The 461,373-nt window shown below is 57.4% G+C and carries 386 protein-coding genes, 11 tRNA genes, 9 pseudogenes and 1 riboswitch (1 of these 407 running past the window's edge); of the genes and pseudogenes, 278 read left to right on the plus strand and 128 right to left on the minus strand.

Annotated features, from left to right (window positions below):
- Positions 1–37: 37 nt before the first annotated feature.
- Together PSDT_RS00980 and PSDT_RS00985 are read right to left on the minus strand one after the other, a co-directional pair.
- Positions 38–1,189, minus strand: coding sequence for a hypothetical protein (locus tag PSDT_RS00980; RefSeq protein WP_006290737.1), 1,152 nt, complete (start codon positions 1,187–1,189; stop codon positions 38–40).
- A 21-nt stretch (positions 1,190–1,210) separates the two neighbouring features.
- Positions 1,211–1,552, minus strand: coding sequence for a hypothetical protein (locus PSDT_RS00985; RefSeq protein WP_223293592.1), 342 nt, complete (start codon positions 1,550–1,552; stop codon positions 1,211–1,213).
- A gap of 171 nt (positions 1,553–1,723) precedes the next feature.
- Here PSDT_RS00985 and PSDT_RS00990 point away from each other — a divergent pair, with 171 nt between their 5' ends.
- Positions 1,724–2,056 carry a hypothetical protein gene (locus PSDT_RS00990; RefSeq protein WP_006289538.1) on the plus strand — a complete coding sequence of 111 codons (333 nt, stop codon included), beginning with the start codon at positions 1,724–1,726 and terminating at the stop codon, positions 2,054–2,056.
- A gap of 189 nt (positions 2,057–2,245) precedes the next feature.
- On the opposite strand, the gene PSDT_RS00995 is transcribed toward PSDT_RS00990, so the two are convergent.
- Complete coding sequence (locus PSDT_RS00995) at positions 2,246–2,803, minus strand: recombinase family protein (protein WP_006289539.1); 558 nt, start codon at positions 2,801–2,803, stop codon at positions 2,246–2,248.
- Positions 2,804–3,272: 469 nt separating this feature from the next.
- Between PSDT_RS00995 and PSDT_RS01000 the strand changes: the two genes are divergently transcribed.
- The 5 genes from PSDT_RS01000 (at position 3,273) to PSDT_RS01020 (ending at position 7,921) form a co-directional block, all read left to right on the plus strand.
- On the plus strand, positions 3,273–3,626 hold the full coding sequence (locus PSDT_RS01000; RefSeq protein ID WP_006290735.1) for a hypothetical protein: 354 nt from the start codon (positions 3,273–3,275) through the stop codon (positions 3,624–3,626).
- Between the two features lie 213 nt (positions 3,627–3,839).
- Positions 3,840–4,205, plus strand: a complete 366-nt coding sequence (locus PSDT_RS07980; protein ID WP_006289541.1) for a ribbon-helix-helix protein, CopG family — start codon at positions 3,840–3,842, stop codon at positions 4,203–4,205.
- Positions 4,206–4,234: 29 nt separating this feature from the next.
- Complete coding sequence (locus PSDT_RS01010; protein ID WP_006289542.1) at positions 4,235–4,651, plus strand: hypothetical protein; 417 nt, start codon at positions 4,235–4,237, stop codon at positions 4,649–4,651.
- A gap of 368 nt (positions 4,652–5,019) precedes the next feature.
- On the plus strand, positions 5,020–6,888 hold the full coding sequence (locus PSDT_RS01015) for an HsdM family class I SAM-dependent methyltransferase (protein ID WP_006289543.1): 1,869 nt from the start codon (positions 5,020–5,022) through the stop codon (positions 6,886–6,888).
- Complete coding sequence (locus tag PSDT_RS01020) at positions 6,881–7,921, plus strand: restriction endonuclease subunit S (RefSeq protein ID WP_006289544.1); 1,041 nt, start codon at positions 6,881–6,883, stop codon at positions 7,919–7,921. Before PSDT_RS01015 ends, PSDT_RS01020 begins: the two co-directional genes overlap by 8 nt.
- A 27-nt stretch (positions 7,922–7,948) precedes the next feature.
- Here PSDT_RS01020 and PSDT_RS01025 read toward each other — a convergent pair whose 3' ends face one another.
- Both PSDT_RS01025 and PSDT_RS01030 read right to left on the minus strand, forming a co-directional pair.
- A complete protein-coding gene (locus PSDT_RS01025; RefSeq protein ID WP_006289545.1) occupies positions 7,949–8,152 on the minus strand; it encodes a hypothetical protein in 204 nt (67 codons plus the stop codon).
- A 194-nt stretch (positions 8,153–8,346) separates the two neighbouring features.
- Positions 8,347–8,751 (minus strand): plasmid mobilization protein, encoded by a 405-nt coding sequence (locus PSDT_RS01030; RefSeq protein WP_231859828.1) that lies wholly within the window; start codon positions 8,749–8,751, stop codon positions 8,347–8,349.
- A 24-nt stretch (positions 8,752–8,775) separates the two neighbouring features.
- On the opposite strand from PSDT_RS01030, the gene PSDT_RS01035 reads away from it, so the two are divergent.
- The gene (locus PSDT_RS01035; protein WP_006290732.1) at positions 8,776–10,098 is read left to right on the plus strand and encodes a relaxase/mobilization nuclease domain-containing protein; all 1,323 of its coding nucleotides are present in this window, start codon (positions 8,776–8,778) and stop codon (positions 10,096–10,098) included.
- A gap of 65 nt (positions 10,099–10,163) precedes the next feature.
- Positions 10,164–10,955 carry a hypothetical protein gene (locus tag PSDT_RS01040; protein WP_006290731.1) on the plus strand — a complete coding sequence of 264 codons (792 nt, stop codon included), beginning with the start codon at positions 10,164–10,166 and terminating at the stop codon, positions 10,953–10,955.
- Between the two features lie 80 nt (positions 10,956–11,035).
- Here the strand turns inward: PSDT_RS01040 and PSDT_RS01045 are convergent.
- From PSDT_RS01045 to PSDT_RS01055, 3 genes are all read right to left on the minus strand, one after another.
- Positions 11,036–11,109: transfer RNA gene (locus PSDT_RS01045), tRNA-Lys, on the minus strand.
- A gap of 190 nt (positions 11,110–11,299) precedes the next feature.
- The gene (locus PSDT_RS01050) at positions 11,300–11,707 is read right to left on the minus strand and encodes a hypothetical protein (protein WP_006289548.1); all 408 of its coding nucleotides are present in this window, start codon (positions 11,705–11,707) and stop codon (positions 11,300–11,302) included.
- Positions 11,708–11,722: 15 nt separating this feature from the next.
- Positions 11,723–12,022, minus strand: coding sequence for a hypothetical protein (locus PSDT_RS01055; protein WP_006289549.1), 300 nt, complete (start codon positions 12,020–12,022; stop codon positions 11,723–11,725).
- A gap of 401 nt (positions 12,023–12,423) precedes the next feature.
- Here PSDT_RS01055 and PSDT_RS01060 point away from each other — a divergent pair, with 401 nt between their 5' ends.
- Entirely contained in the window at positions 12,424–12,702 is a 279-nt protein-coding gene (locus tag PSDT_RS01060) for a type II toxin-antitoxin system RelB/DinJ family antitoxin (protein WP_006289550.1), read from the plus strand.
- A 636-nt stretch (positions 12,703–13,338) separates the two neighbouring features.
- The gene (locus PSDT_RS01065; RefSeq protein ID WP_143828313.1) at positions 13,339–14,925 is read left to right on the plus strand and encodes a hypothetical protein; all 1,587 of its coding nucleotides are present in this window, start codon (positions 13,339–13,341) and stop codon (positions 14,923–14,925) included.
- A gap of 236 nt (positions 14,926–15,161) precedes the next feature.
- On the opposite strand, the pseudogene PSDT_RS01070 reads toward PSDT_RS01065, so the two are convergent.
- Positions 15,162–16,636, minus strand: a pseudogene (locus tag PSDT_RS01070) (amino acid permease).
- A 516-nt stretch (positions 16,637–17,152) separates the two neighbouring features.
- On the opposite strand from PSDT_RS01070, the gene PSDT_RS01075 reads away from it, so the two are divergent.
- From PSDT_RS01075 to PSDT_RS01090, 4 genes are all read left to right on the plus strand, one after another.
- On the plus strand, positions 17,153–18,511 hold the full coding sequence (locus PSDT_RS01075) for a glycosyltransferase (protein WP_143828314.1): 1,359 nt from the start codon (positions 17,153–17,155) through the stop codon (positions 18,509–18,511).
- 91 nt (positions 18,512–18,602) lie between these two features.
- Positions 18,603–19,187, plus strand: coding sequence for a sialidase (locus PSDT_RS01080; protein ID WP_223293595.1), 585 nt, complete (start codon positions 18,603–18,605; stop codon positions 19,185–19,187).
- Positions 19,180–20,172: a polysaccharide deacetylase family protein gene (locus tag PSDT_RS01085; protein ID WP_036737473.1), complete on the plus strand. Its 993-nt coding sequence runs from the start codon at positions 19,180–19,182 to the stop codon at positions 20,170–20,172. The genes PSDT_RS01080 and PSDT_RS01085 overlap by 8 nt, the downstream gene beginning before the upstream one ends.
- Before the next feature lie 118 nt (positions 20,173–20,290).
- Positions 20,291–20,752 carry a hypothetical protein gene (locus tag PSDT_RS01090; RefSeq protein WP_006290723.1) on the plus strand — a complete coding sequence of 154 codons (462 nt, stop codon included), beginning with the start codon at positions 20,291–20,293 and terminating at the stop codon, positions 20,750–20,752.
- Between the two features lie 153 nt (positions 20,753–20,905).
- Here the strand turns inward: PSDT_RS01090 and PSDT_RS01095 are convergent, their stop codons facing one another.
- On the minus strand, positions 20,906–22,426 hold the full coding sequence (locus PSDT_RS01095; protein ID WP_006290722.1) for an oligosaccharide flippase family protein: 1,521 nt from the start codon (positions 22,424–22,426) through the stop codon (positions 20,906–20,908).
- Between the two features lie 202 nt (positions 22,427–22,628).
- Between PSDT_RS01095 and PSDT_RS01100 the strand changes: the two genes are divergently transcribed.
- A complete protein-coding gene (locus tag PSDT_RS01100; RefSeq protein WP_006289557.1) occupies positions 22,629–23,642 on the plus strand; it encodes a lectin-like domain-containing protein in 1,014 nt (337 codons plus the stop codon).
- Here PSDT_RS01100 and PSDT_RS07985 read toward each other — a convergent pair.
- From PSDT_RS07985 to PSDT_RS01130, 6 genes are all read right to left on the minus strand, one after another.
- The gene (locus PSDT_RS07985; protein WP_143828315.1) at positions 23,632–24,957 is read right to left on the minus strand and encodes a hypothetical protein; all 1,326 of its coding nucleotides are present in this window, start codon (positions 24,955–24,957) and stop codon (positions 23,632–23,634) included. The two genes, PSDT_RS01100 and PSDT_RS07985, sit on opposite strands and share 11 nt — an antisense overlap.
- Positions 24,958–25,013: 56 nt before the next feature.
- Positions 25,014–26,102, minus strand: a complete 1,089-nt coding sequence (locus tag PSDT_RS07990) for a glycosyltransferase family 2 protein (protein WP_006289559.1) — start codon at positions 26,100–26,102, stop codon at positions 25,014–25,016.
- Positions 26,099–27,181 carry an NAD-dependent epimerase/dehydratase family protein gene (locus PSDT_RS01115; RefSeq protein ID WP_006289560.1) on the minus strand — a complete coding sequence of 361 codons (1,083 nt, stop codon included), beginning with the start codon at positions 27,179–27,181 and terminating at the stop codon, positions 26,099–26,101. Before PSDT_RS01115 ends, PSDT_RS07990 begins: the two co-directional genes overlap by 4 nt.
- A gap of 91 nt (positions 27,182–27,272) precedes the next feature.
- Positions 27,273–27,998 carry an IspD/TarI family cytidylyltransferase gene (locus PSDT_RS01120; RefSeq protein ID WP_006289561.1) on the minus strand — a complete coding sequence of 242 codons (726 nt, stop codon included), beginning with the start codon at positions 27,996–27,998 and terminating at the stop codon, positions 27,273–27,275.
- Between the two features lie 86 nt (positions 27,999–28,084).
- Positions 28,085–28,936 carry a LicD family protein gene (locus tag PSDT_RS01125; protein ID WP_006290719.1) on the minus strand — a complete coding sequence of 284 codons (852 nt, stop codon included), beginning with the start codon at positions 28,934–28,936 and terminating at the stop codon, positions 28,085–28,087.
- Positions 28,937–29,077: 141 nt separating this feature from the next.
- Positions 29,078–30,073 (minus strand): glycosyltransferase family 2 protein, encoded by a 996-nt coding sequence (locus PSDT_RS01130; protein ID WP_006289563.1) that lies wholly within the window; start codon positions 30,071–30,073, stop codon positions 29,078–29,080.
- Positions 30,074–30,391: 318 nt separating this feature from the next.
- Between PSDT_RS01130 and PSDT_RS01135 the strand changes: the two genes are divergently transcribed.
- The gene (locus tag PSDT_RS01135) at positions 30,392–31,645 is read left to right on the plus strand and encodes an acyltransferase (RefSeq protein WP_006290718.1); all 1,254 of its coding nucleotides are present in this window, start codon (positions 30,392–30,394) and stop codon (positions 31,643–31,645) included.
- A gap of 28 nt (positions 31,646–31,673) precedes the next feature.
- Here the strand turns inward: PSDT_RS01135 and PSDT_RS01140 are convergent, their stop codons facing one another.
- Positions 31,674–32,576 (minus strand): Abi family protein, encoded by a 903-nt coding sequence (locus tag PSDT_RS01140; protein ID WP_006289565.1) that lies wholly within the window; start codon positions 32,574–32,576, stop codon positions 31,674–31,676.
- 252 nt (positions 32,577–32,828) lie between these two features.
- On the opposite strand from PSDT_RS01140, the gene PSDT_RS01145 reads away from it, so the two are divergent.
- Together PSDT_RS01145 and pgi are read left to right on the plus strand one after the other, a co-directional pair.
- A complete protein-coding gene (locus PSDT_RS01145) occupies positions 32,829–34,022 on the plus strand; it encodes a mannose-1-phosphate guanylyltransferase (RefSeq protein WP_006289566.1) in 1,194 nt (397 codons plus the stop codon).
- Positions 34,023–34,209: 187 nt separating this feature from the next.
- Positions 34,210–35,904 (plus strand): glucose-6-phosphate isomerase, encoded by a 1,695-nt coding sequence (pgi, locus tag PSDT_RS01150; protein WP_006289567.1) that lies wholly within the window; start codon positions 34,210–34,212, stop codon positions 35,902–35,904.
- A 284-nt stretch (positions 35,905–36,188) separates the two neighbouring features.
- On the opposite strand, the gene PSDT_RS01155 is transcribed toward pgi, so the two are convergent.
- Positions 36,189–36,926: a DUF4232 domain-containing protein gene (locus PSDT_RS01155; RefSeq protein WP_006290717.1), complete on the minus strand. Its 738-nt coding sequence runs from the start codon at positions 36,924–36,926 to the stop codon at positions 36,189–36,191.
- A 204-nt stretch (positions 36,927–37,130) separates the two neighbouring features.
- Between PSDT_RS01155 and rho the strand changes: the two genes are divergently transcribed.
- Complete coding sequence (rho, locus tag PSDT_RS07995) at positions 37,131–39,602, plus strand: transcription termination factor Rho (RefSeq protein ID WP_006289569.1); 2,472 nt, start codon at positions 37,131–37,133, stop codon at positions 39,600–39,602.
- A 797-nt stretch (positions 39,603–40,399) separates the two neighbouring features.
- Here rho and valS read toward each other — a convergent pair.
- The 3 genes from valS to nth all read right to left on the minus strand — a co-directional run bounded on the left by valS (position 40,400) and on the right by nth (position 45,956).
- On the minus strand, positions 40,400–43,363 hold the full coding sequence (gene valS / locus PSDT_RS01165) for a valine--tRNA ligase (RefSeq protein ID WP_006290713.1): 2,964 nt from the start codon (positions 43,361–43,363) through the stop codon (positions 40,400–40,402).
- 147 nt (positions 43,364–43,510) lie between these two features.
- On the minus strand, positions 43,511–45,064 hold the full coding sequence (locus PSDT_RS01170; protein WP_036737467.1) for an ABC transporter substrate-binding protein: 1,554 nt from the start codon (positions 45,062–45,064) through the stop codon (positions 43,511–43,513).
- A 259-nt stretch (positions 45,065–45,323) separates the two neighbouring features.
- Positions 45,324–45,956 carry an endonuclease III gene (gene nth, locus PSDT_RS01175; protein WP_036737606.1) on the minus strand — a complete coding sequence of 211 codons (633 nt, stop codon included), beginning with the start codon at positions 45,954–45,956 and terminating at the stop codon, positions 45,324–45,326.
- Positions 45,957–46,343: 387 nt separating this feature from the next.
- Between nth and PSDT_RS01180 the strand changes: the two genes are divergently transcribed.
- A complete protein-coding gene (locus tag PSDT_RS01180; RefSeq protein WP_006289575.1) occupies positions 46,344–47,063 on the plus strand; it encodes a hypothetical protein in 720 nt (239 codons plus the stop codon).
- A gap of 177 nt (positions 47,064–47,240) precedes the next feature.
- Here the strand turns inward: PSDT_RS01180 and PSDT_RS01185 are convergent, their stop codons facing one another.
- The gene (locus PSDT_RS01185; protein WP_006289577.1) at positions 47,241–48,263 is read right to left on the minus strand and encodes a LacI family DNA-binding transcriptional regulator; all 1,023 of its coding nucleotides are present in this window, start codon (positions 48,261–48,263) and stop codon (positions 47,241–47,243) included.
- A 239-nt stretch (positions 48,264–48,502) separates the two neighbouring features.
- On the opposite strand from PSDT_RS01185, the gene PSDT_RS01190 reads away from it, so the two are divergent.
- The 7 genes from PSDT_RS01190 to PSDT_RS08000 all read left to right on the plus strand — a co-directional run bounded on the left by PSDT_RS01190 (position 48,503) and on the right by PSDT_RS08000 (position 60,301).
- Entirely contained in the window at positions 48,503–49,900 is a 1,398-nt protein-coding gene (locus PSDT_RS01190; protein WP_048349425.1) for an ABC transporter substrate-binding protein, read from the plus strand.
- 149 nt (positions 49,901–50,049) lie between these two features.
- Complete coding sequence (locus tag PSDT_RS01195) at positions 50,050–50,949, plus strand: carbohydrate ABC transporter permease (protein ID WP_006289579.1); 900 nt, start codon at positions 50,050–50,052, stop codon at positions 50,947–50,949.
- Positions 50,946–51,761, plus strand: a complete 816-nt coding sequence (locus PSDT_RS01200) for a carbohydrate ABC transporter permease (protein ID WP_006289580.1) — start codon at positions 50,946–50,948, stop codon at positions 51,759–51,761. Before PSDT_RS01195 ends, PSDT_RS01200 begins: the two co-directional genes overlap by 4 nt.
- A 274-nt stretch (positions 51,762–52,035) precedes the next feature.
- Positions 52,036–54,759 carry a TIM-barrel domain-containing protein gene (locus tag PSDT_RS01205; protein ID WP_397224878.1) on the plus strand — a complete coding sequence of 908 codons (2,724 nt, stop codon included), beginning with the start codon at positions 52,036–52,038 and terminating at the stop codon, positions 54,757–54,759.
- Positions 54,760–54,988: 229 nt separating this feature from the next.
- Positions 54,989–56,893 (plus strand): ABC transporter ATP-binding protein, encoded by a 1,905-nt coding sequence (locus PSDT_RS01210; RefSeq protein ID WP_006289582.1) that lies wholly within the window; start codon positions 54,989–54,991, stop codon positions 56,891–56,893.
- Complete coding sequence (locus tag PSDT_RS01215; protein ID WP_006289583.1) at positions 56,893–58,713, plus strand: ABC transporter ATP-binding protein; 1,821 nt, start codon at positions 56,893–56,895, stop codon at positions 58,711–58,713. The genes PSDT_RS01210 and PSDT_RS01215 overlap by 1 nt, the downstream gene beginning before the upstream one ends.
- A gap of 559 nt (positions 58,714–59,272) precedes the next feature.
- Entirely contained in the window at positions 59,273–60,301 is a 1,029-nt protein-coding gene (locus tag PSDT_RS08000) for a DUF805 domain-containing protein (protein WP_006290708.1), read from the plus strand.
- Positions 60,302–60,740: 439 nt separating this feature from the next.
- Here the strand turns inward: PSDT_RS08000 and PSDT_RS01230 are convergent.
- Positions 60,741–60,825, minus strand: a tRNA-Ser gene (locus PSDT_RS01230).
- Between the two features lie 417 nt (positions 60,826–61,242).
- Positions 61,243–62,157 carry a DUF559 domain-containing protein gene (locus tag PSDT_RS01235; RefSeq protein WP_006289585.1) on the minus strand — a complete coding sequence of 305 codons (915 nt, stop codon included), beginning with the start codon at positions 62,155–62,157 and terminating at the stop codon, positions 61,243–61,245.
- A gap of 399 nt (positions 62,158–62,556) precedes the next feature.
- On the opposite strand from PSDT_RS01235, the gene glf reads away from it, so the two are divergent.
- The 12 genes and pseudogenes from glf (at position 62,557) to PSDT_RS01295 (ending at position 71,833) form a co-directional block, all read left to right on the plus strand.
- Complete coding sequence (gene glf / locus PSDT_RS01240) at positions 62,557–63,735, plus strand: UDP-galactopyranose mutase (protein ID WP_006289586.1); 1,179 nt, start codon at positions 62,557–62,559, stop codon at positions 63,733–63,735.
- A 449-nt stretch (positions 63,736–64,184) separates the two neighbouring features.
- A complete protein-coding gene (locus PSDT_RS01245; protein WP_223293596.1) occupies positions 64,185–64,451 on the plus strand; it encodes an ABC transporter in 267 nt (88 codons plus the stop codon).
- Between the two features lie 4 nt (positions 64,452–64,455).
- Positions 64,456–65,661, plus strand: coding sequence for a dTDP-glucose 4,6-dehydratase (rfbB, locus tag PSDT_RS01250; protein WP_006289588.1), 1,206 nt, complete (start codon positions 64,456–64,458; stop codon positions 65,659–65,661).
- Positions 65,658–66,527, plus strand: a complete 870-nt coding sequence (locus PSDT_RS01255) for a hypothetical protein (protein WP_006289589.1) — start codon at positions 65,658–65,660, stop codon at positions 66,525–66,527. The genes rfbB and PSDT_RS01255 overlap by 4 nt, the downstream gene beginning before the upstream one ends.
- Positions 66,528–66,763: 236 nt before the next feature.
- Positions 66,764–67,060 (plus strand): 30S ribosomal protein S6, encoded by a 297-nt coding sequence (gene rpsF, locus PSDT_RS01260; RefSeq protein WP_006289590.1) that lies wholly within the window; start codon positions 66,764–66,766, stop codon positions 67,058–67,060.
- Positions 67,061–67,139: 79 nt separating this feature from the next.
- Entirely contained in the window at positions 67,140–67,766 is a 627-nt protein-coding gene (locus PSDT_RS01265) for a single-stranded DNA-binding protein (protein ID WP_006289591.1), read from the plus strand.
- 169 nt (positions 67,767–67,935) lie between these two features.
- Positions 67,936–68,211, plus strand: coding sequence for a 30S ribosomal protein S18 (gene rpsR / locus PSDT_RS01270; protein WP_006289592.1), 276 nt, complete (start codon positions 67,936–67,938; stop codon positions 68,209–68,211).
- 8 nt (positions 68,212–68,219) lie between these two features.
- Entirely contained in the window at positions 68,220–68,681 is a 462-nt protein-coding gene (gene rplI, locus PSDT_RS01275; protein ID WP_006290706.1) for a 50S ribosomal protein L9, read from the plus strand.
- A 280-nt stretch (positions 68,682–68,961) separates the two neighbouring features.
- Positions 68,962–69,456: pseudogene (locus PSDT_RS01280) on the plus strand (GtrA family protein); the annotation flags it as partial.
- 301 nt (positions 69,457–69,757) lie between these two features.
- On the plus strand, positions 69,758–70,105 hold the full coding sequence (locus tag PSDT_RS01285; protein WP_006289595.1) for a tautomerase family protein: 348 nt from the start codon (positions 69,758–69,760) through the stop codon (positions 70,103–70,105).
- A gap of 1 nt (position 70,106) precedes the next feature.
- The gene (locus PSDT_RS01290; protein ID WP_006289596.1) at positions 70,107–70,760 is read left to right on the plus strand and encodes a histidine phosphatase family protein; all 654 of its coding nucleotides are present in this window, start codon (positions 70,107–70,109) and stop codon (positions 70,758–70,760) included.
- Positions 70,761–70,981: 221 nt separating this feature from the next.
- Entirely contained in the window at positions 70,982–71,833 is an 852-nt protein-coding gene (locus PSDT_RS01295) for a hypothetical protein (protein ID WP_407668719.1), read from the plus strand.
- Between the two features lie 77 nt (positions 71,834–71,910).
- On the opposite strand, the gene PSDT_RS01300 is transcribed toward PSDT_RS01295, so the two are convergent.
- From PSDT_RS01300 to PSDT_RS01310, 3 genes are all read right to left on the minus strand, one after another.
- Positions 71,911–72,669: an ABC transporter permease gene (locus tag PSDT_RS01300; protein ID WP_006289598.1), complete on the minus strand. Its 759-nt coding sequence runs from the start codon at positions 72,667–72,669 to the stop codon at positions 71,911–71,913.
- Between the two features lie 77 nt (positions 72,670–72,746).
- Complete coding sequence (locus PSDT_RS01305; protein ID WP_006289599.1) at positions 72,747–73,574, minus strand: DUF805 domain-containing protein; 828 nt, start codon at positions 73,572–73,574, stop codon at positions 72,747–72,749.
- A complete protein-coding gene (locus PSDT_RS01310) occupies positions 73,564–74,910 on the minus strand; it encodes a DUF805 domain-containing protein (RefSeq protein ID WP_006290700.1) in 1,347 nt (448 codons plus the stop codon). Before PSDT_RS01310 ends, PSDT_RS01305 begins: the two co-directional genes overlap by 11 nt.
- Positions 74,911–75,179: 269 nt before the next feature.
- Between PSDT_RS01310 and gltX the strand changes: the two genes are divergently transcribed.
- The 4 genes from gltX to PSDT_RS01330 all read left to right on the plus strand — a co-directional run bounded on the left by gltX (position 75,180) and on the right by PSDT_RS01330 (position 78,494).
- A complete protein-coding gene (gltX, locus tag PSDT_RS01315) occupies positions 75,180–76,700 on the plus strand; it encodes a glutamate--tRNA ligase (RefSeq protein ID WP_006289601.1) in 1,521 nt (506 codons plus the stop codon).
- 70 nt (positions 76,701–76,770) lie between these two features.
- A tRNA-Glu gene (locus PSDT_RS01320) sits at positions 76,771–76,846 on the plus strand.
- Between the two features lie 42 nt (positions 76,847–76,888).
- Positions 76,889–76,963: transfer RNA gene (locus PSDT_RS01325), tRNA-Gln, on the plus strand.
- Between the two features lie 85 nt (positions 76,964–77,048).
- Positions 77,049–78,494, plus strand: a complete 1,446-nt coding sequence (locus PSDT_RS01330; RefSeq protein WP_006290697.1) for a metallophosphoesterase — start codon at positions 77,049–77,051, stop codon at positions 78,492–78,494.
- 89 nt (positions 78,495–78,583) lie between these two features.
- Here the strand turns inward: PSDT_RS01330 and PSDT_RS08315 are convergent, their stop codons facing one another.
- A complete protein-coding gene (locus PSDT_RS08315) occupies positions 78,584–79,345 on the minus strand; it encodes an IclR family transcriptional regulator (protein ID WP_169309821.1) in 762 nt (253 codons plus the stop codon).
- Positions 79,346–80,155: 810 nt separating this feature from the next.
- Here PSDT_RS08315 and murA point away from each other — a divergent pair.
- The 4 genes from murA (at position 80,156) to PSDT_RS01355 (ending at position 84,943) form a co-directional block, all read left to right on the plus strand.
- On the plus strand, positions 80,156–81,487 hold the full coding sequence (gene murA, locus PSDT_RS01340; RefSeq protein ID WP_006289609.1) for a UDP-N-acetylglucosamine 1-carboxyvinyltransferase: 1,332 nt from the start codon (positions 80,156–80,158) through the stop codon (positions 81,485–81,487).
- A gap of 66 nt (positions 81,488–81,553) precedes the next feature.
- Positions 81,554–82,495 carry a lysophospholipid acyltransferase family protein gene (locus PSDT_RS01345; RefSeq protein ID WP_006289610.1) on the plus strand — a complete coding sequence of 314 codons (942 nt, stop codon included), beginning with the start codon at positions 81,554–81,556 and terminating at the stop codon, positions 82,493–82,495.
- Positions 82,496–82,600: 105 nt separating this feature from the next.
- Positions 82,601–83,599, plus strand: a complete 999-nt coding sequence (locus tag PSDT_RS01350) for an NAD(P)H-dependent glycerol-3-phosphate dehydrogenase (protein WP_006290694.1) — start codon at positions 82,601–82,603, stop codon at positions 83,597–83,599.
- A gap of 141 nt (positions 83,600–83,740) precedes the next feature.
- Positions 83,741–84,943, plus strand: coding sequence for a D-alanine--D-alanine ligase family protein (locus PSDT_RS01355; RefSeq protein WP_006289612.1), 1,203 nt, complete (start codon positions 83,741–83,743; stop codon positions 84,941–84,943).
- A 47-nt stretch (positions 84,944–84,990) separates the two neighbouring features.
- Here PSDT_RS01355 and PSDT_RS01360 read toward each other — a convergent pair whose 3' ends face one another.
- The gene (locus PSDT_RS01360) at positions 84,991–86,268 is read right to left on the minus strand and encodes a mechanosensitive ion channel family protein (protein ID WP_006289613.1); all 1,278 of its coding nucleotides are present in this window, start codon (positions 86,266–86,268) and stop codon (positions 84,991–84,993) included.
- A gap of 178 nt (positions 86,269–86,446) precedes the next feature.
- Here PSDT_RS01360 and PSDT_RS01365 point away from each other — a divergent pair, with 178 nt between their 5' ends.
- The 5 genes from PSDT_RS01365 to rsmD all read left to right on the plus strand — a co-directional run bounded on the left by PSDT_RS01365 (position 86,447) and on the right by rsmD (position 91,889).
- Positions 86,447–87,205, plus strand: coding sequence for a hypothetical protein (locus PSDT_RS01365; RefSeq protein WP_006289614.1), 759 nt, complete (start codon positions 86,447–86,449; stop codon positions 87,203–87,205).
- A complete protein-coding gene (locus PSDT_RS01370; protein WP_006289615.1) occupies positions 87,205–88,491 on the plus strand; it encodes a hypothetical protein in 1,287 nt (428 codons plus the stop codon). Before PSDT_RS01365 ends, PSDT_RS01370 begins: the two co-directional genes overlap by 1 nt.
- Positions 88,492–88,658: 167 nt before the next feature.
- Positions 88,659–88,853: a 50S ribosomal protein L28 gene (gene rpmB, locus PSDT_RS08005; RefSeq protein WP_006289616.1), complete on the plus strand. Its 195-nt coding sequence runs from the start codon at positions 88,659–88,661 to the stop codon at positions 88,851–88,853.
- Between the two features lie 100 nt (positions 88,854–88,953).
- Positions 88,954–91,203, plus strand: coding sequence for an ATP-dependent DNA helicase RecG (locus PSDT_RS01380; protein WP_006289617.1), 2,250 nt, complete (start codon positions 88,954–88,956; stop codon positions 91,201–91,203).
- A gap of 89 nt (positions 91,204–91,292) precedes the next feature.
- Complete coding sequence (gene rsmD / locus PSDT_RS01385) at positions 91,293–91,889, plus strand: 16S rRNA (guanine(966)-N(2))-methyltransferase RsmD (protein WP_006289618.1); 597 nt, start codon at positions 91,293–91,295, stop codon at positions 91,887–91,889.
- A gap of 160 nt (positions 91,890–92,049) precedes the next feature.
- Here rsmD and rpmF read toward each other — a convergent pair whose 3' ends face one another.
- The 4 genes from rpmF to coaD all read right to left on the minus strand — a co-directional run bounded on the left by rpmF (position 92,050) and on the right by coaD (position 94,356).
- The gene (gene rpmF, locus PSDT_RS01390; RefSeq protein WP_006289619.1) at positions 92,050–92,247 is read right to left on the minus strand and encodes a 50S ribosomal protein L32; all 198 of its coding nucleotides are present in this window, start codon (positions 92,245–92,247) and stop codon (positions 92,050–92,052) included.
- 104 nt (positions 92,248–92,351) lie between these two features.
- Positions 92,352–92,942 carry a YceD family protein gene (locus PSDT_RS01395; protein ID WP_006289620.1) on the minus strand — a complete coding sequence of 197 codons (591 nt, stop codon included), beginning with the start codon at positions 92,940–92,942 and terminating at the stop codon, positions 92,352–92,354.
- Positions 92,943–92,958: 16 nt separating this feature from the next.
- Entirely contained in the window at positions 92,959–93,813 is an 855-nt protein-coding gene (locus PSDT_RS01400) for an ATP synthase subunit B family protein (RefSeq protein WP_006290689.1), read from the minus strand.
- Between the two features lie 42 nt (positions 93,814–93,855).
- A complete protein-coding gene (coaD, locus tag PSDT_RS01405; protein WP_006289622.1) occupies positions 93,856–94,356 on the minus strand; it encodes a pantetheine-phosphate adenylyltransferase in 501 nt (166 codons plus the stop codon).
- Positions 94,357–94,555: 199 nt separating this feature from the next.
- Here coaD and PSDT_RS01410 point away from each other — a divergent pair, with 199 nt between their 5' ends.
- Positions 94,556–94,867 (plus strand): DUF3039 domain-containing protein, encoded by a 312-nt coding sequence (locus tag PSDT_RS01410; RefSeq protein ID WP_006289623.1) that lies wholly within the window; start codon positions 94,556–94,558, stop codon positions 94,865–94,867.
- 24 nt (positions 94,868–94,891) lie between these two features.
- On the opposite strand, the gene PSDT_RS01415 is transcribed toward PSDT_RS01410, so the two are convergent.
- The gene (locus PSDT_RS01415) at positions 94,892–96,232 is read right to left on the minus strand and encodes a nicotinate phosphoribosyltransferase (RefSeq protein ID WP_006290682.1); all 1,341 of its coding nucleotides are present in this window, start codon (positions 96,230–96,232) and stop codon (positions 94,892–94,894) included.
- Between the two features lie 243 nt (positions 96,233–96,475).
- Here PSDT_RS01415 and PSDT_RS01420 point away from each other — a divergent pair, with 243 nt between their 5' ends.
- From PSDT_RS01420 to PSDT_RS01430, 3 genes are all read left to right on the plus strand, one after another.
- Entirely contained in the window at positions 96,476–96,943 is a 468-nt protein-coding gene (locus PSDT_RS01420; RefSeq protein ID WP_006289625.1) for a Panacea domain-containing protein, read from the plus strand.
- A gap of 188 nt (positions 96,944–97,131) precedes the next feature.
- Positions 97,132–98,325 carry a carboxylate--amine ligase gene (locus PSDT_RS01425; RefSeq protein WP_223293618.1) on the plus strand — a complete coding sequence of 398 codons (1,194 nt, stop codon included), beginning with the start codon at positions 97,132–97,134 and terminating at the stop codon, positions 98,323–98,325.
- Between the two features lie 3 nt (positions 98,326–98,328).
- The gene (locus tag PSDT_RS01430) at positions 98,329–99,054 is read left to right on the plus strand and encodes an aspartate/glutamate racemase family protein (protein WP_006289627.1); all 726 of its coding nucleotides are present in this window, start codon (positions 98,329–98,331) and stop codon (positions 99,052–99,054) included.
- A 32-nt stretch (positions 99,055–99,086) separates the two neighbouring features.
- Here the strand turns inward: PSDT_RS01430 and PSDT_RS01435 are convergent, their stop codons facing one another.
- Positions 99,087–99,605 carry a hypothetical protein gene (locus PSDT_RS01435; protein WP_006290678.1) on the minus strand — a complete coding sequence of 173 codons (519 nt, stop codon included), beginning with the start codon at positions 99,603–99,605 and terminating at the stop codon, positions 99,087–99,089.
- Positions 99,606–99,670: 65 nt separating this feature from the next.
- The gene (asnB, locus tag PSDT_RS01440) at positions 99,671–101,566 is read right to left on the minus strand and encodes an asparagine synthase (glutamine-hydrolyzing) (RefSeq protein ID WP_006289630.1); all 1,896 of its coding nucleotides are present in this window, start codon (positions 101,564–101,566) and stop codon (positions 99,671–99,673) included.
- A gap of 205 nt (positions 101,567–101,771) precedes the next feature.
- Between asnB and rph the strand changes: the two genes are divergently transcribed.
- The 5 genes from rph (at position 101,772) to PSDT_RS01460 (ending at position 106,139) form a co-directional block, all read left to right on the plus strand.
- Entirely contained in the window at positions 101,772–102,554 is a 783-nt protein-coding gene (rph, locus tag PSDT_RS01445) for a ribonuclease PH (protein ID WP_006289633.1), read from the plus strand.
- Positions 102,555–102,618: 64 nt separating this feature from the next.
- Positions 102,619–103,302, plus strand: coding sequence for a non-canonical purine NTP pyrophosphatase (locus PSDT_RS01450; protein WP_006289634.1), 684 nt, complete (start codon positions 102,619–102,621; stop codon positions 103,300–103,302).
- A 183-nt stretch (positions 103,303–103,485) separates the two neighbouring features.
- Positions 103,486–104,781, plus strand: coding sequence for an ATP-binding cassette domain-containing protein (locus PSDT_RS01455; protein WP_006290676.1), 1,296 nt, complete (start codon positions 103,486–103,488; stop codon positions 104,779–104,781).
- On the plus strand, positions 104,669–105,235 hold the full coding sequence (locus PSDT_RS08400) for an ATP-binding cassette domain-containing protein (protein WP_211205029.1): 567 nt from the start codon (positions 104,669–104,671) through the stop codon (positions 105,233–105,235). The genes PSDT_RS01455 and PSDT_RS08400 overlap by 113 nt, the downstream gene beginning before the upstream one ends.
- A 13-nt stretch (positions 105,236–105,248) precedes the next feature.
- Positions 105,249–106,139 (plus strand): TPM domain-containing protein, encoded by an 891-nt coding sequence (locus tag PSDT_RS01460; RefSeq protein WP_006290674.1) that lies wholly within the window; start codon positions 105,249–105,251, stop codon positions 106,137–106,139.
- Positions 106,140–106,177: 38 nt separating this feature from the next.
- On the opposite strand, the gene PSDT_RS01465 is transcribed toward PSDT_RS01460, so the two are convergent.
- Positions 106,178–107,647, minus strand: a complete 1,470-nt coding sequence (locus PSDT_RS01465; RefSeq protein WP_006289636.1) for a flotillin family protein — start codon at positions 107,645–107,647, stop codon at positions 106,178–106,180.
- 153 nt (positions 107,648–107,800) lie between these two features.
- Here PSDT_RS01465 and PSDT_RS01470 point away from each other — a divergent pair, with 153 nt between their 5' ends.
- Both PSDT_RS01470 and PSDT_RS01475 read left to right on the plus strand, forming a co-directional pair.
- A complete protein-coding gene (locus PSDT_RS01470; protein ID WP_006289637.1) occupies positions 107,801–108,412 on the plus strand; it encodes a LemA family protein in 612 nt (203 codons plus the stop codon).
- A 50-nt stretch (positions 108,413–108,462) separates the two neighbouring features.
- Positions 108,463–109,362, plus strand: a complete 900-nt coding sequence (locus PSDT_RS01475; RefSeq protein ID WP_006289638.1) for a TPM domain-containing protein — start codon at positions 108,463–108,465, stop codon at positions 109,360–109,362.
- A 48-nt stretch (positions 109,363–109,410) separates the two neighbouring features.
- On the opposite strand, the gene PSDT_RS01480 is transcribed toward PSDT_RS01475, so the two are convergent.
- Together PSDT_RS01480 and PSDT_RS01485 are read right to left on the minus strand one after the other, a co-directional pair.
- A tRNA-Leu gene (locus PSDT_RS01480) sits at positions 109,411–109,490 on the minus strand.
- Positions 109,491–109,552: 62 nt separating this feature from the next.
- Positions 109,553–109,628, minus strand: a tRNA-Thr gene (locus tag PSDT_RS01485).
- Positions 109,629–109,970: 342 nt separating this feature from the next.
- Between PSDT_RS01485 and PSDT_RS01495 the strand changes: the two genes are divergently transcribed.
- The 8 genes from PSDT_RS01495 to nusG all read left to right on the plus strand — a co-directional run bounded on the left by PSDT_RS01495 (position 109,971) and on the right by nusG (position 118,602).
- On the plus strand, positions 109,971–113,078 hold the full coding sequence (locus PSDT_RS01495) for an Rne/Rng family ribonuclease (RefSeq protein WP_006290673.1): 3,108 nt from the start codon (positions 109,971–109,973) through the stop codon (positions 113,076–113,078).
- A gap of 201 nt (positions 113,079–113,279) precedes the next feature.
- Positions 113,280–113,588, plus strand: a complete 309-nt coding sequence (gene rplU / locus PSDT_RS01500) for a 50S ribosomal protein L21 (RefSeq protein ID WP_006289640.1) — start codon at positions 113,280–113,282, stop codon at positions 113,586–113,588.
- Between the two features lie 40 nt (positions 113,589–113,628).
- Complete coding sequence (rpmA, locus tag PSDT_RS01505) at positions 113,629–113,880, plus strand: 50S ribosomal protein L27 (RefSeq protein WP_006289641.1); 252 nt, start codon at positions 113,629–113,631, stop codon at positions 113,878–113,880.
- Positions 113,881–114,065: 185 nt separating this feature from the next.
- Complete coding sequence (gene obgE, locus PSDT_RS01510) at positions 114,066–115,745, plus strand: GTPase ObgE (protein WP_006289642.1); 1,680 nt, start codon at positions 114,066–114,068, stop codon at positions 115,743–115,745.
- 59 nt (positions 115,746–115,804) lie between these two features.
- The gene (locus PSDT_RS01515) at positions 115,805–117,019 is read left to right on the plus strand and encodes a pyridoxal phosphate-dependent aminotransferase (protein ID WP_006289643.1); all 1,215 of its coding nucleotides are present in this window, start codon (positions 115,805–115,807) and stop codon (positions 117,017–117,019) included.
- A 93-nt stretch (positions 117,020–117,112) separates the two neighbouring features.
- Positions 117,113–117,185 (plus strand) — tRNA-Trp (locus PSDT_RS01520).
- 199 nt (positions 117,186–117,384) lie between these two features.
- On the plus strand, positions 117,385–117,615 hold the full coding sequence (gene secE, locus PSDT_RS01525; RefSeq protein WP_006289645.1) for a preprotein translocase subunit SecE: 231 nt from the start codon (positions 117,385–117,387) through the stop codon (positions 117,613–117,615).
- Positions 117,616–117,684: 69 nt separating this feature from the next.
- The gene (gene nusG, locus PSDT_RS01530; protein ID WP_006289646.1) at positions 117,685–118,602 is read left to right on the plus strand and encodes a transcription termination/antitermination protein NusG; all 918 of its coding nucleotides are present in this window, start codon (positions 117,685–117,687) and stop codon (positions 118,600–118,602) included.
- Between the two features lie 81 nt (positions 118,603–118,683).
- Here nusG and PSDT_RS01535 read toward each other — a convergent pair whose 3' ends face one another.
- Both PSDT_RS01535 and PSDT_RS01540 read right to left on the minus strand, forming a co-directional pair.
- Complete coding sequence (locus tag PSDT_RS01535) at positions 118,684–119,904, minus strand: sensor histidine kinase (RefSeq protein WP_006290670.1); 1,221 nt, start codon at positions 119,902–119,904, stop codon at positions 118,684–118,686.
- 9 nt (positions 119,905–119,913) lie between these two features.
- Positions 119,914–120,555: a response regulator gene (locus PSDT_RS01540; protein WP_006289648.1), complete on the minus strand. Its 642-nt coding sequence runs from the start codon at positions 120,553–120,555 to the stop codon at positions 119,914–119,916.
- Between the two features lie 315 nt (positions 120,556–120,870).
- Here PSDT_RS01540 and PSDT_RS01545 point away from each other — a divergent pair, with 315 nt between their 5' ends.
- From PSDT_RS01545 to PSDT_RS01640, 22 genes are all read left to right on the plus strand, one after another.
- Positions 120,871–121,785: an ABC transporter ATP-binding protein gene (locus PSDT_RS01545; RefSeq protein ID WP_223293598.1), complete on the plus strand. Its 915-nt coding sequence runs from the start codon at positions 120,871–120,873 to the stop codon at positions 121,783–121,785.
- A gap of 122 nt (positions 121,786–121,907) precedes the next feature.
- Positions 121,908–122,612 carry an ABC transporter permease gene (locus PSDT_RS01550; protein ID WP_269450650.1) on the plus strand — a complete coding sequence of 235 codons (705 nt, stop codon included), beginning with the start codon at positions 121,908–121,910 and terminating at the stop codon, positions 122,610–122,612.
- Positions 122,613–122,855: 243 nt separating this feature from the next.
- Complete coding sequence (rplK, locus tag PSDT_RS01555) at positions 122,856–123,287, plus strand: 50S ribosomal protein L11 (protein WP_006290667.1); 432 nt, start codon at positions 122,856–122,858, stop codon at positions 123,285–123,287.
- 29 nt (positions 123,288–123,316) lie between these two features.
- Positions 123,317–124,009, plus strand: a complete 693-nt coding sequence (gene rplA, locus PSDT_RS01560) for a 50S ribosomal protein L1 (protein WP_006289659.1) — start codon at positions 123,317–123,319, stop codon at positions 124,007–124,009.
- 603 nt (positions 124,010–124,612) lie between these two features.
- Positions 124,613–125,530, plus strand: a complete 918-nt coding sequence (locus PSDT_RS01565; protein WP_006289660.1) for a carbohydrate ABC transporter permease — start codon at positions 124,613–124,615, stop codon at positions 125,528–125,530.
- 59 nt (positions 125,531–125,589) lie between these two features.
- Complete coding sequence (locus tag PSDT_RS01570) at positions 125,590–126,555, plus strand: carbohydrate ABC transporter permease (RefSeq protein ID WP_143828334.1); 966 nt, start codon at positions 125,590–125,592, stop codon at positions 126,553–126,555.
- A gap of 108 nt (positions 126,556–126,663) precedes the next feature.
- Entirely contained in the window at positions 126,664–128,016 is a 1,353-nt protein-coding gene (locus PSDT_RS01575; RefSeq protein WP_006289662.1) for an ABC transporter substrate-binding protein, read from the plus strand.
- A gap of 365 nt (positions 128,017–128,381) precedes the next feature.
- Positions 128,382–129,233: an aldo/keto reductase gene (locus tag PSDT_RS01580; protein ID WP_036737602.1), complete on the plus strand. Its 852-nt coding sequence runs from the start codon at positions 128,382–128,384 to the stop codon at positions 129,231–129,233.
- Positions 129,234–129,236: 3 nt separating this feature from the next.
- On the plus strand, positions 129,237–130,457 hold the full coding sequence (locus PSDT_RS01585; RefSeq protein WP_006289664.1) for a LacI family DNA-binding transcriptional regulator: 1,221 nt from the start codon (positions 129,237–129,239) through the stop codon (positions 130,455–130,457).
- Between the two features lie 117 nt (positions 130,458–130,574).
- Complete coding sequence (locus tag PSDT_RS01590; protein ID WP_006289665.1) at positions 130,575–132,260, plus strand: xylulokinase; 1,686 nt, start codon at positions 130,575–130,577, stop codon at positions 132,258–132,260.
- A gap of 11 nt (positions 132,261–132,271) precedes the next feature.
- Positions 132,272–132,964 (plus strand): L-ribulose-5-phosphate 4-epimerase, encoded by a 693-nt coding sequence (locus tag PSDT_RS01595; protein WP_006289666.1) that lies wholly within the window; start codon positions 132,272–132,274, stop codon positions 132,962–132,964.
- Positions 132,965–133,040: 76 nt separating this feature from the next.
- The gene (araA, locus tag PSDT_RS01600; protein WP_006289667.1) at positions 133,041–134,555 is read left to right on the plus strand and encodes an L-arabinose isomerase; all 1,515 of its coding nucleotides are present in this window, start codon (positions 133,041–133,043) and stop codon (positions 134,553–134,555) included.
- Positions 134,556–134,665: 110 nt separating this feature from the next.
- Entirely contained in the window at positions 134,666–136,198 is a 1,533-nt protein-coding gene (arfA, locus tag PSDT_RS01605; protein WP_006289668.1) for an arabinosylfuranosidase ArfA, read from the plus strand.
- Between the two features lie 51 nt (positions 136,199–136,249).
- Positions 136,250–137,623 (plus strand): ABC transporter substrate-binding protein, encoded by a 1,374-nt coding sequence (locus tag PSDT_RS01610; RefSeq protein ID WP_006290663.1) that lies wholly within the window; start codon positions 136,250–136,252, stop codon positions 137,621–137,623.
- Positions 137,624–137,692: 69 nt separating this feature from the next.
- Positions 137,693–138,625 (plus strand): carbohydrate ABC transporter permease, encoded by a 933-nt coding sequence (locus PSDT_RS01615; protein ID WP_006289671.1) that lies wholly within the window; start codon positions 137,693–137,695, stop codon positions 138,623–138,625.
- 1 nt (position 138,626) lies between these two features.
- Positions 138,627–139,517 (plus strand): carbohydrate ABC transporter permease, encoded by an 891-nt coding sequence (locus PSDT_RS01620; RefSeq protein WP_006289672.1) that lies wholly within the window; start codon positions 138,627–138,629, stop codon positions 139,515–139,517.
- Positions 139,518–140,122: 605 nt separating this feature from the next.
- The gene (locus PSDT_RS01625) at positions 140,123–140,875 is read left to right on the plus strand and encodes a DUF1310 family protein (RefSeq protein WP_006290661.1); all 753 of its coding nucleotides are present in this window, start codon (positions 140,123–140,125) and stop codon (positions 140,873–140,875) included.
- On the plus strand, positions 140,868–141,092 hold the full coding sequence (locus PSDT_RS08220) for a hypothetical protein (protein WP_006290660.1): 225 nt from the start codon (positions 140,868–140,870) through the stop codon (positions 141,090–141,092). Before PSDT_RS01625 ends, PSDT_RS08220 begins: the two co-directional genes overlap by 8 nt.
- Before the next feature lie 64 nt (positions 141,093–141,156).
- Entirely contained in the window at positions 141,157–141,804 is a 648-nt protein-coding gene (locus PSDT_RS01630) for a hypothetical protein (RefSeq protein ID WP_223293599.1), read from the plus strand.
- Between the two features lie 127 nt (positions 141,805–141,931).
- Positions 141,932–142,093, plus strand: a complete 162-nt coding sequence (locus PSDT_RS08320) for a hypothetical protein (protein WP_006290658.1) — start codon at positions 141,932–141,934, stop codon at positions 142,091–142,093.
- Between the two features lie 17 nt (positions 142,094–142,110).
- Entirely contained in the window at positions 142,111–142,488 is a 378-nt protein-coding gene (locus tag PSDT_RS01635; protein ID WP_006289675.1) for a hypothetical protein, read from the plus strand.
- A complete protein-coding gene (locus PSDT_RS01640) occupies positions 142,479–142,784 on the plus strand; it encodes a hypothetical protein (protein WP_006289677.1) in 306 nt (101 codons plus the stop codon). The genes PSDT_RS01635 and PSDT_RS01640 overlap by 10 nt, the downstream gene beginning before the upstream one ends.
- 1 nt (position 142,785) lies before the next feature.
- On the opposite strand, the gene PSDT_RS01645 is transcribed toward PSDT_RS01640, so the two are convergent.
- Entirely contained in the window at positions 142,786–143,802 is a 1,017-nt protein-coding gene (locus tag PSDT_RS01645; protein WP_006289678.1) for a LacI family DNA-binding transcriptional regulator, read from the minus strand.
- Positions 143,803–143,980: 178 nt separating this feature from the next.
- Between PSDT_RS01645 and PSDT_RS01650 the strand changes: the two genes are divergently transcribed.
- The 8 genes and pseudogenes from PSDT_RS01650 (at position 143,981) to PSDT_RS01690 (ending at position 155,319) form a co-directional block, all read left to right on the plus strand.
- On the plus strand, positions 143,981–145,618 hold the full coding sequence (locus PSDT_RS01650; protein WP_006289680.1) for a type 2 periplasmic-binding domain-containing protein: 1,638 nt from the start codon (positions 143,981–143,983) through the stop codon (positions 145,616–145,618).
- Between the two features lie 281 nt (positions 145,619–145,899).
- Positions 145,900–147,756 carry an alpha-glucosidase gene (locus PSDT_RS01655; protein ID WP_036737456.1) on the plus strand — a complete coding sequence of 619 codons (1,857 nt, stop codon included), beginning with the start codon at positions 145,900–145,902 and terminating at the stop codon, positions 147,754–147,756.
- A 168-nt stretch (positions 147,757–147,924) separates the two neighbouring features.
- A complete protein-coding gene (locus tag PSDT_RS01660) occupies positions 147,925–148,947 on the plus strand; it encodes an ABC transporter permease (RefSeq protein WP_006289682.1) in 1,023 nt (340 codons plus the stop codon).
- Positions 148,948–149,053: 106 nt separating this feature from the next.
- Positions 149,054–150,010, plus strand: a complete 957-nt coding sequence (locus PSDT_RS01665; protein ID WP_006289683.1) for a carbohydrate ABC transporter permease — start codon at positions 149,054–149,056, stop codon at positions 150,008–150,010.
- 81 nt (positions 150,011–150,091) lie between these two features.
- Positions 150,092–150,757, plus strand: coding sequence for a YesL family protein (locus tag PSDT_RS01670; RefSeq protein WP_006289684.1), 666 nt, complete (start codon positions 150,092–150,094; stop codon positions 150,755–150,757).
- Positions 150,754–153,300, plus strand: a pseudogene (locus PSDT_RS01680) (glycoside hydrolase family 31 protein). The gene PSDT_RS01670 and the pseudogene PSDT_RS01680 overlap by 4 nt, the downstream one beginning before the upstream one ends.
- 61 nt (positions 153,301–153,361) lie before the next feature.
- Complete coding sequence (locus PSDT_RS01685; RefSeq protein WP_006290652.1) at positions 153,362–154,243, plus strand: HNH endonuclease family protein; 882 nt, start codon at positions 153,362–153,364, stop codon at positions 154,241–154,243.
- A gap of 53 nt (positions 154,244–154,296) precedes the next feature.
- Positions 154,297–155,319 (plus strand): substrate-binding domain-containing protein, encoded by a 1,023-nt coding sequence (locus PSDT_RS01690; protein WP_006289686.1) that lies wholly within the window; start codon positions 154,297–154,299, stop codon positions 155,317–155,319.
- Between the two features lie 30 nt (positions 155,320–155,349).
- Here the strand turns inward: PSDT_RS01690 and PSDT_RS01695 are convergent, their stop codons facing one another.
- Complete coding sequence (locus tag PSDT_RS01695) at positions 155,350–158,532, minus strand: glycoside hydrolase family 2 TIM barrel-domain containing protein (RefSeq protein ID WP_006289687.1); 3,183 nt, start codon at positions 158,530–158,532, stop codon at positions 155,350–155,352.
- A gap of 312 nt (positions 158,533–158,844) precedes the next feature.
- On the opposite strand from PSDT_RS01695, the gene PSDT_RS01700 reads away from it, so the two are divergent.
- From PSDT_RS01700 to PSDT_RS01775, 18 genes and pseudogenes are all read left to right on the plus strand, one after another.
- On the plus strand, positions 158,845–160,317 hold the full coding sequence (locus tag PSDT_RS01700) for a glycoside-pentoside-hexuronide (GPH):cation symporter (protein ID WP_006289688.1): 1,473 nt from the start codon (positions 158,845–158,847) through the stop codon (positions 160,315–160,317).
- A 260-nt stretch (positions 160,318–160,577) separates the two neighbouring features.
- On the plus strand, positions 160,578–160,901 hold the full coding sequence (locus PSDT_RS01705; RefSeq protein WP_006289689.1) for a hypothetical protein: 324 nt from the start codon (positions 160,578–160,580) through the stop codon (positions 160,899–160,901).
- A gap of 43 nt (positions 160,902–160,944) precedes the next feature.
- A complete protein-coding gene (locus PSDT_RS01710; protein WP_006289690.1) occupies positions 160,945–162,255 on the plus strand; it encodes a hypothetical protein in 1,311 nt (436 codons plus the stop codon).
- Between the two features lie 164 nt (positions 162,256–162,419).
- Positions 162,420–164,165: a serine/threonine protein kinase gene (locus PSDT_RS01715; protein ID WP_006289692.1), complete on the plus strand. Its 1,746-nt coding sequence runs from the start codon at positions 162,420–162,422 to the stop codon at positions 164,163–164,165.
- A gap of 9 nt (positions 164,166–164,174) precedes the next feature.
- Positions 164,175–164,732 carry a hypothetical protein gene (locus tag PSDT_RS01720; protein WP_006289693.1) on the plus strand — a complete coding sequence of 186 codons (558 nt, stop codon included), beginning with the start codon at positions 164,175–164,177 and terminating at the stop codon, positions 164,730–164,732.
- Positions 164,733–164,734: 2 nt separating this feature from the next.
- A complete protein-coding gene (locus PSDT_RS01725) occupies positions 164,735–168,193 on the plus strand; it encodes an Ig-like domain repeat protein (protein WP_223293600.1) in 3,459 nt (1,152 codons plus the stop codon).
- 221 nt (positions 168,194–168,414) lie between these two features.
- Positions 168,415–169,131 (plus strand): translation initiation factor 2, encoded by a 717-nt coding sequence (locus PSDT_RS01730; RefSeq protein WP_223293601.1) that lies wholly within the window; start codon positions 168,415–168,417, stop codon positions 169,129–169,131.
- Positions 169,128–170,636, plus strand: coding sequence for a hypothetical protein (locus tag PSDT_RS01735; RefSeq protein ID WP_006289699.1), 1,509 nt, complete (start codon positions 169,128–169,130; stop codon positions 170,634–170,636). The genes PSDT_RS01730 and PSDT_RS01735 overlap by 4 nt, the downstream gene beginning before the upstream one ends.
- Positions 170,633–171,394 (plus strand): FHA domain-containing protein, encoded by a 762-nt coding sequence (locus tag PSDT_RS01740; RefSeq protein WP_006289700.1) that lies wholly within the window; start codon positions 170,633–170,635, stop codon positions 171,392–171,394. The genes PSDT_RS01735 and PSDT_RS01740 overlap by 4 nt, the downstream gene beginning before the upstream one ends.
- A 40-nt stretch (positions 171,395–171,434) precedes the next feature.
- Positions 171,435–171,722, plus strand: a complete 288-nt coding sequence (locus tag PSDT_RS01745) for a hypothetical protein (protein ID WP_006289701.1) — start codon at positions 171,435–171,437, stop codon at positions 171,720–171,722.
- Between the two features lie 182 nt (positions 171,723–171,904).
- Positions 171,905–172,081, plus strand: coding sequence for a hypothetical protein (locus PSDT_RS08325; protein WP_006290650.1), 177 nt, complete (start codon positions 171,905–171,907; stop codon positions 172,079–172,081).
- Between the two features lie 505 nt (positions 172,082–172,586).
- Positions 172,587–174,131: a sugar porter family MFS transporter gene (locus PSDT_RS01750; protein ID WP_006289703.1), complete on the plus strand. Its 1,545-nt coding sequence runs from the start codon at positions 172,587–172,589 to the stop codon at positions 174,129–174,131.
- Between the two features lie 92 nt (positions 174,132–174,223).
- Positions 174,224–175,438, plus strand: coding sequence for a phosphate ABC transporter substrate-binding protein PstS (locus tag PSDT_RS01755; protein WP_006289705.1), 1,215 nt, complete (start codon positions 174,224–174,226; stop codon positions 175,436–175,438).
- A pseudogene (gene pstC / locus PSDT_RS08485) lies at positions 175,435–176,385 on the plus strand (phosphate ABC transporter permease subunit PstC); the annotation flags it as partial. The gene PSDT_RS01755 and the pseudogene pstC, both read left to right, overlap by 4 nt.
- Positions 176,386–176,463: 78 nt before the next feature.
- Entirely contained in the window at positions 176,464–177,483 is a 1,020-nt protein-coding gene (pstA, locus tag PSDT_RS08490) for a phosphate ABC transporter permease PstA (protein ID WP_397224885.1), read from the plus strand.
- A 70-nt stretch (positions 177,484–177,553) separates the two neighbouring features.
- Entirely contained in the window at positions 177,554–178,333 is a 780-nt protein-coding gene (gene pstB, locus PSDT_RS01765) for a phosphate ABC transporter ATP-binding protein PstB (protein WP_006289707.1), read from the plus strand.
- A 191-nt stretch (positions 178,334–178,524) separates the two neighbouring features.
- Positions 178,525–179,934, plus strand: coding sequence for an NCS2 family permease (locus PSDT_RS01770; protein ID WP_036737453.1), 1,410 nt, complete (start codon positions 178,525–178,527; stop codon positions 179,932–179,934).
- Positions 179,935–180,160: 226 nt separating this feature from the next.
- Positions 180,161–181,225 carry an aggregation-promoting factor C-terminal-like domain-containing protein gene (locus PSDT_RS01775; protein ID WP_006289709.1) on the plus strand — a complete coding sequence of 355 codons (1,065 nt, stop codon included), beginning with the start codon at positions 180,161–180,163 and terminating at the stop codon, positions 181,223–181,225.
- 221 nt (positions 181,226–181,446) lie between these two features.
- On the opposite strand, the gene trxA is transcribed toward PSDT_RS01775, so the two are convergent.
- Positions 181,447–181,791, minus strand: a complete 345-nt coding sequence (gene trxA, locus PSDT_RS01780) for a thioredoxin (RefSeq protein ID WP_006289710.1) — start codon at positions 181,789–181,791, stop codon at positions 181,447–181,449.
- Positions 181,792–182,034: 243 nt separating this feature from the next.
- On the opposite strand from trxA, the gene PSDT_RS01785 reads away from it, so the two are divergent.
- The 6 genes from PSDT_RS01785 (at position 182,035) to PSDT_RS01810 (ending at position 189,807) form a co-directional block, all read left to right on the plus strand.
- Positions 182,035–182,667 carry an NUDIX hydrolase family protein gene (locus PSDT_RS01785; protein WP_006289711.1) on the plus strand — a complete coding sequence of 211 codons (633 nt, stop codon included), beginning with the start codon at positions 182,035–182,037 and terminating at the stop codon, positions 182,665–182,667.
- A gap of 97 nt (positions 182,668–182,764) precedes the next feature.
- Complete coding sequence (locus PSDT_RS01790) at positions 182,765–183,790, plus strand: alpha/beta fold hydrolase (RefSeq protein ID WP_006290645.1); 1,026 nt, start codon at positions 182,765–182,767, stop codon at positions 183,788–183,790.
- Between the two features lie 186 nt (positions 183,791–183,976).
- On the plus strand, positions 183,977–184,498 hold the full coding sequence (gcvH, locus tag PSDT_RS01795) for a glycine cleavage system protein GcvH (RefSeq protein ID WP_006289713.1): 522 nt from the start codon (positions 183,977–183,979) through the stop codon (positions 184,496–184,498).
- The gene (locus PSDT_RS01800; RefSeq protein ID WP_006290643.1) at positions 184,470–185,840 is read left to right on the plus strand and encodes an App1 family protein; all 1,371 of its coding nucleotides are present in this window, start codon (positions 184,470–184,472) and stop codon (positions 185,838–185,840) included. Before gcvH ends, PSDT_RS01800 begins: the two co-directional genes overlap by 29 nt.
- 28 nt (positions 185,841–185,868) lie before the next feature.
- Positions 185,869–188,481, plus strand: coding sequence for a S9 family peptidase (locus tag PSDT_RS01805; RefSeq protein WP_006289716.1), 2,613 nt, complete (start codon positions 185,869–185,871; stop codon positions 188,479–188,481).
- The gene (locus PSDT_RS01810; protein ID WP_006289717.1) at positions 188,482–189,807 is read left to right on the plus strand and encodes a lipoate--protein ligase family protein; all 1,326 of its coding nucleotides are present in this window, start codon (positions 188,482–188,484) and stop codon (positions 189,805–189,807) included.
- Positions 189,808–189,885: 78 nt separating this feature from the next.
- On the opposite strand, the gene trmD is transcribed toward PSDT_RS01810, so the two are convergent.
- On the minus strand, positions 189,886–190,728 hold the full coding sequence (trmD, locus tag PSDT_RS01815) for a tRNA (guanosine(37)-N1)-methyltransferase TrmD (protein WP_006289718.1): 843 nt from the start codon (positions 190,726–190,728) through the stop codon (positions 189,886–189,888).
- Positions 190,729–190,809: 81 nt separating this feature from the next.
- The gene (locus tag PSDT_RS01820) at positions 190,810–191,460 is read right to left on the minus strand and encodes a ribosome maturation factor RimM (protein WP_006289719.1); all 651 of its coding nucleotides are present in this window, start codon (positions 191,458–191,460) and stop codon (positions 190,810–190,812) included.
- A 195-nt stretch (positions 191,461–191,655) separates the two neighbouring features.
- Here PSDT_RS01820 and rpsP point away from each other — a divergent pair, with 195 nt between their 5' ends.
- The 6 genes from rpsP to PSDT_RS01850 all read left to right on the plus strand — a co-directional run bounded on the left by rpsP (position 191,656) and on the right by PSDT_RS01850 (position 196,709).
- On the plus strand, positions 191,656–192,123 hold the full coding sequence (gene rpsP, locus PSDT_RS01825) for a 30S ribosomal protein S16 (protein WP_006289720.1): 468 nt from the start codon (positions 191,656–191,658) through the stop codon (positions 192,121–192,123).
- Positions 192,124–192,125: 2 nt separating this feature from the next.
- A complete protein-coding gene (locus PSDT_RS01830; protein WP_006289721.1) occupies positions 192,126–192,359 on the plus strand; it encodes an RNA-binding protein in 234 nt (77 codons plus the stop codon).
- 668 nt (positions 192,360–193,027) lie between these two features.
- Entirely contained in the window at positions 193,028–193,981 is a 954-nt protein-coding gene (locus PSDT_RS01835; RefSeq protein ID WP_006289722.1) for a HesA/MoeB/ThiF family protein, read from the plus strand.
- Positions 193,953–194,570, plus strand: a complete 618-nt coding sequence (locus tag PSDT_RS08495) for an MFS transporter (RefSeq protein ID WP_006289723.1) — start codon at positions 193,953–193,955, stop codon at positions 194,568–194,570. The genes PSDT_RS01835 and PSDT_RS08495 overlap by 29 nt, the downstream gene beginning before the upstream one ends.
- A 31-nt stretch (positions 194,571–194,601) precedes the next feature.
- Complete coding sequence (locus PSDT_RS08500) at positions 194,602–195,192, plus strand: hypothetical protein (protein ID WP_036737452.1); 591 nt, start codon at positions 194,602–194,604, stop codon at positions 195,190–195,192.
- Between the two features lie 119 nt (positions 195,193–195,311).
- Entirely contained in the window at positions 195,312–196,709 is a 1,398-nt protein-coding gene (locus PSDT_RS01850; protein ID WP_006289725.1) for an MFS transporter, read from the plus strand.
- Between the two features lie 25 nt (positions 196,710–196,734).
- Here the strand turns inward: PSDT_RS01850 and PSDT_RS01855 are convergent, their stop codons facing one another.
- From PSDT_RS01855 to cysS, 3 genes are all read right to left on the minus strand, one after another.
- The gene (locus PSDT_RS01855) at positions 196,735–197,763 is read right to left on the minus strand and encodes an endonuclease/exonuclease/phosphatase family protein (protein WP_006289726.1); all 1,029 of its coding nucleotides are present in this window, start codon (positions 197,761–197,763) and stop codon (positions 196,735–196,737) included.
- Positions 197,764–197,974: 211 nt separating this feature from the next.
- Positions 197,975–199,609 (minus strand): signal recognition particle protein, encoded by a 1,635-nt coding sequence (gene ffh, locus PSDT_RS01860; protein WP_006289727.1) that lies wholly within the window; start codon positions 199,607–199,609, stop codon positions 197,975–197,977.
- Positions 199,610–199,668: 59 nt separating this feature from the next.
- Positions 199,669–201,342, minus strand: a complete 1,674-nt coding sequence (gene cysS, locus PSDT_RS01865; RefSeq protein WP_006290638.1) for a cysteine--tRNA ligase — start codon at positions 201,340–201,342, stop codon at positions 199,669–199,671.
- Positions 201,343–201,553: 211 nt separating this feature from the next.
- On the opposite strand from cysS, the gene PSDT_RS01870 reads away from it, so the two are divergent.
- The 3 genes from PSDT_RS01870 to PSDT_RS01880 are packed head-to-tail and all read left to right on the plus strand — an operon-like array spanning position 201,554 to position 209,618.
- Complete coding sequence (locus PSDT_RS01870; protein ID WP_006289729.1) at positions 201,554–206,563, plus strand: DEAD/DEAH box helicase; 5,010 nt, start codon at positions 201,554–201,556, stop codon at positions 206,561–206,563.
- A gap of 2 nt (positions 206,564–206,565) precedes the next feature.
- Positions 206,566–207,702 (plus strand): SIR2 family protein, encoded by a 1,137-nt coding sequence (locus PSDT_RS01875; protein ID WP_006289730.1) that lies wholly within the window; start codon positions 206,566–206,568, stop codon positions 207,700–207,702.
- Complete coding sequence (locus PSDT_RS01880; RefSeq protein ID WP_006290634.1) at positions 207,699–209,618, plus strand: ATP-binding protein; 1,920 nt, start codon at positions 207,699–207,701, stop codon at positions 209,616–209,618. The genes PSDT_RS01875 and PSDT_RS01880 overlap by 4 nt, the downstream gene beginning before the upstream one ends.
- Before the next feature lie 94 nt (positions 209,619–209,712).
- Here the strand turns inward: PSDT_RS01880 and PSDT_RS01885 are convergent, their stop codons facing one another.
- Together PSDT_RS01885 and PSDT_RS01890 are read right to left on the minus strand one after the other, a co-directional pair.
- Entirely contained in the window at positions 209,713–210,978 is a 1,266-nt protein-coding gene (locus PSDT_RS01885) for an ATP-binding protein (RefSeq protein WP_006290633.1), read from the minus strand.
- A 152-nt stretch (positions 210,979–211,130) separates the two neighbouring features.
- Positions 211,131–211,886: a Fic family protein gene (locus PSDT_RS01890; protein ID WP_006289733.1), complete on the minus strand. Its 756-nt coding sequence runs from the start codon at positions 211,884–211,886 to the stop codon at positions 211,131–211,133.
- A 114-nt stretch (positions 211,887–212,000) separates the two neighbouring features.
- On the opposite strand from PSDT_RS01890, the gene PSDT_RS01895 reads away from it, so the two are divergent.
- The 4 genes from PSDT_RS01895 (at position 212,001) to argF (ending at position 217,882) form a co-directional block, all read left to right on the plus strand.
- On the plus strand, positions 212,001–212,720 hold the full coding sequence (locus tag PSDT_RS01895) for a type 1 glutamine amidotransferase (protein ID WP_006289734.1): 720 nt from the start codon (positions 212,001–212,003) through the stop codon (positions 212,718–212,720).
- 103 nt (positions 212,721–212,823) lie between these two features.
- Entirely contained in the window at positions 212,824–214,917 is a 2,094-nt protein-coding gene (locus PSDT_RS01900) for an ABC-F family ATP-binding cassette domain-containing protein (protein WP_006289735.1), read from the plus strand.
- 401 nt (positions 214,918–215,318) lie between these two features.
- Positions 215,319–216,617 carry an arginine deiminase gene (locus tag PSDT_RS01905; RefSeq protein ID WP_006289736.1) on the plus strand — a complete coding sequence of 433 codons (1,299 nt, stop codon included), beginning with the start codon at positions 215,319–215,321 and terminating at the stop codon, positions 216,615–216,617.
- Between the two features lie 158 nt (positions 216,618–216,775).
- Positions 216,776–217,882: an ornithine carbamoyltransferase gene (gene argF / locus PSDT_RS01910; RefSeq protein ID WP_006290631.1), complete on the plus strand. Its 1,107-nt coding sequence runs from the start codon at positions 216,776–216,778 to the stop codon at positions 217,880–217,882.
- Between the two features lie 168 nt (positions 217,883–218,050).
- On the opposite strand, the gene rnc is transcribed toward argF, so the two are convergent.
- Positions 218,051–218,923, minus strand: coding sequence for a ribonuclease III (gene rnc / locus PSDT_RS01915; RefSeq protein WP_006289738.1), 873 nt, complete (start codon positions 218,921–218,923; stop codon positions 218,051–218,053).
- Positions 218,924–219,380: 457 nt separating this feature from the next.
- Here rnc and PSDT_RS01920 point away from each other — a divergent pair, with 457 nt between their 5' ends.
- Positions 219,381–220,526 carry a quinone-dependent dihydroorotate dehydrogenase gene (locus tag PSDT_RS01920; protein WP_006289739.1) on the plus strand — a complete coding sequence of 382 codons (1,146 nt, stop codon included), beginning with the start codon at positions 219,381–219,383 and terminating at the stop codon, positions 220,524–220,526.
- Positions 220,527–220,705: 179 nt separating this feature from the next.
- On the opposite strand, the gene PSDT_RS01925 is transcribed toward PSDT_RS01920, so the two are convergent.
- Entirely contained in the window at positions 220,706–221,938 is a 1,233-nt protein-coding gene (locus tag PSDT_RS01925) for an NADH:flavin oxidoreductase/NADH oxidase (protein WP_006289740.1), read from the minus strand.
- 182 nt (positions 221,939–222,120) lie between these two features.
- Positions 222,121–222,759 (minus strand): vitamin K epoxide reductase family protein, encoded by a 639-nt coding sequence (locus PSDT_RS01930; protein WP_006289742.1) that lies wholly within the window; start codon positions 222,757–222,759, stop codon positions 222,121–222,123.
- A gap of 146 nt (positions 222,760–222,905) precedes the next feature.
- Between PSDT_RS01930 and PSDT_RS01935 the strand changes: the two genes are divergently transcribed.
- The 15 genes from PSDT_RS01935 to PSDT_RS02005 all read left to right on the plus strand — a co-directional run bounded on the left by PSDT_RS01935 (position 222,906) and on the right by PSDT_RS02005 (position 237,395).
- Complete coding sequence (locus PSDT_RS01935; RefSeq protein ID WP_006289743.1) at positions 222,906–223,814, plus strand: PHP domain-containing protein; 909 nt, start codon at positions 222,906–222,908, stop codon at positions 223,812–223,814.
- A 183-nt stretch (positions 223,815–223,997) separates the two neighbouring features.
- Positions 223,998–224,291 (plus strand): WXG100 family type VII secretion target, encoded by a 294-nt coding sequence (locus tag PSDT_RS01940; protein WP_006289744.1) that lies wholly within the window; start codon positions 223,998–224,000, stop codon positions 224,289–224,291.
- Positions 224,292–224,596: 305 nt separating this feature from the next.
- The gene (gene essC / locus PSDT_RS01945; RefSeq protein WP_006290627.1) at positions 224,597–229,582 is read left to right on the plus strand and encodes a type VII secretion protein EssC; all 4,986 of its coding nucleotides are present in this window, start codon (positions 224,597–224,599) and stop codon (positions 229,580–229,582) included.
- Positions 229,579–229,857: a hypothetical protein gene (locus tag PSDT_RS01950; RefSeq protein ID WP_006289746.1), complete on the plus strand. Its 279-nt coding sequence runs from the start codon at positions 229,579–229,581 to the stop codon at positions 229,855–229,857. Before essC ends, PSDT_RS01950 begins: the two co-directional genes overlap by 4 nt.
- Before the next feature lie 121 nt (positions 229,858–229,978).
- Positions 229,979–230,443, plus strand: a complete 465-nt coding sequence (locus PSDT_RS01955; protein ID WP_006289747.1) for a DUF5082 domain-containing protein — start codon at positions 229,979–229,981, stop codon at positions 230,441–230,443.
- Between the two features lie 95 nt (positions 230,444–230,538).
- Positions 230,539–231,117 (plus strand): WXG100 family type VII secretion target, encoded by a 579-nt coding sequence (locus tag PSDT_RS01960; RefSeq protein WP_006289748.1) that lies wholly within the window; start codon positions 230,539–230,541, stop codon positions 231,115–231,117.
- An 82-nt stretch (positions 231,118–231,199) separates the two neighbouring features.
- Positions 231,200–232,576, plus strand: a complete 1,377-nt coding sequence (locus PSDT_RS01965; protein WP_006289749.1) for a hypothetical protein — start codon at positions 231,200–231,202, stop codon at positions 232,574–232,576.
- Between the two features lie 87 nt (positions 232,577–232,663).
- Complete coding sequence (locus PSDT_RS01970; RefSeq protein WP_006289750.1) at positions 232,664–233,131, plus strand: hypothetical protein; 468 nt, start codon at positions 232,664–232,666, stop codon at positions 233,129–233,131.
- Between the two features lie 83 nt (positions 233,132–233,214).
- On the plus strand, positions 233,215–233,802 hold the full coding sequence (locus PSDT_RS01975; protein WP_006289751.1) for a PsbP-related protein: 588 nt from the start codon (positions 233,215–233,217) through the stop codon (positions 233,800–233,802).
- A gap of 155 nt (positions 233,803–233,957) precedes the next feature.
- Positions 233,958–234,554 (plus strand): hypothetical protein, encoded by a 597-nt coding sequence (locus tag PSDT_RS01980; protein ID WP_006289752.1) that lies wholly within the window; start codon positions 233,958–233,960, stop codon positions 234,552–234,554.
- A 4-nt stretch (positions 234,555–234,558) separates the two neighbouring features.
- Positions 234,559–235,263: a hypothetical protein gene (locus PSDT_RS01985; protein ID WP_006289753.1), complete on the plus strand. Its 705-nt coding sequence runs from the start codon at positions 234,559–234,561 to the stop codon at positions 235,261–235,263.
- Positions 235,264–235,397: 134 nt separating this feature from the next.
- Entirely contained in the window at positions 235,398–235,640 is a 243-nt protein-coding gene (locus PSDT_RS01990) for a hypothetical protein (RefSeq protein ID WP_006290893.1), read from the plus strand.
- A gap of 231 nt (positions 235,641–235,871) precedes the next feature.
- The gene (gene cas1 / locus PSDT_RS01995; protein ID WP_006290625.1) at positions 235,872–236,804 is read left to right on the plus strand and encodes a type II CRISPR-associated endonuclease Cas1; all 933 of its coding nucleotides are present in this window, start codon (positions 235,872–235,874) and stop codon (positions 236,802–236,804) included.
- Positions 236,782–237,087, plus strand: coding sequence for a CRISPR-associated endonuclease Cas2 (gene cas2 / locus PSDT_RS02000; protein WP_006289756.1), 306 nt, complete (start codon positions 236,782–236,784; stop codon positions 237,085–237,087). Before cas1 ends, cas2 begins: the two co-directional genes overlap by 23 nt.
- Before the next feature lie 20 nt (positions 237,088–237,107).
- On the plus strand, positions 237,108–237,395 hold the full coding sequence (locus PSDT_RS02005) for a hypothetical protein (protein ID WP_006289757.1): 288 nt from the start codon (positions 237,108–237,110) through the stop codon (positions 237,393–237,395).
- 348 nt (positions 237,396–237,743) lie between these two features.
- Here PSDT_RS02005 and PSDT_RS08035 read toward each other — a convergent pair whose 3' ends face one another.
- Positions 237,744–238,298, minus strand: coding sequence for a hypothetical protein (locus PSDT_RS08035; RefSeq protein ID WP_006289758.1), 555 nt, complete (start codon positions 238,296–238,298; stop codon positions 237,744–237,746).
- Positions 238,295–239,401 (minus strand): ArsR/SmtB family transcription factor, encoded by a 1,107-nt coding sequence (locus tag PSDT_RS08040; protein ID WP_006289759.1) that lies wholly within the window; start codon positions 239,399–239,401, stop codon positions 238,295–238,297. Before PSDT_RS08040 ends, PSDT_RS08035 begins: the two co-directional genes overlap by 4 nt.
- Before the next feature lie 96 nt (positions 239,402–239,497).
- Between PSDT_RS08040 and PSDT_RS02010 the strand changes: the two genes are divergently transcribed.
- The 15 genes from PSDT_RS02010 (at position 239,498) to PSDT_RS02075 (ending at position 259,199) form a co-directional block, all read left to right on the plus strand.
- The gene (locus tag PSDT_RS02010) at positions 239,498–239,866 is read left to right on the plus strand and encodes a ThiF family adenylyltransferase (RefSeq protein ID WP_006290623.1); all 369 of its coding nucleotides are present in this window, start codon (positions 239,498–239,500) and stop codon (positions 239,864–239,866) included.
- On the plus strand, positions 239,863–241,215 hold the full coding sequence (locus PSDT_RS08045) for an MFS transporter (RefSeq protein WP_006289760.1): 1,353 nt from the start codon (positions 239,863–239,865) through the stop codon (positions 241,213–241,215). Before PSDT_RS02010 ends, PSDT_RS08045 begins: the two co-directional genes overlap by 4 nt.
- Positions 241,216–241,448: 233 nt before the next feature.
- Positions 241,449–242,009, plus strand: a complete 561-nt coding sequence (locus PSDT_RS02015; protein WP_006289761.1) for a DNA-3-methyladenine glycosylase I — start codon at positions 241,449–241,451, stop codon at positions 242,007–242,009.
- Between the two features lie 238 nt (positions 242,010–242,247).
- Entirely contained in the window at positions 242,248–243,096 is an 849-nt protein-coding gene (locus tag PSDT_RS02020) for a hypothetical protein (RefSeq protein WP_006289762.1), read from the plus strand.
- A 164-nt stretch (positions 243,097–243,260) separates the two neighbouring features.
- A complete protein-coding gene (locus PSDT_RS02025) occupies positions 243,261–244,379 on the plus strand; it encodes a hypothetical protein (RefSeq protein WP_223293603.1) in 1,119 nt (372 codons plus the stop codon).
- Positions 244,380–244,553: 174 nt separating this feature from the next.
- Positions 244,554–245,843 (plus strand): FHA domain-containing protein, encoded by a 1,290-nt coding sequence (locus tag PSDT_RS02030; RefSeq protein WP_006290622.1) that lies wholly within the window; start codon positions 244,554–244,556, stop codon positions 245,841–245,843.
- An 86-nt stretch (positions 245,844–245,929) separates the two neighbouring features.
- Positions 245,930–247,666, plus strand: coding sequence for a serine/threonine protein kinase (locus tag PSDT_RS02035; protein ID WP_006289766.1), 1,737 nt, complete (start codon positions 245,930–245,932; stop codon positions 247,664–247,666).
- Complete coding sequence (locus PSDT_RS02040; RefSeq protein WP_006289767.1) at positions 247,666–248,235, plus strand: hypothetical protein; 570 nt, start codon at positions 247,666–247,668, stop codon at positions 248,233–248,235. Before PSDT_RS02035 ends, PSDT_RS02040 begins: the two co-directional genes overlap by 1 nt.
- Complete coding sequence (locus PSDT_RS02045) at positions 248,232–252,440, plus strand: Ig-like domain-containing protein (RefSeq protein ID WP_006290621.1); 4,209 nt, start codon at positions 248,232–248,234, stop codon at positions 252,438–252,440. Before PSDT_RS02040 ends, PSDT_RS02045 begins: the two co-directional genes overlap by 4 nt.
- 529 nt (positions 252,441–252,969) lie before the next feature.
- Entirely contained in the window at positions 252,970–253,971 is a 1,002-nt protein-coding gene (locus PSDT_RS02050; RefSeq protein ID WP_006289769.1) for a LacI family DNA-binding transcriptional regulator, read from the plus strand.
- Positions 253,972–254,094: 123 nt separating this feature from the next.
- Entirely contained in the window at positions 254,095–255,639 is a 1,545-nt protein-coding gene (locus PSDT_RS02055) for a sugar ABC transporter ATP-binding protein (RefSeq protein WP_006289770.1), read from the plus strand.
- 1 nt (position 255,640) lies between these two features.
- Positions 255,641–256,621 carry an ABC transporter permease gene (locus PSDT_RS02060; RefSeq protein WP_006289771.1) on the plus strand — a complete coding sequence of 327 codons (981 nt, stop codon included), beginning with the start codon at positions 255,641–255,643 and terminating at the stop codon, positions 256,619–256,621.
- Between the two features lie 128 nt (positions 256,622–256,749).
- Positions 256,750–257,691 (plus strand): D-ribose ABC transporter substrate-binding protein, encoded by a 942-nt coding sequence (locus PSDT_RS02065; RefSeq protein ID WP_006289772.1) that lies wholly within the window; start codon positions 256,750–256,752, stop codon positions 257,689–257,691.
- 21 nt (positions 257,692–257,712) lie between these two features.
- Positions 257,713–258,108 carry a D-ribose pyranase gene (rbsD, locus tag PSDT_RS02070; RefSeq protein WP_006289773.1) on the plus strand — a complete coding sequence of 132 codons (396 nt, stop codon included), beginning with the start codon at positions 257,713–257,715 and terminating at the stop codon, positions 258,106–258,108.
- Between the two features lie 89 nt (positions 258,109–258,197).
- The gene (locus PSDT_RS02075; RefSeq protein WP_006290619.1) at positions 258,198–259,199 is read left to right on the plus strand and encodes a ribokinase; all 1,002 of its coding nucleotides are present in this window, start codon (positions 258,198–258,200) and stop codon (positions 259,197–259,199) included.
- 309 nt (positions 259,200–259,508) lie between these two features.
- On the opposite strand, the gene PSDT_RS02080 is transcribed toward PSDT_RS02075, so the two are convergent.
- Positions 259,509–259,736, minus strand: a complete 228-nt coding sequence (locus PSDT_RS02080; protein ID WP_006289775.1) for a DUF3107 domain-containing protein — start codon at positions 259,734–259,736, stop codon at positions 259,509–259,511.
- A gap of 223 nt (positions 259,737–259,959) precedes the next feature.
- Complete coding sequence (locus tag PSDT_RS02085) at positions 259,960–261,648, minus strand: phosphotransferase (protein ID WP_006289776.1); 1,689 nt, start codon at positions 261,646–261,648, stop codon at positions 259,960–259,962.
- A gap of 166 nt (positions 261,649–261,814) precedes the next feature.
- Here PSDT_RS02085 and PSDT_RS02090 point away from each other — a divergent pair, with 166 nt between their 5' ends.
- Positions 261,815–263,290 carry an ATP-dependent helicase gene (locus tag PSDT_RS02090; RefSeq protein ID WP_006290617.1) on the plus strand — a complete coding sequence of 492 codons (1,476 nt, stop codon included), beginning with the start codon at positions 261,815–261,817 and terminating at the stop codon, positions 263,288–263,290.
- Here the strand turns inward: PSDT_RS02090 and PSDT_RS02095 are convergent.
- Positions 263,287–265,092 carry a zinc-dependent metalloprotease gene (locus PSDT_RS02095; RefSeq protein ID WP_006289778.1) on the minus strand — a complete coding sequence of 602 codons (1,806 nt, stop codon included), beginning with the start codon at positions 265,090–265,092 and terminating at the stop codon, positions 263,287–263,289. The genes PSDT_RS02090 and PSDT_RS02095 overlap by 4 nt on opposite strands.
- Positions 265,093–265,347: 255 nt before the next feature.
- On the opposite strand from PSDT_RS02095, the gene PSDT_RS02100 reads away from it, so the two are divergent.
- Both PSDT_RS02100 and PSDT_RS02105 read left to right on the plus strand, forming a co-directional pair.
- Entirely contained in the window at positions 265,348–266,172 is an 825-nt protein-coding gene (locus PSDT_RS02100; RefSeq protein ID WP_006289779.1) for a S16 family serine protease, read from the plus strand.
- Positions 266,173–266,306: 134 nt separating this feature from the next.
- Positions 266,307–266,714, plus strand: coding sequence for a DUF3052 domain-containing protein (locus PSDT_RS02105; protein ID WP_171820997.1), 408 nt, complete (start codon positions 266,307–266,309; stop codon positions 266,712–266,714).
- Positions 266,715–266,992: 278 nt separating this feature from the next.
- Here PSDT_RS02105 and PSDT_RS02110 read toward each other — a convergent pair.
- Positions 266,993–267,066 (minus strand) — tRNA-Val (locus PSDT_RS02110).
- A gap of 280 nt (positions 267,067–267,346) precedes the next feature.
- Between PSDT_RS02110 and PSDT_RS02115 the strand changes: the two genes are divergently transcribed.
- The 5 genes from PSDT_RS02115 (at position 267,347) to PSDT_RS02135 (ending at position 273,454) form a co-directional block, all read left to right on the plus strand.
- Positions 267,347–268,627, plus strand: coding sequence for a DivIVA domain-containing protein (locus PSDT_RS02115; protein ID WP_006290614.1), 1,281 nt, complete (start codon positions 267,347–267,349; stop codon positions 268,625–268,627).
- 146 nt (positions 268,628–268,773) lie between these two features.
- Positions 268,774–270,519, plus strand: coding sequence for an alpha/beta hydrolase (locus PSDT_RS02120; RefSeq protein WP_006289782.1), 1,746 nt, complete (start codon positions 268,774–268,776; stop codon positions 270,517–270,519).
- Positions 270,520–270,535: 16 nt separating this feature from the next.
- Positions 270,536–271,282, plus strand: coding sequence for a DNA repair protein RecO (gene recO, locus PSDT_RS02125; RefSeq protein WP_006289783.1), 747 nt, complete (start codon positions 270,536–270,538; stop codon positions 271,280–271,282).
- Between the two features lie 4 nt (positions 271,283–271,286).
- Positions 271,287–272,090 (plus strand): isoprenyl transferase, encoded by an 804-nt coding sequence (locus PSDT_RS02130; RefSeq protein WP_006289784.1) that lies wholly within the window; start codon positions 271,287–271,289, stop codon positions 272,088–272,090.
- A gap of 35 nt (positions 272,091–272,125) precedes the next feature.
- Complete coding sequence (locus PSDT_RS02135) at positions 272,126–273,454, plus strand: glutamate-cysteine ligase family protein (protein WP_006289785.1); 1,329 nt, start codon at positions 272,126–272,128, stop codon at positions 273,452–273,454.
- Positions 273,455–273,506: 52 nt separating this feature from the next.
- On the opposite strand, the gene PSDT_RS02140 is transcribed toward PSDT_RS02135, so the two are convergent.
- The 5 genes from PSDT_RS02140 to PSDT_RS08505 form a co-directional block, all read right to left on the minus strand.
- Positions 273,507–273,926, minus strand: coding sequence for a hypothetical protein (locus PSDT_RS02140; RefSeq protein WP_223293604.1), 420 nt, complete (start codon positions 273,924–273,926; stop codon positions 273,507–273,509).
- 11 nt (positions 273,927–273,937) lie between these two features.
- A complete protein-coding gene (locus PSDT_RS02145; protein ID WP_006289787.1) occupies positions 273,938–274,234 on the minus strand; it encodes a hypothetical protein in 297 nt (98 codons plus the stop codon).
- Between the two features lie 100 nt (positions 274,235–274,334).
- Positions 274,335–274,940, minus strand: a complete 606-nt coding sequence (locus PSDT_RS02150; protein WP_006289788.1) for a hypothetical protein — start codon at positions 274,938–274,940, stop codon at positions 274,335–274,337.
- Between the two features lie 3 nt (positions 274,941–274,943).
- Complete coding sequence (locus PSDT_RS07810; protein ID WP_006289962.1) at positions 274,944–275,591, minus strand: hypothetical protein; 648 nt, start codon at positions 275,589–275,591, stop codon at positions 274,944–274,946.
- 3 nt (positions 275,592–275,594) lie between these two features.
- On the minus strand, positions 275,595–277,766 hold the full coding sequence (locus PSDT_RS08505; protein ID WP_006289789.1) for a hypothetical protein: 2,172 nt from the start codon (positions 277,764–277,766) through the stop codon (positions 275,595–275,597).
- Positions 277,767–278,055: 289 nt separating this feature from the next.
- Between PSDT_RS08505 and PSDT_RS02165 the strand changes: the two genes are divergently transcribed.
- The 14 genes from PSDT_RS02165 (at position 278,056) to PSDT_RS08515 (ending at position 293,915) form a co-directional block, all read left to right on the plus strand.
- Positions 278,056–279,498, plus strand: coding sequence for a glycine--tRNA ligase (locus PSDT_RS02165; protein ID WP_036737450.1), 1,443 nt, complete (start codon positions 278,056–278,058; stop codon positions 279,496–279,498).
- Between the two features lie 88 nt (positions 279,499–279,586).
- Entirely contained in the window at positions 279,587–280,723 is a 1,137-nt protein-coding gene (gene dusB, locus PSDT_RS02170; protein ID WP_048349444.1) for a tRNA dihydrouridine synthase DusB, read from the plus strand.
- Between the two features lie 220 nt (positions 280,724–280,943).
- Positions 280,944–282,248, plus strand: coding sequence for a cell division protein FtsZ (gene ftsZ / locus PSDT_RS02175; protein WP_006289792.1), 1,305 nt, complete (start codon positions 280,944–280,946; stop codon positions 282,246–282,248).
- Between the two features lie 61 nt (positions 282,249–282,309).
- Positions 282,310–282,795: a cell division protein SepF gene (locus PSDT_RS02180; RefSeq protein WP_006289793.1), complete on the plus strand. Its 486-nt coding sequence runs from the start codon at positions 282,310–282,312 to the stop codon at positions 282,793–282,795.
- Between the two features lie 18 nt (positions 282,796–282,813).
- Positions 282,814–283,095 (plus strand): YggT family protein, encoded by a 282-nt coding sequence (locus PSDT_RS02185; protein WP_006289794.1) that lies wholly within the window; start codon positions 282,814–282,816, stop codon positions 283,093–283,095.
- A gap of 130 nt (positions 283,096–283,225) precedes the next feature.
- Positions 283,226–283,441, plus strand: a complete 216-nt coding sequence (locus PSDT_RS02190; protein ID WP_006289795.1) for a DivIVA domain-containing protein — start codon at positions 283,226–283,228, stop codon at positions 283,439–283,441.
- Between the two features lie 70 nt (positions 283,442–283,511).
- Positions 283,512–285,017, plus strand: coding sequence for a DivIVA domain-containing protein (locus tag PSDT_RS02195; RefSeq protein WP_006289796.1), 1,506 nt, complete (start codon positions 283,512–283,514; stop codon positions 285,015–285,017).
- 73 nt (positions 285,018–285,090) lie between these two features.
- The gene (locus PSDT_RS02200; protein ID WP_006290610.1) at positions 285,091–285,729 is read left to right on the plus strand and encodes a signal peptidase II; all 639 of its coding nucleotides are present in this window, start codon (positions 285,091–285,093) and stop codon (positions 285,727–285,729) included.
- 28 nt (positions 285,730–285,757) lie between these two features.
- A complete protein-coding gene (locus PSDT_RS02205; RefSeq protein ID WP_006289798.1) occupies positions 285,758–286,735 on the plus strand; it encodes an RluA family pseudouridine synthase in 978 nt (325 codons plus the stop codon).
- 63 nt (positions 286,736–286,798) lie between these two features.
- Positions 286,799–290,368, plus strand: coding sequence for a DNA polymerase III subunit alpha (dnaE, locus tag PSDT_RS02210; RefSeq protein WP_006289801.1), 3,570 nt, complete (start codon positions 286,799–286,801; stop codon positions 290,366–290,368).
- A 184-nt stretch (positions 290,369–290,552) separates the two neighbouring features.
- Positions 290,553–292,574, plus strand: coding sequence for a hypothetical protein (locus PSDT_RS02215; protein WP_006289803.1), 2,022 nt, complete (start codon positions 290,553–290,555; stop codon positions 292,572–292,574).
- Positions 292,575–292,580: 6 nt separating this feature from the next.
- Complete coding sequence (locus PSDT_RS02220) at positions 292,581–293,210, plus strand: hypothetical protein (protein WP_006289805.1); 630 nt, start codon at positions 292,581–292,583, stop codon at positions 293,208–293,210.
- 5 nt (positions 293,211–293,215) lie between these two features.
- Positions 293,216–293,734, plus strand: coding sequence for a hypothetical protein (locus PSDT_RS08510; protein ID WP_006289806.1), 519 nt, complete (start codon positions 293,216–293,218; stop codon positions 293,732–293,734).
- A gap of 19 nt (positions 293,735–293,753) precedes the next feature.
- Entirely contained in the window at positions 293,754–293,915 is a 162-nt protein-coding gene (locus tag PSDT_RS08515) for a hypothetical protein (protein ID WP_223293605.1), read from the plus strand.
- A 103-nt stretch (positions 293,916–294,018) separates the two neighbouring features.
- Here the strand turns inward: PSDT_RS08515 and PSDT_RS02235 are convergent, their stop codons facing one another.
- Together PSDT_RS02235 and PSDT_RS08695 are read right to left on the minus strand one after the other, a co-directional pair.
- Positions 294,019–295,260, minus strand: coding sequence for an MFS transporter (locus tag PSDT_RS02235; RefSeq protein WP_006290606.1), 1,242 nt, complete (start codon positions 295,258–295,260; stop codon positions 294,019–294,021).
- Between the two features lie 124 nt (positions 295,261–295,384).
- Positions 295,385–296,311: pseudogene (locus PSDT_RS08695) on the minus strand (MFS transporter); the annotation flags it as partial.
- Between PSDT_RS08695 and PSDT_RS02240 the strand changes: the two are divergent.
- The 3 genes from PSDT_RS02240 (at position 296,220) to PSDT_RS02250 (ending at position 300,598) form a co-directional block, all read left to right on the plus strand.
- Positions 296,220–298,001: a 1-deoxy-D-xylulose-5-phosphate synthase gene (locus PSDT_RS02240; protein ID WP_006289808.1), complete on the plus strand. Its 1,782-nt coding sequence runs from the start codon at positions 296,220–296,222 to the stop codon at positions 297,999–298,001. The pseudogene PSDT_RS08695 and the gene PSDT_RS02240 overlap by 92 nt on opposite strands.
- Complete coding sequence (locus PSDT_RS02245) at positions 297,998–299,188, plus strand: glycoside hydrolase family 5 protein (RefSeq protein WP_006289809.1); 1,191 nt, start codon at positions 297,998–298,000, stop codon at positions 299,186–299,188. Before PSDT_RS02240 ends, PSDT_RS02245 begins: the two co-directional genes overlap by 4 nt.
- Before the next feature lie 90 nt (positions 299,189–299,278).
- Positions 299,279–300,598: a C1 family peptidase gene (locus PSDT_RS02250; protein WP_006290605.1), complete on the plus strand. Its 1,320-nt coding sequence runs from the start codon at positions 299,279–299,281 to the stop codon at positions 300,596–300,598.
- Positions 300,599–300,788: 190 nt separating this feature from the next.
- Here PSDT_RS02250 and PSDT_RS02255 read toward each other — a convergent pair whose 3' ends face one another.
- Complete coding sequence (locus PSDT_RS02255) at positions 300,789–304,466, minus strand: ABC transporter ATP-binding protein/permease (RefSeq protein WP_006290604.1); 3,678 nt, start codon at positions 304,464–304,466, stop codon at positions 300,789–300,791.
- 311 nt (positions 304,467–304,777) lie between these two features.
- On the opposite strand from PSDT_RS02255, the gene PSDT_RS02260 reads away from it, so the two are divergent.
- The 3 genes from PSDT_RS02260 (at position 304,778) to PSDT_RS02270 (ending at position 309,606) form a co-directional block, all read left to right on the plus strand.
- Entirely contained in the window at positions 304,778–305,569 is a 792-nt protein-coding gene (locus tag PSDT_RS02260; protein ID WP_006290603.1) for an ABC transporter ATP-binding protein, read from the plus strand.
- An 8-nt stretch (positions 305,570–305,577) separates the two neighbouring features.
- On the plus strand, positions 305,578–308,550 hold the full coding sequence (locus tag PSDT_RS02265) for an FtsX-like permease family protein (RefSeq protein WP_006289813.1): 2,973 nt from the start codon (positions 305,578–305,580) through the stop codon (positions 308,548–308,550).
- Between the two features lie 63 nt (positions 308,551–308,613).
- The gene (locus PSDT_RS02270) at positions 308,614–309,606 is read left to right on the plus strand and encodes an endonuclease NucS domain-containing protein (protein ID WP_006289814.1); all 993 of its coding nucleotides are present in this window, start codon (positions 308,614–308,616) and stop codon (positions 309,604–309,606) included.
- Between the two features lie 382 nt (positions 309,607–309,988).
- Here the strand turns inward: PSDT_RS02270 and PSDT_RS02275 are convergent, their stop codons facing one another.
- From PSDT_RS02275 to PSDT_RS02335, 13 genes and pseudogenes are all read right to left on the minus strand, one after another.
- A complete protein-coding gene (locus tag PSDT_RS02275) occupies positions 309,989–310,969 on the minus strand; it encodes an FKBP-type peptidyl-prolyl cis-trans isomerase (RefSeq protein WP_006290602.1) in 981 nt (326 codons plus the stop codon).
- Between the two features lie 286 nt (positions 310,970–311,255).
- Positions 311,256–311,534 (minus strand): HU family DNA-binding protein, encoded by a 279-nt coding sequence (locus tag PSDT_RS02280; protein ID WP_006289816.1) that lies wholly within the window; start codon positions 311,532–311,534, stop codon positions 311,256–311,258.
- Between the two features lie 348 nt (positions 311,535–311,882).
- The gene (locus tag PSDT_RS02285; RefSeq protein ID WP_006290600.1) at positions 311,883–314,516 is read right to left on the minus strand and encodes a lysylphosphatidylglycerol synthase transmembrane domain-containing protein; all 2,634 of its coding nucleotides are present in this window, start codon (positions 314,514–314,516) and stop codon (positions 311,883–311,885) included.
- 178 nt (positions 314,517–314,694) lie between these two features.
- Positions 314,695–316,176, minus strand: coding sequence for an adenylosuccinate lyase (gene purB / locus PSDT_RS02290; protein WP_006289818.1), 1,482 nt, complete (start codon positions 316,174–316,176; stop codon positions 314,695–314,697).
- Between the two features lie 29 nt (positions 316,177–316,205).
- The gene (locus PSDT_RS02295; protein ID WP_006289819.1) at positions 316,206–317,690 is read right to left on the minus strand and encodes an alpha/beta fold hydrolase; all 1,485 of its coding nucleotides are present in this window, start codon (positions 317,688–317,690) and stop codon (positions 316,206–316,208) included.
- Positions 317,691–318,059: 369 nt separating this feature from the next.
- Entirely contained in the window at positions 318,060–318,353 is a 294-nt protein-coding gene (locus PSDT_RS02300; RefSeq protein WP_039868123.1) for a hypothetical protein, read from the minus strand.
- Positions 318,354–318,521: 168 nt separating this feature from the next.
- A complete protein-coding gene (locus PSDT_RS02305; protein WP_006289820.1) occupies positions 318,522–319,211 on the minus strand; it encodes a DUF6466 family protein in 690 nt (229 codons plus the stop codon).
- Positions 319,208–320,317 (minus strand): vWA domain-containing protein, encoded by a 1,110-nt coding sequence (locus PSDT_RS02310; protein WP_006289821.1) that lies wholly within the window; start codon positions 320,315–320,317, stop codon positions 319,208–319,210. The genes PSDT_RS02305 and PSDT_RS02310 overlap by 4 nt, the downstream gene beginning before the upstream one ends.
- Positions 320,314–321,564 carry a vWA domain-containing protein gene (locus PSDT_RS02315; protein WP_006290597.1) on the minus strand — a complete coding sequence of 417 codons (1,251 nt, stop codon included), beginning with the start codon at positions 321,562–321,564 and terminating at the stop codon, positions 320,314–320,316. The genes PSDT_RS02310 and PSDT_RS02315 overlap by 4 nt, the downstream gene beginning before the upstream one ends.
- Positions 321,561–322,085 carry a hypothetical protein gene (locus tag PSDT_RS02320; protein WP_006289823.1) on the minus strand — a complete coding sequence of 175 codons (525 nt, stop codon included), beginning with the start codon at positions 322,083–322,085 and terminating at the stop codon, positions 321,561–321,563. The genes PSDT_RS02315 and PSDT_RS02320 overlap by 4 nt, the downstream gene beginning before the upstream one ends.
- The gene (locus tag PSDT_RS02325; protein ID WP_006289824.1) at positions 322,082–323,143 is read right to left on the minus strand and encodes a DUF58 domain-containing protein; all 1,062 of its coding nucleotides are present in this window, start codon (positions 323,141–323,143) and stop codon (positions 322,082–322,084) included. Before PSDT_RS02325 ends, PSDT_RS02320 begins: the two co-directional genes overlap by 4 nt.
- A 257-nt stretch (positions 323,144–323,400) precedes the next feature.
- Positions 323,401–324,357: pseudogene (locus tag PSDT_RS02330) on the minus strand (AAA family ATPase); the annotation flags it as partial.
- 158 nt (positions 324,358–324,515) lie between these two features.
- A complete protein-coding gene (locus PSDT_RS02335; RefSeq protein ID WP_036696543.1) occupies positions 324,516–325,235 on the minus strand; it encodes a uracil-DNA glycosylase in 720 nt (239 codons plus the stop codon).
- 90 nt (positions 325,236–325,325) lie between these two features.
- Between PSDT_RS02335 and PSDT_RS02340 the strand changes: the two genes are divergently transcribed.
- The gene (locus PSDT_RS02340) at positions 325,326–325,958 is read left to right on the plus strand and encodes a LytR C-terminal domain-containing protein (RefSeq protein WP_006289827.1); all 633 of its coding nucleotides are present in this window, start codon (positions 325,326–325,328) and stop codon (positions 325,956–325,958) included.
- A 335-nt stretch (positions 325,959–326,293) separates the two neighbouring features.
- The gene (fucO, locus tag PSDT_RS02345; RefSeq protein WP_006289828.1) at positions 326,294–327,451 is read left to right on the plus strand and encodes a lactaldehyde reductase; all 1,158 of its coding nucleotides are present in this window, start codon (positions 326,294–326,296) and stop codon (positions 327,449–327,451) included.
- Positions 327,452–327,989: 538 nt separating this feature from the next.
- Here the strand turns inward: fucO and PSDT_RS08240 are convergent.
- Positions 327,990–328,280, minus strand: a complete 291-nt coding sequence (locus PSDT_RS08240; protein WP_144412447.1) for a hypothetical protein — start codon at positions 328,278–328,280, stop codon at positions 327,990–327,992.
- 24 nt (positions 328,281–328,304) lie between these two features.
- On the opposite strand from PSDT_RS08240, the gene PSDT_RS02350 reads away from it, so the two are divergent.
- The 3 genes from PSDT_RS02350 to groL all read left to right on the plus strand — a co-directional run bounded on the left by PSDT_RS02350 (position 328,305) and on the right by groL (position 333,020).
- Complete coding sequence (locus PSDT_RS02350) at positions 328,305–330,269, plus strand: ATP-binding cassette domain-containing protein (protein WP_231859830.1); 1,965 nt, start codon at positions 328,305–328,307, stop codon at positions 330,267–330,269.
- A 136-nt stretch (positions 330,270–330,405) separates the two neighbouring features.
- Positions 330,406–331,059, plus strand: coding sequence for a flavin reductase (locus tag PSDT_RS02355; RefSeq protein ID WP_006290594.1), 654 nt, complete (start codon positions 330,406–330,408; stop codon positions 331,057–331,059).
- A 347-nt stretch (positions 331,060–331,406) separates the two neighbouring features.
- The gene (gene groL / locus PSDT_RS02360; protein WP_006289831.1) at positions 331,407–333,020 is read left to right on the plus strand and encodes a chaperonin GroEL; all 1,614 of its coding nucleotides are present in this window, start codon (positions 331,407–331,409) and stop codon (positions 333,018–333,020) included.
- Between the two features lie 478 nt (positions 333,021–333,498).
- On the opposite strand, the gene PSDT_RS02365 is transcribed toward groL, so the two are convergent.
- Complete coding sequence (locus PSDT_RS02365) at positions 333,499–333,789, minus strand: WXG100 family type VII secretion target (protein WP_006292078.1); 291 nt, start codon at positions 333,787–333,789, stop codon at positions 333,499–333,501.
- Positions 333,790–334,288: 499 nt separating this feature from the next.
- Here PSDT_RS02365 and PSDT_RS02370 point away from each other — a divergent pair, with 499 nt between their 5' ends.
- The 4 genes from PSDT_RS02370 to PSDT_RS02385 all read left to right on the plus strand — a co-directional run bounded on the left by PSDT_RS02370 (position 334,289) and on the right by PSDT_RS02385 (position 339,571).
- Complete coding sequence (locus PSDT_RS02370) at positions 334,289–335,017, plus strand: response regulator transcription factor (RefSeq protein WP_006292079.1); 729 nt, start codon at positions 334,289–334,291, stop codon at positions 335,015–335,017.
- Positions 335,018–335,168: 151 nt separating this feature from the next.
- A complete protein-coding gene (locus PSDT_RS02375) occupies positions 335,169–337,718 on the plus strand; it encodes a HAMP domain-containing sensor histidine kinase (protein ID WP_006290589.1) in 2,550 nt (849 codons plus the stop codon).
- Between the two features lie 412 nt (positions 337,719–338,130).
- Complete coding sequence (locus PSDT_RS02380; protein WP_006289835.1) at positions 338,131–338,520, plus strand: cold-shock protein; 390 nt, start codon at positions 338,131–338,133, stop codon at positions 338,518–338,520.
- A 31-nt stretch (positions 338,521–338,551) separates the two neighbouring features.
- Positions 338,552–339,571: a DUF3027 domain-containing protein gene (locus PSDT_RS02385; protein ID WP_006289836.1), complete on the plus strand. Its 1,020-nt coding sequence runs from the start codon at positions 338,552–338,554 to the stop codon at positions 339,569–339,571.
- A gap of 74 nt (positions 339,572–339,645) precedes the next feature.
- Here PSDT_RS02385 and PSDT_RS02390 read toward each other — a convergent pair whose 3' ends face one another.
- A complete protein-coding gene (locus PSDT_RS02390; RefSeq protein ID WP_006289837.1) occupies positions 339,646–340,611 on the minus strand; it encodes a universal stress protein in 966 nt (321 codons plus the stop codon).
- 421 nt (positions 340,612–341,032) lie between these two features.
- Here PSDT_RS02390 and PSDT_RS02395 point away from each other — a divergent pair, with 421 nt between their 5' ends.
- Positions 341,033–343,621 carry an ATP-dependent Clp protease ATP-binding subunit gene (locus tag PSDT_RS02395; protein WP_006289838.1) on the plus strand — a complete coding sequence of 863 codons (2,589 nt, stop codon included), beginning with the start codon at positions 341,033–341,035 and terminating at the stop codon, positions 343,619–343,621.
- A 234-nt stretch (positions 343,622–343,855) separates the two neighbouring features.
- Here PSDT_RS02395 and PSDT_RS02400 read toward each other — a convergent pair whose 3' ends face one another.
- Both PSDT_RS02400 and PSDT_RS02405 read right to left on the minus strand, forming a co-directional pair.
- Positions 343,856–345,274 carry an FtsX-like permease family protein gene (locus PSDT_RS02400; RefSeq protein ID WP_006289840.1) on the minus strand — a complete coding sequence of 473 codons (1,419 nt, stop codon included), beginning with the start codon at positions 345,272–345,274 and terminating at the stop codon, positions 343,856–343,858.
- A gap of 160 nt (positions 345,275–345,434) precedes the next feature.
- Entirely contained in the window at positions 345,435–346,217 is a 783-nt protein-coding gene (locus PSDT_RS02405; RefSeq protein ID WP_006289841.1) for an ABC transporter ATP-binding protein, read from the minus strand.
- 388 nt (positions 346,218–346,605) lie between these two features.
- Between PSDT_RS02405 and PSDT_RS02410 the strand changes: the two genes are divergently transcribed.
- Positions 346,606–349,578: a family 49 glycosyl hydrolase gene (locus PSDT_RS02410; RefSeq protein WP_006290587.1), complete on the plus strand. Its 2,973-nt coding sequence runs from the start codon at positions 346,606–346,608 to the stop codon at positions 349,576–349,578.
- Positions 349,579–349,803: 225 nt separating this feature from the next.
- Entirely contained in the window at positions 349,804–350,592 is a 789-nt protein-coding gene (locus PSDT_RS02415; RefSeq protein ID WP_006289843.1) for an ion transporter, read from the plus strand.
- Between the two features lie 11 nt (positions 350,593–350,603).
- On the opposite strand, the gene PSDT_RS02420 is transcribed toward PSDT_RS02415, so the two are convergent.
- A complete protein-coding gene (locus PSDT_RS02420) occupies positions 350,604–351,857 on the minus strand; it encodes an aminotransferase class I/II-fold pyridoxal phosphate-dependent enzyme (protein ID WP_006289844.1) in 1,254 nt (417 codons plus the stop codon).
- Positions 351,858–351,971: 114 nt separating this feature from the next.
- On the opposite strand from PSDT_RS02420, the gene PSDT_RS02425 reads away from it, so the two are divergent.
- On the plus strand, positions 351,972–353,333 hold the full coding sequence (locus PSDT_RS02425; protein ID WP_006289845.1) for an FAD-dependent oxidoreductase: 1,362 nt from the start codon (positions 351,972–351,974) through the stop codon (positions 353,331–353,333).
- A gap of 48 nt (positions 353,334–353,381) precedes the next feature.
- On the opposite strand, the gene PSDT_RS02430 is transcribed toward PSDT_RS02425, so the two are convergent.
- Positions 353,382–353,454: transfer RNA gene (locus tag PSDT_RS02430), tRNA-Arg, on the minus strand.
- A gap of 170 nt (positions 353,455–353,624) precedes the next feature.
- Between PSDT_RS02430 and PSDT_RS08405 the strand changes: the two genes are divergently transcribed.
- The 4 genes from PSDT_RS08405 (at position 353,625) to PSDT_RS02445 (ending at position 355,045) form a co-directional block, all read left to right on the plus strand.
- The gene (locus tag PSDT_RS08405) at positions 353,625–353,804 is read left to right on the plus strand and encodes an NUDIX hydrolase (protein WP_050755057.1); all 180 of its coding nucleotides are present in this window, start codon (positions 353,625–353,627) and stop codon (positions 353,802–353,804) included.
- 3 nt (positions 353,805–353,807) lie between these two features.
- Entirely contained in the window at positions 353,808–354,143 is a 336-nt protein-coding gene (locus PSDT_RS08410; RefSeq protein WP_006290583.1) for an NUDIX domain-containing protein, read from the plus strand.
- Positions 354,144–354,317: 174 nt separating this feature from the next.
- The gene (locus PSDT_RS02440) at positions 354,318–354,812 is read left to right on the plus strand and encodes a DUF2975 domain-containing protein (RefSeq protein ID WP_006289846.1); all 495 of its coding nucleotides are present in this window, start codon (positions 354,318–354,320) and stop codon (positions 354,810–354,812) included.
- The gene (locus PSDT_RS02445; protein WP_171821005.1) at positions 354,809–355,045 is read left to right on the plus strand and encodes a helix-turn-helix domain-containing protein; all 237 of its coding nucleotides are present in this window, start codon (positions 354,809–354,811) and stop codon (positions 355,043–355,045) included. The genes PSDT_RS02440 and PSDT_RS02445 overlap by 4 nt, the downstream gene beginning before the upstream one ends.
- A 2-nt stretch (positions 355,046–355,047) precedes the next feature.
- On the opposite strand, the gene PSDT_RS02450 is transcribed toward PSDT_RS02445, so the two are convergent.
- The 9 genes from PSDT_RS02450 to xseA all read right to left on the minus strand — a co-directional run bounded on the left by PSDT_RS02450 (position 355,048) and on the right by xseA (position 361,315).
- A complete protein-coding gene (locus tag PSDT_RS02450; protein WP_006289849.1) occupies positions 355,048–355,704 on the minus strand; it encodes a nitroreductase in 657 nt (218 codons plus the stop codon).
- Between the two features lie 167 nt (positions 355,705–355,871).
- A complete protein-coding gene (locus PSDT_RS02455) occupies positions 355,872–356,462 on the minus strand; it encodes a hypothetical protein (protein ID WP_006289850.1) in 591 nt (196 codons plus the stop codon).
- A 74-nt stretch (positions 356,463–356,536) separates the two neighbouring features.
- Positions 356,537–357,169, minus strand: a complete 633-nt coding sequence (locus tag PSDT_RS02460) for a hypothetical protein (protein ID WP_006289851.1) — start codon at positions 357,167–357,169, stop codon at positions 356,537–356,539.
- Between the two features lie 63 nt (positions 357,170–357,232).
- A complete protein-coding gene (locus PSDT_RS02465) occupies positions 357,233–358,501 on the minus strand; it encodes a hypothetical protein (protein ID WP_006289852.1) in 1,269 nt (422 codons plus the stop codon).
- Positions 358,498–358,776, minus strand: coding sequence for a YwqI/YxiC family protein (locus tag PSDT_RS02470; RefSeq protein WP_006289853.1), 279 nt, complete (start codon positions 358,774–358,776; stop codon positions 358,498–358,500). The genes PSDT_RS02465 and PSDT_RS02470 overlap by 4 nt, the downstream gene beginning before the upstream one ends.
- Before the next feature lie 33 nt (positions 358,777–358,809).
- Positions 358,810–359,109 carry a hypothetical protein gene (locus PSDT_RS02475; RefSeq protein ID WP_006289854.1) on the minus strand — a complete coding sequence of 100 codons (300 nt, stop codon included), beginning with the start codon at positions 359,107–359,109 and terminating at the stop codon, positions 358,810–358,812.
- A 60-nt stretch (positions 359,110–359,169) separates the two neighbouring features.
- Positions 359,170–359,544, minus strand: a complete 375-nt coding sequence (locus PSDT_RS02480; RefSeq protein ID WP_006289855.1) for a hypothetical protein — start codon at positions 359,542–359,544, stop codon at positions 359,170–359,172.
- Positions 359,545–359,617: 73 nt separating this feature from the next.
- Complete coding sequence (locus tag PSDT_RS02485; protein WP_006289856.1) at positions 359,618–359,944, minus strand: exodeoxyribonuclease VII small subunit; 327 nt, start codon at positions 359,942–359,944, stop codon at positions 359,618–359,620.
- Positions 359,945–360,022: 78 nt separating this feature from the next.
- A complete protein-coding gene (gene xseA, locus PSDT_RS02490) occupies positions 360,023–361,315 on the minus strand; it encodes an exodeoxyribonuclease VII large subunit (RefSeq protein WP_006289857.1) in 1,293 nt (430 codons plus the stop codon).
- Between the two features lie 195 nt (positions 361,316–361,510).
- On the opposite strand from xseA, the gene PSDT_RS02495 reads away from it, so the two are divergent.
- From PSDT_RS02495 to glnA, 5 genes are all read left to right on the plus strand, one after another.
- A complete protein-coding gene (locus PSDT_RS02495; protein ID WP_006289858.1) occupies positions 361,511–366,361 on the plus strand; it encodes an acyl-CoA dehydratase activase-related protein in 4,851 nt (1,616 codons plus the stop codon).
- On the plus strand, positions 366,358–367,140 hold the full coding sequence (locus tag PSDT_RS02500) for a hypothetical protein (protein ID WP_006289859.1): 783 nt from the start codon (positions 366,358–366,360) through the stop codon (positions 367,138–367,140). Before PSDT_RS02495 ends, PSDT_RS02500 begins: the two co-directional genes overlap by 4 nt.
- A gap of 178 nt (positions 367,141–367,318) precedes the next feature.
- On the plus strand, positions 367,319–368,395 hold the full coding sequence (locus PSDT_RS02505) for a zinc-ribbon domain-containing protein (RefSeq protein ID WP_006289860.1): 1,077 nt from the start codon (positions 367,319–367,321) through the stop codon (positions 368,393–368,395).
- A 46-nt stretch (positions 368,396–368,441) separates the two neighbouring features.
- Positions 368,442–369,089: an HD domain-containing protein gene (locus tag PSDT_RS02510; RefSeq protein ID WP_223293609.1), complete on the plus strand. Its 648-nt coding sequence runs from the start codon at positions 368,442–368,444 to the stop codon at positions 369,087–369,089.
- Positions 369,090–369,114: 25 nt separating this feature from the next.
- Positions 369,115–370,458 (plus strand): type I glutamate--ammonia ligase, encoded by a 1,344-nt coding sequence (glnA, locus tag PSDT_RS02515; protein ID WP_036737446.1) that lies wholly within the window; start codon positions 369,115–369,117, stop codon positions 370,456–370,458.
- A gap of 5 nt (positions 370,459–370,463) precedes the next feature.
- Here glnA and hrpA read toward each other — a convergent pair whose 3' ends face one another.
- Together hrpA and PSDT_RS02525 are read right to left on the minus strand one after the other, a co-directional pair.
- Positions 370,464–374,498 (minus strand): ATP-dependent RNA helicase HrpA, encoded by a 4,035-nt coding sequence (hrpA, locus tag PSDT_RS02520; protein WP_006289863.1) that lies wholly within the window; start codon positions 374,496–374,498, stop codon positions 370,464–370,466.
- Positions 374,495–375,247 carry a class I SAM-dependent methyltransferase gene (locus tag PSDT_RS02525; RefSeq protein ID WP_006289864.1) on the minus strand — a complete coding sequence of 251 codons (753 nt, stop codon included), beginning with the start codon at positions 375,245–375,247 and terminating at the stop codon, positions 374,495–374,497. The genes hrpA and PSDT_RS02525 overlap by 4 nt, the downstream gene beginning before the upstream one ends.
- Before the next feature lie 94 nt (positions 375,248–375,341).
- Between PSDT_RS02525 and PSDT_RS02530 the strand changes: the two genes are divergently transcribed.
- The gene (locus tag PSDT_RS02530; RefSeq protein WP_006289865.1) at positions 375,342–375,902 is read left to right on the plus strand and encodes a methylated-DNA--[protein]-cysteine S-methyltransferase; all 561 of its coding nucleotides are present in this window, start codon (positions 375,342–375,344) and stop codon (positions 375,900–375,902) included.
- Here the strand turns inward: PSDT_RS02530 and PSDT_RS02535 are convergent.
- The 4 genes from PSDT_RS02535 to PSDT_RS02550 form a co-directional block, all read right to left on the minus strand.
- Positions 375,829–376,551, minus strand: coding sequence for a Crp/Fnr family transcriptional regulator (locus PSDT_RS02535; protein WP_006289866.1), 723 nt, complete (start codon positions 376,549–376,551; stop codon positions 375,829–375,831). The genes PSDT_RS02530 and PSDT_RS02535 overlap by 74 nt on opposite strands.
- Before the next feature lie 130 nt (positions 376,552–376,681).
- Positions 376,682–377,260 (minus strand): hypothetical protein, encoded by a 579-nt coding sequence (locus PSDT_RS02540; protein ID WP_006289867.1) that lies wholly within the window; start codon positions 377,258–377,260, stop codon positions 376,682–376,684.
- Between the two features lie 144 nt (positions 377,261–377,404).
- The gene (locus PSDT_RS02545) at positions 377,405–377,632 is read right to left on the minus strand and encodes a heavy-metal-associated domain-containing protein (protein ID WP_036696577.1); all 228 of its coding nucleotides are present in this window, start codon (positions 377,630–377,632) and stop codon (positions 377,405–377,407) included.
- 148 nt (positions 377,633–377,780) lie between these two features.
- Entirely contained in the window at positions 377,781–379,631 is a 1,851-nt protein-coding gene (locus PSDT_RS02550) for a heavy metal translocating P-type ATPase (protein ID WP_006289869.1), read from the minus strand.
- Between the two features lie 353 nt (positions 379,632–379,984).
- On the opposite strand from PSDT_RS02550, the gene hflX reads away from it, so the two are divergent.
- Both hflX and PSDT_RS02560 read left to right on the plus strand, forming a co-directional pair.
- On the plus strand, positions 379,985–381,832 hold the full coding sequence (gene hflX / locus PSDT_RS02555; RefSeq protein WP_006289870.1) for a GTPase HflX: 1,848 nt from the start codon (positions 379,985–379,987) through the stop codon (positions 381,830–381,832).
- 123 nt (positions 381,833–381,955) lie between these two features.
- Positions 381,956–382,918 carry an L-lactate dehydrogenase gene (locus tag PSDT_RS02560; protein WP_006289871.1) on the plus strand — a complete coding sequence of 321 codons (963 nt, stop codon included), beginning with the start codon at positions 381,956–381,958 and terminating at the stop codon, positions 382,916–382,918.
- Between the two features lie 416 nt (positions 382,919–383,334).
- On the opposite strand, the gene PSDT_RS08525 is transcribed toward PSDT_RS02560, so the two are convergent.
- Positions 383,335–384,342: an endonuclease domain-containing protein gene (locus tag PSDT_RS08525; RefSeq protein ID WP_223293610.1), complete on the minus strand. Its 1,008-nt coding sequence runs from the start codon at positions 384,340–384,342 to the stop codon at positions 383,335–383,337.
- Between the two features lie 370 nt (positions 384,343–384,712).
- On the opposite strand from PSDT_RS08525, the gene PSDT_RS02580 reads away from it, so the two are divergent.
- Complete coding sequence (locus PSDT_RS02580) at positions 384,713–385,555, plus strand: alpha/beta fold hydrolase (protein WP_169309815.1); 843 nt, start codon at positions 384,713–384,715, stop codon at positions 385,553–385,555.
- Between the two features lie 159 nt (positions 385,556–385,714).
- Entirely contained in the window at positions 385,715–386,203 is a 489-nt protein-coding gene (locus tag PSDT_RS02585; protein WP_006289874.1) for an ASCH domain-containing protein, read from the plus strand.
- On the opposite strand, the pseudogene PSDT_RS02595 reads toward PSDT_RS02585, so the two are convergent.
- A pseudogene (locus tag PSDT_RS02595) lies at positions 386,200–387,211 on the minus strand (zinc-binding dehydrogenase). The gene PSDT_RS02585 and the pseudogene PSDT_RS02595 sit on opposite strands and share 4 nt — an antisense overlap.
- Positions 387,212–387,321: 110 nt before the next feature.
- Here PSDT_RS02595 and PSDT_RS02600 point away from each other — a divergent pair.
- From PSDT_RS02600 to argH, 7 genes are all read left to right on the plus strand, one after another.
- Entirely contained in the window at positions 387,322–388,314 is a 993-nt protein-coding gene (locus PSDT_RS02600) for a TrmH family RNA methyltransferase (protein ID WP_006289877.1), read from the plus strand.
- 214 nt (positions 388,315–388,528) lie between these two features.
- Positions 388,529–389,596 carry a phenylalanine--tRNA ligase subunit alpha gene (gene pheS, locus PSDT_RS02605; protein WP_006289878.1) on the plus strand — a complete coding sequence of 356 codons (1,068 nt, stop codon included), beginning with the start codon at positions 388,529–388,531 and terminating at the stop codon, positions 389,594–389,596.
- A gap of 116 nt (positions 389,597–389,712) precedes the next feature.
- Entirely contained in the window at positions 389,713–392,322 is a 2,610-nt protein-coding gene (pheT, locus tag PSDT_RS02610) for a phenylalanine--tRNA ligase subunit beta (RefSeq protein WP_006290571.1), read from the plus strand.
- Positions 392,323–392,567: 245 nt separating this feature from the next.
- Positions 392,568–393,299: a hypothetical protein gene (locus PSDT_RS02620; protein WP_006290569.1), complete on the plus strand. Its 732-nt coding sequence runs from the start codon at positions 392,568–392,570 to the stop codon at positions 393,297–393,299.
- A gap of 127 nt (positions 393,300–393,426) precedes the next feature.
- Positions 393,427–394,014 carry an arginine repressor gene (locus tag PSDT_RS02625; RefSeq protein ID WP_006290568.1) on the plus strand — a complete coding sequence of 196 codons (588 nt, stop codon included), beginning with the start codon at positions 393,427–393,429 and terminating at the stop codon, positions 394,012–394,014.
- 235 nt (positions 394,015–394,249) lie between these two features.
- Positions 394,250–395,473, plus strand: a complete 1,224-nt coding sequence (locus PSDT_RS02630) for an argininosuccinate synthase (RefSeq protein WP_006289882.1) — start codon at positions 394,250–394,252, stop codon at positions 395,471–395,473.
- Positions 395,466–397,154, plus strand: coding sequence for an argininosuccinate lyase (gene argH, locus PSDT_RS02635; protein WP_006290567.1), 1,689 nt, complete (start codon positions 395,466–395,468; stop codon positions 397,152–397,154). Before PSDT_RS02630 ends, argH begins: the two co-directional genes overlap by 8 nt.
- A gap of 17 nt (positions 397,155–397,171) precedes the next feature.
- Here argH and PSDT_RS02640 read toward each other — a convergent pair whose 3' ends face one another.
- A complete protein-coding gene (locus PSDT_RS02640) occupies positions 397,172–398,152 on the minus strand; it encodes a 3-hydroxyacyl-CoA dehydrogenase family protein (RefSeq protein WP_006289884.1) in 981 nt (326 codons plus the stop codon).
- Positions 398,153–398,430: 278 nt separating this feature from the next.
- Here PSDT_RS02640 and tyrS point away from each other — a divergent pair, with 278 nt between their 5' ends.
- The 14 genes from tyrS to PSDT_RS02710 all read left to right on the plus strand — a co-directional run bounded on the left by tyrS (position 398,431) and on the right by PSDT_RS02710 (position 412,467).
- Positions 398,431–399,753, plus strand: a complete 1,323-nt coding sequence (gene tyrS / locus PSDT_RS02645; protein WP_006289885.1) for a tyrosine--tRNA ligase — start codon at positions 398,431–398,433, stop codon at positions 399,751–399,753.
- Between the two features lie 3 nt (positions 399,754–399,756).
- The gene (locus PSDT_RS02650; RefSeq protein ID WP_006289886.1) at positions 399,757–401,310 is read left to right on the plus strand and encodes a hypothetical protein; all 1,554 of its coding nucleotides are present in this window, start codon (positions 399,757–399,759) and stop codon (positions 401,308–401,310) included.
- A gap of 48 nt (positions 401,311–401,358) precedes the next feature.
- A complete protein-coding gene (locus PSDT_RS02655; RefSeq protein ID WP_006289887.1) occupies positions 401,359–402,492 on the plus strand; it encodes an HAD-IIA family hydrolase in 1,134 nt (377 codons plus the stop codon).
- A gap of 46 nt (positions 402,493–402,538) precedes the next feature.
- Positions 402,539–402,769 carry a hypothetical protein gene (locus tag PSDT_RS02660; RefSeq protein WP_223293611.1) on the plus strand — a complete coding sequence of 77 codons (231 nt, stop codon included), beginning with the start codon at positions 402,539–402,541 and terminating at the stop codon, positions 402,767–402,769.
- 10 nt (positions 402,770–402,779) lie between these two features.
- Positions 402,780–403,562: a TlyA family RNA methyltransferase gene (locus PSDT_RS02665; RefSeq protein ID WP_006289889.1), complete on the plus strand. Its 783-nt coding sequence runs from the start codon at positions 402,780–402,782 to the stop codon at positions 403,560–403,562.
- A 164-nt stretch (positions 403,563–403,726) separates the two neighbouring features.
- Complete coding sequence (locus tag PSDT_RS02670) at positions 403,727–404,788, plus strand: NAD kinase (RefSeq protein WP_006289890.1); 1,062 nt, start codon at positions 403,727–403,729, stop codon at positions 404,786–404,788.
- Complete coding sequence (gene recN / locus PSDT_RS02675; RefSeq protein WP_006289891.1) at positions 404,782–406,566, plus strand: DNA repair protein RecN; 1,785 nt, start codon at positions 404,782–404,784, stop codon at positions 406,564–406,566. Before PSDT_RS02670 ends, recN begins: the two co-directional genes overlap by 7 nt.
- A 19-nt stretch (positions 406,567–406,585) precedes the next feature.
- Complete coding sequence (locus tag PSDT_RS02680) at positions 406,586–407,179, plus strand: hypothetical protein (RefSeq protein ID WP_006289892.1); 594 nt, start codon at positions 406,586–406,588, stop codon at positions 407,177–407,179.
- Positions 407,180–407,237: 58 nt separating this feature from the next.
- The gene (gene nadD / locus PSDT_RS02685) at positions 407,238–407,951 is read left to right on the plus strand and encodes a nicotinate-nucleotide adenylyltransferase (protein WP_006290564.1); all 714 of its coding nucleotides are present in this window, start codon (positions 407,238–407,240) and stop codon (positions 407,949–407,951) included.
- Between the two features lie 81 nt (positions 407,952–408,032).
- Positions 408,033–409,070, plus strand: a complete 1,038-nt coding sequence (locus PSDT_RS02690) for a ribose-phosphate diphosphokinase (protein ID WP_006289894.1) — start codon at positions 408,033–408,035, stop codon at positions 409,068–409,070.
- Positions 409,071–409,187: 117 nt separating this feature from the next.
- Positions 409,188–409,258 (plus strand) — tRNA-Gln (locus tag PSDT_RS02695).
- A 366-nt stretch (positions 409,259–409,624) separates the two neighbouring features.
- Complete coding sequence (gene glmU / locus PSDT_RS02700; RefSeq protein ID WP_006289895.1) at positions 409,625–411,109, plus strand: bifunctional UDP-N-acetylglucosamine diphosphorylase/glucosamine-1-phosphate N-acetyltransferase GlmU; 1,485 nt, start codon at positions 409,625–409,627, stop codon at positions 411,107–411,109.
- Between the two features lie 39 nt (positions 411,110–411,148).
- Complete coding sequence (gene rsfS / locus PSDT_RS02705; protein ID WP_006289896.1) at positions 411,149–411,571, plus strand: ribosome silencing factor; 423 nt, start codon at positions 411,149–411,151, stop codon at positions 411,569–411,571.
- A complete protein-coding gene (locus PSDT_RS02710; protein WP_006289897.1) occupies positions 411,568–412,467 on the plus strand; it encodes a histidine phosphatase family protein in 900 nt (299 codons plus the stop codon). The genes rsfS and PSDT_RS02710 overlap by 4 nt, the downstream gene beginning before the upstream one ends.
- A 170-nt stretch (positions 412,468–412,637) precedes the next feature.
- On the opposite strand, the gene PSDT_RS02715 is transcribed toward PSDT_RS02710, so the two are convergent.
- Positions 412,638–413,864 carry a sensor histidine kinase gene (locus tag PSDT_RS02715; RefSeq protein WP_006289898.1) on the minus strand — a complete coding sequence of 409 codons (1,227 nt, stop codon included), beginning with the start codon at positions 413,862–413,864 and terminating at the stop codon, positions 412,638–412,640.
- Positions 413,840–414,535, minus strand: a complete 696-nt coding sequence (locus PSDT_RS02720; RefSeq protein WP_171820998.1) for a response regulator transcription factor — start codon at positions 414,533–414,535, stop codon at positions 413,840–413,842. Before PSDT_RS02720 ends, PSDT_RS02715 begins: the two co-directional genes overlap by 25 nt.
- 217 nt (positions 414,536–414,752) lie before the next feature.
- Between PSDT_RS02720 and PSDT_RS08055 the strand changes: the two genes are divergently transcribed.
- The 3 genes from PSDT_RS08055 (at position 414,753) to PSDT_RS02730 (ending at position 418,209) form a co-directional block, all read left to right on the plus strand.
- Positions 414,753–415,049, plus strand: coding sequence for a lactococcin 972 family bacteriocin (locus PSDT_RS08055; RefSeq protein ID WP_081442133.1), 297 nt, complete (start codon positions 414,753–414,755; stop codon positions 415,047–415,049).
- A gap of 144 nt (positions 415,050–415,193) precedes the next feature.
- Positions 415,194–417,293: a bacteriocin-associated integral membrane family protein gene (locus PSDT_RS02725; protein ID WP_006290560.1), complete on the plus strand. Its 2,100-nt coding sequence runs from the start codon at positions 415,194–415,196 to the stop codon at positions 417,291–417,293.
- 91 nt (positions 417,294–417,384) lie between these two features.
- A complete protein-coding gene (locus PSDT_RS02730) occupies positions 417,385–418,209 on the plus strand; it encodes an ATP-binding cassette domain-containing protein (RefSeq protein ID WP_006289902.1) in 825 nt (274 codons plus the stop codon).
- An 81-nt stretch (positions 418,210–418,290) separates the two neighbouring features.
- Here PSDT_RS02730 and PSDT_RS02735 read toward each other — a convergent pair whose 3' ends face one another.
- Positions 418,291–419,907, minus strand: coding sequence for an amino acid permease (locus PSDT_RS02735; protein WP_006290559.1), 1,617 nt, complete (start codon positions 419,905–419,907; stop codon positions 418,291–418,293).
- Between the two features lie 92 nt (positions 419,908–419,999).
- Positions 420,000–420,192: riboswitch (Lysine riboswitch) on the minus strand.
- A 131-nt stretch (positions 420,193–420,323) separates the two neighbouring features.
- Here PSDT_RS02735 and PSDT_RS02740 point away from each other — a divergent pair.
- A tRNA-Ala gene (locus PSDT_RS02740) sits at positions 420,324–420,396 on the plus strand.
- 118 nt (positions 420,397–420,514) lie between these two features.
- On the opposite strand, the pseudogene PSDT_RS02745 reads toward PSDT_RS02740, so the two are convergent.
- The 4 genes and pseudogenes from PSDT_RS02745 to PSDT_RS02760 all read right to left on the minus strand — a co-directional run.
- Positions 420,515–420,706, minus strand: a pseudogene (locus tag PSDT_RS02745) (tyrosine-type recombinase/integrase); the annotation flags it as partial.
- Between the two features lie 149 nt (positions 420,707–420,855).
- Positions 420,856–422,613, minus strand: a complete 1,758-nt coding sequence (locus PSDT_RS02750; protein WP_006290556.1) for a hypothetical protein — start codon at positions 422,611–422,613, stop codon at positions 420,856–420,858.
- A gap of 21 nt (positions 422,614–422,634) precedes the next feature.
- A complete protein-coding gene (locus tag PSDT_RS02755; RefSeq protein ID WP_006289907.1) occupies positions 422,635–425,844 on the minus strand; it encodes an FtsK/SpoIIIE domain-containing protein in 3,210 nt (1,069 codons plus the stop codon).
- Between the two features lie 67 nt (positions 425,845–425,911).
- Positions 425,912–426,550: a hypothetical protein gene (locus PSDT_RS02760; protein WP_006290555.1), complete on the minus strand. Its 639-nt coding sequence runs from the start codon at positions 426,548–426,550 to the stop codon at positions 425,912–425,914.
- A 194-nt stretch (positions 426,551–426,744) separates the two neighbouring features.
- Between PSDT_RS02760 and PSDT_RS02765 the strand changes: the two genes are divergently transcribed.
- From PSDT_RS02765 to PSDT_RS02780, 4 genes are all read left to right on the plus strand, one after another.
- A complete protein-coding gene (locus PSDT_RS02765; protein WP_223293612.1) occupies positions 426,745–427,038 on the plus strand; it encodes an oxidoreductase in 294 nt (97 codons plus the stop codon).
- A gap of 171 nt (positions 427,039–427,209) precedes the next feature.
- Positions 427,210–427,560: a hypothetical protein gene (locus PSDT_RS02770; RefSeq protein WP_006289910.1), complete on the plus strand. Its 351-nt coding sequence runs from the start codon at positions 427,210–427,212 to the stop codon at positions 427,558–427,560.
- Between the two features lie 186 nt (positions 427,561–427,746).
- Positions 427,747–427,983, plus strand: a complete 237-nt coding sequence (locus tag PSDT_RS02775; protein ID WP_006289911.1) for a hypothetical protein — start codon at positions 427,747–427,749, stop codon at positions 427,981–427,983.
- 371 nt (positions 427,984–428,354) lie between these two features.
- A complete protein-coding gene (locus PSDT_RS02780) occupies positions 428,355–428,759 on the plus strand; it encodes a hypothetical protein (protein ID WP_006289912.1) in 405 nt (134 codons plus the stop codon).
- On the opposite strand, the gene PSDT_RS08245 is transcribed toward PSDT_RS02780, so the two are convergent.
- Positions 428,723–428,947, minus strand: a complete 225-nt coding sequence (locus tag PSDT_RS08245; RefSeq protein WP_143828322.1) for a hypothetical protein — start codon at positions 428,945–428,947, stop codon at positions 428,723–428,725. The genes PSDT_RS02780 and PSDT_RS08245 overlap by 37 nt on opposite strands.
- A 186-nt stretch (positions 428,948–429,133) precedes the next feature.
- Between PSDT_RS08245 and PSDT_RS02790 the strand changes: the two genes are divergently transcribed.
- The 3 genes from PSDT_RS02790 (at position 429,134) to PSDT_RS08250 (ending at position 430,348) form a co-directional block, all read left to right on the plus strand.
- On the plus strand, positions 429,134–429,334 hold the full coding sequence (locus PSDT_RS02790; RefSeq protein WP_006290551.1) for a hypothetical protein: 201 nt from the start codon (positions 429,134–429,136) through the stop codon (positions 429,332–429,334).
- A 116-nt stretch (positions 429,335–429,450) separates the two neighbouring features.
- Positions 429,451–430,071 carry a hypothetical protein gene (locus PSDT_RS02795; RefSeq protein WP_006290550.1) on the plus strand — a complete coding sequence of 207 codons (621 nt, stop codon included), beginning with the start codon at positions 429,451–429,453 and terminating at the stop codon, positions 430,069–430,071.
- Positions 430,061–430,348 (plus strand): hypothetical protein, encoded by a 288-nt coding sequence (locus PSDT_RS08250; protein WP_143828323.1) that lies wholly within the window; start codon positions 430,061–430,063, stop codon positions 430,346–430,348. Before PSDT_RS02795 ends, PSDT_RS08250 begins: the two co-directional genes overlap by 11 nt.
- Before the next feature lie 780 nt (positions 430,349–431,128).
- Here PSDT_RS08250 and PSDT_RS02800 read toward each other — a convergent pair.
- Positions 431,129–431,368, minus strand: coding sequence for a hypothetical protein (locus tag PSDT_RS02800; RefSeq protein ID WP_006290547.1), 240 nt, complete (start codon positions 431,366–431,368; stop codon positions 431,129–431,131).
- Between the two features lie 794 nt (positions 431,369–432,162).
- Between PSDT_RS02800 and PSDT_RS08530 the strand changes: the two genes are divergently transcribed.
- From PSDT_RS08530 to uriH, 7 genes are all read left to right on the plus strand, one after another.
- Positions 432,163–432,435 (plus strand): hypothetical protein, encoded by a 273-nt coding sequence (locus PSDT_RS08530; protein WP_223293613.1) that lies wholly within the window; start codon positions 432,163–432,165, stop codon positions 432,433–432,435.
- Complete coding sequence (locus PSDT_RS08535) at positions 432,432–432,623, plus strand: hypothetical protein (protein ID WP_223293614.1); 192 nt, start codon at positions 432,432–432,434, stop codon at positions 432,621–432,623. The genes PSDT_RS08530 and PSDT_RS08535 overlap by 4 nt, the downstream gene beginning before the upstream one ends.
- A 369-nt stretch (positions 432,624–432,992) precedes the next feature.
- The gene (locus PSDT_RS02815) at positions 432,993–433,376 is read left to right on the plus strand and encodes a hypothetical protein (protein WP_006289917.1); all 384 of its coding nucleotides are present in this window, start codon (positions 432,993–432,995) and stop codon (positions 433,374–433,376) included.
- Positions 433,373–433,543, plus strand: coding sequence for a single-stranded DNA-binding protein (locus tag PSDT_RS02820; protein ID WP_006289918.1), 171 nt, complete (start codon positions 433,373–433,375; stop codon positions 433,541–433,543). The genes PSDT_RS02815 and PSDT_RS02820 overlap by 4 nt, the downstream gene beginning before the upstream one ends.
- A 141-nt stretch (positions 433,544–433,684) precedes the next feature.
- The gene (locus PSDT_RS02825; protein WP_006290545.1) at positions 433,685–434,431 is read left to right on the plus strand and encodes an ImmA/IrrE family metallo-endopeptidase; all 747 of its coding nucleotides are present in this window, start codon (positions 433,685–433,687) and stop codon (positions 434,429–434,431) included.
- Positions 434,432–434,782: 351 nt separating this feature from the next.
- A complete protein-coding gene (locus PSDT_RS08645) occupies positions 434,783–435,925 on the plus strand; it encodes a hypothetical protein (protein ID WP_006289920.1) in 1,143 nt (380 codons plus the stop codon).
- 100 nt (positions 435,926–436,025) lie between these two features.
- A complete protein-coding gene (gene uriH, locus PSDT_RS02835) occupies positions 436,026–436,982 on the plus strand; it encodes a uridine-preferring nucleoside hydrolase UriH (RefSeq protein ID WP_006290543.1) in 957 nt (318 codons plus the stop codon).
- A 14-nt stretch (positions 436,983–436,996) separates the two neighbouring features.
- On the opposite strand, the gene PSDT_RS02840 is transcribed toward uriH, so the two are convergent.
- Positions 436,997–437,530 (minus strand): GNAT family N-acetyltransferase, encoded by a 534-nt coding sequence (locus PSDT_RS02840; protein ID WP_006289922.1) that lies wholly within the window; start codon positions 437,528–437,530, stop codon positions 436,997–436,999.
- A 419-nt stretch (positions 437,531–437,949) separates the two neighbouring features.
- Here PSDT_RS02840 and PSDT_RS02845 point away from each other — a divergent pair, with 419 nt between their 5' ends.
- From PSDT_RS02845 to PSDT_RS08060, 8 genes are all read left to right on the plus strand, one after another.
- Positions 437,950–438,888, plus strand: coding sequence for a magnesium transporter CorA family protein (locus PSDT_RS02845; RefSeq protein WP_006289923.1), 939 nt, complete (start codon positions 437,950–437,952; stop codon positions 438,886–438,888).
- Between the two features lie 101 nt (positions 438,889–438,989).
- Positions 438,990–440,000: a transporter substrate-binding domain-containing protein gene (locus tag PSDT_RS02850; protein ID WP_006289924.1), complete on the plus strand. Its 1,011-nt coding sequence runs from the start codon at positions 438,990–438,992 to the stop codon at positions 439,998–440,000.
- 211 nt (positions 440,001–440,211) lie between these two features.
- Positions 440,212–443,220, plus strand: a complete 3,009-nt coding sequence (gene leuS / locus PSDT_RS02855) for a leucine--tRNA ligase (protein WP_006289925.1) — start codon at positions 440,212–440,214, stop codon at positions 443,218–443,220.
- A 392-nt stretch (positions 443,221–443,612) separates the two neighbouring features.
- Positions 443,613–444,128, plus strand: a complete 516-nt coding sequence (locus PSDT_RS07910; protein ID WP_070097779.1) for a ComEA family DNA-binding protein — start codon at positions 443,613–443,615, stop codon at positions 444,126–444,128.
- An 8-nt stretch (positions 444,129–444,136) separates the two neighbouring features.
- Positions 444,137–445,930 carry a ComEC/Rec2 family competence protein gene (locus tag PSDT_RS02865; protein ID WP_006290537.1) on the plus strand — a complete coding sequence of 598 codons (1,794 nt, stop codon included), beginning with the start codon at positions 444,137–444,139 and terminating at the stop codon, positions 445,928–445,930.
- A gap of 176 nt (positions 445,931–446,106) precedes the next feature.
- Complete coding sequence (gene holA / locus PSDT_RS02870) at positions 446,107–447,300, plus strand: DNA polymerase III subunit delta (RefSeq protein ID WP_223293615.1); 1,194 nt, start codon at positions 446,107–446,109, stop codon at positions 447,298–447,300.
- An 18-nt stretch (positions 447,301–447,318) separates the two neighbouring features.
- Positions 447,319–447,645: a putative quinol monooxygenase gene (locus PSDT_RS02875; protein ID WP_006289929.1), complete on the plus strand. Its 327-nt coding sequence runs from the start codon at positions 447,319–447,321 to the stop codon at positions 447,643–447,645.
- A 30-nt stretch (positions 447,646–447,675) separates the two neighbouring features.
- On the plus strand, positions 447,676–448,005 hold the full coding sequence (locus PSDT_RS08060; protein WP_006289930.1) for a nuclear transport factor 2-like protein: 330 nt from the start codon (positions 447,676–447,678) through the stop codon (positions 448,003–448,005).
- A 70-nt stretch (positions 448,006–448,075) separates the two neighbouring features.
- Here PSDT_RS08060 and PSDT_RS02880 read toward each other — a convergent pair whose 3' ends face one another.
- The 12 genes and pseudogenes from PSDT_RS02880 to PSDT_RS02920 all read right to left on the minus strand — a co-directional run bounded on the left by PSDT_RS02880 (position 448,076) and on the right by PSDT_RS02920 (position 456,618).
- Positions 448,076–449,362, minus strand: coding sequence for a recombinase family protein (locus PSDT_RS02880; protein WP_317623588.1), 1,287 nt, complete (start codon positions 449,360–449,362; stop codon positions 448,076–448,078).
- Between the two features lie 34 nt (positions 449,363–449,396).
- Positions 449,397–449,621, minus strand: a complete 225-nt coding sequence (locus PSDT_RS08650) for a recombinase family protein (RefSeq protein WP_006290533.1) — start codon at positions 449,619–449,621, stop codon at positions 449,397–449,399.
- A 57-nt stretch (positions 449,622–449,678) separates the two neighbouring features.
- Positions 449,679–449,993, minus strand: coding sequence for an SHOCT domain-containing protein (locus PSDT_RS08330; protein ID WP_154645719.1), 315 nt, complete (start codon positions 449,991–449,993; stop codon positions 449,679–449,681).
- Positions 449,994–450,474: 481 nt separating this feature from the next.
- Positions 450,475–450,969, minus strand: a complete 495-nt coding sequence (locus PSDT_RS08550) for a LysM peptidoglycan-binding domain-containing protein (protein ID WP_223293616.1) — start codon at positions 450,967–450,969, stop codon at positions 450,475–450,477.
- Positions 450,970–450,977: 8 nt separating this feature from the next.
- Positions 450,978–451,382: a GH25 family lysozyme gene (locus PSDT_RS08555; RefSeq protein ID WP_006290530.1), complete on the minus strand. Its 405-nt coding sequence runs from the start codon at positions 451,380–451,382 to the stop codon at positions 450,978–450,980.
- The gene (locus PSDT_RS02890; protein WP_006289932.1) at positions 451,382–451,795 is read right to left on the minus strand and encodes a phage holin family protein; all 414 of its coding nucleotides are present in this window, start codon (positions 451,793–451,795) and stop codon (positions 451,382–451,384) included. Before PSDT_RS02890 ends, PSDT_RS08555 begins: the two co-directional genes overlap by 1 nt.
- A gap of 85 nt (positions 451,796–451,880) precedes the next feature.
- Entirely contained in the window at positions 451,881–452,096 is a 216-nt protein-coding gene (locus tag PSDT_RS02895; RefSeq protein ID WP_006289933.1) for a hypothetical protein, read from the minus strand.
- A 5-nt stretch (positions 452,097–452,101) separates the two neighbouring features.
- On the minus strand, positions 452,102–452,494 hold the full coding sequence (locus PSDT_RS02900; RefSeq protein WP_006289934.1) for a hypothetical protein: 393 nt from the start codon (positions 452,492–452,494) through the stop codon (positions 452,102–452,104).
- Positions 452,495–452,601: 107 nt separating this feature from the next.
- Positions 452,602–453,441 carry a hypothetical protein gene (locus PSDT_RS02905; RefSeq protein ID WP_006289935.1) on the minus strand — a complete coding sequence of 280 codons (840 nt, stop codon included), beginning with the start codon at positions 453,439–453,441 and terminating at the stop codon, positions 452,602–452,604.
- A gap of 252 nt (positions 453,442–453,693) precedes the next feature.
- Complete coding sequence (locus tag PSDT_RS02910) at positions 453,694–454,848, minus strand: alpha/beta fold hydrolase (RefSeq protein ID WP_231859831.1); 1,155 nt, start codon at positions 454,846–454,848, stop codon at positions 453,694–453,696.
- Between the two features lie 72 nt (positions 454,849–454,920).
- Positions 454,921–455,202 (minus strand): DUF5963 family protein, encoded by a 282-nt coding sequence (locus PSDT_RS02915; RefSeq protein ID WP_006289937.1) that lies wholly within the window; start codon positions 455,200–455,202, stop codon positions 454,921–454,923.
- A gap of 178 nt (positions 455,203–455,380) precedes the next feature.
- Positions 455,381–456,618 (minus strand): annotated as a pseudogene (locus tag PSDT_RS02920) (IS256 family transposase).
- A 309-nt stretch (positions 456,619–456,927) separates the two neighbouring features.
- Here PSDT_RS02920 and PSDT_RS02925 point away from each other — a divergent pair.
- The 7 genes from PSDT_RS02925 to tsaB form a co-directional block, all read left to right on the plus strand.
- Positions 456,928–457,575, plus strand: a complete 648-nt coding sequence (locus PSDT_RS02925) for a DUF4268 domain-containing protein (protein ID WP_006289938.1) — start codon at positions 456,928–456,930, stop codon at positions 457,573–457,575.
- Between the two features lie 22 nt (positions 457,576–457,597).
- On the plus strand, positions 457,598–458,275 hold the full coding sequence (locus tag PSDT_RS02930; RefSeq protein ID WP_006290526.1) for a GNAT family N-acetyltransferase: 678 nt from the start codon (positions 457,598–457,600) through the stop codon (positions 458,273–458,275).
- A gap of 15 nt (positions 458,276–458,290) precedes the next feature.
- Positions 458,291–458,602 carry a TfoX/Sxy family protein gene (locus PSDT_RS02935; RefSeq protein ID WP_006289940.1) on the plus strand — a complete coding sequence of 104 codons (312 nt, stop codon included), beginning with the start codon at positions 458,291–458,293 and terminating at the stop codon, positions 458,600–458,602.
- 7 nt (positions 458,603–458,609) lie between these two features.
- Complete coding sequence (locus tag PSDT_RS02940; protein WP_006289941.1) at positions 458,610–459,059, plus strand: 8-oxo-dGTP diphosphatase; 450 nt, start codon at positions 458,610–458,612, stop codon at positions 459,057–459,059.
- Positions 459,060–459,076: 17 nt separating this feature from the next.
- Positions 459,077–459,679, plus strand: coding sequence for a sister chromatid cohesion protein PDS5 (locus tag PSDT_RS02945; RefSeq protein WP_006290525.1), 603 nt, complete (start codon positions 459,077–459,079; stop codon positions 459,677–459,679).
- A gap of 216 nt (positions 459,680–459,895) precedes the next feature.
- Positions 459,896–460,498, plus strand: a complete 603-nt coding sequence (gene tsaE, locus PSDT_RS02950) for a tRNA (adenosine(37)-N6)-threonylcarbamoyltransferase complex ATPase subunit type 1 TsaE (RefSeq protein ID WP_036737436.1) — start codon at positions 459,896–459,898, stop codon at positions 460,496–460,498.
- A 150-nt stretch (positions 460,499–460,648) separates the two neighbouring features.
- Positions 460,649–461,373, plus strand: partial view of a tRNA (adenosine(37)-N6)-threonylcarbamoyltransferase complex dimerization subunit type 1 TsaB gene (gene tsaB, locus PSDT_RS02955; RefSeq protein WP_006290523.1) — the 5' portion only. 415 nt of this gene lie beyond the right edge of the window; only the first 725 of its 1,140 coding nucleotides appear in the window; its start codon is at positions 460,649–460,651; the stop codon falls past the right edge of the window.

The following is a 461,373-nucleotide window of genomic DNA, read 5'->3' on the forward strand; positions in this document are numbered from 1 at the left end:
ACCCTTCCGGGTGGCAGAATGTTGTGGACGGGGATGCTTAATCATCACTGGTATCCATCAGCCAGGAAGGAGTCTGCCCGCCAACAGCCACTTCCGTCACCACGCACGGAGCGGACGGCAGCCCATAACCGGTATAGTTCGAACCATGAAAAGACATGACGGACGGGCCCTGCAAGCCTAGCGACCCCTCCGGCAGATACGATTTCTCCAACCCACCGGACTCCCATAATCTCTTGGTCAGAACCTTGTCATACGGTTTGCCATTCTTATCCGTGAACATTTCCGGATACCCATCCTTGGCGTACACGTTATTCGCCTGCATGGCGGCAGGGCAGTACGTCGTCACATGCCACAAGCCGTCATCCATAGGGATGGTCACCACGTTAAAATAACTCTGCAGGATCAGCTGCGGATCCACGGTGGACGGCAAAGACAACCCCTGCGGGGTGGGGAAATTGAACTTCTGCTTCGCCCCATAGTAGAAATATCGGGGCTGCACACTGATCAGACTGGTATCGTTCTCCGTCTCAGTAGTATTCCGGTTAAGCCCATCAGCGGAACACAGATCGGAATCAGGATAGGGCAAGCCGGTGACCACTCCCTCCAGAGCCGCGTCATGATCCGTACACAGCGTGTTCGGAGCGAACTTGCGCTGCGCCCACCAGTAGCGCGGCGCGTTCGGCATGTAATACGAATCCTCATGACCGGGCACGGCATGGAAATTCTCGCGCATACGAGCCGCCCACACCGCGTCCGAGGTCTTACTGTCGATAAGGTCATTGACCGTCTTCAACGCCACATAGCCGGAAGAAAACGTGTCATGCGGCAGCGTGATATACCAGCTGCTCGGAACGCCACCGCGATCAGCCTTCTTGATATACTCCTCCCCTTTCGATCCCAACACGAACCGTTGGGACGACCATGCGCCTGGCAAAGGCAGTCCTGCCTGCCGTAACCCATTCCACTGCGATGCTTCCTCCGCCTGTTTCCTGCCCTTGTGGGTCGGGGTGGAAGAAGCGGTCAGACCAGCGGGCAAAGACTCCTGCCTATCCCGCCAGGAATCCCAGGCACCATAAGCGCCACCCACGATAACCGCGATGACGAGCAAAGCGATCATCGCCAAACGCGACTTGACCGGATGCTTCTTCCGGTTCTCAACAGCTTCATCACTATAATCAAATAACGCCATCACACGCCCCCCTCTTCCAGGTCACTCATCCACTCCGGAGGACGCATCCCCCTCATCTTCCGGCGCTTGGGACAGCGTATTATCATCTTCAACACTATCAGCGTGCAAAACATTTCGAGCAGCCTGTTGGACAGATTCATCCAACAGACTCAACTCAGAGCGATCCACGCCCACCTGCTTCGCCCGCCGTTTCAAATCAGATACCTGCTGCCTCTTATCAGCCAACTGATCAGACAGCAAAATAACCTGGCTGACAGCCTCCATATACTCAGTCTCGAAATCCAGCCGAGCCTGCTGGCGAGCTATCTTCAACCGGGCCGCCTGCCTGCCGATCTGCCGCACCATACGATCCGTATCACCCATGACTTGCATCCTTCCATGAGAAAACTGTTTTCCAGTGACTCTCCCATCCTCGCAGAAAACAAGCAGGCCGCCGGGTGGAAATGGATCCTCACTTCGCTCTTTTCCACCCGACGGTCATGGGGAAACCTGACATCATGGGAAGCGTAAACCATTCAAGCTAAGGAGTGCATTATGCCCAGCATGTTCACATGGATTATCGCCAACCAAAACCTCGCCTACGCAGGAGTCTTCATCTTCCTCGCCATCAGCCTCGCCCTGACCCTCCTCGGCCACCAGCTGTGGGTGACCGCCGACCAGGATGACGACGAGACCCATAGCGCGCAAGCGCGCAAGCCCGCCAGCATCATCTGCTACATTATCGCCGCGGTGTCCGCCGTCCTCGCCCTCTACTGCCTCGATGGTGTACTCGCCACCAGTTTTCACGCCACTTTCATCGCCTGCATCATCATTGATGTCATCCTCATCCTTCTCATCCCCATCATCACCCGATTCACTCACAACTAATCAGAACTAAGAAAACAAGCAGATTAGGGGCTCCTCATCGGAGCCCCTATTTTATTGTCCAGGAAAATGCAGAGAACAGTCGATTAAGTCAAAGCCCCGCACTGATAAGACACTTCCAGGGGTTACAAGCCTATGATCGGTACATCAGATCATAGTGGACGAATCATCCCAACCATATGCTCATCACCCTCAGCCTTTCCTGCTTAGAAGCCTATAGATGGTGGTGCGGCTTACACCATAGAGTTTCCCGATCTGACCAACTGAAAGATCGCCTTGACCATACAGTTCACGGATCTTCTTGATCTTCCCCGGCGTGAGCTTGCGAGGCCGGCCGCCCTTGCGCCCCCGCGCTCGTGCGGCAACTAATCCCGCATTCGTGCGTTCCACGATCAAGTCACGCTCAAACTGAGCGAGACTAGCAAAAATGTTGAAGACGAGAATCCCGCCGGTCGTGGTCGTATCAATGCTTTCGGTCAAGGAGATGAATTGCACCTGCTTCCTGCGGAAACCATCGACGAGCGTAACCAGGTCCTGCACGCTACGGCCCAGCCGATCCAACTTCCAGACAACAACGGCGTCGCCTTCCCTCAACGCGGCGATCATACGGTCAAGCTCCGGTCTGCTTGACTTCGTCCCCGATACACCCCGATCAGCATAGATCCTCTCACAGCCAGCCTTCTCTAGTGCGTCTGTTTGAAGAACGATATTCTGATCAGAGGTACTGACCCTGGCATACCCGATTCTCATAACCCTCAAGTGTACTAAAAGACAGAGTCGATAGGCTTATGAGACATAGAAAAAGAGACGGGTTATGGAACAGGATTTTCACGCACCATTGAAGAGGAAAAAGGGTTGTGTCATAAACGGACGATTATGACACAACCGCACCATTGACATCCGAGCGCAAAGGAAGGAGGGGGATCCCCGAACGGCGATCCCCCTCCCGCTGTCTGCATCTCCATCACAGCATCCTCCCCAGCAGCCAAATCAGAAACCGTTCTCCATCAGGGCAGTCCGTTCATGGAAGAGTGGTGATCCCATCGTCGCAGGCTAGCCCGCCGCCGCCATACCACGAGACTCGGGCGCTATCTCTTAACAGATCTGCCACTGACATGTCAGTGGCAGACCGGCCATGATAGAAGCGCCCTCGCCTCGGAATGTCGACGCACAAGCATCCTGCGCTTCAGGCCTCACCACTTCAAGAAAGGAAGAAAACATGTACACTCCACAACAACTCACGACCATGAGGAACGACATCAACGAGAGGATGCTCCATGCCGCCGAACAGACGGCAGACGACTACCAGGGCGGAGGATACCATGACATCGAATGGGGACGCATACAGGAAAACCTGGCCGAGGAAATCTTCACCCGCTACACCATCCCCAGCGTTCATACCGTCTACTACATCCTCATGAACTGGGCGGAAACCCATCCCAGCCTGTATAAGCACGTCTGCGAAATCCTCAACCACTCCACCCGCCCCGAACAGAGACTCGACCACCTGGCCAGCAGGCTGGAAGACGAGTCGGACGCCGACATCTGGTACTACACCGAATGGGACGAATAACCCACCCAAACAGAGCAGGGATACTCACCAGTCTCTCCCCAAACCACACCAACAAAATAGGAGCCGAGGAGAGACCGGTGAAGACAATAGGACAACCACCCATCGCAATCGGATTACGATATGGAAAGTTCCACCCGACGGTCACGGGAAATCCTGTCATGATGAAAACGAAGCTATCTAAATACTGGCCATGCGCTAAAGAAAGGAATCATCATGGATGATCACAAAGAAGTCGTCGTTATTACGACCCGATTGACTCGTCAGGATAAGAAAGAGCTTGACCGTAAGGCTCGAGTGGAAGGAATCAATAACAGCCACTACATGCGAGAAGCTATCAGCCGATATGTCCAAGAATACGGGCTCTGCCAATTGATCGAAGCCAGCAAGCAGGAACGTGCTGAGTATCCGCGTAAGGAAAGCGATTATTTCAAAGGGCAGAAGGACATTCCACAGATTTCCGTCAAGCTTGATGCCGAATGTTTCGGCCAGCTCTGCCAAGTCTGCACTCATCTGCAAGCGTCCGCTGCCCACGCCTTACGCGTATGCATCCTTGAAGCACTTCACCCAGCCGAAGATTAAACGAACAGACGATTAAGGAAGGAATCATCATGCCACGTCCCCATACAGTTATCACTATCACCACTCGTCTTTCCGACCCCGCCTACATCATGCTTCTTCATTTGTCCTTGAAACGACATGAGAGCATCGCATACTACCTACGGGGCGCCATCGACCTGTATGTAAGGGAAACGATAGGGGAATGGGTCATCCCCGCCACTGAAGAACAGCGATACAGCTACGCCATCAAACACGATTCCGAGCTCATCTCGAATTCACCGTTGAGGAATGTGTCCGTGCGTCTGACCCAAGAGACCCTGACCAATCTCGATAGGGTCTGCGCCTATCATTACCGAGGACGTTCCTGGGCCTTGCGCGCCTGTATCATGTACCGTCTGCGCTCCGAATACCCCTTCTATGACACCTGGATCCAAGGCGGCGCGCACGAAGCGGCCATCATGGACTGAAAACCGCGACCCTCCCAGTGAATCATCGAAATACATGTGTTTGAATCACTGAAATCATCTCAACGCAATCAAAACGGAACGAACAAAACAAACGAAAGAGAACAACCGCAATCATTCAAATCCCGCTAATGCATGTCGACAGCTGAACAGCCCCTGAAAAGAGCCATGTGTCTCAGGAAAACAATAATTCCATTCAGGGGTAGCAAGCTAGACGTTTTGTATCCACAAAACACGCCGCCAACCCACACCCCTCCAACGCTTCTTTACGCCGGAAACCGGCGGAAAAGAGGAGGGGAGTGGAAGAACCCGAGTGCCAAAGGCGTGTGTAATATTGACATTTAAGTATTAGCATTATAGGAAAAGACAAAATGAAAAGAAGCAAAATTCAGCAGACTATAGGAGTGGAGTATCTGACCTCAAATATAGAAAACGATGAGTTCAGCTATAACAAAGCTCTGGCGAACGTCGGCAAGAACATTAACGATTACCGTACTATGCGGGGGGGGGGCAGGCTCAGTGAGTTCTTAGACCTTCGCTTCGAAAGCGATAGGCTTGCCATATTGATTGAGACTAAAAACAGCTTTAATAAATGGGACAAAGAGGAAATTGAAGAACAGCTACAGAACTACGTAAAGTGGGAAAAAATCTATAGCGACAAAAAAATTGTTGCTATCTTAGCTGAGACGGAAGGCGATGAAGTCTGGACATGGTACGGCCAGTCAGTAATCATCGATGAAAAGCATAAAGTACATGGTCAGAATAAGATACTTAGCTTCAAAGAGTATGAAGATTTATGTTTTGGGAAAGTCAACGACCGTATTAAAGTCGTAGACTCAATCAAACAGCTTAACGTCATGCTCCATTCAGATGGGATTAATGAACACCTGCGAAGCCAGTTCGTTGGTACCTGCTTACTCGCTCTGCAAAACGGATTAGTGTACGAGGATATCAAGGAAAGGCCTAATCCTTCAACAGGCAAAAGCATGCCTAAAACAGAAGTTGTGATTAAGGGTATCCAGCAAATCTTAGAGGGGCTACTCGCAAAAAGTGGAAGCATTAATAGAGCAAGCAAACTGGCCATTCTAAATAATAAAGTCCTTGGCGACCAAGATGTAACAAGTTTGTCTTATATAGAGTTGAGAACACTTCTCGAATACATCGACTCAAACGTCGTTCCCTACATCAACAACAAGAACACCGCAGGACAAGATCTCCTCAATCTATTCTTCACAACATTCAACAAATATGTAGGAAAATCAGATAAAAACCAGGCATTCACCCCAGATCATATTTGCGATTTCATGTGTAAAGCAATTGGCGTGAGCAAGAATTCCAGAGTCCTTGATCCTTGCTGCGGCAGCGGGGCATTCCTGGTTCGCGCGATGGTAGATGCAATGGATGATTGCGATACGGAAGAGGAACGGGAAAAAGTAAAACGTGAACAGATCTACGGAATCGAATATGAAGATGGAGCGTACGGATTATCCTCAACGAACATGCTCATTCATAGCGATGGAAACTCTAACATCATCCAAGACTCCATGTTTAACAAAGCGAAATGGATTGAAAGCAACGATATTAACACAGTACTCATGAATCCTCCATACAATGCAACGAAGAAGTTTTGTGACCCAGCATATGTCAAACAATGGGGAAAGACTAAAAAAGAAGACCCCTCAAAAGGGATCCACTTTGTTGAATACATTGCAAAACATGTTAACCCTACGGCAAAAATGGCTGTCCTATTGCCGATGCAAGCCGCTATTGGGACAAGCAATGAAATTAAAGACTTCAAAAAGAAAATGTTAGCAAATTATACCTTGGATGCGGTATTTAGCCTCCCCAACGAGATGTTCTACCCAGGAGCATCAGCGGTGGCCTGCTGCATGATTTTCGATTTAAGCCAAAAACATGAAAAAGCAAATCGAGAAACATTCTTTGGCTACTTCAAAGATGATAAATTCATCAAACGAAAAGGGCTGGGCAGAGTGGAACAGACAGATTCCCAAGGGAACAGTCTTTGGGCACAGACTGAAGAGCAATGGCTGAATCTATATAGGAATCGGAAAACAGTAGCCGGACTTTCTGTCACACATAAAGTCACTTACAACGATGAATGGTTGGCAGAAGCATATATGGAAACAGACTATTCAAAACTTAACGAAAAGAATTTCGAGCAAACTATACGCGATTATTATGCTTATCTCATCCGGAATGGAGTTGATACCAATGCTTGATACATCTCAATGGAAGCGGGTGCTTCTAAAAGATATTTGCACAATATCCATGGGAAATAAACTGGACTTTTCCAAAATGTCAACTGACTCGCCCACAGTATTATTCGTCGGCAGAACAGGGTCAAACAATGGAGTCATGGGACGTGTAGACTTACTCGACGATCTCGAACCATATCCAGGTGGAGATATGACTATTGCTTTAGGCGGGACTTTAGGCCACACCTGTGTGCAAACAGAGCCCTTCTACACATCGCAAAATGTCGCAGTGCTACATCTCTCTGACAAAATATCTACTCAAGCTAAACTATTTCTCTCGACAATAATTATGGAAGAATGTAAGTATCGGTTCGTGGCTTTTGGAAGAGAATTAAACACACACATTAGAAGAGACTTTTCAATCAAACTTCCCACCACAAACTCAGGAAAACCTGATTGGCAATGGATGGACACCTACATGCAAACTATCGCAGATCAAGAGAGAGAGGGCAAAAGCCCTCTTGACGAATCATTAATGACGCAAAATTTAAGTGCCAATTCAGAGCTGCCGAATATCAGTAAGTGGAAATGGTTCAAGCTTGGCGGTGAAAAAGGATTGTTCGAAATTAAAAAAGGGAAACGATTGACTTCAGAAGATCAAACTAAAGGAGATACGCCATATATCGGAGCAATAGACTCTAATAATGGTATTGCCAATCGAATTGGACAAAGACCTATGCATGAAGGTAATACGATATCGTTAAGCTACAATGGGTCTATCGGAGAAGCTTTTTATCAACCGCGACCCTTCTGGGCGACCGATGATGTAAATGTCCTATATCTGAGAAAGAAGACCGAGCACTTCAACAAATATTCGGCTTTGTTTCTTTGCACAATTCTTAAACAGGAAAAATATCGATACTCCTACGGTCGAAAATGGACAGTAGATAATATGGAAAATACTTTAGTGAAATTGCCTGCATTGCCCTCGGGAATTCCAAATTGGGAATATATGGCGACATATATAGAATCTTTACCATATGGAGATAGGATTTAAAAAAAATATTTCAATACGACAAATTGTTCATAAAATGTCAATCATGATATTGAAGTCAATCTGCTCAAGTTGATTGACGAACTTTTCCAGATACGTTGTCAGCTTCCCATCATTAACGAACAGTGAACGATCCTGGGTGAAGCGCCCCTGCTTATCTTTCAAGTATCTCAAACTAAAACCTGTCGAGTCAAGCTGTGCGACCGCGTGTACGAAGCACCAACTCTCAGACATACAGTAGGAACTCTTTCAAAGTCGGATCGTCTATACCCTCCATATGCGACCTCATCACCTCGTCCGGCTTATACTTCGGGAAGATATGTTCGGTAAAGATAGTGATAGTGTCTGTCATCTGAAGGCATCCTTCATAACCAAGCGAACAAAACGAGGCAGACTTTAATCAAGCCTAACCTAAAATCAAATGATAGCTATTTTCCCGGAATAAGAGAATCAGCTTTCTCCAGAAGTCTCTCGATGGTAGGAATATCGACTTTCCCGCCCATGTTCACCCGATGCGCTATCTGATTAATATTGACTCCGATGCGGTGGATCTCCGCCCGGATCGCTTGGAGCGTGGCGTTCTTCGCATCCTCCTGCTCGGTGTGGATGGTCTGCTCAATGAGAGCACGGGCTATCAGATACTTGCTCACACTGACGCCGGCTTCACGAGCTTTCCGTCGTATGTTTGAAAGCTGGTGTTCGGTCACGCGGATATGGATCTCTTTATTCCGCGGAGTATTGTGAGAGTGTTTTTGGTTGTGTGTTCCTCTGATTTCCATACCTATCAGCATCGCAGAAAATGGCTTTCCTCCTGGGTGGAAGGAGGTTTCCACCCGGTTGCTGTGTCTCTTGCTCGCATGATGGTTAGTATGATTCCGAACATCACCAGAGGCAGCAGCCCCGCAGGACTCTTGAGGTATCTTTTCGGCCCGGGACGCGCCAACGAGCATCATCACCAGCATGTGATCGCCGCCAGCAGCGACCTTACCGGCCAGTTCGACCTGGACGGGAAGCCGGCGGACAGCTTCCGGAAGATCGAGAGACGATTCGACAGAAACTACCTGAGACTGAAACGGGAGGGGGAGGATAATCCTCCCGACCGGCGAGGCAAACGCAACCCGGAGAAACAGAGCGGCAAGGACAGGATCTGGCACTGCAGCCTGGCCATTAAAGCCGGCCATGACATCCTCACCGACCAACAGTGGGTTAGCCTAGCGGAAGACTACCTGAAACGCATGGGCCTGGACGAGGCGACATGGATAGCCGTCCGGCACGGTTTATCCAAGAACGGCAACGACCATATCCACCTCATGGTCAACCTCGCCGGGAAAGAAGGCTGGTACAACCCCTACCACGACCGGATCCAAGCACAAGAAGCCTGCCGAAGCATGGAAGAAGCCTACCCCTATCTGGAAGCCCTGGACTACACCGCCAACCGGCAGGTCATCCGCTTCCAACAAGCAGAATACTGGGAATGGGCCCAATGGAAAGCCCGCCACGACTGGGATGAGACCCACCCTGGATGCGACTGGAGCACGCTCACCACCAGGCAGCGGCAAAACCTGGCCAAACAGGTCAAAGCGGATACCATGCCCAAGCAGAAACTCGGCCTCCTCATAGCCGCCCTGGCCAAAGACTCACACAGCGAGGACGAGTTCATCCGCAGAATACGCAGGGAAGGACTCATGATCGACCCCCGACTGAAGAAAGGCGTCACGAAAGGAGACTTCACTAATGCCAGCCAGGTCGTCGGCTACACCATCACATGGAAAAGCGCAGACGGATGGCGACAACGATTCAACGCCTACGACCTCGGCAAAGAACTCACCCTCAAACAGCTGCGCCGCCACTGGGCCACCGATCCGCGCAGCACACGCCTGGCCGCGTTGGAATGGCAAGCCAGCATGAACCACCACAGACCCGTCATGAGACAAGGCGCGGAAAAACAAGCCGACAACCTTACCGTACATGACATGTGCCGCATCATCGACCAAGCCTTCACCATCCTCCAAGACACCCGCTTCAATCTCGACGACCCACACGCAGTCAACCAGGCTGTCCGCCGGTTCGACCAGCTCTACAACTCCTACGGAATCACCTGGAACAGTATCCAAGACAAGGGAGATGAAAAGAGGTTCGTCCTATCACAGCAAGAAAAGACGGGTTCTCGTCTCCGCTAAATCAAAGAGAGTAGATAAAATAAACGGTGAGAGGGGATGAAAATATTGGTATCAAAGAAAGGAAAATGGTGAACGGTCTGAGCTTAGAGCAAGAAGCCGTGCTGACTATCTGCCGAGATAACCACGATAGAGTCTTCAATGAGCCAAACTCGTTTGAATATTCTGCGCTAGATGACTTAAAAACAGCTAATATGGTTGACGTCAAAGATTCATCCTTGGGTAGTTTTTTGCGCTTTCATGGAATGCTTCCAGCTGGTTTGGAACACTATAATAAAGCCAGGAAGGAACGGAAGCAGTTCAAGAGTGTCAGTGATGCTGCTGATGAACTCATGATGAAACTTGCCGTTGAAGATAGACATAAGCAAGAGTCTCAAGAGAATGGAGAAACTCCCTTTGTAAGAACTAACGAAGCGGATCCGCGATATTACCGGGAACTTTCTAACGCAGGCTTAATCGATGTGCGGTGGGCAGACAACAGACCTTACCTTGTACAAGTTACGGATGACGGTCGGCACTATGCGGAAGGAGACTTTATGAATCAGCACCCAAACACTTCCTTGCCAAATATAATTATCAACAACAACAATCAAGCAAACTCTAATGCTAATGCAGCCATTGAGGGAACCACAATTAATGCGGCAATCTCCGCTCTTATGCAGCTCAGCAATGTGAGCGAGAAAGACAAGAGTGCAGCAGAATCAGCGGCTAAAGAACTCGACACAGCAGCAAAGAATAAAGATAAAAAATCATTTGCTGAGAAACTTGAGACCCTTGCTGGCATTTTAAAGAACTCAACAGAAACTGCTACGACACTGCTACCTTTTGTGGCAAATGCAATCCATCTACTATTCAGCTAACCTATTTTTCGCTAAACTCTCTGGTGTCATGCACCCGACAAAGGCCGCATGGCACCGGAAACAAAAGTAAAAAAGAAGCGTGCCCCCACAGAGACTCGAACTCTGGACCCACGACTTAAAAGGACGCTGCTCTAACCAACTGAGCTACGGGGGCAACACCACCACATTATACAAGACCCCCATCGAAAAACGTAATCAGCGAGTCGAACTAAACACAAGCAAAAGAGGCGCACACGTTAAATTCCCCTGGAACGATTCCCTCGAATCCTGGAGCACAGCCAAGGTCGCTGAGCAGCGCAGGACTGGGAGAATCGTTCCAGGAAAACCATGAAGATTGGCAATACTCATCGTGAGAAGCCGGAGGAGAAGGAATCGGCAGAGGACAATCCACTAAGCGGATCCGATACAAGAGGGGCATCATCCTTCTCATTATCCTCGCTATCATCTTCTTCAAGAAGATAGGATTCCCAATCCGCGTTTCTTAGATCCTCGTCAATGAAATCCGAGATACCCGTCAGCTGCATGTCATTCAACCCAAGATGGGTGACAGCCTCATGAAGATCAATATTGTCATAATCCAAGGCGACGAAATCACCTCGGGTAAGAAACTCGTTGCCATTCGCGCCCCACATCGCCTCATACAGTTGCCAGACATGCCCGCCCAGTTCCTTCAATTGGCTGCGTGTGAGCCTGTCGGATGAGGATTCGCCAGAGGGAGCGGTATATTCGTTGATTTTCGTCTTATCAATCATGATGGTTCCTTTCCGTTAGTTTTTTGTCCTTGTGGGACGCTCCTGTGCTTCCGGTATCTGCATCAGGCCCGGCTGTACGAGTGGCGCAGCTGCTTGTGGAGTGGAGGATACGAGGTTGACCGCTTCCAGGACACTGTATGCGCTGATAGGATCATTGCCCCCGTATTCCGGTGTAGACATGTCAAACAGGTCCTCCTCCCGGTCCGACTCCACTACTTGAGCTGATTGAGGGGAGGCGGGTTTGTCCTCTTTGGAGGAGGGGGAAGCAGGGTCCGCGGTCGGATTGTCGTGCATCTCAGACGGGTTTTCAGGCATGATAGATGTCTTCCTTTCGTTGATGTGCGCCGGGCCTTCCGACCCACACCCTTATCATCCGCTTTTAAAACCAAGGTGCCGGGTGGAAAACAACACCGGATACCGCTGCCACCACCGGAAACCATGAGACGCCTTTGCGAGGCGGGAATTTTCAGCAGAATCTTCATGGGAAGACAGGGGAGCAGAAGGGAAGGCGAGGGGGCCGAAGGGGAGTTGAACAGGAATTGAGGGGGAGCGAATGGGAGTTGAAGGGAATCTGCCCATGAGCAAGGATTATGCGTGTGACGATCGAGGGATGTTTGCAACCACATCGGATATTCGGATATGATGACAATATGTTGTCATTAAACGAATGATCCTTTAATCCTCTACACTTATCATCAAAAACGGGGGCATCAGCAATGACCACCACGAACCTGAACATCAGAACGGACAAGGATGTCAAAAAACGGGCAGAGCGGATTTTCTCCGAACTAGGACTGAACATGACCAGCGCCATCAACATGTTCCTCAGGGCGGTCATTCGCGAAAACGGCATCCCCTTCTCCCCGAAACTGGGCACACCCAACAGGACGACAGCGGCGGCCATCAAGGATGGCCGGCGTATCGCCTCCGACAGCAACGTCAAAGGCTATACCGGTATGGATGATCTCAAGGATGCGTTGGACGTGGACGTATGAAATGAAATACGAGGTCAAATTCACCGATCAATCCAAAGGCTGAAAACGGCAAATAAACAGAGCGCGGGAGATCAAGCAAAGTAGGGGATATCAAACAAGGCAAAAGAAATCGTCTGCGGATTATTATCCTCTTGTATCCGCTTGCTTCGCGGCTCTCCCTAGACGCCACCGCCAAACCATCTTCGGTCAGCGTTCAGCCAGCATGTGGACAGCGGCAGAGGATTCCGCAAAGGATTCCTTCCCTCATCTTCCCGGCCTTTTGGTACGGTAAAGGGTAGTTGCGTCCCCAGCCCGAAGAATCGAAAACCGGAATCTGATGTTCGAAACGATAAGACAGAGGCCTAAGGCTTCGGTTCTGACGGCTTGGGTGTGCGCAATGCAAGGATTTTCGCGACGACATGTTTCGAATACCGGCAAACATTTGAATGATAATCAAATGATAACGAATGACGACAAATGAGAAGATAAATCTATATCATTTGAATGATTTCCAATGTCGTGTCCGGACGGTCGGCTCTGAACTCCGGGACTTTACCTCGTGGTCACAACGGGATACGGGATATGGATAACGTGGCGCGACGGGATGATGAACGGAGTTCTTGCAGACAAGAAGTCGGTTCAAACAAAGGAGGAAAATTGAAGTATAAGGACGGATTCCTCTCTTCGGCCCAGCCATCGGCTCAGGATGAAAACCTGGCCTCGGCCCATCTCAAGAAGCGCTCGCAGAAGCGGAATATGAGCAAGAAGCTCGTCGCTGTCATCGCCGCAGCCGCGGCGGCCTCCTTCGCTTTCGCGACCATGCCCGCGCAGTTCGCCTCGGCCGCCCCGGCGAATTCCCAGTCCGCTCAGGCGTCTCAGTCCGCACAGCCTTCCCAGCAGGCCGCCGGCAACCAGACCACTGAGGATCAGCTCCTTCAGGCGGTCGCCCGCGCCAAGAAGGCCGGCGTCACTGTGACCGAGGACCCGCAGCAGCAGAAGCAGTCCCAGGCCGAGGTCTCCGACGATTACGCCCAGCAGATCAAGCAGCTCAACGACGTCACCGCCAAGCAGGAAGCCAACATGAAGGCTTACAACGACAGCAAGAGCTCCCGTCAGGCGCAGATCGACCAGATCAAGAAATCCGCCATGGCCTCCGATGACGCCAACAGTCTTTACGTGACCGGTTCCTTCAACAACGCCGCCAAGGGCAAGGACTTCTACAAGAACATGAGCGTGGTCTACGCCGGTACCGACCCCTCGGTCAAGGTGCTGTCCAGCGTCGGCTACACCAAGGACACCCAGGTCACCTCCAACGCCCAGCTTGAACCGTCCACCGAGGATTGGCGCGACATCAAGCCCCTCTACAAGGTCAAGTCCTTGAAGGAAGGCGACCAGTTCACTTTCAGCAACGCCGCACAGACTTCCGACGGGCAGAAGCTGCAGGTTCGTTACACGGTCACCAACATCAACCGAATTTCGCCCAATGGGGACGTGACCTTCTACGTCGGTTACGGTCATGATTCCGCTCCGTCCTCCATCGCTTTCGATTACTCTGGCGCCAACAGCGTGTCGCTGAAGATCGAGTTCCTGGACGCCCAGTCCAACCCGGTCAAGGTGGTTTTGGGCACCGTCGTTTCCGACATCGACCATCGTCAGGGCGAGAAGATGACTTTCCCCGGCAACAAGATCAACATGATTCAGCCGCCGAACAGCGGCTTGGCTTTGGACGCCGCCGGCGGTTATTACTATGACACGACCGGCCTGGAAAGCTACGCCTTGGACGGCGCTCCCACCGGCACCGTCTTCGTCGCCGGCATCGGTTCCCAGATGGATCTGACCTTCTACATGGAGCCTCATCCATCCGCTGCCGCTGGAGCCACCAGTGACGTTCTCTTCTCCACCTTCGGCGCAGCCGCTGGCGTGCGGACCGTGGCCTTCAACCAGGCTCCCTCGCCCCTGGCCGCCCGTTACCATCTGGATACTGCTCCGAAGCCAGCTCCAACCCCGGTGACCCCCGCTCCGAAGCCTTCCCAGCCTTCTCAGCCGGCCAAGCCCGCCTCTCCGAAGCCGGCCCCCAAGCCCGCTCCCCGCGTGAAGCCTGCGGCCGTCAAGCCCGCTCCCAAGAAGGAACTGGCCCGGACCGGCGTCAGTATCCTGCCTCTGGCCGGCGTCGCTTTGGCCGTGCTGGTTCTGGCCGGTGTCGCCCTGGCTTTCCGCCGCAAGCAGAGGCCAGAGAACAAGTAAGTGACACCTGGTCGCCACCCAGTGACAACCGGCGGGTGATCAACCGCATGACAGGTGATTGACCACCCGCTTGCACGGATGGCGAATGATAGAAGCCAACTGATCGTAATGGTCGGTTGGCTTCAATTCGTTTCGGTTTCTTTTTCCTTATGCATAACAATGCATACGCACGCCTTAGCTTGTGTCCGTTCCCTCTAGTCCTTCTTTCAGTCCCTCAGCTCTTCAGCCTCAGCTTTTCAGCGCCGTAGCCTCCGCCGCAGGAAGAGAAGGATCTCTTTGCGGTAGTAGATCGCGTAGCAGGCGGCTATAAAGGGGATCATTGCAAGCAGGGCCGGCCTTTGCGAAGGGTCAAGGGCGACCAGGACCAAGGCTCCCAGGCACATGAGGATGGCCAGTAGGGGAGTGAAGGGGTATCCGGCCGTGCGGTAGGCGAGGGCGGAGGAATCGGAGGGGTCTTTCCCGCTTGCGATCAGACGCCGGCGGAAGAGGATTTGGCACACGGCGATGGAGATCCACACGAGGATGGTGGCCAGGCCGGAGATGGAGACGAGGGCCAGATAGACGGTGGAGGCGGCGTAAACGCTGGACAGGAGGGCCAGCAGGCTGCCGGCGATGCTGATGAGCACGGCCCAGACCGGCACTCCGTGGAAGTTGGTCTTGGCCAGCGGGGGAGGGTGCCTTCGCGCGCCAGGGACCAGACCATCCGCGAGCAGACGTAGAGCCCGGAATTGGCGGGGGAGATGAGGGCGGTGAGGACGACGAAATTCATGACGTCCCCGGCGAAAGGCAGGCCGATGCTTTCGAAGACCAGGACGAAGGGGCTGGTGCCCACTCCGACCCTCTTCCAAGGGATGAGGGCGGCCATGACGGCGATGGATCCGATGAAGAAGACGGTCAGGCGGAAAACGGTGCTATGGATGGCGCGGGGGATGGCTTTCCCTGGGTCTTTGGTCTCGCCGGCGGCCACACCCACCACTTCGGTTCCGGAAAAGGCGAAGATGACGGTCAGCAAGGTGGAGAAAACGGGGGCGATTCCGGTGAGGAAGAGCCCGTCTTTGGTGAAATTGATCAGGCCGGTAGCGTGGCCGACGCCGGTACTGCCCCCAGCCTCTCCGGCTCCAACGCCACCCGCGTGAAGGGGGAGGACCCCCACAATCGCCGCCAGACCGACCAGGATGAAGATCACGATGGTGACCACTTTGACGCTGGCGAACCAGAACTCCGCCTCGCCATAAATCCTTACGGACAGGATGTTCAGGCCGAGGACCAGACCGATGAAGAGCGCGCTCCACAAGGCCGTCGGGCTTCGGGGAAACCAGTGCCGCATGATGATCCCGGCGGCGGTGAACTCGGAGGCTAGGGCCATGATCCAATTCAGCCAGTAGAGGACCGCCACGGTGAAGGCGGTCCCAGGGCCGATGAATTTCTTCGCGTACAAGTGGAAGGACCCGGCGTAGGGCATGGCCACGGACAGTTGGCCCAGGCAGAGCATGATGCAGTAAATCAGGATGGATCCCACAGCATAGGCGAGCACGGCCCCGAAAGGTCCCGCTTCTTTGATGGTGTAGCCGGAGCTGAGGAAAAGCCCGGTCCCGATGACCCCACCGATGGAGATCATGGTCAGGTGCCGGACGGTCATGTGCCTTTGCAGGGAGTCCGTCTGTATTGACCGCTCGTCGGCAGGGTCCTCTGTGGAATCATCCTCGTTCATACCGTCCACCCATCTCGCTCATACCTCACCCATTCCGGGTCGGTTCCGTAGCCGCAACCAGTCCATGTTCGTCTTGATGCCTGGTCGTATTGTTTGTATCCAACCATAAGCTATGGAAATATACCAAAACTTCGCTATAAAAATGATTTCTGGCTTGATGGGGAGTGGGGGGGAAAGATGATTTATCACGGCTGCTGATTATTCGCAAGTACTGATTATTCACAGAGGCTGATTCTCCGCAAAGACCGATCATCCGCAGGAAGTGGTTGTCCGCCATGGTCGATGGCTCCCTCTGATCGCTGGCCATGCTCAGAGGGTATGATTGATGTGTCAAAGAGATATGTCAAATTGGTATATCCGCAGATGGGTTCAGCGCGGTCCGAATTTTCCCGAGGGAAAAGTCCGGGGGAACAGGACCAAGAAGGTCAGGCTCTGAGGTTAATCTGTTTAAGGAGTCAAGGCCGAGGATGGAGGTTCATTCTGTTAGGGAACTTCGAAGTTTACTATCCTATCGTCATGTCGGTTATTTGGTTTATCGGCACGATTTTCTACAACTGGGCCGCCCGTGGAGCGCGGACCGGGTATGAGGGCTCAGCCTACAAAAAAACGGATCAGTCTGCCGGGGGGCGGCAGGTGGAGGCCCAATCCGCCTCCACTCAGGCCACTGAGCTGCCCCAATCCGTAGCAGCACAGTCTTTAGCGGACCAGCCCACAGCGGCCCAACTTGCAGTCCCGGCGATCAGCGGGCAGGTGCTCGCGCCCACGCCGTCCTGCCGGTCCGCCACGGACATGCCCACGGTGGACGTGGTCATGAGCTGCTACAACGAAGAGCTGGTCCTGCGGTCGGCCGTGGATTCGCTCGAACGCTCGGTTTACCCCAATTACCGCATCGTCCTCATCGACGACAAATCCACGGACGACACCCTGTCCGTCATGCGGGAGCTGGAAGCCACCTACCCCAACATCACCGCCATCGCCTCCCCCAAGAACCTGGGCAAGGCCAAAGAGCTGAACACGGCGGTCGAAGAGAGCCGGGCCAAGTACGTGCTCTGCGTGGACGCGGACGGCGACTTCCACCCGCAAGCCATCGGCTACCTGGTCGACTTCATGGAGCGCCACCCCGAGTCCGGAGCCGTCACCGGCCGCCCCAGCGTGCTCAACACCCAGAAGATCATCGCCAAACTGCAGTGGCTGGAATACGCCATGAGCATCGATTTCATCAAGCGCGCCCAATACTTCTTCTTCGACCACGTCCTCACCGTCTCCGGCGTGTTGACCATGTTCCGCCGCTCCGCCTTGCGCAAGGTGGGAGGCTGGGACCCGTCCGCCCTCACTGAAGACATCGACATCACCTGGCGCCTTTACCGCGAAGGCTACACCTGCGGGTACGAGCCGCGGGCCTTGTGCAACATCTATGTTCCCGAGACGGTCTCCGGCTTTGTCAAGCAGCGCGTCCGCTGGTCCCGGGGCGGGGTGGAGGTCTCCCGCAAGCGCTTCGGCTATTTCAACCGCCTCACTCTGGGGGCGCATATGGTCGCTCTGGACGCCATGCTTTCCTACGTCTGGATCGTCCTCATGGCCTACTCCCTCCTGCGCATGGTGGCGGACCTCTTCTTCTCCCATAATCTGGAACTGCGTATGAGCGTGCTCATGCTCTACTTCATCTCCACCGTGGTCTGTTACCTGATGGCCCGCATAGTCAACATAAAGACTAAAGAGATCGTTTTCCCGCGGGGGTCCATCCTGCTCCTGCCCATATATTTCTACCTTTACTGGCTCTATACCATCGTCGTCACCATGGTCGCCATGTATCACATGTTCGATTATGTGAAGTTTGCGGCTTGGGGGGACTCGGACCGGGGGGCCATCGAATGAGGGGGTTGAGTACGGTTAAGACACGTAAGGCCATGGAAGTGGTATTTTTCGAAAGTCTCGGAGCGGATTTCGAAGAGGGGCGATGACCGACATGATGAATGACACGATGCCTAGCACGGCGCCGGATGTGATGCCTACCGATATTCCTAGCGAGATTTCTGCTGATACTCCGGTTGATTCCTCGGTTGACACTTCTGCTGGTACTTCTCCTGACACTTCCGTAGACGCTTCTCCCGACGCTTCCGTAGACGCCCCTATGGATGCTTCCGCGGATTCCTCCATGAGTGCTCCCCTAGACGCTCCACTCGGTGCCCGCGTTGACGAATCGGCGGCGGCTCAGGCGAAAGAGAGACGGGAGAAGTGGGAGCGGATCGGGAACCGGGCCGGGGCCATCCTCTTCGTGGTGACCATCAACGTCATCCAGCTCATCCTCATCGCCATCTTCGTCTTCTTCCTCGCGGGCGGCGGCGACGAGCGCCTGGTCAGTCTCTATACCCTTTTCAACTGCGATCCGGACCTGTTCTCTTCCACTTTCGAGACGGTCCTGTGGATCATCCTGGTTGTTTGCGTGATCGGTTTTGTGCGGATGATGTTCGTTCAGATCAAGCAGATTATCAAGGCGAGCCAGGCGAAGTCGGCCGCCCGCGATGCGCAAGAAGGAGGCCGGAATGCCTGAGTCCCCAAGTGAGTCCTTAAGCGGTTCCCCGCAAGAGTCCCCACGGAACGCCAAGATCGAAGACCGCCGCACCCGCCGCATGAAGGCCCGGGAGAGGTCCTGGCACATTTTCACGGCGGTCGTTCTGGTCCTGGCCTTGGTCCTCGCTCTCGTCACCGCCTACGCGCGCGCCAGAGGGGAGGAGAAGGTTCGCCAGGAACTCACGTCGGGGTCCCTGCCGCGAAGCGAGCGCGGGACGAACGGGATCATGATCCTCTGTTATCACCGGATCCTGCGCGACACCGCTGCCACCACTGTCTCCAAGGCCCTGTCCAACAACAGGCAGCTGCATGATTACGCCCTGAGCTACTCGGATTTCGAGAGCCAGATGAATTACCTACGCGAGCACAAGATCCAGGTGATCACCCTGGAGCGGATGACCGCCATGCTGCGTAAAGGCAAGAAGGTGAACAGGCAGTATGCGGTCATCACCTTCGACGACTTCGATCAGACGGTCTACGACAACGCTTACCCCCTGCTCAAGAAGCTCAAGATGCCGTTCAGCGTCTTCATCGTGTCCGCCATCACCGGCGAGTACGACAAAGGCAGCAAGATGGCCACCTGGAGCGAGATCAAGCAGTTGAGCCGCGACCCCTTGGTCAGCGTCGGCGCCCATACCCACGACATGCATTACCAGATCAACAACCGGTCGGCGCTCACCTGGCCGGACATGTATGAGCCGTTCACTCAGGATTACCGTTCCTTCCAGAAATCCTTGCGCGCAGAGCTGGGCAAGGAGACCATCTATTTCGCCTATCCTTACGGTCAGAGCACCACGCGCACGCAGCACTTTCTCACCCAGCGGGGCATGATTACTTTCGGCCTTGATGGGGGCGTGCTGACCAATGCGCAGATTACCGACCGGAACGTCCTGAAGACCCCGCTTTCCCGCGTGCTTGTTGGGGAATCCTCCTGGAACAAGACCGTCAAGCCGTGGATCAGGTAGGGGTTTGTTGGCGCCTTCTTGGGCGAGTCCCTGCGCTGAATTTTGGGTTATACTGATAGTGGGATGCCTACGCGATCTTGTAATAACCGTGTTCAAGCCATATGATAGCAATCGTCTGATGGGAGATATCATGAATCTGGACAGGACTGAACGAAGGAGTTCGATTATTGCCCTCACTGATGGCAGCTCTCCTAGCAGGTATTTGCTTTATAAAGATACGGGTTGGGATTGCGATTTCTTCCCTAACGTTAGAACGCAAGAACATTCTGATGCCGATCAAAAGCATGTGCGGGAATGGTTCAGCAAGGAGTATGGTGTTCCCCTGAACTCGATACGCCTTGTGTTCAAGACCAGTCATGAAAGTCGTAAACCGTCAACTGAGCATAATGGCCAAGAACGCTATTACGTTTATAACATTTACCAAGCCACCTTGGCAAAGCTTCCGGATACATGGAAAAAGGACACGTTTTCCATTGGCTCCCGCGAGTGCGTGTGGATGACCTTGGACCAGATGAACGCAGACCCCCGTATTCGTGAAGTGAATAGCGACGTGGTCTCAGCCGTGAAATCCGTCCAGTAGGAGATGAGAGCACGGGATTTTAGCGCCTCTTTTCTCAGGCGACTTTCGATAAAGAGTCGCTTGCTTTTTTGTGGGTCAAGATGTGCGTTGTGTTTTGTGTGAGCCCCTGAGCTGCGCGGGCCTGGCCTTTGCATTTATTTGTTGTGCATTTACTCATGCATGTTTGCCGTGCTGCTTCCTGCTTATAGCCTTTCCGCGAGAAAGCCTCCCGACGGCCCTGCGTACCAGTCCACGTTCATACGAGTTTGCGCTGACGAGGTAGGCAACGATCAGGAAGGCCAAGGTATAGAGGATGATGCCTAGAAGCAGGGTCCCCCATCGCGCTGGGAAACTCAAAGCGTTCCATCCCCAAGTCGCTGCCGCGCAGAGGATGATGAAGGGGAAGGTTTGCCGGGCGATACTTGCCCAGTAGGCTTTCATATCGAGTCGAATCCTAGCCGCGTAATACCAGTTGAGGATCAGACCGCTGCTGATGAACATAGCGATTCCGGAGGAGATCGCCGCCCCCACGCTGCCGAAACGGGCCGCCAGGATGATGGTCAGGAAAATGTTCAAGACGGCGGAGACGATGTACATTTCGGCTCGGAATCCGTATTTGTTCAATACCTGGAGAATTGTCAGTCCGATGTTTTGTGCGAGATCGATGGTGAAGGGCACGAGCTCGATCACCGCGACCCAATATGCATCCTGGTAGCCGGGGCCAGCCCATAAACGGATAAAGGTCTGCCCAAAAACTATGAAGCCGGTAAGAACGATCAGCAGGGGGTAAAGGGCGACCCGGCTCACTCGCGTGAACAGCTCCGAAATGGCGTGAATGTCATGATCCTTATGCCAGAGCTGGGACACTTTGGGCAGGAAAACGGAGGAGACGGCCGTCCCCAAAGGAAGGTAGGCGTTGACGACCTGGGAGCCGACCGAATATACGGCGACCACGCCCGTCCCATACATGAAACCGAGGATGAGCTGGTCGGTCTTCCAAAAGATCTGGTCGGCGACGGCGGCGAGGATGATGGCCCCCGAAAAGGCGAGGAGGCCTTTCTCCAAGTCTTTATCGAGCCAACGGAGCTTGGAATCCATGCCAAGCTTGCGTTCCGCATATACATGTTGGATTGTGCGGCAGATGGTATTGGCGATGAGCTGGGTGATGCTGACGGTAAGGGCGTAAGGGAAGAATTTGATGGCTACCAAGACCAACAAAGGCTGCAGGACCGTCGTCGCCAGCATGGTCGCGCGCAGGAAGACGAACTCCTCATGGGAAGTGATGACCGCGATGCTGATCGTGTTGTTCATGGTCACAATCAGATTGACCGCCAGGACGGCGATCAGGAGGCAGCTTTCGGTAAGCTCCCAAGGAGTGAAAGACTTTGCGTAGACCAGGCGGACGGTCACCGTGAGAATCACCGCGGCCGCGGAGAGAATGAAATTGGCCCAGCGGTAAATCCTTTTCAGAATCCCCAAGGTGTTGGACATACCGTCTTTGTCGCCCAGAACGTAATACTTGCTGTAATAGCGGGTCGCCCCAGCGGAGAGAGTCGAGTTGATGACGTTAAGATAGGCGATGACCGATCCGATCATCTGGAAGAGGCCGTATTCGGCCTTCCCGATTCCTCCAAGGAGCAGGGGGACGTAAATCAGATTGACGATAACCTGCGCCGCTGAATAAGCGTACGACATGATAGCGCCTGCTTTGCGTTTATTCACTGCTCAGCCATCCATTCTCGTCAAATTCGAAGGTAGTTAAAGCCCCCATGTAAAAGATAGTATACTCTAAAATATTAATTGAATACGAACAGCATTATGCGTTGGTTTTCTGGTCGAGTTATGCTATTCAGGAAAAAGGAAGGTGCCTTGTTTCGCTTTCGAGGAGGACTACCGCATGGTGAATCATTTTTTCGGGCAGCCGGTTGTACCAAAGCATGCGAAGAGGTTCTCTGGCTCACATATTCTGGGTGAAGCAGGGTATGATTCCATTGGTGAAGTGACTTTCCACAATCAGGAAGGTTTTCAGTACGAGTTTCTGCCTTTCCAGGGCAGATTATCGAAAAAAAGTATAGTTATTCTTGAAGTTTTCATGGTTATTTTTCTCACATGGACATTGATCATTGTCTCGAACAGAGTATTGAACGGTCCTTTAACAGTGACTACTTCAAATTACTCAACTGCTTTCGGTTCAATGGGGACAGCAATAAATCAATTTAATCCTAAAACCGGTGTTCAGACATTCACAAAAGATACGGATTGGCAGCAAGGCGCAATCGCTTTAAAAAGTCCAATTAATCTAGACCGAGATTTCAGTATTACTCTCTCCGTCAATCTTGGTAATAAAGATTCTCAGAAGTTTGGAAGCGATGGTATAGCCTTTTTCTTCCATTCGGGCTCAGCCTGGGAGTTTGGACATTCTGGTGGCAGTCTTGCCATCGGAGGTATCAAGGACGCCTTTGGATTCAAATTAGATACATATTATAATAGCCAAAGCGATGCAGAAAAGGGCGCAAAAAAAGGAATGCAGTACTCTGCTGACCCTCCACAATTCGTTGCAAAATCTTTCGGCGCTTTTATCAATACGCAAGGCGTGAACTCGCGGGGGGAAAACGATTCGCAGGTTCCGAAAGGCTTTTCGCAAGTCCTATTTTCAAATCCTTTACCGCAGGAAATCCCCCCACCAGATCACAATGAATTTCGAGATTTCTCTCTAATTTACAACGGTGAGACAAAGATGATGACCATTCGCTACGCTGGAGTTGTTTGGGAGAAGAATGTTAAAGAGTGGATTGGTCGCTCTTCGAAATGGTATTTTTCTATTGCTGCAACTACAGGAAGTGGTTATCATAATAGGCAGCAAGTACGAATTCAACGATGCGAATTCACTCCTGCGAAAATCAATTCTTAGAAGCATGAGCTGGGTGGAATAAGTTGTTTTCTTGACGATGGTTAAAATTTCTTGGAAAATGAGTTTTGATGGGAGGGTGGTGGCGCCCGTGCTGTCTGTACGGTCTTCCAGTTAAAAATCGATATAACCATACTCGTTCTAGTATAGAATTAGTTGAATTTAAATAATCCGGGTTTTGCGAGTAAATTATTGACGCTATCGCTAGTACAAAGAAGTCGACATAGAGCCATAAACAGAGGGCTTCCATAAGACCAATGATTATGAAAAGCGAGTATGAAATGAAGATTGTCTTTGGTGCCTTCAATAGCTTCCACTCGCAGTATAAAAGTATAGCGATCCCAGCTGAACCTATGAGAATTCCATTTTGGAGAATTAATCTGGCGAACAAATTATCTACTACAAACCGTATTGGTTCCCCATGTAATGAGTATGATTGAGCCGGCGCTTTGCTATAATTGTTTCCTAGGAGGGTCAGCCCGTATTTTTCATAGTAGCTATGCATGAGATGGAATCGACCCGAAGAAAGAGAATCGGTTATAGACCAAAATCGTATCTTAGGATTAAACAAGAATAGTGCAATAATGCTAAAGAAAGCAATTGCCAGCGATAAAGCTGCGATTAGGGATGTAATGGTTTTCTCGAACCTCACTTTGAAGTTGGGTTTTAGCTTAGGCTGAATAACCAGTAAATAAAAAATGACAAGTATTATCACAAAAAAACATATTGTAGATGTGCGAGAACCGGTGATGCGATACGTAAACAGAGCAAGAATCAGACAGGTTATAGCGTCAAACCATCGTACTGCCCAACGTTTTAGTGTCAAGCATACAAGGCAAATAGTGAACAGATAAATCGCAAGTGTATTTGGGTGTGTGAACCCCATAGAGTGACGGATTCCTCGCGATCCAGAGGCATTCAAAATAAAATCTGAAATCGTACCCGAAGCATATCTTCCAAAAGTTAGGATTCCAATTAGAATGAGGGAAACTATCAAAATAAAGGCTAAAGAGATTAGAGACAGGCCCTGGGCAGTCAAAATGAATAAGAAAATCCATACTAAAGTTTTTGATGAGGAATATCGTGAAGAAATGGCGAGCAAGCCTCCCGCCAACCCGAGCAGCAATAAATGTTTTACTTTATATTTCTGTAATACAGCTTTTGTACAAAGGCAAATGAGAACGATGCCGTAGCAGATTTTTTTAAAGTGATTAAGATCGAGAAAAAGGAGTGTTTTATTACCAGTTAAACCAAGCCAAGAATTAAAAGTGAAGACAAAGAAAGCGATTAAAAACAAGGCTTCCCCAAGTTGTTTCACAAGATGATTTTGAGTACTGGGAATTTGTAGGTCTAGAAATCTGCGGATTTGCGACATCATACACCTGCCAGGCCAGCATGAGATTTTTGGGAGTGAATTTTTGAGGAAACTTTGAATATCAGTGTTAATAGAGTAGCATTCTGGTATTTCGCAGCGAGGCATACTAGGAACCCTCGTGCCGAAAGGTTATATTCAGATAAGCGAATTCTACGGAGGAGTCGGAATGATTTAATCCGAAAAATTGCGCTTAGGCAGTTGCGCAGAAAGCAATTACTCAACTTCAGCGAATTATTGCCCCAACGATAATTCAGTTCTGAATACATGCGCATTCCTAGATCAGAGGCATCCCAACCGAATCTTTCTCCTGATTCGCAATAAATGTTGAAACTCTCAAATTGATGTATTACATTGCGAAGGTCAAGATGCTTCGTTGTCGAGCCCGCCGATTGTATATACCAATACCAAACTTCATCAACAATGACCACAGTGTGTGCATTTTGAATTGTAATACTTCCGAATAAACCATCTTCGGCTAATGACATTTTTTCAGAGAACCTTTCATCCTTGATAAGGTTGCTCGAATATAGTCTTGGAGCTATTGGATGTGGGCGAATGCCGAAATAGTCTGATCGGGTATGGCCTTTTAGAGGGGTTCCAGAGATTGTAAATCGTAAGAAGGAACTAAGTTCAGACCCTGATAATGCCTTTTCACGCGAAACCAGGTTAGAAGGTAGCTGCGGCTTTGACTCTCCCAAACTAGAATGCGCCAAACGTCCAATCGCGATATCCGCGTTATTGCCCCGCAATGCTTGGGACGCATGTTCCAAGAAAATCGGTTCAACGGTGTCATCAGCGTCAACAAAAGTGATGTACCGCCCTCTACAGGTATCCAATCCGAAATTCCGAGCCTTGGAGACCCCTCCACGGGGCAGATGATAAACATGTATACGGGGATCCTCATGCCCTGCTTCGTCGAGCATGGCGACCGTGTCATCGTCACTCCCGTCGTCAAGGAGGAGCCATTCAAAATCGGTCAGGGTCTGGTTCAGAACGCTGTTTTTGCATGCCAGGAAAAGCTCTTTGGGGGTATTGTAAACAGGAGTGATGATGGAGACGAGAGGGTGGTCTGAGGTGGTTGCCGTCATCGGACCGCCTCCCCGGAATCGGCGTCATCGCCCAGTATCTCCAAGGTCCGGCGGAGCCCGTCGGCGATGGAATAATGCGCTTCCCAGCCCAGGGACCGCAATCTGGACCCGTCCATCATGGCCTTGGTGGCTGTGGAGTAACCCGCCGCTTCAATGGCGTCCGGCAGCTTGAAAATCACCTGCTGGCCGCTGGCTGCGGCGATCGCGCTGGCCAGGTCTTTCAACATCACGTCGGATTGGGCGTCGGCCACGTTGTAGGCTTGTCCAGCTTCCCCTCGCGTCAGCGCCGTCAGCAGGCCCTCCACCGTATCCGCCACGTAGAGATAGGAATATTCCTGGGTCCCTTCGCTCTTGAGGACTATGTCTTCGTGGGCCAGACCTTTCTTGATGAATTGGGAGAGGGCTTTGGAATCCGAAGAGAGCATGGTGGGGCCATAAGTGCGCGGCAGACGGGGGATGAAGACGGGGACGTGCTTTTGGGCCAGAAAGGCCTGGCACAAGGCCTCCCCGCAGCGTTTGGACTCGGGGTAGCCGGCGCGCAGGGTGTTGCTGTTGATGTATCCGCAGTAGTCTTCGCTGAATTTTTCGGTGTCTTCGCGGTTCTGCCCGTAGACTTCCACCGAGGAGGCGAAGACGAACTTGGCCGGCGTCTCGCCCATGCAGGCGTAATCCAAGAGGTTCATGAGGCCTTGGATATTCGAGGTCACTGTTCCGATGGGGTCGGTGGCGTAGGCACGGGGGTGGGTGGTGCTGGCCAGGTGGATGACCACGTCGGCCGGGTGTGAAGGACGGCTTCCGGGGAGGCTTACGTCCACCTGGTCAAAGGAGAAATGCGGGTCATCAAAGTAAGGGAGCCGCTTGTGTGCCTTCTCTTCGTCGCGGCCCATGGCGATCACGCGGATGCCGGCCTCGTCCTTGGCTGTTTTATGCATGAGGAGGTCAACCAGGAAAGTGCCAATCATGCCGGTCGCGCCGGAAATGGCGATCGTCGCCCCTTTGAACGAAACCCAGTCGATGCTGAGCGATTTCGCGACCGTTTCCAAGTCTTCCTGATAGAGCTTGTTTTCCAACCTGTGCATGATGCCTTCCATCCGTCCGAGTGTGTCCTAGCGTGTCTAAGTGTGTTGGCGTATCCGAACATGTCCTAGTTTACTGCCACCTGGCTTGAGCCTACTTGAGCCAGGTGTCTTCATCCTGACGCAGGTAAGCCTTGAACATCTCCAGATTGTCTTTGGTCGTGAGCTTGATGTTCTTCTCCGAGCCGGCGGCGAAGTAAAGGCGGACCCCCAGCTGGACCATCATGGTGTTGGTGTAGTTGGACCCGTCGATACCGATCTTCTTCTCGAAAGCTTCATGATATTTGGAATCCAGGAGGTCGAAACGGTAAGCCTGCGGGGTGGAGACGCGACGGAGCTTTTCACGCGGAATGTATTCGGTGGTGGTGGAAGGGTCTTCCGGATCCACGAAGAAGATTTGCTCGTTGTAAGGCAGGGAGGTCACGGCGTTGCCATGTTGACGGGCGATGCGCAATACGTCGGAAAGGATGGCGGAATCGACCAAAGGGCGCACGCCGTCATGGATGACCACCAGGTCGTCCGGTTGGGCGATGCCTTCTAGGCTATAGACTCCGTTGCGGATGGATTCTTGGCCGGACTCGCCTCCGGGGACGATTGTGATCAGCTTGTCGATGTTGAACTGCTTGGCGTAGGCGCGGGTGACCTCTTCCCAACCTTTGATGCAGACCACGACGATTTTATCGATTTCGGGGTGCCGCTGGAAGCTTTCCAAAGTATAGACGATGACGGGTTTGTCGAAGACGTTGATGAATTGCTTGGGCAGGTCCTGGCCCATGCGGGAGCCTGAACCGCCTGCGATGAGTACCGCGATGTTCGCCATTTAAAACCTCCGCTGGACAGACCCTGCCTGAATTCCTTCTTTTTTATAGAGCTTACACGCATGTTTAGTCTTGACTGGGCTTTCGCTTACTCCCGCCATGCTTTCATTTGATGATTCACCCTCTTTTCCACAGGTGGCAAAGTCATGTAATCGCCGTATATGCCGGTCAGATAGCTATCCCAGCAAGACATGGCTTTGAATCGTTCGCCTTCGAAGGTCACTTCAACCGTGTCTTCATACCCCTTGATGGGCATGCGTTCGCCAGCCCCGTAGAGTCCGTTGGTGAGGGCACCGACATACCCCGTGGATCCATATGGGTTTTCCTTGGCGATCCGATTGATTTTGTGCATGGCCTTTTTCCCCAGCCAATGATTCCTATCTATTGACTGGAAACAGCGTTTGACGATTTTTCGTAGGAAAGTTGTCCCCTCGTGAGGATTTGCATAGGACATGCTAAGAATTTTACGGTAAAAGGTCACGCGACGGTAAAGCTTTTGGGTTGCTGCAGCTGAATCGGGCAAGCCATCGATAGGCATGATGTCGATCCATAGATGCCCTGGATTTTGATTAAAACGTTCTTGAACATGCACTTTTGTCGAGACGAGTTTAACGAAGGTCGATTCCTCGAGGGGGACCAGATAGATATCTTCCAACTCGAGCCTTTTGAGTGAATGGTTGTGGTGGATGAAATCGATCATTTTCATGTAGTCATATCGTGGCATTCCAACGTCGATGTCATCGTCCCAGGGGATGAATCCCTGATGACGGATTGCGCCAAGCAGAGTACCGCCGATGAGCGTGTATTTCAAATTCAGACTGCTGCAGAGTTCCTTGAAAGCAAGAAGGATGTTAAGCTCTTCTTTCTTTATCTCGTCCGCTGAGAGAAGGTTGCTTGTCCTATTCTTCGCAGGTTGGATCAGGGTTCTTACGTTGCTCATAACAGTACATTATATATGAGGAGCCTTCCGAGACAGATGAAGCGAATCCAACAAATTCCTGACATGTAAAAGCAACGAATCGGCGCTCAAAGATGAATATATGCTTTCTGCGGTTTTTTGAATGGAAAATCGTGGTAGAGCTTATTTTCTGCTGACGAGCCGCAACAAGCAGTCGTGTAGCTTTGGGCATAAGGCGAAGATGAGAAATCGAATTTTTGAGGATAACGGGCAGTCCGAATCCATTAGAAGTTTTCCGTAATGCCGTCTTACATATTTAATGATTCGTGAGTCAATCTTCCGGGCTTGAAGCGGCTGATCAATGATGGTTACTACCACTGAATGCAATCGTACATAGGAGAGAACTGTACGGTACAGGATAGCGGCCTTCAGCGGTCGTGGCTGTGAATAAGCCCATCTAGTCAGAGAGTTGATGGCATCGATATAATCATTTGCTTGTGTCAGTTTTGCATGGCGTCTATGCACTATTGAGCCAGTCCGCTGAACATAGCCGTATGTAGGCTCGGAAATTAGAACGAAACTACGGCAGCTGGAAAGAATTTTGCCTATCGTAGCCAAGTCTTCATACACTTTTCCGATTGGGAAAAAATCGTCTGTAAGATCCGACCGTAAGAATAGCTTGCCACAAGCACACTCGGGTATGCGATTGTAAAGTGTGTCGTGAATCATCTGTTCTTGGGAGATCATGCGGTTGTGAGACGGTTTTTCCCATTTGATGTCATGGGCCACAGCCTTCTTGAAACTTTCATTTTGAATTTTTGCGATTGCCATTGAACCAGGGTTCTGTTTGGCGGCGGCTACCATAGATGCGATGTAGTAGGGCGAGACTACGTCATCGCCATCTACGAAAGCGACATACTTACCAGTTGAGCTGGCGATGCCGGTATTTCGTGCGGTTGACAGCCCCCCGTGTTTCTGATGAATAACGATGATTCTTTGGTCTAAATCTTGGTAATGGTCGAGAAGCTTTCCCGTCATATCTGTCGAGGCATCATCGACTAGTATAAATTCGCAACTCGGATAGGTCTGTCGTAGAAGGCTATTTACACAATACTCCACGCAGTCGTGGATATTGTAGAAAGGAACTATCACGGAAACTTTCGGGCAAGAATCTTTCATAGTTGAGGCCTTTCACTATTAATTCCTATCTTGATTTCTGCACTCCTCGGGGCTGTGGAGAGCAAAGGGGCGGATTTATACCCATATCAATTATGTATTTATTGCTCGACGCACGTTAGCGCCCCGGGTACACTGGTAGGGACAGAAGAAATCAAAATCACGGAGAAAAGAGAGGCGGTGCCAAGAAGACTCCGCAAGAAAGCTTGAAAGCTGGAATCATCATAAGCCAATAACCAAGAAACCAAGAAAAGCAGGCGACGTAAGAGGCAATAAGGCAAGCAAGGTCGGGTAAGGTAAAACAGGATACAGGAGAAGGCCATGGAGCAGAGGAAACAAGCCAAACATCTACCGGATGATCAGCAGGTCGAGGGGAAGCTGCTCTGGCGCAAGGCCAGACACGTGGATGAACCGGCGGACGGTCAGACGAAAGCGGCGGGGAAGGCCCTGGCTGCGGTGGCCCCATCCCCTCGGCGCGAGCGCAACTACGGGATCGACTTCATGCGCATCTTCTCCATGTTCTACGTGCTGATCCTGCACACCCTCGGCGCCGGCGGGGTGCTGGACAACGCGGCGGCCGGCTCCTTCCAGTACGCGGTCAGCTGGCTGATGGAGATCGGGGCCTACGGGGCCCTCAACGTCTTCGGTCTCATCAGCGGATATGTGGGCTACCGACCGACGCCCAAGGAGCCCGGTCAGCCCCGGCGTGTCCTCAAAATCTCCAGCTACCTCAGCCTCTGGCTAGAAGTGGTCTTCTACGGGGTCGGCTGCTGCCTGGTCTATATGGTCATCGCCCCCGGCAAAGTGACCGGGGCGGACGTGCTGCGCTGGGTTTTCCCGGTCTCCAACGGGGTCTACTGGTTCTTCACCGCCTACACCGGGGTCTTCTTCGTCATGCCCCTGCTGAACCTGGCCGTGGAGCATTGCGACCGCCGGACCACCGCCGTCTTTCTGATAGTGGTTTTCTTCGTCTTCTCCCTCTTCGACACCTTCTTCACCCGTTTCGACCTGGAAGGCGGCTATAGCTTCACCTGGCTGGCCATGCTTTACCTGATCGGGGCCATCGTCAAGAAGTATCGATTCAGCGACTACGTGAAGCCGCCGCTGGCCCTGCTGGGGATCGTGCTCATGACCTTGGTCTCCTGGGGCTGGCTCATGTCCGGCTTCTCCTTCAGCGTGTACGACACCGACGTGGCCAAGGACGTGCTTGTCTCCTACACCTCGCCGACCATCCTGGTCATGTCCGTGCTGTACCTGATCATCGGCGCCCAGTTCAAACCCAGCAAGACCCTCACCAAGATCGTCAAGTTCCTGGCGCCCGGGGCCTTCGCGGTTTATCTGATCAACACGCAGGATTACATGTGGAACGTCGGCATGTCCGACCGGTTCGTGTGGCTGGCGAGCCGACCGACCATCCTGATCATCCTGGTCACGCTGGGCTTCTCTCTGGTCTACGTGGCCGCCTGCCTGCTGATTGACAAAGCGCGCGCCTGGCTCTTCCGCCTTCTGCGCGTTCCTCAGGCGACGGCCGCACTTGAGCGCGGTTGCCGGAAGTCGCTTGGCCGTGGACTGTAAGGCTATGCGGCGTCGGCTTGCGGATGAATCATTTGGGAGATGGGTAGCAAATGCCCTCTTGATAGTCGGAATCTGAGCCGATCAAGTCCGTGATTGCTTTGGAGACGGATGTATCGCCATCAATATGTTTGCGATAATCATTCAACATGATGATGGTGGAGAAGACGCTCTGATTACTGTATTTCATTTGTTTCGGCCGTAGCTTTTTAGGAACAGGGGCCGCAATATCAAGTGGCCTGTGCCAGAGTTGACTATGGTGAGCGCAGCGATTTCGCAGAGTGGAAATCGAGTGTAAAGTGTTCGGGAAAGGGACCCACTGGATTCCAAGACCGCTAGTCACTGCTTTCGCTGGTCCGTTATCTTTAAAATCGCTGAGCATGCGGGAGAATTTTCCCAGACTGATGACTTCAACCGCGACCCAAATCGGAAGCTTTTCATAGCCGGCATAGGCATTATCCAGATGATCGCTGCGGTAATGCAATATCATCTTGCTATTGCTTCGTTGAATGTTAGAGAGAAGCCCGCCTGGAACATTGATCGGTTCGCCGTCGTGAGTTGTATTTGGGAAATAGAGTTCGGGCTTAAGGTAGAACGCTCCGTTCCCGTAGGATTGCCCTAAAGCATGTGCATACCTCGTTTTTGTGGCGGTTTCCACATAGCTGATTTGTTCGAGAAGCAGATGTCGAAGTTGGTGGTCTTTCAGCATAATTTCGCAGATGTGGTTGAAATTGGTAGAAGGCATGAAATTATTTTTTCCGTGGCGTGGGTCCTCCTGCCAATGGCGGGCATACCCGGAGAATCGATAGTAGTTCATATTCGTCAGGAACTCTTTAAGTGCGTTCGAGTCCTGACAATTCAGGCCACGTTCTTCAATCAACAAATCAGTCAATTGATCAATCGTCTTAAAAGGCTTCGATGAGGGGGCGGCCATTGCTCTCCTTAGCAAGAATACAAAACGGCCCCCCGCATTTCAGGATAAAACCCGGAAAAAGGATTTTATTAACCTTGGGGAGGCGCTGTTAAGACTGATTTTACTCCTTCCGAATGAAAAAGTCATTGTTATAATTGGCTGGCGGGTCATACGCGAATATGGATAAATATTGAGATAAGTTTGGCTAAACGAGAATAACGAGAACCGGCTGACGAGAATCCAGCGGTCCCAGGAATTTGCTAGCCTGACCCTATGGGAAGCCTTGAAAATTCAGCCGAGTATTGCCATGATCAAGATGCCGATGACCGCCATGATGCCGGTCCTTGCCCTGATTTCTATGCCTTGATTCCGGCTGGGGGGGTGGGCTCGCGCCTGTGGCCTCTGAGCCGGGCAGACAAGCCCAAGTTCCTTTACGACCTCACCGGTTGCGGCCGCACCATGATTCAGGACACGGTGGATCGGCTGGTTCCTTTGTGCGGGGCAGAGCACCTAGCGATCAGCACAGGCCTGAGGCATGTGGACGCGGTCATGAGGCAGCTGCCGGGGCTTGCGCCAAGCCAGATTTTCGCCGAGCCGATCGGACGGGATTCCATGACCGCCATCACCTTAGGGACGGCGATTCTGGCCAAGCGTCATGGGCAAGATATCATCGTGGGATCTTTCGCCGCCGACCAAGTCGTTTCCGACCGCGGCCGCTTCGAACCCGTTGTGCGCACGGCCATCGCCGCCGCCCGCGCCGGCTACGTAACCACCATCGGCATCACCCCTGATGGGCCATCCACCGCATTCGGATACATCCACCAGGGGGGCCACTTGGAGGGCAAGTCTTTGCAGGGCGAGGGCCAGGCTTACCGTGTCCGGCGCTTCGTGGAGAAGCCGGATGCCGCTACCGCCGCCGGCTACCTCGCCCAAGGCGGCTACCTGTGGAACGCCGGCATGTTCATCATGAAGGCCGGCGTCCTGCTGGACCACGTGGAGCGCCTGCATCCGGACATGTTCCAACAGATCCAATCCATCGTCGCCGCCTGGGACACCCCCGCCCAAGAGGAAACCGTGGCTGCTATCTGGCCGCGGATCGAGAAGATCGCCTTCGACTACGCCATCGCCGAACCGGTCTCCGCCGAGGGCGGGGTGGCGGTGGTCCCCGGGGACTTCGGCTGGAACGACATCGGCGATTTCGGCTCCCTTTCCGCCTATATCCCCGCGGTCGATGAGGCCGGGAACCGGATTTTGGAATCCGGCAAGAGGATCGTGAAACTGATCTCAATAGACTCGAAAAATAACCTGCTTGTTCGGGATAAGTCGAGTGAAGAGTCGGCGAAAACTATCGCCCTGATTGGCGTGGAAGACTTTGCTATCGTCGACACCGAAGACGCCTTGTTGGTCATGCCAAAATCCCAAGCTCAAAAAGTGAAGAAGGCGTCCGGACTCGCCGAAAAAGCCTAGCCGGGCAGCGTCCGTCATCAAAGAAAAAGAACGTTCAAATCCCCGAGAATTAGCCATTCTCCAGGCGACACACAGTGTCCTTTCAAGCCGATACCATAGTATGCGTAACCGAACGGCGCTGGCGGTTCAAGCTGCGGCGCTTGACAAGGGCTTTGCGAACGGCGCAAGGCTGTAGAAAGGGACCTCAATGTCTATCAATCCTCCCGTGGATGCACAGAAGACCCAGGCTTGGGCCAATTTGCAGAAGCATTTCGACCAGTTGCAGAAGGATGGCATCAACCTGCGCCAGTGGTTCGCACAGGATTCTCAGCGTGTGCAGAGCCTGAGCTTTGACGCCGGCGACCTTCATTTCGACCTGTCCAAGAACCTGGTGAACGCTGAAACCATGCGCCTGCTGGCCCAGCTCGGCCACGAGGTCGGCCTGGAGCAGCGCATCCAGGACCAGTACCATGGCGTGCACATCAACAACACCGAAGACCGCGCCGTGCTCCACACCGCCTTGCGTCGCCCCGCTTCCGATGAAGGCAAGTTCGTCGTTGACGGTCAGGACACGGTCAAGGACGTCCGCGAAGTTCTGGACAAAATCTACGCCTTCGCCAACAAGGTCCGCTCCGGCGAGTGGGTCGGCGTGACCGGCAAGAGGATCGAGACCGTGGTCAACATCGGCATCGGCGGCTCCGACCTGGGTCCCAACATGGCCTACGAAGCCCTCAAGCCTTACGCAGACGCCGGCATCTTCGCCCGTTACGTCTCCAACATCGACCCCAACGACCTGGCCGAGAAGACCAAGGGCCTCAACCCCGAGACCACCCTCTTCATCATCGTTTCCAAGACTTTCACCACTCTGGAGACCTTGACCAACGCCCGTTGCGCCCGCACTTGGCTGCTTGACTCCCTCCAGGCCCGAGGAGCCATCGACGGCTCCGATGAGCAGAAGGCCGACGCCATCAGCAAGCACTTCGTGGCCGTTTCCACCGCTTTGGACAAGGTCGCCGCCTTCGGCATCGACCCCACCAACGCCTTCGGCTTCTGGAACTGGGTCGGCGGCCGCTACTCCGTGGATTCCGCCGTCGGCACCTCCCTGGCCGTGGTCTTCGGGCCGGAGAACTTCGAGAAGTTCCTCCAGGGCTTCCATGCCATTGACGACTACTTCGTCAACACCCCGCTGGAGCAGAACGTGGTGGCTCTCATGGGCCTCATGAACGTGTGGTACGTGAACTTCTTCGGCGCCCACTCCCACGCCGTCCTGCCTTATGATCAGTACCTGCACCGCTTCCCCGCCTATCTGCAGCAGCTGACCATGGAGTCCAACGGCAAGTCCGTGCGCTGGGATGGCACCCCCGTCACTTATCAGACCGGCGAGATTTTCTGGGGCGAGCCCGGCACCAACGGCCAGCACGCCTTCTATCAGCTGATTCACCAAGGCACCCGTCTGATTCCCGCTGACTTCATCGCTTTCGCCAACACCCCCAACCCCACTAAGGATGGGGACCAGGACGTGCACGAGCTCTTCCTGGCCAACTACCTGGCACAGACCCGTGCTCTGGCCTTCGGCAAGACCGCCGATGAAGTGCGCGCTGAAGGGACCGCCGAGGCCATCGTGCCCGCCCGCGTCTTCTCCGGCAACCGTCCCACCACCTCCATCTTCGGTGACGCTCTGACCCCCTTCTCCTTGGGTGAGCTGATCGCTCTCTACGAGCACATCACACTGGTGGAAGGCACTGTTTGGGGTCTGGATTCCTACGATCAGTGGGGCGTGGAGCTGGGCAAGGTCCTGGCCAAGGAAATCACCCCCGCCATCTCCAAGGATGACAACGCCCTGGCCGCTCAGGACGCTTCCACCCAGTCCCTGATCCGCTTCTACCGCGCTCATCGCCGGTAAAGCGGGCTGGCTCAGAGCTGTCTGAGAACTGCCGTATAGCTGATATTGGCTGAGGCTGTCTTATGATCGACTTAGGGATGTCTACTGGCTGAGAGCTGTTGTAGGTATCGATAGCAGCCGAAAATAGCGGCCGAATATGGAAAGACCCCGGATAAAACCGGGGTCTTTCTCGTCCTAATTTATTTAATCTTTAATCTTTAACTTTTAACTTTTAATCTTACTTTCGCCTACTATTTATCTATTACTTTATCTATCCTTTATTTTCTGCTTTGTCAACTTTCTGCTTATCTTTCTCCCCGTTGGAAGGGCCGAACGGTGAGAATTTTCGTATTCGGATTGCTGCAGCCGATGTATCCCTTACCTTTGAGGGGGATGGTCAAAGCCTTGGTCTGATCCGGCGGGTAGACCATCAGCGTGTCCGCCGTGATGGGGGAGCAGGCGGAGGAGTCGAAGAGGTCGGCGTGGACGATCCGCAGCTCGGCGTGGGCGGACTGACCCGGCTGGAGCCTGACGGTGGTGGGGGAGACGGAGGAATCCATGGTGGCCGCCGCCCCGATTTGCTTGCCTTTGGCCAGCAGGGAGACCCCGGCGTAACCGCGGACGGTGCAAGAGCGCGAGCCGGTGTTGGTCAGGACCAGGTAGGGGTAGCTGCTGCCGGCGCCTGAGCCGGAGCCGAAGGTCAGTTTGGCGCTCAGCTCGTCGCTGGAGCATTCGCCCGCAGTGGCCGCATGACCACCTTTCGGGTTTGAAGGGCGTGCGGAGGTCGAGGACTTGCCTTGGCCCTCTGAGCCTTTCGATTGGGGGGAAGACGAGCCCTTCCCCCCGGTTGAGGGGGACGAGGGCGTCGAGGAAGACGAGGAAGACGAGGTTTGGGAGCTGGTCGATTCTCCACCTGTCTGATTGTTGGCGGAGGATGATCCGCACGCGGACAAGGGGGCGATCAAAAAGGCGCAAATCGCTAGCAGGGTGGCGGACGATTTCGTCGCCTGGCACATCCACTTTGATGCATGATGATGAATCATAAACCCATCATACCTTCGTTTTCGCGGTGCGTCGAGACACGGGCACGCGCGAGTTTTCTGTCTGTGAGAAGGGGTATAGTGAAATCATTCATCCCTCGTGGACGTGAATTTGCCGCCGATGTCAGGTGCGGCAAATATTTCCGGCAGAACTCCCTGAAAGGGCTTATTCTGTCTACTTATCCGAACTATGAAAGGGTTAGTCCCGTGGCACAAAGCCAAGATCTTTCTACTATGAAGCTGACAGAGCTCCGCGAGACCGCGAAGAAAATGGGGCTCAAGAACGTGTCCGTCCTGCGTAAGGCGGATTTGATCAGCACGATTGAAGGAGCACGCAGGGACGCGTTGGCCGCCGCCGGCGCTGATATGACGGGAATGACGGCGCCTGCCGCATCTTCATCTTCCTCCGCGGCCACTGCCGGGTCGGCTCCTGTCAACTCGGCTTCAACCGAGCCTGCTTCAACCGAGCCTGCTTCAACCGAGTCTGCAAAGGCGGGCTCGGCTTCTGCCGGCTCAGCCGCTGCTGGCTCATCCGCTGCTGATTCAGCGAACACGAACCCGGCGAACGCCGCTAACTTGGCGAACGCCACCGATTCGGCGAGAGCCGCCACTTTTTCATCTGGAGCTGACGACGATTTTCGACAGTCCCGGCATTCCAACGATTTTAACGGCCGTGAAGAGTCCAGCGTGAACAGGTCGGACCGCTCTGACCGCGCCGATTATGGCAACCATGGGGATAGGACTGAGCGTGGCGAGCGGGCCGAACATACCGACCGCGCGGCTCGTTTCGACTATTCTGACCGGGATCGGTCCGAATATTCCGGCAACCGGAGCTCCAGCCATCGCCCTGGCCGTCGCGTCAACGTTCGGCGTGCCCGGAAGGGTGAAGAGACCATCCCGCGCGTGCGCGTCTCCCGTTTTGGCGACGAGCCTCAGAAGCCGGAAGGCGACCTGCTGGATACCTTGGGTATCAAGCTTCCCATTCCCGACGAGCAGGATTCCCGTTCTGACCGCTCCTCGCACGACCTGGACACTGCTCCTCGTCGCCGTCGCAACCGGAACGACGACCGCTCCCAGGACGATCAGGGGGACGGTTCCGACCGTCTGGCCCGTCTGAACGCCGATCTGGACAATCTTCTGGCCGCCATCCCCGACCGGTCCGGAGCCGAAGGGACCGTTCGTAATGCCGGCCTCTCTCGTGATGACGAGACGGATTTCGGACGGCGTCCCCACGAATCCCGTTCGTATTCCGACCATGATCTCCGCTTGGATCGGTCCTCCGACCGCGGAGACCGTAACGACCGCAATGCTCGCGGGGGGCGCGATGATCGTGGTGATCGTAACGAGAGGAACGACCACAGTGACCGTTCCGAGCGAACCGACCGTGGTGATCGCACTGATAGGTCCGACCGCTATAATCGCTCCGACCGGATGGATCGCTCTTCCGATCGCGTCGATCGCATGGACCGGCCCGACCATGATCAGCCCCTGAATCGTCGCAATCGCAAGAACCGCAATCACGAGGCCGAAGACCAACAGCCCGAGTTCTTGGTGCCCGTCGCCGGCATCGTCGATATCCTCGATTCCTATGCCTTCGTGCGCACCAGTGGCTATCTGCCCGGTCCCAGCGATGTCTACGTCTCCATGGGGCAAGTCAAGAAATATGGCCTGCGCAAGGGTGACGCCGTCCGAGGCACCATCAAGCCGCAGCGCGAGGGAGACAAGCCGAACAAGCGCCAGAAATTCGTCCCCCTGCAGACCATCGAATCCGTCAACGGGATGGGCATCGAAGAATCCCTGGCCCGACCGCAATTCTCCAAGCTCACCCCTCTCTATCCGCAGGAACGCATGCGCATGGAGACCACCCAAAACAAGCTGACCGGCCGTGTGATGGATCTATTCTCGCCCATTGGCAAAGGGCAGCGCGGTCTCATCGTGTCGCCTCCGAAGGCGGGCAAGACCATCACCCTGCAGGAGATCGCCAACGCCATCGCCACCAACAACCCCGAGGTGCACCTGATGGTCGTCCTGGTGGATGAGCGCCCGGAAGAAGTGACCGACATGCAGCGGACCGTTAAAGGGGAAGTGATCTCCTCCACCTTTGACCGCCCCGCCACTGACCACACCACCGTCGCCGAGCTGGCCATCGAGCGCGCCAAGCGCCTGGTGGAGTTGGGGCAAGACGTGGTGGTCCTGCTGGATTCCATGACCCGCCTGGCTCGTGCTTACAACATCGCTCAGCCGGCGTCCGGACGCATTCTGTCCGGCGGCGTGGACGCGCAGGCCCTGTACCCGCCTAAGAAGTTCTTCGGCGCCGCCCGCAACATCGAAAACGGCGGGTCCCTGACCATCATCTCTTCGGCCCTGGTGGAGACCGGGTCCAAGATGGATGAAGTCATCTTCGAGGAATTCAAGGGGACCGGCAACATGGAACTGCGACTTTCCCGCGATCTGGCGGAAAAGCGGATGTTCCCCGCCATCGACATCAACGCTTCCGGCACCCGCCGGGAGGACCTTATCACCCCGCCTGCGGAGCTGGCCATTATTTATCGCCTCCGTCGCGCTTTGGGCGGGCTGGAGCCTGAAGCCGCCTACCAGCAGATCGTCACCCGCCTTAAGCAGACCAAGTCCAACCAGGACTTCCTGGCCCTGATGGGGCGCGGCTCCTCTGCGGCCTAAAGCCGCCTTCGTCGTGGGCCCTTGCTCAGGCTGTGTACTTTATGTACTTGGTACTTGGTACTTGGCCTGGGCAAGGGTTTTTAATTTTTTGGGGCTGGAGGCTGGAGTTGGACAGGTTCAGTTGACCTAGGCCGGGGCTTAGGTTTACCTGTGGACTTGGCCAAGCTTGGGATTTGGCCGGACTTAGATCTGCGCTGCGTGCCTTGCCGGGCTTGGATTGGCCTAGGTCGAAGCCATGTACTTGCCCATAGGAGTTGGTGGGACCTCGGACTCACGCCTGAACCCGGGGTCGGATTGAGTCTAGGTTTCTGTGAGCTACTTTGCGTGTTTTCCGTGTGTTTTTTCGTGAGTTTTTCGTGCGTGCGCTAGGTCTGGCTTCCCCGCCGTGGACTAAGTCAAAGTATAAAAAATGAGTGGCTTAAAAGGCGGGGTCCTTTCCGCAACATTGAGTTAGTCCACACGAGGTGACGGATGAAACGCAGGAAAGTGAAAAATCGAGCTGAAAAACACCAAATAATAGCCGCGGATTGATAAAAACGCCGTTCAACCCCTAGCTTTTCCCGTTATGTCCGTGATTTTTCCGTGAAATGCGCCTGAAATGCGTCGGCGTATGGGCGATACGCGCCTGCGTATGCCCGATGCATACCTGTGCGCGTCGAGCTAGCACTGAATATGCACTTCAACGTGCATAATTCCGCATTCGCGACATTCGCAGTCGCTGAAAAGGGGAAATTAAAAAGGTGGTTGCCCAACCTATCAGGTTGGGCAACCACCGTGAACTTAGACCGTGGCTTGTCTTACTTCTTTTTGGCTGGAGCTTCTCCCAGAACGCTTTCCACGGCTACCACGGAGTTTTGTGCTTCGGCGGGAGCGGTGGATACGGCGATGCCTTGCGCTTCGGCGGATGCAGAAGCAGAGGCGGTCTGCGCTTCGACGGCGGAGGCGGATGCGGCGGCCTTAGCAGCAGTAGCAGCTTCGGCAGCTCCGGTACCCTTTTTATCTCCGGCACTCCCAGTACTCCCGGTCGATTCCAGAGTGATTGGCCCGGTCGCATGACCGGCCTCGGCAATGTCCACCAAAGCCGACTTCACGAAGTCAAGCCCGGAAACATCCATTTGCAAGGTTGCACTGAGAATAGGGGTCTTCATGGGAACCTTGTTCTCGGACTTGATTTTGCGCAGGGCGGCCAAGGCGTCACCGGCCCATTGGAGCATGGCAGGGTCCATGCCATCAGCGGCTTGGCGGTAAGGAGCGGCCTGGGGCCAGGCAGCGCGGTGAACCGAGCCGCCGTCCTCGTGCATCCAAGACCAGACCTCTTCCGTGGCATAAGGCAGGTAGGGGGCCAGCAGACGGGCGAATGCGTCCAAAGCCAAGCCCAGAGTGGTGCGGGCGGAAAGCACTTCCGCCTCGGATGGCACCTGGCCGGTGGCCTTGGCCGTGCCGTAAGCGCGGTTCTTGGCCAGCTCGATGTAGTCGTCGCAGAACTGCCAGAAGAAGGTCTCGATGGTTTCCAGAGCCCGGGCGTGGTCGTAAGAGTTCAGCGCCTCGGTCGCGGTCTCGATCACGATGGCCAAAGCTGCCATGACGGCCTCATCCAGGTCTACGGTCACGTCTGAGAACTTCCACTCGGCCTGCTGGCTGGCTCCCACATGATGGTTCTCGTCTTCGCGGCCAATGGCCAAGGCGAACTTGGTGGCGTTGAGCAGCTTGATGGCCAGGCGGCGGCCGATCTTCATCTGACCGACCTCATAAGCGGCGTCGGTTCCCAGACGGGCGCAAGCGGCCCAGTAGCGCACGGCGTCGGCTCCGAACTTCTCGATCGGCTCGGTCGGCACGACCACGTTGCCCTTGGACTTGCTCATCTTCTTGTGATCGGGGTCCAGAATCCAGCCGGACAAAGTGGTATGAGCCCAAGGCAGGCAACCGTTTTCCAGGTGAGATCGGTCGATGGAGCTGAAGAGCCAGGTCCGGATGATGTCCTGCCCTTGAGGACGCAGATCCATGGGGAAGGTGGCCTTGAAAAGGGCCTCGTTCTCTTCGCCCGGCTCCGCCCAGCGGGTGACGATTTGCGGGGTCAGGGAGCTGGTGGCCCAGGTGTCCATGATGTCCTTCTCGGCGGTGAAGCCGCCGGGCTGGTCGCGCTGCTCTTCCTGGTAACCTTCGGGCACATCGTTGGTGGGGTCAATCGGCAGGCGGTCCTCGGACGGGGCCAAAGGATGGGCGTAGTCCACGGTCCCGTTCTCGCTGATGGGATACCAGAGGGGGAAGGGGACGCCGAAGAAGCGCTGGCGGGAGATCAGCCAGTCGCCGTTGAGTCCGTTCACCCAGTTTTCGTAGCGGACCCGCATGAAATCGGGGTGGAAGTCGAGCTCCTTGCCGCGCTGGATGAGCTGGGCCTGCAGGTCGCGGTCGCTGCCGCCGTTCTTCAGGTACCACTGGCGGGAGGTGACGATTTCCAAAGGCTTGTCGCCCTTTTCGTAGAAGTTGGTCATACGCTTGGTGGGCTTGGGCTCGCCGTCCATAGCGCCGGTCTCGCGCAGCTCATCCACGATTTCCTTGCGCGCGGAGAAGGTGGTCTTGCCAGCCAGACGGGCATAGAAATCGCGCCCGGTGGGGTCGGTGATCCAGTCCGGGGTGTCCATGACCAGGCGGCCGTTGCGCTGCAAAATGGAGCGGGTGGGCAGATTAAGCTCACGCCACCACTGCACGTCGGTCACGTCGCCGAAGGTGCAGCACATGGCGATGCCGGCGCCCTTGTCCATCTCCGCGGCCGGATGCGCCACCACGGGAACCTCCACGTGGAAGAGGGGGGAGGAGACCTTCTTGCCGAAGTAAGCCTGGTAACGCTCGTCGTCAGGGTGGGCGATCAGGGCCACGCAGGCGGGCAGGAGTTCGGGGCGGGTGGTCTCGATGTAAATGGGGGAGCCGTCTTCTAGGTAGAAGGCGATCTTGTGGTAGAAGCCGTCATACTCGCGGCTTTCCAGCTCGGCTTGGGCGACCGCGGTCTGGAAGGTTACGTCCCACAATCCGGGAGCGTCCTTCTGATAGGCCTCGCCTCGAGCCAGATTACGCAGGAAGGCCTTCTGAGCCACCCGCCGGGGATGTTCGCCGATGGTGTGATAAGTCTGGGACCAGTCGATGGACAGGCCCAAAGTACGCCACAAGTCTTCGAAAAGCTTCTCATCTTCGGCGGAAAGCCTTTCGCACAGTTCGATGAAGTTCTGCCGGGAGACGGGAACCTGGTCCTTGGCCTGGATCTTCTTGCCGTTGGTGCCTTCGTAAGGCGGCTTGAAGTCAGGGTCGTACTTGAGGGAGGTATCCACGCGCACGCCGTAATAATTCTGCACCCGGCGTTCGGTCGGCAGGCCGTTGTCGTCCCAACCCATGGGATAGAAGACGTCGTAGCCGTTCATGCGCTTGAAGCGGGCGATGATGTCGGTGTGAGTGTAAGAGAAAACGTGGCCCACGTGCAGGTGTCCGGAGACGGTGGGCGGCGGGGTGTCGATGGAGTAGACGGCCTTGCGGTCGCGGGTGTTGCCGAATTTGTAGGTCTGCTTGGCCTCCCAGTCGGCTGTCCACTTCTTTTCCAGGCCTTCCACGCCCACCTTGTCCGGCAAGGGGCTGAGGTCGGCCTTGACGAAGGCCTCGCCTGCGCCTTCGTCCGCGAGTTCGCTTTTGCCCGCGTCTGCGTTCGCGCCTGAAGCGGCCATGGCGAGGTCATTCCCCTCGAAAAGGGTCGAATTATCAGTCTTTTCAGTCATAAAGTGAATTTTACGGTTTCAGTCTGACATGGTTTTTCTAGGTTCTTTCTGGGTTTCCCCCCAAGTTTTTCCTGGCATTTCGGGCTGATTAAGTCGCCTGTGACCGGCTTTCTGCTTTCTGGCATTCCCATTTACGACTTTTGCCTTCTACTTTTTCTGTAGACCGTCCGCAAGGGGCAGGTAAGAGGAAGGGGATGTGGTCCGGATGGAAGTGAGGGAATTCTGGTGGATGACTAGGGCGTCCTCCTCGAACAGCCAGGCGACGGCGGCTTGGTCGGTCAGGCGGGCGGCGGTTTTCTGCAGGTTGGACTGGTACTGGGAGTCGTTGCGGGAAAGGCCAAGGGCCGCCCGGTTCTGATCGGTGACCGAATCGGTGAAGTTGAGGAAGCCGTCGGGGTTGGTCAGGTCATCCATGTCGTGCGAGCCGGAGAAGGGGACGATGGCCAGGTCGTACTTTTTGTCTTGCAGGACCTGCTTGGTGAAGGCGGCGTCATCGACCACGGTCAGATTGAGGTGCTCGCCGGCCGCCGCCAGCTGCGCGTTGACCGCCCGCCCGATCTTCTCCAGGCTCTTGGGGCAGAGGAAAAGGCGGGGTCGATAGCCGAAGTAGGAGAGGAGTTTTTGCCCGGCTTGCACGTCCTTGTGGTATTGGGAGGTGAAGTCCTGGAATCCCGGCTCCACGCTGGGGATGGGCCCGGTGAGGGCGTGCGCGTGAAGGCCGGTCGCGGAGATGAGGGCGTTCTGATCCAGAAAGTAGCGGTAGGCCTCGCGGAACCTTTGCTCGGAGAAGACCGAGTCGGCCGAGGAGTTGAAGGCCAAGCCGACTCGCCGGCTGGACCCGCTGGTATCCACGGTCAGGTTCATGGAGGATTTGGCTTGGGAGAAGGTCTTCTGGCTGGTCGGTTGCGCGGGAAGATAGGCGTCGATGGTCGCGGCCTGCACGTCTTTCCAGGCTTGCTCAGGGTCGCTGTAGTAGCGGAAGGTCACGTTGGACCCTCGGAAGGACGCGTATTGATGGTCCCTGCGGGCCGTCAGCTTCAAAGAGGCGGGGGCCGATTCCCCTCCTTGGGATTTCGCGCCTGCCTTGGCAGGAGAAAGCTTCGAGACCGTGTAAGGGCCGGTCCCCACCGCGCTCGCGTCCTGGGGCCCGCCCGCCGCCTGGCTGTAGACGACGCCCAGGCGCCCGCACAGGAGCCAGGCCAATTGCGGCAAGGGGGACGAGAGGCGGATGATGACCGTCCTTTCCCCCTGGTTTTCCACGGATTTGGCCGCCCGGAGAGGGGCGTAGGCCGCTTCGTTGCGCTGGATGCCGGTCTTGAGGGACCAGACCACGTCGGAAGCCGTGAGTTTCGAGCCATTCGAGAAGTAGATCCCGTCTTTGAGATGGAAAGTATAGGTCAGGCCATCAGGGCTGAGGGACCAGGAGTCCAGCAGGGGGGAGGCGGAAGCGGGGACGTTCTGATTGGGGTCGCGTTTGAGCAGGCTTTGGTAGACGTTGTCCTGCAAGGCCTGGCTGGTGGCGTCGTCGGTGGAGGCTGCCAGATTGAAGTTGGCTGGGGCCATGGTCGTTCCAATGGTGATTTCGTCCGTGGATTGGCCGGGCAGGGAAATCCGCTTGGTCGTGATGTAGCCGTAAGCGAGATAGGCGATCAAAGAGAAGACGATGAGCAGAATCAGGAAAAGGACCCATTGTCTGGGCATGATATGCTGACTGCTGCTTCTTCCGCTTTTACCGCTTCCACCGTTTATGGCATATCCGCCGCTTTTGGCGCTTCCGCTATCCGCTTTTGCGCTTGCCTTTTCCGCTGCCGTGGTGTCAGAGTTCCCTGAAGTCTCCATAGGCCACAGTCTACATGGTCAGACCGTCATCCGATCCCAGGCAGTCGTCTGATTCCGGGCACATAGTCACATAGTCACATAGTTAATCAGGCAATCAGCCAAAAATAATCAGTCAAATATGTCAGATATAGAGACCGAAACTGGGGCAGGTGTCCCGCAAGGGGCAGATCAGGCATTCGGGCTTTCGGGCGTGGCAGGTATCGCGCCCGAAATCGATCAGCCGATGGCTCAGGTCCCGCCATTCCGTAGGCTCGAAGGCCGCGGTGACTTCCTTCTCGATGGCCACGGGGTCGTCCTTGGTCTTGTTCCAGTCGGAACGCCAATGCAGGCGCTTGGTGACCCGCATGACGTGGGTGTCCACGGGGAATCCCGGCAGGTCGAAGGCGTTGCCCAAAATCACGTTGGCCGTTTTCCGACCGACGCCCGGCAGGGTGGTCAGCTCTTCCATGGTCCGGGGGACCTCGCCCCCGAAGCGGGTGATGAGGTCGTTGGCGATCATGACCGCATGCTGAGCCTTGGTCCTGAAGAAGCCGATGCTGTTGATGATCTCGGCCACCTCGCTGGGATTCGCCTGGGACAGGGCCAGCGGGGTGGGGAAGCGGCGGAAGAGCTCCGGGGTGACCTTGTTGACCTGCACGTCCGTGGTCTGCGCGCTCATCATGGTGGCGATCAACAGTTCGAAGGGGTTGGAGAAGGTGAGGGCTGATTTGGGGGTCGGGTAGACCTGGCAGAGGATGGCGTATTCCTTGTGCATGCGCAGGTAGCGGGTTTTCTTGGATTCGCGTTTGGCCGCATTCGTTGCTTGTGCCGCCTTCGCCTTGCTTTTCGCTCCTTTGGCTGGGTTCGGACCTTTCATTTCGCGTTTCGCTGCTGTCTTGTTCGTGGTTTTGACCGCGCTTTTAGCAGTGCCTTTTGCGGCCTTGGCCGCGCCTTTGGCCGTTCTTCTGGCCGGCTTCCGTCTCTTGCTCGCTGCCTCCTGGATTTGCGGGCTTTGGTCTGGTTGGCTCCGTTGGAGGTCATGGTCGTGCTGGTCTTCCGCGTCCTGTGCTTTCCGTGTCCTGGCTGTCATGGGGACCATTATATCGCCGGCGGGCAGTCGTTGCATTAAACTGGAACCATTACGATTTTAAGGAGGCTTTCCATGGCGCAGGACGCGAAGCAAGGCGATGCCGGGGTTCTGAATCCGGCTGATTCTCAAGGCGCTCGGGATGCGCGAGCGAACGTGGGCCGGTCGCATGGACTCGCCGTGATTTGCATGGTCTGCATGCTGATTCTCACTTATCTGACGCCCAATCGAGGGCCTTTCAACGTCTTCACCGCGGTCGCCGGGGTCTTGGTCACTTTGGCTTTCGCTTACAGCTATCCATTCTCGCGGACTGCGCCCACTCCTGCCATCCCGAAAGCGGCCGCCGTATGGGAGGCAGTGGCCGGCCTGGTCCTGACGATGATTGTCAAATCGGCTTTCGCCTGGCTGGCCCTGATGGGCCTGGTCACCGTCCTCATGATCATCTCGGCTTTCCTGGCCGAGCTCCTGCGTGAGAAGCGCCTCCATCTGATCAGCTCCTTGGGGACCACCCTTTTGGCTGGCGGCGCTGGTCTGGCTGCGGCCGGGTGGGGGGTCTTCCCCTCTCCTCGCGGTCTTGGCCCCCTCTTTTCCGCCCATCCTCTTTTCGCTTGGATCTCCACCATCGTCGCCGTGGTTTTCCTGGTGGCTTTGATGGGCGTAGCGGCTCTTTGGGTCAAGGAGGAAAGCCCTGCAGTGGCGGCCTCATCCGGCTGGGCTGGGGTGGCGATGCTGCCGGTCATGATTTCCGGGGCTTTTCCACTCCTGCTGTCCGTGGCCGCTCTCTTGTGGCTCTGAAACGGGCTTCGGTCTTCTGGTTCCCATCTCCCGGTTTCCTCGCGTCTCAGTCAGCTGAGTTAGCTGAGTCCACTGAACTTATTCCGCTGGAATTGCGGAAAAGAACGCCTCGTGCGCATCATGTCCGCGTGAACTTATTCCGCTGAGATTCCCCTCTTTGCTGAGGTTTCTGATTCCTCAGAACAGCTGATGCTTCCTGATTTCTCCTGTGGACCGCCTCACGACCAGTTCCACCGGGAATTCCTCATGCTGGATTTCGGGCTCGCGTGATTCGATGAGCTGCAACGCCTTCGAGGCGGCTTCCCTCCCCATGGCATAAGGGTCTTGGCGGATGGTGGTCAAGCCGACGTCCTGGGCGAAGGAGCTATCGTCATAGCCCATGATGGACAGATCGTCCGGGATGGAGAGGCCGATGCTTTGCGCCCGGAAGAGGAAGGGGAGGGCTTGGGAATCCTGATGGACGCAAACCGCAGTCGGGGGGTCGTCTTCGCTGAGGATTCCGGTGGTGAGGGCGTCGAAGGCCTCATGAGGGTTTTCGAAGGATTTCACGATTCCCGTGATTCCCGGCTTTTTCGCGCAGGCGTCCTTGAAGGCTTGGATGCGGCCGTAAGAGCTGAATTTGATGGAGGAATGGAAGGTCTGGTATATGTAGAGGATTTTCCTATGGCCTAGGAGGCTGAGATGGCGGATGGCGAGTTTCATCCCCGTCCGGTCACTGGTGTGCACGGTGGCGGAGAAGTTCAGGGTGCTGGGCGAGTTGATTCCGACAAGGGGGACGTGGGCACTGTGTAGGCGGGTGATTTCCTTGGCCGTGGCGGTGAAGGAGGAGATGATGACCGCATCCACATTGTTGCGCACGGGCAGTTCCTCGAAGAAGGCTCTGCGGTCTTCCACGCTGGAGATGGGGTAGAAGACCAGGTCGTATCCTTGGTCCAGGATTACGCTGTTGAGCCCTTCCATGATGTTGGCCGTGAACCATTCGATTTTGTTGCTGCCGACCAAGAGGGCGATGCGTCTCGACTTTCCTGACTTGAGGTTGCCGGCGGTCCGGGAGACGGAGAAATCCAATTCCTCGGCTATGGCCTGGATCTTTCGTCTCGTCGACTCCGAAACCATCTCGGGGCGGGATAAGGCTCGGGAGACCGTGGAAACGGACACCCCGGCCCGGGATGCTACATCGCGGATAGATACTTTTTCCATCAGCAGGAAAGACTCCTCACTGGGTCGTGGCAGGGCCCCTTATCTGTGCCTTCGTCAGCGCTGTTAGGCGGCGTTTTTTTCATTCTACTGCCAAAAAGGTGGGGAAATGACGATTCGCGAGACAAAATGATTGATTCTCATGGAAATTCTGCAACCGTTTTCATTTTTCTTCCATTTTCTATGCAGGCTTGAAAAAGTGTGTTATCATTGAGTTACCCATTTACGAGGAGGTAACTGGTATGAGAATGAAAAGACTGCTTACCGCTGCTTTAGCAACCGTTTGCATAGCTGGTATGGCCGCCTGTGGTTCAGGTCCGCAAGGGGCCACCGACACGAAAGCCAACAAGGGTCTGCCCACCGTGGGCCAGGCCGTCCAGTATAACCCCAATCATCTGGTGAACGGGGGCAAACCCATCACCATCGATTATTGGACGTGGAACGGGACCGGCGACACCGCCCTTCCCAGCTTCAAGGCTTATACGAAGATCCACCCCAATGTGCGCATCGTCCGTCATGATGTGAACTGGGATGACTACTTCACCAAACTGCCCCTGCAGCTGCGCGGGAAGAACGGCCCCGCCCTCTTCGCCGTCCACAATTCCTTCGACAGCGTCCTTTCCCCTTACATGGCCACTTACGACATCCCTCTGAAGAGTCTGGAGGCCGACTACCGCAACGTGGCTCCTCACGCCGTGGATGGCAAGGTCAAGTACATCGACTCCATCATCAACACCGGCATGTGGTACTACAACAAAGACATGTGGAAGGAGGCCGGCCTTAGCGACAAGGACCTTCCCAAGACTTGGGACCAGATGCGCGAAGACGCCAAAAAGCTGACCAAGCGCAACGGTTCCGGCAAACTCACCCGGGCCGGGATCAACTTCAACGGCAGCGGCGAATACAACGCCATGTGGCAGGGTCTGAATTACCAGCAGGGCAAGCTCCTGTTCAAGTCCGACCAGACCACGGTCAACTACGATACGGCTGCCACCAAGGAAGTCCTCAAGACCATCAAGGCCATCTACGAGGACGACAAGTCCGGTTCAGCCAACTTCGGCACCGATGCCCAGAAGAGCTTCGGCAACGGTCAGACCGCCATGGTCTACCAGTGGGGCTCTTTCGCCATCACCCTCAAGAGCAAGTATCCCAAGATCAATTGGGGTGTCTTCGCTCCTCCGCTCTGGAAGGCCGAGACCAAGCCTTTGGCTTACGACCGCTACAACGGCGAATCCACCCCAGGCATCAACAAGAACGCCCGCCCCGAACAGCAGGCCGTCGCCCAAGACATCATGAAGTATCTCCTGGCCTCCGACGACTTCATGAAGAACACCGCCATCAACTTCCAGTCCGTCCCCGCCAAGAAGAGCCTGGATTCCGATAAGCAGATCACCGCCATGCCCTCCTATCAGGCCATCCACCCCGTGGTCGACCGTCTGATCTGGCCCGGACCCGTCCCCTCCACCTTGGAGGACACCTCCAAGCAGGTCTTCGAAAACGTCTTCTACAACAAGAAGTCGATCGATTCGGCGGTCGCTGATGGACAGAAGACCATGCAGAAGGATCTGGATGGGATCTCCCCCAAGTTCACTTCTCTGGAGAAGAACTACGCCTTCTATAAGGAGGCCGCGGTCGATTGACCCCCCGTCTTTCCTGATTGATTCTGACGGCTTGCAGCGAACGTTTTCCCCGCTTGGCGCCTGGGGACCGAAACCCGGAGCCATGGGCTCGGGCACCGGGTGGCCCGGCGGGGAGCGTTTATAAGACCGAAAATATGAAAGCATGAATTATGAGTAACCGAAGAAATAGCTTCGGGGCGGCGGTAAAGCCCTTCTTCAGATGGCTGAGTCTGCGGAACATAGCCATCTTCTTCCTGGTCGCGAACCTGGCCATCTTCACCATCTATCCCATCGGGAAGGCCTTTGCGGGCAGCATGCACCAATGGAACCCCCTGAATGGAACCTACAGCTGGGTCGGGCTCAAGAACTTCCAGGCGATCCTGACCGATGGGCTTTTCTGGAAGTCGATTTGGAACACCTTCTATTTCTCCGCCTTCTCCGTGATTTTCAGGATCGTCATCGGTCTGGGCATCGCCCTGATGCTCTATTCCAAGATGACCAAATACAAGACGGTATTGAGGGGCCTGTTCTACATGCCCACCGTCACCCCTTTGGTGGCCGTCTCCCTGGTTTGGGTCTGGATGTACGACCCCCAGTTCGGCCTCATCAACCGGACCACCCACCTGGACGTCAACTGGCTGCATAGCGCCACCTGGTCCCTGCCGGCCATCATCATCATGACCATCTGGAAGGATTTCGGATACGCGACCGTCCTCTACCTGGCGGCTCTGATGAACGTCCCCAAAGACCTGTACGAGGCCGCCGAAATCGACGGGGCCAACAGCAGCCAGATCTTCTGGCGCATCACTTTGCCCATGATCCGGCCGACGACCATCTTCGTCCTCATCACTTCCATCATCACCTACATGCAGGCTTACGTCCAATTCCTCATGATGACCGAGGGCGGACCGGGCACGTCCACGTACACGATCAGCTATCTCATCTACGACACCGCCTTCGTCAAATACAACTTCGGCGAGGCGTCGGCCATGAGCATCGTCCTCTTCGTCATCACCGGCATCCTCACCTTGATCATGTTCAAGGTGACAGGGGAAAGCGACGAACGATGAAAATCAAACAGATCCTTTTCAACATCGTCCTCTGGCTGCTGGCCCTGATCACCATCATCCCCTTCGTGTGGATGCTGATTTCCTCCTTCGCGCCCAACAGCGCCATCGTCAGCGTGACCGGGGGCTTCTTCCCCAAACCCAGCACCGTCCAGAACTACATCAACATCCAGCAGAAATTCAACTTCCTGCAGCTGTTCGCCAACTCGCTCTTCATCAGCGTGGTCAAGACGGTCATCGTCCTTTACACCAGCGCCCTCTTGGGCTACGTCTTCGCCAAGATGCGATTCCGCGGGAGGAACCTGCTTTTCGGGATCGTCCTGGCGACCATGATGATCCCCTGGGCCGTGACCATCATCCCCCAGTATGAGATGATGACCAACTTCGGTCTGACAGATTCCTACTGGGCCTTGATCCTGCCCGCGATGATCAACGCTTTCGGCGTCTTCCAGCTGAGGCAAGGCATGAGCAGCGTCTCCGACGAAATCGTGGAGGCCGCCCGGGTGGATGGGGCCAGCGAATTCCGCATCTTCCACCAGATCATGATCCCCTTGTGCCGCAACAGCATCTCCGCCTTGGGCATCTTCGTTTTCCTGTGGAACTGGGAAGACTACCTGTGGCCTTTCCTCATGATCACCGACGAGAACAAGATGCTCCTGTCCGTGGGGCTCAAGGCTTTCGATGGGCAGTTCGGGACGGATTACGGCGGGCTTTTCGCGGCGACTTCGCTGGCGATCATCCCCGTTTTGCTGGTCTATCTGATTTTCCAGAAGCAGTTCATCGCCGGCATCGCTTCGGGCAGCACCAAGGGATAGGACTGGGGCCGCTGATATGTGAGGTACTGACCCGTGGGTATGCCGCGGGGGAGAGACGGCGCGGCGAGCGCTTTCATCGCCCGCTGCCCTGCCCCCGCTCCCCGGCCTCCGCCTTTCAGCCTTGCGTTCTTTCGTCCTTTTAATTTTTGGTTTTGGTTTTAGTTTTTAGTTTTTTCAGCCCCCTTTGCGGGTTTCCTGGATTCGAGGCGTCGACATGGACATCAATAAGACCATGGATTTCAACAGCGGTACGGGCGAAAGCCAATACGGCCGGATGGGGGAGAGGCTGGATCAAAAGCAGTTCCGGCGTTTCATCGATCAAGCCCGTCCCCGGATGCTCCCGGAGAACGTCGTTCAAGGGGACCGCTGGCGAATCGGGGTCCTTACCCCCTCCCTCCTGCGTCTGGAATGGTCGGACTCGGGCGAATTCGAAGATGGGATCTCCCAGATGGTCGTCAACCGCCAGTTCGGCGGGCAAGTGGACTTCCATGTCACGCGGGCTGCCGGGGGGGACGTCGTCATCGACACCGAAGCCTTGCATCTGGTCTATGACGGGAAGAAGTTCAGCAAAGAAGGCCTGAGCGTGGTGGTGAAAGGCGTGCCCGGGTCGCAGTTCAACACTTGGCATTTCGGGGACGCCGGCAAGGGGAACCTCAAAGGGACGGCCCGGACCTTGGATGAGGCGGACGGGGCCATCCCTCTGGATGACGGGGTCCTTTCCCGCGATGGCTGGGCGGTCATCGACGATTCAGCCAGCGGCATCATCGGCTTGGCATCCCCGGCTTCCGGAGGAGATGACTTCCATGGGGAGCAGGGGGAACACGAGCGAGGGGAGCTTGAGCAAGACGAGCATGGGCAAGATGAGTATGGTCAAGGGCAATTCGGACCGGGGATTGAGGTCAACCCGCGCTCGCATCAGGAGATCGACCTGTATTTCTTCGGCTACGGGCTGCGGTTCGTCGAAGCCGTGCAGGGCTTTTATGGTTTGACGGGGGCTGCCCCCCTGCTGCCGCGTTTCGCCTTGGGGAATTGGTGGTCCCGCTTTTATCCCTACTCCCAAGCCAGCTATGGGGCTTTGATGGACCGGTTCGCCAAGGCTGGGATCCCCTTCAGCGTGGCTGTGATCGACATGGATTGGCATCGGGTGGACGTGCCCGCCCGGTTCGGGTCAGGTTGGACGGGCTATTCCTGGAACCGGCGGCTTTTCCCCGATCCGCAAGGGTTCCTGTCCGGCTTGCATGACCGGGGGCTGCGGACGACCTTGAACGTGCATCCCCGGGATGGGGTGCGCGCCTTCGAGGATTGCTACCCGGCCATGGCCCGGACGATGGGGGTGGGTCCTTCGGCCGAGTCCCCGATTGAGTTCGATTTGACCGATCCCCGTTTCGTGGACGCTTATTTCGCCATGCATCACGGTTTTGAGGATGAAGGCGTTGACTTTTGGTGGGTGGATTGGCAGCAGGGAGGCGTTTCCCGGCGGCGGGGAGTGGATCCCCTGTGGCTCCTGAACCATTTGCATTACGTGGATTCGGGTCGGGGAGGCCGCTGGCCTTTGACCTTCTCCCGGTATGCGGGCCCGGGGTCGCACCGGTACCCGGTCGGCTTTTCCGGGGACACGGTCATTTCGTGGGATTCCTTGCGTTTCCAGCCTTACTTCACGGCGACGGCTTCGAACATCGGCTACGGATGGTGGAGTCATGACATAGGCGGGCACATGTTGGGTGCTCGCGACGACGAGTTGGAGGTCCGCTGGTATCAGTGGGGGGTCTTCAGCCCGGTGAACCGTTTGCATTCGTCCGCCTCGGCTTTCAGCGGAAAGGAGCCGTGGAACTTTCCCGGGGATGCCCAGCAGGTGATGATTGATTTCCTGCGCCTGCGGCATCGGATGGTCCCTTACCTGTATTCGATGGATTATCGGGCGCATGAGCAGGGGCTTCCTTTGGTGGAGCCGGTCTATTGGTGGTTCCCACAGGTGGCTGACGCCTACCTGTGCCAGAACGAGTACTTTTTCGGAGATCGTTTGCTGGTCTCTCCGATTGTGGAGAAGGCTGACGCTTCTTCTTTGATGGGAGGGGCCGATGTATGGCTGCCGCGAGGGATCTGGTTCGACGTTTTCACTGGCCGCCGGTATTTGGCGGCCTGCGACCGGTCGGGAGAGGGCTTGTCTACGGGGGCGGCCGGCCGACGGGTGCGGGTGCACCGTCCTTTGGGACTGATGCCGGTGTTCGCCCGGGCCGGGGCCGTGGTTCCCCTGCAGGATCTGACGGAATCGGGTTCGGCCTCAACGGTCAACGACCTGTCGAATCCGCAGCGGATGACCGTGATGGTTTTCCCGGGGGCCGATGGGGACTTCCTCCTGCGGGAGGATTCCGGACGATTGGGCTCCGACGGACGGCCAAGCGGGCGGATGACGACCACGATTTCCGCGGTCTGGGATGATGGACCAGGGCACAGGAGGAAGGTCGTCATCGGTCCTGCTATCCGTCGAGATGGGGATGACCAAGATAAGGCTGAGGACGGCGATCAGGATGACGGCCGGATCCAGGCGATCCCGCAGGCCCGGACCTGGACCGTGACTTGGCGCGGGGTCGGCCGCTTGGATGAAAACGAGGTGACGGCGACGGTCGGCGGCCGTCCGGTTGACGGCCTCCAAGTCTCCTATGACGAAGACAAACTGAGTCTGACCGTCACCCTCCCGGCCTGTCCGACGAGCGGAGAAGTCGTCCTGATCTTCCCCAGCGATTTGGACGTCGCTCCCGACCCCTATCTGGTCGACTGCCAGGAGATCCTGGCCCGGGCCCAAATGCCTTATCTGACCAAGGATCTGGCTTGGTCGATGGTCCAAGAGGTCGGGGCCGCCGCTTTGAGCGGTCTGCGTACCCTCAATTTCACGGGTGGGGTCCCTGGGGAGAAGGAAATCAGCCAAGAAGAGAGCAAATTCGCATCCTCTCTGCCCGAATCGGTCTTGGCCGCCTTGGAGGAGGTCCTGCTGCGCTGAATTCCTGAGCTCCACGTCCATCGGCCTCGGTCGGTCGAAAATGGCTTCATTGGTCTGGTCCAGCGTCTGCCTGAGCCTTGCATTCGCTCAGGCGAGCCGGAGGATTCCGCCATGTGAAAAGGCGGTGGCGCCTGACGCTGGGGAGGGCGGATATAATCGCTATACTTATTCCTATATTCCGTCCCATCGGGCGGTTTTCCGTCGAAAAAACGTCGAAGGACCAGCATCCATGTATGTGAACCCAGACAGGAACCGAGAAGCCGGCAATCTACGCTGGATTCTGCCTTACTGCAAGCCTGATTGGCCTCGGGTGGCGGGGTCGGTCCTCCTTTTCTGCGTCAATGATACGACCGCCCTCATCATCCCCCTCCTGTCCGGGGCCATCGTGGACCAGGTAATCACCGGAGGCAAGCGGGGGCTGCTGGTCCCCCTCTGCCTGCTCATGATCGGTCTGACGGTCATCCGCGTCTTCTCCCGCTACGGTTATCAGATGTGGATGGAGCGTTTCGGCCAGAACACCATCTTCCGCCTGGTCAGCGATGAGTACGAAAAGCTGCACGAGCTGGATTTCACCTACTTCAACCACACCCGCAACGGGGACATCATGAGCCGCATGACCTCGGACACGGACGCCATCCGCCACGGCCTGGCTTGGGCCAGCTACCAGATCCTGGATTGCGTCGTCATGTTCGTGGGGGCCCTGGCGGTCATGTTCGCCATCGACTGGCGCTTGGCTCTGGCCCTGGCCGCCGTCACCCCGCCCCTGTTGATGCTGACCCGGGCCTTGGCCTCCCACGCCCATCCCTTGTATTTCGCCATCCGCAACTCCTTGGCCGACCTCAATTCCCGGGTCGAAGAGAACATCGAAGGCAACCGGGTGGTCAAGGCTTTCGTGCGTGAGGATTACGAGACCCAGGTCTTCGACAAGCACAACGATGACTACATGCAGAAGAACATGGCTTTGGCCTATAACAGCCGCAAATACATGCCTTGGCTGGATGGTCTGGGCTTCGGACTGGAACTGGTCACTTTGGGGCTGGGAGGCTGGCTGGTCATCCGTGGGGAGATGACTTTGGGAGACCTGGTCGTTTTCAACAGCTTTCTATGGATGATTGAATGGCCGGTGCGCAGGTCCGGCTGGCTGGTCAACGATTGGCAGCGTTTCAATGCCTCCTGCATCAAGATTCGCAAACTTTTGACGGCCCGCTCTCGGATTGTGGATTCGGCGGTTACTCCCTCCTCGGCGGTTTCGGCTGAACCCCTTATGAGAGGGGAAGTCCAATTCGATCATGTCTCCTTCGCCTTCCCGGATGAGCCGGAAGCCCCTGTCTTATCCGACCTCAATTTCACCCTTCCCGCTGGCTCCAAGCTGGGAATCCTGGGCGAGACCGGTTCAGGCAAATCCACTTTGGTCAATCTGATCGCCCGTTTTTATGACCCCGCCGAGGGCCGAGTGCTCATAGACGGGAAAGACGTCCGCGATTGGCCCCTCAAGACCTTGCGTAGCAAAGTGAGCATCGTCGCCCAAGACACTTTCCTTTTTTCGGACACGATCGGCAACAACATCGGTTTCGGGGCCGGCCTGATGATTGAGGGGCCGGCGTCCACGTCCATGTCCGCCCCGGTTTCCGCCCCGACGTCCGCAGGGGACTCCCAGCAAAACCCCCGGTCTCAGGCTGCCGGCGAATTCATCCGCCGCATGGCCCAGATAGCCGGAGCGGATAATTTCATCGAATCCATGCCTGAAGGCTATGACACCGTGGTTGGGGAGAGAGGGGTCGGCCTGTCCGGCGGGCAGAAGCAAAGGCTGAGCCTGGCCCGGTCCCTGGCCGACAACCCTTCCATCCTCATCATGGACGACACCACCTCGGCCGTGGATATGGAGACCGAATCGCGCATCCAGGAATCCCTGCGAAAGCTGGAAGGAAGCCGGACCATCGTGACCATAGCCCACCGCATCTCCTCCATCAAGGATGCGGATCTGATCTTGGTCCTGGAACATGGCTCAATCGTCGAGCGGGGGAGCCACGAGCAGCTGGTCGCCCTCCACGGCCGCTATTGGGAGATCTACCGGAGGCAGTTGGGGCTGCAAGCCGGGAATTCCCAAGGATTCGAACGAGAGGAGGACCGCTGATGGCTCAGCCGAACACCTTCCGCGAAGACGAGGAACTGGAAGAGAAGATCAACTTCCGGGACCTGGCTCGGGTCGGCCACTACCTCAAACCTTACCTGAAGCAGATCGCGGTCATCATCCTGGCCGTGATCGCCATGTCCTGCGTCCTGGTGGTCGAGCCTTACCTGATCAAAGTGGTCATCGACAGCGCCATACCCCAGAAAAACCTGACCCTCCTCATCCAGCTGGTCGTCCTCCTCGCCACCCTCATCGTTCTGTACGAAGTGGGGCTGGCCTACCGGACTGTCGCCATCACCCGGGTCGGTCAGCTCATGCTTAAAGACATGCGGCGGGACATCTTCACCCACATCCAGACCCTGCCTTTCGACTACTTCGACTCCCGCCCTCATGGGAAGATCCTCACCCGCGTGGTCAACTACGTCAACACGCTGTCTGACACCCTCTCCTCCGGCCTTATTTCGGTCATCGCCGACCTTTTCACCTTCGCGGTCACCCTGATCGTCATGTTCGTCATCGACTGGCGGCTGACCCTCTGGAGCCTGGCCCTCTTCCCCCTCATGGTCCTTTTCGTCTGGATCCTGCAGAAGTGTCAGAAGAAGGCCTTCCAGAAGCTGTCCAACAAACAGTCGAACCTGAACGCTTACATCCACGAATCCATCGCCGGGGTGAAGACCACGCAGACCTTCGCCCAGGAAAAGGCCAAATACCGGACTTTCCAAGGGCAGCTGTCCGATGTGCGGGGCTCCTACATGAAGGCCGTCCACCTGGAGTTCCTCATGTGGCCGGGCGTGGCCATCATCTCCACCAGCGCCATCGCCCTCATCTATTACCTGGGGATCACGGCCCTGGGAGGGGTGCATGTGACCACGGGCGTGCTCATCGCCTTCGTCGGTTACGCCAATGATTTCTGGAGCCCGGTCATCAACATCGGGGACTTCTACAACCAGCTGATCACCTGCTCGGCTTATCTGGAGCGGATCTTCGAGACCATGGACATCGTCCCGTCCATCACCAACAAGCCCGGGGCCGTGGATCTGCCGCCGATCCAGGGGCGGGTGGATTTCAACGACGTCGTCTTCCGCTACGAGAACGGTGGGCGAAACATCCTCAACCTAGTGGATCTCCACGTCTCCCCGGGGAAGACCATCGCTTTGGTGGGGCCGACCGGGGCCGGCAAGACCACCATCATCAGTCTCCTGTCCCGCTTTTATGACGTGGCCGAAGGGTCGGTCTGCATCGACGGGCATGACGTGCGCGACGTGACCCTCCAGTCTTTGCGGCGGCAGATGGGAGTCATGCTGCAGGACACTTTCGTCTTTTCCGGGACGGTCAGGGAGAACATCCGCTATGGGCGGCTGGACGCGACCGACGAGGAGATCTCGGCGGCCGCGAAAGCCGTTCACGCCCACGACTTCATCATGAGCCTGCCCGATGGCTACGACACCGTCATCCAGGAGCGGGGGGCCACTCTGTCCGCCGGGCAGAGGCAGCTGATCGCCTTCGCCCGGGTGCTTCTGGCCGACCCGCGGATCCTCATCTTGGACGAGGCCACCTCCAACATCGACACCCGCACGGAGGAGGCCCTGCAGGCGGGTCTGGCCCATCTACTGGTCGGTCGGACCTCCTTCATCATCGCCCATCGGCTGTCCACCATCGAGAACGCGGATGAGATCTTTTACATCGACCATGGGCAGGTCGTGGAGCATGGATCCCATGCCGAACTCCTGGCCAGTCGCGGGGCTTACTACCGTCTTTATGAGTCGCAGTACACCATGATTCGCGCCGATTCCGGGGTTTTCGCCGACGGGGATGAGGCATAGGCTGGTTTGTTTTTTTTTGGGGGGGGGGCTTTTTGCGGGCTCTGGGGTTTTGGTGGACTTTGAAGGAGAGAGAGGGCTTGGGGGCTTGAGGAAGCTTCGTGGCGAATGACGCTCACGAGGTGAAACCCGAAGTTCGAAATTCGAGACTTGAAATTCAATGCTCGAAGTGTAATGAGAAATTAGAAACTCAAAACTCAAAATTCAAAACGAAATTCGAAGCGAGGCTCAAGGTAAAGCTCACAGTGAAGAGCAAAGTCAAGTCCAAAGTGAGATTCATGGCGTAACTTCTGCGCTATGAATTCTGCACCATGAACCTTGCACGGTGAACTCTGCTTCATGTACTCCGGTCGGAATATTTGCGCCGCAAAGTTCATGACGTGAGATTTGCGGCAAAAGCGTTCGGATCCATCCAGCGAATAAGGTAATCTCAAGTTAGCGACTGTGAATATCGAAATAGAATATTCTCAAGAAGAGTTCGAAAAATATAGTCGAAAAAGTAACTAGTTCAATCGGAGCGTGGGCTTCCCGAGACTCACGCCCGAATAGAGGAGGAGTCTTCATGACTTTTGAGAACCCTGGGTATCCTGGCAAACCAATGGATCCCGCGAATCCCAGCAATCCCGTGAATCCTGTCAATCCGACCAACCCTGTCAATCCTGCTTATTCCGCGGATTCCGCCGGGTCTGTCAATCCTATTGATCCTGCAGGATCCACCAACCTTGCTGGGGCCGCCGCTGGATCCGACCAAGCCCAAACCCATAATTTCGGCGACCCTGCAAGCATGACGTCCCCATCGTCTTGGCGGCCGGGATCCATCAATCCCGCTTCGGCATCTGGCCCGTCGTCGGATATGGCCCAGAATGCCAATGCTAATACCAACGCCAATACTTATGCGCCGTACTCTGGGTATGCATCGAACCCTGGGTATTCGCGAGCTGCCGGGTCCGCTCAGCAGAACGCTGGATATGCAACGAATAACGGATATGCGCCTGTGAACGGAAATCCTTCGAATGGATATGCGTCAGCTAATGGTTATGCCCCAGCGAATGGATATACGCAAGGCGCAGGGTATGCGGCCAATGCCGCTTATTCCCCCGCTCCTGCCTCTCCTGCCCCCGGTTACGCCGGGGGATACGGTTATGGGCCTTATGCGCCGGCGGCTCCTCTTTCCATCCCAGCGGACCTGGCGCCCCTGCCTGGATGCAGCCTGGGTGAAGCCGTTCAGCGCTTCTTCACCCGCTACGCCCTTTTCAAGGGGGCCGCTTCGCGCAGTGAATACTGGTTCATGGTCCTCTTCAACGTCCTCGTCGAGACGGCGGCCGTTGTTTTGGCCGCGCTCTTCGGCGGCGGTCAGGACAATTCCAATAACCCCATGGCGATTTTCTTCGGATTCGTTCTGGTGGTTTATACGCTGGTCGCCATTATCCCCGGTATCGCGCTGACAGTTCGTCGTCTGCATGACGCGGGTTATGCCGGACCATGGATTTTCATCGGGCTTGTGCCGGTCGCCGGCCCCATTATCCTGATCGTTCTGTTGGTCTCCGATTCCAACCCGGTCAAGTGGAACCCAGTCTGGTTCATGCGCTAGTCGCTAGTCCGGTTTGCCTTTTCTCGCCCTCCCCTCTGGGAGGGCTTATTTGATTCAGGCTTGATTGCAGCCGAGTGAACCTTGTTAACTTTACTAGTGAACCTTGTTAGCTCATTAAAAGGTCCGATTGCTTGGGTCGCCTCAGATTTGCCGTCCTGCGGAGGGGGAGTAGGGAGAGAAGGAGGGAAGGATGAAAGTCACACACGCATGGGAAATATGACGGGTGTCGTTACGCGCCATCGGATGGTGCTTATAATTTGCGACCGGTGATCTATGGTCGGCCTAACGAATGAAGGCAGGATGTCATAAGCAGATGACTGGTGTTTCGTGAAGGAAATGAGCCGATTTTTATAAGAAAATCTAAGAAAAATGAATAAGAAATCAGAAGGCCCCACCTGACGGCGGGGCCTTCCTTTATGTCCTCATTCAATTATGAGCGCGGAGGATACGAGATTCGAACTCGTGAGGGCTTGCACCCAACACGCTTTCCAAGCGTGCGCCATAGACCACTAGGCGAATCCTCCATTGCGAAAGCAACCCCTAAAATATAACACATTGCCAAGAATAATGGTTTCCGGTGTGTCTGCCGGCGATCCCTCCCTTCGCCTTCCCTTTGTCTCTCTTCGTATCTTTCCTTTCTGTCTTTCTCTATTTCTCCTCCTCGTTGCTCCTATCCTTTACCCTTCGTGTACTAAGTCAAAGTAGAATGAAAGACTCCGCCTTCCAAGCCCCTCGTTTTTTGAACTTTGAGTTAATACACAGCCGGCGGTAAAGCAACGCCAAAGTGAGGTCGGAGTAATTCCGAAATGATGCTAGAGCAACGTCCGACGAGGTCGAAGTGCAAGCCGAAGTAAGATCAGAATCAAGCCGAAGTATGGCCGGAACCAAGAAGTGAGGAAGCGAGATCAAAACATGGCTTCAACAACGGCTTGGAAACCCAATTAATCCAAAGGAATCCCGTTTTTCTTCCAACGCCGGCCATCGGCGAGGTCCTTGAGCTCCAAGGGCTCATCTCGGAGGATGACTCGCCTGCCGCCCTTGTCGGACAAGGCCTGAGCGATGCTGGTCATCAAACGTTGACAGAGGTAAGTGGATTCGATGTTCTCCTTCTCGGCCACGAAAATCGTCCAACCGTCCGCAGTCAAGGCGTTCGCGCGGTCCCAGTCCTCAGCCTGCTGCTGGTGATGGTGGCGTCCGTTGTACTCCACGCCGATCCGTGCCTGCGGATAAGCCATGTCGAGGAGGTATCGGCCGCACTCCTCATCCAGACTGAAATTGACGTGAGGCAGGGGGAGCCCGTACTGAAGCATCCGTAGGCGTAAGAGTGTTTCCTGAGGGGAGTCGGTGTCTTCTTGAATCAGGCGGAGGGCCCGCCGGCACTGAGGAAGCCCCCGGAACGAGTCGCATTCGTGGAGGTAACGGTTCAGCCGGGCCTTACTCGTGCGCTTGAGAAAGGGATTTCGGCAGGTCAGACTGTCGCCCAGCAGAACCAGGTCCTCGAGTTTGAGGGTGCGGGAGAGCTGCGCGAACGTGGCTTCGGGCGAAGCGCAGGGAACGGTGAAAATGCGGGCTTGCGATGACTCGAGCGAGGTGTTGCCGAGCACATGGCAGACGAATGGCTTTCTGTGGATTCGGTCTTTCCGCCGTCCCACGGTGATGTGGATTTTCCGACTGCGGCGAAACAGTGTCACCCCCATCAGGCTGGCCGCGGTTTCATGGCTCACGATGAGGTCGCAGCGCTTCGCTGGCAATTCCTCCTCGGCCATTTGAAGCTGTTTCCACGTGTCCACTTGGCGGCGGGCGGCCTGGGAGAGCATGATCTGCCGGCTGGGGATGTTGGGCGGTAATTCGTACATATGTCGAGCATATGCGGGGTCGGCGGGGCGAAGGAAATTTTAGAGGGAATGTGGTCAAATGTGCGTTTTTCGGGAAGTTTTCCCCATTTATCGCTCGCCGGCTGTGGATTAACCCAAAGTTCAAAAAATGAGGGGCTTAAAAGGCGGGGTCTTCCATTCTACATTGATTTAGTCCACAGACGGCTGCGTACCGCACTGGCTTAGCCCGCCGGTGACCGCGTTTTACATCGACTTTGCCCGCCGGTGACCGCGCAGCGCCCCCGGTCTCCGGGTTTCCCTACAGCGCTTGAGCTAGAATGAAGGCGTTCCTTTCGTTCGAACAAGTCATTCGAATGATCCGAATTCGTTCGAGGAAGTAGAAAAGTGCAAGGCACAAAGCGCAAAGCAGAAAGGCGAATCATGGCAGAAGAGTCACCGATCGATGCCGACATCGTTATCGTGGGAGCAGGCCTCTTTGGCTTGACCATTGCCCAGCAGGTCGTGGAGCATACGGGCAAGCGGGTGCGCATCATCGACGTGCGGGACCACATTGGCGGCAACGCTTACTCCTACTTCGACGAGCGCACCGGGGCGGAGATCCACAAGTACGGCGCTCACCTTTTCCACACCAGCAACGAGCGGGTGTGGAAGTACGTGAACCGCTTCACTTCCTTCACGAATTACGTCCATCGCGTGTACACCACGCATAATGGCGAGGTCTTCCCCTTGCCGGTCAACTTGGGCACCATCAACCAGTTCTTCCGCGCCGCTTACACCCCGGCCGAGGCGAAGGATCTGGTGGAGAAGCAGGCCGGCGAATACGCGGACATCGAGCCCAAGGATCTGGACGAGCAGGGCAAGAAGCTGATCGGCCAGCCTTTGTATGAGGCCTTTATTCGCAATTACACGGCCAAGCAGTGGCAGACCGACCCCAGCGAGCTGCCGGCTTCCATCATCCGCCGCCTGCCCGTGCGTTTCAACTACAACAATCGTTATTTCAAGGACACTTGGGAGGGCCTGCCGACCGACGGCTACACCGCCTGGTTCGAGAAGATGATCGACGACCCGCGCATCACGGTCAGCTTGAACGTGGACTTCTTCGACGAGTCCCAGCCTTACAACAAGAAGGCTTTGGTGGGCAAGGTCCCGGTCATTTACACGGGCCCGGTGGACCGCTACTTCGATTACGAGCTGGGTGAGCTCAAGTGGCGCACGGTCGATTTTAAGGAGAAGCGTTACGCCGAGGACGACCATTTCGGCTGCGCGGTCATGAATTACGCCGATTCTGACGTACCCTACACCCGCGCCATCGAGTACAAGAATTTCAACCCCGAGCGCTACGACAAGCAGAGCCATGAAGAGACGGTGGTCTGGGAGGAGTACTCCCGCTTCGCCAATCGCGGGGACGAGCCTTACTACCCGATCAACACGGATGAGGACCGCCAGCTTTACGCCGATTACAAGGCTAAGGCGGCCCAGGAGCCGCAGGTCGTTTTCGGCGGTCGCTTGGGCACTTACGCCTACTATGACATGCATCAAGTGATCAATTCCGCTTTGATCGCTTATGAAGAGGAAGTGGCTCCTTTGCTTGCCGATTAATTCTGACGACCTTTTCATCGATTCATTCTGGTGAGGGTTTGTCCTACGAAGAGGCCTGCATTCCAGGCCTCTTTTTTACTTCTTTATTTCTCATTCCGTGATTGATTTTCTCGTGTTTTGCGCGTTCTGCTTCTTCCGGTGTGGACTAAGTCGAAGTTGAATGAATGACCCCGCCTTTTAAGCCACAAATTTTTCGAACATTGAGTTAGTCCACAGCAGGAGTCTTCTAGGGCTTCGAAGTTTCCTCGAGAACCCAGAGTATGACCGGATCTGGGCTCTTGGAGACCGTATCAGTCGGATGAAAGATGGAAATTTTAATGGGGAAAAGCGTGTATTTTGGATTAGGGAAGGGGACGAGGGTGTCCAGCAGTGATTTAGGAGTGGGCCTAGAATAGAATAAATGAAATAGTGTGAAAGGCTTGCTTTTGCTGGCAAGGCAGGCGGTTACGATGGCAGAAATCACAATCAGAATGGAGTATACATATATGAAGGCGGCGGTTTTTGTCGACCACGGAAGGATCGACACTGGTGACAACGCCCCCATGCCGCATACAGACAATCCGCAGGATATGGCCATCAAAGCAAGCGGTTTGGCTCTGACTTTCACGGTTAGGCCGCCGGCCACAATGCTGTTGGTTTTGATCTCCGCTCCCGTTGTCGCCATTCCCGCCTATATGATTGAGGCGAAGACCATGTCTTCGATTTTGAGGAGTTAGATCGATGGCAGGCAGGCAAGGGGATAGTGGGGTCTTCGACTTCACGAACCCGGAGGCGCGGCCGCTGCGGGTGCCAGTGTCTCTGCCGGACCTGGAGTCCGACCAGCCCCGTTACCGGAAGATCCTGGTGACCGGGGGAGTGGGTTTCATCGGTTCGAATTTCGTCCGCTATACGGCAAGGCGTTATCCCCAGGTGAGGATCACGGTTCTGGACGCCCTGACTTACGCCGGGAATCTGGCGAATCTGGAAGGGCTTTTGCCTTCTGGTCGGAATGCTTCCGAGCGAGACGGTTGCGCTCAGGACGATTCCGGGCATGATACCTCCGATCAAGATGCTTCCTGCCTGACCTTCGTCCACGGGGACATCCGCGACCGGGAGCTCTTGGAGAACTTGGTCCCCGGCCATGAGGCCATCGTCCACTTCGCCGCCGAGTCCCATAACGACCGGGCCATAGCCGACCCCGAACCTTTCATCTCCACCAACGTGGTCGGCACTTACCGTCTTCTGGAGGCGGCCAGGGTCAACAAGATCCGCTTCCACCACATTTCCACGGATGAGGTCTACGGGGACCTGCCTTTGGACTCGCGCGAGAAGTTCTCCGAGGTCAGCCCCTACCGTCCTTCTAGTCCATATTCCGCATCCAAGGCGGCTTCCGACCAGCTGGTCATGGCCTGGCAGAGGACTTATGGGCTGGAAGCGACCATTTCCAACTGTTCCAATAATTATGGTCCTTACCAGCATGTGGAAAAATTCATCCCCAGGCAGATCACCAGCATTCTGGAAGGCATCCCTTTGCAGATTTATGGGGATGGCTCGGCCGTCCGCGACTGGATTTCGGTGGAGGACCAGTGCTCGGCCATCTGGGCCATACTCAACCGGGGCCGAAGTGGCCAGACTTATGTGATTTCCGCGGATGGGGAGCGGTCGAACCTGCGGATCATGGATATGATCCAAGCTCTGATGGGGGACCATACCCCACGTGTGTCCGTGCCTGACCGTCCGGGGGCCGACCGCCGTTACGCCCTGGATTCGACGAAAATCAGGACCGAGCTGGGCTGGCGGCCGCGGCACGCCGATTTGGAAGCCGGCTTGAAGACCACCATCGCTTGGTATGAATCCCATCGAAGCTGGTGGAAAGCCCAGAAGGAAGAGACCGAACGGGCCTACGCGGCCCAGTTTGAAGCCCGCCGGAAGCAGGAGAAACGATGACCGTATCGACAGCCTCAACCGGTTCCGCCCGTGGCCGGTCCGTCGCGAGGGGAGGCCGCCTCCTGACTCACCTCCTGCTGATAGGGGTTATCATCGCCCTGGTATGGGAGGGAAGCGCTGTCCTGAACCGGAACCGCGAAATCCACGCCGCCCAGGAGAACCAGACCAAGCTCTTCCAAGAGTATGACTTCGACCCCGGCTATATCATCTCCGACCGGTCCTTCTTCGACTCCGACGCCTTGACCAGCTCCCAGATCCAGCGCTTCTTCGATAAGGTCAACAGCGGCTGCTCCGGCGACTTCTGCCTGAAATCCTATAAATTCAAGACCGACAAGGTGGGCGCCGACGGTCTTTGCAAGGGTTTCTCGGGCGGACAGGATCAGACGGCGGCCGCCATCATCGATGGGTCAGCCCGGTCCTGCGGGATCAGTCAGAAGGTCCTGCTGGTCATGTTGCAGAAAGAGCAGGGGCTGGTCACGGCCAAGTCGGTCGACCGGACCCAGGTCAATTCGGCCATGGGCCTGTCCTGTCCGGACAACGGCCCTTGTGACCAGGATTATCTCGGTTTCTTCAAACAGGTCTATGGGGCGGCGAAGAGGTTCAAATACTACCAGGCCCACGCTTCGAGGTACCCTTACAAACCGGCCTCTTTGGCCGAGGTGCGTTATAATCCGGCCCCGTCCTGCGGGAGCTCCCGGGTTTACATCCGTAATCAGGCGACGGCGCTTTTGTATACTTATACCCCTTATCAGCCCAATGAGGCGGCTTTGAAGGCCGGGGATGGGCAGGGGGACTCCTGCTCGACGTATGGGAACCGGAATTTCGCCTTCTATTACCGCTACTGGTTTGGCAGCCCCTTCCTGTAGGCCTTGCAGGCCTTCTTCGGATTTCGCGGGTTGGCGGGTTGATGGGTTGATGGGTTGATGGGTTGGCGAATCGGTTGCGGCCTTCGAGCCCGGTCGAGTTCTGCCGCTATAGTGGGTGAGTCGCCGTGGTGGACTACGCCTTGTCGGATCATCGCATCCGCAGGAGGCCTCCGGCGCGCGTAAACACATCTTCTGTCGCGGAAAGTCCGTGGCCTATAGTCCGAAGGAGGTGGGTGATGTCTGCGCATAAATACGAACTCATGCTGATCGCTGATCCAGAATTGGATGACCGCGCTCTGAAGAAGTTGGTGGATCAGTATCTGGAAACCGTCACCAATGAGAAGGGCACTGTGGACGACATCGATATCTGGGGTCGCCGCAAGCTCGCTTATGAGATCGATGGCAAGAACGAAGGCTCCTACGCCGTGGTCAACTACACGGCTGAGCCCGCGACCAGCGACGAGCTGGACCGTCTGCTGAACCTCAACGAATCCATCATCCGTACGAAGATTCTTCGTAAGGACGTCAAGTAAATCTTCCTCATCTTCATTCTTTTCCCGGGACTGCCGGGAATCAGCCCGTTTCAAAGATCAAGAACAATAGAGGCATAACATGGCTGGAGAAACACCGATTACCTTGGTTGGCAACCTTACCGCCGACCCAGAGCTTCGTACCACGGGCAACGGCGTACGCGTGGTGAATTTCACCATCGCTTCCACCCCCCGGACCTATAACCGCAACAGCGGCCAGTGGGAAGACGGGGAAGCCCTTTTCCTCCGCTGCTCCTGCTGGGATTCCCAGTACAGCACCATGGCCTCGAACATCGCCGAATCCCTGTCGAAAGGGATGCGGGTGATCGCCCAAGGCAATTTGGTCCAGCGCTCCTACCAGACGCAGAACGGTGAGAACCGTACCGTCTTCGAAGTGCGCGTGAACGAAATCGGTCCGGCTTTGAGCCGTAACACCGCTTCCGTCCAGCGGAACCCGAGTTCCGGCGGCAACGGTGGTTATTCCGGTGGCAACCGGGGTGGCTATCAAGGTGGGGCTTCCCAGGCCGGCGGCGCTTCATCCTCCCGTCAAGGTGGGGCTTCCGTCCCTCGCGGCGGCAATGGCGGTGGCTTCGCCGCTCAAGGGACCGACCCCTGGGCCAATTCCGGCGGATCCTTTGACTCCGGCGCCGCTTTTGGCGGCAACGGCGATTTCGGTTCCGACGACGAATTCGGCGATCCCGAGTTCTGATCGGACCGATCAGTCCGGCTGGACCGATTGAATAAATCGAATCGATTGAATCGATTGAATTAATCGGGCCAAGCGGAAACGTCGCCATCGGCGAGCTGATCGAAAAAGACAAGAATCAAGATAAGAATTCAAGCGAAAATCAGTCTATTTTTTTACAAGGAGTGTGCATATGTCACGCAAAAGGCCACAGCCTCCAGTAAAGCCTTTTAAGAAGAAGCCGAATCCGTTGAAGACGGCCAAGGTCACCGAGATCGATTACAAGGACGTGGCTTTGCTGCGCAAGTTCATCTCCGACCGCGGCAAGATCCGTTCCCGCCGCATCACCGGCGTCTCCGTGCAGGAGCAGCGCAAGATCGCCCGCGCCATCAAGAACGCCCGCGAAATGGCCCTGCTGCCTTACAGCACCACCGGCCGTCCTTCCCGCAACTCCAAGTCTTCCAAGTAGGTGATCGCATGGCTAAGAACGTGAAAGTTATTCTTCGCAAGGAAGTCCGCAACCTCGGCATGCCGGGAGACACCGTGGAAGTGAAGGCCGGTTACGCTCGCAACTTCCTCATCCCCCAGGGCGAGGCTTTCGCCTGGTCCGAGAAGGCCGGCAAGCAGATCGAGCAGATGCAGCGCGCCCGTCGCGCCCAGGCTCTGGCCAACCGTGAGGATGCCGTCGCCGCCAAGGCCGCCATCGAAGGCAAGGTCGTTGAGATCTCCGCCAAGGTGTCCGAGTCCGGCAAGCTCTTCGGTGGCGTCAGCGCCGAGAAGATCGCCCAGGCACTGGCCGCTTCCGTGGTCGAAGCCGGTTCCGTGGAAGCCCGCAGCATCACTGTGGAGAACATCAAGACCACAGGCGAATATCCCGTTACCGTGAAGCTGCATCCGGAGATTTCCGCCAACTTCACCGTCAAGGTGGTCGCCGAGTAGTCCGGGTCGTCTCCCGGGGAAGGGAACTGGGCTCTTAAGGTTTCTTAAGGTTTAAGTTCCCAAGTCCCTATGTTCCCCGGAAGAGACGGGTTCGGCTTCATCGCCATCCGGTATCAATCACCGTTGCTTAAGCAGGGTCGGGGCCTGAGGCTCCGGCTCTTTTCTTTTTCATTTCCCTCTCCGGATTTTCCCTTTCATTTCCCTTTCTTTCCCCCTCTTTTCCCTTGATTTTCCGCCGTCTTTCAGGCCCTTCTAGGGTCCCCATGCTTAAATGGGGCTTATGAAAAGACTGATCGAGCAAATAATCAAATTCGGGATTGTAGGCGTCATCGCCTTCCTCATCGATTTCGGCCTCTTGAACCTTCTGGTTCATTTCGGCATGAACGCGGTGGTGGCCGGAACCATTTCCTTCACCATCTCCCTGATTTTCAATTATCTGGCCTCCATGCGGTACGTCTTCGTCCATCGGCCTGATATGGCCCAGTGGATGGAGATCCTGATTTTCGTGGTCTCGTCGGTCATCGGTCTGGGAATCAATGACTGGATCATCTGGATCGGGACCGGGCGTATGCTCCCGGCCGGCACCCAGACCAGCGACCCGACCAAATACCAAATTTATACCATTGGGTCCAAGCTGGTGGCCACCGTCGTGGTCATGGTCTGGAACTTCCTCATCAGGAAATGGCTTTTGGACGCCCCCAAGCCGGGCACGCCCATCAAGGAGAATTCGGTGGCCCACAAGATAGGGATCTGGTCTTTGAACCATGGGCCGCAATCATCGGTCGACAGGCGGGCCGCGGCCCCGGAAGCCCCGGCCAATCAAGCCGATGGACAAGCGTCAGGACAAATGTCCGGGCAGGCTGCCGGCGAAGTTGTCAACGAAACTATCGGCGAAACCGCCGGCGAAGTTGTCGGCAAGACTGCCGGCGAAGTTGTCGATCACGAAGAAGGAAAGCGGCCGGAAGGGCCCGCGGCCCAGCCCCAGAGCGAAGCCCCTCGTGCCGAACAGGTCCAGGCTGTATAATGAAATGCTAGTCATGGACCAGCGTGATTCAAGGAAATAAAGGAGTTTCGCCATGCCAGTCATCCATACCCATGTGAGCGTCACCACCAGCCAAGAGCAGCGTCAGGCCTTGAAAGAGGCTTACGGGAAAGCCATCTCCATCCTGCCTGGGAAGTCGGAATCTTGGCTCATGTGCCCCTTCGAGGACTCCATGCCCATCTATTTCGCCGGAAGCGACCAGGAGCCCGCCGCGTATGTGGAAGTGAACGTCTTTGGTTCTTCCGTGGACAGCGAGCGGTGGGAGAAGTTGGGACAGGCCATCCAGACGGCCATCCACGAGGTCTTGGGGATTTCCGAGGACCGCATGTACGTCCGATTCACGGCGACCCCTGACTGGGGCTGGAACGGCGGGAATTTCTAAGATGGCCTATACCACCGTTCACATGGTCCGCCATGGTCAGGTGGACAACCCTCAGCACCTGCTTTACGAGCGTCTGCCCGGCTTCCACCTATCCGCCAAAGGCCGGAGAATGGCCCGGGCGACCGCCGATTACATGGCTTCCCAGCCGGATATGGCCTCAGCGGTGGCCATCTTCAGCTCCCCCTTGGAAAGGACCAGGGAGACGGCCCAGCCGATTCTGGAAGCCATCAACCACAGTCGGGACGAGGGGGATAAGTTGGTCTTGCAGACCGATCGCCGCATCATCGAGGCCGGGAACAACTTCCGCGGGACCCGCATCGGCCATGGGGACGGAGCCTTGTGGCGCAGGGGGAACTGGCGGCTGGTCCTCAATTTGTGGAAACCCAGTTGGGGGGAAAGCTACCGGTCCATCGCCCGGCGGGTCGGCCAGTTCGTGTACGAGAAGGTGGACCAGTACCCGGGGCAGAACCTGATCGTGGTCTCGCATGAGTCTCCGATTTGGAGCTTCCGTCACCTATTGGAGACCGGCCACGCCGAGCATAACATGCTCCTGCGCCATACCGATTTGGCTTCGGTCACCTCTTTCACTTTCGAGACGGGAAGCCATGAGCTGGTCAACATCAGTTACGCCAGCCCGGCCGCTCAGGCGGATTAGGGTCGGTTGTCCGGAAGGTCGCTCAGACGGAGCGAGCCTAGGTGCCGGAGAGGCGGAAGGCGCCGAAGGAACGGAAGGCGCTGATTGATTTGGAAGGGAAACGGATGATGAACGTATTATCAGGATTCGGAGAAAACGATATCGCCGCTTTGACGGACGAAGAGCGTGACCAATTGCTGGAGGCCTTGGTTGCGGACAAAGACCTCGTGGCCGCGGCTCAGATGGGGGAGGCCTTGGTCTCCTTGTGGCCTTTGAAGGATGGTTTGCAGCTCGACAACGACGTCAAGTACAACGAGAACCTGCGGGTGCGGCAGACGAGGGAGTTCGCCCAGGTCCTGATCCGCGCTTTCGACGTGACCCTGCCGGACGCCGAATACGTCTACGAAGGGGCTGAAGACATTCCGGGCCGGCCTCAGGAAGTGGTGGACGCTTTGATTTTGGCGAACGACGTGATTGATGACGTGGCTGACTTCAGTCAGGGATGCGACCCGGCCGTCTTCCATCAGGTGATCGAGCGCATGGGCTCTTCCTTGGATGATTCGAACAAGGAGGCCCTGGACCAGGTGATTTCCGACTGCGATCAGCTGATGAAGGACAAGGCGGGCCAGGCCGGGGGCTCTCCGGCCGGCGGTTCTCAAACCGGCGACGGGCAGACGGATCGGCCAGCGGAGTCCTCCCCGGATCCGGTCGCCTTGATGGCGGCGAAATTCGCGGTCTCCCTTTACTCCTACACCCGCGTCCGCCAGTGCGTGGCGGCTTTCACCGCGGACAACATCGCCCGCCTGGTGGCGGTCCTCTTCCTCAACGAGTTCCATGAGCGCTGGTCTTTGCCCCGCCTCTTCGTCAAACATGAGAATCTGATGATCCCCTTCATGCACTCCGCCGAATCGTGGTCCGCCTTGTCCCAAGCGGCCGCCGTTGAATGGGACCGGCATAGGACGGATGTCCTGTGGGACCCGGCCGAGGCGAAGCGCTTGGCCAAGGAGGAGGATGAGGCCAAGAGCAAGGCTGCTCTGGCCAAGAAGTTCGAGCATGTGAAAGACGATCCGACCAAGCCTCCGGTCGAGCTTTAAGAGCCAGCCAGCGGCGGAATTTGAGGGGAGCGGGATTTCAAAGTGGGATTCCGGGGGCTTCATCCTAGGGGCGGAATCTAATCGATGGAATCCTCGCTGGCCGGCCCCAGCAGGATCCGCTCGACGAGGGCGACCAAGGCCATGACCAGACCGGTGAGGACCACCATGACCACAGTCGCGGCGAAAACCATGGGGGTTTGGAAGGAATTGTAAGCCGCCTGCATCCACACCCCGATTCCGGCCTTGGCCCCGATGTATTCTGCCGTCGCCGCCGTGGCGAAAATGTAGGTGGCGGAGATGCGGATCCCTGAGAAAATCTGACGTCCGGCCACCCGCAGCTGCACATGCCAGAGGGACCAAGCCGGGGTCGCCCCGCAGGTCAAAGCCACGTCACGGAAGTAACGGGGGACGGCTTCCAGCCCCCGGCAGGTCTGCACGGCGATGGGGAAGAGGCTGAAAACGGTCACAAGGACGATTTTTCCCAGAGAGTCATAGCCGAACCAGATGACGAACAAGGGGGCGATGGTGATGATCGGCAAGGTCTGGGCCCCCGCCAGGAGGGGGTAGAGGGAGGAATAGAGAATCTTGGATAGGAAGAGCCCGACCCCCAGCAGGATGCCGACCACGATGGCGATGAGAAAGCCGCTGATGGCCTCGAAAGCCGTCACATAGGCGCTCAGGGAGAGCTGGGGCCAGTTGTAGACCAAGGCGTCCCAGATTTGGCTAGGGGAGGAGATGATCCTTTCCGAGGCTTTGCTTGCCATCACCCCGATTTGCCAGACCATCAGCAGTCCCAGAACGGTGATGGCGCAAGGAAGCCAGGAGCCGATGGCCATCCCCGGCTTTTTCTTTCCGGCTGTCCCCTGTGGGCGGCCGTGGTCGTTTTCAGTCATGAATCGCCGTGTCTGTGGCATCAGTTGACGCCGACCGCAGTCGCCGGCGCTGGCGCATAAGTCATCGTGGCAGCGAGGTTCTCCTTGGAATCCGCGTCGGAATCAGGAAGGGGACCCTCCGCGGGGACCAGGACCGTCAGTTGGTCGAAACGCTTGCCTTCCTTCCGGGCCGGCAAGGACAAGAGGACCAGGAAGGCGATGCGGAGAAGAAGTCTCAGCCCGTAGATGATCAGGAACCCTTCCATCAGATTGAGCAGAAAGATCCAGGCTTCAGAGGAGGGGATCCGGTCCATGAAAGAGTCGATCATGGCCTGCCAATGGGGGACGGAGCTGGCGGAATTCGCGAAGACGATGATGAGCCCGAAGAAAAGGGCGAGCTGGATCAGGCAGTAGGCGGCCAGCCAAGCGGCGCCCAGATTGGCGTCATGCAACCGCCGGGAATACAAGGCCAGGGTCGGCACCAGGGTGGCCAAGCGGTAGAAGAAGATGAGGGTGACGGTCAGGATCACCGCCGTCATGGCGGCGAAAGGGGAGATCTGGCCGTTCAAACCGTAACCGAGGGCAGTGTAACGCATGAACCATTCGACGAGCACGGCGCAGGCATAGGGGGCCAAGGCGTTGAAAAGGAAGGCCCACCAGAATTCGCTGCGGGAGGCCCGGCCGGAGAAGGTGGCGTATTTGAAGAAGAAGCGTTTCACCGCATAGGCGAAGGGGATTCCCCTCCAAGGCTGGTCTTTCCTGGGAGCGGTAGGGGCGTCGGCGGGAAGCGACGTGGCCTTGAAAGGGACCAGGTCCCCTTCGCGATGCCTTTTACCGTTGATTGCGCCCGCCTGTGGTTCAGGCCTCATGAGGGAAGGTCTCCGGCGAGTTGAAGGAGCTAGGGGTTTCAGGAGCTGCAGGTGTATCAGAAGACCGTGGGGTCTCAGGGGCTTGGGGAACTTCGGGGGACTGAGGAGTCTCAGGGGCTGCAAGCGCCTCTCCCGGATTGGACTGCGGGGGCCAGGTCTGCTGGTCCATAGTGGAGGAGAAACCGTCGGCGGACGGGAAAGAGGAATCGGAAGAGAAGCCATTGGTCTGGGGTGTCCCCTGGACCGGCTGCGTCTGCTGGTAGGGGGAGGCCTGCGGGGCCTGATAAGGCTGGACTGGGGCTGCCTGATAGGGAGGGTTCATGGCCTGATAGCCGTCAGCTTGGTACCCATTGGCTTGGTAGCCATCAACCTGGTAGCCGCCCGCCTGATATCCGTTTGGCTGGTAGCCATTCTGCTGATAGCCTTGCGTCGGGTATTGATAGGGCTGGAATCCCTGATAAGCCATCTGGGTTTGTTGGATGAAGAAATTGGGGTTGTCCTCCGGCCGGTCGAAACGCTGGCCTTCGATCCGAGGAGGCAGGCAAAGGAAGACAAGCAAGGTGATGCCCAAGGCCAGGTCCAGGATGCCGAAGATGGCGTAAGTCCCTAGGAAGCCCATGAGGCTGTTGACGATATCGGCCTCCACCCCTGAGGGAAGGGCGTTGGTGTCGATCCCGCTTTCCAGCTCGGCTCCGTATTTGTGCATCAAAGAGGTGATCCAACTGATGAAGACGATGGAAGCGGTGATCCCCATGACGATTTTCGCCACGACGTACCCCAAGAGCCACCAACCGCTGTGATTGGAGTCGTGCAGTCGTCGGACGATGATGGCGATGGAGGGGACGAGGCAGGCCAGGGAGTAAACGACCAAGGCGATGGCCAGAATGACCATGATGAAGGAGACGAAGACGTTGTTGGAGCCCGTTTCCTTGTCAAAGGTCATTCCGTCGGCGAAGGAGAGGAGGAAGAAGAGGATGATCGTCCCGACGTAGACGAAGACGTTGAAAAGGACGACGAGCCAGTACTCGCTGCGGGAGGCCCGGCCGGAGAAGGTGGCGTACTTCTTGAAAAAGCGCTTGATCGCCTTGCCGAAAGGCACCCCGTACCAAGGCAGGCCCAAGGGGACGTCAAAGGCCCGGCCGGAAGGATAAGGGGCTGGCGCCACTGGCATTCCCATCCCAGCGGGAGCTCCTGAGGCCTGATCGTCATTGGGGCGCGCGGACTGGGCCGCGGGCTGTGAGGCAGGCTCGGGGTTTTCGAAGGGAGCTTGCCGCGATCCGTCTTCAGGCGCCGGATCCGTGAAGTCCGCGGGGGTTGGGTCTTGTTGATAAGTCATGATTGTCCTTTTCGCCTGGCTTTTCCAAATCGATATCCTGCCCGCCTGGTCTTGCCCTCGGCTGGCGGGCGATCAGAGGAGGGATCTTCTCCGTAAGGTCGTCAGTTTATGGAGAAGATTATATAAAAATCGGTAAACATTCGTCTTAAGAGGGGGGCAGAATAGGGACCGTGTCCATTGGCCGGACTTTGGCTGGAAAGGCGAAGTCGAAGGCGAAGTCACACGCTAAGTCGAAACAAACCCGTTTGATAGAGGATGAAAAACTGATTATGGCTCAAAAGTATGAGGGTAAGCCTCAGATGCCTGATAACGTTCGTGTTCGCTTCTGCCCCTCGCCCACGGGGATCCCTCATGTGGGCATGATCCGCACCGCCTTGTTCAACTGGGCCGAGGCCCGTCATACCAAGGGGACCTTGGTCTTCCGCATCGAGGATACGGACAATGCCCGCGACAGCGAGGAGAGCTACGACATGATCCTCGAATCCCTCAACTGGTTGGGGATTGATTGGGATGAAGGCATCAACGTGGGCGGTCCTCATGGGCCTTACCGTCAATCCGAACGCCTGGGCATCTACGCCGATGTGGCCGCCAAGCTTCTGGAGGCCGGCTACGCCTACGAATCCTTCTCCACCCCGGAGGAGACCAAGGAACGCAACCTGGCCGCCGGCCGTCCGGCCGAATTCGGCTACGACGGCTATGACCGGACCCTGACCGCCGAGCAGAAGGAAGCCTTCCGCCAGGAAGGGCGCCAACCCGCCCTGCGCATCAAGATGCCGGATGAAGACGTCACTTTCACCGACCTGATTCGCGGGGAGATCACCTTCAAGGCCGGCTCCGTGCCGGACTACGTGATCGTCCGTCCGAACGGGGACCCCCTTTACACGCTGACCAACCCGGTGGATGACGCCCTCATGGACATCAACGTGGTTCTGCGCGGGGAAGACCTCCTGTCCTCCACCCCTCGCCAGATCGTCCTCTACCGCTACCTGATGGAGCTGGGCCTGGCCAAGCAGATGCCCATCTTCGGCCACATGCCTTACGTGATGGGGCAGGGCAACAAGAAGCTGTCCAAGAGGGACCCGGAGTCCAACCTCTTCCTCCACCGCGACAACGGCTTCATCCGCGAAGGCCTGCTCAACTATCTGGCCCTGCTGGGCTGGTCCATCGCTCCCGACCGCGACGTCTTCACCATGGACGAGATGATCGCGCACTTCGACGTGCGCGACGTCAAGGCCAACCCCGCCCGCTTCGATCTGGACAAGGCGGTGGCCATCAACGCCGAACACATCCGCCTGCTGGATCCCCAGGACTTCCTCGACCGTTCCGTCCCTTACCTTTTCCGCGACCAGGTGGTCTCCGCCGATAAGTGGGAGGATCTGACCGGGCGGGAAAAGGAGATTCTGACCGCCGCCGGCCCCCTGGTCCAGACCCGGGTGCGCCTACTGGGCGAAGTCTCCGGCATGGCGGGCAGCCTTTTGTCTTCCGCCGATTATCTGGAGCCCGACGCCGACGCCCGCAAGCAGCTGAAGGAGTCCGCCTCTGACGTGCTGGCCGCCGCCATTTCCGCTTTGCAGGCCGTGGACCCGGCCGATTGGAAGACCGATACCCTGCATGAGACCTTGAAAAAGGCCTTGATAGAGGAGGGTGGCTACAAGCCCCGTCTGGCCTTCGGACCTGTGCGAGTGGCCCTGTCCGGCCGCCGGGTTTCCCCGCCTTTGTTCGAGTCCATGGAGATCATCGGCAAGGAGTTGACACTCGCGCGACTCGCCAATTTGCAAAAGAACCTCTAGGTGTGCTATAGTCGCTTTTCGTTGCTTGAGTTGCGAGTCCTCTTGCGCTTGGGCGGCGAAAAACGAAAACGCCCCCGTCGTATAGCGGTCTAGTACGTCGCCCTCTCACGGCGTTAACACCGGTTCAAATCCGGTCGGGGGTACCAGGCTTGTACAGGCTTAGGTCTATAACTTAAGGTGCAAGCCATTGGGGTATGGTGTAATTGGCAACACAGGTGATTCTGGTTCATCCGTTCTTGGTTCGAGTCCAGGTACCCCAGCCATGAGTTAAGATCTCCATCAAGATTGATGACTTGGCCTCCTTCCGGGAGGCCTTTTTATTACTCTGATTTTGATAGTCTAAAAGGTATGACGGGCGATACGGATATAGAAGCCGGTGACACGGGAGTCGGTTCCGGCCACGACGATCAGGCGGGTCAAGCAGGCCGGGCTGGGCAGGTGGCCCAGGCTGACCAAACCGGTCGGACGGATCAGGCGGGTCAGATAGGGCAGGCGACCCAGGTAGCCCAATCCGGGCCGAGGCCCCTTGCTCCCTTGTCGGTTTCCGCCACCCTTGGTCGTCTTCAGTTCCACAAGTCGGATAAATTCCGCATCCTCCAGCTGTCCGACATCCAGGACGGCTCTTCCGTTTCGGCCGATACCATCCGTCTGATCGAGGCCGCGTGCGACGCCTCCCGGCCGGATCTGGTCGTCTTCTCCGGCAACCAGGTCGCCGGTTACGATTCCGAATTCTCCCAGACGGCCACCAAAAGACCCTGGTCCAGCCCCTGGGACCTGGGCCTGAGCGAAACCGACCGACAGGCGGCCACGGACGCGACCAGGGCCTTGGTCAAGAAGAACATCCAGACCACGACCGCTCCCTTGGTCTCCCGGGGGATCCCCTTCGCCGTCACCTACGGCAACCATGACTTCCAGTGCGGCCTGGACGAGTCCGTCTTGGACGCCTTGTACCGGGAAGTGCCCGGCTGCTGCAATCCTCCTTCCATTTCGGCTGACCCGGCCCAGGCCCAGAACTTGCCTTCCAGCGGCTTGAAAGGCCAGGTGGCCTACGCCTGCGAGCCGGGGACCTTTTGCCTGCCTGTCCATGACGAAGACGGGGCCGTGGTCTTCCTGATCGTCCTCCTCCATTCCGGCACTTACGCCTTGGAAGGCGGCTGCGGGTCTTTGAGCGTGGACGCCCGCGAATTCCTCAAAGACCAGCCGCAGAAACTGGACGCCCAGGGGATTATCTTCCAGAACATCCCTTTGCCCCAGTATTACCGTCTGCTCAAGCCCGTCCCGCCCACTCGGGCCCATGCCGTGGAGGGGTATCGGACTTTTTCCAAGACTTATTACGAGATCGATCCCGAGAAAACCGTCCCTGGCAGTTACTTGGGCGAAGGGATTTCCTGCCCGGACAAAGACACGGGGGAGTTCGCCATCGCCCGGGACCAAGGTTATTTCGCCATCTCGGCCGGGCACGACCACCGTAATGGTTTCGCCGGCAGCCTGGAAGGGGTCATGCTCATGGCCACCCCCACCTGCGGCTTCGGATCTTATGGGCCGGCTCCGGCGAAGAGGGCGGCTCGCTTGCTGGAATTCGACCTGCGGCATCCTTACGAGCCCCGCACCCAGCTTTTGGAGTTCGGCGACCTGGTGGGCAAGGCCTCATCCAAGAAGTCCTACTCTTTCGGGGCCAACTATGTGCCCCAGGCCGGGGAGGAGGAGTACGACCTGGTCAGGCCGCTGAGCAGGTGGGAACGCTTCATCAGGGCGGCCAAGGCCTTCTTCCGCAGGCAGAACAAGCAGGATTGAGGCCGTTCAACGCTGGCCAGATGCTGTTGGACTGAGGCCATTCGCTACTGGCCAGATGCCGGCACCGACGACTAGGGGCAAGCTGAAGCTCAGCGGAAATTATGATGGGAGATGGCGTCGCTTAGATGCTTGGCCGCGCTTAAGACCACAGGGGCGTACAGGTGACCCGGATGCCCGCCCATCCGTTCGGAGGGGCCGGAGAGGTTGATGGCGGCGATCACTTGGCCGGCCGCGTTGCGGATGGGGGCGGCCACGGAAGACACCCCGATCTCCCTTTCATTGACCGACTCCGCCCAATCGCGGCGGCGGACGTCGCCCAAAGTCTTCGCGCTGAAATGGGCTTTGGACAGGATGTCGTGGATGTCGTCGTTGTTCTCCCAGGCCAGAAGCACGTGGGAGGCGGCCCCGGCGATCAAAGACAGGGAAGTGCCCACAGGGACGCTGTCCCTCAGACCGGTGGTCCTTTCCACCGAGGCGATGCAGGTCCTCTGGCTCCCCTGGCGACGGTAGATCTGCGCCGATTCGCCCGTGCGGTCATGCAGGGACTGGAGGATGGGCAGGCCGGCCGAGAGCAGTTGGTCGTTGCCGGCGGCGATGGCCAGGTCGGAGAAACGGCTCCCGAGGATGAAGCGGCCGCTGTCGTCCCGATTGACGAAATGATGGGCTTCCAAGGCGGTGGCGATGCGGTGGGCGGTCGGCCGGGACAAGCCCGAACGCGAGGTCAGCTCGACCAGGGTGGCCGGACCCGCCTCCAGGGAGGCCAGGACGATGGCCGCTTTGTCGATCACCCCTACGTTCGAATGGGTCGCCTGGTCGAGGGCGATGGTGTCCTCATTGGTGGCCGGGTTCAGCGTGGCGGATTTGGTGTCGCCATGTTTGACCTGACGGGGGTCTTGGAAGACGGACAAGGCGGACTTGGATTGGTTGCGGCCCCGGCCGGAACCAGGACGGCCCCCGGCGCCCGGCTTTTTGCTTTCGCCTTCCTCTTCCAAGGAGGCGGGGATGGTCCTGACCGGAGGGGCGAACATGCTGGTGTTGGAATCGGCCCTGTCCGTGCTGTAGGAGAGGGCGTCGCCGGTTCCGCCTTGGGAATCCTTGTTTTCGGAGGCGAAATGCAGCTCGTAGACGGGTACGAAAGTGGAAGGGATCGACCAGCTGGTCGTATTGGGGCGCAGGCTTCGCACGGCGGAGCGGTCCTTATCGCGGTCTTTGCCGCCTGTGGCTTCCGTGGCAGCCTTGGCGTTTTGGGGATTCACGGCCTCTTCGGCTTTCCGATCGCCCTTGTCTTCCTTGTCCGCGCGGTCGTCCTGAAACGAGTTCTGGTCGTCGCTCATTGCTACCTCATTCGTCGCAAAACCGGTATCTGTGCAGTCAGCACCCCAACTACCATCATTGTGTCTCATAATACGGACAATCGTCCTGTATATGGACGAATTCTTGACGGATGAAAGATTGTGCCAGGAAAGAAAGCCGATTCCTGGACGGGTCTTTTCACCATGTCGGCACAGGGCATATGGCAGAATAGATAAGGGCATATATGTGTTCGCGGTTTTCGCTGTCGGAGTGCCGGGGGCGCTCAAGGGAATAGCGAGGAAGGACCGCGAGTTTACGCTTGCGAACAGCAGTTGTTTCCAACGGTCCGCCGTAGTTAAGGAGTAGTAGTGAACGCTGTCAAGCCAGAGGAAGACGTTTTGCGAGTCCAAGGCGGAAAGCCTCTCAACGGTACGATCAAGGTGCGGGGCGCCAAGAACCTGGTCAGCAAGGCCATGGTGGCCGCGCTGCTGGCGCCGGGGACTTCCGTTTTGAAAAACGTCCCTGAAATCCGCGACGTGCAAGTGGTCTCCGACCTCCTGCGCCTGCACGGGGTCTCAGTGGATGTGAACGGGGAGACCGGGGTGGTCACCATCGACGCCAAACATGTGGAGATGCCGGCCGTCTCCGATGTGGAGACCCTGTCCGGAGCCTCCCGCATCCCCATCCTTTTCTCCGGCCCCCTCCTGCATCGTCTGGGAGAGGCCTTCATCCCGACTTTGGGCGGCTGCCGCATCGGGGACAGGCCCATCGACTTCCATTTGGAGACCCTGCGCAAGCTGGGCGCGGACGTGGATAAAGAGCACGAAGACGGCATCCACATCACCGCCCCCAACGGCCTTCACGGGGCCAAGATCCACCTGCCTTATCCGTCCGTCGGAGCCACCGAGCAAACCGTCCTGGCCGCCGTCCTGGCCGATGGGAAGACCGAGCTGTCCGGGGCCGCCGTGGAGCCGGAAATCATGGATCTGATCGCCATCCTGCAGAAGATGGGGGCCATCATCTCCGTGGACGTGGACCGGACCATCCGCATCGAAGGGGTCAAAGAGCTCAAGGGCTACACCCACACCGCCTTGACCGACCGCATCGAGGTCGCCTCCTGGGCCTCCGCCGCCTTGGCCACCCGCGGCGACGTCTTCATCAAGGGGGCCACCCAGCCTGAGATGATGACCTTCCTGAACGTTTACCGGAAGGTGGGCGGGGCCTTCGACGTGACCGACGAGGGCATCCACTTCTGGCATCCGGGCGGGGACCTGCATCCCGTTGCCATCGAGACCGACGTCCACCCCGGCTTCATGACCGACTGGCAGCAGCCTCTGGTGGTCGCCCTGACCCAGGCCAACGGGCTGAGCATCGTCCACGAGACCGTCTACGAGAACCGGTTCGGTTTCACCAAGCCCTTGGTCCAGATGGGGGCCACCATCCAGCTTTACAAGGAATGCCTGGGCTCTCTGCCCTGCCGTTTCAAACAGCGCAATTTCGAGCATTCGGCCGTCATTTTCGGGCCCACTCCTTTGACCGGGCAAGACATTGACGTGCCGGACCTGCGAGGCGGTTTCTCCCACCTGATCGCGGCCTTGGCCGCCCAAGGGACCTCGCAGGTGCGGGGAATCTCCCTGATCGACCGCGGCTATGCTGATTTCCGCGGCAAGCTTGCCGCGCTCGGCGCCGATATCGACTAAGGGATCTCTTCGACTCGAAGATCTCGTCCGTTGGGGATTTCCGCTGATCCGGGCACAATAGGGGGTATGTCTTCTCCTGGAAAAGTTTCATCCCGTAAAAGCGTGCCCGCCTTGTCCGACGCCCAAGTGGCCCGGTTGGGCCGGCGTCATCATCTGGTGGATTCCACCCGTCCTTTGCCGACGGGCCCGCGGAAGGTGAACGAGGCGGAGATCCAGGACCAGAACCCTAAGGCGACCATGCGGCTTCTGAACGCGGTCGCGGCCGTCATAAGGCAGCGGATGAAGGTGAAATCCTGGGGCCTGGAGCGGGTTCCCGAAGAGGGGGTCTTCATCACCGCCGCCACCCACGTGACCCAGTTCGACGTCTTCGTCCCCATGGCCGGCATCTTCTATCAGGGCCGTCGTCCCCGGTACATGGCGAAAGCCGAGTTGTCCAGCCTGCCCATCCTGGGCCGCTGGTTCCGGCTGGTGGGCATGCAGTCCGTCCACCGGCGCAAGGGCAAAGCCAGGGCGATCGAAGAGGAATCCATCCGGATCCTCACTTCCGGCCGGCCTTTGACCATCTGGCCGGAGGGGACGCTGACCAGGGATCCCCAAAAGTGGCCGATGACTCTGAAACCGGGCATGGCCTACATCGCTTTGGAAACCTCCCGCAGGCTGGGCCATGAGGTCCCCCTTTATTGCGCCGTGACCTGGGGGGCCGCCAGCATCAATCATTTCTGGCCCTGGCCCCGCAAAAACGTGGTCTTTTGCTTCGATAGCCGTCTTCCTTATGACGACCTTCTGACCGATATGGATTCCTGGGGGCAGGAGCCGCCGAAGGAGGCCGTCCGGGAATTGACCAACCGGGTCCGTCAGCGGATGGAGAACGTCATGGCCGAGATCCGCGGGGAGGAGCCCCCGGTCGAAGGCATGTGGAATTACCGAACCATGTCCCGCGAACCCCGTCCCAGCTTGACCCGGGACGTCTCTCTGACCACCTTGCCGGATGATGGGAGCCGGCCCTGAAAAGCGGATATGGTGAATTCACAGGGGGCTTGCCAGCCTGTTTCCAATAAGGCCGGTAAAATATAGGGGTAAGAAAAATCCTCCGCAAGGCTGAAGGGATATGAAATGGCAAATGTAACGGTTCTAGGCGCTGGAGCCTGGGGAACTGCTTTTGGACAGGTTTTGGCCGATGCAGGCAACAAGGTGACCATGTGGGCCATCGAGCCGGAAATCGTGGACGCGATCAACACGCTCCACCAGAATCCCGTCCGTCTGCCCATCGTGGAGAAACTTCCCGAGAACATGACGGCCACCGGGGACAGGCGTAAGGCCGTGGCCGAGGTCGACGTCATCATCGTCACCATCGCCGCCCAGTTCGCCCGTCAGGCCTTGGAGGAGTTCAAAGGCCTGATTCCTGACCAGGCCGTTGTGGTCTCCCTGATGAAGGGGATCGAACGGTCCACGGACAAACGCATGGATCAGGTGGTCATGGAGGCCCTGGACCTTCCGGCCGACCGCTTCGCCTGCCTGTCCGGCCCGAACTTGAGCAAGGAAATCGCCCTGAAGCAGCCGGCGGCGGCCGTGGTCGCCTCCAGCAAGGAGGAGGTGGCCACCCGCGTGGCGGCGATCGTCTCCACCGAATATTTCAAGATCCTGACTTCAAACGACGTGATCGGCGTGGAGATGTGCGGATCCCTGAAGAACGTGGTGGCTTTGGCCGTGGGCATGTCCCGCGGGGCCGGCTACGGCGAGAACACCGCCGCCATGATCGAGACCAGGGGTATGGCCGAGCTGACCGCCTTGGGCGTGGCCGCCGGGGCCAAGGCCCAGACTTTCTTCGGCCTGGCCGGGGTGGGCGACCTCATCGCCACCTGCGGTTCTCCTTTGAGCCGGAACTATACTTTCGGCGCCAACCTTGGCAAAGGCATGAGCGTGGACGAGGCCACCAAAGTGAGCAATGGGGTGGCCGAAGGCGTCCCCACCACGGCCGCCGTGGTCGCTCTGGGCAAGAAGTACGGGGTGGAGACCCCCCTGGCTTCGGCCATGCTTCGCGTCCTGAACGAAGGCATCTCCTGCGATCAGATGTTGGGCGAGATCTTCGCCGAGGGCATCGTCGCGGAGTAAGGCAATAGCGAAATAACGGAGCAGCGAAATCGCGGAACAGCGAAGTACGGGATACGGAGTGGTGGAATAGGCGGGAATTCCCCGATCGATCACTCTGACAATCATCCAAATTCAATAGGTCATCTCATGGAAAAGAGCGACATGGCTGAATCACGACCAGCAGAAAACACCAACAAGAGCGCCGAGACCCCATCCGCCTCAGGGCGGAAGAGAATCGTCGTCCTCTACGGGGGCCGGGCGGACGAGCACCCCATCTCCTGCATCTCCGCCGGGTCGGTCCTGCGTGAGTGGGACCAGGAGAAGTTCGAGGCCGTCCCCATCGGCATCACCAAGGAGGGGGTCTGGATCGTCGACGGGGTGGACCCCCGTCAGTGGGAGCTTGGCGCTCAGCTGCCGGAAGTGAAAGAGGTCCCTGGCTCCCGCCGGGTGGTCCTGGACGTGTCCGCCGGAGGGAATGGTTTCCTGGCCCGCGATGGGCGGACCGGAGCCGTGGAATCCCTTGGCCATGTGGACGCCGTTTTCCCCGTCCTTCATGGCCCTTATGGCGAAGACGGGACCATCCAAGGCCTGTTGGAGATGATGGGCCTGCCTTATGTCGGCTGCGGGGTTCTGGCTTCCGCCGCTTGCATGGATAAGCATTATACAAAAGTCCTGCTCAAGGCGGCCGGCATTCCGGTGGCGCCTGGCATCACGGTGGACACCCGTTCCTACGATTCGGCCCAAGGCTTCGACCCTCAGGGCAAGGTTCTGTGCGACTTGGTGGATGAGGCGGGCCTGCGTTATCCCCTTTTCGTCAAGCCATCCCGGGCCGGCTCGTCCTTCGGCGTGACCAAGGTGGATTATAAGGCTGATGCGACTGAGCGGCAGGCGGATTTGGCCGCCGCCGTCCATGAAGCCGCCCGGCATGATTGGCGGGTTTTGGTGGAAGAGGGGATCAAGGCTCGGGAGATCGAATGCGCGGTCCTGGCTCCCCGGCACGGGGACAAACCCCGGACCTCCTGGCCTGGCGAGATCGTCCTGGACGAGCCCGGGAACGGCGCTTTCTACGATTTCGACAGCAAGTACATGGACTCCTCGGCCTCCCATGTGGAGGTCCCCGCCAAGCTTCCCCAAGAGACCCTGCAGGAAGTCCGCCGCGTTGCCGCCCGGGCTTTCATCGCCGTGGACGGGGACGGGCTTTCCCGGGTGGACACTTTCGTGACCGAGGAAGGGACCGTGATCGTCAACGAAATCAACACCTTGCCTGGTTTCACCCCCATCTCCATGTATTCCAAGGCCTGGGAGGCGACGGGCGTGTCGTATCGGGAGCTGATCACCACTTTGATCGAAGGGATCCTCGACTGACCGACTGGCATTCGATTCAGGTTCCGGCTAGTTCTGTCCGATTCCAGCTAATTCCGCCCTTCGCGACCGGTGATTTCGCGGCCTTTGCCGTGGGAATCGCCGGTTTTTCTTTGCCCGGATCCCCCCTGCGAATGGTGGTGATGCCGCCGACGGATCCGGAATTCCTCCGTGGGAACGACTTCCACGCTTTCCGGATTGGCCTTCACCCCGATTTGCCGGGCGACTTCAGGGTTGGTGTCCGCCAGGCCGGAAGGGTTTCCGTGCTCGGCTGGGCGCTCTTTTTCCTTCGTCTCCGTGATGGAGACGAGCTTCTTCAGGATCCGGTTCACGTAGGGGTTCCCGTTGGCCTCCTCGCCGCCGGCGGTCACATGGCCGTCTTCCTTTCTGAGCACGCCTTCGCCCCCGTTCGGCATCAACGGTCCGTAGTCTTGCACGCCGAGCCCTCCTTGGCCGAAAGCGTCCCCTTTCTTGGAGGACTTGGAGGATAGGGGTTGCAAGGTGACCGTCTCCTGATTATCCTCCACCGGGGCCGGGCCGGGCTGGGCCTGCTCATTCCCGTTCTGCACGATGTAATTCTCGCCGGCGATGGCCCGGGAGGCCGCATCGGAGATCTGCGCGAAACTGACCCCATGGGCGGCGTAAAGAACCACTTCCCCACAGATGCCATACGGGGTGAAGCCGGTGAAACGCACCGAAGGATTGGTCTTCTTCAGACTGATATTCGCCGTCGCGCGGCCGACAAGTTCCAGGATCCGTTTGCTGGCCATGGATACGTCGGTGTCCCCCCGCATGGTGAAGGGGATCGTGGTGAAAGCGGCGTTGGCCGAAGGAAGTTTTTCCAGCTGGGTGGAGTTGAGGACGGAGTTGGGGATCCAGATCTCATTCCCGCTGCGTTCCCGGATGATGGTATGCCGCCAGGTTATGTCTTTCACGGTCCCGATGGAATCATTGATTTTGATGGTATCCCCAGGGGAGATCACTTTCCCCATCATGAGCATGAATCCGCCGATGAGATTGGAGATCGTATCCTGCATGCCTAGGGACAGGGCGACGCCGCCGACGCCTAATGCGGTCAGCAGGGTGCTGGGGGTGATTCCGAAAACGGGTTTGAGTACTATCAGTACCGCGAGGGACCAGAGGATGACGCGGATGATGTTGACGAAGAGGCTGGCGCTGGTTTTGTTGGATTTGCGGAAGGCCCCGCTGATGATTCTCGTCACCCATTTGATGAGGAAGAAGGCGACGATGAAGGTGACCGTCAGATAGGTGATTTTCGATGAGTTCGTCTTGATCCAAGCGACGAGAGTAGGCCAGAATGCGTGCATACGGTCATTCTTCCACAGACTCCAGAGGAAGGGCGGCGAAGGGGCTGAGTATTTTCTGACTGCTTACACTTTTGACTGATGGTTTTTTAAGAAACGCCTGAAAGTAAGTTGTGCATTAGTGGTGATAGATATACAATTTGTGTCAAGGGTGGTAATGGTGCCATCCTTGACAGAGATAATGTGCCAAAGGAGACATATTACGAAGAGAATAAGAAAAGCGCTTGTAACTGGTATTGCAGTTTTGGCGCTAATTCCAACAAGTGGCGCGTATGCGGCCGATGCTGATTCGACTTATGAAGGAGGGCTTCTGGAACTGTCACGTTTGTCTGACGGCAAGAAGACTCCTAGTGAGTTGGATCAGGCCATAAGCGAGTGGGCTGAACACTCGGGGACGGACAAGCAACAAATCCTCGATTACGAGCTTGCGAGCGTCACAGGTCGAATTCCAGCAACCACCGGGGGGTCGGCGTCCGTTACGCCCTCATCAAGTGGTGGCGGATCGACCCCTGTTGGAAATGCTACAGCTGGGGATTACTTCTATACGGATGGAGGTGTTTTGAATCATGGGCACACTGGCATCTATTCTTCCCGCGACATGATTGTTGAAGCTCCAGGTAACCGGCAAGTTGCGCACCGTATTAATGCCCGTGAAGTGAGAGTTGCGCATGGCGCTAGGGTTATGCGCGTGAAAACTAGTGTCGCCAATAGGAATAAGGCCGCCAATCGGTCCAAGAAATACATAGGCCGTGGTTATAATTCGGCGTTCATGTATGGAAATAAGGATGATAGAGGAGGCATGAACTGCTCCCAGCTTGTCTGGGCTTCATATTGGTACGGCGCCAAAATCGATTTGGATACCAAGAACAACGACGATATCGTTTGGCCTTGGGATTTGAGGGACTCTGCAAAAGCTTATGTTGTGAGGACGGTCAAGTAATGTTTTCCCAGCATTATTGCCGGGAGTCCCATTTTTCGCGCCGCGGTCTTTCCTTGGAATCGCTGCGGCGCGGTTCTTTTTCTTCTGTGTGGGCTCGCGTGGTTTGTTCTATATTGGTTGTGTTCGTAGGGTTTTTATCTGCTTGCGCTCCTCGGATTGATACGGTTCGTTTTTCGGATGTGTCGTTGAGAGATGTGGTTGCTGTGTTTTCGGTGAATCCTCAGCATGAGGATGAAGTGAGAAGGGCTGGTGGGTATGTTGTTTTTTTGAGGAAGGACGGGAGTTATGCGGCTGTGAAGACGGCTGGTATGGCTTATCAACAGCCTTTGTGGACGCGGAACGGACTCTATTTCGCGGATTTCAAGAACGATTATTTCATTGGCGAGAAAAGCAGGGATGTCAGAAGGAACGATAAAGCTCTATTCCAAAATCTAACATTAGAGACTCCCCAAAAGTCCGTAATGGGGATTTTCGATATGGGGTTTGATACGGATACCGATAATCGATTGCAACTCATTCCTCTCTCTTCTTCCGGGGAAACGAGAGTTGTTTATTCAGGCATATTAAGTTCCGCCGCATATTGTGGAAAGAACCTTTGGGGAATACGTGAAGAGGGTGCGAATCAAGATTTTGCCGGAAGTGGGTACCTTGACTTGAGGAATTATTCCGACTCGCGGCAGAAGGTTTTATCGTACGATGTCAGGAAGAGCGGATTTGTTGTCCAAAGTATGCGGGGCACGGCCTGTCTTTCAGATTCTCAGTTTCTGACGATAATTTCAAAGAATAAAAACGAGTATTACATCAATCCTTATGTATTGAAATGGGATATTCGGACGGATAAAAGAACAATTTACCCAATCCGGTATAGCAATGGCGAAAAGCTGACAATCTCCAACACAACGGTGGATTATAACGAAAAGGCAATATCGGATGACGGGATGCTGACAGTGGTCATGGACGCATCGGGGAAAGTAGTGCAAGTCGATATGGATACCGGGATTATTCGTAGGCAAGTGATGTTGACAAAACTTCCCAAAGGCTTAAGCGACGGTGACAAATTACAGTATAAATATGTTCTTCTGCCGACTGATCGTTATTATTGTATTATGCGAATCAGGTATGGGCAGGCGGGGAAGAGGACTCCTACGCGTCTGTATTTTGTGGGCAAGAGAACGTGGAAGGTGGAACGCGTGCTGACGCTGAACGAGGATCTTTCAAGGATTCTCAAAGGTCAGCGCGAGCCTTATGTTTTCAATGAAGGCGTTGCCGTCAATCCCCGGATTTGATGGGTGTGATGAGAGCGACGGAGGAAAGTTTCAGCTGACAACACCAGACGCTTGCGCATGTACAAGCGTTACGTTATCATGGACAAGTTGCGTATCCGCTTAGGTCTTGTGCGTCCTTTGGGCTGCAAGTCGCGGGTGCAGATAGATGTAACTATTGAGGAGTTATTATGGCAGCTCGTTGCGATGTTTGCGGCAAGGGTCCACAGGTTGGTTATTCCGTGTCTCACTCTCACCTGCGCAATAAGCGTCGTTTCCTTCCAAACCTTCAGGCCGTTCGCGCGACTGTAGATGGCGAAACCGTTCGTCTGCGCGTGTGCACCTCCTGCCTTAAGGCTGGCAAGGTACAGCGTCGCGTTGCATAAGTGCGAGGAATGAATGAGAGATCATTCATCATGTTAAAAGCTTTACCCCGTTTTCGAACGGGGTTTTGTCGTTTAAGCGGGTTCGGAAGGCGGTGAACCCATGGGTCTGACTCTTGACTCCTCTCTCTCTTCTTGCATGACCAACAAACGGCGGCTCGGCGCTCTCAAAGCCTTGGGTGTGACCACTGTGGGCGATGCCCTGACCTATTACCCCTTCCGGGTGGCCGACCCCTTGCCCCGCGGTTCCATCCGCCAAATCAAAGTAGGGCAGAAAACGGCCTTCGCCGCCAAGGTGAGGCGGGTGAGAACCAGCTCCATGAATTCCCGCCGTGGCTATCGGGTCGAAGTCCAAGTCGACGATGGGGATGCGGCCGCCAGCTTCGTCTTCTTCTCTTACAAAAAGCATTACGTGGATTGGTTGTTGGGCAAGTTCCGCGAAAAGCGGCTCCTGGTCGCCGCCGGAGAGGCCAGCATCTATGGCGGCTCCCTGCAATTCACCCATCCTCAGGTGCTGATGGTCGGGCAGGAGCCAGGGATGGACGTGGCGACGACGGAGGAAGGCTTCGCCCGCCTGACCGAACCTCAACCGGTCTATCATACGTCCTCCCGCATATCTTCCGAGCATATACATGAATCGATCCTGGGGCTGATTCCTTTGCTGGATCCGGATTCCGTCCCCGACATCATCCCGGAAGAAGTCAGGAAGGAGTGGGGCCTGCTCCACCGTTTCGACGCGCTCAAGGCCATTCATAAGCCGGGAACCACGGAGGAATTCTGGAAAGGGATAGGCTCCATGCGTTCCGAAGAGGCCCTGGTCTCCCAGACGGCCCTGCTTCAGGAAAGGGAGAAAATGAGGGAAAGCAAATCCTTCGCCTGTTCCGGGGAGGCGGGCGAGGAGGACCTGGTCCAGCGCTTCATCCAATCCCTCCCTTTCAAGCTGACCGCCGGTCAGAAAGAAGTCATCGAACGGATCCAGGCCGATATGGGGCAGGCCTACCCCATGAGCCGGCTCCTGCAGGGGGAAGTGGGGTCCGGGAAGACCGTGGTCGCCCTGGCCTCCATGCTCCGGGCGGCCCAGGCAGGCTACCAGGCTTTGCTCGTGGCCCCCACCCAGGTCCTGGCCCAACAACACCATGAATCCATCCGGGCCATGCTGACCCAAGCGGGGATAGACCTCCCTCTCGTCCTTCTGACGGGGAACATGCGGCTGGCCGATCGACGCAAGGCCCTGGCGATCCCCGCCAGCGGGGTCCCCTGCATCGCCATCGCCACCCATGCCGCCTTTTCGCATAGTTTCCAAGCCCCCCGCCTGGCCTTGGAAGTGATCGACGAGCAGCACCGGTTCGGGGTGGAGCAAAGGGAAACCATTAGGCAGGCGGCGGATGTGATCCCCCACCTGCTCGTCATGACGGCCACCCCCATCCCCAGATCCGCCGCCATGACCTGGTTCGGGAACCTGGACATCTCCTGGCTGACCGAGCTCCCCTCCGGGCGCAAGCCCATCACGTCCGTCGTCGTCAGGGAAAGCGACGGGAGGACCATGGGGCAGATGTTCCTCCATGCCCGAAAGCGGATTGAAGCGGGGGAGAGGGTCTATGTGATTTGCCCCAGGATAGACGAAGACCAGGTGGACGAGGATTCTCAAGGCGGGGAAGACCTCCTGCCCCTGCAGTTCGATCAGGAAGGCCTTCCTTTGGATTCCTCTGCCCCCAGCCAGCCCCTGCATTCCGTGGAGGAGATGTCCCAACGTCTGGCGGCCCTGCCCCAGTTCCAAGGCGTCCGGATAGGAATCCTGACCGGCCGGGACGATGAGGAGTCCAAGGCCGCCGCCATGAAGGATTTTACGCAAGGGCGGGCCCCGCTCCTGGTGGCCACCACGGTGATCGAAGTGGGGGTGGACGTTCCCCAGGCGTCCTGCATCATCATCTTCGACTCCGACCATTTCGGTCTCTCGCAGCTGCACCAGCTTCGCGGCCGCGTGGGCCGGGGAGGGACCCGAAGCTGGGCTTTCTTCGTGACCCGGGTGGACTTGTCCGATCCGGATTCCCTGGCCGCCCGGCGTTTGGAAGTCGTGCGGTCCACCACGGACGGGGCCGAGATCGCCAAAGCCGACTTGGACCTGCGCGGGGCCGGCGACGTTTTGGGCGACAGCCAGTCCGGCGGCCAGTCCATCAGTTCTTTCAAGCTTCTGCGGGTCGTCAAAGACGCGGACCTCATCACCCGGGCCCGCTCCCAGGCGGAAAGCATATTGCGGGCCGACCCGGCGTTGACCCAGGCGAACCATATCCAGTTGGCCGGGGCAGTCCTGGACTTCTCCCGAGGGAGCGAGGACTTCCTGGTCTCTTCCTGAGGGAGGCTGGCTGATTCGCCATGAGGATTCGCGCATCCGTGGACTTATGGGTTCGCTGATTTGCGCAGGCGGTCGGGCATAATGGGATTATGCGGATAATTGCCGGCCGATTCAAGAACGTGGACATCACCACACCCAAAGACGGACGTACGACCCGCCCCACCACGGACCGGGCCAAAGAGGCCATCTTCTCCAGGCTGGAGGCCTGGGGGGCTTTGGAGGGCGCGCGGGTTCTGGATCTTTTCGCCGGAACAGGGGCCTTGGGATTCGAGGCCCTTTCCCGCGGGGCCCGGTCGTTGGTGGCGGTGGAGGCCAACGGGCAGGTGGCCTCCTGCATCACGGCGACCATCCGGCGGCTTCAGGGGTCGCCCACATGGAAGGAGGCCGGCCTGACCGCCCGGGTGGTCAGATCCAAGGCGGAGAAGTTCGTTTCAGGCGAAAGACCAGGCGAAATGGACGGCCAGCCATTCGACCTGGTCTTCATGGACCCGCCTTACGCCGTCAGCAGCCAGGACTGCCACCGGACCCTTTCCGACCTGGCTCTCGGCGGTTTCCTTTCGGACGGGGCCCAGATCGTTCTGGAACGGTCCATCCGGACGGAGGAAGTCGAGCCGCCTCAGGGGTGGGAGGTCATCCAAGAAAAAAAGTATGGGGAGACTTTGGTCTCTTACCTAGCTCTGGCCTGAGAATTCGTGGGAGCGGGACCGGGATGGCCTTGTAAGGCGCCTAGAGGTTATCAGACAATAAAAAAATCCTCCCGCCCGTCGACGAGAGGATTTCCCATGAACCCGCTGGTCCGCCATTGCCAGCTGTTGCCGACTATGCCGGCCAGGGTCGCTTCGTGGCTTACTTGGCGGACAAAGCGGGGTTGACGGCTGCGCGGTAGGTGCGCCCACGGTAGGAACCGCAGTTGGGGCATGCCATATGGGCGAGAGTGGGGGCTCCGCAGTTGGGGCATGCGACGGTCTGAGCGGCCTGCGCCTTCCAGGCGGCGCGGCGCATGTGCGTATTGGCACGGGAAGTCTTATACTTTGGCAATGCCATGATAATTCCTCTTTTTCGTTCGAACTATATTGCTTAAGCGTATGCGATTCTAGTGCGACCCCTCGAAAAAGGGCGGCCGCATCCACGGAAGGATGGGGAAGCGCTCACTCTTGGGATTCCAGTCGTTGCTTGAAATCCTCCAAGCCCGCCCAACGCAGGTCGGTCACCTGATGCTCGTGGTCGGGATGCTCGTTGAGGTTGATTCCGCACTGAGGGCACAGGCCCAGGCAATCCTCTTTGCACAGCAGCTGCAGGGGAAGGGCTTCGGCCAGGTTGTCCCGCACCAAGGATTCGAAGTCGATCATGGTGGCGGAGGGGGAGAGGGGGTAGAGGTCCTGCGAATCCTCCTCTTCCTCTATGGAGTCCAGCTCCGCCTCGCCCGTCGTCTCCTGGGCCGGCATGTCGTACGTGAAGAAGGCGGTGACGGGGGCCGCGACTTCCTTGTGGACGGCTGTCAGGCAGCGGGTGCATTCGCCGGTCAGCTCGGCGCTCACTTTCCCGTTGAAGAGGATGCCGTCGGATATGCTGGTCAAGGTCCCGGTCAGGCTGATATCGGCCCCCTCCGGTACGCCGACGATCTGGTCGCCGACGCCGGATGGGGCAGGCAAGGTCTCTTCCACGGCCATGGTTTGGCCCGGGCGTTGGGAGAGGGAGAAAATGGATAAGGACCAAAGGGTGCGTTGTTCGCGTGACATATTACTGGGGGAATCCTCACTGATGATTGGGGTAGTCTTCGGCCGAGAGACGGGGAACCTGGCTTTCGGCTTCCTTCTGCCTCTGTTTGAGCACTTCCAGGCCGGAGACGATGGAATTGTGAATCTCCGTCACTTGCTCGTCCAGGTCGTTCATGGACTTGGTGGCGTAGGCGTTGGCCCCGGAAGTGAGCTGATTGGCCTTCTCCTGGGCCTGATCCAGGATATTCCTCGCCTTCTGGGTGGCGATGGAGACCACGTTTTCCTGGCCGGCCAGGAACTGGGCCTGTTCGTTCGCCTCGCGGATGATGCCGGAGGCCTGGGAGCGGGCGTCGGAGACGATGGAATTGGACTGGTTCTGGGCGTTCTCCAAGCGCCGTTCCGACTCGCGCATGAGGGCGGAGGCGCGTTCCAGCTGGACGGGCAGGCCTTTCTTGAGCTCATGGAGGAGGTCCAGGAACTCGCTTTTGTCGATTTTGGCCACATTGCTGTTGAAGATGCCGGTCTTGGCTTCCTCCACCAGCTTCTCCATATGCTCGATAATGTCGTAGGCCGGGGTGAACTGTTCGTCGCCAATCCGGTCGTCATCGTCATCGGAGGAGTCCTGATTCGCATAGGCTTCAGGCATATACTGATGGACGGCCTTGAGCGCGGCGTCGGTGCGGTCGCGGGCGGGGTCGCTCACCGAGTCGTCCCCCTCACTGTGGCCGTCATCATCCGGACGCTGGTCATTCGCCTCTTCTGGCCGATCCTGGCCCGGCTGGGGAGGAAAATCGCCTGAATCGGTCAGACGACTGGCCTGGACCGGGGATTGACCGGTATCGTCGTCATCGTAATCCTGGTCGTCGTAACTCTGGGAAAAGTCGTCGCTCATGATGGTCACCCTCGTTGTCTGCCTGGAAAGTGTTGATGCTCCCTATAGTAATGCTTTTGCCTGATATTCCAAGGCCTCAAGCAGGGGCTTGATCACGTTGTCGGGAACCATGCCGGTGATGTCTCCCCCGTGCCGGGCCACGTCTTTGACGATGGAACTGGAAATGTGCTCTTTGATTGGGTCCGCGGGCAGGAAAAGCGTTTCGATTCCTGCCAGGCGGCGATTGACCAGGGCCATGCCCAACTCGGCTTCGTAATCGCCGTTCTGCCGCAGGCCTTTGACGATGACGGTGGCCCCGACCTGGGTGCAATATTCGGTGATCAGCCCTTCCGTGCTGGTGACCACCACGTTGGTGCAGCCGTCGGCCTTGAGGGCCTGGGTGATCAGGTTGGCCCGCTCTTCCGCGCTGAAAAGGGGCCTTTTGGCCGAGTTGACGGCCACGACCACGTGGATGCTTTCAAAGAATCTGGCGCTTCGCTCAATCACGTCGATGTGACCGGAAGTGACGGGGTCGAAGGACCCCGGGCAAACTGCAATTGTCATGGCACAAGCTTACCTCTGGCAGGGGGACTAGAATGGCGTCACAAGCTGGGCTTGATGGATGCTGCTGGACCGATGTATCGTGAAGAAGGAATTCATCAGCAACTCCAGCGGGCAAGGATCAAAGAGCATGAGCGAAAAGATCATGGACGGAATCATGGAAGAGGCAGCTATGGATGAAGAAACGATGGATGTGGTCATCATGAACGAGGCTTACCCCGATCAGGGAGGCGGCCAAGGGGGAGACTCTGGTTCCGGCCCCGGAACAGGGACGGCCCTGTTGGAAAAAGAGCAAGTAGAAGAGCGGACCCGCAAAGACGATACGGGCGATAACGACCGCTACGCTCATTACGTGTCCAAGGAGCGGCTGGAACAGGCCCGTTTGACCGGCCGGCCGGTCATCGCCTTGTGCGGGAAGGTCTGGATTCCCAAGCGGAACCCGGAGAATTACCCCGTCTGCCCTGAATGCAAGAGGGTCTACGCCCAGATGGGGTCAGGGCAAGGCGGCTTCTAATCCAGCCTTGCAGCTGTTCGACCTTTAGTCGATTGTGACGACCTGGGTGGGGATGGCCGGCTCTCCATCGCTGAGAGACAAGGCGCTTACCGGGAGGTCGGCCAACTGCTGCTTGTGATAGTCGCGGGCGGCGAAAAGGGCCTGACGGCTGGTCAGCGAATCGTCAAGGTCGCCATGGTCCACGGCTGTGATGGCCAGCTGGCGGGTTTCCCCGTATTCATCGGGGGTTTGGTAAGAGTCCAAGGCCTCCTGGCTGCCGGCCAGTACCAGCTCCCCCTGGGCTAGACCATACTGATAAGAGCGCAGGGCCCTCTTACGCCAGCCGTCGGTCGCCTTGCCGAAGGATTTCTTGGCGACCGGATGCATGAGCCCATCCCTGCCTTCGCGCTCGACCAGCTTATAGACCATGTTGTTGGTCACATGGCCGGAGCCGGTGACCAGACGGGTGCCCACCCCATAAGAATCGATGGGGGCTGCGGCCAAAGCGGCGATGGAGTACTCGTCCAAGTCGTTGGTCACGGTGATGGTGGTCTTGGTGGCCCCCAAGGCGTCCAGCTGGTGACGGGCCCGCTGAGCCAGGGAAGCCAGGTCGCCGGAGTCGATCCGGATGCCGCCCAAATCGGGGCCGGCGACTTCCACGGCGGTCTTGATGGCGTCGTCGATGTTGTAAGTATCGGTCAAAAGGGTGGTACCGACTCCCAGGGCGCTGATCTGGGACTGGAAGGCGTCGCGTTCGCTGTCATGAACCAGGGTGAAGGCGTGGGCGGCAGTGCCGATGCATGTGATCCCGTACTCCTTGGCCGCGGCCAGGTTGGCTGTGGAGGCGAAACCACCGACCACGGCGGCCCGGGAGGCCGCTACGGCGGCGTATTCGCTGATGCGGCGGCCGCCCATATCGGCGCAAGGGCGGTCTCCGGCGGCTGAGGTGATGCGGGAGGCGGCGGAGGCGACCGAGCTGTCGTAATTCAGGATGCTCAGAATCAGCGTCTCCAGCAAAACCGACTCCCCGAAAGTACCTTCCACCTGGAGGATCGGCGAATTGGCGAAGAAGATCTCGCCTTCCCGGTAGGCCTTGATGCTGCCGGAGAAGCGGTAATTCTCCAAGTACCGGATGGTCTGGTCGGAAACGATGTGGTTGTCTTTCATATAGGCCAGATCGCTTTCGGAAGGGCGGAAATCCTTCAGGTAATCAAGGATGCGGCCCAGGCCGGCGACCACCCCATAACGGCGGCCGGTTGGCAGATGGCGGGTGAAGACCTCGAAGACGCATTCGCGGCCGGCCGTCCCGTCTTTGAGCGCGGCGTCCAGCATGGTGTATTCGTACATGTCGGTCAGCATGGCCGAGCTGAAATCATGAGTCATCATTGGCCTCCTATTCCTGAGGCCTCACCGTTTTCCTCAAAACCGTTGAGGTCTCCATGAACCTTTGCTTTTCAGGATTTCCGGACTTCTTCAGGAGAGTTCGTATTCCCTGACGTTGCCCTTGATGTTACTCCCGCGTCTGGTCTGGAATATTCCAGCGGCTTATGTTAAAATCTCACTACACTGGTACGGCGCTTAATTAGCGGCGCGGGATTCGATCAAAGGAACTTGCCGAAGGAGGATATCATGGCGACTGTGGTTGACGTGGCTTCATATATCCTCAACAATTATGGTTCCCTGACGACGATGAAGCTGCAAAAACTCGCTTATTACTCCCAGGCCCAATCTCTGGTCATGACCGGCAGGCCTTTATTCGATGAGGATTTTCAGGCGTGGATGAACGGCCCTGTGGTCCCCAGTCTTTTCCGGCTCCACAAGGGAAGGTTCTTCGTCGATCCCGGGTTCTTCGATGAGTTTGGCTCGCCTGAGAAGCTATCCGATGAGCAAAAAAGCATCATCGATGCCGTGAGCTCGGTTTTGGTCAGGCAAACAGGCAGGGAGCTCAGCGCCCGTACGCATGATGAGGACCCTTGGAAGGACGCCCGCGGGGATTGCAAGCCAGGGGATTTTTGCCAAACCGTCATCACCAAGGCCGTCATCAAGGATTACTACTCCAAGAACCCTGTGATCCCAGAGGAGCCACGCTCAATTTGATGGCTCAAATGGCTCAATCGGTTTATTCGCTGAGCAGGCTGTGATTTTTCCATTAAGACAAGGGGCCCTCGTTGTACAGGCGGGGGCCTCCCATGCTAGTCTGAAGAACTGTGAAGCGAACTGTGAATGAGTCTCAAACATCGGATTTTCAGCCGGTTCTGACCGGAAGCGACATCAACGTCTACGGTATGGCCAGGGCCTTCCACGAGGCCTATGGGATTAAGTCCATCGCCTTCGCCAAAAGCCAGCTGTTGCCCACCAAATACAGCCGTTTCGTGGACATGCATTCCTACGATGACTTTGACCAGGAAGAAGGTTTCCGCAAGCACCTGCTGGCTTATGGCCAGTACATGCGCAAGACCCGGCCGGGCACCAGACTTCTGCTCATCCCCTGCGGGGACGTCTACGCCAATCTGCTCAGCCATAACCGTGACCAGCTCCAGGACTACTTCCTGTTCAACACCCTGGACCCGGCTTTGAACCATCAGCTGAGCATGAAGAACAGCTTCTATGAGCTCTGTGAGAAGTATCAGCTCCCTCATCCTCAGACCATGGTGATCGACAAGGACGGCGTGGCCCGCGGGGATTATAAGGACCTGCCTTTCAGCTTTCCGGTCGCCATGAAGCCGGCGGATTCGGCCGCCTGGCTCACAGTGGATTTCCCCGGCCGCAAGAAGGCTTTCATCATCCAGACGCCTCAAGAGCTGGATACCCTGATCCGAAAGTCTTACGATGCCGGTTATCAGGGCGCAATAGTCATCCAGGACTTCATCCCCGGGGACGACTCCCACATGCGGGTCCTCAACGCCTATGTGGACCAGCATCACTGCGTCCGCATGATGTTCCTGGGGCATCCCCTCCTGGAAGACCCTTCCCCGGCTTCCGTGGGCAATTACGCGGCCATCATCCCCGACTACAACGAGGAGATCTGCCTGAAACTCAAGTCATTCCTGGAGGACATCGGTTACGAAGGCGTGGCTAATTTCGACATGAAGTATGACGAGCGCGACGGCCAGTTCAAGCTTTTCGAAGTGAACCTCCGCCAGGGCCGGTCCAGCTATCATGTGACTTTGAACGGTTTCAACCTGGCCCGCTATTTCGCGGAAGACCTGGTCTACGACGCCCCCTTCGACGGGCGGACCCTCATCGGCAAGGGGGACAAGCTCTGGTTGGAGATTCCGACCGGCATTTTCAAGGATTACGTGCGGCCGGGAGAAGACAAGGACCGCGGCCTGAAGATGATCCAATCCGGCGACTGGGGGACCACCTTGGAATCGTCCGAGGATATGAACTTCAGCCGCTGGCTGATGATCCGCCGGCTTTTCTTCTATTACCGCCGGCAATACAAGCGGTATTTCACCCACAAAGAGGAGCTCAAATAGCCTATGCAGCGCCCGTTTTTCGCCGTTCTGGGTGGTATGGGAACCCTGGCCACGGAATCCTTCGTCCGCCTGGTCAATAAGGCCAGTCAGGCGCATAGCGATCAGGAATACCTGGATTATTTGGTCTTCAATGACGCTTCGGTCCCTGACCGGACCGCTTTCATCCTGGGCAAAAGCCAGGAGGACCCTTTCCCGGTTTTGGCTGATGACATAGCCAAGGCAACGGCTGCCGGGGCTTCTTTCATCGTGCTCACCTGCAATACCGCCCACTATTTTTATGACCGTTTCCAGGCTTTGACCCCGGTCCCGATCTTCCATATGCCCCGTAGAGCCGTCAGCCGCATGAGCTCCCTTTACCCGGCGGCCCGCTGCCCCCGCGTGGGTTTCATGGCCACGGAAGGCTCCCGTAAGGCCGGCGTCTACCAAAAGGAGATCGAGGCGGCAGGATACACCTACGTGGAGCCGGACGAAGACCTGCAAAGGCAGATTAACGCTCTCATCTACCAGGATGTGAAAGGGTCGGGGAAGCTTGACGAAGGCCGTTATCTGGCGGCGATGCAGGCTTTTCTGAACCCTCACGGGCCTTACCGTTGCGATGTGGTCCTGCTGGGATGCACGGAGCTGAGCGTGCTCAACGAGGCCTTCCCCCAGCCGGATCTGCCTTTGATCGATGCCCAGGCCGTCCTGGTGGAAGACACGGTCGCCGCAGCCCGGGCTTTACGCCGTTGACCGCGGGACGGTTTCCGTTCAGACCGCGCGAATCAGACGCGCGTCTCTTTCCTCCCGCTCTCCTCCTTTTTCCTGCTGATTTGCCACATAATCAGCAGGACCACAGTCATGAAGAAAAATAAAACGGTCACGGCATTGACGTAAATCGAGGCTCGAGCGCCGGGCAGAGTGGAACGGATCGCATCGATGTTCTCGTAAAGGGCTCCATCTTTGCTATAGCGGTAGAAAGTGGCGCTCCGTCCCCTCTCGAACCTGGAAAGATCATTGACCTTCACGGATTCTTCGGATCCATCATCCAGCCGTACCCTTAAAGTGTAAGTCTCCCGTATTGTCGTCGTACGGTTGGTGGGGTGTGAAACCGTCGTCGTTTTCGTCGCGCTCTCCGGCGTCGCCTGAACTTCCGTGAAAGATATGTTCGTCGTATGCAGAAAAGCGAACAGCGCCAGGGACGCAAGCAAGGAGACGGCGAAGAGGACAGCGACGACCAGGGTCTGCTTCTTTAATGTCCGCGGTTCGTACCGGCCCGCTTTCTGGATACTTCTTTCACTCATGATCCCCCACCTCGCTGTTGGAATAGGACTGATTTGACAGGCACTTTCCATGCTACCACCATTGTCTAGGCGGCGGCCTCCATCGAAGTGATCTCCGGCTTGGACCCGTCATGGATGAAGTAAATGTCGTACCAGGTGAGGAAAGCGTAAACCGTCCAGATCTTGCGGCGGTCGTTGGTCTTGCCGGCGTAATTGTCATCCAGCATGGTCAGCAGGGCCTTCTGGTCGAAGAAATCGGACACGTACTCACGCTCGAAGACGGAGCGGACCATCGTGTAGTACTTCTCCTCCCGCAGCCACTTCTTGATGGGGACGGGGAAGCCCAGCTTCTCCCGCTGGTACCACTCCCTGGGCAGATGGCGGCCGGCGGCCAGGCGGAAAGCGTATTTGGTGTTCTTGTCGTTGATCAGATACCTGGTGGGCACGTCCTGAGCGACGGCCATCAGCTCCTTGTCCAGGAGGGGGACGCGCAACTCCAGGGAATGGGCCATGGTCATCTTGTCGGCCTTGAGCAGGATGTCTCCGGGCATCCATTGATGCATGTCCAGATACTGCTTCTTCTTGAGTTCGGAGATGGGCTGGTCGTCGATCCGGTCATAGTATTCGTCCACGATCTCCTGCACGCTGGGGGCCTGGCGGTAGGCAGGCTTCAGAAGCCGGTCGGCCTCTTTCTCGGAGAAGACCCGGGCCTGACCGATGAAGCTCTCTCGGGCGGGGGCCAGGTTCTCGTACAGGTGCATGGCCCCGTGGAAGGTCTTGCCTTTGGCCCAGTGGGCGATGGCGTACCGGGCCCTGGCTGGCAGATGTCCCAGCCACCGGGTGACGGTTTTGATGGCTTTGGAAGTCGTATGGACCCCGTAATCGATGTAGCCGGCGAAAAGCTCATCCGCCCCTTCGCCGCTGAGGACGCATTTGACGTCTTGCGCGGCCAACTGGGAGAGGAAGAAGAGAGGGACGCAGGAAGGATTGGAATCAGGCTCATCCAGGTACCACTGGATCTGGGGGAAGGCGGAGAAGGCCTCTTCGTCGGTCAGTTCTTTGGAGGTGTTGTGGAGTTTGATGATATCGGCCAGCTCTCTGGCCTGTTTGGATTCGTTGTAAGTCCCCTTGCCGAAGCCGATCGAATAGGTGTGTTCCGGGCGGGCGACGGCGGCCACGTAAGAGGAATCGACGCCGGAGGAGAGGAAAGAGCCGACTTCCACATCGGCGATCTGGTGGGCGGCCACGGAGTCTTCCACCGTCTTGTCGATGTGGTCCACCAGAGATTTGAGCTCCTGCCTGATCTCGCGGAAATGCTCGTCATAGTAGCGGTGGACCTTCATCACTCCACGGCTATAAGTGAAATAGTGGCCTTCGGGCAGTTTGAAAACGCCTTTGAAGAAGGTCTCGTGCAAGGCGGGGTACTGGAAGGTCAGATAAGGTTTGATGGCTTCCTTGTTGAGCTCCTTGTGGAAGTCCGGGTGGGGGAGGAGGGCTTTGATTTCGGAAGCGTAAAGGAAGCTGCCGTTCATGATGGCATAGTAGAAGGGTTTGATGCCGAAGTGGTCGCGGGCGCCGAAGAGCTCCTGCTTTTCCTGGTCCCAGATGACGAAGGCGAACATGCCGCGGATTTTCCGCAGAAGGCCGACCCCCCACTGTTCGTAGCCATGAAGGAGGACCTCGGTGTCGGCATGGGTGCGGAAGGTGTGGCCCAGGGCGATGAGCCGCTCGCGCAGGGGCTGGTAGTTGTAGATTTCGCCGTTGAAAGTGATGACCAGTTTATGGTCTTCGTTATAGATGGGTTGGTCTCCGCCTTTGAGGTCGATGATGCTCAGGCGGCGGAAGCCCAGGGCCGCGTGGTCATCCACATGCTCCCCATAGGCGTCGGGCCCGCGGTGGGCGATCTGGTCGGTCATCGCCTTCAAAAGACTGGATTTTTCGACAGGGGGAAGATCGTTGATAAAACCGGCGATTCCGCACATAACAGCTCCTTATCATCTGCCCTTGCAGACACTAATCCTAGTGTACGTGGTAGTCGTGAAGAAAGAGAGGAGAACCTCGGGCGTTTGTTGCGAATCGGAGATTATTTGTGAAGGAAAATTTGTGAGGAGGCGTGCGTACCCTTGAAATGGATGTTCGTCAAACCGATGTTCATCCCGGCAGAGGACTTATGGAAGGATGAGCGCGATGGCTCAAATCAAGGATTTGCTTCAAAACAGCGGAAGCCTGGCCGCGATCAGGGCCGATGGCCGGGCGGTCGACCAGTTGCGGCCGGTGAAAATCACCCGGGGGTGGACCCAGGCTCCTGAAGGGTCGGTATTGATCGAATGCGGCAATACCCGGGTTTTATGCACGGCGACTTTCACACAGGGGGTCCCGCGGTGGCGACGTGACTCCGGCCTGGGCTGGGTGACCGCGGAATACGCCATGATTCCCCGAGCCACGGCCGACCGGACCGACCGGGAATCGGTCAAAGGCAAGGTGGGCGGGCGGACTCACGAGATCTCCCGCTTGATCGGCCGCGTTCTGCGAGGCATCGTGGATATGGGCGCTTTGGGCGAGAACCAGATCCAAATCGATTGCGACGTGCTTCAAGCGGATGGCGGCACCCGCACCGCTTCGGTCACCGGGGCTTACGTGGCCTTGGCCGACGCCGTCTCCTGGGCGAAGAGAAACAAGAAAATCAAGGCGGGGAAGAAGGTCCTCACCGATCAGGTGTCGGCGGTCTCCGTGGGCATCATCAACGGGACCCCCATGCTGGACCTGCCTTATGTGGAGGATTCCCAGGCCATGACCGATATGAACGTGGCCATGACTGGTTCCGGCAATTTCATTGAAATCCAGGGGACGGCCGAGCATCGGCCATTCAGTCGGGCTGAGCTTAACACCTTGTTGGACCTGGCCGAAAAGGGCAACCGGGAGCTGCAAGGGATGCAGGCCGAAGCTTTGGAACAGGCGATCAACCAGTAGAAACAGTTCGGTCAGTTCAACCAACTTAATCAGTTCAGCCAGTCGAATCAGAAGGGAATTCCTCATGGACCAGGAGAGGCAGCGAATCGTGGTCGCCACCCATAACAAGGGCAAAGTGGCTGAAATCGAGCGGATTCTGACTTCCGTGCTGGGGCCTCAGGACCAAAGGTTCGAATTCGTCACTTCCGGGGAGCTGGGCCTGCCCGATCCGGTGGAGGATGGGGTCACTTTCTCCCAGAACGCCCTAATCAAGGCTCGTGACGCCGCCGCCCGTTCCGGCCTGCCCGCCATGGCCGATGACTCCGGGCTCATCGTGGACGTCATGGGAAAGGCGCCGGGGATCCTCTCCGCCCGTTGGTCGGGCGAACACGGGGATGACGCCGCCAACAACGCCCTCCTTCTGAAGCAGTTGGCCGACATCCCCGACCGGCACAGGGGAGCCCGCTTCTGCTGCGCTTGCGCCCTGGTCGTGCCGTCTAAGGCTGAGGGCTCCGGTTTTCGTGAATTGGTCGAAGAGGGACGGATGGTCGGCCGGATCATTCGCCGACCCCGGGGCCAGCAAGGTTTTGGCTATGACCCCCTGTTCGTGCCGGATGATCAAAGCCGTGTGACTGAGGAGCAAAAGCGGGCCAATCAAGGGCTGCCCCTGACTTCCGCCCAGATGACGGCTGAACAGAAGAACGCCATCTCCCCCCGTGGCGCCGTCATTCGGGCCATGGTCGCCCACTTCAGAGAGGTCTTTCGCTGAAACGCTGGATTCTTCATTCTGTGCTATCATGCATAAATGTAAGATCTCGTGTGACAGGCGGGGTAGGCCCTACAGTAGGAAACAGTCCCTTGACTTTTTCAGCGCTTGAATGAAGAGCGTTGGCAGCGTCGCGCCAGCGCACCCTTGGCCAGGGATTGGCCATCAGCGTTGGAGTGTTTTTCCATGGACTTTATCGGCGCGAATTTCGCCGCAAATTTACCAGGGGTTCGCGCATCGCGTTTCCCCATCGTTCTCAATCATCTTTCTTTCTCCTGGCCGGACGGAACGGCCGTTTTGGAAGACCTGTCAGGAGCCTTCAACCCGGGCAAAACCGGCCTGATCGGGGTCAACGGGGCGGGGAAAACCACCTTGCTCGCCATCATCGCAGGTCTCCTGACCCCTTCATCTCCACCGTCGTCTCTGGTCGTCGGCGGCCAGGTCTCCTACCTTCCCCAAACCATCACCATGACCAGGGGCCGGACCGTCGCCGACCTTCTCGGCATCGGCGATCAGGTCCGTGCTTTGCGGGCCGTTGAAAACGGCAGTGTGGATCAGAAGGATTTCGACGCAATCGGTTCCGACTGGGATATCGAAGACCAGGCCCAGCAGGCCCTGGTGCGTCTTGAAACCGCCGGAGGCGGATTGGCCGGCCTGAGCTTGGACAGGGAAGCGGTCAGCCTTTCTGGCGGCGAAGCCATGGTCGTGGCCATTGCCGGTTGCAGATCGAGAGGGAACCCCATCACGCTTCTGGACGAGCCGACCAACAATCTGGATTCCGTCCTGCGCCAGCAAGTGCTCGCCATGATTTCCGCCTGGGAAGGAACTCTGGTCGTGGTCAGTCATGATACCGGCCTGTTGGACTTGATGGATTCGACCGCCGAGCTCCATGGGCATAGCCTGCGCTTTTTCACGGGAGGCTATGGCACATGGAAGGCCGCCATCGATGCCGAGCAGAAGGCCGCTCTTCGCGCGCAAACGGCGGCGGAACAGGCCGTGAAGGTCGCCCGACGCCAGCGGAGTGCCTCCTTGGAAAGGATGGACAAGAACCTGTCCCAAGGCAAGAGGAAGGCGATTGATACGGGAGTCAGCAGGCTTTTTCGGGGCGGTATGAAAGCCAAAGCGGAAGCCTGGGCCAGCCGGAGCAAAGACACGGCCGACGACCGCTTGGCCCAAGCGCGGGAAAATCTGAGCCGGGCGGAAGCGAAAGTCAGGGAAGAGGACCATATCGTCATCGACCTGCCAGACCTCCACGTCCTTTCCAGCAAGAAAATCCTTGAGCTGGAATGGCCAGACGGGCACTTCATCATGCAAGGGCCGGACCGGGTCAGCCTGTCGGGACGGAATGGGGAAGGCAAGACCAGCCTGATTGAAAAGATCATGGGATTGCGCTCGCGAGACTCGCAAGAAGAGGCTGCCACTTCCCAGACTTCCCAGGGCTTCCTCACCTTACACGTCTTCCCTGGTAGCGGAGATTCATAGCCGGCTTTTCACGGACCGTGTCGGCTATCTGCCGCAGAAGATGGATGGGATCGACGAAAACCTGAGCACAGTGGACAATGTGGTGAAAGTCGCTCCGGGGCTGGCTACGGGGGAAATCCGCTCCCGCCTGGCCCGGCTGCTGTTGCGAGGGGATTCCGTTTTCCGGCCGGTGAAGACCTTATCGGGCGGGGAACGGTTCCGGGCCGCCCTGGCCATGCTACTCTTGGCGGACCCTCACGCCCAGCTGCTGATCTTGGATGAGCCGACCAACAACCTGGACCTGCCCAGCGTGGACAACCTGGTGGAAGCCCTGAATTCATACCGAGGGGCCCTCCTGGTCGTCTCCCACAACCGGGATTTCCTCCATCGGATCGGCGTCACGACCGAACTCGAACTGGCTGAGGGAAGGCTGAGTCGTAAACTGGCAGTTGATTTTGTCAACGGATCCGAATGAAGCGAAAGTGGTTATGGACACAAAAGGCACGACACAGGGACGCCCGCATGTGAAGGAGAAGAAGCATCCCCTGCTGCGCGGAATCGTTTTCGGCTGCGTCCTGGTCCTTGTGGCCGTCGTCATCTTCGCTGGAGCCCTTGCCGTTCATACCGCCCGTCAATCGGGTCCGCAATCGGTAGCCAACGATGTATTGGAACATCCGGACCGGTATCGGAGCCGAGAAGGAAGCATCTACGTCATGGATGCGGCCGGAGTCCTGTCTCCATCCAGCGAGAAGTGGATTCGCGAACAGAACAGAAACCTGGAGATGAATGACGATGGCGCCCAGATCCTGGTCGTCACCGTGAAAGAGCTTCCGCCCCATACTTCCATCGAAGATTATTCCATGAAAGTGGCGGAAAAGTTCAAACCAGGTTCGGCCAAGGAAAACAATGGACTGGTCTATGTGTTGTCCAAAGACGACCGCCGGGATCGGCTCGAAGTCGGGTATGGGTTGGAGGACGTGGTCCCTGATTCCGATGCGGCCTCCTTCATCAAGCTGGGCGAGGAGGAATACAAAGACGATGACTATGATTCCGGGGTCCGCAAGGTGGTGGGGGCCCTGGCCAGAAGGGTGGACGACCCGCTTTATGACCCGGCGGATGAGTCGGACAAGGGAGATGGCTTCTCGAGCGTTTTTTCTCTTATCATTGCCCTTGTGGTCATTGGCCTGATCCTCTTGATCGGTCGTCTGGCTTCCTACGTGCGGTATAGGAGGGAGATGAAAAGCGGCGGGGGAAAGGGCGGCAAGGGCCCTTCCGGCAAAGTCTCCTTCAGCGAGTGGCTGAATTCAAACGGCTCAGGCGGCGGGGACTCTTACGGCGGCGGTTCTTTTGGCGGTGGAGGAGCCTCCGGGAGCTGGTAGATTCCTCCACCGGCCCCCGTGGCCGTTTTGGCTTGAATCTACTTGGACGCCGGATTCGTGGGTTCGGGAGTGGGGCCCGCGGAAGGCATGACGTCCTTGACCGCGTCAGCCACCACCGGAGCGGCCACCTTGGCGTTCACGAAAGATCCGACCATGCTCTTCAGATCAAGGCCCACGCTGTCGGCCAGGCCGCTGTTGACCTGGGCCAGGGACTCGGTGATGTCTTTGACCATCTTGGCGGAGTTGCCTTCGCCATACATGGTGATGGAATCCACCTTGGACAGGGGCTCGGCTACGGCCTTGGCCACTTCGGGCAGAACGTCGAACCACATCTGCAGGACGGCGGCCTTGTCCATCTTCTGCATGGCCTCCGCCTTCCGCTCCAGGCCCTGGGCCTCGGCGGTCAGCTTGGCGGCCGTCGCGGCAGCCTCGGCTTCACCCTGGGCCTTCACGCCCTGGGCTTCGGCCAGCATGGCGTCACGGTCGGCCTGGGCGCGCTGGGTCCTTTCATAAGCCTCCGCCTCGGCGTTCTTCTGGCGGGCGTAGAGGTCGGCGTCGGCCTTCTGCACGGCCGCGTATTTCTGGGCGTCGGCCCGGGCGTTCACTTCGGACTGCAGGGTCTGCTTGGTCACTTCGACTTCGCGCTGCTTAATCTGGGCCTGCTGCTCCTGGTTGGCGATATCGGCCTGGGCCGTGGCCTCGACGATGGTCTTGCGCTGGGCCTGTTCCTGGATCTTGTAAGCGGCGTCGGCCTTGGCCTGTTCGGTGTCCTGCTGGGCTTTCAGCTCGGCCTGCTTCATGGCCAGGTCGGTCTTCTTCTGGCTGATGGCCAGCTCCGAAGCCACCTGGGCGTCATTGGCCTCCTGCTGGGCCTGGGCCTGCTGGATGGCCACGTCCCTCTGGGCCTGGGCCTTGGCGATGGCGGCGGCCTTGCGGATCTGCTCGGTGTTGTCCACGCCCAGGTTGTCGATGACCCCGGTCTCGTCGGTCACGCCCTGAATGTTGAAGGCGACGATCTGCAGGCCCATCTCGGCCAGGTCGGCCTTGGCGTTCTCCTGCACCTTCTCGGCGAAGGTGGCCCGGTCGGTGACGATCTGGGTCAGCTTCATCTGACCGATGATGGCCCTCAGATGGCCTTCCAGGGTGTCGCGGACTTCGGCGCTGATCTGCTCGGGCTTCTTGTAAAGGAAATTGCGGGTCGCTGCCATGAACATGGCCTTGTCTTCCACGCCGATGCGCACTTTGACGGCGGCGTCCACCTTCACGTTGATGTAATCATTGGTCGGTACGAAGTTGGTGGTCTGGGCGTCCACGCTGATCATGGCGGCGGTCATGGTGTCCACCCGTTCAAAGACCGGGATCCTCCAGCCGGTGCGCCCGTGGACGACCCTCTGCCCGAAGGGGCCGGAAATGACTTTGATCACGCTCGGGCTCGCCGAGACGAAGCTCAAGGCCAGCAGAAGCAGGATCAGAAGGATGACGATGGCGGTGATGATCAAGGGGGTCATGATGTTTTCTCCTCAGCCGTTGGAAAGGGTAGAGAGCCGCCGAAGGGCTTCGGACGGGGAACTTCTCATGGGCATCATTCTAAACCGGTCTGGGGAAGTGGCGACACTCTCCTGAGGTGGCAATATCATGAAAGATAGTCGAAAGGAGCCCCCATGGCGAGCGAAGACGGAATGAAAACCCAAACAGGGCCAGGGAAGAAGTGGCTGGCGCCTGTGATCATCCTGGCGGTGCTTATCGTCATCGGCATGATTTTCGCAGGTCAATACAACAGCCTGAACGGCGGCAGGAGGGCCATGGAAGCCCAATGGTCCCAGGTGGAGAACGTCATGGACCGGCAGGCGAGCCTGATTCCCAACCTGGTGGCCGCAGTCCGCGGTGGCATGAAGCATGAGACCAAGGTCTTCGATGACATAGCCAAGGCCCGTCAGGCGTACTCCAAAGCCGGAACGGTGAAGGACAAGCAGGCGGCCGGGCAGGATATGAACCGGGAATCGGGGGTCCTGCTCAACGTCATCCAGGAGTCTTACCCCAATCTGCAGTCCTCCCAACAGGTCCAGCAACTGATGACCCAGTTGGAAGGCTCCCAGAACAGGGTGACGGTGGAACGCCGCCGTTACATCGAACAGGTGAGGGACTACAACACCATGGTGACCGGCTTCCCCATGAACATCGCCGCCTCCATCTTCGGCTTCCACCCCGTGGAAGAATGGCATGCGCCGGCCTCCAGCATGAAGACCCCATCCGTGAATCTGGATGAAGACTGACGCCCGCTCTGAGCGGGACGCTGAATCGATGACACCAAAGGGAGTTTCGAGTGAGGAAAAGTAAAGACGACGGACGGAACCGGACGGTGGGCGCGACCCTTATCAACAGAAAGGTGAGGATCATCGGCATCATCCTGGCTGTGGTGACCCTCATCGGGGTCATCGCCTTCTCCGCCACCGCCTGCTCGGCCAACCGGTCGCGTCAGCAGGTGGCCGTGGACGTGCTCGACCATCCGGCCCGGTATCGTAGCGAAAAAGGCGGCATCTACGTCATGGATTCCGCCCATGTGCTCGCCTCCTCCACCCAAGAGTGGATCCGACGACAAAACAAAAGGATGGAGAAGGATCTCGGGGCCCAGATCATGGTGGTCACGGTGGATAAACTCCCGGCTGGCACAAGCATCGAAGACTATTCCATGAAGCTGGCGGAAAGATTCAAACCGGGGTCCGCCGAGAAAGACAACGGTCTGGTCTACGTCCTGGCCGTCAGCGACCACAAGGACAGGCTTGAGGTGGGATACGGCCTGGAAAGCACCATCACGGATTCCAACGCCGCCGTCATCATCCATCAGGGGGAAAAGAAGTACAAGAACAAGGAGTACGATGCCGGCGTGCGTGACGTGGTCTCCGCCGCCGTCGCCTACGCCCGGGGGGACGGGGAAGGGTACGACGATGAATCCGACGTTTCGGCCCCCAGCCGGAGCAGCGGAATCTCGTTCGATGTCATCATCGATATCCTCGTCATGATCGGGATCATGCTTTTCGCCTTCAGACCCCACCGTCGGAATTCGGGCTGGGATGGGGATTCCTTCGGCGGCTGGTCATCCGGTGACTCGTCCTCCGGCTGGTCGTCCGGGAGCGATTCCTCTTCGTCTTCGTCTTCGTCCGGGGGTGGGGATTCCTTCGGCGGCGGTTCCTTTGGGGGCGGAGGGGCCTCCGGAAGCTGGTGATGACGGCCATAAGGCCACTATTCCCAAGGGTCTTTTGGGTGGTATGCGTGCGCGAGAAGGGACTCGAACCCTCACGTCAAAGACACAGGAACCTAAATCCTGCGCGTCTACCATTCCGCCACTCGCGCCTGGGGGAGCCAGGCATCAATGGTCTTCGGGGTTTTGGGAAAGGGCCGGGAAGACGAATCGATGGAGCCGCTTACCAGAATCGGACTGGTGACCTTCTCATTACGAGTGAGACGCTCTACCAACTGAGCTAAAGCGGCATGCGAAAGCACGAAAGTCATTGTACTTGATGCTCCCGATTTGTCCAAGTCGGAGGGGACAGGCGTTTCGATGCCTTGGAGAAAAGGGAACCGCTGGATGTTCATTTCTCTTAGCGGTATGCCATACTTAGGGGAGTGGTTCTGCATACCACAGGAACATATGAGCGTTGATCCCCTTCTTGGGTTTTGTGACCAAGTCGCGTCGGTGTCCGCCATAGTGTAAGAGACTTTTGAGATGCTGCGGCAGCAGTCACGAGCAGTGGCGCCTCGGGCGTAGCTTGAACTTGACGATTCGCAGCACACGGATCGAGCGCAATGCAGGGCGCTCTTAAGGAGTGTATCGTGACCGATGCAAGCGAACAAGTGAACGCGGATCAATCTTCCCAGGCTTCTCAGCCTTCCCAGACCCAGACTTCCTCCTCCTCTTCTTCCCCTGCCGCAGGTTCGGCTTCCGGCTCCAGCCGGAGTGGGGCGGCGCGGAGTGGGGCTTCGGCCGGGATGCCTAAGAGGAGCACCAAAAGCCGCGGTCGGGTGACCAGGGGGGCCGGCGCCGCCGGTGCGGACGTTCCCGTCGTTTTCTCCGCCTCTCCAACCAAGCCGGCGCTTGAGGCGGCCCCGGCACAGGAGAGCGCCGTAGCCTCTGCCGCCCCTTCGGCTTCCGGTTCCGGTCAAGGCGGGGCCTCGTCGCAGCAGAAGAGCCCTCAAGACTCCCCTGACCGCGGCGAACGTCAATCCCGCTTGGACCGTCTGGCCTCCGAACTGTTCGTCGACAAAGGGGTGACCTCTCCGGCCGCAAAGCCGCAGTCTCCCGCCAAGGTGGCCCCCTCAATCCGGGCCTCTTCGTCCAGTCGTGCCTCGTCCGCCAAATCCGCCCCCTCCTCCTTCCTCTTCTCGGCCCCCAGCGTCGAAGAAAGGGCGGCCAACATCGTCCTGCCCCCGGCTAAGCCGATGACTTCCCTTCTTTTCCAGGAGCCGGTCCTGCCGGCCGCCCCCCGGCGTTCGGCCGAAGAAAGCCTGGACGAGCTGGATCAGGCTTTGGACCAATCCACGGGCCGCCGTCGCAAGCGTCGCCCGGCGGAGTCGGATCACGACCGTCGTCAGGACCACAATCATGACCGTGACCATGGCCGGGACCACGATTCGGAACGCGAGCCTGCGCTGCCCTCGTCCCGCCGTTGGTTCAAGGCCAACGTGGAAGACCTGGATTCGGTCTTCGAGAACGCCTTCGACGAAGTGGAAGAGCGCCGGTCCAACCGCCGTCTCAACGCCCAGGAACGCCGCGCGGCCGCTGAAGTCGAGCTGATTGAGGAAGACCTGGAAGACGACGACATCGAGTACCGCCCCATCGTCGATGAAGGCGATTACGAGGACGGGGAATCCCGGGAAGATGAGGACCAGACACAGGAAGAGGAGGACGATTCCCGGGTCCGCAGACGTCGGCATGGGCGGAACTCCCCCCGGGACGCCCGTGATTCCCGCGGCTCCGGCAGGTCCGGTTCCGGGGATGAGGAATCCCGGGACGAAGAGGACGAGGAGGAATCCGGCACCCGGACCAGGCGCCGCCGTCGCAATCGGTCTGGATCCTCTTCGGGCCCCGGCTCTTCCGCTTCTTCCGCTTCTTCCTCTTCTTCCAATCATGAGGATGAGGACGAGGAACCGACGACCACCCGTCGTCGTCGCCGCCGCCGTGGTCATGGGGCCACGGATGAGGAAGAGGAGATTCCTCGTTCCCGCAAACAGCAGTACATTGACAAGATCACCGGCATCGAAGGCTCCACCCGTCTGGAAGCCAAGCGCCAGCGCCGCCGCGATAATCGGCGTGAACGCAACCACCATGGTCTCATCACCGAGCAGGACTTTCTGGCCCGCCGCGAGAAGGTGGACCGGCTCATGGTGGTGCGTGAGCACGGGCATCATTCCCAAGTGTCCGTGCTCGAAGACAACGTCCTGGTGGAGCATTACATTTCCGATATCGACGAGGTCGCCTCGGTCGGCAACATCTATCAAGGCCGCGTGCAGAACGTCCTGCCCAGCATGGAGGCCGCCTTCGTGGACATAGGCCAGCACCGCAACGGCGTCCTTTACGCCGGCGAGGTCAACTGGGACGCCACTCGCCTGGAAGGCCAGCCCCGCCTGGTGGAGCACGCCTTCCGCCCGGGGGACGATGTTCTGGTCCAGGTGACCAAAGACCCCATCGGCCATAAAGGTGCCCGCCTGACCTCTCAGATCACCGTGGCCGGCCGCTACCTGGTCCTGGTCCCCTCCGGCGGAATCACCGGCGTCTCCCGGAAACTGCCCGACCGCGAACGGACCCGGCTGAAGAGCATCGTCTCCACCATCTCCCCGGACAATATGGGGGTCATCATCCGCACCGCCGCGGAAGGCGTGAGCGAAGACGCCCTGAAGAGGGACATGGGGCACCTGGTCAGGCAGTGGCAAAGCGTCCAGGACAATCTCAAGAAATACGAGAGCTCCAAGCGTCCCCATCTCTTGCTGGGCGAGCCGGACGTGGTCATCCGCGTCATCCGTGACATCTTCAATGACGACTTCAACAAACTCATCGTGGAAGGCGACGGGGTCTACGAACGCATCGCCCGCTATCTGGAAGTCGCCGCCCCCGACCTCAAGGATCGGCTGGAGAAGTGGGATCCCGAGGAGCACGAAGGCAAGGACGTCTTCGACCGCTGGTCCATCGACTCCCAGCTGCGCAAAGGCATGGAACGCAAGGTCTACCTGCCTTCCGGCGGATCCCTGGTCATCGACCGGACCGAAGCCATGACCACCATCGACGTGAACACCGGCCGTTTCATCGGCAAAGGCCAATCTTTGGAAGAGACGGTGACCAAGTGCAACTTGGAGGCGGCCGAGGAGATCGTTCGCCAGCTGCGCCTGCGCGATATCGGCGGCATGATCATGATTGATTTCGTCGATATGGTCATGCCTCAGAACAGGGACCTGGTCCTGCGCCGTCTGGTCGAATGCCTGTCCAGGGACAGGACCAAGCATCAGGTGGCCGAGGTCACTTCGCTAGGCTTGGTGCAGATGACCCGCAAGAGGGTCGGCCAGGGCCTGGTGGAAGCCTTCTCCGAGGAGTGCCCGACCTGCGGCGGTCGCGGCTTCATCCTGCATGACGAGCCCACGGTCTCTTCCAAATTCGACGACCCTTACGCCCTCAAAGGCGGCGACCCCTTCATCCATACCAATAAGCATGGGATGGGCCACGCCGGCGCCGGCGAAGAAATCGAAGGCAACGCTCCCCAGGGATCCACCCCGCAGGTCAAGGCCACTTTGGCCCGGATCGCAGCCGCCGCCGAGGCCGCGGAAGCCGATAAGACCGAGGAGGACTCCGACGGGACCGTCGAAGACAGCTCCAGCGGAAAAGCCGGCAAGCCGGGGACTGGTACCCGGGAGCCTAGCACACAGGAAGCTGACACCCAGGAGGAGGATTAGTCCAGAGCATCGCCTATCTTAAAAGTTCCGTATGCGTCTCGGCGTGTCGCGTCCTAAAACCTCATAAATCCTGTATGAAGGCGGTCGTAATCCCTAGGTGCGTATACAGTAGGTAGCTGGTGTCTGGCGACGCCAGGGGTTTTATGCGCCCAAGCGTCTGCTGGGAAAGATCAATAGCTTAAAACAGGCAAGGTAAGAACTATGTACGCGATTGTAAAAGCTGGCGGCCACCAGGAAAAGGTCGAGGTCGGGGACGAATTCGTCGTCAACCGTCTCGAGGCCAGGAAGGGTGATTCCGTGGAGTTCCCCGTCGCTCTTGTGGTCGACGGTTCCAAGGTCACCATGGCCGCGAAGGATTTGACTAAGATTTCCGTCAAGGCTGAAGTCGTTGACGACGAGGCCAAAGGCGAGAAGATCAGCATCATGAAGTTCAAGAATAAGACGGGCGTTGCGCGTCGCAAGGGCCATCGTCAGAAGCTCACCGTCCTCAAGGTCACCGAGATCGCCTAGCGGTTTCCGGCCACGGTAAGGGATTCGAAAGGATTAGAAAATGGCACATAAGAAAGGCGCTTCCAGCTCCCGTAACGGTCGCGACTCCGGTCCTCAGTACCTCGGTCTGAAGAAGTTCGGTGGCGAAGCGGTAGTTGCAGGCAACATCATCGTCCGTCAGCGCGGCACCAAGTTCCACGCCGGCCATGGCGTGGGCATGGGCAAGGATCACACTTTGTTCGCCCTGCAGGACGGGACCGTGCAGTACGGCATCCGCCGCGATCGCAAGATCGTCGATGTCGTCGCTGAGTAGCCCGCTTGCGATAGGCGGAAAGGCTCCTGGCCGGAGTATGCTCATCCGCTTATGATGACTTAGGGAAGCCGCGTTTTCACGCGGCTTTCTTTGTATGGAGGCGGGGACTGCAAGGCCGGGCAGCCGGTTGGCCCCGCCCGTCACGGAAACGATAGACAACAGATTTTCGAAAGCGAAGGACACTCATGGCGGATTTTGTGGATAGGGTCACGGTCCATGCCAAAGGCGGCGACGGCGGGAACGGGGCCGCCTCCATCAAGCGGGAGAAATACAAGCCTTTGGCTGGCCCGGATGGGGGCGACGGCGGCCGGGGCGGTTCCGTCATCGTGATGGCGGACCCCAACACCACGTCCTTGCTCCACTACCGTTTCGCCCCCCACCGCACGGCCCGGAACGGGACCATGGGCAAGGGGGACGACAAGGACGGGGCCATCGGTCAGGATCTGATCCTTCCTGTGCCGGTGGGGACCGTCGTCTTCGACGTCACCGGCGGTAAGAAACGGGAGGTCCTGGCCGACCTGCAGACCCCGGGCGACCAAGTCGTCGTCGCCAAAGGGGGCCTGGGAGGGCAGGGAAACCGTTCTTTGGCCAACAAGGCCAGGCGCGCCCCCGGTTTCGCCCTTTTGGGGGAACCAGGCCAGGAGAGGGACCTGGTCTTCGAGCTCAAATCCATCGCGGACGTGGCCTTGGTCGGCTATCCCAGCGCCGGCAAATCCAGCCTGGTGGCCGCCATGAGCGCCGCCAAACCGAAGATCGCCGATTATCCTTTCACCACCTTGGTCCCGAACCTGGGCGTGGTCCAGGCTGGAGACAAGGTCTTCACCATGGCCGACGTCCCCGGCCTCATCCCCGGGGCCGCGCAAGGGAAAGGCCTGGGGCTGGAGTTCCTGCGTCACATCGAGCGGACGGAAGTCGTCGCCCATGTGATCGACTGCGCCACGGTGGAAGCTGGCCGCGACCCCCTCTCCGATTATCAGGCTTTGGAGAAGGAGCTCAAACAGTACGAAGACCAGCTGGATCTCCCCCTGGGAGCCATCCCTATCAAAGACCGGCCCCGCCTCATCATCCTCAACAAGGTGGATGTCCCTGAGGCCAAGGAGCTGGCTGAATTCGTCAAACCGGAATTCGAGAAGCGTGGGCTTCCTGTGGCCCTGGTCTCCACGGCGACCCACGAAGGCCTGCGGCGCCTCACCTTCCTCCTGTCGGACATGGTCAGCAAGGTCAAAGAGCGGATTGCCGAACGGAGCCAGGCCAAGCGGGAGGAGCGCGTGCTGATCAAGCCTTTGGAGTCCTCCTCCCGTCCTTACCGCCGCGGCCAGCAAGGCCGACTGGGGGTGGACTTCTTCGTGACCAGGAATGAGGACGAGGAAGGGAACGTCTGGTTCGTGGTCACGGGGGAGAAGCCCGAACGCTGGGTGGTCCAGACCAATTTCGACAACGAGGAGGCCGTCGGCTACCTGGCCGACCGTCTGGCCCGGTTCGGGGTGGAGGACGCCCTCAAGGCCAAGGGGGCCCACATCGGGGACGAAGTCTACATAGGCGAGGGGGATGACGCCATCGGTTTCGATTGGGACCCCACCATTTCCGCCGGGGCCGAGATGCTGGACTCCAGCCCTCAGGCCCAGCGTGGCCATGACGCCCGCATCGACGCTTTGGAGGAGACCCGCACCCATCGCCGGACCAATTCCGAGCGGCGGCGGGAATATCATGAATGGATGGACGCCAAGACCGCCGTGCGCGAAGCCATGGAGAAGGAAAGGGAAGCCGGCCATTGGGCCGATCCTTCCCGGCAGGAAGATCGCCATGACGAACATGGGCTGGACCAGTTCCTGGAAGAAGGGGATAGCGACGGCGGGGAAGACTGATAAGATCGTCCAAGACAGATAAGGCCAGACAAGACCAAACAAAACGGGAAAGGATGGGCATGGCGCAGTTACCTATCGCCGACCGGATCGGCCTCATCGCCCCCAGCATCACTTTGCAGATCAATGACCAGGTGAAGCGGCTCAAAGAGAGCGGGAGCGACGTGATCAGCTTCTGCGTGGGGGAGCCGAATTTCCCCACCCCGCCTGCCATCGCCCAGGTGGCCTCCCAGGCGGCCTTGGACCCGGCCAACCACCGATATACGGCCACCAAAGGCCTGCCCGAGTTCCGTCAGGCCATCGCCGCGAAGACCTTGAGGGATTCCGGCTACCAGGTGGATCCGGAGAACATCGTGGTCACCAATGGGGGCAAGCAGGCCGTCTACGAGGCCTTCCAAGCCGTGGTCAACCCCGGCGACCAGGTGATCGTCCCCGCCCCCTATTGGGTCAGCTACACCGAAGCCATCAAATTGGCCGGGGGAGAGCCGGTGGTCGTGCCTTTCGGGGCCGAGCAGGGTTTCGAGCCCACCGTGGATGGCCTGGAGGCCGCCCGCACGGACAAGACCAAGGCCATCATCCTCAATAGTCCCAGCAACCCGACCGGGGCCGTCTGGTCCGCCCGAACCATGGCTGAGATCGCTTCCTGGGCCAAGGACCACGGCATCTGGGTGATCAGCGACGAAATCTACGAGCACATGGTCTATGACGGGGCCCAGACCGCTTATATTGGCGCGGTCGCCCCGGAGATCCGAGACCAGCTCATCGTCCTCAATGGGTTGGCGAAGACCTACGCCATGACCGGCTGGCGGGTGGGCTGGTTGATCGGGCCTCCCGCCGTCGCCTCCGCCGCTGCTAAGCTGCAGGGGCACATGACTTCGAACGTAAACAACGTCGCCCAAAGGGCTGGGATAGCCGCCCTGGAAGGGGACCTTTCAGCTGTGGCCCGGATGCGCTCCGCCTTTGACATCCGCCGCAAAGCCATGGTCCAGGCCTTGAACGGGCTGCCTGGGGTTTCGTGCGACCTGCCTCGCGGGGCTTTTTACGTCTTCCCGGATGTGACCGGGCTTTTGGGCAGGCCGGTGGGTCCGCGCCGGACCGTCTGCCCTACCAGCGTCGACCTGGCCAAGACCTTGCTGGACCAAGCCTTGATCGCCGCCGTCCCCGGGGAAGGTTTCGGGATGCCCGGCCATATCCGTTTCTCCTGCGCCTTGTCGGACGAAGACCTGGCCGAAGGCATGAGGAGGCTGACGGCCTGGGTGACCGCCGCCGGGGAATAGGGGATGCAAAACCGCCGCCGGGTCGGGAATGCCTTGGTGTGTCGGCCGCCTGGTCCTTAATCCAGTACAACCGGTACAATTGCCAATGCACCTAGGGAAGTGGCGCAATTGGTAGCGCAACGGTCTCCAAAACCGTAGGTTGTGGGTTCGAGTCCCGCCTTCCCTGCTAGAAAGCCATCATCGGCCAAACTCGTGGAATCATGAGGGTCCTCATCGTTTCCATGAACCTGGGCGATGGTGGCAGATTATTATCAGCAAGAAAACCGAATCAGGCGTCCGAACAGGAATGAACGGAAGACTGAGTCAGGAAACAAACCGAAAAGTCAAGCGACGTAAGCGCGACATGAGCAAAGGTAAGGTAGACGATGGCAGAATCCTCGGCTAAGCCAAAACAGGGCAAGAAGCCTAATATCTTCATGCGCATCGGCCTGTTCATCAAGCAGGTGGTCGATGAGATGCGCAAGGTTGTGGCTCCTTCCGGCTTCGAACTCTTCAAGTGGTCGGTGGCCGTCTTCATCTTCGTCCTCCTGCTCATGCTCTTCACCTTCGGCATCGACTATGGCTTGGGCAAGCTCATGCTTTTCCTCTTCGGCTGAGCCCCCTCACACACAAGAAGCGTTACAAGCCCGAACAAGCAGGAAGACACACGGATAACGAAGGAAATCATGGCAGACACTACCGATCTTTTTGATGATGGCTCCAACCACGCCGAGGCTGATATGAACCTGGCCGAGGAGCATGTCGACTTGGCCCAGACCGATCAGGAGGCCGTCGAGGCCGATGAAGCGGCTTTGAAGGAGGCTGAGGACTCTGGGGACGTCGATCGTCAGGAGGCTGACGAAGAGGCCTTGGCCAACGCTGAAGGCAAGCTGAGCGAGGACGTGGACGAGACCGTGTCCGATTTGGCGGGCGCCGATTCCGAGGCGGAAGCGTCCGGCCAGACCGAGCGGGAATCCGAGGAGCAGGACGCCGGAGACAAGGCGGTCGAGGACTTCAAAGACTCCCTCAGCGACCTGGATGGCTACTGGTACGTCCTGCATACCTATTCCGGCTATGAGAAGCGGGTCAAGACCAATGTGGAATCCCGCGTGCAGAACTTCGGTTTGGAAGACAAGGTCTTCCAGGTGGAAATCCCCATGGAGGAAGTGGAGAAGCACACCGAAAAAGGCAAGAAGATCATCACCCGCGTGCGCATCCCCGGCTACGTCCTCATCCGCATGTGGGACGATGACGACGCCCGCCGCATCATCCGTGAGACCGAAGGCGTCACTGGTTTCGTCGGCACCAACCGCGAGGCCGTGCCGCTGAGCCGTCAGGAAGTGGTGGACATGATGGCCCCCATGATTCGCTCCCAGGCCCTGAAGGAGGCCGGCGACCAGCCGAAGGCCGCCAGGCAGCGCAAGGTGGAAGTGGTCTTCAGCCTTGGCGAGACCGTCACTGTGACCGATGGTCCTTTCGCCACCATGACCGGCGTCGTTTCCGACTTGCAGCCCGAGGCCCAGAAGCTGACCGTCCTGGTCAACATCTTCGGCCGTGACACTCCTGTTGAGCTGGGCTTCAGCCAGGTGGAGAAAATCATCTAGGTTGCCTCCGCTGCTTTTGCTGTCTTTATGAGATGGCTTGTCTTTCTGCACCCGCTTGGTTTGATGAAGGATAGTTTGTCTTTATGAGACTGGCAGGCTGACGTAAATCAACCAGTGGCCGTCTTGGAGCCGGGTTCGCATGGTCCCTCCCAACTTTTCGACGATGGCCTGGTGCATTCCCAGTCCCCGTCCTGACCGTTCGGCTTCGGGCAGAGGACGGGTGCCAGAATTCGGCAGGTCGTTGGTCTGCCTGATGAGGATTCTTTCCGGGCCAATCTGGACGAAAAGGTCATAGGAATCATCGCCTGAAGGAGCATGCCGCTGTATATTGGCGAAAATCTCCGTCAGAAGCGAAAGCGTTTCTTCCTGGGCCTCCGGGCTGATTTTCTGCGGGAGGTCGAGTCCATCGGCTATTTCCAGGCTGATATGCCCCCTTTGGCCGCGTTGGCCATGGTGTTCGCGAAGACGGGTAACCAAAGAGCTGATTTCGGCCTCCCACGGACCCTGCCCGGTTTGCGGGCTTTGCCTAGTCTGTGGGCTTTGCCCGGTTTGGAGATTCCGCTTCGTCCGCAGGTCTTGTGAGAGAAGATCGATGATGGTATGGATCTGTTTGAAGGAATCCTTGGTCCGTTCGCTGACGGTTCGCCAATCGGATACATCACTGCCAGGGTTTTCAGTCGGAGAGCCTTCCGCATGCTCATGGGCTATGAGGGAGATATCCGATAGATTGTTGGTCAAAGAGTCGTGTATCCTCAAGGCCAGTTTGTTGCGCGCTTCAACGAGTTGGAGTCGCGCGATCGCCAGTTCCTCCTGGGCTTGGCGCTTTTCCGCTTCCTCCCTTCTGCTTTTTTCGCGGAAGACATAGCCGAGTAAAAGACCTGACCCGCAGAGAGCCACGAATACGAACCAGGAGAAAACATCCACCGGATGAAGAAAGTCTGCGACCAGGGATTGGGCCAAGAAGGCGCTCAGGAGGGCGAGAATCGACTCCCAGACCTTGGCATAATAGGCGAGAACGGATAAAGCGATGATTTCGCCGAGGAGAATGGCAGGGTAGCGGGGCCCCTCAAAGAGCGGCAGAAGGTAAGAAATAGCAAGCATGAGCCAGGAGCCTTGTCTTGGCCAGGCTGGCAGGACGAGAATGGTCAGCATGTAGCAGGAATAAAGAATCCAATAGAACGGATTCGGAGAGGATATTTCCACGCATTCGAAAACAGAGAGGATCAGAGCGGTGACGCTGACGGCGATGAGCCACGAATGGGAAGCGTAACGGAGGCGGAAGGAGGTAGCGAGATTATTCATGCTGAGTCCTCACTGTCGAGCCATCCATACGGAGATAAGGGCCCGGTTGTTGGCGGCCCCCAGCTTGTCGCAGGAGTGCTGGAGATGGGTGCGAACGGTCGTTGGGCTCAGACTTAAACGCTCGCCGATTTCCTGCAAGGAATAGCCTTGGGACCAAAGCTCCACCACCTCCACTTCCCGGGGAGAAAGCTCCCTGGTCTTCGCTTCTTTGATTCTGAGGAAAGAATCGCGCGGGGTCTGGAATCGAATTCCTTCGTAAGAAAGAGGTTGACCAGCAGCGACTCGCCTCACGGCGGTAAGGATGGTCTGGGGGCTGTCTTTATGGATGATTCCTTGAGCCCCGGCATCAAAAGCGGCTTGAGCGTATCTGCCTATGTCGAAGGACGACATCATGAGGATCTTCGTGGTCATGTTATCCCTACGGATGGTTTTGCAGACAGTCAACCCATTGATGTCGGTCATGGAGATATCGGCGAGGAGAAGATCCGGGGGATGATGGCCAGTACAGGCTTGGATCGCCAATTTTCCGTTATCGATGGGATTCAGCACATGAAGATGGGGAGGATGCTTGCTCAGGATGCTTGTGATGATGGCCAGACTGAGTCGGTCGTTATCCATAACAAGGAGGGTCGCCTCATGGTCTTTTTCCATTTTCGCCCTACCTCCCGTCTGAATAGCTGAATTTCCCTTATTCTACAACGCCAGGGAGAAGCCCCGGTCTTTTTTGTCCTCATTTTTGAGGAGGGTGGATTGGGCTCTGATCGCCTTTCGTTTAACCTGATGCTGTGACGCTTGTCTTAGCGGTGATACCTGTGATAACTATCATCTGTATGCCTGCATATCTGTATGCCTGATTGAATCTATGCTCGAGGAAGGAGGAACCCCATGAAGCCGGATGATCTTGATGTAGATAAGAAGCAGAGGATCCAATTTAAGAAGGAATCAGGTAATACTTCCAGGTGCGATTTGTCTGTCCAAAATCTGTCGAAAAAATATGGGAGGGCCAAAAGGTACGCCTTGGAGGACGTGAGCTTCCAGTTGCATCCCGGTTCCATCACCGGTGTCTTGGGACATAACGGGGCTGGGAAATCGACTTTGCTGGGCTCCATCGTCGGGGGAGTCAAAACCCAATCAGGGTGCGTCCTCTATGATGGGCAAGACCTGACCAAAAACCCCAAAAGAGCGCGGGAAATCTGCGCTTTCATGCCTCAATCCTATGTGCCACTGACTGGCGTCAGCCCCAGGGAAGCCTTGACAAGCGTGACGGGGATGCGAGGTTTCTCACGGGAGGAAGGCGAACGTCATGTTTCCGACTTCTTGCAAGCCCTGTCCATCGAAGAATACGCCAATACTCCCGGGGAGAAGTTGTCTGGTGGCTATCATCGGTTGATTTCCCTGGGGATGGCCATGGTGCAGCAAGCTCGGGTCTATCTGCTGGACGAGCCGACCAACGATGTCGATCCCATCCGCAGGAGGCTCTTGTGGAAGATGCTGCGGGACACGGCCGACCGAGGCGCCATCGTTCTGGTGGTCACGCATAATCTGGAGGAAATCCAATCCGTCGCGGACCGCCTCCTTGTCTTCGATGAAGGGCATCTGGTCAAAGCGGCGACCCCTGCCCAGCTGTCCGCCCTGTCCCAAGATACATATTTCAGGGTCAAGGATTCATACCCGGGGGAGAAGCTGAATGCGCTGCCAATCAAACAGATTGAGCGGGCTGGCAACGATATCACTTTCCACTGCGATTCCGCTTTTTCGTCTTTGGTCATATCCGAACTCAGCCGATCCTTCGCGGACGACTATTCGCTCTCGTTTTCCGTGTCCCGGGGGACGATCCAGCACGCGTATGAACAACTCGTGGGGAAGGAGAAGACAGCATGAACCCGAGGAACGAAAAAATATACCGGGATGCTTGGCAGGGCCGAGTTTCGCAAGGGCGTCGAATCTCCCAAGACCGGCGGGTTTCGCAAATCCGTCGCGGGATCATCCGCCAAAGCTCGATCATGCGGTGGAACTTCCTGCGGCATCGCTTTCTCTTCACCTCATACACGATCCTTCAAGCCATGTTCGCGCTCGCTATCATCTTTGGCCTCACTCTGATGCTTGACATGAAGGGGAACTCCGCCGTCGCCAGCGTCAATTCCGGTGTCTGGCAGCTCTGCCTGATCACCATTGGCTGCAATCTGGCACCTCAAACCATGGCGGGGTCAATCAGCGAAGGGTTCATGGATTATCAGCGTAATCTTCCCGTTTCTCGGGTGGGGATTCTTCTGTCTGACTGGATAATCTGGGTCGTCGTGGTGGCTCCGGGGACGGCTGTCGCCATCCTGGCAGGATGGGCGAGATTCGACCTCGCCCCTCATAATATCGGACTTCTGGCCCTGGCCCTTATCGCCAGCATGTTCAGCTGTCTGGCCTTTGGCTATATGGTCGCTTTGTGGTTCAGCCAGGACGTGGTGACGATTCTGGGTCAGGCGATCATGTTTTTGGCCATGCTCTTTTCGCCCATTCTTTACCCGGCCAGCCGGCTGCCTCATCAAATCATCGTCTTCCACAATTGCCTGCCTTTTGTACCCATGCATAGAATCATCATGGCCCTCGCCTTCCCTTGGACCGGCTCTGTTTGCTGGACTGATGCGGCCGTTGTGCTCGCTTGGTTCGTGGCCTGCCTCGCCGTCTGTTTAGGCGGACTTTACAAACGGAAGTGAAACACGGAAAGCGATCGGGAGGGGCGGCTAAGGCAAGGGAGGAGTGGCTAAGGCAAGGGAGGAGCGACTAAGGCGAACGACAAAGGCTGATAGGGCGGGCCTGGTCACTGGTCGAACGGGTTTGGCATAATTGAAAAGCTTCTCCGGGGAGGTCTGCCCGTCAGACTTGCCCGGGGCTCTTGCGGGAGAGGCAAGCGAACGTCTTGCATCGTCTGTACCGCGACAAGAAAGAAGAACCAGATAATGGCTCCTAAGAAAAAAGTCTCAGCTCTGATCAAGCTGCAAATCCCGGCAGGCAAGGCCAACCCTGCGCAGCCACTGGGCCCCGCTTTGGGTTCCCACGGCGTCAACATCATGGACTTCACCAAGGCATATAACGATGCCACGAAGGACAAGATGGGCCAGATCATCCCTGTTGAGATCACCGTTTATGAGGATCGCTCCTTCACCTTCGTGCTGAAGACTCCTCCTGCTGTTTCCCTCCTGCTCAAGGCTGCCGGTATCGAACACGGTACCGCCAACGCCCTGACCACCAAGGTTGGTTCCGTCACCAAGGCACAGGTTCGCGAAATCGCCGAAATCAAGATGCCTGATCTTTCCGCCCGCGACATCGAAGCCGGCATGAAGATCATCGAAGGTACCGCTCGTTCCATGGGCCTGACCGTCACCGAGTAATCAACCAAAGGTTCAAGGAGAATAAACAGATGACTAAGCGTTCCAAGAAGTATCGCGAAGCCGCCGAGATGGTGGATCGCAATAACCTTTACACCGATGAGCAGGCCGTCGCTTTGCTCAAGAGCATGCCCAAGCGCGGTTTCGATGAGACCGTCGAGGCTACTTATGTGCTTAACGTCGATCCCCGCAAGGCTGATCAGCTGATCCGCGGCACCGTCAACCTTCCTCACGGAACTGGTAAGACCGCCCGTGTGCTGGTTTTCGCCCGTGGCCCTCAGGCTACCGCCGCTGTGGAAGCTGGAGCTGATGAAGTTGGCGATGACGAGCTGATTGAGAAGGTCTCCAAGGGCTATCTCGATTTCGACGCCGTTGTGGCCACCCCCGACATGATGGGCAAGGTCGGTCGCCTGGGTCGTGTGCTCGGTCCCCGTGGCCTCATGCCTAACCCCAAGACCGGTACCGTGACTATGGATGTGGCCAAGGCCGTGTCCGACATCAAGGGCGGTCGTATCGAGTTCCGCGTGGACAAGGACGGCAACCTGAGCTTCATCATCGGCAAGCTTTCCTTCGCCGAGAAGGACCTGGTGGAGAACTTCCGTTCCGTAGCTGATGAGATCCGTCGTCTCAAGCCCGCCACCGTCAAGGGCCGCTACATTGAGCGCGTGACCATGGCTTCCACCATGAATCCTGGCGTTCCCATGGATGTGACCCCGCTCGCCTAGCGTGACTCGGATAGGCTAAGGCAGTTTGAGTTTGACCACCGAGAGGATGGTCGCAACTCATTGCCTGGTTGGTGTCTAGTTGGTACATGGGTTGTGCCAGATTATTGCCTGGTAAGGTTCATACCTTGCCGGGCTTTATTTTCGCCTGATTATTTTGATTTCCCCTTCCTCTTTTTCCCACCTATTTCCCTTGTTTTCATCCATGATGGTCTCAATGTTGCCTCATTTTGTCCCCTCGGCGTATACGAAACGCGGTTACAAAAAAACAGGGTTGGAAATGGCGGCCTGTTTTCTGTAACCGCGTTTTGTATACGCCGGAGAGGGGGTGATGGCCTTTGTATGTGGGGGGGATTTAGGTCAGGCTGGAAGGAGGGACACTTTGTAAAAATGTGCCCTTATGGGCGACATGCCGTTCGGTTTGTGTTCGGAAATGTTAATTTGTGTGTTATTATGTTGATATAAACGTTCAATCATTCGACGATGATGGTTACTTAAGCATTTGCATGGGAAGGATAGCGTAATCTTTCCACGTTTGAAAAGGTCCGCCGGCACCGGCGTCCGACGATCCATGCAGGGCTGAGACCTCACAGGGGAGGGCTGTTCATGGCAGCGATAACGACAAGTCCCATCACAGGGGAAGTCCGTGCCAACAAGCACAAGGCTGACTGGCGAGGCTGGAAGTTTATGTGGCCTTTTGCGCTCGTATTTGTTATCGTGTTCATTTTCCCGATCATCTATGCCATCTACATCTCTTTCTTCCAGACCAAGATGATCGGCGGCGAGCAGTTCGTGGGATTCTCCAATTACGTCCGCCTTTTCCATGATCAGGATTTCTGGTCCTCGGTCCGCCGGGTGGCCCTTTTCACCATCGTCCAGGTGCCGATTATGCTCTGCCTTGCCGCCTTGCTGGCTTTGGCCATTGATTCCATGAAGCTGCATGGGACCAAGTTCTTCCGCATCTCCACCTTCCTGCCTTACGCGGTTCCGGCCGTGGTCTCCGCCCTCATGTGGGGCTTCATCTACGGCGCCAAGTATGGTCTGGTCGGTTCCCTCAACTCCTGGTTGGGAACGGACTTTGATGTTTTAGCGCCAAACGTGCTTCTTGTATCAATCGGCAATATCGTTACATGGGAGTTCACCGGCTACAACATGCTCATCTTTTACTCCTCCTTGTCCACCATCCCCCACTCCCTCTACGAGGCGGCCTCCATCGACGGCGCTTCCGAGTGGGACATCGTGAAGAGGATCAAGCTGCCCGAGCTGAAAGGGTCTCTGGCCATCACGGTCATCTTCTCCATCATCGGCTCCTTCCAGCTTTTCAACGAGCCTTCGGTCCTGTCTGCCATGGTCCCTGGCAACGGGATCACCACATATTACACGCCTAACATGTACGCCTACAACCTGAGCTTCTTGGGTGGCCAGTCCAACTACGCCGCCGCCTTGGCCATCGTCATGGCCGTCATCACCATGGTCATCGCTTACGCCGTCCAGCTCAACAGCATGAAGGAGCAGATGAAGTGACCGTTTCCACTTCCGCAGCATCAACAGGTCAGAAGCGAACCAGGACAGGGGAGTCCGCCATGAGTTTCGACGAACAGCAGAAAGCGGCCAGGAAGGCCGAAAAGGCCCGCCAGAAGAGGGTCGCCAGGGACGAGGCAGCCGAGCGCAAGAGGGCGGCGAAGATCGGATTCTCCAATCCGTCCAATCCCCGGCGCAGCGTCGGCCTGACCATCCTGACCGGCATCTTCGCCATCTATTGCATCTTCCCCCTGGTCTGGCTGGTCATCAATTCCACCAAGACCCAGGCGGATTTCGTCTCCACCTTCGGTCTGGGCTTCGGCCATTCCTTCGCCATCTGGGACAACATCGTCACCACCTTCACCTACCAGGGCGGAATCTTCTCTCGCTGGCTGCTCAACACTTTGCTCTACGTGGTGATCGGCGCCGGCGGGGCCACCTTGCTGGCCATCATGGGCGGCTACGCCTTGGCCAAGTTCCGCTTCCCCGGGCGCAAAGCGGTCTTCGCCGTCATCATCGGATCCATCTCCGTTCCGGGCATCGCCCTGGCGGTCCCTCAATTCCTGCTTTTCTCCAAGATCGGCATCACCGACACCCCCTGGGCCATGATCATCCCCAGCTTGATCAGCCCCTTCGGCCTCTATCTGATGTGGATCTTCTCCGAGCAGGCCGTGCCCACCGAGCTGCTGGAAGCCGCCAGGGTGGACGGGGCCAGCGAGATGAGGACCTTCTTCACCATCGCCCTGCCGCTTTTGTCCCCCGGCATCGTGACCACGGCCCTCTTCACCATCGTGGCCACTTGGAACAACTACTTCCTGCCTTTGATCATGCTCAAGGATTCCCAGTGGTATCCTCTGACCATCGGCCTCAACCAGTGGAACAAACAGGCCAATACGGCGGGAGCCCAACCCATACAGAATCTTGTCCTGACCGGATCCTTGCTGACTATCATCCCTCTGATCATCGCTTTCCTGATGCTTCAGAAGTATTGGCAGTCCGGCTTGGCCGCCGGGGCGGTCAAGGAGTAAAGAAGGAGGAAAGGACCAGTTTTCAGGCCGAACGGCCGCAATGCAACCGGATGCCAGGGATGGACGACCATCGCCGGCGTCCATAGGAAATCAAGAAAAGGAACAACAGTGAAGTTTTCTCTCGGTAAGAAGTTGGTCGCCATCGCCGGCGCCGCAGCCATGATGGCTTCTTTCGCCGCCTGCGGGTCGTCTTCATCCGTCAAGGACGAGTCGACCGACCCCAACGCCAAGGTCACCCTCAACGTCTGGGCCTGGGAGCCCACCCTGAAGGGTGTGGTCACTAAATTCGAAAACAAGTACCCCAACATCAAGGTCAAGCTCAACAACGTAGGCACCAACCTGGACGCCTACACCGCTTTGAACAACGCCATCGACGCCGGCAAAGGCGCCCCGGATGTGGCTCAGATGGAGTATTACGCCCTTCCTCAGTACGCCATCAAGGGCGCGCTCAAAGACTTGTCCTCTTTCGGAGCCAGCAAGTACAAGAGCTTCTACACCCCCGGCACCTGGTCTTCCGTCCACTGGCAGGGGAAGATCTACGGGCTTCCTTCTGATTCCGGCCCTATGGCTTTCTTCTACAACAAGGCCGTCTTCGATAAGGCCGGCGTGACCAAGATCCCGACCACCTGGGAAGAGTATTATCAGGCGGCCAAGAAGATCCGCAAGACCGGTTCCTACATCACTTCAGATTCCGGCGACGCTGGTTTCTTCGACTCCATGGTCTGGCTGGCCGGCGGACATCCGTATAAGACCTCCAAAGATGGGCAGAGCGTGACCGTATCCCTCAACAAGGATTCAGGTACTCAGGAGTTCGTCAAGTGGTGGCAGAAGATGATTGACGAAGGTCTGATCAATACGAAGGTCAAAGGTTGGACTGACGATTGGAATCGAGGCCTTGGCGACGGCTCAATCGCTTCGCTTCTTACCGGTGCATGGATGCCGGGGACGCTCGCCGGCTCGGCGCCGCAAGCCTCCGGTAAGTGGCGGGTAGCTTTGATGCCCACAAAGGATGGCAAGCGGACGAACGCCGAAAATGGCGGTTCCACCCTTTCCGTCCTTAGCTCTTCGTCCAAGGCTACAGCTGCGTATAGGTTTGTCGAGTTCTGTAATCACGACCGTGCAGGAATTGATACTCGCCTTGCAGGAGGCGGATTCCCTGCCGACACAGAGACGATGAAAGATGAAAAGTGGCTGAGTTCGAAGACTGTGAATGATTCCATTGGTAGACCATTGGAATATTTTGGCGGACAGGAGTATAACCGTGTTCTTGCGCAGTCCGCTGCGAATGTCGCTACCGGTTACGAGAACCTCCCCTTTGAGGTTTATGCCCGCAAGATTTTTGGAGATGCAGCCGGAGGAGCCTATACCGATAAGTCAGTCACGCTGGAGAAGGGCATCTCCAACTGGCAGACCAAGCTCAATGAGTATGGCAAGCAGCAGGGCTTCACGATGAAGGAATAGGCTTCTCTTTTTTCATATCCTGTAACTATCCTGGCTTTCTTCAGAATCGCTGGGATAGCCGCCCTGGCGGTAGCGTTGTCTCCTTTATTATTTTTCTCATATTCAACTGTTGGGAAAAGGAGACGAAACACCACTGTCAGGGTCTTTTTGCGTTTTCAATGGGAATCTTCACAACAGGGTTGTCGGCAAGGCCTTGCCGAGCGGATTCCCTATAGCGGGTAAAATGGCGGATGTGTGGTTAGCAGTAATGGCAAATGAAAAGTAGGTATGACAGAATGGATTTGGGACAGCCAGGGCGTGACATGGGACAAACGAGATATGATATGAAGTATTCAGGGAATCAGGAGCATGAGAATGGCAGACTGATGGATCATGACATCCCGGAGATTCTGTTGCGGGACGGATATCTGATCCCTCAAATCGGGTTGGGGGTTTTGCGTATTGATGATGAGAGTGTGGCGCATATAGTCGAGGTAGCCTTGGAGGCAGGTTATCGGCATATAGATACGGCCGCAGGATATCATAATGAGGCCGGAGTCGGTCGGGGGCTGGCAAAGGCCGGCTTCGCTGACGGTTCCAATCGCCAGTCTGTATGGATAAGCACTAAGGTGAGTGATTCCCAGCAGGGTTATGACTCTACTCTTCGGGCATTCGATCAGCAGATGGGCAGTCTGGGTTTGGATTATGTGGACATGTATATGATTCATTGGCCGACACCTTTTGATTGGCGCAGTGATTCCACGTGGAAGGCGATGGCGAGACTCCGGCAGGAGGGGAGAATCCGCAGCTTGGGAGTGTGTAATTTCATGCCTTCGGATTTGGATCGGTTATACAATCAGGTAGGGGAGTACCCAATCGTGAATCAAATCGAGTTGCACCCCACTTGGCAGCAAAACGAAGTGCAGACGTATTGCCGGAATCACCTGATAGCGGTGGAAGCGTATTCGCCCATGGCCAGGGGGGCTGATTTATCCGCCGGCGATGGGCTGATTGAGGAGATTGCCCTTTCGAAAGGGGTGTCTCCAGCTCAAATCGTCTTACGTTGGCATCTGGAGAACGGGACCATCATCATCCCCAAGACTGTTCATAAAGAGCGCATGATGGAGAATCTAGACCTGTTCGGCTTCGCCCTCACTCCTCAGGAACATGCGGCCATTGATGGGTTGGATTCCCCACATCGTGTCGGTCATGATCCTGCGACCTTTTCGTATAGCTGAGCAATGGTGGTGAAGAATCCAAAACGGTCGGACGATGGTGAGGGCCGTGATCTTTCAAGGCTGAATCGATCCAAGCGTTTGAGACGTGCCTCTATCGAAGATGTGGCCAGATTGTCTGGGGTATCCCGACAGACTGTCTCCCGGGTGATAAACGAGTCAGGATACGTGGCTGATGCAACTCGGGAAAGGGTCCAGGCCGCCATAGCGCAGCTCGGTTATCAGCCATCCCAGACGGCACGTGCTCTGGCGACTAGTCATACAAGGATGATTGGAGTGATTGCCGGCGGCATCAATTACTATGGTCCGATTTCCACGATTTCCGCTCTGGGGCAAACCGCACGGGAATACGGTTATTCCATCGTTTTGGCGAATGTAGATGAGCGGAAGCTCACTGAAGAGGATTTTCGGTCCGTTGTCACTGGTTTCCGCAGCTTAGGGGTGGAAGCCTATGTGCTGGTTGCTCCTACCGACGCTATGATTCGTGCCATCAAACGGATGGAGTTCTCCGTCCCCTGTGTCATCGTCACCGGATCGGATGGGGCTGAAAATCTTGAAGAGTGGCTAAGGATGAAGGAATCCGTGATGGCTGTGGGAATCGATCAGTGGAATGCCATGCATCGGATTTCGCGGATATGTCTTTCTCAATCCGATACGGTTTATTACTTTTCCGGCCCTCTTGCCTGGCGCGACGCTTATACCCGGCAGAAGGCCATCATTCATGCTTATGAGGATGGGAGGGCTGAAAAGAAGGGGGAATTATTCGTCATTCCTGTGGGGTCTTGGGAGGCTGAAGCAGGCTATGACCAAGCCGTCAAGCTTCTTTCTCACCTTGAGGCGAAGGAGTCTGAGGAGAATCATGACATGGTATGTCTCGTGTGTGCGAATGATCTTCTGGCTTTGGGGGTTTTGAGGGCGATCAGTGAGAAGCCTTGGGCGGACGTTCAAGGGAAGCGGTTGAGGAATCGATACTTTGTCTGCGGTTATGACGACATGCCCGGATCTGATAACGCGCAGCCGCCATTGACAACAGTGCATCCTGATTTCCATGCGTTAGGGGTCCTGGCCATACAGCTTATTCTGAGCCGGCTGGATCCCAGTGATGGCGGTCATCAGGCAAGCGTTGATGCACTGAATGCATCTCAACGGTGCGGAGTCTGGCAGATTCCTGCTTCGGTGGCGGTTCGTCACAGTCTGACACCTGGGCTCTGGGCTGAAAACAACTAAGTTTGCATTTCTTCTTGAATGCATGTACAATAGTTCCCAAGACATGTGTGAGCGCTCACATATCGGTGAAGATCCGCTCTGCTGGTAGGTGAAAAAGTATGGCAATGGAGGCGTCCAGTGGCTTTTCATGTTGCTGAAGACGATGCGAGGGAACTTATTCTTTCGGGCCGGACATATCTTGGGATAGAGCTTGGGTCAACCCGGATCAAATCCGTTTTAATCGATGAGAACTTCCGCATCTTATCGCAAGGATCCCATGATTGGGAGAACAGATTCATCAATGGATTATGGACTTATTCGGAAGAGGATATCTGGTCCGGCTTGCAGGATTCGTATGCCTCTTTAGCGGGCGATGTTAAAAGGCGATTCGGGCTCGCGCTCACTCGGGTGAAAGCCACAGGCTTTTCCGCCATGATGCACGGCTATTTGGCTTTCGATCAAGCAGGCCGTCTTCTTGTTCCCTTCCGCACTTGGCGCAACACCAACACCGGTCAGGCGCATGAGAAACTTTCCCGTCTCTTCCAATACAACATCCCGGAGCGTTGGTCCATCGCCCATCTGTATCAAGCGGTACTTGACGATGAAGAACATGTGGGTCGGGTGGCTTACGTCACTACGCTCGCCGGCTATGTGCATTGGAAGTTGACCGGCAGCAAGGTACTGGGAATCGGTGATGCTTCCGGGATGTTTCCAGTTGACCCACAGATGCATACATGGGAGCAGGGTTTTCTGGAACGGTTCTCTCAGCTTCCTGAAGTCGCAGCGCAGCCATGGGATATCCGCGATATATTGCCTTTTCCTCTGGTCGCGGGCAAGGATGCCGGCAGGCTGACGGAGGAAGGGGCGCTTCTTCTGGACCCGACCGGCGTGCTGCAGGCCGGCATTCCTCTGGCCCCGCCTGAAGGGGACGCCGGGACCGGCATGGTGGCCACCAACACGGTACGGCCACGAAGCGGCAATGTTTCCGCTGGGACTTCCATCTTCGCGACCGTTGTCTTGGAAAGGAAGCTCAGGCATCCGCATCCTGAAGTGGATGTGGTAGCCACCCCCTGCGGGGATTTAGCTGGCATGTCGCATGCGAATAATTTCACTTCCGATCTCAATGCCTGGGTTGGCCTTTTCAAGGAATTCGCACAGTCTGCGGGGCTCCATTTGGATGATAAAAGCCTGTATTCAGTCCTCTTCCGAGCGTCCTTGGTCGGAAAGGACAATCCCGGAACGGACCCGGACGCGGGCGGACTCATGAATTATTGCTTTTATTCCGGCGAGTTCCTGGCGGGCTTGGAGCAAGGCCGTCCTCTCTTCATGCGGAGTCCTCAGGCTCATATGACTTTGGGAAATTTCATGAGGGCGCAACTGTTTTCTGCTTTTAGTCCGGTCAAAATCGGCATGGATGTGATGACGAAAGAAGAAGGCGTGAGGATCGATTGCATGGTAGGGCATGGCGGAATCTTCGCTACTCCTCTTGTGGCCCAAAGGATTTTGGCGGCCGTCTTTCAGTCTCCTATCAAAGTCATGTCTACAGCCGCAGAGGGCGGGGCTTGGGGCATGGCTGTTCTTGCTGCCTATCTGATGCAGAACAAAGGCAGAAAGTTGGAGGATTTCCTTGATGACGTCGTTTTCGCCCACAGCAAGGGGACTACGGAGACGCCCGATCCTGATGACAGTGAGGGATTCAGGGTGTTTTTCCATCGGTTCGTTCGCGGGTTGCCGGTGGAACGAACGGCAATCGAAGCTTTCCCTCTGGAAAGCAGGCGAAAAGGAGATCGGAAAGCCAAAGACGAACAAGCCGAGACCCGGTGAAAGGAAAAATGATGGCACGTTTGAACGATTACCCTGATGAAGTCAAAAAGGAAGTGACCAAAGTCCGGCGGGAGGTGAGCGACTTACACCAGCAACTCATTAAATGGAATCTGGTGGTGTGGACGGCCGGAAATGTGTCTCAGCGTCTGAATAACGCCGATTTGATGGTCATCAAGCCTTCTGGTGTGCGTTATGAGAATCTGACCCCGGAATCCATGGTGGTTTGTGATTTGGATGGCAAAGTGGTGGATGGGAAGGAAGCCCCCTCCTCCGACACTGCTTCCCATGCCTATATCTACCGGCATATGCCGGACGTTTATGGGGTGGCCCACACCCACTCCACTTATGCCACTGCCTGGGGGGCGGTAGGCCGGCAAATCCCCTGTGTCCTTACCATGATGGGGGATGAATTCGGGGGGCCGGTTCCTATCGGCCCTTTCCGGCTGATCGGCTCCGAGGCCATCGGCGAAGGGGTGGTGGAGACCTTGAAAAGGTATCCTAAATCGCCTGCTGTGATCATGCGCAATCATGGTCCATTCACTGTCGGAGACAGCGCCGAGGCGGCCGTCAAAGCGGCCGCGATGACCGAAGAAGTCGCTCGGACGGTTTGGGCCGCCCAGGCGTTGGGAGATCCGATACCGATATCCCAGGAGGATATCGATCGCCTGAACGATCGTTATCAAAACGTGTACGGGCAGCGATGATTCTGATAGGAAAAGCAGAATTGCTTCATCAACAATGACAACAATGATTCAAGCTAATGGCACAAAGGAGCAAATCATGGCAATGATCAATCCCTTCGAGGGGAAAGAGATCTGGTTCGCCGTCGGGTCGCAGGACCTTTATGGTGAGCAGGCGCTGATTCAGGTTGCCCACCAGGCGCAGGACATAGTGAAAGTCCTGAACTCGTCCGCGAGTATCCCGGTTGAGCTGGTTCTCAAACCGACTTTGAAGGACTCGGATTCGATTAAGAATTTTATGATCGAAGCGACAGCGGATCCCTCTTGCATAGGCGTCATCGCCTGGATGCATACTTTCAGTCCGGCTAAGATGTGGATTCGGGGTTTAAATGAATTGCATAAGCCGCTTTTGCAATTGAACACACAGCATCATCTGGAAGTCCCGTGGGATACGATGGATATGGATTTCATGAATTTGAACCAATCGGCTCATGGAGACCGTGAATTCGGCTATATTGTGACCCGTCTCGGCATCCCCCGTAAAATCGTGGTAGGGCATTATACAGATCCCGAAGTCGCCGAAAAGATCGGTACCTGGGCTCGCGCCTGCGTAGGTTGGGAAGCGGCCAATAATATGAAAGTCATGCGATGGGGCGACAATATGCGTAATGTGGCCGTCACAGAAGGTGATAAGACTGAGGCCGAGCGCGTTTTTGGCGTTTCCGTGAACACGTGGCCAGTCAACGAACTTGCCGCATATGTGGATGCCGTAAAGGACGATCAGGTCAAAGGCATCATCGAAGAATACAAAAAGGATTATAATGTTGCCCCCGAGCTTTTAGGCGACCGCTATGAGTCTTTGTTCATCGCCGCAAAGGAAGAAGCCGGCATGCGGAATATGCTCAAAGACGCCGGGGCGACTGCCGCGGTGGATAACTTCGAGGACCTGGGTGCTCTTCGTCAGTTGCCAGGCGTCGGAGCCCAGCGGTTGATGGCTGATGGTTTCGGATTCTCCGCCGAAGGAGACTGGAAGACTTCGGTCCTGGTCCGCATCGGAAACGTCATGGGCTTTGGCCTTGATGGCGGGTGCTCTTTGATGGAGGATTATTCCTATAATTTCGTCCAAGGAAAGGAAAAGATTCTGGGAGCGCATATGCTGGAGGTTTCCCCTTCCTTGAAGACCGATGGGAAACCCAGTTTGGAGATTCATCCTTTGGGCATCGGAGGCAGGGAAGATCCGGTGCGTCTGGTTTTTACCGCGACCCCGAAGAAGGATGCCGTAGTCGTGGCCATGTCCGATGTGGGGGAGCGCTTCCGCATGGTTCTGAACGTGGTAGACGTCGTTCTTCCCGATCATGAGCTCCCTTTGCTCCCCACGGCTCGAGCCTTGTGGAAGCCTCAGCCGGGTTTGAAGACATCGGCACAGTGCTGGCTTTTATCCGGTGCCGCGCATCATACCTGTCTGACCACCACGGTCGGCCGCGAAGCATGGGAAGACTTCGCTCGCATCGCGGCGGTTGAGCTTGCGGTCATTGACCAATCCACGACTCCGGAAAGTTTTGAGAACCAGCTTCGTCTTAATGACGTATATTACCGGTTGAACGAACGTTTCTGACCTTTCTTGTTCCCTCCTTTGACTCCGTTTTCGTGAATCAAATGGAATCAGTATCATTCATCAATATAAATTCGATATCAGACCAAGGCTGAAGCCTTGAAAGCACAGAAATGGATATAATGCGCATGAACAAGTTGAAAGCGCGCTTAATGATTGACGATGATTTTCTTGTAGGTCCCGTGCCGGATCGGCTCTTCGGCTCTTTCGTGGAGCACTTAGGCCGATGCGTGTATACGGGGATTTACGAGCCAGGACATCCAAGCGCTGACGAGAATGGGTTTCGTCGGGATGTCCTTGATCTGGCTCGTGAACTGGGAGTGACCACTATCCGCTATCCAGGCGGGAATTTCGTTTCGGGATACCGGTGGGAAGATGGAGTCGGGCCGGCGGCGCGCCGTCCCCGTCGATTGGATTTGGCATGGCACTCAACAGAGACGAATGAATTCGGCCTGCATGAGATGAATTCATGGTTGCATAAGCTTGGGGACAATGAGTTGATGGAGGCTGTCAACCTTGGCACCAGAGGTTTGGAAGACGCCTTGGACCTGCTGGAATACGCCAATGTCCCAGCTGGTACGCATCTGTCCGAACTTCGAAAGGAAAACGGCGCCGCCGAGCCTTTTGACATCCGGATGTGGTGCTTAGGCAATGAGATGGATGGGCCGTGGCAGTTGGGCCACAAGAATGCGCATGACTATGGCACTCTGGCTGCATCAGTGGCTCGAGGACTCAGACAAATCGACCCCGATCTTGAGCTGGTCGTCTGCGGTTCGTCCGCGCATGGCATGGAAACCTTTGGACAGTGGGAGGCCACTGTTCTCCGGCAGTGCTATAACCTGGTGGACTTCGTTTCCTGCCATGCCTACTATCAACCCCGCGACGGTGACTTGGCGAGTTTCCTGGCTTCAGGTGATGATATGCGCGCTTTCATCAAGGATGTCGGCAGTGTCATAGGATCCGTCAAAGCTGAGCTCAAATCCGACCATGACATCCATATCTCTTTTGATGAATGGAATGTGTGGTATCAAGACGCGGAACCCTCGAAGGTCCCCGAAGGCATTGATAACTGGCCGGTAGCTCCTCGGCTGCTTGAGGATATGTACTCCGCCGCCGATGCCGTCGTCGTTGGCGATTTACTGATTGAGCTGCTTTCGTCCGTGGACCTGGTGCATTCGGCTTCGCTGGCTCAGTTAGTCAATGTTATCGCTCCCATCATGACGGAACCAGGTGGTCCCGCATGGCGGCAGACTATTTTCTATCCTTTCGCCGCTGTAGCTCGGTCGGCGAAAAGGGGGGTTGTCCTTCAGCCGCGTCTGGATTCATGCACGCATGAGACCAATGCTTATGGGCAAGTGAAGACCATCAATGCCGTAGCTGTCCGTGGCTGTAATGGCAACCTTGAGATTTTCGCGACCAATCGGTCTCTGACTGATGACGTTGAATTTACGATTCAGAATTTCGATGAGAACCAGCCGAAGGTCATTCTGGCTTCCACGTTGCATGAAGATGACCTTCATGCAAAGAATACCCTCCGTAAACCGGATCGAGTCACCATGCATACGAATAACACGGTTTCCATCGAAGGAAAGGAGGTCAGCATTACCTTGCCAAAAGCTTCATGGACCCATATCACCATCAAGTAAGGATATGGAAGAAAATCAATCGAAGATTTAAACTCAATGAGGAGTATTTAAATGAAATTCTCAATAATGAAGAAGCTTTGTGCCGGAGTCGCAGCAGTTATAATTTCGTTGTCTTTATCTGCATGTGGACCGAAGAATACGGCCAACGGCAGCGCTGATCCCCATGCTAATGATTCAGCTTCTTGCACGAATAAACTCAAATTCCCCTATGCCGAGAAGGTTGTGGTCTGGGCGTGGTATCCGCAGATGCAGAAATTCGCCGACATCTTCAACTCGAAGCATAAAGATGTCCAGGTCTGCTGGACAAATGCCGGCCAAGGCAGTCCAGAGTACACCAAATTCAATAACGCTATCAAGGCTAAGAAGGGCGCTCCTGATATCATCCAGCTGGAGTATGAAGCAATGCCTCAGTTTGTTGCGGGAGCCCAAAAGCACCTGGTTGATTTAGGCAAATATGGCATGAATAATTTCAAGGACGATTATACGCCGGGTGCATGGAGCGATGTGACAATGGGAGGCGGAGAACAGGTCTATGGAGTTCCGGTAGACCAGGGGCCTTTCGTCATGTATATTAATCAGACAGTTTTTGATAAGTATAATGTGAGAGTACCTACAACATGGTCTGAGTTTGAAGAGGCGGGTAAAGATTTGAAGGCCGCTGGTTATAAAGGTTATCTGACCGATTGGAATCCCAGCGGTACGGCTGTCAACATTTCCCTGTTCGCTCAGACCGGTACTAAGGTCTATAGCTACAAGGCTTCCTCTGCTGACAAGGTTGGTATTAACTTTGACCAACCGGGCGTTAAGAAGGTCTTAAGTTACTGGCAGAAATTAGTCAAGGAAGGCCTCAGCGACACTACGGATGCCAATACCACTGATTGGAATAATCAGATGTTGACCGGGAATTATGCCGCCTACGTTCAAGCTTCTTGGCTGGTGGGGTATCTGAAGGGCCTGAAGAATGACACTTCCCAGAAGTTCCGTGTTTATCCGGCCCCGAAGTGGGATGACTCAACCCCCTATGTTAACCAAGGAGGGTCCGCTTGGGCAGTGACCGATCAAGCCAAAGATACCAAGGTCGCAGCCAAGGTGGCCCGTGAGATTTTTGATTCCGACGAAGCTCAGAAGGTCGCTGTTGAAGAAGCGGGTCTTTTCCCGACTTGGGCTAGAATGCTGGAGTCGGGCACCTTTAAAGGTATGAAAGAATCTTTCTTCGGCGATCAGAAGATCAACGAGATTGAGGGTCCCGCAGCCCAGGCTTACCAGGGGTATGAGTTTTTACCGTTCCAAACGTATGCCTATGATCAGCAGACCAAGGCGTTCACCAAAATAGTGAAAGATGGTGGTAGCCCTGATTCGGGTGTCAAAGATTTGAACGATACCTTAAAGCAATACGCAAAGCAGCAGGGTTTCGCTCTGCGCTAAGTGTCGTGTTAACGGGCCAGCAGTTTTATGTCTGGCTGGCCCACTTCAAGTTCCTTTTTCGAGGTAATCATGACGTTTTCTGTCAGTAAAAAAGCGGAACGTAAAAAAACAACCACCCATAATGCGGCCCGGAGGGACAATATCTGGGGCTGGCTGTTCACCGCTCCATTTGCCATTATTTTTACGTTATTCTTAATTGTTCCTTTGACTTATGCCTTCTATATATCCTTATTTACTTACACTCAGGTCAAGGGCGAATATTTTTCCGGGTTTGCGAATTACGTACGCGTCTTTCATGACCAGACTTTTTGGGCTGGTATGGGAAGAGTGGTCGTTTACACTCTCACCATGGTGCCGATCCAGCTGGGGCTGGCTTTGTTTTTCGCTCTTCTGCTGGATGTGATCAAAAATAAGTTCGCTTCTTTCTCTCGCCTGATCATCTTCCTTCCTTATGCCATTCCTGGCGTGATCGGAGCGTTAATGTGGGGTTTCATGTATTCAAAGAACATGGGTCCTTTTACGACGATCTTCGGGATGCTTGGTCTGCGCACGCCGGACTTTCTGACCAGCAGTGGGATTTTCGGGGCATTGGTCAATGTAGTCACTTGGCAGTGGACCGGTTATTATATGGTAATCCTATATTCAGCTTTGCAATCCATCTCGCACGATATCTATGAATCAGCTCGGTTGGATGGAGCCAGCGAATTTAAAATCGCCACTCAGATTAAAACACCGATGATCTCTGGCTCGATTGTGATGGTTACGATTTTTTCTCTCATCGGTACCCTGCAATTTTACACGGAACCTACAGTTTTGCGTAATCAGGCGCCGACGGCCATACTCCCTGAATATACTCCAAATATGTATGCACAGGCTCTGGCTTTTGGCTATAATCAAACAAATTATTCAGCGACTGTTTCTTTCGCTTTAGGAATTCTCGTTGTAATTTTTAGTGTGATTTTTATGAAGCTTACTCATAAGCAGTCAGGCTTAGGTGATTGAAATGGAACAAACAAAAAGCTTTGTCACGATGAATCATTTTCGGAAGAAGCCGCATGTTTTTGTGATCGTCGTTCTTGGTTTAGCGGTGATTTATTTCTTCTTCCCGGTCTGGTGGTTGGTAGTAGCAGCGACCAAGTCTAATTCCGGGCTCTTTTTCGGATCTGGCGGATCTATGTGGTTCGATAAGAAGTTCGCTTTTTTTGAGAATATCTCTCAATTGTCTTCCTATGGTGATGGGATTTACTGGCGTTGGATAGGCAACTCTTTCCTTTACGCGATGATAGGGGGCCTTCTCAGCACAATCATCTGTGTCATGGCTGGTTATGGTTTTGCAAAGTTTCGTTTCAGAGGCCGTAATACTTACTTCAGCATAGTCCTGGGAGCTTTGATGATTCCTTCCACGGCTCTGGTCATCCCTACTTTTATCCTTATGTCTAACGTAGGCATAGTCAACACTGTGTGGGCCGTCATCCTGCCTTCTCTTCTCAATCCATTCGGCGTCTATCTTATGAGAATTTATTGCACTGAGTCTCTCCCAGACGAAATGATTGAAGCCGCTCGCGTAGATGGGGCGGGGGAGTTGAGGACTTTCTTCCAGGTTTCTCTTCCGATTATGACGCCCGCTGTGACTACGGTCGGGCTTTTGTCAACGGTCGGTTGCTGGAATAATTTCTTCTTGCCCCAGGTGGTGCTGACGAATCAAAGTCTATTCCCCATAACCGTGGGGTTGACTCAATGGCAGGTAAAGTCTCAGGCTGGCGCCGCTTCTGAACAAATCTGGAACTTAGTTACCTCTGGCTCATTCCTGTCTGTTATCCCTATGGTTCTGGCCTTTCTATTCTTACAACGATATTGGGTCGGTGGTCTTACTGCAGGATCTGTGAAGTCTTGATAAGGGGACATCGAAACAAATTGTAATTTTGGGCCCAAAGACCTTTTGGGCCCAAAATTTTTATTACCAATAAAGGACTCTGTCCTTTTTTATTATCAATGAAGGGCTCTACGGCAGTGCAGTGGATAATAACTAGCAAAATTAATATTCATGTGGATTCAGCTGTTTCGACCTTTGATCGGGCAATGGTGCCGGTGAATCGGAGCGAACCAGATGCATCATGTCCAACATGTTCTGGGCATCAAGAAAGCCACACGCCTTTCTGATGATCAAGCTTGATTTTGTTGTTGGTTACATCAAGCAATGTCTCACTCTTCATCCGAATTTTAATAGAAATGATGTTCGGCCATTATGATCGGTTTGACACCGGGAGCCGCTTGCACAGCGTATTGGTTAGAGTTTCTACGGTTCTCCTTTGTGTGTTGCGTGATAGCTCTGTACGCTATAGGGTATGGCTTTTCGATATGTAACTGCTGACTTGAGCGGCATGAATACCCACTATCACCAGAAATCCAGATGCATCGCTTGATGTCTAGAGGGGAGGGTTTCTTCTGTGAGGTCTCCCCTTGTTTTCCGTATGAACCATGAGAAGAGGTGCGATTCCGATGTCTTTCACGATAGTTTCCCCTTATGCTAAAAAGCATCGAGCCCGTTGGGTTTTGGTCTGGTTGGGTGTTCTCGTTCTTGTCATTGGAGGGTGTGTTGTGGGCAAACAGGTTCAGCTGCGGCATGAAATGATTCAAATCGCTCATTCCGAGCAAGCGAGGAAGGAGATCGAGGCGGGGTTGAAGCTTGAGGATCCGCATGCCTTCACTTCTCAAGGCGTGATTCATTCGTATGAAGTTGACGATTCGTCATTGGAACATAATCCTATGGGTGGAATCAACGGTTATCTGATAATCAATGGGGACCGTAAGTCGGATCACGGGGCGAACTTGAATCTTGACAGGTTTTACGTTGATGGCAAGCTCGGCAGCTTACGAGTCATGGTGGATGACGACCCCTGGCTGGATACTCAGATTTTTAAAAAGTATGATCTGAATACGCCCAAGAGCACTCTCCAGTGGGTGTGTACGATGATTGGGGATTACGGTCCCGGATGGATTGAAGAAGTGGAGTCAGGAAGACTGGGGCGCATGGAGTCCGATGGGGAGGGCGGTCAAAGAAGCGTGGATGATACTTTGACCGGCCGGGAGATGCGGCGGCGTTTTGGTTCTGATTGGGCCACGCGGAAGATGAGCCCCCAAAAGGAAGCCGAAGTTGACGATGCTTTGAGAAAGCTTCGTCAACAAGCGGATGAGAGGTATAGGAGAGCTTGCAAAAGATTTGGAATTCAACCGGAGAATGAGGATGAATAAAATCACTGAATATCAACGTCAACAGATAGCTAACCTTGAATATAATAAGGAAGCTTACAAGATGGGAGCAAAGATTCGTATCTATCGAACGCCCGCCGATGGGCAAGCGGGGAAGCCGATGACGAATAAGAACTCCATCGTTGCCGGATCTGTAGCCGATAACGGGCATCGTTGGAGCGGAATGGATTATTCGGTTATTGTCGGTTATTGTAGATAACCCAAGAAATCCACACGTAGTAAGAGTTTTGTTCAGAGGTACGACGCCTGTGGATATACGTGATGTGGTGACGGATATAAGTCAGGCGGTGCCTGAAGTTCGTCGGCGGATGCGGGATGCCGCGGCCAAGTTGCACGAAATCATGGCCAATCCTGCTTATAAAGGATGCAAGATCGAGGTTTACGGGCATTCTTTGGGCTCTATGCAGGCGCAGACGGCTTTGGCTGATTTGGATGACCGGGAGGCTTCACGCATCAGCGGCGCTTGGATGTACGAAGGGCCGAACATGTATTCAAAACTCAACGCGCGCCAGCAAAAAAGGGCACAGTCGTATGGATCCCGGGTGCATAACTATATCGACGCCAGGGATCCCATCATCCAGGCAGGGCGTGCTGGCGGCATGGCGTATGATGATGACGGCAAAGTCGTCGGGCGGGTTCAGCGTATTCAATCCAAGAACATAGGGAATCCTGTGAAACAGCATGTCTGGGGCGGATATGAGTGGACTAAAGATGGTGGACTTGCGCTTGACAGCAAAACCATCAGTCGTATTCGTGATTTGCGACTGCGTAAATTGAGCCGTTACGCGAAAAGTCTCCAAGGCGGGAACCCCCTTTCCTCTTCCCAACGGCTTTTCCTTGATGCGGAACAAGCTTTGGTCCTGGTGGGGGGCGGCAGATGCGAGCGCGGACTCGTTTCAAGCGGGTGTTGAAACCGATTTTTCCAGTGGACTCCGTCGAAAGCTGGTGGCGGAGCTGGACGCCGTTTTCGCCGTTCAACCCCCGGAGATAGTCCAGCAGGCTCAAATGGCCGGGTAGAGCAAGGAGAGCGCTTTATTTGTGTTCGATGAGCATGTGGAAGCGTGTCTGAAGGCTGCACGGCGGGAAGCGGGGAAGACCAGAACGATCGGGCAGGAGACCAGGCGAGGGATTGACCGGCTACTTGAAAAAGACGGGCAGCTTGCTGGTATGATGAAAAGATTCCAGGCGTGGAAGTACTGAAGGGATAGGGGAGATCAATGGGCATAGAAGAGCTGCTGCGCATTCGTCCGGATGAGTATCTCGATGTGGGCATCTGCCCCATCTGTGAATCGAAGCAGGAACATGTGAAGCATATGGAAAAAGAGCTGCGCGAATTTGAAGACCCGATCAACGAGGAGTTAGGGCGTTTGCGCAGCCAGGTGAATTACGCGATCACCTATGTCGCTCAAGCGGCGGATGCGTATGGGGATGAGACCGGTTCCCTGAAGGAACGTTATTATCGTCTTGAAGCGTTCTCCGAGAAGCTGTCCCGGATATATAAGAGGTGCTACTTCTGGTGTGAGGAGCTTCATCATTGTCTGAAGGACTACGAACGCAAACAGCGGGATATGGGAGATGGAACCGAATGGGCGTAAACGGGAAAATACTGGATGTCGATGACGCGATGCAGGAGTTCAAACAGGAGGTCGGCTTTGAATGCGCCCGGGCGATGTCGGGGACTTTGGCGGACGTGGCGAAAACGATCGTCAGGAATTATGTCGAGGCATGGGACAAGCTTTATGACAGCCGTTGCGGCACCGCGGCCCTGGCTTTGAAAGATGTAGCCGGGAAAGTAAGCGGAACCATGAAAGGAAAATTCAGCGAAGCCATTGAAACCGCTTATGCCAAAGAGGCGAAAACGTTCAACGATAAGGAGGCGATGAAATGTTAGCCTACCGCCGGACCCGGCAGATCCCCGTGGAGCCCCGCACCACCAGCTCAGGCTCGTAAATGGCGATGTTGCGTTTGGTCGCCGTCCGGGGGTCGGCCTGCAAGGTGTTGAAACCATTGACCAGGGCCCGGCTCATCAGGTCGACCGGTTGGCGGACGGTGGTCAGGGAGGGGGAGATGTAGTTCATGGCCAGGCTGTCGTCATAGCCGGTGATGGAAATGTCTTCCGGAACGCTCAGGTTCAGGGCGGTGGCGGCTTTGATGGCCCCGAGGGCCAATTGGTCGGACGCGCACATGATGGCCGTGGCCCCGGCCTTGATGAGGGCGGTGGTGGCCATTTGGCCTGACCCGATCCCATAGGTGGTCCAGACGGTCAGGCGGGGGTCATGGTCTATCTTCTTTTCATGGAAGAAGCGTTCGGCCGCCTCGTATTTGCGGATGGAAGGGTAGTGGTCCTTGTCTCCGAAAAGCAGGCCGATCTTGCTGTGCCCGAGGTTGATGAGGTGGGTCAGGGCCATGTTGACGGCGGTCATGTCGTCCGTCTCCACGTAAAAGCCATCGACCTCATGCGCCGAAGCGTTCAGGAAGACCATGGGGATGCGCTGCTTGGCCAAGGTGTAGTAGTGGCTGAGGTCGGCCCCTTTGGTGTCGTATTGGCCGGATAGGAAGATGGCCCCGGAGATGTGGTAGTTGAGGATCTCCTCCATATAAGAGGACTCGTTTCCTCCGTAGAGGGTGTAGGCGCACAACAAAGGGAGGGTATGCTGTTGGGAGAGGAGGACGGAAAGGTTGGTCGCAAAGTTTGCGAAGATGGGGTTGGACATGTCGGGCGTGATGAGGGCGACCTGTTTCATCTCCGTGGCCCTGCTGGCCGAAGGGTTCATGCCCAGCTCTTCCATGGTCTTGAAAATCATGGCTTTCGTCTTGCTGGACACGCCTGGCTTGTTGTTCAGGGTCCGTGAAATCGTCGCCTGGCTCAGGCCGGTTTTTTCCGCGATGTCCGCCAGCGTCGTTGTCATAGCGATGCCTCCTTTTGCACCTCATTATGACTTTCGAAGAAGACAAGAATGAAAGAATTGCAACACGACACGCAAAGTTTGCGTTTAACTTGCGTCAATATTACAATTAATCCTGCTTGAAGCGATTACAACTGGTGTGATCGCATAGTTGGTAAGAATTAATAACGGAGGAGATCGAATGACTCTGAAACGTAATGGATTGAAGATCGCCGCTGGGGCAATAGCCGTTATGACTTTGCTCGCGGGTTGCGGCGGCTCCAATGGCGCCAAGAAGGCTTCCGATGGCAAGCCGATCGTCACCGTGCAGGTGGTCAAGGACGCCCGCACGAAGAAAATGGCCGATCTTCCTTGGACCAAGGACCTCGAGACCCGGTGCGAGTGCCACATTCAGTGGCAGGATGTAGCGGCTTCCTCCTGGGATCAGCAGAAGAAGGCGGCCCTGGCTGCCGGTGAAGTGGCCGACATCACCATCGGCGGTTTCGGTTCCGGCGATATGGGCGAGTATGGCAGCCTCTTCCTGGATTTGAAGCCTGAAATCAAGCATATGAAAAATTTGCAAAAGCTTTTCAAAGCTGAACCTTATGCTCAGGCCATTTCCACCACTGCCGACGGCAAGATCCTCGGCTCCCCGACCGTGGGCCGCACCATTACCGCCCGCACTTCCAACCACATGTTCATCAACAAGCAGTGGCTGGACAAGCTGGGCCTGAAGGTCCCCACCACCTGGGACGAGCTGGAGAAGGTCCTGATCGCCTTCAAGAACCAGGACCCCAATGGCAATGGCAAGCACGATGAGATCCCTCTGGACTTCAACTCCCCGGGGACCGGCGGCTTCGGCCTCTTCCAGCCCAACGTGCTCTTGTCCTCCTTCGGCATCACCGTCCCCAATGGCCCTCTGGGCATGTACGTGAAGGACGGCAAGGTGCAGAACTACCTGACCGACCCCCACTACAAGGAGCTGATCCAGTTCCTGCACAAGCTCTGGGCCGATGGCGTCATTTCTTCCGAGGCCTTCACCCATGACTGGTCCAAGTACACCTCCACCTCCAAGGGTGAAGGCAACGTGGCCAAGGTGGGCATGACCTGGATGTGGACCCCGTCCGACATCTTCGGATCCACCCTGGGACCCCAGTACGTGACCATGCCCGCTCTCAAGGCCCACGCTTCCGACACCAACAAGCTGGTCTGGTCCTACAACGGCGATGACCTGGCTTACCAGGTGGACCGCGCCGTGGTCTCCAAGAAGGTGGCCAACAAGGACGCCGCCCTCAAGATCGTGGACGCCTTCTACGCCCCTGACATGTCCGTCCAGATGCGTTACGGCGCCTTCGGCACCTGCGTCAAGAAGAACGGCCCCAACGACTACACCGTCCTCAAGCCTCAGGACAAGACCAAGAACGCTTCCGACTGGCAGTTCACCAACGCCCTGGCTGATGGCGCTCCCGCCTGGATCGGCGACAACATGAAGCTGAACCTGCCTCCTGAGCACACCGAGTACCGCGCCACCGACGCCGTCTATGACGGGAACTTCAAGAACGTGGACTTCAACAAGGACGTCCTTTACGCCAACATGCCCATGACCACCGAACAGACCCGGAAGATGAACGAGAACAACACCGGCATCACCCAGTCCGCCATGAGCAAGTTCGCCCAGTGGGTCACCAAGGGCGGTGTGGACAAGGAATGGGACTCTTACGTGGCTGGCCTCAAGAAGAACAATCTTGATGAGAACATCAAGATCGAGCAGCAGGTCTATGACCACTTCAAGTCCAACATGGACAAGATCGGCGTGAACCTCAACTCTACCAAGGAATAAGCGAGCGCCATACCTGAGGAAGGTCCCGCCGTCTGGCGCGGCCGGCCTTAGGCGGGGATGCCGGCCCCCGATGCGAAGACGGCTTTTCCCGGCCGCTGGCCCAGCCCCGGCCGGGAATTCATGTTCAAAAACATAAAAGACGTCGCGAGCGTGTCGATCAGGGATTCCAGGACTCACGGATCCGGAACCCCGACGGCTCAATGAGCCGATGGTCCCACGGTCCACGACGAAAAATCAAGACTGAGTACTTACTACTTACTACTCTCATAAGGCTGGAGATCATGACGGACAGTCAAAGACGGAAATTGCCGGACAGCATACGAACCAACGGCGCCACCCCCAATCCCTGGTGGGCCAACGCCGTTGTCTACCAGGTCTACCCCCGTTCCTTCAAGGACAGCAATGGGGATGGTCTGGGAGACCTGAAAGGTATCGAGGAGAAGCTCGACTACCTGGCCCGGCTGGGTGTGGACGTGATCTGGCTTTCCCCCGTTTACAAGTCTCCCCAGGACGACAACGGCTATGACATCGCCGACTACTATCAGATCGACCCCCTTTTCGGGACCTTGGACGATATGGATTCCCTCCTGGCCCAGGCCCACAGGAGGGGGATCAGGGTGGTCATGGACCTGGTGGTCAACCATACGTCCGACGAAAACGAATGGTTCCGCAAGTCCGTCCGCCGCGAACCCGGCTACGAAGACTGGTATTGGTGGGAGCCGGCCAAGGAAGGCCATGAGCCTGGCACCCCCGGGGCCGAACCCAACCTGTGGGGCGGCTCTTTCGGGGGGTCCGCCTGGCAGTATTGCCCACAACGGGGCGAGTACTATCTGCACACCTTCTCCCGCAAACAACCTGACCTCAAGTGGGAGAACCCCCAGGCGCGCCAAGCCGTCTATCGGATGATGAACTGGTGGCTGGATCGGGGGATCGACGGCTTCCGCATGGATGTGATCACCCTTATCTCCAAGAGGATCGACTCCCAAGGCCGTCTGCCCGGAGTGCGGGGCAGCGAGATCGAAGACCTGCCGGCCGGGCCGGAAGGCTATTCCTCCCCCTGGCCCTTCAGCATGGACGGCCCACGTTTGGATGAATATCTCAAGGAGATGCGGTCCGCCGTCTTCGAAGGCCGTCAAGGGTACCTGACCGTGGGGGAGGCCCAAGGCATCTCGCCCGAACGCAACGCCGTCATCACCAGCCCGGACAGCAAAGAGCTGGACATGCTTTTCCTCTTCGACCATCTGGAGATCGACCAGGAAGGGACCAAGTGGAACAGCCATCCCCTCGAGCTGGGCAGACTCAAAGCGGCCATGAAGCGCCAGCAGGAAGCCGTGGCTCAGGCCGGGTGGACCAGCCTCTTCTTCAACAATCACGACCAGCCCCGGGCCCTGTCCCGCTGGGGGCAGACCTCAAGCGGATCCCTGCGGGTCCGGTCGGCCAAGGCCCTGGGCCTCCTCCTCCATATGCACCGGGGGACCCCTTACATTTACGAGGGCGAGGAGATCGGCATGACCAATGCCGGCTTCACCCGTCTGGACCAGTACCGGGACCTGGAATCCATCAACGCCTATCGGCAGAGGGTCCAGGAGGCCGGGCTGCAGACCCCCGAATCCATGCTGGCTTCCCTGGCCAAGGTCAGCCGGGACAATTCCCGCACCCCCATGCAATGGGACTCCAGCGAATACGCCGGTTTCTGCCCGGAAAGTTCCGGGAAGGAACCGTGGCTGGCGGTCAACCCCAACAAGGACCAGATCAACGTGGCCTCCCAGATCGACGACCCCGATTCGGTCTTCTCCTTCTACCGGAAGCTGATCGACCTGCGCCACACCAACCCCGTGGTCTCCTCCGGCTCCTTCTCCATGTTGGACGAAGAAGACGGGAAGATCTACTCCTTCCGCCGTGACTTGGGCGACCGGGAGATCCTGGTCCTGGTCAACATGTCCAACGATTCCACGGCCATCCCCGCCCAGAGCTCCCAGGAGCTCGAACAGCACCAGCAGGCGGCCGCATCCAGGCAGGTCCTCCTTTCCAACCTGTCGGATGAGGCGGCCGCCTCCTGCCTCGACTCCCTCGAACTGGAACCCTGGGCGGCCATGGCCGTCACTTGGGGCGGGGGAGACGGGATAGCCGCGGCCTGACCAGCCGCCCGCTCACAAGGAAAGGGCCGGAGCCGTCACCGGCTTTCGGCCATCGACAAGGCAACCTTCATCGGAACAAGCCGGGAAACCGAAACCGAAAACCTGAGATCGGGAACGGGAACCCGGCAAGCCAGACAACAGAAGAATCCACATTAGGGGGAATCAAGAATGACTCAGTCAGAACAGACTCCGGTCCAACCGGCTCAGTCCGCCCAGAAAACAGAGGCGGGCCAAGCCGTCAGCCATATCAGCCGCCGAGAGCGCAAAAAGAAAGAGGTTCAGGCCGGCGAACCTCATGGCTCCGGCAAGATCACCCGCCACTTCCACCTTTACTGGCAGTTGTGGGTCATGCTCTTGCCGGCCATGGGCTTCACCATCCTCTTCTCGTACGTGCCCATGTACGGCATCCAGCTGGCCTTCCGCGACTATGACCTGGAGAAGGGCCTGACCGGCGGCCGCTGGGTGGGCTTTTACTACTTCCGTCGTTTCTTCAACGACCCCATGTTCGGCCAGATCATCGGGAACACGGTCCGCATCAGTCTGTGGACCCTGGTCATGGGCTTCATCGCCCCCATCATCCTGGCCCTGCTCATCAACCAGATCGGCAATTCCAAGGTGAAGAGCTTCGTGCAGACCATCACCTACATGCCCCACTTCATCTCCACCGTGGTCATGGTCTCCATGATCAACATCTTCCTGGCCCCCGGCAACGGGCTGCTGGGCCGCTTCTTCGGACGGACCAGCATCCTGGGCGACCCCAACGCCTTCACCCCCATCTACTGGATTTCGGAGATCTGGCAGCACACGGGTTGGAACTGCATCATCTACTTGGCCGCCCTCTCCTCCGTGGACATGGCCCTTTACGAGGCCGCCCGGATCGACGGGGCCGGCCGCCTCCAGCTCATCCGTTACGTGGACATCCCCACCATCCTGCCGACGGCCGGCATTCTGCTCATCATGAACATGGGTTCCGTCCTGGGCGTGGGCTTCGAGAAGATCTGGCTGATGCAGAACACCCTGAACGTGTCCGCCTCCGAGGTCATCGCCACCTATACCTACCGGATAGGCATCCTGGACAACCAGTTCTCCTATTCGACGGCTATCGGCCTGTTCAATTCGGTGGTGAACTTCATCTTCCTGATCACCGCCAACATGATCGCAAAGAAGGCCAGCGATGTCAGCATCTTCTAACCTCAACGACAATCCTGTGGATTCCCCGGACCAAGGGCGGCCCGCTCGGGCGCTCCCGGCCCCTATGACACATCAGACCAATCAGGCTCATCAGGAGACGACAAGCATGGAAACAGCGAAGAAGGCCGAACCGGCCAGGAAGATCTCCGGTTCCGCCGAAGACATCCCTTGGAACAAGCACGTCCGTCAGCATAAGACGGTCTCGGACTGGATCGTGGACTCGATCATCGTCATCATCATGGTGGCCATCGTCCTGGCCGTGCTTTACCCGCTCTGGTTCATCGTCATCGCTTCGGTGTCCGACCCCAAGTACGTGGCCACCGGCCAGGTGACCCTGTGGCCCCGGGGCTTCGGATTCAGCGGTTTCGCCCAGATCCTCAAAGACAGCCGCATCTGGATCGGCTACCGAAACACCATCATCTACTCCGTCCTGGGAACGGCGGTCAACCTGATCGTGACCATTCCGGCCGCCTTCGCCCTCTCCCGTCGCGAGTTCAAACCCCGCAGGGTGATCCTCTTCCTTTTCACCTTCACCATGTTCTTCTCCGGCGGCCTCATCCCCAGCTACCTGCTCATGAAGCAGCTGGGCCTGCTCAACTCCATCTGGGTCTTCATCCTGCCCGGGGCCTTCGGGGTCTACAACATGATCATCGCCCGCTCCTTCTTCGAGACCTCCATCCCCGAAGAGCTGCATGATGCCTCCCAGGTGGACGGCCTGTCCTACTTCGGTTACTTCTTCAAGATCGTCCTGCCCCTGTCGTCGGCCATCATCGCGGTCATCGGTCTCTATTGCTTCGTCGGTCACTGGAACGACTACTTCACCGGTTTGATCTACATCCGCAACCAGGACCAGGAGCCTTTGCAGAACGTCCTGCAGATGATCCTCCTGGCCAACCAGACCGACCACGGAACCGTGGGCATGTCCGCCGCCCAGTCCCAGAACCTGGGCGACCAGATCAAATTCGGCATCATCATCGTCTCCACCCTCCCCCTGCTGGTCATCTATCCTTTCTTGCAGAAGTACTTCAACAAAGGCGTCATGATTGGGGCCGTGAAGGGTTAGAATCAGGCAGTCGGGCAAAATCGGGCAGTCGGGGCCGACTGACTCCGGCTGGCCCCGACTGGCCGGGAAAGGGGCAAGGAAATGAAAAAGTTCGCCTTGGGGTATGAACGGTTCTGCCGGGTGGTCCTCATGATCTTCATGGTCCACCTGGCGACCATCGTCCATACGGTCATGGGCCTTGTCCTAGTGGGCTTTTTCCCCTCCGTCTCGGCCAGCTACGCCACCTACCGTACCTGGCTGCTGGACCTGGACCAATCCTGGACGGTCAAAAGGACCTGGACCGTCTTTCATAAGGCCTGGAAGGAGGACCTGAAAAGCGCCAACCTCTTCGGCTGGCCCCAGCTGATCATCGGCCTTTTCCTGGCTTGGGATTATTACCTGGCCAACTTCAACAGCACCGGGACCCTGGGGATCGCCGCCTCCGGCCTGCTTCTGGCGGTCAATGTGGTCTACCTGCTTTTCCTGGTCCTGTCCTGGGCCGTAAGGTCCAACTATGACGAGAAACCGGGGTGGATCATCAAGATGACCTTCAACATGGTCCTGGCCCGGCCGGTCTGCACCCTCGTCCTCGTCTTGGTCATCATCGCCACCCTGGTCGTCTGGTGGAGGTGGTCGGGCTTCCTGGCCGCCTTCGGCATCGCCCTGCCTCTCTTCGCGGTGGTCATGGTGGTCTCTTACCTGGGCAGGCTCAAGGGGATGGACGCCAAGGAACTGAAAGAAAGCCGCGACGAAAGGATGGCTCAATGAAGACGGATCGGAAGGACCAGGCTGGCGTCATCAGCGGGAAGGACCCGGTTAGCGGGGGAGCTTGGCGCTTCTCCTTCCTGACCGAGGCCCTGGTCCGCTGCGAATGGTCGGACTCCGGCGTCTTCGAAGACCGGCCGACCCAGGTGGTGGTGAACCGGGGCTTCGGCTCCCCGGTCCCCATTCGGCTGACTCACCAGCGGGGCAGCGACGGGTAGGATTGGCTGGTCCTTGACACTTCCCGCCTGCACCTGGTCTACGATGGCCGGCCTTTCAGCCCCCAGGGCCTGAGTCTGGTCGTCGGCGGGACCGGGTCCCTGTCCAATACCTGGCATTTCGGAGACGACAAGGACCCGGCCGCTTCCGGTGGAAACCTGGGCGGGACAGCCCGGACCCTCGACGGGGCGGATGGGCCGGTCCCTCTTGGGCAAGGCCTGCTTTCCCGCGACGGCTGGGCGGTCTTGGATGATTCCTCCAGCGGCATCCCCACCCCCGACGGGCTCATGGTCAAGCCGAGGGAAGAGGAGGAGACCGACTTTTACTTCTTCGGCTATGGCCACGATTACACGGAGGCTCTCAGAGACTTCTACCGCCTGACCGGCCCGGTCCCCCTCCTTCCCCGTTTCGCCCTCGGCAATTGGTGGTCCCGCTTCTACCCCTACCAGCAGAAGGAATATCTGGCCCTGATGGACCGGTTCAAGGCCGAGGGGATCCCCTTCACCGTCTCCGTGATCGACATGGACTGGCACCGGGTGTGGGACGTCGACCCCCGGTTCGGCTCCGGCTGGACCGGCTATTCCTGGAACAAGAAGCTTTTCCCCGATCATCAGAGTTTCCTGAGCGACTTGCATGACCGGGGACTCAAGGTGACTTTGAACGTCCACCCCCGTGACGGGATCCGGGCTTTCGAGGACGACTATCCGGTCATGGCCCGGGCCATGGGGGTCGACCCGGCCACCGAGGCCCCGCTGGACTTCGATCTGACGAATCCGGTCTTCGTCACAAACTATTTCGCCCTTCATCATCGGATGGAGGCGGAAGGGGTCGATTTCTGGTGGTTGGATTGGCAGCAGGGGTCCGTCGCCCGGCAGAAGGGGCTGGATCCCTTATGGCTGCTCAACCACCTGCATTACCGGGATTCGGGCCGGGATGGCAGATGGCCTTTGACCTTCTCCCGTTACGCCGGTCCCGGCTCCCACCGGTATCCGATCGGCTTCTCCGGGGATACGGTCATCAGCTGGGATTCCCTGAAATTCCAGCCCTATTTCACGGCCACCGCTTCCAATATCGGCTACGGTTGGTGGAGCCATGACATAGGCGGCCATATGCTGGGGGTCCGAGATGATGAGCTGGAGGCCCGCTGGTACCAGTTCGGCGCTTTCAGCCCCATCAACCGCCTGCATTCCAGCGCCTCCCCTTTTGCGGGCAAGGAGCCGTGGAATTTCCCGGCTGGGATCCGCCAATCCATGGTCGAGTCCCTCCGCCTGCGTCATCGGCTTCTCCCTTACCTTTACAGCATGAATTACCGGTCCCATGAGGAAGGCCGGCCATTGGTCGAGCCGGTCTATTGGGACTACCCGGACAATGGGGAGGCCTACGAGAATCAGGATGAGTATCTTTTCGGGGACCAGCTGATCGTGTCTCCCATCGTGACCCATACGGATCCCCATTCCTTGATGGCTTCGGCTGACGTCTGGCTGCCCCGGGGGCTTTGGTTCGATTTCTTCACAGGCCGCCCCTACCGCGCCGCCTGCGACCCCTCCGGCTCGCCTGTGCCTGGGGGAGCCCCCGGCCGGTCCTTCACGGCCCATCGGCCGCTCGAGGGCATGCCTGTTTTCGCCCCGGCCGGGGGATTGATTCCCCTGCAGGACCTGCACGAGGGCGAGGACTGCAATGACCTGGCGAATCCGACGGCCCTGACCCTCCTCGCCTTCCCCGGAGCGGACGGGTCCTTCACTCTGAGGGAGGATGCCGGCCGGCTGGGCGAGCAGGGGGAGCCCCTGGGCCAGACCAAGACGGTGATCCGGGAGGAATGGGAAGGCCATCGCGGGGACGGCTCGCCTGTGATCGTCATCGGGCCAGCCCAAGCCTGCGACGGCTTTGACGAAGGGGGCGCCCCGCTTCCTTCGCGGCGGTCCTGGACCATCCGCATGCCCGGTCTGGCCCGGCCTGATTGGTTGCAGGAAGGGGTCACGGTCAGGGTGACGGAAGACGCGGGAAACGCGGAAAAAGAAAAAGAGATGACCGTTCCTGCCTCCTATCGGGCGGACAAGCTTCAACTGACCCTGGCCTTGCCCGAGCTTGCCGTCGGGGCGCGGATCGAAGTCATTCTGCCCGGCGCCGTCCATCTGGCCGACAATCCCCTTCGCCCTGACTTCCGGGAGATTCTGGCCCGGGCCCAGATGCCCTACACGGCGAAAGACAAGGCCTGGGAAGCCATCAACCGGGAGGGGGCGGGGGTCATCACGACCTTGCGCACCATCGACGGTTTGCCGGACAGTCTTGTGGCCGCCTTGGAGGAAGTCATCCTGAGGACGACCTGCTGACGATGGTCACCGCCGGCGCTCGCGGCTGGGCGGCTTCGGCGGGGCGGGGCATAATGGCTGTATGACATTTCCTGGGACTGATCCTGAAAGAAGCGGCAAGAAACGCCGGTATTCCGATGATTCGCGCTTGAGGGTGACGGACGCCCCGGCCCCTTCGGCCGCTGATTACGGCTATGGGCAGGCTGGCCCCCGGCCTTCCTCCCAGCCCTTCTCCCAGCCGGACCCTCGGCTTGGCCAGGCGCGTTCCCGCAGGTCGTGGGGGATGCTGGCCCTGCTGATCGCCTTGGCCGTCTTGGTCGGCATCGTCATCGCCCTGGTCATTCCCCGCCTGTCCCCACGCGTGGCCGAATCCACCGGGGCCAATACCCCCACCGGCCAGGCGGCCAACACCTTGCAAAGCCTGACCGTGGTCCCCAAGGAGAAATACGCCTCCGGCTATCAGCGGGACCTGTTCGGCTTCCGTCAGACCGATGACGACGGCAATGGCTGCGACGAACGGGAGGACGTCCTGGCCCGGGACCTGACCGAGGTCCGCTTCCGGTCCCGATACAGCTGCAAGGTCCAGTCCGGGGTCCTCAAAGACCCCTATACCGGTCTGATCATCCACTTCCGCCGCGGGGTACAGACCAGCGCCGAAGTGCAGATCGACCATGTGGTGGCATTGCACAACGCCTGGAATTCAGGGGCCAGCGCCTGGTCCACGGCCAAACGGTACAAGTTCGCCAATGACCCTTACAACCTCCTGGCCGTGCAAGGGGAGGCCAACCAGGAGAAGGGGGACGCTGCGGCCGACTCCTGGCTCCCCAGCAACAAGGCCTACCGCTGCTCCTATGTAGCCAGGCAGATCGGGGTCAAATCCAAATACGGGCTGACGGTCACCCAGGCCGAGAAGGACTCCATGATGTCGGTCCTTTCGTCCTGCCCGGCCCAGAAGCTTCCCTGACCGCGGAGGGCGAGGTTGAGCCGCTCAGGTAGCGTCTACGATAAGGTGGAAGAATGGTCACGATCAAAGAGATAGCCAGGAAAGCCGGATATTCGCCGACGACAGTCTCCCGCCTCCTCAATGGGGACCCCAGGTTATCCCTCCCTCGTTCCACCCAGCAGAAGATCATCAAAGTCAGCGAAGAGCTGGGCTATGTGGCCAGGAATAAGCGGGTGACCTGGCCCCGCGACATCGCCATCCTCGACACCTCATCCTCGGCCGAGACTTTGGAGGATTCGTATTTCGACGCCTTGAAGGAGACGGCCGCCACGGTCATGAAGAAGTACCGGATGCGGTCCACCGTCTTCACCCGGGTGGATGACCTCATCGCCGACGGCAGCGACCTGGACGGTTTCATCTCCATCGAGGCCGCCAATTTCAACGGAGACGAGCTCAACGCCTTGCATGAAGGGATCCCATACGGGGTCTTCCTCGACACCAATCCCGCCCCCACCCTTTTCGATTCCGCCCAGCCCGATTTCAACCAGATCATCCTGGACGCCCTGGACCAGTTCCAGGCCGCGGGCATGAAGAGAATCGGCTTCATCGGCGGCATCGGCCGTATCATGGGCTTCCATGAGTATCCGGAAGACCCGAGGTCCCTGGCCTTCCGCAACTGGACGAATCGTTTGGGAATCGATACCGATCGGGATGGGCTCATCTACGCTTCCGGACCTTTCAGCACCTCCAACGGCCGGGCTCTGGGGGAAAAAGTCGTCGCCGACCTGCGGGGGTCCCTGCCTGACGCTTTCATTGTGGCGGCCGACACTTTGGCCGTGGGCGTTCTGCAGGCTTTCGCCTCGGCTGGAATCCTGGTGCCCCGGGACGTAAGCCTGGTTTCCATCAACGACCTTCCCATCGCCCAGTACACCTCCCCGGCTTTAAGCTCCTATTCGATCGACCAGACCGAGCTGGTGGAGACCGCCGTCTCCCTTTTGGCCGATGGGCTCATGAGGCACCGGGAGGTGAAACAGCACGTCTACCAGACCGCCACGCTTCGGGTGAGGGAAAGCTTCACGCCGATGGCGAAACGATGAGGGAGAATACGGGCGTCGGGGCGACGGGGGTCAGATGGTCTCGATGACCAGGTCCAGGACCAGCCTGCGCCGGGAATCGAGCTGGTATTGGTCATGGACCGGAGACATCCAGGAATCGTCTCCGCCAACCCCCATCTGGGCCGCCAGGGTGCGAAGGAAAACGTGGCCCGATCCGGACGGCAGGTCTTCGCGATGGGTGGCGTTTTCGATTTCCAGGCTGCTGTATGGCAGCAGGCTGGCCGAGAAGGGGAGGGCGGAGGAGCTGACGCGCAGCCCGCGTCCATTCCCGTCCCTGGCTTCCAGCCAGCGCACGCCTTCATGGTTCCCTGTCTCCTGAGGGAGGATGTAAGGGGCGAAGTCTTTTTCCGCGTCCGTCTGGTAGATGCCGAGTCTGCCGCCATGACAGCGGTCGCGGTAGGTCTCGTCGGGCCCTAAGCCGTAGAAACGCAGATGACGATAAGCGGACGGAAGGGTCCACTCCAGGCCGAAGGCGGGTATGGTCGGTTCCTCCTGGCCGGGATGATCCTCCTCATCCCCGTCGAAAGTCAAGGTCAGATGGACGCGCAGGCGGGAATCCACCTGATAGGACGCGGTCACCCTGGTATGGCGGGGGTCGGCCAGCCGATAGGCATAGTCGGCGCGAATGCCGTCTTCGGTCCGGGAGGTTTCCACGGAAGTCACCTTGGCGTAACGGCCGGCTCCGAACCAGACGGATCTTTCGAAGCCGTGGGAGCATCCGCGGTCATTGTCGGTCATGGGACGCCAGGTGAGAATCCGGGGCGTGCGGGTGATGAACTCCCGCCCGTGGTCCTTCAGGGAGACGATTCCGCCCTGGACCCGTGAAAGCAAGGCTTCTTTTCCGTCCTGTGCGATGCCGATGTTCCATCGGCCGATGGCGACGGACGCGGAAGCCTTCTCGTCCGCCCCGACACGCATCTTCCGACGGGCCAGGAGGGTCTGCCCGAAGCAGATCTCATGGCCGGCGTGGGCCCATAAGGTCTCTTCGCCCAAGCAGTAGGTCGCTTCCAGGACCAGCTCCTGAGCCAGGCTGTGGGAAAAGATCTGAGTCCAATCCACCAGTCCGGCTTGTACCGGATCCAAGGTTTTGCTCAGCCTCTTCCTCGCTTCCAGCTGGACCGTTTCCTTCCACGAAGCCACGACCTCGCCGTCGGCCAGCAGATCGTAGCGGATGTAATTGCCGTGGTCGGATAAATCGGTGAAAAGATTATCGTTGATGACCGTGAGACGAACCGATTCGCCGACCGATTCCAGGTTGATCTTCACATTGCTGTAGAGCTGCTTGACCTCCTGGGCTTTGGGGGATGCCGTCCGGTCGGCGAAGACGATTCCATTGCAGGAGAATTCGTAATCACTGGGCCTGTCGTCCCAATCCCCTCCGTATGTCAGCCGGCGGCGGCCATCGGGCAGGGTCTGCCAGAGGGCCTGGTCCAGATAATCCCAGATGAAGCCCCCCTGATAGAGGTCATACTTCTCCAGGGCTGTGTATTCATCCAGGTTACCTGTGGAATTTCCCATGGAATGCGCGTACTCGCAGGAGATGAAAGGCTTGGCCGGGCTCTTTTCCAGGTAGTCTTCGATTTCCCAGGGTTTGGCGTACATGCGGCTTTCCACGTCGGAGATGTCCGCATAGGACCGGTTCCAGACGACCCCTTCATAATGGACGGGGCGGCCCGGATCCGTCCGATGGGCGTAATCGCTCATGGCCTGGAAGACATCCCCCGCATAGGACTCATTGCCCAGGGACCACAGGAGAACGCTGGGGTGATTGCGGTCCCGGCCTATCATGGATGCGATCCGGTCCAGGCAGGCTCCTTTCCACTCAGGTCTGCTGGCCGGCACGTTCGTTTCGGCCGTGAGGACGTCCCCGGGGCTGGACCAGGTCCCATGCGTCTCGATGTTGGCTTCGTCTATCAGGTAGATGCCGTACAGGTCGCACAGCTCGTACCAGCGTGATTGATTGGGGTAGTGGCTGGTTCGGACGGCGTTGATGTTGTGGGCTTTCAGGAAGCGGACGTCCCAGAGCATGTCCTCCTCGGTGACGGCCCGTCCGCGGACGGCGTCGAACTCGTGGCGGTTGACGCCTTTGAAGATGATCCGTTTGCCATTGAGTTTCATGATTTTGTCGGTCGCATCCAGTTCAAAATGGCGGAAGCCGAGTCTTTGGACCGTCTGCTCCACCGGGTTCCCGTCTCGATCGGACAAGGTGATGACCAGGGTGTACAGGTAAGGGTTTTCCCCGCTCCAGGGGGTGATCCCCGGTAGGTCAACGCTCCAGCGGAAGGAATCGCCGCCGGCCTTCCAGACGGATCCGCCTTCCCCGTTGAAGAGCTGGGCTGTGGCCGTCGCCGTCGATGGGTCTCCTCCCACGGTCGTGACGCTGGCCGCGGCGGTCAACATCCCCTTGCCGTCCGCGGGGTCGTAGTCCGCCTTGATCACGAGGTCACTGATATGGCTGGAAGGATGGACGGCGACCTGGACGTCTCGGAAAATTCCATGGAGCCTCCAGAAGTCCTGGTCCTCCAGCCAGCTGGCCGAGCTGAATTCATAACAGGCGACGATGAGGGTGTTGCTTTCCTCTTCCCGCAGGGCGGAGGCGATGCTGAACTCGCTGGGGGTGTAGGAATCCTCAGCGTAACCGATGAAAATCCCATTCAGCCAGACGTAAAAAGCGGTGGACACCCCGTGGAAAGTCAGGGTCACGTCGGAAGGTCCCTCTTTCATCGCCCTGAGCAAGCCGGGGGAGAGGGCGAAGGTCTTCCGGTAAAGGCCGACGTGGTTCCTTTCCATGGGGATGGACGGGGGCAGGCAATCCTGATGGCCGTCCCAGGGATACTGCTGATTGACGTACTGGGGCCGCAGCAGGCCGTTCATCTCCAGGCAGGAGGGGATGGGGATGGTTTTCATGCCACTGAAATCGAAAGCGGGGAGCGAGCCGGCTGGTGCGGAATCCATGGCCGCGTTTATCTCCTGGGCGCTGTGGATGGACACCTCCCACTGGCTGGCGAGGCTTTGAATCAGGAGGGAAGGCAAGCCTGTCGACAGGTTTGCGCGATCGCTGGGGAAAGACCTTACCCGGGCATCGTCCCCTCTGGTGTAAAAATGATCGGAATGCGCTGGAAGACGGTTGACCGCATAGGTTTCCGGGTCGGTCAGCCAGGAACTGCTCGCTGTCGCAGCGGTTGGAATATGCATGATGTGGGGTGTCCTTTCTGGACTGACGTTGTCGTCTGTCGCTTCGGTGCGCAGCCGCAAGTGTTAGTAATGATTTACTTCCCACAGTAATACCAATCCTTGATTTTTTCCACTAAGGAATCGCGGAGAATTTTCAGGACGGGATTTTGCTTTGGAAAATAAGAGATTCACTCGCCGACACGCCTGTAGATAAATAATTTACTTAAAAGTAGTAACGTATTACTTACGCAGGTCGGAGCTGACGCTGCGGCGGTATGCGAAGAATGGACGATACTGCGGAAATGACAACCCACAGGAGAAAGGACTCCTCTCATGCAACCTTCATGGAAAGTGAACAGAAAGCCGGCGGTGCATCCGGATAGACAGCTTTCGGGCCAGGTGCTCGCCCAGAGAACGGCTTACGCTTTCGGTAATCTGGGACAGTCGGCCTTCTACCAGGCCTTATCCACTTATTTCATCGTTTTTGTGACCAACGTTCTTTTCATCCACGCGCCGGCCGCGGAAGCCGCCCGGTATATCGGCGTCATCACCGGACTGATCGTGGCCATCCGCATAGCGGAGGTCTTCATCGATCCCTTGCTGGGGAATCTGATCGACAACACCCGTACCAGGTTCGGCCGTTTCCGCCCCTGGCAGTTCATCGGCGGCCTGGTATCCGCCATCCTCATCTGCCTGATCTACTCCGGTATGGCCGGTCTGGTCAACGTCAACCGCCAGCTCTTCATGGTTCTCTTCGTCATCGTTTTCATCGTCCTGGACGTCTTTTATTCCCTGCGCGATATTTCCTACTGGGGGATGATTCCCGCTTTGTCGGCCGACTCCCACGAACGTGGCGTCTATACGTCCCTGGGGACTTTCACGGGTTCCTTAGGCTACAACGGCATAACCGCCATCGTGGTCCCCGTGGTCGCCTTCTTTTCTTACGTCTTCACCGGATCCCGCAGGGAAAGTCAGGAAGGCTGGGCTTCTTTCGGACTTCTTGTGGCCGTCGTCGGTTTGGTCACCGCCTGGGTGGTCGCTTTCTGCGTCAAAGAAAGCGATAGCGACCTGCGGTCTTCGGACGCCGGCCACGCTTCCCCTCTGGCCGCCTTCAAAGCCCTCGCTTCCAATGACCAGCTTCTGTGGGTCGCCTTGTCCTATCTGCTGTACGCCGTCGCGAACGTGGTCACGGCCGGGGTCCTTTTCTATCTTTTCAAGTTCGTGCTCAACATGCAGTCGTATTTCTGGGTCGCCGGACTGGTCCCCGTCGTCACGGGTTTGATCGTCGCCCCGCTTTTCCCTGTCGCGAATAAGAGGATCCCCCGGCGGTACCTTTTCATCGCCGGCATGGTCATGATGATCGTCGCCTACCTGATCTTCATCCTGGCCCCCAAGAGCCTGCCTCTGATCGTCATCGCCCTCATCCTCTTCTATCTGCCCCAGACAGCCATCCAGATGACGGCCATCCTCTGCCTGACCGATTCCATCGAATACGGGCAGTTGAAGACAGGCCGCCGCAATGAGGCCGTCACCCTTTCGGCGCGGCCCATGCTGGACAAAATCGCCAGGGCCGTCTCCAACGGCATCGTGGGCATGGTCGCTATAGCCGCCGGCATGGTCGGGTCCGCGACGGCCGCCGACATGACGGCAGCCCATATCACCGTCTTCAAGATCTCCGCTTTCTGCGCCCCTCTGGTCTGCATCGTCCTGTCCCTCCTGGTCTTCGTCTTCGCCGTGAAGATTGACGAGAAAAGGCACGCGGCCATCGTGGAAGAGCTCTCGGCCGCCTTGGCCGCCCAGGCCTGATCCGGCCATCCGGGATTTTCTGCAGGGGTGGGGTCCCGGCCAGGGGCCCCGCCCCGTTTCGTGTCCGTGTCCGCCGTGTCTGAATTGTCGGAAGGCTCGGATAGTCTGCGAAGTAGCCAGAGGTAAACAGGGTTCATGATTCCGAAAGGTTCTCCACCCTTTTCCCTCGTTGAAGAGCATGGTGATCGCAAGAAAGGGTTCATCGCGGCTTCTTTCTTCCTTCCCCGCACGATAGGTACGGAAAAAACGAGAGGCGGCTCATGCCTGACGTGAAAATCGACCAGTCACAGGTCCAGGACGTGAAGGATGGTTTCGAGCGCATCCGGACGGCCCTGAGCCTGCGGTCCGACGACAGCATGGACGCCAGCAGCGAGAACATCGGTCAGGCCGATTTGGTCGCAGCCGTGACCGACTTCAACCTCAAGGCCGACAAGATGAAGCGGACGTATGAAAAGAAGACGAAGAGATTCGTCGACTATCTGCAGACGGTTCTGGACGAATCGGACAAGCTGGACTCCGGCCTGGCTTCGTCCGCGGAGTTCCTGGATAGCGAGAAGAACGCACAGAAAGCAGAAGAAGCGTAGGAGGGACCTCCTTCACGTTCAGGTTTAGGATGGATGATTAATCATGAATAAGAATCATGAATGGCACCTGGTAGGCAGGACAGGCAATCCCGTTCCGGGCGACCCACAGGAAGTGGCTCGCATGGCCGCCCGATACGGGGCTTTATCCGCCTCTTTCGAGCGTTTGGCCTCCATAGCCCGCAGACTGCAAGGCGAGGGGGGGCTGAAAGGCAAGTGGGCGAACGCCTTGTTCAGCCAGGCGGATTCCTCCCTTGGCAAAGATTTCCCCTCGTGGGCCGCCGCCTTCGCCCAGGCGAAGTCGGAGCTGGCGGCCTGGTCCCAGGAGCTGGATGGCTTCCAGACCGGGGTCGACAAGGCGATGAGGATGGCCGAAGACGCCTCGGTGGACATGCAAAGGGCCAGCCGCTATGCCGGCGAAGCCGAAGAGGCGCTTTCCCAAGTCCAGGGCAAGGCCTGCCTGGCCCGTCTGAATCCCCTCTCCACCGAGGCTGAGAAACTGCTGGCCCATAGGACCGTGGAGACGGCCGAGGACGATCTCGCCGCATACCAGGCCAAGGCGCGCGAGGCCCAGGAGGCCATTGGCCAGCAAAAGACCACGATCGACGCCTTGATTGAGGAATACAACCAGACCGGCAAAAGGCACGCCGCTGTCCTGACCGGCACGGACATGCCGGGGATCCGCGAACTTGAATCCTTCCCCTATGCCTGGGCCTGGGGGACCATCGAAGATGACCTGAAGACCTCGTCCGTGGCCTTGTCCATCGGATCCCTGCTTTTTCCTGGAATCGGCTGGTTCGCAGGAAAGGGAAGGGGAGGCGCCCGGAGTCAGGGGTTGTGGAGCCTGACGAAGGCGATGGGGTCGGAAGCCCCCTCTTCCGAATTCCTCTGTGAGTCCGCTTTCTCCCTCCTGACCGTCCTTCCTGATCCTGGCGAAAAGGGCGTCCCCGCCAGGGCGAAGGTCCAGGCGGCTTCCTTCGGCCTTCCCAAGGACCGGGCCGCTTACGGTGCCAGCGAGGGAATCTCCGCCGCTTTCGGCCTGGGGTCCGAGCACGCTTCAGGGGCGGACCAGGAGCATTTGGCCCATGGAACGGATGACCAAGACCTGGTCCCGGCTCAGGCTCCCGCCGATTCCGTCTTCGGCGGCGGGTTCAGGATCTTCTCCGAGGCGGGCGACCTTTCCCTTTCCCCCGACCAGGCGGAGGGCTTGTGGTCCCAGGCCGCGGACAGCGTCCGCAGATGCCGGGTCCCTGGCAGGGGGCAGGGGGCGCAGGACTCCGTCAGGGTCTCCGGTCATGATCCTTCGCAACTGGATCGCTACGTCGAAAGGATGAAGAGGCAGCTGCCCTCCTGCTGAAGGCAAAGCTGCCGCCATTCGCCTTTTGACCGTTTCCTGCATCTGAATTCCGATAATCCTTTCCGATAATCCTTTGGGGGAGATAAAATCGGGGGTACTGAAAATCCCTGTGGGGGGAACAGCGTTCAAGGAAAAACAGAAGGATGACGGATAGGTAGAATCCCATGACTGCAATCGGAGACATCATACATGGCAGATATCGCCTGGTTTCAGTCATCGGACGAGGGGGGATGTCCACCGTCTACCTGGCCATCGACACCAAGCTGGGCATGCAGTGGACGGTCAAGGAGATTTTGGATTCCACCGACGCCGTGGCCCAGGAGGTCATCCGGCACAGCCTTCTGACCGAGATGGAGATGCTCAAAGAGCTCGACCACCCCTCCATCCCCCGCATCGTCGACGTCTTCGAAGACCGGGGCTCCCTCTTCGTCGTCAGGGATTACGTGGACGGCAGCTCCCTGTCCTCCCTCCTGTCCAAGAAGCAGTCCTTTTCCGAACAGGAAGTGGTGGACTGGGGGATCCAGCTGTGCGACGTCCTCGATTACATGCATCGGCAGGACCCCCCTGTGGTCTACAGGGATATGAAGCCTTCGAACGTCATGATCACCCGCGACGGTTTCGTCCGTCTCATCGATTTCGGCATCGCCTGCAAGGTGGATGACAGGACCAAACGGGTGGTGGTCGGCGACGAGCGCAGCCTGGGGACCCCGGGATACGCGGCCCCGGAGCAGCTGGGGCCCAACCCCGTCATCAACCCCCAGAATGACGTCTACGGCCTGGGTGCCACCCTTTACGTCCTCCTGACCGGGGTCAACCCCCGCAAAGAGGGGATCCGGTCCATCAGGGAGAGGCATCCGGAGATCTCCGTCGGCCTGGACAACATCATCCATGCGGCAACCCAACGGGACCCCCGCAAAAGGTTCGCCGACTGCGCCCTTTTCGCTTACGCCCTGCGTCATTTCAAAGAGCAGGATTCCCATTACGTCCGCGGGCTGAAGGCCAAGAGGGCGGTCTTCGTCGGGGTCGTCGTCGCCGCCGTCATGAGTTTCGTCGTTTCCGGAGGCTTCCAGATCGCCGCCAGGGTCGCGCGGAACAACGACTTCGATCATTGGATGACCGTGGCCTCCGTGGCCCCGGACCAGAAGACCGAAGAGAAGTCCTACCTGAAGGCGGCCAGGATCCAGCCTTCCAGCACCCAGCCTTACGAGAACCTGATCGCCACCTACAGCAGCAACACCGTCTTCACCCCTCGTGAAGAGAAGCTGCTGGTGGGAGCCATCACCGAGAACTCCTCGGCCTTGCAGCAGAGCCCGGTCGCCTGGGCCAAACTCTCCTATGACCTGGGGAAGCTCTACTGGTACTACTACCAGCCTGCCGCCATCGCCTCCCTTCCAGCCGATCAGCGGGCCAAGGCCATGGAAAAAGCGGACACCCAGCGCGAGCGCATCATCCTGGCCGGGCATTGGATGCAGAAGGCGGCGGCCGTCGAGCCCTTCGAGGACAGGGACAGCGCCAGCATCTATGCGGATATCGCCAGCTTCTCTTCCACCATCACCCCCCTGATCGATCAGGGGGAGGACGTGCATGTCTATAAACCTTATTTCCAACTCCTGCAGCGGCTGGTCTTCACTTCCCGGAAAGACGTGGGCAAGGTGACCAAGCTGGAATCGGCCAACTTGGTGGCCCACGCCCTCATCACTTACGGGCGTGATTTCCGGGCCAACGGCGTCGGCAAGGGGGAGATGAAGACCCTGCTCATCGAGGCGGAGACCCTGGCCCGTTCCGTTTCCACCAGCAATAAGGACCTGGTCGAAAGGCAGAAGGCGGTCATCTCCAATTTGGGCAGGGCCCGGCAGGGCGTGACCGACGCCTTCATCGACGTCAACGGCCATCAGGGTCAGGATCAGTAGGAGGCCAGGATGCTTGTCTTCAGTAATCTTTCCGTCGTTTTCCTAGGGCTGGGGATCCTTCTGTCGATCCTGGCCATCGTCCTCTTCTTCGTCTACCGGATACCGCAGATCCAGAAGGTGCTGTCCGGCCGGGCGGCGAACGAGGAGATCGACGCCCTCAGGGAATCCCGGGCCGGCACCTGGGCCAACCCCATCCCTCTGTCCGCCGGGGATTACCGGACCCTCATCGTGCAGGACGAGACGCCTTTAGGGGTCCCGGCCGGTTATACGGGAACGGACCCTTCGGACCTCGCCTTTTCGGCCGGTCCGGCTGGGCAGGCCGAAGAGCCGACTCGGTGGGAAGGGGAGGCCGGGCCCTCCGCCATCGAGGCGGGGACGGAGGCGAACCAAGGGAAGCATGAGCCGGAGCCGCCGGATATCACCCGGTTGGATGCGGGCGGCGATCCCCAGCCCGCTTCCCCCTATGCGGATATCACCCGGTTGGCTGACGACGATTCCCCGAGGAAGGACCTTGGCCTTCAGCAAGATATGATCGAAGGCGAGCAGAAAGAAAAGACAAAGGAATGATGATGACAGAGAATAAGAGGAAAGCCGCAGGCCGAGGCAGATGGGTGGCCTGGGTCTTCGCCCTGATCGTGTCCGTCCTTTTCGTGGTCGGGGCCCTGTTGGCCCAAGGGGACGCCATGGCCGCCCCCAGTCCCGTCGATTCCAGCTCGCCCGGCGGCCCGGCCCCCAGCCCGTCGTCAAACGGATCCGGGTCCGGTTCCAGCTCCGGCTCCGGCTCTGCGGGAGTCAAGAAGGACTGTCTCCGGTCCCTTCATGTCTCCTTCGACATCGGCTCCCTGTCCAAGAAGTATCCTTCTTTGTTGACCGACTATAAGCTGTCCGGTCGGACCCTGGCCGATTCCACCCTGGTCCTCCCGGTCTCCGCCCTTCTGCAGGACGACCCTCTGGCCATCACCATCTCGGCCGATGAATCCTGCAAAATCACCGCTCCGAGCCTTCCCGCAGGAGCGGAGCTGAAGGAGAGGAAGGACCGGCCAGAGGCAGGGAAGACCCCGGCCGGAAGCAAGGAATACCAGCTTGTCTTCGAACAGGCGGGGGAGTTCAGCCCCGCCGCCATCAGCCTTCATGCGGCCCAGGAGGGCGATGCCGGGTCCGACCTGAAGCTGGGGGCCGCCCCCGGAGGCAAGGACGGGCTTCCTTCGGCCATCTACCTGGACCAGGGCATGCAGGTCAAGATCAACGGGGATCTGCATCAGGCCGCCGCTTCCTCAGCCGCCCACCTGCCTCTCCGTCATGTCGATTCCTTGAGGCTGGAGCCGGGTGAGGCCGGCCAGTCTCAGGCGGCCGCGGACTCAGAACGGAAGGCTTTCCGGGCCCGTTTGACCATCATCAAGGAGTCCTTGAAAAACGCGGGGGAGACCAGGAAAATCAATCTTCTGACCGCCTCCTACCAGGGGAAGGCCGGGATTCCGACCAAGCGGGGGATCTGCCCGGTCGACGCCCAGACCCAGGTCTCGGACTCTTTGAACTGTCTGGCCGCGAGCGAGGCTGAAACGTCATCCTGGCTGGGGCATGACGGTCTCTACCGGCTGACCGCCGCCCAGGGCCTTCCCCAGCAGGCGAACGACCAGTCCAAAGAGGCCCCGGTCAGCTCCGCCGCTTCTCTGACTGGTTGGAAGGACTCCGACGGCCTGAGCATCGACATCGATTCCCTTCCTCCGTCCGTGGAGAAGATCGCCGTGACGGGGAAGACGACCGACCGCGGGGGTTGGCTGGTCGCGACCGGCCCGGTCACCGTCGCCTTCTCCGGTCTGGCTGACGACTCAGGCAGCGGGATCGATTGGTCCTCTTCGGCCATCCGTCTGGTCTCCTGCCCTTCATCCAAGGCCGTCGACTGCCAGAAGGCGGCCGATTACCGGCCAGCCGGAGCGGACAAGGCCATCAGCCTGACAATCGACAAAGACAGGAAGACGGCCTCCTTCACGATTTCGAAGGACAACGAAAGAATCGACCTGACCCAGGCCTCCTTCCTCATTCAAGACAAAGAGGGGAACGCCTTCTGCACCGGGCCTTTGTCCCGCTTCGCCCCCGCCGCCGTGGCCGCAGGCCAGTCAGGACAGGCGGGCGGCGCTCACGCAGGACAGGCGGAAGCCCGTAGCCGGAGTGCCGGGGAGGCCAACGCCCTGTTCGGCAAGAAGGGCCTCGTCATCGATTCCGTGGCCCCGGACCTGGTCATCAACGCCACCGGGGGAGAGGCCGTCAAAGGCAAGTATTACGGCTACCGCAGGGTCTTCACCGTCACCGTGACCGATTCGACCTTCGACCTCCTCCAAGAGGTGTCCCCCGACCAGGTCATCGTCACTTATCGGTTCGACTCCCGCGGATCTCACCTGACCGCCTCCGACTTCCAAGCGGTTCCGGGCCAGGCGGGGAAGTACCAGGCCACCTTCGAGGCCGGTCGGGAAGGGGGCTGGTCCTACCTGGCCCAGTTCGCCGATCTGGGAGGCCGCCTCAGCGACAAACTGATGGACTCCTTCGTCGTCATCCTCTCCCGTCCCCAAGCGACCCTCTCCTTCGACAACAACGACGTCCGCACCGGCAAATACTTCAATAAGGCAAGGACTGCGACCATCTTCCTCCATGACCGTTACCCCGACTTGGACGCCTCCCAGGCCACGATCTCCATCATCTCCCACGACGGCAAGATCAGCAGCCGGACCGTCTCCCTGAAATGGGAGGCCGTCGATGGGCAAGGGCCGACCGACCCCCATAACCAGTCATGGAAGGCCCAGATCCCCTTCGACCACGACGGGGATTACCGTCTGGAGGTCTCCCTCTTCGATTTGGCGGGCAACCAGGTCCGCGCAGGGGACGAGTCCGACTTCGTCATCGACACCACCAGCCCTGAAATCAAGCTGGACCAGGTGAAAGACAAGACCGCCTACGCCGGCGATCTGGCGCCCAGCATCTCCTATGCCGACCAGTACGCCGACATGAGCAAGGCCACCTTCACTCTGACCGGGGCCCGCCGCGGCCTGGTGAAGACCATCGAAGGGGTCAAAGAGAAGGAGACGGACGAGGATAAACTCGTCTCCTTGCCCGATTTCAGCCATCAGGCTCAGACGGACGACGTCTACACCTTGGAAGCCAGACTGACCGACTTCGCGGGGAATACGACCACGAAGGATGTCACCTTCTCCGTCAACCGTTTCGGGTCCACCTACATGCTCATGTCCGGGACCAAGATCATCCGGGGCCGCTACCTGCGTGAAGCCCCGACGGTCAGCCTGGCTGAGATCAACGTGAGCGGTCTCAAGCCCGGCACCCAGAGTGTCAGCATCCTCCACGACACGTCAGTCCAGACCTTGTCCGCCCACGATCTGACCACTACCACCTCGCCGGACGCCGGTTGGAGCAGGACCACCTACCAGATCGACCGGTCCCACTTCACCGGCAACGGCTACTACCGGGTCGTCGTCAGGTCGGTCGACCAGGCCGGCAACGTCTCGACCAACACCATGGACAAGAAGGACGAAGATCGGCGGGCGGCCGCGACGGTGCAGTTCGCGGTCGATACGGTCGACCCCTACGCGGTGGCGACGAACATCAGCGGGGACAGCGTCTACCAAGGGTCGTCCAAGCAGGTGTACCTGACCGGATCCGACAACGTCAGGCTCAAGGAGATTCAGGTGGATGTGAACGGGAAGGCCTACGCTCGTTTCTCGGCTGACGCCCTGTCCAAGGGGGAGGACGCCTCCTTCACCCTGCCCGCCAGCGACCAGGCCTATACGATCGTCGTCAGGTCGGCCGACCAGGCCGGCAACGTCTCCTCCACCAGGTACGAGAACGTGACTGTCACCAGGAATTACGGGGGCTACCTGTCCCATCACGGAGGGGTCCTCCTGGCCTTGATTCTGGCCTGCTCGGCCTTGGTCATCGCCTTGATCGTGGCCTTGGTCGCCCTCTATCGCCGCAGGAAGGTCCTGGCCTACCGCCGTAATCCCTTCCTTTACACCCGCTAGTTGATTATCCGCCGTCTCGGCGGTCCTAGGCCGGATGTGGAATCCGCTAGGCCGCCGGATAGCTGGGCCATCGTCCCCTGAGTCAAGCGAGTCAAGTATCCTTCTAATAAGAAAGCTCACGAAAGCGCTGAAAAGCGCAGGAAACTGCCGCATGACCTCCGGTGGACGGCCGGTCATACGGGAGCGCGGGCGAGCCGTTGAACGAAGAGGAGCAAAATCGTATGGCACAGACGTTGTCATCGCCGGATTTTGAACTGATGTTCCTTCCGCCCGACAGTTGGGTGGAAGTCGCGCTTGACCCTGCTCGCCGTTCGGTCCAGATCGCCGCTCTGGCGAAGACCCTCGAACGGCTCCTGCCGGAAGGGGCTTCCCCGGCTTCGTATATCTCTTTGCGCAAAGGCATGGAGAAGGTCTTCTCCGACGCCTATTCCTCCGGCGTCCGTTACGCCATCATGCCCCGCATCCGCACGGATGGGACCGTGGGCATGCTGTCCCTGTACAACATCGCCATCCTGCCCGCCGCCAGTCTGGAGGAGGACGAAGAGGAGGCCCGGACCCGGATCTACCAGTCGGTGATCAAAGAGCGGGAAGGGTTCCTCGAAGGGGAATCCAGCCAGATCTCCCTGGTGGAGAACCCCTCTTTGGGGACGGGGGTCCAGGTGGAATCCCTGGAATACTCCCAGACGGCCAAAGGCAAGAACACCGCCCACCAGGTCGCCATCTTCCGGACCTTCTTCCCGGTGAAGAACCAGACCGTAGTGGCCACCGGCGTCTGTTTCCAGCCGGAACTCCAAGAGGTCCTTTTCCACTTCTTCGAACTGATGACGTCCACCTTGTCCTTGCGGCAGACGGAAAAAGGTCGATCCAACGAAACCAGGCCGGCTAAGGCCGATCAGGCCGAGAAAAAGCCCGGCGGGGAAGAAAGACGGGCCGGATGATGGCCACCGCCGATTCGGGCCTGCTGGACGATGACCGCTTCATCGCGGATCTTCGGGCTTTGTTGGAGAAGTATGAGGCCGTCTTCTCCCCTCAAACCCTCCGTTTCTCCCTCAATACGGTCAAGGACGAGTGCGTGGACCTTTCGGGGAGGCTTTTCGGCCCGACCAGTTTCAGCCTCCTGATTCTGACCGACCTGAGCGATACCAGCGAGACCGCCACCCCGCACATGTCCTCTTTTCTGGAAGACTGCATCCAGGTGGCCGAAGGCCGAGGCGGGGTAGGCCTGCTTTACCGGCTGATCTACGTGTCCTCGACCAGGGATGACGGAGTGGTCCCGATAGGCTCTCTTGACGGTTCCGACGGCCTCTTGGTCCCCATGGCCGCCGACGGGGAGTACTCGGCCGATTACGCGGACAACGTCTGCCGTCTGGCCGCCCACATCTTCCTTTCCTATGGGCGAAGGACCATGAGGGTCCAAACGATTACAGCCGATTTGCTCAACGGCCGCTTCCAGGACGCCTTGGCCGGCATGGAAAGCCAGGCGGGGATCAGGTTCGTCGCTGATGCCGCTGCGGGTGGGTCCAGCTATGAGGATGCGGATGAAGCTATGGATGAGGCCATGGGCGGGATTCCGGGTGGGATCCCGGACGATCTTCCCCCCATCCCCGTGGCGGGCTTGGATTCCCTGGGGATGATGGACGATGAGGATGATGAGATGATCCCGCGTCGGATACGCCAGGCCGCGCAAAAGGGGGAGCAAGACAGGGGACAAGAAGGGGATGGGCCTGAAATAGCCGAAGAGGGGGCGGAGGGTTCCGATTCCCGGGTTGAGCAGGATGAAGAACAGTCGGATTCAACCCCGGCCTACCCTCTGAACGAGAGCGCTCGCCGCCTTCCTTACCGTGAAACCAGCCTTTTCTATCTTGACACTTTGGACAAGGTCCGTTCCCACCTGGACGTCCTTTTCGGGATCCAGCCGCCGGAAGACGACCTGATCGTCCCGGGGCCGGCGGAAGCCTACGGGGAACTGGCCTCGAACCTGGAGGAGCTGGTCTACGAGATGGACCATAACTGGGATGATGGCAGTTACGTCTTCGATCAGCTCGCCAGTATCATCGGCTTTCGCATGGCCGGGAACATCCTGGCCGACCAGGAGAACGGCGAAGAGGCCCTTCGGCAAGCCCTGGACGTGTGCGACCAAATGGTCAAAGAGGAAGGGGTCATGATCCTGCCTTCCTTCCTCACCGAAGTGGCCCAGCGCCTGGTCCCTGCCACGGCCCGGTATCGGTCTGACGACAACGCCCGGATCATGGGGTCCGCTTTCGCCGATGTGGCGGGCCTGATTCTCCACTGGATCCCCAATCCGCAGGATGCCATGGATTGGGCTCTGCTTCTCCTGGATGGGGAGATCGACGCTTTTCAACGGACGGTTTCCCGCCGGTCTTCGGATGCTGGTTCTGGTGATTCTGGTCAGAGGGACCACAAGGGAGGAGAACGCCCATGATTTCCTTGAAAAGACTTTTCGATCGGATCTTTTTCCGCAATCGGCGGGGCCAGGTGTCGGGGCTTTCCTCCACCCGGGCGGAAATCCCCAGGTTGCCGCCGATTTCGTCGCCTGAGCAGCTGGCCCGTCCGATGGGGGCGGATATCACCGACCGGATGATGGCGGTCGGCCGGCCCTTTCCTCAAGCGGTCGGGAACCCCCTGAAAGGCGTAGAAAGGGACTCCCTGCTGGATTCGGCGGAACCGGTCGCGAAATCAGTGGTGAAGCCGGTCGCCCAGCCGGTCTCTCCATCGGCCGCGCCCCTGGGTCATCAGTCAGTAGTTCCGCTAATCAACAACCAGCAGGCCCCCGCCCCGGCCAGGATTCCCCTGCCCGTCCCGGAACCCCAGCGTCCCGCCCCGGCCTATCAGATCCTCTTCTCCGATGGCCGCCTGATCAGGATCGACCCCCGGGAAGGGGCCGTGATCTATCAAATCGGCCGGTCCCTGCCCGAGCACCTGCCCGAAGGAGTCCATCCCATGCCTGTGGATGACGGCACCGGTCTCATCTCCCGGTCCCATTTCCTTTTGGGCTACTCCCGGGAAGGCGTGCTGTGGGTACAGGACCTTCATTCGTCGAACGGGACCCGGATCGTCGATACGTTGACGGAGGAAAGATGGAAGGTCCCTTCCGAAAGTCGGGTCAGGGTGAAGCCGTCGCAAAGGGTGGAGTTCGGCCACTCGTCTTTGACGATCTCCCTGGAGGAAGAACCCCTGTGAGCAAAGAGAAACCGATGAACGAAAAGGAAGAGGGATCCCGATGAAAGTGAGAATGAAGCGGGGCCTTTTGCGCTGCCGGTCCCATCCTTTCCTGGCGGTGTACTGCCACCCGGAGGATGGGGTGGACCTGGCCGCCGCCCAGTGGATGGCTTTGCAGACTCTGCCATTCCTGCTTCCCAGCAGGTTCGAGGACAAAGGATCGTCCTGCGCCTTCTTCTATGACCTGACCGGGAGGCAGGAGGTGGCCGTGGACGGGATCGCCGCTTCCTTCCCCTTTCCCTTTATGACCGTGGTCAAGACCTTCTGCCAACTGGCCGAAGCCTGCTAGGAGCATCAGCTTCCTTTGCGGTACGTGGTCTGGAGCAGGCAGTACGGCCCGTCGGCCAAGCTGGGGCGGCACGAAGGGGGAGGGCCGGCTGGGGAAAGGCTGGGCTTCCTCTATCTTCCCGTTCAGAAAGACCTCTTCACGGGTCATTCCCTGCAATCCACCCCTTGGAAAGGGTTGGGCCAGTGGACGACTGCGCTCGCGGGGCATCGGGGGCGGCGGGATTGAGCCAGGCCGAGGGGAAGATCGCCTCGGCGGTGGAGGATTTTCGCGCTTCCCTGGCAAGGGGCAGGAGGATGCATCCTAGGGACTTGGAAAAGGTGGAGATGGACTTCTTCGCCTTGCTGCGGGGCCTGTTGTGACCGGCTTCCCAGCCGCTTCCTTTGCGGCGTGTGGCGCGCGGCATGAGGGAAATCCCGGGGCGAATGAACGAATTTCCGTGGAAAATCGTCGAAAATTCGTGAAATTCTCTAAAAAACACGCTGCGACACGCCGAGGATTTGTAATTCTCCAAGATTGCTTGTACATTATTTCTTGTCAGCACTGCTGACCAGGTTTTAGCCTGATAACTGAACCCTTCTTCTCTCTTCTCTCTCAGCCCCGGCGTTTTGCGTCGGGGCTCTTAATTTTCCGGCCTCATCCGGCCTATCCTGGTTTGATTATTTTTTCAAGGAATCTTCGGCATATACGTCAATCTTCCGAACCAAGAAAGCCAAAGCCAAGGAATCATCCCTGTTCCAGAACCTATCATCCGTGTTTTCGGGGGATCGCCCGGATTGTTCCTGAATGGGAAGAAGTGGTATACTGAAGGGGCTTATTTCCGAGGTTGTAACTCTATTGAGGCAAGACTTGAGTTGGCATATCTTTATGCCCGCCCAGGTCTTTTTTTATTGTCCGAAACCTCGGCGGGAAGGGGAATCGGTGATGATTCCTTGCAAACAGAGAGGAGTGGTCATGGCCGCTCGAGAAAAAACACAGGAAATGGTGCATAACCCCAACGTTTCGGCCGGGGTGCCGTTGAACAGCGCCTTCATTTTCATTTTCGGGGCTTTGGGAGGGATGCTCTTCGGCTTCGATACGGGAATCATCTCCGGGGCCTCCCCGCTCATCGAATCCAACTTCCGCTTGTCCGTCTCGCAGACCGGCTTCATCACCTCATCCGTTTTGATCGGTTCCTGCATCGGGGCCCTGTCCATCGGGTCCTTGTCCGACCGGTTCGGACGGAAGAAACTGCTCATCGTCTCCGCCATCCTCTTCATTCTGGGGTCCAGCCTCTGCGCTTGCTCCACCGGATTCCTGATGATGGTCTGCGCCCGGATCATTCTCGGTCTGGCCGTCGGGGCGGCTTCGGCCCTGACCCCCGCCTACCTGGCTGAGCTGGCCCCCAAGGAAAGGAGGGGGTCCCTCTCGACCATGTTCCAGCTGATGATCACTCTGGGCATCCTGCTGGCCTACGCGTCCAACCTGGGATTCCTCCACCACAACATCGGCGGCATCCGGGATTGGCGCTGGATGTTGGGTTCGGCCTTGATCCCGACCGTCCTCCTGTTGATCGGCGGCATCCTTCTGCCTGAATCCCCGCGCTATCTGGTCAGCAAGGGGGATGAGAAGGACGCTTTCAAAGTTCTGACCCTGCTGCGCAAGGACGTCGACCAGACCCAGGTCCAGATGGAGCTGGACGAGATCAAGAAAGTGGCTTCGCAGGACACCAGGGGCGGGGTCCGGGAGCTTTTCCGCATCGCCCGTCCGGCTTTGGTGACCGCCATCGGCATCATGCTTTTCCAGCAGCTGGTGGGGATCAACTCCGTCATTTACTTTCTCCCGCAGGTCTTCATCAAAGGCTTCCACTTCCCTGAAGGGGACGCCATCTGGGTTTCGGTGGGCATCGGCGTGGTGAATTTCGTGGCGACCGTCGTGGCGACGCTCATCATGGACAGGTTTCCCCGCAAACGTCTGCTGATTTTCGGGTCCATGGTCATGACCGTCTCCCTGGCCATCCTGGCCCTCATGAATTTCTTGGGGGATGTATCGAAGATGGCCATTCCCACCATGGTCCTCATCGCCTTTTACATCCTCGGCTTCGCCCTCTCCTGGGGGCCGATCGCCTGGGTGTTGATCGGGGAGATCTTCCCCTTGAGCGTGCGCGGCATCGGCAGCTCGTTCGGATCCGCGGCGAACTGGTTGGGCAACTTCATCGTCTCCCAGTTCTTCCTGGTCCTGCTCGCCGCCTTCCATAACAACGTCGGTGGGCCCTTCGCCATCTTCGACGTCTTCGCAGCCCTGTCCATCCCCTTCGTCATCCATTTCGTCCCGGAGACCCGGGGCAAGTCCTTGGAGGAAATCGAAGCGGAAATGGCGCATAAGCAGGCGAAGAAGAACGATTCCCGGGAAGGGGCGACGGAAGCGATCTGACCCAGGGACCCGTTCCACCCACCTCGCGATACGATCTTTCCGGTACAATGTAAAGGCGCATGGTCCTCTGATTGATTCTGCAAGGATGGATGATGAAGACAAGCAAATACTCCGGCGGGGTCCGCTTCGCCGCGGCTTTCTGCCTTATCTGCCTGACGGGCGTCCTCGGGGCCTGCGGCGATAACGCGGTTTCCTCCTATCTGACCAAGGACATGTGGATGGAGGCGGCTGAAGCCCCTCGCCTGACCGGTGAATTCGCCGGGGCGGGGGCCTCCTCGCAGAAATCGGCCGTGGACGCGTGGATCGTCGGTTTCTCCGGAGCCCAGCCCCAGACCAAAATCTCCTACGACCCTTCCGGATCCGGGGCCGGGGTCAACACCTTCCTCATGGGTGCCGCCGCCTGGGCCGGGACCGACGCCCCTCTGAACGACAGCCAGATCGCCTCCTCCAAAACCGTCTGCCAAGGCAAAACCGCCTTCGACCTGCCTGTGTATGTATCCCCCATAGCGGTGGCCTACAACCTGTCCGATTATGGTCTCAACGGCGGGAAGACCCACCTGAAGCTGAAACCCCGGACCGTGGCCAAGATCTTCTCCGGGGCCATCACCCGGTGGAACGACCCGGAGATCGCCTCTCAGAACCCTTCCCTGGCCTCCCGCCTGCCCGCCTTGGACATCACCCCCATCTGGCGCTCGGATAAGTCCGGAACGACCAAGGTCTTCCAAGACTACCTTCACGCGGCCGCCGGAAAGGACTGGCCTTACCGGCCTTCGGAGACCTGGCCGAACGAGGTGGGTCAGGGGGCCAAAGGCACTTCGGGCGTGGTCCTCACCTCCAGCCAGGCCCAGGGGACGATCGGCTACGCCGACGCCGCCCAGGTCTCCGGTCTGGGGACCGTGGCCCTGGGGGTGGGGGAGGCCTACGTGCCTTTCTCCGCCCAGGCGACGGCCCGGTTGATCGCCCGATCCCCCCGGAACAAGAAAGCCTCCCAAGCTGGCCGCTATGTGATCGATGTGGATTACGCCACCACGGACCCCCGCTCCTACCCTCTGGCCTTGGTCAGTTATGACGTCGCCTGCCCGGCCTACAAGAACCCGGCCCAAGGGGAATTCGTCAAACAGTGGCTCACTTACGAGGTCTCCTCCCAAGGGCAGCGTACGGCCGCCGCCAACGCCGGGGCCGTGGAACTCCCGGAGACCTTGAGGGCCCAGCTCCTGACCTCCATCGACTCCATCTCCGGCTTAAGCCGGATCACGCCGGCGGCGGATGAAAGAACCACTACCGGCGGCAGGGAGGGACGGTCATGACTTCCCCTCTTCCCAAAGCCTTGCATGAGAGCGCGCCGAAACCGAGCAAGAAGGGGGACGCCATCTTCCGCGCCTTCGCCATGGGATCCGGCATCCTCATCCTGGGCATCCTGGCGGCCGTCACCGTCTTCCTCTTCATCCAAGCCGCCCCCGCCTTCTTCGGGGATCGCCGCCAGGCGACTGAGACCATCTCCTCCTTCTGCGGAGGGCGGACCGGGAACTTCTGGGCCTTCGTCGGCCCCTTGGTCTTCGGAACCGTCATTTCGTCCGCCCTGGCCTTGTTGCTGGCCTTCTTCGTGGCCGTCGGCATAGCCCTTTTCATCTCCCATTACGCCCCCAGGAGACTCTCCTCCCTCCTGTCCTATGTGGTCGACCTCCTGGCCGCCATTCCTTCGGTGGTCTACGGTTTATGGGGGGCCTTGGTCCTTGTGCCCCACATCTATCCGGTCTGGAAGACGATCAACAGGCTGTTGGGGTGGATCCCCCTTTTCGGGCCTCAAGTCTCCAACCCGCCCCGGTCCATCGCCACGGTCGCCGTGGTCCTGGCGGTCATGATCCTGCCCATCATCACCTCCATGGCCCGCGACATCTTCCAGCAGGCCCCGGTCCTGCAACAGGAGGCCGCCTTGGCCTTGGGGGCGACCAAATGGGAGACCATCAAACTGGCCGTCCTGCCTTTCGGCAAGTCCGGCCTGGTATCCGCCTCCATGCTGGGCCTGGGCAGGGCTTTGGGGGAGACCATGGCCGTGCTCATGATCCTGTCTCCCGGCCGCACGTACGGGATCGACATCCTCAGGGCCTCCTCCCACCAAACCATCGCGGCCAACATAGCCGCTCAATTCCCCGAAGCGGACAACGTCGGCGTCTCCACCCTCATCGCCACCGGCCTGGTCCTTTTCATCATCACATTCCTGGTGAATTTCCTGGCTCGCAGGGCTACGGCGAAAACCATAGGGGCGGGATCTTCGCCGGCCAAGGGCAAAGGCAAAGGCGGCAAGGCAAGCGAGAAGGGGCAGGGGGCCGAAATAGCCGGTAAAGCCGATAAGACCGGTGCCGACCAAGCCGCCGCCCCCATTTCCTCCGTCCCTAAGCCCGATTTCGACAAATTCACGCCGACCAGGTCCTCCTTGGCTGGTCGCAAGCGGTTCGACCGGCTGATGACCGTCCTCATCTACACGGCCTTCATCATCGCCCTCATCCCCCTCGTCTCCGTCTTATGGACCACCGTCTCCCAGGGGGCCGGCCGTTTCAACTGGTACTTCCTGACCCATAACATGCGGGGGGTGGTCGGCGGCCTGTACCCCTACGGAGGCATCCTCCACGCCATGGTCGGTACTTTGGAGATCACCCTGGCCGCCATGGTCATCTCCCTCCCCATCGGAGTCATGACTTCAGTCTACTTGGTCGAATACTCCCATGGAGGCCATCTGGCCCGGGCCATCTCCTTCTTCGTGGACGTGATGAGCGGCATCCCCTCCATCGTGGCCGGCCTGTTCGCCTATTCCTTCTTCTCCATCCTTCTGGGCCCCGGGACGGTCAATGGGCTCGTGGGCGCGGTCGCCTTGAGCATCCTCATGATTCCCACCGTGGTCCGCTCTACCCAGGAGATGCTGCAGATCGTCCCCACGGACCTGCGCGAAGCCTCGTACGCCTTGGGCGTGACCCGGTCCAGGACCATCGTCCGCGTGGTCCTGCGGACGGCCTTACCCGGAATCATCTCCGGGGCCATCCTGGCCATAGCCCGGGTGATAGGGGAGACGGCCCCTTTGCTGATCGCCGCCGGCTTCATCTCTTCGACCAACGCCAACCTCTTCTCCGGCAGGATGACCACCTTGCCTGTCTACGTCTACAATGAGTACTCGCAGGGCCTGGCCACCTGCCTGGTCGACGCCCGAGGGGCCGTGCCCCCCACCTGCGTTGCCTCCATCCGGATGGAGAGGGCCTGGGCGGCTGCTTTGGCCTTGATCCTCCTCGTCCTGGTCCTCAACGCCATCGGCCGGCTGGTGGCCAGGGCCTTCGCCCCCAAAGGGTCGGCCAAGTCATGAAAGTCGAGATGCGGATGAAGCGGATGAAGCCGGCGAAGGAAGCGGCGACGGATAAGCAGAAAGGATCCTCATGGGTCAGCGAATGGATGTGAATCACCTGAACGTCTACTATGGAAAATTCCATGCCGTGGACGACGTGAACATGGTCCTGGAGGCCAACAAGGTGACGGCTTTCATCGGTCCCTCGGGCTGTGGCAAGTCCACCGTCCTGCGGACCCTCAACCGCATGCATGAGACCCTGCCCGGGGCCTACTGCACCGGCGAGATCCTCCTGGAAGGCAAGAACCTGTATGGGCCCAACGTGGACCCGGTGGAGGTCCGCCGGAACGTGGGCATGGTCTTCCAAAGGCCCAACCCTTTCCCCACCATGTCCATCAGGGAGAACGTCCTGGCCGGCCTGCGGCTCAATAACCGCAGGATTTCCCAGGCGGACGCCGACGAGCTGGTCGAATGGGCCCTGCGGGGGGCCAACCTCTGGAACGAGGTCAAAGACCGTCTGGATTCCCCGGGGATCGGCCTGTCCGGCGGCCAGCAGCAGCGGCTCTGCATCGCCCGCGCGGTGGCCGTGCACCCCCAGGTCCTGCTTATGGACGAACCCTGCTCCGCCTTGGACCCCATCTCCACTCTGGCCGTGGAAGACCTGATCGCCGAGCTCAAGGACGAATACACGATCGTCATCGTCACCCATAACATGCAGCAGGCGGCCCGCATCTCGGACACCACCGCCTTCTTCAACACCCAGGGGTCGGACAAACCCGGCCACCTGGTGGAGATGACGGATACGGCCACCATGTTCTCCCATCCTTCCAGCAAGGAAACGGAAGGATACATCTCCGGCCACTTCGGCTGACCGGCAAATCTCATCATGCGGACCCAGAGCCCCGGAATGCGGACTTTGGACCCTTCTTCATCAGAGTGCGGTATTATCCTTTCAACTGTTCGGCCTGGCGTTACGCTTCCGGCAAATGCTCGCGCGTAGCGGAAGGGGAGAGCGGATAGGACAGGTCAGCCTGCCTATCCCGACAGTCTGTGAAGGAAATCATGGAGAAATTTTTCAAACTGAAAGAAAACGGCACCACGGCGTCCACTGAGATCCTCGCCGGTCTCACCACCTTCTTCGCGATGGCTTACATCGTCGCCGTCAACCCCAACGTCCTCGGCCAAGCCGGCATGCCTTGGGGCGCCGTCTTCCTGGCCACTATCATCGCCTCCATCATCGGCACTTTGATCATGGGCCTGTTCGCCAACGTGCCTTACGCCCTGGCCCCAGGCGTCGGCCTCAACGCCTTCTTCACCTTCACGGTGGTCAAAGGCCTGGGCTTCACCTGGCAGCAAGCCATGTCCATGGTCTTCATCTGCGGCCTGATCAACATCATCATCACAGCGACCAAACTGCGCAAGCTCATCATCCAGTCCATCCCTCCCATGCTCCAGCACGCCATCTCCGGCGGCATCGGCATCTTCATCGCCTACATCGGCCTGGTGGACATCGGCATCATCAAATTCACTCCTGACAAGACTGCTGCGGCCGGGGCCAACATCGGCCTGGCCCGTCTGGATACGTCCAGCCTCTGTCTCTTCCTGATCGGCCTTTTCCTCTGCATCGTCCTGACCGTCATCAAGCTGCCCGGCAAGTGGGCCGTCGTCAACAAAGGGGCCTTCATCATCGCCATGCTGGCGACCACCCTGATCGGCATCCCCATGGGCGTGACCACCATGTCCCACAGCGTCAACCTCATGCAGGCCGTCCACCAGCTTCCGCAGACCTTCATGGTCATCTTCACCCCGGCCGGCTTCCCCTCCCTGTTCGCCGGGAACGCCGCCCGCATCCCGCTGGCTCTGGTGACCATCTTCGCCTTCTCCCTGTCCGACATCTTCGACACCATCGGGACCTTCATCGGGACCGGCCGTCGGGCCGGCATCTTCTCCCAGCAGGACGAGGACGCCATGGAGAAAGGCACGGGCTTCAGTTCCAAGATGGATAAGGCCATGTTCGCCGATTCCACCGCCACCGCCATCGGCTCCCTGATCGGCACCTCCAACACCACCACCTTCGTGGAATCCGCGGCCGGCATCGCCGCGGGCGGCCGCACCGGCCTCACGTCCGTCGTGGTCTCCATCTGCTTCCTCATCTCCGCCATCCTGTCTCCTGTCGTCTCCGCCATCCCCACCGCGGCCACCGCCCCGGTCCTGGTCCTGGTCGGCTGCATGATGATGAGCTCTTTCGGCGAAATCGATTGGACGGATCTGTCGGTGGCCATCCCCGCCTTCTTCTCCTCCATCTTCATGGCCCTGTCCTACTCCATCTCCTACGGTATCGCTGCCGGTTTCGTCACCTACTGCATCACCAAGGTGGTCAAGCGCGAGGCCAAGGAAGTGCATCCCATCGTCTGGGGGGTGGCCTTCCTCTTCATCCTGGACCTGACCTTGCAAGCCGTGGTCAAGTTCTGATTTTGCCTCGTTCTTGATTGAGGACACTTCGCCCGGTCGCTTCGGCTGCCGGGCTTTTTTCGTCGGATCTGGGTGGGTTCGATAACTATATATGGCGGTCAGGGGCTGGACAAATCTCAAATTAGGGGATGGGAGGAAGAAGAGAGGGAAGGGATGTTAAGGGACTTTGCTAGGATGTGAAAAGTTGTTCACATAACCGCTTCGCAAGAGAGCTTAAAGGAGCTTCATGGCTGGACGTCATATTGAAAGCAAGGAATCCCCCCTCAAACGCGTGACCCGTAAGCAGTGGATGGTCGTCGTGGCCGTCCTCGCCGCCTTGGCCATGATCGTCTCCGGGTCGGCTTTCGCCGCCAGCCGGAAGTCCTCGTCCGCAGCCGCCGCCGGCATCACCGAGTATTCGGTCAATGACTTGAAGAACGGCCAGGACGTGTCCCGCAGCGACATCCGCCAGGCTTTGGCCGAAGGGCGTAACGGGTCGAACAAGGACACCACCTATGTGTCCGTCTCCATCAACGGCCGCAAGCGTCTGGTGGCCGGCAGCAATTTCACCACGGTCAAATCCGTCCTGGAAGCCGGCAACATCACCTTGGGCTCCGACGAGAAGGTCAGTCCCTCCCTCAACTCCAAGGTGACCGAAGCGACCCAGATCATCATCTCCTCCACCAACTCGGAAATCCAGACCGTGGAGCAGTCCATTCCTTTCAACACCATCAAGAAGAACGACCCCACCTTGGCCCAGGGGACCACGAAAGTGCAGACCGAGGGCAAAGAAGGGACCATGGAGATCACCAACCTGGTGACCAAGAACGGGACCAAGACCCTTTCCTCCAACACCATCTCCGAATACGTGAAGACCGTTCCCACCAACAAGATCATCCTGGTGGGAACCAAGCAGCCCGAGGCCCCCAAGGTCTCGACCAACTCCAATTCCAACTCTTCCTCTTCCGGATCCAACTCCGCCCCCAAGGCTTCCTCCAACAATTACGGCACGACTTTGGCCCAGGGCGATTATCAGTCTTACGCCCACAGCCAAGTGCTCGCCCGGAAGTGGGGCGAGGACCAGTTCACCTGCTTGGTCCTCCTCTGGCAGCGTGAATCCGGCTGGCGCGTGAACGCCGCCAATCCATCCGGCGCCTATGGCATCCCCCAGGCCCTGCCCGGCAGCAAGATGGGTCCCGGCTGGCAGACCGACGCCAAGGTCCAGATCGACTGGGGTCTCAGCTACATCGCCGGCCGCTATGGCACCCCCTGCGGGGCTTGGGGCCATTCCAACGCCACTGGCTGGTATTAAAGCTGAAACGAAGGTAGGAGCGGGAAACTGCGACTAGACCGGCCGCGAAAAGGCCATGAAAAAATCCCCCGGAGCGTGAGGCCCCAGGGGATTTCTTTATTCGTTTCTGTTCGTTGCCGTCAAGCCGTCTGAATCCGATCGATCCGTCCATGCGATTCGTTCGACCGTCCGGCTACATCGGCATCGGCCCTGGCGGACTGGTTTTATTGGCTCTATTGGATTTATTGGGCTTGAGCCTGGGAGAGGTCCAGCTCCTTGGCCTTCTGGATCAGCTGGTCCAAATCGGTCTGACGCAAGGCGCCCGCCTCTTTGTAGATCTGCTGGCCGTTCTTGAAGATGGCCAGGGTGGGGACGGCTTGGATGCCGGCGGCCGCGGCCAGGTCCTGGTTCTGGTCGATGTCCACCTTGCCGAAGACGGCGTCGGGGTTCTCCTGACTGGCCTTGTCGTAGATGGGGCCGAAAGCCTTGCAGGGGCCGCACCAGGTGGCCCAGAAGTCAATGAAGACCAGGTCGTTCTTCTTGATGGTCTCGTCGATGTTCGCGGAAGTCAGTTCTGTTGTCGCCATGATGACGCCTTTCTCGGTAGTCGCAAAGATAAGGCTAGCTTATCGGTTCGCAGGGAAATCCGGAGGAAGGAAATCCCGCTTGCTCAAGGGACAACTGGATCCCGGAGGGAATAATTCCCCGGCCCGGTCGTCCTGTTCGCTCACGGCTTGCGGGGTGGCCGTCCGCACGTAGGCGTTGTCGGAATCGTCTTGAATCGCTGTTGAGATCGCCCCGGTTTTCGCCCCGGCTGGCATAATAGGTATATGCCAGTTTTGAATGATGAAGTTCCCGACCCCGACGACTTCGACGCCGACCACCCCCGGGGCGATTTCAACATGACCCCGGACGATTTCATCCGCTCAGGGTCCGGCTCCAACCCGCCCGGATGGCTGGATAAGGCCACCATCGACGATATGAGGTCCAAAACCCCCATCCCTTATGTGATCGTGGTCCCGGTGCATACGGACGATTTGGGCCGCATCCGCCAGGTGGGGACCCTCTTATGCGCCAACGATGAGAGCGACGTGGCCTTGCGCCGCACCCTCATTTCGGGGCGGGTCCTCTACCACGAGTCCATCCGCGAAGCCATAGCCCGCAACATCTCCAAGGACTTGGGGGATCTGACCTTGGCCTCTTTGCCGCCCACCGTACAACCTTTCACGGTGGCCCAGTTCTTTCCCACGCCGGGCTTCTCCGACTATTACGACCCCCGGCAGCACGCCATCGCCCTTTGCTACATCGTGCCCATCGCCGGGGAGGTGGAGCCGCAAGAAGAGACTTTGGACGTGGAATGGACCGACGCTTCCCGGGCTTTGGACCCGGAGTTCCTCTCCCAGCTGTCTTATGGGATGGATCACATCCTGGTCCAGGCCCTGGCCGGCAGCGGCATGCTTTAGGCCGGATGCTTGTCTGAGGACGGGCGGCCGGCAGGATGGGGAAAGGCGGGGAGCGACAAAAATGACAGGAAAACGATAAGGAATCGACAGGAAATCGATGGAAAATAAGGCAGAAAACAGGGCAGGTAATTTGATGGATGATTTGATGGAGCAGACGATGGACAGCGAGGATTTTCCGGAAACAGAAAAGGGGACCAGGTCTGGTCGTCGTAACGACCGGGCTGAGGAGGTCATCAAGGCCATGCCGGAGGACTTCGAAATCGTCACGACAGTCTACCGGGATTCGCCCAGTTCCCACGTCTCCTCTCAGGTCCCTCTGGTCCTTCTGCACGCCTTCCCGGTCGATCACCGGGTATGGGACAGATGCGCCGATCGTCTGGTGACCTTGTCGGAAGAGGAGGGACGGGCTTACCCCATCCTGGCTCCTGACATGCCGGGGGCAGGCATGAGCCCTGTGCCCTCCGACGACCTGACCGGCCCGGTCAATCCCGATGGGTCCTACGCTCAAGCCGCCGACCGCCTGGCAGTTTCCTTCGTACACGCCGTGCAGGCCTTGGGCTACCGGAAGGCCGTTTGGGCGGGCATCTCCATGGGAGGATACCTGGCTTTGGCCATCCAAAGGCTTTTCCCCCAGACGGTGGCCGGTCTGATCCTTCTGGATACCCGAGCCGACCGGGACCTTCCCCAAGGCCTGACCCGACGCCTGTCCGTGGCCGACGACGCGTTGAAGAACCATTCGGTGGCCAGCGTCATGCATTTCGCTCAGCCCCAGGAGGGGGACTCGACTTTCAAGCGATCGGAAGAGTTCCTCTCCGCCTTCACCTCCTGGATCGACCAGCAATCCCCGGCGGGGGTGGCTTGGCGGCAACGTATGGCTGCGGGTCGCCAGGACGAAACCCCCACTTTAGCCCAGGTGACGGCCCCGGCGGCCGTGGTCAGCGGGCTGTTGGACCGGTCCAGCAACCCATCGGTCATGAAGCCCCTGGCCGCTGCCATGGGCAAGACCACGGTGGATTTCCACCCGATTCCCGACGCCGGCCATTTCACCTGCTTCGAGAAGCCGGACCAGGTGGCCCAAGTCTTGGACGGGACCATGGCCCGGGTCTTGGAAGAACGAAAATAGGGCAAGGATGAAGCCCTGACGATGCGCACGCCGGGGAGCGGTTATGATGAACCTATGCGGCTATGATAGGGAGATACCGGCGCGGCCGTGAAGCAAGAGGCAAGGGGAAGCCGTGAAGCAAGGGGATGACGATACGGACGAAGTCGCGGATTGATGACAGGAGAAACCATGAATGAGAGCGATTTGATGGACGACCTCAACGAGGCGGGCCGGATCGACGAGGTTGACGAGGCCGATGAAGCGGACCAGGTCGATGAAGCCGACGAGATCGGTGAAACCGGGGGATCCGATGGATTTGAACAGGCTGAGGGCGTCAACCAGCTGAATGTGGACATCCCCGACGACCTGCTTTACTCGGAAGACCATGTCTGGCTGGATACGTCGGTCAGCCCGGCCGTCCTGGGGATCACCGCCTACGCGGCCGGACAGCTGGGAGACTTGGTCTACATCGACTTGCCGGAACCGGGGGACCAGGTCCGGGCCGGGGACGAAGTGGTCGAATTGGAATCCTCCAAGGCCATCTCCCATGCCATCATGCCGGCTGACGGCACCATCCGCTATGTCAACCATGCCGCCGCCGACGACCCGGAAGTGGTCAACTCCGACCCTTATGGGGAGGGATGGCTGCTCAAGATCGAACTGGATGACGAAGACCCTGACCTTCTCGACGGTGATCATTATGCCAAACTCATCTCCTCTGGGGACTGAAAAGCCTCAGGAAGGCCAGGACTTCCGCCAGCGGCTGGAGCCGGCCTCGGTCAGGAAGGCCAAACTTTCCCGCCTGCGTCAGGACGCCTTGAAGACGGACCAGGAATTCGCCCAAGAGGAAAGGGCGGCCGACCAGGAACCCCCTGCCGACACGATGGAGACCATCCCCATCATCGTCAAACGGACGGAAACGGCCGTTGACTCCCTCTCCCAGACCGAAAGGCGGAAGGACAGGTCCTTCCCCCTGCAGACCATCCGCACGGTCGTCACTTGGGGATTCGGCTTCTGGCAGACCGTCGGCCGGTCCGTGGCCAGGCGGGTGGGCTGGACCCCTCGCGTGGCTCCCTACGTGGGCTACGGGACCACGAAATATGTGCGCCTCATCTGCCGGACCGTCCTGGGCATGAAGCACCTGGCCCCTGCGGACACCGTGTCTTTGGGCATCCGCAACATGCTCATGCTCCCGGCCCCCCGCACCCTGGTGCGGATGAAGATCGACGACGCCCCGGTGCACACGGCCCAAATCGGCAGCTCCGAGCTTTTCAACCCTCTGGATGGATCCGCCGATCTGGGCAGCAATTCCATCGTCTCCGACGCCCATGGCTACCTGGACCTGATCGCCAAACGGGAGCTGACGCCGGGGGAGCACGTGGCCTCTTACAAGGTCCGTGGCCGTAAGGCGGTACAGGCCCCGGTCTACATCTACCCGGCCGATACGCGCGTGGGAATCATCTCCGACGTGGATGACACCATCCTGGTCTCGCAGGTTCCCAGCCTGCTCAAGGCCGTCTACAACTTCTTCCTGGTCAGCCCCCATTCCCGCGCCTCCGTGCCCGGCATGGCCGTCTTCTACACCAAGCTCAAGGAGCTCTTCCCCCGGGCCCCCTTCTTCTACCTGTCGACCTCACCCTGGAACGTGGAGACCACCATCCGTTCCTTCATCTCCCGGTTCGGCTTCCCGGACGGCCCCCTCCTCCTGCGCGACTTCGACCCCCGCCCCAAGACCTTCATCCCGGGCGGGGTCCAGCATAAGCTGGAATTCGTGGAACAGCTGATGAGCGACTTCCCCCGGATGAAGTTCATCCTCCTGGGGGATGACGGGCAGAAGGACCCGGCCACCTACGCCCGGCTGACCCGCATGTTTCCGGGCCGTATCCTGGCCATCGGCATCCGTCAGCTGAGCAGGAAGGAAGCCGGCCTGTCCCAGAAATTCCAAGCCCCTTCGGGGGCCACCGAGGACCTGCTGGCCGAGGTGCCCATTTTTTACGGGCCCACGGGGATCAGCCTCATGAAATCCATGCTCCCTTACCTGCAGAAATATGTGGAGGAAAGGGACAAATGATCAGGGAAGACGGCATAAGGGAGGCACGATGACCAGCGACGAAAAGATGGGCGGGATGGCGGACCAGGCCGAGCGGGCCACCCCTCCGATCCCTGCCCGGTCCCCTCAGGTCCGGCGCATGCACGGGGACGAGTTCGTGGACCAGTACGAATGGCTGCGGAAAAAGGAATCGCCCCAGGTCCAGGAATACGTGGCCGGGCAGAACGCCTATGCCAATCATCGCCTGGCCGGCCTCAAACCTTTGGCCGCCACCCTCTTCCAGGAGCTGAAGGACCATGTGCAGGAGGACGACATGTCCGTGCCCGTCCGTCTTTACGGCTACTGGTACTTCAGCCGCACCCAGGAGGGGAAGGAGTACGGGACCTCCTGCCGGGTGCCGGTCAGATCCACCGATGATTGGGACCCGCCGGTCATCCAGCCCGGGGACACGACCCCCTTGCCGGGGGAGGAGGTGGTCTTCGATGCCAACAAGGAGGCCGAAGGGCAGGACTTCTTCCGGTCGGGCGGCATCGATTTGAGCGATGACGGCCGGTGGATGATCTACCTGGTTGATACGACCGGCGATGAAAGGTATACCTGCCGCATGCGGGACCTGACCACGGGCCGACAGCTGGACGACGTCCTGGAAGGAATCAGCGCCAACGCCTGCCTGACCCCAGACGGGGCCTGGATCTTCTACACCCGGGTGGACGAGGCTTGGAGGCCCTGCTCCATCTGGCGGCATAAGGTGGGCACCCCCGCTTCTGACGATGTTGAGGTCTACCACGAAGGCGACGAACGTTTCTGGTGCTCGGTCGGCCTTTCCTTCGACGAATCCTTGATCGTCATCGAGACCGGTTCCAAGACCACCAACGAAGTGCTCTTCCTGGACGTGGAGAATCCCGAAGGGGCTTTCATGCCTTTCATCTCCCGCAAAGACGAGGTTGAGTATGACGTCGCTTTCGCCAAATTCGAGAATGTCCGCGGGATTCTCGCGAGCAAAGGCCGGGAGGACCTGGTCTCGGTGGTGAGCACGGACCAGGAGGGGAACATCCCCGTGGCCGTGGTGACCCATAACGTCAACACCCCCAATTTCGAGGTGGACCTGATCAACATGGCTTCGACCCCGGCCCCTTACCGGCTGGGGGATGGGGTCTGCATCGCCCGTGGGTCGGATTACGGCTGCGAGAAGGCCTCCGACGACCATCGTCGCCTGCCGGTGACCACCCCCTGGAACGATCCGGTCAACCCCGAGATCCTCCAAGGAGGGGTAGGGCTTTCGGTCGGAGGAATCGGGATTTACAAGGATTTCGTCGACTTCTCCTACCGGGAAGGCGGTCTCCTGCACATCGCCGTGGAGACCAAGGAAGAGGCCTTGATGGATTACCTGCTGGCCCGGCCGTGGAATCTGACCGAGCTGAAGGGGGAAGACCCGCAGGCCGTGTATTCCATCGGATTCGGGGGCAACCCTTCCTATGAGGCCCCGGCCGTGCGCTATTCGCTCAGCTCTTACACCCATCCGGGCCAGCTGCGTTCTTACAATCCGGCCACCGGGGAAGACAAGCTGCTCAAAGAGGCGACTGTCAGGAATTACCGGCAGGAGGATTACGCCGAACGGAGGATATGGGTCAAGGCCCGCGACGGGCAGCTGATCCCTGTCGCCCTCATTTGGAAGAAGGGTCTGGTTCCGGCCATGGACCGGGCCTGCGGGTCGGACGGCCGACCTCTGGCTTGCGGCAGGACCGACTCTGTCATTGAGGCCCCCAACCTGGACCAGGCCGCCCGGGCCGCGGCCGCGGTCTGGCGTAAAGAGGGCAAGACCTCGACCGATTTGGTCCCGAAAAACGAGGTTCCTGAGGTCCTTGAAATCTCTGAAGTCTCCGAAGGCTCTGGGGCCTCTGAGCTCCCCGAGGATGGGTCCTCTCCTTGCCTCATCACCGCTTACGGCTCGTACGGGTCCAGCTCGGACCCAGCCTTTGGCATCGCCCGCCTCGGCTTCCTGGACCGGGGAGTGCTGCGCGTGGAGGCCCAGGTCCGCGGCGGCGGAGAGCTGGGCAGGGCCTGGTACGAGCAGGGGCGACGGCTCAAGAAAGTCAATACTTTCAACGATTTCGTGGATGTGACCGCCGCCTTGCAGTCCCAAGGTTGGATCAGCCCGGCGACCACGGTGGCGAACGGGGGATCCGCCGGCGGCCTCCTTATGGGGGCGGTCGCTAATCAGGCTCCTTTCCTTTACTCGGGAATCGAGGCCGATGTGCCTTTTGTGGACGCCCTCAACTCCATCCTCGACCCCTCCCTGCCTCTGACTGTGACCGAATGGGACGAGTGGGGAGACCCCCTCCACGACCCTCAGGTCTATCGCTATATGAAGGCCTACACCCCCTACGAGAACGTGATGACCGCCCAGGAACGGCGGGCGGCCTTCGGCACGGATCATTTCCCTCAGATCTACATCACTACTTCCATGAACGACACCCGGGTCCTGTATGTGGAGCCGCTCAAGTGGCTCTCCCGCCTGCAGGAGCCGGAAGTTGGGGCCGACGCCTTCGCCTCCATCGAAGTGGTGGCCGGCCATGGCGGGGTCAGTGGGCGCTATAAGGTCTGGGAGGAAGTGTCCCGCGAGAACTCCTGGTGCCTGAGCCGGATGGGCATTGAGAAATAAATGAAGACTTTTCGGGGCGATTTCAAGGAGCCCGGTGGCAAACTGGTCTCCGTGGTCCTTCTTGGGGGTGACCATTATGGGCCCGGCTCCGGCGACCTTTCCTGGGAAAGCAGGATCGAGGGGGATTTCTTCATCGAGGGGACGGATGAGCCTGACTCCGTTCTGGCTGATTTGGCCGGAATTCTGGATGCCCGGGTCTTGGATGAAAGACTACTTGAGCCGCATCGTCAGTCTGACAGGCTTGAAAGGCTCGCCGCGGACGATGTTCACCAGGGGGATGATTTGCGCGATTCCCTCCAGACCCGGATGGATCATTGGCGGTCCCAAGGGGTCCTTTTCCTGGGTCTGACAGCGGAAGGGATCTGTCAGGCCTGTGAACGCGCTCGCCAGGCGGCTCAAGGAATCACTGGAGAGAGATCGAAGTCGAGGTTGCTGAAGCAGCCGGAACGATTGCGGATGTCAGCGCAGCCAGGGCCGTCAGAACAGCCAAGACGGCCAAAAGAGGATGTTTCCGGCGTGTCAACCGGACTGGACCCGCGCTGGTTGAAGCTGCCTTTGACCGTCATCCCTCCCGACAAGGCCTGGGATGCCCCTCACCAGATGGCCCTGGACCAAGCCTTGGCTGAATCCGTGGCCTCCAATCGAATCGGACCCTGTCTGCGTTTGTGGGAATGGTCCGAAAACGCCGTGGTCATCGGCCTCCATCAGTCCCTCTCCGGCTCCGTCCATACAAAGCTGGCCCAGGAGAAGGGTTTCAAGGTTGTCCGCCGTCTGACCGGGGGCGGGAGCATGTTCATCCAGCCGGGGAATACCATCACTTACTCCCTCTATCTTCCCTTTGATTTTGCCCAAGGAATGACCGTGGCTCAGTCTTACCGCCTCTGTGATTCCTGGCTGGTGGAAGCCTTGAAATCCTTGGGCTTGTACCTCTTCTACCAAGGAATCAATGATCTGGCCTCAGCCAAGGGGAAGATCGGGGGAGCGGCCCAAAGACGGTTCCGGCCGGTGGATGGTGGCCCGGGCTGCATCCTCCACCATGTGACCATGGCTTACGACATGGACGCCAATCTCATGACCCAGGTGTTGAAGATCTCCCAGGAGAAAAGCGCGGACAAGGCGGTCAAATCAGCCGCCAAACGAGTGGACCCTTTGAAATCCCAAACTGGCCTGAGCAGGCAGGAGATCATGGCCGCCTTGCGGGACTACCTTCTGAAGCGGCTGCCTCAGGCGAGGATTGGTTCCATTGGGTCGGCGGAAAAAGAAAAAGCCGACGAACTGAGCCGGCTCAGATACGAAGACCCCTCGTGGACGGCGCGCATCCCTTGAAACTTGCCTCAATAAGCAGAAGGAGGCGGCCTCGATAAAAGGGAACCCTAGGCTAAGCCGGTGGCGAACCGGGCGAGTCTACGAGAGTCGGCGGGGGTGGTCTCCGGAAACTTCCCAGCCCAAGGAGATCAAAGTTTTGCGATCGGCCTTATCCAAACGCTGGCAATCCAAGGCCTGGATGATGTCGGGCCGGATGCGGGAGGTCTTCTCCAAAGCCTGGTCCCGGCGGAAGCGGTCCACTTTGGCGTGGTCCCCGCTGAGAAGGATCGGGGGGACGTCCATGCCTCGCCACTGGGAAGGCTTGGTGTACTGGTCGTGCTCCAAAAGGCCGTCGGATCCGGTGTAGGACTCCTCCACAATGGAGTCCGAGTTGCCCATGAAGCCGGGAATCAGGCGGGTGATGGCCTCAATCATCACGCTGACCGCCACCTCGCCCCCGTTGAGCACGTAATCGCCGATGGAATATTCACGCACGTTCAGCCCCCGTTTCCGGTAGTAGAGGGGAAGGCGGGCGTCATAACCCTCGTAGCGGCCGCAGCCGAAAAGCAGGTGCTCCGCCCGGGAAAGCTCGGTGGCGTCCTTCTGGCTGAAAAGAGGAGCGGATGGATTGGGCAGGATGAGGATGGGGGCGGGGCTCTGCTGGTTCTTCTGGCCTTCTTGGCCCTGCCGACTCTCCTGGCTTTCTTCAGCCGGGGAGTCCAGAAGGTCGTCCAGGCATTCGGCCCAGACTTCCGGCTTCATGACCATGCCGGCCCCGCCTCCGACCGGAGTGTCGTCCACGGAATGGTGGACGTCATGGGCCCAGTCGCGCAGGTTATGGGTGCGCACCTGGATGATGCCCTTGTCTTGCGCCTTGCCGAGCAGGCTGAGGCTGAGGGAATCGAAATACTCGGGGAAGACCGAGACGATGTCAATGAGCATGGTGTTCGCTTTCATGGATTTCTCTGATTTCGCGGATTTTATGGTCTCGTAGATTCCAGGATCTCGCGGGTCTCGTGTGTTTCACAGGTCGAAGAGACCGGCAGGGGGGTCGATCAGGATATAGCCTTCATCCGGGTCGACGATGGGGACCAGCTCTTCCACGAAAGGCAGGAGGACCTTCCTCCCGTCGGTCAGTTCGATTTGGAGCAGGGTCTGGGGGGAGTCCAGGTCCAGGTCGCTGGCGTGGCCGATCAGATGAGCTTCCACCCCGTCATAGTCGGCCGCCTTGGCCGCCGCTGAATCGTCCACTTGCAGGATTTCCAGGCCGATCAGTTGGTCGGGATACCAATCATCGTCCTGGCTGGGATCATCCTCGGCGGAGCCGGCGTCGGGACCGGTCACGGGACCTGACGTGAGACCGACGTCGGATGCCGAGCCGGATGCGGGGACGAACCCATCTGCCTCGGCCTTGGCGTCGATGTAAAGGGTCAGGCTGTTGAGGGCCTCGGCCGCGGTCCTGTCGGGGACCTGGTCGAATTTGAGGATCCAACGCTGTTTGAAATTCCGGGACTTCTCCACGGTGAAAGTCCGTCCGTCCTTGCTGATCAGCCGGGACCCGGCCGAAAAGCGCCTGCCGGGGTCGTCGGTGAAGGCTCGCACGTTCACTTCGCCTTTGAGCCCTTGGGCCCGGCCGATGCGGCAGACCCGCAGAAGTTCCCTGTCGTCATTCATACCCCCATGCTACAGAATCCTCGTGATAGGGCGATGATCGGGCGTCCGCGAAATCCATCGCCTCCCGTATAATGTCAGTGTTATCGCGTCCGAGGGAGCCCTCAATCTGCCTGAGGACGTGGGTTCATGCGGAAGGGTTCCTTATGCCCCACATAAGGAGTGCTCCCGCGCCCTAAAGATACAAGGAGCGCCATTTTGGCAACACGTATTCGTTTGAAGCGCATGGGTAGGAAGTTCTATGCTTTCTATCGCGTGGTAGTGGTCGATCAGCGTAAGAAGCGCGACGGCAAGGTTATTGAGGAGATCGGCATCTACGATCCCAACAAGCAGCCTTCCCTGATTCAGATTAAATCTGACCGCGCTCAGTACTGGCTCGGCGTGGGCGCACAGCCCTCCGATCCCGTGCACAAGCTGCTCGAGATCACCGGTGACTGGCAGAAGTTCAAGGGACTTCCTGGTGCCGAAGGCACTTTGAAGGTCGCTGAATCCGGTCCCGACGCCGAAGCTCGCGTGAAGGCCGCCGAGGACAAGGCCCAGAAGCTGAAGGCCGCCAAGTCCGAAGCTGAAGCCAAGGCCAAGGCCAAGGCTGAAAAGGAAGCGGAAGAGTCTGCTGCGCAAGCCGCCGATGAGTCCGCTGAGGCTACCGAGGAAAAGGCTGAGTAACCATGGTGACTGAAGCGGTCGAACACCTGATTCGCAATATCGTTGATTTTCCCGATGACGTGTCGGTGAAGTCCTTCCAGAACGCCCGCGGCGAGCTGATTCGCGTGCGAGTGAATCCGGAAGACATCGGTCGCGTGATCGGCCGTCATGGCCGCACCGCCACAGCGATCCGCACCGTGGTCCAGGCGATAGCCGACCACAACGTGCGGGTGGACATCATGGACGTGCGCCGCTAAGCTTCAAAAAGTCTCAGAAAGCCCCACTACTTCTTCTGTTTCAACCTTCAGAGATGTAGTGGGGCTTTTGAATCTCCTGATAACTAAATGATTGACCAACTGAATGAGCACGATATTCCCGTTGGAATTGCGGATTCTTCGATGAATGCTTAGCCGGAAGAGAGAAGATAATGAATTTATGGCTTGGCTCTCATTGATAGTTTAACTTTACAGAGTTTATAACAGCGCGTTTTCATAGTGAAGATTGAATTGTGGTGAGGAAGCTTTAATAAATAACTATAACAGTCTAAAATACAGAGGCATGGATTCCGCTCCATTAAAGCAGATGCAAAGGAGAAAATACCTAGCAACATCTTTTAGTATATAAGCATCAATTGATTCCTCGGCCATGTGCTGTATTGGGGCAAGTCATTGTGATGGATTATCACCAAACTTACCATTCAGGTTTGAATTGTAAAAGAATATTTAAATATTCGTGATTATATACGGCGTGTTGCATTTGAAAAAAAAAAAAGAGTTTGCTTAAGATGTATGCAATATTAATAAAGACGGTGGTAAAAATGCGTTATCGTGTCGGCGGTCGTTAAATGACGCAAAGCAATCGCAGGGTGCCTCCAAGGAATCCTCGAAGGCACCCAATTTTAACAATTATTTTGTGAGGGATCAAGATGACTAAAATTAAGAGGACGCTTCAGCCCTATGCTGAAGATAAGAAAATTTACTTTGGATTTGGCAATTCCAGTCTTACGCGTGAAATCGCTGACACCCCAAGAAATCGATTTTTACTTCTTTCAAATAACCTTGAGAGGGATGCAAGGGCTGAAGAGCTTGAGAAGTTTAAAAGTATGGGATTGGTAACAGATAATGAATATACGGATACGCGTTACTTGCGAAATATAAATTTTTTTGAATGGATCGATGAAAGTCGCAATATTTCTCCATCGAAGTATCAACAGAGGCTTTTTGATAGCTCTGTATTAATTGTGGGAATTGGAGGGATCGGCGGAACGATTGCGGAATCATTGACACGATTAGGTGTTGGAAAGATTACTCTTGTTGATTTCGATGTCGTTGATGAGTCAAACCTCACGCGCCAAACGGTTTATGGGACCAGCGATATAAAACTCCCTAAAATTGAATCTGCACTAAGGTATCTTGAATCTATAGGGAATACCAAAATTTCTATTCTAAATAAAAAGATTATATCGGAAGCGGATTTGGAAGAGATATATCAAAACGGTGACTTTGACCTTGCTATTTGTGGCGCCGATACACCACAAGAGATTGACTATTGGTTTGATGATTTATCGGAGCAGAATAGGATACCGTTTATTGCAGGGTCATATGCGTCAACTGTAATAAATTATGCGTGCATAATTCCTGGAACTACTCTTAACCTGAGAACATTTTACGCTGAGAATCGAATTACAGATGATCACCTTATCCCCGATGAGATAAAGACAAGTGTGATTGCGCCAGTCACACTTATGGCCGCAGGTCTTATCAGTTATAAGGTTTTTGCGATGCTTACGGGACTTAACAATGATTGGAATTGCATACAAATCGATATATTGACGTGGGGAGTGGAGAAATATGATATCAATCGTAGCGCGAGTGCATGATTTCCCTTATAATTTCCGCCAGCTCATCCTAGGGAAGAGCTTTCTCAATATTGCGGATAGCTTTTATGCGATAGCGGTCTCTGTTGGGCTGGTTGCGGTTTATCATATTACTGCGGGTTCGCTGTCAACTTTTACGTTGGTTGCGCTACTGCCGGCTATGTTTGGATTCCTCTTCGGGCATGCGATTGACAGGATTGAGCATAAGAAAAACTGGCTGGTTGCATGTCAAAGTATTTATGTGGTTTTAGTCGTGCTTATTGCGGCATGCTTGTACATGCGCGTACCTGTCGCTGTGCTGTGTATGGTGAATTTTCTTTTCTATTGCGTGAGCACGGTTATAGGGGCTCTTGACACGAGTATCGTGCCGCAGGCATTAGATGACGATGAAGATCTTATTGAGAAATCCGTAGATATTCAGTATTTTACGGGCAATATTCTCAATATTGCGTCGAATTTTTGCAGCATCATTACTTCTTGGCGTGGTTACGTATTTCGTTGTGCTCAATGTGAGCATTCCGTTCTTTGTGGCGGGGATTTTTTTCTTCTGGAGGATGAAAATTTCAGCTACGCAAATCGGCAGAAAATCTGAGGAAAAGCACGATTCCACTAGTAAGGTGGGCGTGTCTGCATTTACGTTTAAGGACCATCTTATCGATTCAGTCCGTTACTTCTCTGCTCAGCGTGTGCCATCAGCAATCATCGTGTGTGAAGCTTTTCTCAGTGGCGCCCTGGATGTTTTGATTGCACTTGCTCCTCTTTATCTCGTCAGCATTTATGTGGATGTGAAATGGCTTGGCTTAGTGCTTGCCATACAGCAGGGAGCTGATTTGGTTGGGTCGCTGTGTGCGCCTTTAATTAAAATCAAACCCACACACTTCTTCTGCTGGGATTATATCATTTCTGGGGCCGCGCTACTTATGGTTTTTATTGTGCCGTGGATCCCAGCGAAGGTCCTTGCCTTCACTATGGGCTTTGTTATTATTGGCATCTCAGGGAATTACTTCAGCAAAATGCTTTTCAGCTTGTATGACCATAATCGCTTGGGAAGCGTGGATACCATTATTCGTGCACTTTACGCTTGTTTTGGTATCGTCTTCCTACTCGTGCCGAACCTTTATAGTAATATCACCGTGTTAGGAATCATTTTCAACGCACTCACGATTGTATTCGGAGTGATTCTTGCTGTTCGCATATATGTCATAAGGGGATAAGCTATTTTTATCGAATACCATAGAGGATGTTGAGACTTATGCCAGTAAATTCAATGAGAGCGAGTCGAAACCTGAGCCGTTGATATTTCAATCCAAAAAATGAGCCGAAAGGTCAAATCATGGTTAATAAGAAAAGGGAACTCGTGCTTGCCCTGGCCGTCATAATCCTTGAGCTTATAGGCGGCATGCAGTCCTATCTTAATCAGATGATTCTTCCGATCATGTCCGCTGACTTGGGAGCCCGGCACCTTTATGGCTTGATCACTGGGGTGTCATCCATCGTCGCCATGCTTGGACTTCCCTTTGGGGCCGCCCTATTGCAACGGTACCAGCTTCCCCGTCTGCTTCTGGTCATGACTTTGATCCTATGCGCCGGGGCCATCGTCTCCGCGACCGCGCCGAATATCGGTTTATATTTATCAGGGCTTGTCATTCGTGGCTTCGCCGGCTCGGCCCTGGCCATGACTTCGATCGGGGCGGTCGCTTTAGGCCTGTCTGGTCGGGCACGACAGCTGACTCTGGCCTTCTCTTCGGCCAGCTGGGTGATCTCATCCCTGGTCGGCCCCACTTACGCCGCCTGGGTCACGCATCTCCTCTCCTGGCGGTGGGCCATGCTCCTGTACCTGCCTTTCCTCCTCATCGCCCGTTTCATTGTCGCCGCGAACCTGAGATCCCGACAGAAAACGAAGAAGGCCCCGCTTCCATTTTCCGCCGCCCTCGGCGCTGGCTTGGGAATCTTTCTGACCATCGTCCCCCTGCAGGGAATCGGCAAGTATCTTCTCGGTCTGTTGGGATTGGCGATTCTTGGCTGGGTGACCGTGTACCTGATGCCGGCAGGAACTTTCTGGCAGGCCGCTCCCCGCAAACGGGCCCTGGCCGGGATGTTCTTTTTGACGGCTTCATATTTTTCGGCGAACGAGCTGGTGACTTTGACCGCCCACGACCTTTTCCATGCGAATTCCGCCCAAATGGGATGGATCGAGCTTGCCGGCGGCTTGGGATGGGCCGTCATGGGCTTGCTTTGCGGACTGAAGCCGGCGTCGACGGCCAGGGTCTATCGGCTGCGGGCCGGCATCGGGGTGGGGGTCCTGGCCTTGTGCGGTCTTTTGACCGTCGGCCTCGTCCTGTCCTCTTTGCCGGCAGCCCAAGCGAGGATTGCGGTGATTTGCCTGTGGACCGCCTGTGGAATCGGCATGGGGATCACTTATATTGACACCATGAATGTTTTTTTCGAAGAGCCGGAAGTGGATGACTCGATCACCATCGAGCAGATGGCCAGCGCCTCCATCATGGTGGAGGCGCTGGCCAGCGCCATTTTCATTCCCCTGACCACGTCCCTGCCGGCTTTCGCCTTCCAGAAAAAGGTCGTCGGCCAGGTCGGTCAACCCCCCCATGTGGCGCATTCCGGCAGCCTCTTCTATGGGGCAGCCTGGGGTCTGGTGGCGGTTCTCGCGGTCATCGCCTGGCTCTACCTTCATCGCTCAGGGCCGCGGGCCCGCGAAAAGACCGTCGCCTGACGGGGGTGGTCTCGCCGCCTGAAGACTAAACCTCTAAAGCCAGGGTCCCGATCAAAGCCTTGTGGTCGGTGTGGGGGATGGCCACGGTTTTGAGGGAAGTCGCATGGATTCCACCTGCGTAAAGCACATGGTCTATCTCGATTAAAGCGGGGAAGAGGGGCCAGGAAGCGGGGAAGCTGAGATTCATTCCCTTATGCAGCTGATAACCCGAGTCGGTCAGGCCGGCCTTGAGCACGTCCCTCAGGGCTGTGTGGTGGAGGTTGGAGTTGAGGTCCCCCATGACCACTTGGGAGGTCACTTGCGTGCGGTTGGCAAGGAGGGGGTTATTAAGCCGGCCGAAAGCGCCCAGAGAACTCAGGCTCTGCTGCCAGGCCTGACCGCCACGGCCGGGGGACATGGGGTGGGCCGAGGCGAAGAGAACAGGCTGATTGCCAACGAAGATGGTGGCAGTGGGAACATTGGAAGATGCGATGGGCAGGGAGGCGGGGTGAGACTCCACCGGGGCCTGGCGGGTCCAGATGGCGTTGAAGCCGCCGTTGTCGTTCTCCCCGGATTCGCCGAGCTGGGAGTAAGGAAGCCGGGCGGTCAGACCATCCTGATCCAGCCGCTTGACCAGGTCTTCGGTCACTTCCTGCATGCAGAGCACGTCCACATGGTTTTGCTCCACGGCGTGGACGATGCTGGAGGCGTCGGCCCGTCCATAGCGGCCGTTGAGGGTCATGACGGTCACCGAGGCCGTCTGGCCCGCCGCTTGCTTTGGGGAAGCGGCGCTGTTTTGCGCCGGCATGGAGAAAATCGTGCTGACCTGTCGGGGCAAGGGGGTGACATATCCGATCGACCAGACCAGGTTGATGGCTATCAGAATCAGACTCACCAGACTTTGCCAGAAAGACCGATGACTGACGGCCACGAAGAAGAGGATGACCAGCGGAACAATCAGCAGGCTGATCAAAGCCGTCACATCCGGAATGGGTCGGTACCGCTCGTATTGAGTCGGCAGGAAATGCAGGCTCATCCAGACGGCTATGAGAACGAGGAGAATCCAAACGATCACGGGGCTCCTTTTCTTGCCGCTTTTGTGCTTCCTCAAAGTGTTCTTCGAATTCTGAGAAGGGTTTTCCTGGGACATTGAGACCATGGAAACCATCCCCCTTTCTTGCTGAGTGGATGAAACCGGCCGAAGCCGACCGGAGTCAGCCAGAGAGCCGGTCTGAAATCCTGTCTGGAAGCAGGTCTGATCTGGTCTGAACCGGTCTGAAATCCGATTAGTTCAGACCGGGGATGTTAAGCCCGCCCAGCTGGTCGCCCAGTTGGCTCAGATCGACCTTATCCAGGTCGATGTCGTTGGGGATCCCAGCGGGAAGGGCGGGATTCTGCGGCTTCTTCATGAAGGCGGACGCGCTGGACCGGCCGCCCAGCTTCTGCCTCAAAGCCCGCTCTTCGGCCTCCCTCTTCATAGGGTTGCCGGAGACGCCGGATTTCCTGCCTTTCTTCTTATTCTTCCTGGCCTTGCGGGGGGAATTGCCGCCGGGCATGCCGGGAAGTCCCATGCCGCCTTTGTTGGTCATGCGTTTCATCATTTTGGCGGCCTGCTCGAAGCGTTGCAGAAGACCATTGACCGTGGCCACGGTCACGCCGGAACCATAAGCGATGCGGGCGCGGCGGGAGCCATCGATGATTTCCGGGTGGCGGCGCTCCTGGGGGGTCATGGAATGGATGATGGCTTCGGTGCGGTCCACCTCGCGCTCATCGAACTGGTCGATGGCCTGGCGGTATTGGGACATGCCAGGAATCATGCCCAGCAGTTTCTTCATGGACCCCAGCTGACGGACCTGCTGGAGCTGGGCCAGGAAATCATCCAGACTGAAGCTGCCTTCGGCCATCTTTTCGGCCGCCTGCCGGGCTTCTTCCTCGTCAAACTGCTTCTGGGCCTTCTCGATCAGGGTGAGGATGTCACCCATATCCAGGATGCGGGAGGCCATGCGGTCGGGGTGGAAGACCTCGAAATCCTTGAGTCCTTCGCCTGTGGAGGAGAAGAGGATGGGCTTGCCGGTGACGGAGGCCACAGACAAGGCGGCACCGCCTCGGGCGTCGCCATCCAGTTTGGACAGGACCACGCCAGTGAAATCGACGCCTTCATCGAAAGCCTTGGCTGTGCGGACCGCGTCCTGACCGATCATGGCATCGATGACGAAGAGGATTTCGTTGGGGTGGACGGCGTCGCGGATATCGCGTGCCTGTTTCATCAGTTCTTCGTCCACGCCCAAGCGGCCGGCGGTATCGATGATGACCGCGTCATACAGCTTCTGCTTGGCCACTTCGATGGAGCCGCGGGCCACTTTGACCGGGTCCCCGGTCGCTTGGCCGGGGGAGACCACGTCGGAGGAAGAGGATTGGACGCCGAGCTCAGGGGCGTAAACAGGCACGCCAGCCCGTTCGCCTACCACCTGCAGCTGGGTGACGGCGTTGGGTCGTTGCAGGTCGGCCGCGACCAGCAGGGGGGTGTGACCCAGGTCTTTGAGCCAGTAACCCAGCTTGCCGGCCAGGGTGGTCTTACCGGCGCCTTGCAGACCTGCCAGCATGATGATGGTGGGCGGATTCTTGGCGAAATTGAGCGGCCGGTCCACTCCTGCGCCCAGGATTTGGGTCAGTTCGTCATTGACGATGGAGACCACCTGCTGGGCCGGGTTGAGGGCCTTGTTGACTTCTTCGCCCAGGGCCCGTTCCCGCACGCGGGCGGTGAAGGACTTGACCACGTCCAAGGAGACGTCGGCGTCCAGCAGGGCGCGGCGGATCTCGCGGATGGTGCCGTCAATGTCGGATTCGGTGAGCTTGCCTTTGGAACGCAGGTTCTTGAAAGCTCCGGTCAAACGGTCGGTAAGTGAGGAAAATGCTGCCATAATGTCCTATTCTAAAGCTTCTGGGGGATAGCTAGGGGGATTGTCTTTGAGATGTGCGCTTAGGATTCATGGAATTTCCAGCTGGACCCTTGGGGGCCATCTTCAATGCTGATGCCGGCTGCGGCCAGGGAATTGCGGATGGCGTCGGCCCTGGCGAAGTCTTTCGCCTTGCGGGCGGCCTGCCGCTGATCCAGCTGGGAGCGGATGAGGCTGTCCAAAACCTTGCTGGTCTGGGAGCTGGAAGCGCCGGAGGTCTTATCTGCCTGGGCGGAGTCCTCAGCTTGAGCGGGGAAGCCGTCCCCTCCTGGCAGCCACTGGGGGTCCAGGGGGTCAAGGCCGAAGACGTCCAGCATGGCCCGCACCAGGAGCAGGCTTTCTTTCAGCAAGGTGATCGCCTGATCCCGCTCGGAGCCTTCCGGCAGGGTGGCCAGGTCGTTCATGGTCGTGTTCCCGTAGCGGATGGAGCTGAAGACGGCAGCCAGGGCGGTGGAGACGTTGAAGTCATCGTTCATGGCCGCGATGAAATCCTGGGGAAGCTGGTCTGCCGGGTAAGATGTCACTTCCTGGCGACTGGGCTGGCCGACCGCCGCTCCGGCGTGATCCAGGAAGTTGCTGATGCGGGAGTAAGCGCTTTGGGCTTCCGCTATGGTCTGCTGGCTCCATTCCAGCATGGACCGGTATTGGACGGTTGCCAAGGCGTAACGGACCATCCAGGGGGTGCATTGGCTGAGCACGACCGGGATGGAGAGGCCATTGCCCAAGGATTTGCTCATCTTTTCACCCTTTTGGGTGACCCAGGCCGAGTGCATCCAGTAATGGGCGAAACCCCAGCCCGCCGCGCGGGATTGGGCCATCTCGTTTTCGTGGTGGGGGAAACGCAAATCCAGGCCGCCTCCGTGAATGTCGAACTCATCGCCCAGGTAGCGGTGGCTCATGGCCGAGCACTCCAGGTGCCAGCCCGGCCGGCCGGTCCCGAAGGGGGTCCGCCAACGGGCGGTCAGGGGGTCGGAATCCTTGGAGGCCTTCCAGAGGGCGAAATCGCGGGGGTCATGCTTTTCTTCCGACAAGTCGGCCTCATCGGCCGGGTTGTACTTGTCTTCTCCGGCCGCGTCCACGGAGGGGCCCATGGCGTCGGCGATGCGGGCGGATTCGTCGCCAGTCGCCTGAGTGCCGGCCTGTTGATGGGTCAGTTCGCCGTAATGGGGCCAGGAGGGGACGTCAAAGTAGACATTGCCGGAAGGCGAGCCGTCAGGGTTGGGAATGAGGTAGGCGTGGCCGCGGTCTATCAGCCGCTGGACCAGGTCCACCATGTCGGTGACGTGCCCGGTCGCTCGCGGCTCGTAAGTAGGGGTGAGGACGCCCAAAACGCGGTAGGCCTGGGAGAATTCCTGCTCGTAGTAGTAGGCCCGGGCCCACCAGTTCTGTCCGTCGGCGGCGGCCTTGTCCAGGATCTTGTCATCGATGTCGGTCACGTTGCGCACGAAAGTGACCTCGTAGCCCAGCTTCATGAACCAGCGGCGGATCACGTCAAAGGAAACCCCGGCCCTCACATGCCCCACATGCGGGGAAGCCTGGACAGTGGCCCCGCACACGTACATGGTCACCTTGCCCGGCGTGACCGGCCGAAAATCCATGACCTTATGATGCGCGGTGTCGTATATGCGCACCCCGCTCGCCGCCTGAGTCAGCTGGCCCTTCGGCTCAATATGCATTCCGTTTTCCGTGGTTGCCATATTTCCTGTTCCCATGATTCCAAAAGGTTCTGTCTAGGGCAGATTTTAGCGCATGACTGTTACTGGGAGGTTGAACTAGCCCTGTGGGAAGAGGAAAATTTACAAAGGGAATCGGCTCAAGCTAAGAGGCGAAGGCAGTTGACTAGATACTGCATATCTGATTGTGTTGAGGGTCTTCTTCCAATCCTTTGCAACGGGTATGGTTACGATTATGAGCACTCCAGTCACAGATGATGTAATCCCTTCCATTAAAACAGTTTTTGATGCCGTCGAATATATCAAGCAAAACGCGAAGACGGAGCATCAAAAGGGAATGCTGTGGGAAAGAGTTTCACGCTGGTACTTGCGGAATGACCCCGAAATGCAACAGTTCATCGGAAGGGTTTGGAAAGCCACAGACCCTGACTGCCCGATTGCTTACAAGACTGATACCGGTGTGGATATCATCGCTGAAGATACGCAGAATGAGGGGAAATATTGGGCGATTCAGTGCAAAGCATACGATGTGGAACACGAATTTACTTGGGAGGAGCTCAGCACTTTTATTGCCTCCGTAGCAACTGATTCCCGCTATACGGGTTGTATGTTGCTTTCCACAGCAACGAATATATCGAATCAGCTCGCCGAGAATTTTATGCGGATGAGGAAAAACAAGGGGTTGGAAACTCACATCATTGGCTTGCAGACCATGAGTGAGTCAAATCTTGATTGGTCGAATTTATTCACAGACAGAAAAGCTGAGACGCAGACTTTTGACCCCCGTCCTCACCAGATCAAAGCGATTAACCAAATCAACGCGGCCTTCGAAAAGCATGATCGCTGCAAGGCGATTATGGCTTGTGGAACTGGGAAAACATTGATGTCTTTGCGGCTGGCAGAAGAAAGGGCTAAGGGAGGTTTGATCCTCTTCGCTGCTCCTTCGATTGCTTTGGTCTCGCAGGCAATGCGAGAGTGGACGAATCAGGCACGCTGCAAGATGAGGGCTTTGGTTGTATGCTCTGACGCGAAAGCGTCCAAGCAAGCCAAAGACAATGATGATATCCTTGACAGTCTTCTTGATTTGAATTACCCGGCAAATACCGATGCCCAGTCTTTACTCCAGCGATATCAAACGATTCGGCGAAAAAGCCCGGATTCAACGGTTGTGGTGTTTGTCACTTATCAGAGTATGCAGGTTATTCAGGATGCTCAAGATCTTGGTCTGCCGGAATTCGATCTTGCCATTTGCGATGAGGCTCACAGAACCACTGGTATTCGCACTGTTGATATGAGGCAATCAGATGTATCGGCCTTCCAAATAGTCAATGATGGAGACCGCATCCGTGCTTCCAAGCGTTTGTATATGACGGCGACTCCGAAGATTTATGGTGAATCAGTCAAGCAAAAGGCGAAAGCCGCTGAAGCAGTTCTCTGTGATATGGACGATGAGAGTGTTTATGGGCCGGTTGCGGCCAGTATCTCTTTCGCTACTGCCGTTGAGCAAAAGCTGCTTTGCGACTATCGTGTCGTCGTTTTGGCAGTGAACGAGGATGGTATTCCATCATCCATTCAGCAGATTATTTCGAATGGAGGAGAGCTTCCTCTTGATGATGCTGCGAAGATCATTGGCACTTATAAGGGCTTGGCGACCCATGGCGTTGAAGCGCAGGCCAGGCTGAACCAGCTGGAAGATTCCCACGAGTTGACTCCTGATTTTCTTTTAATCAATAAGGTAGAGTTGAATAACGACTCTTCTGCTGAGCAGGAAACGTCTGGAATCATAGAAGGCCAGGACATCCAACCTTTGCATAGAGCTGTTGGTTTCTGCTCAACGATTAAAGAATCGAAGAGAATGGATGAGGTCTTCGCGAATGTTGTCAGACATTATCAGGAAGCGAGCGGTGACACCCTGAAACTGAACTGTGAGCTTCAGCATGTTGATGGCTCGATGAATTCATCAGAGCGTTCAGAAAAGTTGAACTGGCTTGCCGGCGGTAAGGATGAGAACGAGTGCCGAATCCTCACCAATGCGCGTTGCCTTGCTGAGGGTGTGGATGTGCCTTCTCTGGATGCGGTAATCTTCTTTGCTCCTAAGAAGAGCGAAGTCGATGTCGTCCAAGCGGTTGGTCGCGCTATGCGTACTTTTATCAATTCGCAAACGGGGGAATCAAAAGAGCTCGGATACATCATTCTTCCAGTCGCGATTCCTGAAGGCATGTCTCCTGAGGATGCTTTGAGCAGGTCCAAAACCTTTGATGTGGTCTGGAAGGTGCTTCAGGGTTTGCGTTCGCATGATGAGCGTATGGACGCTTATGTGAATTCCATCCCCTTTCGCACATCCAAGTTGAAGAATCAGGATGGTCGAGGAAGTCATAAGATTGGGGTGCCGAATCCCCATGAGAATGAGAACCAGGATGACGGCATCCAAGGGCAATTTGCGCTCTCCTACGGATCCGATGAACTCGAGAGAGCCGTTTATGCGAAGGCTGTAGAGAAATGCGGCACGCGGATTTACTGGGATGAGTGGGCGGATGATGTTGCCGGCATCGCTCAGCGGCATATTGAGCAGATTCAGACCGCTTTAGATAACAATCAGCAAGTGCATGAAGATTTTGCCACCTTCTTGAAAGGACTTCAAAACACTCTGAATCCTGGCATCACCGAAAAGGATGCTGTGGAGATGATTGCTCAGCATATTGTCACTCTTCCTGTTTTTGATGCATTGTTTGGCGATTATACTTTTGCGAAATCGAATCCGGTCTCTGTTGCTATTGAAAACTTCCTGGCTACTCTGAAGGTCCATGGTGTCACGGGCTTGGACGCCTCCAGTGAGCCGACTTTGCAGGACCTGTATGATTCCGTGCGTAGACGTGCTCAGGTTGCACGCACGGATTCAAACCGTCAAGAGCTCATCAAAGACCTTTATAACGATTTCTTTAGCAAGGCATTCAAAGCGACTTCTCAGAAGCTCGGCATCGTATATACGCCTATGCAGATTGTGGATTATATGCTTCATGTCACGGACAGGGTTCTCAAAAGGGAATTCGGTTGCGGACTCGCTGAGGAGGGAGTCCACATTCTTGATCCTTTCGCCGGAACCGGCTCGTATATGGCGGAGCTGATTTCCGATCCTGAACTTATTCCCGTGGATAAGCTTGAGCATAAGTACAAGTATGAGCTGCACTCGAACGAGATTCTTCTGCTTGCTTATTACATCATGGTTGTCAACATTGAATACGCTTATCATGCTCGAATGGACGGAGCTTATGAACCTTTCACCGGAGCAGTGCTCACCGATACTTTCCAAATGAGCGAAGATGAGGACACTCTCGATGACAGGATGTTTATTGGAAACTCCGAACGAGTGACGGAACAACAACGTGCTCCCATCCATGTCATTATTGGAAACCCTCCTTATTCCGCAGGTCAGAAATCAGCGAACGATAATAATGCAAATGAGCATTATCCTCGCTTGGAAAACCGTATTCGTGAAACCTATTCCGATAGTGTTAAGACGGTCAATAAGAATTCTCTAATGGATTCTTACATTGAGGCTTTCCGGTGGGCATCGGATCGTATTCAAAATGAGGGAGTGGTATGCTTCGTATCGAATGCGGGGTGGCTACGTTCAGAAGCCGGAGCTGGTGTTCGCCGTTGCTTCGTTGAAGAATTTAGCAGCATTTACGTTTTTGACTTGCTTGGTAATCAGAGGACACAAGGCGAAGAATCGAAACGACAAGGTGGCAAAGTCTTTGGATCTGGATCTCGCGCTCCAATTGCTATAGCACTGCTGGTGAAAAATCCTCGTTCCTCTGAGCGCGGAGCGATTCACTATTTCAGCGTTGGGGAGTATAAGACTCAAGAACAGAAGCTGGCTTCTCTGGTCTCTTTTAGGGAACATGATCCTGAGTGGATAACACTTTCACCTGATAGAGAAGGCAACTGGCTAGATCACGGTGATGATCACTTTGATTCGCTTGCTCCTCTTGGATTAGCTAACAAACCCAATCAATCTCCCTCAGGTTTATTTTCTCTCTATTCAAGAGGATATGAAACTGATCGAGATGCATGGATGTATAATTTCTCTTCTGATGCTACAATCTCAAACGCTGGAAGCTTGATTAATACATATTCTTTGGAGCTGATGAGTACTGGTGGTGATGATAGAAAAGCTACGCAAGACAAGACAAAAATTTCTTGGTCGAGAACTTTAAGAAAGAAGTTTCAGAATTCGATTAGCTTGGTCTTGGAGCGTGGTGCGACATGCATAGCGCTATATCGACCATTTATAAAAAAGTTTGCGTATTATGGAGAAAATTTAGCAGATTATCCAGGGCAGCAGCGGTCATTCTTCCCCCTGATTGCTCCGCACAAGACGATAAATAACTTTGTAATTATGCTTCCGGGGAAAAGTAACTCGGGTTTCAATTGCTTAATATGTGATTGTGTCCCGGACCTAAACTGTTTAAACGCTGGAACGCAGTGTTTTCCTCTCTACTGGTATGAAAAAGTGGAATCTGTGCAGCTCATCCCCAGCAATGAAGTCAAAATCAAGGATGCCTGGGGAAATGTCTATATTCGACATGATGGGATAACCGATCGAACCCTTCGAATCTTTAGAGAGGCGTATAAAACAGCGTATCCCGAAGAAAATCGAGGGGCGGACTCAAGTGTAATCTCCAAGGAGGATATCTTCTATTACATTTATGGTATTCTGCACTCTCCGATTTACAGAGAGAAATATAAGTTCAACTTGCTGAGAGACCTTCCTCGTGTGCCTTTTGTCCGTCAATTTAAACGTTTCTCAGAGGCCGGCCGTAGTTTGGCTAAACTGCATCTGGCTTATGAAGAAGCAGAGCCATGGCCAGGTCTTGAATATTCTGCTCTCCCAATTGATTTGGGCCGGGTGGAGAAACTTCGCTGGAGCAAAAAAGATGATTATACGAAGCTGATTTACAACTCGAGAATGACAATTTCCAATATTCCTGAGGAAGCAAATACTTATAAGGTGAATGGAAAGAGCCCGCTTGAATGGATGGTGCGTTTCTACCAGGTCAGCCAAGATAAGGCTAGCGGCATCATCAACGATCCTAACGAGTATAGCGATGATCCACTTTACATTTTCAACCTCATTGGGAAGCTCGTGACCGTTTCCATGCGTACTAACGAAATCGTTGCAGGGCTGCCGAGTATCTCTGAAATTGAAAAGCCTATAGATTGGCCGAGGGAATGGGAGGAGTAGACATGTCTGATAAGAGCCTCAACATTCAACAATTTAGGAAGCTTGCGATAACCAAGCATCTTAATTTTCTTATCGGTTCGGGTGTCTCTACGCCCGCTGTTCCACTTATGAGTTGGGTGAAATACGATTCAAAAGGAGCGATTCCCGAGGAAGACGAGATTCGACGTAACAAAGAATTAGTTCGGCGAATTCGAATAATAAGTTACCTAGCTTTAGCTAATACAGCTGGAGGGAAATGCAAAGGTGATTCAGAATTATGGAGGTGCGTCGGCAATATTGATGCAGAAAAAAATCAAACGGATTTGCAACCCTCTGATCCGCATAAAATTCTTGGGGAGACAATACACGAGTATAAACGATTTTTCCAGATGATTATTAGGCTGCTTAACCTAAGTAATGCTCGGGAGACGCCTCGTAGCGCAACCATTTTTACTACGAATTATGATTTACTTTTAGAAACTGCTATAGACGAATGTTTGGCAGAGAATAATTTCGTCTTTAATGATGGAGCGCGGGGATATTTCAATCGTTACTTGGATAGTTCTAATTTTAACCAGGTCGTTTCATATCGAGGGCTCAACGATAACTATACTGATGAGCTTCCATCTATTACATTGATCAAGCCTCATGGTTCAGTAAACTGGGAGAAAGGAGGGTATAGCGAAGAGCAAATCGCAGTTCGGAATAGGGTTGTGAATTCGCCTGTTATTGTTCCTCCGAATGGTCACGAAGGTGAGGCCACTTTTCTCAGTAACCATTTTCATGATATGTTGCGTGTTTTCCAACTCGAGTTGGATAAACCACAGTCTGTACTATTTGTGATTGGCTTCTCTTTTCAAGATGATCATATAGCTCGCATGTTGCGAAGAGCTCTTGATAATCGTGAGCTCAAAGTAGTGATTTTCGGTTATAGTGATCAGGACCGTCATGTGATTTTGCAGAATATTTTCCACGACTCTCATCATCCAGCTAGCTATCCAAACTTCCAAATAATTACCCCTTCAGATTTCAATGATGAAGAAACGGAGGAGAAAGAGGGTTCTGCGAATCCGGTAAAGAAAGTGCGAAAGATTGATCTTGAATTTGTAACGGATATGCTCCAGTCCGCCTCCTTGAAAGAGCTAAGGAGCGCAGAATGATGGGTGAGCATCCTAAGCCTTTAGGTGTTGTTGTCGGCGTTGACGGAACGAAATGCCAAGTCGGCATGTATAACATGTCCAATGATTCCGAGTTCCTGTGGGACGGCGAACTATTGATGGGACCGCGAGTTGGCGCCTTCCTAACGATTTTGCAAAATGATATCAAGATTATTGCATCTGTTTCATCTGAAAAAGTGATGGATCAGCAGAACAGTGTAAAAAGTAAAGAGTTCGACAATCGGTATAGTAAAAATTCCATTAATCGAATCATTGAGCTCAAAAAGCAGGGAGTTATTGAAAATGGACATTTCCATTTAACCTCTCGATACGAGCCGATGGTTGGAAATGTTGTTGCGCTAACAACCCAAGAGGAGCTTAACGCGATTTATTCGGTCGATGAAGGAGAGCCTACAATCATCATCGGCGAATCTGTGCGCGAAGGAAAACGTGTGGAATTGCCCATCAATAAATTCTTTGCTTCGCACATTGGCATTTTTGGTAATACCGGTAGTGGTAAATCAAATACGCTGCACAAGCTCTACCTGGAGTTATTCAAATCTCAATATCGCGATGAGATATTTAAAAAATCTCGTTTCTTCGTTATTGATTTTAATGGCGAGTACACGAGCGGGCAATTTGGAGTTTCACCGAAATCCCAAAAAATTTTTGATATCAATACTAGGAATCCTGGGGAGGGGGCTCCTCTCCCAATTAAAAAAGAGTGCATACTTGATCCAGATATCTTGGCTATCCTCTTCGATGCCAGGCCTGCAACGCAGCTCCCCTTTCTCCGCAGGGCGATAGAGCAATATCGGAAAATCAGTTCTAGCGAGCAGTTCGCTCGGCTTGAAATTGGCTTGCTGATATCTTTATTTAAAGATTATAAAGACATTAAGCTTTCCTCTGGGTTAGTCGAAAGCTGGTTTAAGATTGCCAATGATTTGAATTCAGACATTCACAGGATTGATGGTAATCAGTCATCATATGAATTAGATTATGGGAAAGTAAACTTTTCAATTAAGGATCAAGGAAATCAGGACATTCCGATTTTTTCCAATGGCAAGATTTCTAATCAGTTGCGAATTGATTTTTATGAAGAAAAGCTGAAAACTGCTTACAGTAAACTTGACAATGAAATTGAACGACTCAGATATTTCCTCCAATTCCAGAGAATTTTTGATGAAGCATTTAAATCACTTATGCCTGAATACATAAATCCTTTATTCAGGAGGATTGATGTTGCTCTTGCTGATCTCAAACCTGTTGTAGAGATTGTAGATAACATCGAATCGGAATTTGCGACTCTTAACATCCTCAGCCTAGCTCATGCTAATCGAAATATTAAACGACTTATGCCAATGCTGCTAGCGAAAATGATCTACGATGAGCAAAAAGAGGCAGTTGCGAACAATGGCGGTAACGTTTGTTGCACGAAGCATCTTATTGTTGATGAGGCACATAACATTCTCAGCGCATCCTCACAAAGTGAGGGTGATAGTTGGCAAAGCTATCGGCTATCTGTTTTCGAGGAAATTATTAAGGAAGGGCGTAAATTCGGATTTTTTCTAACACTTGCGAGCCAAAGGCCAGCTGATATTTCTCCGACAATTATTTCTCAGATTCATAATTTTTTCATTCATCGCTTAGTGAATGATACTGATTTGCGTATGCTTGAGAATACCATGCCCACACTTGATCGAAATTCATATAGCCAGATTTCCAGCCTTGGACAGGGCGAAGCCATTGTTACCGGTACTGCGGTGCAGGTTCCGATTCTTTTGCATGTGGACAGAGAAGAGCAAGTTACTAGGCCGAACAGTGATGATGTATGTCTTACTAGGGACATCTGGTCTGGGCGAGACGATGCAATGGTTGATGATGAAACTTGCGATGACAGTGCAGAAGGTAATGCTTAGGATTCTACGCGTGATGATTATTCAAATGACCAATTTGATGGAGGAAGGGGATGGGCTGCAAGCGAGGATTGGTAACCCCGGCGAAAAGCTGTCCCTACCCCAGCTCCTTCCCATTCAAGAAGTCCAAAGCATGCATGATGGTGATGCCGTCGACGGACCCCGCATCTGACCAGCTGTTGGTGATGAGGAAACGCTGATGGCCGGTCGGTATGGCGAGGAGATTGTCCGTCTCGCGCTGGCTGTTCTCCGGAATATGGTCGGCTATCTGCAGATAGGCCGTTTGATCCGGCTTCTCGGCGACGAAATCAATCTCTTTCCCATCCAGCTGGCCAACGCTGACAGTGTATCCGCGCCTTCTCAGCTCCAGATAGACCAGGTTCTCCAAACGGGAACCGTAGTTCCGTCCACGCCGGGCGATTTGCGAATGGACGAATCCCAGGTCAACCGTGTAATACTTGGCTGAACGAGCAAGGAATTCCTTGCCTCGGATGTTGTAGCGAGGCGCTGGGTAGAAGAGAAAGGCGTTTTCCAGCAAATCCATATAGGAATCGATGGTGTTGTTGGAAGCCTTCTGTCCGCTGGTGCGAAGGGTATTGGCTATCTTGTTGGTATTCACCAGATTGCCGATATTGTCCAGCAGGAAAAGAGCGACCTTCTGCAGAATCTGCGGCTCCCTGACCGTTGCCCTGCTGATCACATCGCGTAAGACGATGCTGTTGTAAATGCCTTTCAAAGCGTCGTCTTTCAGGTTGGGAGAGGACTGCAAGGCGATGGAAGGGAAGCCTCCGTATTCCAGATAGTCGGTCAGATAATCCTCATCGTGTTCGTGCGAGATGGGGGAGAAGGCCTTGAACTCGGTGAAGGACAAAGGCAGTATGGGGATTTCCACATAGCGGCCGGCCAGATAAGTCGCCAGCTCTCCGGAGAGAAGGGAAGCGTTGGACCCGGTCAGATAGATGTCGCAAGGGCAAAGAAGACGAAGACCATTGACGATCTTTTGCCAACCGGACACCTCCTGGATTTCGTCAAAGAGGAAATAATAAGGATGGCTGTTCTCGGTGTTCTGCTGAATCTGTTCGCGCAGAAAGTTGTATAGGTCCTTCCCCTCAAGAAGTGCGAAGTTCTCCGGATCCTCAAAGCTCAGATAAATGATATGGCTGCCGGGAACCCCCTGATTTTGAAGGTGTTCCTTGAGCAGCAAGAGCAGGTAGCTTTTGCCGCTGCGGCGGACACCGGTGATGACTTTGATGAAGTCGGTGTTCAGATATGAGGTCAGTTTATCCATGTAGAGGGGACGATTGAGAAGACGAGGGGACGGTTGGTTCTGCCGGTCCGTAGCTTGGCTTGTGGATGGTACCATGATTTTCCTCCCCCACGTTTTTGAACTTTCAGGATGAAGTTGAACGTGAATTTTCAGCGTACTGAAAGTATAGCAGAAAAATAGGAAAACTTTCAGTTAACTGAAAGTTTTTGGGAAAATCGGGTTTATTTTCAGTTAACTGAAAGTTCCAATCAGCTAGCATCCTTGAATTTATCCAAAACGTCCTGTGTATAACGTTCCCGGCTATGCCGGATGAAAGCAGCCAGCTCGTCAGGATGCGAAAGGGTCCAAGAGGAAAGGGCGTGAATATACGAGTCCTTTTCATCATCAAAGATGACCGGCGGGGTCAAACCCAGGCGAAGGCATTCCTTAAAGAGGAGCAGGCGGCCGATGCGGCCGTTGCCATCGGAGAAAGGATGGATCCGCTCAAAAGTCGCATGGAATTCGGCAAGAGCTGAATCGATTCCGGCTTCATCGACAGGCAGGCCTTGTCCGAGTCGGAAGACCTCTTCCATCTCCTCCTTTACTTTGTCGGGAGGGGCCGTCCGCACCGGATTAAAGAAGCCGATTTGATTCGTGAATTTCTTATAGCCGCCTATGTTCCACAGCTGATTCTTATCCGCCTGGCTCGTTCCGCTTTTCAGCAGACGATGCAAAGCGCAAACGAAGTCGTGGCTGAGCGGGCCTTGGCAATGGTCAAGCATGTAGTCAAAAGTCTTGAAGTGGTTCTTCGTCTCAATCAGATCGTCCAATTTGAGAGGCTTCTCGCCGGTGGGAGTGACGGAACCGGTGTCGTAAAGCTGCTGAGTCTGTATGGGCGAAAGCGTTGACCCCTCAAGATGATTGGAATTGTAAGTCATGACGATGGTCGTCCAATAATAGAGGCCGTGGCTGGCTTGCGCGTCTCGCTCGGCCAAAAGCCGTTCGCCTAAAGTCAACTGGTCCATGGTAGTTCCTCATATCGTCGTTCTATACCTCATCTTATACCAGCTGATGCGCGTATTCTCCTCTCGCTGGGGAATTGCAGCAGACATGTTAGACGCGAGTGACACAATGGAGGCATGGAGAAATCTCAGGTCATCATTTTTCAGCATGCCGAGTGGGAAAAGCCGGGCCGTATAGCCGACGCCTTGGAGGACAGCGGGATCGATTATCAGATCCTTTTCGTAGCCCAAGATAAAAAACCCGCTTTGCCGGACTTGGATTCGATCAGCGGGCTGGTCTTGATGGGCGGCCCCATGGGGGCTCAGGATTTCGACAAATACCCGGGCCTGAAGGCGGAAGGCAAATACACCAAAGCGGCGGTCGGCGTGGGGGTGCCCACTTTGGGCGTTTGCCTGGGGCATCAGATTTTGGCCACGGCCCTGGGGGCCAAGCTCAAAAGCGGGGGCAAGACCGAGATGGGCTTCAGCCCGGTCGAGCGGGAGTCGCGAGATTCCTTCCTCCCTCTAGGCAAAGAGCCGGTCAACGTCCTGCACTGGCACAGCGACTTGGTCTCCTGCCCTGAAGAGGGAACCATCCTGGCCTCCACCAAAGGGACCAGGAATCAGGCCTTTCGTTATGGCCCGGCTTTGGGTCTGCAATTCCACCTCGAGGTGGACCACACCTTGCTGGAAGAGTGGCTTTCCACGGAAATCATGATCGATGGGCTGAAGAAATCCCAGGTGAAGCAGATTCGTTCTGATTACGACCGTTTCGCTCCCGAGATTCGGCCCTTGGCTGACACCGTTTTCCGCGGTTTCGCCGCCCGCTGCGTCTCCTTTGGCAGGGACCGGCTGTAGCCTTGCGGTTTACGGACTAGGCGACGGATTTTGACCGCTGACTAGAGATTTTTGATTTTTTGACCAGAGACTTTTTATGATTTTGACTTTGTGAGGATGGCCCATGCCGACTTTTGACATTGGATTTGAACATGTCTCCCTTTCCTACGCCACCAAGGATATTTTCGATGACGTGACCATGGGGGTCAACGAAGGGGACCGGATTGGAATCGTCGGCCATAACGGGGATGGCAAGTCCACTCTGCTCCATTTGTTGTCGGGGGAGCAGACGCCGGACTCCGGCCGCGTGTCCCGGCGTGGCGGGCTGACTTTGGGCATTCTCAACCAGACCGATGACCTGGATGATTCCGCCACCGTCCGCCAAGCCGCCTTGGAAGGGCGGGAGGACTACGAGTGGGCGGCCAACCCCCAGTCCCGGGAGATCGTGGAGACCCTGCTGACGGGAGTCTCCCTGGAAAGCACTGTTTCCAGTCTGTCCGGAGGGCAGAGGCGGCGGGTGGACCTGGCCCGGCTCCTCCTGCATGATTGGGACATCCTTCTTCTGGATGAGCCCACCAACCATTTGGACCTAGCCGGCATCCACTGGCTGGCTCGGCATCTGAAGAACCGCTGGTCCTCAGAGGCCGGCGCCCTTCTGGTGGTCACCCACGACCGCTGGTTCCTGGACGATGTCTGCAGCCATATGTGGGAAGTGCATGACGGGGGCATCGATCCTTTTGACGGCGGCTATAGCGCCTACATCGAGCAGCGGGTCGAGCGCGACCGGCAGGCTGACGTGAACGAGACCAAACGCCGCAACCTGGCCCGCAAGGAGCTGGCCTGGTTGACCCGAGGCGCTCGTGCCCGCTCCACCAAACAGAAGTTCCACGTCAAGGCCGCCCGTGAGCTCATCGCCGACGTGCCTCCCGTGCGCAACACCTTGGAACTGAAGCAGATGGCCACCTCCCGCTTGGGCAAAGACGTGGTCGAACTGACCGATGTCAGCCAGATCTATCCCTTGCAGCCGGGCCAGGAGCCGGGGCTGGGCGATGACATCGTGACCGTGGAAGTCACCCGGGATCGGGGTGAGGCCGGGGCTCAAGCCGAGGAAGCCCGAGTTGCCGACGCCGAGGCCGCCGATACCCAAGCCGCCGAAGAAGTCACCGTCACCGGCAAAAGAGTCCTCAATCATGTCACCTGGATCATCGGCCCCGGAGACCGCTTCGGCATAGTCGGCTCCAACGGGGTGGGCAAATCCACCCTGCTCAAAATCATCGACGGCAGCCTCCGGCCCACCCTGGGTCGGGTGAAAATCGGCAAGACCGTCAAATTCGCCGTCCTCTCCCAGCGCCTGGATGAGCTGGAAGAGCTGGGCAAATACAAGGTGAAGGAAGTCCTCAGCCGCTATAAGCCCACTTATCTCGTGGATGGCAAGAAGACCACCCCCGGCCAGTTGATGGAACGGCTGGGCTTCTCTTCGGCCCAGCTCATGACCCCGATCAAAGACCTGTCCGGCGGGCAAAAGCGCCGCATGCAGCTCCTACTCATCCTGCTGGACGAACCCAACGTTCTCATCATGGATGAGCCGGGCAATGACTTGGATACGGATATGCTGGCCGTCATGGAGGACGTTCTGGACTCCTGGCCCGGCACCTTGATTGTCGTTTCCCATGATTCCTACCTTTTGGAGCGCGTGACGGACCAGCAGTTCGCCATCATCGACGAGCAGATCCAGCATCTGCCTGGCGGCGTCAACGACTACTTTGACCTGCTGGACTGGGGTTATGTCCGGCCCGGATCGGGCCAAATGAGCCTGTCCGCATCCGTCGGCGCCCCGGCCATGACCTCCTCCAGGAACTCCTTGTCCTCGGGATCTTCAAATTCGTCGACCTCTTCGACTTCCGCAGGCCCTTCGGAATTTTCGGCTTCTGGCGCCGCTTCCGCTTCTTCGATATCCGGATCCAACGCCTCTTCGCAGACCGACAGCAAAGAGACGCGTATGGCCAAGCGGGAGGCGGCCAAGAAATCCCGGTCCTTGGAAAGGAAACTGGACCGGCTGAATCAAGACAAAGATGGGCTGGAAGCCGCCATGGCCACGCATGATTCCAGCGATTTCGTCGGCCTGAACGAACTCAATACCCAACTGCAAGACCTCAGCCGGCGCATCGAGAGCCTGGAAGAGGAGTGGATTCAGGCTCAGGAAATCATGGAAGGCTGATGGCTGACGCAGGTCGTCGACTGCCTCCATCGTCTCATCTCCGTTTTTCTATCGCCTTGCCGAAACCGACTTGCAGTAATTGCTTTGCCAGAGCCGCCTGGTCGAAACCGCCTTGACGGGATCGCCTGCCATAGCCCTTTCAAACTTGCCATCAAATGTAAGTCTATTCACTATCAGACGGACATCCTCAGCCCGGTCTTTTTCACAGGTTGGCGGCAGTCACTAAGGTAGCTACTTAAGGAAACGAAGGGAAGCTTATGACTGAGATGACCGCGCATCAAAATCAAGTTAACCAGAAGGGTTCCACTGAGCCTGCCTTCCGAGCGGGGCGCGAGCGGCAGCCGGAAGAGCAAAAGACCCCTCGGCGGGGAAGGGGGATCCCAGACGCGAATCGCGCGGCGATGTCTCTTCCTCCCCTTCATATCACATCCGAAATCGGCAAACTCGAGGCCGTCCTTTTGCATCGGCCCGGCCGGGAGGTGGAGAACATCACCCCGGACCTGATGGACCGCCTCCTCTTCGATGACATCCCTTATCTGCCTATCGCCCAGAAGGAGCATGACACCTTCGCCCAGACCTTGCGCGACCTGGGGGTGGAAGTTGTCTATCTGGAGGACCTTTTCAGCCAGGCTTTGGAGGACGAGGCCGTCCATGAAAGCTACGTGAAGGACATCCTGGCTGAATCCCACTACCGCGAAGGCTATGTGCACGACGCCCTGGCCGACTTCCTGCTCAATCTGACCCCGGTGGAGATGACCGAGCGGGTGATGGCCGGGGTCCGCAAAGACGAGGTCCGCGTGGCGATCAAGTCTTTGGAGGAGGAAGCGGAAAACGGAAGCTACCCCTTCCTGCTGGAGCCCATGCCGAATCTCTACTTCACCCGCGACCCAGCGGCGGTGATCGGCGATGGGGCCTTGGTCAACCACATGGCCTTCCACGCCCGCAAACGCGAGTCCCTTTTTATGGAATACATCCTCCGTTATCACCCCCGATTCGCCGGGCAGCAGGAGGACGCGGACGGGGGCGTGCCGATTTGGCGCGACCGCTACGTGCATGGGCGGATCGAAGGCGGCGACGTGTTGGTCCTCAATGACCACGTGGTCGCCATCGGCGTTTCCGAGCGGACTTCGGCCAACGCCATCGAAGACGTGGCCCGGGCCCTTTTCGGCCGTACCGATTATGACACGGTCATCGCCATCAGCATCCCCCGAGGCCATGCCACCATGCATCTGGACACGGTTTTCACCATGATCAACCGGGACCAGTTCACCGTGCACCCTTCCATCATGGACAAAAACGGCAGCATGGACCTCTATGTTCTGCACCCGGCCGCCGGGGTGGCGCAGGACGGCGAAATCCGCTCGGGGCAGTCCAGCTACGGGGATGGGTCCGTGGAGATCACCCATCGCAACGACCTGCATGCGGTCTTAAAGAAGGCCTTGGGACTGACCGAGGTCGACCTGATCCCGACGGGGAACGGGGATCCGGTCGTCGCCCCACGCGAGCAGTGGAACGACGCGTCCAACACCTTCGCCGTCGCCCCAGGGCAAGTCGTCACTTACAACCGCAACTATGTGTCCAACGAGCTCCTGCGGGAGCATGGGGTCTGCGTCCATGAGATCGAGTCCTCCGAACTCTCCCGCGGCCGCGGCGGCCCCCGGTGCATGACCATGCCTTTGGTTCGCCAGGATGTGGACTGAATCGGCTCAGTAATAATCGATGATAATCTATAATAATCGTAAAATAAAAATCATAAATGTGAGGAAAAATTATGGGAACCATCTCTTCGGACTCTCTTTCATCCCCCGGATCCGCCCCGGCAACGCACGATGCGGAATCCGCTCAAATCCCTCCAGCTATGGAACCGGCATCGGTCTCTCAGACTTCTCATCCTGCCGAATCCGTTCTTAATCCTTCTGCGAAGGTGAGCGATAACGTCTTCCAAGGCCGCAGCTTCCTCGCCTGCAAGGATTTCACCCCAGCCGAAATCATGTATCTGGTGGACTTTGCCTTCCATCTGAAGAAGCTGAAGAAAACCGGGGTACCGCATAAATATCTGGAAGGCAAAAGCGTGGCCCTGCTTTTCGAAAAGACCTCCACCCGCACCCGGTCCTCTTTCGTGGTCGCCTGCAATGATTTGGGTGCATATCCCGAATTCATGGGGACCGATAGCACCCAGTTGGGCAAGAAGGAATCCGTGGAGGACACGGCCAAGGTGATGGGACGCATGTTCGATGGGATCGAATACCGCGGTTTTAAGCACAGCGATGTGGAGACCCTGGCCCGCTTCGCCGGTGTGCCGGTCTGGAACGGCTTGACCGACGAATGGCACCCCACCCAGATGATCGCGGACTTTATGACCATCAAGGAGAAATTCGGCCATCTCAAAGGCCTGACCCTGACTTTCGTAGGGGATGGTCGCAACAACATGGCCAACAGCCTTTTGGTCGCCGGAACTATGGTCGGCATGAACGTGCGGATCCTCGCGCCCAAGCAACTGCAGCCGGACGAGTCGGTCGTGCGAATCGCCAGCGGATTCGCCCGGCAAACCGGGGGGCGGTTCCTGATCACCGACGATATCGATCAAGGCGTGGCCGGCGCGAATGTCATTTATACCGACGTATGGGTTTCCATGGGGGAGAACAACTGGAAGGAGCGCGTGTCTCTGCTGACTCCTTACCGGGTGACCATGGAGATGATGCGCCGGACTGGCACCCCAGACGACAAGCTCATTTTCCTCCACTGCCTGCCGGCCTTCCACGACACCGAGACCAGTTATGGCAGGGAAATCGCGGAAAAATACGGCATCGAGGAGATGGAGGTGACCGACGAGGTGTTCCGCTCCTCTTATGCCTGGCAATTCGACCAGGCCGAGAACCGCATGCACTCCATCAAGGCCATCATGGCCGCGACTTTGGGCAATCTCTTCATTCCGCAGGGGGCTGTGGACGGCTGCCTGGAGTAGGTGGCTGGTGCCTGTTTGGCTGGGGCCTAGCGCGGACACCAGGAGTAGTGCCTTGCGTGAGTCCCGGCGTATGTACCCGGAGCCTGACAATGAGTAGGCGCCTAGTGTCTGACAATGAGTAGGCGCCTGCCTTGCCAAGTGCCGCTGAACGACTTTTCTTGAGTGATTTTACTCGGCCGTCTGCTCCGACTGGGCTAAAAGCCTCCAAGCTTTTTCGGCCGCATCCAGCTGTGCCTTGCGCTTGCTGGACCCGTGGCCGACCGAGATTTCCTGCCTGCCGCTGGTCTTTCCTGCATCATCCGCAACAGAGCTTTCAGGGTTTTCTGAATGAGCCTTATTCCCCGCAGAAGCCATATTTTCCGCAGTAGCTGTGCTCTTCCCCTGAGCCGTATCCGCATCTGGCTCCTTGACCAGGAAAAGATGGGCCGTGAATTCCAGCCGGTTGCTGGGGCCGCCGACCTCCATCTGATAATTGACCTCACCTAAATCAAGCTCATGAGCCTTGACCACGATGGCCGTCTTCCAATCCAAAGCCGGCCCTTCGGCTGTGTAATAATGCAGATTATCGTCTAAAAGCCTATGGATGACCTTGCGCGCGGTCTCAATTCCGTACTCGACGAAAATCGCGCCGAAAAGGGACTCGACGATGTCGCAAAGAATGGAATCCTTGTCCGCGCCGCCGTCGCGGCGCTCGCCAATGCCCAGCAGAATCATGGGGCTGATCTTGAGCTTGTCCCGGGCGATTTCAGCCAATGACTCTTCAGACACGACTTTGGAGCGGATTTTCGACATCTGGCCCTCCGTATAATTCGGGTGGGCCTTATACAGGGTTTCCGTGGCGACGAGTTCCAGGACGGCGTCGCCGAGGAATTCCAGGCGTTCGTAATTACGGGTTCCGGGGTGCTCGTTGGCGAAAGACCGGTGGGTCAGCGCCTCGATGAGCAGGTCCGGGCTGATGGATACGCCGAGTTCGTCGAAAAGCTCCTGGGCCAACTGGGATGGCGTTTCCGAGGAGGGGTTCTCTTTCTTCGTGTTTGTCATGGTCTCCAGTCTAGGGTGGGCCCGCCACAATCATGTTTTTCCCGGTTGCTTTCGGTCGATCCTAGTGGCGTCCGGTTGCGCTGTGGACTAATTCAAAGTATAAAAAATGAGTGGTTTAAAAGGCGGGGTCGGTTTTTCAACTTTGAGTTAGTACACGCCCGAGGCGACACACACCCGTGGTGGGACACGATCGGTCGCACACGACCGAGTCGGCATGTGTCTAGGGTGGCGCACGGCCAGGGGTAGTGCACGACCGGGGTGGCATACGACCGGTCGCTCTAGTCAACAGCCGACATGGGGCACGTGGATTACGGTGAAGTTTAGGCGGCTCAGGGCTGCCTCCGCCTGGGGGAAAGCGAAACGGCAAAGTCGGTGAAAGTGACTAAAATCCGAATTCTGTAGGGCGGCCTTGGGTCGTCGGAATCGCTGGAATGATAAGAATGATAAAGGGGTCATTATGTCGTACGTCTCGCAGAATCCCGTGCGCGATACCATCAACCGCGTCAGCACGGCGGCATTTTCGTTCGCTTACAAAAATGTGGTCAAGCCGCACATTTTCAACCAGTCCCCGGACGCCGCGCACGACGAGATGATCCGGTTCTGCCAGGTTTCGCGCCGGATCCCACCCCTCATGTGGACCTTGCGGCAGATGCTCGATTATACGGACCCGCTTCTGGAGACGACCGTGATGGGGGTGGATTTCGCTAACCCGTTCGGCCTGTCCGCCGGGCTTGACAAGAATTGCGACCTCCCGGTCGTGCTGGACAACGCCGGCTTCGGTTTCGAAACGGTGGGGTCGACCACGGCCCGCCCCTGCGAGGGGAACCCGCGGCCTTGGTTCCATCGTCTGCCTGAGTACGCTTCCATGATGATCCACGTGGGTCTGGCCAATGATGGGTCCGAGGCCGTGGTTGAGCGGGCCGCCCGCGAGGCCGGGCGGGCGCGAGCGATGAAGCTCTCGGTCTCTTTGGCGCGGACGAACGATGACCTCTGCGGCGATATCGACGAAGGAATCGAAGATTACAAGACTTCCCTTCTACGGGCCGCCGACCGGACGCATATGGTGGAGATCAACATCTCTTGCCCGAACACCCGCAAAGGGGAGCCTTTCACGCAGGCGGGGAATCTGGACCGGCTTTTCACCGAGCTGGACAAGGTGGACCACAGCCAGCCCCTTCTGGTCAAGATGCCGCAAAGCCTGCCCTGGCCCCGGTTCAAGGAATTGCTGGATGTTTTGGTCGAGCACAAGGTGGATGGCGTGACCATCGCCAATCTGCGCAAGGACCGCACCGGGCTGGAGGTGCCCCCTGAGTGGGAGGGAAGCCTGTCAGGTCTGCCCTGTGTCGGTCCCAGCAACAAGCTGATCGCGCGGACTTACCGCGATTATGGGGACAGGATGGCCATCGCCGGCGTCGGTGGCGTTTTCACTCCGCAGCAGGCTTATGACAAGATCAAGGCGGGCTCCAGTCTGATCATGTTCATCAGCTCTTTGATGTATCGCGGACCGCAGAACATCACCACTTTGAAGCGCGGTCTGGCGGACTTGCTCCGGGCCGATGGCTATCAGTCGGTCTCCCAGGCGGTAGGGGCTGACATTCGTTAGAAGTTTTCGCTTGCAGTCGCGGCCGCGGCCGCAGTCGCAGCTGCGGCCGCTCTGGCGCTCTCCAGGTATCCAACAGACATTAGCTAGGTATCCGCTAGGTACGCGCCGACTGGGTATCGGCTAGGTATCCGACAGGCACCTGCTAGCCTCGGGTCGGTCAGACGCCACTCCTCCGATCTTCAGCGACTGGTGCCGTAGGCCCCGCGCACGTACTGCGGCGGATAAGGCGCCTGATACCGGTCCAGGCCCAGCTTGTCGGCGGCCCGCAGCGGCCAGTAGGGGTCACGCAAGGCGGCCCGGCCGATTTCCACCACGTCGGCTCGGCCCTCGGCCAGGATTTTCTCCGCCTGCTTGGGCTTGGTGATCAGGCCAACGGTGGTCACGGGGATTTCCACTTTCGAGCGGATTTCCTGGGCGAAGGGGACTTGGTAGTTCGGCCCCGCGGGAATCGACACGCCGGAGAGCATGCCGCCGCTGGAAACGTCGATCAGGTCGATTCCCCTCTCTTTCAAGGCTTTGCCCAGTTCCACGCTTTGGTAGACATCCCAGCCGCCGTCGGCCCAGTCGGTGGCGGACAGCCGCACGATGACGGGCAGGTCGTCAGGCCAGACCCCGCGGACGGCCTCGGCCACTTCCAAGGCGAAGCGGATGCGGTTGATGAAGGGGCCGCCGTATTCGTCGGTCCGATTGTTGATGAGGGGATCCAGGAATTGGGAGATGAGGTATCCGTGGGCCCCGTGGATCTCCACCATCTGGAAGCCCGCAGCCCGGGCCCGCAGGGCGGCTTGACGGAAGTCCTCCACGATTTGGTGGATTTCCTCCGTGGTCAGGCCGCGGGAGGGGGCGAAATTCTTGTTGTAGGGAGTATCGGTGACTCCCACGGTCTGCCAGCCGCCTTCGTCCCCGGGCACGGAAGCGTTGATATGGTCCAGGCTGAAACAGCCGGAGGAGCCTTTCCGCCCAGCGTGGTTGAGCTGGATGGCGGGTACCGCGCCGGCTTGGCGGATCCCTTCGGCGATCCAGGACCAGGCCCCGATTTGGTCGTCGTTCCACAGGCCTAGGTCGCACGGGGAGATGCGGCCTTCCGGGCTGACGGCCGTCGCCTCGGTGATGATGGCCCCGAATCCACCCAGAGCGCGGGATACGTAATGCTGATAGTGGAAGGAGGTCGGCTTGCCGTCGTGGGCGAAGGCCGAATAGGTGTCCATCGGGGGCAGCCAGATGCGGTTGCGGAAGGTCAGGCCCCGCAGGGTCAGCGGCTGGAAGAGGTGGGGGAGGGCCGGAGTTTCGGCCGCGCTTGTCTCGGCGGCAGCGGTCTTTTCGGAGACTGCTCCGTTCTCGCCGGCGCTTGAGTCCAAGGCCTTGGCGGACTTTTTCCCTGCCCCGTTCTTGTTCTTCTTCGACTTTGCCATCCGGACCTCCTTGAACGAATCATTCCCCGATGTCCCCCTGTCGGCTGCCGGCGGTTCACGAATGATGGACCTTATCCTCGAGAGACGGGTGGATTGGTTGGTTGCTTTTATTTTATCTGACACCTGGTGCAAAACACTTGGTGCAAATGTACGCGAGTGTAAATGCGCCTGTCTGTGCGGTCTTATCCGAAGATGGCGTTTCCGTGTTTGATGAGGATGAGGGCGATGAGGATGGCGAGCCAGACCACATCCACCAAAAGGTCGATGTTGAGCCGATAATAGGCGGGGATGGCCTTGGGCCTTCCGGAGGGCAGGTTTTGCACGGTCAGGCTGGCATGGGTGAGGGCCATGAATTGGATGGTTGTGGCGAACATCAGTCCCAGGCACCAGGGGCAGAGGGCGTTGATCACGTAAAGGGACTGGGAGAAGAGCCAATAAGCGTACATCAGGGCCGCCAGGCTCCCCAGCCAAGTGCAGATGGCGAACCAGCGGGGAACGGCCACGCGAGCCAGACCGATGACGGCGATGGTCACGAAAACGGATTCGGCCGCGATGCCGAAGAAGGCGTTGGGAAAGCTGAGACCGCCGAATTCGATGAATTCCGCCTGCCAGCTTTCGGCCACGGTGGAGCAGGAAACCGCCGCGTTGACGTCGCAGGAGAGTTTTTGGCCCGGGTGACGGGCCAGCTCCAGGGTCTCAGCGGACAGGGCGAAAGAGACGATCAAGGCCGCGATGCTGGCCAGGAGTGCGATCAGGTAGGTCCAAATGGGGCCATGGCGTCGGCCGGTTCGTTGCCGATTCTCTGTGGTGCTCATGGTCATTCATTATAGACCCGGTTCGCTGGTTGGATTCCGCTGATTGGATTTTGTTGACCTGATTCTGTTGGCAGGATTTAGCTGGCCAAGTTCCGCTGGTTGGATTCCACTGACCCGGTCCGCTGACCGCCGGCCGCCTTAAGATGAGGGGTATGACCGAAGGCGTAAAGAATAAGAACGAGGAGGCCTCCCCCGAACAGGCGGCGGTGGCCGATGGCTGGGACCTGCATTGCCATACGACTTTCTCCGATGGGACGGTCACCCCCCAAGGCATGCTGGATCAGGCCTCCCGGCTGGGCTTGGCCGGGGTCGCGGTGACCGATCACGACACCACGGCCAGCTGGGTCCCCGCCAAGGAGTCCGCCCTCGACCTGCCTTTCCCCCTCATCCGCGGCACGGAGATCACCTCCCAGTGGGGCAAAACCAGCGTGCATCTGCTGGCTTATCTCTATGATTGCCAGGATCAGGCCATACTGGACCTGTTCGCCTACACCCGCGAAAGAAGGCAGGAGCGGGCCAAGGAGATGGTCAAGCGGATCTCCCGCGATTATCCGATTTCCTGGGAGGACGTCCAGGCCCAGATCAAGTCCGGTTCCCAGACCACGGTCGGTCGCCCCCATATAGCCGACGCCCTGGTCGCCGCAGGGGTCTATCCCACCCGGTCCGCCGCCTTCGCCGGCGTCATCTCCTCCCGTAGCCCCTATTACATCCCGGTCTATTCGCCCGATGTGGAGACGGTGGTGAAGACCGTCAAACAGGCCGGGGGAGTGGCGGTGGTCGCCCATCCCGCCGCCGTCAGCCGCAACAAGGTCCTCCTGCCCGACGAGGAGATCGAGCGCCTGACCGATCTGGGGCTGGACGGTCTGGAAGTGCGGCATCGGGATAATCCTCCCGACCAGCAGGAAAGGCTGAACCGTCTGGCCGGACGACTGCATCTGCTGGTCACCGGCGGATCCGACTGGCATGGTCAAGGCAAACCGAACCGTTTGGGGGAGAATCTGACCGACCCCGAGACGGTCGCGGAAATCATCAGGAGAGGGCGGATCCGGGTCCTGGCTTAAGGGGACGACAGGCCCGAAAGGCCGGGATTCCAACGGTTCAGGCTCCAATCTAACCGCCAGGGGTGGTGGATATCCGAGGATCATATTAGAATGTGAAGAGAGATTGACCGAAAGTCAGCCAATCTCCTCTGAAGATGAAGTCGCTCCTCACGGAGTGAAGATGGTTAAGGAGGATTCTGTTTTATGGCAGGTCAAATTCGAATTACCCCGGATCAGATGCGTTCTCGCGCGGGTGAATACCGCAACGAGGCGAACAAGATTCAAGATGTTATCTCCAAGATGGACTCGTTGCTGAACCAGCTCCAGTCCGAATGGGAAGGTCAGTCCGCTCAGGCTTATGCTCAGAAGTTCGCTGAGCTGCGCCCCGGCTTCGTGAAGGCCGAGGACCTGACCAATGACATTGCCAAGAGCCTGGACGCGACCGCCCAGTCTCTCGAGTCCACCGATCAGAACATCGCCAGCCAGTTCCGCAGCTAGTCGGAGCTCCTGCGGGAGCTCCTTGCGGCCGGGTCGTGCGGGATGCCGGGTCGCGTAAGGTCAGGGAAGCGATTCCCGGATTTTGCTCCGGTCTTCGGCTCTTTCGCGAAAGGCGATGAAAGACAAGGGTAGGGCGACGCCATCGATTGGTTTCGGTGGTCTTCGCCCTACTCTTCTCTTCTTTTCCTCTGATTTTCTTTTTTACTTCTCCGGGTCCCCGGAGTTTTCCTTTTACCTGCGGATTCTCCGCTTCGGTCGGGTAAAGACGGCCCGACTCAGGCGAAGAGAAGGGACGGACATTCGGCATGGAGTCCACGGCGCTCATCACCATTTACGATTCCGGGGGAGAGACCACGATACGGCTTGTCTTGGGGGCGGAAGGGGTTCTGCCCCTGTCCCTTTCCTCCCGTGGTCGTGGTTCCCTGCCTCAACCTGAGCCGACGGGCGGGCGAGGGCCTTCTTCCGATGAAGGGCAGACCAGGGCGGTCGGCATCCAGCAGGTCTCCGTCCCCGGCCAGGGGATGGTCCAAACCAATCGGGCAGGTGCGGCCGCCGAAGGCGGTGAAAGCACCCTGGCCAGCGGGGTCGAAACCGGTATCGGGACCAGGACCGAGACCGTCGCGAAAATCCGGGTGAACAAGAGCGGGGCCGTTCTTTCGGCCATGTCCGGCTACACGGTGCGCCCCCTGCCTATGGGGGAGACCCCAACGGACGGAAAATCCGCCGCCTCCTTCCCCCTCGACGTCAGCAGGCAATCCTTCTATCGGATTGAACCGGCCGGAAGGCACTCCGCGGGGGAGGAGGCCCCGGACCGTCGCTCCTGTCTGCTCTATATCCGCCCGTCCGAACCAGGGGCGAAGCGGTACGGGAAGATCGCCTTCGGCTCGCGCCGAATCGTGTCCTTCGGGTCGGCCCCTCAGACGGATTTCCGCTATCAACACCCGCTGGTCTCACCGGTGAGCTTCACCCTGCAAGCCCAGGGGCCCGCCTTCGCCTTGCAGACCCAGGCGGCCGCGGACTTGGTCACCGTCAATGGAAAACCGGTCCCCCATCAGACGGCCGTCAGATTATCCGTGGGGGACGTGGTCTCCCTTTTGGATATGCGGATCGGCATCGGCAGCCGTTTCATCAGCATCAATCATCCCGCCCAACTGGCCATTTCGGACCAAAACCCCGATTTGCGGCCCCTGACCCATGAAGGCATCCTCGCCACCAGCCCCATCGTCTCCTCTCAGGATGGGTCGGCCGCGACTGGGCGGCATGGGCAGGCCGACTCCGAGGGGGAGGAGGCCGCAGGCGACCAGGGGGATTTCTTCCCCGCCCCCCGGCTGATGAGGACCATCCATCGCCGGAATTTCACTTTGGACCCGCCCCCCGCCAAAGAGGGGGAGAAGACCTCCCCGGCCATCATGCAGCTGGGACCCTCCTTCCTCATGGGAATCGCCTCGGTCTTCATGGTCTTCTCCAGCGTATCCCGGCTTCAGTCCGGAGACAGCATCATGACCGTCATGCCTACCATCGCCATGGCCGTGGCCATGGTGGCCGGCATGGTCATCTGGCCGATCATCAGCAATTTCTATGACAAACACCGCCGTAAACGCGACGAAGAGAAGCGCGTCAACCGTTATTCCGATTACCTGAACCGGGTGGAGATGGAGATGCGCAAGGAAAGCAGGGTCCAGGCGGACATCCTGCGGGAGAATCGGGTCTCTCCCGTCACCGTCATGCAAAGGGCTCTGGACCAGTCTCCTGAGCTGATGAACCGGGGGCCGGCCCATGCCGACTTCATGGAATTGCGCCTGGGGATTGGCCAGGAGGAGTTGCAGGCGGACCTGCGCTACCCTGAAGAACGGTTCACCCTGGACAGCGACATCCTGGCCGACCGGGTGGCCCGCATGCGCAAGAACAAGCCTGTGGTCTCCTCGGTCCCCCTGGCCATCGATCTGAAAAAGGACCGGGTCTCGGGCCTGGTTGGCCCGCAAGCCCTTCTCTGGCCGGTCATGCGGGGCCTGATCGTCCAATTGAGCGGCCTGTATTCCTACAATGAGGTGAAGATCATCTGCATCGTCAACCCCCAGGACGAAGGGGAGTGGGGCTTCGTCCGCCGCTTGCCCCATGTCTTCAGCGACGACAGGCAGACCCGCCTGATCGCCTCCACCCCGGAGGACATGATCCAGATCGACCGCTTCCTGCAGAAGCTCTACGATGAACGCTCCTCTCAACACCTGATGAACGGGCAGACCTACCCCGGAACCCAGTACGTCGTCTTCTGCGCGGACAGGGAGCTCCTCTCCCGTTCCCCCGCCTTGGACAAGTGGTCCCAAGGCGGCAAGAGCCTGGGCGTTTCCCTGATTTTCAGCGGCCGGAGCATCCGCGACCTGCCCAATGCCTGCACTTCGGTCATCACCGTCGCCGATCCGGAGTCCTCCCTGCCCTCCACCTATGTTCGCAGGGACGACGTGGAAGGCAGCAGCCAGAGTTTCGCCTGCGACATCATGGTTTCGGTGGACGACGCCGAACGTTACGCTTCGGCCTTGAGCGGCGTCCGCCTGAAGAAGTCCCAGACCGAAATCGCCAACAGCTTCCCCAGCTCCCTCAGCTATATGGGCATGCAGAAGGTGGGGAACACGTCCGACCTCAACATCGCCGGCCGCTGGCGGGAGCATGACGCCAGCCGCACCCTGGCCACCCAGATCGGGGTGGACGCGCAGGGCCAGCCTTTCATCCTGGATCTGCATGAGGATTCGCATGGCCCCCACGGGCTCATCGCCGGCACCACCGGCTCCGGCAAGTCCGAGCTGATCATCACTTACATCCTGTCTTTGTCCCTTGACTACGCCCCGGATGAGGTCTCCTTCGTCCTCATCGACTATAAAGGCGGCGGTCTGGCCGGGGCCTTCGACAACAGCCGTTACCGTCTGCCCCATCTGGCTGGGACCATCACCAACCTGGATGGGTCGGCCATCAACCGGTCCCTGGTAGCCATTCAGAGCGAGCTCAAACGTCGGCAGCTGCTTTTCAACCAGGCCAGGGAGGTCACCGGGGAACCGACCATGGACATCTATAAATACCTGTCCTACTTCCGTCAGGGGATAGTCACCACCCCCATGCCCCACCTGTTCATCGTGGCGGACGAGTTCGCCGAGCTGAAACAGCAGGAGCCGGAGTTCATGGCGGAGCTCATTTCCGCGGCCCGCATCGGCCGATCCCTGGGCGTCCACCTGATTCTGGCCACTCAGAAGCCGTCCGGCGTGGTCAATGACCAGATCTGGAGCAACTCCCGCTTCAAGATCTCACTCAAAGTGGCCGATGGGGGCGATTCCAAAGAGATGATCCGCCGACCGGACGCGGCTGAGCTCAAGAACCCCGGGCGTTTCTACCTCCTGGTCGGCTACAACGACTACTTCGCACAAGGGCAGAGCGCCTACACCGGCACCCGTTACATCCCCCAGGAGGAATTCCAGGAGCGGCATGACGATATGGTCTCTTTGATCGGGAACACGGCCGAACCTCTGGCCGTCCTCCGTCTCCCCTCCCGGAAAGAGGAGTCCAAGCAGACTGAGCTGGACGCCGTTTTGGACAAAATCTGTGAGACGGCCGACGACCTTGGCATCCATTCCCGGTCCCTCTGGCTGGAGCCCCTGCCTGACCGGATGACGGTGGATGACTTCCGCCGCCGCTTCCCCCACCGGACCGTTGACGACCCGACGACCGTGGTCTGCCAGATCGGCATCGTGGATGACCCCTCCCGGCAGGACCAGCACCCCCTTTCCCTCGATTTCGCCGCCATCGACAGCCTGATCGTCTACGGGCAGACCTCTTTCGGAACGGAGAGCGTGGTGTCCGCCATCTTCGACGTTCTGATTCGGGATTATGGTCCTGACGCCGTCAACCTTTACGCCTTCGACATGGGCGATGGCGGTCTGGCCTCCTTCGAGAAGGCCCCCCAGGTCGGTGGGGTGGCCCTGATCGACGATAAAGAGCGGGTCTCCAGCCTCATGAATTACCTGTCCCGGGTCATCCGAAACCGCCGTCTCCTCCTGTCCTCTTTGGGGGAAAGGTACGAGGATTACCTGGCTGAGCACCGGCAAGGGGACTCGACCCCGCCCATGCAGCGGATCATCGTGGCTTTGACGAACATGGTCGCCTTCACCGAGGCTTACCCCCAGTTCGCTGACAGGCTGGTCGACCTGGTGCACGAAGGCCCCCGGTACGGGGTGCATTTCGTGGTCACCTCGTCCGGTTTCAACCAGGTCAACTGGCGGCTTCGCGCCCTTTTCGGCCTTTCCATCGTGACCGCCTTCGCCAGCGAGGACGAATACGGCTCCCTGCTCGGCAGCATGTCAGGAACGGTCCCTCCCCGCCATTACCTGCGCGGCCTTCTGATGGAGAAGGGCGAGAAGCATGAGTTCCAGGTGGCGGACGCCGGTTCCAACCACGAAATCCGCGAACGGTGCCAGCAGCTGGAGGGGTCCTGGGACGGACTCCGGGCGGCCCCTATCCCTCACCTGCCCGCTGTCGTCTCCCCCGGCGTCTTCCTCACCTCAGGGGCGGACCTTTCCCCTCGCCGGATTCCTCTGGGATTCGACAAACAGCAGGTCAGCCCTTTCCTGGCCGACGGATCCAAAGCCCCGGCCTTCATCGTCACCGGGAACGATTCCGAGGCCCTGGCGGACTTCGGCAAAGGGCTTTGCGCCCTCTACCGTTCCCTGTCGGTCAAAGACGGCCGTCAGGTGCTGGTCGTCGACCCAATCAAGATCATCGGACAGCGGTCGATGCGGCAGGCTTCCGGCCTTGGCGGCGAAACATCCGATCCGTCGGGTTTCCAGGTGGCGAACGAAATGAAGGATATCAACGAGAAGATCGCCAAGGTTCTGGACGGTGGCCTGTCGCCTTCGGCCATCGTCTTCACCGACATCATCCAGACCTTGGACAGGCTGTCGTCGGAGACGTCCGGGAAACTCAAGTCCTACATCGAAGGGAACGAATACCGGGACACGACCAATCTGATCGTTCTCATGGAAAGATGGCGTGTGGAAAGCGTCTATGAACCCTGGATGAAAGCCTTGAGGGCCAACCCGCAGGGGCTGTGGATCGGGGAGGGGATCAAACAGCAGTCGGTCTTCCCGAATTCGAACATGCCTTCCGAGATGAACCAGGCCCAGACCCAGACCGATGGATGGGTCTTCTACCGGGGGGACAGGCGGCCCTTGAGGGTCCTGCATCTGCCCACCGAGAATGCGGCCCCAGCGGTCCCTGGCCGGCCTGAGGGCATGGAGGAGGAATCATGAATGAACGGGTCATCATGAACGTTTTCGTTCCGGCAACGGGGAAGGAGGCGGAATTCCTCATACCGGTCGACATGACCGTGCAGGATTCGCTTCTGCTCATCTGCGAGATCCTCGCCTCCACCCAACCTGACCTCTACCAGGCCGACGGCCAGGCCGACCTGGTCATCCGGGAGCAATCCCCCTGGCAGGGGGCCATGCTGAATCCGCGGGATACTTACCGGCACTTGATGAGGCTGGGCATGATTTCCCCGGGAGCGAAACTGGCCCTCCTTTAGGCCTGCCGACGGATGGATACAGGGTCTCCATCGGATAGGCATTGACTCCAGATGAAGATCGATTTGGCTTTAGCTCGAGGTAAAATCAAAACGAGCTTGAAAAGATAGAGAAAGGGTCCTTATGGCCGATAATCAAGACAAACAGGCGCAAATCGACTCGCTGACCACGAGCAGGAACAACTTGCAATCGCAAGCATCTGAATTGCAAGGGCAGGTCAACGTTCTAAGCGGCAAGATCGCGGAGCTTAAGGCGAAGCTTGCCAAGGCGAAGACTTTTGACAGCGATGTCGATTCGTCTTTCAAACAGAAGCAGTCCGACCTGGAAACGCAGCTTAACTCCAGTGCGAGTCTTCTGAACGAAGCCGTCGATGACAATGAAATCGGGGATGCTCTGAAGAAATTCAACAAGGATACGGACAGCAAAGTTTCGACCGTTCATGACAAGGTCAAGACGCTCATCGATCGTCTTTCTCAAGAAATAGAGAGGCTTCAAGGGCAGTTGTCCAGCGCGCAGAAATCTTTGGATAGCACGAATTCCCAGCTGGATTCGACCGCTTCCCAGTTACAGGATCTTCAGAATTCATGAACCGATGCGTCCGCCCTTCCATCCTGACATAAAAGGGTCGGGGCATGCGGAGTCAAAGAGAAAATAATTTCACGAATCGAACTTGGAGGTGAAAAATGGCTGATTCCACGAAAAAGGGGGAAATCAAGATCGAACCGGATAAAGTGAAAACTGCCGGTGAGGATTTCAAAAAGAAGGGAGGAACGGTCCACGATTTAGGAAACAAAGCCAGGGAGTGGTCCGATGATATGCAATGGGGAGAGGGGGCGGCGCATGATGCCATCCTTAACCGCTTCACGCAAATCACCACCGCTGCGGATGGCATCAAAACCGGTCTGGAGACATATGGCACCAACCTTGATCAGACTGCGACCACCCTGGAAGGTGTGGATTGCGAAGTTTCCACTGATTATAAGACAGGGGGCGCCTCCAGCGCTGATGATTCGTTCAATGAAAAAGATGGGGCGAGTCTTGTACGAGGGCATAGGTCGAGTCATTCAACGACGATTTACGCCGAAAACAATGGCGATGAAACCACCGTCGGGGCAGAGCATGAGGAGTCCTATCATCATGTGGATGGCGACGGTTCGACTTCAACCCATGATAAGACTTCGGTCTCGGCCAGCTCTTCCAGCACCCGTACCACGGCCTCTGCCTCTCATCAGTCCTCAATGTCTTCAACCCGGAAACATTAACGAGTCGTTCCAGCCGCTCAGGCGGCAGGGGAGCCCGGGAAAGTCATCCCCTGCGAAAAGGAAGTTATAAGGAGGCAAAAACATGTTCCGTATCGATGTGGATGGTCTGAAAAACGCGGCGGACGCCGCCAAAACGACCAAAGGCGATTTTGAAAACGAATTTGATGGGGCCAGAAAGGCGAATTTCGATGTCTTGGACGGACAAAGCGGCGTATGGGCCCAAGGCGCCGAAAAATCGTATAATCTGGTGGATGTGTCGATGACGGCTTTTAAAAGTGCTTTCGACTCATTCTCTTCATCTTTGGCAGAGGCGTCTTCGGATGCGTCTGACTCGCTGAAACCCAAATACAAAGAACTGTTCGCGGAGGTCGGGTCCTCCCCGAGCAACGATCAGCGGATCAGCTGCAATCCGGACAGCAATTTCGGCAGCAGCATCTCCGATGCCGCGCAGAAAGCGCAAGACATGGCCAAAGAGGCATCCGACCTGATTTCACACGCTTCTGACCTCGACAATGAATGCGGAGAAAGGGACGCGATTATCTCGAGTTTGAATGAGGTCAAGTCCTATACGAATGACGAAGCTGAAAAATTCAACAATGTCAAGACGAAGTGGGACACCTTATCCCAGGCCGTGAAGGCATTCGACAACACCTATTCCTCGAAATTCTCCGGTGACTTCGTGACCGCTGACATGGAAAGACAGGCTAAGACAGCGTCAGCCCAGGCGATTGTCCAGCATTTCCTCCTTTCCGGCGACAGCGCCCAGTCCTCAGACGTGAACACGAATTATGCGGATGGCTCAAGTGGCGTCACATTCGAGATCGGCGATGATGGGGAGATGAAGATCGGTGGAGATGTTTCCAAGGCATATCATCTTCTTAATGCCAGCGGCAGCGTTGATAAGAATCTGACGATTCTTGGCATCAGCGGCGAAGGTAAGATGAGCGGAAGCGTCGACGTCGGAGCCGGGGCCAGCGCCAGCGGCAGCGTTAACCAGTATGGGGCTAACGGCGAGGTTTCCGCTTATGCTGGTGTCAAGGCCACTGGTGACGCCAGCCTTGAATTCGGCAAGAATCTTCCCTTCGGAGGGGCAGGGGTGTCCGCCCATGGAGAGGCCTTCGCCGGAGCGGAGGGAACTGGCAAAGTCCAGGCTGGCTACAATCCCGATGATGATTCCTACGGGTTGAATGCCAGCGGAGAAGTTTTCGCCGGCGCGAAGGCGGAAGGGAATGTCAGCGGGCATGCTGGGCCTTTCTCCGTCTCCGCCGATGCTTCGGTCAGAGCCGGGGCTGGTGTGGGAGGCGAGGCCGGCGTGAATTTCAAGGACGGAAAGTTGAGCGTCAACTTTGGCGGGAACGCTACCGCCGGAGTCGGGGCCGGCTTCCATGTATCCGGTTCCGTCGATGTCAAATCGATCGTCGATGGAGGGGCGGACCTCGTCCACCATCTCTTCAGCTGAAAAACGGCCGTCTGCCTGAAAGCGCCGCCACCTGTTGCAAAACCGACCATTCCCGTATAATCAGATAAAATAAATTGGAGGTTCATTATGTTAACTTTTCCCGATGAGATGACCGTCGCGACCCCGCGCTTCTCTTTTGACGTCCCTCAAGGTTGGGAGGTGACGCATGTCGATCATGTCCTTTTCTGCCTGATCCGACAGCGTGAGGATTCTTTCTCTCCGAATTTGGTGGTTTCGCATGACAGGCGGGTCGCTTCCATCACTTCCGAAGAAATTATGGCGGAGATGGATGCCTATGTGGGGTCTTTGCAGAATGTCAAGGTCACCGCTCGGAAAGGTGGAAAAGACCAGAACGGACAGGAATGGGACGTCATGGAATACGTTTACGACCATCAGGTAGGCCAGTTGGCTTGCTGCTTGGCCGTTCTGACGTCCTGGCACGATGGTGTGGCCGATTCCTATCAATTCCAGGCTTCAGCTGCCGGTCCCAGCGCCGCTGACGATTTGAAGGACGTGCATCAGGTCATCACTTCCGTGCGCCTGTTGGAGGACTAGAATCACGGCTGACGAGGTAAAGATGACCGCTCAGTGCTACAGTGGCCAGAGTAAGTCGAAATAGAAAGAAACGGGGTTCATGAATGAACAGTAAACCATTCAAACGTATTTCAGTCGTCGTCGCTTCCTTGGCTCTCATGACAGGTCTGGCCGCCTGCGGTTCCTCCCAGTCGACTGCCCCATCGGCGAACAAAGCCACTTCCTCCGTCACTGCCCCCCAGGGCTGGAAGCAGTTCACGTCCAAGGATCTGGGCTATTCCGTCTATTTCCCGGGCGTTCCGGAGAAGGACACCTATAAGGATCCCACCGGCGCTTATGCCCGCTATTCGACGGTCAATGACAAGGATCACATCAACTACGCTGTGTCCGTCACCAAATTCACCCGGAAGCAAGTCGAAGACTCCAAGGGGTTCAATGACGCGCAGAAACGTAAGGTCTTGACCAATGTCGCTCGTCTTCTGCAGATTGACAAGTATTCCTTCACCACCGTGGACGGGCATATGGCCATTTCCTACACCGGTCACGATAGCGAGGACTCCTCGGTGATCATGCGTCGAGAGGTCGTTTACTCGTCCGCTGGCATCTATGGCCTCGAATCCTTTGGAACTTCCAGCTCGGAATACAAGCAGTTCGTCGATACCTTCCGTCTCCTGGACGCCGACCGTTCCTAGAAGATAGAAGAGAGCTTTTCGACCAATGCCCGATGGCGGCACGGCCCCGATTGAGCAGGAAAGACATGATACGGTCGTCCCATCAGGTCCCGGAAAAACTGAGATGAAGTTTGCGAGCTGCAGTGGAAAGCTGTGGAAAGAAAAAGAGGTTTGATATGAAAAGGTCTTTCAGGCGGATTTCCGCTGTCATAGCAACGATGGCTTTCATGACTGGTTTGGCCGCCTGCGGTTCCTCCCAAGAATCGAAGGGAGGCTCACAACCAGATTCCTCCGCTTCCTCGACTCTCATCCCGCATGGATGGAAAAAATTCACATTCAAGTTGATGGGGTATTCCGTCTGCTTCCCTGGTACCCCGGAAAAGGATACCTATAAGGATAACGGCGGATCCTATGTACGTTACTCGACTGTGGACAAGAATGACAACATCAACTATGCGGTGTCCGCCAGCCAGTTTTCCTCCAAGCAGACCGAGGAGTCGAAGGAATTCAGCGAATCGCAAAGGCGCAAGGTCTTGTCTAATTACGCCCATCTCATGGGGGTGAAAGAAGGGGAATACACTTTTACCACGGTCGATGGGCATACAGCCATCACTTATATGGGCCATGCCTCGGAGGATTCCTCTGTCATCCTGCGCAGAACCGTGGTCTTCTCTCCGGCTGGATTCTATGGATTGGAAGCTTTTGGCGTTCCCCAAAAGGAATACAAGCAGTTCGTCGATACCTTCCAGCTTTCCGAAGATACGCAAGAATGAAAGGATGGCTTCCATGATTTTCGCCACTGGCTCTACCTACTCCCAGGGGACGCCCGCCCCGGATTGGATGGCTCCCGTCATGGGGGTCGTGATCGGTCTGGCCATCATCGCCGGAATCGTCGCCGCCATCTTCGGCATCAAGGCCCATATCCAGGGAAACGATGTGCGCAGAAGCCTGGGGGCCGCCCAGGCCCAGAAAGCGGCCCAGGCCTTCGGCGGCGTGTTCTACACCAACGTCGGCGCGGCTTTGAGCGGCAGCTACGAACAGGTCAGGGACGCCCACGCCCCGGCCACCCATTTCCTGGCCCTGGAAGATCATTTCGAGGAGCACTGCCAGCGGAAAGAGGTCTGGATCCCCCTTTCCTACGGTCCCTTCGCCTCCGGCAAGAACCGCTATCTGCTCAATTACGTGCGCATCCAGCGCCCTTATGGGTCTTTGGCCGCCTACCTTTTCCGCTATGACGACCCCGTCGTCGATTGGCATCAGGCGGCCGTCTGCGACATCTTCCCCGGGCCGGACCAGTCCGCCCAGGCCCAGGCGCTGATGGCCCGCGACCATCAAATCCTGGCCAACACCCTCCAGGGGATGGTGGGCCTGCGAAGCCTGTACACCGATGAAGTCGTGGACTCCCACCAGATCATGATGATGAACGACTACATGCCCACGAAGGTCAACGACCTTTACAAGGCCTTGCTTTCCCTGGGATAGGCCCAATCCGGCCTTCCACTTTCGGTTTTCGGCCTTCCCCTTCCACCCGCCGTCTTCGTCGCGCCGGGTGGATTTTTGTTTTCATTTGAGATAAAATGCAAGTGAGTCCGGAAAAGAAAAGAGAAAGGGTCCTTATGGCAGGAAACCAGGAAACGCAATCACAGATCGATGATCTGACGGGAGCAAGAAACGACTTGCAGTCCCAAGTGTCCGATTTGCAAGGACAAATCAACAGCCTGAACTCCAGAATCGCCGATTTGCAGGCCAAGCTGGCCACAGCCCGGACTTTCCATTCCGATTTTTCCTCCTCCGCCCAAAAAGACGGGGCGGATCTCGATTTGAGCCTCGATACCAGCGCCGACCTGTTGCAGATATGAACTAATCTCCGCTAGAAGGAGACGTAGTAAAAAGCGAGAGCGTGTATCGGAATCCTTGGATTTCGATACACGCTCTCTTTAGATTTAGGGGCCAAGAAAGCTCGTTGCAGTAGACCAGACATATAATTTATAATTGACGCATAGGTTATATTCGAGAGAAAGAAATTAACACCAAATGAAATAGTAGGATGTTGATTCATCGGCAGGTCCTTACTTCGGGAGGGGTAAAGGGTGAAGAATATAGTTTATGTGGAGAATGAATGTTTTGTTGGTGTCACTAAAGAAGGACTAAAATTTTCAAATATCAAGACAAAGGAAAAGAAATATCTGACCTTTGATGATATTAGTACATTGGTGTTTGATAATAGAAAGTGTTATCTATCGGAGCGAGTGATTGAATATTGCATTCTCAATCACATTCGGATTTTATTCTGTGACCGAAGCCACTCTCCTTTAGAAATGATCGAGACCACCTACAATCAGGAACACCGCTATGAACGCTTGAAAAAGCAACTAACCTTAACTAGTAAGGTGAAGAAGCGGATCTGGCGAAAGATTGTAATTCAAAAGATTGAAAACCAAGCTCGTTGTTTGGAACTAAACGAGGCTAATGCAGATGACGTCGCATTAGTTCGCTCTGTTTCAAATACCGTTGTTGATGGTGATGAGCATAATGGGGAAGCCGTCGCAGCAAAAAACTACTTCAAGGTCTTATTTGGTCAGTCCTTTAAACGGGGACGAACGAAGGATATTCAAAATGCAAGTTTAAACTATGGCTATGCAATCATCCGTGCAGAAATTAGGCGGCTGTTGGTGATGAAGGGATTTGAACCAAGCTTTGGGATTCACCATGAATCGACTGCGAACCCGTACAATCTCGCTGATGATGTGATTGAAACCTACCGTCCGTTTGTTGATAACTACATTACAAAGAATATTCTTCTTAGTGAAGACAACGAGTTCGATGCTGAGGAACGGAGATTGCTTGTCAGAATTCTTCTTGAAAAGTGTGTCATTAATGGGCAAGTAATGCATTTAAGTGATGCAATTCATCTGACCGTTGATACCTTAACTACCTGCATTGAAAACAATAGTTCAGGGAACCTGAATCTCCCTTCGTTTATCGAAGGGGGGATTCAATATGATTTTGTTATTGAGTTTTGACCTTTCACGCAATACTAAGGCTGAGCGTAAACAAGCTACTAAGTACCGGAAGCGCTTGGTTGAGCTAGGATTCATGATGAAGCAATTTAGCCTTTACGAACGAGAAGTAGTTTCTAAACAGACAAAGCAGAGGCTAATTGAGATTTTGAAGAGCAAAATTCCTGATACCGGATTGATAACTCTCTATCAATTATCCAATGCTGTTAATGATCAACAAATTACTATTTTAGGTGACAATGCTATCTTGAAGTCGGTTGGGAAACCGCAATTGATAGTTATTTAATTTCAAAGTGAGGGGTAACTATGCGAGTCTGGGCGAAGGTGATTAAGACGGACATCACGACCTTTAGCTCGATTAACATTGCCCACGCCGTTTTTGGGTTTCGGCAGATGGGCGCTGAAATCGTTGAATACGAGAATTTGGATCAAATTTATGGTCAAGCCACCAAGGACGATTTGGTGTTGGACTACGTTTTCCAAAGTCAGGAGATCTTCCACAAGTTTGGCGTGACTCCGGATCTGCCCGATTATTCGCCGGTACTTAAGCCGTATTTGGGGCGCAAAAATCTGGAAGGATACATTTGCCAGTGAAGCATTTCTCGACAATAAAATCAAAGATTGATCTAGCAGAACAGCCTGCCGCATATTTAGACTCGATAATGTCACGATACTCATCTAATTTACTACGGCGCCTGTGGCGTTGATGATTATAACTTGGATCTTGGCCATTTAAGGCCCGTAAATATGCAGCCTTTACTGTTCGTGGATCAGCACCATATTGTCGAGCAATAGCCGTGTAGTTTGGTTTTATGTCTTCTATCACGAAATGTTTCATCCTTTCGTAAACGTCGTTGCGCATACTCTTCACTTCCTCATCAAATAGATAAGGTGAGTATACAAAAAATGTAGGAAAACCGACAATTTTAAACCGTCGATTTCCTACATTTTAATTCCGCCATCTACAAGTTCTACTTTTCGACTTTCGATTAACTTACACAAATCGTCTTCCAATAAATAATTTAGAAGATCATTTCCTATTCTTCCTCCAAGGTGGAAATTTCGCTCCGAGAAATCTAAGCAACAGGGTACGGTGGTTTGATTTACTTTACAAAACTCGCTGAATATATTTTTCCCTTTTTCAGTAAGAGAATAGTTAACTTTATCAGAAGTAAAGATTAGATATTTAAGCTCAGCATACCTAAAAATAGTGACACCTAGTTTTCCACCAAGATGATGTAAACAGGTTCTTGCAATTCCTAAATTACTAATGGTATTTCTACTATCCAACATGTTATTACTGGCATTACCTAATTTCGTTACATTGTAGCTCATTTTATTTTTGTAATACCATCTACCGTAAAAATGTAATGAAATAATAGTTTTATCACACTGAAGTTGACTTATTACTTCTTCTCTGCTTAAATGGCAGACTTTTGACAGTTCATTAACAGTCAACCATTTATTACAGGTAAGTGCACTATTTACAACTCTCATTTGTTATCATCTCTCATAAAATCTAAAAAATTAGGAACTAACTCAAATATTCTATTTGTTATTTGATAAAGAACGAACTTTTTTTGTTTTGTGGTTCTTAGTAAATTTGCTTCTTTTAATATTTGTAAATGCCTGGATACAGTCGAGGTACCTAGTGATAAAAGCTGTGACAGTCCTTGTGTAGTACAAGGTGACTTCGAAACGGTTTTCAAGATCTGAAGTCTGGTTGGTTCACTAAGAGCCTTAAAAGTTAATAATAGTTCTTTTGGTGTATAAATTAGATCTGCTCTTTTTTGTAGTCCGTAAGTAATGACCACTCCATTTTTAAATGTATCAACGAATAGATGAGGCCAAGTAAAAAAACTTGGTATGAGCATAATTGTGTCAGTATCTTTAAGATCAATTTCTCTCTCAAAAGGCTTATTAATAATTAAAGTATCATTTTTCCAGTGCATACGGGCTACTTGCAATTCATCTATAGTACTTCGAATACCATGAATATTAATTGAGTTCGCCCGTATCTTGATTTCCTGAAATAACAGTTTTTTAATATTATCTTTTTCCCAAACCGCAGAAAAAACATTGTCATTATACTTAACGATAAATTTAAAAAAACGGTTAATGACAGTTTGCGGGTTACCACTAAGGTCTTTTATAAGTAATGGATTCCGTTTAATAGAAAAATCCTGCCATTCAAGACCTTTAGCTAAATTTGGAATAAACGTGTTACTTCTATCGTGATTTAAGGTGGATAACTCATTAATTAGTCCATTTACATTACTTTGCCTACTAAGAAAAGCGCGAAGCATGGATAGTTCATCCTTTAGATTACTAGCATTGTATTGAAAATTACAAAGTACAGTGGGAGGAACACCTAATTCATATACAGGACTAAAGTAGTACAAATTATCAATATCCTCTTTATCCAATTGTTCCATTGTCTTTAAGGCCCAATCTACAACCAACCCATGATGCCTAGGATTCATCAAGACATGAAGACTTCTAAGAAGTTCATTCAGTGGTGAATAAACAAACTGAAATCTTTGAGTTAGTGTCTCGTCTGTTACAGTAGAGTATTTACTAAAGTTTATCCTAATAGTCATTTTGTCCTCTTTGATTCGATATTTCTTGAATCGATTGATTGTTAATTAGATTTATATTAGCATAATTAGCACAATCTAACAAGGAGGATTAATAGAATGATTCACGCCAAAAAGCACTTAAAATACACAGCAATCCCAAACGAAGAGATGTATTGGGAAAGGGGAAATCGTAGTTTGGGTTGGCTCGGTGACACCAAACAGGAACAACATAATAAACAAGAAAAATCGAAAAATATTGTAATTGGAATAGGAGGACAACTTGCACAACGGTTGGTTCGAATAGGTATTCGAAATCTAAAATTTGCAGACCCAGATACATTTGATATTTCAAATGTGAATAGGCAAATGGGTGCTGATCTGCAACATATTGGAAAAAATAAGGCAGAAGTTGTTGCAGAAATGACTTACAGCTTGAATCATGATGTAAATATAGACTTTCATTCTTTCTTGGAGAATACGCTATGAATATAAGAACTAAAGAAAATTTAGTCGTTATAGTTGCTGGCATAGGAATGTTATTATCAACATTAGATACAGGGATTATCAATGTTGCACTACCATTTTTTAAATCTTACTTTGAAACTACAGCAGACATTGCTGCTATTGCAGTTACGGGTTATACTATTAGCCTTGCTGTTTTTATTCTTCCTTTTGGACTACTTAGTGATAAATTTGGTAAACTATCGTTCTCGTATATTGGACTGATAATTTTTGGGCTTAGCTCATTACTTTGCGGACTTTCAGCTAATATTCAAATGTTAATTATGTTTCGAATTTTCCAAGGTATTGGTGCAGCTGCATTACAAGCAACATCAGCCTCTTTAATTACTACCTTAGTTTCTGCTGAAAAATCCAGTTCTGCTATCGGAGTTTTAGGAATTATGATTGGTGTCGGACCTGTACTTGGTCCTTCATTAGGTGGATTGCTACTATCATTAAATAGTTGGAGAGGAATATTCTGGTTAAACATTCCGTTCGTCCTTCTGGGACTCATTTGTAATCACAAATTAATTACAGAGATCTCTGAGAATAAATACGCTAAACACATTGATTACCCTGGAAGTCTTACTAATGGACTATTTGTGATACTGCTTATTAGTGGATTGTCATTGCTAAGCTCACATAGTATTATTGGGATAGCATTAATAATTGCTAGTTTAATAGCTGTAATTATCTTGTTTAAAGTAGAAAGAAATAAAGAAACTCCTGTTGTCAATGTAATAAATCTTATTCAGAATAAATCACTACTGGTATATCTATATGAAACGATTGCCTTTGGCTTTGCTTCAGCCATAATCTTTCTTATGCCACCTTATTTGTTTGAAACTGTCTTTAAATTAAATTCAGGATTGACGGGTATACTGGTACTAGGTGCACCTATAGGTCTAGTTTTATTTTCTAGAATATCTAGTGCACATAATAATGGTTTGAAAGATAATTCCTTTTCTAAAGTCGGATTATCTATTATTCTTTGTTCATTACTACTCTTGAGCCTATATCAAACATCTTTACCATATATTTTAGTTACAATATGTTTGTTTATTTATGGTGTGGGTGGTGGCTATTTCCAACCGGCGAACATATCTGTAATTATGAAAACTACTGATATCACTTCACAGGGTAGTATTGGGTCACTCCAACGAATGGTTCAAAATGTTGCTATTGCTATGGGTACAGCAACAGGTTCAGTATTTTTAAACATGTGGTCTCATGAACTAGTAACAGCTATTAAACTTGGTTGGATTACTGCAGGATGCTTAATTATGATTGCAATAGCTCTAGATTTTGCCCTAAATAAAAATAGTTTCAAATAACTCTAAGACTAACAAAAACACCTGTCACACGCGACAGGCACTGATTTGTTTTGCTGAAATGTTAATGGACTTAATCAGTTTTTTTAGTTGCTTCTTAGAAAGTAGCAACAATACAAGTACGATGATGCTGATGCATAAATCAAGTCAGTCGATTACTTATCCGAACCGGTGGGACATCTGAAAAGATGCCCTTTTTATGTTCAAATTCTGATTGAACTATTAGGAGGAATTAAATGAAACGCTGCTTTCCGAAAAACGATGATGCTCCACTCCTTACGAAGTATCATGACCACGAATGGGGTAAGCTGAACCTCAACGAGAATTACTTATATGAGATGATGGTTCTAGAATCCTTTCAATCGGGACTTAGTTGGCAATTAGTCTTGGATAAGCGAGAAAATTTTCGACAAGCCTTTGCAGGCTTTAATGTGGAGCGGGTTGCAAGATTTACCAGTAATCAACGTAAACAATTACTGAAAAAACGAGGAATCATTCGTAATCAGCGAAAAATTGATGCCGCCATTAATAATGCTCGTGTAATGACTAAAATGCACCGTGAAGGGCACCAATTGTGTACAGTACTAACAACCCTAATTCCACAGCCAATCATTAACCACCCTCAACAGTTTACTGACATACCGACCCAAAATAGACTATCTCGAAACCTAGCAAAAGAGTTTAAAGAAATAGGTTTTCAATTTATGGGGCCAGTAACAACCTACTCCTTTCTTGAAGCGGTAGGCCTAATTAACGATCATATCGAAGACTGTCCTTTTAAGTACACTACTACGTAATCTGCAAAAATTACACTCTACCCTTTACTAATAGGACTCTCTTTTAAGATTTAGAGATATTAAACTCATTAACGGTTTCACGATAGGTATGATTGGCCAAGTATTTTAATGCTGCTTTATAAGTTGGAGTTGGGACCAAGGTCGATAAAATTTTGAAAACTAATAGTGAAGGTAAGGGTTATGACGCAGCCGGTAAAATGGCCCAAAATATCTTTGGAAAGCGAGCGAGTGCATAGTTATGTTTAACCAATCTTACAAACAAATATCAGGGTATATTCAAAGAAAGGATATAAATGAAACTTTAAAATTCTCCTATTCTAATTTTTTTACAAAATTTGGTGTGTTTATCTTAGCTATAGGTTTCGTTATTATGCTATACGTTATTGGTATTGGGCCTGCGCAAGGAAACTGGGGAGAAACAGGGAACCGGGTCGCTAGCATACTGATAAATATCATGGGGCCACTTGTGAAAATATCTGACTTGATCTTTTTCCTGATGCTATTGGCGTGGGTTATTATGCCATATTACAATCGAGGCGTTGCATCAGTGCAAGGGTCTTTAATCGGATTAGTTTGGAGTATAACGACATTTTTTTCAATTTCCTCAATAATTACATTAGTTCTTGTAATAGTACAAGGATGGATTTCCTTTTTTGTTCAACTTTTTATTATTTTTATGTATCTTTGCGTATCGACTTATATATGGATTATGAAAATACATGGTAAAGAAACAAGAATTAGTAATTTAAAAGCGACCATTACCACATTAGCACTGATGCTAATTATTAATATTGTAATGGCGACATACTCAGTTATTGTGAAACATTTAAACTTTGAATTAACATTAGGTTCTGCATCGGTAATACTATATATACTATTAATTTTCTTGCTTTTCTATCAATTAGATAGAGTTTATAAATTGATTTACATCCAGAAATACAATCGTCAATTTAGAGTTGCATACAAAATACCAGATAAAAAATGGTGGTTTACGGCCAAAAGGGCAGTGAAACATCCACGGGTATATCCGCCAGTAGAGGAGGGAACAAAGGAACCGACACCAAAGGAGGAAAATAAGCATGGATGATAACGAATCTAATTTTTCGTATAAAACCTATTTATGGGGAATTATCGGATGCATAATCTTTGCTTTGATTTACACACCACTAGTTTGGCTACCAACCATAAGAGTTCGGTCCCAAACTGGTGAAGGACTTAATAGCACTGGCTTTTGGATCATTAATTGTAACGGTGTCGGACGCGGTGAAAAGCCGCAAGCCCGAGATCGATGACAAGTTCCTCAGCGTTCGGGATGAGAATTTTTCGGTCCTGGACGGTCAAAGCGGGGTCTGGGCTCAGGAAGCGGAAAATGATTATTGCCGGGTAGATGTGGGTCTGACCAGTTACAGGGAGGCGTACGGGATCTTTTCGGAGGATCTGGACAGGGCCGTCCAGTATGCCATGGACTCCTTGCAGGTCAAGTATAAGGACCTTTTCGCCCAGGTCGGTTGCAGCCCGCAGAACGAGAACAGGATTCAATGCGATCCGGACAGTAACGTCGGAGCGAATCTGGGGGACACCGCGGACAAGGCCGATCTGTTCCGATCGGATACGGATGTTTTCGCGTCCCGAGCGAGCGAACTCGACAACGAGTGCGGGGAAAGAGATACAATCATCGGCAGTCTGAATGACATGAGCCGCTTTATCTCCGCCCAGGTGAACGCCTGTCATGATATGCAGGATAAATGGAATTCCTTAAGCCAGGCGGTCAAAGAATTTGACGGGACCTACTCATCAAAATTCTCGGGTGACTTCGTCAGCCAGCAAATCGCCGACCAGGCCCGGCATGAGACGGCTCAGGCGATCATCCAGCATTCATTCTTCGACGTCGACGCAGCAGCGGACGGCGATATCCGTACGAATTACACGGATAAAGAGAATTCCATCGAGGCGACCATCGATGATGATGGAAAGGTCAAAATCGGAGGGGACTTTGTAAGGGATCACCATCTGGTCAATGCGCAGGGCGAGGTCCAGGCCGGCATGACGATCCTGGGCCTGCGGTCGCAGGCGTCCGCCAGCGGAGAAGTGGACGTCGGGGCCGGGGTGGAAGGCGAGTTCGGAACGAACGGCTTTGGTGTATACGGCGAAGGGTCGGCCCACGCCGAAGCGAAAGCTTCCGGTGACCTTGGCCAAGATATCGGCGTGAACCTGCCCTTTGGCGGGTTCGGGACCAATCTTCATGGCGCCGCCGCCGACGCAGGCGTCACTTATCAGGATGGGAAAGTGAATGTTGATTTAAGCGCGGATGCGGCGCTCGGTCTGGGATTCGGAGGAGCGTATCAGCTTCCATCGATGTACGGTCCATAGCCCAAGAGGGGGTGAATTTCGTTAATAAGCTCATTCCCTAAAGGGAAACCAAGGGGAATCGTCTCCGATTCCGGTCGTCATCGGGGCTTCGGGGTAAGCAGGTGCTAAAGTGGCTGACGATAGACGAAACAGGAAAGAACAAGGGCAGGAGGTGAGAGCCCGGTGAAATTCCATATGATCAAAAAGTGGCGGTCCCCTGTCCGCACCCTGCGTGTCACCCTCACCGGGCGGGAGGCCTTCGATTATGAGATGGCAGAATGGCTCCGTCAGCGTCCGTCCCCCCTCCTGCCCGACTTCACCTATCGGCTGAAAGGCGATTCGGCCGTCCTTTTTTACGACCTGACGGGAAGCATGAAACTGCCTTCCTTCCTCAAAGCCAGGATTTCCCTGGCCCAGTACAGCCAGATCATCACCTCCATCGCCGACGTCACCGATGCCTGCACTGCGGCTTCGGTCCCCGCCGAATGCATCGTCTGGGACAGGAAGCGCATCTTCGTGCGTCCCAGCCTGTCCGCCATCCTTTACATCGTTCTGCCCATCAGGAACATGGCCCCGCCCAAGACCAGCGCCAACACCCTGATGATGTTCCTGAGCGACCCCAGGAAAGTCCACTTCCCCTCCCAGGGATTGGAAGGGGCGAGGTCGGATTACGCCGGAGTAAAGCAGGCCGGGCTGCGGCAGGACCAGGCTTCGGCCAGCCTGGGGGTCGTGCGGGATTACGTCCGTCGGCATCCGATCTTCTCTTCCATCACCATGCGGGATTGGATGCTCCAGAAAGGCGTGATCGACCGCGATTTCGCGCCGGCTCCTTCAACGTCCGCCCCTTCCGCTTTCCCCTCTCAGCCAGGAACGGCTCCGATGGCCCCGACGCCGCCGGCGGCGACCTCTGTAACTTCGCCGACCCCGGCGACTCCTTTGACGTCGGCGACCGGAAACGGACCGACCTGGGGCAGGACACTTCCCGCCCGACCGACCAGGGGGATTCAGCAAAGCTGGGACCCGGTCCAGGCCGTTTTCTCCGGACGAGCAGGACAGACCGGACAAATAAGCCAGGCTCACCAGGCTGGCTCAGGCGCCCCTGTCGTTCCTTCCCCTCTTTCCTCGAACCGATTCGGGGCCAGCCTGTCCGACGCATCCGTCCAGGCTGGGTCCCCCGCTGCCGTCTCCTTCTTCGTGACCCGGCTGCGTGATGACAAAACCGTGCATCTGTCCCAGAAGAGGGCCAGCATCGGTCGCTCGGCGACGGCCGACATCCACATGGGCGGGGACCCGTCCATCAGCCGCGTCCACGCCTTCCTCGAATACAAAGGAGACAGCATGTTCGACCTGGTGGACAACCATGCCCCCAACGGGACCTTCGTCAACGGGTCCCGCCTTCCTTCCGGGGGACGGGCCGTCTTGAAAAGCGGGGACGTCTTCTCCCTGTCGGATGTGGAATTCCAGATCATGGTAGCGGTCGACTGAGTGTGGGACCATGGCAAGAGACGAACGAAGGACAACGGCCAGGGGACAAGCGGTGAAGAACGATTCGAAGAGACGCGAGGATTCATATGGCGAAAGACGATGAAATCATCTCCGGTCGGTACCGGATCATCGGCCAGATCGGCTCCGGTGGCATGTCCACCGTCTACCTGGCCATGGACCAGTCGCTGAAAAAGCAGTGGGCTGTCAAAGAGATCAAACGCGTGGACGACGAAGGCCAGCGCGAAGTCATCAACCGGAGCCTGGTCGAGGAAGCCAACCTGATCAAAGACCTGGACCATCCGGCCATCCCCCGCATCGTCGACCTCATCTCCGAAGAGGGCACCCTCTACGTGGTCATGGACTACATCGAAGGCCAGACCTTGCGCGACTTGTGCAAACAGCACGGGGCGCGTTCGGAGAAGGAGGTGGTCGACTGGGGGATCCAGCTGTGTGGGGTCCTCAACTACCTTCACCGGCAGGACCCGTCCATCGTCTTCTGCGACCTCAAACCGTCCAACGTCATGGTCAAGCCGGACGGGACGGTCATGCTCATCGACTTCGGCATCGCCCATCATGCCGGCCGAGCCCCGCAAGGGTTGTCTTTGGGGACCCCCGGCTATGAGTCCCCGGAGCAGCAGGAGGATCCGGTCTCCGTGGACAGGCGGTCCGACGTCTATTCCTTGGGTAAGACCCTGCATTTCCTCCTGACTTTGGCCGACCCCACCCAGCCGGCGCTGCCGATTCGCCAATACCGGCCCGAGCTGTCGGCCGGCCTGGAGAAGGTGATTGATAAGGCCATCTCCCCCCGGCCACAGGACCGCTACCAGGACTGCGCCCAGTTCGCCTACGCCTTGCGCAACTACCGCCAGGAGGACGACGCTTACTTGGACAAACAGAGGAAGAAGTGGAGGTGGTTCCTGGCCGCCTTGATCGCGACCATGGTCTGCCTGGCTCTGGGTCTGGGCTGCCTCTTGGGGGAGAACGTCAGCAGGAACAACAGTTTCGACTACTGGATGTCCATAGCCAAACAGGAGCCTTCGGACAGCAAGGCCGAGGACTACTTCATCAAGGCGAGTTCCCTGAGGCCTTCGTCCATTGAACCATATGAAGGCCTTCTGGGCAGGTATCGCAACGATCATCGTTTCACCGACAAAGAGGTCCATCAGCTGACCGACCAGATCCAGACGAATGAGATCTCCTTGCGGTCCGACCGGAAGCAGTGGGCCCGGCTGACCTATGACACCGGTCTGCTTTATTGGTATTTCTATAGTTCCCAGGATTCCCAAGACTCGTCGGCCTCTCAGGGTTCGTCGGATTCCCAGGACTCCCAAGGCAAGGACGACGACCTGTCCCGCCAGTACGAACGGATCCGGTATGCGGAGCAGTGGATGAAGGAGGCGGCTTCCGTCCCCGACTTCGCCCAACACCGGTCCGCCCAGATTTACGCCGACATAGCGGAGTTCAACAGTCAGGTCGTTTCCCAGATCGCCCAGGGGACTCCGGCCGGCAAGTTCCGCTCCTATTTCGCCACCGTGAAGGATCTGGTCGATTACGTCCAGAACGACGATGACGAAGTCATGAGGCTGAACGTGGCCCAGTTCGTCCAAGACGTCTTGCGGGCCTATCCCCGGAAATTCAAGGCTGATGGGATCAGCAGGATCGATATGGTCTCCCTGGCCGACCGCTGCCTGGCCATAGCGAGGACGACCAGCACCACCAGCTCTTCGACCGATCGGATCAGGAAGACGGTGATGGACCAGTCGGGCGCGACCCGGCAGGCGATCGATGACGGATTCGTGGATGCAAAGAAGGTGAGCGACTGATGAAACCGGAAACCTGGCATACCATAGCGGTGGTCTTTTTCTGCCTGGCGGCGGTCCTCCTTTTGGCGACCGTCCTCCTCTTCTTCCTTTTGAAGATTCCGGCCGTCCATGATTTCCTGACGGGAAAGACGGCGGAGAAGGAGATCTCCCGCCTGCGTCACTCCCGTTACGAATTGTGGAGGTCTCAAGAGACCGGCGGGTCCTGGGATTCGGGGCAGGCCAGCGCCTCCGCCCCCGGTCAGGGGGAATCGGACCGGATCGATATCCGCCTTTCCCCGTCTTCGTCCCCGTTCTCTTATGCCGCTAAGCCCACCGATTCCGTCTATTCGGCGGCCCCGCAAGCCCAGGTCGAAGCCAGGGGAGAGGATGAGAAGAGCGAAGCCCAGACGGTCATTCGCCAGGTCCCCCTCTCTTCCCTTAACCAAAGGCGGGGGGATGAATCGGAAACGATGATCAGGCCCCAGGCGGACGAATCGCAGACCCTTATCCGCCAGCGCGGCAGACACGTGGACCCACAAGAGCTGAGCGAAAAGGATGGGTCGGAGGATAAATCAGGAGAAGAACAATGAGGAATCCGAATCAGAACCAGCAAGCCGGAACCGGCCGTCATCTGACCGCCCATGACGCGGCCAAACGCAGGATCATCCTGGTCCTGGCCCTTATGGCCGGCCTGATCGTCTGCCTGGGGGCCTTCATCCCCCTCCTGGCGCCCGGAGCCCGGTCCTTTGCCGCCCCTACCGCACCCGGTTTCAGCCAATTGACCTCGACCTTGTCCCGGAAGGGGGAGGCGGCCGGCCCCTACCTCCTGTCCGACCCCCATGGCGACTCCGACTCCCAGCAGGAGGCGGACTTGACCCTGACCGTCTCCGATGCGGATGAAGACACCTCCTTGACGGTGACCTATAAGAGGACCGTCGTGGACGACCAAGGGCATAAGAAGACCTTGCCTGAAGAAACCAAGGAGATGGAGGAGGGCCGGACGGCCTTCCCCGGACCTGTGACGCCTCCGGCGGCCGGCGGCCAGAGGAAGTATACGGTGACCTTGGACCAGGAAGGCCTTTATCCCTTCTCGGACATGACCTTCACCCTCTCTTACCGCGATAGGGAAAGCGGCCAGGAGAAAGAGCTGACCAAGACTTTGGCCGACCTGGTCCGCCCCGCCCAAGGAGGGACGGACGCCCCCCAGGGATCGGCCGTCGCCCTGCCGGAGATCTTCAAGACGAAAGGCCTGACCACCCTCCTGCTGACCAAAGGGGAGGGGAAGGCCCTGTCCCTGATCGGCCAAGGCGATGACCCGATCGAAGACCGGAGCGTCATCAACGGGAAAGGGCTGCAGGCGGCCCGGATGACCCTGTCTTACGACAACCCCTATTTCGTCCACTTGGATGACCTGCGTCAGGCCTGGGAGAAGGGCCACGAGCTGACCCTCACCCGCCAGGACGCCTCCGGCGGCCGGCCCGGGGCAAGCGGCCAAGGAGGGACGGCCGACAGCAATAAGGCCTCGGTCTCCCTGAAAGACATGAAGGCCACCCATTCCCCAGGCCAAGGCTATCGTTACTCTTATGACCTGTCCCCACTGGCGTCGAAGCTGGGTCAGAACCTGACCGATGGCAACTACGTCCTCTCTTATGTTGAGGCCGGCCAGGCCAAGGCCTGGGAGAAGGTCGACTTCCAGCTGGACAGGCAGAAACCGGCCCTCAAGGTCCAAGTGCCGCAGGTCCCCAAGGAAGAGAAGAGGAAGGAGGCGCAGGTACGTCTGTCCAAACAGGTCACCATCGACGGGAAGAAGGAGGACGTCCTGGTCACCTCCACCCATCCGGTCATCACCCTCACCATCACGGACCCGGTCGGTTTGGCCCCCTCCAGCCTGCATGTGACCGCCAAGCGGTCGGCCTCGATGGGGGACCTGAACTCCCGGACCGTGGATTTGAGCAGGCAGGCCAAACTGGTCTCTTCGGAGCCGACCAAGCTGACTTACGAGGTCACCTTGGAAGAGAGCGGCCTGTATCGGCTCGCCGACATGACCGTCTCCATCCAGGACCGGGCCGGGAACTTCCTGTCCGACGACGGATCGGCCGTCAGCCTGCTGACCGGCTTGAGCGACAAGCCTTATGACGCCATCCTGGTCGATCTTCCCCAGCCTGGGGACGACGCTTTGATCCCCGCCCTGTCCGTGGAAGCGGCCAATGAGAAGGTGGGGGTGAAAAAGACCGATAAAAGGACTTACTTCCGCGGGGATGTGGTGGAGAAGGTGAGCCTGCGCAGCCCTTGGCTGGAGATCTATCAGAAGATTCCCGGATTCACCATCGATCTGGTCACCATCAAAGATTCCCCCACGGCGGAGACGACCTCCTTGCCCTTGTCCCGCTTCGCTTTCGACCGGAAGGAGAAGACCACCACGGCCACCTTCCGCCGGACCGTCGCCGTGGAAGGGAACTACCAGCTTTCCCTGAAGGTCCTGGGCAAGACCGGGGAACCGGTGCTTTTCACCATAGACAAGACGGCCCCGACCATCTCCTCCCTGACCCTCTCCCCGCAGGGGAAGGTCTCGTGGGGGTGGATCTTCTCTTCGCGGAAGGTCACCATCAGCCTGGACGGCCTGGATGACATGGTTTCCGGCCTGGACCCCTCTTCCGTCCATTTCGCCCTGTACAACAAGCGGCCTGCCGGTCCGAATGCTCCGGCTTTGACGGTCACGCCTGGCCGGGGGAACGATAGGGGGAGCGCTGATTCCTCTTCCGACCGAGCCGCCAAGGACCAGACCGGCAAGGACCAGGCGGGGAAGATCTCCTTCACCGTCGACGGGAACGGAACCCGGCTGACTTTCGCCGACACCGTCATCACCTTCAGCGACCTGGCCGGGAACACGACCAAGGTGACCCTGTCCGACTTCTTCAAAGACGCCCAGGGGAAGGCCAAGTACCGGTCCAACATAGCCGATAAGGGGGTACAGGGCCTAGCCATCGACCAGGATCGGCCGCAGATCACCCTGTCTTACGACAACAACGCCGTCCACCAAGAGAAGTTCTTCTCCGCCGCTCGCACGGCCACCTTCCGCTTGACCGATTCCTCCTTCGATCTGATCCGCCGGAACGACCAGCAGAGGGTCATCGTCGCCGTCTCCCATGACGGGTCGACCCGGGGGCTGAGAGCCAAGGACTTCTCGCCTGTTCACGGCGAACCCGGGGTCTGGTTCGCCCAGGTCACCTGCGATGCCGATGGGGACTGGATCCTTCTCGCCCACATGACCGACCCCGTCGGCCAGACCAGCGACCTGGTCAGGTCCAGCTTCACCATCGACATGACCAAACCGGTCATCAACCTGACCTTCGACAACAACGATTCGGCCAATGGCAACTATTACAAAGCCAACAGGACGGCCACCATCACCGTCTTCGACCGCAACGCGGACCTGTCCGCCACCCAGATCATGGTCACAGCCAAGGATTCCCACGGGAAGCCGGTCCCAGCCCCCGCCCCTAGCGCCTGGACGGTCTCCAGCGCCGGCAGCCAAAGCCGGATCCGCAACGAGAAGACATGGAAGGCCACGGTCGCCTTCACGGGGGAGTGCCGTTACTCCATCTCCGTGCGTTCCGCCGACAAGGCTGGCAACGTGGCCGAATCCGTGAAAGAGTCCGAATTCATCATCGATAAGACCCTTCCCGACCTGTCCATCACCGATGTGGCCGATCAGACAGCCTATGCCGGGGCCATCGCCCCCCGCATCGACTCTTCGGACGCCAACCTCGACGACTATGCGACCACCTACACTCTCAAGGCCGCCCATAACAAGGATTCGGCCGTGGACCTCATGCCGAAGGTCGACCGGACGGCGACCAGCCAGAACGTGGCTTACGGGGACTTCCCCCATAAGCTTCCCTATGACGACTATTACACCTTGACCGCGGTGGCCAAGGACAAGGCCGGCAATGTGATCAAGAAGACCATTTCCTTCTCGGTCAACCGTTTCGGCTCGGTCTACTCCTTCGACCCGGCCACGCAAGGCATCCGGGGCCGGTACCTGAAGAAGGGCCAGCAGGTGGTCGTCCGCGAGACGAACGTGAGCGGGCTGAAAGCCTCCTCCCTCCACGCCGAGATGGTCAAAGGGGCCCGGACCATCCCCCTGGACCGCAGTCAGTACACGGTCAAGACCAGCGACGACAAAGGGTGGTCCCTGACCACTTACAGCTTCCCGGCCGCCCTCTTCCGCGACGACGGTTATTACCGGCTGCAGCTGACTTCCGTGGACAAGGCCGGCAACCTGGCTCAGAACACCATGGAGGGCAAAGGGCAGGACCGCAAGTCCGCGGCTGAGGTGAACTTCGCCGTCGACTCCCGTCGACCGGACGCCTCCCTGTCGGGCGTCTCCTCGGGCGGGGTCTATTACGCCCCCTCCAAAGGCCTGTCTCTCTTCGCCCGGGACAACATGAAGGTCCAGAAAGTGGAGCTTTACCGGGATGGGAAGCAGGTCGGGTCCTGGGATCAAGGGAGCGATTCCCCGACTCCGCCCCAGCACACGATTCAGGCGGACGGGCGTCCCCATACCTACGTCCTTAAAGTCTACGACGCCGCCGGGAACGCCTCCACCGCCCACCTTTCCCGGGTGATGGTCGCCTCCAATTGGTGGCAGTACATCCGTTCGGTGCCCTCCCTCTTCAACCGCTTCCTGGCGGCCTGCATCTTCTCCTTGGCCCTCCTGGCCGGGCTCGGCTTCCTCCTGGCCCGCCTGCGCAAGGTGAGGAAGGCCCGGCATAACCCCTTCGCGCATCGCTGACGCCGGTCGGGTCGGAGCGGAACAGAAGAGATCGGAAATAGATCAGATCAGATTCGAACGAAGCGGAACGGAACGAATCAGATCAGAGCCTTGGGCTCTCCGAATGAGGGTCCAAGGCTTTTCTTTTCGCAAGTATAAATATATTTTTTCTCGGCTATTCGCTCTTTTCTTGATTCCTTGTCGGTGATGGAACCTTGTCCGCTTCCTTCGCGTCTTGCCTTTGGCCGGGGCATGCCGTGTTTCCTCCAAGTTGACAGAGTGATTTTCTGTGCTTATGATTGCGGTAACGTTTTCGCAATGGAATCGCAATGAAAGCTTTACTATCGCGAATACGTTTGCGTACTCATATCGGTTTCGGAGATGAAGCCGGTTTGACGGCACAGGCATCTCGCAGTCGTGATTCCCTGCGCCAGGCATAAGACAAGACGGATGGAAGCATCGGACCAGGAAGGACCGGATCGCCCCATCCCTTCGGCAGAGGGCCCTCGCGGGCATCCTCCTATGGTACCTTTTATAGAAGGGAGGTGTCATGGCATACGTGACGATACGCGATGTAGCATTGCGATCCGGAACGTCCATTTCGACAGTTTCGCGCGCTTTGAACAACAGCGGCCGCATTTCCCCGGCGACCAAAGCCGCCATCGAGCAAGCCGCTCGCGAGCTCGGTTATATCCCCGACTCCCGGGCCAAAGCGATGCGGTCCACCAAGACCAGCCTGGTCGCTCTGCTCGTTCCCGATATCCGCAATCCCTACTTCGCCGATCTCGCGTATGCGATCCAAGACACGTTATTCGACGCAGGTTACTGCACGTCCATCGGCACTTCTTCCGAGAACGGCGAAAAGCAGGACGCTTACATCACCAGTATGCTTTCCCAGCACGTCGATGGGGCCATCATCGTCCCTCGAGGGGGAGCGACCCCGGCCATGAGGGCGATTGTGGAAAAGAACGTCCCCATGGTCTTCGTCGACCGTCATGTGAGCGATATGCATGAAGTCCCCGTCGTGGATTCCGACCCGGCCCCGGGCCTGTCCCAAGCCTTGAACGACCTTCATGACCGTGGCTTCACCCGTGTGGGTTATATCTCCGGGCCCATCCTCGATTCGCCTACTTTCCAGGAAAGGGAGGCGGCCTTCAGGACCATCGCCGGCACCCTTTTCCGGGAAGACGGGATTTTTGTGGAATCGACCAGCTTCGGCCACGTTTCATGCGCGTCCGTCATGAGGAAGATGCGCTCCTGGGGCGTCCAAGCGGTGATTTTCGGCTATTCCCAAGACGCCATCCAAGCGATTTCCTTGATGGGGTCCCGCGGCTTCGTCATCGGCAAAGACATCTCCCTCATCTCTTTCGATGATTTGGAGATGTTCACCTTGACGACCCCCCGGATTTCCGTCATCTCCCAACAGGTGCAGAAAATCGGGTCCCTGGGGGCCAAGCTCCTCCTCGACCGCGTGGAGAAGCGGGGCCGGGCCGAATCCCAGAGGGTCAAGACCCTTTACATCCCACGGGAATCGGTGGCCGCGGCCCTGTAGCCCTTTCGCTTCAGGCCAGGACGCGCAGGACGCGCAGGCTGATAAGTTCGAATAACGAGTCATTCACGATACTCATTTTCCATAGGGAATTCATTCAGAAACGTATCGAACGAAAGCGAAACAATGACTCAAATATCTCTTAGAGGCGTTTCCAAGATCTTCGGGAACACCATGGTGGTGGATGATGTCTCAGTGACGGTGAACCCTTCGCAAGTCCACGTGCTCCTTGGGGAGAACGGGGCCGGGAAATCGACCGTCATCAAGATGATGAGCGGCATCTACCAGCCGGACAAAGGGCATATCGAGATCGACGGGAAAGAGACCCGGATCCCCGATGTGAACGCCGCCCGGGACTTGGGCATAGCCGTCATCCACCAGGAGCTCAACCTGGTCCCGCAGCTGTCCATCATGGAGAACCTCTTCCTGGGGCATCTGCCGACGCATGGAGGATTCGTCGACCGGGCGGCCATGCGCAAGCAGGCCAAGCGGGCTTTGGCCCGCATCGGTCTCGAGGAAGACGTGGACAAGCCAATGGGCGAACTGGGCGTCGCCCGCCAGCAGATGGTGGAAATCGCCAAAGCCCTGATGCAGAACGCATCCGTCCTCATCCTGGACGAGCCGACCGCCGCCTTGACCCGCAAGGAATGCGAGCAGCTTTTCCTCATCATGGAGGAACTCAAGAAGCAAGGCGTGGCCATGGTCTTCATCTCCCATCACATGGATGAGATCCAACGCATCGGGGACGTCGTCACCGTCCTGCGTGACGGCAAGTACATCGCCACCGTCCCTGCCAGCACACCGGAGCCTGAGTTGGTCAAACTCATGGTCGGCCGGCAGATCGAGAACCAGTATCCCCACGCCAAGCACGAACCAGGCGAAGTCCTGCTTTCGGTGAAAGACCTGACCCGGGCCGGGGCCATCGACCATGTCTCCTTCGAGGTCAGGGCCGGGGAAGTGGTCGGACTGGCCGGTTTGGTCGGGGCCGGGCGGACGGAAGTCATCCGGGCAATCTTCGGGGCCGATCCTTACGATTCGGGTTCCGTCTTCGTGGGCGGAAAAAAGCTACCCATGGCGGACATCTCCCGCAGCATCGCCGCCGGGATGGGCCTGGTTCCGGAAGACCGTCGGTCCCAGGGCCTGATCCTGGAAGCCTCGGTCGCCGACAACCTGGGCCTGGCCACCCTGCTGCCCACTTCCCACGCCGGTTTCGCCGACCTCAAAGGTCAGCGGGCCAGGGAAAAGAAGGTGGCGGACCAGCTGCGTATCCGCATGGCCAGCATCGACCAAACGGCCGGATCCTTGTCGGGCGGCAACCAGCAGAAGATCGTCTTCGGCAAGTGGACCACCTCCCAGGCCAAGGTCCTGCTTCTGGACGAACCCACCCGAGGGGTGGACGTAGGCGCCCGCGTGGAGATCTACGAGCTCATCGACGCGGTCGTCTCCCAAGGAGGGGCCGTTCTCATGGCTTCTTCGGATTTGCCGGAAGTGCTCGGCATGTCGGACCGGATCCTGGTCATGAGCAATGGAAGGCTCAGTGGGCAGATGCCGGCCGATCAGGCCACTCAGGAAAAGATCATGGCTTTGGCCGTCTCCCATATGGACGGCGAGGAAAAGAACGAGGCCGATGGCCATGACGACAAGATGAATTCTCAGGAAAGGGACAATTAAGATGACTTTTTCTACTTCTCAGACGCGGACTGGAAACTCCGTCGGCGCCAACATTCGTACTTTCATCGCCCGCAACGGGGCTTTGGTGGGATTGGTCCTCCTCTGCCTCGTCCTGGCGTTCGCCACTCCGGCCTTTTTGACAGGAGCCAACCTGCTGAACGTGGGCATCCAGGCCTCCACCATCGCCATCTTGGCTTTCGGCGAGACCTTCGCCATCGTGGCCGCGGGGATCGACCTGTCCGTGGGGGCCGTGGCGGCCTTCTCCAGCATGGTCGTCGCCTACACCGGGGCCTCTCTGGGCATGCCCGCCTGGCTGACCGTGATCGTGGGCGTCCTGGCCGGCGCCTTCTTCGGCGCTCTGTCCGGCATCGCCAACGCCTTCCTCAAACTCCCCTCCTTCATCGCCACCCTCGCCACCATGTCCATCGCCCGAGGCCTGACCTTGGTCATCTCCGACGGCCGGCCCATCTCCACCTCCGGCTTGGTCAACTTCTTCGGTAGCACGGTGCTCGGCATCCCTGTGCCGATCGTCACCATGATCATCATGGGGGTCATTGCGGCGGTGATCTTGAATTTCACCAGCATCGGACGTTCCATCTACGCCGTTGGCGGCAACATGGAGGCCTCGCGCCTGTCCGGCATCCACGTCCATAAGACCCAGATCATCGTCTTCGTCCTCTCCGGCATCTTCGCCGCCGTGGCGGGCCTGGTCATCGCCGGCCGTCTGCATTCGGTCCAGCCTCAAGCCGCCAGTGGTTATGAGATGGACGCCATCGCCTCCACCGTCATCGGCGGGGCCTCCCTGTCCGGCGGCAAGGGGAAGATCTCCGGCACTTTCGTTGGCGCCATCCTTCTGGCCGTCATCCGCAATGGCTTGAACATCCTCAACGTATCCTCCTTCTGGCAGCAAGTGGTCATCGGCCTGGTCATCGCCATCGCCGTGAGCATCGACACCCTGCGGCGCAAGCAGGACACCCACTGAGTCTCCGTTCGCAAAAGCCAAGCAAATAAATTAATCCAAGCAAACAAACAAAACCCAGGAAAACAAACAGAATCAAGTTCATTCCTGGTCGGTGGAAAGTCCGCCCGACCGGGAGGAAAGGAATCATCATGAACTCGACATTCTCAAAGATCACCCGGACCGCTTTGGCCTTGGTCTGCTCGGCCACCCTGATGGCAGGCATGGGAGCCTGCGGGGTCGGCGGTTCCGCGGCGGGTGGGGACAAGGTCTCCATCCTCATCTCCACCCTCAATAACCCCTTCTTCGTCGACCTGCGCGACGGCGCTCAGCAGGAGGCGAAGAAGCTGGGCATCAACCTGCAGGTCTCCGACGCGCAGAACGACTCCACCACCCAGCAGAACCAGGCCCAGAACGCCCAATCCCAAGGGGCTAAGGCAGTCATCATCAACCCGGTGGATTCCGACGCCGCCGCGCCCGCCGTGGCGAGCCTGTTGGGGGCCAAGGTCCCAGTGGTGAGCGTGGACCGTTCCGTGACCGGGGAGGACGTGAACGCCCACATCGCCTCCGATAACGTCGCCGGCGGCGCCCAGGCGGCCCGGGAACTGGCCAAAGGCCTAGGCGGCAAGGGCAAGGTCATCATCCTCCAGGGGACTCCCGGCGCCGCTTCCACCCGTGACCGCGGCAAGGGCTTCAAGGACGAGATCAAGAAGTATCCCGGGATCAAGGTCGTGGCCGAACAGACCGCGAACTTCGACCGGGCCGAAGCCTTGAACGTCACGTCCAACCTCATGCAGTCCAACCCTGACGCGGTCGGCCTCTACGCGGAGAACGACGAGATGGCCCTGGGAGCCGTCCAGGCCTTGGGTTCCAAGGCTGGGAAGGACGTGAAGGTCTTCGGCTTCGATGGGACCGACGATGGTCTCAAGGCCGTCAAGAAAGGGACCATGCTGGGGACCATCGCCCAACAGCCGAAGGTCTTGGGCAAGAAGGCCGTCGACGCCGCCTACAAGCTCATCAAGGGCCAGTCGGTCGAGAAAAAGCAGGCCATCGCCGTCAAGACCGTGACCAAGGAGAACGCGGCCGAGTTTTAGGCGACGCGAAAGGAGTGATCAATGCTGACTCATGGAATTCTGAACGCCCAGCTATCGCATGCCTTGGCCACTTTGCGCCACAAAGACCGGTTCGTGGTCTCCGACTGCGGACTGCCCGTCCCTGAAGGGGTCGAGGTGATCGACCTGGCCCTGGTCTTCGGGGTCCCGCGGTTCGAAGACGTCCTGGATGCGATCAAAGGGGAGCTCGTCCTGGAAAACGGGCTCATGGCCAGCGAAGCGCAGGGGACCGAGCCGGAGGAGTGGGTCACATCCCGCTTCGACCTGCCTGTCTCCTATGTTCCCCATGACGGGGAAGACGGGTTCAAGTCCCGCCTGAAGGGTGTGAAGTTCGTCATAAGGACGGGGGAAACGACCTCCTATGCGAACGTCATCTTCCAGTGTGGGGTACCCTTCTAAAGGAAGAGCAAAAAGCGAAAGGGGAGGGCCGCCGCGTCGGCCTTCATACGCCGGATGGCGGCCTTCCCCGCGAACCATGAGGAGACATCATGAACGCAGACGAAGAGAACCGTTCCCGCCTGTCCGGCCTGTTCGAGCGGGTGGCGGCGGCGAAGGACCGGCGGATAGCCGTGATGGGGTCCATGAACGTGGATTACACTGTGGTGACCGAGCGTCTGCCCCAGCCTGGGGAGACCGTGACCGGAGGCCCTTTGCAGGTTCTGCCGGGGGGCAAATCGGCCAATCAGGCGGCCGCGGCCGGCCGTCTGGGAGCCGGGGTGACCATGCTGGGCATGGTCGGTAGTGACGATTCCGGCGCTTTCCTGATCGACCAGCTCAAAGACGCGAGGGTGGATACTTCCTCCATCGCCGCCATGGAGGGGCCGAGCGGTTCCACGGTCATCACTGTGGACGCCGCCGGGGAGAACACCATCGTCTATTCGGCCGGGGCCAACGCCCAAGTCTCCGTTGACTACGTGACATCCCACAGTCAGGCCATCCAGTCGGCCGCGGTTCTGGGCCTGTGCCTGGAGAGCCCTTTGGACGCGGTGATCGCCGCCGCCACGGTGGCCCATAAGGCGGGGATCCCGGTCCTGTTGAATGATTCTCCTTTCCTGGCCGATCTTCCGGCCGACCTGATCGCCAACACCGACATCCTTCTGGTCAACGAGCACGAGGTGGCCCAGCTGCTGGGGATCGATGTGGACGGCTCCCGCACCGACATCGCCTACTGGCGACCGGTGGGGGAAAAGTTGCAGGGCTTCGGCTACTCTCAGGCCATCGTCACCCTGGGTTCCCATGGGGCCGTGGTCCTGGACGGGGACAGGCTCAGCCATGTGCCTGCCTTGTCTGTGGAAGCGGTGGACACCACCGGTTGCGGCGACTCCTTCATGGGCAGCGTCCTGGCCGGCACGTGCGCGGGCCTGAGCTTGGAAGACAGCGCTTTCATGGCTTCGTATGTGGCCGCCGACGCCGCCTGCGGCATGGGGGCGCAGGCATCGTACGGCAGCGCCTGGCAGGTCTTGGAGTACTTCTTCCCGGAAAGCCGCTGAGGGTCTTCTCGCTGGGGAGAAGGAATTCTTCCCAGCGGGCCGCTGAAATTTCCCGACGAGGGAGCTCTCGGCGAGGCATAGTCAAGGTAAGCGAGTGAAGGAACCTTCTGATATGCGATGTGGGGATGGCCGGTTGGTCATCCCCACATCGCATGGTCATCCATCTATTCATTTATGCATGCTTCGATGCTCTGGTAATCAGAGGGGCCTGAGTCCCTCGGAAGCTCGAATCCGGAGCACAGATAAGTGCTGATAATTTAGGGTTCTTGATAGGGCTCTTGACGCTTTCAAGAGCGCCGAACCAAGGTTTTAACCCAGAGCGCCGAACCCCACCGGATGGCTGGTCTCGGAACCGATGACGGCATAGCCGATGGCCTTGGTGGGAATCAGGATCTTACGGCCTTTGTTGTCCTGCAATTCAGCCAGGCGATCTTCCGAAGCCGCCTCGGAGATGGCTCCGGCGACCTCTTCGGCGCTGGCGTCCGTCGTGAAAGTCACGGGACGGGCCACGTTCATTATGCCGATTTCAACATCCATTTTTACCTCTTTCCCCAGTCGGGTCTTTTCTGAAATTTTTCTTGTCCGTCTTCGCCTGCGGGGACATCCCGCCGGCTCCGATCGCGATCTGGGACCTGCTGTCGCCAACAGATTCCGTCAGCCTGTCCTCGCCGATTATTATATCGTCATGATTCGCAACGATTCGCAGTGGCTGCGATGACCTTAACGATTGCAATGATAGAGGTCATCGAGACCGGACTTCCTATTGTAGATGGTCTTCTTCGGATTTCTTCTGAGAGACGAAGGCCTCGGTGGCTATGTCGTCCGGATCATCGTCAATCTTGAAGGCCGCGGAATCGGACTCAGCCTGTGCTTCGTCCATTCTCCGGCGATAAGCCTCGAAGAGGGGGCCGGAAGGAGGATTGGAGGAGGAGGCGGGCTCGCGCGATTCCTCTCCGTTGGCCCCATCGGTCTCCTCTTTGACCTTCTGGAAGGCCAGGGTTTCCTCATCATCAGAGGCCCCCGCGCTATCAGGACGATTGGTGGAAGTGCGGTCGGATGAGATATTCTGGCCGCCTTGCCCTTCCCCCTGGTGGAGGGCGGAGTCCGGAGTGGAGACGAAATTGAAATCTTCGGCCTTGCCTGGGGTCGATGACCAGTTCACGACTTGGGTTTGCGGATCGGAATCATAATTTTCCGGGAGCTGATCCTCCGGGGTCTGGGGAGGAAGAGGGATCCGGGACCCAGCAGGGTTGGCCTGACCCCCATCCTGGTTCAGTCGGACCGACTTCGGCGGGTTGGCCACGGTTCGGGAGACGGTGCTGTCGTTGAGCCTGTTTTCTCCGGAACGCATTCCTTGGTCCGCGACGAAACGGGCATGGTCGCCGGGCTGGGCGTGGCGGACGCTTCTTTTGACGGGGCTCTTGCCCCCCTGCGTGGAATCTCCCAGCAGGTCGCCGACTGTCAAGGTGGTGGGATGGGCGGACTTGCCGACCCCCTCGGGGTTGATGGTGAAAATCTGATGAGCCAAAGACTCCACCTGCGATTTGAACCGCATGATCTTCTGGGTATCGGCCTTTTCCAGAGCGCGGATGAAATCCCCCACCTGGGACATTTGCACCCACAGGCCGGCGCGGAGCATGATCATGTCATCCATCCGGTTGCCCATGATGCGGGCGTAAGCGGAGAGGGCGGCGTTGCGGCGGGATTGATCCAGCTTGGTGAAGATCCAAGCCAAATCCCGGGCCGGGTCGTTGATCTGCATGTTCTCCCAATGCCGGATGCCGGAAATGCCGGTGCTGGTGAAGATGATATCCCCATCATTGAAGCCGCCGTGCACCGGGGTCGCTCTGAAATTCCACAGGTTCTCGTGGGAGATGATGGAGGTCCAGTTATCCAGGATTTCCGGGGGGATATGCCCCGCAGCGCGAAGGTTGACGATCCACGTCTCCAGCTGATGGTGGATGGTCGCCGCCGGGAAGGCGGGGTAGTGTGCATTGACCAAGAACTTGCCCCGCAGACGGTGGATGGCGCCGATGGACGTTCCGGTCGCGGCGCATTGAGTCTCTGTCAAACGCGACAGGGGAAAGGCATCGCCGGGGATATGAGGCATGATCAGCACGGCCGTCTGGCCGGTGGGGCCGTCTTCCTGGTCTCCTGGGGTGAAATTCTCCAGATGATCCATACGAAAACCAAGCACGGAAGGCTCATGGGTATGGTCCAAAACGTAAGCCGCGCGGGCGCGATCCTTCAGGCGTTTCTTCCCCTCGTCGCTTGAGGAGACGCTGACGTCGTATTCTTCGCCGGTCACGTCGGTGATGATCGCCGTCGTGATGTCTTCCAAGTCACCGCTTTCGGCGAACTGCTCGGACCTCCTGGTGGTGGCTACCGTCAGGGCGGGCATGGCAGCGGAGGCGAGGGCTGCGATTTCAAAGCTGGAACGTTGACTCACTCTTTTACCTTAATACATGGGGACTACGGTTTCATGCGGAAATCGGGTGGGGGATGTCCTCCACATTTCCACCTTCAAAGGTGGTGGATAAGTTCCACGATTTCGTGGAAAGCTGTGGATAACATACCCCATCGGATTCGGTCTGTGGCTTTGCCAGAATGGAAGCATGAACGACATCTTATCCGGTTTGGATCCTTCCCAGCGCCAGGCGGCGATGGCGGTGGAAGGACCGGTGCGCATCATCGCCGGCGCCGGAGCTGGGAAGACCAGAACGATCATGCGCCGGATTGCTTATGCCTGCCGGTCGGGAGCCTGGCGGGAAGAGCGCGCCTTGGCGGTGACCTTTTCGGTCAAAGCCGCTGGAGAGATGCAGGAGCGCCTGCGGAAGTTGGGAATCCAAGGAGTGCAGGCGGCCACTTTCCATTCAGCCGCCCTTGGCCAGCTCCGCCAAGCGTGGGGAGACCTCAGCGACGCCCCCTTCCCCCAGGTGAGCGATAACCTCAGGGACTTGGTCATCCGCTCGATGGCCAAGGTCACCGGAGAAAGCGATTTCCAAGACATCGACATCTCTGACGTCCAGGCGGAGATTGACCGGATGAAAGTCGGCCTGATCCTTCCCGCCGAATACGGCAGACTTTGTCAGGAGACCGGCCGCACCCCTCCCGCGGGTCTGGACCAGACGGCCATGAAGGCCGTGATGGACGCCTACGAGGAGGAGAAGGTCTTTCACGGGGTCATGGATTTCAACGATATCCTCCTTCTCTTGTGCCATGTTCTGGAAAAGGAGCCGGATCAGGCCGCCCGCATCCGCAAGGGGATCGGGTGGCTGACGGTCGACGAATACCAGGATGTTTCCCCTCTGCAACACCGGCTGATGACTTTGTGGTTGGGAGAGAACCGCAATGTCTGCGTGGTCGGTGACGCCGCCCAAACCATCTATTCGTTCGCCGGAGCGACCAGTTACTACCTGAATCGTTTCGATTGGGAGTTCGCTCCCTTGACGGCGGATATCAGCCTGAACCGCGATTATCGGTCTACGCCGACCATCGTCGCCCAGGCCAACGCGCTTTTGGAGAAATCCCCCTTGAGGGATGATTACCTTCATCTTGCCTCCGGTCGCGAGCCAGGAAGAAAAGTCCTGAAAACGCGTTATTCCAGCGATGTCCATGAGGCTCGGGGGATAGCGGGAAAGATCAAGAGGTTGATGGCGTCCGGCGCGAAAGCAGGAGACATCGCTGTCCTCATGCGGATCAACAACCAAAGCCGCCTCCTTTCCTCCGTCTTCAAAGAGGAAGGCATCCCTTTCCGGGTGAGGCGGGACTCCGGCTGGGATAGCCAAACCAGCCATGATTCCTTGTTGAACGCGGACGGAACCGTTGGGCAGGTGACCCTGTCGACCATTCACGCCTCTAAGGGCTTGGAATGGCCCTATGTCTTCATCATGGGATGCAGCGACGGACTCATCCCTTACGCCACGAACATGACCGACCAAGGGTTGGAGGAAGAGAGGCGGTTGCTGTACGTGGGAGTCACGCGGGCGGAGGATTTCCTGGAGATCTCCTACTCGCAAGGCATGAGAAAGGAGGGGGAACAGGATTCTTGGCAGACTCTGAAGCGGTATCCCAGTCGTTTTCTCCGCTAGGCTTGAGGTTCGTGCGGTTGGTAAGGGTCCTCGGCTGATGGAGGGATGTTGCCGCCCTTCCCGTCATCCCCGCCTTCCCTTCCTTCTCCGTTTTCTTGTCTGTCTTCGTCCTTCATCTCGTCCGCATCATCCGAGGGTGATCCCTGTTCGGAGGCGAGGAGTTTGGCCAATTCCTCGTCCCAGTCGATGGGTTCTTCGGAATCAAGGGATTGGGAAAGATCGGATGAATCGTCGGGCTTAGCGTATCCATCGGCTATAACGGAATCCGTGGATTCGACGGAATCGGAGGTCTCTGCGGAACCGGCGGCATCGGAGGAAATCTCGTCCGATTCGTCCGGGTTGGCTTTCTGATCTGGCTGGGGAGAGGAAGACCCATCCTGGTTTTCCGGTTCGGTCGTTTCTCCATCTTCGGCTTGGGCGAGCAGGTCTTGCAGATCTTGGTCGAATTCGGCGGAATCCTTGGACTGCTCTTGGCTGCGGGTCAAAGCGTCTTCGGCCATGATGGGGAGCAGGTCAGGGTGACTCCAGCGATGGTCGCGGGCATCCGAGCCTTCGGCCAAGGTTATCGTCTCCCAGAGCTCGGCCGCGTCGCGCATCTTCTTTGGACGCAGTTCCAAACCAAGCAGGATGTTAAAGGTCTCTTCGGTTGCTCCGCCCATGGCGCGCTCGCGGCGCTGCATCTCGCGCAGCTGCTCCAAGTGGGGGATATGGGCCATACCGGCCCGCCAGACGACGCAATCGACCCAACCTTCCACCAAGGCCAAAAGGGTCTCCAGGCTATGCAGGGCCTCTTGCTGCTCGGGGGTTTCGCTCATGCCCACCTTGCTCAGGTCGACCGCCCCGGACAGTGAATCCGGGTTCATCTCCTGGGCCTGACGGATCTGGTCTTCCATAGCATCCAAGTCGATGGTGATTCCACGGGCGTATTTGTCGATGAGGGTGTCGAATTGAGGCATCAACCAGGGGACGTTGCTGAAGAGACGGGCATGGGCTTCTTCAACCAAAGCCAGATATTCCAGGACTTCGGCCGATGGGACTTTGAGCTCGGTCGCATAGGAGTCCACGTTTTCGGGGATCAGGGCCCCGGCGGGGTTGTCCAATAAGGCGATGCCTTGGTCGAAGCCTCCCCGGATGCTATGGGCCATGTGTCCGGCCGCGCGCCCCAGCTGCATGGCGTAAGAGGTGTTGCCAAGAACGGTGATGAGCTTGGCTGGGTCTTTGAGGTTGTCCGGGAAGGAGATGGGAACCGGTCCGGCGAAAATCCCCGCGATTTCGCCCTGAATCTCGCCGCCGAACCGATCCGAGACGACCGCCGCCATGGCCGCATTCATGGCTTGCGCCACAGGGGCCGAGAAACGGGCCCACGTGGGGAGGGCCTTATCCACCCATTGGTCACGGGTGAGCACGTCGACCGTGCCGGTTGGCGGATTGAAGTCGGTCACGGCATCCAGCCAGAGATTGGCCTGGGAGACGGCCGAGCGGACCCGGGCTCCTTGTACTGCTGAGGTTTCTCGGATCGTTTCGCCTTGAACGGCCATATCATGCCCGATCGAGGCGGCCATCTTCACGTTGATCGGCCCTTGGGACAGGACGTCGTCAAGGCCTTCTGCCGAGCCCAGATTGCTCTTGTTGAAGGCTTCCATGAGGGTATGGACTTCGGAAGGGTCGGGCAGGCCGCCTGGCGCGTTGAGCATCTGATCGCGCACTTCGCTGGGCAGCTGTGAGAGCTGCTGCCAGGCCATCTCGCCTTGGTAGGGGCCGAAGGAGTCGATCAGCCACTTATGGAGTTCGTCTTCAGACATGGGAACCATCCTTTGCGCCATCAAGCGTTGTACTTCAGGCATTGAATAAGCGTCCGTTTCCATCATTATAGCCGAAGAGAACAACGAAAGTCCAAAACTTGAGCCGAGAGATATCAACTTTTTACAAATTTCGCTGAACGAGTATCCTGTATCCAAGAATCAGAGAGCTCAGACCGATGCGACAGAGATAGATAGAGGGCGGGTCGAAGCCGGTGGATTCTCTCTCGTTCCCTTGCCATCACTAAACTGAAGTCCATGACGACGAAATCCCCGAAACCTCGTGCACGCCGAGCCCGCTTCATCGGCTGGCTCACCATCATCCTGGCCCTGGCCCTTCTTTTCGCGCCCCAAGCCGCTTACACGGTGGAGATGCCTGGACCCACCGGAGACGTCTTAGGCGCGGTCTCCTCGAAGGCGAAGGCTCCGAAGATGATCGAGGTATCGGGGGCGAAATCCTTCAAAGACCCGGGCAAACTCCTGCTGACGACGGTCAGCGCCTTCGGGGTCCCGGGGTATCCGGCGACCAACGCCCAGGTGTTGTGGGCCTGGTTCCAAAAAGATACGATCGTGGTTCCGCAGGAACTGGAATATCCGGTCAATCAGACGGCTGACGATTACAAGCAGGAGACGAACAAGCAGATGTCCGGAGCCCAAGAGGCGGCGCAGACCCAGGCCCTGGCCTTCCTGAAGAGGCGGGGGATCGCGGTCGACCGGGCGAAGGTCTCCATGCATGTGGATGACATCGGCGGCCCCTCGGCTGGGATGATGTATACGCTCGGGACCATAGACAAATTCACGTCCGTCAACGAGACCGGAGGCAAGGTGATCGCCGGAACCGGGACCATGGAGAAGAATGGGAAGATCGGGCCGATTGGCGGCATCCGTCTGAAGATGGTGGGGGCCATGCGCGACGGGGCCCGCTGGTTCATCGCTCCGACAAGCAATTGCAACGAAGTCACCGGCCATATACCGTCTGGTCTCCACGTGGTGGCCGTTTCCAACCTGGATCAGGCTTATGACGCTTTGGTCGCCATCGGCCAGGGGAAGACGGACGGGCTGAAATCCTGCCCTGTCAGCTGATTTTGACTTGCTGGCTTTCCCTCGGGCCGTCAGGGTCTCTTCTGGCCCCTTCGGCGCCTTTCAGGGTTGAAGAGAGGTCGGAGACGCCTATTTCCAATATTTCTGTTATGCTGAGGCATGTGTCCAATACAGAAATGTCGGAAAATGCAGCGAAGGAATTAGGATTCCAGCCCGGGGACGTGGTCCAAGAGTGGCTGTGGGATGATGATGTCGATGATTCCATCCGTCAGTCCATTGAGGGCTTGACCGGTGAGGACCTGGTCGACGAGGAGTACGACTCCAGCGTCGATGGCGTGGTCGTCTGGTGGCGCGATGGAGACGATGAGGACGAGCTCTCCGACACCATCATGGATGCGGGCGCCTTGCTCGAAGGGGAAGGACCTTTCTGGGTGATCACCCCCAAGCCCGGCCGACAGGGGGCCGCCGGTCCTAATACCGTGCAGAACGCCTCTAAGAACGCTGGCATGAACGCCGCCACCCCCGTCACTTTGAGCGAGGATTGGAACGGGATTCAACTGCGGGCCTTCGGCCACGGCCACTGAGTTTCGTTTTCCTCCGGACATCCATTGATTTACCTTGCCATCGGTAAGGAAGCAGGCTTTCGCGCTGGTTTGTCATCATCAGAGAAATCGTTTGAGCGGCAGGGGAATCGTTTGAGCTGCGTCGCCGGCTATACGTCATTCATGACAATGCACTGATGGAATTCCACGGGGAATTGTCTGGGCGACACATCGGCAAAAGTTGGGCAAAGAGATGTTTCCTTGGATGTGTGATGGTCTGAAGGCCACTGTTTTCAAGGATTCTTCATCTGGAATCGAAGTGGGCGATGAGGGGCTCGAACCCCCGACATCCACCGTGTAAAGGTGGCGCTCTAGCCAACTGAGCTAATCGCCCGATGTGAAGAAAGCTTACCTTAGCGCGCAGACGAAGGATCCCTGCAAATCCAGGTTCCCGCAGCGCGGTTCGTGCTAGTTCCGTGTATAAATCCCCGATTTTCCTTCCTGGTCTTTCCCTGATTTGTAGTCTGATTAGCAGACTGTCCGTCGCTTTCGGGCATGGACGCCGCCTTGGCGTCAAGACCCCTGCAGGGGCGTGGTTACGCTAGGCGATGCCCAACGGCGGCAAGAGGTCGGCAGATGCGACAAGGCCAAATCAGACTGGTCGGGAGGTTTCAATGGCAGACAAGGCTTCGGATAAGGCGCAGGACCGCGGTGGGAAGCTCCCCTTGGCGAAGAAGAACGCCTGGGGCTACGATACCGAGCAGGTGGATGAGTTCCTTTCCCGCGCCCATCAGCTTTATGAGGCTCCTCAACCCCAACTCAAGCAGGAGGACATCCAGAACGTCCTTTTCACCTTGGTTCGAGGCGGTTACGACATCGACGCCGTCGACCGCGCCTTGCTCCGGTTGGAACAGGCCGCTGTGGACAAGCAGACCTCCTACCAGATCGCCAACCAAGGCCGCGTCGCCTGGCGCACCGAGACCGTGCAGCTCGCCCAAACCCTCATGCCCCGCGCCTTGGCGGACGATGGGGAGCGCTTCGCCGACGGTCAGGGGAAGGAGCCTTCTTACGATCGCAAGCAGGTCGATAGTTTCGTGGTCAACGTCATGACCAGGATCTGCGACGAATTGGGCATTCCCTACCGGAAAGCGGTCTCTTCCAGCAATTTCGATTCCGATGAGGACTTCGTCCCCCGCTACATCTCCACCGTGCTTTTCACGCAGCGCAAGGGGGACAAAGGCTATGACGAAGGCCAGGTGGACCTTTACCTGAACCGCGTCTCCCAGGTGGTCTCCCGGATCGTCTCTTTCAGCCGTCTGGAAGGGGTACCGGTCAAATCCACCATGGAGGGCGGGCAGAAATCCGACCGGCTTGGCGGATCGGCACAGGAGCAGGCTGATTATCAGGCGGTCGCTTCCATGGAGGAATCCCTTTTCCCGCAGAACCAGGCCTCGTCCCCGGCGCAAGGGTCTCAGCGGCCTCACGAGCAGCAGGAACAGCAAGACGGTCAGGGGCAGAAGGGGAGTAGCCCAGTTGCCCCGGAACGGGTTCCTGTCACCCCGTCCAATAATTCCAACGATGAAGAGGAACCGGTCCGTCTGAGCCCCTATGAAGGCGCCATGCCGATTTCCTTCGCCCCGAGCGCCAGTCAGCGGGTCCCTGCGGGGGTGCAGGTTCCCCACGGAGGGGAGGGGGACTCCCAAGCCGCTCCGGCAGGCGAGGACCCCTTCGCCCAGCTGGATCTTTCCGCCGAGCGAGAGGCGAATTATCAGATGCCTGATTTGGTCTTCCCCTCCACGCAAGACGCGGGAGAAGCGCAGGAGTCCGCGCGGCAGGAAGGGCAGGGTTCTTCTGGATTTCCTGGATCTTCTGATTCCCCTGATTCCGCCGACTCTCCTGATTCCTCCGCCGCTGGCGATTCCCAAGGCGACCAGGAGAATCAGCCCGGTCTGTGAGACAGGCTGGAGCTGCTTCTTCCCAGTGGTCTTCCCGCCCTCGCCGGATTCTTCTTTCCCGTCGGATTCCCCGTGACGATTCATGTTCATCGAGCGGCGTTCTTGGGCCCAGGCCCATTAATCCCCGCTTTGGTTAAGATAAGAACGTGCAAGGAAATTCAGGGGTAAAGAAAGCCGGACGTCAACCGGCCTGGCTGGAGCGTGCCCTGGTCAACCGACCAGACGGCTCATGGACCCTGACCAAACATCTTCTGGTCATCATCCCCATGTTCGCCTTGCTGTCCGGAATCCTCATCGGAACCTCCTACCTGACCCGCGTCCCCTGGGTTTACAGCCCCATCAACCAGACCATCTCCACCAGCGCCCGCAGCACGGCCATCACCTTCCAAGCGAACCCGGGGCAAGCCCTCCCTCGTCGAGGGACCTACCAGGTCGGCTCGGAAGAACGCTCTTTGACCATCGTCTCCTCCCAAGGGGCAAAGCAGCGGATCCGCATGACCTTGCGCTATCCGGTCGATTCCCAAGGAAGGCGGATCAGCTCCCAACAGACCGTCTACGGGTCCGCAGGCTTGCCAGCCCTGACCTTCCTCCATGGAGCTGGCACCGGCTATCACACCGATTTCCGCGACGTGGCCCAGGACTACAGCTCGGCCGGGTTCGTCACCGCGACCATAGACAAGCCGATGTGGGATACGACCGACATCAGCAGGGATTACCCCGCATCCGCGGTCGCCTACTCCCATGTGATCGATTACCTGGCCGCCCTGCCAGGGGTCAACCCCCATCAGGTGGGAATGTACGCCACGTCGGAAGGGGCCTGGATCTCCCAGATAGTCGAACGGATCAATAAGCGGGTGGCCTTCCAAGCCCTCTTGAGCCCCCTGGTGGCCAACCCCCGCCAAGCCATGGGGTACTTGGTCGTCCAGGACATGTCCATCCTGCACGCCCATCCGGGCTACTCCGCTTTGGCCGAACGGGTGGACAGCATGGATGGGGGGATCACCCGCATCCACAATTTCGATTTCCGCTTCGAAGACCCTTCCTTCCCCCGGTCCTATCATCTGCCGACTCTGGTGACGTACGGGAGCAAGGATGTGCTGACCGCGCAAATCAGCGGGGTCACCCGCATCATGGAGCTGGCCCACAAAAACGGCAACTGGAACGTGACCGTCCGCAACTATCCGGTGGGCAACCATGTCCTGCGGCTGGGCAACGAGGCCAATGGGGGCACCGTCCTCGCGGACCATTACGAGGATGACATGGTCGATTGGGCGGTGGGCACCGTCCTCGGGCTCAGACAGACCAGCCCGCGCATCGCCGGAGCCCAGCTTTACCAGACGATCCCTCTCTACAACGGGGCCAAAGGAAGCAAGCCCCTGACCATCTGCGTCCTGCTGACCGGCTTCCTCTCCGTCCTCCTGCTGGTCGTCTTCGCCATCTTCTGTCTGATCGTTTGTCTGATCAAGCTGGTCCGGGTCCTGCGGAAAGACAGGCGTCCCGTCCTGGGGCTCAACCGGCGGCTGAGGAGGATCATCGTGACGAATACGATCGTCTCTTTCGCCTGCGTGGTCCTCTTCGCCCTCGGTCTGGCCCAGGTGGTGGCCGGCATCGTCAACCTGGTCTGGGGGGCCGCTCCCGACTATTCCTCCTTCGCCTATTGGTCCTGGATCGTCAGCCAGGTCATGGCTTTCGCCGTCGTGGTCTCCATGAGCTCCGTCTTCTCCGGCCTGGCTGAGATAGCCGATAAAAAGACCCGCCAGCTCATGAGGAAACGGCCGGTCAGCCGGGTTGTCGCGGACAAGAATCTGGGTCTGGTCTTCTTCTGGATGGGGATCGGCACCATGTTCGTCACTCTGCTTTTCCTGGCCTGTCTGGGCCTTTTCGCGTTCTAAGGCAGGGGGTGAGCGGATGCCGACTTATCGCGATCAAGGGCTGGTCCTGCGGGCCATCAAGCTGGGAGAGACGGACAGGATCATCACCATCCTCACCTCCCGTCATGGCAAGATTCGGGCGGTTGCCAGAGGGGTGCGGCGGACCAGGTCCCGCTTCGGCTCCCGGCTGGAGCCTTTCATGCGCGATGATCTCCTCATAGCCCAGGGAAGGAAGGAGCTGGATACGGTCAGCCAGGCCGTGGTCATCTCCGCTTACGCCCCTAAGATCGTGGCCGATTACGAGGCTTATCTTTCCGCCAGCGTGATTGTGGAAGCGGTGGATAAAGTCGTCTCCGACCTGCGGGAAGGCAGCGAATCCGCTCATCGTCAGTATCTCCTGGCCGTGGGCGCTTTGGCTGCTTTGGCCGCCGGGAAAAGGCCGCCGGCTTTGGTGGAGAACTCCTTCCTCCTGCGTTCGGTCAGTCTGGCCGGGTGGACCCCCCGCCTGGATTCCTGCCTGGTCTGCGGCCGCCAGACCGATCTGACTTATTTCTCCGTGGAATCGGGCGGGGTCATGTGCAAGGACGACCACGTCCCTGGTTCCCGCAGGCTGAGCCCCCAGGCCCTCTTTCAGCTGCGGGCCTTGCTGATGGGGGACTGGAAGGCCTTGGAAGCGCAGACTTCGCCCGAGGGCCGCCTCGCCGCCGAAGTCGGGGAAATAGTAGAGGAATGGTCACAATATTATCTGGAAAGGCCTTTGCGTGCCACTCATTTGCTACATTGATGGCATGAGTTTCGATCTCGTCGATTACACCTCTTTGAGCCTGCCTGCGGCCCCTTTCTCCGATCCCTCCATCATCCCCCATTTCCCCTCCGGCAAAGTGCCCAAACATGTGGGGGTCATCATGGACGGCAACGGGCGTTGGGCCCAACAGAGGGGTCTGGTCCGCACCGAAGGCCACAAGGCGGCGGAACCGGTGGTTTTCGACACCATCGCCGGGGCCATCGAGGCCGGGGTCCGTTATCTGAGCCTTTATACCTTCTCCACCGAGAACTGGAAACGGTCCCCGTCGGAAGTTCGCTTTCTCATGGGTTTTTCCCGTGACATCATCCACCGGCGGGTCGATCAGATGAACGACTGGGGTGTCAGGGTCCGCTGGTCAGGCCGTCGGCCCCGGCTGTGGAAATCCGTCATCGAAGAGCTGGAAACGGCCATGGAGAAGACCAGGAAAAACAAGACCATCGACGTGGTCTTCTGCATCAATTACGGCGGCAGGGCGGAGATAGCCGACGCGGCCGCCCAGATCGCCAGAGAAGTGGCCGCAGGCAAAATCAAGGGGGACCGGGTGACGGAGAAGATGATCTCCGAACACCTCTATAACCCCGACATCCCTGACTGCGACTTGGTCATCCGCACGTCCGGCGAGCAGAGGACCAGCAACTTCCTGCCATGGGAGGCCGCCTACGCGGAGTTGGATTTCGTCCCTGAGCTGTGGCCGGACTGCGGGCGGCAGGTGCTCTGGCGGTCCATCGACCACTATACCAACCGGGACCGTCGCTTCGGCGGAGTGAAAAAACCGGTGGGGAAGTGACCGCCAGGCCTCCTCCCTCGGCTAAGATGGGGCCTATGATACAAGGCGTTCGTATAGGCAGGCGGGAATTCGCGGATGAAGGGAAGTCCAATATCCACGAATTCGACTACTGGCATCAGGACCACAAGGTCAATCCCAAGCACAGGCGCTCTTTGGTGGATTTCTACCTGTCGGGAGTCAAGGTCGAGATCAAGGCTGGAGATGCTGATGATGCCAAGGCTTCACCGGTCGGCGGCTTGGGGGTGGAGATCGAACATCTGCCGGTGAGGTCGGCCGATAATCCCTTGGGACTTCCAGCCGGCCAGGCGGTCACGTTCGCGGAGCCTCATGGCATAGCCCAAGTCCTGCAGGACCTGCGTCCCCTCTTCGACCCAGCCAGGGAATTCCATGATGAGGGATATCTGCTCGGCCTGGCCAAAAAAGGCTACGCCTTGTCCTTGGAACCGGGCGGCCAGGTGGAATGCTCCTTGGATGTGGCCGCCAACGGCGATCAAGTGGTGGAGTCTTACTCGCTTTTCCGGGCCGATATCGACCCCGTTCTCAAGAAGCACGGTATCGAACTGCTTACCTACGGCTATCAGCCTCATACCCTTTGCCGCAGGATTCCCATCATCCCTAAGGCCCGCTACCACTGTATGGACCAGTTCTTCGGGCGGCTCGGCTCCTTCGGTCCGAATATGATGCGGGCCTCGGCATCCACCCAGGTGAGCATCGATTATTACAGTCAGGAAGACGCCATCGAGAAGCTCCGCCTGGGAACCGCCCTGGGGCCGATCAGCGCTTACTTCTACCGCAATTCGCCTTTCTTTGAAGGGAGGAGGAACCCTTACCCCCTTCTCCGCCAGCATTTCTGGGAGTCGATCGACCCCAACCGCGCCGGCATCCTCCCTGGCCTGTACGATGATGGCTTCGATTTCGAGCGGGCGGCCGATGATATCCTGGCAGCCCCTCTCATGGTGGCCGATCTGACCCACACCCCTGAAGCCGCCATAAGCGGCAAGGAGGAAGACGGGCTGGTCTCCATGGAGACCTATGCCAACGCGGCCGAAATCTATCCGGACCGGGAGCTCAATCCTTACGAGATCAACCGCATCATCTCGACCCACTTCAACGACGTGAGGCTCAAGAACTTCCTGGAGCTTCGGCCCTGGGACTCTTTGCCCATCGACCGTGTGCGGACTCTGTCCGACCAGGTCTCCGCCCTCTTCTATGACCGTTCCCATCTGGAGCGGGCGGCCTCCTTCTTTCGCGGGGTTCGGGCCGTGGATGTGGAAGAGGCCAAAATCTCCTTGCAGGCTCACGGTGACAAGGCCCGGCCTTATGGCGAGGATCTGGATTTCTGGCGCGGCTTCCTGACGTTCTGACGGCGCTAGGACGATTTATGCGGTTTTCTGGCCGGTTGTGGGACGGGATGGGTCAATCGCAGGATGGGGAGGGCGAGGAATCCCATGCTCGGCGTTTCTCGTAAAGGAGCCGTTCCTTTTCATCGTCCATCTGGTGCAAGGCTTTGTTGTGACTTTCCGTATAGTCATCGAGAGACCGGATGAAAGAGGAAATCGATTCTTCCACATGAGCGCAGGCATCATCGGCGAAGGAGAAGGAGAGCATGCCGTCGTTCGCTTGATCCTGAACGGCGAGCAGCTCTTTCTTCGCGGCGGCAAGGAGCTCCTCGCAGGTCTGTTTGACTTTCCTGGCTTCTTTGCGGGAGTGGGCCATCTTCGTGTCGATTTCATCGATTTTTCTGCTTAATTCATTTTGCGTTTCTTCGAGATCGTCGTATGGCTGGCCGCCATGAGCCGAATCATCGTAAGGCTGGTTGTCATCGTCGGAAAACACGGGACTCCCTTTCACCGAAATCTTTGAGCGTTCGTCCTGTCGCTTTCATGCAGGGTTTTATCGATGGAGATGATCTTCTTCGCCTCATTGGTGATGCAGTCGTTCCATTTTTCGAGAACACCACGCGCCATGGCGGTGAGGCTGTCGTAATCCATGTTTCCAGGAACGGGAGCGAGGGAAGCCAATTCGCTTGTCTGTGACTTTGCGTAGCCGGAAGCCCCTTTTTTGAGGGCGTCAGCGGCCTGTTGGGCTGCGGAGGGATCTGTTTGCAAATCTGTGTCATTCATGATGGAACGATACATAGTCATAGGAATCCTTTCAGTTCATTTTCTTATCGGTTTTGGTCGCTTCCAGGGGTCGTCCTCGAGGAGGGGGATGGGGCCGGCAGGCCGGAAGCGGAATGGTCATTCATCTATTAGTGTCCTTGATGGAATAGAGTTGTTGTAGGTCGGTACTTGTGTAGTAATCGAAATTGGAATGGTGACCGTGGACTGTTTCTCCTGCTTTGTGCCCGTTGAAGTCGTGTTTGTAGGTGAGGTGGGCGTTCTGCTGGCACCAGGCGATGAAGGCGGGTGCGTTGTCGTGGGGGTTGTGGTGGGGGTGGAGTGTGTTGTTTTTCCAGTTTTTGCCGTAGTGGTCGTTGATTTGGCGGAGGCTGGTGGTGTGGTGGGGGTGGAGTGTGTTGTAGGTGTGGATGGCGTGGGTGAGGGGTGTGGTGGCTTCGGGTCGGGTGATGGTGGTTGGCCAGGCGTCGGGGTTTTTCTGCCGGGTGACGGCGTCGGGTGGGTTGGTGAAGGCGGCGTGGCGCAGGTCGTGGCTGATTTCGTTGGTGTAGGCGCGGATCATGGTTTCGGCGGCGTGTTGGGGTTCGAGTCGTGTCTGGTGGATGTGGTCGTTGATGGCCAGGGCGGCGAGGCAGGCGGCCAGGGCCAGCAGGGCCAGCAGGGCCAGCCTCCGTCTCCTCCACCAGGAGGAAGACGGGGCCGGCAGGCCGGAAGCGGAATGGTCGTTCATCTATTAGTGTCCTTCGGGCTGAGCTTCAAAATCAAATTGGTAGTCTTCGACAGAGTGTGCTTTTGCGAAGCGTTTTTGGATGAAATCATAATTTGAGAAGGTATCATTTTTGACGGTGTCTCCTTTGTGGTGGTGGGTTCCGTCGGGGTCGGTGGTGTCGTGTTTGTAGGTGAGGTGGGCGTTCTGCTGGCACCAGGCGATGAAGGCGGGTGCGTTGTCGTGGGGGTTGTGGTGGGGGTGGAGTGTGTTGTTTTTCCAGTTTTTGCCGTAGTGGTCGTTGATTTGGCGGAGGCTGGTGGTGTGGTGGGGGTGGAGTGTGTTGTAGGTGTGGATGGCGTGGGTGAGGGGTGTGGTGGCTTCGGGTCGGGTGATGGTGGTTGGCCAGGCGTCGGGGTTTTTCTGCCGGGTGACGGCGTCGGGTGGGTTGGTGAAGGCGGCGTGGCGCAGGTCGTGGCTGATTTCGTTGGTGTAGGCGCGGATCATGGTTTCGGCGGCGTGTTGGGGTTCGAGTCGTGTCTGGTGGATGTGGTCGTTGATGGCCAGGGCGGCGAGGCAGGCGGCCAGGGCCAGCAGGGCCAGCAGGGCCAGCCTCCGTCTCCTCCACCAGGAGGAAGACGGGGCCGGCAGGCCGGAAGCGGAATGGTCGTTCATCTATTAGTGTCCTTCGGGCTGAGCTTCAAAATCAAATTGGTAGTCTTCGACAGAGTGTGCTTTTGCGAAGCGTTTTTGGATGAAATCATAATTTGAGAAGGTATCATTTTTGACGGTGTCTCCTTTGTGGTGGTGGGTTCCGTCGGGGTCGGTGGTGTCGTGTTTGTAGGTGAGGTGGGCGTTCTGCTGGCACCAGGCGATGAAGGCCGATATCTCATCGTCGTTGATTCCCGGCGATGAAGGATTCACCAGTATATGCAGATCTTTCAGCAGCTTGTTTTTCGTCAGGGAAGGCAACTGACCTTTGCTCCTGGCGGCTGCCAGCCATGCGTCATAAGCCTTCTCAAGGGACTTTTCGTGTTCGTGAGAGAAGATGAAGGTGCTGGAATCCGGTGAAGAGTAGTCACGGTAGCCCTGGGGCTTGTCGTTTCGGTAGGTGAAGGGATTGACGTCGGAATATTTGAGCTGTACGCTGCTCCCATCCTTGAACAGAGGGTTGTCGTGGTCCATGCGTTTTTCGTAAAGGGACAGGCTGCGTTCAATCCGTTCTTGCTCTTTCTCCCCCATCTGCTGAAGGATGGCTTTGAATACGTCCGCCGCGGTGGAGAAACCGACGATGGGGATGGAAGAGAAGAGGGCACCCTCCATCCGCTGAAGGCCTTTGACAATAGCGGCTTGGGCGGCCGCGGTGAGGATGACGTAATCGGAGCCGGTTTCGCCGTCGACGGCTACGTCTTTTTGCAGGAGGGAGAGCATGTTCGCCACATCTTGCGGATTGCCTGTGATGGTGACGGTCGTTGTGTAGACGGAATAATCAGGGGGTCCAAAAGGGATGATATGAGTGACATGCGGTGAATCAATGCGGAAAACAAGAAGCCGGGCCGTCGTCGCCACATGATGGTCTTTCGATATTCCGTCAACCGGCGCATACTTGATGACGTTGACATGCACTTGCGGGCCGTTGACATCCTCGGACCAGATGGCTTTCAGACCTTTCTTTATCTCCCTGGTCACGGGTGCGGCTATGGCCGAATCAAGCAGGCCTTTCACCATGGCGATGTCGCCCCAGCGGATGGCGGTTTTTGGATCTTCCAGACTGTTGCTCAAAGGGTTGTCCGCCAGGTAGTCCCTCGCCTTGTCCCGCATACGCTTCATGAAGGATGAAGCCTTGAAGCCGTAACCTTTGATACGCAAATCTAAGCCATTGCCGTAGGGGCACTTCGAATGGCCGGGCATATTCACCGTCATCTGGCCGGTCGGCGCATACGACGCTGAGATTGCCTTCTCCAAGGCGGAGATTCCCTTCGGCCCGTCTTCGGACATGTCCGTCAAGGTCTTCATGGCGGTTTCGACGGTCTCATCGCTGACGATGTAACTGGGCAGGATGCTCAGCGCGCGCCAGAGGTCTGTGTTCGCCTTTCCGGAACCATGGGAGTAGAGTTCCTCCTTCGTGATTTTTCCGTCTTTCATCGCTTTCTGATAAGCTTTGAGCTCGGCGCCTTTCAGATAGTGCGAGGCGAAGGTGATCTCGACTTTCCGCGCTTCGCGTTCAAAATGGGACAGCCACGTCATATCCACAGGAGATCCGGAGACCATCTGGACCTCGGATGTCTTCACGGAATTCATGATGGTCCGCAGTGCCTGAGCTTCCTGGTAAAAGGAGGCGGACTTTCTTGTATATTCCTCGACGAGCCTGATCTTCCGTTCGAGTTCTGCCGCCCGCTGATCCAATGATTTTATCATCGTGTGGCATAATCTGATCCCTTGTTCCCGGACCAGGGGAAGGAGAGGATCCTTCGCATCAATTTTGCTGATGGCGGTAAGACGCTCTCCCCATGCGCGTTCTTCGGTATCCGCGGCTTGTATCGCTTTCCTGAGTTTATCCGTATCAACCGAGCCATCAGATTCCGAAGGCTCCAATTTGCCGGCGGCGGTCCTGTTCTTCCGGTCGCCATTGGCTAAGGCTTCGAAAAAGGCTTTCTGGGCGGCGGCGAATTGGGACTGCTCGTACAATTCCTTGTTCAAAGCTTTATAAGCCTTGCTTTTCAAACCATAGGAGTCGAAATCAAAGGAAGAGAGACGAGTGACCCACGCCTGGGCATCGCTGGCTTTCCCTTCCCAAAATCTGGCGTCGCGGTCCAGACTCGTCTTCAAAGCAGGTATGTTTATTCTCACTGACGCACGTTCCCCTCATGTTTTCTCTTCGGGACCGTCTCCAGCATAGTGGGCCTGGAAGACAGTCGTTGGAGCCCATCGGCATCATGGCCAGTCAGGATGAGAGGGGGACCTGTGGGGGTACCGCTTCCCAGGGTTTCTTCGATGCCCGGCCTTGCGGCTGTGAGCCGTCATCCATACGGCAGCCGGGCTATCATAGGGGTCGTATAATGTAGGGGAATCGATGGCCGTGTGCGAGCCTGACAAGGCGCACGCGGGACGATTGTGGACTGAGACCAAAGGATTTACCGTGGCAGAATCGAAACTTGAAGCAGTCACCCAACTGGCCAAACGCCGGGGGTTCGTCTTCCCCGCCGGGGAGATTTACGGCGGCACCCGCTCGGCCTGGGACTACGGCCCTCTGGGCGTGGCCCTCAAAGACAACATCAAGCATGAATGGTGGCGGTCCATGGTGACCACCCGCGGCGACGTGGTGGGGGTGGACACTTCCGTCATCCTTCCGTCCGAAGTCTGGGTCGCCTCTGGCCACGTCAAGGTCTTCAACGATCCTTTGGTGGAGTGCCTTAACTGCCACAAGCGTTTCAGGGCGGATCACCTGGAGGAGCATTTCGAGGCCAAACACGGCCGTCAGCCTTCCGGCATGCTCGAGATCCCCTGCCCCGCCTGCGGAACCGTGGGCAAGTGGACCGAGCCCCGCGATTTCAACATGATGCTGCGCACCCACCTGGGGCCGGTCGAGGACGAAAACTCCCTCCATTACCTGCGGCCCGAAACCGCCCAGGGCATCTTCGTGGACTTCGCCCAAGTCCTGGGGACCTCCCGCCAGAAGCCGCCTTTCGGCATCGCCAACATGGGCAAGAGCTTCCGCAACGAAATCACCCCGGGGAACTTCATCTTCCGCACCCGTGAGTTCGAGCAGATGGAGATGGAGTTCTTCGTCAAGCCCGGAGAGGACGAGGAGTGGCATCAGTACTGGATCGACGCCCGCCGCGCCTGGTACATCGACCTGGGAGTCAACCCTGACAATCTTCGCCTTTATGAGCACCCTAAGGAGAAGCTCTCCCATTACTCCAAGCGGACGGTTGACATCGAGTACAAGTTCGGTTTCCAGGGCTCCGATTGGGGCGAGCTGGAAGGCATCGCCAACCGGACCGATTACGACTTGTCCGCCCACTCCCGGCATTCGGGCAAAGACCTGTCCTACTTCGACCCGGCTTCCGGCGAGCGTTACGTCCCTTACGTGATTGAGCCAGCCGCCGGTTTGACTCGGTCCCTCATGGCCTTCCTGGTGGATGCCTACGATGTGGATGAGGCTCCCAACACCAAGGGCGGGGTGGACACCCGTACAGTCCTCCGCCTGGATCCCCGCCTGTCCCCGGTCAAGGCCGCGGTTCTGCCTCTGTCCAAGCAGCCTGACCTGCAGAACATCGCCCACCGGCTGGCTGACGAGCTGCGCGAGGATGATTGGGACATCGACTACGATGAGGCCGGCGCCATCGGTCGCCGTTACCGTCGTCAGGATGAGATCGGCACCCCCTTGTGCGTGACCGTGGACTTCGACACTGTGGACGACCAGGCCGTGACCATCCGCGAGCGCGACAGCATGAAGCAGGAACGCGTGGCCCTGGGCCGGGTGGCCGATTACGTCGGGTCTTTCATCAGGGACAAGCGCAATTCCTATCCTCGCACTCCGCAGGCGGTCGCTGAGGCGAAGGCGGACGAAAGGGGATGATTCCTCTGTGACTGACAGCCCTGAGAGCACCCGCGGGAGCGGGAGCCCATGTCCATCTTCGCCTTTGGCCCAGGCCTTGCCCGGCTTCATGCTGGGGGAGCATGAGGTCAAGAACCCGGTGATCCTGTCTCCCATGGCCGGGGTGACCAATTGGCCCTTCCGCCTGTTGTGCGAGGGCTATGGTCCTGACGGTCTTTACGTGGCCGAGATGATCACCGCCCGTGCCTTGACGGCCCGCAACCCCAAGGCCTTCCGCCTCTGCCGCTTCGCCCCTTCTGAGAAGTTCCGCTCCTTGCAGCTGTACGGGGTCAATCCTCTCGTCGTGGAAGAGGCGGCCAAGATGGTGGTGGACGGTGACATGGCCGACCATGTGGATCTCAATTTCGGCTGCCCGGTCCCTAAGGTGACCCGGCGCGGGGGAGGGTCGGCCCTGCCTTGGAAGACGGACCTCCTGCAGGACCTCATCCATCGGGTGGTGGCCGTCTGTCAGCCCGTCGGAATCCCCGTCACCGCCAAAATTCGGGTGGGGGTCGACGACGAGCATGAGACCATGATCGAGGCGGCCAAAATCATCGAAGGGGAAGGTTGCGCCTTCGTCACCCTCCACGCCCGCACCACGGCCCAGTATTACGGGGGCCACTCCGATTGGTCCCGCATCGCCCAGCTCAAGGAAGCCGTGTCCATTCCCGTCATCGGGAACGGCGACATCTGGACGGCCGAAGACGCCATGGCCATGGCCAGGCAGACCGGCTGCGACGGGGTGGCCATCGGCCGCGGCTGCCAGGGCCGCCCCTGGCTTTTCGGCGATATCAGGAACGCATTCGAGGGAAGGAACGAGCGGTTCGACCCGAGTCTGGCCCAGGTGGGGCAGACCATCGTGAAACACGCCCACTTTCTGACCGAGTTCTACGAGGGGGACGAAAATATGGCCGTGCATGACCTGCGCAAGCACATCGCCTGGTACCTCAAAGGTTTCCCGGTGGGGGGCAAGACCAGGGCCGCCTTCATGTCCTGCGAGACGATCGCCCAGGTGGAGGAGAGGCTCTCCCTCTTGGACCAGAACGCCCACCTGCCCGCTTCCCTGGCTGATAAGCCCCGGGGCCGCACCCGTTACGCCAAGAAAGTCCATCTGCCTTATGGATGGCTGGATTCGCGCCGTTTGACCGAGGAGGAAAAGAAGGCGGTCTACGAAGGCGGCGCTGACATCGAAGACGCTTCCTACTGACGGATCGAGCCTCCGCTTCGGGGTTCAACGCCTCCAAAGACGAAGAGGGTTTGACCCCGGCTGAGGCCAATAAAATCAAGTCCTTACAAAATCTCCATCTTTTCACGTTCCAGACACACAAAATTCACTAAATGTCTATATTTTTTGGAAGTATCATATATGTCATTAGTTTTTTGCGTTAGAGTTGGGTGTAGAAAAACGCGATACGACAGGAGCAGGCATGAGCGATCTCGATCTGAATGAAGAGCTGAGCAGCAAAGCCATCGAAGAGCTCGGCAGCAAGACGATTATCAAGGTCGTTGGCGTCGGCGGCGGCGGCGGCAACGCGGTCAACCGCATGATCGACGAAGGCATCAGCGGAGTGGAATTCGTAGCCATCAACACCGATATGAAGGACCTGGCCAAGAGCGACGCCGATATCCGCATCGCCTTGACCGATTCCTCCAGCCGCGGCCTCGGCGCCGGAGCCGACCCCGAACGCGGAGCCAAGGCCGCCCAAGACCACCAGTCAGAAATCGAGCAGGTCCTCAAAGGGGCGGATATGGTCTTCGTGACCGCAGGCGAAGGCGGCGGCACCGGAACCGGGGCCAGCCCCATCGTGGCCCGGGCCGCCCGTCAGCAGGGGTCGGTCACCATCGGCGTGGTCACCAAGCCTTTCAGCTTCGAAGGCGGTCGCCGCATGGCCTCCGCCGAAGACGGCATTGACAAGCTCCGCAAGGAAGTGGACGCCCTCATCGTCATCCCCAACGACCGCCTGCGCGAGATGGACACCCAGGACCTCAACATCCGCGAAGTCTTCCAACTGGCCGACTCCTCCCTTATGGCCGGAGTCCGTTGCATCACCGACCTGATCAACTCCACCAACCCCATGATCAACGTGGACTTCCAGGACGTGAGCACCGTCCTGAGCAACGCCGGGACCGCCATGTTCGGCATCGGTTCCGCCCGTGGGGAAGACCGGGCGGTCCAGGCAGCCGAGAAGGCCATCAACTCCCCCCTGATCGACACCCCCATCGATGGGGCCACCAGCATGCTGGTCAACATCGCCGGTCCGACGGACATGGGCTTCCGCGAGTTCGAAGCCGCCGCCGACCTCATCTCCAAGTACGCCGCGGATGGCGCCACCATCATCACCGGTATCGTCAATGACGATTCCTACGGCGATGAAGTGGTGGTCTCCGTCATCGCCACCGGCTTCGAAGGCAGCCCGCGTGTCACTGCTTCCACCCAGGCCTCCCAGCCCGCCGGCAAGCTGATCGCCGAACCGGCAGCCGAGCCCGTGGCGGACAGCACGTCCGAACAGTTCGTCGTCCGCCCGGCCCAGAGGGACGAAACCGGGGAGCGCCCGGTGGTTCCTCCCGCTTCGACCGCCTCCCAAGCCGCTCCGGCTCCTCAGACTTCCCAGCCCGCTCCCGCCGCTCCGGAGCAAGCCTCCCAGCCTGTCCGTCCATCCCGTCCCGTCCAGCCCGAGATCCCCGAACCCGATCCCGCCGGCGACCTGGACATCCCCGATTTCCTCCGCTGAGGCCGCGGTTCCAGTCATTCTTAAGAATCCTTAGGGAGCAAGCTCGTGAAAGGAGTTGAACATGGCGAATCCATTCAAGGGGGCTATGTCTTTTTTCGGCCTGTCAAGCGCCGAGGAAGAGGATCAGGATCTGGCCGAATACGACCAGAAGCAAGGCGAGGGCGACTCCACTTTCGATGAAGACGCCAACGTGGCCCCCGGCCCCGCTTTCACCAGCCGCGAAGGCTCTTCTTCCTCCCTCCTTTCTCCCAGCCCAAGCCCGAGGTCGCGTATGAACCGCATCACCACCATCCATCCCAAGACTTACGAAGAGGCCCAGTTGGTCGGCCGGGCCCTGCGTGACGGCGTCCCCGTCGTCCTCAACCTGACCGGGGTGCCGGAGGCGGTCGCTTACCGAATCGTGGATTTCTCCGCCGGCGTGGTCTTCGGAGTGCGTGGCTCCATCGAACGCGTGACCCCGCGGGTCTTCCTCCTGTCTCCCGCCCAAGTGAACATCAAGGTGGAAGAAGTCGCCCAAGATAATGGGACCGCCGGCCTCTTCGACTAAGGCTGGTACTATTCTGGCATGATCCTTTTGCAGATTTCGCATATCGTGCGCATCCTGCTGAGCGCTTACTTGGCTGTGCTGACCGTGCGCATGATCCTGGATTGGGTGGCCTTCCTGACCCACTGGCAGCCCGGCCGCGTCCTGTACCCGCTGGTCAACGCCGTCTACACCCTGACCACGCCGCCCATTCGCTGGATCGGGAAAATCATCCCACCCCTGCGTTTGGGGGCGGTGGCTCTGGATATGGGCTTCATGGTCCTCTATCTGCTGATTTCCCTTTTGATCGGCTTCCTTCCGTAGAGAATCAAGGGAATCATGAGAAGCTGGAGAGGGAAGCGGAAGGGAAGGCTTCTTCCCCTCCGGCCTTTTACTCCAATCATGATAGGATGAAACGGATATTCCACCGGACGATTGCAAATCGGAGTTTATTATGGCACTTTTGACACCAGGCGACATTCGCAGTAAGAAGATTCCGCTTGCAAGCCGCTTCAAGCAGGGCTATGACCTGGACGCCGTGGACGATTTCCTTGAGGAGTGCGCTCAGACGGTGGATGAGCTCGGCAAGCAGCAGTCCAAGACCCAGACGCGGTATACGGAATCAGACGATGACGTTGTGAATTCCGACTTACCCCCGCTCTTTAGCTAGGGCGACGATACCTCAGCCGTGATAGGATGAAGAAGGTATTTTACCAAGCGATTACAAATCGGAGTTTATTATGGCACTTTTGACACCAGGCGATATTCGCAGTAAGAAGATTCCGCTTGCAAGCCGCTTCAACAAGGGCTATGACCTGGACACCGTGGACGACTTCCTTGAGGAATGCGCTCAGACGGTGGATGAGCTCGGCAAGCAGTATAAGACGCAGACCCAGTCCTTGGGACCGGATGTCGCCGCTTTGAACACCAAGGTGTCTCAGTTGGTCGGCGAGAACGCGAAGCTGCGTAACGAGCTCAGCTCCGCCCAGGAGAAGCTGCAGCAGAGTGCCAGCGAGGCCCAGTCCTCGAGGTCCTCCCAGGAGTCCGAGGAAGCCGCAGCCGCCAAGGAAGAGCTGAAGGCGGCCAATGAGAAGGTGGAGGCCCTGTCCTCCCAAGCCGAGCAGGCGAAGGCTCAGATGGACACCCTGAGAGGTCAGAACGACCAGCTCAAGTCCCAGGTGGACCAGCTCAATGAACAGCTCAACCAGTTGACGGCCCAGGCCGCTCAGGGCGACTCTTCGGCCGAAGCTCTACAGCAGCAGATCGCCAGTCTCAAGTCCGAACGCGACGATTATCTCGCCCGCGGCGAAAAGCTGAGCCAGGAGCTGCAGGCCTCTCAGGTCTCCCTCCAGGATTCGGCCAGGAAGCTGGAAGAATCCCAGGTCCAGGCCCAAGCCCAGTCCCAGCAGGTGCTGGCCTTGCAGCAGAAGCTGCAGGAAGTCGGCAACGAACTCAGCGCCTCCCAGCAGCGCGAGGAGGCCTTGCGCCAGCAGGTGGCCGCCAATGAGCCGAGCAGCGAGACAGGCAGTCTGGAGAAGATCGCCGCCGCCGGAGACGAGAAGCAGGCGACTTCCGAGAAGGCGGCCCAGATGTTGGCCATGGCAATGGAATTGCACGACAAGTATGTGAACAAGGGCAAGGATGAGGCCGCCCAGCTGGTCAACCAGGGACACGACGAGTACAACCAAGCCGTCGCCGAGGCCAACGCCTACTCCACCAGGACCCGTAATGACGCCGACCAGTATTCCAAGGACACCCATAGCTCCGCAGACGCTTACGCGGCTCAGACCCGTAACGAGGCTGACCAATATTCCACCAAGACCCGTAACGAGGCCGATCAGTACGCCAAAGACACGCATGACGCCGTGGACGCCTACTCGGCCAAGACCCGCAACGACGCCGATAACTATTCCGCCGTCACCCGGTCCGAAGCCGATGAATATGCCAAACAACAGCGGGCCGACGGCGAGTCCTACGCGGCTCAAGTTCGACAGAACGCCGACGCCTACGACAACAAGACCCGTGGCGATGCCGACATGTATTCTCGTCAGGTCAAGGACAAGCTTTACGCCGACTCCAAGGTCATCGAAGGCAACATCGACAACCTCAAGCAGTTCGAGTCCGATTACCGCAGCCGCCTGACCAGCTTCCTCGGTCAGTTGGCCAATCAGATCAACAACTCCGACAATTTCCAGCAGCCCGGCCAGGAGCAGAGCCAGGCGGAAGCCTCGGGACAGCAGAACTAAAGAGCAAACAGCAGTCGTGACCCGGCGAAACCCGCCGCTTGTCTGGGTGGCTACCAACGGATAAGATGGGGTCATGACGAATAAGAGCTCAGGACGATGGCACAGCCGTACAGGCTGTTCCATCGTCTTTTTCTGTCTGGTGATCATCGGCCTTGTCTTCGACCAAATCACCAAACGTTTGGCCGTCCGCTCTTTGGGCGACGGAAGGGTGGTGCCGATCCTCGACGGACGCCTGCAACTGGAGCTTTACCATAATCCCGGGGCCTCCTTGGGCTTGGGGTCGTCGGCGACCTGGCTCATCTCCCTGCTGGCTTTGGCCACTTCGGTCCTCATGCTCTGGGCCGGTCTGACCACGGATCATCTGGGTTGGATCCTGACCCTTGGCCTGGCTTTCGCCGGGGCGGACGGGAATCTGATTGACCGGATCATCTACGCCAACGGCTTCCTCAATGGCAAAGTGATCGACTTCATCAACTACGGCTGGTCCATCGGCAACGTGGCCGACATCTTCCTGACCGTGGCCGCGGTCGGCTTCATCCTGCTCCTGCTTACGCAGACTCCCATCCAAGGTTCCGGGGACGAAGACGAAGGCTCCGATTCGGAAGATGGCCAGTCGGATTCGACGGATTCGGCAGGAGTGGTGAGCCCGATGGACTCGGCAGACCCCACGGACTTGACCGATTTCGCGGTTTCTGAGGCGACCGGTGCCTGACGGGCTGGGGGCGGTCCGTTCCTTTGAGATGGGGGAGGACTCCTTCGGCTTGCGGTTCGACCAGGCCTTGTCCCGGATTCTTGGCCTCTCCCGTTCCCAGGCGGCCCGTCTGATCGCGGATGGCCAAGCCCGGGTGGAAGGTCGGTCCGTTCCGAAATCAGGCCAGATTCTTCCTGGGGACTTCATCCTGGTTTCCTCCGCAGGCTCAACTGCAGGCCCAAGCGGGGTCCGGATTTTCACCGGGTCCCAGACTTCCAAGGATGAGAAGGCGGCCGGGCCGAATCAGGCGGAGGCTTCCCTTCCCATCGTTTATGAGGATGACGACCTTGTGGTCGTCGACAAACCGGCCGGCATGGCTTCCCACCCGGCGGCCGGTTGGGCCGGGCCCACCGTCGTCGAAGCTCTGCAAGCCTTGGACAAGGACCTGAGCCGGGTGGATTCCGACATCCGTCCTGGGATCGTCTCCCGCCTGGACGCAGGGACCAGCGGCCTCATGCTGGTCTGCAAGAGTGACCGGGCCTTCGTGGCCATGAAAGAGCAATTCGCCCGGCACCAAGTCAAGAAGACCTATCAAACTTTGGTCCAAGGGCATATAGCCCAAGACCGAGCGACCGTGGAGGCCCCCATAGCCAGGCAGACGGGGGCCTCCTCCTTCCGCTTCGCCATCAGCCCGGACGGCAAGCCGGCCATCACCCATTGGGATGTGTTGGAGCGCTTGCCAGGGGCGACCCTCCTGTCCATCAACCTGGAAACCGGCCGGACCCATCAGATCCGGGTGCATCTGTCTTCTTTGGGTCATCCCCTCATTGGCGACACCCTCTACGGGGCCAACCCCCGGCTGGCGGAAGAGTTGGGGCTCAACCGGCAATGGCTGCATTCGATCAGACTGGAGTTCACCCACCCGGTCGGCGGGCGGACGATCCACCTAGAATCGCCCTTGCCTGATGATTTGAGCCACGCCCTGGAGGTCTTGAGGGGGTCGGGGAACACTCCGAGCGCCTGCTGAAAAGCGGGCCCAGGCCCTTATCCGCCAGCGAAACCGGACCAGAGCCTTGACTAAATTGGAACCATGACCCGAGTAGCTGATTCCTCCTTCGTTCACCTGCACAATCACACTGATTACTCCACTCTGGATGGGGCCGTGCCTGTGAAGAAGATGGTCGCGGTGGCCAAAGACCTGGGGCAGAAAGCTGTGGGCATTACCGACCACGGGAATATGCACGGGGCTTACGAGATGTGGCGGACGGCCGTGGACGCCGGAATCAAGCCCATCATCGGAATCGAAGCCTACATCACCCCGGGAACGGCCCGAGGGGACAAGACCCGCGTCCATTGGGGAACCAAAGAGCAACATTCGGACGACGTGTCCGCCAACGGTTCCTATACCCATATGACCATGTGGGCCCAGGACGACACAGGCCTGGTCAACCTGCTCAAGGCTTCGTCCGTGGCCAATCTGGAAGGTCTCATGGGCAAGAACCCGCGCATGGACCGGGACATCCTGCAGACCTATCATCAAGGGATCATCGCCACCACCGGCTGCCCTTCGGGGGCCGTGCAGACCCGCCTGCGCCTGGGTCAATACAAGGAGGCCCTGCGCGAGGCCGGCGAGCTTCAGGACATCTTCGGCAAAGAGAACTTCTACGTGGAGATCATGGACCACGGTCTGGAAATCGAGACCAGGGTGACTCAAGACCTTCTGCGGATCGCCAAGGAAATCGGGGCTCCCCTGGTGGCCACCAACGATTGCCACTATGGTCTGGAGTCCGACGCGGCCGCCCAGGACGCCCTGCTTTGCATCAATTCTGGCTCCCGCTTGACGGATTCTGACCGTTTCCGTTTCAACGGTTCCGGTTACTTCCTCAAGTCCGCCCAACAGATGAGGGACCTCTTCAAGGAATTCCCGCAGGCCTGCGACAACACCCTGGAGATCGCCGAACGCTGCAACGTCATGTTCGACGATTACGAAGACGGCGCCTTCATGCCGGAATTCGACTGCCCCGAAGGGTGGGACGCCACCTCCCTCTTCCTGCACGACGTGGAGCAGGGTCTGGAGAAGCGTTACCCGGCCGGGGTCCCCGAGGACGTGGCCAAACAGGCCGATTACGAATGCGGGGTCATCTGCCAGATGCAGTTCTGCGGCTACTTCCTGGTGGTGGCCGATTACATCAACTGGGCCAAGACGCACGGGGTGATGGTCGGCCCCGGCCGTGGGTCGGCCGCAGGAAGCATGGTGGCCTACGCCATGGGGATCACCGAACTGGACCCTATCAAACACGGTCTGATCTTCGAACGCTTCCTCAACCCGGAGCGCGTCTCCCTGCCCGATATCGACGTGGACTTCGACCCGGCCGGCCGTGAAAAGGTCCTGCGGTACGTGACCGAAAAATACGGATCCGACAAGGTGGCCCAATGCGTCACCTACGGGACCATCAAGACCAAGCAGGCTCTGAAGGATTCGGCCCGCATCATGGACTACGATTTCCAGATGGGGGAGACCATGACCAAGGCCTTGCCTGGGGCCGTGGGAGGCAAGGACATCAGCCTCCATGACATCTTCGACCTTACGGCCAAACGCTATCCGGAGGCCCAGGAATTCCGCGACCTTTACAACGAGAATCCTGACGTGCAGAAGATCACTGAAGAGGCCAAGGGCATCGAAGGCCTGATCCGTCAGACCGGCGTGCACGCCTGCGCCACCATCATGGCCTCCCAGCCCATCACCAACACCTCCCCTTTGATGAAACGCACCGATGGGACCGTCACCACCACCTTCGAATACCATACCTGCGAAACCCTGGGCCTGGTGAAGATGGACTTCCTGGGGCTGGCCAACCTGACGGTCATCAAGGAGGCCATCAAGAACATCCATGACAACGGCAAAGGGGACATCGACCTGGAGAAGATCCCCATCGATGACAAGGCCACCTATGACCTGCTCTCCTCCGGCCACACCCTGGGCGTTTTTCAGCTTGATTCCGACGGCATGCAGAGCCTGCTGAAACAGCTCAAGCCGGATAACTTCAACGATATCTCCGCTTTGATCGCCCTTTACCGACCCGGCCCTATGGATGTGGACTCCCACAACAACTACGCCAAACGCAAGAACGGTTTGCAGGAGATCACCCCCATCCACCCCGAGCTGGAGAAGCCCCTGGCTCAGGTTTTGGATGAGACTTACGGCCTGATCGTCTATCAGGAGCAGGTGCAGTCCGCCGCCCGCATCCTGGCCGGTTATTCCCTGGGCCGGGCCGATGTGCTCCGCCGGGCCATGGGCAAGAAGAAGCCCGAGGTCCTGGCCAAGGAGAAGATCCCCTTCTTCGCGGGGATGAAGGAGCACGGCTACTCGGAAGAGGCCGCCCAGGCCGTGTGGGACGTGCTGGTGCCTTTCGCCGGCTACGCTTTCAACAAGGCCCATTCGGCCGCATACGGACTGGTCTCCTATTGGACCGCCTACCTGAAGACCCATTATCCGGTGGAATTCATGGCCGCCCTGCTTCAAGGAGAACGCAGCAACAAGGACAAGACCGCCCTCTACCTGGGCGAATGCCGACGGATGAACATCAAGGTCCTGCCGCCGGATGTGAACGAATCCGTCGGACATTATTCCGCTGTGGGCAAGGACATCCGTTTCGGCCTGGGGGCCGTGCGCAACGTGGGCGATAAGGTGGTGGACGCCATCGTGGCCGAACGCGACAAGGCCGGCGGCAAAGGCAAGTTCGTCAACTTCCTGGATTGGATCAACCGGATGCCGGTGGAAGTGCTCAACAAGCGCACGGTCGAGTCCCTGATCAAAGGCGGGGCCTTCGACTCGATCGATCCCAACCGGCGAGCCCTTTTCACCATCCATCAGACGGCCATCGACCAGGTGATCCCCCTCAAACGCAAGGAGGCGGAAGGCCAGTTCGACCTTTTCGCCGATTCGGAGGAGGATGATTCGGCCTCAGCGGCCGCCTTGGGCGACGCCAACATCTCCGTGCCTCCCATCGATGAGTGGGACAAGAAAACCAAGCTCAATTTCGAGCGGGAGATGCTGGGCCTTTACGTGTCCGATCATCCTTTGAGCGGTCTGGCCTCGGTCCTGGCCTCCCTGAGCGATATGTCCATCGCCCAGCTGCTGAACCGGGCGGCGACCATGCCGGAGAAGGCACAGATCACCATCGCCGGCCTGGTCACCGGCGTGGACAGACGCGTCTCTAAGGCCGGAAAGCCTTGGGCCATCGTCACCCTGGAAGATCTGGAAGGCAGCATCCAGGCCCTCTTCTTCGGGAAGTCCTACACGGAGAATCAGGACAAGCTCCTGGTCGATCAGGTCATTCAGGTCAAAGGAAGCGTCTCAGTTCGCGACGATGGAATCAGCATCTACGGCCGCGAGGTGGATGTGCCCAATGTGGAGTCGGCCGATGTGCAGCCGGTCCTCATCTCCCTGCCCGAGCAGGCCTTGGAGATGCCGCGGATGCGGAGGCTGTCGGCCGTCCTGGCCAATCACCCGGGCTTCTGCGAAGTCCGTCTGCTGGTGCAGCATCCGGATAAGAAGATTTCCACGATTTATTTGGGAGATGGTTTCCGGGTGGCCCGGGACACCTCGCTTTTCGGGGAGATCAAGACGATTTTCGGGCCTCGCTGCATCGAGTCCTGATGAAGGATTCCCTAATTGACAAAGCAAGCAGTCGCAACCCGAAGGATGGCCAGGGAAAGCTGAAGGCCTTCCCAGCGGAATGCATTCCTTTGCATTTATTTGTAGATGGGTGCGAGTATACCGGATGACCGGTATGAAACGAGGGGAACAACGAATAGCGGGCTAAGAAAGAAAAGAGGAGGACATGAAAATCCAGATTCCTGCACTGAAAACCGAGCTTTCTTCCGAAATCATCTCTTTGGAGCAAAAGGCCTCTGAATGCCGGGAGTGGATGACCAGGATCTCGACATTCGATTTATCTTCATACGGCTTGGACGGCGAAGGGTTCGAGGCCGAGACGAAGAAGATCCGTTCCCAAGCCGAATACTTGCGGGCCTTTTTCCTCCAGGACGCCGTCCGCCGGGGCGATGAAAAGAATCAGACGGAATTGAATAAGCTGGATTCCTCTGAGTCAGATGGATCCGTAGATACGGAGCACCTGAAATCCGTGATCGAGAAGGCATCGACGATGATCCGGCTCGCGGAAGAATTCCGGGATGCGGGGAATAACGGTCTGAACCCTCTGAGCTGGGCGACGACCTTATTGTCGAATAAGGCGATCTCTTCTCTGAATGCCATGGTGGCCGAATGCCGGATGAAAATCGCGAAGGTAAGAGAGTACGCAACGGCTTCATCAGGGTTTTATACGGAGGCTTCCGCGATTTCCGCGCTCGCGGCGAAAGCGAATTCCTCTCTGAATGAGGTGGCAAAAGGGGAATCCATCATCGATGAATCCTGGAAGAAAGATCTGGATGGCCGCTGGGGAAAATGGATTGAGCGCAATCCTGATGAAATGAAGAAATATATGACAGCCGATCAGAAGAAAGCTTTCGATCAGGCTCGTAAAAACGGGTGGGACAAATCCGACTTTTATACGAAGGACGGTCCCAATAAAGACCTCTGGCAGGGGATGGCCCGGGTCCCCGGGTGGTTCCTCTCCGAAAAGATGACCGCCGCCGCCACCGACGCGCAAGAGGAAATGGTTCATAAGCAGGATGTCATTGGTTTGCAGAAGATCTCTTCCTGGATGTTCGTACCGATGCATGACAAGAGGGAAGTCTCGTATACTTATCGGCTGGACGCGAGTCCGAGCACGAACGTCAAAGTCTACGGGTTCAGGAAAAGCGATCTTCTTCAAAAGATGATGGAGGAATCGGATTGGCGCCTATCCCGGACGCCTGTTCCAAGCGCTCATGATTCTTCTGCTCGTAAAGCGAAATGGGCGGATTTGACAGCATCAAACACCCTTCTGCATATGGAAAATCGCATCAAACCCATGGCTGGCGCTCAGGGAGTCTATGGGAGGTCCCCGGATGGGCTGGAGATTCGGGTAGGTCTCTCTCGCAGCGACGACGGGAAATCCACCGCGCGGTTGATGCTTCTGGCGGTCGAGCCTTCGATGTCCACAAGGGGCCTGACATCGCTCGTGCCGAATATCTGTCAGAATCAAGCCGGTCTTTCAGGGAAACCGGCTGACGTCGCTGTCATGGCTCATGATTTGCAAAACAAAAATGGGCTGGATGGGTATAATTTCTGGTATGACGCCGGTGGAAAGATATTGCAGGACTCCATGAAGGAGATTTTCTCGGCTGGCGTTGAAGGGATTCCTTTTTTCGGGCCGGGGATCTCGGTCGCGAAGTTCATCGGCGACGAGATCGCAGGAGTCACGGATGACTTCAGCGAGAGGGAACGCGCCGACCGTCTGAACATGTTGAGCAAAGCGGGCAAAAGCATGGCCGAGAGCGATCTCTTTGGGGGAATCGGCTATTCAATGATTTTCGATGGTTCTTCGGGTGCGCATGAAGAGGATTACACCCATCCCGATAATCGCTTTTTCGCCGATCCCACGGTTCAGACTCATCTAAGGGAAGCGGTTGCCGCCTACAATGCGGCGACCGGGCTGCATTTCACTCTTGCGCAATTCAACAAGGATATATCCCATAACGCCTTTGCTCTTTTTGACATTCATGACCACAAGAAATTCCTGGAGACGAAGAGGTTCCTTGACTGGTGCAATGAGAAGGTTGATTTGGTGTATCCATCAGATATAAGGGACGATGATGGAATGATTATTCATAAAAAAGGTGAAGAATATGATCGCTCTATCAGTCGTTATGACTATCTAGCTCATAAAAATGATTATCGTTTTTTAGCATTAAAAAAGTAGGTTTTTATGGTTTCTGTAGATAACCGTGGGAAGGTAGATGTGGTTTTTTCGAGGGGTCGTGGTCGTTGGTTGCGGTTGGTTATCGCTGTTGTGTTGGTGGTCGTTGTGTTGGTTGGCGGCGTGTGGTGGGGTGTGGCTCGTCACCGGCGTCAGCAGGCGGAGAGGGAGTGTGCTTTCTCTAGTGAGATGAATGATGATTACTGGGGGTTGATAGTCGGTTTGCGGGGAAGTGGTTTTCGCAGGCCGCTTGTGGAGGATGGGCGGTGTTTTGATCCGGGTGAGTGGTTTGATGATGCCGTTGTGCCGTCGGCTCGGAGGAACATGGCTATGGCGATTGCTGTGTATAATCGGTCGCATCCGTCGGATCGGGTGACGGTGGAGGGTGTTGGCGCGTTTTTCGGCCGTGAGTGGGCGGGGCATGTCGCTCGTGGTGACCAGCGTCGTGGGCCCGAGGTGAGGTTCCTTGACTGGTGCAATGAAAAAGCTGACCTTGTCTACCTAAATGATGAAGAATATGAAATCGACGGCAGGAAGATTGTCCATAAACGGGGTGAAAACTCTGGCTTTTCGTTTAGCCGTTATGATTATTTGGTTAACAAAGACGATGCTTTCAAAAATCTTCGCATGAAGGAGTAGTGGTCATGGTCTCTGTAGATGACCGTGGGGAGGTAGATGTGGTTATGGAGAATAATATGAATGGGAAAATGCGTGAATTGTCGCGCCTTCACGACGACCACGTGGCGCTGATGCGTGACCTTGCCGAAAAGGAGGAGGGTTCCCGTCAAAAGAGGCTTCAGCTGTCACAAGCCCAATCGGAGCTGTCCTCTTACGTGCGAGGCGTCATGCGATTCATCGAGGAACAGATCCAGACAGGCCTTGTCTCGGATAAGTTCTACCAGGAAATAACGGAATTGCAATCCCAACTTACGCAATTCACTCACGAGGCGGAAGAGGAGGAGCATTCGTTGGAAAAAGAGAGGACGCGGATTCAGGAGGAAATGGAAGAGGCTGAAAGGGCTTACGGCCGAAAAGTCAGGGAAGTGGATGAGAGGACAGAAGGGGGTCGCAACGATGACGAAGGCGATCAAAACAGAATCGGCCGCGGCCCAGACCGCGGGGGATGCCTTAGGGAAAGGCGTCGGGGAGTTCTCGCGGATTAAAATCGGCAGATTCTCCGGCTTGGCCCCAGTGACGGGGAATCAGGAGCATGATGGGGCGGTCAGCCGTTCCCTGCTGGCTTTCCTGACTTCGTGGGAAAGCGTCATGAAGAAGGACGGTAAGGATATTCTCGCGGCTGACCAGGCTTTGCATCAGGCTGATAAAAGGGCCGCTCTCCGTTGAACGGCCCCTGTGCGCGATCCTCCTCCATCTTCTTCGACAGATGATCAACCCCCCTCGGGGAAGCCTTGAAACATCCCCAAGGGGACTAAATCCCAAGTCTGCCTTAGTACCGTGTGACCGCATAGCGGAGGATGTTGCTCCTGTTCAGGATGCCGACCATGCGGCCCTGATCCATCACCGGGACTTTCTTCAGATGCCGTTGGACCATGACTTGGCAGATATGAGGCATGCTGTCGTTCGCATCTGCGGTGATTACATGTTTGGTGGAGATCCGGTCCACGGGCAGGGAGAGGAGTTCGTCGAGCTTCTTGTCGAAACTTTCGCCATTGCTTTCGATCACCGCCGCATAGAAGCTGGTGAACTGGGGGTGCTGCTCGGCCAAGGTGGACAGGACGTCGCCATCGGAGACGAAGCCGACCAGTTCGCCTTGCTCATTGACGACAGGCGCTCCGGAGATCTTCTTTTCGGTGAAAAGGCGCATGGCGTCCAAGGCCGTGGCGGTGGCGGGCAGAGTGTAGACCTCGGCCTTCATCATCAGTTGCCGGATGCCGGATTCGGCCGCCGGCTCTACGGTTTCATCGGCCGGATGAGCCCCGGCGGATACAGTTGCGGCCTTGCCGGAGCGGATGAAGAAAGTCAGGACGAAGCCGATGAGAGCTAAAGCCACCGTGAAAGCGAAGCCCCAGCGGGCCCCGCCGCAGAAAGCCTGGGCGCTGCCTTGAGGGTGCCCGGACGCCTTTTCCCCGGCGACCAGGAGACTGGTGGCGAATGCGGTCGCCACGGCACCCAGGACCTGTTGGAGGGTGTTGAGGATGGTGCTCCCATCCGTAGAGAGCTCATGCGGCAGGGAGTTGAGCGCATGTGTCTGGCTGGGGCTCATGGCCAGGGGCACGCCCACCATGAGGATGATGTGGCAGATGATCACATAGGCCAAAGGGGTTTGCGGGGAGACGGTCAGAAGCATGATAGTCCCCACTAGGGAAAGGCCGAAACCGATGGTGGCGGGAATGCGGGCTCCGATGGCGTCGAAAAGCCGTCCGGCGATCATGGAAACCAGGGCGTTGACGATTCCTCCCGGTAGCATGACGATCCCGGTCAGGGCCACGGCCAGGCGCATGCCGTTCTGGTAGTACTGGGGCAAGATGTACATGGCGGACAGGGTGATGCCGAAGTTGACCATCATGAGTACAGCTCCCACGCGGAATCCGGGGATGGCGAAGGCCTTGAGGTTGAGGATGGGGGTCGTGGTCTGCAGCTGACGGAAGGAATACCAAGCCACGGCGGCGAGACCGACGATCAGGGAGATGACCACCGGGACGGAGAGCCAGCCGTAGAGGCTGGCCATGGACCCCGCCGAATCCGATGACGGACAGGAGGCTGGACAGCCCATCGAAGCGAGGGCGGGTCAACTGATAAGGATTGATCATGAATCGGGCGGCGAAAACCATGCCGACGGCCAGAATGATCACGAAAGAGAAGAAGATCCATCGCCAGGAAAGGGCTCCGACCAGGAAGCCAGCCAAGGTCGGCCCGATGGCGGGGGCGAACATGATGACCAGGGCGGTCACCCCCATGGCGGCGCCCAGCCTCTGGGGAGGCATGACCTCCATGACCATGGCGAACATCATAGGCAGGATGAGGCCGGTCCCGATCCCCTGGATGGCCCGCCCAGTCAAAGCGAGGGGGAAGGAGGGGGCGAAGCCGGAGATGAGGGCTCCCAGAAGGAAGGCCCCCAAGGCGACCAGGGTCAGGCTTTTGGTCTTGAACCACTTCATGAGGATGCTGGAGAAAGGCAGGACGATGCCGATGACCAGCATATAGCCGATGACCAGCCATTGGGTGAGGGAGGCTTCCACCCGGAAGGCTTTGGACAATTGCGGAAGGGCGATGTTCAGGGCGGTCTCGCTGTACATGCCGGTGAAACCGCCTAGATACAGGCCCATGAGGGTCAGGTAGGGGTGCTTGGCTTGTGGCCGCGGGCGGCCAGACCGGGAGGCCTGTTCGCTGGATGATGGTCGTGTGGTTGGGGACGCTGATGAGGATGGAATCGTCACGCTGGTGATCTCCTTGTATGAAAAATGGGGCCTCGGGAAACTGAAAACCAGTGAGGCCTTGGCAAGGTTAGGGGAATTTCTCCCTTTTCCATAAGCGCCTATTGCAAAATCTTCACATTTGATTGATGATGGAGAAGGACCGGGAACCGACGCCTGCGACAGGCGGAAAGGTAGAATAGGGGAAAGCGCGATAGCGGAAAATAAAATATCGGTGGAAACAGGATAGGCGGATTTAGGAGGCTTAGCGCACATGTATCTGGAAAAGATCAATGGTCCCGCGGATGTGAAGAAGCTGGACTCGGCCCAGCTCAAAGCTTTGGCCCAGGAGATGCGAGAGGCCATGCTGGCCCGGGCCTCGGTCCATGGCGGACATTTCGGTCCGGATTTCGGCATCGTGGAAGCCACCATCGCCTTGCATTACGTCTTCAATTCTCCTGCAGATAAGCTGATCTTCGACATCAGCCACCAGACCTATCCTCATAAGATGCTGACCGGCCGCAAGGAAGCCTATCTGGATCCGGCCCATTACGATGACGTGTCCGGCTTCAGCTCCCCGGCCGAGTCTCCCCACGATTTCTTCGAGCTGGGCCATACCTCGACCTCCATCTCTTTGGCGGTCGGCATGGCCAAAGCCCGGGACCTGGCGGCCGCCGCCGACGGTCAGGTCGGCCCGGCCGACAATATCGTGGCCTTGATGGGGGATGGGTCCTTATCGGGCGGGGAAGGCTTGGAAGGACTGAACACGGCCGCCGAGCTGAAAAGCAACTTCATCATCGTCATCAACGACAATCAATGGTCCATCGCCGAAAACCATGGCGGACTCTACCGTAGCCTCGCCCATCTGCGGGAAAGCAAGGGGCAGGCCAGCGACAACCTCTTCGCGGCCATGGGCTTCGATTATCGTTATGTGGATGAAGGCAATGACGTCAATGCCCTGATTCAGGCCTTCCGAGAGGTGAAAGACATCGACCATCCGGTGGTCGTGCATATCCGCACGGTCAAAGGCCTGGGCTACCGGCCGGCCATGGAGCATGAAGAGGACTGGCATTGGCATGGGCCTTTCGACATAGCCAGCGGCCAGTCCCCCGTCTACTCGGGGGAGGATTACGCGCGGCTGACAGGCGAGTATCTGATGGAGAGGGCGGCCAAGGACCCCCGCCTTCTGGTCGTCGCCTCCGGGGTGCCGGCTTCCCTGGGCTTGGACGCCCGGATGCGGGCCCAGCTGGGCGATCATTACATCGACGTGGGAATCGCGGAGCAGACCGCGGTGGCTGTCGCTTCCGGCGCTGCCAAAGGTGGGGCCCATGTTGTCTACGGTACTGAAGCGACCTTCATCCAAAGGGCTTATGACCAGCTTTTCCAAGACCTGTCCATCAACCAGAATCCGGCGACCATCCTGGTCTTTGACGCCTCCCTTTACGGCATGAACGACATCACCCATGTGGGCTTCTACGACATCGCCATGATGTCGAACATCCCCGGCCTGGTCATGCTGGCCCCAGCCACTTGGGAGGAATACAAGGCCATGTTGGACTGGTCCATCGATCAAACCGACCATCCGGCCATCATCCGGGTGCCGGCCTTGGCTCCTCGACATGAAGACCCTTCCCAAGTGCGAACGGACTACTCCCAGCTGGGCAAGGCGCGGGTCATCAGCCAAGGCGAGGACTCCCAAGTCGCCGTGGTCGCCATGGGTGATTTTCTTCCTCTCGGCCGGCAGGTCTGCCAGGAGCTGGAGTCGAAAGGGGTCGCGGCCAGCCTGATCGACCCGGTTTTCCTCTCTCACCTAGACCAGGGGCTGCTGGAACGGATCGCCGCGAAAAAGGAGCTGACCGTGGTCCTGGAAGATGGCAGCCAGGAAGGGGGATTCGGGGCCAAAGTGGCTTCGGCCTTGGCCCCTTCCGGGACCAAGGTCTTGTCCCGCGGTTTCGCCAAGCGATTCTACGACCGCTACCGGCCGGAAGACGTGCTCGCCGCCAATCGGCTGGAGCCCGGGCAGGTGGTCGCTGACATCATGGCGGCCTTGGCATGAGGCTCGCCTCCGTGAGAGGGGTCAACTTGGGCAATTGGCTGGTCTTGGAGAAATGGATGGAACCGTCCCTTTTCCGTGGGGCGGGCGGGGCCGAGGATGAACACGCCTTGGCCCATGCCTTGCCGCCCGACCAGCTGGCCCAACGCTTGAAGGCCCATCGGGACGCTTATATGCAGGAAGAGGATTTCGCTTTTCTTGCCGGTCAAGGAGTGGACTCCGTCCGCCTGCCCGTTCCCTTCTTCGTCTTCGGCGATCGCCCTCCTTACCTCGGATGCATCGAATACGTGGACCGGGCCTTCGCCTGGGCCGGGAGGCATGGTCTCACCGTCCTCCTGGACCTGCATACCGTTCCCGGCAGCCAAAATGGTTTCGACAACGGTGGGCAGGCCGGCGTCAAAGACTGGGCCCGGCATCCGGAGGAAGTCTCCTTCGCCCTAGATGTCCTCGACCGTCTCGCCTTCCGGTATCGGGACAATCCGGCCTTGCTGGGGATCGAAGTCCTGAACGAGCCGGTCCTGCCCCTCTCCTTCCTGCGCAGGTTCTACGCGACCGCCTACCGCAGATTAAGGCGGATCCTTCCGCCAAAGAAGGCGGTCGTCTTCCATGACAGCTTCAATTTCCTGGGGACGGCCTCCTTCTTCCTGTTCGATCGGCGTTTCCGGAGCATGAGGAACGTGTATCTGGATACGCATTTTTATCCGACTTTCGCCGAACAAGGGATCGAGAAGGCCCTGGAGGCGGTCGCCCTCTTCGGCCGCCGAAACAGGCAAAGGCTTTCCCACAGGTCTCAGGTGAAAAAGCGGAAGCCGACCAACCGTGGGTGGCTCATGAGCCGCTTGGATGAAGGTTATCAGCCCCATCGGTCCCACAGGAAGGCCTTCTACCGAGGCACCATTGGGGGGCAAAAGAGGCTGATCTCCTTGGTCGATCGTTTCGTCCCCGTCATCGTGGGGGAGTGGTGCGCCGAAAGCGCCATAGGGAAGAAGGAGACTGAGACTGGGGGATCAGGAGAACCGGATTTCTCCACCGGCTTGGTCCATCTGCATAGGCAGGCCTTTCCCCGTCGATACTTCTGGAGCTACCAGACGGAAAGGGCCCCGGAAAGAAGACGGAGACTGGAAGGGGATTGGCGGGCTTTCTGGGACTGGCGCTGGTGCCGGGAAAAGGGGATTCTGTCCGACATCTGAAAATCGCCTGTGACGGTCCTGACCAATCCAGTATTCGGCCCTGCCTATAATTATGGCCTATTGACACCGAAATCCCTAGAAAGGACAGTCATGGCAGAATTGACAGTCGACCAGACGAGGAAGATGGAAACCTCCTTCGCGTCCGATAAGAAGAACCTCTTGGCCCAAAGGGCGGCGGCCACCAACGGCCTGCTTAAGGCGGCCGAAGACCAGTTCGTCCTGGCCCGCAACAAGAACCCTTACTCCACCGACCTCACCTCCGACGGGGTGACCAATCAGAAGCATTCCGGCCGCTGCTGGATGTTCGCCGGCCTCAACGTCCTTCGCTTCCTGCTGGGCAAGAAGCTGAACGTGGAGAACTTCGAGCTGTCGCAGAACTTCCTGTATTTCTATGACAAGCTGGAGAAGGCCAACTATTTCTACGACAAGATCATCGCCTCCGCCCAGGCCGACATCCTCGACCGCAAGGTGGATGCCCTCATGTCCGAGCCGGAAGGCGACGGCGGTTGGTGGCAGTACGTGGTCAACCTGGTCAAGAAATACGGCGTCCTGCCCAAGACCTACATGCCGGAGACCGCCAACACCGAGAACTCCGAAGTCATGAACGCCCTCCTCAACCGCAAGCTGCGTCAGGACGGCCTCCGCCTGCGCGAGCTGGTGCGCGGCGGCGCCTCCGAGTCCGAAGTGGAAACCGAGCGCTCCCGGATGCTGGAAGGAATCAATTCCATCGTCTCCGTCTCTTTAGGGGTCCCTCCTCGCGAATTCCGCTTCCAGTATCAGGACAAGGACAAGAAATACCACGACGAAGGCCTGATGACCCCCAAGGACTTCTTCGACAAGTACATCGGGGTGGACCTGGATGATTACGTGGCCTTGGACCACTATCATCTGGAGGGTCTGCTCAGCATGCACAAGCATTACAGCAACGACCTCGCCGGCGACATGGTCGGCGCCCCTGACCCCCACTGGATCAACACCCCCGTCGAAGAGATGAAAGCTGCGGCCATCAAGCAGTTGCAGGACGGGGAGCCGATCTGGTTCGCCTGCGACGTCGGTCAGGATTCCGACCGCAAGGCTGGGGTCATGGCCACCGATCTGTACGATATGGCGACCTTGGTGAGCGTCGATTTCACTATGGACAAGGGTCGGCGCGTGGTTTCGCATGAGTCCATGGCCACCCACGCCATGACCCTGGTCGGCGTGGACGTGATCGACGGGAAGAGCGTCCGCTGGAAGGTGGAGAACTCCTGGGGCGACGAGAACGGCGAAAAGGGCTACTACGTCATGACCGACGATTGGTTCGACCAGTTCACCTTCGAAGTGATCATCAACAAGAAGTACCTGAGCGAGGACCTGGTCCAGCTTTACCAGACCGAGCCTGAGGTCCTGCCTTTCTACTTCCCCATGTGATCCGGTAAAGCCGGCGTGATCCGGCGAATCTGATGGATCCGGTAGATTTGCCAAAGCCAGAGCGATCCGCCACCAATCGATGAACCCGCCTCAAATGACAGTGACGGCTCCTTGCATCATCCGCAGGGAGCCGCCACTTTTATTATGCTTACGCCGTCTGGCCGTATTAGCCCTTCACTCGCCGTGGGACCTATCGAACTTGGGTCAGCCGCCCTTCGGACAAGGTGAACAGGCGGTCGGCATAGGCCAGGGTGGTCGGCCTGTGGGAGACGAAGAGGTAGGTCTTCCCTTCCTGATGAGCCATGAGGGCTTGCATGAGTTCGGCTTCGAGCAAGGCGTCCATGTTGCTGGTCGGCTCGTCGAAGAACATGAGCTGGGCCTGGGAGAGGAAGGCCCGGGCGATGGAGACCCGCTGCCGCTGTCCGTCGGAGAGCTGGGCCCCGTCATGGTCCAAGGGGGTGTCCAACCCGTCGGGCAATTGGTCGATGAGCTCGTCCAAGCAAGCGGAGCGGGCGGCCTCGCGGATCTCCTCGTCGCTGGCGTCGGGTTTGGCTATGGCGATGTTCTCGCGCAGGGTCCGGTCGAAGATGAAGACGTTCTGCCCGGACAGGGTCTGCACCTGACGCAGTCTGGATGTGTTCACCCGGTCGATGGGGGTCCCGTTGACCGTCAGCTCGCCGCCGGAGATCGGGCGGAAACGCATGAGGAGGTCGATCAGGGTGGTCTTGCCCGACCCGTTGGGGCCCTGGATGGCAACGGATTCACCGGCTTTCAGGTCCAGGTCCACCGAGGTCAGGACCGGCCCGAGACCTTCCCCTTCCTTGGCCGGGCTGGCCGCCGCCGGAGGTTGGGGGTAGGAGTAGGAAACCCTCTGGGCCCGTTCGGACTGGAATCCATCCAGATTGATCCCGTCCTTGACCGGAGCGGCTTGCGGCTTTTGGTCGAAAAGGGCGAAGACGCGGCGGGCCGACGCCATCGTGGGCTGCAGACCGGCACCCAGCCGGGAGACGGAGATGATGGAGGGGAAGGAGGTGGCGAAGCCGACCACGGCCATGAGGCAGCCGATCGGGTTGACAGTCCCCGCCATGGCCAGCAGGCCGGCCCGCAAGGAGAAGGCGGCGAGCAGGATCAGGCTGATGACGTCCGCCAAAGATACGTTGAGCAGGCGGTAACCGGTGGCGGCCGACCGTTCGGACATCATCTTCCTGCCCTCTTGCATCACGTCCTCATAGGCCCGCGGAGTGGCGTTGAACTGCAGCAAAGTGTTTTTCCCGTCCAGATAGTCAAGGATCTTGGTGTGCATACGGCCTTGGGCTTGACGCTCGGCGTAGGCTTTCCCGGCGGTTTCGGAGGCGAAACAGGAGGGGAGGAGGAGGCCGAGGATGAGATAGGAGACGAAGGCCATCAGGCCGAGGAAGGGGTTAATGCAAGCGAGGAGGATGGTCATGATCAGACCGTTGCCCACGGCGATCATCAAAGGGGAGAGGGTATGGGCGTAAAAGACTTCCAAAAGTTCGATGTCTTCGGTCAGGACGGCCACGAGGTTGCCTCTGCCTTGACCTGTCAGGCCGGCGGGGGATAGGGTCCTCACATGGTTGAAGGCCGCCACCCGGACGTCCCGCAGGATGCTGAAAGCGGATTCGTGGTTGAAGTACTGTTCCCGGTAGGAGAAGGAGCCGCGGGCCAGGGCCGACGCCGCGGCCAAGATGCCGGTGACGATGCTGACTGTGCGCGACCCGGTGAACCCGCTGTAGACGGATGCCGTCGCCAGCATGACCGAAGCGGTGGAAAGCAGGTGCCCGATCAGCCCGGTCAGGGCGGCGATCGCGACCGTCTTGCGGTGGGATCCCAGGAAGGAAGCCATGCGTTTGGCCGTAGACCAAGTGGAGACGGTTATAGCGGTGGAGGCAGTCGTAGCGTGAGAAGTGGGCGCGGTGGTGGCGGGGTCCGTCGCGGATGCGGGGGAGGAGGTATCGGACTGTGGCTTCCGCTCAGAATCATCCGGTTGGGACTCGGATCCTGACGCCTCCCGGCCGGCCTGTTCGACGGCGCTTTGTTCCCGCCACAAAGAGGCGAAAAGCCCGCTGATGGTCATCAGGTGGTCGAAGTCGCCCTCTTCGGCGATGCGGCCCTGGTCCAAGACCAGGATGCGGTCCGCATGGCGGATGTTGGCCAGGCGGTGGGTCACGTCGATCAGGCAGACCGAGTGGGACAGGTCCAGGAGGAGCCGGTCCAAGGCCTCGTCGTGGGCTTGGTCGACGGCGCTGGTGGCTTCGTCCAGGATGTAGACGGAGGCTTCCTGCAGCAGGCCTCGCGCGATGCACAGGCGTTGCCTTTGGCCGCCTGAGAAGTTGGACCCGCCTGCGGTCACCGGGGCCTGAAGCCCGCCCCGGCCCTCCAGCTCGGTCCACATATCCACCCGTTTCAGGACCTGGACCATCCGTTCCCGGCTGACGCCGTGCCCTCCCAAATCGAGGTTGGACTCGATGGTTCCGGTGAAAAGCTTGTCAGTTCCATGGATGGCGACCACCTGGTGGGCCAAGCGGTCGTGGGCGAAGGAGGAGATCTCCCGGCCGTCAAGGAGTGCCGAGCCCTCGTAGTCCGGCGATTGTCCGGAAAGGATTTTGATCAGGGTGGATTTGCCCGAGCCCGACTTCCCTGCGATTCCGATGAAGCCATGCCGGGGGAAGGTCTGGCTGATGGAGTGGAGGGCGGTGAAACCGTTTGCATAGGTCAGGGTCAGGTCGGATAGGGTCAGCAGCGGGCCACTTGCTGTTTTGCTGCGATTATTCGCTGGAGCGGAGTCTGTCGCCGGAACCTGGCCGTTTTGGAAGGAATCGCGGGCGTCCACGATTTGCTTGCCCAGTTTCATGGCCTTGGCCGCGTCGTGGACCAGGTAGATGAGCCCCCGCTCCGGGATGAAAAGACGGCCGCCGATGACGGCTACGAGGATGCCGTGGAAAACGGCCAAGGGCAGGGTGGGGCCGGCGACGGACCGTGGAGAGGTGAAAACGGTTGCTGCAACGGCTGCAATGACGCTGATGGCAATGGCGATGTCCGCCCCGATCAGGCTGCGGAGCTGGCCTTGGAGGATCTTCATGGTGATGCGGCGGAAGCCTTCCGATTCCTCGGCTATACGCTTGGACTCCTGCTGGTCGGCCCCGAAGATGGTCAGAGTCCCCAGACCGCGGCTGGCTTGCTCGAAGTGGATGCCAACCTTGTCATACTTGAGCAGATGGGCGGACAGGTATTTGAGATTGGAAGCCCGCATCATGTTGGCCCCTAAAGGCAGCAGGACCATGCCCACGGTCACGATGATCCCGGCCCAGAGGTTGATGGGGGCCAGGAAGGCCAGGGAGATGACCAGCATGAAGAGGACCTGCATGACGGTGGGGATGAAATCGCTGAAATAGGAGCAGATGGTCTTGATTCCTTCGGTGGACAGCATGGCCAAGGTCTGGTTGGGTTTGTCCCCTCGCTTTTCATCCTTGATGGCCGTATCCTGGGGGACTAGGAAGGACCTGACCAGATCGGAAGTCAGGGCCTTGGCGATGGATTCGTCATTGATTCGGACCAGAAGGTCGGCCCCGATGGAGAGGAGGAGGCGGGCAAGGATGACCAAGGTGGCCGCTCCCACCGTTCCCCAAGCGGACGAGGCGCCCCAGCCATCGAAATACCGCAGCAGGTGGCTGAGGGAGGCGGTCCACAGGTTCATCGGGACGGTCAGTCCGCTGGCGAAAGAAATCAGCTGGACGGCGAAGAGAACGATGAGAAGGTCCAGAAGCAAAGCCAAAGAGCTCGAAAGTCCGATGGTCGCCGATCGGCCGAGGGAGACCCCCGGCAAATGGAGGAATTCTTTTTTGATCATGCTTGTCCTTCCGCAAGGCTGCCAGGTGGCGGTCCGGACGGCTGAGCCGGCCGAGCGCTTGTAATTCCTAGGAATCATCGTCCATGGAAGACGGGATTTATTCCTTTCAGCATAAACCGAGCCCGTCACCGGAACAAGCACGCTAGGCCTGGGGCTATGATGTGAAGTCATAAGCGGCGGCCATAAGCGTGGGAAAGCCTTATCCGCCGAAAATCGAATCGCAAAGGGAACGGCGAAAATGACGGCGGGATGATGCCATCCGGGCCGGGAATCCGGGGAATTCATCAAGCGTCAAAGGGGGTGTGGCTGATATGGCTGAACAAAATGGGACTGCCTCAGGGAAGGATCAGAAGGATCAGGAGGGGAAGGGATTCGAAGCGGTCGCGCGGGCGGTGGACCTCTACAAGGTCTACGGAAAATCCGCCGATACCCGAGTCGTCGCCTTGGACCATCTGGATGTGGATTTCGAAAAAGGCAAGATGACGGCCATCATGGGGCCGTCGGGATCGGGGAAGTCGACCCTCATGCATTGCATGGCCGGTCTGGACACGCCGACTTCGGGCCAGGTCCTGGTCGAGGGGCTGGAGGTGTCCTCCATGAACCAGAAGCAACTGACCCAGTTGCGTCGCGACCACATCGGCTTCATCTTCCAGAGCTTCAACCTGGTCCCCACCCTGACCGCCCAGGAGAACATCCTCCTTCCCCTGCAAATCGGCCATAAAAAGATCGATTGGGATTGGTTCCATGAGGTGGTCAAAGTGGTTGGTCTGGAGAACAGGTTGAATCACAGACCCAGCCAGCTTTCCGGCGGTCAACAGCAAAGGGTCGCCTGCGCCCGGGCCATCATGGCCAGGCCCAGCGTCATCTTCGCGGATGAGCCGACCGGCAACCTGGACTCCCGCTCTTCCAAGGAAGTGCTGACCTTCCTCAAGGATTCGGTCGAACGGACCGGGCAGACCATCATCATGGTCACGCATGACCCCAAAGCGGCCTCGTACGCCAACCGGATCCTGGTCCTGGCCGATGGCCGCATCACCGACGATATGGACGAGCCCAGCTATGAGCGGATCCTGGACGTCTTCGCGTCCGGCGAAGAGGACTAGGAGGGGCCATGTTCACCATCGGCCTGCGCGACGCGCGTTCGCATTTCTCCCGTTTCCTCATGTCAATCATCGCCATCGCCTTGGGCGTGGCCTTCGTGGTGGGCTCCTTCTCCTTCAGGAACATGCTGGAAGACCAGATGAACGCCGCCTTCGCCGCTTCATCCGAAGGGGACGTCTACATCCGCGGCGCTCGGAAGCAAAGCGGGGTCTCGGCTTCCCCGCTGCTGGACCACAACAGCATCAAAACCGGCCTCATCAAAGATGTGGCCAAGGTCTCGGGGGTCAAATCCGCCGTCCGCATGATCACCCTCAATAACTCTGCCTTGGTCGATAAGTCGGGTAACGCCGTCAGCTTGGGCGGGACGGGGACGGTGACGACCGTCTCCATGGCGGAAAACGCCTCCTGGCGGTCCACGATCTTCCTCAAAGGCACCTATCCCCGTGGGTACGGCGAAATCGCTTTGCTGGACGAGACGGCCAAGACGGCCAGGCTCTCCGTCGGGGATAAGACCACTTTCGTCTATCCCAGCGGTCCCCGCAAGGTCAAGATCAGCGGCGTCTTCTCCCTCAAGCAAGTGGCTCAGGGGACCTATTACGTGGGCATCGACCCGGCGGTGGCCGAAAGGGAGAACGCCTATATGACCATGGGGACGGCGAAGACGGCCGGAACCAAGCCTTCTTCGGCTTCAGCTTCAGCATCTTCCGGATCGGCTTCGATCCCTTCCAGGTCAACCCCTTCCAGTCCGGCCAATCAATCCGCCAGCGGCAACGGCAGCCCTTCCGGTCAGGCCGGCGGGCAGACCAGTGGACAGGGGATGGCGGCCTCCCGCCTGCCCGCGACCGCCATGAGCCCACAAGCGGCCCAAGCCCTCAAAGCCCGTCAGGAAGCCGAACTCAAGGCCCGGCAAGAGGCGATCCGCAAAGCCCAGAAGGCTGCTGAAGAGAAGATGATCGCCCAAGCCAACGAAGTCACCACCTCCATCACCGTCTATGGGAAAGCCAACCATGGCAGGCCCCTGACCCATGATCAGCAAGTCGCCTTGGCGAAGCGAATCAACAAGGTGCTGGAGGCCAACCCTCTCAGCCGAGGGAAATGCGAGGCCCGGGCCATCACCGGCGACACCCTGCGGCAGGAGCAGAAAGACAACACCAACACCACGATGGGCTTCCTCCAGCCCATGATTCTGATCTTCGCCTTCATCGCCCTTTTCGTCGGCGCTTTCATCATCGCCAACACCTTCTCCATGATCGTGCGCGAGTCAATGCGGGGCTACGCTTTGCTTCGTTCGGTCGGGGCCAGCCCTTCCCAAGTCTTCATGACCGTCATCGTCCAGGCCTTGCTGATGGGGCTGATCGGCTCGGTCATCGGGGTCTTCCTGGGGTGGGGGTTCATGGCCCTCATCGCCTGGGGCTTGTCCAAGACCGGGTCGGCCATGGGCGGATTCACCATGCCGGGGCTGAACGCCGTCATTCTGGGGATCGTCGTCGGCATCCTGGTCTCCCTGATCGGAGCGGCCTTGCCTGCCCGCCGCGCGGCATACGCCCCACCCATCCAGGCCATGAACGAGACCGTGAACCCGCAGAAACCGACCCGGCTGAGAGGCTGGATAGGCCTGGCCATGCTGGCCGTCGGCCTCTTCTTCTGGTGGCTGACTGTGGCCTTGGCCGACCATAAGGGCACAAGCGGGGCGGGTCCCACCGTGATCCCCGCTTTGAATACGATGTCCAGCAACACCACCTTGGCAGTTGGCTCCGTCCTGGTCATCATTGCCGTCATCGTCATCACCCCCTCCCTGGTCATCCCTGCCCAAAGGGTCCTCGGCTTCCTGCCTGCCCTTCCCTTCCCGGTCTCCGGAAAGCTGGCGGCCCGCAACCTGGATAGGTCCAAGAGGCGCACGGCCAACACGGCAGCTGCGCTTTTCGTCAGTCTGGCCATCGTGGCGGCCATCGGCACTTTGACGGCCAGCCTGACCGCCTCCACCGCCGGCCTGGTGGACAATGGTCTGAAGGCGACCTTCCTCATCCGCTCCCAGACCACGGGTCTGCCCAACGGGGTGGAGAAGGACGTCGAATCGGTCACAGGGGTCAAATCCGTCCTGCCCTTGGAGATGATCCCCCGGCTCAAATACAACGGGAAGCAGTTGACGGCTGTCACCGTGGCCGTCAAGCCCAACTTCTTCACCGACGTCTTCGAATCCCACATGACCTCCGGCGTCTCCGTCCCGGCCGCCCGCAAAGGGGAGATCATCGTCGGCAAGACCATCGCGGACGACAACAAATGGAAGGTGGGACAGACGGTGACCATCAGCTCCCCGGATGCCAGTCTGAAGGCCAAGATCGGGGGCATCACCGATTCGGCCATGCAGAGCCAGGTGGTCTTCCTGCCGCAGTCGCTGAAAGGGAAGCTGCTCAAGAGCTACAGCGGCTACACTTACATCCTCTATGCCACCATCAAAGCCGGGGCCAGCCCTGAAGAGCGCAAGGCCGTGCAAAACCGCTTACGCAAGGCCGTGAAGAAGTATTACGTGGTCTCGGTCCTGGACAAAGACGGGATCAAATCCACCGCCGCCCTCATGATCAACAGCATCATGATCATCGTGGACGCCCTGCTGGCCCTGTCCATCATCATCGCCATCTTCGGCGTGGTCAACACCATGGCCTTGTCCATCCTGGAGAGGACCCGGGAAATCGGCCTTTTGCGGGCCATCGGGACCAGCAGGGGGCAAGTGCGGGGCATGATCGCCATCGAAGCCATCATGATCTCCATCCTGGGGACCGTTTTGGGACTGGCCGTCGGGGTCGCGGCGGGGTGCGTCATCCAAAAGACGTACAGTTCCAGCGGTTTGGCCACTTTGAGCATCCCCTGGTGGCAGATTGGCTTCTTCCTGGTCCTGTCCATCTTCGTCGGCCTCATCGCCAGCCTGTCTCCGGCCCGCAAAGCCCTGCAGGTGCCGGTGTTGGATGCGGTCAGCGATGAATGATTTTTCGGGCCTTTCGGGTCTGCAGGTGGCCGATGGGTGTCCCGCGGATGATAAGGTGAGCCTATGCGCATAATCGTAACTGAATGTTCCGCCCGTTATTCCGGCCGCCTCAACGCCTCCCTGCCGACGGCGAGACGGGTCATCTTGGTGAAAGCGGACCAGAGCTGCCTCATTTTCTCCGAGCTGGGGTCCTATAAACCGCTCAATTGGATGGTGGCTCCCTGCACTTTGCGCGAATTCGGCCCGGATAGTCCACGTTTCGTGTCCGCCTGCCTTGATATGGAGATCGGGTACGCTGACGACTTGGTCCATGAGGAAGAAGATGAGGACGATAACGAAGATAAGAATGAGAATAACAATAACGACGAAAACGGAATCAACGAGGGAATCGAAAACCCGGATAACGACGATGCTGGGATTGGGGCCGCATCAACTATGGAAGATGAGGCAGAGACTAACGAGACGGACGAGACGGATGGGTTGGATAAAGCGGACGAGTCTGACGAGACAGAAGAGACGGACAAGTCACAAGAGACCGGAACGATGTCTGCTGATCTGAATCAGGTCCCCCAGGAATTCATCCATGTTTCGGCCGACAAGGGTCCTGACACCCTCCTCATCGCACTCTGGCGGATTTTCAGCGACCAGGAGTTCGACCTGGGACAGGATCCGGGTCTGACCAAGGATGGGGTGGAAGACCACCTCCAGCGTTTTCTGGCCGAGCAGATTGAGCGGATTGGGCCGGGCTCCCGGCTCGTCCGCAGGGAATTCCCCACGCCGATCGGCCCTGTGGACATCATGGCCGTTGACGCCGAAGGGGCGCATGTGGCGATTGAAATCAAAAGGCATGGTGGAATCGATGGAGTGGAACAGTTGACCCGGTATGTGGAGCTGTTGAACCGCGACTCTACCTTGACCCCGGTCCGGGGGATTTTCGCAGCCCAGACCATCACCCCTCAGGCCCGCACTTTGGCCGAAGACCGGGGGTTCGAATGCCTAGTCCTGGATTATGAGGATATGAAAGAGCAGGATTCGGACGAAATCATGCTCTTCTGATAAGAATTTCTTACCGGAGCGGTCGCTGCTTACAAAGAGCCACCGTTTACTGGGAGTTGCCGTCCGCTGGGAGCTGCTTCTGATCAGGCGGCTATCGCTCGTCGGATAGTCGCCTTTCGCTGGGAGTCATCGCCTTCCTAGCGTCGCTTGAGTCCCATCACAACCGCTGATGAACCCGTGCCGATAGGCCCTCTAGGCTGATAAGCCCGCCGGTCATGGCGCCGGTCGAGCTGCTGTCAAGGTGTCGATCAAGCTATCAATCAATCTGCCAATCAAGTCTCATCAAATCCGATCAAACACAAACCGCAAAAGAAAAAGAGCGGGAGAAAAATCCCCCGCTCTTCCTCAGTCCATTCGGACATGGCCGGAATATCGCTATCAATCAGTTCACTGCCAGAATATCAACCACAAAGACCAGGGTCGAGTTCGCCGGAATCCCCGTCTGGGCAGTGGAACCGTAGCCTTGGTCGGGAGGAACGATGATGAGGATCTGGGATCCGACCTTCTTGCCGGCCAAGCCATCACGCCATCCTTTGATGACGCCGGAGAGGCTGAAACTGATGGGGTATCCACGCTTCCAAGAGCTGTCGAAAGGCTTGGACGCGTCTCCGCCCAGAACCCACCCCTTGTATTGGACGGTCACGGAATCGCTGGACTTGACCGTAGCCCCATTGCCCTGCAGAAGGGTCTGAGAGACCAGCTTTCCGTTGGACTTATACGAGGTGAGGCCTGAAATCGACGGTTCACCCTTCTTCCCCAAAGTCACCTTGGGCAAGGCCGGGTCAATCGTGGAGACTTTGCTGCCTGTTGCTCGCAGGTCCATGTGCCGGGCGTCGGTCAGGGTGAGGGCCAAGAGGTAGTCTTCCTGGTTGGCGGAAGAGGTGGCGTTGGAGGAGGAATCCGAAGTGACTCCCAGAACGACCGTCGAATTGACGGTCATGCCTTTGAAGAGCTTATAGAACCCTTTTTGGACGGATTTTTCGCTCAGATAGGTCGAGCAGACCCCCGTCTTGCCGGCCTCCCAGGTGGAATTGATCTGTTTGCCGGTCTTAGGATTATAGACGATCTGCTGCAGGCAGAGCATGTCCCCGTCTTTCGCCGCTCGTCCCTTCCCCTTCTGGACGGTCTGATAGGTGAAGTTTTCCACCGTATAGGGGGTCTTGAAGGTGATGGTGGGTTTTTGCCCCAACTCGCCTTTGGCTGTGAAAGGTTTGTCGGTCAGCTGGAGGAAAGAGTCCTTGGTGCCGGCTTTTGGGGCGGATGAGCCGCAAGCGGACAGGCTCAGGCACATGGCCAAGGCGCAGACCAGAGCGATGACGACGAAAAGGAGGGATCGAAAAGTATGATTCGTGGAATTTCTCATGGGTTATACTCTACTTCCTGGCCGCTACCGGGGCTTCTTGGCCGCTATCGGGAAGAGGGCTGTTTTTTAAGGACGGAAGGAGAGGATTAAGACGGAAGGAGGGGAGAGTGAAGACACTTGTCATGAAGGCGTTCACTATGAGTCACCATATGGGTATTTACGATGGAAGCATATACAAAAAGGTCCCGGGCGTGAACCCGGAACCTTCCAGCTGTGATTAACGTCTTTGTTAGCTGAAGACTTCTAAAAAGCTTGTATGCCTTTGCCTGATGCGCTTTTACGGAGCTTAGGCAACGGCCTTCTTCAGCAAAGAGCCGGCCTGGAGCTTGACCCCATAACCTGCGGGGATGTTGATGGTTTCGCCAGTGCGGGGGTTGCGGCCGGTACGGGCGGCGCGCTTCACGCGAGAAGCGGAAAGAACACCGGTCAGGCGCAGACCTTCACCGGATTTGAGGGACTCAACGAGAACTTCCTGGAAAGCGTTGACAGCAGCTTCAGACTGAGCCTTGGTCAGGCTGGTCTTCTGAGCGATCTTTGCAACGAGATCAGACTTGTTGTATGCCATAGTGGTTATACATCCTTCTTGACTAAGGAGTTCAGCGGAATTGCTCAACTCGTTACAAACCCGATATTACCTTAACTTCACGAGAAAATCGGCCAAAAAGGGCAGAATGTCGCGGTTTTTTGAAAAAGAATAGTGAAAACTACCTGTTTGTAATTTGATTTGACTTCATCTTGGCGCTGAATCGGGCCATGAGAGGGGATTTTCAGGACGGAACCCACTGGTGGAGTGCATCTTCCGGCTCGAACCGAATCGTGTCCGAAATCAAAGCAGACTCGTTCGAACTCGAATCAAACCATGTGCAAACTCAGATCAAATCCTGCGCAAACACAAATCGGATCATGCCCGAACTCAAATCAGATCATGCTTGTTCAACCATTGCATGGCGGCGGCCCCGAAGGGAATACGGGCCCAGTAACTCATGATCCGGTAAAGCAAGGTGGCCGACAGGGCGATGGCCGATGGGACCCCGATGCCGGAGAAGGCCAGGGTCAAAGCCGCCTCCACGGCTCCCAAGCCGCCGGGAGTGGGGACAGCGGAGCCGACCGTGTTGGCCAGCAGGAAGATGAAGGTCGTCTCGATTGGGTTGTTGGTGTATCCGAAAGCCATGAGAGAGGCCCAGAAGGCGAGGCCGAGGCTGGCGTTTTGCAGCAGCGAGCCGACCACGCAGATGAGGAGCTTCTTCGGCTGGGTGATAAGGGTGGCAAGTTCGTGGCCATACGAGCGGACGATAGGGAAGACCTTTTTGACGAAAAGCTGGCGAAGGGGTTTGATGGCCATGATGATGGACAGAAGGAGGGCCACCACGCCCAAAGTGATGGAGATGGTGCTGGTGGGGATGGCCCCGGACAGGGTGTTGCGGCCGGTGAAGATGCCGATGACGATCATCAGCAGGACCGTCGCCGCTACCTGCACCGCCACGACCGCGCTCATGATGGCGGTGGCTCGGGTGCTCTTATACCCGGCTTTACGCAGATATTGCAGGTTCATGAATGCGGGGCCCACGCCGGCCGGCATGGTGATGGCGGTGAAGCCTTGGGCGACTTGGGACAGGAAGAGAGGAACCAGATGGAGCTTGTCCCGGTCGACGAAGACCCCCACCGAGATGGACGTGGCCACGGAGGTGATGACCGCCCCCAGAAGGAAGGAGACGACCGCCCACCACGGATTGGCATGGGTGATGGTGGAGACCATGTCGGCCGGCTTCATCTGGGTGAAGATGACCACGACCGCGACAATCAGCAGAACCAGGCCGACGAAGTTGCGGACGTTGAAGCGGGCGATGGTGACGGTTTCCGTGTTGTCCGCCTCGTCTTCAGGGATGAGCCCGTTGATGGTGGTCCTCAGGTCTTTCAGAAGGTGGCGCGTCCAACCTTCCGCCTGCCGGGTTTCCAAGGGAATCGCGGCCCTCTGGATGAAGGCGGTGAGGTTGTAGACGTAGTCCTTTCCCCAAGCTTCGACCGCGCATTTCACGGTCCGCTCGACGCCGAGCTTGACGGCGAAAACGGTGAGCAGCTGGGCCCGGTCCAGACTGACGTTGCTGGAGACACTGGCGAAATCGCCATTCTCCCAACCGGCGAGGATGACTTGGCCGTCCTTGTCCCGCACGATGCTGGCCGGAGTGATCCGCCGGTGGGTGTAGCCGCGTTTGTTGGCCTTGGCCAAGTAATCCATGGCGTAGACCACGTCCTCGTCCGTGATGGTCTCCCAATCGCATTCATGCAGGGGACAATCCTTATAGAAGATGATGATTCCGGATTCTTGGGCGTCGGTGACCGCGTAAGGATGGATGGTCGACAGCCCGATGTTCCTCAGGCCCAAGAGCATGTCGATGTGATGGTGGCAGGCGTTGCGGACTGTGCGGTCATGGCGGGTGGAGAGGTCCGACAGCTGGAACCATTGCAAAAGCTGGCGCAGATAACCAGCCGAGTGACGACGTTCGTCCAGGATGGAAACGGTGAAGTGTTGGCCATCGGCGTCGACCGCGTCGTAAAGGCGGGAGTTGACGATGAGGTCATCAGCCAGACTGGCGGTTTGATGGGAAACACGCACGGAGGCATCCGGCCGGTCCAAAGTATTGGGGTGGCTGCGCAGGAAATGGATGTCAAGCCCGACCTCCCGCAAGGCCTCCACGACGCCTTTGCCCCAGACGCCCACGTTGAGAGTCCCGATGGCGAACCGGATGACGAGGCCGATGGCCCGGCCAAGGAGGAGGGCGACGACCAGGCTGGAGAGGGTGTCCGCGGACAGCATGACCAGCAAGGCGCCGAGTGTGAAAGTGATCGTCCAACCAAGGCGGACCATGGACCGCGCTTTTCTGGGTCCGGCGGACGTCAGGAAGGCGGCGATGCCGGCGATCAAACCAGGCAACAGGCCGTCGATGGATTGGAGCTCGTTGAACAGGGGCGGGTAGTGGATCAAGGAAATCAGCTCGGCTACGCCGAAAGTGATGCTGACTCCCAGGATGAGGGAGAGGGAACAAGTGGCCAGTTGGATCCATTCGCGGTTGATGGAAAGCTGGATGAGCACCATGATGATGACGGCGACGGTCACGAACTGCTGCAGGAAGGAAACGGACCCCACGTACAGCCAATTGGTGACGATGACGCCGAAGGTATGTACATCGTGTTCGACCCCGCGGGTGACCCCCTGCAAGCCGATGGCGGCGACCAGGAAGAGGATGGCGCCCAGGATGCTGCCTGCGGCTCCCAGGAGATCGTTGAGGTCGTGCACGCGTTTGGGTGGGGTGTCGATAATGTGGGTCATGGGCAGGGAGACCGTGTCCATGACTTCCAGGTCATCGGATTCGTCTGAGCCGGATGAGTCGTTTGGGTTGGACGACCCGTTTAGGTTGGACGACCCCTTACCAGCGGCGGGAAAACCGGTCGCGTGGTTCCTACGCGTCGTCTCCATGTCCGTCGTCGGATCCGGTTCTTGGCCTTGTTCGGTCATATCCTTCGGCTCCTGTGCCTTGTGAGTGTCCATTGCTTCTGTTCGTTTCCGATTCTTTGTTCTTTTGTCCGCTGCTTGCTCGCTGCTTGTCCGTTAGGTAGTCGTTCGGCGGCCGCTGCTTGTTCGCTCGTTGTTCGGCTCCGTTGGCCTTCACCTTCGCCGACTTTTCGTCTCGGTCTTTCTTCGGCCACCTTTCTTTACCGGCCTTCCCTCATTGACCTGCCTTTGTCGATTGACTTTCCTTCCCGCGAACCTCTCTGAAGGCGACCAGGTCGGCCGCCAACCCCACATAGGTTCGGGGAGTCAGGGCCGCCAAGCGTTGTGAAGTCTCCGGGTCGAAGTTCAAGGTCGCAATGAAGGATTCGACGTCCGCCTGGTTGATCCTTTTCCCGCGCATGAGCTCTTTCACCCGTTCGTAGGGGTTACCCATCCCCTCGCGACCTTCCAATGCGGCGGCGCGCATGGCCGTCTGGATGGGTTCGCCCAAGACCTCCCAGTTGCTTTCGAGTTCGGCCTCCATGGTGCTTTCGTCGGGGTGGATGGAGTCCAGACCGCCGGTGAGATTGTAGAGGGCCAAAAGGTTGTATCCGAATGCGGTCCCGATGTTGCGTTGCGCGGTCGAATCCGTCAGATCCCGTTGCCAACGGGTCTCCACCAAAGTCGCGCTGAGGGAGTCGAAGAGGGCGCAGGAAAGTTCCAGATTGGCCTCGGCGTTCTCAAAGCGGATGGGGTTGACCTTATGCGGCATGGTGCTGGAACCGGTCGCCCCTTTGACGGGGACCTGCGCGAAGACGCCTCGGGAGATGTACATCCAGATGTCCACGGCGAGGTTGTGAAGGATGTGATTGATATGGCTCATGGTGGAGTAGAGCTCCGCCTGCCAATCGTGGGATTCGATCTGCGTGGTCAGGGGGTTCCACGTCAGGTGGAGACGGTCTTCCACGAAAGAGCGGCTGACGGAAATCCAATCCACCTGGGGGAGGGCGACGCTATGGGCGCCGAAGGTCCCGGTCGCTCCGTTGATCTTGCCCAAATATTCCTGGCCATCGACCTTCGCCAGCTGACGGTTGAGTCGGTAGACATAGACTGCCAGTTCCTTCCCCAAGGTGGTTGGGGTGGCCGGTTGCCCATGCGTCAGGCTCAACAGGGGAGTGGAGGCGAACTTCTGGGAAGCCGAGTCCAATTTGTCGAGCAGCTCCTGGATGCGGGGGTGCCAGACCTTCTCCACCGCTTGCTTGAGGCACAGGGCGTATGACAGGTTGTTGATGTCCTCGCTGGTGCAGGAGAAATGGACGAGAGGCTTCAGACGGGGAAGTTGGCTGCTTTCTCCGAGGGATTGCGCTGCGGCGTCGAGTCGACGGTCGATGTAGTATTCCACGGCTTTGACGTCATGATGGGTCACCGCTTCGATCTCGGCGAGCTCCTCTATGCCCTCAGCGCCGAAATCCTCTGGAATGGCATGCAAATAGGCGATTTCTTCGGCCGTCAAAGGACTGACGCCGGGAATCCGGGAATCCGCATCGGCGTCATGGGAGCCATTCGCCAAGTGGATCATCCACTCGACCTCCACGACCATCCGCTCCCGGTTGAGGGCGGCTTCGCTCAGATATTCGACGAGGGGGAGGGTCTGAGCCTGATAGCGGCCATCGAGGGGGCTCAAGGCCAGGCCAGGGGTGATTTCTGCAAGTTCCATACCTCTAGGTTACGGCATGCCTTGGAAGGTCAATGTCCCATCCGACCTTGGAAATAGTACTCTTTGTCCATGGCCCCACGAATCGTTTCCTTGAAATGCTCGTCATGCTTTTTCACCTCCTCGTTATGCAGGTTTTCCGCGTCTTTCCATGCCGTTCTTTGATAGTTCATGCCATGAGTCAGTTCTTTCCCCTTTCCTGCGCCCGGGACCGGCGTTCCTTCGCGGTTCCGTCCAGGGCCATCCATGCTTGATCCACGGACGGTGAGACGACGGGGCCCATGCTGATTCGCCCTCCCATCCAAGCTGGAAATCAACTCGTCGTCCACTTCTATGCTGGTGGACCAAGTGTGATTCGGCAAAGGATGTCCCGCGATGGGAGAACCGGCGGTGATGATGTGTTCCACCCGGAATTCCTGGACAGGATCCCCGGCTATGGTCGCGGCGATGATGCCGCCTTGCGAATGACCGACGATAACCACCGGGTCGGACGAGCCGATCCCCGCTTGGCGCATGGCCGCCGCCACATAACGGGCGCTGTCGGCGTTCCAACGTTTTCTTGCTTCGTCGCTCATCAATTCGACGTTTTGCGGCCATCCGAAGGGGGAGTCGGCTTTTCCATCGGTTCCAGGAAGAGTGACAAGCCATCGATGCCGCCCTGTTTCGTCCGTGAAGCGTTGAATCGCTATCGTCCCATACGAAGTTCCCATGGATCCGCTAGCCAGCCGCTCCTGGTTGGCCAGACAGTCGGAGATGTTCGACGGCTTGCGCAAGTCGCTTTGAGGGGTGACCTGGGTGACGGTGAGTTTATCCCCCTGGATGTAGTCATTCAAGGGCTGACTTATTCCTGAGATCAACCCTGCCGCTTTATTGACGTCTCCTCCTGCGGTCAGACTCGCGGCCAGGCCGGTCATGAATCCTTCATGGGTGGCCGCTTCGTCGGTAATGATGCGGGCTGGGGACCAAGGTTCGCCTTTCCTCAATGAGTGGTAGACGCAGGACAGACCGCCCATCAACCCGAAGCCGACTAAGGCGGCGGGAGGACTGAGGATGGTGGTCCCTGCGATGACCATGCGCATGAAGGCCCGGCTCGTCTCCTCAGCGTGGGAATAAAGGGTGTAGGCCCGCGTCATACGGTCCGCCAGGTTCGACATATGCGAAGCAAGGGTTTCCAAAAGGGTCGCGTTGGCATCGCAGGTAGAGACGATTTTGTCCAAAGGAAGGTTGGTATGCCGATTCGCCTCAGGGAACGACCGGGGAAACGGTAGGGATTGGGGCTGGGAGATGACAGGGTGGAAGCGAAGACCAGGCAGCAGGTTTGGATACAGGGGGCATCTAACCAGCATCGAGGTTCGACTTCCTACCAGAAAACGGGCCCGGGACCATTCTTGTGCCGATGATCGCAGCTTCTTAGCCGACTGGCGGAAAGAACTCACCAGGTCGATGACGAGTTGCAGATTCACGGAAACAGTGGATGAATCCCCGTAAATGGACGATTTCATATAAGCTTGGGGCATGATTTCTCCTTTCCTTCTGAGCCTTCATCCGGGGCTGCATGGGTGGTTCGAGAATCTCTCTTTGCTGGACTGGGGGCTGATCGGATCATTTGATTGGTTGGCTGGTCAGAGTGAAACTGGCCAGGTCAACTGACCATACGGCGGGTTCGCATCATTGCGTTTTGGACGGAGACGGTCTGCGAGGACAGAGAATGGATCTCCGACCGGTAGAATTCCCCTGAACTGCCTGTCCACTCGGCCGCATACGCCTTGCTGAGGCAATCGCTGAGGGAAGCGAGCAGCTTTTGATCGACTCGTGAACGATCCGATACGTGAAGTGCCAGTTCTTCCCCAGCACGTACGCAGACGCAGTCAATGGGACTGGATGCGTCAGGCGGAGTCGGGAGCCTTGGGGAGGTGCCGGATGGGATGGGGAGCCCCGGTAACCCGGGATGCGGGCTCGGCTTGCTGCTTCCTTGCGATTGCGGCTGTGCGCGTCCAGATTGCGCGGGAGGACTGGTCCCCGGACCTGGGAAGGGCGATTGCCCTGGCGATAGTAGATTGGGGGAAGGCCTGTCCGGCAAAGGTCGGTTCGGCGGCGATAAGGCTGGAGGCGCCGTGGGCGATGGCGAGGATGTCGGTGACCCTGACAGTGAGGGAAGTGAAGGTGTGTATGTCATGCATCGATGATGACACATCCATTGAGAAGAGGGAACCCTTTCGCACCAATGTGGTCGAATGTGAATAACACGCTTCATCATGGACTTGACAAAGGGGAGTCTTTATGCATAAAAAGGAACCGCTTGCAGGAGACAAGCGGGTCCTTTTCGTCCATCCTTTCCGGAGAAAAGCTCACCAAGGTTTCGATGCCGTCGAGGAATCGTTCTTTTTCTGCGGCTGATTGATTTTCTGCGGCTGGATGGAGTTCTTCCTTAGAAGCTTCTCCGCCTTTTCCCGGTTCTCCTTTTCCTGCTCTTGAGAGGAACCGCCTTGGGAAGAGCCTGGCTTCGACTGGTTGGAGCTTCTGCCTTGGGCCGTGGATTGGTTGCGGCTTTCGCTGGCGGTCTTTGTCGCCTCCCGAATCGCTTTGGTCAGGTTGCGGGATGTGCGGGCGTCCGCTGACACGGCCCCTCGCAGAGAGGGATGTTCCGCCCAAGCCCGGCCTTGCAGGTTGGAGAAGGAAGAATCAGTGGAGACTTGGCGCTTTTCCAATCGCGTGAGTTTGGAGACGTGTTGGTCCCCAACCGTCGTTGACTTCAGAATGGAGTTGAAGGAGGCGATGTTCTCCTGCAGATTCGCGTCAGCATGGTTATAGGAAGAAGTGAGAGAGATGTTGGCAGCTGCGACAAAGAGGGCAAGGAGGGAGAAGACCCCGAGGACTCCGATGACGATTCTGGTGGCCAAAGGCATACGGACCTGCGGCTTCCTCTCCCAGCGTCCATTCGGAGAGGAGGAGTGGTTGTGGGCGGCCTTTTTGATGTTTTCCACCGTGATGTTCGCCGCGGTGGGGGTGGAAGATGGTCTGTCGGATTTCTTGGTCATAGCAGCCTCCTTGATGTGACGATCCAGGCCCCGGCTTCCCAAGCGAAAATCAGGAAGAAGGCGATGACCAGGGGCCAAATCAGGGGGATCGGGTGTTTATATTTTCGGGTGACTGGTTGGATCCGGAATCTGCCGGATTTTTGCTTGATATCTGCTAAACTGATTTTTTTGGTCGTCCCCGTATGCATGTAGGTCCCGGAGATCTCATCGGCTATGGCTTTGAGATTCGCCTCGTTCAGGCTGGAGAGGCCATCTTGCTTGGTTGCTGGATCCTTCACCCATGAGTTGGTTTCGTTCTGGGAGGCCAGGTCTTTGACCGTCAGCCCCAGTTTCGTATTCGGGATTTTTCCGCCTTGCCGGGAGCCGACGCCAATCACTTCGCCGGTGGTCACGTATTTGCGTAAGACCGAGAAAGTGCTGCGGACCTGGCCGTTGGTCGTCTCCCCGTCTGAGATGTAATAGAGGATGATGGTGTCATGAGGATGGGCAGCCAGAGTGGACTTCATCGAAGTGATCAAGGTGTTCAAAGGGGTGTCCAGGCCGGATCCTTGGGAAATCGCCGTCGGCTCGGTGCGCAGGGTATCAGCCCATTGCGTGATGGCATGGGAGTCCGGGGTCAAAGGCAGATCGGCGTTGCTGGTGCTGTCGAAATGAATGGCGCTGAAGCTGGCGTCAGGGTAGAGGCGGACGATGTCTTTGACGGCCTTACTGGCAGCTTCCAGACGTGAGATGGTGTCAGGACTGGCGTAGTTCGCGTCGCGGACGGCCATGGAGCCGGTGGTATCGACCGCGATGAAGACATCGGTGGCGTTGACGGCTCGGGTCGTCACTTGGCTTCTCAGACTGGGCGTCATGACCGTGGCTGCGAGCAGGAGGCAAAGAAGGCTGCGTCGGATGATGGAACCGACCGTCGCGTCCGTGAACCGTGCTTGGGCGGATTCGGGTTTCCCGTCTTGCGCTTGATCGGATCGACTTCGCTCTTGACCTCGGACATCGCGGAAATCGCGGATGTAAGAGACGATTTCGAAAATAGCCAAACCGATCAGAACCAGCGCTATGAGGGAGGAGACCACCCACCCGAAGAGAGGATGAAGGATGAGATTCATCGGCGTAACCTCCTAGCGAGGGCAAGGTAAATGAACAAGATGAGCATCAGCAGGGCGACCCACAAACCTGGACTGTCGACCAAATCGGTTTGTTTGCTTGTCTGGGACAGGCCGGAATTGGTCTTCTCAATGGCCCTGACGACGGCGTTCAGGTCGGTCGTTTTATTCATATCGATGTAGACGCCGTCACCGTTGGAGACCAAACGGCGCATGGAGGTCGCCTCCACCGAACCGCTCTTGGATGCGGGACCGATATAGAGCCCGTCCACCGCTATGTCGGAGGAGCGAGTGAGGCGCATGGCTTCATCCAAGGAATAGACCCCTTTGCCGCTTTGGATGTTGTCGGTGGCCAGGATGATGGATCCGGCCCTGGCCGCTCGGGCGCGTGCGGCCGCCGACGCCTTCCCCGGGGTGCCGTTGGCGTTCACGGAGAATTGGGGAAGCTGCAAGGCGCAGGAAACCAGTCCGTCTCCGATCAAAGAGGAGGTGTTGGCTATGTTTTTCGTGCCTTCGAGCCAATCCTGGATTTTCTTGTATTCGGCGTCGGACATCTTGTTGAAATCGGCGGACGAGACCTTCTTGAGGATCCGGAAGGCGTTTTCCAACTGGCTTTTGACGACGGTGTAGTCATCGGTGAGGGGGAAGACCGTCTTGGATGTGGAATCGAAGATGCTCAATCCGATCCGTTCCCCCTGCAATTGATCGACCAAGGTGAGGTAGGCGGCGATGATTTGACGGTCATAAGCCAGGGTTGATCCCGAAACGTCAAGGCAAAGGACGATATCACGTTGGCTGCCTGTATTGGCTTCTTTATCGATGCGGGAGGGGCGGCCCATCAGGAAGGAGACAAGGATTCCCAAGACGATGAGGGCGATTCCGGCCCATCGGGTCAGGGTCTGATAGAGGTGAAAACGGGCGGAGGCCTTCTCCGGTTTGAGGTCATCGCTGACGGTCCAGCTGTAAGCGTCAATGCGGTTCTGCCGCTTGACCCGGCCTATGGCAGACTGAGTGTTGGAAGGGCTTCCGGTTTTTGTGGAAGTCGGCGTCTCCCCTTGGGTTTTTTCCTGAGCTTCCTCCTGAGCATCTTCTTGGGAATCTTCCTGAGCGCGAAGCCGTGTCATATCCGTCACAGGGCGATGAGGATATTTGTGGGCGGCCCAAAGTCTGACGAAGACGACCAGGAGGAGCAGGCCGATGGCGGAAAGAAAGGCCAAAAGCGGCCAGCGTAGAGAGAATCCGGTGCTCATTCGCCCCACCTTTCCACCAGAGAGGAGACCCATTTCGTCGCTTCCTCCACGGTCGCGCTGCGGGCGGAGGCATTCCAATCATCGCTGGCGAATTCCGGCGGGTAAAGGGCCTCGATCGTTTGTCGCAAAGAGTCGAAGTCCCCCTTATGCTTAGGGTCGACGGAGGTCTCCTGACGCATTTCCGCCAAGGTGTGCTTGGTCATATCCTTGCCGAGCTTCGCGGAGGCGAACTGACGGGCGAGAGTTGAAAGGCGTTGGTACGCCTGTTTTTCAGTCAGCAAACCACGATTGAAGTCTTTCTGAACGGAATTGATCCGGGTCTTCCACTCGGAGGTCGACCGCTTAGGGGCGCGCCGCTGGTCAGAGGAAGCGACTGGTTTGCGTTTCATTCCGCCAATGAGGATGACGGCCAGGGCGGAGATCGCGATCAAGGCGCATAACACCACGATCGCGATGAGTATACCAGGGGATTTTTGCCCAGCGGCCTGCTGGTTGAATTGCTGTGTAGCGGAGATGATCATAAGGATGAGGGCTCCTTCCGCCCCTGATTTCGGGGCCGGGTCTGCCTATGTCTTCTTTCCTCCTTCGCCTTTGGCGGGGCTGGCGTGGAGGGGAGAGAGGGGAGGGCGGAGGCGGCGAGAACATTCATGTTTCCAGCCCTGGTCAAAGCCGACGCTATATGGGTGATGAATTGGTCGAACATCGTCTGACTGGAACCGCCATGCAGAAGGGCCGCCCCCGCCTTCGCCAGACGTTGTTCCAAGAGCTTGGCCGTGAATTCCCTTCTCTCCTGGACCTCGGATTCCATCTGCGCAGTCCGCATGAAAGCGGGAATCCGCCGACTGGAGGTGGCGTCGATGACATGACGGAAGCGGGCTGAAGTCGAGAAGGGATTCAAAGTCTCGACGGTCGAAACGATAAGCGGATGCGTTTGCGAGAGGATGGCCAAGCTATCAATCGTCTTCTGCGTCCAAGCGGTGCTGGCCGTGGCGATGATGAGCAGAGAGTGACGGTCATGGATTCTTTTGGCATAGTCGAGCAGCGAAACCAAGTCACGGGATTTGGTCAGTTGACGGTTGGCGATTTGGTCGGTGAGGGCGTCGAAAGCCAGATACCCACCAGTCAGAGGGATACGCGTGATTTGGGCTGAATCACCGAGGACCACGGAAAGCTCATCGCCCCGCCGCAGGGAGAGGGTGGCGAACATACGCAAAGAGTTCAAAGCCACTTCCAGCTGAGTCTCGCCACTGTCGCAGGTGCCCAGCATCTCCGCCCCTGTGTCCAAGAGCATCCACACCCTACTGGTGACGTTCTGCTCTTTGTCGGCGATCATGGGTCTGCCGGCGCGGGCGCTGGCTTTCCAATCGATGGAACGGGCTTCATCCCCGGAACTATAGGGGCGTAAATCCAAGAATTCATAGCCGGTCCCCCGACGGATCGACCGATGTTCGCCCTCGAGCATTCCCAAAGCCCTCTTGACCGTCGGCAGGCTGAGTCGTCCACCGAGGGCTTCGATCTTGCGGCGAATCTGGTCTCCGGTGAGAGGCTCGTCTTGTCTCCGCTCTATTTGTATGACCATAGGTTGATGCTTTCTGATTCCTTGAATCCGTACTCGGGCCTTTGCGAGCATGGGGCCGTTTCCCTGCTAGGGCCGAATTCCTCATGCCCTTAATCCCCATATCCCAGTATTCCCATTCCCCGTATTCCAAATTCCAGAGTGCTCCAAATCCCAGAGGACCGGTGGGGATTTCCTGGTTGTATGGGCCGTCGATGCTTCCGGTATCCCGACTTGCTAGGCCGGAATACCGCAAGCATCGACTACCGTGCTGGAAGGCGTTAGGGAACGGGGACCGTCTCGATGATGGAATCGATGATCTGGTCGCTGGTGACTCCATCGGCCAAGGCTTCGAAAGTCATCAAAATGCGATGGCGGAGGACGTCATGCGCGTAGGCTTTCACATCTTCCGGAATGACGTAGTCCCGACCGGTCAGAAGAGCTTGGGCTTGGGCCACCCGCATGAGGGCGATGGAGGCTCGGGGGCTGGCACCGAGGCGGACGAGGGTCGCCAAGCCATTGATCGGCCGACTGCCTGCGCCGCGGCTGGTGGTGACTATATCGACGATATAGTCCTTGATGGCGTCCGAGACATGCACCTTGCGGGAGCACTGCCGCAGGTAGGCGATGTCAGACAGGGAGAGGGTGTTGTCAGGGTCGCTTTCCGCGCTGGGCACATCGCTCGTCTGGCCGGAGAGGAGGGTCAGCATGTCCACTTCTTGCTGGCTGCTGGGGTAAGTCATCACCGTTTTCATGGTGAAACGATCCATCTGCGCCTCAGGTAGAGTATAGGTTCCTTCTTCCTCGATGGGATTCTGCGTGGCGATGACCATGAAAGGGTCGGGCAGGGCGATGCGTTCCCCGCCGATGGTGGTGGCGCCTTCCGCCATCGCTTCCAGCATGGCTGACTGGGTTTTCGCGGAAGAGCGGTTGATTTCATCCAAAAGGACGATGTTGGCGTTGATGGGGCCTACCTGGGTGATCATCTTCTGGGAGCCGAAATCGAAGATCTGAGTGCCCATCAAATCCGCCGGCATCAGGTCGGGGGTGCACTGAATTCTCTTGAAGGTGCCCGATACACACGAAGCGAGGATTTTGGCGGCGGTCGTCTTGGCCAATCCTGGGACCGATTCGATGAGGATATGCCCGCCTGCCACCAGGGTGACAATCAGGGATTCCCGTAGTTGGTCTTGTCCGACAAGGCCTTGAGAGAAGCGTTTACGGATCCGGTTCGCCAATTCCTTGCTATGCGCTGCGGCCTCAGGGCTGAGAGGAGAGTTCTGGGAGTTCTGATTTTCAGAGTCCTCGTGAGGAGCCTGTTGAGAAGAGAATAAATCCATAAGGGCAATTTTATCGGCTTACATTGACTGGAAGCTGAGAATCTGCGGAAGAATGCCTAGGGAAGGCGCCAATCGATCGGACTGGTCCCCATCTCTTCCAAATAGGCGTTCGTCCTGGAGAAAGGCCGCGACCCAAAGAATCCCCTGCTGGCAGAGAGAGGACTGGGATGAGGGGATTTGATGATTTTCGCATTCGTCAGAAGGCTCTCGAGGGATTGGGCGTTCCGTCCCCAAAGGATGGCGACGAGAGGCAGGGGCCGGCCGCTTTCGTCATGACGCGAATTCAGAGCCTTGATCGCCTGTTCGGTGATTTTCTCCCAACCTTTGCCTTGATGACTGTTCGGCGCTCCGGCGCGTACGGTCAGGGACCTGTTCAGAAGCATGACCCCTTGAACGACCCAAGGTGTCAAGTCGCCGTTGGAGGGACGGGGAAGCCCCAGGTCATCCATCATCTCCTGATAGATGTTCCGCAGGCTGGCGGGAATGGGATCGACGTCAGGGGCGACGCAAAAACTCAGTCCCACTGGATGACCGGGCGTGGGATAGGGGTCTTGCCCCACGATGAGGACTTTCACTTGGTCAAGAGGGAGCTGGAAGGCGCGGAAGATATTGTTGCTCGAAGGCAGGGTGGGGTGGTGGGAAGCGTGTTCCGCGCGCAGAAAATCCCCCATGCGACGGATATCTCCCTCCACAGGTTCCAGGGCGGTGGCCCAGGAGGGGTCCATGATTTCTGACAGTGGTTTCCGAATTGGTTCCATGCCTTTCACTTTAGTCATTTTGCAAACATATTGTGCTATTTTCCGAGTCGGAAGCTGGTGGTGAGAGCCGGGGTCTACACTTCAGACTTGTAATATTGAGGAGGAACCATGGCATCCGACAATCGCGATAAGGCATCCATCGAGGATGAATTCACGCAAGCCGCTGGTACGCCCGGTGGAGCCCACAGAGGACGCAAGAGCCTGGGAGTGCGGCTGCGTCCCTATCTCATCGTGCTCGTCATAGCCATCTGTCTGGCCCTGCTCCTGTGGGCCTGGTTGTCCGGCGCCATAGGAGGCGCCCGTACCCCCTCCACCGCTAAATCCGCGACCACTTCCGTCACTCAATCGGCGAAGAAGTCCACGGATTCGCAAGCGACCCAAACGAAGGAAACGCCAGGGAGTAAGGCGTCCCCATCCACCGCCAAGTCATCCAGCCCCTCCTCGGATCAGAGCTCGTCCTCCAGCACAGCCGTTCGCAAGGATACGCAGATCATCGTCTACAATGGCGGGTTCACCGCTGGGCTGGCTGGCAAGAACAGGGACATCCTTACCCAGGCAGGCTTCACCAATGTCTCTGCGAACAATCCGAATGACCGCAGCACCCTCCCTGAGCGGGCGACCGTTTGGTACCGTGGCGAAGAGAATAAGGCGACGGCTGAGGAAGTCGCCAAGACCTTGGGAATCTCCAATGTCGAGGAGGCTACAGGGATCGCGGCTCCCGTCGTCGCAGTCGTGAAGTGAGCATAGTGGCCGTGGAATGAGCAGGGAACTGGGATGTGAGAGATGCCTCTCTTCCATTCTTCAATCCCCATCATTTGATTCCTTGTTGATTCTTATTCATCTGATTCCAAGCATCTGATGTCTTTCGTCCCGCTGGCTTTTCGCCACCGGGACTTTCTGATTTCCTCCCTACCTCCCCTCCTATGGATTGCCTTGGATCGCTTCATTGGCGTCTTGTCGCCATTGCGCCGTGAGCGACCCAAAAGGTTTCATCGATTTCGATGAGGATACTTAGAATGGCAGGGGATGGTCAAAGTGGCGACCGCCGCGCGTGATACCTATTTCAAGGAGGTTATATGGTTTATCGCATGATTTTCAACCAAGAAGCTTATTTTGGTCGTGGCGCGATCAAGAACATCCCCGAGGTGGCCAAGACCCATGGATTCCATAAGGCGTTCATCGTGTCCGACCCCACCCTCGCCGACTCTAGGGTGGGGACGGTCAAGAAGGTCACCGACGTCTTGGAAGAGGGAGGGATCAAGTTCGAGGTTTTCACGAACGTGAAGCCGAACCCTCCTGTGGAGTGTATCCAAGACGGGGCGTCTAAATTCAAGACCTCAGGGGCCGACTTCCTGATTGGCTTGGGAGGAGGCTCCCCTCAGGATACCTGCAAGGGAATCGGCATCATCGCCGCAAACCCTGAGTTCGCCGATGTCTTGTCTTTGGAAGGCGTCGCTGACACGAAGAATCCCTCGATCCCGATTTTCGGCGTCCCCACCACAGCCGGCACGGCTTCGGAGACGACCATCAACTATGTGGTGACGGATACCGCGAATAAGCGTAAATTCGTCGCTGTGGATCCGCATGATATCCCGGTGCGCGCTTTCGTCGATCCGGATTTGACCGACGGCATGCCTCGAGGACTGAAGGTGGCCACAGGCCTGGACGCTCTCACCCATGCCATCGAAGGCTTCGTCACTCCCGGGGCTTGGGCTTTGTCCGACGCCCTGTCGATGAAGACCATCGAAATGATCGCCGATAATTTGGAGAAATCCGTCGCAGGCGATAAGGAGGCGGGCGAGGGTATGGCCTATGCTTCCTATATCACCGGCATGGCTTATTCGAACGTCGGTCTTGGACTCGTTCATGGCATGGCCCATCCTTTGGGCGGCCGTTTAGACGTGGCGCATGGAGTGGCCAATGGTATCCTGCTGGCTACCGTGATGGAATACAATAAGGATTACACGGGGGAGAAGTATCGCGATATCGCTCGCGCCTTCCATGTTGAGGACGCTTATACCGGCGACTTGGATAAGGTTCGCGAAGAGGCCGTTCAGGCCGTTCGCAATTTGACCGTCAATCTTGGCAATCCTACCAAGATTTCCGAAGTCGGCGCTACGGAGGCGGATTTGAAACCCTTGGCTCATGACGCCTTCCGGGATGTTTGCACCCCGGGCAATCCACGCCAAGCGACGGAAGAGGATATCCTCGGTCTTTATACATCCTTGATGTAGAAAAGATCTTTTAATGTAGAAAAAATCTGATCGGGTGTGAAGACATGAAGACATAAAAATATGAAGCATTCTTCGTCTTCCGTCTGATTTGCGAACCGATGGATAAAATTCGCGGGAAGCTTTGATAAAAAAGGCTCTTCGGAATCCGGTCACCAGGTTTCGGAGGGCCTTACTATAAGTATCACTTTAGGTATTGTTATAAGTATTTATTAAGCATGAGATCTCCGCAATCTTCGATGATGATTCGGGAAGTCTCGAGACGGGGGCGAAGAGGGGCGCATAAGAGGCTGTATCCTGTTTTCCATGGTGATTGATACATTGAGAGCATGAGGATTATATGTCATTAATTATAAAACGAGCTTGATGCAGAGCTTGTGCTGAGTATGCGACGCTTGAAGGTGGAACGCGCAGCGGATTATGGTCATCTTTTGGGGGATGCATCCCTAGTCAGAGTCGTGCGGTAAGTCCTTTTTAAAATTGAGACCGTCCTTTGGAATCCTTCCATCAGCATTATGAATTTTGATTATAGATTGTGACATCAATATCTGGATTCCTTTGGCACTTCAGCCACCGTTCCGAATAAGCTCACGGTCTCCCGAACGATTGAATGATGAAAATCCGAAGCGATGAAACCAAATGGTGGGATGAGGCTGCAGTGAAAGACGATGAGACCATCACAACGATGAAAAACAAAAAGGGAATCGAGGATACCATGACGGACAAGGACGCTAAGAAAGATATGAAAGATACGAAGAATACGATGGTAAATAATCCGCCGGTTGACGATGAAAAGATTGGGATGGCTGCAGGCATCGGTTCCGGTGCTCATGACGGGATTCGTCCCAATGATGGCTTGGAAGATAACGTATTGGAGGATGACGGTTTGAAGAATCCGGAATCCGCGGATGAGAAAGACCCGGGCGATTCCTTTAGGCCGCCTTCTGCGACAATTGTCAGTCAGTTAAAGTCAATTGTCCGCAGCTGTGGGTGGAGCCTTTCTCAGAGTTGGCAGAACGCTCCTTTGGCCTTGGTCAGCATGGCCATCGTCTCCGTGGTCATTGGCGCTGTCCCAGGATTGGAAACATATGTCGTTGGCCGGCTGACGGGATCTCTGATAAGCCGTCAAGACGGGCGAGGCCTTTTCTGGGCTTTCATGACCGGTCTCCTGGTCGCTATGAGTCTGGGATCAAGCCTTTTTCTCCAGTCAGCCAACATGTTCTTACGGGATCGTCTGACCGGCGCTGGCTACCGTATGGTGAACAATGCCATCGCTGAGGTGAATCCAGCCCGTCTGACAGGGGAAAGGATCGCGGAACGCGCTCGGCAGGCTCGTGAGGCGATTTCGATGGGATCCGTTACGGCCCAACCCGGTGTCGTCGCCTCGCTGGCTTCAGCCATTGTTTCATGCGTTTCCTTGATGATCCCCATCTGGCATATCAGCCCGCTTTCGGCCATATTGGTGATTCTTTGCCTTTTTCCCATCGCTTTCGCCGCCATGGTGGAGGCGAAGGCGGAAGTGCGCATCTGGCCGTTGATCGTCAAAGGTAACCGAAGAGCGGAGTATTGCGAAAACCAAATCACTTTCGAACAACAGGCTCATGAACTCGCCCAGTTGCAGGGCAGGCAGTACGTCGCCGAGCTGGCGAATCGCAAGAGGAAGGATTCGATGGAGAAATATCTGCTTTTGGACCGGATTTTCTTTTTCGGAATCCTCGGGGCTTGCTTGGTTGAAGCTTTCCTGGTCGTGGGTACCCTGCTTTCCCTCATCGATTCGAAGGCCGGGGCAGCCGTCGTCTCCGGTGTTCTGATCGGCGTGATCACTGGCATGATCAGTATGTCCAATCTGGGGTACTATTTGGGGAGCATGGCCAAAGACTCCGTATCCATCGAGGCCTTTATCGATTTCTTGAAAATCGCGAATGAGCCTAGGCAAATGAAGGATATGGAAGAGGACACGGCCGAAGCTCCTTCCTACAGGCCAGGAAAGGAATGGGGCCTTTCCAACATGGTCCAAGTCAAGCCTCGACTCGACGATGACCGATTGAAGGGGCAAAGCCCTGATGGACTCCTTCCGGCTTTGCGGGTCTCCGGTTTGAAGGTGACTTATCCTGAGAAGGATCATCCGGCGGTGGAAGGTGTGAACATCGAAGCTCGCCTCGGTGAGACCATCGCCTTGGTGGGGCGCAATGGCGCCGGAAAGACGACGACTCTGCAGTCAATCTTAGGCGTCGTGCCGGCAGAATCAGGGAAAGTGCTTCTCGATGGGTTCGACATGACCTCCCACGATTTCTCTGACCGAATTCGGCATTTCGCCGTCATGCCTCAGGAATACAACAGGTTCGAATTCACCGTCCGGGACAACCTCCAGCTTGGGATGGAAGCGGGCAGCGTCGCGGACGACCGCATCTGGGATGCGCTCAGAGCCGTTGGAGAGGACAAAGTCATCCGCGCTCTACCTCAAGGATTGGATACACAGTTGGGGGCAGAATGGGGAGGAGTCGGCCTATCAGGTGGTGAATGGCAAAGGCTGGCGCTTGCCCGCATGCTTTTGAGACCGGCTCCGATCCGTATTCTTGACGAGCCGACGAGCAATGTGGACTCCCAGTCGGAAGAGGTCATTTATTCGACGCTGGCGCACGACTCACGCGCGCATGCGACCGTCTTGGTCTCTCATCGGGCTTGGACCTTGCAGAAGGTCGACCGGATTTATGTCTTCAAAGAAGGTCATGTGGTGGAAACGGGGACTTATCAGGAGCTGATCCGTCCGGGCACGTATTTCTCGCAGCTTTTCAATTACCAGTTGAAGGCCGGCGAGTAAGCAGGAGAGTGAAAGCCACGGCAGGCGAGTGAAAGGTGGATACCTGTATGGAGACCCGTATTGACTGCAGGTGGGTCTCCGTACAGGTACCATCATCTGATTCGGGAGCGCAAGAGGGGCAGAAGGAAATAGTCTGATGGGGGATTCCGCTACTATGGAGACCATGTTGGTTGAATACGGTACGCAGAAGTTGTATTACGGTTTTCCCGTTTTCATCCTCGGATATGAAGATGATAAACATGGGATGAACATCACGACCTGCACTTCCTCTTATTCTTTGCGCAATACGGTCAGTGTCGGAATGCTTTCGACCTCGAACGCCGCCCATCAAATGAAAGAATCCGGACGGTTCTCGATGAACGTCATCGACGAAGGCATGATGGCCGTCGCTGAATTCGCAGGAATAAAGCGCGGCGGAACCAATAAGGCGGGTAGACCGGGAACGGATAAGCTGCAAGAATCCGGAGTCGACTTCCAGGCCATGGAAGGCTTGCCAGTCCTTTCCCGCGCCCGCATCGTACTCTTGTGCGATGTCGTGGAGGTCCACGAATTCGATCAGGTGACCCATTTCACCGCATCGATTTCGAAAAGGTTGATTGATGATTCATTGCTCGACGAAAAAGGGCATTTCATTTACCGCGATTTTAACCCCGTGATTTACGAGGGTGACACCCGTCGTCGCATGTATCGGTTCATTGAGAATGGGGAAGAGGGACACGAGGATATCCTTCCTTTCGGCTCGTACGCCCGCGCCGCTCGGGGAAGGAAAGGCGAAAACCAGGAAGACTGATACGACTGGCTAAACAAGGATCCAAGCAGGATCAGTGATATCGAGAGAGCAGCTTGACGAGATTGAGGTAGTGGGCGCGACGAAGCCGAGAAGGTGAGGGAATCGAAGCTTGGCCTTATGAGAAAAGGATACCGAATAACGCCGTGCTGTACAAAAAATGCCAAATAATGCTGGGAGCTTATCTTTCAGGCGTTTCTTCCAAAAAGTTGGCAGTCGACCGGGGAGAGTGCTAATCTCATATTTAGCACTCGAGGCATGAGAGTGATAATTCGATAGCTGACGATCGGATTTAACCTTCTGCGCGGGTGATGACGTAAAAGCCATTGTTCAAGCAAAAAGAGGATAGTATGGCAAAGATTATCAAGTATGACGAGGAAGCCCGCCAAGGCATGTTGGAAGGCTTGGATGAGCTCGCCAACACCGTGAAAGTGACGCTGGGACCCAAGGGGCGTAATGTCGTTCTGGACAAGTCCTATGGCGCTCCCACCATCACCAACGATGGCGTTTCCATCGCCAAGGAGATCGATCTGGAGGATCCCTACCAGCGTATCGGCGCCGAGCTGGTGAAGGAGGTCGCCAAGAAGACCGATGACGTTGCCGGCGACGGCACCACCACCGCAACCGTTCTGGCCCAGGCTCTGGTTCATGAAGGTTTGAAGAACGTGACCTCTGGCTCGAACCCCATCGCTTTGCGTCGCGGAATTGAAAAGGCCTCCCAGACCATCGTCAAGAATCTGCTGGAGAACGCCAAGCCTGTCGAGACCAAAGACCAGATTGCGGCTACTGCGACCATCTCGGCCGGAGATCCCGAAGTCGGCGAAAAAATCGCCGAGGCCTTGGACAAGGTTGGCCAGGATGGCGTTGTCACCGTTGAGGACAACAATAAATTCGGCCTGGATCTCGATTTCACGGAAGGCATGCGCTTCGACAAGGGGTATATTTCCCCCTATTTCGTCACCAACGCCGACGATCAGACCGCGGTTTTGGAGGATCCTTACATCTTGCTGACCTCCGGCAAGGTTTCCAGTCAGCAGGACATCGTTCACATCGCCGACTTGGTCATCAAATCCGGCAAGCCCTTGCTGATCGTCGCTGAGGATGTCGACGGGGAGGCCCTGCCTACCTTGGTCCTCAACAAGATCCGTGGAACTTTCAACACGGTCGCTGTGAAGGCCCCCGGCTTCGGCGATCGTCGTAAGGCTATGCTGCAGGATATGGCGATCCTCACCGGTGCCCAAGTAGTGTCCGATGAGCTCGGTCTCAAGCTGGATTCGATTGATGACACCGTGCTCGGTCATGCTGCGAAGGTTATCGTCTCCAAGGACGAGACCACCATTGTATCGGGCGCTGGTTCGAAGGAAGATATCGCCGCTCGCGTCGCCCAGATTCGTTCCGAGATCGAAGCTTCTGATTCCGATTACGATCGCGAGAAGCTCCAGGAGCGTTTGGCCAAGCTCGCCGGTGGTGTCGCCGTCATCAAGGTTGGCGCTGCTACCGAAGTCGAAGCCAAGGAACGCAAGCATCGTATCGAGGATGCAGTCCGTAACGCAAAAGCCGCCATTGAGGAAGGATTGCTTCCTGGTGGTGGTGTCGCCTTGGTGCAGGCAGCCGGCGAGGCTGAAAAGAGCGTCAAGCTGGATGGCGATGAGGCTACGGGAGCCGATATCGTCTTCCGCGCCATCGAAGCCCCGCTCAAGCAAATCGCTGAAAACGCAGGCTTGTCTGGCGAAGTGGTGATTGACAAAGTTCGGACCCTTCCTGCTGGTTCTGGTCTGAATGCCGCTACCGGTGAGTACGAAGACCTGATGAAGGCCGGCGTGACCGACCCTGTGAAGGTGACTCGTTCCGCTCTGCAGAATGCCGCTTCCATCGCCGGGCTTTTCCTGACCACTGAAGCTGTGGTGGCGAACAAGCCAGAGCCTCCGGCCCCTGCCGCGGCTCAGCCTGATATGGGGTACTAAAGCGATTCCCATATCGTGAGGGTCTTCCAAGCCCCAAGACATTGAAGAAAATGCTCCTGGCGTACGGAGGCGCTTGCCCGACCAAGATGTGGCAAAGTTCTTCAGTGTCTATTGAGGCTTAAGGAGACAAAGAAAAAGGTCGATCAAGACATGCTCTTGGTCGACCTTTTTTCGTTCCGCTGTTTATGATCGGCATATGCTGGGAGTGGCGTGGATATCTGGATTGGTGCCTAAACCGGAAGCGACGGTGAGGCCCGTATTCGGGGGATATATTTGATTCAGGAGAAAAGGCTGGATATCGAACTATATGAGGTTAAGATTTCTGCACGAGGCAAGGTTCGAAGACAAAAGAGCATGCTGCCGCCTAGCGATAACTGAGAGATCCAGACGTATGATCTGGTTGATGGTTGGAGAGAAGTTAAAGCTAGGCGGTAGATGCTAGGGAACACAGATTCTTCAGTTTTCTTAGGACCTATGTTTAATGGGCGAAGAGCATCTGCGCATTCGTTTCAGCCTGTGCGTAAGTGGCGGATGCTTTGCTCATCGCCTGCTGGATGTTTTGCAGGGACTGTTCCATTTGTTGCTGTGCCGCGCGCCATTGCTCGATAAGGCCCGAGAATGAACTGGCTGCACTGCCATGCCAGACGCTTTGCAGGTCTTGCAGATTGGCGTACATGGTCCTTGTCGCATCCCGGATGCTTGTCACCGAAGTATTGACGGCGGCGCTGGCCGATTGGAGCCGGTCTGAGTCAACTCGATACGTTGCCATCATGACCTCCTTTCTTTTATTCGTTGCTGATGATGTCGCGATAGGAAGGACTTCCACCAGTGTGATCAGGGCTAGTGTCAATTCTCTTATCTTTATCTGTTGAGGCCCATCAGATATAAAAACGATAGAAGAGGATCACCGGTAAGAGCAAGCGAAAAAAGCAATGTGGTCGAATGTGAACAACACGCTTCATCTGGGGTGTGTTATCCACAATTAGAGGAAGTCGTTTCCCGTCAATACCCATCCTCTGATATTCGTCTTCTCACACACCTTTCGATATTCGCTTTTTCATCTTTGTCACTCTTTGCGCCTCCTTCATCCTTTCTGCCCCATCTCACCCTTCTTCGTTCTTCAATGTTCACCCCTGAATCCATCCTTGAACGAATTCAAAAAGAGATGAAGCCAGTAGAGTTCGAGAAGCTTTTTAAGAGTCCCCAAGGTACCTCTTCTTTCGGCTTTTTCCCAGAAAACTCCCAGCCCGGTTCGTAAAATGGGTACCATGACGAATAATTCTGAAGCAACGATTGTGGTCGTAGATGATGAACCCTCCATTCGGGAGCTGGTGTCAGCCAGCCTCCATTTCTCGGGTTTCGAAGTGAAAACCGCCGCGAGCGGTACAGAGGCGATTGACGTCATCACCAAAACGGATCCGGATTTGATCGTTTTAGATGTCATGCTCCCCGATATCGACGGGTTCACGGTCACTCGGCGGATTCGGCAGCAGGGGATCGAAGCTCCGGTACTTTTCCTTACGGCCCGTGATGACACCCAAGATAAGGTCATGGGTCTGACGGTCGGTGGAGACGATTACGTGACCAAGCCATTCAGCCTGGAAGAGGTCGTCGCGAGAATTCGGGCGATTCTCCGCCGGACTCAGGAACAAGTCGAAGACGATCCGATCATCCGGGTGGCTGACTTGGAAATCAACGAGGACTCGCATGACGTGACCAGGCATGGCCAGCTTGTGGAGTTGAGCCCCACGGAGTACAAACTTCTGCGGTATCTGATGGATAACGAGGGGCGTGTTCTCAGCAAGGCTCAGATTTTGGACCATGTCTGGCAATATGACTGGGGCGGGGATGCCGCGATCGTCGAGTCGTACATTTCTTATTTGCGTAAGAAAATCGATGGAATCACCTATCGTGATGAGGACGGGACCGAGCATAAAGTGACGCCAATCATCCAGACAAAGCGGGGGATCGGTTACATAATCCGCGAGCCCCGATAGAAGACAGGGCGACGACATGGCAGGCGTGCTCGCTCATGAATCGGACCGGTCGGACGTTCCAACATTTGATTACTTGGACCTTTGGTCGCAAAGGTGGACATCCGGCCTAAGAGAAGGCTCCAGGTTTGAGGCTCCAGACTAAGGACGAAAGATGACTAGTGAACCTTTCAAACAATCACGTTCGGAGGAAGAATCGTCTTCGGATAAGGTGAGAACCACCCAAGCCGCTGGAGCGTCAGATGCGTCTTCGGCGTCTCGACTCAATCTGGAAACAGAGAGTGAAGCCGGTCGGGAAGGCAGTCAAAAGCCTGAGCGAGAAAACCAACGGACTCAGCATGACCGGAATTCCCAAGGAGAATCCCAGGCTCAGCAGAAGAAACAGACCAAGCAGGTGAAACAATCCCAGCACGCCCAGCAGACCCAGTCTTCGCAGCGGGATCAAAAATCGCAAACATGGTGGGGTCGTTTCGGAGCTTGGCGGGATCGCCATAAACTTCGCTTGGATTACGTCCCTTTGACCGCGCGTTTGGTCAACATCGTCTTCATCATTCTGCTGATCGCTGGCGTCTTCATGACCATCGCGGCCCAACAACTCGTTTTCGGCGCCCTGATGAGTCAAACCAATACGCAGCTCCACCAGCAGGCGACATCCATCCGCAGCAATGTGGCCATGCTTCAGAAACAAGTCGCCCAGAGGAGCGATATTCTTAATTTCTCCCTCAATTCCGGTGGTTCAACGGGGCAGAAGAACGGCTCATCCGGCATCGGGCGGGAGGGGAGCGCGCCTGGCGCTGCGTCGGGGAACGATGATACGACCCAGGCTTTGAGGGATTTTCTTGATGCCCAGGAGACCAATATCCAGCCGGAGTATTTTCTCCAGATCCGGGATGCGAAGAACAACGTCCTCGCCACCCCCTTCACTGCCGTCATCGGGGACAATCTGATCGCCGTTCCCTCCTTGCCGGTTTCAGGGAAGACAAGTCCGGCTATAGTGGTCGACGGCAGCCCGGTCACCGTTCCTTCCCGGGTGAAGGTAATCAGCAAAAACTATACGGCAGAGAGTTACAATGCGGCGTCGGCCAATTGGCAGGTCATGGCGATCAGCATCAGGGATGCGGATTCCGGCAAGATGCAGTACATCGTCTATGTGGCGAAGTCGCTTTACTGGGTGAATGACGCGACTAATAAAGTGGTGCGTTATTTCAGCTTGGTCAGCCTCGCCGTGATAGTATGCGGGGCCGTCCTGTCTTTGGTGTCGATCCGGCGGGCTTTGCTGCCTTTGAAACGGATCGAGAAAACCGCCGCTCAAATCGCGGCCGGAGATTTGACGAAACGTGTCCCCCAAGCTCCGGTGAACACGGAGATCGGCTCCCTCTCCGCCTCTTTGAACTCCATGCTCTCTCGCATCGAGTCCAGCTTCAAAGGCCAAGAAGAGACCACGGAGCAGATGAAACGGTTCGTCTCCGACGCCAGCCACGAATTGAGGACCCCGCTCGCGGCCATCCATGGTTATGCCGAACTCTACAAGATGCAAAGGCAGACCCCGGGGGCTCAAGAGAGGGCTGACGAAGTGATTGATCGAATCGAGGCTTCGTCCACCCGCATGACTTCCCTTGTGGAATCCCTCTTGTCTTTGGCTCGGATGGATGAAGGGCGTGGTATCGATCTGGCCCAGAGGGTCCGGGTGGATCAGCTGGTGGAGGAGTCGGCTGAGGACCTGCATGCTTTGGACCCCCAGCGGAAAATCACGATTGGCCGTGTGGCGATTGACCAGAACGCCATGCTCAATGAGATCGCCGCCGTCACCGCTCAGAGGCAGAAGGGCGCGGCCGCGCAGGAAATCGAGTCGGAATCGGAGCATCAGAAGGGGCGGCGGCGCTCGGGAAGACAGGACAAGAACAGGTCGGATAAAAACAGGCTGGATAAGGGCCGGCAAGACAAGGCCGGGTATGACAAGACCCTGCAGGATGATATGAACGTTTGGGAGACCGCCAGGCAGGATCGGTCCCGGCAGACTATGGATGAGCCGACCCTCGTAGGCACGGATCGCCTGCGGGTCGTGGAGCCTGCTCCGGCGGAGATCACCATAGGCGGGGATCCGACTCGTCTGCGCCAAGTGCTGACCAATATCATCGGCAATATCCATCGATATACACCGGCCGATTCGCCGGTGGAAATCGGCGTATCCGTGGTCAAGGCCGTCACCAGCACCGGCGATCTCAGCAAATTCAAGCCTGTGGAAGAGACCCTCAACGCCTTCTTGGAAGATGTCGCCATCGCCAGGAAGACCCAGGCCGGCCGCGAATTCGTGATCATCCGCATCAGCGACCATGGTCCGGGAGTGGCTCCGGACAAGATACCCAAGATCTTCGAACGTTTCTACACGACTGACCCCTCCCGGGCGAGGCAAAAAGGTGGAAGCGGCTTGGGCATGTCCATCGCTTTGGCGGTGGTCAAGGCCCATCATGGTTTCATTTGCGCCAGCACGACCGATGGGGGAGGGCTGAGCTTCGCCATAGTCATCCCCGCCTCGCAGACCAGGGTTTTCCTTGACCGGAACGACCGGCTGGAACAGGGTACGTCCGTCGTCGACGCCCGGAAAAACCGGAAGGCGCAGAAGAAGCGGAAGAAGTTGGAGAAGCAAGAGGAAGAGAGTATCACCCAGATAGTCTACGGGGGACAGTCCTGCCGAGCCGATTAACCTGGGTGGATTAACCAGCTGCGTGGTTGCCTATAGCTGGCTGCCTAGTTGCCTATAGCCGGTATCTACAGTCGGTTGTCTGGTTGCCTATGATTGGCTGCTTGGTTGTTATCGGTCCCTTGCTGTTTATGGATTGACGAGGCAGCTGGGCTCTCGGCTTTGGAGGTCGGGCGGATAGACCCTTGTAGAATCCGCGAATCCATCCGGGTCAAAATGCGCTCGATGTAAAAAGTAAAGATATGAACGAACCAAGAGCGAGGTTCATCTCGGGTGAAATCCCTTCGAGGCGAGATCCCGCGGGGGCGAGAACCGCTAGGGGAGATACCGCGCATGGGGTGATACACGCCAGAGGCGAATATAGGTTCGGACTTGTAAAATGGATGAGACTCTTTGAAATGTGTGAGGTGGATAAATGCCCGCGGGTGAGATTCGTTGGTTCGATGCGAAAAAAGGTTATGGTTTCATCACCAGTGACGATGGGGAAGACGTCTTCATGCCGAAGACGGCTCTGCCGGCTGGCGTGACGACTTTGCGCAAAGGCGCCAAGGTCGAGTTCTCCCGTGTCGATAGCCGGCGCGGGCCTCAGGCGATGGACGTGGTCGTCCTTGGTCCGACCCCTTCTTTGGTGAAGGCGACTCGCCCGAAGGCCGATGACATGGCCATCATCGTGGAGGACTTGATCAAGCTCTTGGATTCAGCCGGGAATTCCCTTCGCCGCGGCCGTTACCCCTCGAGCCAGGAGTCGCACAAGCTGGCGACTATGTTGCGGGCCGTCGCGGATAACTTCGACGTACAGGAATAGCGTACAGTAATTACGTACAGGAACAGGATTCATGGGACAGGAACCGAATATCGAAGAAAATGAGGAGGTCCGTCAGCAGGACCCCCAGGAGCTCGCCCGTCGTGTGGCCTTGGAGGCTGCGGAAAGGCAGGAAGACGTCGGCCCCTTCCTCACCGCTCGTGATATGGGGGAGAATGTCTTTGATTATCGGTTCGTTTCCGATATCAAAGGGTATGAAGGCTGGCAGTGGTCGGTGACCCTTTACCATGATCCCGAGCTGGGGTCGTGGACCGTCGACGAAGCGTCTTTGCTCCCCACGGACCAATCCTTGCTGGCTCCTGACTGGATTCCTTGGAAAGACCGCATCAAGCCGGAGGATTTATCCCCCACCGACGTCTTGGGGACTCAGGCGGACGACCCTCGCATGGAGGATGGTTTGGGCTCGGGGGAGGTTTCCGAGGAGGAAGGCGATCAAGCTTCGGGACAGGCGGAAAGTCAGGTTTCGGACCAGGAAGAGGACCGGGCCGAAGCCGTGGAGTCGTTCATGCTTTCCCGGCGTCATGTGATGACGGCCCAGGCGAGGGAAGAGACCGCCCACCGTTGGTACAATGGGCCTCATGGTCCGAAATCCTTGTCGACCCAGGCGGCGGAAGGCAATGTGTGCGAGACGTGCGCTTTCTTCATCCCCCTCCAAGGCCAGCTGGGATCCATGTTCGGCGTCTGCGCCAATAAATGGAGTCAGGATGACGGGCGGGTGGTCTCTCTGGACCATGGCTGCGGCGGCCATTCGGAGATCGAACCTCCCGAGCCGACCGAGCTGTGGGTGCAATCGGACCTTCGTCTTGACGATTCCACCGATATAGAAGTGGTCCCCCAAGTCCGCCGGGACGAGAACGATGAGGTGGAAATCATCGAGGAATCGGAAACCGAAGATGAGGACTCTCAAAACCAAAGCGAAGAGTCCCAGGACGAGACCTCCACGGAGACGGTTGGGGAAGCCTCCTCTGAAAAGACCGACGATTCGGCGGCGGATGATGAGACGAACGCGTCATCATCAAAGACTGAAGCCTGACGGGATCGACGATCTGGTCACCTGGATCAATGGACCAATGAGCCAATGGTCCGATGAATCGATGAGCCAATGGATCAATGCACGATGGTCACCGTGCAATGGGCGCTATCCAGCAGTTGCCGGCTGACGGACCCCAGAACCATGGCATCCAAGCCATGAAGCCCGCGGGAACCGACGATCAAACGATTGGCGTAACGGGACGCGCGCAGAAGCCCTTTGACCGGATTGATGTGGAAGGCGTGGGGATGGACAGCGATCGCCGGGTCCAGATGGGCGCGACCCACTTCGCTTTTGACGAATTCCTGGGCATAACCTTCCGCCTCCTCCTTGGAGGGGACCGCATGGGTGCGGTCGGCCAACTCCGCCAAGCTCTTCATCCGCCAACAATACAAGACATGAAGAGGCCGGCCGCTCGCCTGGGCTTCTTCGGCCGCGAAAGCCAATGCCCGTTGGGAGACGGGCGATCCGTCGATTCCGACGACGATTGGCATAACCGTATTCCCCAACATCTGGGATTCGGCCGCCAATTCATCGACAAGCTGGGGGTCGGAGCCGTTTGGAGAGAGGGCGTTCTCAATGGATTCCTCTTCATCGACTTCCGGGACCGCGTCAACGCGAACGATGGTCACGGGTACCGACGATTTCTCCACCAGAGAGTCGGACATGGAGCCCAGGAACCAGCGGGCCAGGCGATTCAGGGAACGGCGCCCCACGACGATCTGCTGGGCGTTCTTGCCGAGGGTGAGCAGGGCCGTGGACCCGGCCGCATGCACTGAAGTGAGGGTGAGCTTATCCCGGTCGAATTCGATTCCCGCGCTCGCCTTGGTCGCCCATTCATCCAGCTCCATGGTGATCAGTTTGTGGATTTTGGCCCATTCGGCGTCAGTCTCCGGGCGCTCTCCCATATCCCATGAATGGGTCCAACCATAGACCGCATTCACCTTCTGTCCGGTCGTGACCGCTTCCTGCAGGGCCCAATGAAGGGCAGCGAAGGACTCGTCCGATCCGTCAACCCCTGCAACGATATCCGCTAGTTCCATGGTCCCTCGTTTCCTATGCTCTGTTGATTTTCCGTTTGTTCTCTGAAACTCCCTGAGGCCTTCTTAAGTTTTCCGAAGCTGCCCGGAACCTTCGGGCGTCTTCCGGAACCTCCCGCTGGTCTCCTTTTAGGGGATTCTCATGGGAGGCCTTGTTTTCCAGTCTAGTCGATTTGGTCAAAGACATGCATGAGTCCTTATAGCTTTCATAGGTTTTACTCACACGAGTGGCCCGCTTCGCAACTTGTGATGAGAGGGCAACTTGCGATAGGAAGGATAGGGATGGCAGAGAGGAAAATCTTGAGCCGGGTCGGCGCAACTTTTTGCGTCAAGGGCTGAATCGGCAAGAGGGAGGGAAGAAGTATCCCAATGAATCGGTATAGTTGGGTGTAGTTATTTTCGTGACTGAATGAGGAAATAATTTATGTTTGAACGTTTTACCGATAGGGCCCGCCGGGTCATCGTGCTTGCTCAGGAAGAGGCGCGAGCCTTGAAGCACAATTATATTGGCACTGAGCACCTCCTGCTCGGCCTCATCCGTGAGGGTGAAGGCGTGGCCGCCAAGTCCCTGGCCTCCAAAGGCGTGGAGCTTGACGCCGCCCGCCAACAGGTGGAAGAGATGATCGGCAAGGGCTCCGCGGCCCCTACAGGCCACATTCCCTTCACCCCTCATGCCAGACAGGTCTTGGAGCTGTCCTTGCGGGAGGCCCTGCAACTGGGGCATTCCTATATTGGCACGGAACATATCCTTTTGGGTCTCATCCACGAAGGCGAAGGGGTAGGGACCCAGGTCCTAGTCAAGATGGGGGTGGACATCGCCAATCTGCGCACCACCGTCATCGATTCCATTCGCGATACCAGCGCCGGCTCTTCTACCGGTCAGATGGCAAATTCCGGCGGTGTGGCCGATAAGACCAACCGGTCCGGATCCTCTCTTCTGGACCAGTTCGGCCGTAACCTGGCCCAGGAAGCGAAAGATGGCAAACTCGATCCGGTCATCGGGCGGAGCAATGAAATCGAACGCGTCATGGTCGTGTTGTCCCGCCGCACTAAGAACAATCCTGTGCTGATCGGCGAACCTGGCGTAGGTAAGACCGCCGTGGTAGAAGGCTTGGCCGAGAAAATCGTGGCGGATGACGTTCCGGAGACCTTGAAAGACAAGCAGATCTACGCTTTGGACCTGGGCTCCATGATCGCCGGCTCCCGGTACCGGGGGGATTTCGAAGAACGCCTGAAGAAGGTGCTCAAAGAGATCCAGGTCCGTGGTGACGTGGTCCTCTTCATCGACGAGATCCATACCATCGTTGGCGCCGGTTCCGCGGATGGGGCCATGGGCGCTTCGGACATGCTCAAGCCCATGCTGGCTCGCGGCGAGCTGCAGACCATCGGCGCCACCACGACCGAAGAGTATCGCAAGTACATCGAGAAGGACGCCGCTTTGGAGCGCCGTTTCCAGCCCATCCAGGTTGCGGAACCAACCATCGCGGAGACCATCGAGATTCTGAAAGGCCTGCGCAAGAAGTACGAAGACCATCATCATGTGACCATCACCGACGAAGCCATCCAGGCCGCCGCTGAGCTGTCTTCCCGGTATATCCAGGACAGGCATCTGCCCGACAAGGCCATCGACTTGATCGATGAGGCTGGCGCCCGCCTGCGCATCAAGAGGCTGACGGCCCCCAGCGCCTTGAAGGAGCTGGATATGAAGGTGGCCAAGGTCAAGGCCGACAAGGATCAGGCCATCGCCGACCAGGACTTCGAGAAGGCCGCGTCTTTGCGCGACGCCCAGGAGAAGCTGGAGCAGGAACGCAAGGATAAGGAGAAGTCTTGGCGCGAAGGGGAGTCCGACGTTTCCATGGTGGTGACCGAAGACACCATCGCCCATGTGATTTCCTCCTCCACCGGCATCCCGGTCTTCAAGCTGACCGAGACCGAATCCAAGAAGCTTTTGGGCATGGAGGACGCCTTGCACAAGCGGGTCATCGGCCAGGATGAAGCCGTTTCAGCCTTGGCCCGGTCCATCCGCCGCGCCCGCGTGGGGCTGAAGGATCCCAAGCGTCCTTCCGGTTCCTTCATCTTCGCCGGACCTACCGGCGTGGGTAAGACGGAGCTGGCCAAGGCCTTGGCCGAGTATCTCTTTGATGATGAGGACGCCCTCATCCGCGTGGACATGTCCGAATTCGGCGAGAAGTATTCCACCTCCCGCCTCTTCGGCGCCCCTCCCGGATACGTGGGTTATGAGGAAGGCGGCGAGCTGACCGAGAAGGTCCGCCGCAAGCCCTTCTCCGTCATCCTTTTCGACGAAATCGAGAAGGCCCACCCCGACATCTTCAACACCCTCCTGCAGGTCTTGGACGATGGTCATTTGACCGACGGTCAAGGTCGCAAGGTGGACTTCAAGAACACGATCATCATCATGACCACCAACCTGGGCACCAGCAAGATCTCCCAGGCCCAGAACACCGGTTTCAACCTGGGTGGGCAGACGGAGACCTCCTACCAGCGCATGAAAGACCAGGTCCAGTCAGAGTTGAAGGGGCAGTTCCGTCCGGAATTCCTCAACCGCCTGGATGACATCATCGTCTTCAAGCAGCTGACAGAGCCGCAGGTCCGCCAAATCGTAGACTTGGATGTGAAGGCTTTGAATGACCGGCTCTTCGAACGCCATATGACCGTGGAATTGACCGACAAGGCCAAAGACCTCCTGGCCGAGAAGGGCTTCGATCCGCTTCTGGGCGCCCGTCCTTTGCGGCGCGTCATCCAGCGGGATATCGAAGACGCCATCTCCGAGAAGATTCTTTTGGGCGACCTCAAGGAGAATCAGGAGATCGTGGTCGACGCCGAAGGCGAAGGCATCCTTGGGGAATTCACTTTCACCAGCAAGCCTTACGACCAGGCCCTCGCCGCCCAAGACCATGACGGGCAGGGCCAGGGCGATGCCGAACAGGCTCAGCGAGAACCCGACCAGACCGTGGACGAGGTGGATGAGGGAGCCATGCCGGCGGTCAACTAAGCAGCTGAGAAGACGGCATTCGGCTGCGGGATCCTTTGCCTGTGATCCTCCGTCTGAGGGGTTCCGGCTCGCGATTGTCGGGTTCACCGGCAGGCATCGGCAATTGGCTTAAGATCATTGGCTCCCGTTGGTTAATGGTCGCTAGCTTGAGTCAGCCGAATGAGAACGAAAACAGGACCCGGGGATGATTCCTCGGGCCCTGTTTTTCTTATTTTCCAGTCTTCCCCTTCCGCCTCAGTCGTCCTGGCGGACCATGCGGGCGGAGACCTGGCGGGAAGCGATTCGGGAAGCCATGCCGCCGAAGATGACTAGGGCGACGCTAGCGGCGACCATGAGCAGATAGGAAGGCAGGAAAGTGGGGGAGACCATCGTCTGCATTCCGGCGGTACTCAGGAGCAGAAGGCCCAGGATGGTGCAGATGATGGTGACCATGAGCAGGGGGGTGACGGTTTCCACCCGCCGGGCCTTGTCCAGCACCTTGCGGTCGGCCCCTTCCATGGACAGGCTCAGATATTGGTCGGCCTGGTCGTAGACCATGGCGCTTTGGGTGACCATGGCGGAGACGGAGGCGAGGATGGAGACGAAGGCCAGGGTCAGTCGTCCGCCGGTCCCGATGTCAAGCATGTAGATCTGCATCGCCTGGTCGTAGGAAGGTTTATTGCTTCCTCCGGCCGAGGTCACTTCGGCGGCAGCCGCGATGGCGCAGACGAACACGGCGAGTCCGACTCCGGCACTGGACCTCCAGGCTCGTTTGGGGTCGTCGATGAGGCGACGCAGGCCAATCAGCCATGAAGCGTTGATGGGGTGGAGGACGAGAAGTTTGGCGAAAAGCGAGATGAAGAGAGGGGCGATGAGGTTGATGACACCGACGATGATGGAGACCCCGGCGACGGCGATCAGGACTTTCCCGAGCATATCTTGGCCGCCACCGGCCCGGCTGGTGAAGATGAAGACGACGAAGGCGAGGAGGACGGCCCCCACGGCGATGCGGGCTTTGCTCATCTGCGGGTTGCCGACCCTCATGCTGGTCCCCAGGGGGCTGATGTTCACCTTGCGCAAGGAGACCAGGGCGGAGAGCATGCAGATGAGGGTGATGGCGACGACCGCGGCGATCATGATGGGGAAGCCGACCCAGAGCTGGCTGAAGCTGAAGGGGAGTCCTTGGAAGACGATGAGGCGGACGAGGGGTATGCAGGCCAGGTAAAGCAGGCAGCCGAGCAGGGAACCGATCAGGGCCTGCCGGGCGCTTTCCATGACGGTCAGGAGGGTGGTCTGGGCCTGCGTCGCCCCCGCCAGACGCAAGGTGGACAGGCGGCGGTCCCTTCGGCGCAGGGTCAGCCGGGCCGCATGGGCGGAGAGGGTGGCCAAGGGGGCGATGATCAGGGCTATGGCGATGCCGGCGTAGATGATGTAGGAGCTGGCCATCTCTTGGGTAATCGGGTTCGTGAAAAGGGTCTTGGCTTCCTGCGACCGGATGACGAAGGCATGGAAGCCTCCGATGACGGTGAGGAAGATCCCCATGGAGACGGTGAAGGCGAGGATGGCCAAGGCGTTGATGCGGCGGTCGTCTTTGGAAGAGCGCATGAGGCTGTTGGCCAGACGGAAGCTGATCAGGGAAGACCCTGAGGATGATTGTTTTTGTTCGGTGTTCATGGTGGCTGCTTTGCTCGATTGGGTGGTGTTCGGTTGGCTGATATTCTATTGGTTTATAGCCAGTTGGTTGATGATCTCTTGGTTGTGCTCTGCTTTGCTTGGTCTGTGGCGTCCGGTTCATGGACGACTGGTCGCGCCTGGCCTGGTCTCCCGCTTTCCGCTACAGGTTGAGGATTCGGCCGTCCTGCATGTGGATGGTGGTTTGGCAGGCATGGGCTACGTGAGGGTCGTGGGTGACCATGATCAGGCTGGCCCCGGTCCTGGAGCACCAGGAAGTGAGCAGGCTGATGATGCTTTCCCCGGTCGCTTGGTCCAAGGCCCCGGTTGGTTCGTCGGCGAAGACGATGGACGGTTTGATGACCAGGGCCCGGGCGATGGAGACCCTCTGCCTCTGGCCGCCGCTCATCTCGCCCGGGCGGTGTTTGGCTAGGGTCTGCAGGCCGAGCAGGTCCAGCCAGTTCAGTGCCGTCTTCATGGCTTTTCCGTAGCTGATCCCGTCCAACATGAGAGGGAGGGCCACGTTTTCCTGGGCGCTCATCTCTTCGATCAGCTGGCCCGATTGGAAGACGAAGCCGAAGTCCGACCGGCGCAGTTTGGTGCGGTAAGAGTCGGACTCTTTGGCTAGGTCCCGGCCTTTGTAAAGGACGGTTCCCTGGGTGGGAGGGAGGATGCCGGCCAGCACGTGGAGGAGGGTGGACTTGCCGGAGCCCGAAGGGCCCATGATGGAGAGGCTGCTTCCGGGCAGGATGTCCAGGTTGACGTGGGAGAGGGCCTGGACCGACCCGTTCAGAGAGTCGGCGTCCGAGGCGGGCGAAACGCCTTCACCCTTGCCGTCCATACTCTTGCCGTCCTTGCCTTTGCCCTTGCTTTCCGATTCCAGATGGTATTGCACGGAGACGTTGCGGGCCATGAGGACCGGGGCCATGTCTTGATTGATGTTCATGTCTGCACCTTTCTTGTCGTGAGATTTTCACGATACTTCGGCGAGGTCTTCGCCCTTGTCGCGCCGCGGCTGACCTTTCGTGGATATCCGCTCGCGAGCTGTTTGCATGCTTTCAGTCTAGAAGGGTCTTGCAGGCGAATCTATGGGGGTTTACCCTGAAAATTCCCTTAAGGGGTAGAGGATTCTTAGCCTTATAAGGGAGGGGGGGGAGTATGCGAGGGACGGACGGAGAGGGGGCCGACACGCCATCAATGTCGCAAGAAATCAGCAATAATAAAGATAATTTACAAAAATTCTTGCAAATTTGCAGAGATATTTCCGTTTTCTCAGATTCTGACAGAAAAGCTCATTACAATGGCCCTTCGTGAGTACACATAGCGAAGTGGCTATGACTGTGGCCACACATATGAAGAAAACAGTCAAAAAATCCCTGGTTTTCCTGGTATCACTGGGTCTCGCAGGCGGCATGGCCTCCCTGGCCAACCCCGCCTCGGCCGTCGCCGCCTCGAAAGCCCCCACGTCCGTCGCGGCCCCCGTGGCGGCTCAGTCCAGCCCGACCAAGCCGAAAGTGGCCGACACCCCCACCCTCAAGACCTGGTGGCATGCCGGCGCCTTCAAAAGCGCCGGCCCGGCCATCGCCGCCAAGCAGGTCAGACAGTCGCCCTTCTACTCGGCCAGGGTCATTGAAGCCGGAAAGCCGCGGAAGGTCTATGATTCCTTCACCTATCTGAGCGTCCCCCGCAACGGGAAAGGCAATGACCGGAAGCCCGGCTATACCTCCACCGATGGGGCCGAATTCGCTTCCGACGCCCACATGACCATGTCCTGGACCAGCTTCGAATACAGCGAGGACACCTGGGTGAACGTCAGCCTGACCACCGGCCAGAGGGTCTCCTCCGTCGACCAGGTGACCATCCGTCCGCGCAGCCTCGCCTTCAAAAAGAAGCTGGTCGACGACCACACGGTGGCCATCAAGGTCCCCGCCTCCCGGACCGGCTACCGCTTCTCCGTGGAATTCGCGCCCCAGGTGCGCATGGTCTACGCCGACGCCAAAGACGGCCTGACCATCAAAAAGGCAGAAGGCAAACGCCGGGTGGAATCCGAGCCGCAGAACGCCATGCTCGTCTTCGCCCAGCCCCTCGTCGCTTCCTCCTCCACCCTCATCCCGGCGGACAAAGGCAAGACCCTCTATCTCAAGCCGGGGCAGGTCCCCAACCTGGACGACACCAAGGCCCAGGTCCTCTACTTCAAGCCCGGCACTTACTGGATGGGATCCCAATACAGCGCCCTGCTCCCCGCCAACGTCAAGTGGATCTACCTGGCTCCTGGGGCCTACGTCAAAGGCGCTTTCCGCTTCCGGGGCGGTCAGCAGAGGCTTTACAAGGTGACCGGTTACGGCGTCCTTTCCGGCGAACAGTACGTCTACGAGGCCGATACCGAAGGCGGCTACGACCATCGGGCGGCGAACAAGGACAACTGCCACTCCTCCTGCGTGAAGATGCTCCAGTTCGAATCCACCAAAGGGCTTGAACAGAAGCTGACCTTGCAGGGGGTGACCATCAAGGAGCCTCCTTACCATTCCTTCGTGGTCTATGGGGATGAGGACTCCTTCAAGATGGACGTGAGCGACTATCAGCAGGTCGGCAGCTGGTATTGGCAGACCGATGGCCTGGAGCTTTACAAGGGGTCCCGGATGCGGCACACCTTCTTCCATTCCAATGACGACGTGCTCAAGCTGTATCACTCGGACGTGAGCGTGAGGGACACGGTCATCTGGAAGAACGAGAACGGCCCGGTCATCCAATGGGGCTGGTCCCCCCGCAACATCGACGGGATCACCGTCGACGGGACCTCCATCATCCATAACCGCATGTATTTCAACTCCGTGGGCTACAACACCTGCATCTTCAACTCCTCCTCCCATTGGGAGGATATGAACTCCACCACCAAGGCCGACCCGTCGACCACCATCAGGAACCTGACTTTCACCAACACGACCGTGGAAGGCATGACCAACTGCGCCATCAGGATCTACGCCCTGTCGAACACGCAGAACGTCCGCATCAAGAATTTCCATGTGGACGCCTGGAACGGCCAGCCGTACACCTTGCAGCAGAACGTGCTCAAACTGTTCACGAACCCGCAGGGCAAGGCCGTGACTCTGGGCGGGCCGGAGAAAGGGGCCAAAGGTCTGATCCTGGAAAACTACACGGTAGGCGATGAGACCATCCGCAAGGCCGGGGACAACTGGGCCATCGCGGAACCAGGCCGGATCAACTTCGACCCGGCCACCTGGGACATGTGGGACGCCGTGGCTTCCAAGGAGCCGTCCGGCCAGGTCCCCAGCCTGACCGTGAAAGGTCTGACCGACGGATCCGTGGTCGCCTCGAGGACGGTCCATGTGTCCGGCACCACCAACGCCGGCAAAGTCGTGGCGGACGTCAACGGCAAGAAGACGGAGCTGCCGGTCTCCCAAGGCTCTTACGCCGGGGACCTCACCCTGAACCTGGTGGAGAACCGGGTGAGGATCACCGCTTACGGGGATAAAGGGGCCAGCGCCTCGCAGAGATACTCCCTGACCGCTTACGGCAACCTGGTCGGCTCCTTGAAGGACCCTCAGGGTGATGATGACGGCGACGGCGACTACATCTATCCGACCGACGGGGCCTTCAACAAGGGCAGCTTCGACCTGACAGGGGTCAAGGTCTACCGGGACGGGGACAAGATCTGCCTGGTCGCCTCCATGGCCGGGGACGTGCGCAATCCCTGGTCCGCGAACCAGATGAGCACGCAAAGGCTCAATTATTATCTGTCCGACACGGCCGTGGCCGCCGCTCCCGGCGACCAGGCCGCCACGACCACCCCGCTCCTTCCCGGCACCAATACCAACGCGGCCGGAGCCTGGCGGTACGCCGTGGTCGTGGACGGCCGCAACGCCGACTCCCAGTATGGCCCTGGCGTTTACGACAAAGACGGCAGGAAGCTGGGCGGGATCGACCTGGACGTGGTCGGCGGCAGGCAGGTCGTCGCCTCCTTTGACGCCTCCCTGCTGGGGGCTTTCGACCTGGCCAAGGCCGGCTATCAGGTCTCCATGTACTCCTCTTCCGAGGATGGCGAAGGGGTGGGCAACGTGCGCCCCGTCTATTCGCTGGATTGCCACAAAGGGGTCACCTGCCCGGCCGGCACCGGAGACTACCGCTTCGGCGGCGGCCGGGGAGAAGTCTCCGACAAGTCTCCTTTCGACACCGACCTGACCGACAGCAACGCCATCGATGCCGTCACCGGGTCCACCGACCAGCATGCGGTCATGAAGCCGGTCGAAGGCGGGCCAGTCCTGCCTTACGTGGCATTGGACAAGTAGATCGGACAAAGCAGGCGGATAGCCTTCGCCTTCTGTTCTGCATCAGGCAAAAGAACCGTCTGACCGGACTCCGGGGTGAAATCGCCCGAGCCCGGCCGGGCGGTTCTTTTCGATTCCGGCCTCGCCGCAAACCGCTCACCAGCCCGGCTTGACACGTCAAGACCGCGGATGCGGTAGAGTTTCTACTAGAGGCATCGCTGGATGCAGCGTTGAGGATGGTGGCAGATGGCAAACAATCTCCTGCATGAGATCTCGGATGACGACGTCTCCGAGGATGAATCGGATGAAGTCTCCCCTCGGAGCCTGGGACTGCGCCGCCAGCTTTATACCATGCTGTATGGGCGGAACAAAGTGGCCGTGCTTTACGGCCAGGTGATGACGGCGATCATCGCCATCTGCCTGGTCCCCTTGTGTTTCAAGCAGACCTGGACCATCTTCTCAGTCATCGAGATCAGCTGCACGGTCATCTTCATCATCGATTACGTCGCGCGCTGGGTCACGGCCGACCTGCGTCTGGGCAAAGGCAGGGTCTCCTTTTTCATCTATCCTTTCACCCCCATGGCCATCATCGACCTCCTGTCCATCCTGCCCACCTTCCTGGGCCTGGACTCCGTCTGGCGCTCGCTGAAGGTCCTGCGCCTGTTCAGGACCATCCGCGCCTTCAAATTCATCCGCTATTCCAAGAGCATGCGGGCCTTGGCCAGGGTCCTGCTCAAGCAGAGGGAATCCCTGATCGCCGTCTTTTTGTTCGCCATGGGCTATGTTCTGGTGACCGCCCTGATCATCTTCAACGTGGAGCCGCAGACCTTCCATACCTTCTTTGATGCTTTGTATTGGGCCGTCGTCAGCCTGACGACCGTGGGTTATGGGGACCTGTATCCGACCACGGATGTGGGCAAAGCCATAGCCATGATCTCCTCTATCATGGGAGTGGTCGTCGTGGCCATGCCTTCCGGCATCATCACCGCTGGCTTGGTGGACGAGCTGAAAAAGGAATCCCATCGCATGCTTTAGGCCCGCGACCCCTACTGGCGGTAGGTGCTGAGGAAGTCGGCCAGCTTTTCCCCGGCCGCGGTCAGGGTCCGCCGGTGGGACAGGTAGACGATGCGGAAATGATCGGGCTTCGGCCAGTTGAATCCGGTCCCCTGCACCACCAGCACCTGCTTTTGGAAGAGGAAGTCATAAGCGAACTGCATGTCGTCACGAATGTTGAACTTCTTCAGATCCAGCTTGGGGAAGATGTAAAAGGCGGATTGGGGTTTGACCACGCTGACGCCGGGGATCTCCTTGAGGATGTCGTAGATGCAATCCCTTTGCTCGTGGATCCGTCCGCCCGGGCGCAGGTATTCCTCCACGCTTTGATAGCCGCCCAAGGCGGTTTGCACGATGGATTGGGCCGGCACGTTGGAACAGAGGCGCATGTTGGAAAGCATGTTGATCCCCTCCATATAGTCCCGGCCCAGGCTCTTGTTGCCGGAGATGACCATCCAGCCCACGCGGAAACCGGCCACCATGTGGGACTTGGACAGGCCGGAGAAAGTGACGCAGAAAAGGTCGGGGGCCAGGGAGGCGATGGATACGTGTTCGGCCCCATCCATGGTCAGACGGTCATAGATCTCATCGCAGAAGATCATGAGCCCATGCTTGCGGGCCAGGTCGACGATCTGCTCCAGAACCTCCTTGGGATAGACGGCCCCGGTGGGATTATTGGGGTTGATGACCACGATGGCCTTGGTCTTGTCGGTGATCTTCCTCTCCATGTCGGCTATGTCCGGGTACCAGTCGGACTGCTCGTCGCACAGGTAATGGATGACTTTCCCTCCGGACAAGGTGGCGCAGGCCGTCCAGAGCGGGTAGTCGGGGGCGGGGATGAGGATCTCGTCACCGTCATCCAAAAGGGCTTGCATGGCTAGGTTGATCAGTTCGCTGACCCCGTTGCCGGTATAGATGTCTTTGATGTCCAGGTTGGGGATTTTCTTCAGCTGACAGTATTGCATGATGGCTTTGCGGGCGGAGAAGAGGCCACGGGAATCCGAGTAGCCTTCGCTTTCAGTCAGATTGCTCATCATGTCGTGAATGACCTCGTCGGGGGCGGTGAAGCCGAAAGTCGCCGGATTGCCGATGTTGAGCTTGAGGATCTTCTTGCCGGCCTCTTCCATACGGGCGGCCTCCTGCACGACCGGCCCGCGGACGTCATAGAGAACATTGTCAAGCTTGGAAGATTTCTGGAATTGCCGCATCGTCGCCTCGGTCCTCGTCGTGCTTTCGCGCATTCTCATGCTTGTGATAAATCTCAGGATACCAGGAGGACGGCAGAGAATCGATTATGCTGGCGAAGGAAGGGAGGGTCTTCGGGCTTGAATTGGGCGAGCGGACCTGTATGATGGCGAGCCATGGAACATTACAGCTTCACCAATGTCATCATCGGTTTCGGTAAAGGCGGCAAGACCCTGGCTAAGTTTTTGGCCGGCAGGGGAGAGGAGGTCCTGGTCATCGAGAGATCCGACCAAATGTATGGGGGCACCTGCATCAACGTAGGCTGCCTGCCTTCCAAGAATCTGATCCTCAACGGGCAGAAAGGTCTTCCTTTCGACCAGGCCACGGTCAAGCGCGAGCGGATGACCGAGCAGCTGAGGGCCAAGAATTACCATATGGTGGCCGACGAAGAGACCGCCACCGTCATGAACGGGACAGCCTCCTTCTTGGATGATCATACCCTGGCCGTAAAGTTGGCGAATGGGAAAGACCTGCAGGTGACCGGGGAGCGGATCTTCATCAACACCGGAGCCCGGCCGAACATCCCGGCCGGAGTGGAGCTGGGGCCGAGGATCGTCACTTCCAAAGAAGCCATGGAGCTGCCGACCAACCCCGCCAGTCTGGCCATCGTCGGCGGCGGCCACATCGGTCTGGAATTCGCCGGCATGTTCTCCAGCTATGGGTCCCGGGTGACCGTTTTCGACCATCATCAGCGGCTTCTGATGGATCAGGATGAGGACGTGGCCGCTTTGGTGACGAAGGACTTGATTGACTTGGGAATTACAATCGTCAAAACCAAGCCTTCCTCCATCGTGGATGATGGTTCCCAGGTCCAGGTGACTTATCGGAATGAGGCTGGCGAGTCTGTATCCGCCTCCTTTGACGCCGTCCTTCTGGCAACCGGCCGCAGGCCCAATACCGAAGGGTTGGGCCTGGAGAATACGGGCATCGCGGTGACTCAGAGAGGGGCCATCGCCGTGGACGAGCATCTGCGGACCAGCGTGGACGGCGTCTGGGCCTTGGGGGACGTGAACGGAGGCCCCCAGTTCACCTACATCTCTTTGGACGACTTCCGCATCATCCGCGACCAGCTTGCGGGCGAAGGGAAGAGGACCACGACCGACCGGTTCGCCGTCCCCTCTTCCACCTTCCTCACCCCGCCTTTGGCCCATGTGGGAATGACCGAAAACCAGATCCGTCAATCCGGTTTGGAAGCGGGCAAGGACTACCTGGTTTTCTCCCTTCCTGCGGCGGCCGTTCCCAAGGCTCGCGTCATGGAGAATCAGAGGGGCATCTACAAGATCCTCGTGGACAAGTCCAGTCATGAGATTCTTGGCGCCACCATCTACGCCAATGAGGCCCATGAAATCATCAATATCATCGCCTTGGCAATGAAAGGTCATCTCGCCTACGAGCTCCTGCGGGACATGATCTACACCCATCCGACCATGGCTGAGGCCTTGAACGACGTTCTGGCCAAGCCGGCGGAATCAAAATAAAAGAATAAAAACCACAATAAGAGAAATACAAAAGATGAGATGAAACAGTGCCCTGGATGCGATTCGAACGCACGACACCCGCTTTAGGAGAGCGGTGCTCTATCCCCTGAGCTACCAGGGCACGGGTCTTCGCCTTCCGCTTGTCCAAGTCGCCTTGTCAAGGCTCGTCGGCGAACACCATCCTCTATGATACATGCCCCCGCTACCTTGCGACGGGGAGGCTGTCGTCACTGTCGTCGGGAGCTGCATAAAATGGGGATCCGCTCAAGAGAACGACCCGGGGAGGTCTTTATGGAATTGTGTGATCTGTATTCGAAAGACCGGGTCCGGCTTGGACGGACCATGGTCCGTGGGGACGCCCAGCCGCAAGGGACTTTCCGCATCATCGTCCATTCCTGTCTTTTCAATTCCAAGGGGCTGATGCTGGTCCAGAAAAGGCAGGGCACAAAGGAATCCTGGTCCAACCTATAGGATATGACGGCCAGCGGCAGCGCCATAGCCGGAGAGACCAGTCAAGAAGCCATGGGACGGGAGCTCTTCGAGGAGCTGGGAATCCGGCATGATTTCAGATACGATCCTCCTTTGCTGACCGTCACGGAAAACGGTTGCTTCGATGACATCTATCTCTTCAAAGCCGACTGCGACCTGGATCGGCTTGTTTTGCAGGCGGAAGAGGTGCAAGAGGTCTCTTGGGCGGATGCTGACGGGATCAAGAGGATGGTGGTCGATGGGTCTTTCATCCCTTACCCGGCAAGTTTCATCGACTGCTTTTTCATTACGCCAGGAATGGGACGAACCCTGAAGGCGTGATTTTTATTCCTGAGGCTTCTTGATGGCTGCTTTTTGGCGCCTCCTGATTCTTTGACCCCTTCGTGTACCGCAAGAGAGAGAAATTATCGAAATACGATAAAGATATATTGAAATTCGATAAATTTTGTGATATCATGACTGTGTCAACCGATCAAGCCTTAGCAGGAGTGTGAAATGAACGCAAATCCGAAAACGAAAGTCTTCCGTTTTCTACGGGTAGCCATCGTCGTCATCGCCGTTCTTTGTCTACTGTTCTTCTTCCTCGTCCTTCCTTGGGCGGGTCAGGCCATCAAAGCGGAGAACCCGGAGTTCTCATGGGCCTTCTGGCCGTGTCTCCTTTACGCTTGGTGCGTTTCCATCCCCATCTTCCTCGCCCTCTGGCAAAGCTGGCGGATCAGCGGAAGTCTTACCGAACCTTTGAAGGCCTTCACGGCCGGCACTTGCCGACGCCTGCGCCTGATCGCCCGTCTCGCTTACGCTGACGCGGCCATCATCTTCCTGGGCGCGCTCCTGCTGGCCATTCCCAACGCCGCGCAACCCTTCTTCGGCTATGTCATGGTCCCCTTGGGCATCCTGGCCAGTCTGGTCATCGGGGTCATCTTCCAGGCGCTGAGCCACGTGACCGCCCAAGCTACGGGTCTGCGGGACGAAAGCGAGCTGACGGTCTGATGATTGTCTGCACTCTTGATGTCATGTTGGCCAAACGGAAGATGAGCCTGACCGAACTGTCGCAAAAGGTGGGGATCACTTTGCCCAACCTGTCCATCCTGAAGACCGGCAAAGCCAAAGCCATCCGGTTCGAGACCCTGGCCAAGCTGTGCCAGGCCTTGGAATGCCAGCCGGGTGACCTTTTCGGGTTCCAAGTGGAGGGGCCTGATGGAACCGGTCTGGTCCAAGCCTGATTTCAGTCTTTGATCACCAGATATTGGCCAATCCCCTCGCGCTGGGGATGAAGAAGATTGAAGGGGGAGTCGCCGGGATGACCAAGCGCGATTCCTACAGCCAAGGCCTGGTCATCCGGGATGGAGAATTCCGTCCGAATCTCCTGAGGGTAACGGACGAATTCATAAGCGGGGATGGAATCAAGGCCTTTGTCTTTCGCCGCCAGCATGAGCGACTGGCCGAATGCCCCCAGATCATAGGCGGGCCAGAGGTTGTCCACGCGAGGGGCGGTCAGATAGGCGACGGCAGGCGCCCGGAAAAGCCCGGTTTCCGCCTGAGCCCATGCCTCCGGGTCTATCCGATGGGCCTCTTGCAGGGCGGCCAGGGTTTGGCGGAAGTCAGCCATGTGGCGAGCCGATTCCTGCCCCCACTGGTCACGATGCATGATGGGCCAATCCGCTTGCGAGGGGTCTCCCTTTTCCACATGGCGCATGTGGGACTCTTTGATGCGGTCCAAGGTCGCGCCCATGGCCACGTAAACATGCCAGGGCTGGGCGTTCACCCAGCTGGGGGCGTGACCGGCCAAACGGACGATTTCCCTGATGGTTTCAGGGCTGACGGGCTTAGGAGAGAAATCACGCACCGAATGGCGCGCTTTCATGACATCTGTAAATTCCATATCCTTATTATGACTCGCTCCTGCCGACGAGTTGAGGGTGATTTCCGCTTGCATCCCGTCTTTTATTCTCTCTGGGTGGAATTCTGTGGTTGCATCAAAGCCGAAAATCTGAGCGGAAGATGGGCCTGAGGAATTCGTGGGCGGAAAAGCGCCGCAGGGACCCTCCTCTACGGGTTTGATTGATGAGAGGGAGAAGCCTCCGGGCTTGCGCTGGTCAGAGTCAGCGAATCGGCGATTGAGGCGAACTCGAACATGGCGTTCCGCGAATCCGGGATCGGGCAGACCATATTGATCAGAGCCTCCTTCTGGCTGGCGACGCCGATGGGAAAAACCAGAAGGACCCCATACCATTCCTTGTCCGGAGAGGCGAAAGAGTACCGCATCTGGCCAAGAGCGGAACCCATGTCATCCTTCAGAGGGCGGAAGGCCAGGTCATAATCCTTGAAAAGCGGCAGGGAACGGGTGAAGAGAATGTGATAGGAATTCAAGCGTTCGCTCAGTTCAGCCTTTCCCCACTCCTTGCCCGTCTCCAGGCAGTGGAGGAAGGTCTCCGGGCATCTCCCGCTTCGATAGAAGACGCTGGAGGAAGACTCGTCCGGCGTGTCGGAGAAGACTCCGCTCTTCTGGTCGGGTTCCAGGTTGTCGTTGCCAGGGGATCGCGTGACTCCTGGCAACGGAGGGAGGTCCTGGTCCCACACCGAATAATTCTCCGGTAAATCTATGGTGATTCTATCGTGGAAAAGGGTCGTTTTCATCATGCGTTCCTTTCTGTATAAGTCCGCTCTGTATAAGTCCGCGCTTGCGAGGAGGCGGGTTTTCCGTTGTGTTTCCTCTATTTGAGGATTTTTAGTGGCCAGGTAATTCGGGGTTGTTTCCAATAGGAAAATGTGAGTTTGCGTTTTCCTGTGTTGCAGTTGTAGATGGTGGTGGTCATGTCCCAGGGGCCGGTGTGGCCGGTGATGTAATAAAGGAAGCCGTAGACGTTGGGGACGCCACCTATTATCGCTAAGTACGCCTCCATGCTGGCTGTCTCGTCCATCCATATGTCGATCCGTTTGTAGTCGGGGCTGACTTTGTAATGGTATTTCGGGTTGTCGTTGAGGAAGGGGGCGGAGACCGTCGAGAGGAATTCCTTGCCGTTGCGGATCATCCGTGTGCGTTGGGCTGGGGTCACTTCCATGATCACCGCCCCGTTTTTCGTGGGGTACGATCTCTTCGTTTTCACGCTTAGCATAGTGTGAAATGTCTTTGCGAATTGTTTAGGCGTGAGTTTTACCTGGCGGATGAAGCTGGCGTCGAAGGTGATGGTGACCAGTTGTTGGGCTGGCCGGGCGGCATGGTCGTGGGCGTGCCGGACGCCGTAGGTGATGCCCCCGGCGAGGATGAGGGTGAAAACGATGACGATCGCCCAGACGAATCTTGGAATCGTATTACGCCATCGTGGAGTGTTTCTGTCTTTTTCCATTATCGGTGCTTTCTGGGTCTTGCTGATTTCTGAAATAGTCTGCTAATGTGTGCATATATATTTTTATGCAGCGATAAGCGCGAGGTAGGGCGCGTAATGGGCCAAAATCGCGATGAAGCCTATAACGGTCCCAGTCATGACTACGCCCTGGGTCACGGCTTGGGCGGTTTCGGGATCGACATCTACCTCCGGGAGCGTTATTTCGGGCATTGTTATTCGTGGAATGGAAGGCATTGTCAGCATGATGGGAAATGGTGCGGGGACGGGAGACGCCGGCACTGGTATTTTGCCCCAGCCGGACTGATGGACGCTGGCTTCGATTTTCGTTTCGCTGCTGATGTTTGTCTTATCGAGGTCCGTCGAAACCTTATAGCTGAAATGGACTGATTGTTTAGGTATATTACCACCGCGCGTAATCGTATAGGTAGTATTTTTATTCGATAAACTTAAACTCTCTTCGAACGTTCCATCCGTTCCCGAGGAAGTGGAACTACTCGTTGTCCAACCGCCGGCAAGCTGGGGATCGGTTCCCTCGGGATAGTTTTGGAGGGGAACATCTGGTCCTTCGGAGTCCGCGTGCAGGCCGTCTTCGTCCCAGCTGAGACTTCCCTTGCCGAATTTCAGGTTCTTCATGGCGAGAATGTCCATCTTTTGGCGGGAGATCGTCCGTGAGACGTAAGGCTTGTCTTTGTCTCCGGTCACGGAAACGGTGTATGTCAGTTGAAGGTTCGGGCCGAGGGGGATGGTCCACGAGCCTTCAGCCGAGGACAGGTTCGTGGATTGCAGCCAGACGGGAAGAAGGTCATCCATGAAGCTTTTCTGCCCCTGCTGGTCCATTTTCCCGAAGTCCTGGGCGGTCAGGCCTTTGTCGGCCAGCTTGTTGAGCAGAATCTCGTTTTTCTGGTATCGGGAGAAATCATCTTGCATCCTGCTGACGCCAGCCGGGGTGAAAGAGCCATTCGACGGACTGACGGTCCCCGCCAGTTCCTTCAGCAGACGGGTGAGGGAAAGCAGGTCGGTCCTGACGGCGGCAAGACGGGAGGCGTAAGCGTCGTTGTCGGCGTTCACCGTTTTCCATATCTTCTCAATCGTCTGGCGGGAGGTGTTGTTCTGATCGATGATCCTTTTATGATAATCCTGGATATCAATGGCCGTCCCATGCATATACGCCTGCTTGAGGTTATCGTTCTCCTCGACGCCATTCGGCTCATTGTCGCCGCACCAATCCCAGAAACGTTTATACCAGGGCGCGTCGGCGGGGACGGTGACCTCTTTGACAACGGCTAAAAGGCGTTTTTTCGTGGCGGCTGTGAAATCTCGCGTCGGCATCATCTGACACCTCCGAATCCCTGCGCGGCGTTCGCGTCCGCGCCTTTCATGCTGTTCAGGACATTCTGATAAAAAGCGGCTGAATTGCTGACCAGGGTGAGCAGCGCCGCGCGCGCACCGTCGAAATCCTCCTCCAGCAGGAGGGCGGTCTTTTGCGCGGAACCAGTGCCCTCGCCTTTATCCGTCTTCTTCACAGTCGTTCGCAATGAACTTTCCAATTTTCTCAGTTTCGCGACCTGACTGGCCAGTTCTTTTCCATCGATGTTGATCTGGGTCACAAGTCCTTCTTCTTGTAGGGAATCCTTGTCTTTTCAGTAGAGATATTGGTCGTCGTGGTCCACCTGGAGAACGAAGCCGTCGCAGATCTTCTTCCCCCGGCTTCCGGCGCCATCCAACTTGCCCTTGATTTGTTTGGCGAGAGCGATGAACTGGGTGGTCGCATCATGGACTTCTCCGCTCGTCACCGCATGATCGGCGATATCCTGAAGAATGGTCAGATAGCTGCCGAAAGCCTCCTCCAGCCGCCTCCCCTGAGTGGAACAATTCTTACCCGCCTGTGTGAAAACCTCATCCTTGATGACGAGTTCGGGGTCTTCTCCTGAGACGCTCATCCTTCCTGCTCCAATCTGTCTATCCGCTGGCGAAGATGGTTCTCATCCGCCCGCAGGGTATCAATTCAACCTGGTCAGATGACTTATACGCAGCCGAGTCTCTTCAATATCGTCAGCGAGCTTCTTCAAAGTATGGGTGAAGCTGTCGGAAGCGGCGAAAGCGGAATTCCCGTTGACGACGCTTTCCATACGCTGACAATAGCCCACCGCGATACGGCTGTCGACTCCCGAGGATTTCAAGGCGAATAAAACCGACCGACGTTGGTCCTGGGCCGACTCGAACCCCTTCCTCCAGCCGTCGATCTCCTCTTGGAGGTCAAGAAGCCGCAGGAGACGTTTCTTCGCTTCGGACAGTGCGGCCCCGCGTCGGTTGACGGCATTGCCCGGATCGGTGGCCTGCGCCTGAAGGGCGTTGATGTAAGCGATTGATTCCATGTTCTCCTTTCTCTACTTGCAACGGTCATCATGCATCAACGTTGAATCGTAATCAGATGGGAGGATATCGATCTCACGCTTGTTCCATATTGCCCTGGGTCCCGGCGGAAGCGCCTGCGGCCACCTGGTCGGCCTGGGCGGCGTCGAGTTTGGCACGGACGTCGTCGAGCAAGGTTTGCGCTCGCTTGGCCAGGGCCTCCCCCAACTCCCACTGGTGAACGGAGTCCTCCAGATCCAGGCCGCCGGTTTCCAATGTCTGGACGACCTGGACCAGTCGATCGCGGGCTTGCTCGTAAGACAGGGAAGCGATCGCCTTGGTCTCCTCCTCGGTCAGGGAGGAGGAAACATCCTGCCGCTTGCCGGTCTCTTCCGATTCGGCGCTTGTCTTTGCCATGATCATATTCCTTTGCTTGTCTGTTTATCAGGTTATGCGGGGCGGTGGATAGGGGGCTGTCGCCCCTTGCTCTTCTCGTCTTCCTTATCCTTGGCGTTTCTTCGCTTCCGTCGGCGCTGGTCGCGTCTGGTCGACGGTCGTCGAAGCCTTCCCCCTGTGCAAGGTCAGGATCAGCTTCTGACCTACCGTCAAAAGGGCGGCATCCGAGACGACGTGGCCCTGGTCGTCCTGGACCACCGCATAGCCGCGGTTCAGGGTCGCCTGGGGGCTCAAGGCGGTCAGGCTGGCGTGGAGTTTTTCAATCCGGAAAGAGGCGTCATCCGTCAGGCGACGGACGGCCACATCCAGGCGGCGGACCGCGTCGTCGACCAGAAGCTGGGGACGCTCCACGATACTGCCTGGCCGGGTGAGACTGGGCCGGTTCTTGTAAGCGTCGATGCGCTGTTGTTCGGATGCCAGACGATAGGTCAGACGTTCTCTGATTCTTCTTTGCGCCTCGGCTACCAAGGCCAGCTGTTCCATCACGTCCGGCACCACGCGCTTGGCCGCGTCGGTGGGGGTGGAGGCCCGCATATCCGCCGCCAGGTCGATCAAGGTCCAGTCATCCTCATGCCCGATGGCGGAAACCAGGGGGGTGACGCAGGCCGCCGCAGCCCGGACGACCCCTTCATCGGAAAACCCGATCAGGTCTTCGAAAGCGCCGCCGCCGCGGGCCACGATGATCACGTCGATCGTCGGGTCGGCGTCCAGCTTCCGAATGGCCGCGATCACTTCCTCAGGACAATGCTCTCCTTGCACATGCACGTGTTCGATGGTGAACTCAATGGTCGGCCAGCGCAGTTTGGCATTGGTGACCACGTCCCCCTCGGCCCGGGCCTGGGGGGCGCAGATGAGGCCGATCCGACGGGGGAACTCGGGCAAAGGGACCTTGTTCGCCTCATCGAAAAGGCCTTCCCCTTTGAGCTTTTTACGGAGCTCCTCGATCTGCTGACGGAGGTCCCCCTTGCCCACCCGGCGGATGTCATCCCCGATGAGGCTGAGACTGGTCCTTTTCATCCAGATCTCAGGACGGCCATGGACGACCACCTTGTCCCCCTGGACGAACTGAGCGGCCTGATAGGCGAAGTTCCGCCAGCCGGAGACCTGAACGGTCACCTCTTCGGTGTTGTCGCGCAAAGTCATGTAAACCGAGCCAGCCCGGCGGGTATTGATTTCTTGGATCTGCCCTTCCACCCAGGTGGCCGGCCAGTTTTCCACAGCCTGATGCCATTTTTGGCTCAAATGGGCCACGGACCAGGGATTGTCCGGGGTGGTGTCGCGGGAAAGGGCCGGCTCCTGCTGGGGGCCTTGCCCCATGGTCGTATCCGAATTCAACATATCTTCATTTTAGCGATTCAGGCCTACGACCCGGTTAGACATCGGGCTGGAGATAATTCAGGGCTGACGGCCGCAGGCGGGAGGCCGCCGCTTTCAGCTTTCAGATGGAAAACGACACGCACAGGGGCTTTTCCGGCCGAATCCGCGGGTCCACAGGGGCAATCCCTTCGATAGTATAAGGGCAAAGGAGGCGTCATGACCGCAATTCGCATTGGCATGGATGTTGGATCGACCACCGTCAAAGCCGTCGTGCTCGACCAAGGCTACGGCTTCGACGCCGAAGGCCAGCGCATCCATCAGCCTTTCAGCCAGGACGACCCTCAGGTCCTTTTCGCCGATTACCGCCGGCATCACGCCAATGTGAGGGCGACCGCCCAAGAGCTCCTGACCGATATCCATCAGACCCTGGCCGCGGCCGGACGGGGGGAGGAGCCGGTCCAACTGGCCATCACCGGGTCAGGGGGCATCAGCCTGGCCGACCATATCCATGTCCCTTTCATCCAGGAAGTCATCTCCGAGACCGACGCCATCGAAGAGGCCTACCCCCAGGCTGACGTGATCATCGAACTGGGCGGGGAAGACGCCAAGATCACTTACCTCAAGCCGACCCCTGAACAGAGGATGAACGGTTCCTGCGCAGGAGGCACCGGGGCTTTCATCGACCAGACCGCCACCTTGCTCGACACCGACGCCGAAGGGCTCAACAATCTGGCCAAAGACCATAAGGTCCTTTATCCCATCGCCTCCCGTTGCGGGGTCTTCGCCAAATCCGACCTCCAGCCCCTCATCAACGATGGGGCCGCCAAACCGGATCTGGCCGCTTCCATCTTCGCCGCCGTGGCCACCCAGACCATCGCCGGCCTGGCCAATGGACGCCCGGTCAAAGGGACCGTGGTCTTCCTCGGCGGCCCCCTCTTCTTCATGAGCGAACTGCGGGCGGCCTTCCAACGGCTGCTCTCTGACCGGGTGGACGACTTCATCACCCCCGAATCCGCCCATCTGTACGTGGCTTATGGGGCTGCCCTGGCCGCCTCCAACCCCGACTCGGCCGACATCCCGGCCGCCGCCAAGAAATGGCATGAAGAAAGCGGGCTTGACATCTTCGCCCCCCGGACTTGCAGGCAGCTTTTGGACGACATCGACAATCTGAAAAACCTGCCTTCGGAGAACCGGACCATGAGGCCCCTTTTCCTGACTCCGCAGGAGAGAGAGGAATTCGGCCGCCGGCATGGCAAAGAGCATGTGGTCGTAGGGACCTTGGAAGGAGCTCAAGGCCCGCATTTCCTAGGGATCGATGCCGGATCCACCACCATCAAGGCCACCCTGATCAACGATGACCAGGAAATCGTCTGGTCCTCTTACGGGGCCAACGAAGGGTCCCCCTTGCTGGCGGCGGCGAACATCATCAAGGAAATCGAAAAAGTCCTGCCGGCCGAGGCCTACATCGCCCGTTCCTGCACCACCGGCTACGGGGAAGGGCTGATCAAGGCCGGATTGCATTGCGACGAGGGGGTCGTGGAGACCATGGCCCACTACCGTGGGGCCGAGATCGTCAGCCCCGGGGTCACCTCGGTCATCGACATCGGCGGGCAGGATATGAAATACCTGTCCATCGACGACGGGGTGATCGAATCCATCTCCGTCAATGAGGCTTGCTCGGCCGGTTGCGGTTCCTTCCTGCAGACCTTCGCCCAGTCCATGGACCTGACCATCGACGAATTCACCCAAGCCGCCTTGCGCTCCCAGGCCCCGGTCGACCTGGGCTCCCGCTGCACGGTCTTCATGAACTCCTCGGTCAAACAGGCCCAGAAGGAAGGGGCCAGCATCGAAGACATAGCCGCCGGGCTGTGCTATTCCGTGGTTCGCAACGCCCTCTACAAGGTGATCAAACTGAGGGACACCAATGACCTAGGGGATACCGTGGTGGTCCAAGGAGGCACCTTCCTGAACGACGCCGTCCTGCGGGCCTTCGAACTCTTGACCGGCCGTCAGGTGGAAAGGCCCAACATCGCCGGGCTCATGGGGGCCTATGGTTGCGCTCTGACCGCCCGCATGCATTACGACGAGGACGAAGCCTCCGGAAGCGGCGAAGCGGATGGCGGCCAGCCGGCCAGGACCTCCATGCTGTCCGGAGACCAGCTGGACCAGCTGAGCATGACCACGGAGAGGGATGTCTGCAATCTCTGCCAGAACAAGTGCAAGCTGACCATCACCACCTTCCAGGACGGGTCCCGCTATGTGACCGGCAACCGGTGCGAACGCGGGGGAGACAAGAACAAAAAGCGCTCGCCCCTGCCCAACATGTATGACTACAAGTACAAGCGGGTCTTCGGCTACCGTCGCCTGTCCGACAAAAAAGCCACCCGCGGGGCCATCGGCATTCCCCGGGTGCTCAACATGTATGAGAACTATCCCTTCTGGTTCACCCTCCTGACTAGTCTGGGATTCAAAGTCGAGCTTTCCCGCAGGTCCAGCCACGAGCTCTTCCAGAAGGGGATCGATTCCATCGCTTCGGAGAACATCTGTTATCCGGCCAAGCTGGCCCACGGCCATATGAAGGACCTGCTGGACAAAGGCATCACCACCATCTTCTACCCGTGCGTCTTCTTCGAAGAGGAGCTGGCCCCCGACCAAGACAACAAGTTCAATTGCCCGATCGTGGCCAATTATCCCGGAGTTATCGGGGCCAACATGGAGGAGCTGAGGGACCCGGCCATCCGCTACATGCATCCCTACTTCAACATGGCCAATCCCGACAAGATGGTGGACCGGATCGTGGAGGAGTTCGCCTGGGCCCAGGTCAGCCGGGAAGAGGCGGAGAAGGCCGTGGCCGCCGCCTACGCCGAAGACAAGATCTTCAAGCATGACGTGCGGATGGAAGGCCTGCGGGCCCTGACCTATATGAAAGAGCACGGCCTGAGGGGGATCGTCCTGGCGGGGCGGCCTTATCATGTGGACCCGGAGATCAACCACGGCATCCCCGAAGCCATCTGCACCATGGGGATGGTGGTTCTGACCGAGGATTCCGTCTCCTGGCTGGAGCCGGGACGGAAACTGAACTTGACCCCCTTCATCGGCGAAGAGGAGGCAAACCCCCGGCTTCATACCAAGGACGGCTTCCGCCAGGTGGATGACGGGTATGACCCTTACAACCTGCGGGGGGCCAAACTCATCTCCGATGGGCAGGCGGCCCTGGGATTGGCTTCGCGGCCTGCCGGACTTGGGTCAGCTGGACTCGGGTCGACCGGCCAGGCGACTTTGCAAGGTCGATCCAAGACCGCTTCCGGCGACTATGCCACCGTGGCCGAATATGATGACCCCCTCCAGGAGGCTTTCGATTCCTCCCATCAGGTCTACGCCGACAGCCAGGGAAGTCGGCCTCCTTTGCGGGTCATGAACCAGTGGGCCTATCACGCCCGGCTTTACGCGGCCGCCCGCTTCGTCTCCCAGTATCCCAGTCTGGAATTGGTCCAGCTCAACTCCTTCGGCTGCGGGCTTGACGCCATCACCACCGATCAGGTGCAGGAGGTCCTCGGGGAGAAGGAAGACGTCTACACCGTCCTCAAGATCGACGAAGTGAGCAACCTGGGCGCGGCCAAGATCCGCCTGCGGTCCCTCAAGGCCGCCGTAGAGGAAAGGGCCAAACGGGCCTCCGGGGCCACGACGACCACCGGTTTCCACCGGACGGTCCGCAAAGGCGCCACCATGTCCAAATACGCCAGAATCGTCCCCTTCACCAAAAAGATGAAGAAGACCCATACCATCCTCCTGCCTCAGATGTCGCCCGTCCATTTCGGCCTTCTGGAATCGGTCTTCCGTTCCGGGGGCTACAAGGCGGAGCTGCTGGAACACGCCTCCAAAGCCGATATCGAGTTCGGCCTGAAATACGTGAACAACGACGCCTGCTATCCCTCCATCCTGGTGGTCGGTCAGCTGGTCAACGCCATCGCCGAAGGCCGGTATGACCCCGACCATGTGGCCCTGGCCATCACCCAGACCGGAGGCATGTGCCGGGCCACCAACTATTATGGCTTAATCCGCAAGGCCCTGGTGGATGCCGGCTACCCTCAGGTCCCGGTCATCGCCATCTCCACTCAGGGGTTCGTGGACAACCCCGGTTTCAGCATCACCCCCGCCTTGCTGCACCGGGCGGTCAAGGCCCTCTATCTGGGGGATCTGCTCATGAAAGTCCTCTACCGGACCCGGCCTTACGAACAGGAGGCGGGGTCGGCGGACCGGCTCTACGCCCGCTGGGATGCGATCGGCCGCGAGACTCTGGAACATCACGGTTTTTCCACGACCGCGAAGAAACATTACGGCAGGCCCTATCTGACTTACAGCCAACTATGCCGGGGCATCGTCCGGGCCTTCGACTCCCTGCCTTTGCGCCGCATCCCCCGCAAGCCCCGGGTCGGCGTGGTCGGCGAGATCCTGGTCAAATACCAGCCGGACGCCAACAACAACGTGGTCAGGGTGATCGAGTCCCAGGACTGCGAGGCCGTGGTCCCCGGCATGATGGAGTTCATGACCCAGACCATGTACTCCTATACATGGAACCAGCGGGTTCTGGGGCAGGACTTCAAGGCCGTCCCCGTGCGCAAACTGGCCCGTTTTCTGGCGGAGAAATACCGGAACGTGGTGGAGAAGGCGCTCGCACTCTCCCATGGCAAGTTCTCCCTGGACGCGACCATCCCTGAGCTTATGGAGAAGGCCCAGACGGTCACTTCCATCGGCGTCCAAGCGGGGGAGGGGTGGCTTCTTTCCGCGGAGATGGTGGACTTGATCGAGACCGGGACCCCCAACATCATCTGCGCCCAGCCTTTCGCCTGCCTGCCCAACCATGTGACCGGCCGGGGGATGTTCCACGAGATCCGTCGGCAGCATCCGGAAGCCAACATCGTCTCCATCGACTACGATCCCGGTTCTTCCGAGGCCAACCAGCTCAACCGCATCAAGCTGATGATCGCCGCGGGGAAGAAATCGGCGAAGAAGGCCAAAATGGCCGAACCGCTTGGTGAGGGAGCCTTTGCTAAGGTGGGACTATGAACGAGGCAGATGACATCAACGAGACGAACGGCTCGGACGACATGGGTGGCTCGAACGGTCCGAATGATTCAAAGGGCCCGAAGGGATTGAACGGTTCGAACGACCAAGGCAAGATGAACGAGGGTAACCGCCAAAGAAAGGGCGAAGAGAGGGAAGACGAATTGTCGGACGAAGAGATCGACAAGGCCTTGTCCGACTTCGAAAGCGAGTTCGCCTCCTTCTCGGCGCACGACGGTTCTTCGGGTCAGGACTTGGGCGATGATTGGGGTCAGGACTTGGGTGACGGCTTGGATCAGGACTTGGACCAGCTGGAGGATTTCGATGAGCAGCTGCAGGGGATCTTAGGCAATAAGGCCAAAGTCGCCCTTCTCATCACCCAGTTGCGGTCCGCCCGCTTTCTCGCCGCCTTGTGCAAGCTTTCCCAGATTTCGGCTCTCTGTCTTGACTCTCCACAGGGGGCCTGCGCCATTCTGACCGACTTGGACGGCGATCGGCCCGAACAGGCCGCCAAACAGTTGACATCCATGGTCAACGGATTCGGCTTGGTCTTGGCCGTCAATCGGGCGGACAAGGTGGACATGCACTTGTGGACCGGAGGGCAGGAAGGCGACTCCTTCGCCCCTCCTCTGGTGCTGTCTTCCACCGCCCTCTTCGTCGAAGACCTGCTGACCGGGTCCCTCTCCCTGAAGGACTTGCAGGAGCAGGGGGCGGATCTGATCGATAGCGGGAAGATGAGCCAGGTGGAGGCCTACGAGGTCATCGGCGAATTCCTTAAGTGAATTAGCGGATTTCAATGAATTTCTGTAGATTACCATGAATCTCTGTAAATTTAAGTGAAACTACCTGCCGCCTTGGCCGCCCGTTTCATCTTTCGTCGCTTCAAGCCTTCTTTGAGCCGCCCCTTCCGGTAGAATGTGAAAACGATAGTGCCCATTTCTACCTGAAAAGGAGAGAAGTATGACCAACCAGTATCCCGATCCCGCCCCGACGGGCCAGCCTCAGCCCCAACCGATGGGACAAGCCGGTCCGATGGATCAACCTCGGCCCCAGCCGGCGCTGGGTCAGCCCAATCCGGCCTGGCAGTCTCAGCCTGAGCAGCCCAACCCCATGAATCCGATGGGTCAGCCACAACAGCCCCAGCCGGCGGCCGACGTCGACGTCACCGATATGATCCTGCCCAAGACCAATAACGGTTTCTACGATTCCCTCGGCATGGCGGATTCCCGGTATTTCGTTCTTGGCGGCATGCGGCAGAACTTGTTGAAGCTGATCGCCTATGCCGGAGCCCTGCTCGTTCTGATCGGGGTCTTTCTGCCGGCGGTCACCGTGAAAGCCAACATCGGTACCACGGAGAGCATGTCCGTGTCTTTGATCAAGTCAAAGGATGGGATCGACTTAGGTATCGTCATCCTGATTCTTGCCGTGGTCGCGGTTGTCTTCACGGTCCTGCGTAAGAAGATCTTCACCACCATCGCCTTCGCCACGTCCATCGCGGCCTTGGTCATGACCGTCATCTGCATGGCGGTTGAGGCGAATCAGATTTCCCAAGCCAAGTCGGCCCTCTCCGCTTACGGGGCTCTGGCCTCGGCTGCTGTGAGCGTCGTTTCCGGTCCTGGCCCTTGGATCACCCTGCTGGGATGCCTCGACATGGTCGTCGCCACTCTTGGTTTGTTCCTTTTGGATGGTCAGAAGCGCAAGGCCCTGGGGCTCCTGGGTTCTTTGCCGACTTTCTCCACCCGGCAGGCGTCGAATCAGCAGCCCGCCTTCCAACAGGCTTCTTTCCAGCAGGCCTCCTACCAACCGGCGCAGAACCAGCAGGCATTTGCCCGGCAAGCGTCTGATCCGCAGGCGCAGAGCCAGCCGAATGCCTTCCAGCAGCAGACTCCTTTTATGGGAGAGACCCCGGAGTTCAACGCTTCCGAGGCCGCCACCCCTGCGCCAGGCGCTTCCGGCCCGCTCTGCCCCCAGTGTGGAGCCCCTGTCAAGTCTGACTCCAATTTCTGCACCTCCTGCGGCGCCTCTCTGAAGGCCTGAACGAATCAGACGGGTCTTCACGAAGAGGGCCCCGATGGAGCCGGACATGAATCATGAAGCGATCATTCAGGCGGCCAAAGACTATGTGACCGCGCTGTTTTCGCAGGATTTCAGCGGTCACGACGTCGGCCACACCATGCGGGTCTATAGGATGGCGACGTCCCTGGCCCGATGCGAAGGGGCCGACCTGTTCACGGTCCAGCTGGCCGCCCTGCTTCATGACGCCGATGACATCAAACTATCCCCTCAGACCTATGAGAACAAGGACCATGCGGTCTCTTTCCTCCTGGGGCAAGGGGTCGATCGGGGCTCGATCCGTGGCATCTGCCATATCATAGACCAGGTTTCCTTCAAAGGGACAGGCGGGGTCATCCCCGACAGTTTGGAAGGCGAATGCGTCCAAGACGCGGACCGGTTGGACGCTCTGGGTGCCATCGGCATCGGCCGGGCCTTCGCCTACGGGGGCAGCCGCCACCGGCCCATGTACGACCCTGACATCCAACCCCGTCTTCATATGGATGAAGAGGAATACCGGTCGAACGAATCCACGACCATCAACCATTTCCATGAGAAGCTCTTCAAGCTTCGTGCCTTGATGAACACGCAAGCGGCGAAGAGGATGGCCGCCAAAAGGGAACGTTTCATGCGGGATTTCGTCGACGAGTTCCTGCTGGAATGGGATGGTGAGCGGTAGGCCCAGCCTGCGCTATGCTAGGACTATGAACGCGCAGCAAGAATTCGTCCTTCGCTCGGTCGAGGAAAACGACATCCGCTTCGTCCGCCTTTGGTTCACGGACGTACTCGGCCAGCTCAAGTCGGTGGCCATAGCCCCGGCGGAGTTGGAAGATGCCTTGGAAGAAGGGATCGGTTTCGACGGGTCCGCCGTGGAAGGCCTCACCCGCGTATCCGAAGACGACATGCTGGTCAAACCCGACGCCTCCACCTTCCAGATCCTCCCCATGGAAGGGGCCGACAAGGCCGGCCTGACGGCCCGGATGTTCTGCGACGTGCTCACCCCTGAAGGAGAACCCAGCCTGGGCGATTCCCGCCATGTGCTGAAGATGGCCCTGGATAAGGCCAAAGAGAAGGGTTTCAGCTTCTACTGCCATCCGGAAATCGAATTCTATCTTTTCGAGCAGCAATCCGACTGGACCAGACCCCCGGTCCCCATCGACGAAGGGGGATATTTCGATCAAGTCCCTCGGTCCTCCAGTATGGATTTCCGCCGGGCCGCCGTCAGCCAGTTGGAACAGTTGGGGATTCCGGTCGAATTCTCCCACCATGAAGCGGGGCCGGGCCAGAACGAGATCGACCTGCGTCATGCGGACGCCTTGGAGACCGCCGACAACGTCATGACCTTCAAAACCTTGGTCAAAGAGATCTCCTTGGACCGGGGGATCTACGCCTCCTTCATGCCTAAGCCTCTGGTCGACCAGCCCGGGTCCGGCATGCACACCCATCTTTCCCTGTTCGAGGGGGATTCCAACGCCTTCTATGAAGCCGGCGAAGAGTTCAACATGTCCCGGACGGCCCGGCAGTTCGCTGCCGGCATCCTCTACCATGCCCAGGAGATCACCGCGGTCATGAACCAGTATGTGAATTCCTACAAGCGGCTCTGGGGAGGGGCGGAAGCCCCGTCCTACGTCTGCTGGGGGCACAACAACCGGTCCGCCCTCCTGCGGATTCCCCAGTACAAGCCCGGCAAGACCGACTCCGCTCGGATCGAGTTCAGGGCTTTGGATCCCACCTGCAATCCTTATCTGGCTTTCGCCCTCCTGCTAGCCTGCGGGGTGGACGGGATCGACAAGCAGATGGAATTGGAGGAGCCGACCACCGATGACGTCTGGGACCTGACCGACGGGGAACGCATGGCCATGGGCATCCAGCCTTTGCCCGGATCTTTGGATTCGGCCTTGAAGCAGATGGAGAAGTCCGACTTCGTGGCCCAGATATTGGGAGAGCACGTCTTCGAGTACTTCCTGCGTAACAAGCACGCCGAATGGAGGCAGTACCGCCAACAGGTGACCCAGTACGAGCTGGCCCAATATCTGCCCCGGCTTTAGGAATCCTAGCTGGCCAAAGCCTTCTTCATCCTCTGCAGGCTGATTGGATGCGGGGTCCCCAATTCCTGGGCCCACAGGGAAATCCGGAATTCCTCATACATCCAGCGAATCCTGACCTCGGTTTTCACAGCCTGGTCATGCTGCGGCCCAGCCGGGGTCTTCCCGGTCAGGGCGTGGGTCCGATCGACCAGCCCATGAGCCTCTTCCGCCTCCCAAGCCCATTGCACATCCCGGGAAGCGTTGGCTTTGGCCTTCTGCAGACGCATGAGGTCGGCTTGGCAATAGACGTCGATTCGGGACAGGTTCTCGGCCGGGGTCTCGGCTATATAGCCGGGATGGACCAGGCTGGCCAGATGCTCCTTGATCGATTGCTGCACGGACAGCAAGTGCAGACTGACCGTCCCCGTCACCGCCTTTTCCGCTTGGGCGTAAGACTCCAGGCCTTTGATCACATCTTTGGCCACCGAGTAAACCGTATCCTCATAAATATCGGTGACGGAGGAGATCCTTTCCTCCAGCTGGGCGTCCGAGGAGACCGAATCCACCTGGGGCAGGAGCCGCTTGATGGCGGCCATTTGGAGGTCCGCCACCAGGTCAGCCGTGGACTTGTAAGGGGCGGAGGCCAGCATGAGGGCTTCCTTGCCCAACCAGCGGGAAGAGATCCGCTCCGCTGGCAGTTCCAGCTTTTTCGCCGCTGTCTCCCAGAGCATGACGGCCTTGGGTTTGGAGGAGGCTCCCGCCTGGGTCAGCATGGTCGCCTTGGCCACGTGTTTGCCTTGGGCTCCAGCCTTGAGGGCTTGTCTCTCCACTTCTTTGCGGGCTGACGCTTGGGCCGCTTGGGCGAAACGCAGCTGCAGCTCTTTCAGGTCTTTGGATTCCCCCAGAACCTGGGCCCGGGAAGCGCTGGAGGATGAGAAAAAGGCTCGCTCGGCTTGTCCCTGGCCTTTGCGATTCAGGCGGTCGCCTTGCCTGTGGCCCTTGGAATCTTTCTCCACGCTGAAAGTCATGCGGACGAAATCAGGCAGGCGATTCCTCTGCTCCTGGTTGAAGTCCTGAGGATGAATATCGGCTCCGGCTACAGCGATGGCGGCCTGAGTGAAGGCATGGGTGAAGTCGGAATCCTCCGGGAGGGAATCCTCATGGTCCAGGAGCCAGGTCTTGATCTTCGCCGCCGTGTCGGGGGCGGGGATGAGCTGGACCCGGATGGATTTGGGCAAGGATTTGATGGTGGCGATGATCAGGTCGTCCAGCAGACCGGGCACGTTCCAGGAGAACTCTTCCGGTCGCAGGCGGGACAAGGCTGACAGGGGGATGTGGACGGTGACCCCATCCTTGTCTGAATGAGGGTCGTACAGGTAGGTCAAAGGCAGGTCAATCTGGCTTCCATCAGTCCCGCTGGCATGCCAGATATTGGGGTAATCCTCCAGACGGAAGTCGCTGAGCGAGTTGGAGGAAAGCCGGTCCACGGCATCGGCCGAGAAATCCAGAAGGTGGGGATAGGTCCCATGCTCCTTCTTCCACCAGGAGCCCAAGGCGGCCAGAGTGGTCACCGATTCAGGTAGGCGGGAGTCATAGAAATCAAAGAGGTCATCATCGGTGATGGTCCGGGCGATCCGGCGGGTCCGGTGCGATTCCTCATCGGATTCCCGCAGGACGTTCAAGTTGCCACTCACGAAGGAATCATAAGGAAAACGCTGACGGATGTCGCCTTCCACCAGGCCTTGGCGGATCAGGAATTCGCGGGCCTGGGCGGGGTTGACCGAGGCCCATTGCACCGGCCGGTTCTGGACGATGGGCAGGCCGTAAAGAAGCACGGTCGATTGGGCTATGGCCGCCCCGGCCGTCGCCGACCAATGAGGTTCGGCGTAAGTGGTCCTGGTCAGGTCCTTTCCTAATTCCTCCGCCCACTCGGGTTGGATGGCGGCCGCGGTCCGAGCCCACAGGCGGGAGGTCTCCACCAATTCTCCGGCCATCACCCAGGCCGGGGTGGATTTGAAAACCGTGGAAGCAGGGAAGATGGAGAAGCGGATTCCCCGAGAGCCTTGATAATTGTTCTTCGACGCCTTTTGCGCCCGCTTGATGGCCCTGGCCCTTTGCGCCCCGGACAAGCCGGAGAAGTCGGAAGCCTTGGGCTCCCTGACCACCTGCATGCCGAGCGAACTCAAAAGACCGGCCAACATGGATTGATGGACGCCGTCAGCGTCCCAGGAACAACAAAGGCTATGGGCGGCCTGCTGGTTGTCGGGCAGTTGGCGGATTTCCAGGTCAGGCCGGCTGATGGGGTAGGGGTCGTCCAAGGTCCACCGCATGTCTTTGCAAACGGACCGCAGTTGGCTGTAAAGGTCTTTCCACTGGCGCATTCGTAGGAAGTTCATGTACTCGTTCTTGCATTTGCGGCGTAGGGCGGAGTTGCTCAGGTCTCCATCCGCCTGGAAGAAGGCGTCCCAGATATTGAGCATGGTGAGGAAATCGCTGGAAGGATTAGCATAACGGTTATGCAAGCGGTCGGCCTCGTCCGCCTTCTCTTCCGGCCTCTCCCGAGGGTCCTGCAGACTGAGGAAGGCGACGATCACGAGGACGGAGGCTAAAGTCCTAGGGCTGATCCGGGAGGCTTGGATGATCATGCGGCCCAGGCGGACGTCGATGGGTATCCGGGCCAGGCGGCGGCCGATGCCGGTCAGCCGGATATCCCCCCGCTTGCGTCTGATGGCCCCCAGTTCGGCCAGCTCATTGAAACCGTCGGTGACCGACCTCATGTCGGGAGGGTCGATGAAGCCGAAATCGGTGATGTCCTGGGCCGTATGGGCTACTCCTATCGAGAGCATCTGCAAGACCACGGCCCCTAGGGAAGTGCGCTGGATCTCCGGGTCGGTGAAACGGGGCCGGGACTCGTAATCGGCCTGGGAATAAAGGCGGATGGCGATGCCGTCGGCCACGCGGCCGCATCGGCCCGCCCTCTGGTCGGCGCTGGCCTGGGAGATGGCCTCCACCGGCAGCCTCTGGACCTTGGCCGCCTTGGAATAACGGGAGATACGGGCGAAACCGGGATCCACCACGAAGCGGATGCCGGGAACGGTCAAGGAAGTCTCGGCCACATTGGTGGCGATAATGATCCTTTGCCGGCTGTGCTCTTCGAAGACCTTGTGCTGCTCCTTGGCGCTCAGACGGGCGTAAAGGGGGACGATCTCCAAGGAATCAGGCCGGCGGGGGTCGGTTCTTTTGGGCCCCAGGGCCTGGGAGATGGCATCCGCGTACTCGTGGATATCGCGCTCGCCGGAAGCGAAGACCAGGATGTCACGGGGGCCCCGCTCCCGGGCGGACAAGACCACCAGCTCCATGCAGGACCGGGCGACGGCGGCAGGAACGTCCGAAGGGTCCGCAGCGGAATCGGCGAAACCGGGGACCAACTGCATCAGGGCGGGGAAGCCGCCGGTCGGTTCATAAACGATCTCCACCGGATAAGTCCGCCCGCTGACCTCGATAACCGGCACTTCCTTGCCGATGACCTGGCTGAAATGGTCCTGGAATTTCTGGGAATCAATGGTAGCCGAGGTGATGATCAGCTTCAGGTCCCGCCTTTTATGCAGGAGCTGGCTCAGATATCCCAAAAGGAAGTCGATGTTGAGACTGCGTTCATGGGCCTCATCGATCATGATGGTATCGTAGGCGGTCAAAAGCGGGTCTCGCTGGATGTGAGCCAAAAGGATGCCATCGGTCGCCACGCACAGCCGAGTGGAAGCCGAACTTTCATCGGTGAAACGCACCCGGTAGCCGATTTCCCCGCCCAGTTTGGTCTCCATCTCGTCCGCTATGCGCTCGGCCACGGTTCGGGCGGCCAGTCGGCGGGGCTGGGTGAGCATGATCTGCTTGCCGTGGGTGCCCCGGCCCAGTTCCAGCAGCATTTTGGGGATCTGGGTTGTTTTTCCGGAGCCGGTTTGACCGCTGACGATGACCACCTGGCTGGACCGAATGGCGGCCATGATGTGCTCGCGGGCTTCGCTGACCGGCAGCTCGGAAGGGTAGGAGAAGACCAGACTCATGCCTGCGCCTCCGCGGATTCTTCCGATCTTTCGTCGGCTACTGGTCCGCCGGCAGCCTTATTGGCTGATTCCCCAGCTGTCATCCCTGGTGTATTCGTCTCGGAAGACCGATGGACCTCGATTACCCGGTATCCTTTGGCTGAAGCTTTTTTCCTGACCGAAAAATGGTCGTCGAGATGCTGGGCCAGCCAGGGGACCAGGGAATCCGCTCCCAGATTCTTCTGAACGACCAGATAGGCGTAACCTCCCTCAGCCAAGCGGGTCAGGTAAGTCGACAGCAGGGCGTGGAGTTCCTCCTTGCCTACCCGGATGGGAGGGTTGGACCAGATCAGGTCGAACCGGGCCTCTTCCCAGGCCTGTCCGTAGTCCGCTGCCAGGCTCTCGGCCGTCCCAGCCTGCACCGAAGCCACGTGATTGCGACGGGCGTTGGCCTTGGTCAACTCGACGGCCCTTTCGTTCACATCCAAGGCCCAGACCGTGGCCTGGGGGTATTCGCGGGCCAGGGCCAGGGAAATCGGACCCCAGCCGCAACCCAGGTCCAAGCAGTTTTTCACCCGGTGACCTTCGGCCTCGTCCGCGGCCCTACCGGGCACTTCCTTCAAAAGGACCCTGGTCCCCAAATCCAGCCGATGGGAGGAAAAGACCCCATGGGATGTCTCCACGGTCGTGGGGATCCCCTGAATGTCTACCTCGATGACCTGGCGGCTGTCCTCTGAGGAAGGCTGGGCGGAAAAGTATTGGTCTGCCATGGGGTCCCCCTAAAATCGATAGCAGAAAGTCTTCATATCCGTCGTCATTATATCCGTCAAGCAGCGAAAAGCACCGATTCCATGGGAGGTGACAATGTCTCAGACCTGCTTCCTCAGCTATTACCCTTCCCCGCTCGGCACTTTGGCCCTCGCCTCCGACGGCCAGGCGGTAACGGGGATTTGGTTCAAAAAACAGAAATACTTCGCCTCTGGGGTGAACCTTGATGACCCCGGTTCCTACCAGGAAGTGGGGCTTGACCGTTTGCCGGTGTTCATCCAGACCAAGACCTGGCTGGATTCCTATTTCGCCGGTCATGATCCGGGGCCGATCCCCCCGGTGAAAGTCAGCGGCACCCCTTTCCAAGAGGCCGTCTGGCGGATTCTCAGGGAGATTCCCTACGGGCGGACGACCACTTACGGGCGGATCGCGGACCGGCTGGCCAAGGAGGAAGGGAAGGAGCATATGTCCGCGCAGGCGGTCGGTTTCGCCGTCGGGCATAACAAGGTCTCCCTCCTCATTCCCTGCCACCGCGTTTTGGGGGCCGGAGGAAAGCTGACCGGTTATGCGGCCGGGCTGGATGTCAAAGAGAGGTTGCTGGCCTTAGAGAAGGCAGGATCCGCGGGTTCACCTGATACCACTGATGCCCTAATTTGAGCACGGAACCTTCCTGCTGGGCCTGGCCCATCTTCCGGGAGAGGGTCTCCGGGCTGGTGCCCAGATATGAAGCCAGCTCGGCCAGGCTGAAAGACAGATGGACCCGGGAGGACCTCTCTTGACGGCCCAGGTCGGCGAAATAGGCCCTGATCCGGTCCTCCACCCGGGGGAGGGTCAGATAATGGATCTGTCTTTGCAGGCGGTCGTCCCGGTCCAGGGTGAATCGGAGCAGCTGATAGGCAAGCTCTGACTGGGAGACCAACAGCTGGTGGAAGGCGTCGGCCGGGATGGTGCAGACGACGGTGTCCGACCTAGCTTCCAGGAAGATGTCCTCGTTGCGATGGCCGAAAAGCCAATCTTGGCCGGTGAAGTCCCCGCCTTCCATGACTCCTTGGAACTCTGTGGCCCCGTCGGAATTCAGGCGGTTGATGTGAACCCGGCCATGCTCAACGATGACCAGTTGGCTGGGACAGCCAGGGCGGAGGACGACTTCACCTTTGGCGAAATGCCTGCGATGGACCAGGTTTTCGATTCGTTCCTGATCCTCCCATGGGAGCTGTTTGAAGAGGGGGACCAGCTGCACGCACAGGTGGGGCCGCCCTGCCTGACCTGGGTCGTGGGCATGGTCATGATCGGTTTCCGTGTTCATCGCGCTCCTTTGCCTGTGTTCTTTTGCCTGTGTTTCTTCGCTTGCCGGCCCTCTTACCTTCCGCCTTCAGACTTCAGCCTTCCAGCCTATCGTCTTCCACCCGTCTCACTCGTCTCACCTGTCAATCAGTCTAATCCTCATCATCTTCCTCATCGTCCTCTTCCTGGTAAAGGCCTTCCCGTACCTCATGCCCCAGGAATTTCTGCCCTCGGGCGATCTGCTCTTTCAGCCAGGAGTCAAGCTCCTCCATCAGCCTGACTTGCCCGAAATGCCCTTCCTTCCTCGCCAGCTTCTCCGCCCTCTCCACGAACAGGAGCTGGGTGTCGAAGTCTTTGATCAAGCCGAAGAGCTGGTCCTGCCCCTGCGCGTATTTGCCGGCCGCCGATTGCTCCACCATGCTGAATTGCAGGAACTCGTCCGTGGTGGTGGGGATTAGGTCCCCCTCGGAGAAGAGGGAATCGTTGATCTTGATCAGGAATGCCGCTTCGGCCTTTTGCCATTGAGAGGCCACTTCCTCCAGGAAAAAGGAGGTGGGGCCGCCGGCGAAAAGACGGGCCTGCTCGATCTTGAGCAGGTGGATGACCAGGTTGGAGTTGACATGGCCGATCATGGCCCCGGCGGAAGGCAGATGGTGCTCTTTCTCGCTGCGGGCCCTTTCCTCCTCGTAGGCGGCCTCGATCGTTTGCGGGGCTTTTTGCGCTTTTGCCATCGTTCAGTTCCTTTCCTTGTTGATTTCTTGTTGATTTCTCTTGATTTTGGTGGTCGTTTGTTTATTGTTTGTTTATTGGTTTTTGGTGGTTGTTGATGGTTCCTGGTGGTTCCTTGGAATCCCATGCTTTCCTGGCTTGTGGTTTTACGATTCCTTGACCCTGACCTTGTCGACCGTATAGCCCAGTTGGGTGATGACGGACGTCAGGTCTTGGACGGAAGTCATATGATCCTCCACGTGCGCCTTGACTTTGCCGGCGTTGAAGAGGACCTTCACCTCGCTGACTCCTGGCCGCCCTTCGACGGCTTTTTGGATTTTGGTCATGCAGGAGGGGCAGGTCATCCCGCTCAGACTCACTGTGATTTCTTCCATGGCGACCATCCTCGCTTTCTTGTTTTCTGGTTTTGCCTGTTTTGCTTGCCGGCCGCGTTTTTCGGTTCGTGACCGGGAACAGGATCATTGTCTCCCTTTTCCCCAGCCGAATAATTGACATCGGTCAATTATTCGAAAATTTTCCGGCTCATGCCCGGATGAGCCGCAAGGCGTTCAGAATGACCGCCAGGATGCTGATTTCATGGATCAACATGCCCGAGGCCATATGGATGTACCCTGCGAAAAGACCGACCAGGAGCAGGACCACGGTCAGGACGGCGATCGCGATGTTCTCCCGCATGTTGGCCATGGTCTTCCGGGCGTAGAAGAGGGTCGAGACCAATTGGGAGAAGCGGGATTTGACCAGGACGATGTCCGACACCTCGATGGCCACCTGGGTACCGCTGCCGATGGCGATCCCTACATCGGCCCGGGTCAAAGCCGGACTGTCATTGATCCCATCGCCCACGAAGGCCACGCGGTGCCCACGTCTTTGCAGGTCCTGAATGAAGTCATCCTTATCCTGGGGAAGGAAGCCCCCCTTCATCTGGTCGATGGGCAGGCCGGCGGCCGTGGCCTCCACGTTCTCTTGACGGTCTCCGGACAGGAGGATCAACTGGGATCTCCTCGCCATGGACTTCAACTCGGTCAGGGTTCGCAAGGCGTCAGGTCGCAGGGGATTGGAAATCCCCAAGGCATAGGTCAGGCGTCCTTTGCGGGCCATGAGCACATGGGTGCTGGTGGCCGGCAGGTCAGCCGCGGACAGGTCGATGTGATTTTCCCGCATCAACCGTTCATTGCCGACCAGGATCCTTTCCTCTCCTATCAGGGCCTCCAAACCTCGGCCTTCGACCACCCGGCTGCGTTCGACCGGCAGAAGAGCCATCCTTTCCCCGACCTGCTTTTCCTGGGCATAGGCCTGGATGGCCTGGGCCAAAGGGTGGTCGGATTCGTGCTCGACGCTGGCCAGAAGGCGCAGGTTCTCTTGTGGGACTCCGGCGAGGTTCCGCTCCTCGGTGACCGCCGGCCGGCCTTGGGCGAGGGTTCCCGTCTTGTCGAAAACGAAGGAGTCGACCCGGGAAAGCTGGGCGAAGACGTTGGATCCTTTGGCCAGGATCCCTTGTTTCGCCGCCCGGCCGATTCCGGCCACGGTGGAAACCGGGACCCCGATGACCAGGGCTCCGGGGCAGCCCAAGACCAGGATGGTGATGGCCAGCCGGATGTTTTTGCTGACCAGTCCGGTGATCAAGGCGATGAGGAGGACCAGGGGAGTGTAGTACTGGGAGAAGCGGTCGATGAAGCGTTGGGCTTCGGTTTTACTGTCCTGCGCCTCCTCCACCAACTTGATCAGTTGACAGAAAGTGGTATCTTCGCCGACCTTTTGGGCTCGCAGGGCCACGGTTCCGCTGACCAGGAGGGTGCCGGCGAAAACCTGATCCCCCTTCCGTTTATGGCTGGGGTTAGGCTCTCCGGTTATGCTGGACTCATCCACATGGCCTTCGCCATCCAGAACGACCCCATCGACCGGGACCTGGCCCCCGGTTTTGACCAGGAGGTAATCGCCCTGGTCTATGTCGTCGATATCCACTTCGATGGGGTCCCGGTCGACTGGGGAGATGATTTTCAAAGCCGTCTTTGGGGCCATGGCGACCAGGTCCTTGATGGACTGCCGGGTCTTTTCGAGCGTCGCCTCCTCCAAGAGATCTCCTAGGGAAAAGAGCCAGACGACGATTCCAGCCTCGCTGTATTCCCCGATGATGATGGCTCCGATGACGGCGATGGAGACCAATAGCTCGATGGAGATCACCTTGTATCTGAGCGAGCTGATGGCTCTCAGAAGCAGGGGGATGCCGCCGGCTGCGGCGGCCAGGATCATTCCGGCCGTAAAAAGCCAAGGGATATGGGCGACCTTTCCTATCAGGGCCAAGGCCAGGAGGATGGTCATCAGGATCAGGTCGTGTTTTTTGTGCCCGTTGAAGAAATTCTGCACAGTAGCCATCGGATGCTCCTTGTTCGTCGTCGGCCCCCGCTGCTGCGGAGGTCTGATATTGGCAGGGTAGGGGAAAGGGAGAGGGAAGTAATTGACGCCCATCAATTTCATGGGACTTTCTTTTTGCTTTCTGTTTTTTGATTTCTGATCTCTGTTTTTCTGGCATCCAGATGAGTCGCTTTCTTTTCATTCCCTTTTTATTCCTTCCCTTCCCTTCCATTCCCCATTCCTTTCTCCTTTTCTTTCCCTCCTCTCCTTGGAGGAAGCCGAATTCTTACGCTTGTGGACATCCCCAGCGAAAACATCCCTGAGAGACTGGTAGAATGGCGGGAAATAGCGGGAAACCAGAAATTCGAGGTTGAATGGCAGGAAAGACGGGAAAGCAGGCTTATAAGTCAAAAGCGAGCTATAAAAGCGTGAGGAAGGCCGGCGGGCGTCATCGGGCCGACCGGATCCTGGATGAAGACAAGACCAAGGCCAGTGATAATGATCAGGCGTCTCAGATCAACGGCCAAGCGTTGAGGGGCAATGATCGGACATTCGTCGATCAGGTATCTCAAGGAAAAGGAACCGAATCCGAGGGATCGCTCGGAGGCGGGATTCTGTCAGGCTCTTCCGAAGTCCTGATTTCCGATGATCGACAGGCCGGGGCCTCGGCCCGATCCGACTTCGCCCGTAAGGTCAACGGGGAGATCGGCGACGATGGCGAGGCCTGGGAAGAGCGCGAAAGCCGCAATCAGCTGAGGCATATCACCGGCTTGGGCGAACTCCAGGACGTGACCGAAGTCGAATACCGGCAGGTCCGTTTGGAGAAAGTCGTCCTGGTGGGAGTCTGGTCCAGCAAGGAGACCACTTTCGCCCAGGCGGAAGAGTCTTTGCGCGAGCTGGCCGCCTTGGCCCAGACCGCGGGGGCGCAGGTGATGGACGGGGTTCTCCAGCATCGCTTCAAACCGGACTCGGCCACTTACGTCGGCAAGGGCAAGGCCAACGAAATCGCCTCCATCGTGGCCGCCACCGAAGCGGACACCATCGTGGTCGACGCTGACCTGCCCCCTTCCCAACGCCGCGCCTTGGAGGATGTGACCAAGGTGAAGGTGGTGGACCGCACCGCCGTCATCCTGGACATCTTCGCCCAGCATGCCACTTCCCGCGAAGGCAAGGCCCAGGTGGAGCTGGCCCAGCTGGAATACATGCTGCCCCGTCTGCGTGGTTGGGGCGCCGCCCTCTCCCGGCAGGCCGGCGGTCAGGCGGCCGGGGTCAACGGAGGCATCGGCTCCCGTGGCCCGGGCGAAACCCAGATTGAGCTGGACCGACGAATCATCCGCACCCGCATGGCCCGGCTGCGCAAGCAAATCGCCCAGATGGCCCCCTCGCGTGAAATCAAACGAGGTTCCCGCCGCCGTAACGCCCTGCCCACCGTGGCCGTGGTCGGCTACACCAACGCGGGCAAATCCTCCCTGATCAACCGCCTGACCGGTTCCCATGAGCTGGTGGAGAACGCCCTCTTCGCCACCTTGGACACGGCCGTCCGCCAGAGTGAAACGGCGGAGAACCGTCGCTTCATGTATGTGGACACGGTCGGCTTCGTCCGCCGTCTGCCCACCCAACTGATCGAGGCCTTCAAATCCACCTTGGAGGAGGCGGCCGACGCTTCCCTCATCATCCATGTGGTTGACGCCTCTCACCCCGACCCCTTCGCCCAGATCGACGCGGTCAACGCTGTCCTGTCCGATGTGCCTGGGGTGGCCGGCATCCCCAGCCTGATGGTCTTCAATAAGATCGACCGCATCGATGCCGCCACCTTGGAGCGCCTGCGGAATCTGGCCCCGGAGGCCCATTTCGTTTCCGCCGCCACCGGCCAGGGGCTGGAGGAGCTCAAGGCTGCCGTGGAAGCGGGGCTGCCCAAGCCCGACGTGCATGTGGACGCCCTCGTGCCTTACACGGCCGGCTCCCTCATCTCCCAAGTTCGTGAGTTTGGGCACATCGACCAAATCGACTATGAGGAGGAAGGCATCCACCTGGTGGCGGATGTGGATGACCGCCTGGCCGTCCACCTGATCGCCGCCAGCGAGGATTTGGCCTCTGAACGGGGATCTGATCGGGCCGTCGACCAGCCTGTTCACCAGCCTGCCGGCCAGCTTGATTCCGCTTCGACATCCCCTCGGCCCCGCCCTGTCGCGGACCAAAATCGTCAAATCCAGCCGTTATAATGGGACCTGGTTCCAGCGTTGCACCCATGAAATCCTCTCGCTTGCGGATTGGTCAATTATGGTCTGCAGCCAAGGAATTCCAGGGTTCATGCGCGAAAACATCCTAGATCTAAAGAGGTAATTGTGGAAAAGACTTTACGCCGTCCTACCAAGCTCGCCATCATCGGTGCAGGTGCCGTTGGCTCTACCACCGCTTTCGCCGCCGCCCAAGCTGGCGTGGCCCGCGAAATCGTGCTTGAGGACATCGCCAAGCAGCATGTGGAGGCCGAAGTCCTCGACATGCAGCACGGCTCCAGCTTCTATCCGACCGTCTCCTTCGAAGGTTCCGATGACGTGGAGATCTGCCGCGATGCCGATATCGTGGTCATCACCGCCGGCGCTCGCCAGAAGCCTGGTCAGACTCGTTTGGAGTTGGCCGGCGCCACCATCAACATCATGAAGTCCATCATCCCCAGCGTGGTCAACGTGGCCCCTAACGCCATCTACATGCTGATCACCAACCCTGTGGACATCGTCACCTACGTCTCCCTCAAGCTTTCCGGCTTGCCCAGCAACCAGATGTTCGGATCCGGCACCAATCTGGATTCCGCTCGTCTGCGTTTCCTGATTGGTCAGCAGACCGGTGTCAACGTGAAGAACGTGCACGCCTACATCGCCGGTGAACACGGCGATTCCGAGGTCCCACTCTGGTCTTCCGCCACCATCGGTGGCGTTCCTATGATGGATTGGAAGCCAATGGAAGGCCACAATCCTTTGACCGCCGAAGTGCGTGAAAAGATTCACCAGGAAGTGAAGAACGCCGCTTACAAGATCATCGAGGGCAAGGGCAACACCAACTACGCCATCGCCATGTCCGCCGTGGACATCATCAAGGCCATCCTGCAGGATTCCAACCGTATCCTGCCCGTGAGCTCCTTGCTGGAGGATTTCCACAGCATCTCCGATGTCTGCATGTCCGTCCCCACCCTGCTCAACCGCAACGGCGTCAATACCCACCTGAACACCCCGGTGTCCGATGAAGAGCTGGCCGCCCTCAAACGTTCGGCTGAGACCCTGCGCAACACCGCTCGTGAGTTCGGCTTCTAAATTCAAGTTCCGATCTCATCGATTTTCAAGGCCTGGGAGCAATCCTGGGCCTTTTTGTTTGTTTGTTTGATGGCTGGGGCCCTGGGTGGTTGGGACTTTGGGTCTTGTTGGGTGTTTTAATCCCTGAATGGTTTGGCCTTTGGGCGGTTAAAATCCTCTGCCGCCATATACGAAACGAGGTTACAGAAAAGAAGGGTTGAAAACAGCGGCCTGTTTTTTATAACCTCGTTTCGTATACGCCGGCTTGCACCTATCTGATCTGTCTGACCTTTTCCTCTGAATCCCCTTGCCTATCTCCATCATCCTTCTTCCATCAATATTCCCCAATTTGACAATCAGACATTGCATTTCATCCCTTTGCCTGCCAAAACCTTGCATTTCATTCCCCTCGCTTAGCAATAAGGCAGGACCTTACCTCATTGTGATGCCTTCTTCCAATGTCGGGAATCACTGAGCTCCTGATAAGATCGGGGATTCAGACTTGGCAGACCAGCTTCGCCACGGTTCAGGGCCCGGCGCACCTGCATGACGAAGGTCCGTCGTCCCTGAGGGGATTGAATCATGGAATGCTCAATGAAAAGAACTTTCCATCCGCGCGAAATCAGGGCATTCTGTCTTTTCAAATCCTCACTTATCTGTTCATGATGATGAGTGCCGTTATATTCAATGCCAACCTTGTGCTCAGGATAAGCCAAATCCACGAGGAAAGAGGTCCCATCGCCAATCCGATAATTCACCTGGGGAAGAGGCAGCCCCGAAGAGAGCAGAATCAAGCGCAGCAAGGTCTCGTAAGGCGAATCGGTGCCGGGCTCCATAAGGTTCAGCGCCCGCCAGCATTTCTTTTTGCCACGAAAAGCAGGGCTAGCCTTAAGAAACGCGCGGATCCGGTCTTTGCTCGAACATCGCAAGCGACGGTCCCTGCAGATCATCGCGTCGCCAAGAAGCACAAGCCGCGGCAGTTCGAAGGTCGCTGCTAGTTGGGCGAAAACCGCTTCAGGCGATGAAGTCGTCATGTCGCCGAGTGCAATCAGGGAGCTCGGTTCGCTGACCGGTGGCCAGATATGGGTATAGACACCCACCAGATGATACAAGTTCGCGCGCGAGGGAACACAGGCATGTGCCTGCTTGCGTCCGTCTGCTATGGGCGGCCACTCGGGTTGGAAATCGTCAGGTTCAAGCGGCTGATTGGATTTTGCGGGGGAAAGATCAGGGATGGTAATGCTCTCGACTTCCGGCAGTCCAAGTAGCCGGGCCGCAGACAAATGGCTGGGAATCACCAGATGCGAAGTCCTTTTTTGGATAGCGGTCAGGCGCTGCATTTCCTGATGATGCCGGGCCCAGGCTGCATGACGCATCAGGGCGGATGCCGGCGGCTCTTTTCCGAAAAACACCATGCTTCCAGCTAATCGCAGGCCCAGGCTCATTGCAAGGGTGACTTTGAAAATGTGGATAAGTCTGTGGAAAGGAAAGAGAGTCTGTGGGGACAAGGTTGAAGGATGGGTAATAATGCGGTGATTATTTAATGGATGATTATTTTTTGATGAGCCTTTGATGATTTTTGGTTGATTCTTAACGGCGTATACGAAACGAGGTTACAGAAAAGAAGGGTTGAAAATAGGGGCCTGTTTTTTATAACCTCATTTCGTATACGCCATAGGGGGGGGGAATGGGAGGGGGAATAGGAAAATAAATTCCTTGACAATGCCAATGATTTATCTGTGTCTGGCTATCATGAGGATGTTCCTAGCTCGGAAAATCAGGAATTCCAAGCAAGCAAGGATGGAAAGAGGCCGGATGAATCAGGCAGATCAGACAGGCAAGACCGGCAAGGTAATTCAGGCAAACCAGGAAGGCGTAAGTCCAGATGAAGTCTTGAAGGAAATCAAGGAGCGGCCGACCCGGCGGTGGAATTGGGCCCGTCGGGTTCTTCTTGCCTTGTTGGCGGTCGTTCTCGTTGCGCTGGCTGGAATGGGCGTATGGCTGGCTGACTATTACCATGCGGACGGGGTCTATGACCGGGTCGCGCAGCAGGCTGTTTCCTTGGAAGTCGCGCAGAATAAGTCGGAAATCGTGGTCGGCGACCGCAAAGCTCAGACGGGGATTGTCTTTTATCCGGGAGCTAAGGTCGACCCGGCGGCCTATATGCCTTTGATGCTTCGCCTAGCTAAGCAGGGGTATTACTGCGTGATTGTCAAGATGCCGGTCAATCTGGCGGTTCTCAAAGCTGGGGCCGCCGACTCGGTCATAGCACGGCATCGGTCCGTCTCCCGCTGGTGGATCGCCGGCCATTCCATGGGTGGAGCCATGGCCGCTCAGTACGCGTCCAAGCATACGGACCAGCTCCAAGGGGTCATACTTCTGGCAGCCTATAGTACGCAGGACATTTCGCGGACGAAACTGGCCGTATTGACCATCTATGGCAGCAAGGATGGTGTTCTTAACAGGGCGCATCTGGCCAAGTATAAAAAGAATCTTCCGGTAACTTCCCAGCAAACCGTGGAAATTCCGGGAGGCAACCACGCCCGGTTCGGCGATTATGGTCTGCAAAAGGCGATGGTACGGCTACCATCTCCCGGGCTAATCAGCAAAGCCAGACAGCAGCGGCAATCGTCGGATTCATTCGCGAGTATCAGGTGACGAACGGCAGGTAGAGCCGGCATCCTACCGTAAGCTACTATCCATATACGATGTATTTGAAGAAAAAGTCGGTCAGTTCTAGGGATTGGACTAACTTCGTTTTTGTTATAAGGCATAACCGTATCGATATAGGGTATGACCCGGTGAAGGAGTTTTGCATTGGCAGGAGCGGAAGAACCAATCATTGACCAAGCCCGGATTCAGGTTTATTGGGAGGATTTCTGCGCCAAACACGGGCTTGATTCCGAAAAGATTCCTCAGCCGGAAGCCTTCGCTTTTGGTTTGGGATCCGAAATGGAAGATTATCTGGCTGCTTTGGTCAAACGGGGAATCAAAACCGCGACTACCAGCGCTTATGAGCTTTACCAGCCGGATGAGCATCTTCCTCAAGTCGGGGAGTACAATATCATCCTTGATTCGAAGGGGGATCCGGTCTGTGTTACGCAGACCATGGTCGTGGAGGTCATACCTTTCAATCGGATCTCGCAGGAACATGCCTGGCATGAAGGGGAAGGGGACCGGTCTTACGACTACTGGTATCAGGTCCACCTGGATTTTTTCAAGGAAGAATATAAAAATGAAGGCAAGGGGTTGGTCTTTCATGAAGACGCCCCTTGCCTTTGCGAGGTTTTCCAGAAAATCGACTAATCCACTACCACATACGATTTAATGGTCTTGCGGTCGGCCATGTCTTTATAAGCCTGGTTGATCTGATCCAAGCTGTAGGTCTGGGTGAAGACCCGGCCGGGATTGATCTCCCCATCGAGGACGGCCTTGAGCAGGAGCTGCTTGTCGTAGGTGGTCACGCTGGCTGAGCCGCTGGCCATGGCGATGTTGTGGATGAAGTTGTTGACCAGATTCACTCCGCCGAAGTGGGGGACGCCTACATAGCCCACATGGCCGCCGCCATGAACCACGCCCAGAGCCTGCTGGAGAGAGGCCTCCTTACCCACGCATTCCAAAGCGGCGTCAGCCTCGCCTTCCCAGGATCTCGCGGACCTTGGCTATGCCTTCTTCGCCTCGCTCGGCCACCACGGCGGTCGCCCCGGACTCCAAGGCCAGCTTCTGCCGGTTTTCATGACGGCTCATGAGGACTATCTGGGAGGCCCCGCGCATCTTGGCCGCGATGACGGCGCATTGGCCAACGGCCCCGTCCCCGATGACCACGACTTTGTCGCCCTTCTTCACTTCGGCGCAGCGGGCCGCATGGTAGCCGGTCGCCATCACATCAGCCAGGGTCAGCAAGGACTTGAGCATCCCTTCGGTGTAATCCTCAGGCTTGCCCGGCACTTTGACCAGAGCCCAGTTGGCGTAGTGGAAACGCAGGTACTGGGATTGGAAGCCGTTGCTGCAGTTGGTAGGGGCGGGATGATTGTCGCAGGTCCCATCGAAGCCGTCCCGGCAAGCCTGGCATTGGCCGCAACCATGGGTGAAGGGGGCGATGACGAAATCGCCGGGCTTGACAGTGGTGATCTTCTCGCCGGTCTCTTCCACGATTCCAATCGCCTCGTGGCCACCGTTGATGGAATGGGCCTCCTTCTGGTCTCCTTCCTTGTAAGACCACAGACCGGACCCACAGACGCAGGTGCGGATGACGCGGATGATCACATCATCGGGGTTCTGGATGGTTGGTTTGTCGACATCGGCCAGGCTCATGCGGCCGGCCTCCTCAAAATAAGCAGCTTTTATGAAATCTATTCTATCGTTTCTCTTCGGATGGCCGCGGCCATTTACGCCAAGGGCTGGCGGCCGTTTATAATATTCCCATGCCTATCTCTTCGGAAATCCTTGCCAATCCCCGCTCCCAGCGCATCCGCCACATCGCTGACCTTGCTAGGGCTAAGAACAGAAAGAAATACGGTCGCTTTCTGGTGGAAGGGCCGCAAGGGGTCCGGGAGGCGATCGGTTGCAAGCCCGGCCAGGTTCTGGACCTTTATTGCGATCAGGACTTCCTCCAGTTCCAGGAATCCCAGGCTGATTCAGTAGTGGGAGATCTGGCGTACAAGGCTGATGACAGAGGGATTCATGTGCATGTCTGCTCGGCTGAGGTCATGGATGCGATCAGCAAGGATTGCCAGGGAATCGCGGCTGTAGTCAGGAAGGGAGCCGTAGACGATCAGCCTCCTACTGGGGATGGCTTTCGTCAGAGTAGCAGCGATGATGGAGATCATGGTAAAGCCAGAAGCAAAGACGAGAACAAAGGCATAGGCAACGGTAAGGGCATAGGCAAAGATAAGGGCGAAAATAGAAGCAAGAACAGAGGCTTCTACGCAGCTTGCTGGCAGCTGAGGGACCCAGGCAACGCAGGGACCATCATCCGATTGGCTGATGCCGCTGGCCTGGATGGGGTCATTTTGGTCGATGATTGCGTGGACGAGACCAATCCGAAAGTGGTCCGGTCCACGGCCGGCTCCCTTTTCCACCTTCCGATCATTCGTATGGGCATCGATGATTTCTTCGCTTTCGCCCAAGAACACGGAGCCACGGTGGTTGCGGCCGACGCTTATGGGACGGACCAGGTCCCGGTGAAAGAACTGCCCGCCTTCCTGGACGAATGGCGGCGGACCGGACAGGATCAGGAAAAGGCTGGTTCCGCCCCGACCATCGTTCTTTTCGGCAATGAGGCCCGCGGCCTGGACGATCCCCTGATCAACCGCTGCCAAGAGGCGGTGAGGATCCCCCTGTATGGGAAGGCCGAATCCTTGAATGTGGCCATGAGCGCCGCGGTGATCCTTTATTCCCTGGCCATGGCGGACTGACCGCAGCCAACTGGAGTCGGCGCTTTGATTTTCCAGTCTTTCCGCCATGATCCGCGGTCGCCTATGTCTTAACACGTGGGGATAATCGAAGTCAGAAGTGTGACACGATGGCGTCAGCATGCAGGTCGGAAGACCGAATGGCTGGCGCTTTGCGTTTTCACCGGGTTACACAGGCAGATGAACAGTTGATAGTGATTATGGTGAAAGGGGCCCCGTGGCAGACGAATTCGCCTTCGACGCAGACTCAGTCAGTTCCGCAGTCCAGGAAGGCATCGAGAAGGTCCAAGCCGCAACGAATCTGGACGAATTGAAAGCCGTCCGTGGCCAGTATGCCGGAGGCGACTCCGTCTTGGCCAAGTCCAGCAAGGCCATTGGGTCTTTGCCGACCGACCAGAAGAAGGAATCGGGCAAGCTCATGGGCAAGCTCCGCGCCGACTTCGGCCGCGCTTACGACGCTAAAGAGGTCGAGCTCAAGGCTCAGGAAGAGGCCCGGCAGCTGGCCGCCGAGACCGTGGACATGACCCAGCCGGTCCGCCGCCATCCTCTGGGGGCCCGGCACCCCTTGCCCAAGCTTTTGGAGGACGTCCAGGACTTCTTCGTCTCCATGGGCTGGCAAATCGCCGAAGGACCGGAAGTGGAAACCGAATGGCATGACTTCGACGCTTTGAACTTCGGGCCTGACCATCCTGCCCGCCAGATGCAGGACACCTTCTACATCAAAGGCAACCAGGCCAAAGATTCCGCCGGTTTCGTCGGTTCCAACATGGTCATGCGCACCCATACCTCACCCGTGCAGGCTCGCGCTATGCTGGACAGGGGAGTGCCACTTTACATCGCCTGCCCCGGCCGCGTTTACCGGACCGATGAGCTGGACGCCACCCATACCCCGGTCTTCCACCAGTGCGAGGCCCTGGCTGTGGATAAGAACCTGACCATGGCTGACCTCAAGGGTGTTCTCGATAAGCTGGCCGTGGCCATGTTCGGCCCTGAAGCCAAGACCCGCCTGCGTCCCTCCTACTTCCCCTTCACCGAGCCCAGCGCTGAGATGGACCTCTGGTTCCCCGACAAGAAGGGCGGCCCCGGTTGGATCGAATGGGGCGGCTGCGGCATGGTCAACCCTAAGGTCCTCCAGTCGGCCGGGATCGACTCCACCGTCTACTCCGGCTTCGCTTTCGGCGTCGGCATGGAACGCACCCTCCTGCTTCGGCATGACATCAACGATATGCACGACCTGGTGGAAGGGGACCAGCGCTTCAGCCAGCAGTTCGTCATGGGCGAGTAGCCGATTCCGCCTGCGGGACATTGGCCGGGATGGCCATTCCCGTCCTCGCCCGAAGAGACTTTAAGAAACAAGAAACATAGGAAACACTCACAGGAACGTCAAGGAAAGTAGTTGATATGCCACTGATTGATATGGGCTGGCTGCGTGAGCACGTGGCAGTGCCCGAAGACGAGACTTACGAACAGCTGGCCGCGGACTTGGTCAAGGTCGGTCTGGAAGAGGAAGCCATCCATCATGGCGAGGTCATCGGGCCGATCGTGGTCGGTCACGTGGTCGACTTGGTCAAGGAGGAGCAGAAGAACGGGAAGATCATCTCCTGGTGCCAGGTGGATGTAGGCTCTTACAACGTGGAGGACGAATCCGGAAAGAAGGTCCCCCGGGGGATCGTCTGCGGGGCCCCCAACATCGCCAAAGACGAGCTGGTCGTGGTGACCCTGCCGGGTGCCGTTCTGCCAGGCGATTTCAAGATCGAGCCCCGCAAGACCTACGGCCACCTGTCTGACGGCATGTGCGCCTCCGCCCGTGAACTGGGCCTGGGCGATGACCACAGCGGCATCATCCTGCTGAAGAATTATGGCCTGTCCAAAGAGCAGGTGGAGGATCTCAAGCCGGGCGACGACCTGATGGGCCTCTTGGGCCTAGGGGAGCCGGTCCTGGAGATCAACATCACCCCCGATCGCGGCTATGCCTTCTCCTACCGGGGGGTGGCCCGGGAGTTCCATCATTCCACCGGAGCCGTTTTCACGGACCCTGTGGATACCCTCAACGAGCGCGCCCCCAAGCTGGGCCATTCCACGGCCGGCATGGGGGACATCGAGGTCATCGTTCAGGACGATAACCCTATCCGTGGTCAGATTGGCTGCGACCGCTATTACGCCCGACGCGTCGATGGCTTGGACAATACAGTGAAGAGCCCCCGATGGATGGCCCACCGCCTTCAGCGTTCCGGCATGCGGTCCCTGTCCCCTCTGGTGGATGTGACCAATTACGTCATGCTTGATCTGGGGCAGCCTTTGCATGCCTACGACGCTGACAAAATCGCCCCTCCCATCGTGGTTCGGCGGGCCGTGGAAGGGGAGAAGCTGGTCACCCTCGATGGGAAGAGCCACGACTTGAGCGTGGAAGACCTGCTGATCACCGATTCCCCCGATGGGGTCCAAGGGTCCCGGATCCTGGGCATCGCCGGTGTGATGGGCGGCCAGTACGGGGAAGTGACCGAGGAGACCAGGAATGTCCTCCTGGAGTCGGCCCATTTCGACCCGGTTTCCATCGCCCGTTCCGCCCGCCGACATAAGATCCCCTCCGAGGCCTCCCGCCGTTTCGAACGCGGGGTCGATTATCGGCTGCAGGCCGCGGCCGCCGAAGAAGCGGCGGAATTGATGAGTTCCATCGCCGGTGGCAAGGCCAGCCCCACCCCGGTCGACTATGACTGGACGGTCCATGTTCCTTCCATCCGTTTCAAGACGTCCGAAGTCAAGCGTTTGACTGGCCTGGACCTGTCCGTCAGCCAGATCACGGAAATTCTGACCGACATCGGCTGCCAGTGGGGTGGTGGCGGTAACGGGGAACTGGTGGTTAACCCGCCCAGCTGGCGTCCTGACCTGGCCTATCCCTGCGATTTGGTGGAAGAGGTGGCCCGCCTGTATGGCTATGACCGGATTCCCGTGCGCGTGCCGCAGATCGCCGTCGAAGGGGCCGTCGGTCTCACCGCAGATCAGACCCGGCGCCGGTGGGTGGCCGATACCTTGGCTGAGTACGGTCTGACGGAGATCTGGTCCTACCCCTTCGTGGGAGAGCAGGATTTTCAGGACTTCGCCCTGGAAGCCGAGCAGGTGGAACCGATCAGCGTGCAGCTGGCCAATCCCCTGGCCGGGGACCGACCTTTCCTGAGGCGGGATCTCTTGTTGACTTTGGCCCACACGGTGCAGAGGAACATCCGTCGGGGGAACCCGAACGTCCGTCTGTATGAGCTGGGGCACGTCTTCGATTGGGATCCCCAGGCGCCCGCCATTCCGGCCTTGCCTGGCGGCCAGCGCCCCACCGATGAGCAGCTGGATGCCTTGAACGCCGGCTTGCCCGAGCAGCCCGAGCACGTGGCGGCCATCCTCACGGGCGAGGCCGAGGACGCCGGTTGGTTGGGCGAGTCCCGTCCGGTCGATTGGACCGACGCCGTGGAAGCCGTTCGTCGCCTGAGTGACCGGCTTGGGGCTGATTTGCGGCTGGACCAGCCCGCGGCCGATCAGGTCCCCGCCAGCTGGCACCCGGGCCGCTTCGCCTACGTGACTTTGGCCGATGGGACCCAGGTGGGCCAGGTGGGTGAGCTGCATCCGAGGGTCAACGAGAACCTGGGCTTCCCCGCCCATTCCGCCGCCTTCGAAGTCGACTTGACGGCCATCTTCCAAGCGGTCAAGTACACGCCTTTGCAGGCCAAGCCGATTTCCTCCTATCCGCCGGTCCATCAGGACCTGGCCTTCACCGTTTCCTTCTCCGTCACCGCCAGCCAGGTGGAAGAGGCCATCCGCCAGGCGGCCGGCCCGGCTTTGGAGTCCCTGGAACTCTTCGACGTCTATCAAGGCGATCAGGTGGGAGAAGGGGAGAAGTCCCTGGCTTACTCCATCACCTTCCGTTCTCCGGACAAAACTCTGACCTCCGATGAGGTGGACGCTTTGCGGTCCTCCGTCGTCTCGGCCGTTCAAGACGGTGTGGGGGCTCAGCTGCGGGCGTAAGCCTTCCGCGGATCTCCCCTCATCCTGGCTGAAAGTTGTTGGGTGAGGACCAAACCCTGGGTTTTTGGCCCGGGGTTTTCGATTTCCTGGGGTCTTCTGATTGGTTTGATCTTTGCTGTCGGCCTCCTGATCTGCTTTTGGGCTGATTTCATGGTCGGTTTCCCCTCGGATTTCTCCGCTGAATCCTTGGCCGACTTTCTGGTCGACTTGCGAAAAATGCATAAAGCGTGTATATTAATGTCGTTATGCATGATGTGCATATAGATAACGATAAGAGGATCAGCATGAGCGTTTTTTGGATGGAGCAAGATCCGACCTCTCAAGCCGGAGGGAGCCAGCGTCCCGCGCCGGCGCAACCCGAAGCCGGACAGGCCGGTGAACCCGCTTACGGGCAGATGGCCAGCAAGTATCCCGGTTGGGACCCTTACGTTTACGGCCGTCCGGACGAAGACTCCTCCTCTCAGCCGAAAGGCAAGGGGCCTGAGTCCACGCCTTCCTCCCCGATGCCCGCCATTGGCTCTGGTCCAGGTTCTGCGAACGGACTCGACTCCGGCCAGGGGCAAAGACCCGGCGCTCACGCCTCCGATCAGAATCGGAACGCGGGCCAAGGCGGCCCCTTCGATCCCAGGCAAGTCCCCACCTTCACCAATCGTCGGGGTCAACAGATTCCGGTGACTGAGCTGGACCCGGATAACCCCGATTACAATCCGCTTTACGGACGGTGGTCGGCCATGGCCATCTGGTCCCTGGTCCTCACCATCCTCAATCTACAGCCGCTAGGAGTCTTCCTGGCGCTGATCGCCATTCCCCGCATCCGGCATTTTCATATGAAAGGCCTGGCCATCGCCATCATCTCCATTGTCCTTCTGGTCGTGGAGATGGTCCTCCTTTTCCTATGGATCCGCAACGGTCATACCATCGATGATATTTATGCCTGGTATGACACCCTGCTCAACCAGATGAGGCAATCGGACTGAGTCCATCCTTTCCGAGGGCATATCCCTCATTCCAGGGCAGGGGACCGAACGGCAAAAGCAGACTGACAAAACCAACATACAAAACAAAAACAACCAAGACAAATACAAAACAACATAGGAGGCAATCATGCTCCAAGGAGATACCCGCCCATCCACCCGAGTCGCCCGCCGCGACGCCATCGAGCGCATCCTCAATTCCCAGGATGTCAATTCCCAGCAGCAGCTCCAGGTCTTGCTGTCCCAGCAGGGGATCGACGTGACCCAGGCCACGTTGAGCCGTGACTTGGACGAGATGAAGGCCATCAAGATCCGCCATGACGACGGGTCCGTGGCTTACGCCCTGCCCACCCAGGACGAAATCAAGCGCTTCGCCCGGAAGTCGGAGTCCGAATCCGCTTACGCCCTCATCTCCGCCGGCAAGAAGGCCCTCGGCCCCGATAGCTTCAGCCGGAGCGAGCAGCGCCTGTCCCGCGTGATCAACGGCCTGGTCACCTCCGTGGATTTCGCCAACAACCTGATCGTGGTGAAGACCTCCGAAGGGGCCGCTGAATACGTGGGGTCCGCCATCGACCGCCAGATCCTGTCCGATATCCTCGGCACCATCGCCGGCGATGACACGGTCATGCTGGTGGCCCGCAACGAAGAGGCCGCCCGCAACCGCAGCCTGTGGATCCTGGCTTTGGCCTCAGGGGAAAACGCCAGGAAGTTCAACTGATCCCTTCGATTCCTTTTCCCGTTCGGCCGGCTGGTTGATTGGGTCCTTGGTTCGGTTTTCCCATCGTAGAGCCGCTTGCGGTCGTTTGATCCGGTCCTGCCTTCGCGCAGGGCCGGTTTTTCTTTAAGTAAAAAGAAGGGCTGAAAGGCCGGGGAGGGAGGAGGAAAGTAGGGGTCGGGTATTACGATACTGAATGCTGTATATATTTAAGTACCTTGAGAAAGCAAGGTGATCGATGGAACGCATCGTATTGGCATATTCCGGTGGTTTGGACACATCTGTGGCCATTCCTTTCCTGCAGGACCGCACTGGCAAGGAGGTGGTGGCAGTCAGCCTGGACCTGGGTCAGGGAGGGGAATCCCTGGAGACCATCCGCCAGCGAGCCTTGGCCTGCGGGGCCGTGGAAGCCCATGTGCTGGACGCCCGCGATGAGTTCGCATCCGACTACTGCATGCCCGCCCTGAAGGCGAACGCCATGTACCAAGGAGCCTATCCGTTGGTCTCCGCCATCTCCCGGCCTTTGATAGCCAAGCATCTGGTAGACGCAGCCCACCGGTTCGGGGCCGACACCATCGCTCATGGCTGCACCGGCAAGGGGAACGATCAGGTCCGTTTCGAGGTCTCCATCCGCTCCTTGGACCCGTCGCTGAAAGCGGTCAGCCCGATTCGGGACCTGTCTTTGACCAGGGACGTGGAAATCGGGTATGCCAAACAGCGCGACCTGCCCATCGTCCAGACCCGGAAAAGCCCTTATTCGATCGACCAGAACGTCTGGGGGAGGGCCATCGAGACTGGGTATCTGGAAGATCCGTGGAACGCCCCAACCAAAGACGTCTACGCCTACACCGATGACCCGGCCTTCCCCCCGGTCCCCGATGAAGTGACCATCACCTTCCGGGCGGGGATTCCGGTGGAGATCGACGGACGCGCGGTTACCCCACTGGAGGCCGTGCAGGAGATGAACCGGAGGGCCGGGGCCCAGGGAATCGGCCGGATCGACATCATGGAGGACCGGCTGGTGGGGATCAAATCCCGCGAGCTGTATGAGGCCCCGGGGGCCATCGCCTTGATCACCGCCCATGAAGACCTGGAGAATTTCTGTCTGGAGCGGGAGCAGCATCGGATCAAGCGGGACGTCGACAAACGTTGGTCCGAGCTGGTCTACGACGCCCAATGGTATTCGCCGGCCGTCCATTCCCTGAACGCCTTCATCGAAGACAGTCAACGGTATGTGAACGGGCGGATTCGCATAGTCCTGCATGGGGGCAGGGCGGTCGTCGTCGGCCGCCAATCCGATAGTTCCTTGTACGACTACGCCCTGGCCACTTACGAATCCGGCGATCGTTTCGACCAAAGCGCAGCCACCGGTTTCATCGAGCTTTACGGCCTGCCTTCCCGGGTGGCCGCGGCCAGGGACCAGCGTTGCGATCGTTCTGATCAAGAGGGAAAGGATGAGTGAGAAGATGACGGGCGAAATAGGCGGAATGGGCGAGAAGGATGAAATGGGCGAGAAGCCGGTGGGCTTTGAAGCCCCGGACTCAGACTTAGCCTCGGACTCAGCTTCAGCCTCGCAGGACCGCTCTGGGAAAGAAGCAGGACAGGACGACCATCTGGCCTTGTGGGGAGGACGGTTCGCATCCGGCCCTTCCGAAGCCTTGTCCGCTTTGAGCAAATCCACCCAGTTCGATTGGCGTTTGGCCGATGACGACATCGCCGGCTCCCGGGCCCATGCTCGCGCTTTGGCCGCCGTCGGCTTGCTCACGCCTTCGGAGCTCGAACGGATGGAAAAGGCCTTGGATCGGCTGCAGGATCTGGTCGATTCCGGGGCCTTCCGGCCTGATGAGGGGGACGAGGACGAGGCCACCGCTTTGGAGAGGGGCCTCTTGCTCCTTGTCGGCGAGGAGCTGGGCGGGAAGCTCCGGGCAGGCCGTTCCCGCAACGACCAAATAGCCACCCTGATCCGCATGTGGCTGCGTCGCCATGCCAGGACCATAGCCGCCCAGCTGCTGTGTTTGATCGAGGCGATCATGGACCAATCCCGCCGGGCAGGCCAGGCGGTCATGCCCGGGCGGACCCATATGCAGCACGCCCAGCCGGTCCTGGTCGCCCATCAACTCATGGCCCATGCCTGGCCCCTGATCCGGGACATCGGTCGCCTGGCTGACTGGGATGGACGGGCGGACGCCTCTCCCTACGGGTCCGGGGCCTTGGCCGGAAACACCCTGGGCCTGGATCCCCAGGCGGTGGCGGCTGAGCTGGGCTTCTCCCGGGTGGTCGAGAACTCCATCGACGGGACTTCCTCCCGGGACCTGGTGGCGGAGTTTTCTTTCGTCGCCGCCATGATCGGGGTCGACCTGTCCCGGTTCGCCGAAGAGATCATCATCTGGAACAGCCAGGAGTTCGCTTTCGTCACTTTGGATGATTCCTATTCCACCGGATCGTCCATCATGCCCCAGAAGAAGAATCCGGACATAGCCGAACTCGCCCGCGGCAAGGCTGGTCGGCTCATTGGGGACCTGACCGGTCTTTTGGCCACTTTGAAGGGCCTGCCCACGGCTTATGCCCGGGATTTGCAGGAGGACAAGGAGGCAGTTTTCGACCAGGTGGACACCATGGAAGTCCTCCTGCCGGCCTTCACCGGCATGGTGGCCACCATGAGGCTGAACTATCGGCGGATGGATGGGGAGGCCCCGACCGGTTTCGCCTTGGCCACCGACATAGCCGAATGGCTGGTCAAGCAGGGAATCCCCTTCCGCCAGGCGCACGCCCTTTCGGGGACTTGCGTGAAGACGGCCGAGAAAAGAGGGGTCGAGCTGTGGGACCTGACGGATGACGACTATGCGCGGATTTTCTCCGGCTTCCTTCCGGCAGATCTGGCCCCTCAAGTGAAGACGATCCTCACCGTCCAAGGCTCGGTCGCGGCCCGGCAAGGGCAGGGGGGCACGGCTCCCGCCCGGGTGAAGGAACAGATGGACGAGGCGGCCCATGCCTTGAAGGACTTGTCCTCTTTCGCTTGCAGCGACTGCGACGGACCGGCCTTCCGCCTTCCGTCGCAGCCTCCGCCATGCCCTCCATTCTCGTCTCCATTAGATTCCCAATCACCGTCAGATTATCCGTCTCCAGCAGACCCTCGAGCCTAGCCTGAACGGCCTGCCTTTCAGTCCTCAGCCGCTTGTGATTCCTTCTGTGACTCCTTGGAATCGCGGACCAAGGCCTCCATCAGTTCTTCGTCCCGGCGAGCCACGGTCTTAGCCCCTTCCTGGCCGGACCAGGCGTAGAAGCCTTGTCCGGTCTTGTTCCCCAGATGCCCTTCCTTGACTTTTTCGGCCAGGAGGGCAGGGGTGTCTACGCCGTTGTCCATGTCCTTGAACAGGTAGGAGCTGACGGCAGCGAAGACGTCCAGTCCGCCCAAATCGGCGCTGGCGATGGGGCCGAGGATGCTCCAGCGGCGGCCAAGGGAGTATTTGACGATGGCGTCCACGTCCTCGGCTGAGGCGACGCCCTCCTCCACTATGTGGAAGGCCTCCCGCAGGACGGCCATCTGAATGCGGTTGCCTACGAACCCTAGGGACTCCTTGTTCAACCGGGTCGGTTTCTTGCCGATGGCCTTCAAAAGGCCCAGCGTGGCGTCGACGGCCTTGGGCGAAGTCTTCCCGCCTGGGACCACTTCGACCAAAGGCATGAGGTGAGCGGGATTCCAGTAATGGGCCACCAGGAAACGCTCGGGATGGGCGAGGACGGACGCGATTTTCGTCGGGCTCAGACCGGACGTGTTGGTGGCGAAGATGGCGTCGGTGGGGGCGGCCTCTTCCGCCTTGAGCCAGACCTCATGCTTAACGTCCATGTTCTCTGCCACGGATTCGGTCACGTAACCGACTCCGGCCAGGGCCTCGTGGTAATCGGTGAAGGGGCTGACGCGGGAGAGCACGTCGTCCACGTCTTCACCTTCTTTCAGAAGCCCATGGGAGGCGAATTCCAAGGCGTCCGCCCGGATCAGGTCCAGCCCGTGGTCCAGAAGCCGGTCCGACTGGTCGACCAGATGGACCTGGTAACCGTGAACGGCGAATTCCAAGGCGATGGCGTGCCCCATCGTCCCCGATCCAATGGCCCCGACGGTGGTCATATCTTCAATTCGCATGATTTCTCCTTTGAAAACTGCCGGATGGCTCCGCCGCGGTCCTGCGCCTGTCGGAACCATCATAAGAAGCACTTTCCATCTTACTCCTGCCACCCCTGACGCCTGTGCGCAGCCTGGTTTTCCCCACCGGCTTGAGCGGGCGGCCTGTCTTCATGCTTTGGCAAACTGAGAGGGTATGCGTATGTATGCTTGTGCCCGCAAATGAAAAGTGTCTGCTGGAAAACGGCTTATGTTGGCTCGTGATACGTGGAATTCATACCGAATGGAGGCTAGCCGCGATGGTTCAGGTGAGGAGTTTCAAGGACGCGGGCTTTGACTCGGTCCTTGACGAAATCGAGTGGCGGGGACTGGTGAATCAGTCGACCGACCGCGAACGACTGGCGGCTGCCCTCAACGGGGACCCCATCACCTTTTACGCCGGTTTCGACCCCACCGCGGCTTCCTTGCATATCGGCAACCTGGTCCAACTCCTGCTCATGAGGCACCTGCAGGAAGCCGGGCATCATCCCATCGCCGTCATCGGCGGCGCGACCGGCCTCATCGGGGATCCCCGCCAATCAGGGGAGCGGGTGCTCAATCCCAAAGACGTCGTTTCCCAATGGTCCCAGCGTCTCAAGGCTCAAGTGGATCGTTTCCTGGACGCCGGAGGAGGCAATCCGGTCCGTTTCGTCAACAATCTGGACTGGACCGAATCCATGTCCGTGATCGACTTCCTGCGGGACGTCGGCAAGAACTTCCGCCTCGGGACCATGCTGGCCAAGGACGTGGTGGCCCGCCGTCTCGATTCCGAGGAAGGGATCTCCTTCACCGAGTTCTCCTACCAGGTTCTGCAGGGCAATGATTACCTGCATCTGTTCGACGAATACGGGGTGACCTTGCAGACCGGTGGAGCCGACCAATGGGGCAACCTGACCTCCGGCTTGGACCTGATCCGCAAGGTTCGGGGGACCGCGGTGAACGTCATGACCACTCCGATCATCACCGATTCCCAAGGCAAGAAGTTCGGCAAATCCGAAGGCGGGGCCATCTGGCTCGACCCGACCATGCTTTCTCCTTATCGTTTATACCAGTTCTGGTTCAACCAGCCTGATGACCAGGTGGTGAAGCTCTTGAAGTACTTCACCTTCCTGCCGAAAGAGGAGATCAAGCGTTTGGCTTCGCAAGTGGAAACCAATCCCGGAGCCCGCGAGGCGCAGAAGGTCTTGGCTTGGGAAGTCACCTCCTTCGTACATGGGGACGAGGCCGCCCAGGCCGCCATCGACGCGGCCGCCGCCCTTTTCGGACGCGGTGACGTGACTTTGGAGTCCATCGACGAACAGACCCTGGAATCCGCTTTGGATGGGATCAAGGTGGCCGATGACAAGGGGCAGAGGGTCTTCGCCCCTGCCCAGGTCGGGGAACGGGTCATGGAGGCGTCGGTCAAGGCCGGGCTTTTCAAATCCTTGTCGGAAGCGCGCAAGGCCATCACTTCCGGTGGGCTTTACCTCAATAATCAGCGTGTGACCGATATCAATCAGGAACTGAAGGAAGAGGACTTCCTTCATCATCGTTTCGCTCTTATCCGTCGGGGTAAGAGGACTTTAGGAGTCGTGGAGGCTTAAGATATGGCAGAAAATCATTCCGGATCCCGTGGCGGCAACCGTTCGGGTAATCGTGGAGGGAACTCTCGGGGAGGATTCCACGGAGGGAACCGGTCCGGCCGACCCGGCCAAGGGGGCAATGGCGGCGGTCACGGCCACTATGGCCATTTTGGGCACTCCGACCATTCCAATCATACCGATCATTTCGGCAAAGGCGGGCAGCGCGGGTTCAAGCGGTATGACCATAACGACCATAAAAACCGTTATGATCGTGACCGTTCCGACCGTTCGGACCGTTATGACCGCTCGGACAGGGGCTTCCGTCCTCGCCGCCATGACGACGAGGGCCGTCGGGGCTACGGGGATCGGCGCGACGGCCGGCGTGGCAATCGTTTCGATGACCGTCGCGACGGCGACCGCAGGGATGACCGCCGGGCCGAGCGTCGCGGCAACCATTACGAGGACCGTCCCGGCCGTCCTTTCGACAAGCGCGAACGGGGCAATCACCAAGGCCGTCAATCTTCGTCCAACTATGACAACGGCCGTCGCAATTCCGACGGGACCGTCTCCTATCCTTCCCAGAACCCTTATACCGACCGTCGCCCCGGAGAGCCCAAGATGCCCGCCGGCATGGAGTGGTCCATGCTTTCCAAGGAGGAGAAGGAGCGTCTGCGCGGGCTGAGCAAGGAGCATGCGGAGAACATCGGTCTGCATATGCTGGCCGCTTTCGCTCTGGAGGAATCCGACCCCGAAGCCGCCTTGGACCATGCCAAGTGGATCGCCAAGCAGGCTTCCCGCATCGACATGACCCGGGAGACCCTGGCCCTCATCGCCTATCGCATGGGTGACTACCGTCTGGCTTTGCGCGAATTCCGCACCGCCTTCCGTATGAATGGGTACGGGGACTATCTGCCTTTCATGGCCGATTGCGAGCGTGGTTTGGGCAATCCCAAGAAGGCCATCGAAATCGCGACCTCCGAAGACGCCCGTTACCTGCAAGGGGAATCCAAGGCCGAGCTTTTCCTGGTCTACGCCGGGGCTCTGGCCGATTTGGGCAAGTACGACGAGGCCATCAAGGTCGCCCACACTTTGGCCCATGCGCAGGGAGTCGGCGGCGCTTATCGGATGCGGGCCGTCCAGGCGGAGCAGTATTTCAACGAAGAGGCCGGCGATGAGGAAGCGGCGACGGCTTTGGACCCCCTGCTGGACAGTTTGGAGGCCAGATACGCCGACGATGAGAATGACGAGGTTCCCGAAGAGGACGTCGTCGACAACGATATGGAGAGCATCACCGACGACATGCTCCGGGGCATGGGTATCGATCCTGAGGACTTCTACGCCCATCATGATGAGGATGATGAGCCCGAGCCTGAGCCCGAAGCCGGCTCCGAAACCTTAGCTGAGCCTGAAGCTTCGACTGAGTCGGAGAATCCGGTTGAGCCCGAAGCGTCCGCGGAATCCGATGCTGAGACCTCAGCTGAGCCTGCGACCGAAGTCTCACCCGAAGCCGGACCTGAGACCGAGGTCAACAATCAGGAACAGGGCCAGGAGCAGACCGCCTCAAGCCCCGAGAGCTAAAAAGGCGACAAGATCCGACAGGGCAACATACATCTATGAAGGAGTGATATGGCTGAGGAAGAATTCACTGGACCGGGCATCATTCACGGAAGCGAGCGCCCCCTCAGCCAGGCCTATCAGCTGGCTTTGCTCGACTTGGACGGAGTGGTTTACCGGGGGGCCGATCCTGTGGAAAACGCGGCCGCCGGCATCGACCAGGCCAAAGATCTAGGGATGAAGATTGCCTATACGACCAACAACCCTTCCCGCTTCCCCTCGGTCGTGGCCGATCAAATCCGCTCTTTCGGGCTGGAATTGGAGGATTCCGACGTGATCACCTCCGCTATCGTCTCCGCCCATATGATGGAGGAGGCGTTGGAGCCGGGGTCCACCGTTCTGGTCATCGGGGCCGAGCATCTCAGGGATGAACTGGAGAAGGTCGGCTTCAAAGTGACCGATCTGGCCGCCGACCATCCTCAAGCGGTGATCCAGTCATGGTATCCGACCATCTCCTGGCAGGAGCTTTCCCAAGCGACGTACGCCATCCAGAGCGGGGCCCGCTATTTCGCGACCAACCGGGATCTGACCATCCCCAGGGAAGGTGGAATCGCCCCCGGGAATGGGGCCATGCTTTTACCGGTCATCGCGGCCAGCGGCAAAGAGCCGGAAGCGTCCGCAGGCAAGCCGGAGCCTTTCATGTATGACATCGCTTTGACCATGTTCAGCGACACCGACAGGCCCTTGGACCGCCAGATCTGCCTGCCTGTGGGGGACAGGTTGGACACCGATATCGAGGCTGCCAACCGCGGCGGTTATGACGGGGCCGTCGTCCTGACCGGGGTCGCCGATCCGAGACAGATCATCCTGGCCGCGCCCATCAACCGTCCGGTCTTCGTCTGCGCCGATCTGGAGGGTTTGAATGACCCGCAGCCCGAAGTGAGGGTCAGCCGCGAGAACGGCCGCCTCCTTTTCACCTGCCGGCAGGCTAAGGCTTGGGTGGATTCCGAATCCCCAACGATCCCGGCCCGGCTGCACGTGGTTGAGTCCGGGTCCCCGGCGAAGAAATCGGGGAATGAGCCGGCCAAGGAACTTGATTCCCTCGACGCCTTGCGCGCCGCCGCTTCCGCCGCCTGGCATGCGCTGGATTCCGGTTTGGATCCGACCGATTTCCGTCTTCCCGCTTTCGCGGCGAAACTCCACTAGAGGTGGACTAAACGTGGCTCAATCGAAATCCGATAGGAAGGAGGACATGACGATGTCCCAGATGAGTCCCTCACCGGCCGACGAACGGAAGAATCGACTGGAAGAAGTCGGGCTTTCCGGCCCGGAAGCCAGATTCGGGCAAGACCAGGAGCCATCCCTCTACTCACATTTTCCCTCTTTGAACAAGCCGGCCGACGCCGATTTCTCCCGTGTGATCGCCGACTATCAGGAGGCATTGGAAACCCTTCAGGATCAGTTGAACAGCCAGGCTTCGTAAGCCTCATCCCATGAAGACCGACTATACCAGTCAGATCAGGTTAGACCGGGCCTTGGTGGAACAGGGCCTGGCCCCTTCCCGCACCAAAGCCCAGGAATTAATCTCCCGCGGGGATGTCTTCGTCAACCACCTTCCCGCCGGCAAGGCCTCACGGCTCATCGGCCCCGAAGACCGCCTCCAAGTCCTGTATAAAGGGAAGGAATACGTTTCCCGCGGGGCATGGAAACTCCTTGGTGCCTTTGACGCCTTCCAACCCGAAGGACTGATTCTTCCTCAAGGCTTGGATTGCCTCGATATAGGCGCCTCCACCGGCGGTTTCATTCAAGTCCTTCTGGAGAAAGGGGCCAGGCGGGTGATTGCCTTGGATGTGGGGCATGGGCAGCTGGATCCCCGGGTCTCTCAGGACCAGCGGGTGACCGATTTCAGTGGCGTCAACTTCCGCCAGGTGGCCACCCAGGACCTGCCCTTCTTGCCTTCTTACGCGGTTTCCGACGTCTCCTTCATCTCCCTGACCTTCATCATCCCGCCTTTGGCCGGCCTTGCCCAAGCCTTCCTCCAAGCGAATCCCGGGCGGACTTTCACAGCCATCCTTTTGGTCAAGCCCCAGTTCGAAGTGGGCAAGGGGAACCTCGGCAAGGGTGGGATCGTCACGGACGACCTCCTTCGGGAGAAAGCGGTCGAGAGGGTCATCACCTGCGCTGGAGAGAATGGTTTTCAAGTGCGTTCCTGCCGTCCTTCTCCCATCACCGGCACTCATGGAAACGAGGAATTCCTCCTCTGGCTGACCAGATGATGGTCTCGTGATTTCCGGCGAAGAAGGCTTGTGGATAAGTCAAAGCGGCTTGTGGAAAGCTGTGAATAACATGCCTGACCGGCGTCGGGGTCTACTCATACATTCTCCCGTCTAAACTGAGCGGTAAAGGATAAGTCAGATTCATCGGCGGTAAAGGAGGGCCAATGACAAAAGCACGATCGGCGATAGTCGTCACCCACCAGCGTTTTGCCCTGTCCTCGCCCATCGTCAGCCAGGTGGTGGAAGCCCTGCGCTCGTATGGCTTCCGCGTGCAGGTGCAGGCCAGCGATACCCTGTATTCTTTCGGGCAGGGGGTTCCTACGGTGGATGAGACAACGGAGATCGTCGTGGTCCTGGGGGGAGACGGGACCATCCTCAAGGCGGTGGAGCTGGTCAAGGGGACGGATGTCCCCGTGATCGGTATCAATCTGGGCCATGTGGGCTTTTTGGCTGAGTTCGAAAGCTTCGAAATCGAAACCGCCATGAAACGGATCGCCGAAAAGGATTACACCATCGACGACCGTATGATCGCCGATGTGGAGCTATGGGAGCCGGACCAGTCGGAGCTTTTGAAGGACTGGGCTTTGAACGATATGGTGATTTATCACGGCCCTCATAGCCCGATGATCCAGGTGGGGGTCACCGTGGATGATGTCGCCGTCAGCTCTTTCGGATGCGATGGCCTTATCGTCTCCACTCCGACCGGCTCGACGGCTTACGCTTTCTCCGCCGGAGGCCCGATCGTGTGGCCAGGGGTGAAGGCTTTGGAAATGATTCCCATCGCCGCCCATGCCCTGTTCACCCGGCCTCTGATCATCGGATCCGAATCGACCTTCGGAATCTCCGTCTTGGAAACCCGGCAGGATGACGCCGTCATCACCTGTGATGGCAGGCGGGCCCATCCGGTTCCGGTCGGTTCGAGGGTGGTCGTCCGCCAGTCGAAGGACACCTTGCACCTGGCCCGCTTGTCCGACGCCCGTTTCACCGACCGGTTGGTGACGAAATTCAACCTTCCCGTGGTCGGCTGGCATGAGCAAGCCCAAAAGCGTCTGGATTCCAAGAACCTGGATTCCAGGGGGAAGACCTCCGAGGAAAGGAAGATGGCCGAAAACGGAAGTGAGAACGACCAAGCCCATAATCAGGCCATCGTGGACGCTTTGAGCGAGATGACCCCTCGCCGGGATTATCGTCGGACCTTCGCCACTGGGAAGGAGGATGAATGCTAGAAGAATTGGAGATTCAATCCTTAGGGCCGATTCATCAGGCCGTCCTCCGTCCTCAACCCGGCATGACAGCCATCACCGGGGAGACGGGGGCTGGAAAGTCCATGCTTTTGAGCGCCATCCAGCTTTTATCCGGTTCTGACGCCCAATCCCAGCGCGTGGCTCCAGGCGCGGACCATGCCTGGGTACAAGGGATTTTCGATGTAGCCGGAGAAGAAGACGTCCAATCTCTGGCCGCCCGAGCCGGTTCTCCCTGCGATGAGGGGGAGCTCTTCGTCTCTCGGACAGTCCCCGCCCAAGGCCGTTCCCGCTGTTATGCCAATGGGAAAACGGTCCCGCGGTCCTTGCTGGAGCAACTGAGCTCCTTCACCGTGACCATCCACGGGCAAGCCGAGCAGCTCAAACTGGCTTCGTCCGCCCATCAGCGCGCTTTTTTGGACCGGTGCTGCGGCGACGACCAGGAATTGGCGGATTATCAAACCGCTTACCAGGCGGTAAGGAAGGCTGACGAGAAGCTGGAACACCTGGTTCAAGAGCAGTCGCAAATCCAAGCCCAGGCGGATTATCTGCGGGAATCCATCGACCGCATCGACAAGATCGGCCCCCAACGCGGCGAAGACGATGCTTTGCGTGAGCAGCGCACCCGGATTGAAAGCGCGGCTGATATCTCCCAAGCGGTTCAAAGGGCTTTGATGGCTCTGGACTCATCCCAGGAAGGGGGAGACCAAGCCAGCGCGGCGGACCTCTTGGAGCAGGCTGTACGCGTCCTGGAAAGCTCCGCCGCCCGGGACCTGTTCGTCAACCAGATTTCCGATTTGAATTCAGCCTTGGAAAGCGTGCAGGAAATCATCCTTTCCCTCTCCAGCCAGGTCGCGGACGAAGGCAGTCCGGAAGAACTGGATGGAATCAACGGTCGGATCCATGATTTGGAGGAGTTGACCCGACGGTGGGGGCCGAAAATCGATGACGTCCTGGCTTGGAAACAGCAGGCCGAGTTTGATTTGGAGGACCTGGACGCGTCTCCCGAGCATATCGACGAGCTGAGAAAGCAAAGGAAGGACTTGGTCGTGGACGCGGTCAAGAAGGCGAAGAGCCTTTCCTCCCGACGTTCGCAGGCGGCTGCGGTCCTGTCCGACAGGGTGAACCAGGAGCTGGCTTCCCTGGCCATGGCCGGCTCCCGCCTGGATATTCTGGTGGAGCATGTGGATGAGCTGAACCCCTGGGGGAGCGACCGCATCTCCTTCCTCTTCACTCCCTTCCCCGGCTCGCCCAGGCTTCCCATGGGGAAAAGCGCTTCCGGCGGCGAATTAAGCCGGCTGATGCTGGCCTTGGAGTTGGTCGCCTTCGAGATGAGTAGGTCCAACCAAGGGGTAGGGAAGAGAGAGGGCCAGGCGAGCTATAGACCGACCCTCATTTTCGACGAGATTGACGCCGGGGTCGGAGGTAAGAGCGCCGTCGAATTGGGCAAACGTCTGGCCCTGCTTTCCCAGGACGCTCAGGTGATTGTGGTCACTCATCTGGCTCAGGTCGCTTCCTGGGCGGATAGGCAATATGTGGTCGTCAAACAAGGCGGCCCCGCCTTTGACTCGGAGAATACGGACACCGTGGAAACCGTGGTGAAACCGGTGGAAGGCGAGGCCAGGGTCGAAGAGATAGCCCGCATGCTTTCCGGCACGGCCACGGAGACATCCTTGGACCATGCGCGGGAGCTATTGGACTCATCCCGGGTGAATGCGCAGACGGACAGGGGCGGGCGGAAGTCCGCCAGCAATCGGAAATGACGAAAGGAGCGGAGGCATCATGGCATACGCGGCGAAAGACATAGAACAATCAGAGCGGGTGCGCCCGCGGACCTGGCTGAGGATCGTGTCCGAAAGGCTCAGCACCGTCCGTTACATCTTCGTGGTGACCATCGAAGACCAGCTGCCCACGGTCAATGAGCGGGCGGCTTTGGAGTATGCCGACGCCGTTCTGCTCGGCTGGCCCCAGGGGGAATCCAAGGATGTGCGGGACATACCGGAAGAAGAGCTGGCCGCAGTCTCCGCGGACATCGCTTCGGTGGAATCCTGCATCGACCTTTTCCGCCAAGGGGAGAAAGACTCCGATGCCGACCGCATGGCCGATCTGCTGAAGGAGATCAGCCAATACGTGGCTCACGTGCGCAAAGCCTACCAACCCGACTTCCTCCTGCCCACCTACGAGGAGATCAAGAGTTACGTGGAAAAGGAGTGGCAGGACGATATGGACAAAATCGAATCCGATGCCCAGGAATACCTGGATTCCCAAGAACAAGGAATGGCGGGGGAGGTCTTGGCCAAGGCCCAGGAAGAGGAGTCGGCCCCTCAGGATGAGGCCGCCGCCCAGCAAGGGAAAAGTGCGGACAAAGACCGGTAAGGTAAGACGTAAGGCCGCCGAACACAGTCGAAGGAAGGCGAGAGGCAAAAAAAGGACCATGGTGAGGGCTACAGAGGATTTTCAACAACCGGTGAGCTACGCGCAAAGGAGCATGTCCGATCTGAGCGAGGTGCTCGGCGTCAGGCACCGGCGGCGTTTATCGGCCCGGGGGAACAACCATGAAGTCCCCCGCGTGGGGATCATGGGCGGGACCTTCGACCCCATCCACAACGGACACTTGGTTGCCGCCTCGGAAGTGGCCTGGGTCTATGACTTGGACGAGGTCATCTTCGTCCCCACCGGCAGACCGATCTTCAAATTGAACGCGGACGTGACCAATGCCGAAGACCGTTATCTCATGACCGTCATCGCCACGGCCTCCAACCCGCAATTCGTGGTCTCCCGGGTCGATATCGACCGCCCCGGCGTCACTTACACCATCGATACCTTGCGGGACATCCGGCGGATCCGCCCCCAGGCCGACCTCTTCTTCATTACCGGGGCCGACGCCTTGGCCGAAATCATGAAATGGAAGGACGCGGACAAGATGTGGAACCTGGCCCATTTCGTCGGCGTCTCCCGTCCGGGATACACGATCGACTTGGAGAACACGGGCGTGCCCCAGGCGGCGGTGGATCTGATGGAAATCCCCGCCCTGTCCATCTCGTCCACCGACATTCGGCAACGGGCGAAAAACGGGGAACCGGTCTGGTACCTGGTTCCGGACGGGGTGGTCCAATACATTGGAAAGCATGGTCTTTACCGGTCTTAAGAACCGCAACGCAGAGGGGAACCTTGTGACCTCTGCCTGTTATCATGAAAGAGTTCCAAGCTCGGCAATAAATTTGGAGACATGGTGAGCACAGTTCTCGAAGGTAATCCAGACAAGAATCTCATTTTGGTCACAGGCAGGGCCAACCCCAAGCTCGCTCAGGACGTAGCAAAGTATTTGGGTGTTGATGTTTTGGAAACCACTGCCTATGATTTCGCGAACGGGGAAATGTACGTCCGCTACACGGAGTCGGTGCGAGGGGCGGACGTCTTCGTCATGCAAAGTCACACCGATCCCATCAACAAGTGGATCATGGAACAGCTCATTATGATCGACGCCCTCAAGCGGGCGTCCGCCCGATCCATCACCGCCGTCTGCCCCATGCTCGGATACGCTCGCCAAGATAAGAAGCACCGCGGTCGCGAACCCATCACCTGCCGTCTCATCTTCGATCTTTTCAAAACCGCCGGGGCCGACCGCGTGATGTCCGTGGACCTTCACGCCGCGCAATCCCAAGGCTTCTTCGATGGCCCGGTCGACCACCTGCAGGCCATGCCGGTCTTGGTCGAATACGTGCGCACCCGCGTCCCTCTGGACAACGTCGCCGTCGTGTCCCCCGACGCCGGTCGCATCAAGGTGGCCGAACAGTGGTCCCAGCGTTTGGGTGGCTGCCCCCTGGCCTTCGTCCACAAGACCCGCGACATCACCCGGCCCAACCATACGGTCGCCAACCGAGTCGTGGGCGACGTGGCCGGCAAGGATTGCGTCCTGGTGGATGACCTGATCGACACCGGCGGCACCATCGCCGAGGCGACCAAGATCGTCTTGGAAGCCGGGGCGAAGTCGGTCATCGTCGTGGCCACGCATGGGGTCCTGTCCAATCCCGCCGTGGAACGTCTGAAGAACTGCGGCGCCTGCGAAGTGGTCTTGACCGACACGGTCCCCATCCCGGAAGAGAAGCGGTGGGACGGCTTGACCGTCTTGTCCATCGCCCCCCTCTTGGCAGGTGCCATGAAGGCCATTTTCAACGATGGCTCCGTGGCCGAACTCTTCGCCAATTATCCCAAGTATCACGGCGACGAGATTCCTTTGGCCTACCCTCGCAGCGTCTGCAAATAATCAGAAAGTATCCGCAGATAAGCGCCCCCCCTACAACATCCGCTGAAGACACGTGTTCGAGCCGTGAAAGTAAACGGGGTATGCCATAATAGAGACTTGAGTGCGCAAGCGCTCAATTCCTCCATGGTGTAATGGCAGCACACGGGTCTTTGGAACCCTTAGTCTTGGTTCGAGTCCAGGTGGAGGAACCCCAAGGATTTGCGTAGTCGGTGGCGGCTGCGCATTTTCTTTTTGCAGCCCCTTCTTTCCTCTTTCGGTTTTCTTCCGAAGGAACTCGCGGGATGACACCTTGCGGAAAAGAATCACGCGGGATGGAACCGCGCAGGAAAGAAGCCAGAGGAAACTAAGGGGTCCAAGGGAACCGAGGAAGACAAAGAAAAGCTAGGGGGGGGACGGAGAACGAAGGAAGACAAGGCGACAATCAGGCGTAGGCGCGACCGCGTCGAGCCGGATATGAACTGAGTGAAGTAAGATTGACGAAGGTCGGAAGAGACCGGAACAGGTCAGGGAATGGCATCGCGAATGCTTTCGGCATCGCGGAAAGGAGAAACCCCATGGCAAAGTTGGATTGCGCGATCATCCTCGCGGCGGGAGAAGGAACCCGGATGAAGTCGGACACCCCTAAAGTGCTGCATGAATTCGCCGGAAAGACCTTCCTGCAAAGGGTGATGGCCAGCGTTTCCCAGCTCCATCCCCAATCCGAGGCGGTCGTGGTCCGTTATCAGGCCCAGCGGGTGGCCGAAGCCGCTTCCAGCTATCAGGACGATGCAATCATCGTCAACCAAGATGAGATCTCAGGAACAGGCCGGGCCGTCCAGTGCGCCGTCTTCGAACTGGAGAAGCGCAACGCTTTCCAAGGGACCGTCCTCATCGCCGCCTCCGACATGCCCCTGTTGGATACCGCCACTCTGAGCCAGCTTCTGGAAGCGCATGAGTCCAACGGGGATGCGGCGACCGTCCTGACCACCAGTCTGGAGAATCCTTTCGGCTATGGCCGTATCATCCGTGATCCCGACGGCAACCTTTTGCGCATCGTCGAACAGAAGGACGCCAATGCCAGCGAACTTGCCGTGCACGAGGTGAACACCTCCGTCTACGCCTTCGACGCCAAGATCCTTTCCCAGGCCATCGCCGGCTTGACGACAGATAACGCACAAGGGGAGTTCTACCTGACTGACGCCTTGGAAACCGCCCGCCACATCGGTCACGTGGGGGTCTTCCAAGCCCCTGACTACCTGGCCGTGGAGGGCGTGAACGATCGGGTCCAGCTGGCCCGCCTGCTGAAGGCCCATAACGTGCGTGTTTGCGAGGAGTGGATGCGGGCCGGGGTCACCATCCAAGACCCGGACACCACCTGGATCGATGACGAGGTAACCATTGAGCCTGACGCCGTCATCCTGCCCGGTTCCTACCTGCAAGGAAAGACCAAGGTTGGCGCCCATGCGGTCATCGGGCCCGACACCACTTTGATCGATGCCGAAGTCGAGGGGGAGGCCCACGTGGAAAGATCCCGGGTGGAGAGCTCCCACATCGGTCGCAAGGCCACCATCGGTCCTTGGACTTATCTGCGCCCCGGCAACCATCTGGGCGAAGAGACCAAAGCCGGAGCTTACGTGGAAATGAAGAAGGCCACCATCGACAAGGGAACTAAGGTCCCCCATCTGAGCTACGTGGGCGACGCCCATATCCATGACCACACCAACGTCGGCGGAGGCACCATCACGGCCAATTATGACGGGGTTCACAAGAACCGGACGGAAATCGGGTCGAACGTCCATATCGGCGCCGGCAACATGCTGGTGGCCCCGGTGACCGTGGGAGACAACGTCACTTCCGGCGCTGGCAGCGTCATCCGGCACGACGTGCCTGACAACGCCATGGTCTACTCTGAGAATTCCCAGCGCATGGTGGAGGAGTGGAAGCCGGCTTGGGAGCGGACGGGAGCCAGGTCCGACGATTCCACGGATGATTCCGAGGGTGATTTCATGGATGACCGCACTGACAACCGCTCTCGCGACTCCAGGCCGAGTAACGAGTAAGCAGAACGAAACAGAACGGAACACAATAAAGGAGACTTCATGCCAGCAGTTCAGGATTCCATCGACGCCGTCCGCATCGCCGCGGCCGCGGCTGACCGTATGAAAGGCGAGGACATCGTCGCCTTCGATGTGACCGAGCCATTGGCTATCACCGACATCTTCCTCCTCGTCACCGGAGACAACCCCCGTCAGGTTCTGGCCATAGCCGAAGAGATCGAGAAGGACATGCACGTCAAACTGGGCCGTGACCCCCGTGAACGCGAAGGCGTCAGCGAAGGCCAGTGGGTCCTGCAGGATTACGGGGACTTCGTCATCCATGTGATGGACCGCGAATCCCGCGCCTTCTATGATTTGGACCGCCTGTGGAAGGATTGCCCTCGCATCGACCTCCAACTGCCTGAGAGCCCAGCCCCAAACGAGGCCGCGGAAGCGGACCAAGGATCAGAAGGCGCAGCGAAATGACAGACACGCGCGAACACGTCCATTCCATTTTCCTGGTCCGGCATGGTCAGACCTCCTATAACGCCCAGCATCGTTTTCAGGGGCAGATCGACATCCCTCTGAACGAGATCGGGCGCTGGCAGGTGAAGCAGACAGCCGCCGAGTTGACCCGCTTGTATGTGGGCTCCAACGGAGACAACACTTTTGATGTTCAGGCCGGCAATACGGTGGACTTCGGCGCGCAAAGCAACGTCGCCATCAACGGGGATGGGGAGAGGGTCGAGTCCTTCGCCTCCGCTTCGTCGCCGGCTTCCGCATCGTCTGCTCCCCCCTCTTCCTCGTGCGCAGTCCAAGGAGAGCTTGGGCAAAGCCAGGGTTCCCAACGGCGACAGATCGTTCTGACTTCCACCCTCAGCCGAGCCCAAGAGACGGCCCATACTTTCGCGGATCCGCTTGGCCTTGACGTTCACATCGACCCCCGTGTGGCCGAGCGCAATTTCGGCGATTGGGAAGGCATGTCCATGAGCGAGGTCCGGGAGCAATTCCCCGACGACTTCGCCTCCTGGCAGCGGTTCGAAGGCGGGGAGCTTCGTCATGGGGCGGAGACCAAGGAAGCGGTCGGCCTGCGGGGATTGGCGGCCATCAATGACTGGGCCTATCAGGCTGGCAAGGACACCGATCTTTTCATTTTCTCCCACGGGGCTTGGATCAATCAGACCTTGCAAACCGTTCTGGGAATGACGACCATCTATCCGGATTTCGCTTCCCTGGTTTCCATGCGCAACGCCTTCTGGGTCAAGCTCTCCAGCCTGGATCTGCCGGATGGATCCGTCCGCTGGCGTTTGGAGGAATACGAGCACGGTCCTGTGGCCGCCTATATCACGGATTGGAATAATCCTGATCTGGCTTCCGTTTGACTATTTGACTGTGGCGTGACCTTTTAAGGAGGCAGGGTGCGAGGATTCCTGAGGCTGTGTACGGTTTCCCTTCTGTTAATGTCTTTGATTTTCAGCAGGTTTTTCCTGTCACCTCCCCAGTCTGAAGGGGAGGCTTTTGCGGCGGAGCAAACGGTCACTCCTATGCACAATCATTGTCCATCATGGTTATGGCCGTTTTGCCGGGTTCCCTTCACAGGGAAATAAATCGTCATGCGCAAGTCGTCATCGTCGCTCCATGACTTCACCGTGCCGTTGAGCTTGGAGACCCGCTGTCGGATGTTCTTCAGTCCTGACTCATGCTGGAGGACTTTTTCCCGTCCCTTTTCTATACGATTGGAAGAGTAAATAGCGATTCCTTCCCGTGAGATAGTCACCGATACGAGGTAGACCCCCTCGGGCGCAGCGTATTTTTTGATATTCGTATAAATCTCGCGAAGGGTCAGCCTCATCTCATGATGAAGGCTTTTTGGAAGAAGGATGTCGTTTTCGCCTTGTATGAGCGAGTGTCCTTTCATCCCTATCGTCTGCGCCTTGAGATCTTCAGCCTCAAGGAATTTCCGGATCGTTTCCTTGCCGTATCGTCTGGCTGCGTTTGCGGCCTGCCCGGTATCGGCAACCGACTCTTTTAAAGGCTTGTCATCGTCGATGATGTCAATGATCTGATGGATTTCCTGCACTGACTGCATAGCCAGCTTATGAATGAGGGCATTGCCCTGCGCCGATACGGTGGGATCCGTTTCCTTTTGATTCTGATAGGAGCATAAGGCGATGTCCGTCAGCGTACCAGCGAGAGCGTCATGAAGTTCGGCCACCAGGTCGTCTTTCCATTCCCGGCTGTCCTGTTCGGCTCTCTCCCTTTCCAGTTCCAGGATTCGGACACGCTGGTTTTGGATGAGATTGAAAGAACGCAATCCGATGCCGATGAAGGTGAAAAAGAAGAAAAGGGATGTCACGCTGACGACTCCCAGGAATGTGTATGATGTATCCCGATAAATCGCATAGGAAAGGAATTGCAGACCGGAAAACGAGAATGCAAGCAAAAGAGCGTAGCGGACCCGCAGAACGAGACCAGCGTACAGGAGCGTAAGCCACACTCCCCAGTATTCGATCGTCGATACGAATGGAGCCAGGGCGCTTACCGTGAGGAAAAAGGCGTAAAGCCATAGAACGGATTTCGGGAAACGATTCAACAGGACGATAAAAGCGCATTGCAGTGTCAGATTCACGCACGACAGAAGAGTGACATCGCCTCCGTAGAAGAATCCTGAGACGATCAAAAGAAGGGACACCGCAGTGATGCTCAGCAAGGCTATCTGAACGGCCTTGGGGTAACGGCGGATTTCCGGGCTCATCATTCGTCCCTCTCCTTCAGCCATATCACCGCCGCCTCGGTGAGATTCCCCGCATGGAGTTTCTCCCTTGCATGCTGCGCATGATTTCTGATGGTCGATGGTTTCACCGAGAGGATAGAGGCGATTTGTTTGAGGGACTTTCCTTTGATGGTATAATAGAGGATTCGCTTTTCCTCTTGTGACAGAAGCTCCTTGTTTGTCGTCCTTTCTTTTATCAGATGTCTGATCGAGTCCTGTGGTGAATAGAAATCATAAAAAATTGTTGCGGATTGATTCTCGGCAATCTGCGGATTCTGGGCGGTCGCCTGATCATGAAACAAACCACTGATGGACTCGCGCAAGAGATCGATATCTTCTTTCCCAATGATTCCCTGTGCTCCTGCGGATTTTGCCTCAAACCAATATTTTTTAAGGGGGAATGCCGTGATAAGGAGAATGGGGATGTCGATAGCACGGCGTCGGATGTTTTTACAGAGAGTGATCCCGGTCGTATCGGTGAGGGAAACATCTACCAGAAGGAGATCTGGTTCATGCCGATCTTCAAGAAGGTGTTTGAGCGCGGCCTTTCCTGCTATGCAAGCCCATGCGATGCGGTATTCATCACAAAAGCCAAGGACTATTTCAGACAACATCTTCAGGGAAAGGATATCGTTATCAACGATGGCGATCCGCCTTCCCACCTTATTTTCAGACAAGCTTCTCATGCTCTTTTTAATCTCCTTGGTGGCATCATGGAGTAAAAGCTCGATGACATCCTGAGAAGACGGTAGCACACAAGTCTGAAATGCGTGGATTCTCCCTTGGGGAGCGGGACAATCGTCCTTGTTGGTGGCGTAGGAGACCAATGATGGGTACCGTTGGCAGGGAGGGAGAAATATGAGATGAGTGTTCATTTTATTCAAAGGAGATAAAATGGAAAAAGTAAAACGGGGTCTGATGACCGTCCTGGCTTCAATGGCGATGGTAACCGCATTCGCTGTGCCGACTGTCGCCTTTGCTTCCGGAGCTGATGGCGGGAATTTCGGTTGCTCGATTTCCGGGGTGCCAGGATGGGGATATGTGAATTCCACGTATTACCATCCATCACGCAAACATTATGCGACCGCTCAAGGCAAAGGTCGTCAAACGGTCTGGGCGAACGCCAGAGGCACCGCCAATGCTCGTACCGGTAGGAATTTCAGCGGCAATAAATGCTGGTATGGCTTTTAAGCCCGGCCAGTATCTGCCATACTGTTAAACTCGGAAAGAAAGGCGATGGGTCAGCCCGCTTTCTTAGAATGAGTTACGATGGGTGTAAGAAAGCGGACTGGGTCATCGCCCGTCCTGCCTGCTCATGAAAAAGGATCTTTTCAGATGCATAGAATCTCTCAAATAACCTGGGTCATCGCCCTGATCTTCGGTGTTTTCTTCGCTTATCAGGCTTTCATCGTCATGGATCAGAACCAGCCGTTTGGCACGGAGAGCTCCTTCCACATCAGCCAGGTGGACTCGAAACGCGGTGTCGCCCTCAAAGCCTTGGAAGATGTGGCTCGGAGTCAGAGAGCCAATATCTACAAGGTCCAATCCAACATGACCTCCTCTTTCAACAGGAACGAGCTCTACGCTTTCGTCGGCGACCAGGCCGCTTTCGCCCGGGCCGGTTCCTATGAATATCCTTCCTTCTCCTCCCTCTCCGGCAGCTACAGGATCCGTCCGGCTTCCAGCCTGACTTTCCAGGACATCCGCGGCGAGTATAAAACCAACGTGGGCGGCGGGCGATTGGCCGCGATTCTCCAAGCCCTTTCGGAGAAAGGGGTCATGGCGGAAAACGATGGATATCCGCCAGCGGTCGGCTTCGCGAATTTCTTCGCTTTCGGCATGGCGGAAAGCAATTCCGGCGCCTTCATCCTCGCCCTGCTCCTGGCCATCATCCTTTCCCTGGCTTTTTCCTGCTCCAGGCACAGGAAGGCGTACGCTCTGAAAGAGCTTCATGGATACGGTAAAGGACGGATCGTCGGCCAGGAAGTTCGTGACCTGCTTCTTTTCTCCGGGAAAGCCATGAGAATCATCTTTCTGGCGTTGACCGTGCTTTTGGGGGTTGCCAATCATTTCCATCAATATTGGCGTTTCCTTTCGCTTCTGATCATCACTTGGGCGGTCTTGCTGGCCGTCGGCCTTCTGGCTATGGCGGTTCTGAGCCGAATCTTCATTGGAGGGATCAGGATCGTCCCCGTGATGAAGAATCAAAACAGCACGGAAATCAACTTCGCTGTCGGTTTCGCCACCCAGATTGTGATTGTCGCTTTGATTTTCGGGGCTTTATCCGGTTCCCTGGTCCGTCTCAACGCCATCCAGCAGGCGAGCCAGGAACTGCAGGCCTGGCGGAAAGCCGGTCCCCTTTACGTCACCAGCATCTCCACCGCTTTGCCGCAGAAGCAGATGTTCCGAGACGGTCGGGCTTTCCGCCAGGTGACCGATGAACTGGAGATCAGGGGACAGGCCTTGCTGGCGGTCTCTCATGTGGAAAATAATCCGGACGCCATCAGGACGGGGGAACGGAGCTATTACTCGGGCAATTATCGCTCGCTTTTCATCAATGACACCTATCTGAAGACGAACCCCATCCACGACCTGACGGGCAAAAAGATATCCTTCTCTGATTTCCGTCGTAATCAGGTCCTCCTCATCGTTCCTCAGACATTTTCCGGCGACCTGGACGCTTTGAAGAAGAATTACCGGGCTGATCTGAAAGATTGGTGTCAGACTTCGGAGGAAGGCGCCGGCGAGAATAAAGAGAATAAAGGGTGCGATCCGCAGATCTCTCTGGTCCGCGCCAAGGCGGGGCAATCGTATTTCCTCTATAACGGAACCGGGGTGGGGCTGCCGGCTGAAGGGCAGAGCGACAATACGAGCCGGATTTCCAGCCTCAAAGACCCTGTGGCGGCGGTGGTGAACGTCAACTCCCACCTGATAGCCCCGGAGATACTGATCTCCTATGCCTCAAGCAGCAGCATCCTCTTCACCGACCCCCACGCCTTAAGCTCCCGGCTGGATAAGGCCGGTATCCTGGGCGACTTCGCCGGAATCAACAATGCGGCCGACATCGTCGCCTATTCCATTCAGCTTTCCCGCAGAGAACAGCTGATGGATATCCTGGGGGTCATCCTGGGGCTTTCGGTTTTCGTGATGGCCATCGCGGTCCTGGTCAGCGCTTATTGCGAGCTGAAGAAGAAGCAGAACTTCGTCCAACTGATCCATGGGTATCCCTTTGGCCGCCGGCATGCGGCCATCATGGTGACGGGCCTGCTGGTGACCGTGGCGGCCTTGGTCTTCGCATCGTTCATCGGCCATATGAAGGGGGCGGATAACGCGGTTCTGGCCGTTGTGATCCTGCTCCTGCAAGTCGGCATGACCATCGGCATGCTCGACTTCTTCGAGAGCCGGGTCCATGCCAGCATGATCAAGGAAAGCTAGGACCGGGGAAAGCTAGAGCCAGGAAACTCAAGACATCGTCAAGGACAAAAGACATCATCGAAGATATCATCAGCGAAACGGAGGAATCATCATGGATAATTCGAATACGAATGGTTCGGATTCTCAAGCGCAGAAAGCGGCCATCACCGTCTTGGACGCCAGCAAGAGCTTTGGCCGTCATGTCTTATGGAGGGATTGGTCTTTCAGCGTCCCCTCCGGCTCGATGACCGCCGTGACCGGGCCTTCGGGAGCCGGCAAGACGACTTTGATCAATTGCCTAGGGCTCCTGGAAGACTTCAACCAGGGAACCCTCTACTATGGGGACAAGCTGGTTCTGGAAGTCGATTCCGGAGTCGGAGTCGATGGAAAGGCAGGAAAGAAGGGGAAGGCAGGAAAGGCGGCAGAGGCTGGGAAGACAGGGAAAACTGGGAAGACAGGGAAGACGAGCGAAGGCGGGAAACTGTCCGCCCAAGACCGCCGGGCCTTCTTCAAAGACACGCTCGGTTTCCTTTTCCAGAATTATGGGCTGGTCGACTCCTGGACCGTCCGGCAGAATCTGGAAGTCCCTCTGAAGATGCGCAAGGGTTTGGCGCGTAAGGATTATCCTTCCGTCTGCCGGGACGTTTTGAAACGCGTGGGCCTGGAAGGAATGGAAAAAGAGAAGATCTACACCTTGTCCGGCGGGGAGCAGCAGCGAGTGGCCCTTGCCCGCCTCATGCTGAAGAAACCGACGATCATCCTGGCCGATGAACCTACATCGTCCTTGGATGCCGCCAACAGCCGCATGGTCATGGAGGTCTTGCGGGAGTTCGCCGACCAGGGGGCGACGGTCCTCATCTCCACCCATGGCCAGGAGGCCATCGACGCCTGTGACGGGACCCTGCGGATTCCCGGCCATGAGGAAGCCGTGGTTTAAGGCCGTCCTTTTGCTTGACCTCCTCGGCTGAAGATCCCCTTTCGGATTTCAATCCCTTTTCGCTGCCTGTCCGCGTTACCGCTATCGTCTATCGGCAGCCAGCCTGCTTTTCAGCTCGGACAGGCTCTCCTCCTCAGCCCGGTTTGCGGCTTGATCGCTGGCTTGGTCTTCGATGGGCGACCTGCTCAAATCCACCTGGTCCAGGGGGATGAGCTTGGTGTGGTTCTTGAACTTGTAAGCCAGGAAGAGGATCAAAAAGAGGGGGACGGACATGTAGGTGATGCCGATGGCTCGCCAGTCCCAGACGGCGAAAGAGTGCAGGTCCTGGCCGATGATGACCAGGATGCACAGGATCAGGGCCAGCAAAGGACCGAAGGGGAAGAGCTTGGCCCTGTAACGCAGTTCGCTCAAACGATGCCCTTGCCTGAGGAAGGCCCTGCGGAAACGGTAATGGGAGATGGCTATGCCGGCCCAGGCTATGAAACCGGTCAGGCCGCTGGCTGCGACCAGGAAGGTGTAGATCTCTTCGCCGAAAATGCTGGACAGGAAGGCCATGAAGGCCACGAAGGTCGTCCCCAGCAAGGCCGGCACCGGAATCCCGTGGAAGTTGACCATGCCGAAAATCCCCGGGGCCTGCTTCTCCTTGGCCAAGGCGTAAAGCATGCGGGTAGAGGCGTACATGCCTGAGTTCGCCGCGGACAGGACGGAGGTGAAGACCACCGCGTTCATCACCCCGGCGGCCGCCGCCAAGCCGGCCCGTTGGAAGACGAGGGTGAAGGGGGAGATGGAGATGTCGGACGCGCTCGAGCCGAGCAGGTTGGGTGAAGTGTAAGGAATCAGGCAGGCGATGACGAAGATGGAAAGGATGTAGAAGAGGAGGATCCGCCAAAAGACCTGTTTGATGGCTTTAGGGATGCTTTTCTCCGGATTAGCCGATTCCCCCGCCGTGATCCCGATCAGTTCCGTCCCCTGGAAGGAGAAACCGGCGATGGCGAAAGCTCCGAGGACGGCGGGGAATCCGCCCACGAAAGGGGCCTTTCGGTAGGTGAAGTTGGTCAGCAGAGGGGCCTTGCCTCCGATGATGCCGATGATGGTCAAGAGGCCGATGGTCAGGAAAACCAGGACGGTGATTACTTTGACCAGGGCCAGCCAGTATTCGGTCTCGCCGAAAGCCCGCACGGCCAGGATGTTGATGAGGAAGATGAGGGACAGGACCACCAGAGAGAAGACCCAGAGGGGGACTTGGGGGAACCAGTAGCGCAGGACGATGGAGCTGGTGGTGGTGTCGACCGCCACGGTGATGGCCCAGTTGAACCAGTAGTTCCAGCCCATGGCGAAACCGAGAGCGGGGTCCACGAAGCGGCTGGCGTAGATGGCGAAGGAGCCGGTCGTCGGCAGGTAAGTGGCCATTTCACCCAGGGAGGTCATGAGGAAGTAGACCATGATGCCGATGGCCGCGTAGGCGACCAAGGCCCCGCCCGGCCCGGCCGAGTGGATGGTTTCGCCGGATGCGATGAAGAGGCCCGTGCCGATGCTTCCGCCCAAGGCGATCATGGAGACGTGGCGGGTGCGCAGATTGCGCTTGACTGTGCGCGAGGCTGTGCGCGAGTCTGTGGGCGTAGCATGGCCTCCGCCCGCGGGTTGCACTCCGGTCTGGCTGCTGCCGACGCTTACTTGGCTCTGTTGTTCTGTCTGCATGGCATCCTCCGACTGGTGACCGTCTTACCGGCCGTCCTGTGTGTCTTTGTGCGTCTGTGTGCAGATCAGAGGCGAATGCCTAGGTGATAAGAATCATCGAAAGCGCTCCACCGTCGCAAATCGGACGACGGTGACAGTCCTTGGCTTGTTCAGTCAAGGCCCAACCGGGGGAGGGGGCGGCCCCGCTCCGGTTTCGGCGTGATCCCCTTTCCTCTTCCGTGGTGCCGTCCATCTGCTTAAGCTGCGAAAGAGTACTGATGTTTCACGCGACCTCTGGTCGATGGGTCTATTATGACCATTTGGGGCGGACAGGGGAATCTTCAAGGCACTTATCGTTGGAATCATTGGCGACCCGCCGCGACAGGCCGAAAGCTTGCGAAATTCCATGGCCCGTGTATAGTAGTCAATTGTTCCTCGGGGCTATGGCGCAGCTGGTAGCGCATCTCCATGGCATGGAGGGGGTCGGGGGTTCGAATCCCCCTAGCTCCACGAGCGGGCGAAGGCTGGAAAACATTGAAATACCAACGTTTTCCGGCCTTTCCCATACCCGCCAAAAACGCCTCGAAACACGGAAAAAGCACAAAAAAAGCACAGAAACAGCGCATACTCACCCCACGGAACGCACCAACCCATCCATGCCGGACGCCACCTCATCCAAATCCGAATCAAACAAGTCAGCGTACACGTCCAACGTCATAGCCGCCGACGCATGACCCAACATGCGCTGAACCACCTTCACGTTAGCCCCCGCCGCCACCATCAAAGACGCCGCCGTATGCCTCAAATCATGCAACCGCATCGCGCAGGCAGGCCAGCCTCCTCATCCCACGAATCAGGCACCCCCACCGGCCCGGAAGAAGCCTCCTTTTCGGAAGCGGGAAGCTCCCCCCCAATCCGGCTTCACACCATCACCCTCATCAGCCCACCAAGGCGAACCGTCAGCCATCATCACATCCCCTTAGCCTGAGCCAACAAACCCATATACTCAGCCGTCGCAGTCGCACTCCGCAACCCACGACCATCCGACAAATCAGGAACCGGCTGAGAAGCCACAGACACCGCTCCACCGGAATCCACATCCAGTGTCTCCACAGAATCCGAGTCGCCGCCCCTCATGCGAGGCGTCAAAATCGGGGCGGGACGGTCAGCCATCTCCGGCACATACCCCACCAGCACACTCTCAGGAATATCACCCTCCGCCGCATCTGGGTCCGGCGTCACATGCCCGCCAACACGCTCAGCCAACATGTCGCCATAATCCACGCCACCCGTGGAGGCCTCGAAGAAAGCCTTCCACACGAACGCACCCTGACCCTCCAGCTCAGCCACGCCCACACCCTTATCGACACCCTCCTCGACAATGTTACGGGGAACGGTAGGCGCACCCTTCGGGTCCTTCAACACCTGATTACGCAACGTGTCACCCGGATTCGCACCCAATAGGAGACGATTCTGAAGATTCGCCTTAATCTTCGGGTCCAAACCCGACTGCATCGTAAACGACTGGGCGGCGAACAGCCAGCAGATGCCAGCGAAACGAGCGGTCTGCGTAATCTTCAACAAGCACTGGCTGATAGCCGAAGCAATCGAAATATCGTACTTGTTCTGCAACACCACCGGACTATCCTTGTCACCCGGCACCTTGGCGGGCGGCACAGCGTACTGGCTAATCTCGTCGCACACGAGCAGGCTCAGCGGGTACTCTGCCTTCACAGAATCGGGCAACTTCCACCAGTTCGCTACACCGTTATCCTTCAACACCTTGGCCCTGATTTTCACTTCCTCCAGCAGGTAGCGCAGGACGGTGAGCGTGCTCTCCGGCCCAGCACAGCCCCAGCCATATTTGGCGACATATGGCTTGAATGGCCCATAATTCACAGATTCTCCTTGAGTGTCGCACACATACAGGCGGCCGCCAGCGGCAAGGAAACTGAAGATGACGTTATCAATCACCACGCTCTTACCGCCGCCGGACTGACCGCCCACGCCGACACCGGCCGCATTCTCCCAATCCAAGCAGAGCGGCTCGCCCCGCTTCTCGCCCAGATTAGGGAGCTTCCACCCAATCACGCTCTGGCGAAGCTCAGGGTGGGCTATGACATTCTCCGGCATGGGAATCATCTTCGGGAACGTGGGAGGCTTCGCCGGAATCACCGTGATGATGTTCCGCTCCGTATCCACCGTGAAATACCAGCCGTACGCCCCCACCGTCTCCACAGCCTCCTGGAAAGGGGTCTTATAGCGGCTGGCACGGTAGGCGAACCCGTCAGGCAGTTTCACCATCCAGCCGTGAGCCTGCGTGGCGAACACACGCACCTCCCACGGATGCAGGTTCAAAGCGGCGGCGAACAGGCGGCGAGCATACAAGGTCTCAGGCGACAAGCGTTGCATCCGAACATAGCCGCTCGTCATATCCACGCTGATGACGCTCAAACCGGGATTCTTCGCCTCCATGGAATCCACCTGCTTATCCACGTTCCTCAAACCCGTAGCGTCAATCCGGTACGTTTTGACGGTCTCCCCGTCACTGTCGCTCACCGTCAACTGGTTCTTCGGAAGAAGAAGCGCACGATTATGCCCATTCTCCACACGGTACACGCCGTACCCTGGGAGAACCTTGGCGACGTTCCGCTCCAACTGCGCCATATGGTCAGGGTTTGCGGGATTGAACCCGTCAGGAAGTTTCAATGATTTCATCTCGGTCATAACGGCCGCTCCTTTCAACTGTTAAATGTTCCATTCCATGGCCTGCTCGCCAACCTCGTCGATTTCGACGCTATCGACATCAGGCTCATCCACTTGCATGGATTGTTCATCCGGCGTAGTCTTGTCCGCAATCTCGCCGTAATGCTCCGCACCGGCGGGAAGCCACGGGGAAATATCCGCCTTCACCACGTCCGGCAGGTCGGCCACCAGAGGGATAAGAGCCTCCTGGTCACCATCCCAATAGGATTGCACGGCCGTCAACGCACCCTGCACATCCTCATACACGCCACGGCCGGCAGGGACGCCGTCCACCCCGGCCAACCCCTTCTGCATACGATTCGCCTCCTTGAGGCGAGTCTGAGACACGACCCCCGCCAAAGAGTCCGAGCCGAGAAGGAACCGGCCAAGACTCCGGTAGAAGGCGTTCACGTTCGGAACCTTCCGCATGTCATCACGGCTCAACCGTTGCGACCCCAACACCATGTGCACGCCCAGGCTACGACCCTGCACAGCGATATCAGCCATGCGGCCGGCGGTCACCGTGATGGACCGCACCCGGTTCTTCGTGTCGGCGTTCCGGTTGGCGATATCCATGTCATTCGTCGGATTCGCAATCGTCTTGTCATCCATGCCCGCCAGATACGAGTTGAACTCGTCGAACACGAGAAGAATCCTCTGCGGCCGCACCTCGTCGGGAAGGTCCTTGATATGGCCGACGCCATGCTTGGCGTTCAGACGGCTCCGCTCCATCATCCGCTCATGCACCCAGCCGACCGCCGCCTCAGCGTCATCCATGCTCACCGCCCACGCCACGGTCAGCCTCTTCGCCCAAAGGTCGAAGTCGGCGGCGTGCTTCATCGGGTCGCAAATCACCACCTGCCAGCCGTCCAACAAGGCTTGGAGCACCATGACACGGGTGACGGAACTCTTACCCGTGCCCGTCTTGCCCATGACGCTCAAGTGGGGCGTGTGAGCCAAATCCCAGGCCACCGGATTCCCCATGTCATCCACGCCGAACCGCATGCCAGACACGTCACGGGGGAGGGGCACGGTGGCGGGAAGCGGGTTCCGGTCGCACAGAATCATGTCCCACAAGTCCGCACCATGCTCATCGCCACGGGGGAGAAGCCGCCCATACTGGTATCCGGCGGACACAAGGAACTTGTCCAACAGGGCGTCCACGTTGCTCATGCTCTTACCCAAGGGGAGACGGAACCGGGCCTTCAACACACGGGAGCCGACCCTCAGCGGGTTCAGGCTCTCAATCATCGGACCCGACCCGTCCTTGGCTGTCAATCCGACCGCAGCCCACGCATCCGCCAACCACAACCGGATGAACCGGCTCTGGTCACGTTTGAACCATCGGGCGTCATCGGCGGTCACATACGGCTTGTCCATCAGCCACAGGGCGCACCGGTCAACGCCCACCTGCTCCATGACCGCAACCTTGCACCCAAGCGTGCTTTTCAACTGGGGGAGAATCTTCCTCACATCCCCGCTGGTCGCCCCATCGTAGGCCAACACGACACGCCAAATCGGCTTACCCACCCCCATGAGAGTGGGCATCCCCACCGCAACACGGCCTTTCAGAAGACGGCACACGGTCATATACAACCAGGACTGGAAAATCATCCTCTTGGCGAGCGTAGCCGAATCGAACAGCGCATAGCCGAGGCTCACGTTCCCATCGACCGTCACCTGAACAGCTTGACCCTGCGCCTTCACCAAGCCGACGAACACCCCATCCGGGTCGATGGCGTTCACGTCACAGCGAGCGTAATCGGACAGTTCCCCGCCCTGCGGGACCTGAAGCGGCGTCACCGTCACCTTTAGCCCGTCCTCGCTCAGCGTCTGCTCCAAGCTGGCTTCAGGATACGGGGGCGACAGCTTCGACGGCAGGATGCTCTTCCAAGCGTCCATCAGCGTCTTCACCCTGCGCCCTGCCTGAACGACGGGACGGGTCTTATCATCCAGTTCCACACCGTCCTTGGCGTACAAGTGGAACTTCTCATCCACGTCCGCATACACGGGCAGGCTCAGGATGCTGACGGGGCTGGTCGAATCATCCGCCAGCCAGTCACGGCTGACGATATGCATGTCAACCGTCGCCCCCACGGGGAACGTCAACTCCACCTTCCACGCCACATCACTATCAGGGTTCTTCGCCACGCTCACCGTCTTGGTCAACGGGGCCGCCCGCCTCCACAAGTCCGCCGTACGCTGGTAGGCGATGTCCGTCACCAGGCTCGCCAGCCGATAGTCTACCGGCTTGCCGATGTCCGGGATGGCCTTCACATCCCTGCCCAACACGAGACGCACGCACTGCGGGTCGATGCCCGTATCCAAGCCGTGAACCCTCGCCTGAAGCAGGAGGCACAGGTTATAGCCAGCGGACTTGGCCAACGGTTTAATGGCCTGCGACCCGTCCTTCACCGCCTTCACCGTCCCCATGGGAAGCTTCACCCGTATCACCGTCAACGGGTCCTGCCCGCCGATACTGTCCGCCTGCACGACGTAAGCGGACTCGAAGCTCTTCTCCAACGGCATGCCTTTCCCCGTCCACGAGTCGATGAGCTTCTGAGCGTCCACAATGCGCTTCCACCCGGCCGTCTGCCGTTTCCTATCCGACAGGTAGACGAGAAGGCAGGAGGCTAGTGCGCCGACGGTGAGAATGAACGGGAGGGGGATTCCCCGACCCTGCCACCACAGGACGGCCGCCATGACCACGGTCAAGCCGAGAACCGTCAGCACCGTCCTCCGCCACCCTTTGGCCGCCTTCCGGGCGAAGCTGCGCACGCTCACCCCAGGGCAGGGATGCGCATGGTCCACCCGCCGGTCCGTCTTGAACCGCCAGCCTGCGCCGACCACCATCATCGCCGCCACGTTCAGCAACCACGCCCAGCCGTAGGGGGAGCGGATGGACAGGAGCACTCCGAGAAGAGGGAACGTGAATCCGCTCACCCTCCACGTCAGCCAGCCAGCCGGTTTCCTCACACCATTCCAGAAGTTCCTGTACCTGTAATAGGCGGCCAGCTTCCGTTTGTCCGGCTGGTCCGTCCTCCTCGCCGGTGTCGGATACTTGGCCGCCGCTCCACGCACGATAAGGGCGAGGAGAAGAATCAGGGCGGACGGCAACCCGAACCACCAGGCGAGCGTAGACAACACCACGCCGACCACGGTTATCAGCGGGGCGGGGTTGTCGGGTTCAGTGCGGCGTGTGGAGGAAACCATCAATAAGGCCTTTCACGAAACGGGGCCGGACACGCATCCGACCCCTCTCAACAATCTTTTTTCCTGACTACTCGTACAGCAGGCCGTTCAAAACGGACAGGTCCACGCCCTCATCCAGTTTGGAAGCCAATCGCACCGCATCCTTGGAGGCGACGCCGCAAGCCGAACCGAACTGCCTGTCCGGGTGCAGGAGGTTCAGCACACGGTAGAGGCTGGAAGCCGTCCTGCCGTCACGGCTGAACAGGACGGTGAGTTCAGCCACCCGGCTCATCTGGTCCAAACCGTTCAGCGAGTCGAAGGTTTTCACGATGTCCCGCACCTTCTCCCTGTTCTTCTTACCGGTGAGGGCTAACGCCAGGGTCTCGGGTTTCTCGCTCCGGGAGCCGGTGATGTTCTGCACGGCTTTCACCATCCCGTCCTTTTGGAGGGTTTGGAAGATTTGGTAGAGGCGGGTGACGCTCTGCTCGGTTTGGCGGGGGAGGGTGCGCTTCACGTTTTTCCTACCCATGGTCTCGGATTCGTCCCCTGTCTCCTCGCTGGCTTCTTCCGGCTGTTCGACCGTCTCCGCCACAGGTTGCTCGACGGGCTCGGGGGCGGTTTCCTGCTCCGTCTGCTCCACGTTCTCCGTTCCGGTCTGCATGTTTTCGGTTTCGTTTTGCACGGGTTCACCCTGCGCCCAGCTTGGTGTCGAGTCCCAGATGCTCATAGCATTCTCCTTGCGTTTTTCCACTGTTCGCCCCCGCCGTTTTTCACGGGGGAGTGGCCTGTCTGGCCTCTGTCTCAAGTATAGCATGACCGTGCTATCACGGTTTCGCGGGGTAGAGATACGCCGGGCTTTCTTGCTAACGGTATAATGCTGTTATGATACTATCAGCTAACGGAAGGAAATGGAAAACGAAAATGAGCGCCCGCCCCCTCATCGCCATCAAAACCGACAAAGGCTACAAAGCGATTTACAACCACTTCGACGGCGACAGCCTCTACCCCATCCTCACCGAAAACTACACGGACGAAAACAAGGTGAAGGCCCTCATCGCCCTCGGTGACATCAGCTTCCTCGGCGAGGAAATCGGGCCCGCACCCATCACCCAAGAACGCAGTTTCAACGCCTTACACTCCGACTACTTCAGGGGCCTCAGCAAAGAGGAACAGGAGAAGGAACAAGCCGAATACTACCATCACACGCTCGCCTAGGACGAGACCGTGGCGAAACCGGGACGGAAGCCCGCACCGTCAAATCACTCAGGGAGCTCATCAAGGAAGAGGAATACACATACGTGTTCGACCCCCATTCTGGCGAGTGGGACGAATACGAATACGAGGACGGGGACCTCATCCGCTAACCAGAGAAAAAGGAATACGATTATGAAAATCAAAGACCTCATCAGCAAACTCAACTCATACGACCCGGACCTCGAACTGGAGGATTTGAGCGAACTTAACGGGTATCCGAGAGAGGAATGGTGCTTCCCCCTCCTCGACGCCGAAGAACTCCTCCGCCACCTTGACAAGATGCTTGAAGTGAAATCCAAATATCATCCCGCCTTCCTCGACCTGTCCTACGGGGAGTTCCGCTCAAGGTACGCTATCCCTTCCGGCGATGCGGTGTCTACACGTATTGCGTGCGGAGTGAGGACGATTCAGACGGCAATTGGAGAAGCTGCATCAGCTATCTGGAGCAGAAGCGTCTCATCTGGTTCGCATCTTTTCCTTTGAGCAGCACATATCCATTTATCTCAAGTCCAATGACGACTTTCTCTGCTCCATCGGCGTTCTCGATCTCTCCGGAAAGATAGTCATCGATATCTGCGGCGACGGAACCGGGGGCGTATTCGATTTGTTGTACTAGTGATTGGAGGCTGTTCGATGGGGTGGTTTCGTATTGTGTGCACGATGAGGGGCATGAGCGGTGACGAGTTGCGGAGCGTCGCTTCGACGAGTGTTCCCCTGTTGTGTGGGTGCACGCTCCTGCTGGTGCGCTCTCATGGGGGAGTGGTCGACGAGTATATCCGTGGGGAGCGGGTGAAAGTGGAGCGTATGGGGAGTGTGATCGGCTTCACGGTGGAGGAGACGGATGAGCTTCTCCTGCCAGACGGATTGCGGCTGATGCGCGCCTCGTCCCGCTTCGTTCGAGGCTGAATCATGTGAGTAGTGTGAAGGAGCTTCGGGAGAATGCGACGTAATCCCGGCAGGGGTTGGAGGCTACTCTCGAGGAGGATTCGTATGCGGCGGCCACATTCCGTCACGCCGGCTGGGCGGAGAATCGGCGTATCCGTGACTGGGTGGGGCGCGCACGCTTTCATGCCTCTCCTGTCGGATGTTGCCTCCCACCCGTCATGTCACCGACTCGGGTTACCTGTGAACATGGGGCGTGGCTGCAGGGTTGACGCGTCGGCACTGGCCCGCAGGAGGCAGGATGTGGTGTGCTTGTCGACTTTGGAAGTGGCTCACCGGATGCGTCGTGCGACTACGGTGGGTGCCATCACTGTCAACGGTTTTCCAAGACGGAGATGGGCAAGACTTTGGCCGGTTCTTCCGCCGCCGTGACCATGGGGCCAGCTTCCCCTACGGCCTCTGCTCCCGCTCCTGCGCCCAGTGTCGTCCCTATCACGCCACAGGCGGCGCAGAAAGCCATGAATGATGCCAGCCACATGCATGGCATGGCGCAAACCGAGTATGCGGAGGTGAAGGAATCGCAGAGGGTTCTCGATGACCAGATTTCCCACTTCACGCCGGATGAGTTCGCTCTCCAAATAGGTGGAACGCCTGAACGGGTAGCCGCACAGTTCGAGCAGGACCATAGGCTGGCTGGCGAGAAGGTCGGCTCCACGCAACGGGTGCAGAGCATGGTGGAGAAGGATATGCATGACGTGATTTCTCATGCTTCGCAGAATGATAAGGAGGCTGGACGATGAGTGATGTTGTCGGTCAGGGATTGGGCGTGTTCGGTTCCTGCGTCGCCACGCCCATCGGGGCGGCGCTCCTGCTGGCCCTCCTCGTCATCGGAGCGTTGAAGCTCATCCACCGCTCTTCTAGGGGCCTGTCCATCGCCCTGCCGATTGGTGGGGGCCGTGTTCGGCCTGTGGGTCATTGGCGGCGTCATGGAAGCAATGGGTGTGCTGGTCAGGTGGGCGGCGGCTTAAATTTGCCGCATGATAGTGGCGTTTCTCAAAAGGGTCCTCTTGGAGGTTTTCAACATCACCGTGTGAGCGCACCACGCCGATATAGTCCTATGCCGGAGGGGTTCTGATAGTATGGTACTGACGGTACAGCGAAAGGATGGTGCGTGATGGTGCAGGGCAAATCGAAGAAGCCGGTGAGATTCGTCCCCAAGGATGGGTTGGACCATAAGGTGACGTTCCGGGTGTCCGCTGAGGAGTTGAAGCGGGTTCGGATTTACTGTATAGAGCATTCGGTGAGCAGTCAGGAACTTCTCCATAACCTGATGGTTGATTTCCTTGATGGGAAGCTGGATTGGCCGCAGGGCTGATGGGTTTTCCTTTTATGGGGGCCGCTTTGGTGTGCCCCCACTTTTTATGCCCGTGATAGCACTATCGGGGTATGATGGGGGTATATTATCCCAGTTACTCGGAAAGGTGTTTGAGCATGGTTCGCAGGAAGAAAGAGGACGAGAACCCGTTCGATGACGTGGACGGGTCGAGGAATCTTGAGCTGGAGGCGTTGAAAATCAAGAGGCGGGGCACGAACCCGTGGAAGATTCTTATCGTGGGGTGCGTCGTCGCCACCGCTTTGAGTTTCCTTATTTCCGCTCAGGCGACGCAGAGTGCGCAGGATGCGGCTTCCTCCGCCTTGTCGGCTCAGACGGTGGATAAGAGCGGGCCGGGTAAGGGTGTGGCGTTGCGGGCGGTGAACTCGTATCTGAGGTCGGAGCAGAAGCCGTTCCCGAAAGGTGTGGAGGATTTGTCGTGGGATAGTGCGGCGAAGGTGTCCTCCGGTAAGGATGGTGAGGGGAAGATGGTGGATTACTGGTCGCACAGGTTCACGTTCGTCGCCCTGCCTGACAGGGTGACAAGGAAGGTGGCACAACTGGTGTCCGTGTCGGATGGCGTCACCCAGGCCGTCGGCTCCCCCTCCCTGCTCCCCCTTGGATGCGGGGAGTGTGAGTGCGGGTCAGGTTGCGGCTCCGGCGAACTATACGGCCATCCAACAGTCGGACACGTTGAAGAACGTGGTGGATTCGTGGGCGGAGGCTTACGTGGGGGGTGACCGGTCGAAGCTGACGGTGCTGGTCGCCGACCCGTCCGGTGGTTCGTCTCACGTGGTGGATTGGGAGCCTGCAGGTGTTTTGACAGGTTTGAAACCGTATGCGAATGCGTTGGATCCTTCCGTTGCGGCTCGGTCCTCGTTCGATTCTGATTCTGGTTCTTCCCCGTCCGCCGGTTCTTCTTTCGATTCCGATTTTTCTGATGAGGGGGTGAGTGATACAACTCGAAATGGCAAGGATGATAAGACGACACCTTTTGGCGACTGGATTAAAAACTAGCCGGAGCAGGTGTGTGTTCTGATTCTGGTTTTGGCCGGGGTGAACATTCTCAGCGCTCTTTTCATGGGGGATTTGCTGTGAGCGGTCGCAGCGGACGTGGGGTAAGAGCGCCGGAAAGTACGTTGGTTACACGCTTGTAGCAGCGTTGACGATAACCGTCGTGGTTGTTTCCGGCGGTTGGAAGACGTTCAGCGACGCTCTCGGCTTCGGCAGGGGGTGTCGGATGTGAGCCAAGGGACCGGCCCCGCCCGTTCGACCTGTCCAGGCAGGCGGAGAAGGGCAGGCGGACTCTCGATGGCGCCTCTCGCTAATTGCCCACCGACATAACAGCAGGGGTGACGGCGAGGGAAGTGAAAGTCATGCTCAGCACGGTGGACGCCGCCACGATACGCTTATTGAACACCACCCTGGGGAAGGGTAACCCCCCGCTTCCAACCTTTGGAGGAGGGGACGTGGCATGCCGCCATACTGGTGAAGGAGTTTGCCAGACATGAGAAATATGTGCGGTTGGATGGGGGAGCGGTGCTTCTTGAAGATGATTTCCTGTGGCTTCGTATATGGAAGGATGAGACAAGGAGGGGATGAGGAGGTGGGTCGCCTGTTCCTCATAGCGCCTTATATTTCTCTCGGCTTGAGTGTTCTTCTGTTCATTGCTGCATCATGCTCACCTTCCAGCGAACCTCCATGCACAAAAGAATGGCTCCATGGTTTTTTCATGCACCGTGAGAGCCTTTCCCGTGCGCTCCGGAGGGTTAGCGGACGATGCTGCCCATCCCTTCCCTAATCGAGTTCGAACAGGCTTTTCTGCGTGGCGGTCAGGGGATGGCGTTCTTCCGGATGCAGGTCCATTTCCTTGTTAGTTTCGGCGAGCATGAAGTCACAGTCCTCGTTCATCTCCTCCCACAGGAGGTCCCATTGGTTGTGATATGCGTAGCCGAGGGTTACTGAGTCACACATCTGGTTGTAGTAGGTGAGTCTGTTGGCGTTCTTGAGGAGGCTAGTGAAGGCTATATTGTTCATTCTGTTTTCCTTTCTGATTGATGGTTCTGTCATAGAACCATCTTGGGAGACTAGGAAGGTAGGCGTGTCGCACACACGCCACGCCAGGACAGCGCTAGAAACGCCGGAACAAGCAGAAAACAGACCGACATGCTAGCATAAAACCGTTTTCCTTTTCTTTCGTGATTGGTTGAAATAGAAAACAAGGCCAACCACCCCCCGTGGCTGGCCGTTTCCATATTCACCCCACAACCGTGTAAGGCCCAGTCGGACAATCCGACCTGCGCCACACGCCTCGTATCTACAGTAGCGTAATGCTCCATCTTCACGTCAGTCAAACCGGCCAACCTACCGACGCCACTATTACCCCTATCGTGGGAGACCCGGTGATGCTCATGGGCAAGCCGACGGCAGGGAAGACATAAACCAATCTTGGGGAGACGATCACGCAGGGGAAACCGTGTTCGCCAAGCAGCATGTGAAAATCACCGCCCGCTACAAGACGGTCGCTGGACCGCCCGTCACGTTGAGTGAACAGAACGAATTATCCGGATTCACCATGGACGCCGACGTGTTGGACGTGACCGCCAGCTTCGGCCCTGATGGGGGCCGTATCCTCAGCGTGATCGTGAATGGTAAGCAGTACAAGGCCATCGTGAACTTCACTCCCGCCGACCCGGTGGCTCAGAAGGCGACCGAAGCGCCGTTCTCCAGCAAGGATACGGGTCTGAAGTCCGCCGGATACACGGTGAACGGCGTGTACAAGTCGCAAACCGGCTCCACGTGGCAGGTTCCGCAGGGCGGGACGTTCTCCTATGAGCCGATGGCGGGCCAGCCGTCTGGTGAAGGGCATGACCTACGAGTACACGGTGAGCGTGCTCGCCCCCGACGGGCATACGTTCGCCCGCCACCATTACACGGTCACCTACATCACCCCCGCCACGCACTCCGCACGGCTGACGGGAATCAAGGTGAACGGGAAGACCATCAGCGGCTTCGACCCCGCCCGCCTCTCCTACGATGTGAACGTGGTGAACGTGAACAAGTGGACGGTCGCCCCCCCCAGTGCGATAAGACGCTTGGCGTGACGGTGGTCACGTCCAAGGACGGCAGGACGGCGACCATCACGGTCACGTCCGCCGACGGGCTGGTGAAGACCGTGTACACGGTGCACGCCCACGGTGTCGCCTCCGATGGTGGGGCTGGGGCGGATGATACTGGCGTGACCGTGGACGTGGGGGCGGCTCCCGTGGCGGGCATGCGGCTTGGCCGGTGACCCTCATGGCCCTCACTCTTCGGGGTGGGGCCTTCTCTTATGCCCCGCCCGTGTCGGCGAATGGGACCGTAGTGTTATAGTGGTTGTGTCATAGTGTTTCCCCGTTGATTGGAGTGGTGATGGCCGACAGGAGTTACTATCAGGATAAGACGTCGCATGTGAGCTTCTACCTGAACAAGGATTTGTACAGGTGGCTTCAAATCGAGTCCGCCCGCCGTGGCATGAACTACTCGAATTTCCTGACTTACTGTATTTCGGAGGAGAAGAAGCGTGCGGAGCGGAGGCGTGACACGCTGGACTAAGGTAGACCCATGATGGTGCTGTAATGGGTCTTGTTACATAACCAATCACGCATAAAGGAAAATCGCCATGAATCCATTGGTGGAGTACGAGGCGACCTTCACGGACGGGACGAGTTTCAGCCTGTCCCAGACCCAAGCCGTGGAACGGGTCCTCTGCGACCAGTCGGTGCAACAGTACTGCGGGTTCGACGGCAAGGACGTCACGGACAACCTCCAGTACGATATCCTCGCCATCTTCCACCCTCATGGACGCCGACAAGTTCGAGGCTTTCCTCAGTGCGATACTCTCCTACCAGAGGGGAGTGGACGTGGAATCCATGCGCCGCATAGACCGCGCCCCCAATCAGTCACGAAAGGACACGCCATGAGTTTCGGCGAAACGCAGATCACCGTCATCGGACGGTTGACCAAAGACCCCGAGCTTCGTACCACCGGCAATGGGGGGGGATGATAAACCTGACCATCGTCTCGAATGTCGCCGAATCCCTGTCCGAGGGGATGAAGGTCATCGCCCAAGGTATGCTCATCAGCCGCAAGTGGACCGATAAGCAGGGTCGGAACCGGGAGAGGGTCGAGTTGAAGCTGACCGACATCGGCCCCTGTTTGTCCGACGATTAGGTACAGGCGCAGAAAATCGCCCACCAGCCCCCGGGGCGGCTATCGGCCTTGGTGGTTTCGCGCCCGCTCACGGCTTTCAGCCTCCCACGCAGAATCAGGGTTACCGGCAGAACGGTTTCGTCCAACCTCAAGGGTGGGCGGGTGACGGTTTCGACGCCGTACCCGAGTTTTGACCCCTGTCGCAAAAAACAGCGCAATCAAGCCGCCTTAACATTCCTGCGCGAACGGTGCGCTGGGGCGGGTATTTTCGTCTTCACTACTGGCATTGCAGGGCAAAGCACGCATCGGAAACTCGATCCTGATGAGTTTCGCGCCTTCGCCTTGATTGATGATTATGCGCCTTTGATCTTCATCAACCATAATGACAGCTCCGCCGCCCGCCTCTTTTCCCTCGCTCACGAACTGGTTCACCTTTGGCTCGGTAAAAGCGAACTTTATAATGTCTCCTATTTGATGAATTCCAGTACTACCAAAATGGAGGCCTACTGCAACAAGGTCGCTTCGGAGATTCTCATTCCTGATGAGATCTTTTTGCAACGATGGGCTAGTGATAGGGCTGATGGTCTTCAAGAATTCGAAAGGCTCGTTGAGTATTTCTGCGCTTCTCCTCTTGCGATAGCTCGTCGTGCCTTTGACCATGGTTTCATTGGTCAGCAGGATTATGATTGCGTGGCCGCAGAGCAGCAAGAGCGATGGGAGCAAGTTTCCCGTGAACGCGCTTCAGCCGGAGGCGGGGACTTCTACCGGACGAATCTGTCCCGCATCGATTCTCGTTTCTTGGAACGGCTCGCCAGCAGCGTGGCTGAAGGAAGGACCACATATTCCCAGGCATCTCATCTGATGGGGATGAAATGGACCACTTTGGCGGAGCTCGCGCATAGGGCTTAGTGAAAAAGCGGCGTCATTATCAACTATATCAACGCTAAGGCTCGAGAAGCGTTCGAGGAACGTCTACAAAGAATCCTGGGAACCCCTATGTCCAAAAGGCAGGAAAATCATTCAGTATCGATTGTTTTTCTTCCTTCAACCTTGATAAGATGAAAAAGCAATCTCCCATGAATGAGGAAAGAGGAGGAAATCCTGTTGGGAAATAGCTCTTTTTATCGTCATGATCGATCATCATCGCCTCATCGGCGTCATCTCGTGTGATTCCTGATGGATTCCATGCCAGCCGTCATCGGCAGGACATCAAAGGAAACCACAAAGGAATCATAGAGAAACCATAGAGGAATCAGACTCGTGACTCACCGCGCTCGCCACATCCCGGTTCGGAGCACAATCGACGGGAAGAAAAGAAGGAGGAGGCTTCTCCTGCTCCTTGTCGCCCTCCTCTGCGTTTTCGGCCTGATTCTTTGCGGGGGATTCCGTCTGTATGACCACGAGGAGAGAAGTGGGCTGGCGGTGGACGATTGCAGGAAAAGCCTCTCTTTCCTTACCTACCAACGTCAGACTTACGAAGTCCTCATCGGGAGCGCGCGAGTGAGGGATGCCGCCGCTTTGACCGCTTCCGAGGTGACGGATCCGCAGACGGTCGCGCGGTTGAAGGAATCCTTGAAGGAGTCACCTGGAAAGGGTAAGGAGTGCGAAGTCGGGGCCAGCCCTGCTTACTTGAAGGATGCCGCGGCTTTCAACGCCCGGATTTCCCGCTGGTATCGGTCCTATGCCAGGCGGATTGATGACGAAGTGGCGGCGGTGAAGAAGTCCCACCAAGACAAGGTTCTGCAGGGCTCTCGGGCCGATTTATCCAGGATTCTCGCCGAAGCCCGTCGGGTCTACTCATCGTCGGATGGCAAGGTCGCCGACGAATCTACACGTGCGACCCTCAAAAAATGCATGGATGAGGCCGAAAAGGATGGCACATCCAAGGATCCCATCCGTCTTCGCTCGGATGTGGCTGGCCTGCGAAAGGCGATTGATGGGGTAGCGGCCAGCGTCCAGGCCAAAACCGCAGCGGAAGCGAAGGCGAAGTCGAAAGCTGGGGCCGATTCCCGGGATCCTTCCCAGCAGGCCGGCGGGGATCAGGGAGTCTCTGCAGACCAAGGGAAGTCTTCCGGGGGAAGGAATGCGCCAGGAAAGAGGAGAAGGGGGAGCGGACAGGGTCGGTCCCATCCCGCTCCTTCTTCCCCTGCGCGTCCGGCTCCGGCCCCCGCCCCCAAGCCAGGTCCTTCCCCGGGCCCTGGGCCTTCTCCTGGGCAGCCGAAGCCCCAGCCCGAGCCATCCCCCAATCCACCTGCTCCCGGCGGTGGTGAAGGCGGCGGGGATGACGATGACGACCCCTGGCCTGGCCATGGCTGGCCGGGCTGGCCTCCTTCTCTCCGTCATCCTTGGCCCCCGCGGCACCGGTATCCGTGGCCCCTGCGGTATCCCTGGCCTCATGACTGAACCTCATGGTTGAAGACGCCACGCGCCTGGCTTCCTTGCCCCGATGGGAGGATAGGATATGCCCAGAACAAACCACGAAAGATGTGAAAGGCGGCTCACAATGATGTCCACAGGAACGGCGAAGAAAATCATCATGGATTGCGACCCCGGGCACGACGACGCCATGGCTCTTATCCTGGCCGTGGGCAATCCGGCGATCGACCTGGTGGGGGTCACCACCGTCGGCGGCAACCAGAGCTTGGATAAGGTCACTTATAACGTCCGTTCCGTCCTGGAGATGGTCGGGGCCACTGACATCCCCGTCCACGCCGGCTGCGGGCAGCCCTTGGTTAGGCCTTTATCCGTCGCGGCTTATGTGCATGGCGAAACGGGTCTGGACGGGGTCGAGCTTCCTGAGCCTAGCCGCCCTCTGGAGCCTGGGCACGCCGTCAACTGGATCATCGACACCATCATGAAAAGCAAGCCTCAAACCATCACCTTGGTTCCCACTGGCCCCTTGACCAACATCGCCATGGCCGTGCGTATGGAACCGCGCATCGTGGAACGGGTGAAGGAGGTCGTCCTCATGGGAGGCGGCTACCACGTGGGCAACGCCACTCCGGTCGCTGAATTCAACGTGAAGACGGACCCCGAGGCCGCTCACATCGTCTTCGAACAGGATTGGCCCTTGACCATGGTCGGTCTGGATCTGACCCATCAGGCCCTCTGCACGCCTGAGACGCAGGACAGGATCAACGCCATCGGCACCCCTCTGGCCGCCTTCGCCTCCGGTTTGATGGACTTCTTCCGCAAGGCTTATCAGGACAGCGAGGATTTCATCAATCCGCCTGTGCATGATCCTTGCACTGTGGCGTATCTGATCGACCCTACGGTTTTCACCACCCGGCGTTGCCATTTGGATGTGGAGCTGCGGGGGAGCCTGACCGCCGGCATGACCGTCGCCGACCTGCGCGGTTTGGAACCGTCGTCCGAGGACTGCCACACTCAGGTTGCGGTCAAGTTGGACTTCGACAAGTTCTGGAGTCTGATTGTCGAAGCGATCCAGCGTCTGGGCTGAATCCGGCCGAGCGGCTACAAGGCCACCCAGTACCGTTTGATGATGGTCCCGTCATCCTTGGTGTAGAGACTGTCAAAAACGCCGCCTACCCGTTCGATGGTTCTCTGCGAGGCCAGATTCCCCCGATGACAGGTGATGAGCACCTTGTCCAGTCCCAGTTCGCGGGCCCGGTCCAGAACCTGGGCCAGCATCTGGGTGGCATACCCTTTGCGGCGTTCGCTGGGACGGACCTCGTACCCGATATTCCCTCCCCAGGTTCCTAGAACAGGATGGTCGATGCTGTGCCTCAAATCGATCGTCCCTACCAGACGGTCATCGCTGGGACGGATAGCCAAGTAGGAATCGGAGGGAATCAGGTCGTCAGGGCAGGTGGCAGGGTCGCTGAGGACGGTGACCTTTTGGATCCAGCCGTGGGCGTCGGTCGAATCGAGCAGGGCGGAGCAACCGGCAAATTTGCTGACGTCATCGGCCGCCAGGATTTCCTGCCGGAAATCCCAAATCGCATCCGCATAATCTTCGCTCGGCCTGACCAACTTCACCATCTCCATATCTGACCTCCGTCTGTCGCTACCGTCCGTCCGCTTCTTCCGGCACTCGTAGATAAGTAGATAACCTGACAACTTTCCCATCTTCATCATGGACGAAAGCGAAAGATGAAATATCCGTCCTCAAGATGAATATTATTTGTCAGTTTAACAGACAGGATGAACGAATATGCACAGAGGGTAAAGCAAGGCGAGAGGAAAAGAAGATAGGGGAGGAGGGGGCGGTGAATCGCCGTTGGCCCCGCCTCCTGTCTGGTATTCACCCCGGTATAGACTAAGGGGGTTGTCCGGACTTCTCTGCGAGGAGTAGACCGGCGACGAATCGGTAATCGAAGGATCTTGACTTTCAGAATCCCGGTTTGACGGGACGACAAGGTAGGCACTAAGTAGAGCGATACTCGGCATGAAGGTGGTGATGGACCATGATGCGCATTTTCAACACAGCAGGCGGGGATACGGAGCAGATATCGACGCCGGTGCGTGGAGCATGGATTTCCTTGGCCGACCCCACCGACATCGAGCTGTCCACCGTCTCCGAGAACTACAACATCGATCTGGCTGATTTGCGGGCCCCTTTGGATGATGAGGAACGGTCCCGCATCGACGTCGAGGACGATTACACCATGATCATCGTGGACATCCCCACGGTGGAAGAGCGGGCCGAACGCAATTGGTACAACACCATTCCTTTGTCGATCATCGTCAAGGAAGAGATCATCATCACGGTCTGCTCCCAAGACACCCCGCTTCTTCATCCTTTCATGGACGGGACCATCCGGGGCTTCAACACCTTCATGCATACCCGTTTCATCCTGCAGATACTGTACCGGAACGCGGCTATGTATCTGCGCTATCTGCGCATCATCGACCGGGAGTCGGACAAACTGGAAAACCGCATGCAGAATTCCACCCAGAATCGGGAAATCCTCATGCTCATGGAGCTGACCAAGTCTTTGCTCTATTTCACCACCTCTCTGAAATCGAATGAAATCGTCTTGGAAAAGTTGACCACTTTGGACCGGATCCGCCCCTATGAGGATGACAACGACCTCTTGGAAGACGTGATCACCGAAAACAAGCAAGCCATCGAGATGGCGACCATCTACCAAGGGATTCTGCAAGGGATGACCGACGCTTTCGGCTCCATCGTCTCCAACAACATGAACAACGTGATGCGGATTTTCACCATCATCACCATCGTCCTGTCCATCCCCACCCTGGTCTTCTCCCTCTACGGGATGAATTTCACCTGGATGCCTTTCATCAACAAATCATGGGGATTCTTCGCCATCCTGCTCATCACCATGCTCATCACCGGGGTTTCCACCTGGTGGCTCATGCGTAGCAAGATTTTCCGCTGAGGCGGCCGGTCGAGTCTCGAGGGCGGCCCCAGGGCGAAAAGGCGAAAAATCGAAAAGTAAGGAAGATTCAAGCGAGGAAATTCGGCAAAGGAGGCGAACGCATGTCCCGTCACGACGATGATTCCGTTCATGGCCGTAGCCGCTATTATGGCCACTTTGGCGGCCGTAGTCACAGCCGTAGCCACAGCTATGACCGTGGCCTGCGCAGGTTCCTCTCTCGTCTGCTTTCCCCGGCCTTCGCCTTGATTTCGTTGGTCTCCTTGTGCGCCTTGGGCGGTTGTGGCCGCACGACTTTGGATGTGTCCGGCCCGAAAATCACCATCGCCATCCCCTACGACCAGCCTGGCGTGAGCTATCGGCGGACCGAGACCATGACCGGTTTCAACGTTTTCGTCGCCACCTACCTTGCCCGCCAGCTCGGCTATTCGTCCAGCCAGATTTCCTGGGTCGAAGCCACGGGGGCCAATCAGGACCAGCTTTTCTCCCAGGAAAAGGTGGACCTGATCGTCGGGGCCCGGCAAGGGCAGGGGGACCCGGCCAAGCGGGAGTTCGCCGGGCCTTACGCCTCATCCTCCCAGCGGATCCTGGTCAGGACCAGCGATAAAGACCGCTACCGCAGCTTGGCTTCCTTGGCCGGGAAAACCGTCTGCCTCCCCCAAGGGGAGTTGAGGTCCGACCTGGTCTCCCAACTAGGCAGGCAGGGGACCACAGTGGTCAGCCAGGCCACTTATTCCCCCTGCATGACAGCCTTGTATTCGGGCTCGGCCGATGCCGTCCTCGGTAGCCAACTGGTCTTGGCCGCCTACTCCCGGGCCGCGGGCAGGAGGTTGACGACGGTGACCGGTCCCAGCCTAGCGGAGGAATCCTACGGGGTCGCCCTGCCGGCGGGGGACAGACGGTTGGCCCGTCTGGTCGATTCCTCCCTCGTATCCATGGTCAAGGACCCCAGTTTCGCCCAAGCCGTCAAGACCTATGAACGGTTCGCCGGGATGACGGTGAAGAAGGCGTCGGTCCAGGAGATCCAAGATACGGACCTCCGCTTCGAGGCGGATTCCCGCTCTCCCCAGGTCTATGGGCAGGATGAAGACAAAGAGGGGAAAGCGGGGAAATAGGGGCTGAGACCCGGGGCGAGGCCAGGGGCGAAATCAAGGGAAAGATAAAGTCGTAAACCATGGCGATAATGCTTAACAAGGCATACGCCTGATGAACGAGACGAATGGATAGGGTATCGATAAGGTATCCGGGATATCGCGACGTCGATGAGACATCGACGGGGGTATCAATGAGATATCGATAAGGTATCAACGAATGGATGGAGCAGGCATGAGCCAGGCAGACGAGACCAGCCGGTATCAAGCGGACAAGCGCGAAGCCGAAGAAGAGGCCACCGAGCCCGCCTTCCGCTACAACGCGAAGGCGGCCCAAGAGATCGAACTCAAGTGGCAGGACTATTGGGACCGGACGGGGACCTTCTGGGCCGCGAACGTGCAGGGGGACCTGACGGACGAACACGGCCGCCATGCCGATGGGCAGACCCCCTATTTCGTCATGTCCATGTTCCCCTACCCCTCGGGCAAAGGCCTGCATGTGGGGCACCCCTTGGGCTACATCTCCACTGACGTGATGGCCCGCTACCACCGGATGAAAGGCGAGAACGTCCTGCACACCATGGGCTACGACGCCTTCGGCCTGCCGGCCGAGCAGTTCGCCGTCCAGACCGGCCAGCACCCGCGCGTCACCACCGAGCAGAACATCGCCAATATGAAACGGCAGCTGCATCGGATGGGGCTCAGCTTCGATTACCGCCGGTCCTTCGCGACCATCGACCCCGGCTACGTCCGCTGGACCCAGTGGATCTTCTCCCGGATTTATGACTCCTGGTACGACCCCGATTCCGTCCGGCCTGATGGGGGGCAAGGCGGGGCGCGGCCCATCTCCACCCTGATCGATCTTTTTTCCTCAGGAAAGAAGCCCATCCCCGGTTTCGAGAAATCCGAAAAGGGCTGGGATCAGCTGACCGCGGCCGAACAAGCGGATGTGCTCAATGACTTCCGTCTGGCCTATATCTCCAAGTCTCCGGTCAACTGGTGTCCTGGTCTGGGGACCGTCCTGGCCAATGAGGAGGTGACGGCCGAAGGTCGCTCCGAACGTGGCAACTACCCCGTCTTCCAGCGGGAATTGCGGCAATGGTCCATGAGGATCACCGCTTACGGCCATCGCTTGATCGAGGATCTGGACGCCATCGATTGGCCGGACAGGGTCAAGACCATGCAGCGCAACTGGATTGGGGAGTCCCACGGAGCTTCCATCCACTTCTCCGTCTGCGACGCCGAAGGGAGGGAGGCGGATTCCGACCTGGAGGTCTATACCACCCGGGCGGACACCCTTTTCGGCACCACTTTCGCCGTCGTTTCGCCCGAGCATCCTCTGCTGGCCTCGGTGCCTGCCGACTGGTCCGCAGACGTTCCCGTACAATGGAAGGGCGGTTATGCCAACCCCCGTTCCGCTGTGACCACCTATTGCAAGGCGGCTGAAGCGAAGACCGCCCGGGACCGCATCGAAGAGAACGGGGCCAAGACCGGTTTTTTCACGGGGCTGTACGCCCTCAACCCCATCACCGGGGATAAGCTGCCCATCTTCAGCGCCGATTACGTGCTCATGGATTACGGGACCGGCGCCATCATGGCCGTTCCTGGTGGAGATCAGCGCGATTACGATTTCGCTCAGGAATTCGGCCTGCCGGTGATCTACACGGTCAAGCCCCTGGAAGGGTCCGGGGATGACCTCAGCAATTACGAAGGGAAGTCCGCCTTCGTCACCCACGAGGGGACGGTCATCAACTCCTCCGTCGAGGCCACATTGGCCGATGGGAAGCCTTTCAGCCTGAACGGGCTCAGCGTGGACGAAGCCATCGATAAGACCATCGCCTGGCTGGAAGAGAAAGGGATCGGCCGGGGCAAGGTCTCCTACCGCCTGAGGGACTGGCTCTTCTCCCGCCAGCGCTACTGGGGGGAGCCTTTCCCTATCGTCTATGATGATGAAGGGGTTCCCCATCTGATTCCTGACGATCAGCTGCCTTTGGACCTGCCCGAAGTGCCGGATTACGCCCCGAGGACTTTCGATCCCGACGATTCCGAGTCCAACCCGGAGGCGCCTTTGAGCCGCAACCAGGAGTGGGTGGACGTGACCTTGGACCTAGGCGATGGGCCCCGGGTCTACCATCGTGACACCAACACCATGCCGAACTGGGCGGGGTCCTGCTGCTACTACCTGCGGTACATCAACCCCCAGGAAGACAAGTTCGTGGTGGATCCGGCCGAATTCGCCTACTGGCTGGGGCCTGACCATAACCCCACAGCCGGAAAATCAGGGGGAGTGGACCTGTACGTGGGCGGGGTGGAACATGCCGTCCTGCACCTGCTTTACGCCCGCTTCTGGCACAAGGTCCTCTTCGACTTGGGCTATGTGAACGCGCCTGAGCCTTTCCACAAGCTTTTCAACAACGGTTACATCCAAGCCTACGCTTACACCGACGCCCGCGGACAGTACGTGCCCGCGGCCGAAGTGGAGGAAAGCCTGGATGAGAAGGGCCAGCCTCATTTCACTTGGCAGGGGCAGGAAGTCAACCGCGAGTTCGGCAAGATGGGCAAGAGCCTGAAGAACATCATCACCCCGGACGATATGTACGACCAATATGGGGCCGATACCTTCCGCCTCTACGAGATGAGCATGGGGCCGGTGGACGAGTCCCGGCCCTGGAACACCAAGAACGTGATCGGAGGCATGCGTTTCCTGCAAAGGCTCTGGCGTAACGTGATTGATGAGAACACGGGCGAGGTCATCGTCTCGGAGGATGCTGCGGATGATAAGACCCTCCGCCTGCTCAACAACACCATCGACCAGGTAAAGACGGAGATGGAGGCCATGCACCCCAACACCGCCATTTCCAAGCTAATCGTGCTCAACAACCACCTGACCACCCTGAAGGCGGTGCCTCGCTGCGCGGTTGAGCCCCTGATCCTGATGTTGGCCCCCATCGCCCCGCATATCTGCGAGGAGCTGTGGGCCCGGCTAGGGCATGAGGGTTCCATCGCCCATGCTGACTATCCGGTGGCCGACCCGCGTTACGTCGGTCAGGAGACCGTGACCGCCGTCATCCAGATCAAAGGCAAGGTGCGGGGCAAGCTGGAGGTTTCCCCCGACATCTCCGAGGATGAACTGCGCGAGCTCGCCTTGGCTTCCGAGGCGGTGGTCTCTCGCTTGGGCGCGAAGCCTCCCCGCAAGGTGATCGTGAGGGCGCCGAAGATCGTCTCCATCGTCCCGGCCGAATAAGGTGGCGGGCTCGGTGGCGGACCCCGGAAGTCTGTGGATAAGATGATAGCTGTTTTGTCAAGCTCCTGATGGAGCGTGTTATCCACATTCGACCACATTGGCCGATAATCGTGGCGCAGGAATGGAATCTGTGCCACGATTTTTTTATGGACTTTCGACTCGAGCGGCTAGGGCTGCGTGAAGATTACGGTGAGGGCGGGGACGCCGATAGGGCATCCCGCTCGGAGAGGACCGATCCTTCGCCTGCTCTCGCCCTGGAACAAGGACCGCCCCCGCCGCCGGGGCGGCTTTCCTCATACCAGGCAGAGCAAGATGCTCGGAGTAATGGCCGAGCGGCCGACCAAGCCCATGCCAGGGGTGACCATCGTGCCTTTTCCTCGCGGCGATTCTTCATGACGCCCAGCCAAGCCATATGCATCATCCTCATCCTCGTGACCGGTCTCGCCGCCAGTTTGACCCTCCTGATCATCCAATCCTCCAGCATCCGGTCCTTGCAGATCGCGGTCGGCATCGCCGCATCGCAAAAGGGGGTGGGAAGGACGGGGGAGGAAGGAAACTGGACCATCCCCGAATCATCCTCTTCTTCCCCCTCCGGACGGTCGGTTCGACCATCTCCGCCGAAGGGATCCACTCAACCAGGGCGGGTGTCGTCCCAGAATGGTCCTCTTGCGGAGGCAGAGCCAAAGGCCGGCGCTCCGGCTCCAGCTCCGGCCACGGCGAAGATCAACATCAACACGGCGACTTCCGAACAGTTGCAGACCATCAAAGGAATCGGCCCGAGCACAGCCAAGAGAATCATCGACTATCGCACAATGAAAGGACCCTTCCATAGCGTCGACGACCTTTTGAATGTCTCCGGCATCGGGGTGAAGACTTTGGCGAAGATCAGAGCCTATATCACGGTTTAGGGGGAGGTATGAAAAACAGGACCTACAAGGATTTCCGCCTTTTCTTCGTCGCCTCGTGCCTGTGGGGTACGGCTTTGTGCTGTCATCTGCTCCCATCTTCGCCTGTACGGGCACGGGTGGTCATAGTGGCAGAAGGGGCGCTCGCCTTGGTCTTTTTCTTCGGCCTGGGGATCTGTTGCGGAGCTCGGGAGGATTCATCCCGGCTTTCCCTGGGGCTGTATCTGATTGTGGGTTCCCTTTGCGTTTCCTGCATGGTCATCAACCTTTCCGCCAGACAAGCGGTCGACCGCGCCTATGGGTTGGAGGTGGGCGAGTCGGCCATAGGAAAGGAGGCGTTATTCCTTCTTCATGCCCAAACTCCTGCACTGACGTCGGACCGACGCGGTTTCACTTGCAAGATCGACGGAGAAGTGGAGGCTTGGCAGTATGGGGGATCGGTCCTATCCGTCCGCCAGCCGATCCGGGCTTATGCCCGCTCGCCTTCTTGCCCTTGGGAGCAAGGGGGATATTTTTGGGTCCGAGGCACGGTTTCCCAAGCGACGTACGGCAAAGCACCCTTGTGGCTGACCGCTTCTCAGGCGAAGGCCTCGTCGGGGGAGAAATCCACGGGCGTTCCGGCCACGACGAGGGTTCGCTCTCCCCATCGAGGTCTTACCGTCATCCACCGGATGCAAGAAGCTTTCCTTGATCAGAGCCGGCGATTATCCCCTCAAGGGCAGATTCTGCTTCCTGGACTCACTTTGGGCGTCTTAGGGACGGATGCGGTCGTTGGTGGGAGTGACCCTTCCGTCCCGCAAGCCTACCTGTCCCGGGTCAAGGATTCCTACCTCAATTTGGGGATGATGCATCTGATGGCCGTCTCGGGCAGCCATTTCGTGCTGGTCTCCGGTCTTTTGGGGTGGATTCTTGTCCGATGCCAATGGCGTAGGAAAGCCACCGGAGGAATCCAAGCGCTGGCCTTTTGCCTTCTGGCCGTCTGCATGTATCCTTCCGATTCCGTGATCAGGGCCCTGATCACGGGCCTTCTGGCTATCCTCGCCCTTTGCCGCGGACGTATTTCCAGCTCCTTCGCCTGTCTGAACCTGACGGTCTGCCTCGTCTTGACCTTCCGGCCTGAATTCGCATGGAGCTATGGCTTCTCCTTATCCGTGACGGCCGTCTACGGGATAATCCTTTTCCATCGCCCTTGTTCCGCTTTCCTTTCCCGCCGACTCCCGGGCTGGTTGGCGCAAGGTCTGTCCATGACCATTTGCGCCCAGGTCTTGAGCCTGCCGATCAGTCTCCTCATGCAGCCGTCCCTCCCTCTGCTTTCGCCGATTGCCAATGTCATGGTCGCGCCTTTCGTGGAAGGAGCTACTATCCTAGGGATAGCCGCTTTCGCCATCGCTTGGGCGGCCCCTCGGCTCGCCTATGCGCTTCTGTGGCTGGGATCCGGTTGCACCCAAGTCATGAATCAGATTTCCTTATGGCTGGCGGACCGGCCGTGGTGCTCCTTGCCATGGCCCCAGGGATTGGCTGGGGTAGGGGCTTTATTCGCTTCGTACGCCGTCATCATCCTGACCTACGCGGTGGTGAAGTTGTTCCTCGCCGTTAAGCGGTCTCAAACGGGGACAATCGAAGCGGGAACGGTCGAAACAGGAACGGTTAAAGCAGGAACGGTCGAACCGGATGCGGCTGCGACAGTGGGGTCATCCTGGAGAGAAAAGCTGGGAATGGGAACCCGTTTTCCGAAGGACATCCGCGAGGAAGTCTCCTGGCGGTGGAAGGAAATCAAGGATGCCATTTTCGCGGGGGATTGGTAAAACGGGGACAATGTGGACGATGGGGTTATCAGGGAATCCTCGTTACAGGGGGGAACCTTCGCCGCCAAGAGCTTCCGTTGCCGGGGAGCCTCCGGTTCCGAGAGCCCTTCGCCGGCGGGAATCCCGTGGTCTTCCAGGGGCAAGGGATTGTCCACCGATTCGGGAACAGTGGAAACATGACAGCTGGTAAGACAGGGATAAGAGCGAAGACGACCGTGTGCGTCGTCAGCGGGGCGGATGAATTCCTGACCCAACAGCGGATTCATGAGCTGACGGCTCAGGCACATGGCCTGATTCCTGAGGCCGATTTGATGGAATTGGACGCCGGTTCCGCCCAACCTTACGAATTCGATGAGGCCGTCAGCCCATCCCTTCTCTCGACAGCCTCTCTCGTCCTGATCGCCCATGCCGAGAACATGTCCCAGGCTTTGGCCGACAGCGTGGAAGCCTATATCAAACAAAGCAAGGAAGCGGCGGGCCAGGAACCGGAAAGCCTGGTCATCATCGAACACAATGGATCGCCCAAAGGGACCGGGATCATCCGTCAACTCGAGCGGGCCGGCGCCCAAGTGGACAAAATCGAAAGTCTGAAGACGCCGAAAGCTCGGGCGAACTTCATCGTCTCCCTTTTCGAAAAGAGAAATCGGAGAATCGCCCCGCCCGCCGCCCAATTCATCGCCGACGTCCTAGGAGATAAGACAGGCGAGATGGCCTCCCTTTGCGATCAGCTGTGCGACGACTTCCCTGACAATCCCATGCCGGTATCCATCGTGCGAACCTATCTCTCGGCCAACCCCCAGGTCACCGGTTTCGCGGTCGCTCAGGCCGCCTTGCAAGGTCGGCTCGCCCAAGCGGTCGTGGATATGCGTTCCGCCGTGCAACAGAGGCAGGACCCTCTGGCTTTGGTGGGGGCCATCGCCATGAAGATCCGTTCCATGGCGAAGGCTTCGGCCGTCGATCAGGGGAAGCTGACGCAGGCGGAGGCGAAGATGTCTCCCTGGCAGTTAAGGGCGGCCAGACAGGAAGTTAGAGGCTGGACCTCGGGCGGCTTATCCCGTTGCATCCAGATGGCAGCATGGGTGGATGAGCAATGCAAATCATCCGGTTCCGACCCTCTCTACGCTTTGGAGAAACTTCTGGCAGCCCTGGCGGCGAAAGGGGAGGTCCCTTTGCCGGTTGGGGAGGATTTCGGGGATCTTGAGGATTTCGGCGGCAAGCTGACCGGTGTCGGCGGGTATGGAATCGGCAAGTATGGAAATGGTGGAAACGGAAAACAAGACGCAAAATTGGATACAATTCAACGACTGCCCGCTGAGGGGTGTCGCTTGAGCTTCAGGGGTGTCGGTTTTAATCAATGCAGTCTGACTTGATTAAAAGGGTTTTGAATAATGTCTATTACAGTTAATTTGAGATACACGGGTAAGGACGGCAGCGCACTTGCGTTTGCCCGTGAAATGGCAGAAAGCGGCACGGTGGAGAAAATCCGTGTGGAGAAAGGCAATCTCCGCTACGAGTATTACCAGTCGCTTGATGATCTGGAGACGGTCCTGCTCATTGATAGCTGGATGGATCAGGACGCCATCGATGCGCATCACGCCTCGCCGATGATGCAGACCATCGTAAAGCTTCGGGATCAGTACGATCTGCACATGACGGTCGAGCGCTATGTGTCAGCAGAAGAGCCGGAAGGAGACAACCGGTTTATACGGAAGTGAAAAGACAAATTTGAATTTGTCGAGGTAAATATGGAAAATATACAAATTTTAAATTTATTTTTCGAAGCTGAAAACGAACGGGATTGGATTTCGTATAAAAAATTTCTTTCTCCTCATATTGTATGGGAACTTCATTCTGAACGTATTCTCAAGATTGAAGGAATAGAAAACTATTTGAACACAATAAAATCTGCTTATAAAGGTAATAGTAATACTTTCGAAATTGAATCAATAGTCAGTAGCAAAGATTCATCTCGAATAGTTTCTGTTTTAGTGAATAACTCAGGTGAACGATCATGTGATATTTTTGAATTTGATAATGGTGTAATTGTTAGAGAATATGAATTTATATTAGGTTAACAACTTCCAGTTCGCAGACAGAGAAACAGCCCGACCGCCAGTATCGTTTGCTGGTTGTCAGGCTGTTTTCTTATGCACGGATTTCCTGCCCATTTCGGAAGGTGAAGCGGATATCATCCTTGGCGTAGACGGTAAGGTGGTCGACGAGCCCGTTGAACGCGTCGAGGGAGAATTCCGTCAAGCTGTCGGGCGTGTTCTCGAAGGCTTTAAGGAAGTCCTCGTATCCGGCTTTCCGGGACTGGGTTTCTTCGATCTTCTCGCTGAGCTCATCGATCCGTGCCTTCAGCTTGTCGTACCGGTCGGCGAGGTCGTCGTAGCGCTTCTGGTAGGCGCTCTGGTCGAGAGCCGTCCGGGCGTTCTCGGCAATGTTCTGCTGGACGGCGTCGGCTACGACCTGCGCCTTATCCATGAGCCGGTCGCGCTCGGCTTCCAGCTCGTCGGTTTTGAAGAGGAGCGGGAGCATCTCCTTGCCGTTTGCGATGACCTCGGCTTTCGTTTCGAGGAGCTTGTTCACTGCCGACAGGAATGCGGTCTTCACTTCGCTGTCGTCGATGGCTGGCGTGGTGCATTTTGTACCGCCGTCGTATTTGTGGTTGCAGCGCCAGATGGTTTTCCGGTATTTGCTGTTGGAATGCCAGACTTTCGAGCCGTAGAAGGAACCGCACTGACCGCATCGGATTTTGCTGGAGAAGACGTGAACACCACTGTGGTACATGACGCCGTTGCCGCGCTTCTTCATTTCCCGCTGGACCAGGTCGAAGGTCTCCGGCACGATGATCGCCTCGTGGTCGCCTTCCACGTAGTATTGCGGAATCTCGCCCTCGTTGACCTTTGTTTTCTTGGTCAGGTAATCAACGGTGAAGGTTTTCTGCAAGAGTCCGTCGCCCTTGTATTTCTCGTTTCCGAGGATGGATTTGACGGTGCTGATGCTCCAGTTATCTTTTCCGCCGGGCGTCTTGATGCCATCGCTGGTGAGCTGCTTGGCGATGCCGTTGTAGGTCAGACCATGCAGGAAAAGCCGGTAGATTCGCTGCACGGTTTTCGCTTCCTTCGGATTGACGATGAGCTCGCCGTTTGGTCCGCGGTCATCGCCGAGGAATCGGTGAAATGGAACCGTCACCTTGCCGTCCGCGAATCGCTTCCGTTGTCCCCAGGTGCAGTTCTCGGAAATGCTCCGGGATTCCTCCTGCGCAATGCTGCTCATGATGGTGATGAGCAACTCGCCCTTGCCGTCGAAGGTCCAGATGTTTTCTTTCTCGAAATAGCACTCAACGCCATGCTCTTTGAGTTTCCGGATGGTGGTCAGGCTGTCGACTGTGTTCCGGGCGAACCGGCTGACGGACTTGGTGAGAATGATGTCGAGCTTCGCAGTTAGCCAGCATGCGCTGGAACTACGGTCGCTTCATGGTACTGGTACCGGTGATGCCTTCGTCTGCATAGACGCCAGCGTATTCCCATTCCGGATTCTTCTGAATCAGCTCCGAATAGTAGCTGACCTGTGCGGAAAGGGAATGGTGCGGGCGTTCGGTCTCCATCGACACGCGCGCGTATGCCGCCACCTTCTTCCGCTGTGGAAGAGTCTTGATTTTCGGCTCAATCTTTGTGATTTTCCACATTGTATCACTCCTTTCGTCTTGTCTATCTATCACTCTGTTTCAGACACATAGCAAGCGTTACGGGGATAATAATGTGCCGATTATCGGCCTGTATTTCTCCTTCATTTTGGTGTCTATGACCGCGTATTCCTCCTCGGTGATAAGGTCCTGATCCAGCATCTTTTTGAACATCTCCATGCTGGCCTGATAGAGTTTTTCCCGCTCGAACTGCTCGTCACTCATGGCGATCACCGCCTTTGAACCGGGCTGCGATATAGCAGGCGTGCGAGCAGTACTTCCGGTGCCGGTTCCCGTAAGCCGTGAACGTTCTGCCGCATCTGGCGCAGGTGAAGGAGTAGATGGCCTTTCGGTTGATCTGATCTGAATGTACATTCCACCATTTCAGACGGCAGGAATCTGAGCAGAATTTGACTTTCTTCCGACCGGGCAACTGCTTGAGTGGTTTTCTGCAGCAATGGCAGCGATTCACGTTCGGGGATTCGTCGGGATGAGATTCGGACAAATTTCCGGAGAGGTGATTCCTGCGGCAATAAGCTGATACCTGATTTTTCGTAAGTCCAAGAGCCTCCGCAACGGTGGCATATCCATAACCGGAACTTCGCAGATTCCGGATCTATTCTTTTTGCTCTGTATTCATGAGGACACCTCCAGGCACTTTTCACTGGAGAAAGAGCGCAGTTTTGAGCGGAAGATTCTCCAGCTACTTTCCACTGGAGGAACGGAGGCTGTTTTGACGAAATAAAAAAGGCCCGCAGGCATTCCGATTAAGGAAAACCCACGGGCGTAACAAATGGTGTAACAGATAGAGACTTGACTTATTTCACGCGAATCCGTCATCCAACCTGGATGAGATTCACATTCCTGATGAGCGAGAGTTGAGCTTCTGGATTGCTGAGACGGTCGTGCCGTACTTCTTTGCGATGCCAGAAAGCGCGTCTCCAGATTTTACGGTGTAATAGACTGCAGTGGATTTCTTCGTCGCCGCTCCGAGCTTCTCATTGACCTTCGCCTGCACGGCGTTGTAATCATATCCGGCGGCGGTGATTCGGCTCTTGCGGTCAGACCCATTGCCCCATTTACCAGCGATGATTTCCGCCGCAATCTCATCCACGGATTTCTTTGCGATTGTCGTGCTGGTTGATGCGGTCTTGCCGTAGCCGTTGAACCCGCCATTCTTAATCGTGCTCGGAAAATCGATGTAGGAGTAGTCCATGTCGACGTTCCCGCTGATGCCGCTGACCTTGCCTTTGGACGAGTACTGCCAGATTCCGTAGCTGCCGGAGTACGAGCATTTCGGCGTCCACTGCGCAATCCAGAGCGTGAAGCGTTTTTTCACGGAATCCGTCACAACGGAATTCAAAGCCGAGAGCGAGGTATAGAACCCGTGTAATAGCCTTGATTCTCCATCTCCGAGCAGAACGCAGTGATGAGATTCGAGCAGAAATCACGTCCGCGCGAGAACTGGCTTTTCTCCTCGATGTCGAAGTACACCGGATAATCCAGCTGTTTGCCGGACAGAACAGACGCGCAGGATTTCGCTTCCTGTTTTGCGCCGTCGGCGGATGATGCATCACTGTACCAATACGCTCCAATATGAAGTCCGGCGGCTTTTGCCTTGCGGTAGTTCTCATCGAACCACTTATCCTTGTTGCCGTTTCCGTACCCGGTCCGGATGATGACAAAATCAATGCCGGACGCCTTTACTTTCTGAAAGTCGATGTTTCCCTGCCACACCGACACATCGATGCCTTTATAAGCCATTACTGTTCCTCCTTATCGTTTTTGTCGTGAAGCTGCTCCAGCACGTCCTTGAGTCTTCCCGGAATGGGTAATCCAAGGTGCGCCGCGTTCTCGGTCAGGCTGAGTCCTTCATTTGAGATATAGAAAAAGATGATCGCTGTCCTGAGAACTCCCTCGTGTCCCAGCACATGGATGTCGAGAATGTTGGCAATGCCGACCTGAATGAAAATCAGCACCTTGCGGCAGATGCCTTTGAAGCCGACCGCGCTGGACAGCTTCTTGTCCGAGATGGCGCAGAGCACGTCGGTGATGTAGTCGCAGATAACGAAGATCAGAAGCGCAATCAGCAGGCCATCGCAGTCGCCGAGAAAGTACCCGAGCCATCCGCTGATCACGGTGAAAATGAACTGTATAACGTTCCAGAATTCCTTCATCAATATGTCCCTCCTTAAAAATGAGCAAAAGAAAAGCTGCCTGCGGGTTTACAGACAGCCTGGAAGTAGTTATTGATTTATTCAGTTATGAAGTATCGTCCGTTTGCTTCGGGAGTGCCTCCCAGAGCCGCATGTCCTCCTGCCCGAGCGACCAGAGCGCAAATCCCCGGAGTCCCCATTTGTACGCCGCCTGATTCGCCCAGTAGACGAGCGAGTCCACATCCTGGTAGTAGAGGATGGGAAACCTGTCCGCGTCACCGAGAAACAGCCGTGAAATCCAGATGTCGATGTCCTTCGGCATGACCGTCAGGTGTAGTCGTTGCCGCATTCGAGATCGAGCTGCTCGGAGTGATAGAATTCGTAATCCATCGAAATGGATTCGCGTCTCGTGTCTGATCCCTCGATATCCGAGGTCAGCGTGAAGACCTGAAATTCGTCGTCCCAGGTACAGTTGCTCCGGATGATTCTGCCGTACTGGGCGATCGTATCGTCCGGGAATGTCACATCGAAACGCTCATACGGCTCGTATGTCCATGCGTCGCCCATGCGCAGAAGTTCGCAGACTGTCCGCTGATCGGAACGGTAGCCTGCCACGCCGCCGGAGGATTCGCTGACGTTCGCCGTGAATCGTGGCGTAGTTGCAGCGCCGGAATAGACTCGGATGCTGTTTCCACGGATGCGCATTTCGATGGTGTACATGTTCGCGTCCGTCCGCAGGTCAGCGGTCCGCGTCTGCGAAATGCTCTGACTGTAGCTTCCAAGTTTTGTGCTGCCGTTCCACAGCTCCAGTGCTTGAGAATCGTAATTCAGGCAGCAGAACAGGTCGCCGCAGAAAACGCCAGTCTTGCAGTGCTTCCTGACGGAAACGCAAACCGCACCCGAAGGTGAACGTCACTGAATCCGTCATAGTTCCACGCGAACTGTCCGCTGCCGTCAAGCTGCGAATAAACGCGGGAATCAGAGTATTCATCCTGCCGCCAGACCTTCCATGAGCCTGACAGCGTCTTCCAGTAGTTCGTCTCCAGAATGTCCGTGTCCTGAAAATCCTCGTACCAGATCAGAGCTGAGTCCGGCTTGCGGAGGAGCATTTCGCAGGTGAGCTTGAATCCCTTGTCCGGCTGGCACTTGTTTCCGTCCACGTCAATGAAGTGACGGGGAGACAGGGTAAACGATGCACTTCCGGCTGACGGCTCCTCGCTGAAATTCGAGCAGACGCGGAATCCGTAGAACTGCACGCCTTTTACATCGACTGAAACCGTAATGGTGTGCGTTCCCGCGGATAGGGATATTCCGTCCGCTAGACTCGCCCAGAATGTGCTTCTCCAGTACGGCCACCAGAGCCGCGACTCCGTGAAATGCTTCTGCGCGCCGTCTGTGTTCTCCCGGAGAACAGTGAAGACGCTCGAAGTCCCGTCGTTGCGGACAGTCAGCAGCCATGTGATATGTGGCCACATATTGATATGGGTCAGCATATCCGAAATTGCCACGCCGGACTCGGTAATCGTCCCGGTCGCGTCAACTTTAAAAGAAAAGAGACCTACCTGACTCAGGCGGTCTCCGTAATTCTTCAGCGCGGTGTACATGCGGGTATTTCCCATGAATGTCCAGACCATGCATTTGCGGCCTTTCAAGATATCAAGCGCCATAAACAGCCACCTCCAAACGGGCAATAGAAAAGCGCCTCCGAAGAGACGCTTTTGAAATAATGGTTCATTGTTAAGATTGATGTTTTATCAATTTACACCGTCAAGATAATACGATGAATTCCATAATGAAAAATGATGGTAATCCGCTACAGGCATCTAAGAGAAAATTAATTTACACACAAATTTGGGCTTGACTATAGGTAAAGCTACTATCCAAACAAATGCTGTTCCTCAAATCATTTCGTAAATTGTTTAATTTCCTCTTTTTAATTGCTCCAACCATTTAATAATTTCATCCATAGCCAATTTATGATTACCAATTTGACAATGCTGCTCGCCGCCTTCATCTTGTGTAAACACGCGTGATGTTACAGTTCTTGCATTAGGGAGTGCTGCACGAAGCCTCTCAAACTGTACCATAGGTACATAATGATCTTTTTCTCCGGCAAGAAGTAAGCAATCTTGTGTGATCCTATTGGAAATTCCTCTCAAATTATGCTTTTGCACTTCTTTATAAAAACGGAATGGGTTCTGTGTGTTTGTAATATATTCCCCTTGTGTAAATGCCCAATCAGCTAAAATACTTTTCTTCCTGGCAAAGCTAACTAAAGAATTGACTAGCCTTTCTTTATTATGGTGAAAGGCTTGACGGACTAATTTCCGCAATATCGGAGGGAAAATATTTGTCATAATCTCCAACCCGTCATCAGCAACATCATACGCAACAACCGCACTAATCCTCGGCTCAAAAGCGGCAGCACGCATAGCAAAATACCCTCCCCATGAAATGCCAATCATCGGGCAGTTCTTAATGCGATAATAATCCAGCACACATTTTGTAGGCTCTTCCCATGCATAGGTCAATGGCAGTCCATTCTTAAGCGTCTTCCCCTGACCATCTCCTTCAAAGAATAAAAGCGTATACCCTTTGCTCAACAGTTCGAATGTGGCCGGGATGAATTCTTCTATAAAGGAATCATATCCTCCACAGATTAACAGTATTTTTGTGCTCTTCTGATTCCCAACTTTAACAGAATGAAGAAAAGTTCCTTTATACGGAATATCAGAGATAGTGTATGGAATTTTAAATTGGTCAAAGGCTATATAGTAACACTCTATCGCCTTCTCATACATTTCCTCTTTTTCTGTATGATCTACTTTTAGAAAGAACTCTGCCATTCTATACGCATAGGCAGCATGCATAAATTGGCTTTCGTTTTCTGATCTATTGCCAATGATTTTCCATGCGCGAAACCATTCATCTAAATTCTTCACATCAGACAGAGATCTCACTATTTCATCATGATTTCCTGCGATCTCTCCATAAGTCAATACCCTGTTTATTTGAAAATTGAACTGCTTTATCTGGTTTATTTGCTCATACATAAGCTTTTTTCTTCCTCGCATAAATTTTTGTTACTTCTTCTGTTTCATATGGCCACTCTGGAAAATTCTGAATTTACATACATAATATGTTGTTTAGAGCGTCCTAAGCTTATGGATAATTTCTTCTAGAAATAGAACAATCCCCATATAGATAGCGCAGACAATTCCCATATTGACCCCAAGTGAAGCCCCCGTATAGTTATTCCCTTCTAGAGTCAACCTGTATATCTTTAAACCAAACAGATACACATCCTTTGCGTTTCCTCCGTTCGAATATGCATGCACATAACCAAAATATATGGTTAGCGCCATTGATAACATTGCAAGCCCAAACCCTATTCCTAGCGCTAGTGTTATTCTGGTTTGCTTTTTCATTTCACAGTCACTCCAATTACTGATTCATAATTCCATTAATTTTTGCTTCCAAAATTTTGTGTTAAGATTAAATTGTAATGATAATTGTCACTGCTATAATTAAAATAGTAGATGCCGAAACAAATGCAGTCAAGTCCAAATTTGTGTGTAAATTGCCTTCAGATATAACTGTTGATAACTATGCTGCCAGAAGGGCTGCCTGTTCTTCAGCAATCAGATGCAGGTGATTTCGAACATCGGATTTCAGCAGCTTCTGATAGGACTCCTTACTGAAGATTGCCTTCCTGGTCTGACTGATGCTGTTCTGTTTCATCAGGACAGATCCCATCAGCCTGACCAGCGATGCCTCATTTGGGAAGATCCCGATAACGCCGGAACGCCGCTTCAGCTCCCGATTCAGCCGCTCGATATGGTTCGATGTCCGGAAAAAGCGACGCATCCCTTCCGGAAGAGTCATAACGGTCATAGCGCTTTCGAAACCCTCGTCGAGACATTCCATTGCTGATGAGGCGGATTCCTGATAATCGGCGAGGATCTGATCCCGCTTTTGTCTGGCATCCTCGATCTTCTTGCAGTTGAACATTTCCTGCAGTTCAGCACGGAGACCAGCCTGCTCTTTCTTTGGAGCTTTGTCAGCGATGTTCTTTGAAAAGTGGAACTGACACCGCTGCCACGAAACGTGCGGAAATACTTCCCTGGCGGCATTGATAATGCCATCGTGAGCATCGGATGTGATCATCATGAGACCGCACAGGCCACGTTTTTTCAGCCCCGTCAGGAAATCTTTCCAAGTCTCACGCGACTCATTCCGGTAGGCCGAGAAACCAAAATCTCGCGCTTTCCATCGTCACTGGTGCCATAGGCAATCATGAGTGCTTTCGAAACAACCCAGCCATTCTCACGTACCTTGAAATACGTGGCATCGACCGTGAGGAATGGATAATTGCCTTCAATCGGCCGATTTCGGAATGCCTCGACCTCCTTGTCGAGATCCTTGCAGACTTCGGAAACAGTGGATTTAGAGACCGATGTACCACAGAGCGTCTCTACGACCCTTGCAACTTTCCTTGTAGATACACCGCTCACGACCATTTCTGCCATGGTTGTAACTAGAGCAGTCTCGCTACGGGAGTAGTTCTCAAAGACCATCGTATGGAATGACTGGTTCCTGTGCCTTGGTACATTCAACGTTATGGTTCCGATCCGCGTTTTGAGATCTCTGGTTCGGAAGCCATTTCTCGAGTCTGTACGGCCTTCTGAGCGCTCATATGGCGCTGCCTGGAGCTGTTCCTGGGATCCGGCCTTGAGAACAGAATTTAGGCTTTCTTGAAGGAGAGTTCGGAAAGCGTCCTCCCGGTCGGCAGAAAGTAACTGTAGAATTTCGTCCTGATTCAATGTAATATTGAGTTGAGCCATGTGGTTCCTCCTTCTCGGTATTATGTTGATGTCGCGATTACCATTATACCTGAAGGCTGAGCCGCTGGCTCTTTTCAGTTTTTGAATTTACACCATTATAAGGGCACTACCGTGCAAGCTCTTGAAAAGCACGGCATGAAGGATAAAGGCGGCACAATTGATCATCAGTTCCTCTTTTTGCAAAAGAAATAAGGAAAACCATTCGAAATGCAAAAGTACAGAGCGGTATTACAGACGTTCGGTGCAGGGTTGAATTGAACTTTTCAACGATTCCACACCTTTTAACGATAGCAGAAAGGGGCGTCGCTTTTGACTACAGCAACCGCAGCAGCATATCAATTCAGGGCTGGAAGCACGCTCCAGTTCTATGCCCCGAAACGCAGAAAAGCCCAGAAACAGCGCGGTTTCCTGGCTAACTGTGCATATAGGCTTGGTATCAAAGATAAGAACTTAATAGAGCCTGCCGTGAAGTTTGAGGTCATTGAAAAGCCGAACGACTGGACAAAGGAAGTAAAAAAGAGTGAGTCTGCAAATGAGACTCAGCAGCAGAGATACGATTATTGGGTGGCGTTCCAGGACTATGCTTTCCAAAATGCACAGTTTGCAAAGAACTTCAATCGCCGGAAACCGTCTATGGATCATTGGATGAACTTCAGCGTGGGTTCTTCTGCCTGCCACATTGCCGTGTCGCAGATTCAGAAACGGAATGAACTGGATGTGGAACTGTATATCAGTGAGGATAAAGACCTGTTCCACTCCCTCTTCGATAATAAGGATGCCATTGAATCCGATGCCGCATTGACCTTTGACTGGCGGGAACTGCCGGAGCGTAAGGCAAGCCGCATCGTTATCGAGAAAGGTGTGACCTTCGGAGATAAAAGCCAATGGAACGCACAGTTTGATTGGATTATTGATGTCATGCTCAAGATGAAGAATGCGTTTAAGAAATACTTGTAACCGCCATGAATGGAGGTCTGCTATGAAGCAATTAAAAGAAAAAGAATACGAGGAATTCCAGCAGTACCTTTATAACAAAATGCACGGGTACATTTGGACGCCGGACACGCTGGAACTAATATGCGGCGGGAACGACAACGAGCCGGAGCGGATTGGTAAACAGGTGCTTGAGATGCTGGGCAGGGTGCGTAATGAGCGTATTTCCCACATGACGAGCGACAAACACAAAAAATATGTGATCCGCAGTCTTCGCAAGGGTGAAACTGATCTGCTGAAGGACTTCTTGTATGAAGCTATCTTCATACCGAAGGGTGCGGAGCCGCCAGCGCGGGACATCATCGAGAAAACGGAACTTCGTGTGTACACGGATGATTTCGGTACCCAGAAAGGCGATAACTGCCTGGTAGCTGATTTCGGCGGCAAAGTGGTCGGAGCGGTCTGGACGAGAATCATGGACGATTATGGTCATGTAGATGACGAGACTCCGTCCTTCGCCATTTCGCTTTTCAAGGAATATCGCGGTCAGGGCATCGGCTCACAGCTTATGGTGAAGATGCTCGAACTGCTGAAATGGCAGGGCTATGAACGGGCATCCCTGGCGGTGCAGAAAGCAAACTACGCCGTGAAGATGTATAAGAATGTCGGATTCAAGACGGTCGATGAAAATGCCGAAGAATATATCATGGTGTGCGAGTTATAAGGAGAGATTTGACAGATGGCATCAAGCAAAGAATACCTGGATTTTATATTGAAGCAGCTTTCGGAACTGGATGATGTGACCTATCGGGCGATGATGGGAGAATACATCATTTACTATTGCGGCAAGATTGTCGGCGGCATTTATGATGATCGCTTCCTCGTGAAGCCTACAAAGTCTGCTGTGGAGATGATGCCAAATGCGGATACAGAACTTCCGTATGATGGCGCAAAAGAGATGCTGCTTGTGGACGATGTGGATAATAAAGATTTTCTGCGTGAGCTTTTGGAAGCAATGTATGAGGAACTTCCTGCTCCGAAGAAGAAGTGAGAACAATATGAGCAGAACAGAAAATGTCGAATTGACGGTATTGTGTCTCATCACGGATGGAGACAGAATGCTCCTTCAGAACAGAATAAAGAATGACTGGCAGGGATATACGCTTCCGGGCGGTCACGTGGAACCGGGGGAATCTTTCGTTGACGCGGTGATTCGTGAGATGAAAGAAGAAACGGGACTGGACATAAAGAATCCTCAGCTTGTAGGCGTGAAGCAATTTCCAATTAAGGACGGACGGTATGTTGTTCTTCTGTTTAAGGCTACCGAATATAGCGGGACGGCCGTGTCTTTCGATGAGGGGCAGATGGAATGGGTAGAAAGCAATCGCCTGTCGGAGATAAACACGGTCGATGATTTTGAGGACTTGATGCGTGTAATAAACGATCCGGCGCTGACGGAATTTCAGTACCTGGTCGATGGGGATACGTGGACAGTTTCAATAAAATAGCCTGAGGAGATGATTGATTGAGCGAATCGGAACTTTACAAAGAACTTGGAATACTGACGAAGAACAGGGACAAGTGGGCAGAGAACATACCGTATGTTTCTTCTCTCCTTGCACATGAATCCGTAAAGATACAGGCGAAGGCATTATGGCTGCTTGGTGAGATGGGGATGGAATATCCTCTGAAAGTGCAGGATGCAGTTCCGGCGATTGTTTCCTTCTGCGATAGCACAGAGCCTCTTTTAAGGGAAAGAGCGGTTAATGCTCTCGGAAGAATCGGTCGCGGCAAATACAGTGTGATAGAGCCGTATTGGATGGACTTGTTCCGTTTTGCATCCGATGAGGAAGCCAAGGTACGCTTGAGTTTTATTTGGGCATCGGAAAATATCGCCACAAACACTCCCGACATTTATGAGAATCATATGTCGGTGTTTGAGAAATTGCTACATGATACGGATGACAAAGTGCGAATGGAAGCACCGGAAATATTCCGGGTTCTCGGAAAACGTAGACCGGAGTTTGTTAGACCGTTTGTGGAGCAACTCAAGCACATATCAGAAACTGATGATAATCGTGTTGTGAGAATCCACAGCGCAGGCGCTATTAAGGCAACGATGTCATAGCAGGCAGATTTGTAGTTTCACGAGGAGAACGCAATGTACGCACAGGCAGCGATAAAATCAAATACCTTACTCCGTAACGGTGCATACGGCATCGTTATGAGGGGTGTGCAAAAATGCACACGGGGGTGTTCATCGTTAAGGGGTAGAAATAGGCTGCCGTTATGTTGTATCAAATTAGACACGGCAACAGAACCGGATATGGGAACAGGAGATAAGATGAGCGAGGATATGCGTTTGAGCGCTCCCCGGGCCGAATCCATGCGGGATTTGGGCCGGGCAATCGCCTCAATCATGATGCCTGGCGATGTCATCGTCCTGTCCGGCCCGCTTGGCGCCGGGAAAACGACTTTGAGTCAAGGGATAGGCCGAGGACTGGGAGTCGATAAGGAGGTGGTTTCCCCCACCTTCACCATCGCCCGCGAGCTGAAAGGGCGTTACGCCAATGGTCGGCCCGCCCGTCTGATTCATGTGGACGCCTACCGCCTGCCCGGTTCCGACGACGATCGGGATTCGTCGGACACGGATCCGCGGGGGATGCGAAACCGCCTGTTGGACCAACTGGAGGCTTTGGGCTTGGATGAAGAGCTGGAAGACCCCGGTCCCGGGACCTGCATCCTCATCGAATGGGGGTCTGCCATGGCCGCGGCGCTCGCCGACGACCGGTTGGAAATCACCATCAGTAGGCCCAGGACTTCGGCTCAAGGCACGGATGGGAGTCTGACCGAGGACGGCGAACGGATCGTCCGCCTGCATCCCGTAGGCGCCTCATGGAATAATCGGCTGCGTGGATGGCGCGATCGAATCAAGTCGGGCCAGTGACGGACGACCTTGAGGAGCCGTGAAGGCAAAAGACTTTCAAGACATTGATCCGGACGGGAAACCTATCCAGAAAACCTATCCGGGAAACATAGGCCGCAAGCTTGGACGGAAACCTAGGTAGGCGAAAGCAAGAACCAGGAAAGGGCGGACATGACGGAGATCATGCATGATGGCGGTGGCCATTGCTTGGTCGTGGATTCCTCCTTTGGATCCACTGTGGGGATTGTGGGCGGCGACCCTTTATGCGAGGCGGATTCCCGCATGCATGTGGAAAGGTTGGAACCCAACATCGCCCAGGTCGTCTCCGATGCCGGTCTGACTCCGCAGGATTTGGACATGATCGTCGTAGGCGTCGGCCCAGCCCCTTTCACCGGGCTGAGGGCGGGAATCGCCTCGGCGCGGGCCTTGGCTTTCGCCCTGAACATCCCCCTGCTGGGGCAGGATATCCTTGAACCGCAGGCCGTCTGGCAGGAATACCGCCGCCAGGAAAGGCTTCTTGCCGATTCCAGACAGGAGGGCAGGGGAGAGACAGGGCTTGCAGGCGACTTCGCCCGGCAGCTTCGTCTGACTTTGGCCGTCAACGACGCCCGCCGCAAGCAGCTCTACTACGCCCTCTATCTGGCCCCGCTTTTCGTGCCCGAGCCGGACGCCTCCTTAGAAGAAGCGCAAGACGGCCGCGAGACGGTTGAGAAAGGCCTTTCTTATCGACTTCCTTGGCGCATGGTCCAGACGCCGAAGAAGGTCTTGGAGATGGACATCGCTTCGGCTGATGATATCGCCGCGAAGGTTGCGCAATGGATCGATGGTTGGCGTAAGGGCCTGTCTGATGCCCCATCCGGCAGGTCTGACACCCCTTCTGGCAAGCCTGACGCTTC

The sequence above is a fragment of the Parascardovia denticolens DSM 10105 = JCM 12538 genome (assembly GCF_001042675.1).
GTDB classification, from domain to species: domain Bacteria; phylum Actinomycetota; class Actinomycetes; order Actinomycetales; family Bifidobacteriaceae; genus Scardovia; species Scardovia denticolens.

Excerpts from the sequence above, each read along its gene's own strand:
- PSDT_RS01200 (WP_006289580.1), top strand. The coding sequence starts at position 50,946 with ATGAAAATCAAACAGATCCTTTTCAACATCGTCCTCTGGCTGCTGGCC.
- PSDT_RS01235 (WP_006289585.1), bottom strand. The coding sequence starts at position 62,157 with ATGTACGAATTACCGCCCAACATCCCCAGCCGGCAGATCATGCTCTCC.
- PSDT_RS01790 (WP_006290645.1), top strand. The coding sequence starts at position 182,765 with ATGGAAAATAAGGCAGAAAACAGGGCAGGTAATTTGATGGATGATTTG.
- PSDT_RS01210 (WP_006289582.1), top strand. The coding sequence starts at position 54,989 with ATGTATGTGAACCCAGACAGGAACCGAGAAGCCGGCAATCTACGCTGG.
- fucO (WP_006289828.1), top strand. The coding sequence starts at position 326,294 with ATGGTTTATCGCATGATTTTCAACCAAGAAGCTTATTTTGGTCGTGGC.
- PSDT_RS02235 (WP_006290606.1), bottom strand. The coding sequence starts at position 295,260 with ATGGCCAGCCTCTACGGCTGGCTCTCCGTCCCGGTGGTCATCTCCCTG.
- PSDT_RS02020 (WP_006289762.1), top strand. The coding sequence starts at position 242,248 with ATGTTTAACCAATCTTACAAACAAATATCAGGGTATATTCAAAGAAAG.
- PSDT_RS01100 (WP_006289557.1), top strand. The coding sequence starts at position 22,629 with ATGGTGAATCATTTTTTCGGGCAGCCGGTTGTACCAAAGCATGCGAAG.
- PSDT_RS01625 (WP_006290661.1), top strand. The coding sequence starts at position 140,123 with ATGTCTTTCACGATAGTTTCCCCTTATGCTAAAAAGCATCGAGCCCGT.
- PSDT_RS01785 (WP_006289711.1), top strand. The coding sequence starts at position 182,035 with ATGCCAGTTTTGAATGATGAAGTTCCCGACCCCGACGACTTCGACGCC.
- PSDT_RS01245 (WP_223293596.1), top strand. The coding sequence starts at position 64,185 with ATGGCAGAAATCACAATCAGAATGGAGTATACATATATGAAGGCGGCG.
- PSDT_RS02760 (WP_006290555.1), bottom strand. The coding sequence starts at position 426,550 with ATGAGCATCTGGGACTCGACACCAAGCTGGGCGCAGGGTGAACCCGTG.
- PSDT_RS01820 (WP_006289719.1), bottom strand. The coding sequence starts at position 191,460 with ATGAATGACGACAGGGAACTTCTGCGGGTCTGCCGCATCGGCCGGGCC.
- PSDT_RS02765 (WP_223293612.1), top strand. The coding sequence starts at position 426,745 with ATGAGCGCCCGCCCCCTCATCGCCATCAAAACCGACAAAGGCTACAAA.
- PSDT_RS02715 (WP_006289898.1), bottom strand. The coding sequence starts at position 413,864 with ATGGCTGAAGGAGAGGGACGAATGATGAGCCCGGAAATCCGCCGTTAC.
- PSDT_RS07980 (WP_006289541.1), top strand. The coding sequence starts at position 3,840 with ATGGATGATCACAAAGAAGTCGTCGTTATTACGACCCGATTGACTCGT.
- PSDT_RS02415 (WP_006289843.1), top strand. The coding sequence starts at position 349,804 with ATGGCAAACAATCTCCTGCATGAGATCTCGGATGACGACGTCTCCGAG.
- PSDT_RS02340 (WP_006289827.1), top strand. The coding sequence starts at position 325,326 with ATGGCATCCGACAATCGCGATAAGGCATCCATCGAGGATGAATTCACG.
- PSDT_RS01665 (WP_006289683.1), top strand. The coding sequence starts at position 149,054 with ATGGAAACAGCGAAGAAGGCCGAACCGGCCAGGAAGATCTCCGGTTCC.
- pstB (WP_006289707.1), top strand. The coding sequence starts at position 177,554 with ATGGGTCAGCGAATGGATGTGAATCACCTGAACGTCTACTATGGAAAA.
- PSDT_RS01885 (WP_006290633.1), bottom strand. The coding sequence starts at position 210,978 with ATGGTACCATCCACAAGCCAAGCTACGGACCGGCAGAACCAACCGTCC.
- PSDT_RS02460 (WP_006289851.1), bottom strand. The coding sequence starts at position 357,169 with ATGGAAAAAGACAGAAACACTCCACGATGGCGTAATACGATTCCAAGA.
- PSDT_RS02630 (WP_006289882.1), top strand. The coding sequence starts at position 394,250 with ATGGAACGCATCGTATTGGCATATTCCGGTGGTTTGGACACATCTGTG.
- PSDT_RS02665 (WP_006289889.1), top strand. The coding sequence starts at position 402,780 with ATGAAGACCGACTATACCAGTCAGATCAGGTTAGACCGGGCCTTGGTG.
- asnB (WP_006289630.1), bottom strand. The coding sequence starts at position 101,566 with ATGTGCGGAATCGCCGGTTTTATCAACGATCTTCCCCCTGTCGAAAAA.
- PSDT_RS00990 (WP_006289538.1), top strand. The coding sequence starts at position 1,724 with ATGCCCAGCATGTTCACATGGATTATCGCCAACCAAAACCTCGCCTAC.
- PSDT_RS01960 (WP_006289748.1), top strand. The coding sequence starts at position 230,539 with ATGGCTGATTCCACGAAAAAGGGGGAAATCAAGATCGAACCGGATAAA.
- PSDT_RS02390 (WP_006289837.1), bottom strand. The coding sequence starts at position 340,611 with ATGGAACTAGCGGATATCGTTGCAGGGGTTGACGGATCGGACGAGTCC.
- PSDT_RS08035 (WP_006289758.1), bottom strand. The coding sequence starts at position 238,298 with ATGAGAGTTGTAAATAGTGCACTTACCTGTAATAAATGGTTGACTGTT.
- PSDT_RS01290 (WP_006289596.1), top strand. The coding sequence starts at position 70,107 with ATGGCCTATACCACCGTTCACATGGTCCGCCATGGTCAGGTGGACAAC.
- PSDT_RS01770 (WP_036737453.1), top strand. The coding sequence starts at position 178,525 with ATGGAGAAATTTTTCAAACTGAAAGAAAACGGCACCACGGCGTCCACT.
- nadD (WP_006290564.1), top strand. The coding sequence starts at position 407,238 with ATGGTGAGGGCTACAGAGGATTTTCAACAACCGGTGAGCTACGCGCAA.
- PSDT_RS01090 (WP_006290723.1), top strand. The coding sequence starts at position 20,291 with ATGGGAGATATCATGAATCTGGACAGGACTGAACGAAGGAGTTCGATT.
- PSDT_RS02105 (WP_171820997.1), top strand. The coding sequence starts at position 266,307 with ATGTCGGAAAATGCAGCGAAGGAATTAGGATTCCAGCCCGGGGACGTG.
- PSDT_RS01355 (WP_006289612.1), top strand. The coding sequence starts at position 83,741 with ATGGCTGAATCACGACCAGCAGAAAACACCAACAAGAGCGCCGAGACC.
- PSDT_RS01365 (WP_006289614.1), top strand. The coding sequence starts at position 86,447 with ATGTGCCAAAGGAGACATATTACGAAGAGAATAAGAAAAGCGCTTGTA.
- PSDT_RS02940 (WP_006289941.1), top strand. The coding sequence starts at position 458,610 with ATGAGCAGAACAGAAAATGTCGAATTGACGGTATTGTGTCTCATCACG.
- PSDT_RS01180 (WP_006289575.1), top strand. The coding sequence starts at position 46,344 with ATGGCGCAGGACGCGAAGCAAGGCGATGCCGGGGTTCTGAATCCGGCT.
- PSDT_RS02900 (WP_006289934.1), bottom strand. The coding sequence starts at position 452,494 with ATGTACACCATCGAAATGCGCATCCGTGGAAACAGCATCCGAGTCTAT.
- PSDT_RS01080 (WP_223293595.1), top strand. The coding sequence starts at position 18,603 with ATGATGAATGACACGATGCCTAGCACGGCGCCGGATGTGATGCCTACC.
- PSDT_RS01300 (WP_006289598.1), bottom strand. The coding sequence starts at position 72,669 with ATGGCCATCGGCTCCTGGCTTCCTTGCGCCATCACCGTTCTGGGACTG.
- PSDT_RS01735 (WP_006289699.1), top strand. The coding sequence starts at position 169,128 with ATGATGGCCACCGCCGATTCGGGCCTGCTGGACGATGACCGCTTCATC.
- PSDT_RS02300 (WP_039868123.1), bottom strand. The coding sequence starts at position 318,353 with ATGCATGACATACACACCTTCACTTCCCTCACTGTCAGGGTCACCGAC.
- xseA (WP_006289857.1), bottom strand. The coding sequence starts at position 361,315 with ATGTTGAATTCGGATACGACCATGGGGCAAGGCCCCCAGCAGGAGCCG.
- PSDT_RS02245 (WP_006289809.1), top strand. The coding sequence starts at position 297,998 with ATGAGGCTCGCCTCCGTGAGAGGGGTCAACTTGGGCAATTGGCTGGTC.
- PSDT_RS01570 (WP_143828334.1), top strand. The coding sequence starts at position 125,590 with ATGAGTTTCGACGAACAGCAGAAAGCGGCCAGGAAGGCCGAAAAGGCC.
- PSDT_RS02185 (WP_006289794.1), top strand. The coding sequence starts at position 282,814 with ATGATCCTTTTGCAGATTTCGCATATCGTGCGCATCCTGCTGAGCGCT.
- PSDT_RS02050 (WP_006289769.1), top strand. The coding sequence starts at position 252,970 with ATGGCATACGTGACGATACGCGATGTAGCATTGCGATCCGGAACGTCC.
- rpmB (WP_006289616.1), top strand. The coding sequence starts at position 88,659 with ATGGCAGCTCGTTGCGATGTTTGCGGCAAGGGTCCACAGGTTGGTTAT.
- PSDT_RS02420 (WP_006289844.1), bottom strand. The coding sequence starts at position 351,857 with ATGAGAATGCGCGAAAGCACGACGAGGACCGAGGCGACGATGCGGCAA.
- PSDT_RS01935 (WP_006289743.1), top strand. The coding sequence starts at position 222,906 with ATGACCGAAGGCGTAAAGAATAAGAACGAGGAGGCCTCCCCCGAACAG.
- PSDT_RS02205 (WP_006289798.1), top strand. The coding sequence starts at position 285,758 with ATGGGGGAGGACTCCTTCGGCTTGCGGTTCGACCAGGCCTTGTCCCGG.
- hflX (WP_006289870.1), top strand. The coding sequence starts at position 379,985 with ATGGCAGGAAAGACGGGAAAGCAGGCTTATAAGTCAAAAGCGAGCTAT.
- PSDT_RS02660 (WP_223293611.1), top strand. The coding sequence starts at position 402,539 with ATGACGATGTCCCAGATGAGTCCCTCACCGGCCGACGAACGGAAGAAT.
- PSDT_RS01410 (WP_006289623.1), top strand. The coding sequence starts at position 94,556 with ATGAACGAGGCTTACCCCGATCAGGGAGGCGGCCAAGGGGGAGACTCT.
- PSDT_RS02060 (WP_006289771.1), top strand. The coding sequence starts at position 255,641 with ATGACTTTTTCTACTTCTCAGACGCGGACTGGAAACTCCGTCGGCGCC.
- PSDT_RS01025 (WP_006289545.1), bottom strand. The coding sequence starts at position 8,152 with ATGTCTGAGAGTTGGTGCTTCGTACACGCGGTCGCACAGCTTGACTCG.
- PSDT_RS02375 (WP_006290589.1), top strand. The coding sequence starts at position 335,169 with ATGACTAGTGAACCTTTCAAACAATCACGTTCGGAGGAAGAATCGTCT.
- PSDT_RS01850 (WP_006289725.1), top strand. The coding sequence starts at position 195,312 with ATGGTTAATAAGAAAAGGGAACTCGTGCTTGCCCTGGCCGTCATAATC.
- PSDT_RS02910 (WP_231859831.1), bottom strand. The coding sequence starts at position 454,848 with ATGCGAGGAAGAAAAAAGCTTATGTATGAGCAAATAAACCAGATAAAG.
- PSDT_RS02250 (WP_006290605.1), top strand. The coding sequence starts at position 299,279 with ATGGCAGAATTGACAGTCGACCAGACGAGGAAGATGGAAACCTCCTTC.
- leuS (WP_006289925.1), top strand. The coding sequence starts at position 440,212 with ATGAGCCAGGCAGACGAGACCAGCCGGTATCAAGCGGACAAGCGCGAA.
- rplK (WP_006290667.1), top strand. The coding sequence starts at position 122,856 with ATGGCTCCTAAGAAAAAAGTCTCAGCTCTGATCAAGCTGCAAATCCCG.
- PSDT_RS02620 (WP_006290569.1), top strand. The coding sequence starts at position 392,568 with ATGCATGATGTGCATATAGATAACGATAAGAGGATCAGCATGAGCGTT.
- PSDT_RS02315 (WP_006290597.1), bottom strand. The coding sequence starts at position 321,564 with ATGAGCACCGGATTCTCTCTACGCTGGCCGCTTTTGGCCTTTCTTTCC.
- PSDT_RS01380 (WP_006289617.1), top strand. The coding sequence starts at position 88,954 with ATGGGTCTGACTCTTGACTCCTCTCTCTCTTCTTGCATGACCAACAAA.
- PSDT_RS01540 (WP_006289648.1), bottom strand. The coding sequence starts at position 120,555 with ATGGAAAAAGACCATGAGGCGACCCTCCTTGTTATGGATAACGACCGA.
- PSDT_RS01620 (WP_006289672.1), top strand. The coding sequence starts at position 138,627 with ATGGAACAAACAAAAAGCTTTGTCACGATGAATCATTTTCGGAAGAAG.
- PSDT_RS02425 (WP_006289845.1), top strand. The coding sequence starts at position 351,972 with ATGGAACATTACAGCTTCACCAATGTCATCATCGGTTTCGGTAAAGGC.
- PSDT_RS02095 (WP_006289778.1), bottom strand. The coding sequence starts at position 265,092 with ATGTCTGAAGACGAACTCCATAAGTGGCTGATCGACTCCTTCGGCCCC.
- PSDT_RS08510 (WP_006289806.1), top strand. The coding sequence starts at position 293,216 with ATGGTCTCTGTAGATGACCGTGGGGAGGTAGATGTGGTTATGGAGAAT.
- PSDT_RS01645 (WP_006289678.1), bottom strand. The coding sequence starts at position 143,802 with ATGACAACGACGCTGGCGGACATCGCGGAAAAAACCGGCCTGAGCCAG.
- PSDT_RS02495 (WP_006289858.1), top strand. The coding sequence starts at position 361,511 with ATGACCGCAATTCGCATTGGCATGGATGTTGGATCGACCACCGTCAAA.
- PSDT_RS02930 (WP_006290526.1), top strand. The coding sequence starts at position 457,598 with ATGAAGCAATTAAAAGAAAAAGAATACGAGGAATTCCAGCAGTACCTT.
- PSDT_RS02385 (WP_006289836.1), top strand. The coding sequence starts at position 338,552 with ATGGGACAGGAACCGAATATCGAAGAAAATGAGGAGGTCCGTCAGCAG.
- PSDT_RS02335 (WP_036696543.1), bottom strand. The coding sequence starts at position 325,235 with ATGACTAAAGTGAAAGGCATGGAACCAATTCGGAAACCACTGTCAGAA.
- argF (WP_006290631.1), top strand. The coding sequence starts at position 216,776 with ATGGAACCGGCATCGGTCTCTCAGACTTCTCATCCTGCCGAATCCGTT.
- PSDT_RS08405 (WP_050755057.1), top strand. The coding sequence starts at position 353,625 with ATGGAATTGTGTGATCTGTATTCGAAAGACCGGGTCCGGCTTGGACGG.
- nusG (WP_006289646.1), top strand. The coding sequence starts at position 117,685 with ATGGCAGACACTACCGATCTTTTTGATGATGGCTCCAACCACGCCGAG.
- PSDT_RS01670 (WP_006289684.1), top strand. The coding sequence starts at position 150,092 with ATGAAAAAGTTCGCCTTGGGGTATGAACGGTTCTGCCGGGTGGTCCTC.
- PSDT_RS02180 (WP_006289793.1), top strand. The coding sequence starts at position 282,310 with ATGGCGAATCCATTCAAGGGGGCTATGTCTTTTTTCGGCCTGTCAAGC.
- PSDT_RS02530 (WP_006289865.1), top strand. The coding sequence starts at position 375,342 with ATGTCTCAGACCTGCTTCCTCAGCTATTACCCTTCCCCGCTCGGCACT.
- PSDT_RS01305 (WP_006289599.1), bottom strand. The coding sequence starts at position 73,574 with ATGAGGCCTGAACCACAGGCGGGCGCAATCAACGGTAAAAGGCATCGC.
- PSDT_RS01345 (WP_006289610.1), top strand. The coding sequence starts at position 81,554 with ATGTCTTCTCCTGGAAAAGTTTCATCCCGTAAAAGCGTGCCCGCCTTG.
- PSDT_RS01895 (WP_006289734.1), top strand. The coding sequence starts at position 212,001 with ATGGAGAAATCTCAGGTCATCATTTTTCAGCATGCCGAGTGGGAAAAG.
- PSDT_RS01265 (WP_006289591.1), top strand. The coding sequence starts at position 67,140 with ATGGCTGGAGAAACACCGATTACCTTGGTTGGCAACCTTACCGCCGAC.
- pheT (WP_006290571.1), top strand. The coding sequence starts at position 389,713 with ATGCCACTGATTGATATGGGCTGGCTGCGTGAGCACGTGGCAGTGCCC.
- PSDT_RS01940 (WP_006289744.1), top strand. The coding sequence starts at position 223,998 with ATGGCAGGTCAAATTCGAATTACCCCGGATCAGATGCGTTCTCGCGCG.
- PSDT_RS01925 (WP_006289740.1), bottom strand. The coding sequence starts at position 221,938 with ATGGCAAAGTCGAAGAAGAACAAGAACGGGGCAGGGAAAAAGTCCGCC.
- rph (WP_006289633.1), top strand. The coding sequence starts at position 101,772 with ATGGCTCAAATCAAGGATTTGCTTCAAAACAGCGGAAGCCTGGCCGCG.
- PSDT_RS02410 (WP_006290587.1), top strand. The coding sequence starts at position 346,606 with ATGACTGTGGCCACACATATGAAGAAAACAGTCAAAAAATCCCTGGTT.
- rpsR (WP_006289592.1), top strand. The coding sequence starts at position 67,936 with ATGTCACGCAAAAGGCCACAGCCTCCAGTAAAGCCTTTTAAGAAGAAG.
- PSDT_RS02215 (WP_006289803.1), top strand. The coding sequence starts at position 290,553 with ATGAAAATCCAGATTCCTGCACTGAAAACCGAGCTTTCTTCCGAAATC.
- PSDT_RS02770 (WP_006289910.1), top strand. The coding sequence starts at position 427,210 with ATGAAAATCAAAGACCTCATCAGCAAACTCAACTCATACGACCCGGAC.
- PSDT_RS01715 (WP_006289692.1), top strand. The coding sequence starts at position 162,420 with ATGACTGCAATCGGAGACATCATACATGGCAGATATCGCCTGGTTTCA.
- holA (WP_223293615.1), top strand. The coding sequence starts at position 446,107 with ATGACAGCTGGTAAGACAGGGATAAGAGCGAAGACGACCGTGTGCGTC.
- PSDT_RS01000 (WP_006290735.1), top strand. The coding sequence starts at position 3,273 with ATGTACACTCCACAACAACTCACGACCATGAGGAACGACATCAACGAG.
- PSDT_RS07910 (WP_070097779.1), top strand. The coding sequence starts at position 443,613 with ATGACGCCCAGCCAAGCCATATGCATCATCCTCATCCTCGTGACCGGT.
- PSDT_RS02545 (WP_036696577.1), bottom strand. The coding sequence starts at position 377,632 with ATGGAAGAAATCACAGTGAGTCTGAGCGGGATGACCTGCCCCTCCTGC.
- PSDT_RS02640 (WP_006289884.1), bottom strand. The coding sequence starts at position 398,152 with ATGCGAATTGAAGATATGACCACCGTCGGGGCCATTGGATCGGGGACG.
- PSDT_RS02305 (WP_006289820.1), bottom strand. The coding sequence starts at position 319,211 with ATGACCAAGAAATCCGACAGACCATCTTCCACCCCCACCGCGGCGAAC.
- PSDT_RS01975 (WP_006289751.1), top strand. The coding sequence starts at position 233,215 with ATGAACAGTAAACCATTCAAACGTATTTCAGTCGTCGTCGCTTCCTTG.
- PSDT_RS01420 (WP_006289625.1), top strand. The coding sequence starts at position 96,476 with ATGGCGACTGTGGTTGACGTGGCTTCATATATCCTCAACAATTATGGT.
- cysS (WP_006290638.1), bottom strand. The coding sequence starts at position 201,342 with ATGGCAACCACGGAAAACGGAATGCATATTGAGCCGAAGGGCCAGCTG.
- rplA (WP_006289659.1), top strand. The coding sequence starts at position 123,317 with ATGACTAAGCGTTCCAAGAAGTATCGCGAAGCCGCCGAGATGGTGGAT.
- PSDT_RS01745 (WP_006289701.1), top strand. The coding sequence starts at position 171,435 with ATGAAAGTGAGAATGAAGCGGGGCCTTTTGCGCTGCCGGTCCCATCCT.
- PSDT_RS01905 (WP_006289736.1), top strand. The coding sequence starts at position 215,319 with ATGTCTCTTCCTCCCCTTCATATCACATCCGAAATCGGCAAACTCGAG.
- tyrS (WP_006289885.1), top strand. The coding sequence starts at position 398,431 with ATGGTTCAGGTGAGGAGTTTCAAGGACGCGGGCTTTGACTCGGTCCTT.
- PSDT_RS08650 (WP_006290533.1), bottom strand. The coding sequence starts at position 449,621 with ATGTGGAAAATCACAAAGATTGAGCCGAAAATCAAGACTCTTCCACAG.
- PSDT_RS02875 (WP_006289929.1), top strand. The coding sequence starts at position 447,319 with ATGTCTATTACAGTTAATTTGAGATACACGGGTAAGGACGGCAGCGCA.
- PSDT_RS01370 (WP_006289615.1), top strand. The coding sequence starts at position 87,205 with ATGTTTTCCCAGCATTATTGCCGGGAGTCCCATTTTTCGCGCCGCGGT.
- PSDT_RS01425 (WP_223293618.1), top strand. The coding sequence starts at position 97,132 with ATGGCCAGGGCCTTCCACGAGGCCTATGGGATTAAGTCCATCGCCTTC.
- PSDT_RS02485 (WP_006289856.1), bottom strand. The coding sequence starts at position 359,944 with ATGATCATGGCAAAGACAAGCGCCGAATCGGAAGAGACCGGCAAGCGG.
- PSDT_RS02450 (WP_006289849.1), bottom strand. The coding sequence starts at position 355,704 with ATGGAATTTACAGATGTCATGAAAGCGCGCCATTCGGTGCGTGATTTC.
- PSDT_RS02260 (WP_006290603.1), top strand. The coding sequence starts at position 304,778 with ATGGCTGAACAAAATGGGACTGCCTCAGGGAAGGATCAGAAGGATCAG.
- PSDT_RS02815 (WP_006289917.1), top strand. The coding sequence starts at position 432,993 with ATGAATCCATTGGTGGAGTACGAGGCGACCTTCACGGACGGGACGAGT.
- PSDT_RS01830 (WP_006289721.1), top strand. The coding sequence starts at position 192,126 with ATGGTGACTGAAGCGGTCGAACACCTGATTCGCAATATCGTTGATTTT.
- PSDT_RS02480 (WP_006289855.1), bottom strand. The coding sequence starts at position 359,544 with ATGGAATCAATCGCTTACATCAACGCCCTTCAGGCGCAGGCCACCGAT.
- PSDT_RS02890 (WP_006289932.1), bottom strand. The coding sequence starts at position 451,795 with ATGAAGGAATTCTGGAACGTTATACAGTTCATTTTCACCGTGATCAGC.
- PSDT_RS01125 (WP_006290719.1), bottom strand. The coding sequence starts at position 28,936 with ATGAGCAACGTAAGAACCCTGATCCAACCTGCGAAGAATAGGACAAGC.
- PSDT_RS01350 (WP_006290694.1), top strand. The coding sequence starts at position 82,601 with ATGGCAAATGTAACGGTTCTAGGCGCTGGAGCCTGGGGAACTGCTTTT.
- PSDT_RS01360 (WP_006289613.1), bottom strand. The coding sequence starts at position 86,268 with ATGCACGCATTCTGGCCTACTCTCGTCGCTTGGATCAAGACGAACTCA.
- PSDT_RS02065 (WP_006289772.1), top strand. The coding sequence starts at position 256,750 with ATGAACTCGACATTCTCAAAGATCACCCGGACCGCTTTGGCCTTGGTC.
- PSDT_RS01980 (WP_006289752.1), top strand. The coding sequence starts at position 233,958 with ATGAAAAGGTCTTTCAGGCGGATTTCCGCTGTCATAGCAACGATGGCT.
- PSDT_RS01970 (WP_006289750.1), top strand. The coding sequence starts at position 232,664 with ATGTTAACTTTTCCCGATGAGATGACCGTCGCGACCCCGCGCTTCTCT.
- PSDT_RS02540 (WP_006289867.1), bottom strand. The coding sequence starts at position 377,260 with ATGGCAAAAGCGCAAAAAGCCCCGCAAACGATCGAGGCCGCCTACGAG.
- PSDT_RS01310 (WP_006290700.1), bottom strand. The coding sequence starts at position 74,910 with ATGACTTATCAACAAGACCCAACCCCCGCGGACTTCACGGATCCGGCG.
- PSDT_RS01985 (WP_006289753.1), top strand. The coding sequence starts at position 234,559 with ATGGCTTCCATGATTTTCGCCACTGGCTCTACCTACTCCCAGGGGACG.
- PSDT_RS02010 (WP_006290623.1), top strand. The coding sequence starts at position 239,498 with ATGATTCACGCCAAAAAGCACTTAAAATACACAGCAATCCCAAACGAA.
- pgi (WP_006289567.1), top strand. The coding sequence starts at position 34,210 with ATGTCTATCAATCCTCCCGTGGATGCACAGAAGACCCAGGCTTGGGCC.
- PSDT_RS08555 (WP_006290530.1), bottom strand. The coding sequence starts at position 451,382 with ATGGCTTATAAAGGCATCGATGTGTCGGTGTGGCAGGGAAACATCGAC.
- PSDT_RS02865 (WP_006290537.1), top strand. The coding sequence starts at position 444,137 with ATGAAAAACAGGACCTACAAGGATTTCCGCCTTTTCTTCGTCGCCTCG.
- PSDT_RS02820 (WP_006289918.1), top strand. The coding sequence starts at position 433,373 with ATGATAAACCTGACCATCGTCTCGAATGTCGCCGAATCCCTGTCCGAG.
- essC (WP_006290627.1), top strand. The coding sequence starts at position 224,597 with ATGGAGTCCACGGCGCTCATCACCATTTACGATTCCGGGGGAGAGACC.
- PSDT_RS01450 (WP_006289634.1), top strand. The coding sequence starts at position 102,619 with ATGGACCAGGAGAGGCAGCGAATCGTGGTCGCCACCCATAACAAGGGC.
- PSDT_RS01435 (WP_006290678.1), bottom strand. The coding sequence starts at position 99,605 with ATGAGTGAAAGAAGTATCCAGAAAGCGGGCCGGTACGAACCGCGGACA.
- PSDT_RS01870 (WP_006289729.1), top strand. The coding sequence starts at position 201,554 with ATGAGCACTCCAGTCACAGATGATGTAATCCCTTCCATTAAAACAGTT.
- PSDT_RS01400 (WP_006290689.1), bottom strand. The coding sequence starts at position 93,813 with ATGAGCGACGACTTTTCCCAGAGTTACGACGACCAGGATTACGATGAC.
- PSDT_RS01130 (WP_006289563.1), bottom strand. The coding sequence starts at position 30,073 with ATGAAAGATTCTTGCCCGAAAGTTTCCGTGATAGTTCCTTTCTACAAT.
- PSDT_RS01950 (WP_006289746.1), top strand. The coding sequence starts at position 229,579 with ATGAATGAACGGGTCATCATGAACGTTTTCGTTCCGGCAACGGGGAAG.
- PSDT_RS02320 (WP_006289823.1), bottom strand. The coding sequence starts at position 322,085 with ATGATCATCTCCGCTACACAGCAATTCAACCAGCAGGCCGCTGGGCAA.
- PSDT_RS02035 (WP_006289766.1), top strand. The coding sequence starts at position 245,930 with ATGGCGAAAGACGATGAAATCATCTCCGGTCGGTACCGGATCATCGGC.
- secE (WP_006289645.1), top strand. The coding sequence starts at position 117,385 with ATGGCAGAATCCTCGGCTAAGCCAAAACAGGGCAAGAAGCCTAATATC.
- PSDT_RS01750 (WP_006289703.1), top strand. The coding sequence starts at position 172,587 with ATGCCCGCCCAGGTCTTTTTTTATTGTCCGAAACCTCGGCGGGAAGGG.
- dnaE (WP_006289801.1), top strand. The coding sequence starts at position 286,799 with ATGACCCGAGTAGCTGATTCCTCCTTCGTTCACCTGCACAATCACACT.
- PSDT_RS08330 (WP_154645719.1), bottom strand. The coding sequence starts at position 449,993 with ATGTACATTCAGATCAGATCAACCGAAAGGCCATCTACTCCTTCACCT.
- glf (WP_006289586.1), top strand. The coding sequence starts at position 62,557 with ATGGCAGAAGAGTCACCGATCGATGCCGACATCGTTATCGTGGGAGCA.
- PSDT_RS08045 (WP_006289760.1), top strand. The coding sequence starts at position 239,863 with ATGAATATAAGAACTAAAGAAAATTTAGTCGTTATAGTTGCTGGCATA.
- PSDT_RS01930 (WP_006289742.1), bottom strand. The coding sequence starts at position 222,759 with ATGACCATGAGCACCACAGAGAATCGGCAACGAACCGGCCGACGCCAT.
- PSDT_RS01135 (WP_006290718.1), top strand. The coding sequence starts at position 30,392 with ATGGAGCAGAGGAAACAAGCCAAACATCTACCGGATGATCAGCAGGTC.
- PSDT_RS08410 (WP_006290583.1), top strand. The coding sequence starts at position 353,808 with ATGACGGCCAGCGGCAGCGCCATAGCCGGAGAGACCAGTCAAGAAGCC.
- PSDT_RS02455 (WP_006289850.1), bottom strand. The coding sequence starts at position 356,462 with ATGATGAAAACGACCCTTTTCCACGATAGAATCACCATAGATTTACCG.
- PSDT_RS01700 (WP_006289688.1), top strand. The coding sequence starts at position 158,845 with ATGCAACCTTCATGGAAAGTGAACAGAAAGCCGGCGGTGCATCCGGAT.
- recN (WP_006289891.1), top strand. The coding sequence starts at position 404,782 with ATGCTAGAAGAATTGGAGATTCAATCCTTAGGGCCGATTCATCAGGCC.
- PSDT_RS08055 (WP_081442133.1), top strand. The coding sequence starts at position 414,753 with ATGGAAAAAGTAAAACGGGGTCTGATGACCGTCCTGGCTTCAATGGCG.
- PSDT_RS07810 (WP_006289962.1), bottom strand. The coding sequence starts at position 275,591 with ATGAACGACCATTCCGCTTCCGGCCTGCCGGCCCCGTCTTCCTCCTGG.
- PSDT_RS02145 (WP_006289787.1), bottom strand. The coding sequence starts at position 274,234 with ATGACTATGTATCGTTCCATCATGAATGACACAGATTTGCAAACAGAT.
- PSDT_RS02280 (WP_006289816.1), bottom strand. The coding sequence starts at position 311,534 with ATGGCATACAACAAGTCTGATCTCGTTGCAAAGATCGCTCAGAAGACC.
- rsfS (WP_006289896.1), top strand. The coding sequence starts at position 411,149 with ATGCCAGCAGTTCAGGATTCCATCGACGCCGTCCGCATCGCCGCGGCC.
- PSDT_RS02750 (WP_006290556.1), bottom strand. The coding sequence starts at position 422,613 with ATGACCGAGATGAAATCATTGAAACTTCCTGACGGGTTCAATCCCGCA.
- PSDT_RS01055 (WP_006289549.1), bottom strand. The coding sequence starts at position 12,022 with ATGCCTGAAAACCCGTCTGAGATGCACGACAATCCGACCGCGGACCCT.
- PSDT_RS02735 (WP_006290559.1), bottom strand. The coding sequence starts at position 419,907 with ATGCAGACAGAACAACAGAGCCAAGTAAGCGTCGGCAGCAGCCAGACC.
- PSDT_RS02680 (WP_006289892.1), top strand. The coding sequence starts at position 406,586 with ATGGCATACGCGGCGAAAGACATAGAACAATCAGAGCGGGTGCGCCCG.
- valS (WP_006290713.1), bottom strand. The coding sequence starts at position 43,363 with ATGACTGAAAAGACTGATAATTCGACCCTTTTCGAGGGGAATGACCTC.
- PSDT_RS01040 (WP_006290731.1), top strand. The coding sequence starts at position 10,164 with ATGGTGAACGGTCTGAGCTTAGAGCAAGAAGCCGTGCTGACTATCTGC.
- PSDT_RS02080 (WP_006289775.1), bottom strand. The coding sequence starts at position 259,736 with ATGGATGTTGAAATCGGCATAATGAACGTGGCCCGTCCCGTGACTTTC.
- PSDT_RS01755 (WP_006289705.1), top strand. The coding sequence starts at position 174,224 with ATGAAGACAAGCAAATACTCCGGCGGGGTCCGCTTCGCCGCGGCTTTC.
- PSDT_RS01455 (WP_006290676.1), top strand. The coding sequence starts at position 103,486 with ATGGACTTTATCGGCGCGAATTTCGCCGCAAATTTACCAGGGGTTCGC.
- PSDT_RS01415 (WP_006290682.1), bottom strand. The coding sequence starts at position 96,232 with ATGATGACTCATGATTTCAGCTCGGCCATGCTGACCGACATGTACGAA.
- hrpA (WP_006289863.1), bottom strand. The coding sequence starts at position 374,498 with ATGAGTCTGGTCTTCTCCTACCCTTCCGAGCTGCCGGTCAGCGAAGCC.
- rpmA (WP_006289641.1), top strand. The coding sequence starts at position 113,629 with ATGGCACATAAGAAAGGCGCTTCCAGCTCCCGTAACGGTCGCGACTCC.
- PSDT_RS01170 (WP_036737467.1), bottom strand. The coding sequence starts at position 45,064 with ATGCCCAGACAATGGGTCCTTTTCCTGATTCTGCTCATCGTCTTCTCT.
- PSDT_RS01115 (WP_006289560.1), bottom strand. The coding sequence starts at position 27,181 with ATGCACAGGTTGGAAAACAAGCTCTATCAGGAAGACTTGGAAACGGTC.
- PSDT_RS01020 (WP_006289544.1), top strand. The coding sequence starts at position 6,881 with ATGCTTGATACATCTCAATGGAAGCGGGTGCTTCTAAAAGATATTTGC.
- PSDT_RS00985 (WP_223293592.1), bottom strand. The coding sequence starts at position 1,552 with ATGGGTGATACGGATCGTATGGTGCGGCAGATCGGCAGGCAGGCGGCC.
- PSDT_RS08220 (WP_006290660.1), top strand. The coding sequence starts at position 140,868 with ATGAATAAAATCACTGAATATCAACGTCAACAGATAGCTAACCTTGAA.
- PSDT_RS02405 (WP_006289841.1), bottom strand. The coding sequence starts at position 346,217 with ATGAACATCAATCAAGACATGGCCCCGGTCCTCATGGCCCGCAACGTC.
- PSDT_RS01255 (WP_006289589.1), top strand. The coding sequence starts at position 65,658 with ATGACCGTATCGACAGCCTCAACCGGTTCCGCCCGTGGCCGGTCCGTC.
- PSDT_RS01880 (WP_006290634.1), top strand. The coding sequence starts at position 207,699 with ATGATGGGTGAGCATCCTAAGCCTTTAGGTGTTGTTGTCGGCGTTGAC.
- PSDT_RS01515 (WP_006289643.1), top strand. The coding sequence starts at position 115,805 with ATGGCGCAGTTACCTATCGCCGACCGGATCGGCCTCATCGCCCCCAGC.
- uriH (WP_006290543.1), top strand. The coding sequence starts at position 436,026 with ATGATGTCCACAGGAACGGCGAAGAAAATCATCATGGATTGCGACCCC.
- PSDT_RS02475 (WP_006289854.1), bottom strand. The coding sequence starts at position 359,109 with ATGAGCGTCTCAGGAGAAGACCCCGAACTCGTCATCAAGGATGAGGTT.
- PSDT_RS02295 (WP_006289819.1), bottom strand. The coding sequence starts at position 317,690 with ATGCCCCAAGCTTATATGAAATCGTCCATTTACGGGGATTCATCCACT.
- PSDT_RS02040 (WP_006289767.1), top strand. The coding sequence starts at position 247,666 with ATGAAACCGGAAACCTGGCATACCATAGCGGTGGTCTTTTTCTGCCTG.
- trmD (WP_006289718.1), bottom strand. The coding sequence starts at position 190,728 with ATGCTCATTGACATCGTCTCGGTCTTCCCCGAGTATTTCGATTCCCTC.
- PSDT_RS02015 (WP_006289761.1), top strand. The coding sequence starts at position 241,449 with ATGAAACGCTGCTTTCCGAAAAACGATGATGCTCCACTCCTTACGAAG.
- PSDT_RS01095 (WP_006290722.1), bottom strand. The coding sequence starts at position 22,426 with ATGTCGTACGCTTATTCAGCGGCGCAGGTTATCGTCAATCTGATTTAC.
- PSDT_RS01585 (WP_006289664.1), top strand. The coding sequence starts at position 129,237 with ATGGTGGTGAAGAATCCAAAACGGTCGGACGATGGTGAGGGCCGTGAT.
- PSDT_RS01635 (WP_006289675.1), top strand. The coding sequence starts at position 142,111 with ATGGGCATAGAAGAGCTGCTGCGCATTCGTCCGGATGAGTATCTCGAT.
- PSDT_RS01015 (WP_006289543.1), top strand. The coding sequence starts at position 5,020 with ATGAAAAGAAGCAAAATTCAGCAGACTATAGGAGTGGAGTATCTGACC.
- PSDT_RS02840 (WP_006289922.1), bottom strand. The coding sequence starts at position 437,530 with ATGGAGATGGTGAAGTTGGTCAGGCCGAGCGAAGATTATGCGGATGCG.
- PSDT_RS02030 (WP_006290622.1), top strand. The coding sequence starts at position 244,554 with ATGATCAAAAAGTGGCGGTCCCCTGTCCGCACCCTGCGTGTCACCCTC.
- PSDT_RS01805 (WP_006289716.1), top strand. The coding sequence starts at position 185,869 with ATGACCAGCGACGAAAAGATGGGCGGGATGGCGGACCAGGCCGAGCGG.
- PSDT_RS02690 (WP_006289894.1), top strand. The coding sequence starts at position 408,033 with ATGGTGAGCACAGTTCTCGAAGGTAATCCAGACAAGAATCTCATTTTG.
- PSDT_RS08530 (WP_223293613.1), top strand. The coding sequence starts at position 432,163 with ATGAGCCGATGGCGGGCCAGCCGTCTGGTGAAGGGCATGACCTACGAG.
- tsaE (WP_036737436.1), top strand. The coding sequence starts at position 459,896 with ATGAGCGAGGATATGCGTTTGAGCGCTCCCCGGGCCGAATCCATGCGG.
- rplU (WP_006289640.1), top strand. The coding sequence starts at position 113,280 with ATGTACGCGATTGTAAAAGCTGGCGGCCACCAGGAAAAGGTCGAGGTC.
- PSDT_RS01155 (WP_006290717.1), bottom strand. The coding sequence starts at position 36,926 with ATGATTCATCATCATGCATCAAAGTGGATGTGCCAGGCGACGAAATCG.
- PSDT_RS01710 (WP_006289690.1), top strand. The coding sequence starts at position 160,945 with ATGAATAAGAATCATGAATGGCACCTGGTAGGCAGGACAGGCAATCCC.
- PSDT_RS02850 (WP_006289924.1), top strand. The coding sequence starts at position 438,990 with ATGTCCCGTCACGACGATGATTCCGTTCATGGCCGTAGCCGCTATTAT.
- PSDT_RS01920 (WP_006289739.1), top strand. The coding sequence starts at position 219,381 with ATGTCGTACGTCTCGCAGAATCCCGTGCGCGATACCATCAACCGCGTC.
- PSDT_RS08495 (WP_006289723.1), top strand. The coding sequence starts at position 193,953 with ATGATATCAATCGTAGCGCGAGTGCATGATTTCCCTTATAATTTCCGC.
- PSDT_RS01615 (WP_006289671.1), top strand. The coding sequence starts at position 137,693 with ATGACGTTTTCTGTCAGTAAAAAAGCGGAACGTAAAAAAACAACCACC.
- PSDT_RS02325 (WP_006289824.1), bottom strand. The coding sequence starts at position 323,143 with ATGGTCATACAAATAGAGCGGAGACAAGACGAGCCTCTCACCGGAGAC.
- PSDT_RS01730 (WP_223293601.1), top strand. The coding sequence starts at position 168,415 with ATGGCACAGACGTTGTCATCGCCGGATTTTGAACTGATGTTCCTTCCG.
- PSDT_RS02005 (WP_006289757.1), top strand. The coding sequence starts at position 237,108 with ATGCGAGTCTGGGCGAAGGTGATTAAGACGGACATCACGACCTTTAGC.
- PSDT_RS02365 (WP_006292078.1), bottom strand. The coding sequence starts at position 333,789 with ATGGCAACGTATCGAGTTGACTCAGACCGGCTCCAATCGGCCAGCGCC.
- PSDT_RS01430 (WP_006289627.1), top strand. The coding sequence starts at position 98,329 with ATGCAGCGCCCGTTTTTCGCCGTTCTGGGTGGTATGGGAACCCTGGCC.
- trxA (WP_006289710.1), bottom strand. The coding sequence starts at position 181,791 with ATGGCGACAACAGAACTGACTTCCGCGAACATCGACGAGACCATCAAG.
- PSDT_RS01690 (WP_006289686.1), top strand. The coding sequence starts at position 154,297 with ATGGTCACGATCAAAGAGATAGCCAGGAAAGCCGGATATTCGCCGACG.
- PSDT_RS01890 (WP_006289733.1), bottom strand. The coding sequence starts at position 211,886 with ATGGACCAGTTGACTTTAGGCGAACGGCTTTTGGCCGAGCGAGACGCG.
- PSDT_RS02190 (WP_006289795.1), top strand. The coding sequence starts at position 283,226 with ATGGCACTTTTGACACCAGGCGACATTCGCAGTAAGAAGATTCCGCTT.
- PSDT_RS02075 (WP_006290619.1), top strand. The coding sequence starts at position 258,198 with ATGAACGCAGACGAAGAGAACCGTTCCCGCCTGTCCGGCCTGTTCGAG.
- PSDT_RS02135 (WP_006289785.1), top strand. The coding sequence starts at position 272,126 with ATGATACAAGGCGTTCGTATAGGCAGGCGGGAATTCGCGGATGAAGGG.
- rsmD (WP_006289618.1), top strand. The coding sequence starts at position 91,293 with ATGCGGATAATTGCCGGCCGATTCAAGAACGTGGACATCACCACACCC.
- PSDT_RS08240 (WP_144412447.1), bottom strand. The coding sequence starts at position 328,280 with ATGAGCACCGGAACCGATGCCTGCAGCCATCCCAATCTTTTCATCGTC.
- ftsZ (WP_006289792.1), top strand. The coding sequence starts at position 280,944 with ATGAGCGATCTCGATCTGAATGAAGAGCTGAGCAGCAAAGCCATCGAA.
- PSDT_RS01185 (WP_006289577.1), bottom strand. The coding sequence starts at position 48,263 with ATGGAAAAAGTATCTATCCGCGATGTAGCATCCCGGGCCGGGGTGTCC.
- PSDT_RS02240 (WP_006289808.1), top strand. The coding sequence starts at position 296,220 with ATGTATCTGGAAAAGATCAATGGTCCCGCGGATGTGAAGAAGCTGGAC.
- coaD (WP_006289622.1), bottom strand. The coding sequence starts at position 94,356 with ATGACAATTGCAGTTTGCCCGGGGTCCTTCGACCCCGTCACTTCCGGT.
- PSDT_RS01875 (WP_006289730.1), top strand. The coding sequence starts at position 206,566 with ATGTCTGATAAGAGCCTCAACATTCAACAATTTAGGAAGCTTGCGATA.
- PSDT_RS01650 (WP_006289680.1), top strand. The coding sequence starts at position 143,981 with ATGACTCTGAAACGTAATGGATTGAAGATCGCCGCTGGGGCAATAGCC.
- PSDT_RS02380 (WP_006289835.1), top strand. The coding sequence starts at position 338,131 with ATGCCCGCGGGTGAGATTCGTTGGTTCGATGCGAAAAAAGGTTATGGT.
- PSDT_RS02905 (WP_006289935.1), bottom strand. The coding sequence starts at position 453,441 with ATGGCGCTTGATATCTTGAAAGGCCGCAAATGCATGGTCTGGACATTC.
- PSDT_RS02195 (WP_006289796.1), top strand. The coding sequence starts at position 283,512 with ATGGCACTTTTGACACCAGGCGATATTCGCAGTAAGAAGATTCCGCTT.
- PSDT_RS01900 (WP_006289735.1), top strand. The coding sequence starts at position 212,824 with ATGCCGACTTTTGACATTGGATTTGAACATGTCTCCCTTTCCTACGCC.
- PSDT_RS01285 (WP_006289595.1), top strand. The coding sequence starts at position 69,758 with ATGCCAGTCATCCATACCCATGTGAGCGTCACCACCAGCCAAGAGCAG.
- PSDT_RS02525 (WP_006289864.1), bottom strand. The coding sequence starts at position 375,247 with ATGGCAGACCAATACTTTTCCGCCCAGCCTTCCTCAGAGGACAGCCGC.
- ffh (WP_006289727.1), bottom strand. The coding sequence starts at position 199,609 with ATGGCAGCATTTTCCTCACTTACCGACCGTTTGACCGGAGCTTTCAAG.
- PSDT_RS01990 (WP_006290893.1), top strand. The coding sequence starts at position 235,398 with ATGGCAGGAAACCAGGAAACGCAATCACAGATCGATGATCTGACGGGA.
- PSDT_RS01140 (WP_006289565.1), bottom strand. The coding sequence starts at position 32,576 with ATGGCCGCCCCCTCATCGAAGCCTTTTAAGACGATTGATCAATTGACT.
- PSDT_RS01295 (WP_407668719.1), top strand. The coding sequence starts at position 70,982 with ATGGGGGAGGCCTTGGTCTCCTTGTGGCCTTTGAAGGATGGTTTGCAG.
- rfbB (WP_006289588.1), top strand. The coding sequence starts at position 64,456 with ATGGCAGGCAGGCAAGGGGATAGTGGGGTCTTCGACTTCACGAACCCG.
- recO (WP_006289783.1), top strand. The coding sequence starts at position 270,536 with ATGCCGACTTATCGCGATCAAGGGCTGGTCCTGCGGGCCATCAAGCTG.
- PSDT_RS02790 (WP_006290551.1), top strand. The coding sequence starts at position 429,134 with ATGGTGCAGGGCAAATCGAAGAAGCCGGTGAGATTCGTCCCCAAGGAT.
- PSDT_RS01145 (WP_006289566.1), top strand. The coding sequence starts at position 32,829 with ATGGGAAGCCTTGAAAATTCAGCCGAGTATTGCCATGATCAAGATGCC.
- PSDT_RS08040 (WP_006289759.1), bottom strand. The coding sequence starts at position 239,401 with ATGACTATTAGGATAAACTTTAGTAAATACTCTACTGTAACAGACGAG.
- PSDT_RS02550 (WP_006289869.1), bottom strand. The coding sequence starts at position 379,631 with ATGGCTACTGTGCAGAATTTCTTCAACGGGCACAAAAAACACGACCTG.
- PSDT_RS01695 (WP_006289687.1), bottom strand. The coding sequence starts at position 158,532 with ATGCATATTCCAACCGCTGCGACAGCGAGCAGTTCCTGGCTGACCGAC.
- groL (WP_006289831.1), top strand. The coding sequence starts at position 331,407 with ATGGCAAAGATTATCAAGTATGACGAGGAAGCCCGCCAAGGCATGTTG.
- glnA (WP_036737446.1), top strand. The coding sequence starts at position 369,115 with ATGAACGCGCAGCAAGAATTCGTCCTTCGCTCGGTCGAGGAAAACGAC.
- rpmF (WP_006289619.1), bottom strand. The coding sequence starts at position 92,247 with ATGGCATTGCCAAAGTATAAGACTTCCCGTGCCAATACGCACATGCGC.
- PSDT_RS01800 (WP_006290643.1), top strand. The coding sequence starts at position 184,470 with ATGCCAAACTCATCTCCTCTGGGGACTGAAAAGCCTCAGGAAGGCCAG.
- PSDT_RS02100 (WP_006289779.1), top strand. The coding sequence starts at position 265,348 with ATGACGACGAAATCCCCGAAACCTCGTGCACGCCGAGCCCGCTTCATC.
- PSDT_RS02370 (WP_006292079.1), top strand. The coding sequence starts at position 334,289 with ATGACGAATAATTCTGAAGCAACGATTGTGGTCGTAGATGATGAACCC.
- PSDT_RS02275 (WP_006290602.1), bottom strand. The coding sequence starts at position 310,969 with ATGAGAAATTCCACGAATCATACTTTTCGATCCCTCCTTTTCGTCGTC.
- PSDT_RS02535 (WP_006289866.1), bottom strand. The coding sequence starts at position 376,551 with ATGAACACGGAAACCGATCATGACCATGCCCACGACCCAGGTCAGGCA.
- PSDT_RS01565 (WP_006289660.1), top strand. The coding sequence starts at position 124,613 with ATGGCAGCGATAACGACAAGTCCCATCACAGGGGAAGTCCGTGCCAAC.
- PSDT_RS02655 (WP_006289887.1), top strand. The coding sequence starts at position 401,359 with ATGGCTGAGGAAGAATTCACTGGACCGGGCATCATTCACGGAAGCGAG.
- PSDT_RS01955 (WP_006289747.1), top strand. The coding sequence starts at position 229,979 with ATGGCCGATAATCAAGACAAACAGGCGCAAATCGACTCGCTGACCACG.
- PSDT_RS01595 (WP_006289666.1), top strand. The coding sequence starts at position 132,272 with ATGGCACGTTTGAACGATTACCCTGATGAAGTCAAAAAGGAAGTGACC.
- PSDT_RS02265 (WP_006289813.1), top strand. The coding sequence starts at position 305,578 with ATGTTCACCATCGGCCTGCGCGACGCGCGTTCGCATTTCTCCCGTTTC.
- PSDT_RS02440 (WP_006289846.1), top strand. The coding sequence starts at position 354,318 with ATGAACGCAAATCCGAAAACGAAAGTCTTCCGTTTTCTACGGGTAGCC.
- PSDT_RS02465 (WP_006289852.1), bottom strand. The coding sequence starts at position 358,501 with ATGATGCCGACGCGAGATTTCACAGCCGCCACGAAAAAACGCCTTTTA.
- PSDT_RS01190 (WP_048349425.1), top strand. The coding sequence starts at position 48,503 with ATGAGAATGAAAAGACTGCTTACCGCTGCTTTAGCAACCGTTTGCATA.
- PSDT_RS00980 (WP_006290737.1), bottom strand. The coding sequence starts at position 1,189 with ATGGCGTTATTTGATTATAGTGATGAAGCTGTTGAGAACCGGAAGAAG.
- glmU (WP_006289895.1), top strand. The coding sequence starts at position 409,625 with ATGGCAAAGTTGGATTGCGCGATCATCCTCGCGGCGGGAGAAGGAACC.
- PSDT_RS01550 (WP_269450650.1), top strand. The coding sequence starts at position 121,908 with ATGCGGTGGAACTTCCTGCGGCATCGCTTTCTCTTCACCTCATACACG.
- PSDT_RS01660 (WP_006289682.1), top strand. The coding sequence starts at position 147,925 with ATGACTCAGTCAGAACAGACTCCGGTCCAACCGGCTCAGTCCGCCCAG.
- PSDT_RS01205 (WP_397224878.1), top strand. The coding sequence starts at position 52,036 with ATGGGGGAGAGGCTGGATCAAAAGCAGTTCCGGCGTTTCATCGATCAA.
- PSDT_RS02045 (WP_006290621.1), top strand. The coding sequence starts at position 248,232 with ATGAGGAATCCGAATCAGAACCAGCAAGCCGGAACCGGCCGTCATCTG.
- PSDT_RS08000 (WP_006290708.1), top strand. The coding sequence starts at position 59,273 with ATGACTTTTGAGAACCCTGGGTATCCTGGCAAACCAATGGATCCCGCG.
- PSDT_RS01010 (WP_006289542.1), top strand. The coding sequence starts at position 4,235 with ATGCCACGTCCCCATACAGTTATCACTATCACCACTCGTCTTTCCGAC.
- PSDT_RS01740 (WP_006289700.1), top strand. The coding sequence starts at position 170,633 with ATGATTTCCTTGAAAAGACTTTTCGATCGGATCTTTTTCCGCAATCGG.
- PSDT_RS02845 (WP_006289923.1), top strand. The coding sequence starts at position 437,950 with ATGATGCGCATTTTCAACACAGCAGGCGGGGATACGGAGCAGATATCG.
- PSDT_RS01640 (WP_006289677.1), top strand. The coding sequence starts at position 142,479 with ATGGGCGTAAACGGGAAAATACTGGATGTCGATGACGCGATGCAGGAG.
- argH (WP_006290567.1), top strand. The coding sequence starts at position 395,466 with ATGAGTGAGAAGATGACGGGCGAAATAGGCGGAATGGGCGAGAAGGAT.
- PSDT_RS02800 (WP_006290547.1), bottom strand. The coding sequence starts at position 431,368 with ATGAACAATATAGCCTTCACTAGCCTCCTCAAGAACGCCAACAGACTC.
- rbsD (WP_006289773.1), top strand. The coding sequence starts at position 257,713 with ATGCTGACTCATGGAATTCTGAACGCCCAGCTATCGCATGCCTTGGCC.
- PSDT_RS02055 (WP_006289770.1), top strand. The coding sequence starts at position 254,095 with ATGACTCAAATATCTCTTAGAGGCGTTTCCAAGATCTTCGGGAACACC.
- PSDT_RS02730 (WP_006289902.1), top strand. The coding sequence starts at position 417,385 with ATGGATAATTCGAATACGAATGGTTCGGATTCTCAAGCGCAGAAAGCG.
- PSDT_RS02650 (WP_006289886.1), top strand. The coding sequence starts at position 399,757 with ATGGCAGAAAATCATTCCGGATCCCGTGGCGGCAACCGTTCGGGTAAT.
- gltX (WP_006289601.1), top strand. The coding sequence starts at position 75,180 with ATGGCTCAAAAGTATGAGGGTAAGCCTCAGATGCCTGATAACGTTCGT.
- PSDT_RS01835 (WP_006289722.1), top strand. The coding sequence starts at position 193,028 with ATGACTAAAATTAAGAGGACGCTTCAGCCCTATGCTGAAGATAAGAAA.
- dusB (WP_048349444.1), top strand. The coding sequence starts at position 279,587 with ATGCTGGGGGAGCATGAGGTCAAGAACCCGGTGATCCTGTCTCCCATG.
- PSDT_RS01535 (WP_006290670.1), bottom strand. The coding sequence starts at position 119,904 with ATGAATAATCTCGCTACCTCCTTCCGCCTCCGTTACGCTTCCCATTCG.
- PSDT_RS00995 (WP_006289539.1), bottom strand. The coding sequence starts at position 2,803 with ATGAGAATCGGGTATGCCAGGGTCAGTACCTCTGATCAGAATATCGTT.
- PSDT_RS01580 (WP_036737602.1), top strand. The coding sequence starts at position 128,382 with ATGGATCATGACATCCCGGAGATTCTGTTGCGGGACGGATATCTGATC.
- obgE (WP_006289642.1), top strand. The coding sequence starts at position 114,066 with ATGGCGGATTTTGTGGATAGGGTCACGGTCCATGCCAAAGGCGGCGAC.
- PSDT_RS02505 (WP_006289860.1), top strand. The coding sequence starts at position 367,319 with ATGACCAACCAGTATCCCGATCCCGCCCCGACGGGCCAGCCTCAGCCC.
- nth (WP_036737606.1), bottom strand. The coding sequence starts at position 45,956 with ATGCACAAGGAATACGCCATCCTCTGCCAGGTCTACCCGACCCCCAAA.
- PSDT_RS02200 (WP_006290610.1), top strand. The coding sequence starts at position 285,091 with ATGACGAATAAGAGCTCAGGACGATGGCACAGCCGTACAGGCTGTTCC.
- PSDT_RS01810 (WP_006289717.1), top strand. The coding sequence starts at position 188,482 with ATGAAGACTTTTCGGGGCGATTTCAAGGAGCCCGGTGGCAAACTGGTC.
- PSDT_RS01050 (WP_006289548.1), bottom strand. The coding sequence starts at position 11,707 with ATGATTGATAAGACGAAAATCAACGAATATACCGCTCCCTCTGGCGAA.
- PSDT_RS01655 (WP_036737456.1), top strand. The coding sequence starts at position 145,900 with ATGACGGACAGTCAAAGACGGAAATTGCCGGACAGCATACGAACCAAC.
- PSDT_RS02395 (WP_006289838.1), top strand. The coding sequence starts at position 341,033 with ATGTTTGAACGTTTTACCGATAGGGCCCGCCGGGTCATCGTGCTTGCT.
- PSDT_RS02755 (WP_006289907.1), bottom strand. The coding sequence starts at position 425,844 with ATGGTTTCCTCCACACGCCGCACTGAACCCGACAACCCCGCCCCGCTG.
- PSDT_RS01705 (WP_006289689.1), top strand. The coding sequence starts at position 160,578 with ATGCCTGACGTGAAAATCGACCAGTCACAGGTCCAGGACGTGAAGGAT.
- PSDT_RS02285 (WP_006290600.1), bottom strand. The coding sequence starts at position 314,516 with ATGGACACTCACAAGGCACAGGAGCCGAAGGATATGACCGAACAAGGC.
- araA (WP_006289667.1), top strand. The coding sequence starts at position 133,041 with ATGGCAATGATCAATCCCTTCGAGGGGAAAGAGATCTGGTTCGCCGTC.
- PSDT_RS01075 (WP_143828314.1), top strand. The coding sequence starts at position 17,153 with ATGTCGGTTATTTGGTTTATCGGCACGATTTTCTACAACTGGGCCGCC.
- PSDT_RS01470 (WP_006289637.1), top strand. The coding sequence starts at position 107,801 with ATGGCGAGCGAAGACGGAATGAAAACCCAAACAGGGCCAGGGAAGAAG.
- PSDT_RS02600 (WP_006289877.1), top strand. The coding sequence starts at position 387,322 with ATGCCTATCTCTTCGGAAATCCTTGCCAATCCCCGCTCCCAGCGCATC.
- PSDT_RS02310 (WP_006289821.1), bottom strand. The coding sequence starts at position 320,317 with ATGAATCTCATCCTTCATCCTCTCTTCGGGTGGGTGGTCTCCTCCCTC.
- PSDT_RS02670 (WP_006289890.1), top strand. The coding sequence starts at position 403,727 with ATGACAAAAGCACGATCGGCGATAGTCGTCACCCACCAGCGTTTTGCC.
- PSDT_RS02270 (WP_006289814.1), top strand. The coding sequence starts at position 308,614 with ATGCGCATAATCGTAACTGAATGTTCCGCCCGTTATTCCGGCCGCCTC.
- PSDT_RS02935 (WP_006289940.1), top strand. The coding sequence starts at position 458,291 with ATGGCATCAAGCAAAGAATACCTGGATTTTATATTGAAGCAGCTTTCG.
- PSDT_RS02915 (WP_006289937.1), bottom strand. The coding sequence starts at position 455,202 with ATGAAAAAGCAAACCAGAATAACACTAGCGCTAGGAATAGGGTTTGGG.
- PSDT_RS02130 (WP_006289784.1), top strand. The coding sequence starts at position 271,287 with ATGAGTTTCGATCTCGTCGATTACACCTCTTTGAGCCTGCCTGCGGCC.
- PSDT_RS02500 (WP_006289859.1), top strand. The coding sequence starts at position 366,358 with ATGAACGAGGCAGATGACATCAACGAGACGAACGGCTCGGACGACATG.
- PSDT_RS02115 (WP_006290614.1), top strand. The coding sequence starts at position 267,347 with ATGGCAGACAAGGCTTCGGATAAGGCGCAGGACCGCGGTGGGAAGCTC.
- PSDT_RS08525 (WP_223293610.1), bottom strand. The coding sequence starts at position 384,342 with ATGAGCCTGGGCCTGCGATTAGCTGGAAGCATGGTGTTTTTCGGAAAA.
- arfA (WP_006289668.1), top strand. The coding sequence starts at position 134,666 with ATGGATATAATGCGCATGAACAAGTTGAAAGCGCGCTTAATGATTGAC.
- PSDT_RS02795 (WP_006290550.1), top strand. The coding sequence starts at position 429,451 with ATGGTTCGCAGGAAGAAAGAGGACGAGAACCCGTTCGATGACGTGGAC.
- PSDT_RS02775 (WP_006289911.1), top strand. The coding sequence starts at position 427,747 with ATGAGCGGTGACGAGTTGCGGAGCGTCGCTTCGACGAGTGTTCCCCTG.
- PSDT_RS02255 (WP_006290604.1), bottom strand. The coding sequence starts at position 304,466 with ATGATCAAAAAAGAATTCCTCCATTTGCCGGGGGTCTCCCTCGGCCGA.
- PSDT_RS01195 (WP_006289579.1), top strand. The coding sequence starts at position 50,050 with ATGAGTAACCGAAGAAATAGCTTCGGGGCGGCGGTAAAGCCCTTCTTC.
- PSDT_RS08245 (WP_143828322.1), bottom strand. The coding sequence starts at position 428,947 with ATGACGCCGCCAATGACCCACAGGCCGAACACGGCCCCCACCAATCGG.
- rplI (WP_006290706.1), top strand. The coding sequence starts at position 68,220 with ATGGCTAAGAACGTGAAAGTTATTCTTCGCAAGGAAGTCCGCAACCTC.
- PSDT_RS01330 (WP_006290697.1), top strand. The coding sequence starts at position 77,049 with ATGACGGGCGATACGGATATAGAAGCCGGTGACACGGGAGTCGGTTCC.
- PSDT_RS01085 (WP_036737473.1), top strand. The coding sequence starts at position 19,180 with ATGCCTGAGTCCCCAAGTGAGTCCTTAAGCGGTTCCCCGCAAGAGTCC.
- PSDT_RS02220 (WP_006289805.1), top strand. The coding sequence starts at position 292,581 with ATGGTTTCTGTAGATAACCGTGGGAAGGTAGATGTGGTTTTTTCGAGG.
- PSDT_RS01685 (WP_006290652.1), top strand. The coding sequence starts at position 153,362 with ATGACATTTCCTGGGACTGATCCTGAAAGAAGCGGCAAGAAACGCCGG.
- PSDT_RS01120 (WP_006289561.1), bottom strand. The coding sequence starts at position 27,998 with ATGGCGAACATCGCGGTACTCATCGCAGGCGGTTCAGGCTCCCGCATG.
- purB (WP_006289818.1), bottom strand. The coding sequence starts at position 316,176 with ATGGAACTTGCAGAAATCACCCCTGGCCTGGCCTTGAGCCCCCTCGAT.
- PSDT_RS01965 (WP_006289749.1), top strand. The coding sequence starts at position 231,200 with ATGTTCCGTATCGATGTGGATGGTCTGAAAAACGCGGCGGACGCCGCC.
- PSDT_RS02895 (WP_006289933.1), bottom strand. The coding sequence starts at position 452,096 with ATGCCGAAGGACATCGACATCTGGATTTCACGGCTGTTTCTCGGTGAC.
- PSDT_RS02580 (WP_169309815.1), top strand. The coding sequence starts at position 384,713 with ATGAATCAGGCAGATCAGACAGGCAAGACCGGCAAGGTAATTCAGGCA.
- PSDT_RS01035 (WP_006290732.1), top strand. The coding sequence starts at position 8,776 with ATGATGGTTAGTATGATTCCGAACATCACCAGAGGCAGCAGCCCCGCA.
- cas2 (WP_006289756.1), top strand. The coding sequence starts at position 236,782 with ATGATTTTGTTATTGAGTTTTGACCTTTCACGCAATACTAAGGCTGAG.
- PSDT_RS01460 (WP_006290674.1), top strand. The coding sequence starts at position 105,249 with ATGGACACAAAAGGCACGACACAGGGACGCCCGCATGTGAAGGAGAAG.
- PSDT_RS02510 (WP_223293609.1), top strand. The coding sequence starts at position 368,442 with ATGAATCATGAAGCGATCATTCAGGCGGCCAAAGACTATGTGACCGCG.
- PSDT_RS01725 (WP_223293600.1), top strand. The coding sequence starts at position 164,735 with ATGACAGAGAATAAGAGGAAAGCCGCAGGCCGAGGCAGATGGGTGGCC.
- PSDT_RS07990 (WP_006289559.1), bottom strand. The coding sequence starts at position 26,102 with ATGACGGCAACCACCTCAGACCACCCTCTCGTCTCCATCATCACTCCT.
- PSDT_RS02710 (WP_006289897.1), top strand. The coding sequence starts at position 411,568 with ATGACAGACACGCGCGAACACGTCCATTCCATTTTCCTGGTCCGGCAT.
- rpsF (WP_006289590.1), top strand. The coding sequence starts at position 66,764 with ATGTCTGCGCATAAATACGAACTCATGCTGATCGCTGATCCAGAATTG.
- PSDT_RS01775 (WP_006289709.1), top strand. The coding sequence starts at position 180,161 with ATGGCTGGACGTCATATTGAAAGCAAGGAATCCCCCCTCAAACGCGTG.
- PSDT_RS02625 (WP_006290568.1), top strand. The coding sequence starts at position 393,427 with ATGCTCCAAGGAGATACCCGCCCATCCACCCGAGTCGCCCGCCGCGAC.
- gcvH (WP_006289713.1), top strand. The coding sequence starts at position 183,977 with ATGGACGACCTCAACGAGGCGGGCCGGATCGACGAGGTTGACGAGGCC.
- PSDT_RS08060 (WP_006289930.1), top strand. The coding sequence starts at position 447,676 with ATGGAAAATATACAAATTTTAAATTTATTTTTCGAAGCTGAAAACGAA.
- PSDT_RS01720 (WP_006289693.1), top strand. The coding sequence starts at position 164,175 with ATGCTTGTCTTCAGTAATCTTTCCGTCGTTTTCCTAGGGCTGGGGATC.
- PSDT_RS01060 (WP_006289550.1), top strand. The coding sequence starts at position 12,424 with ATGACCACCACGAACCTGAACATCAGAACGGACAAGGATGTCAAAAAA.
- PSDT_RS01215 (WP_006289583.1), top strand. The coding sequence starts at position 56,893 with ATGGCTCAGCCGAACACCTTCCGCGAAGACGAGGAACTGGAAGAGAAG.
- PSDT_RS01610 (WP_006290663.1), top strand. The coding sequence starts at position 136,250 with ATGAAATTCTCAATAATGAAGAAGCTTTGTGCCGGAGTCGCAGCAGTT.
- PSDT_RS02725 (WP_006290560.1), top strand. The coding sequence starts at position 415,194 with ATGCATAGAATCTCTCAAATAACCTGGGTCATCGCCCTGATCTTCGGT.
- PSDT_RS02090 (WP_006290617.1), top strand. The coding sequence starts at position 261,815 with ATGAACGACATCTTATCCGGTTTGGATCCTTCCCAGCGCCAGGCGGCG.
- rnc (WP_006289738.1), bottom strand. The coding sequence starts at position 218,923 with ATGACAAACACGAAGAAAGAGAACCCCTCCTCGGAAACGCCATCCCAG.
- PSDT_RS01395 (WP_006289620.1), bottom strand. The coding sequence starts at position 92,942 with ATGTCACGCGAACAACGCACCCTTTGGTCCTTATCCATTTTCTCCCTC.
- PSDT_RS02780 (WP_006289912.1), top strand. The coding sequence starts at position 428,355 with ATGGGCAAGACTTTGGCCGGTTCTTCCGCCGCCGTGACCATGGGGCCA.
- PSDT_RS01465 (WP_006289636.1), bottom strand. The coding sequence starts at position 107,647 with ATGACCCCCTTGATCATCACCGCCATCGTCATCCTTCTGATCCTGCTT.
- PSDT_RS02400 (WP_006289840.1), bottom strand. The coding sequence starts at position 345,274 with ATGAACACCGAACAAAAACAATCATCCTCAGGGTCTTCCCTGATCAGC.
- PSDT_RS02355 (WP_006290594.1), top strand. The coding sequence starts at position 330,406 with ATGGGGGATTCCGCTACTATGGAGACCATGTTGGTTGAATACGGTACG.
- PSDT_RS02150 (WP_006289788.1), bottom strand. The coding sequence starts at position 274,940 with ATGAACGACCATTCCGCTTCCGGCCTGCCGGCCCCGTCTTCCTCCTGG.